Source organism: Blautia luti, assembly GCF_033096465.1.
Classification (GTDB): Bacteria; Bacillota; Clostridia; order Lachnospirales; family Lachnospiraceae; genus Blautia_A; species Blautia_A luti.
The window spans coordinates 2,903,604-3,364,976 of record NZ_AP028156.1; the positions used below are offsets into that span (position 1 = coordinate 2,903,604).

Below are 461,373 nucleotides of genomic sequence, written 5' to 3' on the forward strand. Positions count from 1 at the left end.
TTTTCACCCTGATACCAGATATCACCCTTTGTCACCAGACCTTCCTCTCCCAGAAGTCCCATGACAGCTTTAATGATCGTACTTTTTCCGCTTCCGGATTCTCCCACAATACCGAGAATTTCTCCCTGTTTCAATTCAAAACTGACATCTTGGACTGTCGGCTCTCCATTATAACTGATCGTAACATGATCTACTTTCAGCAAAGAATCTGACATATTCTTCTCTTTTAAAGAATTCATTGTATTCTCCCGATTTTTACTGACACTCTCCATTATAGCAATCCTTTAAAATAAGGATTTTCGTCATAGTATATAACTCTTACTGTACATCCAGATCCGCAGTAATTTCATAATAATCACAAGGATGTGCTGCCATTCCTGTTACATTGGCTTTCGTCACGATTCCCATGTTCAGATGTGAAACAAAGAAATACGCATCATCGTCCAGAATCTTCTGCTGAAGTTCTACAGCCAGTTTTCCTCTCTCATCTGTATCAAAAGTCTGATGAAGCTGCTCTGTCAGTTTCGTTACTTCGTCATTCTGATAATTTCCATAATTCTTAGAACCAGTCACTGTACTGCTGAAAAAATATTCCGGATCACCGGTAGGCGCTGTTGTTAAAGAGCTTACATAAACATCAAACTCTCCGTTTTCTGCATAAGTTCTGTGATCAGAAGTATTATTTACAGACACATCAATTCCAATCTCTTTCAGAGTTGCCTGTGCATATTCCGCAAGCTTCGGCTGCTCCAGACGTGTCGGATAAGTAAGCCAGTTAATAGTCAGCTTCTGTCCGTCTTTATCCACATATCCATCACCGTCTGTATCTGTCCATCCTGACTCCTCCAGAAGTTTCTTCGCTTCTTCCGGGTCATAAGATACTGTTTCTACTGCATCATTTCCATAGGTAAAGCTGCTCGGAAATGCTCCCTTTGCCGGGATTCCTCTTCCTTCCATGATCACAGAGCAAAATCCCTCTTTATCAATTCCCATTTCAATTGCCTTACGCACATTCTGATCCTGAACAATTTCGGAATCCATGTTAAACTGTCCGAAGAAACAGCGGCTTGTAGCGCAGGAATTGATCGTATAATCCGGATTTCCGTCAAACAGAGAATAGTTATCATACTGAAGTCCATAAGTTCCCTGAATATCACCTGTCTGCAAGGCAGCAGTCAATGCACTTCCATCTGCAAAGGATTTGACTGTGATTTTATCTACATTTACCTCACCGCCCCAGTAATCCTCATTTTTTACAAGATCAATCTGAGTAGGTGTAACCTTCTCTGCAATATAAGGACCGGTTCCTGCTACATTGGCAGATCCGCCTTCTCCCTGAATACCATAATCCATATCTATGATCGCACCGTATGGATCTCCCAGATAATTAATGATCGCCGGGCATGGCTCTGTAGTATAAATAGTAAGTGTAAGCCCATCTGCTTCTATATGATCGATTTTCAGGTCATATGGTGCACGGTCATGAACTGTGATCAGATCTTCCAGACATTCCTTTACAGCTTCTGCATCCATAGTTCGTCCACTGGAAAATTTCACTCCGTCACGCAGTGTGATCTTTACCGTAGTATCATCCACAAACTCATAATCTGTTGCAAGCCATGGCTCCACTTCCATATTATCGTTATATTTGAAAAGAGTTTCTCCCACACCATAGCGAAGTGCGCTCCATCCGGAATAGTTATCATGAGGATTCAGTCCTGCATCTCCCATTTCTTCACTGTACCCGGTTGTCCCGTATACAAATGTTTTCTCTCCATCCGCAAACACTGTAGTTGATAAACCTGCAATCAGCATAGTTCCTGTCAGTAAGGCTGCAAAAATTTTTCTTTTCATTTCTTCTTTTCCTCTCTCTTATTCTTTGCTCTTTGTTTTGGATCCATATAGTCTCTCAGTGTATCACCAAGAAGATTAAATATCATAACTGTTATAAAAATTGCCACACCCGGAGCCAGTACCATCCAGGGTGAAATCTGTAGCATACTCCGTCCATCATTGATCATGCTTCCCCATTCTGCTGCCGGAGGCTGTACGCCAAGTCCCAGAAAGGAAAGTCCCGCAAGTTCCATCATCATGGTTCCTATATCCAGGACTGCAGTTACCAGAATCTGACCTGCAATATTGGGCAGAATATGTTTAAAAAGGATCTTCGGTACACTGCTGCCTGACATTTTTACTGCCATCAGATAGGGCGAATCTTTCTGTGCCAGTGTCAGCCCCCTTGCAAGTCTTGCAAATTTCGGCCAGCCGATTACTGCCAGTGCAATGATCGCATTCTGTATTCCGCCGCCAAGAACCCCGGCAACTGCCAGTGCAAAGACAAGGCTTGGAAATGCAAGAAACAGATCTGAGATACGCATCAGTACAGTATCTGCAATCCCACCGCACCATCCGCAGATCAGTCCGATCACAGTTCCTGTAACCGTAACGATCGAAACAAGCAGGAGCGTCGCATAAATACTTGTTGTACTTCCCACCAGAACTCTTGAAAACATATCTCTTCCATAACGGTCTGTTCCCAGAATATGTTCCGGACCCGGCGGTTTCTGTGCCAGAAGAAGATCCTGCGCATAGGGATCATACGGACAGAGCTTTCCGGCAACGGCGGCAACAATAAGTAAGATCAGTGTCAGTATTGTGAAGAAAATCAGTTTTTCCCTGATATGGTTTTTCTTTATTTTCTGTTTACGGACAGTAACTTTTTTTCCGCTCATGCCTGATCACCCCCTAATCTGACGCGGGGATCCAGGTAATGATAAATGATATCAGTAATAAGATTCACAACAACGTAAATAATCGCCATCCATGCGACATATGCCTGAATGATCGGATAATCTCTCATAGTAATAGCATCTACTGCCATCTTCCCCACACCATCCCACATAAAAATGGTTTCTACAATTGTGGTTCCACCCAGAAGACTTCCTATAGAAAGTGCAAGCAGCGTAATGATCGTAAGCATGGAAGATTTCATGACATTTTTCCATATGATCACACTTCCTCTTACTCCTCTTGCCCTTGCACCTTTTACGTAATCTTTATTTAACTCCTCAAGTATCGTAGCACGCACCTGCCTAGTATATTTAGAAGCCATTGAAATTGCCAGGGTTAAAGTTGGAAGCACAAGGCTCAATGCCTTATTATCTGTAGTGATGACCGGAAACCACCCCAGCCGTATTGACAGAAAATACATCAATACCAGTGCTGCAAAGAAGTTCGGCATAGAATTTCCGATAAAGCTGAAAAATCGTATCAGATAATCGATCAGACGGTTATGTTTTACTGCTGAAAGAATCCCCAGTGGAATAGAAATTAGCATTGTCAGTAATACAGAAGAAATCGTCAGAAGAATCGTAGCCGGAAGTTTTTCTATGAATGTATCATAAACATCTCTTTTTGATACATAGCTCATTCCCATATCTCCGGTTGCCATTCCTGTGAACCATTTCGCATACTGGACAAGAAACGGCTGATCCAGCCCATATTCTTTCCTTGTCTCGTCAATTACTTCCTGCGAAACTGCCGCTCCTGCATTTTCATACATATAGGTAACAGCATCCCCTCCTGCCAGACGCATCATGGCAAATGATAAAAAAGTGATTCCGATCAGAACCGGAATCAGCAGAAGAAGTCTTTTTACAATATATTTTATCATAAGTTCTCCTTTTTTCATGTGACACTGTATACTCTTCCTGCAACATCACATCATGCGGATTTTACAGGATTTCATAACGTTTCAGTACTTTCACTATAGCATTACGAAGACTGCTATAAACACGATTCTGCTGAATAATCACAAAATTTCTGTAAATCCACAGATAAGTCTAACAAATGACAAAAAAGCACACAACCCCTCGGGAGGGTTATGTGCCATTCTTAATTTGAATACTTTATCCGCATTTTGGAATAAGTCTTATTTAACTCTTCGGAAGTCTGCCCTTTAAGAACGTCAGAAATTCTTCTACACTGTCATCTGTTTTTTCGCCTTTGTGGAGAATATAACCAAAAATAACTTTATTATCCCCCAGTTCCAGCGGTATTCCCGGCGTAGTTCCTGTTTTGTTTTCTGAAAGATAACTTCCGCTTACATTGGAAACTTTGCTGTTTTTCAGCATCTTTTCCATAATATAATCACTATTGGTCAATACAGAAATATCCAAATCTCTCCACTGAAAAGCATTCTCCTGCACGGAACCAATGTCAAAAAATTCATCCTGATAGTTCTGGATAAACCGACTTCCCTCCAGCTCTTCCAGATGAACTTTTTCTTTTCCTGAATCATAAAATTCCGTCTGCCGGCCCGGATAAAAGATTACCTCTGTCTCATACATCGGTATGAATTCCATCTTATTCTTCGCCAGTTCATGCAGAAAATTCTCCTGCTGCTGACTCAAGATATAGACAAATCCTATGTCATCCATGTAATCTCTCACTCTTTCCATCACGCTTCTGACACCTGCTGTCGTCAGTTGAAAATGGTAATTCTTCTCGAATGTTTCATTGTAAAAATCCACGAACTGATTTGCAAACCAGGAACTTGGATTCATGGAAATTCTGATCCACTTCGTCATTCCTCTCGAAGCCATGTTTTCAAGTACATCTATTTCGTTTGTAATCCTACAGGCATAATGATAAACTTTCTGTCCCTGAACAGTCAGGCGGATTCCCCTCGGAAGTCTCTCAAAAAGCTGCATTCCCAGAGTATCCTCCAGAGATTTTATCACCTTGCTCACACTCGGCTGCGTAGAATACAGAATTTTCGCCGCATCACTGAAAGATCCAGTCTGCGCACATGCCACGAAATACTGCAATTGTTTCAAATCCATAAAATGTCCCTCTTCCATCCGGAAAAGTCGATTTCCGCAATTAGCTTTTCGGATGGTTCTTCTTGTTTTCCTTTTATTATCTCAAAACTCATTTCATATTTTTCGCATAATCCCTGTTCAAAAATATCTTATTTCCGTTCTACAATACGATACATAGAAAGTCCTTTCTATATACCGATTGAATACCCCTTCCTCCTGTGTTTCCGGTTCCTGCCAGATAACAGTTTCTTCACTTCCGTCAGATCATTCTTCTGCCTTAAGGCTGCTGCCACCCCAGGTGACAGTCAGCACAGTTGCCAGCTGTCACTTTCCTCTGTTTCATAAAACTTAAACTCCTTTCTTTTTCCTTCTGCATTTATTATATAAATTTTCCCATATATCCGCAATATCAAGAACTGTTTTCGTACATATTTTCGTACTCATAAACAACTTCCGTATAAAGCATCGTCACCCTCTAATGCTTCGCCATACAACCTGGTACCATCCAGTTCCTTCGGCAGATTTCCCTTTGCTGCGGATATGACACGATCAACAATTCTATATGGAAAGGGGATTACCTTTATGAAAGAATATGAAGTTTTTGTAGAAACCATCAAGCTCTGCTTAAATTCTCCCAGTCAATTCGCTCATTTCTGTAGAAAAATTCTCTGTCATGTTCTCCAATTTCACGTAATACACGGCACGGATTTCCCACTGCGACCACATTCTCCGGGATGTCTTTTACGACTACGCTTCCGGCTCCAATTACGGAATTCTTTCCGATAGTAACACCCTGAACAATCACCGTACCGGTTCCAACCCAGACATTTTCTCCGATATGTACTGATTTATTGTACGGCATGGTATCCTCGCGAAGTGATGGATCTACGGACTACTCGTCTGTAAGTTCAGATACATTTGGATTGTAAATGATTCCCTGTTCCATGCGTTCTTTTTCTGTCAGCACCCAAGCAAATGCTTTCGCAGTTCTTATATCCGGTTCTCTAAAATGATTTCCCTGATTCCACTCCAAAGTACAGTTTATCCCGCATTTCGTGAGCCAATCATATCCCTTTTGGATACAGTTTCCAACCTGCGACATCACAGGATTTCTTATTTTTTCTTCTCTGTCACCAAGACTCAGGTAAACTGTCTCACTGTTTATCTCATGTTCTTTCATATAGGCAATAAATCCCGGAAACCAGACAGATGGCGAAGCCGCGGCAACACCAGAAAATATATCTGTCTGATATGCTGCCCATAATGAAAATAAACCAGCAAGGGAGTATCCTCCAATATAATATGCCTTGCTTTTATCTGTGCATAGTGTCAGAATCTGCTCCAGTGTCCTGGCAGCACCATCACCAAAGTCTTCATTTCCAAACACCGCAGGTGCTTTCCACGGAGACAGCTCATAGTTCCAATCATCAACTTTCGCAGCAATAAATCTGAAGTCTATAGAAGTCCGTTTTCTGATTTCCTCAACCTCATTCTCAAGACCAGATAATTCATGGTCACCAGTCAACTGGATCAGAACATTATCCGCATCCGGGTTTCCATACTCATATATAATCACCATTAATTTCCTCTCCATAGCAATAGTATTCTGTGTCGATAATATCATGTCTAACACTTTTTTCCAGTATTCCGGATGTTCATATACGAATGGCATATAGACAAGCGGCTCTCCTTTCCAGGAAAGAGTCGAAGCATTTGGAACCGGCCATTCTTTACAACCGTCTTTTTTCCCTGTTCAAAACCCTGCCATACAAGAACAAATCAGTTCTCATGTTCTTGTCACTCATTGTTTATTCTTATTTTACCACAGATTTGGCCTAATGAAATGACCATAATCTTAGTTTTTCCAATACTGTCCTGACGTTTTAGTTAGTCTAAGCTAATATATAGTTAAGATTTAAATTTTCTTATGAAGGAGGAATGAAATTATGAGTCTAACTGTTATGAAGCTCATGCTGGTATTGGGGATTATCGGACATGCGTTGAACATGTACTGTGATCGTATTCTGAGTGTTTTTCCGAATGGAACATTGAAATTGGAAGATATTAAGACGTTTGGAAAAAATGACAAAATGACAAGGCTGATGGAAGGAGTCTCTGCTTGGTGTTCTAAATACGCTGTATGGTACAGGCGGAAGTCTTGTCAGTTCCACTTTTGGTGCAAAAGCTTCCGGAAATGCTGCAGATATTTCTCAGATCCTGTCTGCAAACTTTACCCAGGCAGAGGGACTGGCATTTATCTTCACCATCAGCTTTAATATGCCATGCGTCAGCGCATTGGTCGCAACTGCAAGAGAAACCCACTCGGTAAAATGGACAGCAAAAATTAGTGTGTTCTATACTGCTGCCGCACTGATTGTTTCGTGCATTGTGTATCATATCGGACTTCTTGTTTTCTGATATACATAAAAAAACTTCAAATTTCACATTATTTAAGGGTGGAAATGTAACTTTCCACCCTGTCTTATAATTATTTTTATAGAAATTCCTGTCATATTTTTAATTCAGAGAAATCTCATCGATCAGTTTCAGTTCTTCTTCTGTAAACGGTGCGCAGGAAGTTGCTTTTACATTGTCCAGGATCTGCTGTGGCTTGGATGCGCCGATCAGGACACTGGTGACTTCTTTGTGCCAGAGGAGCCAGCCAAGAGCCATATCTGCAAGCTTCTCGCCACGCTGTGCAGCCAGATCATTGAGTTTACGGATCTGATCCAGTCTGTGTTCATCCAAAGTGCTTTCTTTAAGGAATCTTCCGTCTGTACGGATACGACTGTCTTCCGGAATTCCGTGAAGATAGCGGTCTGTCAGCTGTCCTTGTGCAAGTGGACTGAATGTGATCAGACCTTTCTTAAGTTCACCGGTTGTTTCCTTAAGACCATTTTTTTCTACTGTTCGGTCAAAAATTGAATAACAGTTCTGGTTGATCACGAACGGACAATGCAGCTCGTCCAGAATTGCGGATGCTTTCTTTAATGTTTCTCCATCATAGTTGGAAAGTCCGACATAGATTGCCTTACCGCTCTGTACAATGCTTGCCAGTGCTCCCATAGTCTCTTCCAGTGGGGTATTCGGATCCATTCTGTGATGATAGAAAATATCCACATATTCCAGTCCCATGCGTTTCAGACTCTGGTCCAGACTTGCAAGAAGATATTTACGGCTTCCCCAGTTTCCGTAAGGGCCTTCCCACATATCATAACCGGCTTTTGTTGTAATGATCAGCTCATCACGGTACACACCTAAATCTTCTTTCAGAATACGTCCGAAATTTTTCTCTGCACTTCCCGGTTCCGGACCATAATTATTTGCCAGATCAAACTGTGTGATTCCGTTATCAAAAGCTGTAAAACAAAGCTTTCTCATATTTTCGAAATTCGCAGTATCTCCGAAATTATGCCACAGTCCAAGTGACACTTTCGGAAGCATCAGTCCGCTGTTTCCACAGCGATTGTATTCCATAGCTGTATATCTTTCTTTTGATGCAGTGTACATATACAATTCCTCCCAAATACGAATATATTTATTGTTCTTTACAAAGGTTATCACTTCAAGTATACTTGAGGTCAAGAAGATTTCATGAATTTAATAAAATTTAATCTATAATCTTTTACACGATCTATTTCATGATAACATATCACAAAATTTTCAATTTACTTTTTACACAGGAGGTACTCATGAAAACCTACACAATCAGAGAACTGTCTGAAATGTTTCATCTTCCGGCATCTACACTTCGTTATTATGAAAGTGAAGGACTTCTTCCTGAAGTTCCCAAGTCTCCTTCTGGACAGCGTATCTATAATAATGAACATATTGAGCGACTGAAATGTATTAACTGTTTCAAACGTACTGGAATGACCATTTCTCAGCTCCGCAAATTTTTTATATATGAAACAGATGAAGCAGCTCATATTAATGAAATTATCTCTCTTCTAAAAGATCAGGAAAAGATTTTAAAAGAAAAACTGGTTCAGCTTCAAAAAGATTCAGCGCATGTCCATCACAAAGTAGAACACTACTCTGCAATTAAACATGCGCTGGAAAATAATCTTCCTATGCCGACGTGGGTAGATGAAGAATAGTTTTCCAATTTTTTTTATAAATAATTATGTGACATGCTCCCGCCACTTAAATCTTACAGATTTTGAAGTGGGGGCTTCCTGCTCGATTGCCCTTCAGGGCAAAGCTAAAACAGGCTATCCCCGCGTGTCCCGCGGTTCTTTTTTATCCGGTTACGGATCTTTTCTGTGCTATTATGCACATTTTTTATATATTCTTTTTCCTTCTTCCAGAATATTGACCGCCGCATTCACATCCCGGTCCATCCGGTTTCCACATTCGCACAGGTATATCCGTTCTGATAATGCCAGCTCTTTCTTCTTATGTCCGCATACGCTGCATATCTTACTGGATGCAAAATATCTGTCTACTTTTATCAGATATTTTCCGCGTTCTTCCAGCTTATATCCAAGCATGGAAAGGAACTGACCGTATCCGTTATCCTGTATCCCTTTTCCGAAATGCAGGCCTCCGGCTATCCCCTTCAGGTTCAGATCCTCCACACATACCGCGTCATAGTCTTCTGCAAGGCTGTGGCTGAGCTTATGCTGGAAATCCTTCCTCTGGTTCTTTATCTTTTCATGAGATAATGCAACCTTTTTCTTCTGTTTCTGATAGTTACGGCTACCCTTTTCACATCTGGAAAGCTTTCTCTGTTCCCGGGCAAGTTTTTTCTCTGCATTCCGGTAAAACATGGGATATCCGGCTCTTTCACCGGTAGAAAATACACACATACCATGCATGGCAAAATCGATTCCCAGAAACTTTTTCGCCTGTCTTTTCTCCGCTGTTTGGTTTTCACAGTCGAACAGCAGGCTGGCAAAATATTTTCCGGACGGTTCCCTGCTCACAGTCACTGATTTCAGCTTCCATCCCTCCGGGATCATACGGTGGAGTTTTATTTTTACCGGCTGCATCTTTGGCAGTTTCAGGAACCTGTCCTGCAGACAGATATTCCCATTTACCATATTCGTTGTATAGGATTTCCGCGAATGTTTTTTCGATTTATAATGCGGAAATCCCACTCCCGGTTCCCGGAAAAATTTCCGGAAAGCCCCTTCCAGATTTAACTGTACATTTGCCAGCGCAAGAGAATCTACCTCTTTCAGCCATGGATATTCTTTTTTATATCCGGCCGGCGTATTTTTCAGCATCTTTTTTTCTTCCTGATAATAGCGGATCTTATCCGCAAGCATCCTGTTATAGAGGAAACGACTGCAGCCGATTGTCTTCTCTATCTGGGTTATCTGTTCTTTATTTGGATAGATCCTTATTTTTACTGCCCGGTTTATCTTTCTCACCCTGACTCTCTATATACTGATGGATTATTTCAACAGGTGCTATATTTCAAAGATTTCTTTTGCTCTCTCTGACATCTTATCGTCCAGCATCTTTCTGCTATATTTCATAACCAGAATCAAACAAAAACACTGAATGAGAATTATTATCTAAACTCATTATGTACACTCACTTATTACTTATTTCGACCATCCAATTTTCAAGAGCATATTGTTCTTTTCTATTATAATATATTTATTGTATCAGAACAAGCGTTTTTGTGATTTTTTATGAATTTGAGCAGACATGCTCGAATGTGCAATTCATCCCATCACCTATAGAGGTGAGGGAATTCTTGCTACGGTTGTTAAAGAATCTCTCTTTTAGTGCACTTTATTTTTGTGCTTTCTTTGGAGCAAATAAATGGCTCATATCTGTATGCTCCAGCTTCAGTAGAGCAATTTTTTTATCAATACCGCCTGCGTATCCCGTCAGACTGCCATTCGAGCCGACTACACGGTGGCAGGGAATGATAATGGAAATCTCGTTATGTCCCACTGCACCGCCTACTGCCTGTGCGGACATATGAGGAGTATTCTGTATTTCAGACATTTGTCTGGCGATTTCTCCATATGTGATTGTCTGACCATAAGGTATCTGTAATAGAATCTGCCATACTGCCTGTCTGAACGTCGAACCAGTTGGATGAAGTGCAGGTGTAAATTTCGGTTCTACTCCTGAAAAATATACATCCAGCCATTTTTTTGCATCTGTCAAAATTGAAGTTTCCTGTGAAATATGTTCCTCAGGAAGTGTATTTGCAAAATATTTCTGTCCCTCAAACCACAAACCTGTAAGTCCGATTTCATCAGCAGACAGTAAAATACTGCCTAATTTTGATTTGTATATACAAGTATATATCATATTTGTCCCCCGAATTATAAAGAAATTTTCATCCTTGGAAACTTACATCACAAGTGCTGCAATGGCAGAAAAAGCCGGTCTTACAGGGCTGACTATGGAAAAACAGAAAGGATTCCGGGCACATCTTGTTGCACGAAAATGATAGCTAAATCCTCATAAAACCAGACATCATGCATCCGCCTGCTGCGCCTGATTCCATCACTTGCGGCAGGCGTTTCAGGTTAATCCCCCCAATTGCGTACACCGGTACCGGACAGGCTTTGCATATTTCTGCGACAAATCCCAGACCTTTTCCTTTCAGTCCTTTTTTGCATTCCGTTTCAAAAATTGTCCCCAGAATAATCTGTGTAGCTCCACATCTTACAGCAGTGTCCATATCTTCCATACTGTGGCAGGATACACTGATTTCCTGAAAAATTTTTCTCATCTGGCTACGTTCCTCTTCGCTCATAGACATAAGTACCGGAATAGACATATGAATCCGTCTGCATCCTAATCTGTTCGCTACGGAAATTCTGGAATGCAGAAAGCAGCGTACGCCACTTTCTCTGCACATTTCCAGAATTTTTTCTGCCAGTATTTCATACTCTTTATCTGACAGATCTTTCTCTCTTAAGATCACTGCATGTGGATGCAGATGGATTACTTTCTGCATCTGCTCGAGAAAATCTCCCTGTACCAATTTACGATTCGTGATCGCAATGGTATGTTCATATTGTTTACACATAAATATAATCATTCAGAACCGGCTGTAAGCCGCCCTGCTCCATATCATCATACATTTTACTGAAAGAACGGTCATCATTGATCTCAAACTGTTCGTCTCCGACATCCGCATCTTCTTTACCTTCATATTTTTCTTCATGGTCACCAATTCCGGTAGAAACACCTGCGGAAACCTTGGTTGCGCAAATCTTTGTGATTCCATTTCGAAATTCAGCACTCTCACGACTGGACACGGTAATTCCAGCAAATGGCAGGAATATACGGTATGCACATAATACCTGGCAAAGCTCTTTCTCTCCCACATCACGCGGATTGATCTTGTCATTATTCACGATTGGTCGTAAGCGTGGACAACTTAAAGATAATTCTGCATGAGGATATTTACGGTTAATATAATATACATGAAGTGCAGTAGCCAGCGCATCTTTTCGGAAGTCATCAAGTCCCAGAAGTGCCGAGAATCCAGCTCCTCTCATACCTCCCATTAGCGCACGTTCCTGTGAATCAAAACGGTATGGCCAAACACGTTTATGTCCCATAAGATGAAGCGTCTCGTATTTGTCTGTATGATAAGTCTCCTGAAAAACAGTTACATAATCTACACCACATTCATGGAGATATTGGTACTCATCCACATTCACCGGATAAATTTCGATACCGATATTTTTGAAATATTTTTTCGCGATTTTAACAGCTTCCCCGATGTATTTCACATCAGAATAAGCACGGCTCTCGCCAGTCAGTATCAGAATTTCTTCCATTCCTGTTTTTGCAATGACTTGCATTTCATGTTCGATTTCTTCAAATGTCAGCTTCTTCCGACGGATATTATTATAGCAATTAAAACCGCAGTAAATGCAGTAGTTCTGACAATAATTTGCAATATATAACGGTGTAAAAATGTACACGGTATTTCCAAAATGATTTCTGGTAATCTCTTCTGCTTTTCTTGCCATCTGCTCAAGATAGGGTGCAGCAGCCGGGGATAACAGTGCTTTAAAATCCTCGATAGAACATGACTCATGAGACAGTGCCCGTTCCACATCATTCGCTGTATATGTATCATAATCGTACTCCTCCATCGCGCGAAGTACTTTATCTTTTATATCTGATTTAATGACCTGCATTCCCTCCATATACTCCATATGGTTGGTCCGAAAAGACGGATCCTGTTCCAGACGGTGCTTTCTCTCCAGTGCGGCCGGCGGAAGCTTATCACTGTCTACAAAATATACCTGATTTTCCTCATTCATGATCCCAGCTTCCTCCTTAGCGTAAAAATCCAGTCAGTGGGTCGGATGCGCTTCCGCCTCTGGCAAGCACTCTTCCCATTCCGGTAAGATAAGCTTTACGACCTGCTTCAATAGCCAGTTTAAACGCAGCCGCCATCTCCGGTACATCTCCAGCTGTGGCGATTGCTGTATTTGCCATGATTGCTGCTGCTCCCATTTCCATAGCTTCACATGCCTGTGATGGTTTTCCAATTCCTGCATCTACAATGATCGGCAGGTCAATCTCATCGATCAGTACCTGGATCATGGCTTTTGTTGCCAGTCCTTTATTGCTTCCGATCGGTGCAGCTAAAGGCATAACCGCTGCTGCCCCGGCATTCTGAAGATCTCTTGCCACATTCAGATCTGGATTCATATATGGCAGGACAACGAAGCCTTCTTTTGCCAGAATCTCTGTTGCTTTGACTGTCTCATAATTATCAGGGAAAAGATATTTCGCATCACGCATAATTTCTATTTTTACAAAATCTCCACATCCCATAGCTCTGCTCAGTCTTGCGATTCTGACAGCCTCTTCGGCATTTCTCGCACCGGATGTATTTGGAAGCAAAGTCACTCCTTTCGGAATGAAATCCAGGATATTATCTTTCTCCTGAGTATTGGCACGTCGAAGTGCAAGGGTAATAATCTCTGCACCGCCCTGTTCAACTGCTGCCTTGATCAGATTCAGGTTATATTTTCCTGATCCAAGAATAAATCGACTCTTAAATTCTTTTCCGCCTAATACAAATTTATCTTCCATCGTGTTCTCCTCTTTTCTAATCACATTTTTCCTGCATGATCAACTGCAGGACTTTATTGGCCTCATGTGCCGCGCAGGCCGCTACTCTTGGTGCTATCAGACCAATTCCACTTCCAACATCTGTGTTCTGATCCCCACACACATACAATCGTCGCATCATCTGCTGCGTTTTGATTTCATTTATATCTGCGTATCCTGCCATTCCATTTCCTGATATGACAGTTGTCTTCGGACACTGGACCAGAAGTTCCCGTACCAGCATTGCTTTCTGATCCGGACAGTCAAATGCCTCGCATACGATCGGATAATCGTAAAACAGTTCTCTCACATTCTCCGGAGTTACTTTCACACAAACAGATTCATATGCTGCATATGGATTGATCTGATATAACAGTTCCGGCAACGCTTCAGCCTTTGGCTTTCCGAGCTGCGGTATGAAATACATCTGCCGGTTGAGGTTGGTCACATCTACCACATCAAAATCCACCAGCAGAAGTTTCCCGATCCCACTTCTTGCAAGCATGACTGCAATATTGGATCCAAGCCCGCCAAGCCCCGCAACTGCTGCTCTGGCATTTCGTAATTTCTTCTGCATTTCTTTCGGAAATCTTGCAGCAAATGCATGATCCAGGTCCTCTTTTGAGATGAGTTCCTGCATTTTTTTCTGAATTTCTGTCATCTTTTTCAGCCCCCTCCAACAAATCGCAGAACTTCGATCACATCTTCATCCTGGATCGTCACGCTGCCGAATTGTTCTTTTGGGATGATCTCAAAATTGCGTTCTACTACCAGATGTTCTGGATTGAAACCATTTTCTTTCAGATACTCCAGAAGATTTTTCCCGGCAATTTCTTTTTCCTCTCCGTTAATCATTACCATGGATATACTCCTTTCTAACATCATGAAACTTTAAAAATGAATCCTGCTTACAGAATTCTCCACCTTCAGCGAGTCACTTCAGCTACAGAATCTCCCGACTATACAAAAAAAGGCGCCGGACAACATACTATTCCTGTTGTCCGGCGCCTGAAATGCTCTGTGAAAAGTGGTGCCCCCAGTTCACATAAAAAACAGAGAGCCCGATACACAAGTCTATTCATTCACGACATGTATTTCCTATTTCCCTACGTTGGCATTATCCAAATCAGGTTCCAGGTCAAGACTAATCAAGTCTACTCTCAGCCCATCTATTTGAGCTCCTCATTTGTGAGATATTATACAAAATTAAGAAACAATTTTCAAGCTTTTTTTAATATTTCTCCATTTTCTGCTGTTTCAGTAACAAAAAAAGACCCGGCATACGTCTGAAACATACACCAGATCTTTATTAATCGTATTCACAATCATCCTGCCATATGCAATACTTCAAGCAAAAGTACCCAGCTCAGTCCGTAATATGTCACAACTGCCACAAGGTCATTGATAGTAGTGATCAGTGGACCGGAAGCTACTGCAGGGTCAATGTTGATCTTCTTAAAGAACAGCGGGATGCAGGTTCCTACTGCACTGGAGATCAGCATTGCCAGAAGCAGGGACGCACCGATACATCCGGATACTGCATAAGAGAACATCAGTGTTTTTCCCTTAAACAGGAAAATATACAGTCCGATCAGCACAAAAGAGAAGAATCCTAAAATGCTGCCGTTGCACAAACCAATCCGCATTTCTTTCCACACCAGTTCCAGTTTTTGTTTGCCTGTCAGGGACTCGTCCATCAGAACACGTATGGTTACAGCCAGAGACTGTGTACCTACGTTACCTGCCATGTCCAAAATAAGGGACTGGAAACACATAATGATCGGAAGTGAAGTTACTACCTGTTCAAAAAGTCCTACTACAGAAGATACAACCATTCCAAGTCCAAGCAGGATCACAAGCCATGGAAGACGCTTCTTCATGCTCTCTTTCAGAGGCTCTTTTAAATCCTCTTCTGCAGTCAGACCGGCCAGTTTTGCATAATCATCACCCATCTCATCATCCACCAGGTCGATGATATTTGCGGATGTAATTACACCAAGAAGCTGATTGTCATTGTCGAGAACCGGAATGGAATCCTCGGAATAATCCTTCAGGTCTTCGATACAATCATCGATATTCTCCTCTGCATACACATAAGGATAAGATGTCACTACCAGATTCTCAAGGAGATCATCCCTTCTGGCAATGATCAGCTCTTTCAGATCAATGGCTCCGTAAAATTTCTGCTGCTCTGTTACTACGAAGATCGTAGAAATGTTGTCGTTCTTCGCTGCCTGTTCGATCAGACTGCTCATGGCTTGCTTCACTGTCAGCTTATCTGTGATCACAATGAAGTTCGTAGTCATACGGCTTCCAATCTCATCCTCATCGAAAGATGCGATCATCTCTACATCGCGGCGAACTTCGGGTTCTAACAGATCAATCAGTATCTTTTTCTTTGTTTTCTCAAGTTTATTTAATACATCTGCCAGAGCATCTGTTTCCATTCTGGACAAAATAGCTGCTGCTTTTTTTACATCCATTTCATTCAGATACTCTACTGCATTCTCCTCATCTGTGTACTCAAAGATATCGGAAAGCATATCAGTATCCAGAATACGGTACATTTTGTATCGTTCCTGTACAGTCAGTTCCGGCATTACCTCTGCCAGATCATTCTCATGATAATCCTGCAGTCTTGCTGCCATAACAGCCGGAGAGGTGTTGCTGCGGATGATCTTCAGAATCTCTTTGGAATAATCCTGTACTCTTTTCTCCATCTTTTTCTTCCTCCGTTTTTTTACATAAAGATGCAAAAAGCGTTGCCGCAAACTTGCAGTCAGTCGGATAAAAATATCCGTTTCGCTATTTGCACATAACCAGATAACTGTTTCACAATCTGGTCAAAATGCGCACGAAAAGAAAGCAGTCTGTTACACTTGTCACATTTACTGCCACTTTCTCTATGCATTTTCAGCACAACAAATAGTAAGTTACTAAAGACGCCACTTACTGTTCATGTACTGTCCAAATATGTAATTGCATGATTCGGGGAATTTCATAGAAACAGGATAGGAAATAAAAAGATGCGAAATATATGACTACAGCAGAACAGAACGGCTGCTATACTCATATACTCTTTTTAATTCAGATCCTGTGCTACTACTTCGCCCATGAGAATCGCAATTATCCATTCTGTTCCACCTGCCTTTTCTTCTAAATTTATGGTTCAGAATATCAAATTCTGAACAGCAAATTCATTGTAACCGCCCCACAGAGAAAAAGCAACCCTGTTTTCTTATTTTTTACATTAATTTTTGTTAATACTAACGATAAGTTTGATTCTTTCATTTCTAAATGATAGAATACAATAAGATTATTATTAATCACGTAAGACTATATTAATTCACAGGAGAATAATTCTTATGTCATTTATCAGTGCATTTGATGTTATGGGGCCAAACATGATCGGCCCTTCCAGTTCACATACTGCAGGTGCAGCGCGTATTTCCTATCTTGCCCAGAAAATGATCGAAGGTCCATTAAAGCGAGCCGACTTTATCCTGTACGGTTCCTTTGCCAGAACTTACCGTGGTCACGGTACTGACCGTGCCCTGCTGGGCGGTATTATGGGATTTTCTACAGATGATATGCGCATCCGGAATTCTTTTGATATTGCTCAGGAAAAAGGTCTGGAGTTTTCTTTTACTCCAAATGAGCAGGAAACAGATATCCATCCGAACACCGTGGATATCTGCATGGAAAATGAAAAAGGCCAGAAAATGACAGTACGCGGCGAATCCCTGGGAGGCGGTAAGGTCCGTATTGTGGAGATTAATCACGTACAGGTAGACTTTACAGGTGAATACAGTGCAGTGATCGTAATCCATCAGGATACTCCGGGCGTTGTGGCCTATATTACCAAATGCCTGAGTGACCGCAATATCAACATTGCATTTATGCGCCTCTTCCGTGAGGGCAAAGGCGATATCGCTTATACCATCGTAGAATCTGACGGCAAACTTCCTGTAAATATCGTTCCTGCGATCCGTGAGAACCCGAACATTCATGAAGTTATGATCGTACAGATGTAAAGAAAGGAGGATTTTTATCATGGATTTTAAAAATGCAAAGGAACTCCTGACACTCTGTGAAGAAAAAAATCTTCCTATCTCAGAAGTTATGCGTATCCGTGAAATTGAGCTTGGGGAGACAACTGCAGAGATTGTTCATAAAAAAATGACACGGGTACTGGAGATTATGAAAGAGGCTGCTTTTTCCCCGATCAAACAGCCTGTAAAATCTATGGGTGGCCTGATCGGCGGCGAAGCCAGAAAGCTGAGTCTCCATGCCCAGGGAAAAAAAGGGATCTGCGGAGATCTGCTTCAGAAAGCCATCACTTATGCAATGGCTACCCTGGAAACCAATGCCTCCATGGGTCTGATCGTGGCATCTCCGACTGCCGGTTCTGCCGGGATCGTGCCGGGACTGATGCTGGCAATGCAGGAACATTATCAGTTCTCTGATGAAGAGATCATCCAGGCATTATTTAACGCAAGTGCCATCGGTTATCTGGCAATGCGAAATGCAACAGTTGCAGGTGCTGTGGGTGGATGTCAGGCAGAGGTCGGGGTTGCTTCTGCTATGGCGGCTTCTGCTGCTGTGGAACTGATGGGCGGTACACCGAGGAAATGTACTTTCGCAGCATCTACTGTTCTTATGAATATGCTGGGCCTGGTCTGTGATCCGGTAGGCGGCCTGGTAGAATACCCATGCCAGAACAGAAATGCCGCTGGTGTGGCAAATGCCATCATCGCTGCCGAAATGGCTCTCGCCGGAATCCCACAGCTGATCCCACTGGACGAAATGATCCAGACGATGTTTACAGTAGGTAAGAAGCTTCCTGCTGAACTGCGTGAAACTGCCATGGGCGGCTGTGCTACTACGCCATCTGCATGTGAGGCATGCCATATTTACTGATCTGACCTTCAATCTGGATACAAACCTGGGTGATATTAATGTTCCTGATAAACTAAATGGAAAGCTTGTTTCTACAGATGATGAGAGTACGTTTGAAGGAAATGACTCTTCTGCACAGAATTCTTTAACAATCCAGTCAGATGATGGGGATATCACTGTTAATTAATGTTCTTAACGCAGATGCTCATAACGGGACTGTATGGTTTCATACAGTCCTGTTTTTATTTTATCTGAAAAAATCTTACATAAAAAATGGTGAATCTATGGCCTTTTCTGTGAAATTAAAATAATTTTTCATTTATTTTAAATTAATACTAGGAAAATTCTCCTGTTGCGGTTATAATACATATATGTGTCTTGACACATGACAACATTATTGACAATAGGAGAAACATCATGGAAAAGTTTAAAGCATTTCTCAAACGCAAGGACATTGAGATTTCCGTCAGACGATACGGAATCGATGCTCTTGGCGCCATGGCGCAGGGACTTTTTTGTTCCCTGCTCATCGGTACCATTATCAATACCCTGGGTACACAATTCCACATTCCATTTCTTACAATGGCAGTGGCGACCGTTAATGACACCCAGTACACAGTAGGATCTCTGGCATCTGCCATGAGCGGTCCGGCTATGGCAGTAGCTATCGGCTATGCACTTCACTGTCCGCCGCTGGTACTGTTTTCCCTTATCACTGTAGGTTTCGCTTCCAATGCACTGGGCGGTGCAGGCGGTCCTCTGGCAGTTCTGTTCGTAGCTATCTTTGCTTCTGAAATCGGAAAAGCAGTTTCCAAAGAAACAAAGATCGATATTCTGGTCACACCTCTGGTTACTATCGGTGTAGGTGTGGGACTTTCTGCATGGTGGGCTCCGGCTCTGGGAAGTGCTGCTATGAAAGTAGGAAACATTATCATGTGGGCTACCAATCTGCAGCCGTTCCTTATGGGAATCCTGGTATCTGTGTTTGTAGGAATCGCACTGACCCTGCCGATCTCTTCCGCTGCGATCTGTGCTGCCCTGGGACTGACCGGTCTGGCAGGCGGAGCTGCTGTTGCAGGATGTTGTGCACAGATGGTAGGTTTCGCAGTTATGTCCTTCCGTGAGAATAAATGGGGAGGCCTGGTTTCCCAGGGAATAGGAACTTCTATGCTCCAGATGGGAAATATTGTAAAAAATCCCCGCATCTGGATTGCTCCCATCCTGACATCCGCTATCACCGGTCCAATTGCTACCTGTCTGTTTAAACTCCAGATGAACGGTACTCCGGTTTCCTCCGGTATGGGAACCTGTGGATTCGTAGGACAAATCGGTGTGTACACAGGCTGGATGAATGACATTGCAGCCGGAACCAAAGCTGCAGTCACTGGCTGGGACTGGGCAGGACTTCTGCTGATCTCCTTTGTTCTTCCTGCTGTCCTTTGCCCACTGATCAACTCCGTACTTCGTAAAATAGGCTGGGTAAAAGACGGAGATATGACACTGGCATAAATTCGCGTGATATGTCTCGGGATTCTGGCATATATATGCCCAAACACCTCGCAGGATAGTGACGTGTGAATAGTAATGGATTTTTACCGCAAACAGAAAATACCTGATAACGGAAATGAGTGTTTTTCCGAATATCAGGTATTTTTTATGCTTTATTTAATTCTGTGCCGGATTCTTTCTAAGCCCCATGATCAGCCGGATTCCCACTACCATAAAAATTGGGAAGATCAAAGCTGCCAGGATTCCCATTTTCAGGTTGTCATTTAATGCTCCCGAAATCATTCCCACATATGTAGGACCAGAAGAACATCCTACGTCCCCGGCCAGGGCAAGCAGAGCAAATAATGCAGTTCCGCCTCTCTTCACGGATGCTGATGCCATACTGAAGGTTCCCGGCCACATAATACCTACGGATAATCCGCAGACTGCACATCCCAGAATTCCAAGTGCAGGAATCGGGATAAATGCGATCATCAGATAAGAGATCATGCAGAGAACTGCGCTGTACTGCATGAAGCGTTCCAGATTGATCCTGTCACCAAATTTCCCATAAAAAGCTCTGGAACTTCCCATGAGGATGGCAAATGCCATAGGACCGGCCAGATCTCCGATGGTCTTATTGATACCGAAGCTTTTTTCTGCCAGAGTGGATGCCCACTGGCTGACCGCCTGTTCACTTGCTCCTGCGCAGAGCATCATCAGCATCAGAACCCAGAAGATTTTTTTCTTAAAAAGTTCCACCATTGTAAGACCTGTTTCTCCTTCGTCGAGCAATGGAGCAATAGGTACTCTGGTGAAAAGGATTCCATTCAAAATAGGGATCAATGACCATGTCAGTGCCATATATTTCCAGTTTGCAATGCCGAAAATTCTGAAAAACAGCGTGGAAAGAAGTACTACTCCTACATGTCCCCAGCAGTAAAAAGAATGAAGAAGGCTCATGGCTTTCTCTTTATTATCTGTGGGGCAGGCCTCCACAACAGGGCTTACCAGAACTTCCAGAAGTCCTCCGCCGATGGCATAGATCATAACTGCCACAAGGAGTCCCCAGAATGGATCACTGAAAGTTTCCGGCAAAACAGTCAGCAGGATCAGTCCGGCTGCTGCCATACCATGAGCCAGGATCATGGATGCACGGTACCCGATCCTGTCCACAAATCCTATGGAAGCCAGATCCACCAACAACTGAATACCGAAATTAAATGTAACCAGCAGGGTGATCTTCTGCAAAGATATTCCATAACTGCTCTGAAATGTCAGAAACAGTAACGGGACAAAGTTGTTGACGATTGCCTGTACCACATATCCTATGAAACAGGCCTGTACAGTTCTATTATAGTTTGTTTTCATCTGATGTGATTTTCCCTCCCATATATAAGTCCAAATAGAATCATAATGTGCCGATAAATTGATTTCCCTGTCAACTTACCGACACATCCCAGTGTATCATATATTTTTTACTTTTTCTTTCATTATCTTTTGTTTTTTATGGAATTTCTCTACTATTTTGACTTCTTCAGATCCGTACTTCTTCCTCTGTATGAAGCAGCGCACTTTTTGCCAGCTGATCTGCTTCTTCATTGTAGTGATTGCCTGTATGGGCTGCTACTTTACAGAATGAAATATGGAGTTCTTTCCCTGCTGCCTGCATATGAGCCGCGTACTTGCTGGTGAGCGGTGTTTTTGCCCGCCATACACCTGTAACCCATTTTTCTACTCCTTCATAATCATAACGGATTTCCACTGCCGGGTATCCATTTTCCTGTGCCCATTTCACAGCATTCATAGCTCCAAGCATTTCTCCTGCTACATTTCGGATGGCAACACCTGCCGGGTCACTTCCACTGCCCGATCTGCGTATCTCTTCTCCGTCCGGAGTAAGGATCACACATCCGAATGCGTATCTGCCGATACTTTTCTCAAAACTTCCGTCTACATAAGCGATCACCATATTCTCCGGCACTTCTACCACTCCGGCAGCTTCCCTGTCCTTATCTATGGATACAGTCTTCTCAGTTTCCATCTTCAGAAAAGCCAGTGCTTCTTCTCTGTCTGTAAAACCTCGAAATTCTGCACCAGAATATCCGGCCGTTGCTTTCTGACACTCCGCCCAGCTATCAAACAGACCGGTTTTATGCCCTTTTCTTACTGCATAGATTTTCTTTTTTGCCATATATGATTTCCTTTCAAGTTATATTTTTCTATAATGTCTTTCTATAACTATTTCTTCTGTTTTCTTCTCATGATGTTAACATTCTCTTTCTGTAATTTCAAGCCATTCTTTACCCGAATCCCCACTTTCATGAAGCCTGCCGGTATTACTGTTCACACGCCACTATTCCGCGAGGTGTTTTGGCATAAATATGCCAAAATCCCGAGACATACGGCGCGAATTTATGCGATTAGCATAAATTCTGTGCATCGCGCAGCGTGTTACTGTGCACGGAGTGAACAGTAAGCCTGCCGGTAATCCGGTGGGTGTTCTGTTCATACAATACTGGTAATTACTATTTGATCTATGATAAAATAAAAATATAAAAAAATCTGCTCTATTATGAAAAAGATCATATCAACAACAGTACACTTATCGACTTATGGACCTATAACCTGAAAACCAAAAAGAAAACCTGTGTCAAAAAGAATGCCGTTATCCGCAAACAATCCGGAACTACCCTTCTCCTCACTCCCAACACAGGTGCACTAGTCCCCCTCCCCTGCTATGTCTACAATCTGACCACTGGAAAATCCAAACGCATTGATTCAGCCTCCATCAGTACAGACCTGATCAACGGAAAGATCTACTACGCCAAATGCCTTTCCTCCAGATATTCCGGTAAAGGATATAAGCTCAAACTATATAGCTATAATATTAAAAACGGCAAAAAAGCCGCACTTTCCAAAACTTTCTACGCTGATTACTACTATGCCTTTACTTCCAAAACAGTAACCTACCGCAGTTCTGGAAAAACATATAAATACACATACTCCACCGGAAAATCAACCCAAATATCCAAAAACCTGGTTGACAACCGCCATAATTCAACGGTATAATAATTACCAATAAACAACAGCCAAATATCAAATGCAGTGACAGGGAGGAGTATACATCTCCGTGAAATCCAGAGAGAAAGCGGTCGGTGCGAGCTTTCATGAACAAGGTGTAGAAGTAGCCCTCGAGCAGTGGCCCTAACAGCAATCTTTATATGCCCAGTAAGCGTCAACGTCAGTTCCACGTTATAGGAACACAGTATATCAGTACTGACGAAGTGCAGAGCCAGACTCTGAAAACAGGTGGTACCGCGGAAAATATTTTCGCCCTGGGCAAACAGCCCAGGGCGTTTTTTATTATACAACCAGTGCCTGGACTCCGAAACCGCACATGAAAACAAATAAATTTCCGAGCGTCCCCATACAACAAAAGGAGGTCCAACATATGAAACAAATATCCGGCAACAAACTCTTAGTTAAAGCCTTAAAAGAAGAAGGCGTAGAATACCTCTTCGGCTACCCCGGAGCCTGTACCATCGACATCAGTGATGAACTCTACAAACAGGACGATGTCAAAATCATCCTCCCCCGTCACGAACAGGCCCTTGTCCACGAAGCCGACGCCTACGCCAGAACCACCGGCAAAGTCGGCGTATGTCTGGTAACCAGCGGTCCCGGAGCAACCAACCTTGTAACAGGACTTGCAACCGCCAACTATGACAGCGTACCTCTTGTATGCTTCACCGGCCAGGTAGCCCGCCACCTCATCGGCAACGATGCATTTCAGGAAGTAGACATCGTAGGAATCACCAGAAGCATCACCAAATACGGCGTTACTGTCCGCAGACGTGAAGACCTGGGACGTATCATCAAAGAAGCCTTCTACATTGCCCGCACCGGCCGTCCGGGACCTGTCCTTATCGACCTTCCAAAGGACGTAATGGCAGAACTCGGCAGCGCTGAATATCCTAAAAATGTAAACATCCGCGGATACAAACCAAACACAGATGTCCACATCGGCCAGCTCAAACGTGCCATCAAACTTTTAAATAAAGCAAAACGTCCCTTATTCCTGGCAGGCGGCGGTGTAGTAATCTCCCGCGCCCATGAAATTTTCCGGGAAGTAGTGGAAAAGACAAAAGTACCGGTTGTCACAACCGTAATGGGAAAAGGCTCTATCCCCACAGACCATCCGCTCTACATCGGAAACCTTGGTATGCATGGTGCCTATGCAGCAAACATGGCAGTCAGCAACTGTGATCTCCTTTTCTCTATCGGAACCAGATTCAATGACAGAATCACAGGAAAACTTCATGAATTTGCACCTCATGCACAGATTGTACACATCGATATCGACACCGCATCTATCTCCAGAAACATTCAGGTAGATATTCCTATTGTTTCAGATGCAAAAGAAGCTATCACAAAAATGAATGAATACGTTCAGGAATGCTCTACAGGCAAGTGGCTTGGCCAGATCAGCCAATGGAAAGAAGAACATCCGCTGAAAATGCGTCCAAACGATGTTTTAAGTCCAATGGACATCCTGAAAGAGATCAATGAGCAGTTCGATAACAGCATCATCGTCACAGACGTAGGACAGCATCAGATGCTTGTTTCCCAGTACGCAGAAGTGACTGAGGGCAAACAGATGATCATGTCCGGTGGTCTGGGAACTATGGGATACGGACTCCCAGGCGGAATCGGAGCCAAGATCGGAAATCCTGACAGGCCTGTCATCGTTATCTCCGGTGACGGCGGTGTGCAGATGAATATCCAGGAGCTTGCAACAGCAGTTCTGGAGGAACTTCCAGTAATCCTGTGTATCTTTAACAATGAATATCTTGGAATGGTACGCCAGTGGCAGAAACTCTTCTACGGTAAACGCTACGCCATGACCAACCTGCGCGCCGGAGCACTTTCCCGCCGCACAGAAGGCATGGAATATCCACAGTACACACCGGATTTCATCAAACTTGCAGAAAGCTATCGCGCAAAGGGAATCCGCGTTACAAAGAAAGAAGAAATCGCAGCCGCCTTCAAAGAAGCAAAGAAAAATACAAAAGCACCTACAGTAATCGAATTTATCATTGACCCAGAAGAAATGGTCTACCCGATGATCAAACCGGGCGGAACTCTGGAAGATATGATCATGGATTGTTAAGCAGGAGGTTAGATCGTTATGGATAAAGGAATGAAAAAAAGATGGATTTCTCTCTATGTTGAGAACCAGGTAGGTGTTCTATCAAAAATTTCCGGACTCTTTTCCGGAAAAAGCTACAACCTTGACAGTCTCACTGTAGGAACCACAGAAGACCCGACAGTCTCCCGAATGACTATCGCCACAGTCAGCGATGACGAAACATTCGAGCAGATCAAGAAACAGTTAAACCGTATGATCGAAGTCATCAAAGTCATCGACTTTACAGATGTATTTGTCCGTATGAAAGAAATCCTGTATATCAAAGTTTTCAACTGCTCCAAGGAGGACAAGGTAGAACTCTTCCAGATTGCAGAAACTTTCAAAGCGAAAGTCATCGACTATGGTAAAGACAGCTTGCTTCTTGAATTTGTCCAGACTGCAACCAAGAACGATGCAGTTGTGAAACTGATCAAAGAAGAATTCCACAGAATCGAAGTTGTCCGCGGAGGCAGCGTTGGAATTGAATCTATCAGTATGATGGAAAGATAATACAAAAAAACGACGTAAATCGGAATCCCAGTTCCAGATCTACGTCGTTTTTTTGATTTATCCCAGAATTGTTTTCAGGTCTTCCTCCGGTGTAGCTACAGGAGCGATATTGTAGTTCTCAGCCAGGTAGTTCAGGACATTCGGGGAGATGAATGCCGGGAGTGTCGGGCCTAAGCGGATGTCTTTGATCCCCAGGTGGAGTAGCGTAAGGAGGATGCAGACTGCTTTCTGCTCGTACCAGGAAAGGATCATGCTTAATGGCAGTTCGTTTACGCTGCAGTTAAATGCTTCTGCCAGGGCTACAGCTACTTTGATGGCACTGTAGGCGTCGTTACACTGGCCCATGTCCATAATCCTCGGGAGACCACCGATGGTTCCCAGGTCAAGGTCATTGAAGCGGTATTTTCCACAGGCAAGAGTGAGGATGATGGTGTCATCCGGGGTCTGTTTTACGAAGTCCGTGTAGTAGTTTCTGCCTTTGCGTACACCATCGCATCCGCCTACCAGGAAGAAGTGACGGATGTCACCGGATTTAACTGCTTCGATCACTTTGTCTGCTACACCAAGTACAGTTCCGTGTGCAAAGCCTGTCATCACTTCGGTTCCGCCGTTGATTCCTGTGAACTGAGTGTCTTCCGGGTAACCGCCGAGTTCCAGGGATTTCTCGATCACCGGAGTGAAATCTTTCTCATCGTCAATGTGGATGACTTCCGGGAAGGATACCATTTCTGTGGTAAATACACGGTCTTTATAGCTTGCTTTCGGCGGCATGAGGCAGTTGGTCGTGTAGAGGATCGGGGCAGGAATGTTGTCAAATTCTTTCTGCTGGTTCTGCCATGCAGTGCCGAAGTTTCCTTTAAGATGCAGGTATTTCTTCAATTCCGGGTATGCGTGTGCAGGGAGCATTTCGCCGTGTGTGTAAATGTTGATTCCTTTACCTTCTGTCTGCTGAAGGAGAAGCTTCAGGTCATAGAGGTCATGTCCTGTTACTACGATAAATGGGCCTTTTTCTACTTTGAGAGGTACCGTTACCGGTGTCGGGTTGCCGAATGTTTCGGTGTTCGCTTTATCAAGAAGTGCCATGCAGCTTAAGTTTACTTTTCCAACCTCCATGACTACAGGGAGAAGTTCTTCCATTCCCCAGTCTTCTGCCAGGACAAATAAAGCTTTATAGAAGAAATCATTTACTTCCTGATCTTTGTAACCGAGAACCATTGCATGGTATGCATAGGCTGCCATTCCCCTGATGCCGAAAAGGATCAGGGATTTCAGGGATCGGATATCTTCATTGGCATTCCACATACGGTTCATGTCATAGTTGTCTGTGTTTCCGCATCTGGAAGCGCAGACTGCACAGTCAGGGACAATCTTATTTTTCTCTGCGTTTACTTTACTGATCATTTCCCGGATGGAATCGTCGTCAAAAGCTACATTAGTGACTGTGGTAAAGAGTCCTTCTATCACGACACGGTCTGTGGTTTCTTTTCTTTCGTTGTTTGCGCAGGCACGGGCCAGGCCGATGAGGGCTCCTGTCAGTTCATCCTGGAGTGCTGCTGTATCTGCTGTTTTTCCGCATACTCCGGCTTTTCCTGTACATCCGCTGCATCCTGCTGTCTGTTCACACTGAAAACAAAACATCTGTTTATCCATTCTTTTTTCTCCTTTATATTGTCTGTACTTTTATTAGTTTCTGTTGATTTTTTACATGTTATCCACAATGTGGCCATCTGTGGAGATGATTTTTACCTGCCATGGAATGAATTTTCCACTGTTTTTCAGAGCTGTTTCTGCTGCTCTGGCAAGGCCGCCGCAGCATGGAACTTCCATTCGTACGATAGTCACGCTCTTGATATCGTTCTGGTGGATGATCTCGGTCAGTTTCTCGCTGTAGTCGCCTTCATCCAGTTTCGGGCATCCGATCAGGGTGATGCGGTTGCGGATAAATTCCTGATGGAAGTTTGCGTAGGCGTATGCGGTGCAGTCTGCTGCAATCAGAAGATGAGCTCCATCGAAATATGGCGCGTTGACTGGTACTAATTTGATCTGTACCGGCCACTGCCTCAGTTCTGATTCTGCATTTGCTTTCATATTTGCTTCTACTGCTGCCTCATCAAAAGCTGCTGCTTCTCTCTGTATAAATGAGATTGCATTTGTGGGGCATACCGGAAGACAGTTTCCTAACCCGTCACAGTAGTCATCCCGCAGCAGCTTTGCTTTTCCATCTACTATACCAATGGCTCCCTCCTGACAGGCGCCGGCACATAAACCGCATCCGTTGCACCGTTCTTCATCGATGTGTATGATCTGTCTTATCATGATCTTTTCTCCTTTAAATGACTTGTTTCTATGATGAATGTCTGTGTTCTCTTGATTAAATGGCAAAGTATATCGGATATTTGTTCCTGTGTATGTTGTAAAAACAACATTTCTGCTTTTTTTGAAATTATTTTGCAATAAAAAATCTCAAAACCTTTCTCTTCCCCGGAGGTCTGCTTCCTGGTATTGAAAAGTTCTGAGATTTTTTTCATGGCGAACTGTACCAGTCCGATATCTGTATTCTTATCAGACGCGAAAGAAACAGGGATCCTGACCTACCTGCAGGAATATTTCTGAGAAAAAGCAAACACCGATTACAGACGTACCTGCGTCCTCTGTTTGTTTTTCTCTCTGAATACCCGCGGAGTCATATGATACCTTTCTTTGAATACCCTGTGAAAATAACTGTTATTCTCGTATCCGACTGCTGCAATAATGTCACTGATGGGAAGATCTGTATCGCACATTAATTCCACAGACTTATTCAGGCGCTTCCTCTGAAGCAGTTCTTTGAAATTAAATCCTGTGCTCTTCTTGATCATTTTGCTTAATACATGCATGGACAAATGAAGCTTCTCACACAGCTCTGTCAGGGTGGCTGTCCTGTATTTCTGTTCAATATAATCCAGGGTTGTCATGGAGATCATGTTTTCGTACTGATTGGGGACGCACATCTCCACATACTGTACGGAATCTGTGATCATTATATCGAAAATTTGTTCTCCTTGCAACCTAAAACAACAGAGGGCGGATAAGCTTACGCCTTTCCGCCCTCTGTCTTTACTTAAAGGAATTCATCATAATAATTAGATCACATTGAATAATTAGTACAGTTTAGCCATTTCTTTTGTGTTTACTAACATAGTCTAAAACCTCCCAGTTAATGTTTATTGCTGTTTATTACTTATGAAACTTTATTATTTGTAAATCTTAATTCCAAAGGACTCGTGGATGGTTGTACGGGCCTCTTCGATGGTCTTAAATTCTTCTGCTTTCAGCATTTGTGCGGTAATGTTACCGATCGCAGTTGCTTCGCCAGGACCTGCATGGATTTCTTTCTTGGTTGCCTTTGCAGTCAGCTCATTGAGGTATCCTGCATTGGAACCTCCACCTACGATGTGGATACGGCTGTAAGTTCTGCCTGTCATCTCTTCCAGTTCTTTCGCAGTCTTTGCATAGCATTCTGCAAGGCTGGTATAGATCACTGTTGCGATCTCTCCCAGTGTTTCCGGAACCTGCTGTCCTGTTCTGCGGCAGTAATCTTTTACTTCCTCTGTCATATTGTCAGGGGAAAGGAAACATTCATCATTGGCATCTACTCTTGACGGGAAATCCTTCGCTTCCTCTGCCATCTCGCAGATCTGTGCGAAACTGTACGCGTCATTGAATTCATGACGTACAGACTGGATCATCCACAATCCCATGATGTTCTTCAGATAGCGAAAACGTCCTGCATAACCGCCTTCATTTGTGAAGTTCATCTCACAGCTCTTCTCAGAGCAGTCTGCTTCTTTTCTCTCAATTCCCATCAGTGACCATGTACCGGAACTGATATAGATAAAATCGTCGTCATTTGCAGGAACTGCCAGTACAGCAGAGCCTGTATCATGTGTAGCAGGTGCTACCACTTCCAGATCAAAGCCTACTTCCGCTTTAATCTCTTCTGTCAGATGTCCGATGCTTGTACCAGGCATGATCAGTTTCTGGAATATCTTCTTCGGATATCCAAGCATATCAATCAGTTCATAATCCCAGTCCTTAGTAGTCGGGCATACAAGCTGTCCTGTAGTTGCTTCCGTATATTCACAGGTTTTTTCCCCTGTAAGCAGGAAATGGAAGTAATCCGGTACATGGAGAAGTGTTTCTGCCTGTTCCAGATATTCCGGATGTTTCTTCTTCACTGCCATCAGCTGATAAACGGTGTTAAAAATTGCTTTCTGGATACCGGTTCTCGCATAGAGATCTTTCAGAGAAATAATCTTATAAACTTCTTCATCCATGCCATCTGTACGATGATCACGATATCCAACTGTATTTCCAAGAACCTGATCATTCTTATCCAGAAGTACGAAGTCTACGCCCCAGGTATCTACGCCCATGCTTACCGGGATCTTACCGATCTCTTTGCATTTCTTCAGACCGTTTACAACCTCTTTGAAAAGGCGGTCAAATTCCCAGCAAAGCTCTCCGTCCTTCTTTACCATTCCGTTTTCGAAACGGTAAATCTCTTCCAGAACCATTTTTCCGTTTTCCATATGTCCAAGAATGTGGCGTCCGCTGGATGCTCCGATATCTACTGCCAAATAATATGCTGCCATTGTAAATCCTCCTCAATATATGAATTTTAATTACGCTCTTCATATCTGATGCCTTTATTTTACCCCACAGAGTTCTTTCGGGTAAGAACCTTGTTTGTCCAAAAAAGGTCCTTATTTGCAAAATCTGGTGGTCATCATGATTTCTGAGCCTGCTCTTTTTCTTCTCGTTCTTTTTTTACTTTCTCTCTCTGTTTCGTAAGATCATAGTAATCATCTGTTAGAAAACCGTGTCTGCGCATGGCATCAAATACCTGTTTCTGGGCAGGCGTCATTTTCATTCCAATAGAATTATTATAATCAGTCAGGACACAGCCGGTCTTCTCGATCAGCCAGAACAGAGGGGAATCATCCTCCGGGATCATTTTCCAGATCTCATCTTCTGTCTCAGGAAACAGTGCCATAAGACCATGAAGGTGTCCTTTGGTGATTCTGTGATAATCCCCGTCCGGAAGGATCAGTCCGTCAGAGAAATTCTCATCCTTATATTTCATTTCTTCCAGTAATTCTTCTGTCACTTTCATTGTCTATCTCTCCCATATTGTCTTTTTTATTACTCCTAATTATACGTATCTGACAGGCACTGTGCAAGTTCAGTAATTACTTTGTGAAAAATTAACGCCGCACCACCCATATGGCAGTGCGGCGTCTTTTTAATTAGTACTCAATTATGAATTTCCGTATGGATTAGTCATAAAGGTTCGGAGCGATCTCTTCGTCGTCCATGTTTGTAGAATCATACCAGTAACCATCTGTAGGAACATCTTCAAGTTCCTGTCCGTTAGCTGCTGCTGTCAGAGCGTAGATTGCATAGTAGCCCATCATCAGAGGAGACTGTGTAACAGCACCTAAGAATGTTCCGTCCTGAACTGCTGCTTTGATGATAGAACCAGCATCAAAACCAACACCAACAACATCACCGTTAGCCGGGTCAGATCCAAGAACATTCAGGTTAGCGTTAGCTGCAAGAACACCTTCTGCTGCTGTCTGGTTGGAACCAAAGATAGCGATGCAGTTTTCCTGAGAAAGGATTGCCTGAGCCTCTGTTGAGCAAAGCTCTACAGTTGTCTGTGCCGGAACAGCTACCTGGATAACAACGTCTGCGTCTGCTTCTTCTGCATCTGCACCTTTAGCTGCGTTTACATAGAACTCATTACCTTTAACTGCAACTGTTTTTCCGTCAGCCTGAAGCAGTTCGATCATTTTGTCAATAAATCCGCCGCCACGCTGCTGGATATTCTGAGCTGTAGCATCCTGGTTAACTTCACCGATGATAACCTGTCCTTCTGCATTAGCTACAACATCTTTAATCGCATTGTACATGTTTTCAGCAGCTACAGAACCAGCCTGTGTGTTATCTGTACAAACTTCACAAACTACAGATCCTTCCGGAGCATCAGCAACACCTGTATCGAATGTTACTACCGGGATTCCTTTGTCTGCGCACTCCTGAAGTGCATCGAGAACAGAAGATGTATCGCATGCAGCAAGTCCTAAACCAGCCGGATTAGAAGCGATTGCTGTGTTGATCATATTAACCTGGTCAGCGATATCAGATTCACTGTTTGGTCCCTGTGCTTTATAAGTAACACCAAGTTCATCAGCAGCTTTCTTCATACCTTCCTGAGCTGCATCCCAGTATGTAGACTGGAAAGATTTAACCATCATCGGGAAATCATAAGCTTCATTAGCTTTCAGATCTTTGAACTGTTCCGGCATATCAGCTGCCATAACGCTTGATGCGGACATTCCTGCTACCATTGCTGCACACATAACTAATGCGATCACTTTTTTTGCTTTCATTTAAAACTTCCTCCTTTTAAATATACATTAATATAGTTTTTTTTTATAATGATACCCCGGAAGCTTCCTCTTTTTTCGTTCCTGGCCTTCCCCAAAATTGCCTTTGACAATACTGTCACTGAACATCCCTGGAAGCCTTCCGTTGTTTCATATCCATAAGAATTTTTTAATATAAATACTGTATTATTTTGTTGCTGCTTTCTTTTCTTTCATGATATCGATCAGGACTGCGACGATCAGAACCACACCTGTGATGATCTGCTGCCAGTTTGCCTGAAGTCCTACATATGGAAGACCTGTCTTCAAAAGCATGATAACGAAAATACCTGCTAATGTACCAACTACTGATCCATAACCGCCGGTCGCTGCCACACCACCTACGAATACACCGCCGATGGCATCCATCTCAAGACCTGCGCCTGTACCAGGCTGTACAGTTGGTGTAACTGCTGCATATGCAATAGCTGCAAGACCTGTGAACAGTCCGCACACTACATATACCATAACATGATAGAATTTAACATTGATTCCGGAAAGAGCTGCTGCTTCTTTATTGGAACCGATCGCGATGGTGTAACGTCCGAATTTCGTATGGTTCAGTACATATTCCATCACGAGAACCAGAATGATCATCCACAGGAAACCGATTGGATAACGGGAAGCACTTCTTCCTGTTCCGATCGTCAGTTTGAAAATTGAATGAAACCATCCACCATCCTGTGTAAGTCCCGGCCAAGGTGTGGCACTGCACAGGGAACCTGCGCCTCGGGTGATCATACAGGTACAAAGGGTTGCTAAGAACGGTGGCAGATTCATGATACCGATCAGTACACCGTTCGCTGCGCCTACAACTACTCCAAGTACAATACAGATCAGCATTGCAAGTGCAACCGGGAGGTTATTATTTCTTACCAGAGATCCTGCGATCAGTGCGTAACATACCATACCAGTTCCGATTGACAGGTCTACACCGCCTGTGATAAGCGGGAATGTAACACCGATTGCCATCAGGAGATCATAATATGAGAAATCCAACATACTCAGGATTGTGGTATACTGTCTGAACTCTTTACTCTTAAAGGAGAAGATTGCAAACAGTACAATAATAACCAGTAATACAATAAATCTCTGATCACTTAAAATACTTTTTTTCTTCTTAGTCATGACTTTCCTCCTTAATCGATATTCCGCGTAGCCTTATTCATGATGTGTTCCTGAGTAGCCTCTGAAATATCAATATCTCCTGTTACTCTTCCTTCACACATTACGATAATACGGTCACTCATTCGGAGAACTTCTGTCATTTCAGAAGAGATCATGATAATAGATTTACCTTCTGCAGCCAGTCTGTTCATTAACTTGTAAATTTCATTCTTGGCACCAACGTCGATACCTCTGGTCGGCTCATCGAAAATAAGGATTTCACTGTCTCGTGTCAGCCATTTTGCGATAACGACCTTCTGCTGGTTACCACCGGAAAGATTGACTACCAACTGTTCGCAGCTTGGAGTCTTGGTTGCCAGTTCCCTGACATATTTCTCTGAAACTTCTTTTTCTTTTGACTTATTAATAAAGATACCTCTGGTAAATTCTTCCATGGTTGCCAGCGTAGTATTCTCTGTTACAGATTTCTGTACAACACAACCATATCTTCTTCTGTCTTCTGACAGATAACCAATACCATATTTAACCGCATCCTGAGGGCTGTTGATAGTTACCTCGCGAAGCTGTCCGTCTTTTCCCCTTATGGATATCTTTCCGCTCTGTTTCGGGTCAGCACCAAACAGTGCTCTTGCTGTCTCAGTACGTCCGGCTCCCATCAGTCCTGAGAAACCAAGGATCTCGCCTTTACGAAGTTCAAAGCTTACATCCTGAACCATTTTTCCTGCGTTCAGATGTTCAACTTTAAGAACAACCGGTGCATCCGGTGCAACCATGCTGTGTTCCTTCGGATCTTCATAAATAACACGTCCAACCATCATGTTGATGATATCTTCTTTTGAACTTTCTGCTGTGATCAGTGTTCCTACATAACCACCGTCTCGCATGACGGTTACTCTGTCAGTGATCACCTTAATCTCATCCATACGGTGAGAAATATAAACGATTCCAAGACCTTTCTTACGGAGATCACGGATGATCTCGAATAAATCTGCTATTTCTTTCTCAGTCAGGGCTGCGGAAGGTTCATCGAAGATGATAACTTCTGCCTTATGGGAAATTGCTTTCGCGATCTCACACATCTGCTGTTTTCCGACTGTAAGATTGTTCATCTTTTCTCTTGGATCAATTTCAATGTTCAAATCCTGGAAAAGCTTTTTAGAATCTTCGATCATTTTCTTATCATCGATGCGGAAACCTTTCTTTGGTTCACGTCCGATGAAAATATTCTGAGCTACGGTAAGATCACCTACCATGTTCAGCTCCTGATGCACGATTACAACACCTGCATCCTGTGCTTCTTTTGTGTTATGAAATTCAGTTTCCTGTCCTTTATAGGTAATGGAACCTGAATCTTTCTGATAAATACCGGTAAGAACCTTCATCAATGTAGACTTTCCGGCACCGTTTTCTCCCATAAGAGCATGTACTTCGCCGCGTTTTACTTCGAAATTAACGTGATCCAGAGCATGAACTCCAGGAAAGGACTTATCAATGTCCTTCATAGTTAAAATAACTTCACCCATTGTTACATCCTCCCTTCCGATCAGTTCTTTCTACGTCTTGCTGAAACATCGACATAAACTGCTACGATTACAATGAGTCCTGTGATGATCATCTGCTGTCCTTTGCCAAGGCCGAATGCCATGATACCCTGCTGAAGAAGAGAAATGATAAACACACCGATCACTGTACCACCGATGGAAGCAAGTCCGCCAACCATGGAAGTACCACCCATTACACAACCTGCAATTGCTTCATTGTTATACTGATCGCCGTATCCAGGCTGAACCGTTGTATAAGCACCTACGAAGAACAGTGCTCCGATTCCAACTAAGACACCGCAGATCACATATGCAAGCATCTGCCATTTTCTTGTATTAACACCGCTGAGTCTTACTGCTTCGCTGTTAGAACCAAGGCAAAGGATATAACGTCCCGGTTTGGTGTTATAAAGAATGATTCCGCAGATCACTGCAGCAATGAGGAAGATCACAAGTCCTACCGGGAATCCATTGTAGGAAATGATATTTCTGAACCAGCCGTTTACAGGATCACTGCTCTGCGGCCAGCTTACTGACTGAGTTTTGGTAAATACGGATGCAATACCTTTGGCAATGTTCATGGATGCCATGGAAATGATAAATGCCGGTACTGACATATATGACACCATAAATCCGTTAAAGATACCAAATGCAAGTCCGATCAGTACACAGATCACCATGGCAGCCACACATGGTACATGATAAGAATTCATGCAGTAACCTGAGATCAGTGCACAACAGAACATTACAGGTCCGATGGAGAAATCGATTCCTCCAGTGGCAATTACAAATGTTACTCCAAGTGACAGAAAGCCCAAGAAATATACATAGTTCAAAGTAGATTTAATACTGTCGCTCACCGGGAACTTGCTTCCCAGAACTACTTTAAAAACCACGAACATCAGAATCAGAATACAGACAAGCAGGATTCTGTTCAGGCCGAGCTTTTTCACGATTGGATTTTGTTTCAACTTTTCCAAGTTTTTCACCCTCCTTACGTTTTTTCGTATTTCTCTTTGTTTTCTATATCTTACCTTACCTGCCGGATAATTGTAATGAAATATCTTCCAAAAAAAGGTTAAATATTTCCGGTCTTTCCTTCGGAAATATTTAACCTTTTTCATAATTTCAGTACTGTATTGTGTTGTTGGTTCAACGCTTCAGTCAGTTAAACGGAAAGATCAGCCGTTCAATATCGCTGTCGTACATGTTCTCCGGAGTGACCAGCTCACAGCCGGAATCTATATTTTTCTCCACTGCATCCCCATTGTACATATGAATGGTTTCTTCTACTGCCATATAGCCCATACGAAAAGCCTTCTGAACGATGATCCCTTTGTAGACTCCCATTTCCATCAGGTTAATCGCCTCCTGGGAACAGTCAACGCCTACCACTGCAATCTGATCTTTGGCCTGTGCATCACAGACTGCCCGGCCTACGCCAACTGCGGAATACTCGTTCATTCCTGCGATCAGCTCCAGATCCGGATATTTTTCCATCAGCTCATTGGTCAGCTCATAGGATTTCTCATAGAGAGAATTACAGTAAACCACATCCACGATATTATCTGCATAATCTCCCAGCCCTTCGCGAAATCCCTGTTCACGTTCCACTGCAGTGGAAACGCCCTTTACATGGCTGACAATGGCGATTTTTGAGTCCTTATTTAACAGTGTTCTGGCATATTTCCCCAGCATCCTGCCTGCTTCCACATTATCTGTAGCAACTGTCAGATCCTGAATTTCTTCTTCTGTATAGGAATCAATATATGTAATACGGATTCCCTGATCCTTCGCTTCTTTTAACAGCTCATCCGATGCGCTCATACTGGAAGGTGAAAACAGAATGGCATCCGGTTTCTTCTCAATGGCTTCCCTGAGAAGCTGATTCTGTTCTTCTATATCCTCTTCTTTAGCCGGTGCCATGATCTCAAGTTCAGAATTATATTCTTCTGCTGCCATCTGACATCCCGATATCAGTTCTGTCCAGAAATCATTGGCATCATCTTTGATCTTCGGAATATATATCATGGAACATTCCTGTGTCTGGGTAGCTTCCGGCGTCAGCAGACCGGTAAATATCACCAGCAGGGCAGCCATAAGAACAGCAATGATGATAATTTCTTTTTTATGACTTTTCATGGAATTCCTCCTGCTTTCCTGGAATTACAACAGACGCTGTGGTTCCCTTTCCTTTTTCGCTGTGATAAATGATACCGTAATCCTTTCCATAATATAAAACCAGACGCTGCTGTACATTATAAACCCCTACTCCATTGGAATGATAATTTACTTTATGTTTATCATAAATATGTTTCAGCGTTTCTTCATCCATTCCCACGCCATCGTCTATGATATCGATCACTACATTCTCATCTTTCCTGTATCCATGTACTGTCAGAAGTCCTCTGCTGTCCTTGTATTTCAGGCCATGATAAATTGCATTCTCCACGATCGGCTGCAGTACAAGGCGGATGATTGGAACATGGGTGATATACGGATCCACATCAATTTTAAATTCCAGTTTGTCTTTATAACGCATCTTCTGGATGGTAAGATAACTTCTGACATATTCCACCTCCTGGCCGATGGTCACAAGCTCTTCTTCATTACTGATGCTCTGCCTGAGAAGCCTTGCAAGAGAAGCTGTCATTATAACTACTTCTTCGTTTTTCTTTCCCTCTGCCATCCAGATAATAGAGTCTAGGGTATTGTACAGGAAGTGGGGATTGATCTGGGACTGAAGCGCTTTCAGTTCTATCTTTCTCTTCTGCTCCTGTTCCTTCACATTCTGTTCCATCAGATCCTGTATCCTGTGCGTCATTACATTAAAGGAACGTGTAAGGCTTCCGATCTCATTATCTGAGATCACTTCAATATCTTCTATATGGAAGTTTCCTTTCTGAACACTCTTCATGGAATCACGGAGTTTCTGGATAGGCAACGTGATATTTTTCGCAATAATGCTGGAGATCAGAAGTGCCACAATGATCAGTCCCATAGCCACCAGCACATAAATGCTTCTTGTCTGTCTGCTGTTTCGCAGAAGTTCCGACATGTTCATACATCCCACAATGGTCCATCCCGTAGTTTTCGACCTGGAAAGTGCGTAGATCTTCTCATCATCTCCGCTCTCTGCAGTGACAATATCAGACTCTGCATTCATTACAAGTGAAATGTTCTCTGTCTGCAGTTCATTGTAGAGCTGCTGCTGCTGAGGATGATAAACAATATTTCCATCCTGGTCCAGAATAAAAACATATCCTTTATCTCCCATGCTGCTCTGGGCACACAGCTCACTGATGGCACTGTAATTCAAGTCAATAAATACAACACCGTCATCTGCGCCCTGCCCTGTGTAATTATGGATTCCTCTGCTGAGTGTGATAACCCACGGACGTTCTCCCTTGATCACATGCTGTACATGGGAAGATGTCAGATTATATTCGTCAAATTTCCCCACTGCATCCCGATACCATGGCTGAGTCGCCAGATCCAGATAGGGATTGCGGACTGATAATCCATTATCAAACAGCAGCGGACTGTTCTTATCTTCTCTGACGATCCCGATATTCCTGATATCCGGTCTTCCTTTGAGGATGGTCTTAAACTGCTCAACCAGACGGTGTCTGTATTCACTGTAATTCTCATTCTCTATGGCGCCGCGTCCATTGCTGCTGTAAAGATATTTGTAAGCATCTCCACTCCCTGCAATTAGCGACGCAATATTATCCATATAACTGATATAGGAATCAATATTCTGGTTCAGCTGTTTGATGATGGTCTGGGTATACATGACTGAGTTCTCATAAATGGAGGAATTGGTATACCGCAGAGACACCAGAGTTACCACCAGCACCGCACTCAGGACCAGAACAGAAACCGCGCAGAAAATAGAACTCTGGATACTTTTAAATTTCGAAGGAATCCTTCCGGTTATTCCTTTCAGCTTCATCGGCGTTTCTCCCTTGCATATTCTGTAGTTGTTTTTCCAGTTATTTTCTTAAATGCAATTCCGAAATAATGAGGATCTGAAAAACCTACTTTCTCAGCGATCTCATAGTTCTTCATGGTTGTATTCTCCAACAGTTCCTTCGCCTTCTCCATCCTGGTCCTGGTAAGCACTTCGATAAATGTCTCCCCTGTCATTTCCTTAAAGATCGTGCTGAAATAACTGGTACTGATGTTCAGATAAGAACAGATACTGTTCAGGTTCAGATCCGGATCCATATAATTGTTCTGTATGTAATCCAATGCAAGCATTCCCTGTTTCTGTCCGCTTGAACTGTTCAGATTCTGAAGAGACTCAAATACATCCTTCGCATACTCTTTCACCAGTGCAGCTGCCCTGTCAAAGGTTTTCTCCTGTGTAACCGCTTTCAGGAGCTTCTCTCTCTGCACGATGATCTTCTCCGGGTCATCGCTGAGGGACTGACAGGTATTTCCAATGGCACGGATCACCTGCTGAAGGTAAATGCAGGCATAACTTTTCTCTACCATTGCACCTTTGATCTCTTCCTCGATCTGATCCATGGTCTCAACGACTTTCTGCCTGTTTCCCGCCTTTATTTCATCTGTCAGCACTTCCAGTATCCGGATAAGATTAATACTGTTGTCTGTCTTCTTCTCTTCCATGTCAAACAGCAGGTTTCCCCCCAGCAGATATCTGTAGCTGATGGCCTTATCTGCATCTTTATAGGAATAGATCAGTTCCTGGGGGGATCTTACCCATTTACCGATTCCAATAGAAGTCTCAATTCCGATCACTTCTTTTACCTTCTGCCGGATCTCCCTGCAGATACGGTGGATCTGTTCTGAGAACTCTCTGGACCTGTTTCCTGCAAATATGATACAGACCCGGTTGCTTCCCTCCTGATAGGAAACCCCTGCGTTCTCCCTAGTAACAATCTCATTGCTTACATTAAAAAGGACAAAGGACATCAGGGCACTTTCCTGCTGTTTATGCATATCCACCTGATACAGTTCCGAATACGTATCCATGTCAAAAACAGCTACCCTATAACTGGGACAGTCAAAACAGATCCCCAGCTTCTTCAGTTCCGTAAGGCTTACCTGCACATCCCGGGTACAGTTTACCAGTGTTTCCAGTGCCTTTGACCGGATCACATCTGCATTTTTGTGATAATCCTGAGAGGTCTGGGCAAGGGATTCCATTTTCTGCTGTTCCTTTTTCCTTGCATCTACCTTCTCTTTCATGCTTTCTATGACTCTCGCCAGTTCCATGGCAGTAACCGGCTTCAGCATATACTCACTGACATTGTACCGGATCGCCTTCTTCGCATATTCAAATTCCCCAAATCCACTGAATATGACGATCAGAATATCCGGATAATTATCATGAAGAAATTCGCTGAGTTCCATGCCGTCCATATAAGGCATACAGATATCTGTCAAAACGATATCCACTACATGGTTCTGTACAAACTCCACAGCCTGCCTGCCATTCTCGCAATCCCCCACAAGTTCACAGTCCAGACCTTTCCAGTCAATATTTTCACGAATCGCATCCCTGACCAGAATCTCGTCGTCTACCAATAATATTTTATACATATTAAGTTTTATCCCCCATAAGATCAGGCAGATTGTCCAGGTGCTGCTATTGCCCCAATTTCCGGCAGCCACTGTTTTTCTGTCTGTAAAAAAATCATCGGATATCTCCTGTCCGATTGGTCATCTGATTTTTATTATCATATCATATTTATACTAATTTTTCAATTTTTATCTTTTATTTTTGTATAGTTCATACAAAATAAGGGTACGTTTATGCCGCACCCTCATCTTGTCCTATGTAGTTATATTTCAGGATTTTCCTTTTTATTTCACGATCACGCCATCTTCATCCCAGAGATCATGCCAGTCCTTTGCACCTTTCCAGAGAAATACATGGCCTTTGATCAGACGGTTGTTTTTGTCCAGGGAACGAATGGTTTCCATCTCCTCTTCTGTCAGCGGATCCTCTATGACACATTTCAGGTTCATGGTATAGTTTTTCTCTTTTAATGAGAACGGAATCGGGGAAGCCCCTCTCTGTACTGCCCATTTAATACAGATCACTGCAGGATGTACTCCGTGTGCCTCTGCGATTTTCTTCATTTCCGGAAGTTCAATGTCCGCAATGTCTTCCGGCATCTTGTCTCTCTCCGGACGCTGCGGGGAACCGATGGGGCAGAAACCTACTACTTCAATGCCATGTTCTCTGCAGTAGTCAAAGAGTTCCGGCTGCTGGAAGCATGGATGAAGTTCCATCTCGATAGCCGCAGGTTTGATCCTGCAAAGCGGTAATACTGCTTCCAGTTTCGGGATCGTCATATTGGACATACCGATATGTTTCGTCAGTCCCATATCTACCAGACGTTCCATCTGTCTCCAGGTTGCCATGAAACGGTCCACTGAGAATGGTTTGGAGTCAGGATTACGGGAATCTACATCACAGTGTGGGGCATGATAGTTGGGGAATGGCCAGTGTACATAGTACATGTCCAGATAGTCCAGTCCCAGGTCTCTTAAGGATTTCGCACATGCAAGGAGAACATCTCCTTTTCCATGCATATCATTCCATACCTTGGATGCAATAAAGAGTTCTTCTCTCTTTACCACCCCTTCTTCAAATGCCTGTGCGAAAACCTTTCCGATCTGGTCTTCGTTGCCATAACATGCTGCACAGTCAAAAGAACGATAACCTACGCGGATCGCACCTGCTACAGATGCGGATACTTCTTCCGGATCTGCATGGTCACTTCCGAAAGTTCCCATTCCCACTGCCGGCATCCTGGCTCCTGTGTAAAGTGTTCTCTGCGGAACAGTAGCTGGATCAATAAATGTCATTTGATTTACCTCCTCTGATCTTGCTGACAGATTTTTGCATACATCAGCTTTTTTATTTTCCCTGTATAGTTTTTACTGCTTTCTTAACTTTCTTAAATTCTCAGTCTTCATTTACCAGAAGGATCTTTCCTTTTACCAGACCTGGTGTCTTGTAAAGCTGGAATGCTTCCTGTGCCTGGCTCATCGGAATCTTTTTATAAATAAGTGCCTGGTCAAATTTCAGTTGGCCTGTTGCGAAATAATGTGCAGTCAGATTCCATTCTTTTCCCGGGAATGGAGAACTGTAGGACATCCAGGATCCTGTCAGTTTAAATTCCTTACGGTTCATTTTTTCCCACTGATTCTGTGTAAAGCTCAGTTCTTCATGAGGAGTTCCGATGAAGCAGACATGTGCTTTGTTTGCAGCCAGTTCAAATGCCATATGCATAGTTGGAACCTGTCCTGCTGTCTCGTATACATAACCGTATCCTTTTCCGTCCGTGAGGGCCATTGCTTTCTCCATAAATCCCTCTTCTTTTGTATTGATCACATAATCTGCGCCGAGACGTTTCGCCAGATCCAGACGTTCTTCACTGATATCGAACACTACCACTTTCTTAGAACCAAAGATCTTTGCCCACTGCATGGTGAACATACCGATGGTTCCGCCTCCAAGGATCGCTACACACTGGCCGCCCTGATAATCGTTCTGGAGCAGACCATGAATGGCAACTGTGGATGGCTCGAACATGGCACCCTGTTCATAGGAAATGGATGGATCAAATGGTACTGCGTTCTGCTCCGGGATCACTACATAATCTGCGTTACTTCCGTTCTCTCTGGAACCGATGAAGCTGTAATGTTTGCAGAGAGAGAAGTTGCCATTCTGACAGTCATCACATTTCATACATGGGATCAGCGGTGCACCGGATACGCGGTCCCCCACTTTTACCTTCGTAACACCTTCGCCCACTTCTACTACATCTCCGGAGAATTCATGTCCCAGTACGATGGGATAAAAATGCACCCCATTATGCAGTACACGTGGAACATCTGATCCGCAGATACCGGAACATTTTACTTTTACTTTTACCCAGCCCGGTTTTACCTGAGGTTCTTCTACTTCCTGATAACGTACATCTTCATTTGCTACTACAACTGCTGCTTTCATTGCTCTGTGCCTCCATTTCAGCGGATAGTTCTGATCCGCTTTCTTATATTGCTGCTTATAACAGATTCTTTATTTATTGCAACTTTTTATTCTTATTTCATCATATGTTCCAGTGATCTGTACAGCTCCAGATAATTGGCATATGCTCTGTCATATACTGCCTTCTTATCCGGATCCGGCATGTGCTTTCTTGTCTCTTTCACTGTCAGCGCCACTGCTTCTTCATAATCCTTATAAAAACCAACCCCAACTCCTGCCAGGATTGCGGCACCCAAGGTTGTGGCTGTATCTGAAGCAGGCACTTCCACCGGCTTTCCGGTTACATCAGATTTGATCTGTGTCCAGAGAAGGGAATTCGCGGAACCACCCATTGCCCGGAGCACTTCTGCATGAGCACCTGCTTCCTCTGCAATTTCCAGATTATGGCGCAGGGAAAAAGCTACTCCCTCCATGCAGGCTCTCAGCATATGCCCCTTTGTCTTCGAAAAGTCCAGACCGTAGAATACACCTTTGGCATGAGGATTCCAAATTGGGGAACGCTCTCCTGCCATATACGGAAGAAAAATTACACCGTCACAGCCCGGAGCGATTTTTTCCCCGATCTCATTCAGCTGATCCAGGGAAGATTTGCCGGTTTCTTCTTTCATCATTCTCTCGTAATCTGCAAATTCCCGTTCAAACCAGCGCATCACTCCACCGCCGCCGGTCGTTCCGCCCTGCAGAAGCCACTGTCCGGGTACTACATGAAAGCCCAGGATCAGTCTGGGATCTGCCTGATAGCTGTCTGTGCAGATGCTCATTCCGCCGGCCTGTCCACCCTGCTCCTGTGTTTCTCCCGGATGGATCACTCCGGCCCCAAGCGTACCGCAGGCTGCATCCAGTCCTCCTGCTGCGACGGGAATCCCTGCTGTTAATCCACACTGCTGTGCCGCTTTTTCTGTCACTGTCCCCACGATGGTATCGCAGGAGCAGATTTCGGGCAAAAACTCTGCCGGAATTTCCAGCTTCTCACACATCTGCAGATCCCATGTTCCGGTGTGCATATCGAAACAGTGAAGTCCATATCCCTGTGAAACATCCTGCGTAATGGCGCCTGTCAGTTTATAGACAATATAGCTGTTTGACTGCAGGATCTTATAGATTTTTTTATAAATTTCGGGAAGATTCTCTTTATACCAGAGAATTTTCGTAGTGGTATAAGATGGCTGCAGGGAATTTCCTGCTACTGCAAAAATTTCGTTCTCCCCCATTTCTCTGTTCAAACGGTCACAGATTTCCTGTGCTCTGGTGTCCATCCATATGGGTGTATTGGTTAATACCTTTCCCTCTTTATCAATGGCAATGGCAGACCAGCTCTGACCGTCGATCCCGATCCCTGCAATCTCTTCCGGCGCGATCTGGCCTTTCTCAAGAACTTCCCGGATGGCCTGACATACAGCCTCCCACCATTCCTCCGGATTCTGTTCCACCCAGCCTTCTCTGGGATAATACACCGGATAGTCACCTGTTGCCGCTGCCTTTACCTGTCCTTCCCGGTCAAAAACTGCTACCTTACAGGCACTTGTTCCTATATCAATTCCAAGTAAATAGATCCCTTTCATGATTCCCCCAATTCCTTATCCGTTTCTTATATTTCACGGATATCCCTGACAGATTTCCCCAATTCGATCTCTGTCTGCAATTTCTCCGTTATATAGTTTCTTTCTTCAACCCCGTTTCCTGCGTCCAGACGTTCCAGCATGATCTCTGCCGCTCTCCGGGCGATTTGCTGGGTAGGCTGGGTTACAATGGTAAGTCTGGGGCTGCATGCCCTGGCAAACTCCCTGTTGTCAAATCCCACCAGGGACAGTTCCCTGGGAATCTTTATCCCCAGTTCATTCACACCGATCACAGCACCCATCGTCATTTCATAATTCACCACAAATACTGCTGTCATATGGGGATTTCTTTTCACCAGATCCTCCAGTGCACGGACACCCCCCTGCATGGTATAGTCTCCGTGGTACACCAGTGACTCCTGAACCGGAATGGATCTTTTTTTATGGGCATTACAGTATCCCCGCAGACGTTCCTGGGCTGTGTAGATCTCACGGGGACCGCCGATCAGTCCGATGTTTCTGTGTCCTTTTTCAAATAAAAGATCCACTGCCCTTTCTGCTGCTTTCTCATTGTCTACCAGAACACAGTCACTGGAGATTCCCGGGATCTTACGGTCTATAAGCACAACAGGTTTCCCTGTTTTATAGAAGGATTTCAGATGCGATCCTGTCTCATCTACAGGCATGCTGATGATCCCGTCCACCCTTTTGCGCATAAGGAAATCCACTGCGTCTTTTTCCCTCTTTTTGTCTGTACGGCAGTCACATACAATGGTGGCATATCCATGGCTGCGCAAAATATCCTCGATCCCGATAATGATCTGTGTACAGAAGATCTGATCCAGCTCCGGGATCACCACACCGATGGTCCTGGTAGCATTGGTCTTTAATCCCCTTGCCACTTCATTGACTTCATAGTGAAGTTCTTCGATTGCTTCTTCGATCTTGATCCTGTTTTTTTCCCTCACATTTCCTCCGTTAAAATAAGAGGAAATGGTGGCAAGCCCCAGTCCTGTACGTCTGGCAATGTCTTTCATGGTTGCTGCCATAAAATTTACTCAGCCTTTCCGTCGCAACCGCAGACTTTCATACGTCCTTTGACAAGTTCTTTCACTGCTTCGATTCCTGCCTTGCCATATACTTTCGGGTCAAATACATCCGGGTTTTCTGCGAAGGTTTCTTTTACAGCTTTGGAATAGGCGGCACGTAATTCTGTGGCAAAGTTTACTTTACAGATACCGCGTTTCACACAGTCACTTACATCTTCATCTGTAAGTCCGGATGCGCCATGAAGAACCAGCGGGATATCTACTACTTTACGGATCTCGCTTAAGCGCTCTTTGTCAAGGACTGGAGTTCCTACATAGAAGCCGTGTGCTGTTCCGATGGCTACTGCCAGAGAAGTAACACCTGTGCGCTCTGCGAATTCTTTTGCCTGTGCTGGGTCTGTGTTGGTATCTGCTTCTGCTTCCAGATCGTCTTCCTTGCCGCCTACCTTGCCAAGTTCTGCTTCACATGGAACACCGATGGCTGCTGCCACATCAGCGACCTTTTTGCTCACTGCAATGTTTTCTTCAAAGTCCAGTTTCGAACCGTCGATCATAACAGAGGTATATCCTGCATTCAGAGCCTGCATTGCCAGTTCGAAGCTACTGCCATGATCCAGATGAAGGCATACAGGTACAGATGCTTTCGCTGCTTCTGCTGCTACGATAGCCTGATAAGTTTCCAGTGTTCCGTATTTCACAGTAGACGGTGTGGTCTGGATCATGACAGGTGCTTTTAATTCCTCTGCTGCCTGAATGATCGCCTTGACCATTTCCATGTTCTCTGCATTAAATGCACCTACTGCATAGCCGCCTTTCTGCGCTTTTAATAACATTTCCTCAGATGTAACCAATGGCATTTTTTTATCCTCCTGTTTTCGAAATATGGTGATTTATGTCTTTTCGTTCCAAAACCGAAACGTTTCTGTTTTAGATTATCATACAGCCCATGCTCTCTACTGTCAACTATAAAAATTTTATCTTTTTCTGGAAAATTTTACCTTGATTAATGGTGCTGATGATTGTAAACTGTTAGTTATAAGTGAGTGTACAAATACTACTGTTCATTCCGTACACAGTGACGTATGGACAGTAACTGCTCTGTTACAGTGTTCATTTTCAGGGATAGTGAGTGAGCCGTAACTGCAGATTCTATTTTGAAAGGGGTAATTACTTATGTTAATGGGAATTCCTGAAATTTTATCACCGGAATTATTAAAGGTTTTATGTGAAATGGGACACAGTGACCGTCTTGTGATCGCAGATGGCAACTTCCCGGTTGAATCCATGGGAAAGAATGCCATCACCATCCGCTGTGACGGACATGGCGTACCGGAGATCCTTGATGCGATCCTTCAGCTGTTTCCTCTGGATACTTATGTAGAGCATCCTGTCAATCTCATGGAAGTTATGCCTGGAGATGATGTGGAAACTCCAATCTGGGATACCTATAAAGAAATCGTAACCAAACATGACCAGCGTGGTGAGAAAGCCATCGGCAATATCGAGCGTTTCGCTTTCTATGAAGAAGCAAAGAAAGCATACTGCATTATCTCCACCAGTGAGAAAGCACTGTATGCCAATGTAATGCTTCAGAAGGGTGTTGTAGTTAACAAATAACCACAGGTCTGCCTTTCATTTATTACTTCGATAATTAGGACAATTCGAAGTTTCCTTTGAACTGTCTCAATTATACACACATTTTCCAAAAAAGAACAGCTGCACCATTTTGGTGCAGCTGTTCTTTTTTATTCTATTTACTGTTCAATAGGAATCATCCATCCTTATTTTTTCTTTTTAAGAAAATAGATCATCAGGATAACGATCACAATGATCCCGATAATACTGATCCAGGTCACCGGACTATGGAACCCGCCGACTGCTTTTACATTCTCACCAGACGCTTTCTTTGTATCATCCTGGCTGTCTTTTGTGCTTTCTTTTGTTGGTGTGGCTTCCTTTGTGGGAGTGATCTTCTCTGTAGGAGTTACTTCCTGGGTTGGCGTCGCTTCCGGAGTCGGTGTAGCTTCCTCTGTAGGAGTAGCCTCCGGGGTTGGTGTTACTTCCTCTGTAGGAGTGGCTTCCGGAGTTGGTGTCACTTCTTCTGTAGGAGTGGCCTCCGGAGTTGGTGTTGTTTCTTCCGTAGAGGTAGCTTTCGGAGTTGGTGTTGTTTCTTTCTCAGCTGCTGTCTGAGCGCTGTCACCCTGCATGTCAACTACCTCGGACTGATAATCTGTATCACGGTCCAGACTCAGCCAGCCTTCTGGATCTGTATCTGCTTTTCCCCAGTTCACACCGTCTTCACCGTGGATCTGCTGTGAGATATGTACGACCGTTCCATCTGCAATTCCATCAGAACCTGCGACTTCTCCGTATTTCTCACCTGGTCCGTTATAAAGATCTGCGTTTCCGTCTTCTGTCTGTACCTTTACCTGGAGGTCTACGTCCTCGCCGCCAAAGGTCTTAAATTCTGACTCGATGGCTTTCGCTCTGTCTACAGGATCCAGATTATCCATAGGCACATATCCATTCATTCCATGGTACTGTGTATATCCCCATTTCTTATTGTCAGTACCGGTCTTCTCTCCCTGAATATGAATGGCAGTTCCGTTTACGATCTGTTTCTCATTCAGCCTGCTGCTCTGTGGATCTGCTTCTGAATAAATATACACTCCTCCATCCGGACTCTGCACGATCATATAATAATCCGTTACATACTCCGGATCCTGGCTGACACCATCATCAGCCCAGACGTTCACTGCCAGCAGCAGGCTGCACAGCAACGCCACAATGATTCCCCATTTTTTCTTCATACTTTCTGTCCTTCACTTTTTCATTTTCAACGTTTCACAGCAGATGAGCTTTTATATCCGCTGTAGGATCTTCCGTAAGGTTCTTTCACATACGCCCTTACCGCATAATAGTATGATACACCTTTCTTAGCGGTTTTGTCCAGATATGTTGCTGCAGTTCCTTGGGAAATTACTTTAATTGATTGATAAGTTCCGCCTTTTATCTTCCTGTATATGCGATAACCGTCACAATTCTTCTGCGCTTTCCAGCGGATACGGATTCCTTTGCTCTCTTTTTTCACAGAAGTGATGGTCTGCTTCGCAGGAACTGCCTTGATCACTTCCCCGGTTGTATAGCTGCTTAAATAAGTTTTCCCTCCTGCCTTATACCAGGCACGGACTGTGTATCGGTAAGACTGGGCTGGGGTTATCTTCATATCTTTATATTTCAGGACAGAACCGCTGACAGAAGCAATCTTGCTCCATTTGCCCCCTTTTCCTGGTCTTCGGTATATATTATAGCCTGCAGCGTGGGATACTTTTTTCCAGGATACGGTATTGGAATCCTGTTCTGCTTTTACCTGGAAACTGGGTTGTTTTATGGTTCCATACGTATCCAGGGTTCTGGTATGTGCTTTGATCCTTGCACTCCAGTTCTCTTCTTTCGTATCGTGCCATGCGCCCTGGTCCCCAGCTTCTTTATAAAAGGTCTGGCCTTCCTGAATATCTGCCTGTGATTCAAACCAGGTGCTTCCGTCTGCATTGTTGTACTGCGCAGACGCTTCTACACCGAATTTTATGGTTTTGCTGCCATTGTTGCGGATCACTATCGCATATTTTTCACCTGGAAACAGTGTCACTTCCGGGATCTCTATGGTCTGTACCCCTGCTATGGACTGGGTGAATTCATAAGGCTGGGCGTAGGCTGCTTTTCCGCTCTCCGGATTCTGGCTGTCTGTTACACCGGTGTATATCTGTATGGCATAAGAAGAATTGTCCGTAAATGAAGTAACATTGATCTCTCCCAGAGACTCCTGTTTCCCTTTTCCTGCCTCTGCGATATAAATCGCTGCCACAGACTCTCCCGTTGTTATCTGCACTGTAGTAACTGCGGAGGATCCATCATAAAAATAATTGTTTTTGTACTGCTGATCTTCCACGGCAGAGGCTTCTGCTGCCACCAGATTGCTGATATTGGGATCCTGATAGGAAAGATAAAAATAGCCCTCATCTCCCCAGTCACTGCCCCAGCTGTTTTTGGCGATCCATGCTCCGTCTGCAGTGACCTTGGACTTCGAAAGGAAATTATCTTTCGAATAATTGTCATCCCATCCCACGATCGTCACGATATGGTTAATACGTTTGCCAGATCGGGTTGTCAGATCACTGTAGCCGCCTGTATCTGCATTGTAATAAGAAGTTCCCATATAAAACATCACTGATACAGACTGATTCTGGGTGATCATCCGCTTCATTCTGTTTACGGAATATCCTGAGAAATAAGCATTCTTCAGGTATGCAGCTGCATGATATGCCTTATCACTTCCAACAGGCTGTGTTAGATCTTTGGTATGGGTCTCATCTGTAGGGAACGGCACATCGTCCTCTGTAGTCATTCCTGACCATCCTGAGAGGAAAATGGATGCCAGATAATCGTTGCCACCGATTTCATGATAATCGCCGTTTACAATATTCTGGTCTCCCGTCGTATTTCCCAGAGGATCATTCTCCCTGTGAGAAAAGAAATAAGACAGATGTTCTTCTGACAGGTCGTATTCCCCTTTTCCCTGAGAAAGAAGGGAGGTCTCCAGCAGGGACGCCTGGCCAAATGCCCAGCAGGTACCGAAAGGATGCTGGTTTTTCGCTGCAGTGACTACCCCCAGTTGTCTGGCATCATAGGTTTCCGGGTAAGATGCCGCTCTCTCTCCGTATGCAGAATAGACAGATTCCAGATCACTGTCTACCTGAATTCCCGGATCCAAAGGTGTCAGTTCTTTGATCGGAGCAAGCTGCTCTTCTTTTTCCTCTTCTGTCAGAGGACGTCCTTTGATATAGCGGATTCCTTCGGATATACTTTCTTCTCCGTTCTGGAAATCCTCATGATCCTGAAATTCCTCTCCAGACTGAAAGCTTTCTGTCTCATCTTCTGCAGTAAATTCTGAATCTTCCATGCTGAAATCTGCCAGAAATTCTTCAGCCCCGTTAGTGTTATCCTGCTGTATTTCTTCCACGCCGGATCCGAATTCTTCCTGTGCCATCACAGGTGTTCCGGACAGAACCATGGAACATGCGAGAAATATGGGAAATATCCTCATTCCTTTATTTCCTCCAATCATTAAAATAGACCCGGAACTTCCGCAGTCCCGGCATCATAAGATAATGCCATTATATCTGTTCTGGCAGTAAAATTCAAGCAGTAACTCTGTTCCTGAAAATACCCGCCTCTGTATCAAAGAGACGGGTATTTTCAGGAATTTTATTTATCTGTTGTTATTATTTGTAAAGAGGTCCATAGTTCTTACAAGCTCTGAAATCTGCACCTTCTTTATCCATTCCAAATGCATTCCATGCTGCCGGACGGAAGATATCTTTCTCAGGTACATTGTGCATGCAAACCGGGATTCTCAGCATAGAGCACATTGTGATCAGATCTGCACCGATGTGTCCGTAGGAGATTGCACCGTGGTTAGCACCCCAGTTGTTCATAACATCGTATGCACTCTTGAATGCACCGTCTTTGCCATCGCATCTCGGAACGAACCATGTGCATGGCCATGTGTAGTCTGTACGTTTCCAAAGTGTATCAGATATATCTTCCGGAAGTTCTACTGTCCATCCTTCTGCGATCTGAAGAACCGGTCCAAGTCCTTTTACAAGGTTCAGACGGATCATTGTAGCAGGCATGGTAGCTCTTGTCTCAAATCTGGATGAGAATCCGCCTCCACGGAAGTATCCGTTATCAGCTGCATTCCATGTAGTAGCTTTCATGATGGCTTTCTGATCTTCTTCTGTTACATTCCACCATTCTTTCATGATGCCTTCGCCGTTTTCATCTTTCACAACACCGGAAGCGTCAAGGCAGCATGCACCGGAGTTGATCAGATGGATGATACCATCGTTCTCTTTTGCAACGCCTTCCAGGTCATATCCTGTAACACGTTTCACAGCATTTGCACTCCAGTATGTACGAACATCTGCGAACATCTGAGCACGTCCTGTAAGGAGTTTCATGAACAGCATTCCAAGGCCGTTGAGTACGTCGTTCTCTGTAGCCAGGATGTATGGCTCTCTTGCTCCGTTCCAGTCAAAGGAAGTATTCAGCATAGCTTCTGCGAAGTCACCGTTCGGATAGAAGTCTGTCCACTGTCTCTGTCCCTGGAAACCAGCTGCCAGAGCGTTATGTCCGATTGCTTCTTCGGAGAATTTAGGATCAAGCTTGTCGCATCCATTCATAAGTTCCTGGATGATAACAGCCATCTTAACTACGAATTCAAACTGCTCTTCTTTCTGCTCTTCTGTCATCTGCAGTTCAGGTGGGTTCTTGTCGAAACCGATGGTGCAGTTCTCTTTTGCCCATTTCATAGCTTTATCGAATTCTTCATGATCATAGATGCCTTCTGTCATACGACGGATGATCTCAACCTCGTCAACAGATTCTACACGCATTCCCAGATAGGATTCGATGAAATCAGGATCAATGATAGATCCACCAATACCCATAGTAACGGAACCGATCTGCAGCCAGGATTTGTTTCTCATGGTAGCTACTGCTACTGCTGCACGTCCGAATCTTAACATTTTCTCTTTTACATCTTCCGGCATCTCTGTGTCGTCAGCATCCAGAACTTCGTGTCCGTAGATACCGAATGCAGGCAGACCTTTCTGTGCATGTGTTGCCAGAACAGATGCAAGGTAAACAGCACCAGGTCTCTCTGTAGCATTGAAGCCCCATACAGCCTTGATCGTCTGAGGATCCATATCCATTGTCTCAGCACCATAGCACCAGCAAGGTGTAACTGTTACTGTGATATCAACGCCTTCATGTCTGAACTTGTCAGCACATGCAGCTGCTTCACCAACACGTCCGATGGTTGTGTCAGCGATGACAACTTTCACTGGTTCGCCGTTAGAATATCTTAAGTTTGCTTCATATAATTCCTTAACGGATTTCGCCATGTTCATGGTCTGCTCTTCCAGAGATCCACGAACATCTAATGCTCCTCTACGACCATCGATAGTAGGTCTGATTCCAATTACCGGATAGCTGCCGATTAATCTGCTCTTTGCCATAATAAAATACCTCCTGATAATATAATCTCCATGCAGGATTTCTCCTGCTATTCCCCAATAGCTTGTTACTGATATCTATTATATAATTGCATTTCTGAAATTACTTGTGTTATAATAGCAAAAAACAGTACAATATTCACTTTTTCTGTTTTAATCATAAAATTTCTGTAAATTTTTCAAAGGAGGATATTTTTTTGCATGATATAGACCGCAACGAAGACCGTCCAAGAGGCACTTATGAGTTTCCTTTTGAGTTTCACCATATTGGTCAGAACCATCCCAGATATGTCATGTCTTACCACTGGCATGTGGAATATGAGATCATTCGTATTCTGAAAGGTTCTCTTACCGTCACTTTAGACGAAAAAAGTTTTACTGCCAATGAGAATGATGTTATTTTTGTACATAGTGGAATCCTTCATTCCGGAATTCCTGAGGATTGTGTTTATCAATGTATTGTTTTTGATATCAATACTTTTCTGAAAAACAATCCGGTCTGCGGGGAATATATTCAGAAGATCCTTCACCAGGAAATGATGCTTTTTTCTCATTTTACAGCAGAACAGCCGGAAATCTTAAGCTGTGTTTCTTCTTTATTTCAGGCGATGTACAGCAAAAATCCAGGATATGAGCTGATTGTATTTGGACAATTTTACCACTTTTTCGGTCTGGTTTTTAGTAATCATTACTTTGTGGAAAATCCTACCAGGGCCCGTCGGGATTACAAGCGCATTCTGCAGTTGAAACAGGTTCTGGAATTCATCGAGAAGAATTATGCCAGCCCTCTCACCCTGCAGCAGCTGTCTGCCTCCGTTTCCATGTCCCCCAAATATTTCTGCAGATTTTTCTCAGAAATGACCCATCAAACTCCTATGGATTATCTAAACCGACAGCGTATTGAAGAAGCCTGTTACCAGCTTGCAGCTACAGACGACTCTATTACAGAGATTGCTTACCGCAATGGCTTTAATGATCTGAGCTACTTTATCCGGACTTTCCGAAAATACAAGGGGATCACCCCTGGGAAATATAAGCGAAGATAAAACGAAAACCGGAGCAGTCTCCTGCTTCAGGAGTGCCCCGGTTTTATGTAGCCGTTCTTCTGACTGTGTCCGTTTCAGAAGCTATGAGAAATACCTGAACGGTATTTTCTTTTGTAAAAGACCTGGTTCAAAAAAAGTTTTAGATATGATTTACAGATGATGTCTTTTGTTGTTCTCTGCTTTTCACAGCAACTGTATTTATTCTAACAGACCTGAATGCAGATTACAATGAAAATCGTTCCCGTTTATCCGGGGAATGTGGACAGCAGGCGACAGTATTTCACTGTGTATTGTTTATCTTCCTGAGAAATTTCTCCCCATATTTCGTATATTTATGTTCTCCTACACCGGATACTGTCAGCATTTCTTCTTTATCATGAGGTTTGATGATACACATATGTACCAGGGTTTTATCAGAAAATACAATATACGGCGGCACCTTCTCTTCTCTGGCAATTTCCATACGCAGCTGACGCAGCCTCTGAAACAGCGGTTCGTCCTCCTGGGAAAGTACACCGGAAGTTTTTGTCTTTGTTTTCTTTGATTCTTTCTCTGTTTTGGGTTTCTTTTTCTCTTCCCGTGCCATTTTCATGATCAGCACAGCATCCGGCTGCAACAATATTTCTGACTGGCCGGTCAGTTTCACCAATGTATATGCATCGTTGGAAAGGGACAGGTATCCTTTTTCCAGAAGATAATGAAAGATCTGGCGAAGACGGTAAATGGGGATTTCTCTGCAGCTTCCATAGCAGGGATTCTCCTCCATCTGGTACTGTCGTATCTTCGCAGTGCTGGCTCCCCGAAGAGTATCCAGGATCACCGTTACCCCATAGCGCTGATGGCAGGCTTTTACACACTGGATGATCTCCCCTGCTTCTTTTGACACATCTGTTTCCACAAACTCTGTCAGGCAGTTGCTGCAGTTTTCACAATAATTGGATCCATATTCTCCAAAATACCGCAGAATATAGTCTCTGAGACACTCATGGGTGAAACAGTAAAACGTCATCTTGCGCAGACGTTCTTCATCCCGCTCCTGAACCAGCGCACGGGTCACAGGATCCAGTTCCTGATTCTCCTGGTTATTCTCAATGAAGAACCGGTTGGTGATCACATCCTGACCACTGTACAGCAGAATACATCTGGATGGCTCCCCGTCACGTCCTGCACGCCCTGCTTCCTGATAATAGCTCTCCATATTCTTCGGCATATTATAGTGGATCACATACCGCACATCCGATTTATCAATTCCCATTCCAAATGCATTGGTAGCTACCATGATCCGGCATCTGTCATAAATGAAGTCGTCCTGATTGTTCCGGCGCTCTTCGTCTGATAACCCGGCATGGTATCTGGTGACAGAGAATCCCTCTTTTATCAGCTTTCCGCATACTTCTTCCACCAGCTTTCGGCTGATACAGTAGATGATCCCGCTTTCTTCTCTGTGCTCTGTCACATATTCACAAACATAACCGTATTTGTCTTTCGGCGTCTGCACTGAGAAAAACAGATTCTCCCTGTCGAATCCGGTTGTTGTCACAAAGGGATCCTGAAGTTTGAGAATATCTATGATATCATCTCTTACTTCTCTGGTAGCTGTAGCTGTAAATGCACTGACTACCGGGCGCCGTGGAAGTTTATCTATAAACTCCATGATCTTCAGATAGCTTGGACGGAAATCCTGTCCCCATTGAGATACACAATGTGCCTCATCTACAGCAACCATGGAAATGTCCACATGAAGGGCGAAATCCAGAAACTCTTCATTTAACAGGCGCTCCGGTGCTACATAGATGATCGGATAGCGCCCTGTTTTCGCCAGGTTCAGTACTTTATAATACTGGTTCACAGTCAGGGAACTGTTCAGATAAGCAGCCAGGATTCCTGCCTGGTTCAATGCACTTACCTGATCTTTCATAAGCGAAATTAAGGGAGAAATCACCAGTGTAATTCCTCCCATCATCAGTGCCGGAATCTGATAACATAAAGATTTGCCGGCTCCTGTGGGCATGATTCCCAGTACGTCTCTGCCTGAAAGAATCCCATCGATCACTTCTTCCTGGCCTTCTCTGAATGTATCGTATCCAAAATATTTTTTCAGTATTTGATTTTTCGTCAATTTTTCGGATGATCCTCTCTCTTTATTTCTGTCTCTACGCAGCTGCTGTGTAATTTAGCTGCTGTGTAATTTAGCTGCTGTGTAATTTAACAGTTGCGTCTCTTATAGTACCTCATTTAAAATAGATTGTCCATACTCTGCCAGACTGTGGTCCTCTTCACCGGTGCCGCCGCTGACTCCCAGACCTCCGACCACGGTATCTCCTATTTTCAGCGGAACACCGCCGCCGAAAATTACGATCTTTCCATCATCAAGTTTATCTGCACCGAAAAAGGTTCCTCCAGGCTGAGCCATTTTCCCAAATTCCATGGTAGACATTCTTACTGCTGCAGCTGTGTATGCTTTCTTCATAGCAGCATCAAAACTTACCAGAAATGCTCCATCCATTACATGAACTGCCACCGGATTTCCTTCTGCATTACATATAGAAATTACCGCGCGTTCTCCCCTGCGCAAAGCTTCCTGCTCGATTCTGTCAATGAGCTTTTTCGCAGTTTCCAATGTAATTCTGGTCTGCACTCCCATACGTCTTAAAACCTCCTGAATCACTGCTTCGTTCACGGCATTCAGCCCGATTCCGGCTGGTGCTGCTGGTGCTGCTGTTTCTGACTGTACCGGCGCTGTTGCCATTTCCGGCACTTTCCCGGAATTTCCACCTGCTGCAGGCTTCTGTGTATCTGTATGCAGTTCTTCTTTTTCTTCTGTGTATCTTGCCAGAAGGTACAGATAATCTGACAGACGGTTCAGATACTTCTTACTCTCTGTGTCTGCTCCGAATTTCACACTTACCTGTGCCAGGCACCGTTCCGCTCTTCTGGCAACTGCCCTTGTAATATCAATTTCTGCTGCCAGACTGCTTCTTCCTGTAAGTTTATGGGAAACAGGCTGCTTACAAAGTTCTTCCAGATGATCTGTCTCTGTTTCCAGAGCTGTCACCTGTTCTTCGCTTATCCTGCATTCCCGGTTATAAGGGTCCTCTACTCCCGCTGTGATCAGATCCAGATTCTTCTGTATTGTTTCCAGAAACTGAACCGTTTCCTGAGGATCATAAGAATTTACGAACCCAAACATACTGAGCATCAGACCAATGTGGCTGCTTAGTTCATCTACAGCACCGCCAAGCTGGATGCGGTCATCCGACTTGGAAATATTTCTGGTACGTGCCATGTCTGTAATTCCCTTGTCTCCTCTTTTTGTATAAATACTCATCTGCGGTTCATCTCCTGTTATCTGGTTTCAGCGGCAGTACAGCACTACCTGCATTTACTACGTTTCATCCTGCTCAGATATAAAAGGTCCGGCTGTTTCCGGCCAGACCTTTCTGTTTTAGAATGACCATAATTTCTTATAGATCTTCACAATATCTTCTTTGGTAGGAACTCTCGGGTTCGCTGCTGTGCATGCATCTGCCAGAGCTGCATCTGCCATCTTGTCAATAGCTCCGAAATATGCATCTGGTGTAACTGTACCAAGTTCCTCGATGGTCAGCGGAATGTTCATTTCCTTCTGCATAAACTGAATCCAGTTTACCAGGGAGCGCACTGTCATGACCTTATTATAATTATTCAATCCAAGGATATGTGCAATGCTGGCATATCTGTCTACAGCCGGAAGATAGGTTTCCTGGCTCTTACTGTGTTTGTTGATATCTGAATTGAATTCTACAATATGCGGAAGAAGCATGGCATTGGCTCTTCCATGAGGAATATGGAACATTGCGCCAAGCTGATGCGCCATACTGTGTGTGATTCCCAGTCCTGCTGTATTAAAGGAAAGTCCTGCCAGACAGGAGGCTACATGCATCTTCTGACGTGCATGCATATCACTTCCATCCAGATATGCTCTCAACAGAAATTCGCCGCAGATCTCTACCGCTTTCTCCGCAAGTGCTGCTGAAAATTCATTGTGGTTTATGCTCACATAAGATTCCAGTGCATGTGTAAAAACATCCATTCCTGTATCTGCTGTGATCGCAGGTGGAACACTTTTTACAAGTTCTGCATCCAGGATCGCTTCATCTGCAGTCAGGCTGTCAGAAATCAGCGGATATTTTATATGCGCATTGGTATCATTTACAACCGCAAAGGAAGTAACCTCTGATCCTGTTCCGCTGGTAGTAGGAATCGCGATCAGGCCTACCTTGCCGTAATTATTGATCTTCAAGGCAAACTCACGGATTGCTTTGGAAGAGTCAATGGCTGAACCGCCGCCTACTGCAATAACTGCCTCCGGCTGATACTGCAGGAATTTTTTTACACCTTCTGCAATCTTATCTATGGGAGCATCCGGAACTACATCATGGAAAATATCATACTCGATCCCTCCACTGCTTAAAGGCTTTGTGATTAGATCGATCATACTGCTCTGCACCACAAACGGATCGGTGATGACAAGTACCCTTTTATATGGTATTTCTTTCAGTCTGTCCAGGGCATTACTGCCGAAATGGATTGCTGTTTTCATTTCAAAAGTCTTCATATTACAATACCCCTTTTCTCCGGTATCAGACAGGATATCTGCACTCTACACCTAATTTTTCAAAGTATATCCTCCACCTGTCCGCAGGCTTTGTATCTGTTACAACTATATCTACATCCTTCAGGCTACCTGCAACAGAAAACGCAGTCTGGTCAAATTTTGAACTGTCCACAACCAGGATCTTCTCATGACCGGAACTCATCATGGCTCTTTTCGTGGAACCGAAAGATTCCTGTGATTCCATAATCCCCCACTCACGATCCAGCGCCTTGCAGGAAAAGATCACTTTATCTACATAGTAGGAGCGGATGGATTCGTCTGTCTTGGATCCAAGGAAAGCCAGATAGCCTTCTTTCATCACTCCTCCTGTGGAAATAATATTCCAGCCGGACACATCTGAAAGTTCCAGCAGGATCTCCATGGAATTCGTGATCACTGTCAGACGTTCTTTCTCTTTCAGTGCCTTCGCCACAAATACTGCTGTTGTGCTGGCATCCAGGAAAATATGATCCCCATCATTTACAAGAGAAGCAGCAATTTCCGCCATTCTCTGCTTTCCTGAAACGTTCTGGTTCTTGCGGACATTAAAAGGTAAATCAATGCTTATATCCTCATTAATCACAGCACCGCCATAGCTCTTTATCGCAAGTCCTTCCTTTTCAAGTTTGTCCAGATCGCGGCGTATGGTCTCTTCAGAGACATTATAAAGCTGGCTCAGTTCGCTGACTACCACCCGCTTATCTGCCTGTAATTTTTCGAGAATCAGATTTCTTCTCTCCAGTGCAAGCATTGTTTCTGCCTCCTTTTCTGAGGAAATATTTTTATGGAATGTCAGGGTCAAAAAATTTTCGACCCTGGATATTACAGAATACTGTCGATCATTCTTCTGTCAGGATGTGCGATAACGGAAGAATCCAGATACATACCTTTGGCAGATACCAGTTCTTTCGCTCTCTCAATAGAAGCTTCTACTGCGGAAACCTCTCCTGTTATCATCATATAGGATTTTCCGCACATACCTTTGGCAATACGAAGTTCGATCAGGTCAACAATAGCAGTCTTGGCTGCCTGGTCTGCTGCCTCAATGATTGAAGCTGCATCATAAGTTTCCAGAATTCCCAGTGCACTGACATCTTCCACCTGTGTGGTTCCGTAGATAGCCGGGAAAATAGATTCATGAGGATTGCCCAGCACAAAGCTGTCGATGCATTTCTCCTCATATGTAGTTACAGCAGCATCAACAGCTGCTTTCACCGCACTTAAGTCACCGGTAATAATTGCAATATATTTACCAGGACATACGGTCTGTGCCTCGACGATCTCTACCTCAGATGTTTTTACCATAGCATCTGCTGCAGTAACGCCTGTAGCTGTGGTCTTAAATTCAATCATTCCGATTGCTTTACTCATTTTGTGCACGTCCTTTCTACTTTACTGCAATAATGATGTAACGGTCAGTTATTTCAGTGACTTTACCGCTGACAGAGGCGTGGATTCCCACACTTAAGCCCTGTGCAGGCTGTGCGATCATCTGTCCTCTTGTTACCTGATCACCAGCTTTGACAACTGCCTGGGCAGGTGCACCAATATGCTGGCTCAGTAATATTTTTACTTTCTTAACCTGTACAAGTTCCTCATTCAGTGGAGCATCTTTGTCATACTTTGTAAGTCCGAGACGTGCCATCAGACGCTCTTCAGGAACTTTACGGTATTCTCTGGATTCCTGTACCGGTTTCGGCTGTACGCCCTGTGGAGGACGGATGCCAGCCTTTCTCAGGCCGCCTTTCATATCTGCCAGAAGGCTTCTCGGAGCCAGACTCTGCGGACATGAATACATTTCGCACACACCGCAGGAGCTGCAGAATGAGGCATCCAGATATGGATTCAGGTCTCTGAAATCATGATTGGAAGCGGCTCTCATAAACTTCGCTGGATCAATCGGATGTCCCAGATTATGACGTGGGCATAAATCTGTACAGGTATTGCACTGACAGCAGATAGATGCTGCACGTTTCAGATCTATAGAAGAAGTCCGCTGCTTCTTCGCTACAATAAGATGGTCTTTTGGTAAAACCAAAATCGCATTTGTTGTCTTTGTTACAGGATCAGATCCATTTCCAATGCGTCCCATCATCGGTCCGCCAACGAAATAAACAGGATCCTTCACTGTTACAGTACCTGCCTGTGCCACAACTTCCTCCAGTGTACATCCAAGAGGAACTTTCACTGTTACAGGGTCACTGACTTCTGCAACAACAGATACATATTTGTCTGTAACCGGCTGTTTCTCTTCTACAGCACGATATACATTATAAACAGTTTCAACATTGAATACGGCTACTCCCTGCTCAATAGGCAGTCCTCCCGGCCGTACTACACGTCCGGTTGCCTCATAAATGAGTACAACCTCATCTCCCATAGGATATACTTCATCCAGAAGATGGAGTCTCATTCCCGGGAATTCTTCGATGTGCTGATTTAACGCACGAATTGTCTGTACATAAGATTTCTTGATTCCAATGATAGCTTCAGAAGCACCTACCGTCTCCTGGATCATATGGAATGTTTTCATAATTTCGTATGCGTGTTTCTCCAATAACTGTCTGTGTAATTTCAGTAATGGTTCACACTCCGCACAGTTCATAAGAATGGTATTGGCCTTGTCTGTGAGCTTCATATAAGTAGGAAATCCCGCTCCACCGGCACCAACTACACCATTCTGCTGTATAATATCTTGTAATTCTTTGATTTCCATGGCGTTACTCCAATCCTGCACCGTCATCAATGATACCAACGATCGCCGCATCCACCGGTGCTGTTTCTACGCCGCAGCCAATTCTCGCTGCGCTTCCCTGTGCCACCAATACATATTCGCCGATTCCCGCACCGATCATATCGATCGCCACGATCTGGCTGAGGTCACCTTTCATATGATGCACCGGCTCGATAATCATAAACTTGCTTCCTATCAGTTTTTCACATTTCCGTGTGGAAACCACACTTCCTACTACTTTGCCTACAATCATATGAGCCTCCGGTATTTTTATACTTCCATTGCCGGCGGGATTTCCCGCCGGCAAACAGAAAATATAATTATTTAATTATTGTAACAGTATTGCCTGTGGCAATTCTCGCTGCATTTGCTTCGTCTGTATCAATGTGCATTTCCAGTGTGAAACTGTCATCCACACGGATCTTGACCTGATTGAAGATCGTTCCTCTCTCATTGTCAGCCTTCACTGATACGATATCGCCGTCTTTCACACCAGCAGCCTGTGCATCTTTCGGGGACATATGAATATGGCGCATTGCCACGATACATCCTTCTTTCAGATATACGGCACCTTTCGGACCTACGATCGCGATAGGGGCACTTCCGGCAATATCTCCGGACTCCCTCACCGGAACATTCATTCCAAGCTTGATGGCATCTGTCGCAGATACCTCTACCTGTGAAGCTTTACGCACAGGTCCGAGAATTCTTACATTCTCGATGGCACGAAGCTTCAGGCCTACAATAGTCACAGTTTCGTTGGAAGCGAACTGACCGCCCATCAGTGTTTTTTTCTTTGTAAGCTGATAGCCTGGTCCGAACAATGCTTCCACATGTTCCTGTGTCAGATGGATGTGTCTTGCAGAAACTCCAATGGGAACTACGAATCCATTGGTCCTTTTATCATTCTCGTTGATTGCCTGGATCACCATTCTGGTGATCAGTTCAATATTATTGGTTTCCAAGAATACACCTGCTTTCTGTCAGAAATCGCGGATCTGTTATTTTAATACAGGCAGGATTTTCTCTACATCTGTGTGTGGTCTCGGGATTACATGTGTAGCTACTAATTCGCCAAGTCTGGATGCTGCTGCACTTCCACTTTCTACTGCAGATTTAACAGCTCCTACGTCTCCACGAACCATAACTGTTACAAGTCCGGATCCGATCTTCTCTGTTCCTACTAATGATACGTTTGCAGCTTTGCACATCTGGTCTGCTGCTTCGATTGCTGCTGTAAGTCCTCTGGTTTCAACCATTCCTAATGCTTCCTGTGTCATAATTTTTTCCTCCTTATGAGATACTGTTTTCGTTATCTTTTCCTTTTTAGGCTCTGTTTCTTTTACTGTTTCAGCCGCCGTATCTGCTGGTTTCTCAGCAGCTTTGGCTCTGCTGCGTGTACCCCTGCGGGTCTTTCCTGTGGCAGTTGCCTTTTCGGGGGCTGTATTGTCTGCTTCCGGTTTCTTTGGTTCAGCCATTATTCATCCCCCTGTTTCTCTTTATTCTTCCAGCGGCTTGCACTTAATTCCACCATTCTGACTGTTTCTTCATGGGGACGGGCAATTACTGCATAACTTGCAGGTTTCTTGATGGCACCTGCCACAGCTGCATTCACAGCTTCTGTAACGGCAGATACATCACCTTCGACTATAATAGTAACCAGTCGTCCGCCCAGCTTACGTTCCCATGACGCCAGCTCAACGTCTGCTGTTTTGCACATGATGTCCAGTGCATCGATTGCTGCAACGACACCTGTGATCTCTATAAATCCGTATGATTTACTCATGAGCGAACTCCTTTAAATACTTTTGTTCCGTGACTGGTCAGATGCTTGGAAGAATTTTTTCTACATCTGTATGAGGTCTCGGGATTACATGTGTAGCTACTAATTCGCCAAGTCTGGATGCTGCTGCACTTCCGCTTTCTACTGCAGCCTTAACAGCTCCTACATCTCCGCGAACCATAACTGTTACAAGTCCGGATCCGATCTTCTCTGTTCCTACCAGTGATACTTCAGCTGCCTTTGTCATTGCATCGGCTGCTTCGATCGCTGCTGTAAGTCCTCTGGTCTCAACCATTCCTAATGCTTCCTGTGCCATTTTTATTTCCTCCTGAATCTACATGAAATTATCTGATTTATATCTTAACTGATACCTGAAGGATATGCAACTGCTATTCCTTATCCAGGGCGCTGATCTTCAGCATTTTCTCCGTTCCTTCCTCAGGATTGGGGATTACATGATGCTGTACCACACCAGTCATTCTGTTTGCAACTTCCATGCCTGCCTCCACAGCTGCGGTAACATCAGTTACACTTCCTCTGAATTTAACACAGACAAGGAGTGGCACCGGCAGGCTGTCAGCATTGGCCGGTTTATTCTTATCGAATACTTCCAGGCGGACATTGGCTGCCTTGCATCCGGCATCGCCTGCTACAAAGGCTGTTGTCAGCCCGAATACCTCTAAAATTCCTACAGCTTCTGCCATTTCGTTTCTCCTTTATTGTCAGGCTTCGTAATTTACTGCCAGATTAATTATTTGTTTACAACCGCGATCTTAAGGCCTGTCATTGCCAGATTGGTCTGAAGAGCTTCATTGATCTGCTCTAACGGGAATTTGTCAGTGATCAGTTCTGACATCGGAAGTCCGATCGCTTTCGCTCTCTTAAGGAAATCAAAGGTTGTTACATAGTCTCTCAGAGTATAAACCCATGATCCAACCAGGTTGATTTCTTTAGAGCAGAGGTCAAAGTGCGGGTTAATGGTAGCATCTCCACCATTGATGAAGAATCCAAGCTCGCAGAGACCGCCGCCGTTGCGGATGAATTTATAAATATTTGCATGTGCTTTCGGGTTTCCTGTGCACTGGAATGCAAAATCTGCAAGGTGTCCGCCCTGAGCTTCTTTAACAGCTTCTGTCAGTGCTTCGATTCCTTTATAATTCATGAAGTTTACGCTTGTGTCTGCACCCATTTTCTTCGCAAACTCAAGACGTTTCTCATTGCCGTCTACTGCGCAGATATGTTCTACACCCATAGTACGGAGTACTGCGATACAGATCAGTCCGATCGGTCCGCATCCCTGTACTACTACTCTGCTGTTGAAACGAAGGATTCCTGTTGTTTTTGCTCTTTCTACTGCATGTACAAGTACTGCACACGGCTCGATAAGGATTCGGGAATCCAGATCCAGATCACTTACATTGAAGAATGTAGTTCCGAAGTTTCCGCCTCTGAGGAAGATATAGTCGGAGAACCATCCGTTGAGATGTACATCATCGTCCGGAAGAAGTCCGTATACATCAGCTCCGCCTACGTTCTTTTTGTTCAAGTCAAACATTGTGATCTCAGGATCATCTTTGAAGATCATACAGGTAACGACTTTATCGCCAATCTTTACAGGTTTTCCTGCTGTATCTACTTTAACATTCTTCCCCATTGCCACGATCTCACCGGTTCCTTCATGTCCAAGGGCTACCGGGATCAGGTTAAATGGATCTCTCTTAAATTCATGTGCATCTGTACCGCACACACCGCATCCTTCAACTTTAACAAGGATATCATCATCCCCGATCGGAGGAATTGGATATTCTTTGATGTCAAAATGCTCTTTCTCTGTTAATACAGCTACTCTGGCTGTCTTCGGGATTCCAGTTGATGCTGCCGGTGCTGCTGTCTGCGCCGGTGCGTTTCCTGTCATGCCGGAGAGAACCTGTTTCACGATCTCTTCAATATTTACATTATTCATGTCCATGTTCTTTCTCTCCTTAAATCAAATTGTCTATCGAATGCAGAGACTGTCTTCCATGATGCAGCGTCTTCTCTTGGTGAATGTGCTTGCGCAGGTAAGACCCTCGCCTGTACGGCTTGCAATTGTAAATGTGGCATATCCTTCTGATCCGAATCCAAGGGATGCATAGGACGGGCCGTTCTTTACTACGATGGCTGTATCAATTGCTTTCGCATAAGTCGTGATACGGTCTACATTCTTGGAATGGATATGTGCTGAATGACGGTTGCCATGTTCCAGCCATACAGCCTGCTCTACCGCATCGTCGAAATCTCTTGCTCTTACGATACCCAGGATCGGCATCATAAGTTCTGTTGTGATCAGAGGATGTTCCTTTGGTCCCTCGAAAATGATGCAGCGGATATTTGTCGGTGCATCTACACCGATCATGGAGAGAAGTGTTCTTGCATCACGGCCTACACATTTACGGTTCAGCTTGCCGCCTGCCAGAACTGTCTCTACCAGTTTATCCTGTTCTTCTTTGGAAGCAAGATAGCAGTCATTCTCTGTTAACATATAATGCATCAGTTCATCCATAATGGAAGAAACTGCAACGACTTCTTTCTCAGCAACACAAGGAAGGTTATTATCAAATGTACATCCGTTTACAATATCTCTTGCTGCTTTACGGATATCAGCTGTTTCATCAACCAGTGCCGGCGGGTTACCAGCTCCTGCACCGATTCCTCTCTTTCCTGAGGAAAGAACCGCTGTTACTACTCCAGGTCCGCCTGTTGCAACCAAAAGATGAATATCTTTATGTTTCATCATAATAGCGCTTGTATCCAGTGTAGGGTTCTCTACGCTGACAGCGATATTATCCGGGCCGCCCTGTTCCAGTGAAGCTTCATTTACAAGATTCACTGCAAAAAGGGATGTCTTAACTGCTGCCGGATGTGGATTGAATACAACTGTATTTCCGCCAGCCAGCATACCCATTGTATTACATAAGACTGTTTCACTTGGGTTTGTACAAGGTGTAATCGCACCGATTACACCGAAAGGTCCCATTTCAACAAGTGTAAGACCTCTGTCTCCTGACCATGCTGTTGTAGTGATTGCTTCTGTTCCAGGTGTTTTATCTGCAACAAGGTGATGTTTGAGGATCTTATCTCCTACATTACCCATCTTGGTTTCTTCTACACCCATACGGGCCATGATTTCTGCATTTTCTTTAATTTTCTTACGGATACAGGTAATAATTTTTTCTCTCTGGTCCATGGACATTTTATGTACAATCTCCTGAGACTTCTTCGCAGCCTCAATGGCATCGTTCATATCTTTAAATACGCCATGCTGTTTTCCTGCCGGAGTGTCTGCTATCTGCATTTTTGCCATAACCTGCTGTACAATTTCCTGTACCATATTCTCACTGATTGGCATGAGACTGTCCCCCTTTTAGATTATTTCAGTCCTAACTGAGCCATTACTTTCTTTGTGATCTCAGCTACAAGCTCTGCATCTGTCTGTGCTGCCGGAGCTGCTTCTTCCGGTTTGGAATCACCGCCTACGAAATCATACTGATATCCAGGGAATTTCTTGAATTCACCATCATGGCATGCACCGCCACAGTTATGGCAGTTATGACCATCTTTATTCAGGCAGAGATTTGCAGGATGTTTACCTGCCATACCGAATTTACGACGGATTTCATACAGTTTCTTGATGTTCTTCTCATCAAATTCCTTAGGTCCACCAAGAAGTTTGGTCTGATACAGAAGCTGTGCGTAGAATTCTACGGATTCCATCTTCATATAAGCTGCATTTAAGTCTGTGCTCCATGTAAGTGCTCCGTGGTTCTCAAGAAGAACTGCATCGAAGTATGGAAGATATTTCTCAAGGTTATCCGGAATTTCCATTGTGGAAGGTGTACCGTACTCAGCGATCGGAACACATCCAAGAGAAATAACTGCTTCCGGCATGATTGGCTGTGTAAGCGGAATGCCTGCGATTGCAAAAGATGTAGCATAGATTGGATGAGCATGTACAACAGAACCTACGTCCGGTCTCTTCTCATAAACTCTCATATGCATTTTGATCTCAGAAGATGGTTTGAATCCCGGGTTTGCCTGGATTACATTTCCTTCTCTGTCTACTTTACAGATAAACTCCGGTGTCATGAATCCTTTAGATACACCTGTAGGTGTGCAAAGGAACTCATTATCATTGAGTTTCACGGAAATATTTCCGTCGTTTGCTGCAACCATGTTACGGTTGTAGATTCGTTTTCCGATGTCGCAGATCTGTTTTTTGATTTCAAATTCGTTTACCATGCTCATTTTCCTCCTTAAGGCATTGGATTCGTTGACGTTTATGTTGTGATTGTATAATATTTTGTGCAAAAAGTCAATAGAATCCCGTTGTTTTATGTTGTATTTGTTGTGTTTTTTATGTTGTTTTTATTTGTTTTATTTTTGTTTATGATTTTTGACGTCCTGCTGATCCTGACAGGGAAATTCTCTGTCAGCCACCGATCTGACAATCCAGACCACTTACTGCGTGAACTGCTTTTTTCAGTGTTTCCATCTGTTCTTTCGAAGGGGGTTCCATATCTCCCATCAGATACGGTCTGCCCAGTCCTTCATACTTATCCTGTCCCAGTCTGTGATATGGCAGAAGATGGATCTTATCTACTCCCGGAAGTGTATCTGCGAATCTGGCAATTCCCTGGATCTCCTCCACAGTATCATTAAATGTGGGGATCACCGGAACCCTGATCACCAGCCGGGTCTGTCCTGACAGTGCCACCTTTCTGGCATTTTCCAGCATCAGCTCATTGGACCGTCCTGTAAACTCTTTATGTTTCTCTGTATTCGTATGTTTGATATCCATCAGATACGTATCAAGATAAGGAAGGATACTCTCAATCGTCTCCCATTTCACACATGCCATGCTCTCGATGGCTGTGGAAATCCCTCGCTCTTTCGCAGCCCGCAGAAGGGCTCCTGCAAATTCCGGCTGGCAGAGACATTCTCCTCCGGAAAGAGTCATTCCTCCTCCGGAGCGGTAATAATACGGTCTGTCTTTCTCCACTTCCTCGATCATCTCTCTGACTGTCACATCCCGTCCGATGATCTTATCCTCTCCAAGAACCTTCATGGTCTGGATCTGATATTCCTGAGATTCCGGATTACAGCACCATCTGCACCGCAGAACACATCCTTTCAGAAACACGATGGTACGTATTCCCGGACCGTCATGGATAGAATATTTCTGGACATCAAACACCCTGCCCTTTATATCCAAATAGTCCATGCGCTCACCTTTTCGCTTTCTGCTTCCTGTATCAGAAGCCCTGTTCTGTACGTCGGATGATATCATCCTGAAGGGAACGGGAAAGTGTAGTGAACAGTGCGCTGTATCCAGCAACACGGACTACCAGGTGTTTATATTTCTCCGGATGTTCCTGTGCATCCAGAAGTGTAGCACGATCCACTACATTAAACTGCATATGCATACCCTTCTGATCAAAATAGGAACGGATCAGAGCTACAAATTTCTCCAGTCCTTCTCTTCCGGATAATGCTGACGGATGGAACTTCTGGTTAAACAGGGTTCCATTGGATACGATAAAGTGATCCAGTCTGGATACGGAAGTAGCCGCTGCTGTAGGTCCCTTCACATCCTTGCCTGCTGACGGGGAAACACCGTCTGCCACAGGTGTATGTGCATATCTGCCGTCCGGTGTGGCGCCGGTCTGTCCGCCTAACGGTACATTGGCAGATACCGGATACAGGCCTGCCTGGAACTGTCCACCTCTTGGATTGTGGTAATTCTGAAGAGGTTTCGAATAGGTATACGCAACTTCCCTTGCGAAATAATCAACTTCCGGAATATCATTACCATATTTCGGAACTTCATCGATCATATCATGGATTTCTTTAAATCTCTGTGTCTTCTGCTCACCCGGTTTCATGCCGATAAATGTCTTCAAAAGGCCTTCCGCAGTAGAAGCATCCACTTCTCTGCCTGCTTTCTGCATGGCTTTCATGATCATTTCCGTCATGTCACTGGCAGACTGTACATCCAGCCCCTTATCATAATTCCATGCAAGAGCTTCCTTAAGTTCCTCCATGGAAACTTTCTTCTCCTCATAGACAAGCTTACGTATTGCGAAAAGTCCGTCTGCCATATTGGCGATTCCGAATCCCTGAGGACCGGTGAAATTGTAAACAGCTCCACCTTCCTGAACAGATTTTCCCTCTTTGAGGCAGTCATCTATCATACAGGAAAGGAATGGAAGCGGGCATCTCTCTGCATGAGCCACATCAATGGCATTGTCCGCATTGACAAGCAGGGAAATACAGTATTCCATCTGCTTCTTATAAGCATCAAAGAACTCATCAAAAGTCTTCATCTGAGCGACATCACCGGTAGGGATTCCAACCATCTCACCCTTATCCATACCATTGGAGAAAACAAGTTCCAGCGGTCTGCACATATTGAAAAATGCAGCATCATGCCATCCTTCTGTTTTACCTGCTTTCTGCGGTTCTACACAGCCAATGATATTGTAGTCCCTGGCATCTTCCAGAGATAAACCTCTGTTCTGTAATGCCGGAATGATCACCTCATCATTGTAGTATGCCGGAAGTCCGATTCCTGTTCTGGTAAGCTCTGCTGCCTTGATCAGGAATTCATGAGGCGAACCGTTCCATACTCTCACAGAAAGGGATGGTGCCGGAAGATGTACATGCATAGATGCCTGAATACACATAATAGAAAGATCGTTGGTCACATCTTCGCCTTCTTTATTCTGACCTCCTGCGATCAGGTTCTGGAAAAGGCTGTATCCTGCAAATCCCTCTGCTGATGCGGCATCGCGGCACTTATTCAGGTCATTGAATTTCACCCAGATGCAGTCCATCAGTTCCTGCGCAAACTCACGGGTAATGATTCCCTGTTCCATATCCTTCTTATAATAAGGATACATATACTGGTCAAAACGTCCCGGTGAAATAGAATGTCCGCTGGATTCCATCTGAATCAGCTGCTGCACGAACCAGAATGACTGACAGGCTTCATAAAAGCTCTGTGCACCTTTCGCCGGTACTCTGCTGCAGTTCGCAGATATAATAAGAAGTTCCTGTTTTCTCACCGGATCACTGGTCTGGTCTGCCATCTTCTGCGCAAGCTTCGCGTAACGGGCAGCATAATCCATAACAGCCTGACAGCTTAAGATCACCGCTTCCAGGAAATGGGATTTTCTTGCATAATCTCCATCCCCTACATTGCAGTGATCCAGTTCTGCCTGTGCCTTCCCCATAATTCCCTCGAATCCGATCTCCAGCACTTCCCAGTATTTTACAGTTACATGGCCTACGCCATTATAAAAGTAATTTCCCGGAGTAAAAATATTATGCTCAATAGCCCGGATCGCTTCCGGTGCCATATAAGAAGTGGCAAGTTCACTGGTGGTTTTGCCTTTCCAGTATTTATCTGCCTCTTTCAGTTCTGCCTTCGTTTTCTCTGCAATATCAAATGGGTCTGCTGTCCTGGTGGCTACTGTATCAAGTTCAGCTTCCAGCCATTCATAGGAAAACTCCGGAAATGTCTGACATCCCCTGGGTGCAATGGTACTGCTTCCCACGATCAGCTCATCATCACGGATAATGATGGGAATATTACGAAGAATATGTGCGAATGCCTTCGCCCTGCGGGTGATAATGGGCTCCCCTTCGGTTTCCTTATAAGATTCCGTAACCAGTCTGGCCCTGGCAGATTCGATCACAGGCATATGTGCATATAATGCGTCTACCAGTTTCTGGATCCTGGGAGATTTGGGAATATCTGATGTTTGAAATTTTTCCATGTTGCTCCTTTCTCATGGATCTGAACCCTCTTTTCAGGAGTTCTCCACCTGCTGCATACTGCTTCGGCGGCATAATTCCAATGCTGTAAAAATGCAATTATATTCCATGTTTTCATATGCTCTCATTATACTCCACCCAACTCTCAAGGTCAACAAGAAACAACATATTTCATCTGGTTTTAGTGTTGTTTTTTGTTTGGATTCTATTTTATAATTTGTTGTTTTTATTTTGAATTTTGATTGACATTCACTTTTTCATCTGCCATACTGTATTCAGAACCAAAAGAATTTTTATTACAATCAGGAGGCATTTTTATGTATCTTTCTGATATACACACCCACTCCATTGCCAGCGGCCACGGTACCAGCTGTACCATCTCCGATATGGCAAAGGAAGCCAGCAGAAAAGGGCTTAAACTTCTGGGCATTTCCGATCACGGTCCCGGAACCCTCGCTTCAGGAACTTCTTCCTATTTTAGGAGTCTCCCTTTCTGCCCCAGGAAGCGATTCGGGATTGAACTCTTTTACGGAGTAGAATTAAACATTCTTGATACAGAGGGACATATTGATCTTTCAGATGAACTGCTGAATAATCTGGATTACGCCATCATCAGCATGCACCGACAGAATTACAGATCCGGTTCTGTTTCGGAGAACACCCAGGCATATATTAATGCCATGAAACATCCGGCAGTCAAAGTTCTGGGGCATTGCGATGATTCCCATTTCCCGGTGGATTACGATGCTCTCGCCAGAGCAGCCCAGAATGAACACGTGATCTTTGAGATCAACGAAGCATCTCTGACCCCCGGCAGCTACAGAGGAGACACCCGGGCGAATGCCGCACAGATCCTGCACTGCGCTCTCCGCTATAAACTTCCTGTCATTCTTTCCAGTGACAGCCACGGCACCGGACATATCGGAGATTTCACAAACGCAGCAGAATTTGTCCACCAGTTTATGTTTCCCGAATCTCTCATTCTTAACAATCAGATCCCCAGGTTAAAAGTTTTTCTTCAGACACGCTGAGACAGGAGGCCTTACGGCAGCCTGCCTTTTTCTGTGCTGTTTTTCGCCCTTCCGGAAGCATTCTTTCCTGTTATGTTGTTTTTTTGGTTATTTTGGATAATTTTATTCCAAAAAAAGCCACATTTCAGTACATTTTAATTGACAAACCATGGCAAAGGACTTAAAATTATAGTTACAAAAAACAAGGTTTTTCTATTATCTAACCTTTTAATTATTCAATTTTATTACATTCTAACAGCAAGGAGGCATCTTATGAAGAAAATTATCAATGCACCGGAAAATTATGTAAATGATATGCTCAAAGGTATCTACGCAGCTCATTCAGATCAGGTTAAATATGCAGCTGACGATCTCCGCTGCTACTGCAGAGCAGAAAAGAAACCAGGTAAAGTAGCGATCATCACAGGCGGCGGTTCCGGGCATCTTCCACTGTTTCTGGGTTATGTAGGAGATGGAATGATCGATGGCTGCGGAGTAGGCGGTGTTTTCCAGTCTCCATCCCCTGAGCAGATCTATAATATTACGAAGGAAGTAGAAGCAGGTGCCGGTGTTTTATACCTGTACGGAAATTATACGGGAGATATCATGACCTTCGATATGGCTACTGACCTCTGCGATATGGATGACATTGAGTGCAAGAGCATTGTAGGTGCAGATGACGTTAACTCTCACAAAGATCCGGCTACACGCCGTGGAGTAGCAGGAATCTACTTTATGTTCAAGGCTGCCGGTGCCAGAGCTGACGAAGGCGGTACACTGGACGAAGTCCTTGCAGCAGCACAGCTTGCCAAAGATAACACACGTACTGTAGGTTTCGCTTTAACCCCTTGCATCATCCCTGAAGTAGGACATGCCAACTTCGAACTGAAAGAAAATGAAATGGCTATGGGTATGGGAATCCACGGGGAGCCAGGTGTATGGAACGGCCCTCTGAAAACATCCCATGAAATTGCAGAAGAATCCCTCAATACACTTCTGGGTGACATGCCGGTAGCTGAAGGCGAAGAAGTTTCCATCCTGATCAATGGTCTTGGTGCTACTTCTATAGAGGAATTGTACATCTTATTCAATGATGTTACACAGATCCTGAATTCCAAAGGAATCAAGATTTATAAGGCCATCGTAGGTGAATACGCAACATCCATGGAAATGGCCGGTGCTTCCATTTCTATCTGCAAAATGAACGATGAAATGAAGAAATATATGGACCATCCTGTAAATACTCCATTCATCTGCCAGAAATAAAAGCCTGAGGAGGAATAAAAATGGACAAAATCCTTTTCGAACAGATTCCTGATTTATTCGCAAGTGTAGGCGATCTGTTCATAGAAAAAAAAGAAGAATTATGTGAAATGGACGCCCGCCTGGGAGATGGGGATCTCGGCCTTACCATGAGTAAAGGCTACGGTTCTCTTCCCGATATTATGCGCCAGGAAGCAGACGGTGCTGCCGGAGATGTAGGGAAACTCCTTATGAAATCCGGCATGAAAATGTCCTCCCTGGTTCCGTCCACAATGGGATTTCTTATGTCAACCGGTATTATGGAAGGCGGAAAAGCCCTGAAAGGAAAAACCGAGATAGACGCTGCCGGGCTGGCCGCTTATCTCACAGGTTTCGCTGCCGGCGTTCAGAAACGAGGCAAATGTGAACCAGGTCAGCGCACGATCTATGATTCTATTCTACCAGCCGCACAGGCAGCTGATAAAGCAGCCAAAGAAGGAGCTTCTCTCCAGGAAGTTATTACCAGAGCACTGGAAGCAGCCAAAGCCGGAGTGGAAGCAACGAAAGATATGGTTCCTGTTTTCGGAAAAGCCGCTGTACATGCTGCACAATGCGTAGGAGTCGAAGATCAGGGAGCTGTGGCCGGTTATTACAAAATTCTGGGATTAAATAATTATATTTGTAAATAATTCAGCTTTTCAAAACAGCCGCAGTCCATTAAAATAAGGACTGCGGCTGTTTGTATTTTATAAGGCATGAAAGGAGGCACTTTATTTGCTTGCAATTTCACGTCAAAATCTCATAAAAGAACTTTTGCAGGAAAACAAAAGCGTTACTATTGCAGACCTTGCAGTCCGCATGAACGTAACCCGTGAAACCATCCGCCGTGACCTGCGCGCCATGGAACAGGAACATGAGCTGATCCGTACCCACGGCGGTGCGTACATCCTGGATGGTGTCCAGAATGACCTTGATATTTCCACCAGACAGGTTCTGAAAACAGAGGAAAAAAAGGCCATCGCACTGAAATGTGATGCCCTGATCCAGACCGGAGAGATCATCTATCTGGACAATTCTACTACAGCATGGTTTATTGCCAACAAGATCGCCAGCAGGAAACTGACAGTTGTCACGAACTCCCTGGAGATTGCCAATATTCTGTCCTCCTCGCAGACTATTCATCTGTTCCTTATCGGAGGAGAATATTCCCACAGGACCAAAAGTTTCGAAGGAAGCAGTACACACCGCAGCCTGAAACAATATTTCTTCGATAAGGCATTTATCTCCTGCAGAAGTGTCGATATCGAATTCGGCATCACGGACACCAGTGATACTTCCGCAGTGATCCATCATCTGGCACTCTCCCATGCCAAACAGAAATATCTTGTAGTAGACCACTCCAAACTGGATAAGGTTTCTTTTACCAGCGTGGCACCTCTGCCAGAGCTGGATGGTATTGTCATGGATACGGAATTTTCCCCTGAATGGAAGGATTTCCTGGACAGAAACAATATCAGATATTACTGATATCAGGCATTTCAGATCAGAACAAATGCAGTCATAATTTGCAACGCCTTGAATGGCAGGTTCTCCGGAACCTGCTTTTTCTATAAGAAATTATTATTCTATAGGAATCTACTATAGAAATTTACTCCATTCAGCGCCAAAAAGAAGCCGCTGCTTCATAGATTTTCATCTGTTTCGCAGCGGCTCTGTTCATAGGGTTCCTGTTTTATTTTTTATCTACGTATTTCTCTACAGGTTTGATTCCCATCTTCTCGAAGGATTCTTTGAACGGCTCATAAGCAATACCCTTTTCTGTGATAATACCTGTAACCAGACTGTGATCTGTTACATCGAAGGATGGGTTTACAACGCCAACTCCTTCCGGAGCCATACGTTTCTCATACCACATTTCTGTAACTTCTTCGCTTTTTCTCTGCTCAATGTGAATTTCATCACCTGATTCCAGAGTCATATCAATAGTAGATGACGGTGCGCATACATAGAACGGAACTCCGTAATGTTTCGCAATAATGGCAACTCCGCTTGTACCGATCTTGTTAGCGAAATCTCCATTGGCAGCTACACGGTCACATCCTACGAAGATGATTCCGATCTTGCCGCTCTTCATGGTATAGGATGCCATGTTATCGCACTGTACATAAGTATCAATGCCTGCAGCCTGCATTTCATAAGCACTTAATCTTGCGCCCTGCAGAAGTGGACGGGTCTCATCACAGTAAACATGAAGATCTTTTTTCGGATCCCAGCCATGTTCCAGAGCAATGTACATTGGAGCTAATGCAGTTCCATATTTGGCAGTTGCCAGTGTTCCTGCATTACAGTGCGTCATGATTCCCACACCTTTTCCGAGTTTCTCCAGAAGTTCAAATCCGTAGGTACCGATATTTCGGCTGATCTGAATATCCTCTTCTCTGATATTGTCTGCTTCTTTCATCAAACGGACTTTCAGTTCCGGAATATTCATATGATCTTTCTCTGTAAGCATTACATTGTGCATACGGTTCAGAGCCCAGGAAAGGTTAACTGCTGTAGGTCTGGAGGAGTTGATGTACTCCATCATCTTTGTGCATTCTTTTACGAATTCATCTTTATCTTCTGTTTCGATCTGATTTGCAAGTACATAGTAGGCATATGCGCCTGTAACGCCAATCGCCGGTGCTCCTCTTACTCTCAGTGAATAGATTGCTTCCCAGATGTCTCCTGCTGTGGAAATGTTAAGATATTTACACTGGTTCGGCAGAAGTGTCTGATCCAGGATCACGATCTCTTTTTTATTTTCCGCAAGTTTTACGGTATCCAGATTAAGTGCATTTTCCATAATATCCATCTCCTTTTATCAGTTATGTTCTTTATGCATCTACTTCAGCAATTGCATCTGTCAGAGTCTTCAGGAAACACTTGCCGCATTTCTTATCATTTCTGTTCTTGATGAAATCAATGGCAGCTGTGATACAGATCTTCTCTGCACGTGCACGTTTCGCTTCATCTGCAATCGTTGTGATATCTTTTACATTTGCCATACCAACAATACGGCGAATCATTTCCAGACCAGTTACTGCTGAAGTATCTTCAATGATGGTATCCATATAGTATTTCTTGTACAGCTCATTCTTGCACATTGTATCTGTTACATGTTCATCATAGTATTTTTCCATTTTCTCTCTTGTCATGTTGATGACATCTACCAGAACATCTTCTACCCATTTACAGAAGTCTGCTGCGCCTGCTGCATCACCGTTTGCCCATGCAAAGATCATATTTGCGATCACATTACCAATATCATATCCCATCGGCCCATAGAAGCAGAACTCAGGGTCAAATACCTTTGTACTTTCATCATTAATGAAGATAGAACCTGTATGTAAATCACCGTGGATCAGGGACTGTGCTCTTGTCATGAAGTCCATTTTTAATTTGGCAACTTCACAGTGAAGTTCCTGGTCATCATAAAGTTTTTCTTTTACGAAATCTGCGATCGGAGGGAATACATGGTTGCGTCCTCTCTCGTCGTTATATGGTTCTGTGTATACCAGAGCTTCTGTGATATCACATAATTCCGGATTGATAAATTTACGCTGAAGTTCTTTTTTCTCCTGATGATCCATTACCACATCTGTGGTTCCCATAAGAACCTGTGCCATGAATGTGGAAATCTGATCTGCGAATTTCGGGAAAATTTTATGTTCCAGCATTGCTGTACGCATGATCTCATGATCACTTAAATCTTCCATGCCGCATGCGCTCATTACTGTATCATAGAAATAAATCTCCGGTACATATCCAGGTGCAAGTTTGCCTTCCAGAACAAGAATCTCAGATTCGATCCTGTTTCTGTCTGTATCCAGTTTCATATCAGCAGAAATACGTGTCTCCACACCAGCCTGTTTGATAATTACGCTATGGCCCTTTGCGTCAGTTACTTTAAATACGTAATTAAGGTTTCCATCTCCGATTTCCTTTGCAGTCATGCTTTCTGCATCCCACTCGATCTGCGGAACTTTTTCCTTTGCATATTCAACTGCATCATCAGCTTTCATAAGAAAATAAGAATCATAGTTTGACATATTTTTTTCCTCCATATTCTGTCTGTCGTTTTATCTGTCTATCCGTTATGATATCTGTCATAAACTGTTCTTTATTAATCTTCTTTTACAGTGATATACGCTGCAACCAGTGCAAGGCAAAGAACCGCACCTTTAACTGCAGGAAGTACATAGTAAACAACACCGCACATTGTCAGACCATTTTCCAGTGTGGAAATAAGAAGAGCACCTACAACTGTTCCAAGTGCGTTTGGTCTCTCAGCTCCACCTACAGAACGTCCGATAAATACTGCTGCCAGGGAGCTCATCAGATAACTGTCACAGCTGTTGATCTGTGCTGCGGAGTTACGGGAACATACAACGATACCTGCAACTGCGATAAATACAGCTGCGAACATACCTGCCATAAATCTGTATTTCTTAACATTGATACCGGAAAGTTTTGCTGCGGTTTTGTTTCCGCCCATTGCATATAAGTAACGACCATGTTTGGTTCTTTCCAGAAGTACCCAGCATACTACTACGCAGAGAAGCATGATGATAATGATATACGGGGATTTACCGATGTTCATAGAACCGTTTGTCCATCCTTTACGGATAGGTGTGATATCTCCTCCGTGGAATGCACCGAACCATTTCGGAGCACTCAGACCAGCTGATACAGCACTACCACCTGTAAAAGCAAGGCCAAGACCTGCATGTACGAACTGCAACGCACAGGTTGCCAGCATATCCGGAATCTTGCATACAAGAATCAGGAACATTGTCAGCAGATACATTACCATTGTAAACGCAATTGTAAGAACAATTGCCAGCCACAGCGGAGCTCCGAACCACAGGAACAGTGCTGCGAAAACATAGGCACTGAATGTACCCAGCGTTCCGGCTGACATATCGAATCCATCCGGTGCCATAGATACTGTTGCTGCAAGAGCAAAAATCGTAACTACAGACATGGATCGAAGAATATTCATCAGGTTGTTAACTGAAAAAAATGCTGTACCTCTGATAGTGGTAAAGATGATAACTGAAACTGCCAGAACGATCACAGCAGCCCAGCTCAGCAATCCTTTCCCAATCGTTTTCATCTTTGAATTCTGAACCATATTATTTTCCTCCCAATACATTGATGCCTGATATCTTTACAGATATCAGCCTGCATATTTCTCCTCCGAACCTGTAGCATAATGCATGATCTCATCTTCGGTGGTTTTTGCAGTTTCAAGTTCTGCCATGATCCTGCCGTCAAACATGACATACATACGGTCTGTTATGGATAACAGCTCCGAGTTCTCGCAGGTAGCATAGATGACACAGTTTCCGTCTTTCGCGATCTGATTGATCAGATGGAAGATCTCCTGCTTCGCACCAACGTCTACACCTTTTGTAGGTTCATCAAAAATATATACATCACAGTCTGCTGCCAGCCATTTGGCAACAGCAACTTTCTGCTGGTTTCCTCCTGAAAGGTATGCAACCTTCTGTTTTACTGAAGGGGTCTTAATACTAAGACTCTCTACATATTCTTTTGCTTTCTGTGCTGTCTCGCGGTCATTTACGAAAGACATGGTACAGAAATCCCCAAGGCATGCGGCAGATACATTAAAGGTTACTGTCTCTGCAACAAGTACGCCCTCTTTACGTCGTTCCTCAGGTACCAGCGCAATTCTGTTCTTTACGGCATCGGACGGATTCTTGATCTTAAGCTCCTTGCCATTTAATGTAAGCGTACCTCCCGATTTATGGTATGCACCGAAAATAGTTTTACAAAGTTCTGTTTTCCCTGCACCTACCAGACCGGCAAGTCCGACGATTTCTCCTTTTCTAACATACATAGACACATCTTTTACACGATTTTCCCGTTCAGACAGATGTTCTATGACAAATGATTTCTCTCCAATCTCACATGTTTCTTTCGGGAAATTCTCTTCGAAAGAACGTCCAAGCATTTTATCAACGATCTCTTTCGAAGTTGTCTGTGGTGTGATCGGAGTGGTATCCACAACTTGTCCGTTTCTCATAACTGTGTAAGAATCACAGATTCGAAGGACCTCCTGGATACGATGTGTAATAAAGATAATAGCAATATTTTCTGTTTCTCTTAAATGTTTTACAACACGGAACAGTTCCTCTGTTTCCGTATCTGATAATGGTGCTGTCGGCTCATCCAGTATCAGGAAATTACATGAATTCTGAACCGCACGTGCTATCAGGACCATCTGTTTCTGCGCCAGTGTCAGTGTACCACACCATCTCTTTACATCAATATTAATATTCAGGCGGGCCAGAGCTTCTTTTGCATCTTTTCTAATTTTTCCATAATTGATAAACTGTTTATGCCCCATGTTCATGACCATATCATTAAACATTACATTCTCAGCTACTGAAAGTGTTGGGATCAACGCCATATCAACTTCCTGATATACAATCTGGATGCCTAGTTTCTTTGCGGCAGCCGGATTTCTCAATTCCACGACGTTTCCGTTATATAAAACCTCTCCTGTGTAATCCGGATTAGAACCCGCCAGAACTTTCATCAATGTGGATTTACCTGCTCCATTGGCGCCCATAACTGCATGGATCGTACCGGTTGAAATCTCGAAATCTACATCTGAAAGAGCTTTTACACCAGGAAATTCTATGGAAACTTTTCGTGTTCCAAGTGTGATTTTATCCATATATTCCCTCTTTTCCGTAATTCTTTTCCGCCACAGATAATCCAGTACGGAAAAAGCGGCGTCGGAGCCTCAACCCCGACGCCTCACTTTACTTAGATATTTTCAGTATTAAATACTGTTCTCCCTAAAGGCTTAGTGTCCAAGTGTTGCTTCCATCCAGTCACATGTAGGCATCCAGGAAGTATCGGAGTAATCTTCTCCAGCAACTTCTGCCAGGTTTTCAATATTTATGCCGTCCTTAGAAGTAACCATTTCCTGGGTAACGATAACTGAAGGAATTTCCATCCATGCACCCGGATCTTCATAGTAGCAGGAAGCTGCTGCAATGTCATCATACTGATCTGCCATCTCAAGTGCTAATACACGGCATGCAAATTCTCCGTTAGATGTCCAGTTTGTAGTAGCGCAGGCTTTCCAGTTCTTTCCTTCCTGCATGAACTGAATATCTTCATTACAGATATCTACAGATACCATTGGGATATCGGAGTTTGCTTCACGCAATGCCTGATATACACCCTGTGCATATGCATCGTAGCAGCACCAGATACCATCGATCTCGTCTGCACTGTATTTCTGTAATGTAGCTGCTGTAACGTCACGCATGGATGATGTAGCATTCTGATCATCGATCGGTGCGATTCTTTCAACAGTCTTAATCTTTCCATCTGTTTCAAATGGTTCATAACCTGTCTGACGACGGTCAAACGGGCTGTTATATCCAGCACCCTGCTGAACCTGAAGAATGTTTACAGGCTCGCCGGCTTCTGTTTTCTCCGGATACATATCGAGAATAGTCTGAACCAGAGATTCTGCAAATCCTGCATCCTGCTGGAAGAACTGTGTAACACCATCGATCTTAGCAGTTTCACCGTTTGCATCTTTAAACGGGGTATCAAATGTAACAATCTTTAAATCCGGATACTGTTCCAGAATTCCTGACAGGAAATCATAAGCATATTCCTGACCGCCATGAGAAACCATTAATCCATCATATCCGCCCTGTGCGCACTGCTCAATGGTGCTCTTCCATGTATCTGCATTATCGTTGCAGAAGAATGTGCTTGCTTCCATACCAAGTTTCTCTGCTGTTGCGGTAAATGAATCCGACCACATCTGGAAGATAGTTGCTGATGACATGTACATGATATATGCTATCTTCTTGCCCGCTACCGGAGATTCGGTACTGCTCTCTGTTGTTTCCTCGTCTGCTGCCGCATCACTTGCGAATACAGGTACTGCTGAAACCACCATAGCTGCTGAGAGTAACGCTGCGATTAATTTTTTCTTCATGATATTCCTCCTTTTTAGGTATTTTGCCGAAGCTTTTTTGTTTTTGTGAGTTTATATTAACACATATTACCAATTTTGTAAACATACTAATGTGTCATTTTGTTCGTTTTTTTGCTTTTTAGTACTTTTATCCAATTATCGTCTTTATGTTTTGAACAAAAATTCCAATTTTTATCTGTATTTCTAAGTCAAAATCACCGAACAAGGCGCTATCCTTGTGCATATGTGCTAATTTTCGCTTTGTTTTTTTCGCACAAATTCTATATTGTTAATTAATTTTCAATCTTTTTATAATTAAAAATAGCAGTTATCTGTACAGATATCTGCTATTTTGGATGATATGTTGTTTTTTTTCCGTTTTTGTTGTATTTTATCAAAGGCAGCCTTTTTGCAATATTGTACATGCATAAAATGCAGTTTCCGTAGTGGCGATCACTGCATAGGCTTCTTTCGCTTCTTTATAGAAATCCTTTCTGGAGATCATTCCGCAGGCATCTGCACCTCTGGGATCATATTTGGCAACGATCTGTTTAAATTCGTCCCATACAGGGCATTCCAGGTCAGCATGACGCGGCTCTTTGTCCATGATCATTACAGGCTTGTCTACAAAATCATCCAGCGGCATCAGTGTCAGGATGGCATCCATAAGTTCTGTTGCCTTTAATCCATCACAGCGGATGAGGATACTGTTTTTCGCCATTGATGCAGCTGCAAAATTGGCATCTCCGATCACCAGTCTGTCTCCATGGCCCATTTCTGCCAGAACCTTCAGGAGCTCAGGTGAGAGGATTGGCGGTATGTTTCTTAACATATATTCACGACCTTTCTTTATTCTTCTGTTACCATTGTACGTCCGTCTGTTATTTTCAGTCAATTGACATGTTTTACCAATTTTTTCTCTTTATATTTGTTGCTTTTTTACTACTTTTGTTTCTTTTTTTATTAAAAGTCCACTTTTTTCACAAAAAAAGAACCTCACCGGAAAATCCGTCGGTTCTTTTATCTTTCTCATATATTTCAATGTAATTTATTTCTCTGTCTGATTATTCTTTACAGCTTTCATCATTTCTGCAAGTTCCTGATATTTACCTGTTACATAGCCGTAATTCCTGCGTTTATGAGGAAGCTGGCAGTTCGTACAGTCCTTCAGTCCTGTATCTGTATACCGGAAATTTCCACCGCATTTATCTCCAAGTGCATATAATGGACAATAGCAGAACAGACAATTAAAATCTTCCGGATCCGCACCTTTATGACATGGAAAAAATTCACACTTCTTATGGCTGAAATAAGAATACTCCTTACCTTCCCAATACGGTTTATCCATCTTCGTCTCCTTCTTCTGTAGCCGCGCTTTTTATTTTCTCCTAAAAAAAGAGGGAGCGATGCTACTCCGGGGTAGAATAAAAATCCGTTCATGAGTGCGCGGAGGGAACGAATAAATCCGAAGTAGTATCGCCTGCCATTTAATCATGTATAATTCATAAAGAACAGGCGCATTCCATAAAAAATGTCTGCCTTCATCGAAAAGCAGACAACACTCCGAAGCTGCGGATTCAACGGAGTTGGTTGTTACACTTTACACGGAAGTTTAACCTCGCCATACCAAGCAGGTTTCCTGGCTCCAGGCTCATCGCTCCTCTCTCCTTCTCATGCTATGGCACAATGGATTCTCGAGATTCGCTCCTCTGTTACAGTGACCGGATCGCTCAGGTTTCTCACCTGATTCCCTCTCTCTGTACCGTTTCTTTTACGGTATCAGCACTTAATATGTTCTGTATGGAATTATACTGACGTTATAGTAACACTAACTCTGCGGAATGTCAACTATTTATCAATGTTTTATACGATTTTCCTATATGATTTTTCAGAATACAAAAAGGATCCTGTCGGAGAGATTCTTATGTCACAGAAACATTATGAAGTAATTTCTTATGACATAAAAAGGCCACGGAGAATATGTGATCTCCATGGCCCTGTATGTGTTTGTTTTTATACCAGTCTTCTTACAGATACAATTGTTCTGTATGCTGCATTATCACTGATCTTGATACCGTCTACGGAGTTAGACGCATGTACGATCTGTCCGTTGCCCATATAAATGGCTACATGACCGCCGTAGCAGATCAGATCTCCTGGCTGTGCATCTGCGTAGGATACTTCTGTACCTGCATTCTGCTGTTCATAAGATGTTCTCGGAAGGCTTACACCGAAGTTGGCATATACACTCTGTACGAAACCCGAGCAGTCAGCACCGTTTGTAAGGCTTGTTCCACCCCATACATACGGATTTCCTACGAACTGCGTAGCGTAATCCACTACAGCAGATCCTGATCCTGAAGAGGAAGAGCTTTCTGAGCTGGAAGCGGACTGCTGGCTTTCATATTCCTCCTGGGATACTGTGTTATCGGAATCGATCACGTTTCCGTACTCGTCATATTCCACATCGTCAGAAGTTTCTTCTGTATCATCTTCAGAGGAATCTGTGTTATCGATCACATTGCCGTCTTCGTCATATTCCACATCATCTGAAGTATCTTCTGTATCTTCGATCACATTTCCATCTTCATCATATTCTACATCATCTGAAGTTTCTTCGTCTGCTTCCTCAGCTTCTGCTTCTTCTTCAGCTGCTTCTGCAGCTGCTGCCTCAGCCGCCTGCCTTGCTGCTTCTTCTTCAGCCTGGCGTCTTGCCTCTTCCTCTGCTGCAATTCTCTCAGCTTCCAGTCTCTCGATCTCTGCTGTCTGTTCTGCAAGAAGGTTGGCATATTCTGTAGCCTGCTGCTGTGCATATGCGATCTCGTTCTCATAGTCTGCGGATGCAGATTTTTTCTCGTCGATCTGACACTGCAGTACATAGGACTGTTCTTCATAAGAAGATTTCATTTCTTCCAGTTCTGCTTTATCTGATTCATACTGAGCTTTCAGATTCTTTACTTCTTCAATAGTATTTACATATTTATCCAGGTTCTTTCTGTCCTGCTCATACATCTGCTGTGTATTCTCAGCTCTTGTGAGCAGATCACTGAGATCCTCTGAATTCAACATCATCTGGAACCATGCAGTGTCTCCGCCCTGTTCATACAGACACTGGATACGTTTCTTCATGTTCTCATACTGTGTATCACGGGCTTTCTGTGCTTTCGCCAGATCCTGCTTGGTTTTAATAATGTCTACTTCTTTATTATCAATATCGTTCTTAAGAGTGTCAATGGAAACCATTACGCTCACAAGGCTGGAATCCAGTTCAGAGATTTCACTCTCAAGCTGTGCTTTCGCATTTGCCAGCTCATCCATACGGGAATAGGTAGCATCAAGCTGCTGGCTTGTGATCGCCTGCTCTTCTCTTAATTCATCTTCTCTGGATGCGCTTACACTGACAACCTGCATTGTGCTCATCATAAGCGCCAATGTCAGACATACAATTCTTTTCTTCATGACCTCTCACCTTTTCATATTTCTTGTTACTGTTCACTCCATGCCCGACAAGACATTTCTCTCGGTATGCTACGGATTTCGGCGTATAAGCAGTAACCATCTCTTTTCTATCATGTAATATTTTTGCAATATCTAATTCAATTCCCGTATATATTAACATATAATTACGCTAAACGCAAGGTTTATCCAGGAAAAAGTTTAAATTTCTGTAACATTTAGTAACCTTTTTGAAATCAATCAGGAATTTTACACAAGAAAACGGCTTCCCATGGGAAACCGTTTTCTTAATTATCTTATTTCTGTTACATTTTCTTAAATCAGTCAGATGTTTCCGGCTGAAGCAGGAGATTTACCTGATTCAGTTAAAAAGATCTGCAAGAATCTGATCTGCTGTCATGTTCAGGTATCCATCCGGATCAGAAAGAGTGCTTCTGTTCCATCTGAAATAATTACCTCTTCGGATATAGTTACCACTGGAAGTATGGTAATCATATTTGGTATATCCGGCATATCTGGACATATATTTCTGAGCCAGTGTGATCGCCTGGCTGGAATAGCTTCCACTTGGTGTCGGGGTACCTGAAATCTGTACACCTGCATTCGGTGTAGAGTGAACGATCACTGCACTCTTATCTTTGCACTGTCCCAGAATGATCCATGTATGACCGCTGTCATATCCAACATCACCTGGATATACTTTCCAGTTGCTGCTTGCCAGGTTCGCCTGTGTGCGAATACTTCCCCATCCATTGGACTTATACAGGCTTCCGATTTCTCCTGATACTACTGTATAACCGCTTCCGATACCGGACTTGGACTGCATGATCTGATATGCTGCCCATCCCACGAAACCGGAACAGTCAAATCCTTTCGCTCTGTTTGCTGTACTTAAATCTCTGTAATTATTATAGTCATAACTGCTGCTCTGGCTGTTATAGAAATTCGTCATCGTGGAACTGATGCCTTTTCTGGTGGAGTCATTCCATCCGCCGCCCCATACATACAGAGCCTTTCCTACTGGCTGCAGTGCACCTGCCAGATAGTTCTTAATGGTCTTTGTGCCCGTAGGACTGGTCGTATCAATCATAACACCATTTGAATTAAACTTATACTTTTTGCCGTTAATAGTCACCTCTCCGGTAGCCATCACACCAGTAGATTTATCAAAATAGTATTTATTATAATTAATCGTCTTCCAGCCTGTGACCATCTTACCGCTGCGGGTATTGAAATAGTAGGTCTTTCCACTGAGGGTTGTAAAACCTTTGGCCATAATACCATCGGATGATTCGAAGTATCTGGATTCATTCTTGGAATTCTTCGCCCATCCTGTGAGCATATAGCAGGCACTTGTAAAATATCTTGTATTTTTCTTACTGTCTGTCAGGAATGTCTTACATGCAGCTACGCCGCTCTGGCTGTAGAAATAATATTTCCTGCCTTTCAATGTGAGCCATCTTGTCTGCATGTAACCGGTTCTGGTATTGAAATATCTCTTCTGGCCCTTGGAATCCGTTACCCATCCGGTAAGCATCACGCCTGCGCCCTTGCTGAAATAACGTTTCTGGCCTTTGGAGTTCTTGACCCATCCTTTTACCTGTACGCCCGTACTCTTATTGAAATAGTATTTCTTTCCGTTCAGCTCCAGCCATCCTTTCAGCTTGGAACCGTCTTCTTTTATGTAATATGACTTGCCATTAATGGTTACAAAGCCGGTCTTCGTCTTCGCCTGCACATCTGAAGCATTAAAAAGTACAGATACCCCTACAGCAAAAAACAACAGGAGCAGAAGTATCCCCCAGCTTCTAAACTTCTTGTTAACGTTTTGCATATATACCTTCCTTTTCTTTCATTTTTATTATCTGATAAGATAATATTTTTTTACAATGTTGTTACGTTTCTATGACCCTATTATATTACATCTTGAATAGTCCGTCAACATACAAGTAAAATTATGTTAAATATTCACTAAATAATCACAATTTTTTTCTATAAAAAAGAGACAAAGCTCACAAAAAGCCCTGCCTCTTTTCATACTTTTTACATACTTTCCGAAATCTGTTTTCGTGATTACAGGAGATGTTTTCTCAGTTCTGCTCCGTCTGCGGCACTTAAATATGCAGGTGCTACATCAAATACGGTCTTGGCACCTGTCTGTCCTTCTTTGCTCATGCGGTATGCAGCTCTTGCATAGGCAGCGAGTACAGAAGACGTGAATTCCGGGTTGGAATCTAGTTTCAGGCTGTATTCGATCACATGACTGTTCTCATCATTCCATCCTGTTTTACCGCTTCTGATCACGAATCCGCCGTGTGGGATTCCGCTGTGGTCACGTTTCAGTTCCTCCTCTGTAATGAAGTGTACAGTTGTATCATATTCGTCGAAATAGTTCGGCATTGTCTTGATCTCATTCTCGATCTGAGCCAGATCCGCGCCTTCTTCAGCTACTACGAAGCACTCTCTGGTATGTTTCTGTCTGGTTGTAAGTTCCGGATTCTCTCCGTTACGTACAGCTTCCAGAGCTGCTTCTACAGGGATTGTATATTGTTTTCCGTCTTTTACGCCTTTGATACGGCGGATAGCATCAGAATGTCCCTGGCTGACACCTTTGCCCCAGAATGTATAATCTTTTCCGTTTGTCAGGATCGCATTTGCATAAAGACGGTTCAGGGAGAACATTCCCGGATCCCAGCCAACAGAGATGATTCCTACATGTCCGCTCTCTTTGGCAGCTTTATCTACTGCTTCGAAATGCTGCGGGATCTTTGCATGAGTGTCAAAACTGTCAATAACATTGAAATATTTTACATATTCAGGGGTCTGTTTCGGAAGATCTGTAGCACTTCCTCCGCAGATGATCAGAACATCGATCTTGTCTTTCATTTTCTCCGCGTCATTTACAGAATATACAGAAGCTGTTTCTGTAAGGACCTTTACTGTCTGAGGATCACGGCGTGTGAACACTGCCACAAGCTCCAGATCCGGATTATGTTTGATGGCACACTCTACACCACGGCCAAGGTTGCCATAGCCTAAAATACCAATACGAATACTCATTATATTTTCCTCCTCTGGTCTTTATTCAATCACCACTTTAATATAGTAGTCTTTCAAAAGAGAGTTGTCAATTACAAACTTATATTTTCCTTCAAAATCCTGTCAACAGCAGAACACGCCACCTCCCGGGCAGCACAGACTGCAGGCAAGGTTCGCCAGACAGAGTTTCATACAGTAATCATCCCCTCCAGTGGGCATGCCGCCAAAAGGATTCTGCATTTCCTGATACCAGGTTCCTCCGCCCTCCATCTGCTGAAGAAGCATCCGGTACTGTGCATTATCCGGTTCCTGGCGCACGGCTTCCCGGATATCGTTCAAGGCATTTACATTGTTTCCCAGGCCCATATTCGCCATGGAGGACAGATAATACCATTGTCCATTACGCTGTTCCAGAGACTGCAGTACATTCATAGCTTCCCTGTAATGACCGCTCTGGATATAATTGGCTGCTGCCTGTCTGCGTATGGCTTCTTCATCCTGATAGCTGTTTTCTGTCTGTCCGGAAAAACCACTGAATCCACCAAATCCGCCGCCATAGCTGCCATATCCGCTGCCCTGCTCTTTTTCACGCATGATCTGCTCATATGCTTGCTGTACCTGTTTAAATTTTTCTTCTGCCTGCTCTTTATTCGGATTATTGATATTGGCATCCGGATGATACTTACGGCTTAACTTACGGTAGGCCTTTTTTATCTCATCATCTGATGCATTTCTGTCCACTCCCAGTATACTGTACGGATCAATCATGTTCTCTCTCCCCTGCTTCCTTCCGCTGTTTCCGGATGGCTTCAAAACGGCACCACACACCGGAGTAAAGAATATTTCTCAGAATATCCGTATATTGTATAATAGGAAGCTTCTCAAATTCTCTGCAGGTCTGTGCCATCATCATGATCAGAAGCTGCTGTACCTGCCCGTCAAACCCTTTCATTTTATATTTCTCTGAAAAGGGATTGTAATTTCCACTTTTCACATCTTTTTCCACATCATCATAGGCATCCAGAAGATAGATAAATTTTCCCAGATAAAATCCCATCCGTCTCAGGGTATTCTCCCAGACATCCGGTTTCCATGCCAGGATTTCTTCCATGATCCTGCCAAAGCAGCCGGACATCCTGTCTATATCCTTTTCCCCTGCCTGCTCCATTGCCGACAGTTCATGAAGAAGCTGCCGGATCTTCGCTGCCTTTTCCGGATAATGCCGGCTCAGTTTTTTATTTTTGCCCTGAAGGATCTTCGCATATCCCAGTGCTGCAGCCTTTTTCTCATCTTCCCAGTCGTCTCTGCATTTATAATAAGTAAGAAGGATGTTCATATCAGCGCCGTATTCTGTAGCGGCATTCTTTCTTACCTGCTGTTTCTGTACCGGGTGGATCACGCAGCGGGTAGTTCCCTTCAGCGTAGGCAGCTCATAAAGGGCACTGAGCAGAATAACTACAAATGTCATGTCATAGGTCAGGGATATCTGACCGGATATTCCGTATTTCTCTCTCAGTTCTCTGCACAATCCGCAGTAAAAGGATCTGTACAGGTCAAAATCCTTAAAACGGATCTCCGGTTTGTTCATCACCACATAACCAAACATTTTATCTCCTCTTTATGAATTTCTCATGACACTTGGGACATTCGATCTCTACTTTCTGACCTTTTCCCCTGGGAATACGGATCTTCTGTCCGCAGCCCGGGCAGGTATAGATATGATGTGTTTTTCTCTGCTCCATCATACTCTTTTCCCTGTTAAATCTGCTGCGCAGTTTCTGTGTCTGTGCCAGGTATTTCTGATTTTCACTGTAACGTGCAGAAACATTTCTGGAAAGGATACGGTAGTATGTGTAAATGATCAGTATAAATCCCAGCATGTCCAGAATTCCACCGACAGCACTTCGTCTCATAAAAGATCCTATTACTACCAGAAAAAGCGCAACACCCAGTGTGAACCTTGCAAACTGGTCCACACCGTAACGTCCCTGCATAAATTTGTTTATTTTATCTCTCATTATTTCCTCTTTTCTGACCTTTCCTGTCTTACTCTCTTACAAGAACTTTCAGAACTTCTGCAATATACATGGTATGATAATCTTTCTCAGGATACCATTTTCCGTCGTTTTCCGGTGCGTCAAAACACTCCGGTTTGATCTCGTCATGATACATTTTTCTGCATACCATGATCATATCTGCTTCTTCGATCCCTGCTGTTCCGTCTGTATAATACGGAGTCAGCCCTGCATCTTTGATCTTATCTGATCCTTTTCCTGATACAGTTCCGCAGTAATTCAGTGCTTTTCTGTACTCCTTACCAAGAACAGAGATTGTAAATGTATCCTCTCTGTCTACAAATTCCTTGGTATATCTCTGTGGACGAATGTATACAGTTACTGCATTTTTTCCCCACATTACACCCATGGCTCCCCAGCTTGCTGTCATGGTATTGCATTTTTCTTCATTACCTGCTGTGATTAGCAGCCAGTCCTTTCCGATAGTTGTAAACGGATTCATATTCAGTTCTGATGGATTCACTTCTTTAAAACTCATTTTTATTCCTCACTTTCCTATTTATCATTACATACCTGGAAAATATAGAATTTCAGATAGTAAGATTCATCTGCTGCCCACAGGATCGGATGATCCGGTGCCTGGGTTCTGTATTCCACCTGACGAAGGCGTTTGTGTACATTCTTCGCAGCCTGTCCGATGGTTCTGGTAAAAAGTTCATAATCCATGAAATGAGAGCAGGAACAGGTTGCCAGATAACCGCCGTCCTTCACAAGTTTCATGGCACGGAGATTAATCTCACGGTAACCCTTTACTGCATTTTTTATGGAATTTCTGGACTTGGTAAATGCAGGGGGATCCAGGATGACCACATCGAATTTCTCTCCCTTTTCTTCCAGTTCAGGGAGAAGTTCAAATACATCCTCACAGATAAATTTCACAGTGTCGGATAAGCCATTCAGTGCAGCATTGTCTGTGGCCTGATCCACTGCAAGCTGGGAAGCATCCACACCTGTAACACTTGCAGCACCTGCAATCCCTGCATTCAGTGCGAAAGATCCGGTATGGGTAAAGCAATCCAGCACTCTGGCTCCCTTACATAATTTCTGGATCGCCAGTCTGTTATATTTCTGATCCAGGAAAAATCCTGTTTTCTGTCCGTCTTTTACATCTACTTCATATTTGACGCCGTTCTCTTCGATCTGTACCAGTGTAGGGAACTCCGGTCCGATGAAGCCCTTCACCAGCTCCATGCCTTCCTGCTTTCTGACTTTCACATCGCTTCTCTCATAAACACCACGGATCTGGATGCCGTCCTCAGCCAGAACTTTCTTCAGAAGTTCTATAATTGTTTCTTTAAAACGATCGATTCCCAGAGCCAGTGACTGTACAACCAGCACATCAGAGAACTTATCCACCACGATCCCGGGAAGGAAATCTGCCTCTGCGAAAATCAGTCTGCAGCTTCCTGTATCTACAACTTTCTTACGGTATTCCCATGCATCCCGCACTCTCTTCTCCAGAAATGCTTCATCAATCTCCACATGTTCATCTCTTGTGAGAAGACGTACTGTAATTTTGGAATTGGTATTTATAAATCCCTTTCCCAGCGGATATCCATCGAAGTCATGTATCAGAACCAGATCTCCGTTGCTAAAGCTTCCCATGATCGTATCTATCTCATTATCAAAAATCCACATTCCGCCGGATTTCAGAAGTCTTCCTTCTCCTTTTTTCAGCGTTACCACTGCCATTCCCATATTTATCCTTATTCCTCCCTGTTACGATTTACATCTCTTGTTTCTTTTTTATCAGAAATAATTTACGATACATTTTAACACATCTGTTTTTATTTTTCTACCGGTTACGCAAAGCAGCCTGTGAAATCACGGAAATTTCACAGGCTGTTTCTGATTTCTTTATTCTTTTTTCAGCATCTGTTTAGATAAACCGCACCTGGCTGTCTGAAGCAGGGAACTTACTTGATTTGAGTCAAGCGGATATTCGCAATCCGCTTCGCTACTTGCTCATAACCAAATAACTGCTCCGCAGTTTATCAGAAGGAGCTTCACTCCTCCTGATACAAGCAAGTCCCCACCCACTGCTTATTGCTTTTCACAATTGAAGCAGGGGACTTACTTGATTTGGTTAAATGCATTTTACAAGAATGCATCTGTCCAGACCGCCATAACATTTGGTAATCTTTTTCACTTCGTAGCCCTGGCTCTCCATATTCTGTCTGCTGAACTGATTATCCGGATGGATGGTGCACATGAGATAATGAAATTTTTCTTTATCTATCCGTGCTTCTGCTGCTTGCAGCATCCTTCCCTGCAGTCCTGCCCCACGATAATCACTGCATACTACAGTTGAATCCATCACAACCACCTGACCAAGTGCTTCTTCTTCCATATCCAGATAATGTCCCAAATTGTCTTCTCCCTCAGGATATTTCACGATAAAAAATCCTGCAGTCTGTCCATCAACAGTCCGAGCTACGATCGTATATCCGTGTTCTGAAATATGTTCCCTTACATAAGCTTCATCATCAGAAACGAACCAGTCCGGATGTTCCTGGTCTGCTGCCGCTTCTGCCATAATATCCATGATCCCAGGAACATCCTCCTGCGTGGCCTGCCTGATCAGGAAAATATCCCGCGCATTTCCTACTTTACTCTTCACCTGATGCATCTTCTGTGTCATAAGTCTCTGTGCTCTCATTGTAGAGTTTCTCGAAGAACTTCATGGTATCTTTATACAGGCTCTGTCTCTCATCATCTGTCAGTTCGGACAGTTCCGGTCCTGCCTGGGATCCTTCCGAGATTCCGAAGATCTCTTTCATGGATCTGTCAAGCATGTTCAGCTCTGTGGTCATATACATTTCTGTTCCGTCTGCTTCATAGGAATCTGTGCCGTCAGTGAGGATCTTCAGATATGCTTTCTCCACTTCCTTCGTAAGGGCTGCACCGTTCTCTGCATCAAGAACTACGGAATTCTCTGCTGTATCATCTCCCATTGCAGTATGAAGAGAATCCACATCACCTTCATATTCACCCTTGCAGAATGTCTCTGCCTGATTGAACAGCAGCATCTGATCGTCTGTCAGGGAAGCAGTATCCAGTTCCTCTGAAGATGAGGAGTCAGCATCCTGTGTATCATCAGATCCATCTTCTGTATTCTCATCCAGGCTGGCATCTGAGCTGTCTTCTGTATCTCCGTCAGTACTGTCATCTGTATTCTCATCGTAGATCACTTCATCTTCATCCGTATTGTCAAAAGTACCGTCGTCTGTTGTTTCGCTGTCAGCGTCTGAAGTGTCTGTGTCCATTCCTGTATCCTGTTCCAGAGACGGATTCTCTGTAGAACTCTCCACTACATCTCCGCCCAGTGCACTGTTATCCACACTGTTTAAAATGTCATCTGCAGAATCTCCTGCATTCACAGTATCGTCTTCCTCGTCTGCCACATCTCCAATGTCATCACTGCTTTCTGATGTATTCTGGTCTACCTGCTCCAGAGTCGCCTTTACATCATCATAATTGTAATCCTGCTGTGCGATCTGCTGAAGAAGTGACACGATCTTATCAATCTGGTCAGAATCCAGGTTTACATTGTTCTGCTGTGCCACATTTACTACAATATTATAGATGTCATCTGCATTCTGGACATTATCCCTGATCACCTGCATCTTGGAATTGTTCATAACTGTGGTGGCATCATTCTTACCCACCTCATCAGCCAGATTTCCGGTTACTACCATTTCCTCTGTGGCCAGTTCCTTCTTCGCGCTGTCAAGTTCTTCCCCTGTAGCTGTCTCATATGCCATCTGGATACCGGTCAGGGCTCCTGTACCGGAAACTTCGAACGGGCAGGCAGCTACTACTTCACAGTTCTTAACACCTGAGGTGGAAAGTGAAGTGGCAATCATATTGCAGGTTACCCAGTTCAGGTTGGCAGTACGTACCTTAATGCCGCCGGACTGTGTTGGCTTTACGTAAGCACAGCTTACAGTTCTGGTTCCGATCTGTTCAATAGGAACATAGGCACTTAAATGATCTCTCTCATCCTGATTGGTGATGGTCAGGATCTGTACCTGGCTGCTGTCTACGTTAAAATATTTCATCATTGTATTCTTCTGTGCATCTGTCAGATCCGCCCCCAGTGTAACAACCTTCATGGAATCTGCCATCGCCGGCAGTGAAGTTCCGGCAACTGCCAGACATGCGCTGCAGAGTAATGCACCCAGTGCTTTCGCTTTTTTCATAATATAACCTCCCTGTATATGTTGAAAATTTTTTCCCTTTTCCCGTTTGGTGAATCTATTATAGCATACTCTAAAGATATTTTGTAACCCTGATTGTTCAAGCAGATAATCAATAATGGATGTGGAGACTTCCCAAAGATATCGGATACAACAGAATCTAATGCAACATTACAAACAGTAAGAGCATTCTGGTATCTATTCTTTTCACTTGAACGGCAAGAAACAAGCTTGCAACGATATCTAGTGTATTCTCTGAGAATACGGATTGACTTGCCGGGAATGTAACTGCCTTTCACAAGTCCAAGACGGAACAAATCTCCAATCCATTTAGAATTCTTGGTATCATCTTTGTTCCCTTTAACAGCTTTTACCCATTTGGGATTGGCAATGGTGACATTGATATCATCTTCAAGAAAATTAAAAACAGGAACCCAGTATTTACCGGTGGATTCCATACAGACATCATGACAGTCATTTTTTAGAAGCCATGTTTTGAATTCTAAAATAGAATTGTTAAATGTAGAAAAACGCCTCTTTTGATAGGAAGGTTCAAAACCACTAGTAGTTTTAATGATTGTGGCAACGAGAAAAGATTTGTGAACATCGACACCACAGCAGGTTGGATAAGTAACTTGCATAGCGTAGCTCCTTTCGTAAAAGATAAGAAGCCATTGACTGAACTGCCACACAATAAAACAAAGTTTGTCGGTTTTGGAAAGTTGCAATTTTTTCATTTCTGGTTGCAACCTGACGACATTCGATTGTTTTGTAAAGTGCTCCCATAATAGGATAGCGATACTTAAATAGCCCTCTCTTAGAGGAAATTTAAAAGTTGCCGTCTGTGTCTAGTTATTTAACAGGAAGAGGAAGAATATATTTTCTCGCCCCTCCCATTGAACTGTGCGTACGGGTCTCTTATACAGATCTACAGCTTATATTCCAACTTTAACTATGGTGTTGCGAAGTTCAATCAACTTTCAGCATCCGATACCCCACGCCAATGTGTGTTTGGATATATTGTGGAGAGTTCGGTTCTTTCTCGATTTTTTTACGAAGTGTTGCCATAAACACACGAAGGGAAGCAATATCATTATCCCAACTACTTCCCCAAATGCTTTGCGTAAGGAAAGTATGGGTCAGAACTTTTCCTATATTTCTTGTCAACAGGCAAAGCAACTTATATTCAATAGGTGTTAAATGCAACTCTTCTTCATTCAAATAAGCACAACCTGCAGCATAATCTACACGAAGTTTTCCGTTTACAAAAACAACCGCTTCGGCAGGGGATACTTTTTGCATCATCGATAACCTTCTTTGCGTGACTCGTAGTCTGGCAAGCAGTTCCTCAACAGAAAATGGCTTTGTTAAATAATCATCTGCGCCAGCATCCAACGCATCAATTTTATCGGTATCTTCACTGCGAGCACTGATTACGATAATTGGCATGTTTGACCAAGTACGGATTTTTTTTATAATCTCAACACCATCTATATCAGGAAGTCCTAAATCAAGTAAAACAATGTCAGGATTGTGTGAAGATGTTTCTAAAATTGCCGATTGACCATCGGGTGCCGTCAGATATCGGTATTCGTGCGCTTTTAAGGTTGTTGTAATTAAATTTCTGACAGATGTGTCATCTTCTACAACTAATATTAGTGATTTATTCATATACTTTGACCTCCCCTGCCGGTAATGTAAATGTAAATACTGTTCCGTGCGGCAGATTATCTGAAACAGTAAGTTCTCCGCCGTGGGCGTTAATAATGGACTTGCACAAAGATAATCCGAGTCCTAAACTTCGGCGGCTGTCTGCAATTTGATTTGCACCGCTATAGAACATGTCGAATATCCGTGGCTTTATTTCGTCAGCAATTCCGTTTCCGTCATCCGATATAGATACGATTGCTTGTTTTCCCCGCTTTTCTGTCCGAATAACAATATGAGAGTTTTTAGGTGTATATTTGATAGCATTATCAACAATATTGATGATTACCTGAACAATAAGCTTTGCATCCATTTTTGCAAGAAGAAATTCTTCTTTGCTTTCAACGGAAATATGATGTTCTTCACTCTTTCGGTTAATATGATGTAACGCTTCTGTGATCACGTCATCCATCAAATCTTCCGTTATACGGAGATTCAACCGTCCTTCTTCAATCCGGGTTACAGCCAGCAAGTTTTCTACAAGGTTAATCAGCCACATGGAATCATCATAAATATCCATGTACAGCTGCTTTTTTGTATCATTATCAAAGGAATCGCCGTTGGACAAAAGATTGCTGGCATTACCAGAAATGGATGTCAGCGGTGTCCTCAAATCATGTGAAATAGCACGCAGCAGGTTCGCTCGCAACTGTTCATTTTTTGCAAGAATGGCCGCCTCCTGTTTCTCACGGGCATTTTTCTCATTTTCCAAAGCCAGGGCACATTCTCCGAGAATGGATAGTAGAATACTATTTTCAAATGGATCAAGAGGTATTTCCCCCATCACGATTCCAATAACTCCATATACCATACTGCTACTGCGAACAGCAAGGTACAGGCATTTTGCATTGGAAAGCGTTCCTGTTGTAGCTCCGGCACGTTTATTGTTTTTCAATACCCAGCCGGCAACGGCCTTTTCATTTTCGGAAATACACGATTCCAAATTTCCTTCAGTTACAGAAAAAATATGCGGCGTATCCAACACTTCTCCATCAGCTAAATAAAAAACGATATCTTTTCCCAAGAGTTTAATGAGCTGATTTGAAGTTGCAGATACAATTTCATTTTTATCTTTTGCCTGTTGCAATAGCTGGTTTGTATCAAATAACACTTTGGTACGGTAAGCAGATTGTGCCGCCTGTTTTGCTTGGTTTTTAATCCGTATAGCAAGAGAACCGGTTAAAAATGCCGCCAAAAACATGATAATAAAGGTAACAGGATAACCCTGATCATACGCCTGCAAGGTAAATTGAGGTTCCGTAAACAGGAAACTAAAGACCAAAACACTTACAATCGAGGAAATTAGGCTGTATATCTGATGTTTCGTGATGACAGCGGTGACAAGAACACCTAAAACAAAAACAGTAATGATATTTGCTTCGTCAAATCCAAATTTCTGGAAAATCATTCCGACTAAACTGGATAAAATCAGAATCGCAGTAGATTTTAATGTATCAGTGACAGAGAATACGATATGATTCTTTTTCCTGCCCCCTCTTAACTGATACACTGCCGCATTAGAAACCGTATCCGGAATAATATGCACATCCAGGTTAGGGGCATAATCAATCAATTTTTCTGTCAGGGTCGGTTTGCTGAGCAAATGCCGTTTTGTAGCAGAACTACGTCCGATCACAATCTTTGACACACCGGACAAACGAGTAAATTCCGCAATCTGAAACGGAACATCTTCTCCGTAAACTGTTTCTATTTTTGCCCCAAGCTGCTCAGCAAGACAAATATTTGAACGCAGGCGTTTTACATTTTCCTCGCTCATCACCGAAAAATCTGGGGTTTCTACAAACAGAGCCGTAAACTCCCCTTTAAAAGCAGAAGCCATTTTTGCGGCGGTACGGATAATTTTCGCATTGGATGGAGAAGAAGATAGACATACAAGAATATGTTCGCCTGTGTGATAATCTCCATGATTTTTTATGCGGGTATTTTCTGTGAGGATATTCACCCGGTCTGCACATCGCCGCAGTGAAATCTCCCGGAGAGCTGTCAAATTTTCTATTGTAAAAAAATTTTCTACTGCCTGTTTTGCCTGTGTCTGTCTGTATACATTTCCTGTATTCAAACGGTTGATCAAATCCTGTGGTTCAATATCTATTAATTCAACCTGATCTGCATTATCAAAAATAGAATCCGGGATGCGTTCCCGTACAACAATTTCCGTAATGGATGCAACTGTATCACAAAGGCTTTCAATATGCTGAACATTGACAGTCGTATAGACATCAATCCCTGCATTCAAAAGTTCCTTAATGTCCTGATACCGTTTTGCATGACGGCATCCTTCGGCATTCGTATGCGCAAGTTCATCTACAAGGATAAGCTGTGGTTTTCTTTTCAACGCCATGCCAATGTCGAATTCGTTCAGTATCATACCATTATAAAAAACTTCTCTTGTAGGAAGAACTTCTAAGCCATTCAAAAGAGCTGCTGTTTTTGGACATGCGTGGGGTTCTACATAACCGGCTACCACGTCAATTCCCTGCTGTTTTTCCATATGAGCTGCTTCTAACATTGCGTAGGTTTTACCCACACCAGCTGCATATCCGAAAAAGATTTTCAAATGTCCTTTATTACGGTTTTCTTCATCAGCTTGGATTTCCTTTAATAACTGATCCGGATTGTGTCTGCTTTCACTCATACGGTCATCTCCTTGTACAAAAACATTATAAGAATAATACGTAAATTTCAGAAAAGCATTTTAGCACTGACATTAAAATCGCATAAAGATTATAACACCTTTTCTTCTTTTTTTCCATTCGGGCGTGTAGCCGAAAGCAGAAAACGCTCCGAAAAATCACGCAATTTTTCGACAAATAGGCCCTTCATACAATTAATGTCATTTTGCCATATCACTCTCGCTGGTTTCTCAATCGTGTTGATGGGATGTACCGCAATGTCTATAGAGCCTGGAGTAATAACACTTTGCTTTATTTGAAGGGATAAGGAACAATACTCATCTTTCAAAATATCGTTGGAATTTTCTATGATAAAGCCAAAATCAAGTTTATTATTTCCCAGCCCATTTATTATTTCACTTACAGAACCGTAGAACAGGTTCAGCTCATAGTTTGGGTATTCGCTTGAAAATTGTTCTAATAGATCTGCAATAGAATCTATGATTGCAGGTGTTTCAAATCCAATCCTGAGCTTAGAATCCGAAATAAGTTTTTGGGATTGATTTTCCTTGAGAAATTTATCCAGCTTTTCCATAAGAAAATAAACATAAATAAATGCTGCCAATACCACTATAAGTAAAACAAAGTCTTTCATATCACCAACTTCTTTCAAAAATTAAATATGAAAACATTTTTGAATATTTTTCGTCTCCCCAAGAACAAGCATGGTACTGCCCTTTAACAACTGCGTATCGGAACTTATTTTCAAATTCATAATATCATTTGTTTTCAGCGCCATAATATTGATGTTATATTTTTTTCGTATATCCAACTGACCGATTGTTTTTCCTATCCATTCTCCCGGTATAGATATTTCAAAGATTGCATGTTCTTCATCTAGTTCTATGTAATCGAAAATATGATCAGCACTATAACGGATCGCAACCCAATCGGCAAGCTGCCTTTCGGGATAAACAATTTCATCTGCGCCGTTTCGTAAAAGAAATTTTGCATGAACATCACGAGCGGCACGAGACACCACCATTTTTGCACCGAGTTCCTTCAAAAGGGACGTTACTTCCAATGAATTCTGAAAGTTATCTCCGATAGCCACAATACAAACATCAAAATTTCCAACACCAAGCGAACTTAAAAAAGCCTCATTAGTCGCATCCCCAATCTGAGCGTTAGTTACAAAGGGAAGTACAGCATCAACTCGAGTATCTTCTTTATCTACCGCCATCACCTGATGATGCAATTCATCTAATTTTATAGCAATGTGCCGTCCGAATCTTCCCAGACCGATAAGTAATATTGATTTCATTTTTTTATTCTCCTTAACCTACTGTAATTTTTTCCTGAGGATATTTTGAAACGTTAAGCTTTTTTTCAGAAATGGTAGCAAAAATCAAGGTCAATCCTCCCACTCTGCCAAAAAACATCAGGCAAATCAAGATTATATGGGAAACAAGCCCCAGGTCAGGAGTTATTCCCAACGATAACCCTACCGTCCCGATTGCCGACGCCGTCTCAAACAAAGCGGTCATAAGTGGAATATCTTCTGTTCTGCTAATTACCATTCCTCCGACAAGGAATAAAACGATATACATCAAAAAAATCGTAGCTGCATTTCTGATCGTGTCATCCGGAATTTGTCTGCCGAAAAAATGGGTGTGTTCCTTTTTTCTAAATACAGATAATGCCGATGAAACGAGAACTGCAAGAGTTGTCGTTTTCATTCCACCTGCAGTGGAACCGGGCGAGCCACCGATGAGCATCAGCATAATGATAAGCATTTGCCCAACTTCACTGAGTAAAGTCAAATCTGCCGTATTGAATCCTGCTGTTCTCGGCGTAACGGATTGAAACAAAGAAACCCATACTCTTTCTGTAAGAGGCACATTTGAAAACTCAAAATAAAAAAAGTAAAGAGCCGGTAAGAATATCAATATTCCTGTTACCATAAAAATCACCTTGCTTTGCATCCGGTATTTTTTTAAATGCCATTTATGATTCTTTATATCCTCCCAGGTAAGGAATCCAATACCTCCTGCAATAATCAGCATCATAATTACAAGATTTACAATCGGCTGTACAGAATAAGAGGTCAACGAGGAAAAAGGAGTTCTTATACCGATTAGATCAAATCCTGCATTGCAAAAAGCAGAAATAGAATGGAACAGTGAATACCATATTCCTTTCCAAAACCCAAAGTCCCTGCAAAAAACAGGGGCTAAAAGAACCGCACCAATGATTTCGATAAGAATAGTAGTCCGAATAATAAATTGCGTTCTCCGCACAATACCACCCACCGTTGGAGCCGAAATTGCCTCTTGCATGGTACTTCGCTGCATCAACCCGATTTTGCGTCCGGAAACAACAGCAATCGCAATAGCAATCGTAATAATTCCCATACCTCCGATTTGAATCAGCAGTAAAATAACTCCTTGGCCAAATAAAGACCAGTAGGTTGCCGTATCCTTAATAACCAGTCCCGTCACACAAACCGCAGAAGTTGCGGTAAACAAAGCATCCAAAAAGGAGGTACACTGACCGCTTTTTGTAGCAATCGGCAGCATCAAAAGCAGACTGCCTAAGAGAATCACGGATAAAAACCCTAAACTAATCACTTGAAATGATGTTATATGTCGATGTCTTGATCTGTTTGTCTGTTGCATAACTATATCCCCATAATCTTAATTTCTTTTTTATATTGCCTTTATTCTATCTTTATTTGTATTAAATGGGCGTAAGTAAGTTTGTTTTGAAATTAAGATTGTATAAAGATGAGCAGAAGTCTGAAATCTTTTGAGAGCACTCGTTACAGGATACAGTCCAACATCAAATTGACTTTCAGAACATTTACTGCTTCCGTTGGCTTTGTCAGGAAAAATAAGCTGTGCAATTCCCGTCACAATGCCCGTATAAACTACGCCACAAACACAGTAAAAATCAAAAAGATAATTGCTGACTTCGGCAATACATTTTTTAATATTTTCATCATAGAGCCTCCTTATGCCAACCCAAACAATACTATCTCCACTGCTGACCGGATCGCAAGTATTTCTTTATCAACCATATCCCGTATCTTCGGAATCAGATGGGTTAACCGGATATATCGCTTGATCTGTGTCACACTTTCGCCAACCATACTGGCGAGCTGTTCATTGCTTCGCTTGCCTCCTGCTCCGCCTTTTTTCTGGATTTTTACTTTTCCAAATTCCTGTAATTCTGCTTCCAGTTCTGATACATTCACCAGTTCTGTCTTACACTTCGGTTCCAGTGGGTCCGAAGTATCTGCTTCTGCTCTTCCCTGGTGCTTCATTGCTTCCAGACGCATTTTATAGGCAAACGCTTTTTCGCTTGGCAGTATCTTCTCTCTTTGAAGATTACTGTCCACCATCGCTATAACCGACTGATCATCATCCAGTTCCCGGATAATGACCGGCACTTCCATAAATCCTGCCCATAGCGCTGCTTCTTTTCGTCTGTGTCCGGCTATAATTTCATATCCATCACCATGTGGATTTTTTCTCACCAGAAGCGGAACTAATACTCCTTCCTTCTCAATACTACATCGCAGTTCAAACAGTTCCTGATTTTTCTCTACCTTAAACGGGTGTCCTTCAAAGCTATGCAGCTCATCCAGTTTCATCAGTACAATACCTGCACCCGGCTCGTGATTCTCTGGTGAATACATTTCTTTCTTCCTTGCCATTTTTTATCTTCTCCTTTGCCTTGGGATAAAAGAAAAGGACACTCATCTTGCAGAAGTTCTGAAAACAAGCGTCCTTTTGGCTTTTCTCTATGCTATTAAATAAAAAATGTTAATTCTGTCCGAATGTATTTCCTCATACCAGATGCAATACTACTGACACTTCGATTCCATTCATAATCTGCTTTTTCTTGCCCTGTTTGCCTGTTGGTGTGAAACTCATATACCTCGCAAAGTGCCTAAAATTAAGGACTTCTACGAATTCACCCGATGTAGACAACACACGACTTCCACATGCACAGTTTCGCAGAACTGGTCTACGCTGCATGCCTTTTCCAGTTCGTAGCCTGCAGCGAGGAATGCCGGGAGATCCCGGGCGAGGCTGGTGGCTTTGCAGGAGATGTAGACGATGTGGTCTACGCCGTAGGAGAGAATCTTCGGCAGGGCCTTTGGGTGAATACCGTCTCTTGGTGGGTCGAGAATGATCACGTCTGGTTTCTCAGTGAGGTCATCAAGGACTTTTAGAACATCTCCGGCTATAAATTTACAGTTACTTAAATTGTTCAGCGCTGCATTCTGTTTAGCGGCTTCTACTGCTTCCTCTACAATCTCTACTCCGATCACTTCATCTGCTACGGATGCTACGAGCTGAGCGATGGTTCCTGTTCCGCTGTAAAGATCAAAGACTACTTTATCTTTGGTATCTCCGATGTACTGGCGGACTACAGAATAGAGCACTTCTGCAGCCAGTGAGTTGGGCTGGAAGAATGAGAAGGTGCTGATCTTGAATCGCAGTCCCAGGAGGGTTTCGTAGAAGAAATCCTGTCCGTAAAGGATGCGGGTTTCATCACTCTGCACCACATCGGAAAGAGAGTCGTTAATGATGTGCATGATTCCGACGATTTTTCCTTCCAGCGGAAGTGCAAGGAGTTCTTCTTTCAGTGGCTGCAGGTCATGTTCTTCCTGACTGGTGGTGATCACGTGTACCAGGATTTCTCCGGTGGTTACGCCGCGGCGGAGAAGCAGGTGGCGCAGATAGCCTGTGTGCTGCATCTTTCTATAATAGGAAACATTTCGTTTCAGGAAAAATTCATGGACGCAGGTCAGGATTTTGGTCATGTCTTCGTGGACAAGTTTGCAGTCGTTTGCGGTAAGTACGTCATAGGTGCTGCCCTTCTTGTGCAGGCCAAGTGTGAGCGGACCATCTTTGTATGCGTCGCCAAAAGAGAATTCCATTTTATTGCGGTATCTGAATTCGATAGGGCTTCCGTGGATTCCTTCCCACTGGTAGTCAGCACCGTTTAATGCTCCCTCAAGCAGATCACGAACCTGGCGTTCTTTCATTACAAGCTGGTTCTCATAGGACATGGTCTGATACATGCATCCACCGCATTCCGGGAAAATGCTACAGACCGGGTCTCTTGTTTCAAGCGGGGATTTCTCCAGAACTTCCAGAAGTCGTCCTTCTACACGGCCGGAGCGTTTCTTGTTGATCATGAAACGGACTTTCTGGCCTGGCATGCCGTTCTTTACTGTGACTTTCTGGTCGCCTGTCATTACAATTCCTTTATTTGGAAAATCTACTTTTTCAATTACTCCCTCGTAAATTTCGCCTTTCTTCATATAACCTCCTGTATCGCTTTCGCAAAAATAGCCCCGGTATAAGCCGGAGCTATTCGTTCGTTTTCATAATTGCTCATTTTCTGCGGATATTCCGCTGTCTGTTTATGACAGAACCGGTAATTACTCTTCTTCGTCTTCGAAATAGTCGTCGAAGTCGTCGTCAAAATCCTCTTCGAAATCTTCCAGATAATCTGGCTTAAAGAAATGATATACAGCAAATGCGATACCTGCTACTGCTGCAACTGCGCCAATGATTGCCAGTACCCAGAGGACTGTATTTTTTTCTTTCTCTTCTTCTTTTTTGTTTAATGCTGCTAATAATTCTTCAATTTTAATGTTCATAGTCGCACCATCCTCTCAATAGTCTGCCAGCTGACGCTACCGTTATAGATAGAATAGCTGTTAACACTTTTGCCGTCTGCTGTTTAATGCAATTATTATACCACCTTCTCTGTGATTTTACCATAAATATATGAATTAATTTTCTTTTCTGAATTGCTTCTATACTTTTTTATAAAAGAAGAGCCATACCAGAAGTTATCATTACTTCCTTGCATGGCTCTTCAAATGGCAGTATATTTTTGATGTTATACTTTTTTGCTTAATAGTTCCTATATAATGGTCAGTCTTTTGTGATTGCTCCGATCACGAAATAGCAGATGACTGCTACAACCATGGCATTGATAGAAGCGATTCCTCCAGGGATCAGGTTTCCTGCCAGTGCGCCGCAGATAACACCGACGACGGAGCCCCATTTTACTTCTTTCTTTGCTTCTGCTCCTGACTCATAGTCGGATCTGTGGAGGAAGAAATCCAGGGAGATCAGTGCACCTACCGGCGGGAGGGCTGCGTTCAGGAAGTTAAGCCATCCTACGAAGTTATTGTAAAGCCAGATAGAAAGCACGGTTCCAATCACACCTGCGATGACTACCATTGGTTTCTTGCGGACTTTTGTGATATTGGAAAGTCCAAGTCCGGATGTGTAAAGTGCGTTGTCGTTGGTTGTCCAGATGTTTGCTCCCAGTGCGATCAGTGCAGGAACTGTCAGTCCCTGTGCGATCATAACGTAGAAGATATCATCCTTTCCTGTGAAAGCTCCACCTGTTGCACCAAATGCGAACATCAGGGCATTTCCAAGGAAGAATGCGATTACGGTTGTAACAATTGCAATCTTATTTGTTTTTGCATAACGGGTAAAGTTTGGTGTTGCTGTTCCGCCGCTGACAAAGGAACCAATTACCAGTCCTGCTCCGCCTGCGATGGTCAGTGTTCCCTGACTCTTTGCAAATACTGCCTCCAGACCGCCGCCCTGTCCGATTGCAAGATTCATGGAATAGATGCCAAGGATTGCAATCAACGGTACGGAAATATAGCTGACGATCTCAAGTCCTTCGATTCCGCGGTATGCGGAAAGTGTCATACACACACCAGCGATCACTACCAGAACTACCGGTGATACATGGAGCACTTCTGCTGCCGGAATAGCGAACATGGCTGCACCTACACCGAACCATCCAATCTGTGTGAAACTGATCAGTGCAGATGGCAGGTAAGAACCTTTTTTACCGAAAGAATGCTGTGCAAGCAGATCCAGTGACATACCAGTGTGGCTTCCGATGTAACCCAGCACACCTGTGTAAGCACCCAGCACGATGCTTCCGATCAGAACTGCCCAGATAAATCCCTGCAGGTTCAGTCCGATTCCCAGCTTCGCACCCACACTCATGCTAGCTGAAAAGAATGTGAAACCAAGCATGATAAAGAACATTGGCCAGAAGCCTTTTCTGGCTGTGGCTGGTACGCGCTCAAGGGAATAGTCCTTGTCTTCTACTACGTCTTTTGTGTTTTTACTCATAATTTTTTCCTCTCCCCCGGAATCCGTTTAGATTTTCTTCAGCTTTGCAAAGCCTGCGAACATCTTCTTGACTCCCACTTTGTCAAAATCAACAGTAACTTCATAATCTCTTCCACCGTCTACAATGTCTTTGACGATTCCCACGCCAAATTTAATGTGACGTACGGTATCACCTACTTCATAATCTAAGGACGCTGCCTTGGTGACTTTGAATTCTCTTGGCTTGAATGGCTTTGATGCCAATGCCATTTTCATCTTGGCAAGGCTACGGTCTGCCTGGATCATGTCTGCAATCTGTTTCTTCTTTTCCGGTGTTGCTGTCTGTCCCATATCTACAAGTTCACGCGGGATTTCGCGGACAAATCTGGAAACTTTGTTGTACTGCACATCCCCACGGATCATTCGCTGTCTGGCACTTGTCAGTGTCAGGTCTTCCATGGCTCTTGTGATTCCCACATAACAGAGACGGCGTTCTTCTTCCAGATCGGATTTATCGTCTGATACAATGGACATATAGGACGGGAAAATTCCGTCTTCCATTCCAACCAGGAACACTCTCGGGAATTCCAAACCTTTGGCACTATGTAAGGTCATAAGAAGCACATAATCCTGATCCGGGTCAACGCTGTCGATGTCTGCGATCAGTGCGATCTCTTCCAGGAATCCGGAAAGTGTGGCAGGCTGTCCCTGTTCTTCCATGGCTTCCTGATAGGACTCGGTCTTGGAAATAAGTTCGTCAATATTCTCAATCCGTGCCTGGGATTCTTCGGTATCTTCCGCTTTCAGCTCTGCTACGTATCCGGTAAGTTCAATTACTTCTTCCAGAAGTTCACGGACTGTGTAGGATTCCGCTTTGCTCTTGAAACTCTGGATAAAGGTTACAAAACCGTCAATCTTGGAAAGGCTTCTTCCAATAGAAGGAACTTCCTCTGCCACACGCAGGGCGTCGTAGAAGCTGACGCTCATCTTGTCTGCATAATCCTGAATCCTGCCAAGTGTTGTGGCACCAATTCCACGTTTCGGCACATTGATGATACGGCGGACTGCCAGGTCATCTCTGGAGTTATCAATGGTCTTCAGATAACATAACAAGTCTTTGATCTCTTTACGTGCATAGAAGTTTACGCCGCCTACGATCTTATAAGGAATATTCGCAAGTAGGCACTTCTCTTCAAAGAGTCGGGACTGGGCATTGGTTCTGTACAGGACTGCGCAGTCTTTGTACTTCGCACCGTTCTCCCTGTGTGCCCTGGAAATCTCGCCTACTACATACTCTGCTTCTTCGTATCCGTTCATAAACTGGCGGAAATGGATCAGCTCACCTTCCGGGTTCTCCGTCCAGAGTGTCTTGGATTTACGGGAGGCATTGTTGGCAATCACTTCATTGGCTGCACTCAGGATGTTCTTGGTGGAACGGTAATTTTGTTCCAGACGGATGACCTTTGCATCCGGGAAAACATGCTCGAATCCGAGGATGTTTCCGATGTTTGCACCACGGAATTTGTAGATAGACTGGTCATCATCACCCACAACACAGAGATTTTCATACTTGGAAGCCAGCAGGCTTACAAATTTGAACTGTGCTGTGTTGGTGTCCTGATACTCGTCTACCATGATATATTTGAAACGTTCCTGATAGTTCTCAAGAACATCTCCGCAGTTCTGGAACAGTTCTACTGTCTTTACGATCAGATCGTCGAAATCCAGCGCGTTATTCTTTCGCAGGGATGCCTGATATTCACGGTATACTGCTGCGACTTTCTTCTTATTAAAATCACCGCCTGCATTCAGTTCCATTTCATCTGGTGTGATCAGCTCGTCTTTTGCATGGGAAATCTGTGCAAGCAGGGAGCGTTCCTTGTAGATCTTGGTATCGATATTCAGCTTTCTGCAGATTTCCTTCATCAAAGTTTTCTGGTCTTCTGTATCGTAGATGGCAAATCTGGTATCGAATCCCAGACGGTCAATATGTCTGCGCAGGATCCGCACGCAGGTAGAGTGGAAGGTGGATACCCAGATGCTCTCTGAGCCGAAACCTACGATCTTATCTACTCGTTCTCTCATTTCACTGGCTGCTTTATTTGTGAAAGTGATAGCCAGGATATTCCAGGGATTTACGCCCTTTTCATCTATCAGGTAAGCAATACGGTGGGTCAGCACTCGCGTCTTTCCCGAACCCGCTCCCGCCAGGATCAGCAGTGGGCCTTCTGTGTGATAGACAGCTTCCTGCTGTGGGGGATTTAATGTACTGTAAATGTTGTTCATTTTCTCTCCTATCTCTTGTCGAGTTACAGTTTGCATTGTTTGAAATATCTGTATCCGTTATTAGTCCGGAATAAAACTTTCCACATAACAGACCCATATCTTCACAATTATACACAAAAACCTGTTCGCCTACAACAGGTTACTTTTAGAAATTCGAAGTTTATCAGACTCTTCTCCAACTTACCAAGAAATTTGGTTACTGTTCACTCCGCAACGAAATTTGTCTATTCAGTAAAAAAAGCATTTACAAGTAGTATTTAAAACTATATAATAGGGAACAGAGGTGATGAAAGATGACTATTGATGAAAAAGATATGATAAACAGTATTCTGGCAAGTGTGTCCAGGATTGATTATATTAAACCGGATGATATCCCCAATATTGAATTATACATGGATCAGGTAACAACCTTTATGGAGGAGCAGCTTGCTTCCACCAAGCGTTATGACGAGGACAAGATCCTCACCAAGACCATGATCAATAACTATGCCAAGAATAAACTCCTTCCTCCGCCGGAGAAGAAGCGTTATTCCAGAGAGCATATCCTGATGCTGATCTTTATTTATTATTTCAAGAACATTCTGTCCATCAGTGATATTCAGACCCTGCTCACACCCATCGCGCAGAAATATTTCAAGTCCATGACTGAGAAGGACATGACCTATATTTATAATGAAGTTTTCAGCATGGAAAAAGAACAGATCGAATCTCTCAAGAAAGACCTGCTCCGCAAATATAAAACAGCCCAGGATACTTTCTCAGATGCAGATGAAGAAGATCAGGAGAATTTGAAACGCTTCTCTTTTATCTGCCTGTTAAGTTTTGATGTTTATGTAAAGAAAATGATGATCGAACATCTGATCGACGAAATGAATCTGTCCTCAAACGAAGAGAAAAAGAAAAAATAACATATCCATTCTCTTAAAAAAGGATCCGCTCTGCAATATTTCCAGACCGGATCCCTTTTTCTTTTTCCTGATTCTGCTGATCTTACAGCAGAACAGTCAGTTATTTCTCCACAGCCTTAAATGTGAATTTCACAGGCTGGTAATCTCCCATCGTCAGCGGCAGCGGCAGTCCTGCTTTCATCAGAGCCGCACCTGTATAAACTTTTCCTGTAGCTGTGTCTTCATAATGCATTTCTGCATCCAGCCCCTGAGGATAGCACAGATAGATCCGTGGGTTGGCTTCACTGTGCAGTCTGACACCGCATACCACAGCCTCTTTTTTATCCTTGGATACAAACTGCCATAATACATATTTCTGGTTTTCATAAGGATTTTCCAGGCGGTAATAATCCCCTGTCTGTACCAAATGTTCCATCTCTTTATAGATAAGGATCTGTTCTCTGGCTGTCTTCTTCTCTTCTTCGGACATTTTCATCAGGTCAAGTTCATAACCGAAGGTTCCGGAAGATGCCACGATTCCTCTTGTCTCGAAAGGTGTGATCCTTCCTGACTGATGGTTGGGGCATACGCTCACATGCGCTCCCATAGCACTTACTGGATAACCGAAAGAAGTACCATACTGGATCTTCAGTCTGTCAATGGCATCGGTATTATCACTGCACCAGATCTGCGGGGAATAGTAAAGCATTCCTGCCTCAAATCTTCCACCGCCGCCGGAACAGGATTCGAAAAGAAGATCCGGATATCTCTGCACCAGGCTCTCCATCATCTCATAGACAGCCAGAACATATCTGTGATAAACCTCTCCCTGACGTTCTCCTGGAAGTGCTGCACAGAACACGTTATCCACACTGCGGTTCATATCCCACTTCACATAATCCACTTTGCAGGCATCCAGCACTGTGAATATCTGGTTCATAATGTGTTCCCGGACTTCCTTTCTGGTAATATCCAGATTCAGCTGATACCTGCTTCTGTTCGCTGCACGTCCCGGGATCTTAAATGCCCAGTCCGGATGCTCCCTGTACAGATCACTGTCCTCGGAAACCATCTCAGGTTCTACCCACAGACCGAATTTCAGTCCCAGACCATGGATCTTCTCTGCCAGTGCAGGAAGACCGCCTTTGATCTTCTCCTCATATACCTTCCAGTCTCCAAGCGCACACCAGTCATTGTCTCTCTTTCCAAACCAGCCGTCATCCAGCACAAACATATCCAGTCCGATATTCTTCGCTTCTTCTGCAATGTGATAGAGCTTGTCTGCATCGAAATCGAAATACGTAGCTTCCCAGTTGTTGACCAGGATCGGGCGGGGCTGATCTACATATTTACTGCGGATCAGATTCTGTCTGTATGCATCATGATAATTACGGGAAAGCTTCCCTAAACCTTCCTCCGAATAAGTCATAATGACCTCCGGTGTCTCAAAAGTATCCCCCTGTTTCAGTGTCCACTGGAAATGATATGGATGGATTCCCATCATCACACGGGTTTGTCCGATCTGATCCACTTCTGTCTCAAATACAAAGTTTCCACTGTATGCCAGCGCATAGCCGTAGCAGTTTCCATGTGTCTCTTCCGTATCGCGGTCGCAGAGGATGACAAATGGATTATGGTGGTGGCTGGAAGTTCCCCGGATACTTCCCACCGACCAGTTTCCGTGACCCAGATGGTTTCTTTCCATCTCACGCTCCATGGCATGTCTGCCGTAAAAATGAACTGCATCCAGTTCCCTGTATTCAAAGTCCATTTCCATGGACACTGCTTTCTTTATGGTAACAGCTTCTGTGCCTGTATTTTCCAGGCGTACTGCCCTGGTGATCACATCGAATTTCGGAAATACTCCATAAAGAAGGTGCACCTTCAGCCCGCTGGCATGATCTGCCAGAACGATCTCCAGAGTCTGTGCTTCCTCTTCTCCTCCGAACATGGCCGGAAGTCCCCTGAGGCTGTATTTGCCCGGTCTGATCTCATAAGATTCGAATTTCAGATTCGCAGTATCACTTCCATCTGCCTGAACAGCCTCCAGGCCATTGATCCTGTAATCCCCGTTTCCGTAGGCTGTGTATTCCTGTGGCAGTGTATCCAGGGAAAATGTCCTGTCCCTTCCCGCTTCATAAGGATTCCCGGAAAAACCTCTGTCTGCACACACGATCCTGTCTGTGATCAGTGTATCTCCCACCGGACTTCCATAATAAAGATGAACCAGGGTATCATACTCCCTGACCTGCATCTGATACGTGCTGTTTTCTGTTCTCAGTTCAAATACTTTCTCTTTTTCGTGATATCTGATCCATTCCATCTGCTGTACCTCTCCTGTTATTTTTTACTGAATCAGGCAGGTTTCTGACTGGCCTGTCTGTTTTTCTCTTGTTTATGCTCCTATTATACAGATCCTCCATGATCTTTTAAATAGATTTATGGCAGGAACATATGTCATAATCGTTATGGCAAAACAGCTGAATATATGGTAAAATGTCAACAAAACGAAACCCTGTTCCGGTTAATTTAAAAGAAATGAGGACTGTACCAATGTCCAATGTAAAATACACAGACGGCGCCACCTTCCGCTGTCTCGAAAATCTCAAAGAAGCCTCTCTTGATATCAGTCTGATCCACACAGGCAGGGAATATTGTCTGCCCGGTCATATCTGTTCCAGATCCAGAGAAGAATTTATCATTCATTTCGTATTGAAGGGCACCGGATTCTATTCTGCTGACGGACAGACCTGGTCCCTGTCTCCGGGACAGATGTTCCTCATTTATCCAGATGAACCGGTTACCTACGGTGCGGATGAAACAGATCCCTGGACTTACGCCTGGATCGGTTTTAAGGGGATCCGCGCCGGTTCCCTGGCAGCCCAGTGCGGTTTTTCCCGTAAGAACCGGGTGCTTCCTGCTCCCTCTTCTGAACTGATCACAGAATACATTGATCATCTCCTGGAACACAGACAGCTGTCCCAGGCCAATGACCTCCGGCGCCAGGCATACCTGCTCCTGTTTTTCGCAGAACTGACAGATTTCCACGAGAAGCAGTCGGGCCAGAATAAAAAGTCACATGAATACAGTACCAGTGTTTATGTAGAACTTGCCATCGAGTACATCACCAGTATGTATCAGAATGGGATCGGCATTTCGGACATTGCATCCAATATCGGCATCAGCCGTGCTTATCTAAACAGTGCCTTTCAGAAAGAACTGAATATGTCCGCCCAGAGTTTTCTCATTGATTACAGAATGCACAAAGCAGCCAGCCTGCTTCTGGGTACAGACATGTCCGTAAAGGAAATTGCCCGCTGTATTGGATACACTGACCAGCTGGTATTCTCCAAAGCTTTCAAAAAGAAATTCGGGGTAAGCCCGAAAAATTATAAAACCCATCAGGAAATGCTGGAACATTTCCACGAAAAACAACCATAACAAGGAGGATCCAAACATGAAGAAAAAAATTGCAGCGTTACTTTTATGTGCCGTATTATCCGCCACATCCTTTCCTGTCACAGGCATGGCAGGAGAATTCAGTGCAACTTCCGAGGATGTTTCCCAGGAAACGCCTGACCCGGAAATTACTCCTACTGTCAAACCTGCCCGTACCCCGAAAGTTACAGCGAGTGTTGTAAAAGGACTGGAGAAACCTCTGAAATTTTATCCTGGACAATTTTATGAATTTAAAGTGATCGGCGCAGGAACTGATAATAAATCTCCGGTGAAAGGTGCTGTCCGCTGGATTCCCCTCTACTGGAGTATGTCCTCTGTCGGTGATCGTTACAACTCTGTCTGGAAAATTGGTTCACCTGTGGGAATATCAACTGGTGCCTCTTATACTATGTACATTTTCTTCAAACAGCAGGTGTACAACGGAAAGTTATGGATTGATACAGAAACTGTAAAATCCATGCGCACCACCTTCAAGTCTGCTGATTTATCTTCCAGCAAACTGCCCATTCCGTCCCTGACATCAGTTTCCAATAAATCAAAGGGTATTGTTTTCAAATGGAATAAAGTCACCGGATGTTCCGGCTACATGATATACCGGAAAACAGGAAGTGGCAAATGGACCAAGCTCGCCACAGTAAAGGGCAGCAGCACCCTTTCCTATACAGACCGTACAGCGAAAAGTGGAAACACTTACACTTATACAGTAAAGGCATACAAAGATTCCCAGCAGGGTTCCTACAACACCATCGGATTGAAGATCACCCGCCTGACAGCTCCAACCCTTTCTTCCCTGACCAACACCAAATCAGGCAGAACCAATGTAAAGTGGAAAAAAGTTACCGCTGCATCCGGATATCAGGTTGAATACTCTACCTCCAAAAATTTCACTAATTCCAAAAGGATATCCACCGGTAACAGTTCTTCCACCGCTCTTTCCGGTCTGAAAAAAGGAAAAACTTATTATATCCGCGTACGCGCCTGCAAAAAATCCAATGGAATAACCAGTTACAGTCCATGGAGCAATACAATGAGCATCAAGATCAAAAAATAACCCGGCAAAACTTTATTTCATATAAAACAGGAGGGACATATGACATGTCCCTCCTGTTTTATACTTTTCTATTCTGTTATTTACTGTCCAAGTTCGTTCTGGAGATCTGACTGTGCCTGATCAAGTGCATCTGCCACATCTACGCCGTTCTCGAAGATATCATTCAGAGTAACAGTTGTGAACTCTGTATTGATGGACGGATAGGAAGAAGAAGAATGAGATTCAAGACCTGCGCTTCCATCTTCGAGCTCTTTCATTGTTGTTATTCCTAAAAATATATTCTGTTTATTGTGTGTTTTTCACAATATTATACGTTTTACCTCGCATTACTTAATTTTTCCAAGTCTGATCACATTCCAGGTTGCTTTTTTCAGCATTGTCTGCAATTCTCCTGCTTCTACTTTGCCTGCTGCCACCTGCTTCGGCATAACCTTCTCTCCATCCGGGCCGTTTTCTGCCTTAAGATCATCGTTTTCCAATACAATGTGCTCTTTTACCTGGTATCCCTGGAAGCATCTCACATCTGCAGTGAGCAGAATATCCTCTTCAAGGTTACGGTTTACCGCAAAGATAGTCACTTCCTCTGCTTCTTCATTGTAGACTGCCACACTGACAATGTCAGAAATCTCTCCGTGCTCCAAAGTCGGATGAGACGGGCCATCTACCAATGGCTGCAGGACTGTACCGCGGCCATATCTGGATGCATGGAGAAATGGATAATAAATGGTCTGTCTCCATGCTGTCCCGTCCTTCTCCGTCATAACAGGCGCAATAACATTTACCAGCTGAGCCAGGCAGGCAATTTTTACTCTGTCTGCATGTTTCAAAAGTGTAATCAGCATCAGGCCTACCAGAAGAGCATCTTCGAAATTATAATGATCCTCCAAAAGCGGCGGTGCAATCTGCCACGGATGGTTGGTGGTAATATCTTCCTCTTCGCTCTTGGAATGGAACCATACATTCCACTCATCAAAGCTTAAATTAATAGTCTTCTTGCTGCGTTTCTTCGCTTTTACGAAATCGCAGGTTGAAATCACAGTGCGGATAAATGCGTCCATTTCATCACATTTCGCCAGATAATCTGTGCTGTCATTATTCAGATTGCCATAATACTGATGGAGGGATACATAATCCACATAATCATAGTCATATTCCAGAGTAGTTGCTTCCCACTGCGGGAATGTGGGCATGTCCATAAAAGAGCTTCCGCAGGAAACCAGTTCGATAGACGGATCAATAAGCTTCATGGCTTTGGCAGTTTCCTGTGCCACACGGCCATACTCATGCATCGTTTTCTTTCCCAGCTGCCACTCTCCGTCCATTTCATTTCCCAGACACCAGAGTTTGATGTTATATGGATCTTTTATTCCATGTTTGATACGCAGATCGCTGTATTTTGTTCCTGAGGGATGATTGCAGTATTCCAGAAGATTACAGGCATCTGCCGTTCCTCTTGTTCCCAGGTTCACAGCCATCATTATGTCTGCCCCTGCTTTCTCTGTCCATCTGGCAAATTCTCCCAGACCGAATGTATTGGGTTCCAGGCTTCTCCATGCCAGATCCAGTCTGGGTTTTCGTTCAGACAGCGGTCCTACACTGTCTTCCCAGAAAAAGTTGGATACAAAGTTTCCGCCGGGATAACGAATTACAGGTACATTAAGATCCTTTACCAGCTCCAGTACATCCTTACGGAATCCGTTTTCGTCTGCAGTTGCATGATCCGGCTGATAAATGCCGCCATATACTGCTCTTCCCAGATGTTCGATAAAAGAACCGTAGATTCTTTTATCTACTTCGGAGATGCGAAAAGCCTTATCAACAATCATTTTTGCATTTTTCATAGTCAGTCCTCCTGTTTGTCTGTTAATCATTATATTTCTGTCTGTTTTATTGCCACTATTATTTAACCTTTTACTGCACCGGCAGTCATACCTTCGATAAAGTGCTTCTGGAAGCACAGGAACAGATAGGCAACTCTGGCTCCAGAATGCTTCTTTCCAAAGTTTTTCTCGGATTTCCGGATACTCTTTTTTCAGCAGCCTGCTGCTGGCACTTTTATATGCATTGATAAATTTACTGAGTTCCGTTTTCGGCTGTGCACGAAACATTACATGCACATGGTCAATATCATGATTCCATTCCTCCAAAACAATTCCATATCGGGGGCAATATATTCCCATATTTCTTTTGCTCTTTCTGAAATTGGGTCATTGATAACTTTTCTTCGATATTTCACCACCATGATCAAATGATAATACATCAAATATACTGAATGTGCATTATGATCCATATTTTCCATAAAACCAGTCCTTTTTTGATCTTTTATCTTGTCGACTGATTCTATTATACCATGAATCTCATCGCAGAATAAATGTTCTTTTCTGTTTTTTGGCAATCCATCTCCCACCTGTAGAGGAAGAAGGAATGATCATACAACGCTTTCTGATATCCCAGCAGACGGTCATGAGTGTGAATGCTTCGCTCTTTTCCTGTGATCACACCTATATTTTTATGTCCCATGGAAATCACATAGTTCACGATTTCATAGGCACCTTTCTTATCATCTACTACAACCGACGGGTAATGCTCAGATTTCGTATATCCATAGGCCATGCTTGCCGGAACGGTCAGATTCTCCGGCAGACATTTCAGTGCTCTTTCATGAGCTGTCACGTACACGATCCCGTCCACCTGCTTGGCGATCAGTTCCTTCACTTCCCGACGTACCATCTGGAAGAACTTCTCGTTGTCATAATAGCTGTCGCCAAACTTCTTATATAATCTCAGATTGATCAGAAGAATGTGATATCCCTTCTCCTCACAACATTTCGTAATTCCGTCAATGATCTCCGGTGCACAGAATACCGTAATATCCTCCACAACAACACCTATGGTCCGGGTTCTTCTGGTCTTTAAATTCTTGGCAATGTAATTTGGAGTATAATTTAATTCTTCAATAGCCTGAAGCACACGCTCTTTTGTTTCCTTGCTGGCATTGGGTTTCCCGTTGATGATATTGGAAACTGTGGCAATAGAAACATCACAGTGTTTCGCTATTTCTTTAATTGTAACCATAGTCCGTCTCTTTTCCTGAACGTTCGTACATATTATCTATGTTTTATTATACGTTATACAAAGAGGGCAGGCAAGGAAATAATCGCAAAAAATGGACTGCCTGTATAACTGCTTTATCAGATTCCCTTAAAACTAATGAAAATTCCATCTTTCTATCTGCATTTAACAAATATTCCGGATGAGTGTATGCGCCCCAGCTGTCGTCGCCGCCGATTCCCATCTGGGCTTTTGCGACACGGACGACAGTGTAGTGGATCTGTGGGAGTTCGTATGGGTGCATGGCATTTTCTATTTCGTGTGGAGTGTATGGAAGGGCGGAGAACATCATTGGTTCTTTGTCCATCTCGAAGCGGATTCCTCTGCCTTTGCGGTCTGCATAGGTTTCGGTTTCGCCAAGACCATACCACTGCACATTGTCGTAATCTGCATTGAACTTGAAGATCATACCGAATTCCGGCATATCGCCCAGTTCTTTTACAGGGTCGTAGGATAAGGTTGTTTTTACTTTTCCATCGCCGAATACTTCGTAGGTAAGCTGACATTCACTGGCCGGTGTGGTGGGCATCAGATATGTGAAGGTTACTTTTACGGAAATGTCAGTTTCCTCTGTCTGTGGTAAATTGGCCGAGCCATATGCACCTTTTTTTGTTTTATAATTCTCCTGCCATCTTTTATTTGTCACATATTGAAGTAATAACAGCATTTCTCCGGCCGCATTTGCTTTTGCAGCCGTTATACACGGTGCCTGTGTCGGCTCTACAAAGAAGCAGTGTACATTGTCACCAAATACCAGTTTTAATCCGAAGCAGACTCCCGTTATATTTTCTATTCCAGATTTTGACATTATATTTACAGATTTTGATTATCCTCATTTTTCGTCAATCATTTATCTGCATTTTTTCTATAAAACAAAGGCCAAAGAAACATAACACAAAAGGCAGGTAAAAAATCACCTGCCCCATTTCAAGCCACCTGGCTCTTTATCCTTTTGTTTCTTATCCTTTTATTCCCCTTTGGCTTCCTTCTCTGCCATTCTGGAGAATACCATTTCATAGCCATCATTTCCATAATTTAATGAACGATTCACACGACTGATCGTTGCAGTGGAAGCTCCGGTCTTCTCGGAAATGTCAAGGTATGTTCTCTTGTCCATCAGCATCTTGGCAACTTCGAAACGCTGTGATAAGGAAAGAAGTTCGTTGATCGTGCATACATCCTCAAAGAAAGTATAACACTCTTCTTTATCCTTCAGGCAAAGGATCGCTTCAAAAAGCTGATCCACAGCCTCTGTTCTGATCTTTTTACTCATTTTCCTGCTCCTTTAGAACTCTGTTCTTCAATTCTTCACTTGACGGACATTTGTCTTTATTATGTCCGTATCATATTTCTAACAGTGATATTTTACCACGTTAAAACATAAGAAGCAAGCGTTTGAGCTGAAAGAACTCAGGATTTTTATAATTTGCGGTTTACATACTTTTTCACTGCATCCACGGAGCGGTTCAGCACCAGTTCTTCCGGGAAATCCAGCTTTGTGAGCAGATCTCTGGCCAGATCAAACTCTCCGATGAGCAGGTCAAAATGCGCATCACTATCCATCACAACCGGAACCTGATACTTCTTACACAGATTCAGCATCACCGTATCATTCTCCACTGCATTCTCTCTGGTACAGCCTGGCTCCATGGAATGATTGTTCAGCTCCAGAACCTTCCCATATTCCTTCGCACCCTGCACCAGCGCCTCATAATTGATCTCATATCTTCCATCATCCGGATGTCCGATGATATTAATATACGGATTCTTCATTGCATTCAGATAACTCTCCGTATTCTCAAGCTTAGATGCAGGCTTCATACACGGAGTATGCAGACTGGCGATCACCACATCCATATTCGCCAGCGTCTTCTGCCCCAGATCCACAGTCCCCTTTGCATCCAGAATATTCACCTCAGACCCCAGAAGCAGCTGAATCCCATACAACTCCCTGGGAACCACCTTCAGATTATTAAAATAAAACTCATGACAGGTTCCCGGCATCATCGGCGCATGCTCCGTAATCCCCAAAAGCTCCAGTCCCTTATCCGAAGCCGCCCTCACCATCTCCCTCAAAGAACAATATGCATGACCGCTGGCCACTGTATGTGTATGCAGATCCAACACTGACTTATATTTCATGATCAACCCCTCCTCATTTCGTAAAAATGTTTTTTTCACATTATACTCCCACCCTGCAACACCCCGCAAGAATTTTGCATAAAATGCAAAATTCTAAGACACACCTCCCCAGCCAGTAACCAGCACAGAAAAAAACAGAGCCTGCATCCCTGCAAGCCCTGCAAACATTTCAAATATTATTTTACAATAAAGGATTTTCTCTTACTTACAACATCAAAGATAACCGCTGCCAGAAGAACAAGTCCCTTAACAACCTTCTGAATATTCTGGTCAATACCCATGATACTCATACCTAAGTTCAGGACACCCATTAAAAGAGCACCAATAATAACTCCCGGAACAGTACCAGTTCCACCATAAGCAGAAGCACCACCAATGAAACAGGAACCAATGGCATCCATCTCGAAGTTCGTACCAGCCTGCGGGTTAGCAGAATTCAGACGGGCCATAGTAACCATACCAGCAATAGCAGCCAGAAGACCCATATTTAAATAAGCCAGGAAATAAACTCTGTTCGTATTAATACCGGAAAGCTTCGTAGCCTTCTCATTACCACCAACTGCATAGAAATAACGACCTGTAGTTGTCTTAGAAGCAATGTATGTATAGATTGCAATAATAACCGCTACCCAAACCAGAGAGTTCGGAATACCTTTATACTGCGCCAGACGGAACATAAATGCAAGAACAACTGCACAGATCAGAACCATCTTGATCGCTGCGCCGCCGAAAGCTTCTACACTGTAGCCTTTTTTCGCACGGTCTGCACGGTTTTTCAGTACCATTAACACATAAACAATACAAACGATAATACCAACTACGAAACATGTAACATTAAATCCTTCTTTTCCAAATGGATCAGGAATATAATTGTTAAACAGTGCCAGATAAGAATCAGGCATTGGAGCCAGTGTCTGTCCCTGAAGAACTACGTTTGATAAACCACGGAATGCAAGCATACCTGCCAGAGTTACGATAAACGGTGGGATTCGTACATAAGCAATCCAGAATCCCTGCCATGCACCGATGGCAATACCTGTGATCAGCATAACAAGCATTGTAAGATATGGATTCATGTTATTGAGAACCATCATCTTACCGCCGACTGCTGCAACGAAACATACAACAGAACCAACAGAAAGGTCGATGTTACCACCGGTTAAGATACAGAACAACATACCTGTTGCAAGGATAAATACATATGCGTTCTGAGCTACAAGGTTATTTACGTTCTGCGGCAGAAGCATAACACCTTTGGTGTTTGCTGTAAACATGATGACTACCAGAACCAGAACGATCACCATGGTATATTTCTTTAATACTTCTGAAAAACTAAGCTTTTTCTCCATCTTCTTTACGCTCCTTTTCCTGATTTTACGATCTTTGACATGATCAGTTCGGAGGTTGCCTCTTCTTTGCTGACTTCTCCTACGAACTTGCCTTCATTCATGATATAGATCCTGTCTGACATTCCCAGTACTTCCGGAAGTTCAGAAGAGATCATGATAACAGATTTGCCTGCTGCAACCAGATCGTTGATAATACAGTAAATTTCGTACTTCGCACCTACGTCGATACCACGGGTAGGCTCATCCAGGATCAGAATATCCGGTTCTGCGAACATCCATTTCGCAAGAAGGACTTTCTGCTGGTTACCACCACTTAAGTTACCTACATTCTGCTCAACAGATGGACATTTTGTTTTCAGCTTTTTCCTGTATTCTTCGGCTACTGCATACTCTTTATCTGCATCGATCACCTGTCCATTGCTGATGCCTTTCATATTTGCAAGTGATGTGTTCATTTTGATGGATTTGGAAAGGATCAGTCCGTTTCCTTTTCTGTCCTCTGTAACATAAGCAAGTTTATTATCGATTGCTTCCTGTACAGTGTTCAGTTTCACTTCTTTTCCGTTCATAAATATCTGACCAGAAATCTTGGTTCCATAGCTCTTTCCGAAGATACTCATGGCAAGCTCTGTACGTCCTGCACCCATCAGTCCGGAAATACCCACTACTTCCCCTTTATGGATCTTAAATGATACATTATCTACTACTTTACGCTCTGAGTACAACGGATGATAAACAGTCCAGTTCTTCACTTCCATGGAAACAGCTCCGACTTTTACATCCGGGCGTTTCGGGAAACGGTCTGTCATCTCACGACCAACCATGCCCTGAATGATACGCTGTTCTGAGAAATCATCTACTTTCTTATCCAGAGTCTCAATGGTAGAGCCGTCACGGATAACCGTAATCTTATCCGCTACATAAGAGATTTCATTTAATTTATGGGAAATGATAATAGATGTCATACCCTGTTCTTTAAATTTCAACAGCAGATCCAGCAGTGCCTGAGAGTCATCTTCATTCAAAGATGCGGTCGGCTCATCCAGGATCAGGAGTTTCGCATGTTTCGCCAATGCTTTCGCGATTTCTACCAGCTGCTGTTTACCTACACCAATATCCTTGATCAAAGTTCTGGAGGATTCCTCCAGTCCTACTATTTTCAAATATTTGTCTGCTTCTCCATAAGTTTCATTCCAGTTGATGGAGAAGGATTTACCTCTTTCATTACCCAGGTACATGTTCTCGCCGATAGTCATATAGGGAATCAGCGCAAGTTCCTGGTGAATGATTACAATTCCTTTTTCTTCACTGTCTTTGATTGTATTGAATTTACAGATTTCTCCGTTATAAATAATGTTGCCTTCATAGGTTCCATACGGATAAATACCACTTAATACATTCATCAGGGTAGATTTTCCGGCACCGTTCTCACCTACCAGTGCGTGGATCTCGCCTTCTTCTACCTGAAGATTTACGTTATCCAGTGCCTTTACACCCGGGAAAGTTTTGGTGATATTCTTCATTTCCAAAAGTATCTTAGCCAATTTCTATTTCCCTCCCTTTCCATAACAAAGCATTTAAGTACGTCTTGGAAAGAAACGGAAATTTCTTCCAAGATAGATTTCTCTAAGATAGTTCTTCTTGTAAGATAAATACTTATTACTGATTAATACAGGCGGGAACTGCGCCCGCCTGTACAGTTTGTTAATTCTTATTATTTAATCTGATCCTCTGTATAATATCCGGAATCAATCAGCATTTCTTTGTAATTGTCAACAGTTACAACAACCGGATCGCAAAGGTATGTCGGGATAACGCCTGTGCCGTTGTCATAGGATTCTGTATCGTTAACTTCCGGTTCTTCACCTTTCATGATGGAGTCAACCATTTTAACAACTGCAGATGCAAGAGCACGTGTATCTTTGAATACGGACATAGCCTGTTTTCCTGCTACAAGGTTCTTAACGTTTGGTGTATCACAGTCCTGACCGGTAATGATCGGATACTCTCCTGTGTAAGAAGCTGCAAGTGCGTTTTCTACACCAAGTGCTGTGGAGTCGTTGGAGCAGAGAACTGCGTCAAGGTTTGTTCCGTCAGAATAGTTACCAGCGATGATTGTATCCATTCTGTCCTGAGCTTTTGCACTGTCCCAGTTAGCAGTTGCAACCTGCTCGAACTCTGTCTGTCCGGATTTAACTACCAGTTTGCCTTCGTCGATGTATTTCTGAAGGACATCCATTGCTCCGCCGAAGAAGAAGTTACAGTTGTTGTCACCAGGATCACCTGTGAACAGCTCGATGTTGAACGGTCCGTCCTGATTGTCAAGATCAAGTGCATCTACTAAGTATTCGCCCTGTTTCTGGCCTACTTTGTAGTTATCAAATGTTGCATAGTATGTAACTGCATCAGAGTTCATAAGCAGACGGTCATAGGAGATAACCGGGATTCCTGCTTCTTTTGCCTGTTTCAGAGGCTCTCCAAGGCTGCTTCCGTCGATAGATGCTACAACCAGAAGATCACATCCGTTGGCTACCTGGTTCTCAAGCTGTGAAACCTGTGTGTTTACGTCGTTAGATGCATACTGAAGGTCTACTTCGTAGCCTGCTGCTTCCAGCTCTTTCTTCATGTTCTCGCCATCCTGATTCCATCTCTGAAGGTCTTTGGTAGGCATTGTAACACCGATCAGTTTCTTATCATCCGCTTTAACAGCTACACCCGGGATGACTACCATACCAGCTACCATTGATGCACAAAGAATTGCAGATACGACTTTCTTTTTCATTGTAAAAATCCTCCGTTTCTTTATTTACGTTGTTCACGTTTTTTTGATGATGTTACTATAGCACAGGGCTATCTGGACATGGTTGGCAAGAAACAAGACATTTCGGGCAAAATAAAAAATGTCCTGTATGCAACAGGACATTTTTGTTACAATTTTGTGCTAGTTCATCCGTCTTAAAAATGCTATACATACTTACAGCACAAATTTGTCTCTACCATATTTAATTATATTCCGCATTCAGATACACTTCATCCCTGCGGTGGAATCCTCCGTCTATGATCACCTCATCAATATTCTCTCTTGTTACGGCCGTAGGTTCCAGCACTCTGGCCGGGATATCGTAGGTTCCGTCATTGACTTTCTCGGTAACTCCTTCCAGCTCAGAAGCTTCTTTCCCGCTTCCGATCTCCACAACATACTTCGCAGCTTCCTTTGCCAGATCTTCGATGGATTTAAAAGCAGTCATATACTGGGTTCCCTCCACGATCCTCTGACAGGCTGCCAGGTCACCATCCTGACCTACTACCATCACATTTCCCGCCAGCTGATTTTCCGCAAGAACCTGCACCACCTGACTGGCAATGTCATCATTTCCGCACATGATTCCTTTCACATGAGGATATTTCTCCAGTGCTTCTTCCATATATCCCACTGCAAGCTCTGCAGTCCATCCGTCACAATTCGCCTCATAAACCACATTCAGATTGGTATCCTCAAGGGTATCGTCAAATCCCTCCTTCAGCATATGGACATTATTGTCCGATAAAGGACCCTGGATCATAAAAATATCCCCGCCCTGTGGAAGTGCATCTACCAGTGCCTGAGCCATGATCTCTCCAACTTTCCTGTTATCAAAAGAAATATAGAAATCTGTATCTGCATTATTGATCATTCTGTCATAGGAGATTACCGGAATTCCCGCATTGTGCGCCTTCTGGATCACATCAGAAAGTACTCCGCAGTCTCTGGCGATCACCACGATCACGTCCATCTGTTTACTGATAAAGTATTCGATCTGGCTGATCTGCTCCTGGACATCTGCCCCTGCATCCTGAACATTCACCTCTGCCCCCAGCTCTCTGGCAGTTGCTACAAATACATCTCTGTCCCTGATCCATCTCTCAATGACAAAAGAATCTACAGTAAGCCCGATCTGGATCTTATCCTCTTCTTTGCCGGAGGAAGCGGTTTCTTCCTGACTGGTCTGCTTTTCTTCACTCTGTGAGCCGCAGCCTGCCCAAAGCACCATTCCCATACAAAGCACCAGTGTTCCTGCCAGCAGTTTTTTTATTCTGCTGTTCTTCCCTCTTTTATATTTCCTCATCAGCCTAACCTCTCTCTGAATTCACTTGGTGTAACCCCTTCATATTTCTTAAAAATCCTGCTGAAATAGTTGGGATCACTATATCCGGATTCTGCGCATATCTCTTTAATAGAAAGCTGAGAATTCTGCAAAAGTTCTCTGGCATTCTTCAGACGGATTTCTGTAAGATGCTCAATAAAATTCTTGCCGGTCTCCTGCTTAAACAGTTTACTGAAATAATAGGGACTGATATCTACTTCTCTGGAAACATCATCCAGTGAAATATCCTTACGGAAATTTTCTTCTATATATTCTTTCGCCCTGTCGATCACACTGACAGCTTCCTTTTCCTTGGAATTCTCCATCTTTGTACAGATTTCTCTTGTTTTATCCAAAAACCATTCACGCAGGCTTTCCATATTGGAACATGCCTGAAGTTCCCTGATATATCCCCGTCTGTCGCTGATATTATACCGCATTGTTCCTGCAAAGAACGCCCTTCGTTCTGCATCCATTACCAGTTCCAGGATCTTAATCTCCATATCCTCTCTGGAAACTACAGTCTGTCCTTTCATCCATTCAAAAAAACCATCTGCACAGTTGAGTGCTCCCGCTACATCTTTCTCCAGAATACGCTTCTGATATCTGCTCTCAAGATCTCTTGGGTATTCGCCTTTATACTTCTGCGCCACAGGTACGTCCTCAATATGTACCACATGACTGGTGCTCTCTTTAAGTGCTACAACAGCCTCCTGAAAAGACCCCTTCACACTGCCCAGTTCCTTGACTCTTCCGATTCCGCAGCGGAACATGCTGTCAATCCGGTTCTCAAACTTATGTACCATATTTCTGGCTCTTGTGACGATTGCAACACGTTCCTCGTAATCCTCTGTGGCATTTTCATAAGGAACCAGCAGCACGATCCTGTTTCCCATGATGGGACCCACCAGACATTCAAAGAAATCCTGCGCGATCTCACGGAAAGTGGAATAGAATTTATTTGCCCTCACACTTGCACCTACAGCATTGCTCAGCACACCATTTTCCAGGGAATCCCCAAACTCCATTACGATCATATATCCGTATTTCTCATGGATATCCAGAAGCTCTGTATAATTATCCTGATAAGTGACAAAATCATCCTGAAGAAGAATATTATTGATATATCCGCTCTCGATCATCGGCACTACTGTTTCCAGTTTCTCCCTGATACGGAGATCATCGCTTCTCTTCTGACGGGTCAGATCTACCTTTGCCATCATTCTGGCACAGGTTTCCAGGATCACTTTCTTATTTACAGGCTTGGTGAGAAATTCCTCAACTCCTAAACTTACCGCTTCTTTTGCATAGTTAAATTTGTCATAGGCAGTAATGATGACAAAGACTGCCGAACTGTTAAACTTCTTTATCTCTCTGATTGCCTGGATTCCGCTGATCCCCGGCATCTGGATATCCATGAAACAGATATCCGGCGGATATGCCTGTGCCATCTCCACCACTACCCTGCCTGATTTCGCACAGTGGATCTCGCATTCATTTCCATATTCTGATTCAATGATCTTTTTCAGTGATTCCAGCATGATACCTTCATCATCTGCCAGCAAAATTCTGTACATTTTCCTCTCTCCCCAACAAAAAATTCTCATATAAGTCCAAAGCAGCACTCTCTGCTCTCATCCTCCCGGTATCATACCGGTATATAGACGATCACTTCTGTTCCTTTATCCAGGCCATCACTCCTGATCTCCACAAGTCCTTTTTCTTCATAGTACAGTTCCAGACGGCTGATCACATTATTCATACCAATTCCTGTAGAGTCACCTTCTTCTTTCCTATATTCTTTATTTCCTGACAAAACACCCTCTATCTGCTCCGGCGTCATTCCTTTTCCGTTGTCCTTCACACTGATACGAATGTAGTCTGCATCTCCGGTAACTGTAAGATGGATCTTTCCTTCCCATTCAATGTCACGGATTCCGTGATTTACTGCATTCTCTACAATTGGCTGCAGGATCATACTTGGGACACGGACATTCTCAAGTGATTCATCCACATCTTTGCTGAAATGAATGTCACCTGCAAAACGAACATTCAGAATATAAATATAATTGTCAACTGCCTCCAGTTCTTCTCCCAGAGTGGCATCTTCCTGTCCTTTCTTAACATTATACCGGAAAAAGTCTGCCATCTTTTCCACAAAGATCCCTGTCTGCTCTGCATCTTCCATCATGGCAAGCTGGGCCCCTGCATTCAGGGAATTAAACAGAAAGTGGGGATTGATCTGAGACTGGAGGTATTTCAGCTGAGCTTCTTTCAGATGGTTCTCCATAAGCAGTTCCCGCTCCATCATCTGCTGCTCTTTTTCCATACTTGCTTTCGTCCTGGCCATATACAGATCCAGGTTCTCCACCATTGTGTTAAACGCTCTGGTTACTGCTCCCAGTTCATCCTGTGCATCTGTATCGTGCATTTTCACCCAGAAATTTCCCTGACCTACCAGCTGAGCCGTTTCTGCCATATTGGAAAGGGGAATGAACATTTTTCTGATTGCCATGATGAGGAGGAGCATTCCCCCTGTCACGATCCCGATCATAATGATGGTATTACTGATCTCCAGATAACGCATCACTGCGCGGAGGATGGAGTAGGTACTGGAATTCTCCTGAAACATCAGATTATTCAGCTCATCAATAGAAGACTGGATATATCCGTACAGTTTGGTGGCATCGTCATATTTACGTTTGTATTTCTCCACATTCCTGCCTCGTTTGGCTGCAACGGTCTCTGCCGTATAGTTCAGATAAGTTTCAGACATTCTGCGGATATTGCGCTCCAGAAGCTTCACAGGATCATTAATGTTCTCTTCATTAAGTTTCTCAAGCTGGCTTCTGTATTTGGATTCATTCTGATAATAATCCAGCAATACCTGGGAACTCTTTACCTTCAGATAATCATACATGTTATCCTGCACCTTCTCGAATACCTGGGAAAGCTCAGTTAATTCCGCATTGCTGGCATATACATTATCCATCTTCTGCATGGAATTATTGATCCGCACATAGAAGATCATATTCATAGCAAATAAAAGAACCGCGATCATTCCCACTTCTATAACTATCTTACTGACCAGAGAAAGGTCTCTCCAGCGTATCTGTTTCATTTCGCCTGTGCCTCCTTTCTCATTTCACGGGCAGCGTCCTTATCCAGGAAATTGATATCTACATTATAGTAAGAATTTGTTCTTCCATCTTTCTGGTATTCTGTCAGTGCCTCGATACTGTATCTGCCCAGCTGGTCTGTATCCACATCGCAGGTAACAGAGATCACCCCTTTTTCCACCGCTGTGAGGATATCATCAGAACTGTAGTATCCGATGATTTTAACCTTTCCGGCCAGGTTAAAATCCAGTACTGCCTGGCGGGCACACTCTGTGGTTTCTTCGTCCATGCACACCAGAATATCCGGCACTTTATCTTTCTGCTGGAAAATATCCGTAACTGCTTCCTCTGTCTCGAAGGTTCCGGTAGAAAGAAGATTTCTGCCTGTAATTTTTATATCGTCTGCTGATCCGGCTTTCGCCTGGGCTGCATTGCTGATCTGCGTATAGATCTGGCTCTGATTCATATCATCAATATTTTTCTTCAACAGGATCAGAATGCTTTTGGTATCTTGTGTCACATATTCTGCCACTTTTTCCCCGTAGGCACTTCCAAGCTGGTAATCACTGACTCCCACGAAACTCTGGCGTTTGCTGTGAACTGCATCCCCCATCACTGTGACAACCGGAATTCCTTTCTGAACTGCTTCGTCGATCTTGGACTCCAGTCCCTGTTCTCCGCTGTACTGCAGAATGATCCCATCTGCATTGGATGCAATGCTCATATTCATATAATCCAGCTTGTCATAGTCACTCTCTTTGCCGTTGCCTTTCAGTTCCAGGATTGCATCATTCTTCTGCGCCCATTCCTGTGTACAATTGTATGCTACCTGCCAGAAAGACGATTCCGGATTGTCTACGATCATATCATATTTATACTGATAGGTCTGCGTTTCTTTCTGCACCTGGCTGCCTCCACCTGTCAGGCCGCTGTAATAGGATTCCCCTGTCATATACAGAACTGTCAGAATTCCCACAGTTCCCAGTACACCGCAGATCTTTGCTGCTCTTCCACTCATTGTCTTCTCCATTTTCTCTCTGTAATCAGGACAGACACCCTCTGTCCATAAACAATAAGTTATTATACAATAAATTCGCATGATTTGCTTTCTTTTTTTCATATAATTGGATAACAGCCCAGTATTGACGTCCCCAAGGAGGCATTATATGAAACACATCAAACCGGCAGTACTGCCATTTTTCCTGCTTCTCGCAGGACTTATACTGACTGAACTTTTAATTATGAACCGTGACCTGCGAACCCGGACAGCCTGCGCAGTGGCAGGCCGTGGAATGCTTTCCCTGGTACAGCAGACCATGGAAGAACCTCCCCGGGTAGCCCTTACCTTTGATGATGGACCTAACTCCAAGTATACTCCTATGCTGCTGGAAGGACTGCGAAAGAGAAACATCCTTGCTACCTTCTTTCTGGTAGGGGAAAACATCGAAGGAAACGAAGAGATCCTTCTGGAAATGCAAAAAGACGGACATCTGATTGGAAACCATACCTGGGATCACGTGCAGCTGGATAAGATTTCCCGGGAAAAAGCCCTCCAGGAAATCCAAAAAACCAACAACCGCATCTACGAAGTCACTGGCGTTTATCCATCCTATATCCGCCCTCCCTTCGGTGCCTGGCAGAAAGATATGGAACTGCCCTTCACCATGCTGCCTGTATTCTGGGATATCGATACCCTGGACTGGAAAAGCCGCAGCACAGACAGCATCCTGTCCATTGTCCGTTCCCAGGTTCATGACGGTTCCATCCTCCTGATGCATGACAGTTACCAGAGTTCTGTGGATGCTGCCCTGATGATCGCAGACCTGCTTACAGAACAGGGATATGATTTCGTTACTGCCGACCAGCTTCTCACTCTGTAAAAACATTTGCTTTTTATTCCCTGATTCGTTATACTTAAGGGTAAACTGAATATGGAAATACATCAATGTAAAAAAGGAGTTTAAGGAATGGACAAATTGTTTAACATGGACAACAAATTCTTCAGTATGATGGGTAGGGCTGCAGACCTTATGATCCTCAATATTGTTTTTATCATTTGCTGTCTTCCAATCGTAACCATCGGTGCTTCTCTTACAGCACTTCACTATGTAACTCTGAAAATGGTCAGAAATGAAGAATCTTATATTGTAAAGAGCTTTTTTAAATCCTTCAAACAGAACTTCAAACAGGCAACTATCATTAACCTGATCATGCTCCTGTTTGGCGGGCTCCTGTATCTTGACCTGAATATTATAAATAACATGAGCGGCAGCATGGCCTCTGTACTGCATGTATTGTTTATCGCATTTGGCATTGTATACTTCGTGATATTCCTGTATCTCTACCCTGTACTTGCCAAATTTTACAATACCATCAAGCACACATTCCGGAATGCATTTCTGATGTCGATCCGTCATCTTCCTTATACTGTATTGATGGCACTGATCACTGCTGCACCTGTTGCGATCTTTTTTATCCCTACAGCCCAGGTACAGTCTATCGTGCTTCTTCTGTTCATTCTGATGGGATTTTCTCTGGAAGCATTTATCAATGGTCATTTTTTGGTGAAGATCTTCGATAACTATATCATTGAGACACCATCGAAGACTTCTGACACAGAAGAATCCTCAGAACAGACACCTGCAGTATGAGAAAATGGGGGGAAAAGCCTTATCATTCCCTGGATCATATGCTCAGGGAACGATTTGGGGAGAAAGTTTATAAGGTCACATTAAATGGCGGTATGTCCTGTCCCAACCGGGACGGTAACCTTGGCACACGGGGCTGTATTTTCTGCAGTGCAGGGGGCAGCGGTGACTTCGCTGCTGATGCATGTCTCTCTGTTACAGAACAGATTGACAGCCAGATCGCCATTCTTTCACAGAAGCGGCCCATCCGGAAATACATTGCCTATTTTCAGGCATACACCAACACCTACGCACCTGTAGATTATCTGGAGAAAATTTTTACAGAAGCCATCTCCCATCCATCTGTTGTGGCACTTTCCATCGGAACCAGACCGGACTGCCTGGAACCGGAGAAGCTGGAACTTCTTTCCAGGCTGAATAAGAGAAAACCTGTATGGATAGAGCTTGGGCTTCAGACCATTCACGAATCCACAGCCGCCTACATCCGCAGGGGCTATCCTCTTTCCTGTTTCGAAGATGCAGTGAGACGGCTCCGTCAGGAAAATATAGAAGTGATCGTCCATACCATCCTGGGACTTCCGGGAGAGGACAGGCAGGCGATCCTGGAAACAATGAATTATCTGAACCATATGGACATTCAGGGAATCAAGCTGCAGCTTCTCCACGTACTCCGTGGAACAGATCTGGCAGCTGATTACGAAAAGGGACTTTTTAAAACTTATGAAAGAGAGGAGTATCTTGCCTTGCTCATAGACTGTCTGGAGCATCTGGATCCGGATATTGTCATCCACCGTATCACAGGGGACGGACCGAGGGATCTTCTTATCGCACCTTTATGGGCTTCCCGCAAGCGCGAGGTTCTGAATCTCCTGCACCACCGCATGAAAGAAGAACAGAGCTTTCAGGGCAAAGCTCTCATGTGTGAGTAACCTGTTGTTTAAGAAACACTCTCTGCTGTACCCGAAGGAGGGATCTACATTGTCAACACCATTTACTATCTATAAATTAATCGTGTTATATATGCTTCAGAATACAGAGGATACACTGACCAATTCACAGATCTCGGAATTTATCCTGGATCGGGAATATACCAATTATTTCCACCTCCAACAGGCAATCTCCGAGCTTGTGGAAGCCGATCTGGTCACTATGGACACCCGCTCCAATACCTCTCATTACCGAATCACAGAAGATGGCAAAAAAACCCTCTCCTTTTTCCAGAAAGATATTTCCCCTGAGATCAAACAGGAAGTCCGGGAATACCTGAAATCCACCGGTTTCAAGGCCCAGGATCGGATCGTCACTCCGGCAGATTATTATATCACCAAGCAGGGAACCTACTCTGTACGATGCCAGCTCATCGAAAAGGGAAACTCCCTCATCGACCTGAATATCGCAGCTCCCAATCTGGAAGCTGCACAGTCCATCTGTAAAAAATGGTCCACACATTACCAGGAAATATACGGAAAAATTATGGAAGAGCTCTTATAGTGCTCTTCCTTTTTATTTTCCCAATCTTTACAAAAAAACAGGGATACGTTATACTGAAACAAATATATGTTCTGATCTATCAGAAGTACTTTATCATCATATTCTATGGAGAAAATTATGGATTTATTTGAATACGCCAAATCAAAAACATTGGATCAGGAGTCCCCTCTTGCATCCAGACTGCGCCCCACTACCCTGGATGAAGTGGTGGGCCAACAGCACATCATCGGAAAAGATACTTTATTATACAGAGCCATCAAGGCAGATAAACTGACCTCTGTCATCTTCTACGGCCCTCCGGGAACAGGCAAGACCACTCTGGCCAAAGTCATCGCCAACACTACCAGTGCCGAATTCACCCAGATCAACGCTACCGTGGCAGGCAAAAAGGACATGGAAGCCGTTGTCAAAGAAGCCCAGCAGAACCTGGGCATGTATGGGAAAAAGACTATCCTCTTCATCGACGAGATCCACCGCTTTAACAAAGGCCAGCAGGACTATCTTCTGCCATTCGTAGAAGACGGAACCATCATCCTCATTGGTGCGACCACAGAGAACCCATATTTCGAAGTCAACGCCGCGCTGATCTCCCGTTCCATCATCTTCGAGCTGAAATCCCTGGAGATTTCTGAAGTCAAGGAACTCCTCCTCCGTGCAGTCAACGATAAGACGAAAGGAATGGGAAACTACAAAGCCCGGATAGACGAAGACGCCCTGGACTTCCTGGCAGACATGGCAGGCGGTGACGCCAGAAACGCCCTCAATGCCATTGAACTGGGCATCCTCACCACCCCAAGAAGCGAAGACGGACTTATCCATATCACACTGGACGTAGCTTCTCAGTGCATCCAGAAACGAGTAGTCCGCTATGATAAAAACGGAGACAACCATTACGACATCATCTCCGCCTTCATCAAGAGCATGCGAGGCTCTGACCCAGATGCAGCTGTCTACTACCTGGCAAAAATGCTCTACGCCGGAGAAGATGTCAAATTCATCGCCCGCCGCATCATGATCCTGGCATCCGAAGACATCGGAAACGCCGATCCACAGGCCCTCTGCGTAGCAGTAGCAGCAGCTCAGGCAGTGGAACGCGTGGGTATGCCTGAAGCCCAGATCATCCTCTCCCAGGCAGTCACCTACATGGCCTGCGCCCCCAAAAGCAACTCCGCAGTCAACGCCATCTTCGCTGCCATGGACTCCGTCAAACGCACAAAAACTACAGTCCCGCCACACCTCCAGGACGCCCACTACGGCGGCCACGAAAAACTGGGCCACGGCATCGGCTACAAATACGCCCACGACTACCCAAACCACTACGTACACCAACAATACCTCCCCACCGAAATCCAGGGAGAACACTTCTACGAACTCTCAGAAATGGGCTACGAAAAAGCCCTAAAAGAATACCAGAACAAAATCAAATCCCAGTCTTAATCCAAAAAAGGCAGCCTCCAAAGAGAGACTGCCCTTTTCATCATTTAATTCCCATAACGTTCATCTGCGCCAGAATCGCATCCACACATTTCTCAAATCCAAGCTTTCCTGCATTCAGACACAGATCATAATTCGTCGCATCACTCCAGTCCCCACCGGCAAATTTACGATAATAATCCTGCTTTCTCTTATCATCTTTGCGAAGAAACTTCTCAATCTCCTCATCACTGCCGCTGATCTTCTCTCTGGACTTCTCCACACGAAACTCCCATGGTGCATGAACAAACACCCGCAAAGTATTCGGTCTGTCCTTGAACACATAATTCACACAACGCCCAACGATCACACAGGATTCCTTCTTTGCCAGATCCGTTGCAATCTTCGCCTGATAATTAAAAATATTCTCATCAGAAACGAATCCCTTCTGATCCGGTGCGATCAGATCTCCTTTATATAACCCTGTCTTATTAAACAGAGATGCCTTCACACTGGAACCTTCCTCCACCTGTCCAAAAAGCTTCACATCAATCCCGCTCTCATCAGAGGCCATCTGAATGATCTGCTTGTCATAGAAGGAAACTCCCAGTTTCTCTGCCAGCATCTTACCGACGGTACGTCCGCCACTTCCATACTGTCTCGCAATGGTAATTACAAAATTCTCCATAAAATCCCTCCTGTTTACTCTCCAAGATAAGCTTTCTGAACAGATTCATCATGAAGAAGATCACTTGCCTTGCCTTCCAGTGTAATCCTTCCGGTCTCAAGGACATAAGCTCTGTCAGCGATAGAAAGAGCCTTCTTCGCATTCTGCTCAACCAGAAGAACCGTTGTGCCACTCTCACTTACCTCTTTAATGATATCAAAGATCTCATTTACAAAGATCGGTGAAAGGCCCATGGACGGCTCGTCCATCAGAATAATCTTCGGCTGGCTCATCAGCGCACGTCCCATGGCGAGCATCTGCTGCTCACCACCACTCAAGGTACCTGCAGTCTGATTCTGACGTTCCTTCAGACGCGGAAAACGTTTATATACTTTCTCAATGGTCGCATCAATCTCATTTTTATCAGATCTTGTAAAAGCACCCATCTTCAGATTCTGAAGAACCGTCATATTTGCAAACACACGTCTTCCTTCCGGAACATGTGCCATACCCATTGTTACGATCTTGTGAGGCGGAACCTTTGTGATGTCCTGTCCGTCATAAATAATATGTCCTGATTTTGCCCGGAGAAGCCCTGTCACTGTATGCAGGGTAGTTGTTTTACCTGCACCGTTTGCACCGATCAGAGCAATAACTTCACCTTCATTTACAGAGAAAGAAACACCCTTCAATGCCTGAATCATTCCATAATAAACCTGTATGTCCTGTACTTCCAGTAATGCCATCTGTCTCTCCTCCTATTCTCCAAGATATGCCTTGATAACTTCCGGATCATGGAGCACATCTGAAGTCTTGCCCTGTCTCAGAACATGACCGAAGTTCAGTACAGTCAGCTCCTCACAGATACCTGAAACCAGCTTCATATCATGCTCGATCAGAAGAATGGTCATATCAAAGTTATCACGAACAAAACGGATGGTGTCCATCAGTTCCTCAGTTTCATTGGGGTTCATACCTGCAGCCGGCTCATCCAGAAGAAGAAGCTTCGGCTTTGTTGCCAGTGCCCTGGCAATCTCCAGCTTTCTCTGTTTACCATACGGAAGGTTGGATGCAAGGATATCTGCCTCCTTATCCAGATCAAACACTTTAAGAAGCTTCATGGCTTCCTCATTCATGGTTTTCTCAACCTTAAAGTATTTCGGAGTATGTACAATACTTGTAAAAAGGCTGTATTTATCATGATTGTGAAGTCCTGCCTTTACATTGTCCAGCACACTCATCTGATGGAACAGACGAATATTCTGGAATGTTCTGGCGATTCCCGCCTTGTTGATATCAATGGTACTCTTTCCGGTGATATCCTGTCCGTCCAGATTGATGATTCCCTCGTCCGGCTTATACACACCTGTAAGAAGGTTAAAGATTGTAGTCTTACCGGCACCATTCGGACCGATCAGACCATAAAGCTGTCCTTTCTCGATGGAGACATGGAAATCATCCACTGCATGAAGACCGCCGAATGAAATATTTAAATGATTTACTTCCAGCAATGCCATAGCTTATGCCTCCTTTTTCTTAAATTTACTGAAAAGACGCTCTCTCATCTCGATTGCCTTAGGTGCCCAGTTGATCAGCATCATTACGATCAGCACGATTGCATAGAACAGCATACGGTAATCACTGAGTCCACGCAGAAGCTCCGGAAGAAGGTTCAGGATCACTGCTGCAATAATAGAACCACGCATATTTCCAATTCCACCGAGAACTACGAATACCAGGAACATGATGGACATGTTATAACCGAAGTTCTTCGGAAGTGCTGTTAAAGTTGCAAGATTATGAGCATAAAGCACACCGCCGATACCGGCTAATGCTGCTGAGATTGCAAATGCTTTCAGTTTATATTTTGTGATATCAATACCAATAGATTCCGCTGCAATACGGTTATCACGGATTGCCATGATCGCACGTCCGTCTCTGGAATTAATCAGATTCAGAACTACGAATAAAGTAACCAGGATCAGAACCACACCTATGGTGAAAGTTGACTGTCTCGGTGTACCTGTGATACCCATGGCACCACTGATGATCATTTTTCCACCAGGCTCCATTCCAAGAGACATCTGGTCTTTCATGGAAAAATGGATTCCGTTGCTGTCAATTCCTACATAAAGCACATTGATGATATTCTTAATGATCTCACCAAATGCCAGTGTTACGATAGCAAGGTAATCACCTTTCAGACGAAGTACAGGAATACCGATCAGGAATCCAAAGATACCTGCACATACAGCTCCGATGATCAGAGCAACGAAGAAACGAAGTCCTGCATTTGTAAATGTATCCATAGTTGCCTTTGTAAATGCTGCACTGGTGAATGCACCGATACACATAAATCCGGCATGGCCAAGGCTTAACTCACCCAGGATACCAACCGTCAGGTTCAGAGAAAGTGCCAGGATAATATATACACAAAGAGGCACCAACAGACCCTGCATCAGGTTGGAAAGCAGATTCCCTGCAATCAGTCCCTGTACGATCAGATATGCTGCAAGAACCATTCCGTATGTAATGAGATTGCTTTTTGTTGTTTTGTTTAATTTCTTCTTTTCCATGTCTGCCACCTCACACTTTCTCCTGAATGTTCTTACCAAGAATACCGGTAGGTTTCACAACCAGAACCACGATCAGAACACCGAATACAATGGCATCTGCCATCTGTGAAGAGATATATGCCTTACCAAAAATCTCCAGGATACCCAGAACAATACCACCGATAAACGCACCGGGGATAGATCCGATACCGCCGAATACTGCCGCAACGAATGCCTTGATACCAGGCATGGCACCTGTATATGGTGTCAGAGACGGATATGCGGAACAGAGAAGCACACCCGCGATCGCTGCAAGTCCGGAACCGATTGCAAAAGTAATGGAGATTGTTTTATTTACGTTAATACCCATTAACTGGGCAGCGCCTTTATCCTCAGATACGGCAAGCATTGCCTGTCCTGTTTTTGTCTTGCTGATAAAGAGCATCAGACCTGCCATGATCAGGATACCACCGATAATAGTTATGATGGTTACACCTGTGATCACGATAGAACCACCTGCAAGTTTCAGGGATGGAAGACTGATCACGTTACTGAATGATTTGGTATCTGCTCCCCAGATCAGAAGGGCCACGTTCTGAAGCAGGTAGCTGACACCGATTGCTGTGATCAGAACAGCCAGAGGTGAAGCTGCATTACGCAGTGGTCGATACGCAACGCCTTCGATCACAACGCCCATGAGTGTACAGATGATAATGGACAGCAGTATAGCTAAAATCGGATTTAATCCCATGCCGCTGACTGCGACATAAACTACATAAGAGCCGACCATGATAACATCTCCATGAGCGAAGTTCAGCATTTTAGCGATTCCATATACCATGGTATAACCAAGGGCGATGATCGCATATACACTTCCGAGGCTGATACCACTGATAAGATATGATATAAAACTACTCATAGAAGTCTTTCCTTTCTTATATTTAAATAATTTTATTGTGTGTAAAACTGGCAGATTTGCCTTTAGCGAAATCTGTCTTGTTTATTTTGCCAAAAGTAAATCTGTCATTAACGCATTAATGTAATAACGTATTAGGCAACAGGGCTGCCTGCATAATTCAGACAGCCCCGTTGGCATACAACCATTGTCCACTCCAGAAACAATCGCATTTTATTTCATTATTCCATTGCTGTGTAAGCACCATCTTTGATCTCTACAGCTTTCGGAGCTTTGTTCGGCTCACCGTCTTCTGTCCATGTGATCTCGTCACCTGTAACACCTTCAAGTGTGATCTCGGTCATGCCTTTTTCAAGTGCTGCACAGATATCTGCAACATCCATGTCTGCTTTTACATCTTCTTTTTCTGCTGCTGCTTTGACTGCGTATACTGCATCATAAGCATCTGCTGCGAACTGGTTTGGTGTGTCTTTGTAAGCATCTTTGTATGCTTTTACAAAGTTCTGGGTTTTCTCATCTGTAGAATCTGCTGCAAATGGTGTAAGAAGCATCAGCCCCTCTGCAAGAGATGTATCAAAGTTTTCTACACCAAGGATACCGTCCATACCGTCGCATCCGAAGAATTTAGTTTCAAATCCCATGCTGTCTGCCTGTGCAAGGATCAGGGAAGCTTCTGTATAATAAATCGGAAGGAATACTAATTCAGCACCACCGTCTTTTGCTTTCTGAAGCTGTACGGAGAAGTCTTTATTGTTATCAGCAGTGAATGCTTCGGAAGATACGATCTCAATACCCTGATTAGCTGCTTCTGCTGTGAAGTTCTGTGTGATACCTGATGAATATACATCAGAGCTATCGTAGATAATAGCTACTTTTGTAGCAAGTTTATGCTCTCCAATGTACTGAGCTGCTGCAGTACCCTGGTTCGGGTCAGAGAAACATACACGGAATACGTTCGGATTAGCAACACACTCTGTTGCAGATCCGGATGGAGTAAGCTGGAACATATTGTCTGCTGCTGTTTCATTTGCTACAGCTACACAAGGTGTGGAAGTAACTGTACCAACCAGGATGTTCATTCCCCAGTCTTTTAATGCGTTGTAAGCGTTCAGGGTTTTCTCAGCATCGTTTTCATCATCTTCAAATTTGAACTCTACCTGATATCCGTTGATTCCGCCGTCTTCGTTTACTTCATTGATTGCAAGCTCTGTTGCATTCTTTACAGCCTGTCCGTAGATTGCTGCTGCTCCGGTTACAGGTCCGATTCCACCGATCTTAAATGTAGCATCGTCTGCAAATACAGATACAGGTGCAACTGTTGTCATTACCATTGCTGCTGCCGCAGTAACACTGATGATTTTTTTCAGGTTTTTCATAATAAAATCCTCCTTATTATTGGTCAGCTCCTTCGTCCCTCTTATGGCACACAAGACAAGCTTCTGTTACCATTCATCCCGCTTAAGTTCCGCAAGATCTTTATGTAAAGGAACTGAAAAGTAACAAAAAGCCAACTGGGTTCCCAGCCGGCTTTGGCTTCCACTGACACTTTAATATATTGATGTTTCAAATTATAGCACCATATATTTGACCATGCAAGGGAAATTTTATGGAAATTTAAGATTTTTCCGTCTTATAACGACACTTGACCGTGAATCGCACTCAAATTTGATTGTAATTTTGTATACTATATAAACAATAATTATAATTTCTTATACAATAGTTGCTTCAGTCAACGGGATTCTCCACCTGTGGCAGATTGCTTCAGCGACGTATAAAATAAAAAACACACAGAAAAGAAGCAGTTTTACTTCTCTCCTGTGTGTCGTAATCTTGGCTAAATTCTCAGGAAATACTACTGATTAAGCAAATGCTTTTTTAGCGATCTCAGCAAGTGCTGCAAATCCTTCTGCATCGTTTACTGCAAGTTCAGCAAGCATCTTTCTGTTGATGTCGATGTTTGCAACTTTCAGTCCGTGCATCATTTTGCTGTAGGATAATCCGTTCATTCTTGCTGCTGCATTGATACGTGCGATCCAGAGCTGTCTGAACTGACGTTTTTTCTGCTTTCTTCCTGCGTAAGAGCTAGCAAGTGCTCTCATTACAGACTGTTTAGCAACTCTATACTGTTTGGAGCGGGCTCCTCTGTAACCTTTTGCCAGTTTTAATGTACGATTATGTTTCTTCTTTGCGTTTAATCCGCCTTTAATTCTTGCCATTTCTTAATTTTCCTCCTGTTCGTCTATCTTCTTCGCAAATGCTTCTTATAAATATGGTAATGCTTTCTTCATGCTCTTAACGTTAGTAGCATCAACAACAGTAGATTTTCTCAGATTTCTTTTTCTCTTCTGAGATTTCTTTGTTAAGATATGGCTCTTATAAGCTTTATTTCTTACTAATTTTCCTGTACCTGTTTTTTTGAAACGCTTTGCTGCTGCTCTACAAGTTTTAATTTTTGGCATTGTAATTTCCTCCTTAAACTGTATCTCTATTATATTTAACGTTTTTCCGTTAAAAACATGGTCATGCTTCTGCCTTCAACCTTCGGTGCCTTCTCCACTGTTGCCACATCTGCAAGCTGTTCTGCAAAATCATCCAGCACGTGTCTGCTGCTTGCCATATGCGCCATTTCTCTTCCACGGAAACGTAAGGTTACTTTTACTCTGTCACCTTTGGAAAGGAATTTTCTGGCGGCGTTGACTTTCGTATTAAGGTCATTGGTATCAATGTTTGGAGAAAGTCGCACTTCTTTGACATCGATGGTCTTCTGCTTCTTCTTGGCTTCTTTTTCTTTTCTTGCAAGTTCGTAGCGATATTTACCGTAATCAATGATCTTGCATACCGGCGGTTTCGCCTGCGGGGCAATCTTTACCAGGTCAAGCCCTGCCTCCTGAGCTTTGAACATTGCTTCCTTCGCGGACATGATTCCAAGCTGTTCTCCGTCCGAACCGATTAAGCGTACCTCTTTGTCTCTGATCTGTTCGTTAATCATTAAATTGCTAATTGTAGTGCACCTCCATACCTGAATAGACTTAATAACTTCTCATCGCCCTCATATCTTTTACAAAAGAAAAAAGCGTGGACGAAATCCACACTCTGATATCACACCCACTGATCTCTGAGACCGGCAGTTACTGTGCAATATAAACCTGAGCCGCTTCAATCATATGCGCTGAGGTGAGAGTGGAACTCTGCTTTGTTTTCTTACGTACTTGTATAAGATACCATGCTTTTCTATTTAAGTCAAGTATCTTTTTATTTTTTCTTAATATATTTTTCTGTTTTCATTTTATACATATTTTTCGCATTTCCGGGCACTCTATCTTTATGACCGCATCTGTCACTTTTGATCACTGCGGTCGAATCAATACAGATCAAGGAGGAAAAATCATGACAACTCTGAAATGTTCAGCAACTACCTGTATGTACAATAAGGAACAGCTCTGTTCCAAAGGTGACATCGACGTTACCGGAGAAAATGCTACCACTGCAAATGAAACAAGCTGCGGCAGTTTCCGTGAGCGCAGCGGAAATTCTGTGACAAACAGCTGTGCCAGCGGCTGTGGATGTGAAAAGATCCAGATCGACTGTAAAGCACACAACTGTACCTATAATTCAGACTGCAAATGTACAGCTTCTTCCATTCATGTGGACGGCTCCAGCGCACACGATGCCTCTGATACCAAATGCAATACTTTTCAGTGCAACTGTGGTGTCTGAATTTATCCAGTCTGCATGAGACCTGTCAGATTTTCTGATCGTCTCACAAAAAGAGACATACCGGATGTATCGGTATGTCTCTTTGATCTGTTCTATTATTTATCTGTTTCTTAAGAAATCCGGGATCTGAATGTCTTTCTTCTGAACAGTGCTGGACGGAGTCTTAGTTGTTCCGAATGGTGTTGCATTCATAGTAGGAAGGCTGAAGCTTGGCATATTCATACCTGCTGTAGCTGTTCCTGCTGCCGGCGCTGCCTGAGAAGAAGGTCTTCTGGAGCCAAAGGAAGAAGCTGTGCTTCTTTTTCCGAAAGGGCTTGCCTGAAGGTTCTCATCATTTAAACCTGTTGCGATAACTGTAATTCTGCAGTAGTCAGCAACTGTATCATCATACATCGCACCGAAGATGATGTTGGCATCCTCTCCTGTAAGCTCCTGTACATAGCTTGCTGCGTCGTTTGCATCCATAAGTGAGATATCACCGGAAATGTTGATGATGACATGAGTTGCACCCTTGATGGTTGTCTCAAGAAGTGGAGAAGAAACGGCCTGCTGAACAGCTTCCATAGCCTTATCATCGCCTCTTGCCTCACCGATACCGATATGTGCGATTCCCTTATCTGTCATGACTGTCTGAACGTCTGCGAAGTCAAGGTTGATCAGTGCCGGCAGATTGATCAGGTCTGTGATGCCCTGTACTGCCTGCTGCAGAACCTCATCCGCTTTTCTTAATGCCTCCGGCATAGTAGTGCGACGGTCAACTACTTCAAGTAATTTATCGTTCGGGATAACGATCAGTGTATCCACTGCTTTCTTCAGATTCTCAATACCTGCAAGTGCATTGTTCATACGTGTCTTCGCTTCAAAACGGAAAGGCTTGGTTACAACTCCTACTGTCAGGATACCCATTTCCTTCGCTGCTGCAGCGATGACCGGTGCAGCACCTGTTCCGGTTCCGCCGCCCATACCACAGGTAACGAATACCATGTCTGCGCCTTCCATTAACTGTTTCACTTCTTCAATGCTTTCTTCTGCTGCTTTCTGTCCAACCTCAGGCTGCGCTCCTGCGCCAAGACCCTTGGTTATCTTCTCGCCAATCTGAAGTACAGTTGGAGCTTTGCAAAGAGTTAAAGCCTGTTTATCGGTATTTACACCTACAAACTCAACTCCTCCGATGGATTCCTCCACCATTCTGTTTACTGCATTATTTCCGGCTCCACCCACGCCAATTACGATAATCTTTGCAGATGATTCAGCCTCATTTGACATGATCTCTAACAATGTACTTCCTCCTTTATTTCTATCTGATATCAATTTCAGTAATTTATGTCATAGCTACATATAGATATATCATATATTTTTTTTCGGAATTAATCAACCATTAATTTCGTTTTTTTCTACTTTTTTTCATGGTTATTCCTGTTTTCCTGCCTGTATCAGCAGTTTCTATACAAACAGGAACCTTTAATATCCGTAATCTTCGCTGTAATAGTCTCCATTATAACCATCACTGTAGCTGTCACTGTAATCTTCATTATAACTGTCACTGTAGCCATCCGAATAGTCCGAATAATCTCCGCTGTAACTGCTGTCATATTCCTGGCTGTTATCCTCAGAATATCCATCGGAATAATCTCCTGACTGAGTGTCACTGCCGGTATCTTCAGTGTCTGTGGTGTCTGTATTTTCTGATTCGGCATCTAGCGATTCCTGTGTCGGCTTCGGACCTACATAATTGCCATTAGCATCATACTCTCCTGCGCCTGTATAATCTCCTTCCCCGTCATAACCGCCGGTCCAGTTCGCAATGGCTTCTTCCAGGGCAGTCATAGGTTTCGCGCCTACATAGTTGCCGTTTTCATCATAGCCGCCGGTCCAGTTCTCTGATGTAGATGTGGTATCCGTTTTTTCTTTCTCTTCCTCGAAAGTATTCGTGTCTGTAGAAACGCTCTCCATATGAAGGATTCCCTTCTTCCCTGTGATCTTCGGAAGAATGGCTGCCACACGGTTCATTTTCTCCTCCAGATTCTCGTCCTTTCCAAGCTGTACCGTGATATCCCCGTAGATCAGACTGATGGAATAACTGTTGTCAAACTGAATATGGTCAGGGACCAAGTCATTTTTCTGGAAGATCGTAGAAAGCGCCACAGCAGTATTCAGCACAGTATCTCCCTTAATATCCAGTTTCTCATCCATCACCACTTTACTCACTTCGATGCCGTCGAAATAAGGCACTGTCTTATCCAGAGTCTGTGATCCCTCCACGAAGGTGCCTGTCCTGTCAAAATAAATATAGCTGTCCAGATAATGGATACAACCGATGGGCTTTTTCTCCTTTACGCTGATGCAGATGGTATTTCTGTTCAGCTGAGTGATCTTGAAAGCATCCACAAAAGCCACATCCGAAGTATCTACATTACCGCAGAACAGCGGTGCCAGGACCGAATTGGACGCAAACGATCCCTTAAGCACCATTTTCTTTATCTCATCCTCTGTATAATGAGTGGTTCCGCGCACTTCCACAGAATCTACTTTATAATAGGAAAAAAAGCCGATTGCAGCACCGAGGAGTACGATCCCTATCACACCTGCCACTGTTACTTTCGCTTTTTTGGTCAATTTTTTTAACGGATTTTTCTTTCCGAAATTGGATTTTCTCATATACGTTCATTTCCTTTGCCAGATGACTGCCAGATCCGGCAGCCCAGAGCTTCTAAATCTTCACAGATGTGCTCATATCCTCTGCTGATAAACTCAGTTCCCCGGATACAGGTTTCTCCTTTTGCACCAAGCGCTGCAATGATCAGCGCTGCACCGCCCCGGAGATCTCCAGCTTCTGTGGTACAGCCTTTCAGAGTATCTGTTCCACAGATCACTGCTGTATTTCCGGTTATCTCAATATGCGCACCCATCTTTCTCATCTGAAGGGCACTGCCAAACCTGTCATCAAAAATCTTCTCCCTGATCCTGCTCACACCCTGTATCCCGGCCAGCACAGCCATAAGAGGAGCCTGCAGATCTGTAGGAAATCCCGGATAGATTCCGGTTTCCACAAGGGGCACAGGACTGCATACCCTTTCTCCATTGATCCTTAGTGTACCACTTTTCCCTTCATATTGTCCACCCATTTTCCGATATACTTCCAGGAAGCTCTCCAGTTCCCCCACCGGTACATTCTCAAGTGTGATCCTGCTTCTGGCCGCTGCTGCTGCGCACAGATAGGTTCCGGCCACGATCCTGTCCGGGGGAATCTGAAATTTCCCGGGGCCCAGTTCCCCCACCCCCTGGATATAAAGATGCTCTGTTCCCACACCCTGGATCTTCGCTCCCATTGTCTCCAGATATCTGCACAACCATACAACCTCCGGTTCCCTGGCACAGCCGTAAACATGGGTTTCCCCGCAGGCACACACTGCTGCCAGTACTGCCTGCTGTGTGGCTCCTACACTGGAATGTGGAAAAACGATTTCTTTTCCCATAAATTTCCCACAGTATGCAGACAGATATGCCTCCTGCTCCTCAATCTCAGCACCCAGATGCCTCAATGCCATCAGATGAAGATCTATTGGCCTTTTTCCGATCACACAGCCTCCCGGATAACCGATCCGACAACTGTGGTTCCTGCTCAGCACAGGTGCCAGCAGAATCACAGAAGAGCGCATTCTTCCTGTATATGCAGCCGGGATCTGTATTCCGTCTGCCTCTGTGCAGTCCAGATACAGGTCATGTCCCTCCCACCAGGTAACAGCTCCCAGATCTTTCAGGATCTCTTCCATGCAGAATACATCCGAAATCCGCGGACATCCCCGCAGAACACTCAGCCCTTTGTGCATCAGCGATGCTGCCATCATGGGAAGCGCCGCATTTTTTGATCCCTGTATGGAAACGCTCCCGTTAAGGGAACTCCTGCCCATTACGTGAATTTCATCCAAAATTTTCACTCCTAAAGGGCCTCTTACCTTCTATTATATGCATAAATGCCCTTCCTGTGACTGCTCACCCCCAGTGCCAGCCCCATCTCCCCCAGCAGAAATACTACGGAAGTTCCGCCATAACTGATAAAGGGCAACGTGATCCCTGTATTGGGAATGGTATTGGTGACTACTGCAATGTTCAGGATCACCTGAATTGCCAGATGTCCCATGATCCCACCGCATATCAGCATTCCCGCCAGATCTGCTCCATGCATGGCATTTACACACAATCTCCACAAAAGCAGCCCGAACACCAGCATCAGCAGAACCGCTCCTCCAAGCCCCAGTTCCTCACAGATCACCGAAAAGATCATATCATTCTGTGCTTCCGGAACAAATCCCAGCTTCTGCAGGCTGCTTCCCAGTCCTCTTCCGAAGATCCCGCCGCTTCCTATGGCATACAGTCCCTGGATGGTCTGAAACCCTTTTTCATATTTCTCCGGGTTTCTCCAGATAGCCAGACGTTCCAGGCGGTAGCTCTCAGCAGCCAGAAACACAGCGATAAAACTCACACCTGCCGCCGCCAGTCCTATAAACTGCATATATCTGGGGTTGGAAACGAAGATCAGGATCACACCGATCCCCAGAATGATGATGGCTGTACTCAGATTATTGGAGCCTACCAGCCCCACAATGGGAAGCAAAGTGAACATGATCCTGCACATAAACCAGAACCCTTCTGTATTGTCTGCTCTTTCGATCTGCCAGGTGAGAAACAAAATAACTGCCACCTTGGCGAATTCCGACGGCTGAAAGGATAAAGGCCCCAGGTTCAGCCACCGTTTCGATCCGTTGATCTCCTGGCCGAACAGCAGCACAGCTGTGGAGAGAGCCATGGAAAGAAGATACAGCGCCGGAGCCAGCCGGACAAAAAAGTGGTAGTCCATAATAGAAACCACATACATTGCCCCCAGTCCCAGTGCTGTCGCAAATAACTGTTTCTTAAAATAATAGGCAGAGTCGCCGAAACGTACTCTGCCATTATATTCACTGGCACTGCCAAGTACAGTCAGCCCAAACACGGCCAAAAGTACTACAAGCACCAGCATCGTCATATCTGTTTTGGAAAATCCCGCCTGTTTTCTCTGACTCATCTGCGTCTCCGGAATCATGCCTTATCTATAGATATTCTACAGATTTCTTACATATTCCTTAAACATATCTCCACGCTGTTCATAGTTGTCAAACTGTCCCCAGCTTGCGCAGGCAGGTGAAAGAAGAACTGCATCTCCCTCCTGTGCTTTCTCTGCACATACCTTTACCGCTTCTTCCAGGTTCTCACAGAGAATGATCTCATGGAATCCATGTTTCTCTGCCGTCTCTTTGATCTTTTCCTTTGTCTGTCCGATCAGTACCAGATAACGTACCTTTCCTGCAAAGGATTCGATCCATTCATCATAGCTGGACTGTTTATCATAACCGCCGCCGATAAGAAGTGTAGGGCGGTTCATCGCCTGAATGCCCTTTATGGCAGCATCCGGGTTGGTTCCCTTGGAATCATTGTAATATTTGACTCCATTCTTCTCTGTTACATATTCGATCCTGTGGGCAACTGCTGTAAACTCACAGATACTCTTGCGGATGCTGTCCATGGCAACTCCGTCATAATAGGCCATGGCAACTGCAGCCATCACATTCTCGAAATTATGTTTGCCAAGAAGTTTGAGATCATCTGTGTTTACTACTTCGATCTCTTTCTCTCCGTCTTTCAGGATGATCTTCTTTCCATCCAGATAAATGCCCTGATCCAGCTTTCTTTCACTGGAGAAATATACGACTCTCGGAACAATGTCTTCTCCGAACTTGCGAAGCACCTCATCTTCATAGTTCAGCACGCAAACATCTTCTGTTCCCTGATTCTTCGTGATCAACTCTTTGACACGAATATATTCTTCCATGGTATGATGGCGGTTTAAATGATCCTCTGTAATATTCAGGATTGCAGAAACCTTCGGTGCGAATTCATCGATGGTCTCTAACTGGAAGCTGCTGATCTCTGCAACTGTTACAGAGTTCGGTTTCATTTCCAGAGCCTTGGATGTATACGGTGTTCCGATATTTCCCACTACGAATACAGACTCTCTGGCATCCTGCATGATCTTACCCAGAAGAGCTGTTGTGGTTGTTTTTCCATTGGTTCCTGTGATGGCAAGTACTTCTCCGTCGCCTACTCTGTATGCCAGTTCTACCTCTCCCCATACAGGAATCCCCTGCTCACAGAAACTCTTTACAACAGGAAGATCTGTAGGTACGCCAGGGCTTAAAACAACCAGATCAAGGCTGTCGGCTACTTCCTTCGGAAGTTCTCCGGCATACACTTCTACCTGATAAGTACCGTCTGTTTTATGTACCACTGCCTCTTTATCAATCTCTGCATTTCCGTCAAAAATAACCGGAACTGCGCCTACCTTCGCCAGAAGGTCTGACGCACCGATCCCGCTTTTGCCGGAACCAAATACCAGAACTCTTTTACCCTGTAATTCCATAATAATATTCCTCCTTAAATCCCGCTCTTTATAATGCCAGCAGTGCGATCATGCACATAACAGCAGTAATTACGGAAAATACGGCAACTACTCTTGTCTCAGACCAGCCGCACAGTTCAAAATGATGATGGATCGGAGCCATCTTAAAGATACGTTTGCCATGGGTTGCTTTGAAATAAGTTACCTGGATCATGACGGAAAGTACCTCGATCAGGTAGATCAGACCTACCAGCAGGATAAATAACGGCATCTGCATTACATAAGCAGTACCTGCTACAAATCCGCCCAGTGCCAGTGATCCGGTATCTCCCATAAAAACTTTCGCCGGATATACATTAAACAACAGAAATCCCATAAGACTTCCCACAACTGCACAGGTGATCGGTTCGATGCCTGATTTCATTCCGATGGAAACTACTGAGAAGAAAACAGCTACGATCAGAGTTACGCTGGAAGCCAGACCATCCAGACCGTCTGTAAAGTTTACACCGTTTACAGTACCGATCACTGCGAAAAACAGTACCGGATAAGCCAGCCATCCCAGATTCAGGAAATGTCCGCTCCAGAACGGAATACGCATGGTCAGGGAAATATCTGTATAATTCACAATATAGAACACGAAGATTCCCGTCAGGATCACCTGCAGCAGAAATTTCTGCCATGGAAGCAGTCCGTCAGAACGTTTCAGGACAACTTTCAGATAGTCATCCAGAAATCCGATGATACCGAATCCAAGTGTGAGAAACAGTACCGGAATGATCTTCGGATAATCTCCTACATAAAACAGCGCAGTTACAGCAGTAGCGATAAGAAAGATCACACCGCCCATGGTAGGGGTTCCCGCTTTCTTCAGGTGGGACTGCACACCTTCTGTTCTTTCTGTCTGGCCCATCTTCAGTTTCCTGAGGAAAGGAATGATGATCGGTCCTAATACAACACTGATGGCAAATGCGATCAGCACAGGGATTACAACTTGAAATTCCATTTTACACCTCGTTCATTCTTTCGTTTTTATTAAATTTTTTCTTGATCATTTCCTAGTATAAGGCTTTTTTTTTCATTAATCAACCCTCTGAGGTCTTTTCCGGGGTGATTTCTGCGGTCTTTGCAATTCCCAGATAAGGCAGGATATTTTCGAAGATACTGCGGATCACAGGTGCTGCAATGGTTCCGCCATAATAAATCCCCTGTGGGTCGTGAATGATGCACAGCCCCAGGATCTGAGGATCTTCGGCAGGAGCGAATCCCAGAAATGAGGAAATATAACGATTGGCACTTCTGGGCAGTGTCTGTGAAGTAGCTGTTTTTCCACCTATGGAGTAACCCTCGATCTTTGCATTTTTGCCGGATCCCTGGGATACCACAGTTTCCAGTATTTCCCTGACCTGCTTTGAAGTATTTACCGAAACAACTCCCTCTTTCACAGGATAGGTCAGTTTTTCCCCTTCTGTTCCATCCGGGTTCAGCACGGACACTCCGAAATGGGGCGTGATCCTTTTTCCTCCGTTGATCAGGGAACTTACTGTTGTGGCAAGCTGGATGGGAGTGATCTGGAAGGATTGCCCGAAAGATACAGTGGCCAGTTCCACTTCTCCCATATTTTTCATGGCATGCATGATAGTCCCTGCTTCTCCCGGCAGATCCACACCTGTTTTGTCAAAAAGCCCAAACTGGCGGAAGTATTTATAATACCGTTCCACTCCCAGTCTGAGTCCCACCTCTATGAAGACAGGGTTGCAGGAATTCTGGGCTCCTTCCACGAAATTCTGGGCTCCGTGGCCTGTTCTTTTCGCACAGTGGATCCTTCTGTCTTCCACCACTTTATATCCCGGACAGTAGAACCTGTCATCTTTCGACACCACACCGGCTTCCAGACCTGCAGACATGGTAATGATCTTAAAGGTGGATCCCGGCTCATAAGTATCGTTCAGGCAGGGATTTCTCCACATCTGGTTCAGTAAATCCTGTTTTTTTTCCCCGGTGACTTCTCCACTTTCCGTCTGTGTGTTCAGGGTAAAGGGATCATTCAGATCGAATTCCGGTACATTGACACAGGCGTAGATCTCTCCGTTTTGCGGATTCATCAAAAGAATCGAAACTCTTTCTGCCTGTTTTTCTTCCATTACTTTCAATGCTGCCTGCTGGGCATATTCCTGGATATTTACATCCAGGCTCAGAACCAGGCTGCTGCCCTCTACAGGGTCTTCTCTGGTTTCTCCCAGAGCATCCAGTTCCACGCCTCTGGCATCTGCGGTAGTGAGGATCTTTCCCTGCTTGCCTTTTAATATTTCTTCATATTTTACTTCCAGACCGATGATCCCCTGATTGTCACCTCCTGTGAAACCCAGCACTTTGGAGGCAAGGCTGCCGTAGGGATAATATCTTTTATAATCTTCATCCACTTTCACACCGGAAAGTCCTTCTTCACGAATGGCATCCCCCACTTCTTTCTCCACATTGGTTCTAATCCTTTCTATAGATGAGACTTTTTCTACCCTTTTACGGATCTGGTCTTTTGGCATTTCCAGTTTCTGTGCCAGAAGGGAAATGACTTTCTCCGGCTCTTTGATCTGACTGTGGATCACAGAGATGGTACATACAGTTCTGTTGGAAGCCAGGACTTTTCCTCTGGCATCCAGGATCTTTCCCCTGGCAGCTTTGATATCTCTTTCCCTTTCATGAAGATCCTTCGCCTTTTCATAATAATAATCTGACCGGAAGCACATCAGATAAAACAGCCTGCCTGCAAGCCCAGTGATCATCAGTACACAGCACAGAAATACTACCCAGATCTTTTTCTTATGAAAAGTCATATTCTTTTTCATAAAACAAAAACTCCGCAGAAATCGTCATATTAATATATGAAGATTCTCTGCGGAGATATTCCCTCTGTCTGCCTGTACGGTATTTTCTGTTATTCCAGACCGGCTTCCTCATTGGTAATGCCGTCTGTTTCTGCATTATTATCCTGTGTGGTATCTTCCTCATCATCCTCTGGAGGTGCAGGTGCATCCGGATTGGACACTCCATCCTCCGAAGAATCTGCTGTAGTACTTCCGGAACCTATTGTCAGGTTCGTGGACATTTTATAATTTCCTTCTTCATCCAGAATGTGGTCTCCGTTGGAATCCAGAAGATATCCGTTCTGGTCAATACGGTTGCCGTCCCAGTCGATCAGATTGCCCTCTGCATCCACCAGATTACCGTCACTGTCCAGATCTGTGCCTGTAGCACTTTTCAGATGGCCTTTAAAGCCTTCCCATAATTCCGTCTCCGGTACTGTGCCGTCCTCTGATTCATCCGGTTTCACATTCAGATACGGAAGAAGCTCAGAAAGAATCCCCTGTGCAATGTACTGAGGATAGGTACTGTTTGCCTGGTCGTCTACATTCGGCTCATCTACAACTACATAGATCACTACAGCCGGATCATCCACCGGTGCAAATCCGATAAAGGATACCAGATATTTCATATTTCCACGTGGGTATTTCTCAGCAGTACCTGTTTTACCGCCTGAGCTGTAACCCTGAACCTTGGAATGGCGGCTGGTACCCTGCTGTACACTCAGTTCCATGTAACTTCTGATATCAGCGGAGATCTGTGAGGAAATGGTCTGCTTCAACAGTGTAGGAGAAATCGTTTTCACCGTACTTCCGCTGCTGTCTAATATCTTCGTTACCAGATGCGGCTGATAGTAATAGCCTCCATTGATAACGGAACACATGGCATTGATCTCCTGGATCATGGTACAGGTAAATCCCTGTCCGAAGGCAGAACATGCAAGTTCTGTCTCTCCCATGGAATCTTCTGTATGGATAATACCAGCTCCCTCATTTGGAAGGTCAATACCTGTTCTGGTACCGAAGTTAAACAGACTCTGCGCTTTTACAAACTGTCTGGATCCAAGTCTGGCACCGATCTGCATCATGGCATCATTACAGGAATTGGCGATCACCTCTCCCAGTGTTTCTGTTCCGTGGGCATCCGGCCATACCGCACATTTGATCAGGGTATCGCCGAAAGTCTGTGAACCATCGCACACGAAAGTATCAGATTCCTGGATCGCACCCTTTTCCAGTGCTGCTGCCATGACGATAGGTTTTACTACTGATCCGGGTTCATAGGCATCTGTTACACTGAAATTGCTCCACATACCGTTCAGTGCCTCTACTGTCTCCTCATCGTTCATGGCCTTGATCTCTTCCTTGGAATATACATTGGAAAGATCTCTTGGATTGTTCAGGTCATAACGGTCGCCACCATCCATGGCAATGATCTCTCCTGTGGAAGGATCCTCCACGATCACACCGATATTCTTGGCTCCCATGGCTTCTTTGAAACCGTTTACATATTTCTCTACGATCTGCTGCGCACCGATATCAATGCTTGTCTGGATGCTCTTGCCGTTGTTTGCAGGAATGATGGTCTGTTCCACATCGGAATCATTATTGATATATCCATACTGTCGGCCATCCACGCCAGTCAGTGTGCTGTTGTAATAACCTTCCAGTCCTACATCTGCCACATCCCTGTCAAGAGTGAACCCGATGGTGTCACAGGCTGCATCGTTAAACGGATAGGATCTGAGATAATCTTCCTCAAACCACACGCCTTTGATATTGGCACGTTGTTCTGCCTGTGCAGTCGTCAGTCCGGAATCCACATCTGCCGATTCGTATTCCTCGAACTCTTTCTTCTTATCCATGGACAGCTGTTTCGTCAGGATCTGATACTGGCTTTCCTTTGTTTTATCATCGGAAAGCAGACTGCGGATCTTATTTTCATCAAGTCCCAGCACCTCTGTCAGTGCATTGATGGTAGGTTCTACATAATCCTCCTCCGAGTTAACTGTTTTACAGTCCAGAATCACATTATAAACCTTGTTGCTGGTTGCCAGGATATTTCCATTCCGGTCATATATGTCCCCACGCTTGGCAGGAAGGGTCTGGCTCTGATATTTCTGCTGTGCCTGGCTTAGTACCTGTTTTTTGTATTTGCTGCCGCTGGTGGCATTAATATAGGTAATTCTTGCCGTTAATGCGACTAAAGCCAGTAACACTGCCGAAAACAGCATTACCAGCTTTCTCTTCATATTATAATTTATTTTTCTCTGTGGTTTTTTTCTTGGTCTTCGTTTATTTCCTGTATTACTCAATTACTCACCTACTTCGAATCTGGTACATCCTGATACTGTCTCACATAACTGTTGCCTGAGGTGGAATAAGATACTGTCTGATCATCTGACGGATATTTCATTCCCAGACTTCCCAGTGCAGTCTTTTTGATCTTATTGAGATCTACATTGGAGGTCACCTGACTGTAATATGCGTCATTATCCTCTTTCAACTGTGCAAGTTCCTCCTCAAGGGATGCCACTGTGCTCATCTTGGCTGTAATTTCTGATTTATACCTGAGATATTTCACAGAACAGAAAAGTATGGCAATACACACAACTGACAAAAACACAACGAAACCGACGCCCATTCCAAGGGCTCTCTGTCTGTTCTGCTGTGCCTGTATGCTTAGCTGATGTGGTTGCCTGGCCGTCTGCGTGTGTTGCTGTGTCTGACGGTTTCGACTGGTCTGCGGTCTTTGCTGTGGCCTCTGTGATCTTCCCGGCTGCTGTGGTCTACCTGGCTGTCTTCTCTCCGGAACTTCTGCGAGACGTCTGACCGTATTCCCCTCTACATACATTCCTCTGTTTACTCTGGCGTGATTTGTGTTTCGTCTGGCTGTTTCAGCCCTGGTTGTCTTCGCCATTTCATGCCTCTCTCAATTACAATACTCTCTCAAAAATTCTGAGTTTCGCGCTCTTGGAACGCGGATTTTCTTCCATTTCATCCTCCCCTGGAAGAATCGGTTTTCTTGTGATCACTTTTCCCTTGGATTTCTTTCCGCATACACATACCGGAAAGTCCGGCGGACAGGTACATGGATTCTCGTTTTTACGGAAAATCGTTTTTACGATCCTGTCTTCCAGAGAATGGAAAGTGATGATACAAAGCCTGCCTCCATCGTCCAGCAGATCGATCATTCCGTCCAGGGAATCTCTGAGTACATCCAGTTCCCTGTTCAGTTCAATACGGATCGCCTGGAAGGTTCTCTTCGCAGGGTGTCCCGATTTCACCTGCATCTTCATGGGAATGGATTCCCTGATGATCTCAGTCAGCTCACCTGTGGTAGTGATAGGTCTGATCTGTCTGGCTGCTACAATGTGTTTGGCTATATTTTTCGCAAATTTATCTTCACCGTAATCACGGATGATACGATAGAGTTCTTTTTCTTCATACTGATTAACAATGTCACTGGCTGTCAGTGTCTGGCGCTGATCCATACGCATGTCAAGAGGTGCATCTGCACGATAGGTAAAACCTCTCTCTTCATTATCCAGTTGATAGGAGGATACTCCCAGGTCAAGGACGATCCCATCCACCTTATGGATGTCTCTGGCTGCCAGTTCCTGTACCATGTAACAATAATTGCTGCGAATGATCGTTGCCTGTTTATAGGCGGCTAACCTCTCACTCGCAGCAATTATCGCATCCTGGTCTTGATCTATGCCAATAAATCTCCCCTTGGCAGAAAGTTTTTTACATACCTCACGGGCATGACCCGCGCCTCCTAAAGTGCCGTCCACGTAGATTCCGTCCGGTCTGATGTTCAGGCCCTGGATGGTTTCTTCCAGTAATACAGATTTGTGTTTAAATTCCATATCCGTCTCCTGTCTGGATTCCCTTCACGAACTTTCTTTACACCGTGGTCTGATCCCTCAGATCACAATGCCCATATCCTGCATACTCTCCGCAATGCTGTCCATGTCATCATAATTGCAGTTCTCGCTCCACTTTTCCTTGCTCCATATTTCAATCCTGTTCAGATTACCTGTAAGAACCACATCCTTCTCCAGTCCTGCGAATTCACGCAGTGTCTGAGGTACAAGGATACGTCCCTGCCTGTCCAGCTCACATGTGGTGGCTCCAGCAACAAAGAATCGTGAGAAAGTTCTGGCGTTTTTGTTTGTAAGTGGTAAAGCTCTGAGTTTCAGTTCAAAGGATTCCCATTCGTCCATCGGATAAATGGATAAGCAACCATCAAGTCCCTTAGTCAGTACGAACTCTTCCCCTAAGAGTTCTCTGAATTTCGAAGGAATGATCAGACGCCCCTTCGCGTCGATTGTATGGTTGTACTCACCCATGAACATATTATACTCACCTACTCTCGGGAAATCTGATTCTCCCCCTCAGATTTCCATGGTGGAAAATGAGCTTCTCTGCCACTGCATCCCCATTCTCCACCACTATTCACCACTTTCTACCACTTATGTTCCCATTCTAAACTATTTAAGCCGAAAAAACAAGTGCCAAACCAAGATTTTTAAAATTTAGAAATATATTAACATTTTCGAAATATCCTTTATTTTCGGGTTTTTTTCCAGTTATTTCCATTAAAAAATGGGCTGAAAAACCACTTCAGCCCATACTTAACACCGGAATTTATTAATTTCTATTTAAGGATTCTTTATTTTTGGGATTTCACACCACTTTGAAATTTTTACTCATTTTTTCAAATAAAATCGTTAAAATGCGCAAAACCTGTTCTTTATTTTTGTTAAGAATATACATACCTTCTCACGGTACATTATGAATCCTCTTTCTCTTTTTTCTTCTTTCTCTCCGCCTCTTCCTGCTCCTGCCAGATCCGTTCCCTGCGCTGTCTGCGCATGGTGTCTCTCTTCTTGACCATCACTCTCTGCACAATAGCTGACGGCACAAAGATGACAAACAATACTGCGGAGATCACCAGAGAAACGCCGATCCGTGTTCCGGGAATGCAGAGTTTATCAGTTCTCAGCCATTCAAAAAAGAAACGTCCTGCGCCATAGGCTCCCAGGTACCACATGAACAGTTCGCCCTGAAATTTCTTTCTTCTGCGCAGAGCCAGAAGTACCAGAAGTATCACCAGACACCACAGGCTTTCATAAAGAAATACAGGCTGTACCTGAATATAGGATATTCCGTCTATTGTCAGGAGATTATCCCTCATTGTCCCGGAAACTTCCCCGGAACGTACTGCTGAAAGGGGAAGCTGTATTGCCTGGATCCCACTGGTGTATTCTCCGAAAGATTCTCTGTTAAAAAAGTTTCCCCAGCGTCCGATCACCTGTCCCAGAAGTACTCCCAGACACAGGTTATCTGCCATTTCCCAGAAAGGAGCTTTCACAACCTTGCAGAAGATCACTGCTGCAAGGATCCCGAACAGCAGACCGCCGTAGAAAACATAGCCGCCGTTTCTCAGATCAAAGATCCCCATAGGATTACCCTGATACAGTCCCCAGGAAAAGATCACATAAAACAGCCTGGAGCCAATAACTGAAGCTGCCAGTGAAATGATCGACAGATCCAAATACTTATTGGTATCCTGATGGTTCCTTCCTGCCTCCAGCACCACAAGTCCCATTCCCAGAAGGGCACCTATGGCGATGAGCACTCCGTAAATTGTAAATTCCATTCCGAAGATCGTAAATGATGCAGGCACATATTCCAGCACCAGATTCAGCCCCGGAAAACGTATCGACATTTCCATAATTCACCTTTTATTATACGTTGAAACGGAATAAGATCACATCGCCGTCCTGTACCACGTATTCCTTGCCTTCCATTCTTACAAGACCTTTCTCTCTGGCACCAGCATAGGAACCGCAGTCCAGAAGATCCTTATAATTTACAACTTCAGCTTTGATAAATCCACGCTCGAAATCTGTATGGATCTTTCCTGCTGCCTGTGGAGCTTTGGTACCGATCTTGATGGTCCATGCTCTTGTTTCATCTTCACCGGATGTGAGGAAGCTCATCAGGCCAAGGAGGTGGTAGCTTGCTTTCACCAGTTTCTCAAGTCCGGATTCTGTCAGTCCCAGATCTTCCAGGAACATCTTCTTTTCATCGTCATCCAGCTCGGAAATCTCTTCTTCGATCTCAGCACAGATTACGAAGATCTCACTGTTCTGCTCTGCAGCATATTTGCGCACTGCCTGCACATGCTCATTGCTGGCACCGTCATCTGCCAGGTCATCCTCTGCAACATTGGCTGCATAGATCACCGGTTTCCAGGTAAGAAGATTATAAGTAGTCATCCATCCTTCTTCGTCCTCATTCTCAAGTTCCATTGTGATGGCCATCTTGCCATCTTCCAGATGAGCTTTTACTTTCTGGAGGAAATCAAGTTCCTTGGCAGCTTCTTTATCCATACGTGCTGTCTTGGTCACTTTGGCAATTCTTCTCTCCAGGATCTCCAGGTCAGAGAAGATCAGCTCCAGGTTAATGGTCTCAATATCACGGAGAGGATCAATGCTTCCATCTACATGGATCACATTGGAATCCTCGAAGCAGCGTACTACATGAACAATCGCATCTACTTCACGAATATTTGCCAGGAACTGGTTTCCAAGACCTTCACCCTTGGAAGCACCCTTTACAAGTCCTGCGATATCTACGAATTCAATAACAGCAGGTGTTACTTTCTTGGAATGATAGAAATCTCCCAGAAGTTTCAGTCTCTCATCCGGTACTGTAACTACGCCCACATTCGGGTCGATGGTACAGAACGGATAGTTCGCAGATTCTGCGCCGGCCTTGGTCAGTGAGTTAAATAATGTACTTTTTCCAACGTTTGGTAATCCAACTATTCCCAGTTTCATCTTTCTTCTATATCTCCTTTAAATGTATTGATCTACAATATTTCCAGACACTTTTATTATTTTATCATAACCCCTTATGATGTGCAAGCACCGGGACTTTCAGTCTCTGGACATGATCATCATAAGCTGGCCTGATGTATAAGTTACTCTCGCCTGTTTTTCCCTGATCTCATTGCTGACAGTCAGGCCGCTGTCCGCTGCTGTCAGATGATAACCCCGGAGAGGGTATTTAAAACCTTCCAGCGTCAGGCCATCCACATCACCGCCAATGGAAAAAAACGAAACATACCTGCCGAACTGTTCCTCCCGTTTCAGTACCGTTCCATCCGGGATCAGGGTCACATAATTATACTGATCGATCAGTGATATTTTCGCCCCTTCATTCTGCCCCAGGATCAACAGTCCGAAATTCGCTATCAGGTGATCCACCCTGCGTCCGGTTACGCCCAGAATGGCAATGTCCTTCGCCCCTCTGCCAATAGCCAGGTTCATGGCTGACTGTGTATCTGAATCGTCTTTTTCCGGTTTCAGACGGACGATTTCCATCTCATTTTTTTTACTTTCCAGGAAATCTTTTCCCTCCTGGGAAAGGCTGTCAAAATCTCCCACTGCTGTATCCGGAAGGATTCCCGCTTTTATAAAAAATTCCAGACCTCTGTCTGCTGCGATCAGTTTTATATTTTTTCTTCCTGCCTGATCTATATTTTTTTTCAAAAAATCGAGGGCAAAATCACTGTGGATGTCGCCCCCGCTTACTATTATCGTATCTGTCATGCTGTTCCTCAATCAATTTCTCTGATAATGTCATTCATCCGCTCTTTTGCATGTCTGACACTGGAAGCCAGATCTCCCTTAAATACATAAGAACCTGCCACAAGGAGGTTGGCACCTGCCTTCATTACAGTTTCCATGGTTTCATCATTAATACCGCCGTCTACCTGAATATCTACATTCAGATCCTCAGCATCGATAAGCTCTCTCACTTCACGGATCTTCTCTGTACATTCATCCATGTATTTCTGACCGCCGAATCCCGGCTGTACAGTCATGATCAGAACCATGTCCACATCTTCCAGCATATGGCTGATATCATTTACCGGTGTGGCCGGTTTGATGGATACTCCCGCCTTCACTCCTGCTTCACGAATCTGTTCGATGGTTCTTTCCAGATCTTCGCAGGCTTCTGCATGAACGGTAATGGAATCCGCTCCGCATTCCACGAAATCTCTGATGTATCTTTCCGGCTCTGATACCATCAGATGTACATCAAAAAACAGTTTTGATTCTTTTCTGATAGACTTGATCACCGGCATACCGAAGGAAATGCTTGGTACGAAATCTCCATCCATCACGTCAATGTGGAGCCACTCGATCCCTTCGTTTTCCAAAATTTTGATCTGTTCGCCCAAACGGTTAAAATCTGCCGATAAAATGGAAGGGCACAACTGATACATAGTTAGAATCTCCTTTTCTCTTTTAATTCTTCATACAGCCCAAGATAATCCTCGTATCTGAGACTGCTGATTTTATGGTTTTCCAAAGCTTCTTTTACTGCGCACCCAGGTTCATGGATATGCCTGCATCCCTGGAATCTGCACTGTCCCTCATATTTACGGAATTCCGGGAAATAATCTTTTAATTCCTGTTCTTCCATATCTGTCAGATACAGAGATGAAAATCCGGGAGTATCCATAAGATACGTATCTTCGCCTACAGGGATCACCTGGGAATGTCTGGTGGTATGTTTTCCCCTTTTCAGCTTCTTGCTGATCTCACCGGTTTCCATTTTTACATTCTCCTGGAGTGCATTTGTAATGGAAGATTTTCCCACACCTGACGGTCCTGCCACCACTGTGGTCTTCCCTTTCAGAACCTGCCGGATCTCATCCAGCCCGTCACCCTGAAAAGTACTTGACAGGATCACCTGATATCCGCAGCCTGTATAGGTTTCATACAGAAATTCCAGTTCACTGCTGTCTGCCAGGTCCTTTTTGTTAAAGCAGACCACTGCCGGAATATCCTGTTTCTCCATCATGATCAGGAAACGGTCCAGAAGCATGAAATTCGGTTTGGGATTCTCCATTGCAAAGATCACAAATGCCTGATCTACATTGGCAACTGCCGGACGGATCAGGGAATTTCTACGGGGAAGGATGGCAGTCACACTGCCTTCCTTCTCCTGTATATCCAGAACTTCTATTTCTACATTATCACCTACAAGAGGTTTCTGGTTATCTTTCCTGAAAATGCCTTTCGCCTTACATTCATATATCTCATGGTCTTCTGCATAGATGTAATAAAATCCTGCAATACCTTTGATGATCTTTCCCTGCATGGTCTACTCTGCCTTTTCAAATGTTACAGAATAATCTCCCAGTTTCTGATAAACTCCATTGATCTCTTCATAAAGACAAATGGTTCCCTCGCTGACACCAGGTGCTCCTGTTACATCCAGGGAATACGGGAATTCCACTGTCTGTCCATCCAGGATCGTCGATGCAGTAGGAGTACCGTTTACTGTCTGGATCAGTTCCAGACGGATCGAGCCTCCGGAATATCCTTCCGGTGTATTCAGCGCCTGTGTACATTTCCATACTTCTCCGTTGGCAGCCGCTGTACTCTGCTGTGCGGTGTCTGCTACTGTATCTGTACTGCTGTCTGTATTCTGCTGTGAGGTGGTATCCTGGGATGTATCCTGTGTTCCTGTGCTGACAGTGATCACTACATTGGCTGTATCCGGGTCTTCCCAGCTGTCTGCTTCCGGTTCCTGGCTGATAACCTCGCCGGCTGCCACATCTGTGCTCTGTTCTTCCTTGACTTCTACATTCAGGAATTTGCTGAATTTGGTAACAGCATCGTTCTTTGTCAGTCCTACTACATTCGGAACCTGAACGCTTTCACCGTAATCGATTCCACGGCTTACTGTCAGGGTTACTGTGTCTCCTGATGATACAGATGTACCTGCTTCAGGGCTGATGGAATCTACATATCCCAATTCAACCATTGCATTACCGTCATCATCCACTTCAGAATACTCTTTCTGTACCGTAACATTCAGTCCCATATCTTCCAGTGTCTGCTGTGCATCAACGCCAGTCCGTCCATCCATATCCGGAATGGTTACCTGCTGAGCGCCTTTGCTGATATAATACTTGATGGTTGTGTATGGTTCCACCTTGCTTCCCTCTGGAATATCCTGGGAAGAAATGGTTCCTTTTGCCTGGTCAGAAGCTTCCTCACCCATTGGCTGGATGCCAAGCTTCATGTCGTTAGTGATTGTTTTTGCTTCTTCTTCTGTTTTTCCTCTCAGATCAGGAACAGTTACCATTCCGTCATCTGAATCAGACTGGGCTGTCTCTGTCTGTTCTGTCTTCGTGTTCTGTGTCTGTCCGCCGATGAGTCCGGATGCCTTTCCGATCACCAGGATAAGAGCGATCAGGATCACAACTCCCAGGATCAGCACCGCAATAGTCAGGCCATGTCCTCCGCCTGATCTGCGCTTCTTCTCTGAACGGCTATTTTTCCTGTGACGGCCTTCTTCCGGCTCATCGTCATAATCTGTCTCATTAAACTCCTCTTCCAGTGCCTCAGGTTCCGGTTTGGAGACCTGCTTCGGCATATGCTTGATCTCTCCAAGCTCTTTATCTGAAATAACTACTGTTTTCGCATCTGTATCCACAGAAGTCAGGGTAACGAAATCTCCCTGAGGATCAATGAGGGAATGCTTCAGATCTGCGATCACATCCTCCATGTTCTGATATCTGCGGTCTACACTCTTCTGTGTACATTTCAGTATGATCTGCTCCAGGCTGTGAGGCAGCTCCGGTGTGTAAACACTTGGCGGAACCATCTCTTCCTGAAGATGTTTGATCGCAATGGCTACTGTAGTGTCACCGTCAAAAGGTACTTTTCCGGTTACCATCTCATAAAGGGTGATACCCAGTGAATAGATGTCACTCTTCTCATCGCTGTAACCGCCCCTTACCTGTTCCGGTGAGCTGTAATGGACGGATCCCATTACATTGGAACTGATGGTATTGGAAGACGCAGCACGGGCAATACCGAAGTCTGTCACCTTTACTTTACCGTCCATGGAAATAATAATATTCTGGGGTTTCACATCACGATGTACGATTCCGTGGCTATGAGCAGCTTCCAGTCCCATGGAAACCTGGATTGCAATACTGGTAGCCTCTTTTACAGAGAGCTTTCCTTTCTTGGAGATGTATTCTTTAAGAGTGATCCCTTCGATCAATTCCATTACAATGTAATAGACGCCGTTGTCATCTCCTACATCAAATACATTTACAATATTGGGGTGTGTCAGAACTGCTGCAGCCTGTGCCTCACTTCTGAACTTGCGGATAAATGTTGTATCCTCCCGAAATTCCGGCTTAAGCACTTTCACTGCAACAAAACGGTTCAGTTTATGATCCTTCGCCTTGTATACATCTGCCATTCCGCCGGTTCCTATTTTGCCTAATATTTCATAGCGTTCTGCTATGATCATTCCTGTCTTTAACATTTTTTCACCTCATTTGCGAATGGTTCTATCAATACAATTGCAATATTGTCCTTGCCGCCGTTGCGGTTTGCTTCACTGATCAGAGCCTGTCCTCTTTCCTGCAGATCTCTGTCTGTATCGGAAATGATCTCTCCGATCCTATCATCTTCAACCATATTGCTCAGTCCATCCGAGCACATCAGAACCACATTTCCCGGTTCCAGCTTCAGATCAAAGAAATCCACATCTACAGTTCTTTCCGCCCCAAGCGCTCTTGTGATGATATTTTTATCCGGATGGTTCCTTGCCTCCTCGGCATTAAGCTCTCCCATCCTTACCATCTCCTGCACCAATGAGTGATCTTTCGTTATCTGCTGAATCTGTTCTCCTGCCACGTAGAGCCGGCTGTCGCCCACATTCGCCACATAGGCATAATGCCCCACTATCGTAGCAGCCACCATGGTGGTACCCATTCCTCTCAGCTTTTCGTCCTTCTGTGCCTGAGTAATAATTTCAGTATTTGCACTTTCGATCGCATGCCGGATTACTTTCACAGGGTTGAAATCCGCATCCTCACGAATCTCTTCCACCACAATACCAACAGCATGGGAAGACGCATAATCCCCGGCATTATGTCCCCCCATGCCGTCAGCAACTACAAACAGATTCGGAAGATTTCCAACCGGGTCAGCAGAGGCGAACACATAATCCTGGTTCATCTTCCGCTTCTGCCCGACGTCAGTAGCTGAATATATCCTCATGTCACTTCTCGCTTTCTGTTTTTTCCATATAGCTTTTTCTTAACTGTCCACAGGCACCGTCAATATCGCTGCCCATTTCCCTTCTAATAGTAACATTTATTCCACATTTTTCAAGTTTTATTTTAAAATTCTCCACAGCCTGCCGTGTAGAACGCACATAGGAACGCTCCTTGATAGGATTGACCGGGATCAGGTTTACATGGCAGTTAATATCACGGATCCTGCCGGAAAGTTCCCGGGCATCTTCGTCACTGTCATTTACCCCTGCCACCAGGCTGTACTCAAAGGTGATCCTTCTTCCGGTCACCTGGAAATAATGCCTGCATGCTTCCAGCACTTCATCCATAGTATATTTATTGGCAATGGGCATCAGTTCCTTTCTCTTCTCATCATTCGGTGCATGAAGGGAAAGAGCCAGCGTCATCTGAAGCTTCTCTTCTGCCAGCTCATAGATCTTCGGAACCAGTCCGCAGGTAGAAACTGTAAGATTTCTCTGGCTGATATGAAGTCCTCCGTCTTCTGTAAGAATATGTATGAAACGGAGAAGATTTTCATAATTGTCCAGCGGTTCCCCTGTGCCCATCACTACTACGTTGGATACCCTTTCCCCTGTCAGGGACTGAATCCTGTAGATCTGATCCAGCATTTCGGACGGTTGCAGGCATCTGGTCAGCCCGCCGATGGTAGAAGCACAGAATCTGCATCCCATCCTGCATCCTACCTGTGAAGAGATACAGACGGAATTTCCGTGCTTATATCTCATAAGAACGCTCTCGATCACATTGCCGTCTGTCAGGCGGAACAGATATTTCTGGGTTCCATCCAGCCTGGAAGTCTGGACATCCACCACTTCCAGTGCTGTAATGGGATATTCTTTCAGTTTTTCTCGCAGACCTTTGGAAAGATTGGTCATCTCATCGTAAGAGGTCACCAGATGTTCATGAAGCCAGCTGTAGATCTGCTTTGCCCGAAATGGCTTATCTCCCAGAACTGTCATCAGTTCTTTCAGTTCATCGATAGTCATTGACTTGATATCTGTCATATTTTATTTTCTCCTGAATTTTGCAATAAAGAAACCGTCTGTCTTATGAACACCAGGAAGAAGCTGCAGATATCCCAGAGCTGTGGTCTCTGAATGAAGTTCTTCCGGAAGATAAGGATCCAGACTCTCCAGCTTAAACGGATAATTGTTCATAAACCACATCATATTCTCTTCGTTTTCTTCTCTGGCGATGGTACAGGTACTGAATACCAGCACTCCGCCCGGCTTCACATATTCTGCCGCACGGTCCAGGATCGTTCTCTGAAGGATCACGATTTCTTCCTGTTTCTGCGGCGTAACCCTGTACTTGATCTCCGGTTTCTTGCCAATCACTCCGTAACCGGAGCATGGCACATCTGCCAGAACAATGTCTGCCTTCAGTTCAGAATCCACATCAAAGACTGTGGCATCCATCACCCTTGCCTGTATATTAATGGAATCTGTACGACTGATATTTTCTTCGATCAGATCCACCTTGTACTGGCTCACATCTCTGGCATCCACAGTTCCGTAATCACCCATCTTATCCGCTGCATGAAGGCTTTTACCTCCCGGAGCAGCACACATATCAATGATGTAATCTCCCTTTTTCGGATCAGCCACTTCCGCTACCAGCATGGAACTAACATCCTGTACCTGGATCTTTCCCTGGATAAAAGCGTCCAGTGCCAGAATATGATTATAATTGGAAATTTCATAAGCATATGGAAGATACGGGGCAGGCTTTACCTCCACTCCCTGATTCACAAGACTCTGATAAATCTCTTCCTGGGGATACTTATGGACACGGCATCTTACAGTAACCGATTTCTCTGTAAGGAAATCTGCCAGGATTTTCTCTGTTTTCTCTTCCCCGTAATCCTTAAGCCAGCGTTCCACCAGATTCTCTGGCATGGAATATCTGACTGACAGATACCTGACTAGATTCTCTTCTCTGGATGGATATCTGAGATTTTTCTGTTCCCGGGCAATGGTACGCAGTACCCCGTTCACAAAAGGTTTCAGATTATAGAAGCCCTTTCGCTGTGCCAGTTTCACTGCTTCATTGCATACCGCACTGTCCGGAACACTGTCCATAAATTTAATCTGATATACAGCACTGCGCAGGATTTCCCTGATAGCAGGCTTCATTTTATCTACTGTGATCTTTGAATAAGAATCAATAATATAATCGATCAGAATACGATATTCCAGAGTTCCCTCGCAGACTCTGGTGATAAAAGCTCTTTCCTGTCTGGGAAGGAACTGGTACTTGGAAAGCGCATTGCGGATGGCAATATGACTGTGCTTTCCCTCTTCTTCTATTTCAAGCAGTATTTCCAGGATCAGTTCCCTGGTATTTATTCCATTAATCACGGTCTCGTCCTCCGGCCAGTATGATCAGTCTTAAAAGCTGCAGGATAGATGATGCCAGAGCTGCCACATAAGTAAGGGCTGCTGCTGTAAGGACTTTCTTCGCGCCTTTCACCTCATCCGGTCCCAGCATTCCTGAACTGCCAATCATTTTCAGTGCTCTGGAAGAAGCATTGAACTCTACAGGCAGTGTCACCAACTGAAAAAGTACAGCCAGTGAAAACAGCAGGATTCCCAGTGTCAGCAGCGGACGGAGTGAAAAGATCAGTCCGGCCAGAAATAAGGGCCATGATAACATAGACCCGATATTCGCCACAGGAACAATGGCTGTCCTGAAGTTCAGCGGTACATAATTTACAGAATCCTGAATGGCATGTCCGCACTCATGTGCTGCCACGCCTATGGCAGCTACGGAAGTTTTGTCATAGACATCCTGGGACAATGCGATCTGTCTGCTTCTTGGATCATAGTGATCTGTCAGACTGCCCGCAATGGGAACTACCGACACATCTGTGATTCCTGCCATATGCAGGATCCTGGAAGCGGCTTCCGCTCCTGTCAGTCCCGATGCGCTGCGCACTCTGTTATAAATGGCAAATGTACTCTTTACTCTGGCAGATGCAGCCAGAGATAATACCATACCAATCACCAGTAATATATAAGTAGGGTCAAAATAGTATCCGTACATTCAATCACTCCTTATGATCTGTAAAACGTGTTCCTGCTTCCATATGATATCCCCGCAGGAAAACCTCTGCTTCCATTCGTTTCTTTCCTTCCAGCTGCACTTCTGTAAGAATAAGCACTCCGTCTTTACATGCAACATGGATTCCCTGTGCATCTGTGCCCATCACAGTTCCCGGTTCTGCATCTGAAGTTTCCTGGCCAAGTACGCTCTTCCATACCTTCAGTGTCTTTCCATTTACAAAAGTGTATGCGCTTGGCCACGGATTCAAACCTCTGACCAGACGTTCCAGTTCAGCTGCCGGTTTCGAGAAATCCATCAATCCCATCTGTTTGGTGATCATGGCTGCATAAGGTGTAGGACTCTCTTGGGGCTGTTTCTCAGGTGTCACAGTTCCCTGTTCAATAGATGGAAGAGTTTTGATCAGAAGTTCCGCTCCTGCCTGTGCCAGCTTGCCGAAAAGGCTTCCTCCTGTTTCCTCTTTATCCAGAGGGATCACGATCTTCGAAAGCATATCTCCGGTATCCAGTCCTTCTCCCATCTGCATGATGGTAACACCTGATTCCTTCTCCCCGTCGATCACAGCCTGCTGGATGGGTGCAGCTCCTCTGTACTTCGGCAGAAGTGATGCATGAATATTGATGCATCCGTATTTCGGAAGTTCCAGAACCTCTTTCGGAATGATCTGTCCGAAAGCTGCTACGATAATGATATCCGGCTGGATTTCCTTAAGTGTATCCAGAAATTCCTGATTATTTCTGATTTTCTGAGGCTGATAAACCGGGATCTCATGCATCAGTGCTTCTTCTTTCACCGGTGTCGGCATCAGAGTCTTTCCTCTTCCCTTAGGTTTGTCCGGCTGAGTCACTACTGCTGCAACCTCATATCCGGCTTCCACCAGAGCTTTCAGCGGCGGTACTGCGAAATCCGGAGTTCCCATATAAACTGTCTTCATATACTATTTCACCAATTCCTCTCGCTTATTCTTCATCTTCATCATAAGTTACATGGTGAAGTTCTCCCTCCACCAGCTCTGTATACATATGTCCGTCAAGATGATCGATCTCATGACAGAAAGCACGTGCCAGAAGGCCTTCTCCTTCATATTCCACTTCATTCATATCTATATCCAGAGCTTTTACTTTCACATAGTTGGGACGTGTAACCTGTCCTGCCATTCCCGGTACGCTTAAGCATCCCTCATCTCCTGTCTGCTCTCCGGATGTCTCAAGGATCTCAGGATTGATCAGTACGATAGGGCCTTCTCCTACATCGATCACTACGATTCTTTTGAGGATTCCAACCTGCGGTGCAGCAAGTCCTACGCCCATCGCATCATACATGGTATCCAGCATATCCATGATCAGTTCATGGTTCCTTGGTGTCATCTTGTCTACCGGTCTGCTTACCTTCGTAAGTACCGGATCACCTTCTACTCTGATTGTTCTAAGTGCCATTTTCTCTTCTCCTTTTCTTATCTTAATGATCGCAGAGGCAAAAATATCTGCTTTTTAACTGAAATCAAATTGTATGTATATCTTCCGGAAACCGGAATTTATCTCTATATATTTCTCCATCTGATCCCTGATCCGGACCAGGGTTCCGTAATCTTCATGTTTCAGATAGATCACCTGTCTATAAATGTCCTTTACTTTACCCACCGATGCATAGGCAGGCCCTATAACATGGAGATCTTTTTTCTTATAGATCCTGTTTATATAGAGCTGCAGATAGTGCATGGCCTGTATCAGAAGTTCTTCTTCCGGGCAGGATCCCAGGACAGCCATCATATGTGCTGCCGGCGGATAATCCATCAGTTCCCTGTAGCTCATCTCTTCCTCATAGAAAGCTTCATAGTCCTGTACAGCCGCTGCCTGGATACTGTAATGATCCGGATGATAGGTCTGGATCACAGCCTCCCCCGGCTTTTTTCCTCTTCCGCATCGTCCCACTGCCTGGCACAGAAGTTGAAAAGTCCGTTCCCCGCATCGGTAATCATCCGCATTCAGGGAAAGATCTGCAGCGATCACTCCCACCAGGGTCACATCAGGGAAATCATGTCCTTTTACGATCATCTGGGTTCCGATCAGAACATCTGCTTCATGAGCGGCAAAAGACGCCAGGATCTTCTCATAACTTCCCTTGTTTCTGGTAGTGTCAAAATCCATTCTCAGGGTTCTCACTCCTGGAAATGTGTCCTGCACTACTTTCTCAATCTGCTGGGTGCCGGCTTTAAATCCGCCGATATACGGTGAACCGCACTCCGGACACACCTGTGGTTTCTTTGTTTCATATCCGCAGTAATGGCAGATCAGTCTTCCGTTATTGTGCTCGGACAGAGATACATCACAGTGGGGACATTTCATCACATGGCCGCAGGATCTGCAGGACACAAAACCTGCATAACCTCTTCTGTTCAGAAAGAGCATGATCTGTTCCCGGCTTTCCAGCCTTCTTTCTATCCCTTCCCACAGTTCTCTGCTCAGAATGGAACGATTTCCGGCCTTCAATTCCTCTCGCAAATCTACAATGGAAACCTTCGGCATGGGACGCTCCCCGTATCTGGCCTTCAGTTTCACCAGAACATATTCATCACTCACAGCTCTGCTGTAAGCCTCCAGGGACGGAGTAGCTGATCCCAGCACCACCCTGGCGTGCTCCAGTTCTGCTCTTTTTACTGCGGTTTCCCTGGCATGATACCTAGGGCTGTTCTCGCTTTTATAACTGGGTTCATGTTCTTCGTCGATCACAATAAGCCCCAGTCTGGAAAAAGGTGTAAACAATGCTGATCTGGGACCTACCATTACCTGCACTTCTCCCTTTCTGGCACGCTTGAACTGGTCATACCGTTCCCCCTGGGACTGTCTGGAATTGATCACGGAAACTTTTTCTCCGAATCTGGCATAGAAACGCCGTACAGTCTGATAGGTCAGGGCAATCTCCGGGATCAGCACAATTGCCTGCTCTCCTCTGTTCAGTGTTTCTTCAATGAGTTTCATATATACCTGTGTTTTGCCGCTTCCTGTAACTCCCTCCAGAAGCACGGGACGGGGCTGGGCACTCTTCCATTCCTCCAGAATACATTGGACTGCGCTCTCCTGCTCCGTGGTAAGAGGCAGTGGTTCTTCTTTCTGAATATCCCCGGTGTTCAGTGAATTCCTCTGAACTTCATCATATTCTATATGAAGGATTCCCTGCTCTTCCAGTTTCTTTACCACAGAAGCAGCGACCCCAAGCTCTCTGGATGCCGTGGTATAGTCCAGCCGTTTCTCCTGCAGTAGTTCACGCAGAAGCCGGGTTCTGGCTTTAAACCGGGTCTTTTCCAGCTGTGCCAGGATCTCTGCAGCCTTTTCTTCTGAAATACTCAGACTGAGATAACGTTTTTCCTTTGCCCTGATCTTCTCTTTGATCGGAAGGACTGTCTTTAAAGCCTGGATCATGGTGGATCCATAATTTTCCTTCATCCAGGCTGCAAGAGCGATCAGTCTGGACTCTGTAGTCTCCTCTGCACTGCAGCATCCTGCGATCTCTTTTAATATGGAGGGATCTACCTTCGCTTCCTGGGAAAGACCGGTCACATACCCTTTTCTGAGCTGATTACTGTTTCCAAAGGGGATGGATACTACCATCCCCAGTTTTATTTCCTGTTCCAGATGTGCCGGGACACAGTACTGAAAGCTCCGATCCAGCTTGTCACTGGAAATATCTATTATTATATCAGCATAAATCATAAATCTGTTTATTTTTCAGCCAGGATATCAGCGATCAGGACTCTCTCATCCATAGGATATTTCTTACCTTTGATCTCCTGATAATCCTCATGGCCTTTTCCGGCAAGTACGATAATGTCTCCCGGTTCTCCATGATGGATCGCATAGGCAATGGCTTCCTTACGGTCAATGATCTCTACATATTTCCCGCTGGTCTTCGCCATTCCCACCTTGATATCATCAATGATCGCCTGTGGTTCTTCATCACGTGGGTTGTCGGAAGTGATAATAGTAAGATCTGCCAGCTTTCCGGAAACCTCTCCCATCTCATAGCGGCGCAGCTTAGAACGGTTGCCACCACATCCGAACAGGCATACCAGTCTGTGAGGGTTGTATTCTCTCAATGTTGTGAGCAGACTCTCCAGCGCCATGGCATTATGTGCATAATCGATCATCAGTGTAAATTCATCTGAAACTTTCACCATCTCGATACGTCCTTTGACTTTCGCTACTTTCAGGGCCTTTAGGATATTCTCCTCTGAAACCTTGAAATGGCGGCAGATTGCAATGGCAGTAAGAGAATTATAAATGCTGAATTTACCAGGAATGTCAATTTCCACATGGAAATCCAGCAGTCCCTTCAGATGATAGGAAATTCCCAGATATCCTTTGCCACCTACCAGTTTCGCATCTTCTGCACGCAGATCTGCCTCCGGTGAGAATCCATATGTCTCCAGCTGACAGGTGTGGCCTTCTATGATCTTGTCGAAATGTTCATCGTCTCTGTTTACGATTCCCACTTTACACTGTTTCAGAAGAAGCGATTTGCATCTGAGATAATCATCGAAGTCCTTATGTTCATTCGGTCCGATATGGTCCGGTTCAATATTGGTGAAAATACCAAAATCAAAAATAAATCCCTGGGTTCTGTGAAGCATCAGTCCCTGAGAAGAGACTTCCATTACCACACAGTCACAGCCTGCTTCCACCATTTCATGGAAATATTCCTGTACCATGTAGGATTCCGGCGTTGTGTTTTTGGCAGGTATTTTTCTGTCACCGATGATCGCTTCGATGGTGCCAATCAGGCCTACTTTATAGCCAGCATTTTCCAGAATGGATTTAACCATATAGGTGGTGGTGGTTTTTCCCTTGGTTCCTGTAATTCCGATTGTTTTCAGCTTTTCTGCCGGATAGCCGAAATATGCTGCTGAAATAAAGGCCATAGCATAGCGGGTATCTTTTACAAGGATCATTGTCACATCTTCCGGAGCTTCTACAGCTTCTTCCACTACCAGGACTTTCGCTCCTTTCGCCACCACATCCGGCACGAATTTATGTCCGTCCACTACAGCTCCGCGGATACAGATAAAAAGAGAGCCTTCTTCCACTTTCCTGGAATCATAAATAACATTCTTAACTTCCTGGTCTGTAGTTCCCTGAAGGCAGGTATATTCCAGACGTTCTAATAAGGATACTAATTTCATTTAGATTTATTTCCTCCGTTATATTTACACATTATATATAAGAATATCACACCTCCCCTATGGTTTCAACGTTCATTTTTGCCTTTCAGACGGGCAAAAGCGCCGATTCCCGACATTGCAGCAAAGAGCAGAAGCACTATAGACAATCCTGTTTCCGTCTGGTCTCCTGTGGCAGGCTTGCTGGCTGTTTTATAAGAAATTCCAGTCTGGCTGCCGTAACTGCTGCTCTGATAAGAAACCGGATCTGATGCAGGGGTAGGCGTCACACCGAAATTAGTCCCGAATCCATTTACCCCTGCCTGGCTTACCGTCGGTGACGGAACAGGTGTGGAGGATGGCATTGGGGTGAGTGTGGCTTTCGGTGTCTCTGTTGGAACGGCGGTTGGTTTTTTCGTAGGGTTTGGTGCCGGACTTTCTGTGGAGTCCGGACTCTGTGAAGGATCCGGTTCCGGGACTTTTGTAGGTTCCAGCACCTCTGTTGGTTCTGGTTCTTCAGGAGTCTGCTGCACGGCTCTTACATGAAGAACCGGTGATTCTCCCTCTGCCAGGATCTGTGCCTCCTCCCCTGATCCCATCTGGAGATAGCTGGCAGCTCCCGGCCGGTCTTTCTGCAGCGGTTCTTCCTGGATGACAGAATACATCATATCCTCCTGTGGAGTACGGTATTCTTCTCTTAATAAAACCGGAAAACTGAGAGCGGTTTCTCCCTCTTCCATTTTCTCTGTATCAATGATACTGGTCAGTCTGATAATTTCTGTACTTTCTCCTTTCTGATTGATAACCGCCACCGGCTCTGCCTGGGTCTGCTCAGAAAGTGTATCGATATCCGGCTGAAAATATTCAGAAATATAAGTGATCATAAAATATTCCGTCTTCTGATCTGCCTGTTCCGGCTCCTCTTCCGAAAGTTCGGACTGCATCTGGATTTCATCCTCATCTGCATCCTGACTGTTTTCCTGTTCCACAATCTCTTCATTCTGTACATCATTTCCGGGATCCTGATCTGGTTCTGCTGTTTCCTGTGCACTGTCTGTATGCACTTCGTCCAGGCCTCTGATCTTCACTGTGAGTTCTGCCCTGAAATTTTCTTCATCTGTCCATACGGCATTTTCTTCCAGACCGACAGAAGGATTCTCCTGTTGCGCGCCTCTGGTATTTCTCATTGTCATGGCAGGTGCCATAACTGCTGCTGTCAAAGCAATTGCTGTTATCGCAGCTGTTTTTGTATGATTCCCTGTTCTTTTTTTCATAGTTCCTGTCTCCTTATGAACATATGGATCATAGCTCTGATCCGTTTACAATCTGTCAACTTTTCCACTTTCGCGGCTTTCTCTTATGGTAAACGGATATCTACACAGACATAGGCATCTCTCCTCTCTACTATAAAGCAGATATAAAAACATAAAAAGAGAAATCTGCACCGACCTGGTGCGTGAAATTTTTCATTTCTGCAGAATACAGAAATGGAACATTCTCACTCTAACACGTCCTTACACAGAAAGCAAGAGGTGCCGGGAATTATATATTTATTTTAAGGTTTGTTTATAAATTTTCCGTTTCTTTTAGAAATATGACATACTTTGAACATATTTTACCGATATAATAAGTCTTGGATAGATGAAAAACCACTCTCTATCTCCCCCCTCAAAAAACAACAGCCTCCGCAGAAATGCGGGGGCTGTTTGCGTTACTGTTAAGTTTCTATTGAATTTTTTCTGTCAGTCTTTTATAATGTAAACTATCATTATGATAAGTCATTTGTATGTTTTCAATAAAGAAATATAACAGTTCAGCATTTTCATACAGTGGTATCTGCTGAATGGTTATCAAACACAAATAATAAAGAAATGAGGTAATTCCCATGAGCGAAAAAATTACAGTAGTTGCACTGGGTCACAGAGCACTTGGCACCACTTTACCTGAACAGAAAATCGCTACCAAGAAGGCAGCCAAAGCCATCGCCGATCTTGTAGAAGCAGGAAACCGTGTAGTAGTTTCCCACAGTAACGGCCCACAGGTCGGAATGATCCATACAGCCATGAACGAATTCGGAAAAGCACATCCGGATTATACTTTCGCACCTATGTCTGTATGTTCTGCCATGAGCCAGGGATATATCGGATATGACCTTCAGACTGCTATCCGTGCAGAACTGATCTCCCGTGGTATTTATAAACCGGTTGCCACTGTTCTTACACAGGTGGTTATTGATCCATATGACGATGCTTTCGCTGAACCGGAGAAGATCATCGGACGTATTCTCACAGAAGAAGAAGCTGCTGCTGAAGAGAATAAAGGAAACTTTGTTACCAGACTGGAAGACGGCACTTATAAGAGAATCGTAGCTGCACCGAAACCACAGAAGATCGTGGAACTGGAAACAATCCGTACTCTGGTTGACGCAGGACAGGTTGTGATCGCTGCAGGGGGCGGCGGAATTCCGGTTATGGAACAGGGAATCGATCTCCACGGTGCAAGTGCCATTATCGAGAAGGATCTTACCTGCGGACTTCTGGCAGAAGAACTGAACGCAGATACTTTACTGATCCTCACAAGTGTAGAAAAAGTAAGTCTGAACCTTGATAAAGCCGACGAGGAATTCCTGGGCGGAATCTCTGTAGAAGAAGCTAAGAAATACATGGCAGAAAATCAGTTTGCACCAGGATCCATGCTTCCGAAATTCGAAGCAGGCATCTCTTTTGTTGAAAAAGGAGAAGGACGCAGAACTGTGATCACAGATATTGCTCATGCGAAAGATGGCTATTTCGAAAAAACAGGAACTATTATTCATTAATTGAAATTTATGGCTGCCAGAGGACAGCTGAATATTTCAAAGATATACGAAAAGGGACGCCGTAGCGTCCCCTTTTTATTTACATTGATTTTCGTTCAGCTATTTCAGCCATCTTAGCTTCGTTAAGACGGGTGTCACCATGAACACGGCTGTAGGATAAGTAACCGTTCATGCGGTCGATCTTGGTAAGATTCTTGGAACCGCAGACAGGGCAGACATCCATTTCCAGTTCTTCGTGACCACAGTCATCGCAGTAAGCCAGGGAAAGATTTACTCCCTCATAGTAGCCCAGAGCCATGGCACGTCTGATCAGGGTACGGATAGCTTCCCGGTTATAGTCGATAGGATAACGGACATACTGAATCTTGCCTCCATTGCACAGTTCCCAGAAACGACCTTCCAGATCCTGTTTCTCGATGGGCGTCACGTCCTCAGTTACGTGGCAGTGGAAGCTGTTGCTTACATACGGACGATCCGATACACCTTCGATGATCCCGTACATCTTACGGAACTGTTCTACCTGAAGACCGCAGAGACTCTCTGCCGGTGTTCCGTAGATTGCATAAAGATAACCGTCCTCTTCCTTGAACTGGTTTACTTTTTCATTAATATATTTGAGAACTTCCAGGGCAAACTGGCCATCTTCTGCAATGGATTTGCCATTATAAAGTTCCTGGAGTTCATTTAACGCTGTGATTCCGAAAGAAGCGGTCATTGGTTTTAACAGCTTGCCGATCTTTTCGTTTGGCTTAAGATGACCACCATAGAAACCACCCTCACAGTAAGCAAGAGGATTGGTGGATGCACGCATCTGGCCCAGATAATCATAAGTACGGATATGAAGATTTCGGATCATTTCCAGATAGAAATCAAGGACCTCATAGAAATCTCTGCTCTCCGCTCTGGCTTTCGCCAGGATCATAGGAAGGTGAAGACTGACAGCACCGATATTAAATCTTCCTACAAATATCGGCACATCCTTATCATCTGCAGGATGCATGCCGCCTCTTTCGTACCATGGGCTTAAGAAAGCTCTGCAGCCCATAGGACTGATAACCTTCCCATACTGCTTGTACATGCTGGCAATATAACCCTTACCTGACATGGAAAGCCAGTCCGGATACATGGTCTTCGCGGAACAGTCAACTCCAGCCTCGAACACATCCTCACTGATCTTTCCCTTTCCATGAATATTCTCATCATAGAGGAACACAATCTTCGGGAAAAGTACCGGTTTCTTATGTCCGGCTTTACCCTGACCGCCTTTATGGACTGCCAGAAGTGACATACTGCACATTTTCTCGAACTGACCGGTTCCAAGTCCAAGGGTAACTGTTACGAAAGGATAATCTCCTCTGGAGGAACCAACTGTGTTCAGCTTGTACTCGATTCCCTGCCATCCCTGGTCATACTCTCTTCTGACTTTATCAAGAGCTCTTTCGATGGCTTTCTCTTCTCTTCCCACCCAGCTTGGATCGGAATATTTCATAAATTCTTCTACATATCTGTCATAGCTCTTCTTCGCATAGGGAGCCAGGATCTTATCTACCTCAGGTACGGTAAATCCACCGTACTGCTGGGCTGCTGTGCTCAGGATGATATCTCCCATAACATCAAAAGCAGTATCCAGTGTCTTCGGCTCATTGTACCAGACATTTCCCATCTCAAAACCACCGCTGAGTACAGCTGCCACATCAAACAGACAGCAGTTCATGGTATCCAGCCTTGCAGACTGATCATGAATGTAAATATATCCATCCTTGCATGCCTGCAGCTCATTACGGTTCATGAAGAATTTCCGGTAAAGTTCTTTATTCAGTTCATTGAAGATCAGACTTCGCTTGGTGGCAACCAATGCACTGTCCGTATTGGCATTACTCTTATCACCGATGTAACGGATCGCCTGACTCTTCGTATACACATCATCCATCATGTGAATGAAATCCAGCTTATAATTTCTGTAGTCGCGATAGCTCTTGGCAACTGCAGGATTCACACGTTCCAGGGCGCCTTCCACAATATTATGCATCTCCTGGATCTGGATCTCATTCTTCCCGAGAGAAGCTGCATGTTCCTCTGCGAAACGGCAAATAAAATCCTGCTCCTCCTCTGAGAATGTATATAAAATTCTGGCTGCTGATTTATTGACAGCAGCGACGATCTTCCTGGAATTAAACAGTTCTTTCGTTCCGTCTTTCTTTATCACATAAATCATACTATTTTACTCCCATATACAACATATAGTATTCGTACACCACATAAGGTGCTATTCTTCCTATATGTGGTGTGCTTATCAAGTATAGCACATACTCTGTAAAAAAGAAAGGGGTAAATAATTATTCGTCATATTGCTGAATCTGATACATGGCAAAGTAATTATATTGGTCATCCAGTGAAATAACTTTCAGTTCGTCTCCTGTATGTAATTCCAGGTCCACCTGCTGTTTCGCCTTGTCAAACGTCAGAGTCTTTTCCTTCCCTGTATCAGCTTCTGTGATCTCCAGGGCAACCGCCTCCCAGCCTGCTTCTGCAATATATTCTCCAGGCATAAGGATCTCATCATCTTCTGTACCGGTTTCTCCCACTACATAAGTACCGATATCCGTATCTATCAAAGTACATTCATATTCATCCAGTTCATCCTGCCCTGTAAGCTCCTGGCTTTCCTCTTCTGTCACAGATTCACTGTCCGCATCTGTCAGCCCCAGATGATCTGCCACCTTTTCAATCACACTGTCCACATCCAGGGAATCCGGTACAAAGGAATATAAAGCAACTGCGCCTGCAAATACCACCCAGAAGATCGTGGATATTCTGCTCTTTTTCGCAGGCTTCGAAGATTTCTGCGCTGAAGTCTGTGTTTTTCCTGTATAGGTACGTACGGTCTGTGTCCCTGCAACTGCCCGGGACTGTCCTGCAGATGAAACTGACTTCTTTGCTGTATTTGGCACCATGCTTCTGGAAGTATTTTTCCCTTTTGCAGTACTTTTCGCTGTTCTGTCAGGCAGTGGAATTTCATTTTCCTTCATTGCCTTACGCACCTTCTCAGAAGCATGTCTGTAATGCTCTGACCGGTCCTCATTCAGATGATACATGACCGCATCATTTCGATATGGCATTCCGCAGTATTTACACCGTCCGTTTACCACTGGCCCATCGCAGACCTGGCATCTTTTTCCCATCTCTCATCCCCCTCTTTGTCAAACGGATATCCGTCATCCGCCTGGTTGCCGGCCCATAACCCTCTGGCAGTTTATGGTTATATTCCGTTTTCGTTCTCATTTTATTGTAACATTTTATGCCAATCTTGCAAGGTGCAAATTGCCAAGAACACTTTTTCCTGCTATAATAGCGAGGTGTGAGATTAATGGATATTCGCGTAGAATATACAAATATGAAAAATAGGAGGATTCCAACAATGGAACAGATTAAAATTCCTGATGGATATCATTCAGCTTTAAACCTCCATGATACCCAGATTGCCATTAAGACCGTGAAGGATTTCTTCCAGCAGACTCTGTCACAGAAACTGAATCTGCTGCGTGTTTCCGCTCCTGTATTCGTCAACCCGTCATCCGGTCTGAACGATAACCTTAACGGCGTAGAACGCCCTGTAAGCTTCGACATCAAGGGACAGGATGAAACAGCAGAGATCGTTCATTCCCTTGCGAAATGGAAAAGATATGCACTGAAGAAATACGGCTTCGCTCACGGCGAGGGCCTGTATACAGATATGATTGCCATCCGCCGCGATGAAGACCTGGACAACATCCATTCTGTATATGTAGACCAATGGGACTGGGAAAAGATCATCAGCAAAGAAGAACGCAACATGGATACTCTGGTTTCCACAGTACGCGCCATCTACAGCGTGCTGCGCAAAACTGAGAAGTACATGGCTGTACAGTATGACTATATCGAAGAAATCCTTCCAAGAGAGATCGCATTTGTCAGCACTCAGGAGCTGGTAGACATGTATCCTGACCTTACTCCGAAGGAACGTGAATACAAGATCGTTAAAGAAAAAGGTGCTGTATTCCTTATGCAGGTTGGTAAAACTTTAACCAACGGAGAACGCCATGACGGACGTGCACCGGACTATGATGACTGGGAATTAAACGGTGATATCCTGGTATATTATCCGGTTCTGGACATCGCTCTGGAGCTTTCTTCCATGGGTATCCGTGTAGACGAAGACGCTCTGGATAAACAGCTGACTATCGCAGACTGCGATGACAGACGTGAACTTCCTTTCCAGAAAGCTATCCTGAATAAAGAGCTTCCATATACCATCGGCGGCGGCATCGGTCAGTCCCGAATCTGTATGTTCTTCTTACGCAAAGCTCATATCGGTGAAGTACATGCTTCCCTGTGGCCGGAAGAGGTTATGGCAGAAGCTGAGGCTAAGGGTGTTCAGCTTTTATAATAAAATTTCGAAAAATTTTATATTTCGTTATATTGACATCATACGCCCCGCAGACTATCATAACCACAGAAGCATCTTCCATATGCTTCCACCATATGATGCCAGGATAAAGATCTCCGGATCCTAACCTGATATCTGCAATTGCCAAATTAAAATTAACGGGGTATTTACAAAAGTGAACATTTTATTCTTTTTAACACCAAAAAGTGAAGTAGCGTACATCTTTGAAAATGAAACCTTACGCCAGACACTGGAGAAGATGGAACACAGGAAATTTTCCTGCATCCCCCTTCTCAGCCTGGACGGCAAATATACCGGAACCATTTCCGAGGGCGACCTTCTCTGGGGTATGAAAACCTTAAACGTACCGGATCTGAAGACATCTGAAGGAATTTCCATCATGGCGGTTCCCCGCCGTGCAACCTATAAGGCCGTTCACGCAAACTCCAATATGGAAGACCTCCTGGATAAAGCCATCAACCAGAATTACGTTCCGGTGGTGGATGACCAGGGATATTTCATTGGGATCATCACACGTAAGGAAATCATCAAATACTGCTACAAAGAACTGAAAAAATATGCAGAAGCTTCCGAAACATCAGAAACCTCTGCATCAAAGTAGAGTCACATAATCCTGAGACTGCCGGGTTCCATCACAGGGAACCCGGCAGTCTCATTTTTTATCTGTCTTTTTATTCTTCTTTCTTCTGTGCTAGCAGTTTCCCGAACAATGCAGCCAGAACCTGCTGAAAAAGTGTTCCGATCATAACCGGAAACATCACTTCTCCCGGAAAATATGCAGCTGCGATCACCGCTCCCGCACTGATATTCCTCATTCCGGTTCCATACATCATGGAAACCGCCGTGGTGCGGTCCCGCCTGAAAATATGAGCCACCAGCCATCCCAGTGCATATCCGGAAGCAGCCAGAACCAGAATTGCCAGTGCAACCTTTACCCTCTGCATATTCATATCGCGGATATAAGGAGCCACCTTAGAAGAATTGGATGTTACTACAAACATCAGCGCCAGTTTGGAAAAAGGCGCCAGTTTCCCCGGCCATGTCTTCATCACTTTTCCATCTGTAACCTGATTCAGTGCCATTGCCGCAACTGCAGGCAGAGCCACCATAAATACCAGTTCTCTCATCATCTTCGTGGAATCCATAGTTACCGCAGAACCCAGCAGGATCTGCAGCGTTGCCGGGATCAGAAACGGCGCAAGCACAGTATCAAGTACCACCAGCGATAAAGACAGGGGACTGTTGCCCTCATAGATGGTCACCCACATCAGGCTTACCACTGCCGTCGGAACTGCAAATTCCAGCACCATTCCCGTGATCAGATCCATATTATCGCCGAAGAACAGATGACCAGCTCCACAGGCTGCTGCCGGGATCACCACATGAAGCAGAAGCAGGATCAGGATCAGCGGTCCAGGATGACGAAATACATTGGCCACATCCTTAAATCTGGACTTCAGTGCCCCGGAAAATGTTATAAATGCAAACACGGCCGGCACATAAGGCAGACCGTGTTTGGCAATATCAGGAAAGCATACACCCAGTAACAGACAGGTCGGTGTTACCAGTGCCATCCACTTTTCTATAAAACTGTTAAATCTTTTCAGCATCTTATAAAACCTTTGAAAGAAAATCTCTCAGTCTCTGGTTCTTCGGGTTGGCGAAGAACTCTTTCGGAGTATTCTCCTCCTGGATCTTACCATCATCAATGAAAAGGACTCTGGTTGCCACTTCTCTGGCAAATCCCATCTCATGGGTAACTACAGCCATAGTCATACCGGACTGTGCCAGCTCTTTCATCAGCTCCAGAACCTCTCCGACCATCTCAGGGTCAAGTGCGGAAGTCGGCTCATCGAAAAGCATTACATCCGGATTCATAGCCAGGGAACGCGCAATGGCAATACGCTGTTTCTGTCCGCCGGAAAGCATATTCGGATATGCATTGGCTTTATCCGGAAGTCCCACACGTGCCAGAAGCTCGTCTGCTTTCTTCGATGCTTCGTCCTTTGTCATCAGCTTCAGTTCTACAGGAGCCAGCATAATGTTCTCTTTTACTGTCTTATGTGGAAAAAGATTAAACTGCTGGAATACCATTCCGATTTTCTGACGGTGTCTGTTAATGTCAACTTTCGGGTCTGTAATATCCGTTCCTTCGAAAAGGATCTGTCCCCCTGTTGGAACCTCCAGAAGATTTAAGGATCTCAGGAAAGTAGATTTACCGGAACCGGACGGACCGATGATGGCTACCACTTCTCCCTGACAGATATCCGTTGTAATTCCGTCAAGAACCTGATTGGTGCCAAAGGCTTTCTTCAGATCTTTGACCTGGATCAGTACATTCTTATCGCTCACTGGTTCTTAATCTCCTTTCCAGTTTATTCATACCCCATGTAAGGATTCCGACGATCACAAGATAGATTGCAGCAGCTGCCATCAGAGGCCAGAACGCATTATATGTACGGCTCTGGATCAGCATTGCGCCCTTTGTCAGATCCATCATACCGATGTAACCGATGATGGATGTTTCTTTGATCAGCACGATAAATTCATTTACTAGTGCAGGAAGTACGTTCTTAAACGCCTGTGGGATAATGATCAGGCGCATGGTCTGGCTGAAGTTCAGTCCCAGGCTTCGTCCTGCTTCTGTCTGTCCCTGGTCAATAGACATAATACCGGAACGGACGATCTCAGCCACATAAGCACCGGAGTTGATACCGAAGGCAAGACCACCTACGATGATCTTGTTAACGCTTACAGAACCAAAGATTACAAAGTTCATGATCAACAGCTGGATCATGGTTGGTGTTCCACGGATCACGGTCAGGTAAACTCTGCAGATCGCATTGAGAATCTTAAATGAACCTGACTTATCATGAGCAGAACGGATGATCGCTACAAGGAAACCGATGATCAGACCTACGATTACCGCAAATACAGTGATAATGAGGGTTGTTTTCAGACCATCCAGAAGCCAGAGATAGCGGTCATCTTTAATAAAGTTCAGATAAAAATCTTCTTTTACACTCGCTAATATCATAGGATTATTCATAAAAACCTCTGTCTCGTAAAGAGAGCTGTTGGCAGATCGTCAACAGCTCTGTTGTATTGTTCTTTTTATTTGAGATACCACGGATTGCTCCGCTGTGCTCCCAGATTATTTTTTGACAATGATAACCTGGCTTGCATCTGCATAAGTATCTGTAAAGTCAACGCTTGATTTACGGTCTTCTGTTACAGTCATACCTGCTGCGCCGAAATCTGCTTTACCGGACTGTACTGCCGGAAGGATGGAGTCGAACTCCATATCTTCGATCTTCAATTCATATCCAAGTTTGTCACAGATCGCCTGGGCGATATCTGCGTCGATACCTACGATATCATCACCTTCATGATATTCGTATGGCTCGAATTCAGCGTTAGTAGCCATTACCAGTGTTCCGTTAGAACGGTCAACATCTTTCGGAGACTCATATGGAGTCTTGCCTGCATCTTCACCAATATAGTTGCTCATGATGCTGTCAACGGTTCCGTCATCTTTCAGTTCTTTCAGAGCTCCGTTGATCTTATCAAGAAGTTCGTCATTGCCTTTCTTTAAGCAGATTGCGTATTCTTCCTGCTCGAATGGCTCATCCAGGATCTTAAGGTCATCGTTGTTCTCAACGAATTTCTGCGCCGGCTGTGAATCGATGATCACGCAGTCGATCTGGCCTGCTTTTAATGCCTGAACAGCTTCGCTTCCTTTATTATAACGTTCTACTGTAGAGCCATCTTTCTCATAATCAGATGCATCAAGGTCACCTGTTGTACCAAGCTGAACACCGATCGTTGCTCCAGCAAGGTCATCTTTAGATTCAACTTTCTGAGCTGCGGATACGCTTCCTGCCATGGAAACTACCATAACTGCACTGATTGCAAGGGCTGCAAATCTTTTCTGATCTTTCATCTTTCTTCCTCCTCGCATCCGAAAGTATAGATACCGCTGCCATCTTTCCCTCTTGCAGGGACCGCAGCGTATAATTATGCGTTTCGGCTGTATATTTTTTGTTTTTAATTTTAACATACTTTCTATAAAATGCAAGGTAAAACTTGAATGACAGAAGTATTTTCCATATAATGTATAATATGATTTCGTTAAAAACACTAAGTTTTTCACTTTTTCATAACATTTTTCCTTTATAGTAACAGATATTGGAAAACTAAGAGGCGTATAAATATAATAACCAATAAGGAGGATTTGCTGATGAAATTCACGAAAATGCATGGTATCGGAAACGATTATGTATATGTAAACTGTTTTAAGGAGACTGTAGAGAACCCCTCTGCTGTGGCCAGATATGTCAGTGACCGTCACTTCGGGATCGGTTCTGATGGTCTGATTCTGATCAAGCCGTCTGATGTGGCAGACTGCGAGATGGATATGTACAATCTGGACGGTTCCCAGGGTGCCATGTGCGGAAACGGGATCCGCTGTGTTGCCAAATATGCCTATGACTACGGCATCGTAAATAAGAAACATATCTCCGTGGCAACCAGAAGCGGGATCAAATATCTCGATCTCACTGTAAAGGACGGCAAAGTTTCCCTGGTGAAAGTAAACATGGGTTCCCCGATCCTCACTGCCAGACAGATCCCTGTAGTCTCTGAGAAAGAACAGGTGATCAATGAGCCTCTTTCCGTAAACGGAGAGACCTATTATATCACTGCTGTTTCCATGGGAAATCCTCACGCCATCGTTTACATGGCAGACGTGGATCATCTGGATATCGAGAAGATCGGACCTTCTTTCGAAAACCATGTGGCATTTCCTGACCGTGTAAATACAGAATTTGTTCAGGTGATCGATGATCATACCCTGAAGATGCGTGTGTGGGAAAGAGGTTCCGGCGAGACACTTGCCTGCGGTACCGGTGCCTGTGCAGTAGCTGTTGCTTCTATTTTAAATGGTCACGTGGACGACAGCCAGCCGGTAACTGTGAAGCTTCTCGGCGGAGATCTGGAGATTTTCTGGGATCGCCAGGAGAATCTCGTCTACATGACAGGCCCGGCCACTACAGTCTTCGACGGAGAGATCGACGTCAGCTTCCTGAAATAAAAACTCTTTACATATCAAAAACAAAAGGGATATCTGCCATCCTCTCATGACACATATCCCTTTTTCTATTCTGACTCTCTCGGAATTTCTCTGATTATCCACATCTACATGGCAAATTCCAGTATTCTTTCCACAATAAATACCGCAGCACATGCGAATAACGCAACAGTGAGAAGGCTCTTCTCCTTATACGCAGCGATCAGTGCCACAATAAATCCAACAGCCGCCGAAATCACACTGTCTGTAGCAAAAAGGATTGCCGGGAATGTCATGGCTGCCAGGCACGCATACGGCACATAATACAGAAATGATTTGATAAACGGGCTGGTGATCTCTTTTCTGGATAGTGCCAGAGGAAGCATACGGATCAGATAAGTCACTCCCGCCATTACCAGAATATAGATATAAATATTATGACTCATGAACATTCTCCTCCTCTTTCTCTTCTATCGGGCAGAAATAGGCTGCTGCTCCTGCTACGATCAATGTTGTGATAATGATCACGAAACCTGAGGAAACTTTTGACAGCAAAGGAACCACTTTAAACAGGGTACTGATTGCCATCGCAGCCACAACCACTGCCAGCACTGCCTTATTCTGCTTCGCAGGTGGAATAATGATGGCCAGAAACATTCCATAAATCGCCACACTCAACGCGCTCATCATGAAATCCGGAAGCAGATTTCCGGAGATTGCTCCTGCCAGGGTTCCAAGTACCCATCCCGGGATGGCCACACACATGGCTCCATAGTTATAAAATGCACTCACCTTGCCCGGCTGGCTGGCACTGATTCCGAAGATCTCATCTGTCACGCCAAATGCTGCAATATAACGGTGCACCAGTGATTCGTCCCGCCTGAATTTCTGCGCCAGGGAAAATGACATCAGACAGTAGCGAAGATTGATGATCAGCTGGGTCAGCGCCATTTCCCAGTATGAACCGCTCATCACCATGATCTCAAGACCTGCAAACTGTCCCGCTGATGTTACATTGGTCAGTGAGATCAGAACTGCCTGCCAGATACTTAATCCGTCTGCCACCGCCATCATACCAAATGTAAACGATACGGCGAAATACCCCAGTCCAATAGGTACGCCGTCTCTTAAACCTTTCCTGAAGCTCTCTCTTTTCATAAAGCTTCTCCTCCTGTTGTGCTTTATATATAAGATCTACACAGATAACCCGGAGGACACTTCTTCGGCCTCCGGGCTGCATATACTTATGATTTTTTCAGATTTTTCATTACCAGGGAATAGATCCTTTTATAGGTTTTCATTGAATAATGAAGTCCGTCATCCAGTCCTCCCCTGAATTCATTATGGGTGGTATAGCCGAATTTCATCAGATACGAATAGGTATCGATCCACGTGTACCTGTCTCCCAGGCCTTTTTGCAGGGCTTCATTGAATCCCCTGACTTCAGATTCTTTCCGGGTGTGCTTCATGGCTGTATTAACCGGATTTACTGACATATAAAACAGTTTACAGTTAAAACCGGACAACTGCTTCGCCAGATTCTTCATGTATGTAATATATTCGGATGCTTTTTTCTGATAATCAAACTCCGTGCCTCTTCTGTGAATAAGATCATTTACTCCCAGGTTGAAGACAACTGCTGTCGCTCCTTCTTCTGCTTCTGCCGCTTTCAGCGCCTTCGTCAGAGATTCTTCCGCAGTCTCTTTCATCCATGCCAGTCCCTGTCTACCTTTACAGATAAAGCTGACTTTATCACTGACACTGTTCTGGTACTGACCGATCAGAGTCTGTCCCATCATTACTGTACGTGAATCCCCTACGAAAATAATTCTGGAATATTGATCCAGATTCGCCGCCAGATTCTTCACATTGATATCCGGTTCCTGACTCCAACGGTATCTTACCGGATACAGATGCATATTTCTGGTAACCTTGATGGTCTCATATGCCTGATACTGTGGGTTTCTGGTCTGTCCCCTCTTCGTGGACCAGCCCAGGAATGTGTAATCAGAACCATTTCTGTCCGATGGAAGAGTGACAGTTCCTGCTACAGATGCCTTCTTTACCATCCTTCCCCCGGAAGCTTCCAGAGTTACTGTCATTGTTTTACTTCTTACGACCTGAAGCTGCGCCTGTACTTTTCCCTGGGATATCACCGGATTCCCTGTACATATCAGAACTCCTGCCAGAATACCACATAATATTTTCCTGATCTTCATTTTTTCTCCTGTTATCATTACTGTTCTCAGTAAACAAAATATGCTGCAAAATTCATTCTTACAATTTTACAGCATATCTGTATTTCCGTCAAGAGAAGCCTGTTTTCCCATGCCACCGTCACTTCTCTTCCAGGCGGTTTTTACACTCTTTGCACACTCCATACAGAATAGAATTCTTACACTGCAAGGTAAATCCATGACTCTCTTCAATATGATGTGAAATCTCTTCCATGAAATGACACTCCAGATGAATGATCTTGCCGCATTTCACACATTTCAGATGCAGATGCTGCTCACAGCCCCGTCCAGGCTCTACATACTGGTAAGCCGCCTGGCATCCCTTTTCTGCTACATATTTGATCACAGTGCCTTCCTTCGCCAGCTTATCCAGATAGCGGTAAATGGTTGTAATATTTACTTCACTGTCGTGTTCTTTTAAGTATTCGTCCACATCTGCGGCTGTTACCGTGTGGTCGTTGCTGTTCTTCAGATATTCAAGTATTTTCCTGCGGCTTGCTGTCGCATAACTGCTTCCCGCCATAATTCCTCCTAAAATACGATTCCAGATAATTCAATCACGATCCCCCAGAATACCCCAAGTCCATACAGAGTCCCGATAATCTTCAGATTCTGTGCCCTGTCATGGTTCAGACGGAACAGGATCAGAAGTCCTACTCCCGCATTTACCAGAAGTCCTGCCATCATGGCACCTGCTCCGATAATGTGATCCAGGTATAGCTGAGTGATCACTACAGAAGAAGCACAGTTGGGGATCAGTCCTACAAGGGCTGCGATCAGTTCACCTACTACCGGTGCCCCTGTGAAAAGTCCTGCCAATGTCTCTTCTCCCACTAATCCAATGATAATATTTAAAGCCAGAGAAATCAAGAAAATATATACAAAAACATGCAAAGTATGAGACAGTGCCGAGGAAATCAGTCCATGTTCACAGTTACAGCGTTCCTCCTCGCAGATCTCATGGATGTCCATGTCTTTCTCCTGCTTCTTCAAAATATGCGTATACACATACTCCACAATAAGTCCTGATAATATTCCGATGGCAGCTTTACATGCCAGAATCTTGATGATCGTAGCTGCAGGAACCGCATTGGAGATCATGATCGGGAACATCTCATCCGAAGTAGAAAGATAAACCGCGATCAGTGTTCCCACTGTAATCACTCTCCCTGTGAAAAGGCTCGAAGCTGCAGCCGAGAAACCACACTGTGGGATCATCCCCAGAAGTCCGCCCCAGACAGGTCCCAGTTTTCCTGCTGTACGGATCCTGTTTCGGGCAGCAGAACCGGTCTTGTGTTCCAGCCACTCCATAAATAAATACGTAAGAAAAAGAAACGGCAGCAGCTTCACACTGTCAATTACTGAATCCAAAATAATATCTGTCATATGACCCTCCCTGTATTTCCAGACAATCTGCATATTTGCAACCTGTTCGTATTTGCAATTCATTTGTATTTGCAACTTATTTGCATTTTTGTATTATATCTCATTTTTCCGATTTGTCAAGGTGTATGAAATAGAAAAAAGACCCTTATCCGAATATGGGGGAAATCCTGATAAAGGTCTTCTTATTCACGTTCTGTTGTTCATGCAATAATAAAGGAGGTATATACTATGAATTAATTATTTATTCAGCTACTGCCTTGAATGCTTCGTCAAGGTCCTGAATGATGTCGTCGATGTTCTCAGTACCGATAGAAAGACGGATTGTGTTTGGTTTGATACCCTGGTCAAGAAGTTCTTCTTCTGTACACTGACTGTGTGTTGTTGTAGCTGGATGGATAACAAGAGATTTAACATCAGCTACGTTAGCAAGCAGTGAGAACAGTTCCAGGTTGTCGATGAAGTCTTTTGCTTTCTGAGCGTCACCCTTGATCTCGAATGTAAAGATAGAACCGCCGCCGTTCGGGAAATATTTCTTGTAAAGTTCCTGCTGGCTTGGATCTGTGGATACAGACGGATGATGAACTTTCTCTACCTGTGGGTGATTATTTAAGTACTGAACTACTTTCAGTGCGTTCTCTACATGACGCTCTACACGAAGAGACAGTGTCTCAAGTCCCTGAAGGAAGATGAAGGAGCTTACAGGAGAGATTGTTGCACCTGTGTCACGAAGAAGGATCGCACGGATCTTTGTAACAAATGCAGCTGGTCCGCAGGCTTTTGTGAAGCTTACTCCGTGGTAGCTTGGGTTTGGCTCTGTCAGGGATGCAAATTTACCTGATGCTTCCCAGTCGAATTTACCGCTTTCAACGATCACACCACCGATTGTTGTTCCGTGTCCACCGATGAACTTGGTTGCTGAATGTACAACGATGTCTGCGCCGTATTCGATCGGTCTTACAAGGTAAGGTGTAGCAAATGTGTTATCTACAACAAGCGGGATCTTATGTGCGTGAGCGATCTTTGCGACAGCTTCAATATCAACTACATCAGAGTTCGGGTTTCCAAGTGTTTCAATGTAAACAGCTTTTGTGTTGTCCTGGATTGCGTTCTCTATTTCTTCAAGGTTGAATACATCAACGAATGTTGTTGTGATTCCGTAAGCCGGAAGTGTATGCTCAAGAAGGTTTGTTGTTCCACCGTAGATGTTCTTAGCTGCTACGATGTGGTCACCCTGCTGCGCAAGATTCTCGATTGTGTATGTGATCGCTGCAGCACCGGATGCTACTGCAAGTGCTGCGGAACCACCTTCAAGTGCTGCGATTCTCTTCTCGAATACATCTTCTGTCGGGTTTGTAAGACGTCCGTAAATGTTACCTGCATCTTCAAGTCCGAAACGAGCTGCTGCGTGATCGCAGTTTCTGAATACGTAAGAAGATGTCTGGTAGATCGGTACTGCTCTTGCATCTGTAACCGGATCCGGGCTTTCCTGTCCTACGTGAAGCTGTAATGTTTCAAATTTAAATTTTCTGTCTTTTCTTTCGATTTTTTTGCTCATGTTTTTCCCTCATCTTTCTTCTGATATATGATAATTGGTCTTGCTTTCTATGTTTTATGTTCAGTTTATCAACATCGACACATTCGTTTTTCTTCTATACAAATTCGATTCTGGCTCTTTAATACTCTCATCTCTAAGCCTCTTCTCTTTCTACGTATTTCATATCTGTTTGATATGATTTAGCATAGTTGTATATTATCACCGTATTCCTAGTATGTCAATATGAAAAAGGAAGTTTTTAACAAATAATCGTTTCTTAAATTCTATAGTCTCTTATAGTTTCAAACTATATGTTTAAAAGTACGGATGACACATCACATATTCTGCACCCATCGCAGCAATTATTTAATGCAGCTCTCGATCACGCCTCCGCCTACAACGATATCTCCGTCGTACAGAACAACCGCCTGTCCTCTTGTGATGGCTCTCTGCGGTTTGTCAAAGCGTACATGAAGAACTCCGTCCTCTGTCTGCCATGCCACAGCATCCTGCTCCGGATGACGGTAACGAATCTTGGCCTTCAGTCTCATCGGTTCTTTCAGTGATTCGCAGGAGATCAGATTCACTTTCTCTGCTGTCAGTTCTGTATGGAAAAGATCCTCATTGCTGCCTAATACAACCTGATTAGTTTTCGGAGAAATATCACAGACATACAGTCTGGCTGCTGCCGGGATTCCCAGGCCGCGTCTCTGGCCAAGTGTATAGTGAATGATTCCCTTATGTCTGCCAAGAACATTTCCATTCATGTCTACGAAATCTCCAGGTTTGGATTTACGTCCTGTGTACTGCTCGATAAACTTGGCATAATCTCCGTCCGGTACGAAACAGATATCCTGGCTGTCATGTTTTCTGGCATTGACGAATCCATTCTCCTCTGCTATCTCACGAACTTCTGTCTTGCGCAGTCCTCCAAGGGGCAGGGAAATATGCGCAAGCTGTTCCTGTGTGAGCATATAGAGCACATAACTCTGATCCTTGGTGTCATCTACTGCTTTCTTTAATAAATAGCGGCTTTTTTCCTCATCATATTCCACCCGGGCATAGTGACCGGTTACAATATAATCGTATTCCAGCTCGCGCATTCTCTGGAACATCTTGTCGAATTTCAGATAACGGTTGCAGTCAATACAGGGGTTGGGAGTGCAGCCATGCTCATAGGCATCCACGAAGCGGTCCATAACATCTTCTTTGAATCTCTCAGAGAAATTGAAGACATAATATTTGATCCCCATTCTGTAGCACACGCTTCTGGCATCCTCTACATCGTCCAGGGAGCAGCAGGTTTTCTCTCTTTTAATCCCTACATCCTCATTATGAAACAGTTTCATGGTAGCACCAATGCACTGATCACCAGATTCTTTTGTAAGTAGAGCTGCCACAGAGCTGTCTACTCCGCCGCTCATTGCGATAATAGCTTTTTTCATTTTTTATTCCATCCTGTCTTAAAGGTGATTGTTCTTAAATTCCCATAGCTATTCTATCACACCTAGTCAATATAAAAAAAGCCCCTTTCAGGGCTTTTTTATATTTCAACCGATTACACTGGTAATCTGTTTTATACAAATAATGGTGTAGAATAGTAACGGTCTCCTGAATCCGGGAGAAGTGCTACGATAGTCTTTCCTTTGTTTTCCGGTCTCTTTGCAAGCCGGATCGCTGCGTGGAGAGCCGCACCGGAGGAAATACCTACCAGGATACCTTCATGTTTTGCAATAAATTTACCTGCTGTAAATGCATCCTCGTTCTGTACAGGGATGATCTCGTCATATACGCTGGTGTTCAGTGCCTTCGGCACGAATCCTGCACCGATTCCCTGAATCTTATGCGGGCCGCTTTTTCCTTCGGAAAGTACCGGTGATGTGGCTGGTTCTACTGCTACTACTTTCACATCCGGATTCTGGGATTTCAGATATTCACCAACACCTGTGATTGTTCCGCCTGTACCAACACCGGCTACAAAGATATCTACCTGTCCGTCTGTATCTTTCCAGATTTCCGGTCCTGTTGTTTTTCTGTGGATCGCCGGGTTCGCCGGGTTTTCAAACTGTCCCGGGATAAAGCTGTTTTCATATTCTTCTGCCAGTTCGTTAGCCTTGGCAATCGCTCCGTTCATACCTTTGGTTCCATCTGTAAGTACGATCTCTGCGCCGTATGCTTTCAGGATGTTTCTTCTCTCAACACTCATTGTTTCAGGCATGGTGAGGATTACTCTGTATCCTTTGATCGTTGCCAGAGATGCAAGACCGATTCCTGTGTTTCCGGATGTAGGCTCAATGATCACTGCGCCTGGTTTCAATACGCCTCTCTCCTCAGCATCCTCGATCATGCTCAGTGCGATACGATCCTTCGCACTTCCTGCCGGGTTAAAGTACTCAAGCTTTACCAGTACCTTAGCTTCCAGTCCAAGTTCTTTCTCAATATTTCCAACCTCAAGAAGAGGAGTATTTCCAACAAGTTCTGCTGCATTCTTATAAATTTTTCCCATGAGTTCGACCTCCTATTTCATACTATATATATATGAATTATATGTTATATACATAATATGCTAAAACACACCTCTTGTCAAGAGAAAAAAATAAAAAAGAAGCATATCACTTTCGCGATATGCCTCCCTCTTCCACGATTGATCATTGCCTCTTTGCCACATTGATCAGATCACATAATCATTTCCCATCTGCTCATACCAGTCTTTCAGATCCTGGAGTGTCACTTTATCCAGCACTCCTTCAATGGCTTCATCCAGCATCTTCCACAGACGGAGGGTTACGCACTCTCCGGCTCTGCTACACTGATTGGGGTCGTCCTCCAGACAGGCCACAGGTTTCATACTGCCTTCTGTCAGGCGCAGGATCGTGCCCACAGTATAAGTCTTCGGCTCTCTGGCCAGCATATATCCACCCTGGGCTCCCCGTAAGCTCTTTACATATCCTGCTTTCTTTAATGATGAAATGATCTGCTCCAGATATTTCTCTGAAATATCTTCCCTGGCTGCAATATCTTTGATCTTGACTAACTCACCTGTGTTATGCACAGCCAGATCCAGCATCAGTCTTAATGCATATCTTCCCTTGGTTGAAATCTGCATGTGTTCAAAACCTCCTGTTTCTCAGTTTCTTTGTATGCTGCAGTCTCTCTTTCATGTATCTGCAATGGCCCCGCCCGCCTTCTCATGACAGAAGAAACTTAGATTTTTAATATTTTATTTTATTATATAGTATTCCTAGTTGTTTAGTCAAGATGTTTTTCATATTCCCATGGGAATGCAAGGAAATAGTAGTTTCTTATATTCGTATGTGCAAAAAAGAACCCTGCATACAGGATCCTTTTTTACTGTTTATTTTTCCAGTTCTTCTGTTGTAGTAAATACATTAAAACCGTTATTTTTAAGAACACTTTCGGTCACTGTGATATCCTCGGAATGCAGGATTACAACAGGAATGAGGTCTTTTCTGTGGAAAGATGTGTAGATGTAGTCCAGACTTACATTGCTGTCAGCCAGAACTTTCAGAAGTTCATCCAGTCCGCCTACCTGGTCTTTCATATCTACTACGATGGCCTGTGTGATACGGTTCATATATCCACTCTTGTTCAAAATGAGCTCTGCTTTATCTGGATCATTGCAGATCATACGGAAAATTGCGAATTCCGGTGCATCGAAGCATGCGAAACCATAGATGTTAATATCATTATCTGTCAGCATGCCTGTCACTCTTTTCAGACTTCCCGCTTTGTTTTCTACGAATACAATGTTCTGTTTTATCATCTTTTTTCCTCCAGGTATTGCTTAAATTAATTTTCTTTCTATATTATAACATCTTCTCCCGCAAATTTAAATCCCTGCCCACAAACAGTTACTGTTCACTCCGTGCACAGTAACTAACCCAATTCTCATCCACTGTAAAACGCCGGGAATACTCCCGGCGCTTTCGTTATATTATACACTTATGATCCTGTATTTACATTTCTTCATCCACATATTTCTGAATATTGGACGCATTCACATATTTGGTAATATGTTCTCCCTCTGCGATGACCAGAGTAGGTGCCTGCATGATCCCGAACTGTTTCGCAAGTTCCGGATTCTTCTCTGCATCCACGATTTCCAGTTCCTCGCCCTCAAGCATCTTCTTCGCCATTCTGCAGTTCGGGCAGGTGCTTGTGGTGAACAGATATTTATGCGCAGCTACCGGCTCGATCTTTACATCATCCTCAGTCATAGTCACCATACTTGTATGCACAGGACGGATCTTTTTCACATCTGAGTGCATCACATCATACAGAGTACGGTTCTTATATTCCTGTGCCTTGCCATCGTTCCAGTTCTGTACAGGACGGTAATATCCGGTAATACGACTGTAGACCTCTGCCTTCTTTCCACATTTCGGACAGGTAAAATGTTCTCCGCTGATATAGCCATGTTCCCTGCATACGGAATAAGTAGGAGAAATGGTATAATACGGCAGCTTGTAATTCTCTGCGATCTTACGTACCAGTGCTGCAGCAGCCTTCCAATCCGGAAGCTTTTCGCCGATAAATGCATGGAATACCGTACCTGAAGTATAAAGAGTCTGCAGCTCATCCTGGATATCCAGGGCATCGAAAATATCTGTGGTATATTCTACCGGCAGGTGGGAGCTGTTTGTATAATACGGAGTATCTCCCTCTTTTCCTGCTGTACGGATATCCGGCCAGCGCTTCCTGTCATGTTTGGCCAGACGGTAAGCTGTAGATTCCGCAGGAGTTGCCTCCAGATTAAACAACTCACCCTCATATTCTTCCTGATAGTCAGACAGGCGCTCTCTCATATGCAGAAGAACCTCTTTGGTAAATTTCTGTGTTGCCTCATCAGACATATCTTTACCAAGCCAGCATGCATTCAGGCCCACTTCATTCATACCGACCAGACCGATGGTTGAGAAATGGTTGGAAAAGCTTCCCAGATATCTCTTGGTATACGGATACAGTCCCTCGTCCAGAAGCTTACCGATGACCTCTCTCTTAATATGAAGAGAACGTGCGGAAATATCCATCATGTGATCCAGACGTCTGTAGAATTCCTCCGGTGTTCTGGACAGATATGCGATCCTCGGCATATTGATGGTCACAACTCCTACAGATCCGGTGCTCTCACCTGAACCGAAGAATCCGCCGCTCTTCTTACGGAGTTCACGAAGATCCAGACGCAAACGGCAGCACATGCTTCGGATATCACTTGGTTTCATATCGCTGTTAATATAATTGGAGAAATATGGCGTTCCGTATTTCGATGTCATTTCGAAGAGAAGACGGTTGTTCTCTGTATCAGACCAGTCGAACTCTTTCGTAATGGAATAAGTCGGGATCGGATACTGGAATCCTCTTCCGTTGGCATCTCCCTCGATCATGGTCTCGATGAATGCCTTGTTGATCATATCCATCTCTTTCTTGCAGTCTTTGTACTTGAAGTCCATATTCTTACCGCCAACGATAGCCGGCAGCTCTGCAAGGTCATCCGGAACAGTCCAGTCCAGGGTGATGTTGGAGAATGGTGCCTGTGTTCCCCATCTGCTCGGTGTATTTACACCGTAGATAAAGGATTCAATACACTTCTTCACTTCCGGATAAGTCAGGCTATCTGCCTTTACAAAAGGCGCCAGATATGTGTCAAAGGAGGAAAAAGCCTGTGCGCCTGCCCATTCATTCTGCATGATCCCCAGGAAATTTACCATCTGATTGCACAGAACGCTCAGATGTTTCGCAGGAGAAGAAGTGATCTTTCCCTCAATGCCTCCAAGACCTTCCTGGATTAGCTGTTTCAGGGACCACCCTGCACAGTATCCTGTAAGCATGGACAGATCATGGATGTGGATATCTGCATTTCTGTGTGCTTCTGCGATCTCATTATCATAGATCTCAGATAGCCAGTAGTTGGCTGTTACTGCACCTGAATTACTCAGGATCAGGCCGCCTACGGAATAGGTTACTGTAGAGTTCTCCTTTACACGCCAGTCTTCTACTTTAACATAGCTGTTTACGATTTCTTTATAATCAAGAATGGTAGATTTCATGTTGCGGACTTTCTCTCTCTGCTTGCGGTAAAGAATATAAGCCTTCGCCACGTCAGCGTATCCTGCCTGGATCAGTACGTTCTCCACACTGTCCTGGATTTCTTCAACAGTAATCTTATTCTCTTTGATCTTATTCTGAAAATCTGATGTTACACGAAGTCCAAGAAGATCGATCATATCATTGCTGTAATTTTTATCCTTCGCATCAAATGCTTTATGAATGGCTGACGTGATCTTACTTAGTTTAAACTCGTCCAGTTCGCCATCTCTTTTTACTACCTGAAACATAATTAATGCCCCCATCTTCTCTTGTTTGCAGCGGCTTTTGTTCCCGCTGTTTTCTTCTCGTCTTTTCAAACGCTGTAGGTCTATTGTATCAGAGTCTCTCTCTTCCGTCAACAGCAAAAACACCATATATTGTATCCTTATTTGCATGTAAGAACACTATATGGTGTTTATCATTTATTTTTCTCTATACAACTTTCCCGTAGATCTCCCGTGGAACCCTTGCTTTTACAAGGATTCCGGTCTCTGTATATTCTTCTGAGAGCAACTGTCCGTATTCGCGGATCAGCTGAATTTTGCCCGCTTCCTGATAGGGAAAAATCCGTTCCATATAAATCTGATCCTCTGCCAGAAGTCTCGCCAGAAGTTCTCCCAGTTCCTCCAGCCCCTGTCCTGTTCTGGCTGAGATCTTCAGGGAATAATCCGACTTGAAATCACGGAGCACGCAGGCTCCCGGTACATCCTGTTTATTAAACAGTGTAATGATCTTCTTTCCCATTACCCCCAGTTCACGAAGGGTCTCGTATACCACATGCATCTGCATTTCGGCCTGGGGATTGGATGAATCTACCACATGGATAATGTAATCTGCATATTTCGCCTCTTCCAGGGTACTTTTGAACGCCTCAATAAGATGATGGGGCAGCTTATGGATGAAACCTACTGTGTCTGTAAGCAGGATCTGCTGTCCATCCTGAAGGTTCAGAAGCCTTGTAGTAGGATCCAGCGTTGCAAACAGCTTGTCCTCAGAAAGCACTTCCGACCCTGTAAGCTTATTCAGCAGCGTGGATTTCCCTGCATTGGTATAGCCTACGATAGCTACAGTTTTCATATTCCCTCTGGCGCGGCCTGAACGGATCAGTTCCCTGTGTTTCTCTACCTGGACAAGTTCCTGCTTCAGTGCGGAAATCCTGGTACGGATCAGCCTTCGGTCAGTCTCCAGTTTCTTCTCTCCGGGGCCTCTGGTTCCGATACCGCCGCCCAGACGGGACAAAGATTCCCTCAGACCAACCAGACGCGCTGCCCGATAACGCAACTGAGCCAGTTCTACCTGAATCTTGCCTTCACTGGTCACAGCTCTTGCGGCAAAAATATCCAGGATCAGAAGAGTTCTGTCCATTACCTTACAGTCCAGCTCCCGTTCCAGATTATTCAGCTGTGCAGGCGAAAGCTCATCGTCACAGATCACGCCTGTGGCATTCAGGGCATATACCAGGGCCCGTACTTCTTCGATCTTCCCTTTTCCAATATAGGTTCCCGGATGCACGGCCTCCCGGTTCTGGATCACCTTGCCCACCGTGACAGCCCCTGCTGTAGATGCAAGTTCCTCCAGTTCATCCAGGGAAACTTCCACATTCTCATCTGCTGCAGTCTGTACACCGATCAGGATCACCCGCTCCTCTAATCTGCCAAATTCTTCCATAGATACTCCTTATCCTACACGTGATCGTAAAAATGCCCGTTCTTTTTTGGCAGTCTTATCGTCCGGATACATTTCCAGATATTCTTCTGCTTTCTGCAATGCAGTAGTAAAGTCAAGCTTTTTCTCATAAACTACCATTTCATTGAACAGCAGACTCTGCAGTGTTTCATCATCTGCTGAAGAAAGACCTGTCGTTATATTGGCAAGTGCACTGTCGTAATCACCGTCTTCTATGTCACACAATGCCAGACCGTTATATCCTTTGGCACCTTTTTCTTCTTTAAAGACATACGCCTGGAACTGCTGTCTGGCACTGGTTGTATCTTTCTGTGCCATATACACCATTCCCTGAAGCAGAAGCGCTTCCGTATTTCCTCCATCAGCAGCCTGTGTCAGTTCAGACAAGGCATTCTCATAATCGTCCATATAATAATAGACCCTGCCTCTGTCGCAATGATCCTGGGCATTCTTTGCCTCAGATGCCAGGGCTGCCTCCAGATATCTGGTTCCGTCTGCTTCCATATCTTTGTCCAGATAAACACCGTAAATCCGAAGTGCCATATCATAGGTTGCATCTTCTCCGTATGCCTGCTCGAAATCCGCAGATGCCTCCTCATAGGAATCCATGGCAAGAGCCACCTTACCTGTGAGGAAATACAGATCTGCATCCATATCATAGGATTCTGCTATGCTCTGACAGTCTGCCATAGCTTCATCGTAAGCTTTCGTCTTCAGATAAGCTGCCGCACGGTATGACAGGATATCTTTCTTCAGTGCCTTGCCCACTTTATCACTGTTCAGCGCATGATTAAAATCCTCAATAGCCTGCTCATAATTTCCCAGGCGCAGATTGGCTACCCCGGCCCCCCTGTAGGACTGGGCCAGTTTTACCCCTGCTGAAATAGCTGCCTCATATTCCTGCAGTGCAGCATCGAAATTCTCTGCTTCCAGATCCTGGGCTGCCTGTTCATAGTTTTTCATTTCTTCTGATCCACAGCCTGCGAATGCTGTCATTCCCAGACCTACTGCCAGAATCCATGCTGTCTTTCTGTTTCTCATAAAATTCCCTTACCAGTTTTATTCAACGATCAGACCTTCCGCTTCCATTACGCGGACTACCTGTTCTACGTTCTCACGGCAGATCTCATCTGTTCCGGCTTCTACCATTACACGGATGAGCGGTTCTGTTCCGCTTTCACGGACAAGAATACGTCCATCCTCTCCCAGTGCCTTCGCAACTGCTTCTACTGCTTCCACTACCTTCGGATTCTCTCTGGCAGTTTTTTTGTCAGCTACACGGACATTTCTGAGGAGCTGTGGATATACTTTCATTTCTTTTGCCAGATCACAGAGAGTTGCCTTTTTCTCCACACATGCTTCCATTACCATAAGAGAAGTAAGAATTCCGTCTCCTGTAGCAGCATAACGGCTGAAAATGATATGTCCGGACTGCTCTCCGCCCAGGCTGTAACCATTCTCCATCATGTTCTCTGCCACATATTTGTCCCCTACTGCTGTCTGCTCATAATTCATATTCTCTCTTTCCAGGGATTTATACAGACCCAGGTTGGACATTACAGTAGTTACTACTGTATTTCCGTTTAATCTTCCCTGTTCCTTCAGGTATTTGCCGCAGACGTACATGATCTTGTCACCGTCGATCATATTTCCCTTATGGTCTACAGCAATACAGCGGTCTGCATCGCCGTCATAGGCAAAACCGATATCCAGCCCGTTTTCAACTACATATTTCTGCAGAACTTCAATGTGTGTAGATCCGCAGTTTGTATTGATATTGGTGCCGTCCGGCTGGTTGTTGATCACATAGGTCTTCGCCTGAAGTGCATCGAATACACTCTTGGCAATCGCTGAAGAACTTCCGTTGGCACAGTCAAGTCCCACCTTAATTCCCTTGAAATCCCGGCTGGGAATGGAGATCAGATGTCCGATATAACGGTTTCTGCCTGATGCAAAATCAATGGTACGTCCCACATCTTCTCTGGTAGCCAGAGGCAGCTCTTCCAGCTCTCCGTCCAGATATGCTTCGATCCTTGCCTCTACTTCCGCTTCGATCTTCTGTCCGTTTCCGTTCAGAAGCTTGATCCCATTGTCATAAAACGGATTGTGGCTTGCGGAGATCATGATACCACAGTCAAAATCCTCTGTTCGTACTGCATAGGAAACACTTGGTGTTGTAGTTACATGAAGAAGATATGCGTCTGCTCCTGATGCAGTCAGTCCTGCTACCAGCGCATATTCAAACATATAGCTGCTTCTGCGGGTATCTTTTCCAATGACGATCTTCGCCTTATGGTCTCTTCCATAATACCATCCTACATAACGTCCCACTTTAAATGCATGATTTACTGTAAGCTTTACATTGGCTTCTCCACGGAAACCGTCTGTTCCGAAATATTTTCCCATAGCGATTCTCCTTTTATGCTTTACTCAACATCCTGTTTCTGTCCGGATATCTGCTGACTGCTTCCGGACGGTTTTCACACTTTCTGCAGACATCAGCATAACATATTCTATGCTTCATCCTGTAAATTGCTTAATTTCGCTGCCTGGTCTGCTGCAATCAGGCTGTCGATGATCTCATCCAGGTCACCGTTGAGGATATTCTCCAGACGGTGAAGGGTAAGTTTGATCCTGTGGTCAGTGACACGTCCCTGAGGGAAGTTGTAGGTTCTGATCTTCTCAGAGCGGTCTCCTGTTCCGATCTGGCTTCTTCTGGCTTCTGCCTCCGCATCATGCTGTTTGGCAAGTTCCATCTCATACAGACGGGAACGAAGCACTTTCAAAGCTTTATCCTTATTCTTCAGCTGGGATTTCTCATCTTGGCAGGAAATTACGATTCCTGTAGGGATATGGGTCAGACGTACTGCGGAGTCTGTAGTATTGACACACTGTCCACCATTTCCGGATGCACGGAATACATCGAATTTACAGTCATTCATGTCCAGATGGAAGTCAATTTCCTCCGCTTCCGGCATAATGGCTACTGTACAGGTAGAGGTATGGATCCTTCCGCCTGATTCTGTCTCAGGCACACGCTGTACACGGTGTACACCGCTTTCATATTTCAGTCTGGAATAAGCACCTGCGCCTGTGATCATAAAGGTGACTTCCTTAAATCCGCCGATCCCGTTCTCATTCAGACTCATCATCTCTGTTTTCCAGCGGCGGGACTCTGCATATTTCACATACATACGGTAGATCTCTGCTGCAAAAAGGGCAGCCTCATCTCCGCCTGCACCTGCACGGATCTCCACAATAACGTTCTTGCTGTCATTAGGATCCTTCGGAAGAAGAAGGATCTTTAACTCATGTTCCAGTTCTTCTACATTCTTCTTCGCTTCGGAAAGCTCCTCTTTGAGCATTTCACGCATTTCTTCGTCTTTTTCTTCCTCCAGCATCATAAGACTGTCCTGGATGGTTTCTTTGTTCTTTTTATATTCACGATAGGTATCTACGATAGGCTGCAGATCGCTCTGCTCCTTCATCAGCTTCTGAAAATGTTCCTGATTATCTGTAACGCCAGGTTCTCCCAGCTCATTGAGCACTTCTTCGAAACGAATGAGCAGATCATCTAATTTATCAAACATATTTTTCCTCCTGTAGTAGTGGTCGTTGTCCCAGGACTACACGGTCAAGGCCGCACAGATCCTGTCTGATCTCCGTCTTTATAAAGCCCTCTTTCTCAAGAAGCTCCTTCACATCCTTTCCCTGTTCACAGCCGATCTCGTACAAAAGCCAGCCGCCGGGGCGGATATGATCCATTGCCTGCCGGGTGATCTCACGGTAAAAATAAAGGCCATCCTCCATCCCGTCCAGTGCCATGCGGGGATCATGAAGCCGGACTTCCTCCATTAATCCCTCAATCTCTCCGCTTGGAATATACGGAGGATTCGAAATAAGCATATCATATCCTGTTACTTTTTCTGCATTGTCTTTTTTACTGAAATATTCTGCAGAAAACAGGTCACTTTTAACAAATTTTGTTCTGTCTGCAGTCCCAAGCTCCCTGGCATTTCGTATTGCCACTTCCAGAGCTTTCTCCGACAGATCCACTCCGATACCGGAAGCTTCCGGTACCTCAAGCATCAGACTTGTGATAATACATCCGGAACCTGTACACATATCCAGGATACGTGGGGCCTTGTTTCCCTTCAGAAGCTCCAGTGCAGCTTCCATCAGTGTCTCTGTATCCTGTCTGGGAACCAGTACATCCTCATTTACATAAAATTCATATCCCATAAAAAAAGCCTGATGCGTCAGATGCTGCAGCGGAATGTGTTCGGCCCGTTTCCGGATCAGCTCCTGATACCGGCAGGCGGTTTCCTCAGTAACACCCTCGTCCCCATGTGCAAAATAATACGCCCGGCTTTTTCCAGTGATATATTCCAGAAGGAGCCAGGCATCAAGCCCGGCTTCCCTAATCCCGGACTGTTCCAGGATCTTCTGTCCATTTTTCAATAATCCATTCAGAGTCTCTCCGCTCATGGATTTACCTCTTCTGTATCCTCATAAGGGATGTCTTTCCCGAATTCTTCTTTCAGGTATGCTCTCCAGTCAAATACGGCTTCTACTGCTTTTATGGCAACCACTGCCATATCCTCTGTAGGTTCCTTCGTAGTCAGCAGCTGCATTGCCAGACCCGGCTTGCTGAAAAAGTTTGCCAGTTTGCTGTCTGATCTGCCTGCCCACTGAATGATCTCGAAAGAAATGCCGGCTACTACAGGTACCATAAGAAGTCGTCCGAAGAGCCTTACCCAGTATACAGGTACCAGTACGAAGATAAAATGCAGGAAAATGCTCACCAGCATGACCAGAAACAGAAAGCTTGTTCCGCATCTCTTATGCTGTCTGGAACTTGCCATCACATTCTCTACTGTAAGAGGCAGTCCGTGTTCCACACAGTTGATGCATTTATGTTCTGCACCGTGGTACATGAATGTACGCTGGATATCCTTCATCCTGGAGATCAGCAGCATATATCCCATAAACAATGCCAGCTTCACAAATGCTTCCACGATCGTTACCACAAACTCGGAAGCTCCTACTTTCCTGCACAGGCTGGCAAGCGCATAGGGAAGAAGCATAAACGCTGCAATAGACACAATAATGGAAATTGCTACTGTTACATATAAGAGCCATTTGAATTGTTTGTCCTCTTTGGCTTTCTTTGCAGCACGCTCTTCCTCTGAAAGAGCTGCATTCTTCTGTGCGTCCTCTTCATCCTCTTCGTCTCCTGCGATCTCTGCAGAATACATCAGGCATTTGGTTCCCACTACCAGGGAATCCACGAAGCTGACTACGCCACGGATCAGAGGATATCTCAGAAATTTCGCATTTCCGAACACACACTTATAATCTTCGACTTTTAATTCGATCTCTTTATCCGGTCTGCGCACTGCAATGGAATATTTGTCCTTATGGCGCATCATGATTCCTTCCATTACAGCCTGACCGCCGATATTTGATGACTTCATCCTTTTCTCCCAAAGAACAGGAAAGGTTGAGATTTCCCAACCTCAACCTTCTCAATTCATACTATATTCTGATTATTTCAGGCCGTATTTCTTGTTGAACTTATCAATACGTCCACGAGCCTGAGCAGCTTTCTGCTGACCTGTGTAGAATGGATGACATTTGGAGCAGATTTCTACGTGGATGTCCTGTTTAGTAGAACCTGTTACGAATGTGTTACCACAGTTGCAGGTTACAGTTGCCTGATAATAATTCGGATGGATTCCTTCTCTCATGATTTTCACCTCTCTATAAGATTCTATTTTCTATTCGTATTCATTTGACGAATTTACTATTAAACAGCTTTATGATTATAACATAGCCCCCAGGGGAATGCAAGATATTTTAGTTTTTTTTTAAATAAATTTCTGTTTCTTCGCCATCTGGACAAATTCCGCATTATTACGGGTTCTGGCAAACATATTCAGGATCTGTTCCACCGCTTCATCAGGCTTCATTCCATTCAATGCCTTGCGCATATTGTATACAGCTTCCTGTTCTTCCTGATCCAGGAGAAGGTCTTCTCTTCGTGTTCCGGATTTCTGGATATCAATGGCAGGGAATACCCTCTTCTCCTGCAGCTTTCTGTCAAGGACAAGCTCCATATTTCCGGTTCCCTTAAATTCTTCGTAGATCACGTCATCCATCTTGCTGCCTGTATCTACCAGTGCTGTAGCCAGGATGGTAAGGCTTCCGCCTTCGCGCATGTTTCTGGCTGCACCGAAGAATCTCTTCGGCATATGAAGAGCTGCAGGGTCCAGACCACCGGAAAGAGTTCTTCCGCTTGGAGGAATGATCAGGTTGTAGGCCCTGGCAAGTCTGGTGATGGAATCCAGAAGGATGGTTACGTCTTTTTTATGTTCTACCAGACGGCGTGCACGCTCCACTACCATCTCAGATACACGTTTATGGTGCTCCGGAAGCTCATCGAAGGTAGAGTAAATAACCTCTACGTTATTTCCCCTGATAGCTTCTTTTATGTCTGTAACCTCCTCCGGGCGCTCATCGATCAGAAGGATGATCAGATGCATATCCGGATTGTTCCTCTGGATAGATTTGGCCACATCTTTCAGAAGTGTGGTCTTGCCGGCTTTCGGGGGAGATACGATCATGCCTCGCTGGCCTTTTCCGATGGGGCTGATCAGGTCTACGATCCTCATGGCTACTGTTCCGCCAGGGCGTTCCATTACCAGACGCTCATTGGGAAAGATCGGTGTCATATCCTCGAAATTATATCTTTTCTGCCCTTCACTTGGGTGAAATCCATTGATGGATGTCACATATAACAGGGCGCTGAATTTCTCTCCCTGTGTCTTGATCCTGATGTTTCCACGGATGATATCACCGGTTTTCAGATTAAATCTGCGGATTTGGGAGGGAGATACGTAAATATCATTTTCTCCCGGAAGATAATTCTCGCAGCGGATAAATCCATATCCATCCGGAAGCACCTCCAGAATACCATCCGCCTTTTCTCCGCTGTCAAGCTGAACAGCTTCTGCCGGAACATGGTACTGGTTTCCTGCACCCTGCTGTGCATGGGCCGGTTCCTGCACTCTGTCCGGATGTCTTTCCGGAAAACGGGTTTCCTGTCTTGTTTCCTGTTTTCCTTCCATTCTGGACTCCTGTTTCTCTTCTTTTTCTCTCTGCTGCTCATCTTCTTCAAGCATACGCTCAATGAGTTCCGGTTTTCTTAATGCAGAAATCCCTTTCAGTCCTCTGGCCTTGGCTAATTCTTTTAATGTTGCCAGAGACAATGATTCATACTTTTCTCTCATAAAATACCTCTCTGCCTTTTCGTACTCTTATTTGGGGGTGATAACTTTATTTACTTATCGTCTGTATTTCTTTGATCTTATGGAATAAATCGTCTGAAACGACGTGGATATCAGATTTTGGCTTTATCTTATCACATTTTATTTTCGCTGTCTACTGTCATATATCCGTAAATTGAAAGACCGGAAGCCCTGCTGGCTTCCGGTCCGCTATGTACGATTTCTTTTTTATGTTTTAATTTCTATTTCCAGATGATGCTGTACATTTTCTTTACAGTTGCAACACGGGCATCTGTGATGCTGTCGTATGCTGCTTTTATAGCTTCATAAGTCTTCGGTCTCTGTGCTTTTAATGTTGAAGGGCTTAAGATGTATTCTTTCGCAGATTCAGCGAAATATTCTGCACTGTTCTGAGTTACATAAGCCTTATTATAAGCTGTGTACAGGTTCTTTTCCTGATTGTATACTGCCTGGAATGCAGCTTTCGTATCTACATTTCCTGCTACGAATGCTACAAAATGACCTAACTCATGATAAATGGCCGGATCATTGTCTCTCATAATGATCTTCTGGTTACGTGCATTGAAATAACCTGTGTAGTTAACAGAAGGATCGATCTCAACTGTAAATCCAAGGGTTCTGAATGCTGACAGTACATTGGCTGCTTCCTTCGGAGCGATCTGACCTACCTCAACAGGTCCCTTCTGGGCTGTATTCTGTTTTTCAGTTACTGCCGCTGTATTTCCGCTGGTGTTTGTAGTTCCTGCGGTATTGGCAGTGGATGACGCGGAGTTCTTTGCTGTAGTAGTTGTGACAACTGTTGTTGTAGTGGTTGTTGTAACTTTTTTAACTTTGGACTTCTTGGTATATTTCTCCTTTACTGCTGTTACAACTGTTTTTTTGGTTGTCACTGTTGCAGCTGTTGTTTCGCTGTTTTTCTGGCTTCTTTTCGTTTTTTTCGGCAGCGTCTTTGTATAGGATTTCTTGGCTGCTGATTTTAGTTTCACGTTCTTGGTTGATGTTTTCTTGCTTGTCTTGGTCGTTGTCTTCGGTGCTGATGCAAGAGGTGTTTCATCTTCTTCGATATTTGTTTCCAGGATCGGATCCGTATAGGATGGAAGTTCCGGTACCTGATTCTGCTGTACAACTGCGGTTCCTCCTACTGCTACTGCAAGTAAAACCGCGGTCAGTCCAGCGGCTGCTTTTCTGTTCTTAAATAATGCTGCGAGTTTCTTTCTCATAGACCTTACACATCCTTTCTTACTGTGAACCTATATATGTGCCGGGAAATAGTACGTTTTATAGCAATAAAAAAACCGTTCATCCATGATAAACGGCTACCACAAAAACAAGCTGACACCTGTCAACTTTCCCTATCATCACATCACATAATAGAAATTTAATGCGGCAACCGGCTGTCATAGTCTCTGCGACCTTAGACCCTTGGCTTTGCGTCCCTGCTTTTCAACAGGTTTGCCTTTGTGTATAAGTATATCTCCCCGGATAGCATTTTGTCAATAGCCTTCCGGCATTATTCTATATTTTTTCTTATTATTTCGTCCCATATTGTCAGCATTTTTTTCCAATTTCTTCCTGATTGGGATTTTCTTTTCCCGGGAATCTGCTATACTGTTAATAAGAACGTTTTTTATCATATTACAAGGAGCGAACAAATGCCAAATTTCCATTCTGCCCGCCCCCTTATCCTGCTGATCCTCATTCCTGTCCTTCTGTTTACAGGATGCGGCTCCTCCGGCAGCGATCCGGATGAACCGCCGGTCTATTCCCCCCTTCAGGTTCTGGTACCTGAAGCACCGGGCAAAAAAACTCTGGGAACTTCCCCACTGGTCCTGGATATCTCTGATACAGATCAGGGCTATCTCACTGCTGTCTCAGATTCCACAGATCAGATGATGAACGTTCAGCTTACCGCTGAAGACGGGGTTGTCTATTCCTATTTTATCAGTCCCGGGGAAAGCGCTGTTATTCCTTTTTCCAGTGGAAGCAGCACTTACCAGGTCAGCTGCTACCAGCAGATCAGCGATTCCCAGTATGCAGCACTTTATGCTGATACCCTGGAAATAAAACTTGCCAATGAATTTCTGCCATTTCTCTATCCGAACCAGTACGTAAACTTTACTCCGGATTCAGAAGCCAGTAAGCTGGCCCTTTCCATGGTATCTGAAGATACCTCAGATATTGATGCCCTTCAGACCATTTATAATTATGTAGTTTCTCATGTAACCTACGATTATGATCTGGCAGATACTGTAGCTTCCGGATACCTTCCTGATGTAGATGAGACCCTGCAGACAGGCAAAGGGATCTGCTTCGATTACGCAGCCCTTACTACAGCCATGCTCAGAAGCTGCGACATTCCCTGCAAGCTTCAGATAGGATATGCCGGGGATATCAAACATGCATGGATCAATGTCTATATCCGTTCCAGAGGCTGGGTTGACAAGGCTGTAGAATTCAGCGGTGACTCCTGGTCACGTATGGACCCTACCTTCGACTCCAACAGCGAAGACAAGGATACTATCCAGGAATACATAGGGGACAATAACAATTACACCGTACAGTTTACAAGATAGCATCTATGAATTAAAGAAAGGAACCTGAAATTTATGAAAAACAAATTCACTGATCAGGAACTTTTTCATTTCTGTGAACAGTTTTCCATTCTTCTTCACTCCGGCATCTCCTGCGCAGAGGGACTTTCCCTTATGCAGGAAGACAGCCGCACCCAGCAGGGGAAGGATTTCTTCCAGTCCCTTCTGAATGATTTCGAAGAGAATGGCTCTTTTGCCACAGCGCTGGAACATTCCGGAAAGTTTCCCTCTTCCATGATCTCCTATGTGAAAATAGGCGAAGAAACCGGCTGTCTGGACGAAGTATTAAAAAGCCTTTCCCGCCACTATGAACAGGAACTGGAAATTTCCGAAACGATCCGCAGTGCAGTCACCTATCCGTTGCTGATGCTGGTGATGATGGCCGCCGTGATCGTGATCCTGCTTGTCAAAGTCCTGCCTGTATTCCAGCAGGTTTTCCGGCAGATGGGACTTGAAATGAATAATTTTTCCAACGGACTTTTAAATGCAGGAAATCTGATCTCCCGCTACTCTGCCGCAGCCCTGATCCTTGTTCTTGTGCTGATGGCAGGCTTCGCCGTATTATTTTTCACCGACAGGGGACGGACATTTCTGAGCAGACTTTCCGGCAGGCTCCCCTTTATCAGGGAAATCGCCGTTTCCACAGATTATGCCAGACTGACACAGGCCATCGCCATGGGACTTCACAGCGGAATGGATCATATGATCACCCTGGAAATGGCCCAGGAACTGATCTCTCAGGAATCTGTCAAGGAGAAAATCCCAAAAGCGATCCACCTTTTGGAAGAAGGAGCACTTCTGGAGGACGCACTGTCGGAAGCCGGACTCTTCGAGGGAATGGACGCCAGACTGATCACAGTCGGACTTCGCGCCGGTGCTGCAGATGAGGTTATGACCAGCCTTGCAGACCGCTACAGAGATTCTTCCCTGAATGTCACAGGTAATATCATTTCCATAGTAGAACCTACTATTGTAATCATCTTCTCTCTTCTGGTAGGTCTGGTACTTCTGTCAGTAATGATGCCGCTGCTTGGCATTCTTTCTAAAATTGTTGTCTGAGGAGGCTGCCATGGATTTATTTGAACCAACCGGCAGACGGGTCCGGCGGCAGATCCGACACTTTCTGCCTGTATTTGTCCTTGCCGTGCTGTTCCTGGTCTTTTATCTGGGGATTTCCGTTGCAGGAACAGAAGCTGTTAATAAAGAACAGACCACTTTGAAGCAGGCCTTAGAGCAGGGTGCTATCCGTACCTATGCCATGACCGGGCAGTATCCCCAGAGCCTGGATGAGCTTCTGAATGATTACCATATTACCTATGACTCTGACAAATTTGTAGTGGAGTATGTTCCAAACAGTTCCAATCTGCTCCCCTCCATCAGTGTTCTGATACTTTCTTCTCAGAAGGGAGGTCCGTCATGAACCGTAATTCCAGACGCAGTCATTCCATTGATACGCTTTTTGTCATCACCCTTCTGGGACTGTTCCTGATCTTTCTGCTGATGATGCTGCTTTTTTCCACCCAGGCATACCGGACAGCTGTAGAAGGAAATCAGGAGAATAACAATCTTTATACAGCCTCTGCCTATATTACAGAGAAATTCCGGCAGCATGACAGCAGTCAGTCAGTGTCTCTGGATACCCTGGACAATCTTCCTGCATTCTGCATGACAGATACCATAGACGGAACTTCTTATGTTACCTACATTTATCTGCTGGATCACCAGCTGAAAGAACTTTTTACTGCAAAAGGCAACGTCCCTTCTCCAGAAATGGGAACGTCCATCGCCAGTCTGGAAACCTTTCAGGCAGAGGAAACATCAGAGGGTTTTTACCGGATCTCCATGGAAGACCTGCAGGGACATACCACAAGCCTGCTGCTTCATCCCGGCCCGCCTGTAACTTCAGAATGACATGAAAGGGAGGAACTTATGCGTAAATTGTACAACCACTCAAAATCCACCTTGTTCCTGATGGAAATGATCCTGTCTATTCTGATCCTTTCTCTAACCTGCACTGCCTGTGTACAGATCTTCGCAGCTGCCAGAAATAACCGTGAGAAAGCACGACAGTACAACCACATCCAGGAACTGACTGTCTGTGCAGAAGAGGTTCTGGAAGGATGGGACGGCCGGAATGAAACTTTCACAGACCTTCTGCCCTGCAGTACCCAGACAGAAGATACCCTCCAGTACTTCTATGATTGGAACTGGGAACTGTGCGAAAAAGCAGATGTCTGCTATACCATGACTATCCGGCTGAAAACTTCCAACCTGGAAAAAAGTGCTGATCTGGCCTTCACAGATCAGAAAGGTAACAGTCTGTATCAGACTTCCATTGCCTTTCCTTTTCAATCAGAAAATATGTCCTCATCCAACTCCGTTTCAGAAAGGAACACCTCAGAATGAATAAACGAAGAACACAATTTCTTTCCATGGGAATTCCATCTATGTTCGTTATTTTCTCAGTTCTGTGTCTGGTGATCCTGGCGCTTCTCACCCTGGGAACTTCCAGGCAGGATCTGCAGGCTGCACAGGTTTCCCTGAAGCAGACCACCGACTACTGCAATGCCTGTACACAGGCCAGTGCACAGTATCAGAATATTGTTGCTGCAGCCAGGGACGCAGCTTGCGCTTCCTCTGACAAATCAGATTATCTTTCCCGTATGAAAAATCTCGTAAAAGATTTTTCTGATATTTCCCTGACATGGGACAGCACAAACCAGACCGCTTCTTTTGTCTTAGACTACTCAGACAGCCAGGGACTGTATGTGGAATTTCAGCTTTCCTGGCCTGCTCAGGATTCCTCTTTCTCGCCGCAGCTTCTCACCTGGAAGACTGTCACCACCGGAACCTGGAATCCCAATAACAGACAGCCCGTATATAAAGGAGAACAATCATGACCGAACAGATCATACCTGATTATTTATCTTATGCTACCGAAAACCATGCATCCGATATCTTTATCATTGCAGGACGTCCCCTTTCTGTAAAGATCGACGGTAAAATGTCCATCTTCGGAGAACGTCTTATGCCGGACGATACAGACCGTCTAATCCACCAGATCTATTCTATGGCAGGAAACCGAAATATTGACCCTTTCCTTCAGACAGGAGACGATGATTTCTCCTTCTCTATCCCCGGTCTCTCCAGATTCCGTGTCAATGCCTATCGTCAGAGAGGTTCCCTGGCTGCTGTGATCCGTGTGATCGCTTTCGATCTTCCGAATCCGGATATTCTCCATATCCCGGAAGAAGTAATGTCCGCAGCTGATTTCACCAAAGGCATGGTTCTGGTCACAGGCCCTGCTGGAAGCGGTAAATCCACCACCATGGCATGTATCGTAGACAGGATCAACCACTCCAGGGAAGGACATATCATCACTCTGGAAGATCCTCTGGAATACCTGCACCGCCATGATAAATGTATTGTCAGCCAGCGTGAGATCTGCACAGATACAGAAAGCTATCTGGTATCCCTGCGCGCCACACTGCGCCAGAGCCCGGATGTGATCCTTCTTGGCGAAATGCGTGATTACGAAACCATCCAGACTGCCATGACAGCTGCCGAAACCGGTCATCTGGTTCTCTCAAGCCTGCATACTACAGGCGCAGCCAACACCATCGGCAGGATCGTAGATGTTTTTGAACCCAGCCAGCAGCGACAGGTTTCTATCCAGCTGTCCATGGTACTTCAGGCAGTCATCTCCCAGCAGCTGGTACCGGATATCAACGGACATAACATCCCTGTCTTCGAAGTCATGCGCTTGAACCCGGCCATCCGCAATATGATCCGCGATAATAAAGTCCACCAGATCGACGGTGTGATCTCTTCTTCTGCCCACGAAGGCATGCGCGCCATGGATCAGAGCCTTCTGGAACTTTATAAACAGGGACGCATTACCAGAGAAACCGCATTGAAATACGCTTCCAACGGAGATATGCTGAAGCGGAAACTGTAAAAAATTTCTTATTATATAAAAAGAGCTGTTTTACATCTGCTGTCATTTTTCTCATGACAACAATGTAAAACAGCTCTTTTCGTCTGACATATAAACTCATTCAATTTTTCAATTCAGGCAAATATCCCCTGTCCGATCAATGAACCAGGTTTCCTACTACTCCATAGGATACGATATACATAATGATCGTTGCCAGGACAATACCCGACAGAATTGCCAGAGATGATTTCTTGATATCAACTTCCAGCAGAGATGCAACCAGTGCTCCTGTCCATGCTCCTGTTCCCGGAAGAGGAATTCCTACGAAGAGCATCAGACCCCAGAATTCATATTTCTTTACCTGATCGCTTTTTCTCATTGCCCTGTTCTCCAGACGGACAATCAGTCCATGGAACAGTTTCGTTTTCTTCATCACCTTAAAGATCTTCCGGATAAAAAGCAGAATAAACGGAATCGGGATAATATTTCCGATCACACACAGCGGAATGGCCTTTGCCGCTGAAATCTTCAGCAGGGACGCTGCCAGAAGCCCGCCTCTTAACTCCAGGATCGGAATCATGGAGATGATAAACACCGCACCCTCCGGTGAAATAAACTGTGACAGATTATTGGAAAACCAATGTACCAGTACTTCCATAGAACCTCCTATTTCAGATAATCTTTCAAAACATTAATAAATGTCTGCATCTCTTCCTGTGTCCCGATGGTAATACGAAGGAAATTGTTTGTTCTTCCCTTCGGGAAATATCTTACGTAAATATGCTTTTCCCGCAATGCTTCGAAGATTTTCTCGGCCGGGCATGTCTCATGAGCAGCGAAGATAAAGTTAGACATGGAATCCTGGAAAGAAAATCCCAGGGCTTTCAGTTCCTTCTTAGTCCATTCTCTGGTCTCTATGATCTTATTGCATGTCTCCTGGAAATATGCCTGATCCTTCACTGCTGCCACACCTGCTGCCAGGGCAGTGCGGTCCATGGTATAGGAATTGAAAGAATATTTCACATCATTCAGATATTTGATCAGTTTCTCATTTCCGCAGGCAAAACCGATACGCATTCCTGCCAGGGAACGGGACTTGGAAAAAGTCTGCACAACCAGAAGATTATCATATTTTTCGATCAGTGGCAATGCCGATTTTCCACCGAAGTCCACATAGGCTTCATCCACGATCACGATCACATCCTGATTATGTCTGATAATCTCCTCCACATCTTCCAGCTGCATCTCCACACCTGTAGGTGCATTCGGGTTGGGGAAAATCACTCCGCCGTTTTCCCTGAAATAATCTTCTTTCTTTATATGAAAGTTCTCATCCAGAGCAGGTCTTTCATATGGGATCTTAAACAGATCTGCCCATACATCATAGAAAGAATAGGTAATATCCGGAAACAGCACCGGCTTTTCTGAATTAAAAAAGGTCAGAAAGCTCATGGCCAGCACATCGTCTGAACCAACTCCTACGAATACCTGTTCATCTTTCAGACTGTACATCTGCGCAATAGCATGAACCAGATCATAAGCTGCAGGGTCCGGATAAAGACGCATGGCATCCATATCCATCTCCTTCAGTGCTTTCTCTACTCCCGGTGCCGGAGGATACGGATTCTCATTGGTATTCAATTTAATCATATCCGGCTGGTTTGGCTGCTCGCCAGGTGTATATGGAATTACTTTACGTACATTTTCTTCCCAGGTACTCATTTTTTCTTTCCTCTCTTAGCTGTATTTTCATCCCGTGCACTTTAACACGGTAACGTGTTCTCACATATCTGCTATTGTAATCATATGAAGAGAATTTGTCAATTTCTATCTTTTTTATTTTTCTTTTCCGCCTCATATTCCTTCAATTCGTTCAATGCCTGTCCGGACAAAGGATACAGAAAAATAATATTAAAGATCGTCATCAGCCCAATTCCCACATCTCCCAGATCCCACACAAAAGTATATGCAGCGATCCCGCCGCTAAACAGCATGATCAGTGCCAGGATCTTATAAGCAGTCTGCCAGCACCATTTATCTCCGAACAGATACGCCACGTTACTTCTGGCATAAAACAGAATCCCCAGACCGCTGCCTCCCGGCAGAGGAATACGGATCATATCTCCCCATAAAAAAGAATAGACTTTCTCAATTATTGTCACAATCATTATAAAAATTATCCTCGTCTTTCTCCAACTGTACACTTTTTATCCTGATCAGAAAGCTGCTCCAAAAGCTGCCTGATCTTCGACACAAACAGATCAAAGGCTACATTATTCTTACCACTGTTGATCACGATATCCGCTTTCGCCCTCGTAGGTTCCACATACAGATAGTGCATCGGTTTTACAGTGGTCAGATACTGTTCGATGATCCCGTTAAGATCTCTGCCGCGTTCCTCCACATCTCTGGAAATACGGCGCAGAATCCTCTCGTCTGCGTCTGCCTCCACATAAACCTTGATATCCAGAAGATCACGGATCCTTTCATCTGCCAGAAGCAGGATTCCTTCCACCAGGATCACCGGCCTTGGTTCGATCTTAATTACTTTATCGGAACGATTATGCTGACTGTAATCATAGACCGGGCATTCGATGCTCTTTCCTGCTTTCAACTGTTTTAAGTGCTCTACCAGAAGATCTGTCTCCAGGGAATCCGGATGATCGTAGTTTACCTTCACACGTTTCTCAAAGAGGATTCCGTCCTGTCTGCGATAGTAATTATCGTGATAGATCACCACCACATCATCCCCGAAATGTTTCTTTATTCTGTTCGTAAATGTGGATTTACCGGAACCAGACCCCCCGGCAATCCCGATAATAATACTTTCCATCCTTCCTATCTCTTTTCTTATCTCTACAGTAAATTTCATAATTAACCCAGTGTGAAAATCATAGCATAATTTCGTACTTTTTTATAGAAGTTTTTTGCTTAATTTCGACAGAAAAAATTTCTGCCACCAAATACAGCTCCGTCTCCGCCGCAGTGCGATCCTGCCCGGAGGGCTTTTTATTTCATAAGAACATTACGGAGTAATTTCCCAGTGAAATAAAAAATACCCGCCATGGAGATGTTTCAATATCACCAGAGCAGGTATTTATTTTATTCTCAGTTCATGTTACGCATACTTAGATTTCGCTGATCAGTTTCTCATTCACATACTCGAATCCCAGGCGGTTTACAGTATCCGCGAAACGTTCGCCTGCTATTCCCTCATCTCTGAAAAGGAGGATTGCTCTTTCTACTACTTTCATCACCTGTTCCTCATCTGTAAAGATTCTGGTAAGTGTACGTCCGTGGGCGACTCTCTTACCCCAGCGGCCGCCTATGTAGATCTTGTATCCATCCTGATATTCTGTAACTGCACCGAATGGACATCTGCCTTTACAGCGGCCACAGTGGTTGCATTCTTCCGGATTGATATAAATCTTGCCGTCTATTACTTCCGGGACTTTCACCGGGCAGTTTTTGGCGATCTGACAGACTTTGCAACCACGGCATTTCTCTGTATCCGGTTTCGGGATTCGCTGACCGATGATTCCCAGGTCATTCAAGTTTGGTTTTACACAGTTGTTGGGACATCCACCTACTGCTATTTTGAATTTATGTGGCAGTGTTACGTTGTGATATCCTAAATAAAAACGTTCATGGATTTTTTCGCTGAGTGAAAATGTATCGATGAGACCATACTGACAGGTGGTTCCTTTGCAGGATACAACAGGTCTCACCAGACTTCCGGTTCCGCCGGTTGTCAGACCATGTTCTGCCAGAAGTGCGATAGCGCCCTCGAGGTTCCCATAGGGTACACCCTGGATTTCCATGCTCAGACGGGTGGTCATTGTGATCTCTCCGTTTCCGAACTTCTCAGCTGCGTCGGCGATGGCACGGTGTTCCTCTGTGGTGATGCGGCCATTTCTTGTGATCACCCGTATGTTGAAGATGTCATCATAACGTTTATCTTTTAAACATCCAAGACCTTTTACACGCTTGATTTCTTCCGGGCTTATCTTCGTACCGGTAGTTGCTTCTTTCTCCTGTTTCATTTGAATTCTCCTTTTTCTTGCACTTTTGTATTGCTCATTCCAGTAACTTATACTGTAAAAAATCTTATCGTTTAGATAAGTTCCCCTATTTTTTACAGTATTATTGTTTGTTAAGCGGATATTCTTAATCCGCTTCGCTACGTGGCTCTACACCAAATAATCTGCTCCGCAGTTTATCAGGAGAAACTTGCACTCCTCCTGATATAAGCAAGTCCCCACCCACTGCTTATTGCTTTTCACAATTGCAGCAGAGGACTTACTTGATTTGATTAAACTGGAATCTCGTTTCTTATTGATTATAGAACCTATAAATGATAAAATCAATTTATTAGATTTTATGAAATAATAAGTTAAATTTATCAGTTACTGTTCACAGGCCAATGGTAACATTTATCGTATATTAATAACTAAACATTAAAGATCACTCATACTCCGGGAGGAAATTCTTATGCTGGATCACAGAACTGAAACTTTTATGACCGTGTGCAATGTTATGAACTATCGCGAGGCTGCTGAACTGCTGCACATTACACAGCCGGCAGTTACGCAGCACATACAGTTTCTGGAAAAGGAATACGGCTGCCGTCTTTTTCTCTACGAAAATCGCAAACTTATCAAAACACCTGCTGCCCGGATGCTGGAGGATTATTTATGTTCTGCAAAACAACGTGAGGATTTTCTCCGGGAAAAGCTCAAAAATAATGGCCTTCGTGAACTGCGCATCGGCGCCACGAAGACCATTGGAGATTATGTAATTACTGACCAGATTCATAAATTCCTGGACCAATCTGATACGTCCCTGACATTGATCGTCGATAATACGAAGCATCTTCTTCAACTGCTTGAGCAGAATGCACTGGACTATGCCATTATCGAGGGATATTTTGACAAAAACAGATTCGGAAGCCAACTGTACCGCAGAGAGTCATTCGTAGGAATCTGCCCGAAAGACCACCCCTTTGCCGGAAAAGAAGTCTCCGTAGAAGACCTTCTGTCCGAAACCCTCATCCACCGCGAAAAAGGCTCCGGAACTCTGGCGATCCTGGAAGACAAACTCCTGGAACACAACGAATCCCTGGAACGCTTCCACCGCCACATCTGCATCTCCAGCTTCAAAATGATCATCGATCTGATCAAATCCGGGTATGGGATCTCTTTCGTCTACGAAGTCCTCGCCAAAAGCGACCCAGAACTTGGGATTTTCACCCTTAAGGGGGAACCACTGATCAGGGAGTTTAATATTATTTATCTGAAGTATGCGGAGGTTGGAGAGAAGATTGGGTGGTTTTTGGATTAGTGAAATAGACAGCCCCCCTTTGTCTATCTCGCACTGCTTTCGTACTTTTTCCTCAGCATTTATTTTATTTACAGTCCGGCAGGATTCCAGGAATCATTATCCAGTTTATTCAGCATCTCCTTCAGATCAACAGTATATGCAACCTTTACATCACTGTCTTTTTTGATGATAAATTCAGAGAGCCCATATTCTGAACCGTTGTCTGCCCAGTCATATGTATATCCCAGTCTCGTCCATGGATATTTCCCGTCAAAATAACTGGAGATAATATTTGAATCAAACCATTCTTTATAGTCCTCATCAACTTCATCTGAAAATGCATCTGTCATTTCTATTGTTCCGATATCTGAGACATATGCCGGACGGAAAACGTCTTCCGGTTTTGCCCACATAGCCGTAAAATAATCAGATTCATTATCCGGGCGCAGACCAAGGAGTTCTTTTATTCTTGTCTGCCAGTCTGTCACATTCTCTTTATTTTTCTGATACCATTCTTCCAGTTCGCCGCCTGTAAACGTCCACACATTTCCCCATTCCAGTTTTACATCTGCGCCATCCGGATAACTGTCCGGATATTTATGGAATGTATAAAGAAGGATTCTGCCATCCTGATCGTAAACGGCATATGGCTGTCCCTCCTCCAGACTTACTACGGGAAGGATTTCATCCTTGTCAATGATCAGTGCATCTTCAACCGCATCATCGCAGAGGATCTGCTGATCCGTTTCACTTTCTGCTGAAAGCTCTGTTTCTTCTGCCTGAACGCTTACCGTTGTTTTGCCTGACAATGTAATTGCAGAAATCAGGATACTGTTCACGATCATGATTTTCCATAATTTATTTTTCATATATTATTTTTCCTTTCTGTATAAATGTGAAAATATTTAGTTCACATTTGATGGATAAATCTCTGTAATGGTCGGTGCCATCCACGTCTAAGTGTAGGAGAAATATAACTTGTTCTACCCTTGGACTGTCCCATACCAATACCAATGGCAAGGGATCCTGTTTCACCACCATCAAGCATTGTTCCATACTGATAACTTGCTCTTCGTCCCATAGCAGTACCTGCATAAATATTCTCGCTGACAGCATGCTTCTCAAAGCCTTCCGGTGCAATTACCTGCACATTGCCGGCTTGTACCTCTTCTTCCGAAACAATTCCCTTGACTCCACCGAAATGATCAACATGAGAATGGCTGTAGATCACTGCCTTTACAGGAAAAGCGCCCAGATTCTCTTCCACCAGGGCAAGAGCCGCTTGTGCACACTCTACACTCATCAATGGATCTACTACAATCCATCCTGTATCGCCTTTTATGAATGTGACATTTGACATATCATAGCCACGCACCTGATAAATTCCATCCGTTACTTCAAAAAGACCATAAATATGATTCAGCTGTGTATCTCTCCAAAGACTGGGATTCGCTGTATCCGGAGCATCCTGATCCAGAAAAGCATATGCCGTCTGACTCCATACAACCTTCCCGTTTTCATCACAAATATCCAGAGTATCCGGAGAAGCAAGCAGACCTTTGGTCGCATTCTCAAACTCCGTAGTATCTTCAAAATCCAGCAATGCATAAACTTCCTGATTTGCATCAATCGTATACTGGGTAGCCGGTTTGCTTTCCGCTGTTAATTCTGATGCTGCAATTGCGGTTGAACTGCCACAGACAGTCATGGTAAATGCCAATGCAGTGGCAATCATAGTAATTACTTTTTTTCTTTTCATGATATTTTCCCCCTTTGTTCCATTTTCATAATACTGCTTTCTGAGCCTGTTAAACAGCAGAGCTTAACTGCTCTGGTTTTAGTGTGGTGAGTTAGTTTTCGGTCTTTCCGAAATTGATTCCAAGTACGATCATATTGATCCCCTGCATCAAAACAGAAAAAGCGATCATATATCCTGCAGAGATCATGGTAAGTACAGGATGAGTAAATGAAATGATGCTGACAATTACGGATAAAACACCGCACACAATGCTCAGGATACCTTTTCCTTTAGATGTTTTATATACCTTTGCGCCGCCGGCAATCTGGAAAATACCATAAATCAGAATGATTGCACCAACCAGATAAGCAGCCATTACGTCTGTGATGAACCGCCGAATGCCGCTGAATAATAAGATAATACCTGCAAGTCCTTCCAGAACACCGAGAATACATGCTCCGATTTCTTTCTTTTCTTTGGATAAAGAAAGGATTACAAGCTCAATACCATTTACAAACAGAAGGATTCCCAGGATCCATCCGATGGCAAGAAAAAGCTACAAAATATGGTGACATTTTAATGGAAAACCTGTCACTGCGGTTAAAAAGATCGATCAGTGCAAATCCGATGGCAGCCATCAGAAAACCGTTAGTAGTATGTAAAATGGTATCCCAGATAGGGATTTTTACATAAAAGGCATTGATCTCGCCAAGAATTTCTGCGGAAAAGATAAAGATCAGAATGACTGTCTCCAGTCCCGGTGGTATTGTGACGCTCAGTTTCCTGTCCAGAAACTGTGGAACCATAAAAAGGATCAATGTTAAGATTCCCAGAAACATATTGTGGTAATTTCCCAGAAAAAACTGACGTACAACGGATAAGATTACCAGGGCGGTAAGCACCATCTGGATCTTTGTTCTGTTCTTTTTCAAACCTGAATTAGCTTTCGTTTTTCTTTTCCTCCTTCCTTATTTTATATCCTCATCCTCGCTGTTTTTATTTTAACATAAATACACTTAAACAACAATATCTCTATGAATTTAAAATGAATAAATACATGAAAATTTTAGATATTTTTCAATATATCAATTTAAGTCCAAAAGAATCATTCATTATCAATGAACTTAAAATGAAATTATAAAAAGTTCTATTGTATTTTGACGAAATTTATAGTAACATTAAAATCAGAAAATTATTAACGAACAGAAAGCAGGTATTTTTACATGAGATATAATGTACTTCATTTTTTTGAACGTAAAAATATTGATATATCTAATATTCTTTATCTTACACGTCAAAATCCACTTACAAAAATTACATTTTTTGATGGTAAAGAGATCCTAACTGCAATTCCGGTGAAAGAGATTGCAATTTATCTTCCGGATGAAGAATTTGTGAATATTACAAAAGGTGTTCTTCTTCGAAAATCACAGATTGTAAATATTTCAGATGACGGATTATATACCATGACAGATGGAAGTGTATTTCAGGGACGAAAAAGGAATATCAGTCAACATAAACAGCTTAGACAGGCGTTAGGATTGTCCAAAGAACAGGATGAAAAAGCAGAGAAGATGATACCCCTTGAATTGTTGGAAAAATGTAGTATTCTCAATGACATGCCGCTTGCTTTTTGTGTTATTGAACTTGTATTTGATGTGAACGGCAGCGGAGTAGATTTTGTATTTCGTTATTGTAATGAAGAAATGGCTGTTGTAGAGGGAATTCCGGTTTCAGAAATGCTGAATAATTCGTTTTATAAGGTGTTTGAAAATGGAGATAAAAAATGGCTGGTTACTTATGCCGACGTAGCTTTAAACGGTACAAAGGTCATTTTACATGATTACAGTCCGGAAATCGGGAAAGATCTGACTATTTATTGCTTTCAGCCACATCCGGGGTATTGTGCATGTATATTGATTCCGGAATGAATACATTTAGCTTTCACATATGAGGGAGACTTTGGGCTGTACATAAAGCGCCCCACCCCACTTCCTCATTTGGATACACCTCGTACCCCTGCAGTGGCTGCGCCCCTCTTCTGAGATATGCTTTTACTTTTTCCCCATAGAGATAGGGATCGTTTCCATTTACAATCCCCCATTGCATTAACAATGCTGCAGATCCGCTGACAAAGGGTGCTGCAAAAGAAGTCCCTGTTACTGTTCTGTAACCGCCGCCGGGTACGGGAGCAACTATGTTTACTCCCGGTGCCACCAGATCCGGTTTCCGGTAAGGCAGTCTCCTGCTGCCCCTTCCGGAAAAGTCCGCATAGGCGTCAACCAGCGAATCATATGCTCCAACTGCAATAATCCGCCGGGCGGTAGCAGGTATGGTCAATGTCCCATATGCCCTTGGTTCATAAAACCCAGTTCCTCTGTTCAGGGTATTTCCACCTGGCAGCCACAGGTAATATTCCCCTCCTTTGACCTTTTTTCCACTTAAGATGATTTTCCAGTCTCCACTGTCCACATAAGTTTCCCCAGGAAGGAAATCTATGTAGATTTCCTGTGTCAGATGATAGGGTCCAGGTTTGCCATAATAGATTAAAAGATCTGTATTTCCCAGTCTGTACCTCTGAGGACCAAGCTTTTCATCTAAGGGACCGATCCGGTTTCCGGATGGATTTTCAATATAAATACTCATCTCATCCTCATAGGATTTCCAGAGCTGCACATTTAATGTTGGTTCCCTGCTGCTCACAGACAATTCTATTTGTCTGGTCTGTCCCTGTTTCAGGGTCCCTCCCTCATGCAGAGGCTGATTGCCATTGTTTCCTGTACCTGTACAGATGACCAGACGTCCCGTAGAAGAAACCATATCTATATATGTTTCAAGAAGGGAATCTCCTTTGTGGGATCCATAATTATTTCCAAAACTGAGATTAATTGCCATTGGCCTTCCCATAGCCAATGCCTGCCTCACCAGATAATCAATCCCCTGTATCAGTTCCGTAGTTCTGGGAAAGGAGTTTTCTCTGGGGATTCCCATTTTCACAACCAGCAGGTCGCTTTCATAAGCCACTCCCTGATTCACCCCATCTGATGCCCTCCCATTTCCTGCTGCAATCCCCAGCACGGAAGTTCCATGTCCACTGTAATCTGAAGATGGAACAAGACGCCTGCCCTGGTTTTCTCCAAGTGCAAGCGCTTCATCGATCTGCTCTTTCGTATATTCAGTTCCTGTCACATATCCCTGAGGTGGATTTCCCTGTATGCTCTGATCCCATAAACGTAAAATTCTGCTGCTCCCATCTGCATTTCGGAAATCAGGGTGAAAATAATCCACTCCTGAATCCACAACTCCTGTCAGGATTCCTTTTCCCGTCAGTCCATTCCTGCCGGTCTGCACTGTGCGGATGCAGCTCGCCCCCTTCGCCTGAAACAATTCAAAATACAAGCGTTTGGGTTTCTCCATAAATTCCACCTGCACTCTGTGGGAATACTCATCAATCTCACTTTCCGGCAAAGTTACCACTGCATAGCCGCCTAACAATGGCACTACCTGAATTCCATTTCCAGCCAGACCACTTTCCGGTCCGCTGTACTTTATGATCACATCCCATAGCCTGGTTGCAGGATCATATCCTACACTAAGATTTCCTGACTTTCTACGCTCCTGTGGGGTTGCATCCATTGCAAGATTTAAAAGGTTATCTATTTTCTGATCTGGCATTTTAATCTCATTTCCAGATATTCACTTAGTCTATTATATACAAAAGTTCTGCATACGGACTCTTATTATAACAATTTTAGGAACTGATAATTCATTTCATGCTTTTCAAGCCAAAGCCACTTTCAAACTGCTTTTAAGAAACAATTTTGAATGACTCCCAACGAGTACAGACGCAAGCGGTCATAAAAACCATTCCATCTTCTCCCTCACATCCGCATGCTTCAAATAAATAACATTAAATTCTCTGACTATGGGCTCACCCTTCAATGTAAAAATCCCAAGCTCCGGGTCGCTTTTGGCAAGTACTTCATATACAAATGAAATTCCATACCCGGACTTGATCAGGTCGATGATCATCTTAAAGCTGGAAATACATATATGTCGGTGAAAACGCTCCAGGATGAGAAATTGATTGGCTGACTATCGACAGGTGATTGAAAATCCTACTAACTACGGTAACTTAATTTGAACAAAATATACCGCAAAGTCAAACGGATAAAATCATCCTCTCCGCTACTTGCTTGATTCGATTGAATAATCCCCCTATTAAAAAAGACACTTCGGAAAACTTTCCCAAAGTGTCTTTTTTCAGGTTTTTATTTTTATGTAAAAATATGAACCGCTTTATTTCATAAATTATGCAGTCTGTTTTTCATCATTTTTTTCAAAAAGCTTCTTCACTCCCTGGATTGCTACCAGCACACCAAGGATCAGCAGTAACACTGCGAAGATAAGCTGTAAGGTATTTCCAAGGTCCAGGCCTGTGGTAAATAATGCTTTTGTAAGCTTGCTGATGGTCATACCCAGTGCAGTAAAGGTAACTGCCATCATAAATACCATAGGAATCCAGAGCATGCAGCCCTGGCGTTTTGTTTTCTTAAGAAATACTGCGCAGGCTACAAGGGCAAGTACAGATAACAGCTGATTGGCAGAACCAAACAGTGGCCAGATTTCTGCATATCCTACCTTTGTAAGCAGATAGGCAAGTACCAGTGTAATGATCGTCGCAAAATATTTATTGGTTACTACTTTTAAGAACGGGCTCATATTTTCCTCGTCTGTATCAGAATCAAGGAAAAATTCCTGGAATGACAGACGTCCTACTCTGGCTACTGAGTCAAGAGATGTCAGCGCAAAAGCTGATACAGCCAGATTGATCAGTGTAAATACCAGGGAATGTGGTAAACCAATTACAGAAAGGAAGTTTGCAATAGCACCTGCAAATATCTGTGGCTGAGTGGTAAGCCCCTGTGCTGCTGCCTCACCATCTGCAAAGGATGCAACAGCGATCAGTGCAATAATTGCCAGCATACTTTCCATAAGCATTGCACCAAAGGAAACCGGAAGCATGTTCTTTTCATTTTTGATCTGTTTTGATGCAGTACCGGAGGATACCAGTGAATGGAAGCCTGAAACTGCACCGCAGGCAATTGTCACGAAAAGAATAGGGAACATATACTGTCCGTCCACATTAAAGCTTGTAAATGCCTTAAGATTACAGGATGGGTTGGCTGCAAATACACCGATAACCGCACCAACGATCATAAAGATCAGCAGATAACTGTTCAGATAATCACGGGGCTGGAGCAATGCCCATACAGGGGCAACACTGGCTACCAGAATATATGCAAAGATAATAATATGCCAGGTTCCAAGACTTACATATACCGGGAATTTAAGTCCCAGCGCAATTGCGAGCACTAATAATAAAATAGCCACTGCAGTATTGATCCATTTATTAAACTTGGAATATTTAAGGAAAAATCCCAGTCCCACTGCCTCAATAATAAATAACATAGAAGTTGTTGCAACTGCTCCGTTTGCTGCTACCTTGGTAACTGTTCCTGCATTATCTGTCACAAATCCGTTAAAGGTTCCTGCCACAACATCTGCAAATGCTGCAACAACCAGAATACAGAACAGCCAGCAGAATAAAAGGAATAATTTCTTTCCCAGTTTTCCGATATAAGCTTCAATGATATATCCGATTGTACGGCCTTTGTTCTTTACAGAGGCATACATGGATGCAAAATCCTGAACTGCTCCGAAAAATACACCGCCGATCAGGATCCAGAGCATAACCGGAAGCCAGCCGAAAATTGCTGCCTGGATCGGTCCGTTGATAGGACCTGCACCTGCTATGGATGCAAACTGATGACCAAATACCACATTGGTATCAGCCGGTACATAATCCACTCCATCCTCCATCTCATATGCCGGTGTTTTTGCTTTTGGGTCAATGCCCCATTTGTTCTGAAGATAACGGCCATACAGAAGATATGCTCCACCAAGCACTACGATAGCTATTATCATCATTACTATTCCACTCATAATGTCTTCCCTCTTCTTTCTTTTATATTTATATATAAAAAAACGCCCCTGCTATCCAATTTCCGATTGGATAACAAAGGCGGAATATTCCGTGGTACCACTTTGTATTATTATACCTGTCACCAGATACAATCTCTTAACACTGTCTAAGCCAAACAGCTTCTCCTGTAACGTGAAGACCACGTCCCGGCTTACTATAGATTTCAGCGGGATGCTCCCGGGTGATATCACAAAATACCATCTGCCGCATCTCACCTGCTTGCGACTCTCTGTAATCCGGTTTCTTCTGTGACCTGTCCTGTTCTATGCATTTCTCTTTTTTATTTATCTAAAGTTTTACTCTTTTTTTTATAAAATATCAAGAGATAATTTATATATATTTTACAATTATAGATATATATTTTTATACAATATATATAACTGTAAAAGCAGACAGTGCTTTGCACGCACAGTCTCACCTAACCTTTCCCGAACTATAGCAATCCTCGTAAATAATGCATTTAAGACAGTTCAGCAGAGTGCGAAAGATATCTGACGCAGGATTTCACACTCTGATGGGCTGGATTAAGATGCATTATTTTAGAGGATTGCTATAAAACCATTTTCAAATGCATTCATTTGTATAATATACGTAATTGTTTTTCTGTCTTGTACTTTCTCCGTCCTCTGCATATAACAGAGAAAGAAAATTTTACAGAGATTTTTCATTAGCGAGCATGTGTATTTTACAAACTGTTTCTATAATAGTAATCAAAGAATTGAAAGAGAAAAGAGGAATCATTATGTATCAGACATTATGGAATTCTATTAATAAACAGGTAAAAGACTCACATGCTTCCGCAGCTTTTCTGGCTGTTTCACTTATGGGCTGGACAACGATCGGTCTTCTGGCAGGATTTTTGATCTGCATGATCGGCGGTATGTCCTTCGTTACAAAGATAACCGTTGTCCTTTGCAGTGGCGGATATACAGGACTGATTCTTGGTTTCTTTGGCGGTATTTTATATCTGTACAGCTCAGAACCCCGTCATTTGGCTGACGCCACCCCTTCACAGGTATTTCCACAACAGTTACAAAAAGATGGTGAACCGGACTGAATTCACCATCTTTTTTCTTTATCTTCTGTTATTAATAACCTCTCTCGCCATATCTGCAAGTTCACCGGCAGATAATTTTCCATCTATTTGCAGCAAATCATACTGGATGCCATCTTTATTCCAGTTAACGCTTTGAACCTGACTGACTTCAATCTGAGAAGCGCTGTCATCGTAACTGAATACAACTTTTCCACTGGCCTGGTCTTTTTTATCCTGTTCTGTCAATTCGTAATCATCCGATACTACTTTATTTATATAATGTACATAATACAGATTTGTTCCATTTATAGTGGCAATAATATCACCTGCCGGTGTAAGCTTTGAATTGAACTTCTGCTGTTCAAACGATACAACATCTCCATTCTTCTGATAATCAAAGGACACAGATTTAAACTTCTCAATTACATTTGCATTGTCGTCCTTAAAACTGTTTTTTACAATATTGCCATCCTTGAAGCAGTACCCGTTCTCAAAGGTATCAATCAATACCGGTCTATACCCAATATCCTTTGTAACCTGTTCTGCCGTTGGAAGAGATGTATAATCAGCACGTGATGCAGATGAACCTGTCCACATTGAAATCTTTCCTGTTGCCGCCACAGCAGTAGCTCCAATTGTAAGTGTTGCAGCTATCAACAAAGGTAATATTTTCTTTTTTGATCTCATAGTCGTTTGCTTCCTTTCTGTATCTGCGAAGTCAAGTTTTGCATAAACTCTCTGTCTGACATTCTTTGTGTCAATATCAAGAGCATTGCAGGAAGTATCTGCCTGTTTTTGTATTCCCAATTCTTTAAGCAAATTTTTTCTTCTCATAATCTTTCCTCCGCATTCGATAACATTTTTCTGAGTTTTCTTTTTCCTCTTGAAAGTCTGGTCTTAACTGTAGAAATATTAAGTCCCATTGCTTTTGAAATGTCCTTGATTTTTTCATCAAATTTATACCGCCTTACAAAAATCTCGCTGTCAGGTTCGCCAAGACTCATAACTGTTTCCCATACATAATTATTGTGAAAATTCTCTTCAATGAAATCTTTGCCATCTGACAGTTCAATATCTTCAAGAAATGTATGATCCGTTTTTCTGTTTATCCGTTTCAGAACAAAATTCCGGGCAACAGTAGCAAGATATGACCGTAATGTACCTTTCTGCAAATCTATCCTTTCGGCATTCTTCCAGAGTACAACAAACACGTCTGCCACAATTTCTTCAATATCCTCTTTCGGCAGTGAATTGCCGGCCATATGATACAAAACAGTACTCAAATACGGCGTATAAATTCGGATTGCTTCATCTATTGAATTTTTTTCTCTGTTCCTGAGACGTTGCAAAAGCTCTGCTTCATCTGTCATATCAACCCTACTTTCTTTTTAATACTTTCAAAAATTAAAAGCTTTTAACCTTTACATTCTTATATATCCTGTTAAAGAGCAAAAAGTTTCATTTTTAGCAAAAAAAAGTATACAGAACTTGTGTTGAATTCTGTACACTCTCAATGAACTGTTCCTTTTGCATTTTATCTTCTACCCATCCATTTACCTGTGATACCTGATAAAAATAAAACCTCCAAACTGAGTAATCTTATCTTACATCAGTTTGAAGGTTTGCACAAGAATTCCTTGCTCAATCAAAACAAATCGTTTTCTAAAGTCTAGTTAAAATCCCAGAATCCAGTCCCTGTTTCAGGATCATATTTGCGGCGGATAGTTCCACCTGTTACCGGGCGAAGTTCGATTTCTGCAGTATACAGTACAGTAATTGATTTCATATGACCTGCTGCCATGCAATGTCGTTCACCATCTTTATAAGAAAATACTGCATGGGTATGATGGTAACAGGTATTATTTTCACCTGTGACCACGTTTCCGTTTAAAGATACCAACTCAAGCATTCCGGAAATGCGCTGTTCTTCGAAGCTGCCTGTCTCCGGGATAAAGGTCTGGATTTCTGCATCCTTGCATCCTCCGATTCCGGAAAAAGTGGCTGATCTGATATTTTCTTTTTTACATATTTCGAGGATTGTACTGATAATCTCGTCATCACGATCCATTCTTATGTAATAGCATTCGCCGAATTTTCTGTAGTCCATTTTTTACCTCCATTCTGTTACAGCAATTTCTCTCCACAGGCAGAATCAATAAGCAGCGTATTAATAAAACCGCCTCGCAAAGCGCCAGCAACAGCAGCTGCTTTTGCTTCTCCATGCAAATGGATCAATTACAAACGGAACATTTCTCAGGTTTGGCTGCATGGCTCTTGCGCCACACATATTTGCCATCTGATGTCCTACTTTCATCTTTCCATCACCGTGTGTACGCTTTCCGTTTCCACACCAGAGATCGATGGTGCTGTTTGTGTCTGCCGTTGTCTTGAACCATACGCCTGTACATCCTAACTACCACATTGCTACATTTCCCGGTGCTACTACTTCGTTCTCAATGTCTTCTACTAACCATGTACCCCATTCCGGGATCTTCGTTCGGATCACCCAGTGCATATTTGGTTAAAGCACTTACGCTCATGGAACCAATTGGAAGTCCTGCCTGAAATACGGCTTCCATGATTTCTTTTTTTCTGCTGTATTCATGAAGATGCGGTTGATTTTCTCATCTGTGGCATTTATGCACATTTCCATATAATCATAGCCGCATTCTTTCGCGCATCCTAATTTCTCGCTCCATGATAATGTATTTCTCATGGCTTTCTCATATAATCCAATCTCATACTTTTTCATCATGCAATCTCCCTTTTGTTACCCCAATACTTGTTTACTTTTGATTTCGATTGCATGATAGCATTTCAGATTTTGGTTTTCAACGTATTTTCAGTTAATGCACATATGTGCAATTTTAACATCTTCCACAATTTCTGCAAGGAAAGCATCCTGCTTTTTTTATATGTGGATACCACTCATGAATCTCTGGCAGTGGTTCGCCTTTTTTCCATTCTTTTACACCATAATGGTCTTTAAAAAGCACTTTTTCCCCAATACATTCTATTTCCAGTGGATGGATTGTGATTTTTTCAGGATTCATACAGCTTTGATGGATTCTTGGAGAAAGTATCTGATTTTCGAATGATACTTCCTGATCCATAGTGACGATCCGTATATGGTTTTCGCTTATATGTTCTATTTTCTGTTCTGCTACACATGTGTAGTTTGCAGGGATTTCTGATTTGTTGATCGTAAATGTCCCTGCGGGAGTTTCTGCTGTTTTCATTTGTCTGCCACCTTATTTTTTATTTACAGCGAGCTTCGGAAATAATACATTTGAAACAATTCGGCTGGATTTCACTTTCTGATAGACTGGAAATCGGATAAAATCATACCTTTCATTACTTGCTTGATTTAGTTAAAATGTATTATTTCTGAAGATTGCTACAATCTTATTAAGTACAATGCCTACTATATTACACTGTATAGATTCTGTCCATAGTGTGTTATTATCAATAATGAAGATGATTTCAATTCGGGAGATTTTATTGTGATTTTCAAGGCCCAAAAATATATCAAAAGAACTACATTTTGTTCTGAATTGCGATGGGTATTTTTAATATACAGTAAATAAGCTTTGTGTTATTATGATAACACCAGTTTACAACTTTATAAATGATAGATTTGTTGATGAATCAGCTGTTTTAAGGCCTTTGTCATGGCATTTGATTTTATATGTGTTTCGATATTTTTCACGAAAGTGGCAAAAAATATCTGACTGCGAATGCCCTGACTTAATTCAAAACGAAACTCCTGTACGCTTTTTGTACGGTACTCAGAAAAATGTTCGTTCTGATAGGGCAGAATCTTCATGGCACAGTAACTGATGTTAATCAGATTGACCAGCATTTCAATCCCTTTGCAGCTTCGCACCATATAGTTACAAAAAGACCAGAACGTTTTCTGTTCATAGTAGCTTGTTTCAATATTCCAGCGTAACGAATATAGCAACAGTGGAATGTATTTCATACAGTCACTTCCGGTCTGGTTCAATGGTGCTTTTTCCTGCCATGCACAGAAAATCTGCAGATCTTCCGGGAACATGGTACTGAAAAACAGTCGTTTTGTACCATGTTCTTTTCTGTGACAGTGACATAGGCAAGGACTTCCCTAATACATCAGAAAGTCCTGTACGATATTTTTTTATGAAAAAGTTGTAAAGTGGTGTTATTATATTTATTGTAGGGATTGTATTGAAGAGAAAGAAGAATTAGTTAATCGGAGATTCGGTCAAATTTTCAGGTGGATACATCAGTCATATATTGAGCTGGTGTCTCCACCTGTTTTTTATCCCAGTGCTACATCCAGGATCATCATCAGTGAGAATCCTACTGCGAAGAAAACAGTTCCGATATTGGAGTATTCTCCGGCAGACATTTCGGGGATGAGTTCTTCTACTACTACGTGGAGCATGGCTCCGGCGGCGAAGCTTAGAAGATAGGGAAGTGCCGGGACGATGAGTCCGGCGGCAAGGATTGTCAGGACTGCACCGATGGGTTCTACGATCCCGGACAGGACTCCGCCGACAAAGGCTTTGGTTTTTCCCATTCCTTCGGAACGCAGGGGCATGGAAATAATGGCTCCCTCCGGGAAGTTCTGGATGGCGATTCCAATGGATAGAGCCATGGCTCCCATCATGGTGATCTGAGTATGTCCGGTTAAGTAGCCGGCATATACAACACCTACTGCCATTCCCTCTGGAATATTATGCAAAGTTACTGCAAGAACCAGCATGGTAGTTCGCTGGAATTTGCTTTTTGGGCCCTCGGCTTTGTCACTGTGTTGATGAAGATGTGGAATAATGTGATCCAGTAAAAGCAGGAAAAATACGCCGATCCAGAAGCCGACTGCTGCGGGAATAAATGAAAGTTTTCCCATTGCAGATGACTGTTCGATCGCAGGGATCAGCAGACTCCATATGGATGCAGCTACCATGACTCCAGCAGCAAATCCGGTCAAAGAGCGCTGGATCTGTTCATTCAGGTCTTTTTTCATGAAAAATACGCAGGCTGCGCCGGCAGATGTACCGATAAATGGAATTAATATTCCATAAAATACATTTATATTCATCTACCTCCTTAAATAATACATGCAAAATATGAATGGTTTATAGCACTCCCGTAAAATAATATATTGGTTGAGAATCTTTTCATTTCCAATTATTTCAGCTTATGCCATAGACTCATATTTATGAAAAGATTTAGTTAGTTCTATCTAACTTTATTTAGTATAACAGATTTCTTCACAAATAAAAAGAGCATACAGAACTTTTTATCAAATTCTGTATGCTCTTCTTTATTATTTACAGGTATTGACTTTTTATCTGTTCATCATTCTGCGGAAGAAATCGCATTCATCATCATTGCACTTCTGTCCCTGTGGTTTCTGGATGGTTACATGGAATACATGATACAGAGGTTCTTCTTCGCTTCCATAAGTTACGAATTCATAATATACCCCATTTTCTTTCAACGCTTTTTCCAGCAGCGGAGCCTGCGGACGGCAGTAATCTCCTACACAGGTCATCAAATATACCGGCGGGAAAGCAGGTGTTACGTGATCCGGTACATTGATCAGTTTCCGTTCTTTTTCAGAGCCTTTTTCCGGGAGAAAATCACTCATCAGTTCATTGTCCTGTTCGCTTCCCAGTACTTCTGTAGTTCCAAGAGGTGCATAAACTCCACAGTTAAGTGCTACTGCTTCCGGTACAAATCCATCCGGTACTTCGAAATCATAATTGGCAGCATATGCCGGATTGGTGCAGATTGCACTGTAAAGTCCGCACAGATGACCACCTGCAGAATCTCCCGCCATGAATACATGATCCATATCCAGTCCATACTCATCCTGATGTTCATACATCCAGCAGATTACATTATTGGTATCTTCCAGAGGTGCCGGGAATTTCACTTCAGGTGCCAGACGATAGGTGAAATTTACCACTGCAAATTTTCTCTGTGCCAGTGTCATTCCATAAAACTGGTACAGTTCTTTATCGCCGTAAATCCAGCCGCCGCCATGAACATTTACGATTACCGGAAGTTTCCCTTCCAGATTCTTCGGTCTGTAAACATCCAGTTTGTTCCACACAGGATCCGGTCCATATACCAGATCATCATAACGGCAGATATCCTCCGGTGTTGTCAGTCCTGCATCTCTCTTCGCGTCATTGATCTTCCACTCTCTTCTCATTGTGTCGCTTGCCTGTGACATAATCTTTTGTCCTCCTTTATATATCAACTGTTTTATTTACCCTTTTTTCTGGATTCACTGATAGTCATACCTGTCATTTTCCTGTTTTTTCCTTCTCCACTGTCCTGCACAGGCGGCGATCACCTCCAGCTTTTCTTTGGGAATCCATTCCAGTTTACCCTCATCGCATTCTTTCTGCATGCCTGTGAATTCATCGGAAGTGTACAGGCACATGTATTCCGTTCCGTATCCATCCTGTGTGAATGTGACAATTCCTCTGAATTTCCAGGAGAGAAGCTAGTATCCGGTTTCTTCACAAACTTCTCTGCAGAGGCATTCTTCCGGACTTTCGCCCTCTTCGAAGTGGCCACCCACGCCGATCCATTTATCTTTATTGATGTCATTTTTCTTTGTTATTCTGTGAAGCATAAGATAGCTGCCGTCTTTTTCCAGATAGCAGTGGGTGGTTAATACACTTTTCGTTTTGTCTTGCATAGATTACCTCGTTTTTTGCTGTCAGTCTTCTGTGTAAAAGCATTTGATTTTACCTGCGCCCCAGTTCCCAGAATGCTACTGCACTTGCAGCTGCTACGTTCAGTGAGTCTACTCCGTGGGCCATGGGTATTTTTACTGTATAATCGCAGTCTGCGATGGTCTGTGATGCCAGTCCGTCTCCCTCGGTTCCGAGAATGACTGCCAGTTTTTCTTCTGACTGGAGTGCCTGGTCATCGATTCCTACGGAGTCATCACGCAGGGCCATTGCGGCTGTTTTGAATCCGAGCTTTCTCAAAGTCTGCATTCCATCCTGCGGCCAGGCAGATTTTTTGTCAAAGTATGTCCAGGGAATCTGGAATACTGTTCCCATGCTGACTCTGGCTGCGCGGCGGTAGAGTGGGTCGCTGCATCCGCTGGTTAAGAGCACTGCATCCATATGGAGTGCTGCCGCTGAGCGGAAAATAGCTCCGATATTTGTAGGATTTACCACATTCTCAAGCACTGCTATGCGGCTGGCATTTTGGCAGATTTCTTCTACAGATGGCAACGGATTTCTGCGCATTGCGCAGAGCATTCCGCGCGTAAGGGCAAATCCGGTAAGCTTGACCAGAAGTTCGTATTCTGCAGTGTAGACCGGAACTTCTGGAAAACGCGCTAACAGTGCTTTTGCTTCCCTCTCCAGATCTTTGTATTCTACCAGAAAAGAAATTGGCTGATATCCGGCGTTCAAGGCTCGTTCAATTACTTTTGGGCTCTCCGCAATGAAAATTCCCGGTTTCGGTTCATAGTATCTTAAAAGCTGCACCTCGGATGTTCTGGCATATACATCCAGTTCCGGCGCAACGAAATCTTTTATTTCGTTAAACATAAAAATAAACCTCCAAACTGAGTAATCTTATCTTACATCAGTTTGGAGATTTGTACAAGAATTTAAATTCCTACCTACTGCTTATTGCTTTTCCCAATTGAAGCAGGGGACTTACTTGATTTGGTTAAAACAGTCAGAGATTTCCGTTTCAAATAAATTGCAAAATCCAGTATACCAACGGAAGTGTCACAATGGAGCAGACTGTCGTCACCAGGATTCCGCCCATGGCGTAATCGCCGTCTGTGCCGTATGCGTTTGCCATCATAACCACGGATGACATAACAGGCATTGCAGATGTGAGGGTCATGGTCATGCGGATCTCTGCAGAAATCGGAAGCAGACCCAGGAGCAGATAAAAGAGCACCGGGAAAATCAGCATTTTTATTGCTACGATTCCATAATAGTCCAGCTTGCAGATATACTTTCTCACATCCATGCAGGCAAATACTCCGCCAAGATAGATCATAGCCAGAGGAGTGGCTGTTGCTCCGATCTTCGAGAATGCAGTGTTCAGAATTTCCGGCAAACTGATTCCCGTCAGGATAAAAATTAGTGCTAATACAATGGCAACTGTGACAGGATTGATCAGTTTTTTGAAGTCAAAACTGCTATGTTCTGCTTTTGAAGTAAGTCTTACCCCAACAGTCCACAACATCAGCTGATCGATCATAGTAAATACAGAAATATAAAGCATTCCTCTTTCCGGGAAGATACTGGTTACAATAGGAATCCCCATAAATCCGATATTTCCAAATGCGCTCATGGCAGAATACAGCTGCTGATGGTCTCCCTGCAGATGAAACAGTTTCCCCGACAGGAAGCTTAATCCAAACAGACAGAGGTACATAAAGAACGCAATCCCAAGAATGGATAAGGAGTGGAAAAGCATCTCCTTATCTACTCCATTCACCGTGTTTGTAAAGATCATAACCGGCAATGCCAGCTTGATCACCAGTCTGGAAACGACTTCCATATTCTCTCTGTTCAGCACCTTTGTGCGAATCAGAAGAATGCCTGCAAGAATATAGATCACAAACATTCCCAGCTGAGTGATCAGAATATTCAACGTATCCATCAGTCAATCTTCAGAATCACATTCAGGATCCTTCTTGCGCTGAGACGGATCTCCTCTTCTGTGATAAAGCCTTTCTCATATGCTTCTTTCACACGCTCCGGAAAACCTGCTGCCATTTTGATGTCATTTCCTGCTTTTGTCTCACGGTAATGTTCTCCGAATGTCCACCAGTCTGTGGTAACCAGTCCATCAAATCCCCATTCATCCCGGAGAATACCTGTCAGGAGATCCTTATGCTCAGAAGTATGAACACCATTCAGCAGATTATAAGAAGACATGATGGTATATGGATGAGCCTCTTTTACGATGATCTCAAACTGTTTCAGATAGATCTCTCGGAGTGCTCTCTCGGATACTCTGGAGTCGGAATCCTTACGGTTTGTTTCTTTATTATTGGCTGCAAAATGCTTCACACTTGCTCCGATGTGCTGAGACTGGATGCCTCGTACCATAGCAGCTCCGGTCTTTCCTGCGAGATACGGATCTTCGGAATAGTACTCGAAGTTACGTCCGCAGAGCGGGCTTCTGTGGATGTTGCAGGCCGGTGTGAGCCAGATGCTGATGTTGTTTTCTTTTACTTCTTCTGCACCGGCTTTGCCCACTTTCTCTACCAGTTCTTCATCCCAGGTGCTGGCAAGAAGTGTAGCGCATGGCCATGCAGTTGTCTTTACTCCGCACCATGGACGGATACGAAGGCCTGCAGGTCCGTCGGCTGTCATAATATTCGGAACACCGTATTCCGGGATATTTCCCATGCCAAAGGTGTCTGCACATCCTGTGTTCGGCTGACCTCCCAGGAGATTGATACAGGCATCCAGACTCAGAAGATCCATGAACTCATCCAGAGTCATTTTTCCCTCTGCTACATCCTCGAAACGAACTCCTTTCGGATCAATAAAATCAAGGAAGTCAATTCCCTTATGCATTCTTGTGTCAGGACACGGCAGACCGGACGCATATTTGTCCTGTCTGGGCAGTCCCTCTTCTTCTACATATTCACGCTGTGGAAGTTCCTCATAGGAACCATCTGCAAGCATACGTTTCGGCAGATGATATGGTGCTGCTTTCTGACTTAACTGCTGGGTAACTGTGTCTTCTTTTACTTCATATGTAAAGTCAATCTTCGCTGCGTCTCTTACGTTTATACCGACGTAAATTACATATTCTCCTGCTTCCAGAACATAGGCAGATTTGCATACTTTGCCCAGGTCATCGTAGGATGCCATCTGGTTTACCGGAAGTTTCAGGGTAAGGATCTGGCGTTCACCTGGCTGGAGAAGGCTTGTCTTTTTGAATGCTCCCAGTACTTTGGCTGGCTTGCCAAGTTTGCCTTGGGGTGCTCCGTAATAGAGCTGGATCACTTCTTTTCCGGCTGTTTTTCCGATGTTGGTTACTTCTGCCAGAACTGTGATCACACCGTTTTCTTCGGAAGCACCTGTTACTTTCCAATCAAAATCTGTGTAGGAAAGACCGTAACCGAAAGGATAATTTACCTTCTCTGCTGCTCCCGGAATCGTTTCGAAATAGCGGTATCCTACATAAATATCTTCTGTGTAATCTACATAAAATGCAGATTCATGGAAGTTCGCTGAGGACGGATAATCTTCCAGATTTTTGGCATAAGTATCAGACAGTTTTCCAGATGGATTCACATCACCACACAGCACATCTGCTGTTGCAAGTCCGCCTTCCATACCACCCTGCCATGCCATCAGGACTGACTGGATCTCGTCACAGTCTTTAAACCACTTGGTGTCTACGATACCGCCCACATTCATCACTACGATCACATGTGGGAATGCTTTTTTTACGTTCTCCACCATGGCATTCTCTGCGTTTGTAAGGCAGAAATCGCCATCCTCGAAGATCTTCGCAGATAAGTCTGCCTGTTTCTTCTCATCTCCATCCATGACATATCCATCCTGTGCAGCTTCACATTTTCGATCCCAGCCTTCCCCTGAGAAACGGCAGATCGTAATGACCGCAGTATCTGTGTATGCTCTTGCTTCCTGCAGAAGGTCTTCCGGAATCTCCGGTTCCACAGTCATGCCAGGTACTGCGCCTTCTGCGTACTGTTTCCGGATGTTTTCCTCATAATATTTCGCAAGTTTATCGAAGACTTCTACTTTTCCCTCGTCCTCTTTGATCTTCATTCCTTCGTAAAGGTTACGGATATATTCCACAGTTACGTCACCGCTTCCGCCGCCACCTTTTACGTAATCTACTGTGCCCTTGCCAAAGAGTGCCACTTTCGTTCCTTTCCGGATCGGAAGCGTGTTTTTCTCGTTTTTCAGAAGGACCATTCCTTCTCCTGCTGCCATTCTGGAAAGTGCAATGTGTTCTTTACTTCCTGTTACCTTTCTTCCATCTTCTCCCAGCGGAAGTACCGGTTGGTAAAAGCTTCTCTGCCATTTTCCCATTCTATTAATCCTCCCTTATCAAAGTTCTTTCTTTAAAAACGCAAATGGTTCGTCATCCTGAAGAAAATGCATCAGCTGATAGGCACACATGATCGCAACATTTTCTTCTTTCAGGATCCTTTTTACTTCTTCTCTGTCTGCAAGCACAACCTCGATTTCCTCGGAATCTTCCTGGGCATCTTTGCTGATCTCGCCTTCTGCATAACCGTAAACAGTGGCACAGGATTCGTCGGTCATTCCGATTGTTGTGAAATATGGTTTCTCGAATGCAGGGTTCACCTTCAGAGGTGTGAACTTCAGCCCGGTTTCTTCGTGCATTTCCCTTACTGCGCCTTCGTGGAATTCTTCATCCGGTTCTACCAGACCAGCCGGAAATTCATAGATATAATCCCCGATGGTATATCTGTACTGACGCACCAGTACAACCTTATCCCGTTTCTCTCCGTAGAGACTGTAAATGATCACACCGTCCGGTGTATTTTCCCTGGTTTTAATTTTCATCTGCTCAATGCTTTTCGCACGGGATGCCACGAAATATGATACCGGAGTGTTGTGAACACTGGTGGCATTTATGTGGTATAAATTCACGAATTTACTGTCTGTCAGTTTCTCAATGTCATGTATCTGTCCCATTGTTTTTGTTTCCTTTCCCTGTTTCTATTTATCACATGCTAACGTCTGTCTCATCTGTTTTATCTTATCACACTCTCATAGTTTTTTTAAGCCTGTGAGCATAAAAAACGGCCGTAGATTTTAATTCTACGGCCATTTCTCTAATTTCATTTTATGATCCATCAGTCCCCTTTAAGAACTACACGGATTCTCTTATAAATAAGGAATACGATCAGGGATGTCAGTGCATATTTAAAAATATTGAATGGGAAAATGATGATCGCTGCAAATGTCAGCAGATTATTTACAGAACTGTGTACTGCGCTTCCCATTTCAATGAATGCTTCGATTGGCATTCCAAAAGCTTTTCCGTAAGCCGGAAGTAAAATGAATGCATTGATAAAACATGCAACTACTGCTGTCAGAACAGTTCCTACTGCCATTCCCACTACTGCGTGCTTTCTGCTCTTAACAGATTTATAGCGGTAGATCAGTCCTGCCGGTACTGCGAATGTACATCCGAAAATGAAGTTCGCCAGGTCTCCTACACCTGCTGTCATAGTTCCCTTAGATACCAGATGCACCAGGATCTTTACCAGTTCGATCAGTACTCCGGCGATAGGTCCCATTGCGAAAGAACCGATCAGTACAGGAATTTCAGAGAAATCCAACTGATAAAAGGATGGTGCCAGGAAAGGAATAGGAAACTCCAGATTCATCAGGATTCCGGCAATGGCGCCAAGCATGGCCACCTGCGTGATCGTCCTTGTCTTACTTCTCGCTACTACATTTCCACTTCTTAATACCTGTTCACTCATACTGTTTCTCTCCTTTGAAATTTTTCTTTATGGATCTGCTTTCTGCACATCCTGTTTAAAAGAAAATTCCACAAGCTTCTTATATAATGAAGCTATTTTATTTCGAAAGTAATCTCCATCATATAAAAAACCCCGGATCACTGATCCGGGGTACTGAGCACGTATGGTAAATATCTCGTGTTCTTCTCTCATCCAGACTATACTGTCGGTTTTGGAATTTCACCAAATCAGCCGCCGAAGCGGGTCGCGGACTATAACCGCCGGTAGGGAATCTCAGCTATGCTGATCACCACAACCCCGAAGAATTTTCTTTTAACTGAAACCGATTATACTATATACGCATACTCATTTCAAGAGATTTTATTGATTTTTCAGTCTTTTTTATAAAGCACAAATGCTTCATATGGATTCAGGACAATTTTCCTGTCAAACGCTGTTCTGCCCATATTTGTGATCAGGCACTGAGTTCCCTCTGCGAATGTTTCCGGAAGTTCCATTTCCGCTTCCTGTGCACTGAAATTGCATACTGTAAGCAGCTTCTCTGATCCAAGCTTCCTTATGTAAGCAAAGATCTGGTCATGGTCACGGTACAGAGCCTCAAATTCTCCGTATACGATGATATCCATTTCCTTACGCAGGCGGATCAGCTTCTGATAATAATGGAAAACAGAGTCTGGATCTTTTAACTGGTCTGCTGCATTGATCTGCTGGTAGTTTGGATTCACTTTGATCCATGGTTCCCCTGTAGTGAAACCTGCACTTGCGGAAGTATCCCACTGCATTGGTGTTCTGGCATTATCACGGCTTCTGAGCATCAGACATTTCATCATATACTCCGGTGTCAGTCTGCCTGTTTCTGTCAGCTCAGTGAAATAATGAAGGCTTTCGATATCCCTGTAGTCCTCCAGCTTGTCGAAATAGACGTTAGTCATTCCAAGCTCTTCGCCCTGATATACATACGGGGTTCCCTGCATCATATGAAGACAGGTTGCCAGCATCTTGGCTGAAATGTCGCGGTAAGCAGGATTATCATTTCCGAATCTGGATACACTTCTTGGCTGGTCATGGTTGCCAAGGAAAAGGCTGTTCCATGCTTTTCCTGCCAGTTCTTCCTGCCATTTGATCATGATCTTCTTGAACTCTTTGAAATCATACCGTTCTGTCGTCCATTTGCCATTATCGCCATCATTTTCCACATGCTCGAACTGGAATACCATATTCAGCTCTTCTCGATCATCACCTGCATATTTCTGTGCTTCCTCAATAGTAACTCCTGAAGTCTCTCCCACAGTCATTACATCATATTTGGAAAGCACCTCCCGGTTCATTTCCTGAAGATATTCATGTACTCTTGGTCCATGGACACTGTATGGTCCAAAATCTCCATAAAGTCCTCCGTGAGTCTCTCCGTCCGGAAATGTCTGATCCTTGGAGATCATACTGATCACGTCCATACGGAAACCATCGATTCCTTTTTCACACCAGAAGTTCATCATATCATAAACTTCCCGGCGAACCTTGTCGTTCTCCCAGTTCAGATCCGGCTGCTTCTTGGAAAACAGGTGAAGATAGTACATATCTGTCTGTGCATCATATTCCCAGGCTGAACCGCCGAATACTCCGCCCCAGTTATTTGGTTCCTTCCCATTCACCGGATTTCTCCAGATATAATAGTCACGGTACGGGTTATCTTTAGATTTACGGCTTTCGATGAACCAGGAATGCTCATCAGAAGTATGGTTTACAACCAGATCCATAAGGATCTTAATTCCTCTTTTATGCGCCTCTGCAAGGAGAGTTTCATAATCTTCCATGGTTCCGTAATCTTTATAGATCTTTCTGTAATCAGAAATATCATAGCCGTTATCATCCTGAGGAGACTCAAGCATAGGTGAGATCCAAAGTACATTTACACCCAGCTCCTTCAGATAATCAAGCTTTTCTATAATTCCTCTGATATCCCCGACTCCGTCTCCGTTACTGTCCTTGAAACTTTTGGGATAAATCTGATATACAATACTTTCTTTCCACCAGGTTTTTTTCATAACTTAAGCCTCCTGTTTTCATTTCTCAATCTTACTGTTGTGTTATTATATACCACGGAACAGTATGAAATCAATAGGTTTCTCGTGAAACTTAAAATATCTCTAAACTTTCCATTTATATTTTGTGCAAAACCTCCAATAATAAACCATAAAAAAGAGACCCTGCTACTCTTTCACAGAATCTCTCTTGATCAGCCGCACAGGGCTTTTGATATTCAGTTCTTTCATAGATTCCCCGGCAATCATTTTTATCAGACGCCGGTATGCCAGAACCCCCTTCTGATGTATATCCTGATGTACAGTGGTAAGCCTGGGCCTGACAAACTCTGCATAAATACTGTCATCATAGCCTACTATCGATATCTGATCAGGAATCCGGATTCCCTGGTCAAAGAAATAGTTCATAGCTTCAATCGCATCATAATCAGAGGAAAAGGCCAGTGCCCTTACTCTCAGGAACTGAGGCAGAAGCTCATCATATTTTTTCAGACGTCCTGTTTTCTCACCAGGCACAATAATCAGGCGGGAACGACTGCAGAACTCACCATTTTTCTCCATAGCCTGCTTAAATCCCATCCACCGTCTGGCATCACTGTCTCTGTCTGTCTCTGCAACAAATAAAGCCTTGCGATAACCGCAGGAATACAGATATTCTCCAACCTGATAACCACCGGAATAATCATCTACTCCCACATTCTGAAAAGTGTACTCTCCTTCCGGATAAGCATCTATCAACACCATTTTTTTGTTCAGCTTCCGTGACAATTGATAGTATCTTTTCTCATCATATCCCAGAATGATCAGTCCCTCCACATTCCATCTGGATGCCATATCTACTACATTATCAATCTTCTCACCACCAATAAGCATGACAAAATAGCCGTTTCTTTCCGCCTCTGTCTGTATAGTGCCCACAAGCTCCCCCACAAAGGAGTCCTGCAGAGCCTGCATACCATGAGTCACAGCAAATCCCAATACTACGCCGATGATCCTCGAACCATGGCCCGACAGCATTACGGAACCCATATGTGGAACATAATTCTGTTCTTTCAGGATGCGGGTGATCTTATCTATTGTTTCCTGGGAAACCCTTTTGGTATTCCCGTTTATCACATTGGAAACCGTAGTCCGGCTCACACCCGCCATATCTGCAATGTCCTGAAGCCGGATCATTTTAACCGCCTCCTGTTTTATAATATTTTATAAATTCTTTTTCTTATAAATAAACCATGATGCAGCCACGGTAAATGCCAGCAGATAAATCAGAAGGATCACGATCCCTCTATAATTAACCGCTTCTCCGGCTGAAATGCTACGGATCAGATGGCTGGTCTGGGACAGCGGAAGTGCTGCCACAAATTTGCCTACAGCTCCCGGCAGTTTCTCAGTGGAGAAAAATGTGTTGCACAGATATGCCATAGGCATAATGATGTAATTGGAAAATCTGGGCACATCTGCGTGATTTTTTGCCAGAAAAGACACCACCACACCGATGGCCGAAAATACCGCACCGTTTAAGAACATTACCAGAAAGGACCATCCGTTAAAGATCAGTCCTGTCTCGATAGGTGCTGTAAGAAGCAGGATGATCCCCCCTGCATACAGACCGCGGAGACTTCCTCCTATGATCTGTCCTGCAATGAACTGCCACAGTGGAGTAGGTGAAATCATTACCTGGTCAAAAGCCTTCTCATACAGCCTCTGGACATTCAGATTCTGCGCAATGGCATTAAAGCTTCCATTCATGGTTGTCAGTGAAACCACACCCGGGATCAGGAAATTCAGGTATGGCTGTCCGTGGGAAGTGGTCTGGATCCCCATTCCGAATACGATGAGGTACATTAACGGCGCGATCATGGCCGCCAGGGTGATCTTATAGAAATCACGTCTGAATTCCACCCATTTCTCCCATAATATTGTGATAATTCCCATACTTTTTTCTCTCCAGATTACTTTATTTCTACTTGGAAGTCAGGTTCCGTCCTGCTCTTTCCACGAAAACATCTTCCAGCGTTGTCTCACGCAGAGAAGCCTGTCCGGTAAGCCCTTCCAGATACCGTATCGCATCCTGACGGGTATGGAAATAGTAGTTCTTTGTTCCCTCTTCAGTCATTTCATCTATGGTATAAGCCCCAAGACTCTCGATCATAGCTGCCGGAGTGCTGACTTCTTCCAGTTTCCCGTGATCCATCAATGCCACACGGTTGCAGAGGCTCTGGGCTTCTTCCATATAATGAGTGGTCAGAAGAATGGTCAGATTTTTCTCATTCAGTTTACGCAGAAGATTCCACATCTGTCTTCTGGACAGGGCATCCATTCCTGCTGTGGGTTCATCCAGAAGCAGGATCTCCGGATCTGTCAGAAGTGCCCGACAAACCATCAGTTTTCGTTTCATTCCTCCGGACAGCTTACGGACTGTACGTTTGCGGAATTTCAGCAGATCGCAGAATTCCAGAAGTTCTTCTGTTCTGGCCTTGATCTCTTTTCGCGGCATGAAATAAAGACGTCCCTGATATTCCATGATCTCATCCATATTCATATCCTGACGCATGGAATATTCCTGGGTGATCACGCTGATCTTCCGTTTCAGATCCGGGCGCTTTCTGGTCAGCTGCTGTCCGTCTATGATGATTTCTCCTTTCGTAGGCAGCAGCAACGTTGACAGAAGACTGATTGTCGTGGTTTTCCCTGCTCCGTTTGGGCCGAGTAATCCGAAGAATTCTCCTTTTTCAATTTTCAGGTTCAGGGAATCCACTGCTGTAAAATTGTCAAAAGTTTTCGTCAGATCTCTGGTTTCTATCATTTCTTTTCAGCCTTCTCCTTGGCAATGATCAGAGAATAATAACCTGCATCATCCGGGATTTCTTCTACACTGTTGTAAATATGCTCATCCGGCATTCCACAGTTCTCCACCATACGGATATTGCGTCCGCTTTTTGCCAGAATTTCCTTTACCTGATTCATCTTTTTGCCGGATTTCATCAGCACATAGGTACCCGGCTGATCCAGTTCACTGTCAAGGCGGTGAACTGCAGGCTGTACATGAAGAGGCTGGTTCCACTCTGTAAGCGGAATATTCAGGCGTGCTGCTGTTGCACAGAAGGAAGTGATACCGCTTACCAGTCTTGTCTCATATCCATCCTCTTCTACTCTCTTCTGCACATATGAAAATGTTGAATAGATAGTCGGATCTCCAAGTGTCAGAAATACTACATTCTTACCTGTATCAAGTGCTGCTTCCAGCGCCTTGGCTCCTTTTTCATGGTTCAGTTCCAGTTCTGCCTTATCGTGTGTCATTGGCATATAGATTGGCAGGAGTTCTTTGTCTGCAAGCTCAGGTACTGCCTGTACTGCGATCTTATATGCAACTGTTTCACGCACCTCTGCGCCCGGTACTGCAATAATATCATTCTCTTTGATCAGGCGCACTGCCTTTAATGTCATAAGTTCCGGATCTCCGGGGCCAACTCCTACTCCGTATAAAATTCCTCTCATTACCATATCCTCCTGTGATTTGCATATACATTTTTATGATATCAGAATTGCAGGAGCTGCTTCGCAGCAAAGCAATTCACAGATATTCATTTATTGTACTCACTGTTCACTACGTTCTCAATGATGTTGCGTGCGGACAGTATCTTTCATTATACTAAAACAGGATAACTTTTTCAACGAAGTATTGACAATTAATTTCAATTGTGGGATGATGAAAATTATCGAATTTAAGTGAGGAAAGAAATATGAGAAAGATTTTTGCAGTTCTGGCAGCTTTGATCTGCTGTCTGTCAGTATGGACTTCTGTTCCTGCTGCACAGGCTTTCACTCTTGATAAAGAAGATGGGGAGTATTCCATCCAGGTAGAGCTGGAAGGCGGAAGCGGCAAAGCCAGTGTCACTTCACCGACTTTGATCACTGCGAAAAACGGCGAAGTAACTGCCGATATCCAGTGGAGCAGTTCTAATTATGACTACATGATCGTTGACGGTAAAAAATATCTCCCTGTCAATGAGGAAGGAACGAATTCTGAATTCCAGATCCCGGTTACCATTATGGATGAGAGCATGCCGGTAATCGCAGACACTACCGCCATGGGTACCCCTCATGAGATCAATTATACCCTGACTTTCTATTCCGATTCCATCGGTTCCAAAAGCCAGATGCCGCAGGAAGCAGCGAAACGTGTTGTTGCTGTTGCACTTGTTATTATCGTAGGCGGTGGGATTCTGAATTATTTCGTAAACAAGAGAAACCGATGCTGAACCAGGCAGACACCTGCATCTCAGTTCGGTTAAGAAATACAAAAAAGCTGCCATACGGCAGCTTTTTTTGTATTCTATATCTTTATTCAGCCATCTCCACTTCCAGCACATAGTCTACAGGATCCGGCAGTACAGGATCCGGACCAAGGTCAACAAATGCGATATCCGGATAATCGCTGTGTACCCATAAAGTAGAAATTGGCACTTCATGTCCGTCATCCAGGGCACGTACTTTCACAATCTTATTCTTGTCAAATCCGATCAGCGGCAGTGGTCCTAATGTATTCTCATAAATATGGACATAATACTTGTTTCCATTTCTGGTGATACGTCCGTAATCCGGTTTCGGGATATCTGCTGCCGGAGCGCATCCATAGATACTGTCATGGTTCTTATCCATCCAGCGTCCGATTTCCGCCAGGATCGCGGAGGATTCTTTCGGGAATTTGCCCTTTGCATCCGGACCTACGTTCAGGATCATGTTTCCGCCCTTGGAGACACATTCTACCAGCTTCTTGATCAGCATGGAAGCCGGTTTGTAGTAGTGGTCATTTGCACAGTATCCCCAGTTGTTGTTCATGGTGAAGCATGCTTCCCATACCATCGGATTCCCTTCTTTGTCACAGATTCCTTCCGGCGGGATAATCTGTTCCGGGCTTATAAAATCGCCATGATACGGTGTCGGATCGCATTCATACAGAGATCCTCTTCCCTCACCACTGACTTCCAGACGGTTATCAATGATGATTCCCGGCTGTAATCTGCGGACCATATCTATCAGTCTGGTTGCTCCCCATTTCTCGCCTCGCATATCGTCATAGGAAAAGTCAAACCACATAATATCGATTTTTCCATAATTTGTGCAGACCTCTTCCACCTGATTGTACATATACTCTATATAACGAGAAAAATCTCTGTTTTCATTACTGCATTCCGGATGGTTTCTCATAGGATGGATGCGGTCTCCGTAATGAGGATAGTCCGGATGATGCCAGTCAAGTAAGGTGAAATACAGACCGACTTTCAGACCTTCTTCGCGAAGAGCTTCCACATATTCTTTGATTAGATCTCTTCCTGCAGGTGTATTGGTAACTTTATAATCTGTGTATTTACTGTCAAATAAGCAGAAACCATCATGGTGTTTCGCAGTCAGCACCACGTATTTCATACCTGCTGCCTTCGCCTCTTTTGCCCACTGTTTCGGGTCATAGTCTCTGGCATCAAACTCTTTCATAAACGGAAGATATTCTTCTTCCGGCATCTCTTCTGTACTGCGCACCCATTCTCCTCTTGCAGGTATGGAATATAATCCCCAATGGATAAACATTCCGAAACGGGCATCCTGATACCATTTCATACGCTCTTCGTATTCTTTTCTGTTAAACTGATACATAGTCTCTATCTCCTGTATTTACATCAATCTCAGCAGCATATCTCCGGTTCCTACATTATAACCGCTTGTTGCATAAATTCCATTCAGGCTACCGCTTGTCACAATGATCAGCGGAAGTTTGTCCGGGTCTACATACATACGTCTTCCCAGAGTATTGGTAATCTCTGAGAAATCATCATAATAAATCTGTACATTTTTCATCTTTGCAAGGGTCTTCGCAAGAGTAGGTGTACCCAGTGCCTCCCTGCTTCTCACTACAAAGATGATTCTGTCTGCATATCCTGCGAAAGCTTCTTCCTGCTCCATCATCTCGTTTAAGATGTGCTCTGTCGGCTCTTCCTCTTCTTCCAGGAACATAAGAATATGTTTGCCATCTGCCGTTATTTCAGAAGCGTTGATTTCACTTCCATCCTCTTTTTTCAGAGAAAATTCCGGCATGGATATATTTTCCAGCATATCTTCCAGCTTCGCTTCTCTCAACTTCATTTCAACATCTTTCATCTCTCCGGCAGCGATTTCCATATGATACTCATACGCAAAAATATTTCCGTTTGGAAGTCTGTTGGATGTAATGATCCTGTATTCTCCCGATATCAACTGCAGTTTTAATAAACCATCCTCAAACAGCATATCACCCAGCTTCAATGATACATATCTTCCATTTTCCAGTCTGGCAATACTCCAGTTCTGGAAATATTTCCAGACTGTATCATCTTCTGCGTGCAGAACCAGAGAACAATTCTTCTCTGTCTTTGCAAGAACAGATACAAACTTTCCATTGTCCATATATTCCATGGAACGGTCATTCGGATTTAAACGTGCCGGTATTCCCAGGGTTCTGGCAATTGCCACAAATAAGATCTTCTTTGACAGGAAACTGCCGGTTTCTGTTTTCAGACATCCGGCCGGAGTAGTAATTACACTTGCACGCTCCTTATCCGGTACAGACATAATGCCTGCATTGATCAACTCCCATATTTTCACCGGATTTTCTCTTAATTCTTTTTTCTCTTCTTTGGAGAAACGTTCTTTTATTTCTTTTCTGTATTTCTGCAGCACCTCATCATCCACTCTGGGATTCAGCACATAGGAAACAAATGTATCTTCTTTCATCATTCCATGATATGGAACTGCATATTCCAGATGTTCTTCCAGCACTTCTGCAGTACAGTCTATTCTGTCCTTTTCAGACAGAACATTCAGCAATTTTTCGCGGAAAGAAAATGCAGCAGCTTCTTCAATCCCCTGCACTTTCTTATTCAGAAATGCAGCACATTCCGGATTTGACCAGTTCTGAAGTTTTCTCTCTCTGTAGGCATTCGCCTCTGCCAGACGTTTATTTCCTATCTTTTTCTGTTCTGCTGTGGGCATATCTGTATTAACAGGAGCATCATGAGGTGCGATCATATCTACCGCATTCCAGGTTTCCTTTACAGTTTCGCCCTGATCCTGTGTTTTCAGGCAGATTTCACACACATCTTCGCCGGATGTATCCATTAATCTGTCAGCACTAAGCCACTGGCCGTCTCGACAGATACTTACAGAAATATGAAGACTGCCCAGACCCGTTGTCAGAACCGCCATTCCATTTTCATCGGTTTTCATTTCCGCTACAGGCGCATATTCTGAATAATTCATCACCTCAAAAGAAACGGCTGCTCCGCTGACTGCTTTTCCCTCTTCATCTTTAACCTGAACTGAAATTTGTTTTGTAATGGCATATCTTTTCAGTTCATTCATCATGGTTACCATACCATCTTTTCCAATGATCTCTCCATCCGGTACCTTCGTATCAAATACCCTCGAGTGAACCATCATGGCCCTTGAAGAAGCATTGGTAAACCATCCCTTATTCAAAATCTGTTCCGGTTCCCCTCCGCCGATAAAATACCACTGGCCGTCACTCCAGATTTCCACCCATGCATGATTATCATCACAATGAGACCATTTCGGCGCATATACCTGGCGTGAAGGTACTCCTGCACTTCTCAGCGCATTTACAGTAAGCACTGACTTCTCACCGCATCTCCCAATTCCTCTTCTGTACACAGAAATTGCTGATAAAGTACGGTCATCTGTACAGTGATAAGCAGACTCCTGTGCACACCAGTAGTTTATCTCCAGTGCTGCAGCCTTAATGTCCATCCCCCTGGTTCTCTCTGCAAGTTCACTGTAAAAGAATGTTCTGCAAGGTGCTATTTCCTCTTCATTAACTCTGTGAAACAGCACATAGTTCAAAAAAATATCCTCCGGCATATTCGCGATCCTTGGATTTTCTTTCCACAGATTCACTCCATTCACCGCATAATCCAGAAACACTTCAAATGGATAATTTCCGATATCACTGTATGGCATAAATGCATAAAGATATTTGCATGCCAAAGCCACTTCCTCATTGCACTCTGCCAGTTTCCGGTCTATGGCTTCAAAAACCCGGGGCAGGGATTTCGCCTGCTCCAGGTAACTTCTCTCAATTCGCTGTTTGTTTTCCTGTAAGAAAATTTTCGACTCTGCCATTATAATTCCTCCAGAACTTTCTTCGCAGCACGGATATTCTCTTCATCCGTTCTCCACACTTCATATTCGCTCAGTAACGGAAGGCCCATATTTACGCCTTCTTTTCTGTATTTCATCTCACTGTCAATGGTTCTTTTGCCTGACATATGATAGGCTTTGACTCCTGTCATCGGATATAACTGGCGGATCACTTCCGCATTGACACCGCTTCCTGCCTGAATAGTAACACGTCCCCGGCTTCTTTCCTGAAGCTCTTTCAGAAGTTCTGCGCCCTGCAGACATACATTTCTCTGGCCTGAAGTAAGAATCGTATTGATTCCCAGCGAAATGGCCTGTTCCATTGTTTCTATCGGATCCACACAGACATCGAAAGCTCTGTGAAGGGTTACGGACATATCCCCAGCTGCCTCCATCAGTTCTTTCATCTGTTCCATATGTAAGGTGCCGTCCGGTTTCAGGATTCCGATCACAACTCCTTCTGCTCCCATTTTCCTGAAATCCTGCACTGCACTTTTTATCATGGCAAATTCTGCATCTGTATAGCAGAAATCCCCGAACCTGGGACGTATCAGTGCATGGATACGGATATCTGATCTTTTTCGTATTTCATCAAAAAGCCACGGTCCCGGAGTAGTACCGCCGATGATCAGATTGCTGCAAAGTTCCAGCCGGCTCGCACCTCCCTGAACTGCTGCCATTGCAGATTCCACAGAATCCACACAAGTCTCCAATATGTACTCTTTCACGTACTTTCCTCCATCTTTCGTCTGCTGCCATGCAGCTTTATTTCCAGCGGATATTCACAGTCCGCTTTTTATTTATATCAGTCTTACCCCTGCGATCTCCAGTGCATGGACGATCGTTTCATCAGGGAACTCATCTGTCACGATTCCACTGATATCATCAAAATGTGCAAACTTATAAGAATCGTTAAAATAAAATTTATCCCTCTCCATCACAACATATTTATGTCTGCTGCTCTGCAGGACAGACTTCTTCGTCAGTCCATCCTCTACCCCCAGAGTCGTCACTGTACAGTCTGTCATATCCACACCGCAGCTTCCCATAAACGCCCGGTCAAAACTGTACTGCTTGATCACATCAATGGCAGCTACCCCCATAAATCCGTTAACTGTCCGATACATGGTACCCCCCGTACCAATAGCTGTGATCGCAGTGTTGGTTGCCAGGATCTGCAGGATATCGATCATGTTGCTCACTACCACCACGCGCATATCAGATGCCGCAAGCAGTTTCGCAAGTTCAATATTGGTCGTGGAAATATCCAGAAAGATCGTTTCATTGTTCTTTATCAATTTGAAGGCTTTGGCGGCAATGGTCTTCTTTTTGTCCAGATGGTAATTTCTTCTGTCCACCACATCTCTTTCCAGGGGATAATCCTGAGAAAGGATGGCTCCACCGTAGGTTCGCTTCAGTTTCCCTGCATTTTCAAGAGTTTTCAGATCCTTGCGGATACAGTCCTCAGTAACCTGGAACTTCTCGCTCAGTTCCTTTACGCGGACTTTTCCCTTTTCCCGCAGGCATTTCTCGATTGCTCCTTGTCTCTCTTCTGTAAACATGGAACCCCCTCTTTCCTCATCCTTTGGTAAAAATTTTCTGTACTATGTCTTATTCCGTAAATTCCGGATAATGACATTTTACAACATGACCCGATGCGATTTCAACAGGTGTCGGCACCTGTGTCTTACATTTCTCTGTGCAGTGTGGGCAGCGTGTATGGAACAGACAGCCGCTTGGCGGATTACTCGGGCTCGGAAGATCACCTTTCAGAGTGATACGCTCTTTCTTCACATCCGGATCCGGGATCGGAACTGCGGAGAGAAGTGCTCTTGTATATGGATGTCTCGGGTTTGCATACAGTTCTTTCTTCGGAGCTGTCTCCACGATCGTACCGAGATACATAACACCAATCCTGTCAGAAATCATCTCAACGACACTCAGGTCATGAGAAATGAACAGATAAGTAAGATTGAAATCTTTCTGTAACTGCTGCAGAAGATTTAATACCTGCGCCTGAATGGAAACATCAAGAGCGGATACCGGCTCATCTGCGATGATCAGCTTCGGCTGTACAGTCAGTGCTCTGGCGATTCCGATACGCTGACGCTGGCCGCCGGAGAATTCATGGGGATAACGTTCTCCGTGAGACGGGCTTAAACCTACGGTACCAAGAAGTTCATGTACTTTCTTAAGGCGCTCTCCTGCGCTCATATTTGTATGGATCAGAAGGGGCTCACCGATCAGATCCTGGACTTTCATTCTCGGGTTCAGGGAACCGTACGGATCCTGGAAAACCATCTGAATGTCAGAACGCAACGGACGCATTTCTTTCTCGGAAAGTTTGGAGATCTCTTTTCCCTCAAACCAGATCTCGCCGGAATCCGGTGTGATCAGATGATCAATCAGTTTACCTGTGGTGGATTTACCACATCCGGATTCTCCTACTAGAGAGAAAGTCTCGCCTGGATAGATGTCAAATGATACATCATTTACCGCATGGACAAATTTCTTCTTGCTGAACATTCCTCCGTTTGCCTGGAATGTTTTCTTCATATTCTTTACTGATAATAACGGCTCGCTCACAGGTTACGCCTCCTTTCCGGTTTTGTGCAGCAGATGACATCTGCATTTTCTGGTGCCTGCTTCGTTGATGTTCTCAAGCTCCGGCTCCTGCTGGTGGCAGATGTCCATCGCATATTTACATCTCGGTGCGAATTTACATCCTTTTGGCATTACGGACAGATCCGGTACGCTTCCAGGAATGGATGGCAGGGATTCTACGCCGCTTCCAAGCTTCGGTACAGAACCTATCAGACCCTGGGTATATGGATGCTTCGGGTCTGCGAACAGCTCATGTACAGGTGCTTCTTCTACGATTCGGCCTGCATACATAACAACGACTCTGGAACACATTTCCGCAACAACACCAAGGTCATGTGTGATCATCAGAATACCTGTGTTTTTCTTAGCTCTGATGTCCTCCATCAATTCCAGGATCTGTGCCTGAATAGTAACGTCAAGGGCTGTAGTCGGCTCATCTGCGATGAGAAGTTCCGGCTCGCAGGACATTGCCATCGCGATCATAACACGCTGGCACATACCGCCGGAGAGCTGATGGGGATAGCTCTTTAATGTCATATCCGGTTCAGGAATACCTACGGATTTCAGAACTTCAAATGCTCTGTTGTGTGCTTCTTCTTTTGAGAAATTATTGTGAAGCAGGATTGCTTCTGTCAGCTGTTTCTCAATTCTCATACATGGATTCAGAGAGTTCATAGGCTCCTGGAAGATCATGGCAACCTCACGGCCTCTGATCTTTCTCATGCCTTTCTTGTCCTCTTTCAGGAGGTCCTTGCCGTTAAGCAGGATCTCACCGTTGGAAATCTTACTGTTACGTGCCAGAAGTTTCATAATGGAAAGGGATGTTACTGATTTACCACATCCGGACTCTCCTACCAGACCAAGGATCTCACCCGGCTTAATTGAGAAGCTTACATTATTGACTGCTGTCACCCATGTTTTATCTCTTTTAAACTCCGTGCGGAGGTTCTTTACTTCTAATAATTTTTCTGCCATGGTTTCTTCCTCCTAGTTCATCTTTGGATCCAGGGTATCTCTGAGACCATCGCCCAGCAAGTTGAATGCCAGAACTGTAAGGAAGATCAGAATACCAGGGAACAGTACCATGTGAGGAGCTGTGTTCAGATAGTTACGTCCTGTGGAAAGCATGGCACCCCAGTCAGGCTCTGTAACATTTGCACCAAATCCCAGGAAACTTAAGGATGATGCTGCAAGGATCGCAGTACCTACACGCATGGTAAAGTTAACGATCATAGACTGAATGGTACCAGGGAAAATGTGTACAAACAGGATTCGCATATTGGAACATCCCAGGGAGCGGGCAACCTCTACATAAGGAGCCTGTTTTACGGAAATGGTCGCGCTTCGTATGATTCGTGCGAAAGACGGCACAGTAAATACCGCAACCGCGATCATAACGTTTACCATACCCTGTCCGATGATGGCAACGACTGCGATAGCCAGCAGGATATCAGGGAAAGCGAAAAGTACGTCACAGCATCTCATGATCAGGGAATCAATAATTCCGCCGTAGAAACCTGCGATCAGTCCAAGTACAACACCGATGGCTGTACCAATGATAGTAGCTGTCAGCGCACATGTCAGGGAAAGTCTGGTACCAACCATCAGACGGGAGAAAACGTCCTGTCCGTATTCATTGGTTCCCCAGATGTGGGCTGCGCTTGGTCCCTGCATCATAGCTGTGTAATCCGGTGCCTGTGGATCATACGGGACTACATACGGTCCGATGATCGCCATCAGGATAATAAAAAGTATAAAGATCAGAGAAACCACTGCTGTTTTTCTCTTCATGAATTTCTTGACAAATTCTTTGAACTTGCTCTGTGCCTTAGGGAGTTCTTCGGCAGCAGCAAGGTTGATGTTTGATGTTGTGTTCTTATCTGCCATCTTCTCTCCTCCTTTACTCATAACGTACACGTGGGTTAATTACACCATAAAGAATATCTACGATCAGGTTGATCAGGATGTACTCTGTAGCAAAGAATAGAAGCAGTGCCTGTACAACCTTGTAATCTCTGAACTGAATGGAATCTACCAGAAGACGTCCAAGTCCAGGAATAGAGAATACGGTCTCTGCCATAACTGATCCGGAAAGAAGACCACCGATCTGAAGTCCGGCTACTGTTACGATCTCGATCAGAGAATTCTTGAATGCATGGCGCATAACTACCAGTGATTCAGAGAGACCTTTGGCACGTGCTGTACGCACATAGTCCTCACGCATGGTCTCAAGCATGGAAGATCTGGAGAATCGGGCAAGGATCGCCATGATTCCGGCTCCCATTGTAAGTGATGGAAGAATATAGCTCTTCCAGGTCTCCAGACCACTGGTCGGAAGCCATCCCAGGCTTACTGAAAAAAGCTGGATCAATTCCAGACCTAACCAGAAACTTGGAACAGATATACCTGCAATTGCTATGAGCATGCCTACATAGTCAAGAATCCTGCCATGGAATACGGCTGCAATGATACCGATGGCGATACCGATGATCGCTGCCCAGATCATAGATGAAAATGTCAGCATAATCGTTGGTTTCAGTCTTGGTGCGATTGTTTCTACTACTGTTTTACCGTTTTTGATTGAGTCTCCCAGATCTCCTGTGAAAAGACCTTTCATGTATTTACCATACTGCACCAGTAATGGTTCATCCAGTCCCAGCTGTTCACGTACAACTGCTACATCTTCCTTTGTTGCATCCTGACCGGCAATCATTCGTGCCGGATCACCAGGAATCATATGGATAAACATAAATACTACGAATGAGATAACCAGAAGCAGCGGAATTGTGCTTACTAAACGTTTACCTAAATAACGTCCCATATTTTTCCTCCTTAATTAATGATTCGTAACTGTTCCGTCCCTTCACAGTGGAATCCTGGACTGCTGAATAGTTACTGTTTTCTAAAAATTCAATTGATTTTGCTTTATATTCAGAGAACTGCCATAATAATGCTTATGGCAGTTCTCCGTTTTGAACATCATTGTTATTATTGCTCTATATTATAAATATACACTTGACTTCAGACTTACTGTGCTAAAGTTGCATTTTCGAAGTTGAATGCTCCGTCCGGAGATACATATACGCCAGACAGATAAGATTTTGTAGAGTAGATGATCTGGTCATTGCCAAGGAACAGCCATGGGCAAGCTTCCCATGCGATCTTCTGAGCATCGCCATAGTATTTAGCCTGTTCTTCTTCGTTAGCTGTTGCAAGACCTTCATCCATATCTTTATCAAAGTCAGCATCGTTGAAGTATGCTGTGTTTGCACTTGTTGGAGGGCACATTGTGCTGTAAAGCAGGGAACGTAAAGAACCATCCATTGTAAAGTCAGATGCAGACCAGTTTACATACCACATGTTGATCTCAGCTTCTTCTTTGTCAACATAAATCTTATCGCTTACAGTTGCAGGCTCCATCGGCTGAACGTCAACTTCGATACCAATCTGAGCAAGCTGCTGCTGGATAAATGTCATACCTTTGATTTCCTGTGTTGTGTTATCGCCCCACAGAGTAAGTTTGAATCCGTCTTCATATCCGGCTTCTTTCATAAGTTCTTTTGCTTTATCTACATCATAGGTATAAGCTTCCTGCTCTTCGTATCCGCCGATGATAGATGGAACTACAGATGTAGCAGGTTTTCCGTATCCGGAATACATTAACTGGATGTATGCATCTTTATCGATCGCATAGTTCATAGCCTGACGTACTTTTACGTCAGAAAGCTGCTCCAGATCCATGTTCAGAGTTACATATCTCATGATGTTGGAATCTGTTGTAAGGATATTTACATCGTCAGTTCCTTTGATCGCTTCGATCTGGTCAGATGGTGTAGGATAGATGAAATCAGCCTCACCTGTCTGAAGCATAGCTGTACGTGCACCTGCTTCCGGAACTTCTTTGATCGTTACAGTGTCAACGCCCGGTTTCTCTCCCCAGTAATCTTCGTTGCGTTCGAAGCTTGTATGGTCGCCTTCTTCCCATTCTGTACATACATATGGGCCAGTTCCGCATGGATGGTTCATGATGTCATTGCCATACTCTTCAAGAGCTGCAGGGCTGATGATACAGAACTGTGTCAGACGGTTGATAAATGGTGCCCATGCCTGTGTCAGTTTGATCACCAGTGTGTAATCATCAGGAGTCTCAATGCTGTCTACACGAGGAGTTTCAGATCCATCTGCATTGGATACAATAAATGTTCTTCTCTGACGAAGGTTATTGTCTTTGTCAACTACACGATCGTAGTTTGCTTTAACTGCTGCTGCATTGAAGTCTGTTCCGTCCTGGAACTTAACACCCTGACGAAGTTTGAAAGTGTATGTAAGGGAGTCATCAGAAACTTCCCATGATTCAGCAAGTTTGCCAACCAGTGTCTGGTTCTCATCAAAAGAAACCAGTGTCTCATATACACCACGTGTAGCAGAGATAGCACTTGTATCCGGAATGTTTGCCGGGTCCATGGAGCTTACGCTTCCTTCGATGGCGATTACCAGATCATTGTCGGATGATTTGGCATCTTCATTTGTGGCTTTGAGGATGTAGCCGTCATCATCTGCTGCAAATGCTGTAGCTGACATGGAAACTGTCATTGCGCCAGCAAGTACTGCTGCCAGAACTTTTTTGTACATTTTCATAGTTTTCTCTCCTTTTCTTTTTGTACGTTGTTGATTAGTTACAATATTGCAGTTAATTTTGGGTACAAAAAAAGCGTTTTTATTTTTTGCTCCTTTGCAATGTGTTCGATCGGATGTTATGATCCGTTCAGAGTTACGTTTACTTACATGCCCCTTTGCATATTCATAAAAACACTTCGTCTTAACTTGACTTCAGTATAGCAGTATGCTGTCCTGTTGTCAATTGTTTTATCGTATTTTGTCTTATTTTGTAGGTAATTGACCAAAATTCCCCACGAAAATTAGTATTAATCACTAATTTCTGTGGGGAATCCAGGAAAATTTAAGATAATTTGGTATTGTTTTGTATTGTTTCTTACTTTACAGCATGTTTCTTGACATGAATCTGAAGCTGATTATATGGAATTTCGATTCCATTCGCATCGAAAGCTTCTTTGATCAGTTCATTCAACCTCCATTTCGCAGCCCAGTATTTCTCAGTTGCCACCCATACACGCAGTCCCATGACCACTGAGCTCTCGCCAAGCTCATCCACGAAGACCACCATTCCCTGATCATCCTTGGTATCCTCATCATTATGGAGGATTTCCTCCAGAACTGCCTTGGCTTTCTGAATATCTGAGTCATAGGAGATGCCAACTTTGATCTCCAGCTTCCGCAGATCTCTGGCAGTAACATTCGTGATAATACTGTTTGACAGTGTACCGTTGGGTATCACGATATGCTTATTATCAATAGAAATCAATGTAGTATAACAGATCTCAATTTTATATACCGTTCCCTCACACTCATTCTGCTGGGCTATGATCACATAATCGCCTACCTGAAATGGCTTAAATGTCAGCAGCATGATCCCGCCGGCGATATTCGCCAGACCGCCCTGCAACGCCAGACCTACCGTTACACCGGCAGTTCCAAGTAAAGCTGCCACTGAAGACTCTTTCACCCCGAAATGAGTGGCAATGGTAAATACCAGCAATACATAAAGCCCAACTCTGAGAAGAGACCCTACGAACTGTATAACACCTTTATCTATAGAAGTCTTCTGCATGGACGTCTTGATCAGATAGACGATCCACTGGATCACTTTTCTTCCACCTACGAAGACCAGAAGAGCGATCACCACTTTTATACCGAATCCTGCCAAACCCGGCAGAAAATTCTCAAAATACTGCTGGTAAGTATCCACCATACTCTCCAGCGTATTTCCCACATTCTGTATTTCCTGTTCCAAATATCTGTGCTCCTTTTCCAAGATTCAGACAGACTGCAGCCTCGCAGTCTCTGTCCGTAAAAGTCTTTCGACCTGAATATTCCTTATATAAAGTAACACAATCTCCGTCACAGGCTGTAACACGGATTTTCGCAATCCGCTTCACTGCCTGATCCGGTCAGATAAAAATATTGGTTTGTAAAAAATATAGCAGCATTAACTGTGCTGCCAGAATGGCAGGACATCCAATACAGAATTTCAGCTTTCGGGTCTTATGATGAAAAGTATACATCCCAAGCAGTGCTCCCACTGAGCCCCCTGCTGCTGCCAGAAGGAGCAGGCGCGCCTCCGGAATCCGCCACATACGACGTTTCGCCCTTCGTTTATCTTCCCCGAATGCACAGAATGTGATGATATTGATAATAAGTAGATACAGATAACTATACTGATTTCCCATCAGCTTAACATACTGGAAACAATGGATTCGAAGTTCTCATCGTAGCCTTCGTATTTGAGCTCCAGGGGCTCTTCGATGCCCAGACTTAATACTCCAAGAATGGATTTGGCATCAATAAAAATTTTTCCTTTGGATACGATATCGATATCAAAGGGGCATCTGACTGCTGCACTGACCAATTTCTTGGCTGCCTCTATATCATTGATCTTAATTGTCTTATTTGCTGTTGTCATATTCGGTAATCTCCCTTCCTTTTAGTCTCCACAAATACTGTCTGCTGCATGATTGCAGCCAAGCAGGTAAAATACCCCAGCGTCCCATTGTCAGGACTTTAGAGTGTGTTTGAAAAATCATTCCCACAAATTTTGACGCACATCTTGCAGAAATCCTTTTTCAAACACGCTCTAGTGTTGATTTTTTGACCAAGAGGTATTATACTTGTTCACACATTGATATACAAACGTATATTTTCTATATCTGATATCACATTTTTATATACTACAAGGAGCCGACTGATTTATGATTCTGGATTATTATCGTATTTTTTATTATGTAGCTCAGTATAAGAGCTTTTCCAAAGCAGCCGACGTTATGGGGAATAACCAGCCAAATATTACGCGCTGTATGAATATCCTGGAGAACGACTTAGGCTGTAAGCTTTTTATCCGTTCTAACCGTGGTGTCCAGCTGACCCTGGAAGGTGAGAAACTTTTTGAACATGTTTCTATTGCAATCGAACAGCTTGTGTCCGGCGAAAATGAACTTCTCAAGGATAAAGGTCTGGAGAGCGGACTGATCAATATCGGAGCCAGTGAGACCGCGCTGCGTCTCTTCTTATTAAATGAGCTGGAGGTATTCCATCATCATTATCCACATGTGAAGCTGAGAATCTCCAATCATTCCACACCACAGGCAGTTCAGGCACTGGAAAACGGCCTGGTAGACTTCGCAGTAGTCACCACTCCCGTTGCATTGAAGAAACCTCTTCAGAGAATTCCCCTGTATTCCTTCCGCGAGATTCTCATCGGCGGTCCGGAATATGCGGATATTGCATCTGAAACACATAGCCTGCAGGATCTGCAGGATCTTCCACTGATCGGCATTGCACCAGGGAGCAGTACACGGGAATTGTATACTCAGTATTATATGAGACATAATCTTCCTTTTTCACCAGATATGGAAGTTGCCACCACAGACCAGATCTTCCCTATGGTAGAACATAATCTGGGAATTAGTTTCTTCCCTGAAGACCTTACCAAAGAACATCTGGCATCTGGAAAGATCATTCAGATTCCTATTAAAGAGGCGCTCCCTGAGCGAAAGATCTGTCTGATCCGCAATGTAAAAAGACCCCAGAGTATCGCTGCACGCAGTCTTGAAGAACATCTTACTTCACATCGTGAAACAGAATGATCGGTCTTTATAAACCAACAGGGATTACACCAGCAGATCCTCTGATATCTGCCAAGAGTAATCCCTGTTTTATTATTTTCTGTTATTTATTCAGACCTTTCATAGATAAGCTGATACGTTTCTTCTTCATATCAACTCCGATCACGCGTACATCTACGATATCCCCTACACTTACTGCTTCCAGAGGATGTTTGATAAATCTCTCTGTCATCTCGGAAATGTGTACCAGACCATCCTGGTGTACTCCGATATCTACGAATGCACCGAAGTCAATGACATTACGGACAGTTCCTTTCAGAACCATTCCTTCTTTTAAGTCTTTCATCTCCAGAACATCAGAGCGAAGGATCGGTTTCGGCATGTCATCACGCGGATCACGGGCCGGTTTCTCCAGTTCTTTCACGATATCGCGAAGTGTGATCTCACCGATTCCCAGTTCTGCTGCCATCTTTTTGTAGTCTTTTACCTGCAGGGAAAGTCCCAGAAGATTTCCTGCTATCACATCTTTTGGTTTATATCCAAGTTTGGCAAGAAGAGCAGATGCTGCTTCGTAGCTCTCAGGATGTACACTTGTTGCATCCAGAGGATTCTTTCCACCGGAGATACGCATGAAACCTGCGCACTGCTCGAATGCTTTCGGGCCTAATTTCGCTACTTTGAGAAGTTCTTTTCTGTCAGTGAACTGACCGTTCTCTTCTCTGTAAGCTACGATATTCTTGGCGATCACTTTGCTGATACCGGAAATATACTCTAACAGAGATGCAGATGCTGTATTTAAGTCTACGCCGACTTTATTTACACTGTCTTCTACAACGCCGCTTAACGCTTCATCCAGTTTCTTCTGGTTCATATCATGCTGATACTGGCCTACACCGATGGACTTCGGATCGATCTTAACCAGTTCTGCAAGGGGATCCTGTACACGTCTTGCGATAGAAGCCGCACTTCTCTGTCCTACATCAAAATTAGGAAATTCTTCTGTAGCCAGCTTACTTGCAGAATAAACAGATGCTCCGGCCTCATTTGTGATCAGATACTGTACTTTCTTCTCCGGGATCTCTTTGAGCATATCTACGATGACCTGCTCTGATTCACGACATGCAGTACCGTTTCCTACAGAGATCAAGGATACGCCGTATTTCTCGATCATTGCTTCTACTGTATCTTTGGCAGCACGGATCTTCTTTTCTGTAGTCGGTGCTGTCGGGTAAACAACTGTAGTATCCAGTACTTTACCTGTAGCATCTACAACTGCAAGCTTACATCCTGTACGGAACGCAGGATCCCATCCAAGTACCACTTTGCCTGCGATTGGAGGCTGCATCAGAAGCTGCTCCAGGTTCTTGCCGAACACACGGATCGCGCCGTCTTCTGCCTTGTCTGTAAGGTCGCTGCGAATCTCACGCTCGATAGCCGGTCCGATGAGACGTTTGTAGCTGTCTTCTACAACTGCTTTCAGGATTGGAGTTGTGTTCGGGTTATCTTTCTTGATGACTCTCTTATTTAAATAACGAAGAATATCTTCTTCCGGTGCATTTACCTTTACAGTGATAAATTTCTCTTTCTCACCACGGTTTAATGCAAGAACACGGTGTCCTGCCAGTTTCTTGATCGGCTCTTCGAATTCATAATACATCTCGTATACAGACTGTGTCTCTGCATTCTTTGCAGCAGAAGAAATACTTCCGTTCTTTGTGGTCAGGTTACGAATATAGATACGATAGTCTGCTTCATCGGAAATACGCTCTGCGATAATGTCTTTGGCGCCGTTTAATGCCTCTGTGACATTCTTAACGCCTTTTTCTTCAGAAACGTATGCTTTGGCTTCCTCTTCTACCGGCTTGTCTGTCATCTGCAGAAGAATGATATCTGCCAGCGGCTCCAGACCTTTTTCCTTGGCGATGGTCGCACGGGTGCGGCGCTTCGGGCGATATGGTCTGTATAAGTCCTCTACCACTACCAAAGTCTGGGCATCCAGGATCTGTTTCTTCAGTTCCTCTGTCAGTTTGCCCTGGTCCTCAATGCTCTTTAATACCTGGTTCTTCTTATCTTCCAGATTTCTTAAATAAGTCAGTCTCTCAAAGAGTGCACGGAGCTGCTCATCATTGAGGGAACCGGTTGCTTCTTTTCTGTATCGGGAAATGAATGGGATGGTGTTACCTTCGTCAATTAATTTGACTGCAGCTTCTACCTGCCATTTTTCCACCTTTAATTCCTGTGTGATTACCTGAATAATATCCATTATTTCTTTATCTCCTCTTGTTGCTTATCAGAATCGTTGTACCGGTTCTGCAAAAAACGCTCTTGTGATAGGTTATCAATCCGGCGTTCATTTGTCAAGTACCGGATTTTCCCGTCGGGAATCAGCCGAAATATTCATCCAGCTGAGTAATAAATTCTTCCGGTACTTTCCGTTCAAATGGAAAACTGTCGATATTTCCCAGTCTGTCTGCAATGTATCCAAGCAGGATGGCACTTCTCTCCAGTGACCAGTCTGACAGCAGTGCAATGGTATCGTGGCGGGTGTGCATGCCGAAACCATCTCTGTTCAGAGTCATTGCAGGAATTCCTTTCCATGCGAAAGTATTGGAATCGCTTCCCCAGATCTGATTCTTGGTTGACATTCCGATTCCGATCTCATGAGCCATATAAGTGATCATATTACAAACAGAAGCATCTCCTGTAACACCAACTACCGTTCCGCCCACAAGCTGTCCTGCAAGGTCTACATTCATATTGAAACGGTGTGCAGGAAGCTCTGTTTCATGGACTTTGATATAACTCTGGCTTCCCAGCAGACCCTTTTCCTCTGCACCAAACCATACGAATTCCATTGTTCTACGTGGTCTGTGCACCTGGAAATATCTGCACAGTTCCATAATGATGGCACCGCCGGACATGTTATCATATGCCCCAGGTCCTTCAGGAACAGAATCATAATGTGCAGTCAGAGTCAGGATTTCTTCTGCTCGATCGGTTCCTTCGATCCGTGCCACTACATTGCGTGATGTACGTGTTACAGTCTTCTGTTCTACAGACAAACATGCCTGAGATGCTCCGTTGGTCACCAGTTCGATGGCATCTTTATAATGAATGCTTACGCCAGGAATTCTGTTATGATAATTCTGTGCTTCTTTTCCTGCCTCTTTTTTCTCTTCTCCCGGCAGATTTTTCGGCAGACCATATGCGCGCGGAACCAGATCCTCTCCCTCATCTAACGGAGAACCTGCAATACTGATAAAGCCAACAGCACCTGCCTTCACCAGCTTCTGGTACATGTCTTTTCTAATCGGATCATTTACCATAACGATCTTTCCGCTGACATGTGCAAGGCTGATCTCATCACCATTCTCTGCATAGACAAACGGCGCCTGCAGTCCATCCTCTGCCGTGTTGCCGCATCTGCCGTATCCAGTCACTGTGTATTCCTTTTTGTACGGTTTTGTAATTGTCAGCTTTGCCTTCTTTATCTGGAAAGTATCGAAACCGAACTCTTCCAGACGGCTTTCCACACCTAAGCTGCTCAATGTTTCCAGAAGCAGTGCTGCCGCTTTTTCCTCGCCTGCAGTACCTGCCTCTCTGATATAGTCAAATCCTGCCAGAAATTCCATCTGGCGCTTTCCGCTGATCTCGTTTGTATTCATAGTCATTAAAAACCTTCCCATACTGTTTTTTCATATTAACAACAATTGTTTCTATTATAGCATTCATGCACCGGTTTTTTCCACAATTTTCTTTCAGATCATTTTTCCTTATCCGGAGCCAAAAAAGAAAGCCCTTTTCTGCCGATTATCTTTATCACATCAAAAAAGGACTTTTTCTATATTCTTTATTTCAGACTGTTGAAATACTCATCCCATGGTTTCGGTTCGTTGTCTTCTTCCTCTTCCTGGGCTGGCGGGGTTCTCTGTTCTTTTGGGCTTGCAGTATCTTCCTGATCATTCCGTTTTTCTGTACTGTTTGTGCTCTGCACATTACTCTGCATTTCTTCGTTATCTGCGGTATTTTGTTCTTCCCTGTTGTCATAAGAATCTGCTGCCGGTTCTTCCGGTGCACGCCAGAACTGCTGCGGATGCGGCTGTTCTTCCTGGATCCGTCCACCGAATATCGGGTTCACATAATCCTGTGCCGCACGTTCTTCTTCCTCTTTCTCTGCAGTAAGTTCTCCCATCAGATCACGATAGAACATCGCTTCTGTCATAACCATATACGGAAGGATCCATAAAAGTGCAATATAGAAGGTAAACACAGACAAAAACATCAACGGAATAAAGCTTGCCTTCAGCATCAGGTATCTGCCACAGCTTCCTCTCATAAGATTGATGCTCTCTTTCAACGCATCTCTTCCTTTCATCTCCGGATGGTCAGAAAGGATAAAATACGCCATCTCCATAGGGATCACCAACACCTCATAAACCAGAAGCCCGATGATCAGCATAGAAGCACTTATCACCACAGAATCTGCCAGAGCATTAATATCATTTACATCCACCTGTGCTGTATAACTGTAGATCGTGGACGGAAGCATAGTCAGCAGATTGATCACTGCAAACACGAAGGAAGCCGTGATCACGCGATCCGGATGATTTCTGTAAAAATACAGCAGATCATTCAGTGAATATTGTTTCCCTCTGGCAATATTCAGATACATATAGATCATTCCCGCTGACATCACATTCACGATCAGTGACAGGATAAAAGAAAAAACATTTGCCAGCACAATATCCAGAACGGAGTCTCCCGGAAACAGTTCTCCGGATACCAGGCTGCTGACTAACAGCAGTCCCTGGACGATCACAAATGCCAGGATCAGTGTTCCGTACTTTCCAGACATCCGCTCTCTCGCCCGGGCTTTTAATTCACTTCTCTGTGTCATAAATTCACCTGTCAGTCTGCCAGATTGAATGCATCATGTACTGCATTCATGGCACGTACTCCGTCTTTCTCGTTGATCAGTACAGTCACACGGATCTCAGATGTGGAGATCATGTTGATATTTACGCCCTCATTATAAAGGCTCTCGAACATCTTCGCTGCTACTCCAGGGTTGCTCATCATTCCTGCACCTACGATAGAAAGCTTCGCAATGTTTCTCTCAGAATGAAGTTCTGCATATCCAAGTCTTGCCTGGTTTGCTTCCAGAGCTGCCACTGCGTCATCCAGATCATTACCGTCTACTGTAAAGGAAATATCCTTCTTTCCGGCACGTCCGATAGACTGCAGGATCACATCTACATTAATATTCTTCTTTGCAAGTGTATCAAATACTTTAAAAGCCACACCCGGCTCATCTTTTAATCCGATTATCGCGATCCTTACTGCATCTGTATCCAGAGCAACACCGCTGATCAACATTCTCTCCACTGTTACTTCCTCCTTTACCACAGTTCCTTCGCTGTTGTTTAAACTTGAACGTACCACAAGAGGCACGCCATATTTCTTCGCCATCTCTACAGAACGGTTGTGAAGTACGCCAGCTCCCAGAGTTGCCAGATCCAACATCTCATCGTAGGTGATCTCTTTCAGTTTTCTTGCATTCGGAACCTTACGCGGATCTGCTGTGTAAACGCCGTCTACGTCTGTATAGATCTCGCAGGCATCTGCATGAAGCGCTGCTGCCAGAGCTACTGCTGTTGTATCAGAACCGCCTCGTCCCAGAGTTGTATAATCATCATATTTGTCAACTCCCTGGAATCCGGTAACAACTACGATCTTCTTGTTCTCCAGTTCTCTCTTGATACGCTCTGTGTCAATTCTCTTTAATCGTGCATTTCCATGGCTGCTTGTGGTATGCATGGAAACCTGAAAAGCATTCAGGGATACTGCAGGCACGCCCATTTCATCCATTGCCATCGCCATCAGTGCAACAGACATCTGTTCCCCGATGGTAAAGAGCATATCCATCTCTCTTTTCGGAGGTTTCTCGTTGATATCCTTTGCCATGGTGATCAGTTCGTCTGTATATTTGCCCATCGCAGACAGAACCACAACCACGTCATTTCCCTTCCGGTATTCCTCGATACAGCGTTTCGCAACATTAAAGATACGCTCTTTATTTGCAACTGATGTACCGCCAAATTTCTTAACAATTAACATTGTTTTTTGCTTCCTCCATAATAAGTTTACAGGAAAGAAAAGACTTAATGCCTTCCCTTTCCTGTTGTTCAGTAACCTATATCATACACGAAATCCGTCAATTTATCAATCTTTTACGCGGATTTTTGCAAGTACCTGGCTCTCGATCTTTGTCAGTTTCTCTTTGAACTCACCCTGTGTCATTTCAGCAGTAATAAATGCACATTCTTCCGGAAGCTGTTTCAGGCAGATCACTTCGATCTCACCGAATACCTTCTTCGCTTCCTTTGCTGCATCTTTCTTAATTCTTACGAAAAATCTTCCTGTCACATCATCCAGTGGTTTCAGGACTGCAGGAGTGCCGTTCCAGTTTGTTGAAATATTTGTGTGAAGGTGTTTGGCAGCATCTACGATATCACCAACTACAGCACTTGCAGTAGGAAGTTTACCTGCGCCGCTTCCATAGAACATAGCATCTCCAAGCATGTTTCCATGTACAAAAACTGCGTTAAACACATCATTGACATTATAAAGAGGGCTGTCCTTGCCAAGCAGGAACGGTGCAACCAGTGCATAGCAGGTTCCATCTGCTTCTCTGCGGCTTGTTCCCAGAAGTTTGATGGTTCTGCCAAGCTTCGCAGCATATTCCATGTCTTCCGGTGTGATCTTTGTGATTCCCTCTGTGTAAATATCTTCAAAGTCAAAATATCTCTCATAGGCAAGAGAGGAAAGAATTGCGATCTTACGGCATGCATCGTAGCCTTCTACGTCTGCAGTCGGATCTGCTTCTGCATATCCTTTCTGCTGAGCCTCTTTTAACACGGTGTCGAACTCGCATCCTTCTGTGCTCATCTTATACAGCATGTAGTTGGTTGTTCCGTTGAGGATACCTGTCACTTCATCGATCTCATCTCCTGTAAGGGAAGAGTTGATCACACGGATGATCGGGATTCCGCCGCCACAGCTTGCTTCAAATAAGAAGTTAATGCTCTTTTCCTTTGCAATATCCATGAGCTCACGGCCATGTTTGGCAACCAGTGCCTTGTTGGATGTACATACATTCTTTCCTGCAAGAAGTGCTTTCTTTACAAAAGTATACGCCGGTTCTACACCGCCCATTACTTCTACTACGATATCTACTTCCGGATCATTGACGATCTGCTCATAATCATGAACCAGAACTTTCTCTACAGGCTGTCCCGGAAAATCACGAAGATCCAGAACATATTTTACATTGAGTTCCTGTCTGGCACGTCTTGCAATACTCTCTTTGTTTGTGTTTAATACTTCAAATACACCGCTTCCTACTGTGCCATATCCCAAAATTGCTACATTGATCATTTTTCTTTTACTCCCTGCCTAAAATTTTCAGATAGTGAATTCCTTCACTCTGTTCAATCATCTCTACCATTGCTTCTGCATCTCCCTCACCCGGAAGAATATCTACACTCAAAGTGAGTGTGGCAACTCCATTGATGGGAATACTCTGGTGAATGGTAAGTATGTTTCCGTGAAACCGTGCGATCGTCTGCAGGACAACCGACAAAAGCCCCGGTTCGTCATCCATCTGAATGATAAAAGTGATGGTTTTTCCCCTAGTTTCTTCATGAAATGGGAAAATATCATCTTTATATTTGTAGAAAGAACTCCTGCTGATCCCTGTCCGCTCTGCCGCATCCTGTACAGTGTCTACCTTGCCGGAATCCAGAAGTTTCTTGGCTTCTACGACTTTCAACAGGACTACCGGAACTGCACGTTCTCTCACTACAAAATATTTCTTTTTTTCTGATATTGGTTTCTGCATCTCTATTTACCTGTCCGTTTCTTAAAGACATTTGTATTTATACAATGGATATATTAACACAACAGATAGAAATACGCAAGAATTAAGTTATTACATACAACACAAAAAGACTGCCATATTTCAGACAGCCTTTTCTATTCATTATTTCTTCAATGCGATCCATTTCAAATATGCGTTGATAAAGATATCAATTCCACCGTCTAATACTGCATCCACGTTTCCGGTCTCTTCGTTTGTACGATGATCCTTGACCATGGTATATGGCTGCATTACATAGGAACGGATCTGATTTCCCCATCCGATATCAGTTACTTCACCACGGATACCGGAAAGTTTTGCCTCTGCTTCCTGCTGTTTGAGAAGATACAGCTTTGCTTTCAGCATCTGCATAGCCTTGTCTTTATTCATATGCTGAGAACGTTCATTCTGACACTGTACCACGATTCCTGTCGGGAAATGTGTGATACGGATGGCAGATGATGTCTTGTTGATATGCTGACCGCCGGCACCACTGCTTCGGTAAGTATCGATACGGATATCGTCATCATTGATCTCCACATCCAGATCCTTCTTGATATCCGGCATGACATCGCAGGATACGAAAGAAGTCTGACGTTTACCTGCTGCATTAAAAGGAGAAATACGCACCAGACGGTGAACTCCTTTCTCCGATTTCAGATATCCATATGCATTGGTTCCGTTTACCTGGAATGTAACAGACTTAATACCTGCTTCATCACCATCCAGATAATCCAGCACTTCAAGGCTGAATCCCTTCTTATCTGCCCAGCGGCTGTACATACGGTAAAGCATACCGCACCAGTCACAGGCCTCTGTTCCGCCTGCACCTGCATTCAGTTTGATAATGGCATTCTCACTGTCATACTCACCTGAAAGCAGTGTCTTGATACGGATATTGTCAAAGTCCTTCTGGAATTCATCCAGCATCTCCTGGATTTCAGGGATCAGTGCCGGATCATTCTCCTCATAACCCATCTCGATCATGGTTTCCATATCTTCCATCTGGGTCACCAGATTCTGATACGTCTCCATGTCATCTTTCATATCTTTTAATTCTTTCATTTTCTTCTGGGAAACTTCTGCATCATCCCAGAAATCAGGCGCTTCCATTTCGCGCTCTAATTCTTCGACCTTCTGCTCTTTGTTAGCGAGGTCAAAGTGAATCCCTCACTTCCACTAATGGTTCTGTGTAAGTTGCAAGAATACTCTTGAACTGATCTAATTCAACCACAGCTTCACCCACTTTCTTATTTTAATTACTTTCACTTTCAGACCACGCCCGCACTGCGGCGGGGTAACTCTTTCAAGATAATAGCATATCCCACAGAAAAATACAAATAAAAGATTCCCGGAAACATTTTCAGCTCCCGGGAATTGTTAGGCGGATAAGATCATCCACTCTATTTATTTTATGAGAAAAAGCTCTCTGCTATACTCATATCCGCAATGTATCCTACTGTTCCTGTCATATAAATCGTTCCGTCTTCCTCAATATCGATCTGGATCATTCCTCCAGGCTGATTCACATTAATGCGTGATTCCACCAGTCCCAGCTTATATGCTGCTGCCGCTGCCGCACAGCTTCCGGTTCCTGATGCCTTGGTATATCCGGAGCCCCGCTCCCAGATTTCAATATCCAGATTTCCTTTGTCAATCTGGCGGCAGATCTGCAGGTTCATTCTCTCCGGAAATTCGTCTGCGTTTTCCACATAAGGTCCCAGATTTTTCACTGCTTCTGCACTTACATTGTCAGTAAAAATAATACAGTGTGGATTTCCCACTGTCAGACAGGTAGCTTTGTATTCTTTTCCATGGAATACGAAGCTTTCACGGATTACTTCACGCACTTCACCGGAAACAGGAATATCGCTGGAAATAAAGGATGGTTTTCCCATATTTACCTTAAACTCCGTAGCCCGGCTGTTCAGGCACTCTACGTGAATGGTGCCCGCCATGGTTTCGATGTCAAATTTTTTCTCAGTAATATATCCCTGATCCATGAGATACTTGGCAAAAATACGCACACCATTTCCACTGATAGCAGATTCGCTTCCGTCTGCATTAAAAATACGCACACCCAGCTTGCCTTCAATCTCTACCGGCCCGTATAAAACTCCGTCTGCACCCAGTCCAAATCCTCTCTGGCAAAGCAGTGCCACTTTTTTCCCCTGAAGCTGCACTTCATTCTTCTTCGGATCCAGAATAAGATAATCATTTCCAAGTCCCTGATATTTACTCATAATAATTGTCTGATTCATAGCCATACCCTCTCTTTATACCCCAATCTATTGACTGTTTACAGCGCTTCCCAGCAATCTGCAATTGTTTTTGCTCTCTTATATTCCTCATTATATATTGATATTTTTACCATGTATATAGATTAAAATGCGGATTATATTGCAAAAAATGCTCTGCAAATTTATAATAATATCAGCTTACATCTGCAGACCACTTCGCGCGAAACCACTTATATCATTCTTATGATCCGATGATCAGGGAGGTTTTATGATTTTCTCAGAACAGTTCTACCAGAGTGAAAAAAAAGGATATTTAAATGAAGAATTCCGTCTTTTCCACATTAAGGATCAGACCGGGCAGGAGTTTTCATATCATTATCATGATTTCCACAAAGTAGTGATCTTTCTTTCCGGAAAAGTCACCTACCATATTGAAGGAAAAGCTTACCACCTGAAGCCCTGGGATATTCTTCTGGTAAGCAGGCACGCCATTCACAAATCCGAGATTGATGCATCCGTGCCCTATGAGCGCTTTATCCTCTGGATCAAAAACGATATTCCCAATAAGCAGCTTCTGCAATGTTTCCAGAAAGCCAGTGACAGAAGTTATAATCTGGTGCGTCTGAATTCCAGCCTTCAGGAGAAATTAAAGGATGTTCTCTTCGAGCTGGAAGCCTCTGCCAGATCAGAAGCTTTCGGCAAAGACATTCTGACTCAGGCTCTGTTTCAGGAATTTATGGTCTACTTAAACCGCATCTTCCTGGAGAAGCAGTACATCTTCGATAAAAAATCCTACAGCTATGATTCACAGATCGCCAATATCCTTAAATACATCAATCACCACCTGGGTGAAGATCTGTCCGTAGACGCCCTGGCCTCCAGGCATTACATCAGCAAATACCACCTGATGCGTAAATTCAAAGAAGAAACCGGCTATACCCTGCATAATTACGTCATAAACAAAAGGCTCCTTCAGGCCAGAACTCTGATCTCTGAAGGAACCCCCATACTAAAAGCCGCCCATGAGAGCGGCTTTGCAGAATACAGCACTTTCTCCAGAGCTTACCGCAAACAATTCGGCAAAGCCCCCAGCGAAGAGCAGTAGTTTTATTTATTTTTCTTTTTCGCCATTGCACAGTAGAATACAAATCCCAGAAGCAGGAATGCTACGATCATCCAGCCGATTAGTGTTCCTGTTCCCAGACCTGCGAATTTATCATAGTATCCTTTCAGATAGATGATGATAATAATAGCAGGAATTCCATAGGAAACATATCCTTTCAGGGATTTCGGGAATTTCATTCCTGTACCGGCATTTGTTTCTGCAATGAAGTTATCCCAGCCCCATCCATTCTTTCTGGTACAGAACAGAAGGTAACCCAGGCTTCCCAGAGGCAGAAGGTTATTGGAAACAATAAAGTCTTCCAGATCCATGATACTACTTCCATCTCCAAATGGCTGGAAGCCGGAAAGGACATTAAAGCCCAGTACACATGGAATGCTTAAGATCACTACCAGAACCGCGCACACGATCACACTCTTCTTACGATCCCAGTGAAACAGTTCCATATTAAATACGATCAGGTTCTCAAATACAGCAATGATCGTAGAGATTGCTGCGAAAGTCAGAAACAGGAAGAACAGGCTTCCCCATAATGCGCCGCCGCTCATCTTGGCAAAAATATTAGGCAGTGTAATAAAGATCAGGCTCGGACCTGCATCCGGCTGGATTCCATAGGAAAAACATGCAGGGATAATGATAAATCCAGCTGTCAGTGCTACGAAAGTGTCCAGTACAGTAATGCTTACCGCTTCACCTGTCAGGCTTCTGGACTTGTCCAGATAGCTTCCGAAGATCAGCATGGCACCAATACCGATAGACAATGTAAAGAAGGACTGGCTTAATGCCGCAAATACTACATTGCCCAGACCTGCGTCTTTGATCTTCTGGAAATCAGGAACCAGATAAAAACGGATTCCTTCTCCGGCTCCCTCCATCATAACAGAATGTACAGCCAGAATTACCATAATGATCAGCAGAGCACTCATCATTACTTTGGAAATCTTTTCGATTCCATTCTGCAGACCCATGAAACAGACTGCAAATCCGATGATACAGATGATCACCATCCATAACATCATAACAGGTGCATTTCCAAGCATATCAGAGAATGCCTGTGTTACTGCTTCCGGAGTTGCCCCCACGAAATCTCCCCGCAGACTCTTTACACAGTAATAAAGCATCCATCCGCCTACTGTTGTGTAAAACATCATTAACATGTAACATCCAATGATACCAATAGATTTCAGTGGCTTCCAGCAGGTTCCTGCAGGTGCCAGCTTGTCGAAGCATTTCGCAACGCTTGTGTGGCTTCCACGTCCTACTGCAAACTCAGATACCAGAACCGGAATACCCAGGATTACGAGGAAACATAAGTAGATCAAAATGAAAGCTGCGCCTCCATATGCCCCGCAGATATACGGGAACTTCCATACATTTCCAATACCGATGGCACATCCTGCTGATACCAGGATAAAACCAAGCCGTGAGCCAAACGACTCTCTCTTCATACTGTTTTCCCCCTTTTAGGTTTCTATCATGAGCTAAACTAATGCATTAACACTTTGCTAGAAGAGTATGCCTGTACATCATTTTCGAAACGATGCACCAGTTCAACGCATTAACGTATTAACGTGCACGATAAAAGGGCCTCTTGAATTCAGCCCTTTTATCCTTGTCATTTATTTAATTATCTACCTGGCTTTTCGCCAGATATCATCATGCTTTGTTCTTACGTCCGCAGCACTGTTTGTATTTTTTACCGCTTCCGCAAGGACACGGATCATTCGGATATACCTTGATCTCTTTTCTCTGAACAGGTTTCTTCGGACCTGCACTGTCGTCCTTATTGGTTCCTGTCACCTTCGCTACCTGCTCACGCTCGATCTTCTGCTCTACATGAACATGGTACAGCATACGAAGTGTATCCTCCTGAATAGAAGTGATCATGCTGTTAAACATCTCAAATGCGTTCATCTTATATTCAACAACCGGATCACGCTGGCCATATGCTGCCAGACCGATACCCTGACGAAGGATCTCCATATCATCAATGTGATCCATCCACTTGCTGTCGATACATTTCAGAAGAACCACTCGCTCCAGTTCACGAAGCTGTTCCGGTTCCGGGAACTCGGATTCTTTTGCTTCATAAAGCTTCACAGCTTCTTCTTTCAGCTCATGCCTGATCTCATCTCTCTTCTTGCCTTTCACAGTTTCTACTGTAAGCGGCTGCAGCGGGATGATCGAAAGAAGTACTCCGTTGAATTCATTCAGATCCCATTCTTCGGAACCTACATCATCAGAGAAGCACATATCCACATAGCTGTCCACTGTATCCTGGATCATGTTATAGATCGCATCGCGCATGTTCTCACCGTCCAGAACCTGACGACGTTCTTTGTAGATGATCTCACGCTGTTCATTGTTAACCTGGTCATAATCGAGAAGATTTTTACGGATACCGAAGTTATTGAACTCAATCTTCTCCTGTGCCTTCTCAATGGCATTGGAAAGCATCTTATGTTCGATCTGCTCATTCTCTGCAACACCCAGGGAAGTAAAGATCTTCATCAGTCTTTCGGAACCGAACAGACGCATCAGGTCATCTTCCAGGGAAATGTAGAAACGGGATTCACCCGGATCACCCTGACGTCCGGAACGTCCACGGAGCTGATTATCAATACGTCTGGATTCATGACGCTCTGTACCGATGATAAACAGACCGCCTGCCTCTCTGGCTATCTCATCAAGTTTGATATCCGTACCACGGCCGGCCATGTTGGTGGCGATGGTAACTGCACCTGCCTGTCCTGCCTGTGCTACGATCTCAGCCTCAAGTTCATGGAACTTGGCATTCAGCACGTTATGCTTGATGCCCTGTCTCTTCAGCATACGGCTGATCAGTTCAGATGTTTCGATAGTAATGGTACCAACCAGTACTGGCTGCTGTTTCGCATGTGCCTCCATAACTGCGTTGACTACCGCATTGAATTTCTCTTTCTTGGTCATATAAACCGCATCTTCATGATCCACACGGATTACCGGTTTATTGGTCGGAATCTCTACAACGTCCATGGCATAGATATCACGGAACTCTTTCTCCTCTGTGATAGCTGTACCGGTCATACCGCCCTTCTTATCATATTTGTTAAAGAAGTTCTGGAATGTAATGGTTGCCAGAGTCTTGCTCTCACGTTTGATCTTAACATGCTCTTTCGCTTCAATGGCCTGATGCAGACCGTCGGAATAACGACGTCCCGGCATGATACGTCCGGTAAACTCATCAACGATCAGGATCTCATCATCCTTTACAACATAATCCTGATCCTTATGCATCAAGTTATGTGCACGAAGTGCAAGAATAATGTTATGCTGGATCTCCAGATTCTCCGGATCAGCCAGGTTCTCAATATGGAAGAAGTTCTCTACCTTATGAACACCTTGCTCAGTAAGGTTTACGATCTTATCTTTCTCATTTACAACGAAGTCACCTGTCTCAATAACTTCCTCGCCCATGATAGCTGCCATCTTGGTCATCTCATGGCTGGCTTCACCACGCTCTAACTGCTGAGCCAGGATATCGCAGGCTTCATACAGTTTCGTGGATTTGCCGCTCTGACCGGAAATGATCAGCGGGGTACGGGCCTCATCGATCAGGATGGAGTCAACCTCATCTATGATACAGTAGTGCAGATCTCTCTGTACCAGCTGTTCTTTATAAATAACCATGTTGTCACGCAGATAATCGAAACCAAGTTCGTTATTGGTAACATAAGTAATATCACAGTTGTATGCAGCACGACGTTCATCCTGCTTCATATCATTTAAAACAACACCGACTGTCAGCCCCAGGAAACGATGGATCTGTCCCATCTCATCTGCATCTCGTTTCGCCAGATAATCGTTGACTGTTACGATATGCACGCCCTTGCCTTCCAGTGCGTTTAAGTATGCCGGAAGTGTGGCAACAAGTGTTTTACCTTCACCTGTTCTCATCTCTGCGATACGTCCCTGGTGGAGAATGATACCACCGATGAGCTGTACCTGGAAATGTTCCATTCCCAGTACACGTTTACCTGCCTCACGTACAACAGCAAATGCCTCAGGAAGCAGGTCATCCAGTGTTTCTCCCTCTTCCAGACGTTTCTTGAATTCTCTTGTCTTGTTTTTCAGTTCTTCGTCACTTAATTTCTGCATCTCCGGGCGCAGACTCTCAATCTTCTCAACCAGAGGCATGATACGCCTAACCTCTCGCTGGCTGCGGGTCCCGAATACTTTCGCAAACATATTCATAGGTTTAACTCCTGTTTATCTCTCATTTTACATAAAGCAAAAAACTATTATATTTAATACATCATGTTTAACTATTTTATCACTTTCCAGTACGGAAAACAATAAATATTTCATGAACAAACCAATAACTAAATGTGATTATTGGTTATTTTGTTCAAAACCTGTGGGTTTTGCAAATCAGATTTCCAAATTTCCACAGTTCTTTCTCTGCCTGTGCGAAATCCGGCAGATGCCATTCCCAGTTAGGGGAACCGATGGTTCCAGGAGTGTTCATGTGGCCTTCTCCTCCAAGTCCCAGAATATCAGCCATAGGAATAATGGCATATTCCGCCTGGTTGCTTAACGTATATTCCAGAAATCTGTCTTTCACAGATCCCTGTTTCACCCCGTGTGATTTCAGCAGATGACGAAGTTTTCTTCGGGATGCACAGGTCATTTTCCCATACCATTCCATCACTGTGTCATTATCATGGGTTCCTGTGTAAAAAATCATATTTTCCACATCATGGAAGGTATCTCTGGCATATTTTCCACCTGTTTCTATGGAAAATACCAGGATCTTCATTCCTTTCAGATGATAATGGTCTTTCAGCACCAGCACTTCCGGACGAAGCTCACCCAGATCCTCTGCTACCAGGTTCAATCCCGGAAGTTTCTCCTGCAGCGTGTCGATCACCTCATAACCAGGGGCCTCGATCCATTCTCCATCAATAGCTGTAGGGCATGTGGACGGGATCTTCCAGTAAGTATCAAAGGCACGGAAATGGTCGATCCTGATAATATCAAAGAGCTTATTGCTGTATCCGATCCTGTCTACCCAGAACTGATAATTCTTTTCTTTCATGTGATCCCAGTCATAGATAGGATTTCCCCATCTCTGTCCTGTGGCACTGAAATAATCCGGCGGAACTCCTGCAATAAAGATCGGTCTTCCGTCTGTATCCAGAAGGAAATTATCCTTGCCTCCCCAGACATCCACAGAATCCTGTCCTACATAGAAAGGAACATCTCCCATGATCTCAATGCCGGCCTCATTTGCAGCTGTTTTTACAGCCATCCACTGTGTATAAAAGAGATACTGCAGGAACATCTGATACTGCGCTTCTGCTTCCACTTCTGCGGATAATGCATGTCTGTTCTCAGGCCAGGTTCTGTCTTCTTCCGGCCAGTCATTCCAGCAGTTCCCATTATTTGCCATCTTTAATGCTCGGAATACTCCATATTCATAAACCCAGGACTGTTCTGCGAATTCCTTATAGGCAGCTTCCTCCTGTCCTTTTTTCCTAGAAAACTCTGCAAATGCTTCTCTCAGATATGGTTCCCTGAATCTGCGTACTGCATCATAATCTACTTTCTTTACATCAGGCTGAAACTCTTCCGGCTTTTCCTTAAGAAGTCCCTCTTCAGCCAGCAGCTCCAGACTGATATACAGTTCATCTCCTGCGCAGGATGAATAGGGCTGATACGGGGAATTTCCGTATCCTACAGGGTTTAACGGCAGGATCTGCCAGATCTTTACGTGGTTTTTCTTTAACAGATTTATAAAGTGAAATGCTACTTTTCCAAGCTCCCCGGCTCCTGTACGGGAAGGCAGTGCGGAAACAGGCATCAGTACTCCGGCTTTTCTCATAGCAATATACTCCTTTTTTCGTGATTTGTTGTTTATTTTAACATACTTCTCCTTTAACGTCAAAAAAGGTTACTGTTCCTTCCGTGCACAGTAACACGCAAAAGCCCCTGTACAGAAAATCCTGCACAGGGGCTTCATGATTATTCAATTTAGAATTCAGGCTCGATCAGGCCGTATGTGTTTCCTTTACGTTTGTACACTACATTTACCTGCTCGGTTTCTGCATTATAGAATACGAAGAAATTATGTCCCAGAAGTTCCATCTGTACACATGCATCTTCCGGATACATTGGTTTGATACCGAATTTCTTGGTACGGATGATCTTAACTTCTTCATCCTCTTCGTAGTCCTTATCCAGATATGCTTTCTGGAAGCTGGCTGCTGCCTGCTGTTTGTCTACGATTTTGTTTTTGTATTTGCGAAGCTGACGTTCGATTACCTCTTCAACCAGGTCGATTGATACATACATATCATTGCTTACCTGCTCGGAACGGATGATGTTACCTTTTACAGGAATTGTCACTTCAATTTTCTGTCTTTCTTTTTCCACACTTAAAGTTACTACAACTTCGGTGTCAGGAGTGAAATACCTTTCCAGTTTGCCGAGCTTGTCTTCGACTGCTGTTTTAAGCCCTTCTGTAACTGCTATATTTTTTCCGCTGATGATAAATTTCATTCTTCCATCCCCTTTGCTGTTTGATGAACCTATTATAACACACCTTTTTGAATTTTAACACTATTTTATTAAAATTTCACATTTTTTCTGTTTTCTTTAAAAGTATAGTGTAAGTTCCTGCAAAATCACTTTAATCTGACAAGTTCTGTAAAGGGAATACTTCCGCCAAAGAGATCCAAAGCGCTTCCTACCGTTACATCCAGGCGGTTTCCGCCATAGGTTCTGAGATCTTCGATATCTTTCATGGAACCTACCCCTCCTGCGTAAGTAACCGGACGTCCGGTATAGCCACTGAGAAGTTCTGCCAGTTCTGTTTCTACGCCGTGCGCTTTCCCTTCTACATCTACAGCATGAACCAGAAATTCATCGCAGTACTCCCCAAGTTTCTCCATGATCTCCAGTGTCACTGGAACATCCGTGAATTTCTGCCATCTGTCTGTGACAATGAAATACTGGTCATCCTTTTTTCTGCAGCTGAGATCCAGCACCAGATGCTCTTTTCCAGCTGCCTGTTCCATCTCTTCCAGCTTCTCCCAGGAAATTTTTCCATCTTTAAATACATAGGATGTAACGATCACATGGCTCGCCCCTGCTTCCAGATATTCCTGGGCATTCCCGGGATTCACACCTCCACCGATCTGCAGTCCTCCCGGATAGGTGCGAAGCGCCAGCAGTGCCTGCTGCTTCGTTGCCTCATAATTAGGAGAATCCTGACTGTTCAGCAAGATTACATGACCGCCAACAATCCCGGCCTTTTTATACAGTTCTGCATAAAAGGCAGCATCCTGCTCAGACACGAAGTTCTCCTTCGCCTGATCCTGTACATCTGTCAGGCTGCCGCCGACGATCTGTTTTACTTTTCCATTATGTATATCAATGCATGGGCGAAATCTCATATGTTTAAACCTCCGTATTCTGTCTTCTATTTCGTCACTTTGATTTTACTTCCTGCTCCTCTGGATATCAATAATTTCTGATATGTTTTCACTTTTGATGCCGGAACTTTGAATTTACATGTGCTCTTTATATTTTTGAACGCATCACTTCCTGTTTTTGAACTGGTAAGCTTAGTTGTTTTTAAAGTTACAGAAGATAATTTCTTATCCCCGTAGAACGCCTTCTTTCCGATGTAATTCAATGAAGTACAGCTGCAACTCACTGTGGTCAGTGCTGTATTTCCGGAAAATGCTTCCTGACCAATGTAGGTAACATATTTTCCGATTACCACCTTTTTCAGTTTCTTTGCTCCGCTGAATGCTTTCTTTCCAATGGCTGTTACTTTAAATGATTTTCCACCGATCTTTACTGTAGATGGTACGGTAAGGCTTGTGACTGTTGTTTTGTTTGTTGCTGCTGTAAGTGTTACAGTGCCTTTTCCTGTTGTATCTGCATTAGTGATGGTGTATTTCAGTTTTCCTGCTGTATAAGTGCTGTTATTTTTTATCCGTATTGTGAAATTTCTGGAAATACTTCCTGTGTATTTTCCTATTCCGGTAATGGTAACTATTGCCTGGCCTATATTGGTATTATTTTTGTAAGTTACTTTATAGTCTTTGTTAAGAACCAGTTTCTTTCGCTTCAGAGTTACTGTTACTGACGGTTTCAGACTCTTTCCTGTATAATATTTCGCAGACAGTCCGGACACAGTTGCTGTTTTCAGAGATTTTTTGCTGTTTCCATCCAGATCTACAAATGTAATTCCAGGAGTATCTTCTGCATAACGCTCTGCCTCCGTACCACCGTAGCCGATGATGGTGAAGCCTTCCTCATATGGTTCGTATGCAGTGTAAGGTTTTTCGTTTCCCACCTGCGCAGTATATGCTCTGATTCCAAACGCATAGTCCCCGATACTTTCTACACTTTTCGGGATACTTGCTTCCCTTAGATACGGACAGGTAGCAAATGCAGCCTTTCCAATTCTTTTTAAGCCTTCTTTAAAGGAAACACTCTTTATTCCTGTATCAGAGAAAGCCATTTCACCGATTTCTTTTACGCATGCGGGAATATCCACTTTTGTCAAAGATGTGCAATGCACAAATGCGCCGTCACCAATTGTTTCAAGTTTTCCTTCTTCGAATTCTACAGATACCAGTTGTTTGCATTCAAAAAATGCTCTTCTTCCGATTGAGGTTACATTGGGTCCTATTTTTAATTTCAGATCTTTCTCAAATCTTTCACATTCAAACAGACTTTCTGAAATTTCCCCTGAAAGAATCTGAAGTTCCTGCAGATCTGTAAAATCGACTCCATTAAATGTCATGGAATCATATGTAACATCTGCCCCCAGCACAAGTTTCTCAGGTTTCGTTTCGAAAATAAACGAGTCTCCCAGTTCTGTTACACTCTCCGGAATCTCCAGTTCCGTTAAACCAGTGCCTGCAAATGCCCATGCACCAATCCTAGACACTTCTCCAGTTATGGTTACAGAAGTAAGGTTCTCGCAGTTTTCAAACATCGCCTCCGTAATCTCTACAGATCCTGAAATAACAACCTTTTCCAGAGATTTTATATCACTGAAACCTGCCCATTCCATATTTGTATCTTTATTTCCACCAAGTTGCAGACTTTTCAGATTTTCAGCCTCAATCCTTCCAATAACACTGACCTTCTCACCGATCACCAGTGTTTCCAAATTGGGAAATGATCCTTCCACAACTCCGGCCTCCGCCACGATTTCTTTTAATTTTACTTCCCCATCGAAGCATTCTGTACTCATCAGTTCATTTTTTATAACAACTCTCTCAGCACCGCAGTTTTCGAAAGGACTGTCCTCATATTCATACTGAATCTCTTCAACGGTTTCCGGAATGATCACCTCTTTCAGGTTTTCGCAGTCTCTGAAACTTCCTCTGCCGATTGATTTTATGTTATCAAAAGAAAATGACGTTAAATTTTTACATCCTGCAAATGCTGCACTCGGAATCTCTGTAACTCCTTCCATCGTAACTTTAGCTATACCTGAATCAGCGAAGATTCCTCCACCAATAGAAGTAATTTTCGCCGGAAGCACTATTTCTTTTAAGGATTTACATCCTCTGAAGGCAGCCTCTCCAATACGTTCCACCTTTCCCTCTTCTATATTCACCTCAGAAAGATTTTCACAGCCATCAAAAACTTCCTGTCCGATCAGTGTTACCTCTGAACCAATTGTAACTTTTTCCAGCTCTTTCATTTCCACGAAATCACTTCCGATCATAGAATATCCTTCTTTGATCTCACCAAAATCACCTTTGGTCACAATAAGTTCCTTCGTAGTTCCTCCTTCAAACATTCCTTTCTTATATTCACAGAGAAAAGTCAGTTTCTGAACTGCCGCATCTTCAAATACAACAGTTCCAATTTCCTGAAGTGATTCGGGAAATACAATATTTTCAAGACTCTTACAACCAGCAAATGCGTCATCCCTTAAAGTCAGAAGATTCTCTGTAAAAACAAACCCTTTAAAAGCAGTACATCCAGAAAAAGCAGCATACCCTATGTACCTGATCGTTTCTGTTCCTTCTATACTTTCCAATGCACTGCAGCCTTCAAATGCCTGACTTTCAATGCTTGTAATATTTCCTGTTCCTTCTATTGTTTTCAGTCCGGAGCAATCTCGAAAGGCTTCACTTTCAATTTCCACTGTACATCCATTCAGGACTACTTTTTGTAATTCTGTATGATTTTTAAACACATCATAATTTATCTTCGTAACATTCTGTGGAATTGTAACCTCTGATGCTGTTCCATTATATTCCACCAGAACTCCATTGTTTATAACAAAATCTTCCAGATTCGTAGCACCGACAGCTTCTTCTCCATTTTCATCCTGAACATCCGGTACATTCTCATTGTCGGAAATTATTTCCTTCTCTTCATCCACATTCCCCTGTATTGCATCCGTAAATTTCTCTCCAGCTGCAAATTCATTACCGTCTGAGAATTCTCCTGCATGTGCAGGGACTGTGGCGATTACTGCGGCCATTACCAAGCCGGCCATTAATCCTGGTATTTTCAAATTCTTTTTCATGCCGTTTCCTCCTGAATATGTATATTTTTGTAACTATTCAGCATTCTGCTATCCTGAAACATACAGGTCAGCTTCCACAACTAACAGTTACTATTGATTTTATTTTATCATAGGATATCTTCTGCTGTCATTAGCATTTTCCTGCAAAAACAGGCCAAAAACAGGTGCGAAAGCCACAGCTGTCCGCACCTGTTTTCCTATCTTCCTTCTGCTGCATTCCCCACAGCATCGCCCACATCTTCTACTGCATTGCCGACTCCGTCACCCAGATCCCGAACGCTGTTTCCCAGTTCTCCGGATACCGTGCCGTCGCCGTTGTTGTTTTCGTCGATTCCTGTGTCGTCCACAGCATTGTTGTCAGCAGCATTATCGTCTACAACTTCATCATCAGTCATAGTTCCGTCGTCTGTTACCGCTTCATTGTTTGTGGCGTTATTATTTGTGCTGTCTGTCTTTTTATCTTTGGTCGTCTGATCCTCTGTTGTATCGTTGTCTGGTTCATTTTCGTCCGTCATAGTATTATCTTCTGTTTCCACTTCGTCTGCTGCGTTATTGTTATTATTTCCACAGGCAGTGAACATGCATAATGTAACAACCAGGGCAGCACTCATGAAAAATCTTTTTGCATTTTTTCTCATATTTGTCTCCTTTTCTCCGGATCTGCTTCAGATATTCAGCTCATCTGTTTCTCCGGGATTTATATTGTATTATTAATATGTGCATAAAAAATAATACTATTCTGGAAAAAAGTGTAAAAAAAGAATCCTGCCATTTTCAGACAGAATTCTTTTTATATTAATTTTATATTCTTTTATTTCGATGTTCTATTTCGCACTGATCACGTCACTCATATCGTAACGTCCTGCCGGTTTACCTGCCAGGAATTTCGCTGCTTCTACTGCGCCCTTGCCGAATACTGCCTTGGAATACGCAGTATGTTTGAACTCGATCACTTCATCCGGGCCTGCGAAGATCACTTCATGTTCTCCCACGATGGTGCCGCCGCGTACAGCAGAAATACCAATTTCCTTATCATCACGCATCTGGCGTCTCTGGCTGCGGTCATAAGTATAATGATACTGGTTATCCATAGCCTCATTCAAGCTGTCTGCCAGTGCCAGAGCTGTTCCGCTTGGTGCATCCAGTTTCAGACGATGATGTTTCTCTACGATCTCCATATCGAAACCTGCTGTCGCCAGAACCTTCGCTGCGTCCTGGATCAGTTTCAGGAGAGTATTGATACCCAGGGACATATTGGCTGATTTCAGAACAGCTACTTTCTTCGCTGTCTCTTCAACCTTCGCAAGCTGCTCCTCGCTTAATCCGGTAGTACATAAAACTACAGGAAGCTTACGTTCTGCACAGTAATCCAGAAGTGCATCTGTCGCTTTCGCAGAAGAGAAATCAATCAGAGCATCTGCTTCTACCTGACATTCCTTCATATCTGTGTAAACCGGATAGCTGTTTTTACCCTGGTCTGCTACGTCAATGCCAGCTACGATCTCTGCATCCGGATCCTGAGCTACAAGTCCGGAGATCACCTGACCCATATGGCCATTACAGCCATGCATAATAATCTTTACCATTTGTAATTTCCTCTCGAATTCCGTTATCCTGTTCCTTATGCCAGTTTAATGCCGAAGTCTTTCATGGCCTGTGCCAGAACTGCTTTATTTGCATCATCCATCTCTGTCAGAGGCATACGAAGCGGTCCTACTTCCTTACCCATCAGGTTCAGGGCTGCTTTTACAGGGATCGGGTTTACTTCGCTGAATAATGCATGGATCAGCGGAATTGCTTTTAACTGGATCTCAGCTGCGCCCCTGGTATCTCCCTCCAGGAACTTCATAACCATATCATGAGTCTCCTTCGGAGCTACGTTGGAAAGTACGGAAATTACTCCAAGTCCGCCAAGTGAAAGGATTGGCAATACCTGGTCATCGTTTCCGGAATACAGCTCAATGCATCCGTCAGCCATGGACATCATGGTTGCGATCTGAGACAGGTCACCGCTTGCAGCTTTGATACCTACGATATTCTTTACATTCTTTGCAAGTGCTACTGCAGTTGCAGGCTGGATATTACATCCCGTACGGCTTGGTACATTGTACATGATGATCGGAGTTTCCGGAACTGCCTCTGCGATAGCTGTATAATGAGCGATCAGGCCTTTCTGTGTTGCCTTATTATAGTAAGGAGTAACGATCAGAAGGGCATCTGCACCATAGGAAGCTGCCTCCTTTGACATCATGATCGCAGTTTCTGTACAATTGGAACCTGTACCTGCGATAACCGGGACACGTTTGTTTACCTTATCAATGGCGAATTTGATCGTCTTAAGGTGTTCTCCGTGTGTCATTGTAGATGATTCTCCTGTTGTTCCGCAAATGATGATCGCATCTGTACTGTTTGCGATCTGATACTCCAAAAGCTCTTCGAGCTTATCATAGTTTACCTTTCCATCCTCATACATAGGGGTTACGATCGCAACGCCCGCACCTTTAAAAATTGCCATTTGCTCTCCTCCTTTATTCTTCTGTAACTTTCTGATCAGCAATTAATTCTGTCGTCAGTGTGGTAATACTGTCTGCATATTTACGCAGACTGTCAGGCAGAGTCCTTCCTGTGAGCAGAATGTGCATACTCTCATCCTTCATCTTCAGGATCTCACCGATAGCCTCTTCCGTAGTAATTCCATAATCCAGAAGCCCGAGGATCTCATCCAGCAGCAGGAAGTCACATTCCTGTGTAGCGATCACTTTACGCGCGAAATTCAGCGCATTCAAAATATTCGTCTTCTCCTCAGCCTTCTCCTGGTCATTGAGCTCTTCATAGCATTGTTCCATTTTCTCGAAACGGAAGATCTTAATGTCCAGATTGTCCAATTCCTCCAGAAAATCCAGCTCTCTGCGCTCTTTTCCTTTCAGAAACTGAATGATGATAACGCTTTTACCCTTTGCCGAAGCTTTCAGGCACTGACCGATGGCCAGAGTAGTTTTACCCTTTCCACTTCCACAGTAAACCTCTGTAAATTCTTTTTCCATAACAAACAATTCCTCTGAAATTGTACCTTCTTTTTTCTTTTCGAATATGCTTATATTACCTCAGTTTCAAAAGAAATGCAAGCAATTCTGTTTTACACTATTCCATATACTCCAGCTTGCTTACAGAAACCTCATAAGCGACCCTTTTCTCTGTTTCATTTTCCCCGGTTCTTTTTATATATTCCCTGCTCTGAATCCTGCCCCAGATCAAAACATGCCCGCCCACTTCGAAAGCGGAAGCATAGCGTGCATTTCTTCCCCAGCAGATGCAGGGTATGTAGTCCGATTTTCCATAAGGTCTGTTTACTGCCAGAAGCAGATCTGCGATTTCCCTTCCAAGAGGTGTCTTACGATATACCGGCGGTTTGCAGATAAATCCGTCCAGAAATATCTGGTTCACCGGAATGGTTTCATCCTCTTCCTCAACGAATTTCAGTTCCCTGGTAAATACAGAAAGCACCAGGCGGTTATGCTTTTCCTCATGTCTGTTATAGGAACGGAACTGTCCGTGGATCTCCACGTATTCCCCTATGTAATCCTGTGTCACATCCACCAGACGTTCCGATACCATCACTGGTATTCTGTCTTCTGACTCACTGAGCCGCTTTACCAGAAGCTCTGTCATGTAAAATCCTTCGCCGAATACCTGGTGGCTGAATGTGAATCCAGCTGCAATTTTTCCCATCATAGATACCTGATTGTTTTCAATAATTTTATCTGCCATAATGTGGTTCTCCTTCCTCGCAGGACAGATATCCGTCAGTTTTCTCTGCACGGTCATGCCCTGGTGTACCTTGTCTTGTTCTATAAAAGATATGTACAGACACTCCTGTTTAGAACCAAAATTTAAAAAAATTATTTTAATACCTTGTAATCTGCTGAAAATGTGGTAAACTTGAACTTCGGATAACTGTAAATGAGAAAACACATTAATATAGAAGAATTGCAGATGCCTTCCGGCAACGGTGCAATTCACAGATATCATTGTATAGAACTAAGGAAAGGAACTTATTTTATGAGAACAAAACGCGAAGACGTACGTAACGTAGCCATTATCGCACACGTTGACCATGGCAAAACAACTCTGGTTGACCAGCTTCTGAAACAGAGTGGTGTATTCCGTGAGAACCAGGAGGTTCAGGAACGTGTCATGGACTCCAATGACATCGAACGTGAACGTGGTATCACTATTTTATCCAAGAACACAGCCATTCATTACAAAGATACAAAGATCAACATCATCGACACACCAGGACATGCTGATTTCGGCGGCGAAGTAGAACGTGTACTTAAGATGGTAGACGGTGTTATTCTTCTCGTTGATGCTTTCGAAGGTGCTATGCCTCAGACTAAATTCGTTCTTAAGAAAGCCCTTGAACTTGATCTCCATGTAATCGTATGTATCAACAAGATCGACCGTCCGGAGGCTCGTCCTGACGAGGTTGTAGATGAAGTTCTGGAACTTCTTATGGACCTTGGTGCTTCTGATGAGCAGCTTGACTGTCCGTTCCTGTATGCTTCTGCCAAAGCAGGACATGCTGTGATCGACTTAAATGATACTCCTAAGGATATGGCTCCGCTGTTTGACGCTATCCTGAAATATATCCCGGCTCCGGAGGGAGATCCTGATGCAGATACTCAGGTTCTGATCAGTACCATTGACTACAACGAATATGTTGGACGTATCGGTGTAGGTAAAGTTGAGAATGGTAAAATTGCAGTGAATCAGGAACTGACTCTGTTAAACCATCATGATCTGGACAAACGTAAGAAAGTTAAGATCAGCAAGCTCTATGAGTTTGACGGTCTGAACAAAGTTGAAGTGAAAGAAGCTACTATTGGTTCTATCGTTGCTATTTCCGGTATCGCAGATATCCACATCGGTGATACCCTCTGCGGTGGAGAGAACCCGGAGGCTATTCCTTTCCAGAAGATTTCCGAGCCTACCATTGCCATGAACTTCATTGTAAATGACAGTCCGCTGGCTGGTCAGGAAGGTAAATACATCACATCCCGTCATCTTCGTGACCGTCTCTACCGTGAGCTGAATACAGACGTCAGCCTTCGTGTAGAAGATACTGAGACAACAGAAGCATTTAAAGTTTCCGGACGTGGAGAACTTCATCTGTCTGTCCTGATCGAGAACATGAGACGTGAAGGTTATGAATTCGCAGTAAGTAAACCAGAAGTTCTGTATAAGACAGACGAACGTGGCAAGAAGCTTGAACCTATGGAAATCGCTTATGTAGATGTTCCGGAGGAATTCTCCGGTACTGTGATCCAGAAGCTCAGCGAACGTAAAGGTGAGCTGCAGGGTATGAGCACTGCCAGCGATGGCACTGTACGTCTGGAGTTCCACATTCCTTCCCGTGGACTGATCGGATTCCGTGGTGAATTCCTTACATCCACAAAAGGTACCGGTATCATCAATACTATGTTTGACGGCTATGCACCTTATAAGGGAGATTTCCAGTACAGAAAACAGGGATCTCTCATCGCATTTGAAGCTGGTGAAGCTGTTACTTATGGTCTGTTCGCAGCTCAGGAGCGTGGTACTCTGTTTATCGGACCTGGCGCTAAAGTTTACAGCGGTATGGTTATCGGTCAGAATGGTAAAGCTGAAGATATCGAACTGAATGTATGCAAGACCAAACATCTGACCAACACACGTTCTTCTTCCGCTGATGATGCACTGAAACTGACACCGCCAAGAATCCTCAGTCTGGAGCAGGCAATCGACTTCATCGACCAGGATGAACTTCTGGAGGTTACACCGGAGTCTCTCCGTATCCGTAAGAGACTGCTGGATTCCAGAGAACGTAAGAGAGCAGCTTTCAGAAAAGCCTGAAAATAAAATAATATCCGTAACTGTTCCGTGTTGCACAGCATGCCGGACAGTTACCTGAACTTAAAGGGAGTGTGAAAAAACTTATGTTTTTTCACACTCCCTTAGTCAATTGGATAAAATCATCCGCTTTGCTGCTTGCCTGGTTTGAGGCAAGCGGATATTTTATTATATCACTTCTTACTGCGGTATGCTTCTGCTTCCCAATGTGTGATAAAGTATGTAATATCATCTGTCATGTGAAGCGGTCCGCCAAAGCTTTCTGCATATACTGCAAGCTTGATGGCATCTTTTACAAGAAGCTGTGCTTTTGCAGCTTTTCCCTTATCATCTTCCATAATAAAGGCGCCAACTCCCTGTACCAGGATCAGTCTTGGCTCTTTGTCATTCTCTGCCATAAATTCATCCAGTGCTGCTTTTGCCTGATCAATATCCTCTACAAATAACGGATATGGTCCACAGTATACAATGTGATCCGGTGTAAATGGTTTCAGAAGCGGTGCAGCCGCTGCCTTATCTTTTACGAAGTTATCAGCTTCTGCTGCAGGTACAACTTCTACCGCATGTCCCAGTAACCGGGAAAGCTTCTCTGCTGCCTGCTCTTTTTCAGGTGTAACCGCATCACTGACATCAGCAGTTCTCTTTACCTGTTTCTCTAATTTACTGATCACTCCGTCAAATAATACTCCAATTTCCTCTACAGTATTTGCTGCAACGAAAATTCCGTGATTCTGGAGCAAAAGAACCTGAACATCTTTTCCGGATTCTTCTTTATAAGCATTCATTTTCTCATAACAGATACGTGCAAGTGTATAGCCGGGTTTGCAGATATCAATCCAGAGTACATCTTTTCCAAGAAGCTGTTCACTGAGTTCCTTTGCCCCTTTTCCGCAGGTCAGTCCGTTGACAAGTGTAGGATGAACATGCAGTACATATGTGTAGGCAAATAAGTTATGGAGCAATGCTTCCACACTTGGACGTTTTGTTTTGTCAGCATCTGTTACTGCAGCCATAACATCTGCAAGATACAGTGATTCACGTTTGACATCATCTTCAGGATAATCTGTTTTCATGATCTCATTCAAGCGTGCTCTGCTCATTTCCACAAATTCCTCTGCCTTGATTGTGGCAAGCTGTGTACCGGAGCCTTTTACATACAATGTGGTGTCGTCTTTTACTGAAGTATTACCACCGCCTGCAAGAACATAAGCAGGGTTACTTCCATAAGTATTTGACATCTTTACTAGGGTTGAAAGATCCATAGTTAAAATTCCTCCCGTATTTATAATAGTTTTGCTGTTCCCCATTCCATTGTACACGATATCCTGCTTTTTTCCAAGTGTTATGGAGTAAACAGTAACGTTATAATAATCCCGCAAATAATCTCATAAACAGCTGTCCCAATCGCAGATATGCGCTGCGTCCGGTACTGTACTGTTCTGTGACTTCACGGCATTCATCCATTGTTGCTGCAAGATCATTTCGGATATCCAGAACTGCCTGGCAGTCTGCCATAAAGCAGCCGTTTTCAAAATGATGATACAGACTTCTGTAATCCAGATTTATGGTTCCGCAGGTTGCCATACAATCATCTGCCACACTCATCTTTGCATGACAGAAACCAGGTGTCCATTCGTAGATACGCACTCCATGTTTTACCAGTCCATGGTAAAAGGAGCGTGTGATATTGTAGATCATCTTTTTATCCGGAATACCAGGTGTAATGATCCTTACATCTACCCCTCGCTTGGCTGCAAGACACAGAGCATGGGTCATTTCATCTGTGATGATCAGGTACGGAGTCATAAACCAGCAATATTTTTCCGCTTTATTCACCATACTGATATACACTTCTTCACCTACCTGTTCATGATCCATAGGACTGTCCGCATAGGGTTGGATAAATCCTGTCTGCTTTGCCTGATAATCTGTCTGAACCAGAAATTCGGTAAAATCACTGTCATTTTTATCCTTATCACTGACAGCATTCCACATCTCCAGGAATGTTACTGTCAGGGAACGTACAGCCTCCCCCTCCAGACGGATACCTGTGTCCTTCCACTGTCCATAAGGATGTGTGAAATTAAAATATTCGTTGGCAAGGTTGTAACCGCCGGTAAATCCCACTTTTCCATCGATCACTGTGATCTTGCGGTGATCCCGGTTATTCAGGAACACATTCAGACCCGGAGTAAAAGGGTTGAACACTCTGCAATGGATTCCCACATTTTCCATTTTCTTAATGAAGTCTGTATTGATAAACCCAATGGAACCCATGTCGTCATAAAATACTCTGACTTCTACGCCTGCCTTTACGCGGTCCTCCAGAACTCTCTGGATTTTATGCCAGGCCTGTGCATCCTCAATGGCATGATATTCCATAAAAATGAATTTCTCTGCCTTTGCCAGATCTGCCAGCTGAGCCTCCAGCCCTTTGACTGCCTCATCATAATAAATAACATCTGTATTCTGATAGACCGGATAGGAAGCATTTTTCTGTATATAATCAGAAATATTGCCTGCCTTCGGGATTTTCCTGCCAAGCGTTTCCCTGCACTCACTGTCATTGGGAAGCAACGGCAGAAGTTCCCTGTCGATCTGGTCATAACGCTCCCGCATTTTACGGGTACCGCCATTGAGACCAATCAGTAAGTACAATCCCACTCCCAAGATAGGGAATACAAGAATCAAAATAACCCAGGGCATTTTCATAGATGAAGTCTGGTCTGACGCATACAGCTTAAGAACCAGTACACCTGCAAGAAGCCTTGTCATCAGATTGATAATCTCCGCATATTGATTCAGCTTTGTGATCATAGCAATGATAAAAGCTGCTTCCAGTAAAATACATACTGCGGAAAAGCATAATCGTTTTACACCATTTTTCGTTTTCGCCCTGCCTTCCAGGGTATCCTGTTTCATATTCTTTCTCTCTCCCTCTGTCATTGTACGTTAATATTCACTCTATTCCCAGAACACATATCAGACGGATAAAATCATCCGCTTTTTTACTTGCTTATAACCGCTCCGCAGTTTCAGTCAGGAAAGATTTTCTGCACATTTATTTGTGCCTATATACTCTGCTACTTTATCTGTTACTTTATTGCAGATTACCGTATAAGCTGCTCCCAGAACATTGGCACCTATACGAAGTGCTATTGCTGCCGGCATTCCGAAGATCCCTGCTGCAATAGACAACGCTCCAAATGTATTAAATGCAGTCTGCCACGGATATCCTGCTGAATATCCAACTCCGATTCCTCCGATCATTCCAATGTACGGATACATGGATTTAGGAAGTACCAGATACAGCACAATAAACAGCAGACAGCCCACAACATTAAACATTCCTCTGCTCACAGACCTTGGGATACAGTCCTCTGTAAAAGGCAGACATACGGACATACAGGCGATTCCTGCCCACATTGCTCTGGGAAGTCCCAGAAGATTCATAACCAGCATTGCGCTGGATACAATCAGTGTCAGTTTCACATACCATCTGCTTCTTGCTGACTTAAGATCAAATTCCCGGAACAAATCCAGGAAGGTTCTTCGATAGGCTCTGTTTCTCTGGTTCTTATAGAAGACGATCATACAGATCACCATTCCCACCAACAAGCCGATCACACGGAAGGTGTATTCCTTTCCTGTCACATCATATCCCAGAAGCAGCAAATATCCCAGAACAAAGGTGGAATGATTGTACATGATCACATTGTGACAGCCCAGTATCATCAGCAGTAAAATACACACCGCATTCACTGCAAACGCAGCTAACGGAGGCACCATATTTGCCAGACGGGGTCCTGCCATAAGAATACCGAAGATCCCTGCAATGGAAAGCAGTCCATGTGTTGTCCTGATTCCGAAATCTGCCTGCCGCAGCACAAGCACTGCCAGTAGAACAGTAACACCAACTACGCTGTTGCTGCTTCCTGTAAGCTTGCTATACATGCTCACCACTGCTACGCAAAAAGCCATAACCAAATACACTTTAAAATTATAGATTAAAATGTGCCGTCTTTTCTCTTTTGGGTCTGTGGTGCTTCTGATCAGCTGTTTGGAGCCGGTCGAACTCAATTGTAATTCCTGATAAAATGTCATATCTCGTTACCTCTCTTTCGCGAAAATCTATAAAAATTTATGAATTACCTTTTTTAGTAACGAGCACTATACCGCAGTTCCCTCTGTTAGTCAAGACTTAATTATTTTTTCAGGTCTCTTCTGATTATTTCTTCCAGTCTGTCCAGATCCTCATTGTCAGGGTGAGATAACGCCCTGTCAAAATTCTGGATCAGTTCATCCAGGTTCGGCGCATGATTCGACTTCTCTTTCATCTTTACGTATCTGTCCCTGACTGACTGGGGCATTTTCCCCTGACACATAAATTCTCCCATCACTGTATTACTCTCATCCACAGATTCTTTAACTTTCCCGAGAACCTGCTGGAAATAGGCTTCACTGCCTCCGAAACCTGCTGTTCCAAACAGAAAGATTTTTTTATTTCTCAGGCTCTTTAACAGTTCAAGTGTTGCAGAATCTGCATTCCCTATATCTGTCCAGAATCCAATGTATAATGTGTCGGAAGAAAAAGCCTTCGCTCCTTCTGTTCCAAAATAGTCACAGTTTTCCTCAGGCAGTATCTCCCTGATCTTCTCCGCAAGCTTCTTTGTGTTCCCTGTTTTACTGCTGTATATAATCGAGTATCTTTGTATTCCCATGCTGTCTCTTGCTCCTTTTTTGTTTTATGCACTCTCGGAGTCTTCCTTGTATTTGCTTTTGTAAGAAGATTCCGAAAGTACATTTTTATCTGCATTATTTATATCAGTTATAAATCCTCGTCCGACACTCCATCCCGGAACATTTTCAACAACTCTTCCAGACTTTCTCTCAGCTTTTCATTCTTATTATACTGAACCAGCACCACTGTAACAATGGCAGACAGAATTATGCATCTGCGGATCAGCTTTCGGATGCGGATACATCTCTTTACATCTTTTCTTCCCTTTTCATAAAGTTTCTCTGCCATCCTGTCAGCTCTGGCATCTTTGCAGGCAATATAATCATCAATCACCTGCTTATCCTCCTCACAGATATCCAGATTCTCATACTGATTCCTCAGCTCCTCAAGTTCTGCATTATTCTGTCTAATCACTGTATCTTTGCGGTTAATTCTCTCAGCTGCACCCCGGCTCATTCTCTCTGTTCGTTTACTCATGATAAAAACCCCTTTCGTTTATTTTTTATTATTTCCTATTTTAAACTTTTCTCAGGCTTTTCTCAATAAAATATTGAAAACAAAAAGCACCTGCTTTAACAGATGCTTTTTCTCGCTGAATTTAACCGCCTGACTTTATAAATACTGGCTGAACTCAACCTTCTCTTTATTCGGTCCCTCAATTGTAAAGAACTTTACCCCGTTTTCCCAGAAGGGAAGAAAATGAACGGTATCGTTGGTTGTATTTAATCCTGCCTGATTGATCATTTCATATACTTTTTCAATATCTTTTACATCAATCGCCATATGATCGATGGCACCGGCTTCCATCTTAGCTGCTTTATTCTCATATGTCTCAACAACAAGTGTATTTAATTTCAGAAAAGCAACCTTTTCATCTACTTCCTCATTTACTGTACGAAAAGCAATTTCGAATCCCAGAGTCTGATAAAAATCAATGGTCTTTTCAATATCATTGGTCGGAATTCCAATATGCTGAATTCCATTCAGCTGTTCTTTTAAATCCATTTCTTATCCTCCTTACGCAAAACAGGCTGACCACAATTGCACAGATGCATCTACAGATGCACGTATCAATACTATGATCAGAAAGACTACTCGCACCAGAAGAACGCTCTTCTCAAGTGTCGGTCCGATTATATCACCCATACCGTAGTCCTGCAATACCCAACAGATAATTCTTCCACCTGTAATAACAAGCAGAATCTGTCATTTTCCTCCTGATAGTCCGTTATAATATCCATCTGATGAAAATCATCCAACATATTTATGTATTGTTGCTCTTACAGCTCCAGGTCCTGCAATCATCTCACGGAACATATCCTCAACCTTCTCTCCCACACCATCTTTGTAAAGGTCAGTGAAGAACAGACGCTCATTGGAAAGAATTGGTTTTAACTGATCTTTGAATGTTTCAGGTTTGCCTACAACAATATCTTTAAACTGTTCCTGCAGTTCCTCATTCATTGGGTCCGGTGCAAGTTCAAATTTGTTTCCTTCATCATCTACACCAAGCATATATCTGAGCCATCCTGCAATTCCCAGCGGAATGGCTGTCAGTCTGGAAGCATCTCCGAATTTCTGTACATATGCTTTGATTGTTTCGCCGAAACGGATGCCAACCATCTGAGATACATCTACTGCCAGACGAAGGTTGGTGTCTCCCAGATATTCATTTGGAAAACGATCGTTAAAAAGCTCATCCACAAATGCCTGAGGAGAAAGGATTCCAGGGTCAGCAACTACCGGAAGACCTTCATCATAAGCAATCATACGTGCCATTTTCATCATATCTTCATTTGTATTAAGCATATGCGCAAACAGATCATATCCAAGAACTACTCCCAGCGGACCTGTAGCAGAATGAACCGGATTCAGACATACTGTTACTTTCATACGTTCAGAAAGGTTAACTGTATTTCTGTCTGCCATATATACGCCGAAACCTTTTTCCAGAGCCGGACGTCCGTTAGGGAAGCTGTCCTCTATTACCAGATACTGTGGTTTCTCAGCATTGACAAATGGTGCAATGTATGTCTTCTTACCTGTGATCACTGGCTGCATGTTCTCAACACCCAGCTTCTCAAGGTCTGCTGCAATCTGCTCGCTTGGACGAGGTGTGATCTTATCGATCATTGTCCATGGAAAAGCAACTACTTTTTCATCGCTTACATAGTTCACAAATCCCTCATCAACAAATCCTGCTTTCTTCCACTCTTCTGTCATTGTCAGTACTGACTCACGAAGCTTTGCACCGTTCTGTGAGCAGTTATCCATGGAAACCAGTGCGATGGGATATTCGCCGGCTTTATATCTTTCATAAAGCATTGCAACCAGAACTGCCATGGCACCAACTGCTTTATCCGGACCATTCTTGATATCTGCCTCTACAAACGGGAACCATGTTCCGTCAGCTTTCTGTAATGCATAGCCTTTCTCTGTGATCGTAAAGGAAACCATCTGCAGGGATTTGCTTGTGAATATTTCTTTCAGGCGTTTCCACTGTGCTGCATTAGAAGACTGTGCCTTCACTGCTTCTGCAAAAGCTCCGACTACTTTATACTCACGGGTTCCATCCCCATGCAGGATCACGCTTAATCCCAGATTGTCATATGGATCATAAATCTTGTCTGCTACATCATAATCAAAGGTTTCCACACAGGTAATCCCACGATCCAGAACTCCCTCTTCCAGAAGACCATCTGCAATTCCACCGATAAACACACGGAAAATATTTCCGATACCAAAGTGAACCCATACCGGATTCTCCTTTGCTTTCTCAGAGGCAGCCTCTACATCATAACCCGGAAGAGCAATTCCTGCCTGTTTCCATGCTTCCTGTTCCTTGATTCCATTGATTGATAATTTCATATTATATCCTCCTTGTTTGTCTTATTCGATACTTATTGTTTGTTGTTATGTTTTTTACTTACGTTTATATCTTAACCGTAAGTTGAGTATATATCTTTTTGTTTTAAAAATCCATTGACAGAAATTCTAATTTTCAAATAACTTTTTTGTTTATTTTTACTATGGGTATTGACAAGTTCATTCTTCCAACAATCGCACTGGATGTTTTTATTGTTTTTTTTTCGTTGTATGCTACAATAAATCTGAAGCTTAACATTATCTTATAACATAATCAGGAGAACATTATGAGTGAAAAGGGATTGACCAACATTAGTCTCAAGAAAATAAATAAATCAAAGGTTTACCAGTACATTTACAGAAAAAAAACGATCTCCAAGCTGCAGATCGTTCAGGAACTGCAGATGGGTTTATCCACTGTCAGCCAGAATCTGAATCTTCTGGAGCAGGAAGGTCTTATTGAAAAAAATGGTTTCTTTGAATCCACCGGTGGAAGAAAGGCAAACGCCCTTCAGATTGTATCAGATTTTAAAATTTCCATTGGTATCGGTATTTTAAAAGGGATGTTTCATATTACTGCTGTAGATTTATATGGAAATGCTTTCTATACAGATACCATTCCGCTTCCATATTCCAACACACCGGATTACTATAAACAGGTTACTGACGCAGTAAAAGAATTCATCTCATCGCGCCAGTATGACAATGACAAAGTTCTTGGCATCTCCATTGCCACACAGGGTATCACATCCCCGGATCATACCACTGTACTATATGGAGATATCATGAATAACGCAGGCATGAAACTGGATGATTTTTCCAGATATCTTCCTTATCCCTGTTATCTGGAACATGATTCGAAATCAGCTGCGTTCCTTGAATTATGGAATCATCCGGAGCTTGACAGTGCTGTTATCATCCTGCTGAACCGAAATCTGGGCGGCGGCATCATTACCAATCATCAGATTCATCAGGGGATCTCCATGCACAGCGGAACTCTTGAACATATATGTATTAATCCCGACGGCCCACTTTGCTACTGCGGCAGCCGCGGCTGCCTGGAAACCTACTGCTCTGCCAATGCACTGGAACAGGCTGCAGGCATGCCTGCCAAAGAATTTTTCCCTCTTCTGCGCGAAAAAAAATCTCCCCAGATCATACAGATCTGGAAAGATTATTTAAACCATCTGGCATTTGCCATGAAAAATCTTAACCTTGTTATTGATGCACCGATTATCCTCAGCGGATATCTGGCACCTTATTTTACAGAAGAAGATATTGAATATCTGACAGAGCATCTTCATACTGCTGCACCATTTATACTTGATAAAGCCCAGGTACTGGTCGGTACCAATGGACAATACACACCGGCGATTGGAGCGGCTCTGCATTATGTAGAGAAATTTATTCAATCCGTTTAACTATAGCAATCCTTATAAATAATGCAATCAAGACAGTTCAGCAGAGTGCGAAAGACAAGAAAGATATCTGACGCAGGACTTCACACTATGATGGGCTGGATTGCTTGCATTATTTTATGGAATTGCTATAGATTGCTATAAATCAGATAAGCTTCCTGCTCTTTATATTTTTATATATCTCTGGTTTCTGCTATTCGGTTTATCTGGTAATGTCATTTGGATCAAATTCATCTCAAGTGCGGGTTGCAAATAATTTCTGCGGAATCCATCTCTGGACTTTAACCCCAGTTTTTCCATAAGTGTTTTTCTTGTATAAGGCGTATCATACTCCATGATTTCAAGTATTTTCCTGACAGTTTCTGAAAACTGTTCATTTTCTTCATTCATCTGAAGCGAAATATCTTCCAGAATCCTGTCTATCTGTGACAACATAAACTCTATAAAAATGGTAGATTCTCCTGAAACATGACATCTGGCAATCGCATCATAATATTCATCCTGAAATTTTTCAATCCGACTTTCGATTGGAATAAACTCAAATACAGGTTTCCATTTAGCTAAAATCGCAGTGTGCCATAATCTTGCCATTCTTCCATTACCATCAGCAAATGGATGAATAAAGACAAACTCATAATGAAATACACTGCTCATAATCAATGGATGAACACTATTCCTTGATTTCTTCATCCATTCAAACAGTTCATCCATAAGCTGCGGTACAAATTGCGCCGGAGGTGCCATAAAAATACATTCATCTCCATTAAAGACTCCCTCTTCTCCATGGCGAAACTCCCCACATTCTTCCACAAGATATTTTGTCATAATCCCATGAAATTTCTTTAAATCTTTTATACTATAGGGATTAATTTCCGAAAGGCTTTCATACGCCGCATATGCATTTTTAACTTCCTGTATTTCTTTCTGTTCCCCCAGTACAAGCCTGCCATTAATTACATCCCTAACCTGCCCCAGAGAAAGAGAATTCGCTTCTATTTTTAAAGATGAATGAATAGATTTAATTCGGTTATTCTTTCTCAGGTGCGGTTTTGTTTCTAGACTGCTGATTGCTGTGATTCGCCCTATTTTTTCAGAAATTGAAGACACATATGATAATATCTCATTTGTTATTGTAAATGGCGGTTTATATTCTCCCACAAAACACCTCCAAAATTTCCGTTATCTTGCACACTATCTTGCACACTTTTTTGCATACTTTCTTCTTCAGGATAGATTCCGTCTACTTCAATGCTGTCAGAATCCCCATTGCATTGTCGTAATCTTTCTCTCCGACCATGATTTCATACAATGTTTTATCTGTTCCAAAGTTCCCACCCATGCTGCGGACGGTTCCCCTGCCCGGGGCTGTCATTTTTTCTTCGTGGTTGACTCTCTTTGTTTTGTATTTGATTTTCTCTGAATCTAAGGCTTTACAATACTGCTCATATTTATCCCTGGACGCACCAAGATAGACTGTTCTGCTGTCGAATAACATAATTAATTTCTCCTTTGGGGGTTATGTTTACAGAGTGTTGTGTTTGCACAATTTCCGACCTGCTATAACTGATCCAGTCTACAGGAAGAATCTCTGCCTGAATAAATATATTTGATTTACAAAAATGATCCTGCCTGCTGGCTCCTCAGTCTGCACACTCCGGAACGTATTCAAAAAATCATTCCTACAATCTTGCATGCCCAGTAACTATAATAGAAAACAGCAGACATCCGTTTCCAGATCATCTGCTGTCATTATATCATATATATTTATTGCTTTGTAGTATAAAAGTATTATTCTACCTCTTCCGGTTCCATGCTTCGCATGTGTTCCTCGTTCTTTACGATTTCATACTTCTGGCGATATTCCTTGAAGTATGTATAATATTCCACGCTGTCAGATGGGTAAATCTTGGAATCATGGATATGCATATCCGGATTCTCGTCTCCACTCTTGAGAAGGGCTACCATTGCACTTGCACAATGTGCTGCAATACGGTTGAAGCTGTTAAGAATGTCTGTATATACAGTTCCCTCTTCCAGTCCGCAGTTGCCATTACTCAGACGCTCTACATGATGCATCTTCAGCTCATTGCATAAGGATGTGATAATCATTCCAAGAGGTGCAACTCTCTGTGCCATCTCTTTGTCATCATTGAGGAACGCACGACAGGTAAGGTTAATCTCCTCACGAACTGCTTCCATTACTACATTCAGCTCATCCCAGGCTTCCTGCGAGAAGTTAGTGTGATTATCATGCATTTCACTGGACATATAGGCAATGTAGGATGCATGGTCACCGATTCTCTCGAAATCGTTAATGGTATGAAGATAAAGGGAAGCCTGCTTTGTCTGGGCACTGTTCATCTCATGCTTTGTCAGCTTCATCAGATAGTCACCAAGACGGCTCTCATATTTATCAATCAGGTTCTCTTTTCTCTGTACCTTGTCAAATTTATCCTGCTGATATTCGTTCAGAAGGTTCATTGCACGGTTAACATTCTTACGAAGCTTCTTTGCCATACCGCTCATGGCACGGTGACACTGTCCGATTGCAAGTGCAGGATAGTTCAGAAGACGTTCTTCCAGAAGATCAAAGTCTGCTTCATCTTCCAGTTCCTCTGCACTGTCTTTTACAAGCCAACATACCAGCTGTTCAATCTTCGGTATGAACGGGAAAAGAACACATACTGTTGCTACACGGAATACTGTATTCAGTAAAGCAATTGCAATCGGTGACATGATCATATCCATAAATCCAAAATGTACGACAGCATTTACAGTATAGAAGATCACAGACCAGAGGATCAGACCAAACAGGTCATTGATCAGATAAACAAGTGCTGTACGTTTACCATTCTTATTCGCACCGATTGCTGAGATCAGAACCGGACATGCAGCACCTACACCGATACCAAGAACGATCGGGAATGCACTGGAGAATGTCAGGATACCTGTTACAGATAACGCCTGCAACACACCGACTGTTGCAGATGCACTCTGAAGCACTGCTGTAAATGCGATACCTACCAGAATACCGATCAGCGGATTGGAAAACATGGTCAGCATGTTTGTAAAGGTAGGGCTGTCTTTCAGCGGTGAAACAGCGCCACTCATTGTCTGCATACCTGTCATCAGGATTGCAAAACCAAGCATAATATTACCGATGTTTTTATGCACGGAACGCTTACATGCCATACGAAGGATAATACCAATAATCGCTACTACTGCTGAAATTGTTGCAGTGGATAAAATCTTAGCAATTCCATTCTTTCCATCAATATAAGAAAGACAGAGAATCCACCCGGTAATACTGGTTCCAATGTTAGCTCCCATGATAATACCGATGGCCTGTTTCAGCTTCATCATACCTGAGTTAACGAAACCAATGACCATAACAGTTGTGGCAGAAGAAGACTGGATCACGCTGGTAACACCAGTACCCAGAGCAACTCCCTTCAGTGGTGTGTTTGTCATTCGATACAGGAAAGCTTCCAGCTTATTTCCGGCAACCATTTTCAGACCATCGCCCATCAATGACATACCAAACAGGAATAACGCTACTCCGCTCAGTAATGACAATATCATTGAAAAAATTTCCATCATTTTCTCCTTTGTCGTCTGCCTGATTTTCCACCTCATCTCAGAAAATCGGCGCATAATGTAAGCAGGTTATTTTACCTGTCTCTAATCAGAATTTAACCTGCTTTTTACTTTTCCATTCTTATTATGTCACGTCCGGGAGATTATTACAATAATTGTTTTTTCAAAAATTACATTTTTTCTATAGCGTTTAAAATGCTGTCTTTTTTTTCCTGAATTTTTTTGCAGTTTTCATAAAATTTTCCGGCATGCTCCAAAACCTATCGGAGCATGCTGGAAAATAACATACAATAAATCGGACAATAAAAGAATATGCCCTCATTCAATCAATCATTGAGTTTACCTGTTCAGCACCGGAGAAATTACCGGTTTTCCTATTCCCTCAATCAGACCGTCACGCTCAATAGACTTTATCAATTCATGTTCCTGGCCTTTACCATCTTTTAGCTATGCAATTCCTCTGCCTATCATGGCAAGATACTCTGTATTCCGGAGTTTCTGAACAGTTACATCTTTTTTACTGTTTTAACATGCTTTTTTCTTCTTTTTCTCTATACATCCGTTTATCTGCAATGTAAATTGCATTTTCTATATCTGTTATCATGTCTTTCATGGTACAGACTCCAAAAGAAATGCTAAGCGGAATTCCTTTTACGTAGGTCTGCTTCATTTTTTCTCTTAATCTGTCTACTATATTCTGTACCTGTATTTCATCTGTATTTGTCAATATCATCAGAAACTCATCTCCTCCCATGCGGAACATTACTGCCTGATCTGCCAGCACATCTTTTAACAGCTGCGCTGCAGACCTGATCATTTCATCGCCAACATGGTGTCCGTACGTATCATTGGTATGCTTTAATCTATCGCAGTCGGCTGCTATGATACTGATTGGAAAATACTGTGGCTTTATTTCATTTTCTTCCCAATACTCCAGATAACGTCTGTTAAAAAGCCCTGTCATGATATCCGTCTGTGCATATGCTTCCAGTTGCTTCTGAAGCTTTATCCTGTCAGTAACAATATTTATCAGTCCAACAATGCCAATGATTCTGCCGTCTTTATTTTTTACCGGGTTTTTGATAATTTCAAGGAACTCTGTCACACCATCTATACAGGTTTCTATAACATATTTACATCCTATTCCGGTTTTGAGAAGTTTTTTATCCTCTTCATATGCCTTTCGCGCATTTTCTTTGTCCTTTCGAATCTCCATATCCGTTTTTCCGCGAATACTCCATGCTTCTGTATCATCGTGAACAATATGATTCCAATAATGAGTACAAAACAGATATCTGCACTGAGTATCTTTGAAATAAATATTGGAAGGAAGTTCTTTTAAAATCGTCTCAATAAATTCCCAGTCAATATTCGCATTGTCAAAATCCATTTCTTCTAACAAACCAACATCCATGGTTTTATCTCCCCCAAAATTTGTCATTATCTTAACTCTATTTTCATGCAAATTCAAATATCAGTCATTCAAGCAGCATAGTTTCTTTTTCACTGCATCCTGCAATACCTTGGAGAAATTAATTCCCTTCTCTATAGCCGTAGCATTAATCCATGTAGTATTATCAATGTTTTTTTCACAACCTTATCAAAATACTTTTTGGCATATTCTTCCGGAATTTTTTTGCATTTTTCATAAGAACATGACCCTCATTCGATTAATCATTAAGCCGGCTTTGGCAGACTGCTCATTGCTGCTCCGAGGAAGAATCTTTGTCTGTCCGTTTTCTCCTTTTTTCCAGAACAACACCACTTATCGTTGTTGTCCCAATGTCAATCCCCGCCGTTTTCACAGCCCAAACTCCTCTGCCAGTTTCTTAAACTCCGGCAGGGAATTGATGATTGTATCATAAGATACACAGTAAGCCAGTCTCACATAACCCGGGCAGGCAAAAGAACTTCCCGGAACCATGAGAATATTATACTTCTTTCCAGCTTCGCAGAACGCCTTTTCATCTGCTACCGGTGATTTCACAAAGAGGTAGAATGCACCCTGCGGTTTGATGCACTCGAATCCGCATTCCTTCAGTCCATTGTATAATGCCAGACGGTTCTTATCATATGCAGCTACATCCACTTCTGCATCTACACATTTGGCAATCACTTTCTGCATCAGGGATGGGGCATTGACACATCCGATGGTACGGTTGGCAATAGCCGCTGCAGTAATAAGTTCCTCACTGCCATCTGCTTCATCCGGAATTACCAGATAACCAATACGCTCTCCCGGAAGAGACAAAGATTTACTGTAAGAATAACCAACAATCGTGTTGTCGTAATATTTTGTCAGATACGGAACCTCTACACCATCATAAGCCAACTCTCTGTATGGCTCATCAGAGATCAGATAAATCACACTTCCAAATTCCTGCTGCTTTTTCTCAAGAATTGCTGCCAGTTTCTTAATGGTTTCTTCAGAATATACAACACCAGTGGGGTTATGAGGTGTATTTACGATCACTGCCCTTGTCTTTGCCGTAATCTTCTGCTCAAACTCCTCAAGATTCGGCTGGAATGTGGTAGTATCCGGAGAGATTTCCACAAGCTTGCCATCAAAATTACGCACATATGCACCATATTCCAAAAAGTATGGTGCAAAAACAATCACTTCTTCCTCAGGATTCAGAATCGTCTTGAAAATCACATTCAGACCGCTGGCTGCTCCAACTGTCATAATCAGATTCTTTGCCGCAAATTTAGTTCCAAAACGGCGGTTCAAAGATTCTGCTATCGTCTGGCGCACATCCTCAAATCCCGCATTACTCATATAACCATGAAGCACTGTCGGCTCCACTTCTTTCACCAGATCAATAATAGCCTCCTTCACACACTCCGGCGCCGGAACACTGGGATTCCCAAGACTGAAATCATAAACTTTGTCTGCCCCATAGATGGCTCTGAGACGGTTTCCCTCCTCAAACATCATACGAATGGCTGAATTATTTTTTACATAAGGTTTCATTTTTTCTGCTATCATAACATCTTCGCTCCTGTCCAAATAATCCCGGCAAACCACCGAAATTCAAAATAATGTCGCAACTGTCCACTTTCTCTTACAGTCGCATAATCTATCTCCATTTTAACCTTATCATGGTAAAGTGTCAATGTATGAAACAATATACTTGAAAGAGCCAACTACCAGCATAGAAAAAGACCGACAGTCTCCCCTCCCGGATTTCCTGTCAGTCTTTTAATAACTCTTATTTTCTCAGCTCTTCACACTCAAACGCACCAACGCCCTCTGCAGCTTAGCCTCCACAATCTTATAATCATGATCACTCAAACCACCTTTGGCAATCATCTCCTCAGCTCTTTTCTTAGCTTCCTGTGCACGCTGCTCATCAATATCCTCTTTCCACTCCCAGGTAGTTGCAAGGACACGGCACTTTCCGTTCATAACAGAAAGCATTCCACCAATGCAGGCTGCGGTTCGTCTGCTGCCGTCTTCCATTACCACACTGGCTTCGCCCATTCCCAGGGCAGTACAGTAATTACAGTGTCTGGCAAGAATGGCCAGATCACCGCTGACAGTTCTGCAGATCACACGCTCCACATTGCCTTCAAAGAGTAATCCGTCCGGTGTTCCGATTCTCAACGGGAAAGTACTCATAGGACATTTCCCCCTTTACTGATTCTTGGCTTTTTCAAACACTTCATCGATGGTTCCCACAAACAGGAAATAACTCTCAGGAATGTCATCACACTCACCGTTAAGGATCATTCTGAATCCTCTCAGCGTCTCCTTCAGCGGAACATATTTACCAGGCATACCTGTGAACTGTTCTGCTACGGAGAAGCTCTGTGACAGGAATCTCTGAACCTTACGTGCACGGCTTACAGTACGTTTGTCTTCCTCTGACAACTCATCCATACCCATGATGGCAATAATGTCCTGAAGTTCTTTGTAACGCTGAAGAACCCTCTGTACTGATCTGGCAATCTCATAATGCTCTGTTCCTACGATCTCAGGTGAAAGGATACGGCTTGTGGAATCCAACGGATCAACAGCCGGATAAATACCCTGGCTGGAAATCTCACGGGAAAGTACAGTTGTTGCATCCAGATGTGAGAATGTAGTTGCAGGAGCCGGGTCAGTCAGGTCATCGGCAGGCACATATACCGCCTGTACAGATGTGATGGAACCCTTTCTTGTAGAAGTAATTCGTTCCTGCAGGTTACCCATTTCAGTTGCCAGTGTGGGCTGATAACCTACGGCTGAAGGCATACGTCCCAGAAGAGCAGACACCTCGGAACCTGCCTGTGTAAAACGGAAAATATTGTCAATAAAGAGGAGCACATCCTGGTTCTTCTCATCACGAAAGTATTCCGCCATGGTAAGTCCGGAAAGTCCAACTCTCATACGTGCTCCGGGCGGCTCGTTCATCTGACCGTAAACCAGAGCAGTCTTGTCGATAACTCCACTTTCTTTCATTTCATTGTAAAGATCATTTCCCTCACGTGTACGCTCTCCTACACCTGTAAATACGGAAAGTCCGCCGTGTGCAGTTGCTACATTGTGGATCAGCTCCATGATAAGAACTGTTTTTCCTACACCTGCACCACCGAAAAGACCGATCTTACCACCCTTTGCATAAGGGCAGATCAGGTCAACGACCTTGATTCCTGTCTCCAGGATTTCTGTTGCAGGCATCTGTTCTTCATAAGAAGGAGCCTGACGATGGATAGACCAGCGTTCCTTTGCCTCCGGTGCCGGAAGATTATCTACCGGATCACCCAGAAGGTTAAATACTCGTCCCAGGCATTCCTCACCTACAGGAACGGAAATTGGACCACCTGTATCCAGAGCTTTGGCACCGCGCACCAGACCGTCAGTAGAATTCATGGCAATACATCTTACCACATCATCACCAACCTGCTGTGCAACCTCGGCAACCAGCTTTGCGCCATCATTATCAATCTCTATGGCATTGAGAAGAGGCGGCAGTTCATCGTGCGCAAAGCGGATATCCAGTACCGGACCGATAACCTGCACTACCTCGCCAATGTGTTTTTCACTCATGTTAGTAATCTCCTATCTGTTGGAAATTATATTAAAGACCTTCTGCACCTGCAACAATCTCCGTGATCTCCTGCGTGATGCTTGCCTGACGCGCTCTGTTGTAATAAAGGTTGAGCTGATCAATCATCTCTTCCGCATTACTTGTGGCAGCGTCCATAGCCATACGTCTGGCTGCCAGTTCACTTGCGGTACTTTCGCAGATACCACCATAAACCAGTCCTGCCAGATATTCCGGAACAATGGCATCAAATACTGTCTCTCCGTCCGGTTCATAGAGGATCAGATTCTTCGTCTCTATCTTACCGCCGCTTTCCTCTCTGATATCAGTCATAGGAAGCATGGAAAATACCTCCGGCTGCTGAGAAAGCATGGAATTAAAGACAGTATAGCATAATTCAATATGACCAAAGGTTCCTTTTCGAAATTCCGTGCAGAGCATATTTGCCATCTCAAAACAGTCCGCCACAGAAATACTTCCCACTTCTGCAAACTGTTCTGTCAGAGCTTCAATCTCTCTCTGGCAGAAATATTCTACTGCTTTCTTTCCAACCGGCAGAACCATGTAGTCCTTACCTTCAGCAGAAGCCTCCAGACATTTGAAAAGGTTTGCATTATATCCGCCTGCCAGTCCTCTGTCACCTGCGATCACTACATAGCAGGTTTTATTGTTGGAAGACTCTTTCGCATAAACGGATGAGAAATCTGTATTCTCCCTTGCAATCTCTTTCAATGTCTCATGAAGTTCTGTAAAGTACGGACGGCATACCTCTGCACGTTCCTTTGCCTTACGCAGTTTGGAGGATGCTACAAGCTCCATGGCCTTGGTAATCTGCATAGTACTCTGTACACTCTTGATACGCAGCTTTACCGCTTTCATATTCGAAGCCATACGATACCCTCCTAATCACTTTATTTCTCAGGTCTTGTATTCAGGAAGTTCTCTGTATACGCATCCAGTACGCTGCGAAGCTTCTGCTCTGTTTCCTGCTCCAGCTTACCTGTTGAGCGGATCTCCTGCATAACCTCTACGCCTGCTGCATCTGTATCCAGATAGGTATATAATCCTGATTCATATACATTTACATCTTCAACTTTTACTGATTCCAGAACACCCTTTGTAACCGCATAAAGGATTGCAACCTGCTTCTCTACAGGAACCGGTGCATTCTGGTTCTGTTTCAGAACTTCCACAATACGTGCACCCTGTTCCAGACGTGCCTTTGTATCAGCATCCAGATCAGAGCCAAACTGTGCGAAGCTCTGCAGCTCACGGTACTGGGAATAGATCAGTTTCAGTGTTCCTGCTACCTTCTTCATTGCCTTGATCTGCGCATCACCACCAACTCGTGATACGGAGATACCCGGGTTTACAGCAGGCATGATTCCTGAATGGAATAACTCTGTCTCCAGGAATATCTGTCCGTCTGTAATAGAAATAACGTTAGTAGGAATATAGGCAGATACGTCACCAGCCTGTGTTTCAATGATCGGCAGTGCTGTCATGGAACCGCCGCCATGTTCATCATCCAGCTTTGCTGCACGTTCCAGAAGTCTGGAATGCAGATAGAAAACATCACCCGGATATGCCTCACGTCCAGGCGGACGACGAATCAGCAGGGAAAGTGCACGGTATGCAACTGCATGCTTACTTAAATCATCATAAATGATCAGCACATCTTTTCCCTTATTCATAAAGTACTCGCCCATTGCACATCCTGAATAGGGTGCGATATACTGCAGTGGACTTGACTCAGATGCTGTAGCTGCCACAACAATAGTATAATCCATTGCGCCGTTTCTGGTCAGGTTCTCTACTAATGTAGCTACTGTGGAACGTTTCTGCCCGATGGCTACATAAATACAGATCACATCTTTTCCCTTCTGGTTAATAATGGTATCTGTGGCAATGGTAGTTTTACCGGTCTGACGGTCACCGATGATCAATTCTCGCTGTCCACGTCCGATGGGGATCATGGAGTCGATGGCTTTGATACCGGTCTGGAGAGGCTGATATACAGATCTTCTCTCACAGATTCCAGGTGCCTTGCTCTCGATTGGCCGGAATTCTTTTGTATCAATCGGGCCTGCTCCGTCAATTGGCTGTCCCAGTGCATTTACAACACGTCCAACCATAGCGTCGCCTACAGGTACAGACACCACCTTGCCTGTACGCTTTACGGTCTGACCCTCACCAATATTCTCATCTGAACCAAAGATTACGATAGAGACACTGTTCTCCTCCAGGTTCTGTGCCATACCAAAGCTTCCGTCCTCAAATTCCAGAAGCTCTCCTGACATACAGTTTACCAGTCCACTGGCTCTGGCGATACCGTCACCAACCATAAGGATCGTACCTGTCTCATTCTGTTGAATGGCATTTTCGTAATATTTTATCTGGCTTCGGATGACCTTGGATATTTCCTCAGGTTTTAATTGCATGTTTCCATTCCATCCTTTTATATTCTATTATTTTGCGCTGTCTGAATTAAAAAATTCAAAAATCTTTCATATCCATATGTCAAATACCCATACAATACGATTCTCAAATCTGGAATCCAGTTCCTTATACTACCATTTCATTCAGTTTCTTGGAAATACCGGAAATACGGCTCTGTACAGTACCGTCGAGCTGCACGCCCTCCAGTTCCACGCGAAGTCCGCCAAGGACGGATGCATCGGTCTTCTGGACCAGATACACTTTCTTTTCGCTTATCTTCTCAAGCTTCGCTTTCAGAGCTTCCATCTGAGTTTCACTGAGCTTCACTGCACTTGTCACTACTGCTTCTGCAATTCCATGTGCACTGTTATAGCGTCGGATAAACTCTTCGCAGCATCCGGCAAATTCTCTCAGAATCTTGCGCTCACACAATAATTTCATGAAATTCACCAGATATCTCTCTGCTTGCGCTCCGAAAGCCTCTTCGATCATCTTGAGTCTCTCTTCTTCAGGAATTGCCGGTTCTCCCAGCAATTTCAGATATCCCGGATTTTCCCTGAAAATCTGTCTGATCGCGATCATCTGCTCCATGATCTGTCCATCGAGCTTTTCTTCAGCGGCAAGGTCATACAGACTTCCGCCGTAAACTCTGGCAGTTTTTGTCATGATGCCTCACCCACATTCTCAATAAACTCGTCAATCAGTTTTGCATGATCTTCTTCATTAATTTCGCGCTCGATCACTTTTCCGGCAATCTCAACAGCCATACCGCCGATTTCTCCCTTGATCTCGTTGACTGCCTTACGTTTCTCCTGAGCAATGTCTTTCTCTGCCTTCTCTTTCATGGCAGTTACCTGACTGGAAGCCTCCTTAAGCATCTCTTCACTCTGGATAGCGGCTGTTTTCTGAGCTGTCATCACAATGTCGTTTGCTTTATTCTTGGCTTCCTGCATATTCTTTTCATATTCTGCTTTCATTGCCTGGGCTTCTTCCTTTGCCTTCACTGCATCCTGAATCTCTGCGTCTGCTTTCGCTTTACGCTTGTCCAGCATCTCATTGATCGGCTTGAAGAGGAAACGTTTGATCAGATATACCTGAATAAAAAGGTTGCAAATCGTCGCTATAAAATTCCACGGCACAATTCCAACTAATTCCTGTACCTGCATGTTTGTAACCTCCTGTCTATACTTATGCGGACCATCTTACGGCTGCTGCCGGGATCATCCACAAGTTCCATATTGATGCCACTTAATCTGTTATATCCGGCATCTTGGCTGTTTTTTATCAGCTCAGGAAGTTCATGAACATACCAGGTGCAACAAAGATAAGTAACAGACCGGTAACGAAACCGTAGATACCGGTTGTCTCTGCAATCGCACATCCAAGAAGCATGGTAGAAGTTACGTCGCCTTTGCACTCAGGCTGACGTCCGATTGCTTCCAGTGCTTTCGCTACTGCGTTACCTTCACCAATACCAGGGCCGATACCTGCGATAAGTGAACATCCTGCTCCAATTGCACAACCTGCTAATGCGATACCTTTTGCCAGTAACTGAAAATCCATAGTAAAACCCTCCTGTTAAATAATAATCTGCAGCTTTTTCCCCTTTGCTGCGGTATTTTATTTCTTCTGCTGTACTTTTTCAGCAGTCTTTTGGTTACCACCGCTGCCATTTCGCTCCTGCAGTGATACGGCCATAACCACGATCAACGGAAATCCCCTTTGTATCTTCCGCTAAAGTTTCTGCTACTCTTCTGCTGCGTTTGCAATATACATTACAGTCAGCATACAGAAAATGAACGCCTGCATGATTCCTGAAAACCAGTCAAAGTAGACGGACAGGATTGCAGGTACACCGACATCAAGAATCGGTATCTGTGACAGTACATCTCCCACTAAGCCAGGGATCAGTCCCAGAAGTGCGGAACTTGCAACTGCCAGTGCTCCATAAATAAGACCATTGATTACTACACCGGAAAGGATATTTCCAAAGTGACGACACGCCATACTGACGGGTGTTGCCAGTTCAGAAAGAATATTAAACGGTGTCATAACCGGGATCGGGGTTGTAAATCCTTTGAGATAGCCGCCAAATCCGCTGGTCTTGATCTTCTGTGCTGTGATCATGATGAAGACCACAACTGCCCATGCTGCCTCAGTTGAGAGGTCTGCTGTAGGGCTTCGAAGTCCCACAAGACTGATCAGGTTGGAAACAACACTTGTTGCAAAAAGTGCTGCAACAAATGGTATCAGGTATCTGAATTTCTCACCCATATTTCCGATTACAAAGCTGTTGGCTTTCTCCACAATGAGCTCAGCCACTGCCTGGCGCTTGGAAATATTCTCTTCTTTCAGATCGTGGGTGAGCCAGATACATAATCCTGTGATCAGAATCATAACCAGCCAGCTTATCACCATAGTTTCACTGATTCTTAATGGTCCAAGAAAAGGCACATCGATCGGCAACGTAAAGAATATCCTTGCCCCGGTAATATCCAACTCCATACTCTTTATTCACCTCCTGTCTTTACCGGTACTGTTTTCCGGTTTGATGAAACAGATATTTGTAATCTGCTGTTACTTCTTAGTATGAAAAATCCCTGCAATTTTAATTCCTGTTCCAGGAAATAAAAGAGGAACAATTCCAGCTACGAAATGAAAGCACGGAGCAACGATCGCGATGATCACCCAGAGCATCTGCAGTAAGGTTCTCTGGGAATAACTTGCCTTGATCCTCATTCTTGCAGTATCCTCATCAACTGCTGACGCTGCCTTCTGCACTGCAAGCCCCATAAAAAAGAAATTCAGGACCGCAACTGCTCCACCTGCAATCCCTCCCAGAAATATCGTATAGTCAAACGGTACCTTGCCTGGCATAAAAAGATGAAGTATTCCAAATACGACCCACATCAGTATGACCCCAATTCCTGTCATCATCATTACTCTTCCGGTCTCTTTCTTTACTGCCGGCTGCACATGATTCAATATACGCTCCATATAACTTTCTTTCTGCCTCCTGTGATGTTTTATAAATGTCTGTTAAAAGATATTTTATTTTTTTTCTTCTTATTCTCTTTCATCTGCTGTTTATTTATGGAAAGATAAAACTTATACGCCACTGTCACAGAGCCGCCCATTCCAAAGAAAAAACCGGGGATGAAAATCCAGCTCCCGACTCCTGTTTTCGAAACGATCAGCCAGCAGACCGCCAGACACAGCAGAAGCGGTGTGATAAGAGACAGTCCAAGCTGCGACAACATGGTGACATTTCTAAGGATCTCTGACCATTGTTTCATTCTTATCTCCTTTTTGCTTAATTTTTGCATATATTTTTTAGAATTTATAGTCAAATTTTACCATATATTCTTTAAAATTACAATCTCACCAGGCAATTTCATCAATTTTTTTGTCAATCCAATATTTTTTTGTTATTTTTGTGTCGTGTATGTGATTATATCATCAATATATATTTTTTTATATAGCCAAAATCTCCTGTCTGTCTATATTTAATCATATAAATCATTACTGTTTACATATTAAAAGCCTGTCCGAAAAACTTTGTTATATCACAGGAATATTACGGAATCTTTTTGCGAGTACAAAAAAAGCACGAAAACAATTCCTCACTGTTTTCATGCTTTCTCTTTCGTATATAAGTCTTATTCTACGTGTAATTCTATTCTGTATACAAATATGAACCGTACTCCGGATCATCCAGGCTGTCTGCGTCAATCCATGCAGGACTGCTCAGTACATTTTTCTCGATCACAACAGATTTCTTCGGCGCTGTTGTTTCAGCAGCTGCCCAGATTGTCTGATATCCCATGGCATATGGCTGCTGGGAAACAGTTCCCAGTTCCTCTCCGTTGCGGATCGCTTCCTGCTGTTTAGTAGTTGCATCAACACCTACCAGAGCCGGCGCATCATATTCGTCACTCTTCTCCAGGTCCAGATACATCTCTGTAATATCCGCATTGGTACAGAATACTCCATCCAGTTCCGGATATTTATCCAGAGTTTCCTGCATGGCAGTCTTCATATCGTCTACCTGGTCGGAATAGATGATTTCTACCACTTCAATATCTCCATAATTTCCGATATTATTTAAAAATCCCGAAACTCTGTCCTGTACACTCTTCGTCTTCTCCTGCGCGGAAAAAACTGCAACCCTGCCCACTTTACCGATACTTCTTCCCAGTTCATAGGCTGCCATTTTTCCAACCTGGAAATTATCGGTTCCACGGTATGCTTTTATCAGTTTCTTCTCCGATACATTGGAATCAAAAGCAACTACCGGAATTCCATTTTCCTTCGCATTCTCAAGCTGCGCCTGACAGGAATCCATATCCCCGGCTGAGATACACAGCACATCCGGGTTCTCTGCAAGTACCGCATCTATAGTATTGATCTGGCTTTCTACGTCCTCTTCATTATCAGGTCCCTCGAAGGTCATGGTGATCTGGTCATCTTTCTTGAAACTGTAAGCATCATTGATCGCTTTTACAGCATCTTCCATCCCCTTCTTCACCTGTTTCCAGTATTCGCCCTTCGTGGACTTACTTACCACTGCAATTCTGGCTCCGGACTGAATCTCTACGTCTGTATCAATTTCAGGAATTAACGGACTATTATCCTCATCCTCTACAGCCTCTGCTTCTGAATCAGCTTCCTCGATGGCATCTGCCACCAGGGGCTGGATCGTTTCCTCTACTTCCGCCTTACTACATCCGGCAAACATAGCTGCTGCCGCAAAACACATTACTGCTGCCGCCAATTTTCTCATTTTTCAATCTCCTCTTCCTGAAAATGCGAGTGTCTTTTTACTCCGAACAGCATTTGTTACTCTACAACTTCCTTTCTACATTATACACATTTTACAGGTTTCGTCCAGAGATTTTACACTTTTTTCACTTTTTATCCACATATCCTTCCATGTCAAAAGCCTTAAAACCTTCTCCCGCCGGTCTTACCCGAAACTGCATCTTCTTGCCAGTCAGCGGATGTCTGATCTCCAGCGCTGCGGAACACAGGCATAAAGGTTCCTGTCCTGTTTTCTCAGGATTATATTTGCGGTCTCCCACCAAAGGCATTCCGGCATTTGCCATCTGCACACGGATCTGATGGTGACGCCCTGTCTCCAGTCTGATTTCCAGAAGATTCCTCATCTCATCGACAGTTTCCTTAGTCTCCAGAAGTTTCCAGTAAAGCATAGCCTTTTTCGCACCGTCTGTTCCTTCCTTTACTGCCCGGGAGGTATTCGTCCTGCCGTCTTTCTTCAGCCAGTCCTCCAGTTCCCCCTCTTTTCCCGGCAGGTCGCCTGCAGTCACCGCCAGATAAGTCTTACGGATCTGTCCTGAAGTCATCTGCCTGTTCAATGCAGCCGCAGCTTTCGGATTCAAGGCAAAAACAACCACTCCTTCCACCGGCTGATCCAGTCGATGGATCACACCCAGATAGGGCATTTTCCCCGGCTGTTTCCGGGCAATATAATTCTTCAGCAGGCTCTCCAGATCCATATTTCCCACACCTGCACTCTGCACAGCGATCCCCGCCGGTTTATGGCAGACCAGTATCTCCTTATCTTCATAAATAATATAATCTCTCACATCTTTGATCCACATAAAAAAACTCTCCTTTTATGGAGAGTATAACGTAATCTCAAACTTCCTGCAACGAAAGTTTTCCAGATTATGAGGACGTCAAAGACGGTCATCACTTTTTACTTTTCCAGATTTCAAAAATGATGACCGTCTCAATGTTCTTCGTTATTCAATTTATTTTCCTCTTAGTATTCTTTCTATCTTATTATAGATTACTTTATAGAGTTCTGTATTCAATTTTTAATATAAAGATAAATTTTATGATTCTCTGATTCCCTGCTCATAATCCATATGATAATACTATCACTGGTTTTACTTAGAAAGTTTTATAGATTTAAATTATAATTTCACGGATTATAATTTAGATTTTATTTCGAAATATCGGATACACTTTTTCTCTCTATTCGTGATAAGCAATCATAAACCTAACTTCTTAGATTCCCAACTGTTTATTTATCCATTGTACTTTAACAGTTTCCAGAACACAAATGGCAGATGTTCCAATCCTCTTTGTAAAGTATCATTTGAAAAAGTACCTTAATATTTCTTATGTAATATCCCCGTACCTTTATGTACTCTCGATATTCTTCCGGTGCAAAGTTTCGATCTATATCCTCACTAATCTGATATACATCTCAGGATATCGTTCTCACCAACAATTTCTATGTTCCCCGAATCTCATCTTCCGGGCCAACTATTGAGCTGAGGGTTATACCCTTCAGAAAAATATTTCTTTACATATTCACTGAAATCTCTGTACCAGGTCCATGACGGTTGTTCAATATAAGATATCGCTTCTATAATCACCTAGGATACAATTTACTTTCCAAATCTGTGCGTATAATTCAATGGAAAATAATATTTCTTCACTTCAGAATGTATCCGGTCTTTCTCGCAGGAAACGCGACACCCATCATTCTTATATTGAGAATATTCACTAACTACTGTCCCAACGGAATCACCCAGCTCCTTTCTCACCTTTCATCCTTATTCATTGTAACTTATATAAATTATATATACTATGAATTGAATGAATTTCTTATTTAATTTCTCTGTTCCTTTGATGTACTTATCATACCACCCTCCCTCAAATTTGTCAATACATTTATTCGTATTTTTAATTATTTTTTATTATATTTTCTATTATTTCTGTATTAATTTCATAATATTTTCATATATTTCATATTTTTCAGACTTTTCATTCTATTGCCTTACACGTGGCGTCCCATAGGAACACGTCCCTATTGGTTCATTGGCGCCAAAAGCGCGGTCACCCCAAAGGCAACCGCGCTTCAACAAACACCCTATTTCCTATTATAATTAATCAAACATCCTTTAAGAATAATCTCCCTCTCATCATCCGTAAGCTCCCCAAGAGCCACCTCAAACTCCTTAAGACCATTCTCTCCAACAACAAACCCTCTGATCACATCATCCTTTTCTTCAACCGCCTTCCGGATCTCCGGGAAGAACAGATAATCTCCATTATTAAACGGCAATTCCCCTTCCTTGATCAGGAACGGAAGCATACCCCAGTTGATCAGATTGGAACGATATCTCTTCGTCGCATACTCATTGGCAATATTTGCCCAGCCGCCAAGCACCTTCTGGCAGGAAGCAGCCTGCTCACGTGCAGAACCATCTCCTGGTTTCACCGCAAAGATCGTACTTCCAACTCCCAGATTCTCCTTATTCACATCTGGATAATCCTTCTTGATCACATCCATCACAGGTTTCAGTTCCGGAAGAGCCTCTGCCGGACATTTTCCATCCTGGATCGCTTTCTGTGCCTTCTGAACCTCTTTCGCACGACCCACATAAGCAGGATCCTTTCTGGACAAAGTAAACTCAGCCAGTCCCAGCGGATTGGAACGATAAGAAGAAGTTTCACCGGACGGGATCAATTCATCTGTAGTAGTAACCGGATCATGGATTTCAGATACTACTTTCACGATCAAGTTCTCAGGTAAAGCTGCCATCTCCGGCCAGTCCTTGATATTCGGACCAAACTGGATCTCTACGCTTGGATCAGCCACACCTTTGCTGTCAAATACACGCTTCTCATAGATTGTCTTATCAAAGAAATATTTCTGACCTGTATAACCACCTGTATATTCCTCCGCAGAAGTCAGGAATCCTTTATTCGCTGCAGTAGCAGCAATAGAACGGGCATCCATCAGAGCTACAGAAGAAATCTGGCCATTCTGGATCTTGGAACCTTCACGGTTCGGGAAGTTTCTGGTTGTATGACGAATACTCAAAGCATTATTGGCCGGAGTATCACCTGCGCCGAAGCACGGACCGCAGAATGCCGTTTTCACAACTGCTCCTGTAGCCAACAAATCAGCCAGAACACCATTTTTCGCAAGTTCCATATAGATCGGTGTACTTGCCGGATATACACTTAAAGTAAACGCATCTGCACCAATGCTGCTTCCTCTCAGGATATCCGCAGCAGCACAGATATTCTCGAATCCACCACCTGCACAGCCTGCGATGATTCCCTGCTCTACATATAATTTACCGTCAATTACCTTGTCTCTTAATGTGTACGGGATTTTTCCATCCAGACTTACCTGCGCCTTTTTCTCTACATCAGCAAGAATATCATCCAGGTTGGCTTTCAGCTCATCAATGGTATATGTATTGCTTGGATGGAACGGCATAGCGATCATTGGTTTGATCTCACTCAGATCGATTTCCACACATCCATCGTAATAAGCTACATCACCCGGTTTCAGTTCTTTATAATCTTCACTTCTTCCGTGGATCTCATAGAACTCCCGAATCTTCTCATCTGTCTGCCAGATAGAAGACAGACAGGTTGTCTCAGTAGTCATAACATCCACACCGATACGGAAGTCTGCACTTAAATTAGCAACACCAGGTCCCACAAATTCCATTACTTTATTCTTCACATAACCGTTGGCAAAAACTTTTCCGATAATGGCAAGGGCTACGTCCTGCGGTCCTACGCCCGGACGAGGAGATCCTGTCAGATAAATGGCAACTACACCCGGCATATTGATATCATATGTCTGTGAAAGAAGCTGTTTAACCAGCTCAGGGCCGCCCTCTCCCATAGCCATGGTTCCCAGCGCACCATATCTGGTATGGCTGTCTGATCCCAGGATCATTTTGCCCCCTGCGGCAAGCATCTCTCTGGCGAACTGGTGAATTACTGCCTGATGAGGCGGAACATATACGCCGCCGTATTTCTTCGCACAGGTAAGTCCAAACATATGATCATCTTCATTGATGGTTCCGCCAACTGCGCAAAGGGAATTATGACAGTTGGTCAGTACATAAGGAACCGGGAATTTCTCAAGTCCTGAAGCACGTGCTGTCTGAATAATACCTACAAATGTAATATCATGAGAAGTCAGTTTATCAAATTTGATCTGGAGCTTTTCCATATTTCCGGAAGTATTATGAGATTCCAGGATAGAATAGGCGATGGTATTTTTCGCAGCTTCTTCTCTGGAAACCAGGATATCTGCCTGAGCCTCCGGTACGATTTTCTGGCCATTCATCAAATAGACACCGGTATCGTATAATTTCATTGTGTATCCTCCATTGTCGTTTTTTTGCATAGCCAATAAATACTTTGGCACGCTAATTTGCAGAAATATAAATTTATTATAGAGTATTTAAGAAGAATAATCAAGTACCATGTACCCTCGCCAGACATGAAAAGGGTAAAAAAAACCCTGGAAAGTAAGGAGTTCCACACTTTCCAGGGGATTGATAAATATCAGCCTTTAACAGCTCCTGATACCATACCTTTGATGATCTCTTTACTGAATGCAAAGTAAAGAACAACTACAGGCGCCATAGTGATCAGCATGGCTGCCATCTGTTTCGGATAGTCAGAAGCGAACTGTCCTTTGAACTGTGTCAGTGCCAGTGGTACTGTCTGCAGTCCTACGTCTTTCAGAAGAACCAGGGCGAATGAGAATTCATTCCAGCAACTGAATACCTGAATGATCGCGATAGTTGTAAGAATCGGGCGGCAGATTGGAAGAATAATAGTCCATAAAGTATGGGTAAAGTTACTTCCGTCAATCGCTGCAGCCTCTTCCAGTGAAACCGGAATTGTTTTTACATAACCTTCTACCAGGAAAATACCGATCGGAAGACCGAAAGATACGTATGGAAGAAGAAGTGTAAACCATCTGTTGTTGATTCCACATCTCTGGAATACTACATAAATAGGAACCAGAAGGGAATGAATCGGGATCAGCATACCCATCAGGAACATTACATACAGGATACGGTTCAGTTTGAAATGTACACGTGCCAGAATGTAACCTACAATGAAGCTGAATATAATGATAAGAACAATGGAAATCACAGTTGTTCTTACACTGTTCATCATAGACTGACCCAGATGATAATCTTTATTGCTGAGGATCTTTATGTAGTTGATCAGTGTAGGATTCTTTGGCAGACCCATGATGTCTGCATTAAATACACGTTTCTCTTTCAGAGAAGAATATGCCATCCACACGATCGGGAAAATACAGGAAAGGGAGAAGATGATCAGGATTACATTCATGATCACTGACGCGATCCCTTTTCTCACTTTATGAGTTTTAGGTACTGCGTTTGTATTCATAATCTTATGCCTCCTTTTCCCTGGTCAGATACTTAATGATGCCCTGTGATCCACCGATAACGATCAGTGACAATACGAAGATTGCTACGGAAATACAGCTACCATAACCCATGTTACTCTGGCTGAATGAAATCTGATATCCATACATCGCCATAACCATGGAAGCTGTACCTGGACCACCTTTTGTCATAACATAAATATTATCGAAAGCTTTCATATTACCTGCTACGCAAAGGGTAATACAAACAAGCATTGTGTTCTTAATCAACGGCAGAGTAATGTACCATGCTGTCTGGATACCATTAGCTCCGTCAATCTGTGCACTTTCAAAAATTTCTGTATCAATAGAAGAAATAGCAGAAAGAATAATTACCATATAATAACCAATGAACTGCCAGATCAGAGGAATCGTTACGCAAAGCATAACAATGTCTGAATTATTCAGCCAAACCTGACAGAGATCCGGTCTGCCGATAGCTTTCAGAAACCAGTTGATCAGACCATATTTGTTATGATAGATCATGTTCCAGATCAAACCAATACATACAGCTGCGATCGTACTTGGGAAGAAACCGAATGTACGATGCATTCCTTTCAGTTTCGTGGATTTCGCATTTACCATAAGTACCAGGATAAACGCAATACCAACCTGTCCGATGATACAAGCGATTACCAGATAAATATTATGTCCAAATGACTGCCAGAATGTGGAATCATGAATCAGCTGAACATAGTTTGTCAATCCGTTAAATGTCTTCTGCGGGCCGCCTTTCCATTCGAAAAAGCTGTATACAAGTGCTGTTACCAATGGAACAAATACTGTGAAAACAAACATGGCAACAGGCAGACACAAATATAAGAAAAGCGTCTTCTTTTTAGGTTTAATTGTAGTCAACATACGCTGTACCTCTCTTTCATAACCACACAAAACCGTTCCGCCCACCACTGTGGGCAGAACGGTCAGTGTTTATAGATTTATATTTCTTTCAAATCTATTAATAGTTCTCTTCGTATGCTTTCTGAGCATCTGCTGCTACATCTTCCGGAGACATTTCACCATTCATCATAGTCTGGAGGTCTGTGTTAAGAACATCCCATACAGCGCTGTTGATGTAGGAATCATAGATTTCACATTTTGTTGTGTCAACATAAGAATAGTTGTAGAAATCCTGTGTTATCTGGTCAAATTTGCTCAGGTCAACATCGTCTGTCTTTGTTAATCCACTCAGTGCATAGTTCTCTGCTACATATGTAGAGAATGCAGGTCCTGTAACTTCCTGTGCAAGATCGATAGCTGCTGCTAATTTATCAGGATCATCAGCAACCTTAGGATTGATTGCTACTGCATATCCAAGACCAATGTTCTGAGAATCAGGATCTTCTGTTGCATCTGCAGGCTGTGGAAGAACTGCAAATCCGATGTTATTGAATTTCTCTTCGTCACTGTCTTTCAGAGTTGCTGCGATGTAAGATTCATCCCAGTTACCGCCGATGAATGCTGCTGCATCACCAGAGATGTAGTATTCACGAGCGTCTTCGTTTGTTACAGAGTTATAATCTTCATTAAAGATATCTGTTTCTGTGAACAGATGCTGTGTTTCTGTAAGAGCCTTTACAAATGCTTCATCTGTAAATGCGGCACCGCTCTTGTCAATTAAGCTCTGGAACCAATCTTTACCGGTGTATCTGTCACCTAATGTTGATAACCAGTCACTGTTTGCCTGCCATTTACCGCCGTTACCAAATGCGATTGTATCAATGCCCTGATCTTTGAAATATTCGGATGCTTTTTCAACATCTTCCCATGTTGATGGGAATTCATCGTATCCGGCTTCTTTCCACATTGCTTTATCATAGATAACTACTGTACAGGTACCACCTGTCAGTACAGGATATCCATAAAGTTTGTCGCCATCTTTAAATGGTGTAAAGTAATCCTGATCATACTGATCATAGTACGGAGAAGCTTTAATGGTATCTGTCAGATCCATGATCAGTCCCTGCTCAGCCCATGCTTTTGTGTTCATACCCTGAAGTAAGAATACGTCCGGAAGGTTATCTGCTGCTGCAAGAGTAGCGATCTGAGTCTTGTACTCAGCGTTTGCAAGTACGTTCTCGTTCAGTGTGATATCCGGATGAGCTTCCTGCCATGCAGCTAATACTGTACGGAATCCATCAGAACCGCCATTTCCTTCTGATTCCTCAGATGTGGAATAATGCATGATCTCCAGCTCGCCCTTGTAAGCCAGATCGCTCTTAGCAACATCTGTTGCTGCGCTAACGCCTACAGCACCTACCATTGATGTAACTGTTGCTGTTGCCAGGGCAACTGCCATAATCTTTTTTTTCATTGTGTGTCCTCCTTTTAAATTAAAAATAATTTCGTTCGTGTGGAGATGTCTCTCAATTTACTTTCGAAACACTCTTTTCGATTAAGCTTTTTTTGAATTGAATTTACTTAATCGTTTTCTTTCCTTTATTAAACAGCAGTTTACCCAATTTGTCAATGGGTTTTTTGCTTAAATTATGCGGTTTGTATAATCTGCTACATATTTAGTCTATGTTTTTGGTTATTTATTCTTAACAGATTTTCGTATTCTTTTGTTTGTTTTTTATTTTTTTCGACATTTTGCGTATTTTTACTCTGTTTTGCAAACTTTAACGTAATCGTTTTCGTTAATAATTTAGCGCATTTTCTCCATAATTCCTACTGCTGCACCCAGATTTCCTCCATTTGCCAGAAGTTCCCTGACTTTTCTCTGAAGTGAAGTATTTTCGGGCAATTCCTGTACCGGAGTATCCGCTTTCGCACCAAAGAGCCATTCCATGTATTCTTTGTCATCCGGAAGATCCTCTAAGATGCGAAAACGTTTTTGAAATTTCGCGATATTTGATGTCTCTTTTACAATCTCGCCCAGCCTCGGGGAAAGAAGCCAGGATTCGCAGAAATATTCCACATCTTTATAATCAGGATAAAACTCTGCCATAAATTCTTCTGCCTGCTTCAGGGATTCATCCACTTTCTCCGGCGTAAATTCCGCATCCGATGGAATATGAACACTCACTGCATTTCTGCCCTGGGACTGTGTCAGCTCATACTCCAGCTCCCCGATCCTGAAAAGCACCATATTAATCTGACGGTGAGTCCACCAGCCGCGATCGAATTCCGCCTTACCGGTTCTATCCTTGCATTCCTTAATGAAACGGGTGAAACACTTCATGGTGTCTGTGAAGATTTTCTCGTCTATTCCCTTGTTCAGGTATTTTGTGTGAGTTTCGCAGACACGTAGGAGTTGGGAGGTGAGGTCAGCGGGGACGGTGTTTTTGTTTTGGGCTTTCATTTGTTTTTCTTCATCCAATACTCTTTCGGTGACATCCTGTGGAAGATTGATTTCTTTGCATAATTCTGATAATTTCATGAAATGAGCTCCTTTTCTGTAAATGCTTGATTTTTTCTATATTCTATTGTGAGGTGTGGGCAACTGGTATATCAGGGTAGAAATCCTGTATAATTTCTGTAGTCCACCGAGGCTGGAAAATCTGTCTCATAAAATAAAAATCCTACCCTGCAGAGGAATCATTGGTATTAACGCAAGACTCTCTGTCGGATAGAATTTGTTTATTTATTATGTGGGACAGTGAAAAGGCCAGAAAACTCCGTCCCTATTAATCTAATTTAATCAGAAAATTGTATGGAATCCCCTGATGAAGGTTAAGAATATCTTCTGTGCAAACAATCTCACCATCATCCGGAGCATAATAAATACTTTTCACCATTTTACTACTGTTCAACGCATAACGGCCGGTAATACCCGGAGTAGACCGAACCATAATCCATTTCTTTTTTCCACTCACCCTTAAAGTTGTCATTTCTTCAGTCTTTATCTCTGCCGGATCTTTACTTCCCAAAACGACACTCTTAGTATCTTCAAATATTTTTCCGGTTGCAGGTTCATTTAGCGTAGCATGATAGATTCTCCGAACAGTTTTTTCTGACTCTTTTTCATCCTCATACTTCACATCCAGATCATATTGCCCATTCGATTTATCCAATATTTTTTCTGATCCATCTGAATATATAAGCGTCACTGAATAAACCTTAAGAGTATTTAAGTATTTCGCAAACCTAGCTGGAACAGTTTCCAGATCCTGATCCAGTTCCAGTTTTACAGAAGTGAGTATTACTTCTTCCGATTCGCTCTGATCCTGTGAATCTGTCGAATATCCACTGTCTGAATCTCCTGTCTCTTCTTCTGCAGGTGTTTCATTCTTTTGATTCTGCCCGGTTACTATCCTCGATGTATACCCAAGTTTTTCATAGTTCTCTGCATTGAAAATTGTAAGAACATAATCTGAAGAAGGCTTCAAATTTAAACAAAGCTCTGTGTCATTTTCATTAAAATCCATTATATCCTGCACAGGTTCCTGATCCACTACGCTGTTCTTCTCCGAATCAAAGAGGTACAAAACCACATCTGATTCTCTCAATACCTGATTAAAAGAAATTGTATACGTCACTTCTGAATCGTTTTTGATATGAAGAAGATAAAGATCACTGTAAGAATTCAATAAGAAAATATTCTCCTGTTCCTGAACGGGTAAAAAATCTGAAAATGGCATAACTACACTTTTTTGCGGAAGTACAATCTCTGTCTGTTCCTCTATGGTGTTCTCCGTATTTCCTTCAGCATCTATAATATCCTGAAAATCCTGTGTTTCTTCAACATTCTGATTTTCTGCATTTCCGTATGCTGTATCTTCTGTATTTTCCTCTCCATCCGGCAGTCCGGCAATATCCTGATCTGTTGTATCTTCCGGTTCTGTGTCTTCATCTGCCGAAAATTCCTCAGCCATTACAACCATCCCTGTATTTACATTCATTGCATTTATCATAAATCCGTAAGATAACAAAACTGCCCCCATACGAAGAAGCGACTTTTTCTTCACCCTTGATCATCTCCTAAATCATTCATCATATTAATAGGATAATAACATTTTTTCTTTCATTTTACAAGAATGCTGATTTCATTATCCTACCACGAAATGAACAAAGCCCCTCCATTTGCGTCTGGATAAGTTCTTCCCGACAGCCAATAAAAATTATGAGGACAGGGGCAGCACTGCCGCTATTTTTGTTTGAACACATCTGATAAATCTACTGTTCTTTTTCCATCTTTGGACTTGCCGAAAAACAGTCATCCGGTATTTTCGTCAGACTTTCCGGCATATCTACCTGCTCCAGATTATCACAGAAGGAAGCAAATGCTGACGGTAATTCCGTTATCCCTTCACCCAATGTGATCTTTTTGATTTTTGATCCGGAAAAGGTTCCGAATCCTTCGAAAATACATTCCTTTCCAAAGACAGCTTCCTCAAATCCAGTGTCCATGAAGCAACAGCCTTTTACTGTTGAACCATCTCCTATATGTATGTATCCCCCGGCTCCTGCCCCACTGAAAGCGGAATCCCAAAGATAATTTTCACTGGCAGGCAGTTCCACGTCTCTCAAGGCTACACAATCTCTGAATGCAGATCCGTCAATTTCTACTGCCTGATTACCAAAAACCACAGTTTCCAGACTGGTACAGCCTGAAAAAGCATAGCCTCCAATCCAGGTCAGAGAATCCGGAAGTGTTATTTTTTTCAGACCGGTGCAGCCCTCAAATGCTGAAACATCAATATAGCGCATTCCCTCCGGAACTTCAACAGAAGTAATCTTTGTATTATCCTTAAATGCCAGTCTAGCAACACCATTCATTACCGTGTCTTCAATGCTGGAAGGCAGAACAAGCTCCGTTCCTTCTCCTGTATAACCACTCAGCTCCTCATAGCCATTTTTCTCATAGCCGCCATTATCCTGCTGTTCCTCCTCAAGCTGTTCCAGGTCAATCTCCAGACTTTCCAGCAATGTTTTCATCTCTTCCCTGTCCAGGAATTTCCAGAGTTCTTCTTCCAGACAATCAGGAATGCTCACCAGTATGCTTAAAATATACTGATCTGTCAGATCTCTGTAAAGAGTAATGTCTCCTTCCTCCCTGCGGCATGCCACATAGTAATGGCTTTCTCCCACATCTGTTTCTTTTATTTCTCCGTCTGCCTTTCTTTCTGCATTTTTCTTTGCATCCGGGAAGTGGACGATCTGAATATTCAGGTTACCCTCATAAGCACAATGAATCTTTCCATTCACAAAGAACTCTGCATATTCTCTGCCCTGCCACCGGGTTGGCAGTTTCACGGAAATTCCTTTGGCAGTCACCTCTTCATACTCAATTCCTTCCTGGAATTTTATTCCCTTCATCACAGTCTGTATCAGCTTATCTTCCATCACAGTATAGATATCATCAAAACGCTCTGTTGTTTTTACTTCAATCTTCAGACCATCCCAGTTTCCTACATAATGATCCTCATATTTCAGAATTGCAGCATATTCTCCGCTTCCCAGATATACTGCAGTCTGATCCGGTCCGTTTTTAGCTTCATCCAGATTAGAGCTGAATACAATTGCATTCATACCGCTGATGGTGGTTTCTTCTGTTTTTACCTGCTTTGCGCCTCCTTCACGGGCATTCTGTGCATATTCAAGCTCCGTAATGCGATTAGAAAGCTGTCCCGCTGTTATGGGAGCAAGTGTCATTGTCCATTTCCCATCTGGATCTGTAAATTCCAGATAGCTCTCTTTTTCTGTCGGTTCTTCTGCTTCATAGGGAAGAGTAACCGTAAATTTCCCCTCCACATAATCATATTCTTTATACTCCGGCAGCGGTGTGGGTGTTGCCGTAGGTGCAGGAGTTGCTGTGGGCGCTGCTTCTTCAGGCTTTTTCTCACCACATGCACACAAAAGACAAACACACAAAAATACAATCGGAAGCATCACTCTTTTTAAACTTTTCATAGCTTTCTCCTTTCTGAATCCTTCCTTTAGTTACATAACCATTTTCCTCCTCTCACTCATAGAGCTTTTATCATGAGTTAAGGCGCTGTCCGCAATATTCACAATTGCTCAGACGTCCTTTTATTACCTGATTTTTTGCACCGCAGCTGGCACAGGTAACTGTAATATAAATCTTTTCATTTACACGTCTGTTTGGTGCAGTAATCATAATATAATTTCCTTCTCTGTCTATCTGGATATTCCGGATATATCCCCTGGCAATAAATTTTTCCAGATTTTTTACTGCACCTTTTCCCAGCTCCTGTTCAAGTTTTTCAAATGAGACCGTATTCTGGGCATAAGATTCAAACCAGCAGGCAATTTCCCTGGCTTTTTTCTTCCGTAATGCTTTCTGAACTTCCCTGAAAGTCGGATATAAAAATAACAGACAGAGCAGAATCTCTGTTGCTGCCATTCCCCAGCGTCCTTCACCAATATACTTCTCCGATGCACCAATGGCTCCCAGGGAGAAAAGTATGCAGAAGCCACAAAGAACCCACTTCAGTTTCCCCAACACCCCTGCTTTTTTATTTTTTTCTGTCAAAAAATCATTCATGTCTGTTTCCTCTTTCTCTGATTAATCAAAATTCTATAATATGTTGGTGAAGCTTCTGTCAGCCTGCCCCCAGCAGAATCCATGCATCACCTGACGGATCATAATAATAAACCACATTGTCTCCTACTGCATAATAATGTTCTTTTGTAAAATGATCCTCGTGATCCGTTCCCAGAACAAATACCGGACAATTTCTTCCTTCAATGTACTCCTCAGTACCTGTATACCACAAAGACATCCCAAGACCAAGGTAATAGCTGACTTCATCTGTTTCTGAAAGCTGTTCTCTGGCAATCCTGATATCCAGTTCCGAATCATACCCGGGATCACACTCATCCCAATTATAATATATGGAGAAATCATAGCAGTGAGTTTCTGCTGCAAGATGACCATCCTTTAACGACACCATCGGATGGTATTGCACACTCATATTCTGCTTCTGTACAGAAACCATCACATTGGAATGAATCTCACTCACATTGCAGCGCAGGATAATGATTTCATTCTCCTGCCCCGTATAATATGGGGCATTCAGATCATCCAGATATTCCCCTTCTTCCGTAGGCTGAGCCGGATAAACGCTGACCCTGCAGTCATCCCCCGGGACAATGGCATAAATTTCATATCCCCCTGCATCAACCACTGTTCCATCCTGTAAAAAAGGATACGCAGCTGCCACTTCTCCCTGTCTGGTATATTCAAGTATCTCTGCTGCCTCTGCACCTTCATAGGTATATCCCAGAAATGCCATTCCGGCCTGACATTCATTTTCCCTGATAATGTCCTGCAGAATTGCCAGATTCTCATCTGCCCCAGGTGCTCTGGCAAATACTTCTCTCATACCTCCGCCATGGATACCAACAGAAAACAGTACCGCACAAATACATACAACAACCGAATATTTTTTCATACTCTCATCTCCCTTCTTGTCAAACAGACATTTGCACTCCGCTTCGCTTTCTGCTCATAACAGAATAACTTCGCAGTTTATCAGATTTCTATTTTAATGTAGTTACGATCAGTTTACTTTCCAATGCTGCCGCTATCAGGTCTTCTTTACAGCTGTATCCTGCCCTGGTGATCATTTCCTGAAAATTCCATCTCACCCCGGAGGTAGAGCATTTCATTTCCCTGGCAATCTCTGAATATGACATTCCACGGATATACAGGCGGAGCATCTCAATCTGCCTGGGACTGATATCGCCGCTTGTGATCCAGTTAAGCTCCACCTTCGGTGTCACATCCGGAAATACATGCTCACCATTTAAAGTTCTGTGGATCACACTCCGTATTTCCTCTTCCCCGTGATCCTTATACCAGAGACTGTCTGCGCATCCACTTTTTGCTCTCTCCAGCACCTTGGGATCAATCAGGGAAGTAACGATCAATACCTTTGTATAGGGATGCTTCTCCCTGATCTCTTTTCCGGCACTGAGCCCATCATGATTATGAAACGTCTGCACATCCATGATCACAAGATCAATTGCCGAATAACCACAGATTTTTACAGCTTCACGTGCATCTGACACTGTCTGGACATGTCGGAATTCCGGCTCCTGCATAATAATATATTCAAAATACTTCTGCATGATCTTTTGATCTTCTACTATCAATATCCGTACCATCGAATCCCATCCTTTCTGCCAGAGGCATTTTCAATATCAGACAAAACTCAGGGGAAAAAGAAACCTGCATCCTGCATTTTCCTGATTCAGCGGCCTTTCTCAGCGCAGATAAACCACCGCCCTCTTCCGCATTTCTGTCAGGTGCCTCTCCATCATTGGTGATCCGGATGCTGTATTCATCTGCACCTTTGTCTATCTTCACCCAAACAGTACTGCCATGGGCATGTCTGGCACAGTTTGTCACACATTCACGGATTGCTCTGTCTGTCAGTAACCTGTAAGATGTATGCAGCGGAAAGTTCCCACTGATCTGAACTGAAATTCCAAGCTCTTCTGCATGTCTGATCGTATCCTTATATACTTCTTCCATACTCTCAACAGCAGAACCGGTAAGAATATAAACCAGATGTTTCAATACAGACAACTGTTTATCCATTTTATCCGGATCTTCTTTTCTTTCCAGTATTCTGCGTATTGACAGAAGGCTTCGTCCAAAATTGTCATGAACCTGCATTTTCATGACAAGCGTCTCCTGCTCTCTGATTTTATCTCCGATTTTTTCGTACATTTCCTCCAGCTTATGATTCAGGATTTCCAGCTTTTCATTGTTTACCCTGATCTTTTCACCATTGTAATAAATTTCTGATACATTAACTGCCACTGTCTGCAGATATCCTGCACAATCCGGCTCCTGCAGACCATATTCCTGAAACATCCAGACAGAACCATCAGGAAAATAAAACACATTGCTGTCTTTGCTCAATCTGCAAAGACCTCCCGATTCAGGTTCCCCACTCATTGCTTTCCTTAATGCTTCATAATCCTGCAGATAAGAACCTGTCATGATTCTGCTCAGTTCCTGCATCTTGGTATTACACAAAACAATCCTTCCAAGAGGATCCGAAAAACAGACTCCACAGGGAACGTCATTCACAGCCTCATTCACAGACCAGTAAGACAGAGAATGATGATATCTGCGTCTCTCGCTCCGGATTGCCCAGCAAAGATAAAGCAATAATCCTATAACCACCGTCATTAAAACGCTGAACGGATACCCCTGAAGCATTGGCTGATAGAAACTTTCTCCCAGACAATATCTGTGATCATTCATCAGAACGCCCATAAACATAAAAGAAACAGCAAAGACAGCCACTGCCGTTACGATTTTCTTTTTTCCGGAAAAACAGGTGATTCTTACCAACAGGAGAATTAGTTCCAAAACCAGGCAGATTTCAAAAAGAATCATCAGAAAATCCTGCATTGCCATACCGCATTCCACAAAATCGATCATCTTCCGCCTCTCTTTCTGAAGACGATACAACTGATAAACCATTCGTTTTCATCTTCCTGCTGCACTTTTAATTCCGGTCTTTCTGACATGACTCCACGCAGATCCACCTCTGATACAATATGAACAGAGATCCGCAGAGCATCATCCATCTGTGATACACGGTAAAAAACAGATTGCATGATATCAACCAATCGTTCCACAAGCCATTCAAAGGTGTCATAGCATTTTAGTATATCATCTGCATTCAGCTGCACATCCACATTTTCCACGTAGTAAGCAGCCCGGATCCTGCATAATTTTAAGCTGTCACAGGATTCTGCCAGACTTTGTCTGAGATCTTCCATTGTAAGCAGATTTCCATCTGATGCATATTGTGTCAGTACCAGATTCTTTCTCCGCTTCAAATATGTGCCAACAACTACAATTTTACCGAGAATCCGATCATATTGTTCCCTTGATTCTGTCCGTTCCAGCTCATCCATAAACTGTGACAGCAATTCCAGCTGACCGGCGGTCTGATTCTGTATCATATTTAACAGACGGTTCTGTTCTTCTGTCTTTCTCCGCTCAGCCTCTTTCTGATAAGCTTTCTGTAACAGACGGTTTCTGGCAGTCAGTTCCTCCTGCTGTTCCCGAATATCCTGATACTGATCCAGCAGTACCGAAATATCCTCTGACCAAAACAAATGTCCTCCCCTTATAGGAATATGGTTGATCCGGATTCCCTGTTCCTGTACTGATGATCTGTCTATTATGATTTTACGCAGTTCAGACGACAGCTCCGGGAAATCGCCGGAATGATAATAGCGCTGAAAAGAATGATCCGTAATCTCTGCATCCAGTCCTCCGGAAGTCTGGAATAATTCAAAATATCGATTATTGGTCTGTATCAATCCACATAATATACATCCCTGAAAAATTGCTGCCATTAAAAGGCAGCACACTGCCGTCATATCCCCTGCAATAATTTTGATGAAAGGCAGGCGGAGTATATTTCCGATATTCCATCCCAGAAGCAATATTCCCGGAATCACCGGCAGCCAGAACTGTTTCTTTCCCGGAATTCTGCTTTTTCTGATCAGAATAATTTCCATCCCTGTCAGACAGATCAAGATCCATCCCTGAATCACCATAAAAACAATGCCATAGCTGTAATCTTCATCCGAAAATGGGGGCTGTTTGAAAAAACGAAATACCAGCTGATGCAAATCATTTGTAAAAACACTTACGATCAATATCGCTGCCACAGTCAACAGAATTATAACCTTTCTGACCGTTTTCTCTTCCTCCTTTTCGCCCAAAAACATTGCTGCTGCCAAACCCAGAACCGGAATCAGAATCATTGGAATATAATATAGATACCAGCAGATATGTTCTCCAAGAGGATCATGAAGAATATGAAATTTCACTGTCCGCACAAAGAACCAGAATACCATCAGACAGCCAATTGCAGTCAGGCATCTGCGCGTTTTTCTATGTACTACATGCTTTTCCAGATAAATCACCCAGGCACAGTACATTCCCAGATAAATACAGTTACGGCACTGATCTGCCAGATTTCTCATAAAAACATTTTCCGGTCTCGCCTGCCTGCAGAAATAAGCCAGCAACACACTTATCAAAATCACTCCATATGACAGAGCCCTCTTTTTACTGTATGTCATGAAAATTCCTCTTTCATCGGAGCGGGTTTGAAAAATGCTTTACGCAAGATGTGCGTCACAATTTGCGGGAATGATTTTTCAAACACACCCAACCTATTTTTGTAATAATTATACTATAAAGCACTATTTTATCATATAGTTTTCAGAAGAATCATCTATTTTCAGAGTTTTTATCACAAACAGAGTGAACAATCCTGTCCACTCTGTTTCCCATTGCTTAAAATGGTCTTGGCTGACCACAGTATTCACAAAACTTTCCGGTATTCTCTGCACCGCACTGGCATTTCCACGAACTGTTATTCTGTTGCATTCCTCCGGTCATGTTCGTTTCTGACATTCCCGTCTGCTGCATTCCTCCGTTCATGTTCATTCCGGACATTCCGGGCTGCATTCCTCCGTTCATGTTCATTCCCGGCATTCCAGACTGCATCCCTCCGTTCATATTCATTCCGGGCATCCCGGGCTGCATTCCCACATTCATGTTCATCCCGGGCATCCCAGACTGCATCCCTCCGTTCATGTTCATCCCGGTCATTCCAGGCTGCATTCCCGCATTCATGTTCATTCCTGACATCCCGGGCTGCATTCCCGCATTCATATTCATCCCGGGCATCCCAGACTGCATCCCTCCGTTCATGTTCATTCCCGGCATCCCAGGCTGCATTCCTCCGTTCATGTTCATTCCCGGCATTCCGGGCTGCATCCCTCCATTCATGTTCATTCCTGGCATTCCGGGCTGCATTCCCGCTGCATTTGGTGTCAGTGCCGCAATAATCTGATAAGCGGTCTGCTCCACTTCCATCAGTTCTCTTCTTTTGTCACTGCTTATGGAGAAAGTATTCAGGCGAAAATCCATATCATCAAACCACTGAGTTCTCACTTTAATACGCATGGTATAATCAAATTCATATTTATATACCGGAGGCTGATAACTTACAGTTTCTCCATCCTTTGTATATGTTTCCTCATGCTGCTGTTGATCTACATCAACTCTGCACTGTACAATGGCTGATAAAGGAACTATGTCCGGGTTTTCATTGACATCCAGTTTCCGTGCAACAGTAAAATTCCCCTTATTATCATCAATAAAAACATTGTAATTTCTGGTATTGATCTGACGGGTTATACAAAAGTCCATTACCGCTTTTTTGTTTTTTTCACGATATTCCAGCTGACGTTTGATATCCTCTACTGTACTGTGCCGCCGCTCCTCAAACCATGGTGATAATTTTTTCGCACAATCCTTACACAGATTTCCGTCATCCAGTTTTCGATTTCCCAATAACCCAATTTTCTCTCCGCAGATGTCACAGATTTTCTTATCAAATAATCCCATACCCTATCCTCCTTTTTTATCTGAAAACCCATACTGCCGCCCCGGAATGGTGCGGCAGTATTTTACCTTATTCTGTAACAACTATTTTTTCAAAATATGTCTTTACGGAAAAATCATCTTCACCGGTTTCAGCATCGTCTGCTTCTTCGCCGTCATCAGATTCCTCTGCATCGTCTTCTGCTATCAAACACAGTTTTCCATCATCCAGTAAATTGAACTTCATATTATCAAGACTGAAAAACATAGTTCCTGCCTCATCCTCTGTTACAGCCTTTAATACCAGTGCGTTTCCTTCCACGTCGCCCTGAAGTTCTACTTTTGTCTCTTCTCCGCTCTCTATTAAGATAATTTCAGCCTTTCCGTCTTCCACAGACATACTCATTTCAAATCCTGTAAAGTCAGCATTAACCGGCATCTGCATTCCAAATGCTTCCATCAGAGTACAGCTCCATTCTCCTTCAAAATCCTTCATAGTTGGATTTTCTACCGGTTTGCCCGGTACATAAGGCTCATACTCTTCCTTTTCCTGACTCAGGATCATTGTCGTTCCATCTGCTGTTAAGGTTATCTTACCGTCCTTGTACTCACATTCTTCTGTCTGATCATTATGAGTCATCAGAATTTTATCATTTTCTATTTTCCACTCTGATTCATCTACTTCAGGCTCTTCCCCATAAACAGAACTTGTTGTTTCCATTTTACCGTCTTCTTTAATGTCCACGGTCACTTCCATTCCCATTGCCCCCGGATGAAAGGATGCACCTTCGCCCATAGAAAGCTCATTTACATACCAGGTTCCAATAACATCCTTTTCTTCAAGGGCATAAACACTTACGCTCATAAAGCCTGCCATTAAGACTCCTACTGTTCCTGCCATCCACAACCTCATTTTTTTACTCATACAAACATCTCCTTTCTTTTTTAATGTACTCCTCGGACTCTTTTTTACTTAATTTTGTGAGAAGATTTTTTGTTTATCTACATTATACGTGAACGCTCAGATATTTACACTAGCACTTCTGACAGTATGCATGTAATTTTTTGGATAAATTAAAACCTGCTGAAAAGTTTTTAACTTTTCTCAGCAGGTTCATTAAAATACTTTCTGTTTTGGCGCATTCTCTCCAGATTTTCCAGAATTATATCTGCGCTGATTGGTTTGGCAATATGAGCGTTCATACCCGCCTTGATTGCCTTTTTACGGTCTTCTTCAAAAGCATTGGCAGTCATCGCAATGATTGGTATATTTGCGCATTTCGGATCATTCAATGTACGGATTTCCCGGGTTGCGGTGTATCCATCCATCTTCGGCATCTGAATATCCATGAAGATCAGATCATATTTTCTGCCTTCTACAGATGACATGATATTCACAGCATCTGTACCATCCTCAACGCAATCCACATCCAGACCAATTTCCTCCATGATCGCTGTTGCGATCTCCCGGTTCAGCTCATTATCCTCTACAAGAAGAACTTTCTTCCCTTCATAACGCCTCTGGATTTCTGCCCGGATTTTCTGCTTCTCATTCTTAAGGGGCTCTCTTTGCTCCGGATCAGGTTCCTCCTTCACAGTCGTCCCTGATATTTCACATTCAAGCATAACCGTAAACTCCGTTCCCCTTCCAACTTCGCTTTCAACCTGAATCGTACCGCCCAGCATATCCACAATGTTTTTGGTAATTGCCATTCCGAGACCGGTTCCTCCTATTCCATTCTCCGTAACGGTATGTTCTCTTGTAAATGAGTCAAACACCTGCTCCCTGAACTCCGGCGACATCCCGATTCCATTATCCTTCACACTGAATACCACTGTTGTACATCCGTCTCTTCTGCATGGTTTCTCAGAAACACGAATGTTAACCGTACCCCCAACCGGTGTAAATTTCACAGCATTACTGCTGATATTCAAAAGCACCTGCGTCAGGCGCAACTTGTCGGTAATAATATCTTCATGGAGTACATCCTGTGTATCAATATACAGCTCCTGCTGTTTAGAATGTACAGATTCCTGTATAATTGTTTTTAAGTCATGCAGGATATCCGGCAGGTGTACAACTGTATATTCAATCCGTACGGAACCGTTCTCGATTCTGCTCATATCCAGCACATCATTGATCAGGCTGAGCAGATGCTGACCGGATATATGGATCTTTTTCAGATAATCCAGAACAAGCTCCTTATTGTCGATATGTGCTGTCGCAAGCGCAGTAAATCCAATGACCGCATTCATCGGCGTGCGGATATCATGAGACATATTATTCAGAAACACAGTTTTCGCCCTGTTCGCATGTTCTGCAGCCGCAAGTGCATTTCTCAGATTCCTATCTTGCGCAATCTCACGTTCTTTTTCTTCTGTCACATCACGATTCGCAACCAGAACTGTACACAGTTTCCCATCTTTATCATATCCCTGTGGCACAATGATCATTGTCATCCATCTTTCATCCACTGTCCGGGCTGTAAAACTCAGCGTTTCACGTTCTTCCAGACGCTTTGCCACCGTACTTATATCGACAAATTTCCAATATGCCTCCTGAAATGGCTCTGCAATCACCTGCCTTATAAGTTCTTCCTGATGCGCTTTGGAAAGCACATCCCCTTTCTGATCCGGCTTCACATTCTCTGAAGATTTCAGGATTTCGATTTCCTCTGTTTTTAGATTCACAAGAGAGATAGAGGAATATGCATGCCCCAGTGCATTAATCACCCGAAGTCTTTTCTGGTCCTGAAGGATACTTCTCTTTTCTGTTCTGCTCCTGCTCACTCGGTAAAGTAAGAAAAGAAGCAGCGCAAGCAGCACATAAATCACACATATAATATTTCGTGTGATGTACACCTGACTTTCCGGGAAAAAGATATATGCATCGTAGTCTTTGATCTTCTCCCGACGTCCGAACCAGTTTCCTGTCTCTGAACGAAGATGGACAATTCCATTCTCATCTGCCTCAAATTTATTTTTATACTGGCTTTTTGCTTCTTCTATAGAGCGGGCAGTCAGCTCCTGTCTGTTTGTACTGACAACCTTATCATCATCACAGATCACAACACTTCCATTCATCTCAAAAGGAAAGTCAGGAAATAACGATGCCATCGTCAGATCTCCGTTAAGCTCATTTACTTCCTCCTTCTGCGCATATGTGATCAGGATACCTGCTGCATCCTGTCTTGCCACTGCCGCAAAATCATAGATCTTCCCTTTATTTCTCAGACGAGTGGTATAAGTCTTTTCCGGATGCTCTGCAATATCACGTACATAATCACTTTTGATCAGCTTCTGCCACAGCGACATAGTATCTCCATCTTTTGCACTCTGTTCTGTCACCTTCAGATTCTGATCCAGTACAAGGATTCCTGTCAGGCGCTGTTCCCCGGCATATTCGTCCAGCATTTCTGTACTGAGATTTCCTTCCTGTTCTATGACTCTGCTTAATTCTGTTGTTTTGTCCAAAAGACGTACCAGGCTTTTCACCTGATCATTGGTGTTATAAATCTCATAACTTTCAATTCGGTTTTTTACAAAATCAAAGGTCTCATCCAGAGTACTGTTCAGCTTGCTATTATCTCTCGCTGTCAGCAGAAGAAAAGTCAGTATTCCGGAAAAAATCAGAATAAACACAAGCAAACACACATTTCTGTCGACCCTCTTTTTCTTCTGTTTCTGCGGTATCTGCCCTCTTATCTGTCTACTCATTTACTTTCTCCTCCCGGCAGAGTTTCGTACGCATCCAATCCGTATTTTGTAACTATTTTTTCTGTAATCCCTTCACTTTGCATCTCTGTAAGCGTTTCTGTAAGCTCTTCTGCCAATTCTTCGTGAGTTCCTTTTTTGAAAGCAATTCCAAGTTCTGATTTATAAGGACTTTCCTCCAGCATACGGTAAGCGCCCTTGCCATCCTGTATCAGACTGCCAAGCATTGCCTCATGTCCCGCAATCGCATCTGCATAATTTTTTCTAAGTGCAGCATAAAGCTCATTCGGCGAAGAAAAACAGTTCACCTGTTCTGCCTGCGGAAGATCTGATTCTATATTATGAAGAAAGAGATCTTCTGCTTTTGTGGTCGCCTGAACTGCAATCCTCTTCCCTTTCAGATCCTGAAGTGTCCGGATTTCACTCTCGGCTCTTACAACCACCATCTGACGACTGTACATATACGGTCCTGCCCACTGATATTTGTTTTCTCTTTCATTCCTGGAATAGCAGCTCCACAGACAGTCTATTGTTCCATCTGACAAAAGTTTCTCTTTATCTTCCCAGACAACCTTCTCAAATTCAGGCTGATAACCCAGCCTCTGAAAGGCTTCCTCTGCAAGTTCCACATCAATGCCTTTATACTCGCCATCACTCGTCTGATAGCTGTAAGGTTCAAAATAATCTATTCCGATAACAATCTCCGGCAGTTCACTGTCCGATGTTTTCTCTTTCTTTATTCCACATCCTCCCGGTATAAGGCTGCCTGCCAGAAGAAGTGCTGCAATACAAATTCTTTTTCTGCGGGTATGGGAGTCATTCTTTCGATTTTTTCTCATATCCAGTTCCTTTCCATTTATTACTGTTTCATAACCTGCGTGTCAGTGACCTTGCTTTCCCAATTAAAACAGAGGGCTTATCCAATTCGGGTAAACATCAAAACGGTGCAAAAAAAGTTCCACGTAAAAAACTTTTACAGGAACTTTTTTCATAAACATCTCAGGTTTTTGGCTGATCTGCCTATAAATCTGCCAACAAAACTTCTGATACATATTATACATTTCATATACTTTCATGTCTACAATTATTTACTGCTATGAAGTATAAAGTACACCTCGTATTACTGTTCACTCCGTTCTCAGTAACAAATAAGTTACAGCCAGCTCTCCAGAACATCATTCAGCTTATTCATATCCAGCGGTTTCGCAATATGTCCATTCATGCCTGTATTTTTTGCCAGCTGTACATCTTCTGCAAAAGCATTTGCAGTCATGGCAACAATCGGAAGTCTTCCCTGTTCGCCCGGAAGGCTCCTGATTGCTGCGGTTGCCTCATAACCATTCATGACAGGCATTTGAATATCCATAAAAATAAGATCATACAAACCTTTCGGAGAAGCTTCCACTTTTTCAACTGCAATTTTTCCATTTTCCGCTGTTTCCACTTCTGCCCCTGTCATCTGCAGAATTTCAACAGCAATTTCTCTGTTCAGCTCATTATCCTCAACCAGCAGAATCCTTTTTCCTGTATAATCTGCTTCTGACAGATCATCCAGATAATTTCTTGCTGTTTTTTCTTTTCTGCCTGAAGTAAACTGCCGCAGTGTTGCCGTCAGCCGGGAACGGAACAGCGGTTTTGCAATAAAAGCATCTACGCCTGCAGCCTTTGCTTCTTCTTCGATCTCGCTGAATTCATAAGATGTCAGTACAATAATGGTAATCTCTTTCCCTATCCGTTCCCGGATCTGTCTGGCTGTTTCAATTCCGTCCATATCCGGCATTTTCCAGTCTAAAATAACAGCAAAGTAATCATTTTTTAGCTCATGACGTGCATAACAGCGCTCAACGGCTTCTCTGCCGGAAAGGACCCATTCGCCTGTAATACCGACTTCTTTCAGCGTGGCAACTGCACTTTCACAGCATGTCCTATCATCATCCACAACCAGAACCGGCAGATTCATCAAATCTCTGTCCTGTTCTTTTTCTTTTTCCTGAAGCTCCAGATAAATTGTTACTGTAATTTTAGTTCCCTTGTGTAAGGTGCTGTCCACTTTAATATTGCCATTCATCAGGTTCACAATATTTCTGCTGATCGCCATTCCCAGACCGGTTCCCTGAACCTTGGTTGTCCGGTGGTCATCTGCGCGGCTGAAAGGATCAAACATGATTTTCTGGAATTCCGGCGTCATACCGATTCCATTATCTTCAATCGTAAATTCATAGCATCCAAGTTCTGAAAATCCATTTGGCTTTTCCTCTATGGAAAAAATAATATTCCCACCATCTGGCGTATACTTGATTGCATTGCTCATCAAATTCACAAATACCTGCTGGATTCTCAGGCTGTCACCACAGACAGCCTCATGTTCAATATGATTGATGTGTATATCAAAATTATGTTTATGTTCATCAAGCACCGGTTTCGTAAGTGTAATAAGATTATCTACCAGCTCTGACAGATTGAAATCTTCCTGTGCCAGTGTCATTTTTCCACTTTCAATACGTGCCATATCCAATACTTCATTGATCAGCCCCAGCAGATGGCGGCTTGATTCTGTGATCTTACTGAGACATTCAATAACTCTATCCTGGCTCTCAATATTTGCTCCTGCGATTGCCGTCAGACCCACAATCGCATTCATTGGTGTCCGGATATCATGTGACATATTGGAAAGGAATTCTGTCTTCGCTCGATTTGCATTTTCTGCGGACCGGTAAGCCTCTTTCAGTGCCTGACGGGATTCAATCTCTGCTTTCTTCTCCTGTGTCACATCCATGGATGCCAGCAATACCTTTTCCAGCTTTCCGTTCTTCCATTCCAAGGGAATATAAGAAGCGATTTTATAAGTCTTTTCATCCAGGCTGCAATACTCAAACTTATAAATATCATTTTCACTTTTCAGTTTTTTCCGAATATTATCCGGGGCTATCAGGATATCTATAGCTTCCAATGGTTCCAGTGTCTTATATTTTTCAAGAACCTGCATCTGAAAATCATGATAAAATCCCAGAGGTTTATATATCATCTGTCCATTCAGATTGTAGAATTCATATCTGTCATTTTCCAGATCACAGACAACAAAACGGTCAACCAGACGCACAATACTCTGAATCAGCTGCCCCATGGAAGCATTATCCGCTGCCATCTGCAGATGCCGTGCGCTCTCTACCTTTGCCTCTGTGATATCACGCAGAAAGATCATGGCATATTCTGAATCCTCTATCTCGCCACGTATAATCACATTGCGGACCCATCGTTCTTCTCCATCCAGAGTGATTCGGCACTCTAAAGATAATTCTGTTTCCAGACCTTTCAGTTTTTCTGCAATATAACCACGGTCATAAAAAGCAGCTACCGCTTTCTTATCTGTTTCCACAACATAGGAATCCACCAAATGCCGGATCAGTTCATCCCATGTACGACTCTGTTCAAAAACTGTCATCAGGGACGGTTCAACCTTAAAGGTATCAAATGTGTTTGCTTCCAGGTTTACATAATATTCGCACAGATCTGTTTTCGTAAAGGCACGGTGGAAAGCAGCTGACTTTTGTGCCTGCATAGACTCTTTTTTTTCTGCATCAATATTGATAAATATGCCGGCAATCCTGCTGGCAGAACCATCCAAACGGCGTATTACTTCTGCCGATGCCCGAAACCACTGGTATTGATTATCCTTCATTCTCATACGATACTCTACCTGGTATTTTATCTGGTTCGTCTTATCCTTAATTGCCGCCTGAAGCTGCACCATTACTCTTTCTTTATCCTGTGGATGCAGAAGATCTGACCAGGATTCCAGTTTATTCGGAAAATCCAGAGTGTCATGATAGCCAAGCATTTTTCGGAATTCATGACTCCAGTTTGCATTCACAATCTCACTGTTTTCGTCACAGTCAAAATACCAGAAGCCGGAATAGATAGCCTCATTGAGCAGTGTCAAATTTACATGATCCCAGTTGACCTGTACGGACATAACCCAGATCTGTCTGCCCGCCTCATCTGTCGCATCCTCTTTACAAAGCCGTACATTTTTCACTGTACCGTCTGCTGCAAGGATCTGTGCTTCCCCTGTTCCGTGAAGCTGCAAAAAACGGTCTCGCTCCAGTATATCTTCCTCGTCATAAAAGAAGTTTCTCAATGAGCCTTTTGTCTGTTCCATGAAAGTATCGAATGTATATCCTGTACTATGCAACAGCAGATTATTCACAGACAAAATAGACAGGTTTTGGTCATAAGATCCTGTCATTATACCTACCCCGCCATTATTTTCCAGTGTTTTCTGTACGGCCTGTGACATGGCCTGTGTCTGTCCCGTTACAGTCTCACCTAAAGAATATATTTTGTCTTCATAATTTCCCATTTTATAAAAATCCTCTCTTCATCCTGCCTTTATCTGTATACAGAGAACCTGTACCTGTCAGTTTTCGTACCCTTTTAGGCATATAAAAAGGACACCTGCCAAAATATGCCAGTGTCCCTACTATATTTCTTTAAAATCACACATCTATATAGTATAAAAGTTATCAAAATCTCTTCCGTTTTCACATCTTTTCCATATATAATATGGAAGCAGTTGCAACCGGCTGACCTGGTCAAACTTGCTGACTTTAGCCCCTTCTGGCTTTGCGTCCCTGCCTTTCAACAGGTTTGCCTTTAAATAATTTCCATTTTTATCAAAAATACCACGAATGTTTTTACACGTCAATAATAAATTCCATTGCCGCAGGCAATCTGGAATGAATTTCGGCTACGTTACTGAAAACATAATGAACAATAACGTTGTAAAGAGCATGCTGATTGTGGGAATACTTTTTTATTTCCGGTCAAAAGCAAGGCATACAGGTACCGGATCCTGAATTTCCATTCTGTCAGGTTCTACCATGCAGTCATAGGCCAGAATATGTACACCTGCCCATTGATCTCCACATGTGCAATAAAACGATTGGGGCGATCTATGAAACGACCCTCTGTGATATGTTCGTACTTCGTTTTTTCTGCTCCTCTTTACGCATTGTATACATACCATAGCATGTTTTCCCCATACCTACAACATTTTCACCTTAGGAAACTTTTATATCTGTCTGATTTTACCTATGTTTTAAAAAAAATTCATTCCGTTTTTTCATTTCTGTGCTATAATGTTCCATCATAAAAATATCCGATATATAAATTGAGGTAAAACAGGTGAAGAAAAAAAATCTTGTGCCTCTTATGGTTTTTTTACTGGGCATGTGCCTTGTTGGTTTCATCGTATACAAAACAGACACTCACGAAAAATGGCAGAGACGCACAACCGCACAATTAAATGTATCAACCTACGGTGAACGTATTAAAAATGAAATTACAAATGGAATTGCGATCACAGATACTCTGAAACAGGTTCTGATCAGTGAAAATGGAGATATCAAGCAATTTGATACGATTGCAGAAAATCTTATATCTGATTCTATTGAAAGTGTACAGCTTGCTCCGGATGGTGTTGTAACAGATATTTATCCTGCTGAGAGAAACGAGGCAGGTAAAATTGATCTGCTCCATGATAAAGACCGTGGCAGAATTTCCTGTTATGCAAGAGACAACCATACAATCATTACACAGGGACCCTTTAAATTGACACAGGGCGGCTATGGAATTGCAGTCCGCAATCCGGTCTACCTGAATGATGAGCACGGACAGGCGTATTTCTGGGGATTTACCATTGTTATCCTGCGTGTTCCTGATATTTTTTCCGACTCGATCCATGCACTTTCAGGTTTTGGATATGAGTACAGACTTTCCAAAACAGAAACTCCCTGGAGTGACACTTATAAACCCGTTTACCAGTCAGATGGTCAGATAACGCAGCCGGTTTCTTATGATTTTACCATAGGGAAAGAAAGCTGGAAGTTCGAAGTAACTCCTGAAAGCGGGTGGAGAAACAATCTATTGATCGTAACAGTCAGCACGATTTTTACCGCTATCACCTTACTTCTGTCAGGGCTTACCAGGGTATGTCTGGTATCAAAAGAAAACAAAAATAAATTTCAGATACTGGCACGCACGGATTCTCTTACAGGTATTTACAACCGCTATGGATTTGACGAATCAGCAGAAAAGATGATGGATAAAAATCCGAAAGGACATTTTGTGGCCGCACTCCTTGATCTCGATGATTTTAAGTTTATTAATGATATTTATGGCCACGCCTATGGAGACAAAGCATTAAAGAGTCTGGCAGACAGCATGAAAACATTTTTCCCATCTGATGCATTACTGGGAAGAAACGGTGGGGATGAGTTCTGTATTCTTTTACAAAATTATACCTGCGAAGATGCAAAAGAACTGCTGCAGCAATTTACCGGACTTCCAAAGACATTCTCATACAAGGGAAAAGAACAGTCATTTAACATTTCTCTGGGATATGCGGAATATCCCACATTTGCAGCCAGCCGTTCACAGCTCATGCGCTGTGCTGATGCAGCCCTCTATGCAATAAAACTTCATGGAAAAAACGGATGTATGGCTTACAGGGAAGGTCTTCAGTCAGGAATCCGTAAACAACTGGGATTCGCATTTAAAGATGTCTCTGAACACCTTCCGGGTGCATTTATCATATACAGAGCGGACAAAGACGATGACGAACTCTTTTATGCAAACCATGAGTTCCTTCATATGACCGGATATAAAGATATGGACGAACTGTTCAGACTCACCAATAAGCGCTTCCGCAGCCTGATCCGAGAAGATGAACAGAAACAGATCGAATCCAGTATCTGGGAACAGATTGATAGTGGTAATAAAAATGACTATATTCACTTTCACCTTCGAAAGGCTGACGGATCCTATCTTTCTGTCCTCGATCACGGAAGAATCGTAGAAAGCCAGCAATACGGAAGAGTATTCTATGTATTGTTCATGGACTGGGAGGCTATGCATATTCATTACAGCGATAAATTTTCCGGATAATAACAGACATACGACTGTTTTTCACGAAACCATAGTTCAGACAACTGCCATGCTTTTTCTTCTGTCTTTATATGCCAGAAACAGAATTGTCAGAAACGTAACTGTCTCCGCTGCAAGAAGAGAGATCCAGATTCCATTTAATCCAAATAATTTCGCAAGTATAACTGCGCAGATAACAATAGCAATAATTCCTCTCAGTAATGATCCGACAATCGCAATTTTCGGTTCATCTACTGCTGAGAAATATGCCACCAGTACAATATTGATTCCTGCCACTATAAATCCAAGGAAATACAGACGCAGTCCTGTATGTGCATAATTCAATAACTGAACATTGTTTTCACTGTTGAAAATGCTGATCAGCGTGTCGGTTGAAGTCCAGATGATCAATTGGATCAGTGCTTCTACAGCAAGACATACGAGCAGGCTCCATTTCAGAAGTTTTCTTACCTGAGTGGGCTGACCTTTTCCGTAGCTTTCACTGATCAGGGGCTGTGCTCCCTGGGCCAGACCGTTGAAAATTGCAAATGCCACGATAGAAAGGTTTGCCACAACTCCATAGGCTGCTACACCCATATTTCCCGCGATTCCCAAGATCAGGAAGTTAAATACAATGGCGATCACACCGGAAGACAATTCCCCGACAAATGCGGAAACTCCCAGCTGACAGCAGGAAATCAGGTGTCTGAATGACGGTTTTTTCCAATGGAATCCTACATGGTTTCTGCTGCTCCTGTAGTGTGTGGCACAGACGCTCATTGTTACGATCGGACAGATTGCAGTAGCAAGTCCTGCTCCGGAAAATCCCAGACCGACAGGAAACATGAATATATAATCAAATATAATGTTAAAGATACTTCCACTGATGGAACCGATCATTGCAATAGAAGGCGCTCCATCGTTTCTGGCAAATGCAGTAAATGTATAATTTGACATGAAGAATGGTGTTGCGATCAGAATAATTCTCACATAGTTTCGTCCAAGTCCGATCAGTCCGGCATCTGCACCCAACAAAGCCAATGCTTTGTCCGGAATAAAGATTCCGATCAGCATAAATGGAACTGCAGCCAGTATACTCCAGGTTACTGACTGTACGAAATAATGTTCTGTATTTTCTCCTTTTGCCCTGCTTATGGCATACCTGGTAGCGGAACCAATCCCGATCATAGCCCCAATCGCATAGATCAGTCCATAAACCGGCAGGATCAAATTGAGAACTGCCAGTCCGTCAGCACCGGAATATACAGATATAAAGAAAGTATCTGCCAGAACATAAACGGAAATCCCGATCATTCCGGCAACACTCTGGGTTACATATCTGGTGAATCTTTTCAGCATAATACTCCGCTCCTTCGTTATATTGTCAGCATTGTCTTCCTTTCATCTGCAGACTTATCTCACCATTATACCCATATAAAACAAAAATGCAACCACAAAAACTCCAGACATAAAAATCTCCTTAAGCAGATTTTTTAATGCTGCTCAAGGAGACTCTGTTGATATTCGCAATTCACTTCACGACACTCTTTATTTTACCCGGTTTTTTTTCAGGTCTTCTACAATTTCATTGTAACGTTTTTTATTCAGGCGATAGAAAAACAGTACAATTGCTGTCACTATCCATAAAACTCCCGGAATTGTAGTAAAGGAATGTCTCATAATACTGAGAACAGCCGGATTCTGTACATGATTTGCCACATATCCATATTTTCCAAGAAGTGCTGCAAGTAGAGCAGTTCCTATTGCCATGCCAATTTTATTTCCCAGTGACACAAATGCATATTGAAAACCATCATTCCTTAAGCCCGTTTTCCACTCTCCGTATTCTACGCAGTCGGGAATGATCGCATAGATTGCAGTGTTAAATCCAGAAAAAAAGAATTGTGTAATTCCTGCAAGTGTATAGAACGCTGCCGGTGTTTCTTTTACATTGAAGAAGAACATACAGAGCATGGAAATTCCGGTAAAAAGGGCAAAAATAGATGCAGTTCTTCCTTTATTATTCAATTTTCGGAATACAGGCTGGAAACATGCAGCACCGATAATGGATGGAATGATAATGCACATGGAATATGTAGTATAGTAGGATGCATTTCCCTCTACATAAGTGAAATAGTATAAAACATCTGCATTTCTTCCATAAAGTGTAAATCCGAATAACACCTGTCCGATTAATGCCAGAATATATGGGCGGTTCTGTATCACTGCTCTTAACTGCACTTTTATGGATATTTTGTCTTTTTCCGGCATAATCACCTGCTCTTTTGTTTTTGCGAAACAGAAGAAATGACAGGCTGCAAAAATACATCCGTATATGATTGCTACCAGTAGGTATCCGGTTTTAGCACTTTGACTGCCAAGTTTTCCAATCAGTGGAACTGTAATGATATTGATAATTCCAATTGCAACCATTGCAGATACTGAACGTGATGTATTAATCTTTGCACGTTCATCGATATCCTGTGTCATTGCTCCACAAAGGGTGCCATACGGGATATTTACACAGGTATATCCAAGTACCAGCAGACAGTATGTAATTACCATATAGATAACCTTTGATCTGTCCGACCAGTCCGGATGTGCCCAGAATGTCATAATCAGAAGCACGGCCGTGATCGGAGCTGCAATGAGAAGCCATGGACGATAACGTCCCCATTTTGTTTTGGTTTTATCTGTCAGTCCACCCACGATCGGATCATTGATCGCATCCCAAAATCTCGAAAACAGCATCAGGGCAGAGACTGCTGCCATACTGATTCCGAATACGTCTGTGTAAAAAATCATGAGAAAATTACTGACGAACATCCAGCTGAAATTACATCCTACATCGCCAAATCCATATGCGATTTTACTGATCAACGGAACTTTTACATTTTCGTTTTTACTCTCCATAATTCCTCCTGCCTGCTGCCATCCTCCGTCTTTCCGTTTACTCATGTGTTCTTTACAGCAGTCTTTTTTATTATATCTTTGTCTTACATAATGCTTATGATCAGCAGGGTATTTTATTTTTCCTGCACATTGATAATCACTTTCATTGTAGTCTCACGGTTATCGTCAATGTACTGGTATGCTTTCAGATAATCTTTAAATGCAAATGTCTTAGAGATCAGCGGTCTTAAATGCACTTTTCCTTCATTCACCAGTCTGATTCCGTCTACATAATCATCATGTCTGTACATCATTGTGCTCTTGATATCAAGCTCATGATCATTTGCAACTGCCAGATCGATCTCAGCCATTCCTGCAAAAACTGCAACCAGCACAATCACGCTTCCTTTTCTTGCATATTTGATCGCCTGTCCCATTGTAATGTTATTTCCTGCACAGTCATAGATAACATCTGCCTTATCCGGTCCAAAGGCTTCTACCATTGCTTCCCCGAAATTTTTATTCCTTGTGTTGACACATACGTCAATTCCACACTCTTTTGCTTTTTCCAGACGAAGATCACTGACATCTGTGATCATAACTTTAGCTGCTCCCATCCCTTTTGCAGACTGCGCTACCAGATTTCCGATCGGACCGGCACCTATCACCACAATATTCATTCCAGTTACATCGCCCATCTGTTTAACACCATGAACAGCTACTGCCAGAGGCTCGATCATTGCGCCCTCTTCATAAGACATATCTTCTGGTATCGGTGTTACTTTTGATGCATCAACTGCAAAATACTCGGATGCAGTTCCTGTTGTCTGGAATCCCATTACTTTCAGCTCTTCGCAGAGATTGTATTTTCCGTGACGGCATGGATAACAATGTCCACAATATACCTGTGGCTCAATTGTTACTTTCTGTCCCACATGAAATTCTGTTACTGCATCACCTGTTTTTACCACTTCTCCTGATACTTCATGTCCCTGGGTTACCGGATATTTTGTAAAAGGATGTTTTCCGTGATATACATGGATATCAGAACCACATATACCAATATTCATAATCTTAACCAAAACCTGATTGTCTTTAATCTCTGGTACGGGAACCTCTCTGAAAATAATTTCTCCTGGATTTGTCATAACCTGCTGTAACATAATATTTTCCTCCTTATTTGTTGAATGTACTTTGAACCTCTAGTTGTTTATTATCTTTTATTAAATGTTTTATTAAAGTAATTACATTATTATTCAAATATATAACTTTGTCAATAAATATTTAAGAATATTTCTCATTTCTACCAGTTGCACAAAGTATAGATTTTATTTTTATGCAGATGTTACTATAACACTCCTCATAATTATCTGCTGAATTCCCGCACAATAACAAAATACCCTGATTACAACCTTTCTTTGTTGTAATCAGGGTATTTTTTATATTCAGATATTTGTTTAATATGGTATATCAGCAGATCATCAGTGATTCAAGAATGCCATCGGCTATATCTTTCCGATAAAATCCTGCAGGAAATGCTTTGCTGCACCTACAGCTGAGGCTTCTTTCTTATAAGAACAGTTTTTCAGATATCTCAGATCATGATCAAATCCATTATACTTCATTACTTTTTCCCCAAGAGGTATCATATAATCTGAGAGATATCCACCCATTTCACCTCCAAGAATGATATCCATATCATATGCCATGCGCAGATTTGAAATCAGAATTGCAAGATAATCAAGATACTCTTCCCATTTTTTCTCTGCCTTTTCATCATTGTTTTGAAGCAGCTGCATAAACTGTTCCACAGAATCCTTTGACTCACCAACAAGTGCTCCTGCAGCGCAATAAGCATCTGCACAACCTGATTTTCCACAATAACACTTGCGGCCCTGAGGTACAAGTATCATATGTCCAAATTCTCCGGCCTTCTGATTTTCTCCGGAAAACAATTTTCCCCCTATGCAAAATGCACCGCCAAGAGTCTGATTCAACGAAAGGTAAATTGCATTCTGATAGATGTTCATATCTTCTGCCATCATTGCCGCATTGGCATCATTTGAAAAATAAACCGGGACAGAAAATGCCTGTTCCAGGAAACTGAGACTATAGTTTTCAAGTTTCAGTGCGTGGGATTTTATCACCAGTTTCTGCTCCTGATTAATGATTCCCGGAATAGAGATTCCAACACCCAGAAGCTTTTCTTTCTGTTCTGCATCATTCATATGATCCAGAAATTTCGCCGCAAAATCTGCCACCTGACTGCAGTATGACATATCAGATACAAATTTCAGACGGATCCGCTCTGATTTCACAATCTCATACTTCAGATTTACCAGCACCATTCCCAGATGATTTGCAGTGATCACAATTCCCATTGCATAACGATAGGATGGATTGATTCCAATACTTTTAGCCTTTCTTCCTCCTGTGGATTCATATTCTCCAATTTCTATTATGATACCTTTTTCCAATAAATCTTTTACATTAGACAGAACTGTTGGCATACTCAGATTCAGTTCTTTGGATATTTCCACTTTTGATGTGGATTCTCTATTTATAATATAATTTACGATTTTTGATTTCGTAGCAAATTTCTTTTCCAGTCCGCTCATTCTGTTTCTACCTTCTTTTATTAATGTATTTATAAAAGAATGATACCTGTTATTGTCATATTTGTAAATAGCCATTGTCTCTCAAGAGTGTGTTGCAACAGATAAATTTATATCATCCTGATGAAATATTATATTTCATTTTTCACGTTAATGATGTAAAATTATCAATGTAAATATCAGAGCATATTCGAAAAATCATTTCTAAACTTTTTCAAATATGCTCCGGAAAGGAACTTTTATACTAATGAAAACCAAGATTCAGGATATGACCTCCGGTTCACCGGGACGGTTGATCATTCTTTTTGCAATTCCCCTGATGCTGGGAAATATCTGTCAGCAGCTTTATACAATGGTGGATACCATGGTTGTTGGCCAGGTTGCAGGTGTGGAGGCTCTTGCCGCACTGGGTGCTGTTGACTTTCTGATGTGGGTTGTCACAGGAATATCCACAGGACTCACTCAGGGATTTTCTATTCAACTCTCCCAATATTATGGGGCAAAGGATTTCGAAAATCTGCGTAAATCTCTGGCTCACAGTTACCGACTGACCGCATTCATCGCAGCCGGAGTATTGATTCTCAGCCAGTCATTTGCCTCGCTGGTATTAACAGGGCTGCATACACCTTCCAATATTATCGGAATGTCTCTGTTATATCTGCGCATCATTTTCTGTGGAATCCCCGCTACAGCAGCCTATAATATGTTTGCCTCTGCCCTAAGGGCTATGGGAAACAGTAAAACACCGCTGACCGCAATGATCATCGCATCTGTGCTGAATGTCTCACTGGACATCCTTTTTGTGGCAGGCTTCGGATGGGGTGTGGCAGGAGCAGCAATCGCAACTGTGATCGCACAGAGCTTCTCCGCTGTTTACTGTTTCCTGATTTTACGCAGAATTGATATCGTTCATCTGACCAGAGCAGATTTTATGCCTGCCTCCGGCATGAATGCCCGCCTGATGAAGCTTGGTATTCCTGTTGTATTTCAGAATATCATCATCGGTGTGGGTGGTCTGGTAGTCCAGTATGTGATCAATGGCTACGGTTTCCTTTTTGTGGCAGGATTTACAGCTACAAATAAGCTTTATGGTCTGCTGGAAATGGCGGCTATTTCCTATGGATATGCCATCGTTACTTATGTAGGTCAGAATCTGGGGGCCGGAAAGATTGACAGGATCAGGAAAGGTGTCCGCAGCAGTATGCTGCTTTCCCTGCTTACCTCAATGATCATTTCTGCTGCCATGTTTTTATTTGGAAAAAATATTCTCTCACTTTTCATTTCAGGTGAACCACAGCAGACACAGGAGGTACTGGCAATTGCTTTCAAATACCTCTCTATTATGGCTGCCATGCTCTGGGTTTTGTACTTCCTGTACGTGTACAGATCTGCACTTCAGGGGCTGGGAGATACCTTAATGCCTATGGTAAGTGGTATGGCTGAATTTGTCATGCGTATCAGTGCTGCACTGATCCTTCCCCATTTCATCGGACAGGACGGTATTTTCTTTGCAGAGATCGCAGCATGGAGCGGAGCCACTGTGATCTTATGCATCAGCTATTATGCGCGGATGCATAAATATCATTAAGACAAAACAGGCACATAGTCCCGGATATCCGGTATATGTGCCTGTTGGAGCGTGTAAAATTATGTAAGATTCTTAATCCATTTATATTTCTTATAATGTTTATAGACCACCGGCAGTTTAATGATCTCGTCCAGATTAAGCACGAAATAGACAACCATAACCGGCAGTTTCAGGATAAATGCGCAGATACATCCTAGAGGAACGGTGATACACCACAACGTTACGGAATCACACAGCATTCCAAATTTGGAGTCTCCGCCTGCCTCTTTTGCTTCCTGCAGGCGGTCTGCACCAAGACGGTTTCCCACTATAATACTGCCTGCATTTCCAAGTCCGAGGCAGAAGCATACAACAAGATTTTTGGAAATATTCGCTATTCCATTGGCGGCAACGGCCAAATAACTTTTTCTCACAGCTTCTGAGACTGAATTTCACAGCTCTGATCCTGCACAATACATAGCCAACACTCCACAGGAACTGCACAACTGTTGCAAGTACGGTTGCCAGTGCAGCACCTTTAATCCCCATCTCGGGAATTCGTAGATATATCCACCGATTGTGTATCTGTCCCATAATGGATACTTCCTTTCGCTTTCTATACCTTCGCTGATTATTACAGCCAATTTTCTTCTATCTCTGTTTTTAATTCGCAAAGCATCTGATAAAACACTTCTTTTGCATCAGCTATAATTCCTAACGCAATTTTCTGATTGTAAGAATGTGTAACATTATTTCCTGCCTGCAATGCACGAAGCCACTGCTCCTCATCTCTTATCATTCCGGCTTTATAGGCAGTCTTCAGAATGATTTTCGGTGAACCTGTTGCTCCCTCTGCATATCCATGAATCTCCAGTATTTCTTTCATCATTTTCCATGACTGCTCAAAACAAATTTCATACAATCCTACGAGTCCGGTAATCACTACATTATCATATGGTTCTTCATAATTATAAATATCTTTCATGTTAGACAGTGAATTGCAGAAATTCTCATATTTTCTCATACAAAATCCTCCCTTCCTTCTCTATAGATTCTCTTAATTCATCCTGCATGTCACGATCAAGATTTACAATATCATACTCCAGAAGAGTACTTGTCTCTTCATCCACATCTAACGCAAACCTTGCAAAATCTCCTCCTGTGACTGCAATATCTATATCACTTGTTCTTCTGAAATCCCCTCTTGCTCTCGAACCAAAAAGAATTACTTTTTCAATATCATATTTTTGCGCAAGGTTTCGGATTTCTTCTATAACTTCCGGTCTGATTCCTGTATCATTCATTTTATAAACCTCACATTCCGATGTTTATATCGTCTGTTTTATCTTATCATATTATCGTATCTTTTTTAAGTCTGTCTGAAAATTTCCGTAATTATTTTTTACCCGTCAAAAAGAAGAACAACCGCAGATTTTTCATCATACGACTGTTCTTCTTTTTTATTTATTGAAAATATTAGTTTCCTCTTTATCTATCAAATGTAAGATCAGTCTCCCTTGAGAACTACACGGATTCTCTTATAGATCAGGAATACGATCAGGGATGTCAGAGCATATTTGAATATGTTGAATGGAAAAATGATCATTGCTGCAAATGTAAGAAGATTATTTACAGAACTGTGTACTGCACTTCCCATTTCGATAAATGCTTCTACCGGCATTTCAAAAGCCTTTCCGTATACCGGAAGTAACACGAATGCATTGATAAAGCATGTAACTACTGCTGTCATAGATCCCTTTGTTACCAGATGCACAAGAATCTTCACCAGCTCGATCAGTACACCTGCGATCGGTCCCATTGCAAATGAACCAACCAGTACCGGGATTTCTGAAAAGTCCAACTGATAAAAACTCGGTGCCAGGAAAGGAAGCGGAAACTCCAGATTCAGTGACATGCTCCCGCCACTTAAATCTTACAGATTTTGAAGTGGGGGCTTCCTGCTCGATTGCCCTTCAGGGCAAAGCTAAAACAGGCTATCCCCGCGTGTCCCTCGGTTCTTTTTTATCCGGTTACGGATCTTTTCTGTGCTATTATGCACATTTTTTATATATTCTTTTTCCTTCTTCCAGAATATTGACCGCCGCATTCACATCCCGGTCCATCCGGTTTCCACATTCGCATAGGTATGTCCGTTCTGATAATGCCAGTTCTTTCTTTTTATGCCCGCATACACTGCATATCTTGCTGGATGCAAAATATCTGTCTACTTTTATCAGATATTTTCCGCATTTATAGTGGTTCAGTTGTCAAGACAAAAATCTAAGCTTTTTATAATGAACTGATATATGTAACTGGGTAGGGGGAGAAAATCCCCCTTAGGCTGCATGATCATCCAGTAACAGGATCGGATAATAGCAGGATGCCGGTGTCTGATTATTGAGTGCAGAATGACAACGTTCAAAGTTGTAAGTGTGCACATATTTACCGATTGCCTTCCGTGCTTCTCTGATATTGTTATATTGGGTCAGATATGCTTCCTCGTACTTGAAGCTCCGGAACCATCGTTCAATCATGATATTGTCAGCCCAGCGGCTTTTACCATCCATGCTTTGACAGATCTGGTTCTCTTTGAGAAAATTCATATACTCATTGCTTGTAAACTGACAGCCCTGATCCGAATTCAGGATAACAGGTTTTGCTACCATAAACGCCTTCTTTAGCGCAGTTATGACCATTCTGGTATCCAGAGTATCATCGACTTCCCATTCAACGATACAGCGGCTGTACCAGTCAATCACAGCTGTTAAATATAAAAATCCATGTTTAATGGCGATATATGTGATGTCGATTGACCATGCCTGATTAGGACGGTCGATAACGGCGTTACGCAGCAGATACGGGCAGACTTTAGCCTGTTGCATACGTTTAGAAAGGTTCATTTTTGGATAGATTGGATCAATCTCCATTTCATTCATATAACGGCGCGTTTTCCGGCGGCCAACCTGATGCCCTCGTTTCTTCAGTTGAGCAGACAGTTGTCGTGCTCCCCAGGCCGGGTTATCTGTATCAATGTATCAATTTTGACACATTTATACAATATAATATCATATTTCAGGGGCTTCATCAATTGAACATTGGTACTATTTGTCAACTTTATTTTGTTATTATTTACACTTTTTCAACAACAAACTTTGCGATACAGGAAACAGGAATTTCCTTATGCAAAACCATGCGCCAAACTTTACTTTCATCCTGAAATCCGCTATACTGTAAACCAACTTCTGCTTATAACATTATGCAAAAGCAGTCCCAGTACATCGTTTTCGATGTACCAGTTTGAATATGGAGGTCAGACAGAATGTTTCGTTTATGGGGAAAAATATGGAAAGATAATCATCTGTTAAAAGATACCGTGATCTGTGATGATTCAGAAGATACAAGAACACATAAGATTTTTCATGGACTGGAGTCCATCTGTTATGAAATGGATCTGGGAAATCCCATCTGGCTGGATTCTACAGTGAAGCATTTCAAAAAACACGGGAAAGCCAGATTTTACCAGGATAATTTTATTGAACAGATTGATTTCGATTATCTGGAACTTGAAGTGATCGAAGAAGATGGTGAATATTGATAAAAGACCATTTATAGGATATTTCCCGGCATGTCCGGTCGGATTGTCCTCTAAATGGTCTTTTTTACGAAACGATGTACTGCCTGACTATAATTCTCAGTTCATAAATTCCCGGATGATCTCCCGCATGATCTCCTGCTCTTCGGGAGTAAGCATCCTGCTGAAATGGCTTCCTGCTGCCGCTGTCTGACGGATACTCTCTGCGATATGTTCCACGATTTCTTCTTTCTCTGCTTCATCTACTTTCGCAGGTGCCGGGATTTCTTCCACCCAGGTACGCACCTGTTCCACATAATCTGCCAGGGTATTCATCAGCAGTTCCTCTTTGTACGTGAAATCCAGGGCCTGGCGAAGCAGTAATAATGCAGCAGGGATAATCGCCCCTACATACAGATACCCTAAAGACAGCCCCTCCTGGTTTCTGTTAAAAAACCAGAAAGCTGCACCCAGAAGAGCGGTAGATAGAAGGGATGGGTACCATACCATCCTGTTCATTCTGTTTAACAGCCTGTCCCTGGTCTTCCAGAGGTTCAGCCACTTTTCTTTGAGATTTGTTTTTATCCCTGTATTTTTTCTGATCAGTCTTCGGTAAGTAAGATGTGTCGCCAGCATTCCCACTGCTCCAAGGCCGCCCAGGGCTGCCATGGCGTAAAGCAGGATATGCAGATCCATGATTTTCTCCAGCATAACATCCTCCTTCAGATTCTGAACTGAGTTTATTATACCCCCGCTGAACTTCCAGTGAAACAAAAATCGTTCATCAAATTCCTGCAAAAAAATACAGGATGATGCTCTCTGCGGCATCATCCTGTATCAAATGTCATATCTTACCCATTTCAGGCAGCTTACATGTTCTGCAGCTTCTCCACTGCCTCTTCGAATTTCATAAAGTGGGACGCTTTTATCAGAATGGTATCGCCCGGCTGCACATAATCCTGCAGATGCTCCATGAGGCTGTCTCTGTCCTGTTCATAGATCACCTTCAGAGATGGATTTACGCTGGCAGCTTTTTCTGCCATGTGCCTGCACAGAGGTCCGGCACAGATCAGTACATCGATGCCGCATTTTCCGGCATGTTCTCCAACTTCTTCATGAAGCTGTACTTCATTGGTTCCCAGTTCTCCCATATCTCCCAACACAGCGACTCTTCGTCCTGCACCGTCTTTCAGTACATCCAGAGATGCTTTCATGGACATAGGATTGGCATTATAGCAGTCATCTACGATCAGAAACTTCTCTGTCTCGATCATGCGGAAACGGCCGCTGATAGGCTCCAGGCTTTCGATGCCTGCCTTGATCTGCTCTGTGGTCAGTCCGTAGATATTTCCGATAGCTGCTGCAGCCAGCGCATTGTAGACCATATGGCGGCCCGGCATGGGGATATCTACAGAGAATGCAGTTTCTCCCAGATGGATGGTGCAGGTCATTCCTTTTAATCCTCTGCTGACGATCTCATCTCCGTAAACCTGACAATTCCCCCTCATGCCAAAGAATACAGAACGGATGCCTTCATATTCTGTGACAGTGGAAAGCTTGTCATCATCACCGTTCAATACAATGTGTCCTTCCGGCTTCAGATATTTGAAAATTTCGGTCTTCGCTTTCAGTACACCGTCTCTGTCTCCCAGATTCTCCAGATGACAGGTTCCGATATTCGTGATCACGCAGGTATCCGGTCTGGCAATCTTTGCCAATCTTGTCATTTCTCCGAAATCACTGATTCCCATCTCCAGAACTGCGATCTCATCCTCGTCTCTCAGTCTGAATACAGTCAGAGGCAGACCCAGCTCATTGTTAAAGTTTCCCTGTGTTTTCAGAGTGCGGTATTTCTGGCTGAGCACGGAAGCGATCACTTCCTTGGTACTGGTCTTTCCCACACTTCCGGTGATTCCCACTACCGGAATGTTAAGCTGTTTCAGATAAAATTCTGCAATATTCTTCACAGCCTGGAGGGAGGACTCTACCAGAATATATGGAAAGTCTGCATTCTCCAGCAGTCTTTCAGAAAGGGTGGCAAGTGCTCCTGCTTCCATCACCTGGGGGATAAATTTATGTGCATCCACACGCTCTCCCACGATAGGTACAAAAAGGCATCCGCTTTCTGCCTTTCTGCTGTCTGTGATAATGGACTGTACTTCTTCCTGTTTCTTCCCTTCCGGTCCGTAATAGGTTCCATTGCAGACCTGGGCAATATGTTCCAAAGTTAAATTTTTCATAATATCTTCTTTATATCTTCTTTCTCTCAAAATAACACAGCATCCATTTCCTGCCAGAAACTTCTACTGATATTTCTTCATGGACACTTCGATCAGTTTCTCGCACAGAGTTGGATAATCAATTCCCAGAACTTTCGCTTCCTGTGGGATCAGGCTGGTAGGTGTCATGCCCGGAAGAGTATTTGCCTCTAGACAGTACATATCTCCGTTCTCTTTCATCATAAAGTCAAGACGGCAGTAGCCTTCCATAAATAAAGCTTTCGCACCGGCTTCTGCATAGTGCTGCATTTTCGCAGTAAGTTCAGGGGAAAGTTCTGCCGGACAGGTCTCAACTGTAGAACCTGCCTGATACTTGTTCTTATAGTCATAGAATCCCTGAAGAGGCGCGATCTCAATAATCGGATAGGCCTTTCCGTCAACAACGGCTACTGAGAACTCACGGCCTTTGATATATTCCTCAATGACAACCTCGTTCTCATAGGAATATGCATCTTTCAGGGCCTGCTCATATTCAGCCTGGTCATTGGCAATGTAAACACCTACGCTGGATCCACCGCAGCAGGTTTTTACTACTACAGGGAAATCCATTCCCAATGCTTTAATGTCTGTAGTCATCTCAGATTTCAGCATGGAAGTTCCACGTGGAGTCGGCACATTGTTCATCAGGAACATCTGCTTGGTGATTCCCTTGTCCATAGCCATGGCACTGCTTAAGTATCCTGTTCCTGTATAGCGGATTCCCATCAGGTCAAATGCTGCCTGAACCTTACCGTCTTCTCCGTTGGCTCCGTGAAGTCCAAGGAATACCACGTCTGCCTGCTCACATAACTGCAGGATATTCGGTCCGAAGAAACTTCTTCTTTCTTTCTTCATCTCTTCGATCTTATCATTAAATCCAGACATATATGCAGAAGCTGCATCTACATCATATTCCTGTGGGAAAGGATCCTCCCAGTCTACATTCTCCACTCCGCAGAAAATATCTGCCAGAACTGCCTGATGTCCTTTCTGGCGCAAAGCCTTGCAGATTCCTGTACCTGATACGATAGAGATCGTACGCTCTGTACTTGTTCCGCCTGCCAATACCACTATCTTCATTTCAATCCTCCTTAAACTCTATCCATACAGCTGTCCTTTTATCTAATACATCATTTAGTAAATGACAACCGGTGTATTCTCTTCTACACTGTTGTAAATGATCTGTACCTGGTCTGCCGGTGCACAGATACTGCCGTTGGTTCCCTCGAACTCATAAAGCTGTTCTCCGAAACTTCCTCTCCATGTTGCATCGTTGATCCCCAGATTTCCATAAAACTGGATCCAGTAGTTCACACCGGAAGGGTAATCTTCGCCGGTCACCATATATCCCGACTTTTTCTCTCCTACTGTATAACATCCTGTAGGAGTAGCACAGTTGGGCACATAAGGATTGCCGGAAACAATGGGGGCATCTGCAGCAGGTACTCCATTGTTATAGAATACCATCCTCTGCCCTGTCAGGTCAATCTCTATATACGTATATCCGATATCATTTATCTTTCTGCAGAGACCTTCCTGGGAATAAACCGGTTCCCTGACCAGAGTTTTCCCCTTTTTGATCAGGCTGATCAATTCTTTTACTTCTGCTTCCTGATTGATCTCCCAGCCATAGGTTCCTTCGTTCAGAGTGATCTCTCTGCCGTCATAAGTATGAAAGGTTCTTTCCTGTCCTACTGTATCATATTTCTCTGCCAGTTCGCTGACATAGGCAGATACCTGCTTTTTGTCCAGTGTGTAGTCGCCTTTTTTATTCTTTTTCAGCCAGTCCCGGATCACTTCTTTGTCCACAGTTTCCGTTCTGTCATCGAAATCATAGGTGATCACCACATCTGTCAGCTTGTTGATCTGCTCACAGTTGCGGATCAGCATTTCGTCATCCTGGCGTACTGCCGGTTCTTTATAGCAGCCTTCTGCTTCCAGATCCAGGGAGGTCTGCCCTGTAACAAATGCCTGAATGACAGCCTGGGAAGTTTTTTCCGGGTCCAGTGCATTGCCTTCTTCTTCCGGTATGATGACAAATTTATCATTCTGCTCATCAATATGTGCATCCACCGGATCCTGGCCTGTCTGCATACATTTCAGGCCACTGATAGCTGCCTGCATTTCCTGTTCATCATACTGGATCGCAGAAGATACGGTATAGATCTGTTCCTGATTAAATGCCAGGAACCAGATAAAACGATCCTGGTCTCTCATAAGCTTCTTAATACTGCCGTCAGAAGCATAGCTTAACTCCACCTGCTGTGCGGTAATGCTCTCCTGTCCATTATTACGGGTTTCTATGGCCAGCACACCGGCTCCTGCCTTTTTTGAAAGAAGTGCCTCCGATTCATCCACTGTCATATAAGAACAGTTAAAACCATTTACCATAGATCCCGGCAGGAAATGACCGGTGAAATACCAGACGCCATATCCGTAGGCTCCCCCTGTCAGTACCAGCAGGAGCACGATCAGGCTGATCATAATCTTTTTTCGGGTACTCATATCGCCCTCTTTTCTGAACTCTCTGTTAATTGTTTCATAACGATAACCGCCCGACAAATAATATGCCGGGCAGTAGTTGTAGAATACATTATTTATCTTTCGCTTTTGTAATTTCCGTTTCCGGACCGTGTCATCTGCTTATCAGCAGGTGATCACGCGTTTTCCAGAAGTTTCTCCACACTTGTAAGTTTTACGCAGAGTACAAATACTTCTGCTGCTTTTCCAAGGTCTTCCAGAGTCGGGAAGCTTGGTGCAATACGGATGTTGGAGTCTTTCGGGTCTTTTCCATATGGATAAGTTGCGCCTGCTCCTGTAAGAACAACACCTGCTTCTTTTGCTTTGGCTACGATCGCTTTCGCACATCCTTCCATAGAATCGAAGGAGATGAAATATCCGCCGTGCGGTTTGGTCCACTCACCGATTCCCAGGCCGCCCAGTTCTTTTTCAAGTGTATCCAGTACCAGTTCGAATTTCGGGCGGATGATGTTTGCGTGTTTTCTCATGTGTTCATGCAGTCCGTTGAGGTCTTTGAAAAATCTTACGTGACGTAACTGATTTAATTTGTCATGTCCGATGGTCTGGATCTGCATGTAGCTGCGGAAATCTTCCAGGTTTGCTTTGGATGCTGCAACTGCTGCGATACCAGATCCCGGGAAGCTTACTTTGGATGTTGATGTGAATTTATATACGATATCAGGGTTGCCTGCTTTCTCGCATTCTTCGAGGATTTCTACAAGGAAGTCCTGGTTGTCATCATAGAGATGATGGATGCTGTATGCGTTGTCCCAGTAGATACGGAAATCAGGTGCTGCAGGTTTCAGTCTTGCGAAACGTTCTACTGTTTCTCTGGAATATGTGTAGCCCTGTGGGTTGGAGTATTTCGGTACGCACCAGATTCCTTTGATAGCTGCGTCTTCGCTGACAAGTTTCTCTACCATATCCATGTCTGGTCCCTGTGGTGTCATTGGGACATTGATCATCTCGATTCCGAAGAATTCTGTGATCTTGAAATGACGGTCATATCCTGGTACAGGACAGAGGAATTTTACTTTATCAAGTTTACACCATGGAGTGTTTCCCATTACGCCGTGAGTCATGGAACGTGCGATGCTGTCGAACATGACATTCAGGCTGGAGTTTCCGTAGATGATGATGTGGTCAGGATCTACTTCAGACATTTCGCCGAGAAGACGTTTGGCTTCCGGGATTCCGTCGATGACACCGTAGTTACGGCAGTCTACGCCTGTTTCGCATTTCAGGTCTGAGTCGCTGTTTAATACGTCCATCAGGTTCATGGAAAGGTCGAGCTGGTCTGCGGCTGGTTTTCCACGTGACATGTCCAGAGCTAATCCCTGTGCTTTGATATCTGCATATTCTTTATCCAGCTGTGCTTTCAGTGCAAGCAGTTCTTCTTTGCTCATGTCGCTGTATTTTTTCATAATATTCCTCCTTGTTCTGCCATGGATGGAACTTGGTGATTCCGTATTGGACAATCATTTGTTTTTCCTGTGGCAACAATTTTTATGCTTTTTACATTTTAGTATGGTAAAACGGGGGTTGTCAAGTATTTTTATGGAATTGTTAAGGATTGTTAAAATTTTACCATTGCCCTCTATTGCATTTCAAATATTATTATAATATAATTATGATGTGTTTTTAATGTCTTATCAATATCTGTTACATCATACTGAATCGTATTTGTAGCTAAATAAATGACATCATTATCCGAAACCGATGTACAGATACAATAAGAATTACTTTTTCACAAAGAGGAAAAATCATGATGAAAAGACAGGATTGACTGAATACATTTCTTTAGTACTTAAATAATTTTTAAGGCAGGTCGAAATTCATCGAGAATTTCGGCTTGCCTTTTTTCATGTAACAGCGTATATTGAAATCAGTTAACAGATCTTTTAACTATCTGAATTGTTCTTATCAGGCTGACCTGATATCTTTTTTATTTCAAATATCCTAAAGAGCATCTCATATCCCAAATAACACCTCTTGTCTGCTATGCAATATCTCTTTGCAATATCTTTTGATATCAAATATCCACGAAAGGAGGATAACCATGTCTGTTTTTATCTACGCTATTGTCCTGATCCTGTTTGCATTACTGGCTGTGGGTATCGGTCTGCTGGTGCTTGTGTGCTGGGCTCTTGCCACGGCAGCTGGCAGATATGACTGCTACCTGGAAAAGCACAGCAACAAAAGCTGACTTATCCCCCATCAACGAGTGAAATACAGGAAATCCGCACAGGGTCTTTCCACATCATCGATCAGCTTGTTCATGACTTTACCGTTAAAATATAAAGTGGCAGATCCGCCTCCGTCCAGATTATAGGCATATTTGCAGTTATAGGACTGGAAGATATTTACCATATCCCAGTGGTTCAGCCCGTTATAACTTCCGGTATTGGTGACCAGAAGTACATAATCATTTGGCTTCACCATCCCTACGGCAGTCCGCGGATAATATTTCTCCGTTTCTGCCCAGGGCAGCTGTGCTTCCCCTTTCTGGATCAGTACAGGACCGAAATTGTAAGTGTCCTTTACTCCGGCCTTCAGGAGTTTCTTTCCGGAGAGCCCCTGTTTCGGTGTGTAGATAGTTCCGTTTTTCTTCACTGCCATTACGGAATAGCTGGTGGTGTAATCTCCGTAAAGCTTGCCATTCTTAATACACATTCCAAGAGGTGACGGCTGGCCTGTGGAATAATCGAAGGCACTGCCGTTTACCCCGATCACCCCTCCATTGGAAGAAACGGCAGAGGAAGTGGTCTGCCTGTCACCACCGTAAGTGCCGTAAGATAAGGCTGATTTCAGCTGTCCCGGGCCTGAAGTTTTTATATGTGCCACCCAATAGGAAATGCCGTGGGTACTCTTTTTCTTTAATGTGATGTCCAGAGTACTGCTTTTATACGTGTAGGTATTTCCTTTGTGGGTTACCTTTGGTTTGCCGCCGGATGAAGATTTTTTATAGCGCTGGCCCTTGCTGTTTACATAATATTTTCCCACCTTGGAGCTGGTGACAAGAGCACCCTTGGGGGCTTTGAAGTAATAGTAATGGCCTTTTATCTTATGCCAGCCTGTTGCCATAGTGGAATTCTTAAGAAAATAGTATTTTTTTCCTTTATATTTCAGCCACCTGCCAGCGATGGCTACACCGGATTTGTTAAAATAGTACCGGTATTTCGTGCCGATAGACCAGCGGTTCCGGTACATGGCTCCGTTTTTACGGCTGTAGTAGTATTTTTTGCCGGAACGCTTCAGCCATCCGGTGAAACGTTTACCATTGGCAGTGCAGTAATAATAGTGTCCTTTGTATTTAAAAGAACCGCAGATCATCCGCCCCTTGGAATTGTAGAAATAATAGGCTCCATGGATCTTGCGCCATCCTGTTTTCTTCGATGTGATGCTGACAGAAGTGGCTTCCTGCCTGACATAGGCGGCAGCCTGTACGGAAACTGTATGAACTGTGCTTCCCGCTGTACAAAATAAGAACAGGATAAGCAGCAGCAACCATTTCCGGGAAATCCGCGTTTTTTTCATGTATATCGCCTCCAGTAAAATATCACGTCGTATTCATCAAGCATTATACCAGAAACAACCGTTCTGTCTGTAATATAAAAGAGAGCTGCCCAAATACGGCAGCTCTGTGGAACAGTATTGAGGTTAATAGTTATATGCTCCTTCATAGGCATTGCACCTGTCCAGTTTACGAGACAGATTCCGGCAGGTACTGCATCGATCACAGAAACCCTGTCCATAGCAGGTGGAACAGGCGCAGGTCTTACAGGCTTTACGGTCATAGCCTGAAGTGCTGAGAGGAAGTTTGTTTTCCGTTGCGTTACTCATAAATATCGCCCTCCTTATACGTTACCTTGTACTTTGTATTATACGCTGACAAGGCTGGAATACAAGAGGTTAATAATCGGTTTTCTGGTAGAATCTTCCGTTTATGTAGTCTGTCTTGATGATATTTACGAATGCTTTCGGGTCGATCTCATGAACCTTCTTTACCAGATATTTCGCTTCTTCTGTGGAAACTACTGAATAAATCATGCTGGTCTTTTCATCGGTGTAACAGCCGGTTCCCTCGAATCTGGTAGCTGTGTGGTTAGTCAGTTTAAAAATTTCTTCATAAATCTGGTAAGGTTCCTTCGTAATAATAAACAATGTATGTTTCTTATATCTCTGGTTCAGCATCTGGATCACCTGGGTAGAGGTGAACTGGAAAATAATGGAGTACAGTGCTCTGTCCCATCCGAAGAGCAGACCTGCCACTGTCAGAATCACTGCGTTTCCACACAGAATATAATTCCAGATATCCCTGCCGCTCTTCTCTGAAAAGTAAATGGCGATAAAGTCCGTTCCCCCGGTACTTGTATTACCGATCAGGCAGAGACTGATACATAAACCATTGATCAGACCTCCGAAGATACTGATCAGCAGCGTATCGTAGGTGATGGGCTGACTTGGGATAATATCTGTAAGCAGACCGGAAAGTACAATGACACAGACAGAACTGATGGTAAATTTCTTTCCGATAAATTTCAGGCCGATAAATACAGGAATGGAGTTCAGTGTTACATTGATCAGCGTATAAGGAACGGCAATTCCTGCAAAAGTCTGAAAGATACTCTGGAGCAACAGTGTCAGTCCCGTAAAGCCGCCGGGAAAAAGTCCACCTGCACGTACAAAAGTTTTAATATTCAACGCCATGATCGTTGCAGCCAGAATTGCACAGCCGTAACGTTTGGCTTCATGTTTTAAATTAAGTTCTTTCATCTTTTATTTCACACCGCTTTTCTTCTATTTTGCTTCCCATCTTCCGGATGCACCACATGGCAGAACCAGTCCGTTGGAACTTACCGGAAGCCCGATCTCCTGAGAATCCACATGGCCGTCAAATTTCTTCAGCTCTGTGGAAAGCATATAAGTCAGCACTGCCGGTGCCAGACCGGTTGTATAAGAATTGATCAGGAAAAATAACGGATCATCGCTGAGGAGCTTTGTACACAGCTTGATCAGATCATGGATACAATCCTCAATCTTCCAGATCTCGCCTTTCGGTCCACGACCATAGGAAGGTGGGTCCATAATGATCGCATCGTAATGATTTCCTCTGCGGATCTCACGCTCCACAAACTTCACACAATCATCCACCAGCCAGCGGATGGGCGCATCTCCCAGTCCGGAAGCAACTGCGTTTTCCTTCGCCCAGGTAACCATACCCTTGGACGCATCTACATGAGTAACAGAAGCCCCTGCTGCAGCTGCTGCCAGGGTAGCACCGCCTGTATAGGCAAAAAGGTTCAGGACTTTTACCGGACGTCCTGCATTACGGATCTTATTACCAAACCAGTCCCAGTTGGTCGCCTGCTCCGGAAACAGGCCTGTGTGCTTAAAGCTAAACGGTTTCAGATGGAAAGTCAGATCCTTATAATGAATATCCCACTGCTCCGGCAGATCAAAGAACTCCCATTCTCCGCCGCCTTTCTTACTTCTGTGGTAATGACCATTCATATGTTTCCAGCCTTTATTCGTCTTCGGTGTATCCCAGATCACCTGCGGGTCCGGACGCACCAGAAGGTAATCACCCCAGCGTTCCAGCTTCTCCCCACAGGAAGTATCGATCACTTCATATTCTTTCCATCCGTCTGCAATCCACATCTTCTATCTAATCCTCCTAAATAAATGCATAATGAGTTATAATTGTACTACAGAATAAACCATTAGTAAATCAAAAATCACCTGATTTCTACTTTTTAAAGTATAGAGTAAAACTCCCCCAATATCAAGCAAACCATCATAATTCGCAGTTGTAACAGAATAAAGTGATATACATATGAAACAAAAAAAACAAGCCAAAACTCTTTCGAGCCTCAGCTTGTTTTACATCATCACTTATTTATTTTTCTTCTTCATAGAAGCGATCACAGACTGAATAACAATGAAGAAGCAGAGCAGTGCGGAAAGAATAATTCTTACCCACCAGCTTGATAAAGTACCCTGAGTAGTGATCAAACTGGAAATTGTACCTTTGATCAGAACACCAAACAATGTACCGATCGGAGTACCAACACCACCGGAAAGAAGTGTACCACCGATAACTGCTGATGAAATCGCATCCATCTCAAGACCTTTCGCCTGTTCAACGAAACCTGCGCAGCTGTTTAAGCAGAACAGGAAACCGCCGAGACCTGCAAGGAAACCATCCAGAACATAAGCCTGGAACATTGTCTTCTTAACATTCAGACCCATCATCAATGCACTCTGACGGTTACCGCCGATGGCATAAAGCTTACGTCCGAATTTACGATATTTCAGAAGAACTGCAATAATAACTACAATGATCAGTGCGATCACAACTGTCGGCGGAATATACGCCGGAATAAATTTACCTTTCTTATTGGTAGAACCAAAAGGCATATAAAAACGGTAGTTCGCCCATTTCAGGAATAATTCATTCTTAATGGAAATCATATCAGTACTGATGATAGCTGTCATACCACGTCCAAAGAACATACCAGCCAGAGTAACGATGAATGGCTGAATGTCAAGGTAAGCTACCAGGAAGCCCTGAACAATACCGAATGCAACACCAATGAGCAATGCAACTAAAACTGCCACATATGTATTTACACCTTTGTTCTCCATCAGATCTGCAAGAACCATACAAACAAGAGCTGTTACAGAACCAACGGAAATATCAATACCACCGGTGATCATAACGATAGTAAGACCACACGCAATAACCAGAAGACCTGCATTAGATACGAACAGGTTCAGAAACATCTGCGGTTTCGCGAAACCTTTGTCAGCGAAGATGATCATACCAGCAATATACATTACTACAAATAAAGCGATTGTTATCAGAAGCAGGAAGCCGTTTCCTGTCATTTTCTTTTTCTGCATTCCATTTGCTTTCATTACTTCTGACCTCCTTCTACTGCCACACTCTTTTTAGCTTTTAAGCCGGCAATATATTTTTTAAATACATCACTCTGCAGAGTAACGATGATGACTACCACGATTGCCTTATAAACAGGAAGCTGGTCAGCTTTTACGTTCATTGCATAGAGTGTTGTGGTCAGAGCCTGAATGGTATAAGCACCAATTACGGAACCGATCAGACTGAATTTACCACCGCCAAGGAAGTTTCCGCCAAGTGCTACTGCAAGGATAGCATCCATTTCCAGGTTAAGACCGATGTTGTTTGCATCTGCGGAGTAGATACGGCTGGATGCCACGATTCCGGCGATACCAGCCAGAACACCACAAATAACATAAGTAAGGAATTTGATCATTGTGGAATTTAATCCAACAAGGCGGGCTGCCTTTCCATTAATACCAACACTTTCAATGTAAAGACCAAGTGCTGTTTTCTTCAGGATCAGGTAAACAATTAAAACTGTAATGATCGCAAAGAAAATAGGAGTTGGAATCGGACACTTTCCAATGTAACCACCTGCCATCTTGAAAGAATCCACACGGATATAAGTAATCTGTCCGTTTGTTACAAGCTGTGCAATACCACGTCCGGCTGTATAAAGGATCAAAGTTGCAACCATCGGCTGAATATTCAGCCTGGCAACCAGAAATCCATTGAACGCACCACATAATGCAGATGCAAGAAGCGCTGCAATCACTGCAATGATAATCGAGTTCTGATACTCATTTACAGAAACCTGTCCACCGGAAAGAATCTGACAGCAAACTGCAGCTGCTACAGCCATGATCGCACCAACACTGATATCCTGTCCACCGGATGCCGCTGTTACCAGTGTCATACCGATTGCAAGGATAACCAGCTCTGAAGCACGATTGATAACATCAATGATATAACCGTAAAGTACACCGTTTCGAATCGATACATTAAAGAAGTCCGGTGTCTTGATCACATTGAGCAAAAGTACGGCGATGAGACACACGATAGGAAGAAACAGACGCGCACTTGTTATTTTCTTTAATTTACTCTTATTCATTATTTATCGTCACCTCCGGCAATAGCTTTCATAACTCCGCTCTGGGAAAGTTCATTCTCTTCCAGCTCGCCTACCTTCTGACCGTCACGAAGGACTGCCATACGGGAACAGGTACGGAGCATTTCCTCAACCTCTGAGGAGATAAATGTAACTGCCATTCCCTGATCTGCAAGATCAAGAACCAGTTTCTGAATCTCAGTTTTCGTACCGATATCAATACCTCGGGTCGGCTCATCCAGGATCAGGTAATCCGGATTTGTCAGAAGCCATCTTCCAAGGATAACCTTCTGCTGGTTACCACCGGACAGGCTCTTGATCGGGGTTTCACGGCTTGCTGTCTTGATCTGCAGCAGTTTAATATACTTATCGGCTGCTTCTTCCATTTCTTTCTTGCTTAATGGATGGAACATACCACGTTTAGCCTGGAGCGCTATAATAATATTTTCTCTTACAGAAAGATCAGCAATGATACCTTCTGCTTTTCTGTCTTCCGGAAGATACGCCATACCAAGCTTCATAGCATCCAGAGGACTGTTGATCTTTGCTTCTTTACCTTTAACCTTAAGGGTTCCAGTCTCTGCTTTGTCTGCACCATAGATGGTACGTACAAGTTCGGAACGTCCGGAACCAAGAAGTCCGGTAAGACCAATAACCTCTCCTTTGTTAATGGTAAGGTCAAATGGTTTAATGGTTCCTTTATGAGAAAGCCCTTTGGCTTCGATAACAGGTTCAGGTTTTCCCTGTTTCTTATCTTTGTGCTCGCCTTTGATATCGGCAAGGTCATCAAAGTCTTTACCCATCATCTTGGCAACCAGCATAACTCGTGGAAGATCTTTTGTCTCATACTCTCCTACCAGTTCGCCGTTACGAAGAACTGTAATTCTGTCGCAGACTGCATATACCTGTTCAAGGAAGTGGGTAACGAAGATAATACCTACACCTTCATCACGAAGTCTTCTCATAAGTACGAACAATTTTTCAACTTCATCATCATCCAGTGAGGAAGTCGGCTCATCCAGGATCAGTACACGACATTTCATATCAACCGCACGTGCAATTGCGATCATCTGCTGGATCGCGATGGAACACTCTTCCAGCTGCTGTGTTGGCGGCACATGAATGTCCAGGCTCTCAAGAAGTTTTCCTGAGCGCTCATTCATCTGCTTCCAATCGATCATTCCCATCTTTCTCGGCTCTCTGCCGATAAATAAGTTTTCGGCTACAGTCAGGTTCGGGCAAAGGTTTACTTCCTGGTATACTGTACTGATACCGTTTGCCTGTGCCTCCTGCGGAGAATGATTTACAATTGCATTGCTGTTTCCGGCCATATGAATAGAACCGCTTTCAAATTCATGAACACCGGTCAGAACCTTGATCAGTGTTGATTTACCTGCACCGTTCTCACCCATCAGTGCGTGGATCTCACCTCTACGAAGGGTAAAGTCCACATGGGAAAGGGCACGAACGCCAGTGAAATTTTTGGAAATATCACGCATCTCCAATACTACATTTTGTTCCATAATCTTTCCACCTGCTTTCTATACTGGTTTTTACCCCTCATCGCTGAATTTTTTTCAGCAAAGCGGGTTAATTCATGGCATAAAGGTAGCGTGGTCCGCAACCCGGGTTTCTCCGAATTATGAACCACGCTCCGGATTTACACTAATAATTAGTATGCACGTCCATCAATGATGTCCTGTGTAATAGTTGTTACTTCATAGTCAGCGTCGTCAACTTTGATAGATGTAACTGTATCATCAGCTGCAAACATTTCTTCATCTACATAAGCCTGTTTGTCAACCTCTTCGCCAGCTTCAAGTTTCTCGATGATTTCCTGTACACGTGGTCCGTGTAATGGGTTACACTCTGTATCCAGTGTGATCTTTCCGCTTAATGTATCTGTAAGACCAGCATTTGTTGTATCGAAGGACATTACAAGGATCTGGCCTTCTTCTCCACCAACTTCGTAGCCTGCTGCTTCGATGGCATCAATTGCACCAAATGCCTCGTTATCATTCTCACAGTAAACAACATCAATGTCATCACCGCTCTGTTTCAGGATAGATTCCATAACTTCCTGACCTTTGGCCTGTGTAAATTCACCTGACTGCTGTGCAAGTGTTGTCCAGTTGTCATGAGCCTCTACTGCATCATCAAATCCCTGTGTACGTCCGATCTGAGCAGATGCACCGATAGTTCCCTGGATGTCAACAAGATTGATTTCTTCATCTCCACGTCCCTTTGCTTCCAGATATGCATCCAACCATGCCATAGCTTTCTGACCTTCAAGTTTGAAGTTTGATCCAACCCATGCTGTGTAAAGGCTGTCATCAGATACATCAACCATACGGTCTACGATAATTACAGGGATTCCTGCGTCTTTTGCTTCCTGGAGAACTGTATCCCAACCTGTCTCTGTTACAGGAGCAAGTACGATGTAATCAACTTCCTGCTGGATGAAGTTACGGATTGCTGTTAACTGGTTTTCCTGTTTCTGCTGTGCATCGTCGAAGATTAATTCATATCCGTTCTCTTCGCTGAATGTGGATTTCATGGATTCTGTATTAGCTGTACGCCAGTCAGATTCAGCACCTACCTGTGAAAAACCAACTGTGATTGTGTCATCCGCTGCTGCTACACCCACTGCCGGAACAACGCTCATACCGCATACCATTGTTGCTGTTAATAAAGCTGACACGATTTTTTTCTTCATTTTGTAAATCCTCCCGATTCATTTAAGATGTCTTTATTATAGTAAAAATCCAGAAAAATTCCATAGAATATTTTCCGCAAAAAGTTTATTCTTCTATCATATTTTGTTCATAATTTATACAAAGTTTGTTTTTTTATTTCAGAAGTTGGATTTTTTATTGTGCATTATAAACATAGAAATAAATTATCACCTTATTTTTATATTCATATCGCACAATTCATCATTGGTCGACATAATCTTCTTCGCCATATACACCTCCATCACAGTTCCTTCTCCCTCTGTGGAAGAAATCTTCAGTCCATATCCCGGTCCGTAATAAAGTGCGATCCTCTCTGATACCGCCGCAAGTCCGAATCCGGCTCTCTCCCCGGTACGGATTGCTTCCTGTACCTCATGAAGACGTTCCGGCGTCATCCCCTGTCCATTGTCTGTGACTCTCAGCATCATATCCTCTCCCAGGTCAAATCCTTCTATAAGGATCTTGCCTTTTCCCCGCTTATTCTTGATTCCGTGATAAAGCGCATTCTCAGCAAGGGGCTGCAGGGTAAGCTTGGGAACCATGATATTGTCCAATTCTGCCGGAATATTGATCTCGAATTCCAGAATATCCCTGTATCTGGACTGCTGGATCTCCAGATAACTCAGGGTATGGCGTTCCTCTTCTGACAGAGGAATAATATCTTTTCCTTTGGAAAGGGATGTCCGGAAAAAAACAGACAGGCTTGTGATCATATCCACCGCATCCTGGTCCATTCCCCCCTCAACCAGCCATACGATGGTATCCAGTGTATTATAGAGAAAATGAGGATTTACCTGTGCCTGGATCAGCTGCAGTTCTGTAAGATGCTGGGCTTCCTGCTCCTTCCGGACATTTTCCAGAAGTCCTTTGATCCGGCCTGCCATCTTTCTAGTTCCTGCATCCAGCTCCTGGATCTCCACACAGTCAGCAGGCACAGCGGAAATATTTTTATACTCCCCTTTTCCTACCTTCTTAATATTCTGAAGAATCTCAGAAACCGGTTTGGTAATGCTGTAGGTCAGCCGGAAAGAACGGCGCAGCAATATGATCACTGACAAAAGAATAACGGCACACATGGTCAGAAGGGTAAGCCGTACATTTCCTGCAAGCTGGGATTCCAGCTGTACCAGCTGGGTCGCCTCCTGGTAAATATAATTCTGCATTTCCTTTTCAAACAATGTAGTCAGGATCTCTGTATTATTTGCCACGAATTCCTGGCGTTCTTCATAATCTTTGATCTCAAGAAGCTGGTTCATCCTTTTTTTTAGGTTGGTAAGATAATTCGTCATATATTTTAAAGAACGCAGACTTTCTTTCTTCGTAGAGGTATTTTTCAGTTTCTCTACTGTGTCAATGGCTTTATCCACCTGCTCTATGGGAAGGCCATCCCTGCCCTTCCTGCCGATGGTGACATAATAAATATCCATATCCACTTCATCTTTGAAACTCATGTCATTGTTGGAATTTCTGTAGTTGGCATTATATTCGGAACTGACTGCCAGATTGTTGGATAACTGATTGTATTTGTTGGTATAGTGCCAGAAAAAAACAAGAAGCACTATGATCAGAACAGCCATAGGAATCATAGTGCTCAGAAGCATCCACTTCATCTTATTTTCCAGTTTCTCCTGTTTCTCCTTCATGGATCAGGCTTCTCCTCTCGTTTTACGATATTCGCTGGGTGTCATGCCCTGGGCCTTTTTGAAAAGGTAGCTGAAGTAGTGGGCATCTTTATATCCTACTTCTCCTGCGATCTCGCTGGAACGCTTGGAAGTGCAACGTAGAAGTTCCTTGGCCTTGTTCATCCTCAGCTCTGTAAGATATTCAATAAAGGTCTGCCCCATATTCTGGCTAAAGATCGCACTGAAATGATTGGCGCTGACATTGGCCACATGTGCAGCTTTATTCAGGGAAAGATCTTCATCCATGTAATTCTCATCAATAAATTCTACGGCCTTTTTCAGAACACTGCGGTTCTGATTTCCTGCATTCTCATCACGGATGGCAATGGCTTTTTTCAGCAGTTTATCGCAATAGCTTACTGCCGCTTCCATGGATCTGCCTGTCTGCTCTACGATATCGTCTGTCTCCTCTTCTTCAATTCCTGAAACATCGCATCCCAGTTTTTTCAGGAAAGAAAGCACCGAAAATCGCACATTCAGCACTACATAGTTCCGGAATACCAGAGATCCCATAGGCTCCTGACCGATGGCGTGGAAATAATCCTGTACAAATCCATCCACTTCCTCAGCAAGTCCGCTGCTTAGAAATTTCTGCAGGATTGCCGGATTCAGGGCATTGACATTGACATTTTTCAGCTGGACATTCTCTTCTTTATATGTACTACAGGAATTTTCATTTTCCTCTTCCAGCGTATCATATGCCAGAATATGTCCATCATAAAGATATCGGAAAGAATAGGCTCTCATGGCTGTACGGTAGCTGTGCCGGATCTGGCTCAGTCTGTCTGCATCCTCTCCCACAGCGATAAACCAGTCTGCATTCTGGCTTGTTTCTTCCATAATATTCCGGACAGCCTCCACGCAGTCCCGGGTATTTCTGCTGATGGTATCATGCTGTCCCTTTACCAGAATGGCATAACTGAACACCTGATGGCGGAAAAGGATTGCAACCGGATGGCTGAGGAAATAATTCTCAATCTTCTTATGTACTTCTGCTTCCCAGTCAGAATCTCCTTCCACAGAACTGTAACTGCTGTCTGAGGTATCCGGTGTGAAAATAAGGATATTATATGCTTCTGCCACAATATCAAGATTCAGCTTGTCTGCTCTTTTATAAACTTCCTCCAGGTCTGAATCCGCTCTTACCAGGGATTCAAAGAAATCCCTGCTTGCATTCCGTTCATATTCCTGCATTTCCAGACGGAACTTCTCATAATATTCCTTCTGTGTCTTCTCATGCTCATAACGGTTATGGATCTCTACCAGTCTCTCGATAAAGGCATTCTTCGTGATGGGTTTCAGCAGATAGTCTTCCACTCCGATGCTGATGGCCTGTTTAGCATAATTAAAATCATCATATCCACTGAGGATCACGATCTTGATATCCGGAAGTTCTTTTTTTACAAGTTTACATAAAGTTAATCCATCCATAAATGGCATTTTTATATCTGTGATCAGAAGATCCGGTCTGAATTTCAGGATCAGGGGCAATGCCATCTCTCCGTCAGCAGCCTCTCCTGCCAGTTCAAATCCATACTGTTCCCACGGGATCATACGCTTGATCGTTTCCCTCACTATAACTTCATCTTCTACCAAAAAGGTTTTCAGCATGTCTCTACTCTCCCTTCCCGTATTCTTTTTATAACTTTAATACAGATTGAATTATCAGGCAAGTTGTTTTTTTCGACAAAAAGGCCCCATCCGGACAGGGAAGCCGGGCAGGGCCTGATCTACAGGTTGAATGATTTATTAGTTTATTTTTTCTGGAAAAGTTCCTCTGCCTTTGGTGTCCAGCGTTCTGCATAGGCATCACATTTCGCACAGAGATGCTCTACTGTTTCCGGAGACTGAAGGTCTGTGGACTTGGCTCCTGTTTTCTCTACCATCTGGCGGAGAAGTTTCGGATTCTCAAGCATCGGGCACGGACGAAGCATGTTTTCATTAAATGGCTGTCCGTCATGATATGCCATGAAGATCGGGCTCTTCAGTGCTTCAAGCAGAGTGTTCTTATAAATATTGGCATTTGAATAATGGATAAATACACATGGATCAACATCGCCGTTTGCATTGATATGCAGGTAACGTCTTCCACCTGCAATACATCCGCCTACATATTCTGCATCGTTCTGGAAATCCATGCTGAAGATGGACTTGGTCTGACGGAATTTTCTGATCTGGTGGTACATTTTTTCACGCTGCTGCGGGTTCGGCATTAATTCTACTACTGCTTCGTTACCTGTCGGCATGTAATGGAAGAACCATACGAACAGTGCGCCACAGTCGATAATGTGATCGAAGTATTCTTCGCTGCTGACACTGTCTACGTTTGCAGAAGTATAGCAGGTGGAAACACCGAATGGAAGTTTGTGAGATTTCAGAAGTTCCATTGCATGCATAACTTTGTCATAAACACCGTCCCCACGGCGTCCGTCGTTTGCTTCTTCAGAACCTTCCAGGCTGATGGCAGGTACGAAGTTCTTTACACGGAGCATTTCCTGGCAGAACTCTTCATCGATCAGAGTACCATTGGTAAAGGAAAGGAATTCGCAGTCCGGATATTTCTCACAGATACGGATCAGGTCTTTTTTACGTACCAGAGGTTCACCGCCTGTGTAGATGTACATGTATGTTCCAAGTTTTCTTCCCTGTTCTACGATAGAGCAGATGGTGTCGAAATCGAGGTTCAGTTTGTGACCGTATTCAGCTGCCCAGCATCCTGTGCAGTGCAGATTACAGGCACTTGTAGGATCCAGAAGGATCGCCCACGGTACGTTGCAGTTGTTCTTCTCAGATACTTCCTGCTGAATAGCGCTTCCCTTTAAGCTGGCGTTTGTGATGAAGTTTGTAAAGAATGCTTCACGTACACCCGGATCCAGATCGTAGATTCTCAGGATCAGTTTGTACCAGTTGCTGTTTTTATCCTGAATGGCATTTCTGATGGCATTTCTCTGACCTTCATACCAGCCGTCCGGAACAACTTTATCGATCAGTTCCATTAATTTCGGTATATTTACTTCAGGATCTTTTTCCAGATAATTTAATCCTGTCTTAACAGCTGCGATCAGTGCAGCCTGTTTTGCTTTGTCCATGATATTCATAATCTTTCTCCTCCTTGTTGTACTGTACAAAACCTTGTACTATATGAAACGGTTTATTCTTAAATATGCCCGTCCCTTTCTAAATATCATCTGTTTTTTATCATGAATGATCTGCTGCTGTCAGCGCTTTTCGAAATCATCCATATCTATAATATCCGGTCTGCGGTTCTCCAGGATCTTGATCGTATAGATCGCCACACACAGATTCAGGATTCCTTCAAATAAGAACGAAACTCCTACCAGGATCATCATGATCTCCGCAGCATCAAATGGCCTGATCAGAAGCAGGACTCCCAGAATTCCTGTCAGAACAGCCACCACCAGAATCCTCCACCAGAGGCTCAGCCCGAATCTTTTCGCATCCATAGACATCTGAATCTTAAACAATGCATCCGCAAGTGTCAGAATCCCAAAGATTGCAAAGATCAGATTCACCACCTGCTCCCTGCGTGCAATAATGATCGCGCCCACTGCGATCAGCAGAATTCCGAACGCCAGATCAAACTGGAATGCCAGGCAGTAATAATCTTTGGAAAAATAACCTACGATCTTGATACATCCGTATGCAATGAGCATGATCCCGATCAGCGTGCAGAACAGCTTTAAAGAACAATCTGGCCAGATGATCAGACATATTCCCAGGATGACAAATAAAAGCGACATGATGATATATCCGTTTTTCGCTATTTTTAACTGTCTTATTGCTTCCATACGTACCCTCCTCTCATGTCTGCATTATAGATGTTAAAGCTTTAACAATAAATAGACAAAAACAGGCTGGTGTCCAAATTTCAGACACCAGCCGTAATATTGTTTAAATCCTGCGTATTTTGTATTCTGTTTGATCTTTCTGTTAATTATTGAGATTATGTAAGAGATCTTTACGCTTTTCCATCAGCTCTGCCATGTCCTGGATCTGCTCGGACAGGTCTTCTTTCATGCCCTGATCCAGCCAGTCCATCAGAAGACCGATATACAGACATTTATAATATTTGATCAGAAGCATCCTCTCATGATCATCAATCTCCAGACGTTCTGTATTCTTCTCGAAATACCGGGTAAATACATAACCGGATACTTCATTCATATAATACAGAAATGCATCTCTCTTTACTGAACGGTAAACATTCAGCATCATCCTTCTGTTTGCCTTTACAATATCCGCCATCTCTTCCATACATTCCAGAATGGAGTTACTCTCTCTGGGCGAATTCAGGATTTCATCCCATTTTCTTTTCAGGACATATTCCACAACTTCCGGAATATCATGAAAATGATAATAAAACGTGTTCCTGTTGACACCGCATCTCTCTACGATATCTTTTACCGTAACCTTGGACATGGGCTTCTCATCCAGAAGCTCGATCAGAGTCCTTGCAATTATATCCTTCGTAAAACCAGACATTTCTCTTCCCTCAATCACTGCATTTACATATTATGTCATTCATTATCAGGTTCCTTTGATTTTATGTATTATGCCATAAAGAGGATTTTTTTGCAAGATATGGATTCCACAATTATCTCAGTAACTTTATTTTACAGTTACCCTGCATCTGACTTTTACATCTCCTGATTTTACAGTTATAGTTACTGTACCTTTTTTCTTCGCCTTGATCACACCTTTGGTACTGACTGTGGCGATTTTGGTATTGCTGGATTTATAGGTTATTTTCTCTGTACTGTTTGCAGGCACACGCTGCGGTTTCAGAGTGAAAGATTTTCCTGCCTTAAGTGTCTTATTCGCCGGAACATTCCGTATCTGCCGTGTTATTCTGGCAATTGTAAATTTCACATAATTTCTGATCCCGGCCTTTGTAGTGTAATAAATCTTTACATTTCCCGGCTTTGATCCTGCTGTTACTTTACAGGAGCCGTCTGAGTTCTTATGCACCTTGGCAATGGAAGTGTTACTGCTGGACCAGCTTTTGACAGAATCTGGTCCGGTTATTTCCAAACTGATGTCAAAATCCATTCCCAGCTGCATCCATACACTCTCGAAAGAAGGCTGAACTGTAATATACTTCTTGATCTTCTTCTCTCCGCAGCGTGTACATTCTTTATACTGATATGCTGCAGTAGAAGTTACCTTGTATTTTTTCCACTTTGCATTCTTGTCATATTTGTGGTTTAAAGCCCAGATTATCTCACTGTCCTGCAGGGACGCCCCACATACTCCGCAGACGATCTCATCTGTATATCCATTTTCCATACAAGTGGCTTTCCTGCCTTTTTTGGTGATCTTTTTAGTATGTGGTAACTTCGGGATTTTTTTCGGTTCTTTGATCGTTTTCCCACAAGTCAGACACTCCAGACCTTCTGTCCATCCTGTAGAATAACAGGTGGGTTCTATAGCATTAATCACATAAGGATAATCATGGGTAGTATGAGCAGGTTCGATTTCTCCTTTTTCCATAAGAGTCTGGCATTTGCTGCAATACACGTCGCCTGTATAACCTTCGTGTGCACAGGTGGCCTTTACCACATTTCTTATTTCCTCTGTGTTATGTCCCAGAGGCGGGATGGTTTCTGTATGTGAAATACCACACAGAACACAGGTAAGCTTTTTCGTCCCCCCGTTCAGGCAGTCAGCAGGTACAACGATCTCTTCCGCATATACATGCTCATGATTACTAACATAATTATCGTAATATTGTTCAGCATCATTAACATCATTTGTAAATTCAGTGGTTTCAGAATTCTGCTCTGTGTCTGATGTAACTGTTTCCTCTGCAGTAAACAGTTCTGTCGGTTGTGCAGCCAGTATTCCTGTCGGACTCATAAGCAGGCAGCATGCAGATGCCAGTAATGCCAGTCCCCATTTCTTTTTCATATAATACCCCCTTTGTTTATTCCGTTACCGGAACCAGTCGTATCTCTTTGATCTGAAGATTATCAGCTCCGTAATACAGCTTGATATAATGATTGTTTCCAAATCCCATATTCAGGATCCTTGTCTCCTGGATCCATTTGCCCTGGGTTCCCTGGATGGATACTGTCATCTTATGGATATTATCCAGGAATACAGATACCGGAAGCTGCGCCAGAGGATCCAGGTCTGATTTCATGGTAAAGATCACGTTGAAATCTCCCAAGAAATCATTGGTTACAGCCAGAACATCTGCGTTTCCTCTTGCCGGATGCAGCAGAGAACCATCAATAACGATCTCCTGTGTTTCAGGATCACTGGTCAGTTTCACCAGATTATTGGCATCTACGTCGTCTTCTTCTCTGGCGTTCATGGCCTCCAGTTCTTCCTCACTGATACGTCCGGCCATATGAAGGATTGCAGGACTCTTTAATAAGAATCCCAGGATATTCCTGGCATTTCGCTGAAGTTCACCTATCGTGATCACTCCTGCATTCAGCTGTGCTTCCACATCATCCTGCTCCGGATTGGATCTGGCATCTGTTACTACCATATAAATATCGTTCTGGGCCGCAACCATCGGCGCTTTTACAGGTACTTCTGCCTGGTGTCCCTCATAGTTGGACTTCGCCCACCAGTCAGTCATTACAATACCGTCAAATCCCCATTCTTTGCGGAGAATAGTGGTGCACAGATCATAGCTTCCAGCTGTCCACAGACCGTTTACGCTTCCATAAGTAGTCATTACAGAACGAGCCCCGCCCTCTTTCACTGCGATTTCAAAGCCTTTCAGATAAATCTCACGTAGACATCTCTCAGACATTACAGAATCAGAAGTGCTTCTGCCAACCTCCTGGTTATTGCCACAGAAATGCTTGATAGTGCTTCCGATCCCTGATCTTCTCATTCCTTTTACCTGTGCCGCACAGATCCTTCCTGTGAGAAGAGGATCTTCTGAAATGTATTCGAAATTACGTCCGTTCAGCGGATTTCTGTGAATGTTCATGCCTGGTCCAAGAAGAGAATCAATCTTGTTGAGACGAAGCTCTTTCCCTGTCATTTCATATAAAGCACCTACAAGTTCTGTATTAAATGTACATCCAAGCAACGTTCCATTAGGCAGGGAGAATGCCTTGGTTCCACAGTCCATTCGAATACCGGAAGGTCCGTCTGCACAGCAGCCTGCCGGAATTCCCAGTGCCTGCAGGGTATCTGTGATACCGCCAAATGCAGCCGCTGTTCCTGCTGTGACCTTCGGGCTGCACATACCTTCCCCACGGAACATGGCGATCAGGTCTTCTCTGCTGATCTGAGCAGTGAACTCATCCAGAGATACTTTGCCATCCAGTACGTCCACCAGCTTATAACCTTTGTCTCCTGTGATTTCCAGCTCTGCAGGCAGATTCTCTTTTCTGCGTACCTGAGGATCCACAGTCCGCAGCGGAACCTCCTCTTCTGTCGCTGTGTAAGTGCCGTCCGGCTGCTGAACTGCTTTCATTCTGCGGAATGCTTCCACAGGCGCATACGCCTCCTGAAGTTCTTCCAGTACACGGAATTTCTCTTCATAACTTCCGGCTGGCTGCACACTTCTTACATCACTGCCCACAAAGATCTCATAGGTTCCCGCTTCCAGCACATAGCAGGATTTATGACCTGTCACGCCGCTGTCATCATAGGAAGCCATATCATATTTCGGGATAATGATACATAATTCCTCTGTCTCTCCAGATGCCAGTTCTGCTGTCTTGGCAAATGCGATAAGTTTTCGTGCAGGATTTCCCAGTTTTCCCTGAGGTACTTTTGCATAAACCTGTACTACTTCTTTTCCCTTCACACTACCTGTATTGGTAACTGTGGCAGATACGGTCAGCTCATCCTCTGTATTCCCGGAAATCTCGGCTTTCGTCTCAAATGTTGTATAGGATAATCCATATCCAAAGGGATAAAGCACTTTATCCTTCGCAAAAGTTTCGAAATACCGGTAGCCCACATAAATATCTTCTTTATAAAAATTCTTATACGGATCTCCGAAATCTGCCGTTGACGGATAATCATGAATATCTGCTGCAATGGTATCTGTCAGCTTTCCACAGGCACATACCTTACCTGTAAGCACATCTACTGCACCGTTTCCGCCTTCCTGACCTCCCTGCCATACATAGATGACAGCCTGTGGCTGATACTTCGCCACCCAGCTCATATCAATGATATTACCCACATTGAGGACAACGACAGTTCTTCTGCTGGCAGCGCATACTTTCGCGATCAGCTCTTCTTCCGTCTCAGTCAGGCAGTAGCTTCCTGCACCTGCATTGTTATCCTGATCCTCTCCTGCAGTTCTTCCGATCACTACCAGAGAGACATCATTCTTTCCAGCACATTCCAGCATTTCCTCAGTTACAGGCATTTCTTTCTGACACCACGGAACCTTACCCCAGCCTTCTCCTTCATCGAAAGGATTTTCCTCGATCCATCTGCTGTAGATCTCCAGAAGCTTCTCGTCCAAATGAAGTTCCTTATTCCCTTTCAGTGCATCCAGAATCCCTACGGTATATCTGGTATTTACCAGTCCCCCGGAACCCAGTCCGCTTTTATAATAATGAAATGCCATACGGCCAAAAACGGCTACTTTTTCCCCTGCTTTCAGCGGCAGTGCCTGATCTCGGTTCTCCAACAGTACACAGCCTTCTGCAGCTGCCTGTCTGGCAAGAGCCGCATATTTTTCCAGATTCAGTTTATAATTATTCATGTGGTCTTTTCTCCTTCTTTTGTTCGCATCATAAACGAATTCTCCTTTCATCTTAGCAGAAAAAATATCTTCTGAAAACCCTAAATATTTCCTGTCAGCCAACATGAATTTGTAAAAAAGCCCACCTTCTTGTCTCTGCTGTGTTTCTATTGCTCCTTATGTGTTTTCAAAAATCTCATAATGATCTCTGTGCCGCTTCCTTCCTCGCTTCGAAGGATGATCTTGCCCTGAAGAGTGCTGACTGCATGTTTTACAATAGAAAGTCCCAGACCGGTTCCTCCGATCTCTTTGGAATGACTCTTATCTACCCTGTAGAAACGTTCAAACACTCTGTCCTGATCTTCTGCCGGGATTCCGATTCCCGTATCCTTAACCACGATCTGCGCTTCCTGGGCAGTCTGTGTCAGAAATATACTTACATTTCCATCATTTCTGTTGTATTTGATCGCATTGTCACAAATGTTATAAACCGCTTCTTCCAGAAGTGTCCGAACCGCCTCAATTTTCATGGATTCTCCACAGATATAAAGATGAACATTCATCTGCTGTGCTTTCTCTTTCAGACTGTCAAAAGCATTCTTGCAGACCTGATAAATATCCACAGGTTCCCAGATATATGGTGTTTTTTCCTCATCCAGCTGAGAAATCTGGATCACATCTTCCACCAGCTGAAGAAGTCTCTGCGCTTCTTTATAAATACGTCCTGCAAACTTCGGAATATCCTGTTCCTGCACAAAGCCATTCTGAATGATCTCCGCAAATCCGGAAATGGAAGTCAGCGGCGTTTTCAGTTCATGGGAGACATTTGCGGAAAATTCCCTTCGCAGATTCTCTCGTTCTAATTTTTCAGTTACATCCACCAGGAGGATCACTGCACCTTCTGTCTTCTCTCCACGCACTACAGGATTGGCGATGAGCTGAATATCATTTCCATTTAATTTCAGAACAAGTTCTGCATGCTCCCCACCCAGGACATGCTCTATTGCATGGCGAAAATCCTCTGCACGATCCAGACAGTAAACACTCTCTCCCTGACACGCCTTATCTACATGGAACAGATTCCATGCACTGGAATTGGCAGACAGGATCATGGTATATTTATCAATTACGATCAGGCCTTCCTGCATATTTTCTGTAATCAGGGAAAACTCTTCCTGCTGCTGTTTCGCCAGATCCAGCTGCTTCTGGATCTCTCTGTTCTGTCTGTGGATCTTACTTAAAAGAGGAGAAAGTTCCTCATAGATTTGGTTCTCTTCCGGGTGTTCCAGATCCAGTTCATTGACAGGTTTTACGATTCTTTTGGATATTACAGATGCCATGATGCCGGAGAGAGCCAGCATCAGAAACAGGATCCAGCATAAAGGAAGTACGAGATTTTTTACCAGCACTATTACTGTTTCCTGGGTTCCCGAAACACGCAGGACATTTCCATTTTTCAGACGTAATGCATAATACATTGTCTTCTCAGAAAGAGTGTTGGAATATCTGGAGGATTCCCCTGCTCCATATTTCTCTGCTTTCTGAAACTCCTCCCTGTCTTTATGATTCTCCATTTCATAAGCATCTGCTTCATTATCAAAAAGTACCGTTCCATCCTGCGCAATATAGGTAATACGTGAATTTTTATCAGAAACATTCTGCAGATATTCCACTCCCTGCTGCTCTACCCCATACTCCAGATACGCAGCTTCTTTCGTCAGTTCCCTCTGCAGCTGGCCACCGAAATTCCCATAAAGAATTCCCATTACAAAAAGCAATCCTGTGACCAGAACCACAAAGCAGACCAGCATCGTTGATTTAAAAATCTTTTTTGTCACTTCTCTTCCCTTTCCCTTCTCTTGTTACCTTTATTTTATACTCAAATATCCGCAAACGGTTCCCGCCTGCGGATACAAAAAGCCTGTAAATAAACAAAGACTTTCTTATTTAATTATTGTTATAATCCTGATGTTCATTATTTCTGTGCTGTCCTGTGATGGAATATTCCACCCATTCCGCAATATTTACCGCATGATCTCCTATACGCTCGAAATATTTGGCAGTCATAAGAAGATCCAGACCTGTCTTGGCATCCAGTTTTCCTCCGTAGATCATATCTGCAAGTTTTTCTTTGATCTCATTGAAAGCATGATCCACTACATCATCTCTGTCAATAACATTTCTGCACAGCTCCAGATCATTTTTTACAAAAGCATCTACACTCTCTGTTACCATGCGCACAGTATCTTCTGCCATCTGTGTGATCGTATCCGGTATGGCGCTGGTGTTTTTGGCAATATATAGTGACAGATCTGCAATATCTGCCGCCTGGTCACCGATACGTTCCATATCAGAAACCATTTTAAGCGCAGAAGAAATTTCTCTCAGATCTCTTGCTACAGGATGCTGATGAAGTAAAAGACTCAGGCACAGATTCTCAATTTCTCTTTCTTTCGCATCAATATCTCTGTCCGTCTCAAAAACCTGGCGGGCGATTTCCTCATTCTGTACATTCTGGATCGCTTTTGCTGAAAACGAAATTGCTTTCTCACAGTAGCTTCCAAGTGTAATAAGCTGGACATGCAGTTCTTCCAGCTGTCTCTCGAAATACTTTGCCATAATCAACCAAACCTTCCTGTAATATAATCCTCAGTACGCTTATCTGCAGGCATGGAAAACAGCTTATCTGTATCTGCAAATTCAATAACTTCTCCCAATAAGAAGAAGGCTGTTTTATCAGAAATTCGGGTCGCCTGCTGCATATTATGAGTTACCATTACAATGGTATAATCCTTCTTTAACTCCATCGTCAGCTCCTCAATCTTGGAAGTTGAGATAGGATCAAGTGCAGATGTCGGTTCATCCATCAGAAGCACTTCCGGCTGAACTGCCAGAGCTCTGGCAATGCAGAGTCTCTGCTGCTGACCACCCGACATTCCCAACGCACTCTTCTTTAAACGGTCTTTTACTTCGTCCCAGATTGCGGCATCACGAAGAGATTTCTCTACAATATCATCCAGTTTCGCTTTGGATCGGATACCGTGAGTTCTTGGCCCATATGCGATATTATCGTAGATACTCATTGGAAATGGATTTGGTTTCTGGAACACCATTCCCACTCTTTTTCGAAGCAGATTCACATCCATATCACCGTAAATATCTTCACCGTCAAGTTCTACTTTACCGGTGATCACACATCCTTCTACCAGGTCATTCATACGGTTTAAAGACTTCAGCAGAGTGGATTTACCACATCCACTTGGTCCGATAAAAGCTGTGATTTCTTTCTCTGGAATCTCCATGTTTATATTCTTTAAAGCATGGAATTTCCCGTAATATAAATTCATATTTTCAACTGTTATTTTTGCGTTATTACTCATGTTTCTTATCCTTTCGCAATTCGTTTGGCAACCGCTCCGGACAGGAAATTGATCACAAGAACAAATGCCAGAATAACAACTGCTGTCGCAGATGCCTGATTCATATGAAGACCTTCACCGGACAGCACATACATGTGAAGTGCCAGTGTACGTCCGGAGCCCATCAGGTTCTTCGGTACCTCTGCAACTGTACCTGCTGTATAGATCAGGGCTGCTGTCTCACCGATCACACGTCCGATAGCCAGGATCACACCTGCCAGAATACCAGGTACTGCTGACGGCAGAACAATGGTAAAGATGGTACGAAGTTTCCCTGCTCCCAGTCCGAAACTTGCTTCACGGTAAGAATCCGGAACAGATTTCAGTGCTTCTTCTGCTGTACGCATGATCAACGGCAGAATCATAATCACCAGTGTAAACGCACCGGATAAAAGTGACAGACCCCAATGCAGTGCTGTTACGAAAAACAGCATACCGAAAAGACCATATACAATAGAAGGAATTCCTGAAAGTGTTTCTGCTGTAATACGGATCACATTTACAAGCTTACTTCCTTTTTTCGCATATTCTACCAGATAGATCGCTGCAAAAATTCCCAGAGGTGCTGCGATCACAAGAGATACTACTGTCAGGATAAAGGTATTGATCAGTGATGGAAGCAGTGAAAGGTTATCTGAATTATACGTTAAACTGAACAAGTCAGTGGACAGATACGGCACACCTTTGACCAGAATATATCCAATCAAAAAGAACAGCAATGCGAATGTCAGGACTGCCCCCAGCAGGGTAAGCAGTGCAAGGATTCCTGATCCCGGATGCTTCATGTATGCCTTCATCTGGTCTGAAAAAGAAGACTCATTCTGCTTTTTTTCTTTTGACAAATCAATTGCCGCTGCTGTCTCAATTTGCATGTTCTGCCCTCCTGTTCAGTAAAGAAAGACTCAGGTTAATGATAAGGATAAAGATAAATAACACCACTGCTGTTGCGATCAGGGCTTCTCTGTGAAGACCTGTTGCATATCCCATCTCAGTAACAATGTTTGCAGTCATGGTACGGACACCTTTCAGGATTCCCTGAGGCATTCTCGGCTGGTTTCCTGCTACCATAACAACCGCCATTGTTTCTCCGATGGCACGTCCGATTCCAAGAACAACTGCTGCCAGAATACCGGATTTTGCTGCCGGAAGCATAACACAGAAAATGCTTCTCTCTTTGGTTGCTCCCAGTGCAAGAGAACCTTCATAATAGCTCTCCGGTACGCTGCGGATGGCAGATTCTGTAACTCCGATGATGGTCGGAAGGATCATCATTCCAAGTAAAACACAGGCTGCCAGCATACTTGTCCCGGTTCCTCCAAAGGTTTGTCTGATCAGCGGAACGATAAGAACCAGTCCAAAGAAACCATATACAATAGACGGTACGCCTGCCATCAGTTCAATTCCTGATTTCAATGGTCTGTAAATTTTTTTCGGGCAGTAGCGCGCCATAAAAATGGAAGTAAATAACGCGATGGGCACACCCAAAAGAATGGCACCTGCAGTTACGTAAATACTTGCTACGATCATTGGAAGGATTCCAAAAATATCGTTTGACGGCTTCCACTTTGTTCCCAGCAGGAACTTCAGCGGACCGATTTTCCCGATAGCCGGGATTCCATTAGCAAACAGAAATGCACAGATCAGAAATACTGCCAGCACTGAAGTACAGGCTGCGATCAGAAATACACATTTCATGGCTTTTTCTTTAAAGTGGTTCATTCATTACACCTTTCTTTCCTTGTATCAAAAATCATAATCTGTCACTTTTACAGTGATTCTGAAAATATGATTTTCAACATGCAAACAGCCCGCCTGCTGTACTATTTCATTCACAGGCGAACTGCTCTGAAACTCAATCTGTTGCATTATTTAGCAAGGTCTTCCCATGTAGTAGTCTCGCCTGTGTATACAGCTTTTACCTGATCGCTTGTAAGTTCATCAACATCATTGTCTTTGTTTACGATAACTGCGATACCATCTCTTGCGATAACTGTAGCTGTAAGACCAAGGTCTTTCTCTTCATCCTTCAGGTCACGGGATGCCATACCGATATCTGCTGTTCCTTCTGCTGCCATGTTTACACCTGTTGTGGAATCACTCTGCTGAACTTCTACAGTTACGTCTTTGTTTACTGCTTCATAGCCTTCTGCAAGTTTCTCCATAACCGGTGTTACTGAAGAAGAACCTGCAACTACTACTTTACCGGAAACTCCGTCTGCTGCTTCATAAGCCTTAGCATCTGCTGCTTCTTTGATATAACCGTTGTCCTCTACGATCTTCTGTCCGTCAGAGCTCATAATGTAGTTTACGAAATCCTTTGCTGCATCGCTTTCTTTATCAGATGTAAGGATGTTGAATGGACGTGCGATCTTGTAAGAATCATTGGAAACATTATCTACAGTAGCTTCTACGCCATCAATCTTAACTGCCTTTACTGTATCATCCAGAGAACCAAGTGAGATATAACCGATTGCATTTTCATCACCTGCAACAGTTGTCATCATAACAGATGTGCTGTTTGTTACACTTGCTTCATCTGTAGTCATATCTACTTTCTCACCGTCTTTTTCTTCTTCGATTCCAAACAGTTCTACGAATGCTCCACGTGTACCGGAACCATCCTCACGGGATACAACTGTGATGTCTCCGCTTGCTGCACTTACGATTGTTGTGAAAGCTGTTGCTCCGATAACTGCTGCTGTAAGGATTGTTGCGATTTTTTTCTTCATGATAATTTTCTCCTCTTCCCATGAGCCATGTTTTTAATATAAAGTGAAAGGCTCATTTCCTTTTTAATACTTTTATGTTTTATAACTTGTTACCTCATTTACAAGTGCTATTATAGAAATCCAAAGTTAAATGTAAAACCACGCTAAAGTAAAATCTTTGTAAATTGAAAATTTTTGTGAAGGTTGTAAAAACAGGCGTCAGGTGCTATCATAAACTATATCTTCAAGTCCCCACCCACTGCTTATTGCTCTTCGCAAGTCAAGCAGGGGACTTACTTGATTCGGTTAAAATTTATACACAGGAGGATTTTATATATGGAAAACTTAAGATGTGAAAAAGCAGTAGAAAAGAAACATAACGGCTATAACTGTGCACAGGCTGTGGCCTGTTCTTTCTGTAAAGAGGCATCTATGGATGAGGATACACTCAAAAAGATCACACAGGGATTCGGTGCAGGTCTTGGCACTATGGCCGGTACATGCGGAGCAATCTCCGGTGCTGCAGTTGTAGCAGGACTTATTAACCAGGACAAAGCAGGAACCTCTCAGACTGTCCGCTCTGTCATGAATCAGTTTAAACAGCAGAACGGAACTGTAATATGTAAAGACTTAAAGGGCGTGGAGACCGGAAAGGTAATCCGCTCCTGTGATGACTGTGTCAGAGATGCGGTGAAATTCCTGGAAGACGCATTAAAATCAGAAAATTGATTTCAGGCAGATATTTACAATACATAAATCCCAACGCAAAAGAGGCTATATACCCATAACGTGCATAGCCTCTCTCAATTTTAAATTTCCCAGTTCCCTATTAACTTTATATCAGTAATTTTCTTTTACTACCTGTTCACAGTCATCTGCTGGGACTGTTTTTTCTTTTGTATATGGATATATTAACATGAAAATCTAGGCCTTACAATTCTTCCATAACATTCTCTTGCAAAATCGCCCTTTCCAATTTATGATATATCTATCTGGAACGATAATGGAAGTAATTACCTGTAAATAGTTACGATAAATCTATACGAGGAGAATGTCTATGAAAGTTTTAGTTTACCGCAAATGCAGTACCTGCATGAAAGCTCTGAAATGGCTGGATGAACACAATATCAGTTATGAAGAACGGGCTATTAAAGAAGAAAATCCTACCTATGAAGAATTAAAAGAATGGTACACCAAAAGTGGTCTTCCACTGAAGAAATTCTTTAATACAAGTGGGATGCTCTATAAGGAAATGGGATTGAAAGATAAGTTAAAAGATATGTCTGAAGATGAACAGCTGAAGCTTCTTGCCACAGACGGAATGCTGGTGAAACGACCGCTGGTGATCGGGGATGACTTTGTACTTACCGGATTTAAAGAAAAAGAATGGATTGAGGCTATGCACGTATAATGTGTATAGCCCAACACCAAGTTTATCTACAATCTGATGGCGGGAAATCCCGCCATTTTTTATCTCTGTTCTGTTTCGTATAACTTTTTGATTTTTTCCGCTACCTGCTGCAGTTTCTGAGCACGATGACCGAAGATTCTCAATGCCAGATCTCCGGTTGTGAGACGGGTAACTCCGCCATCTATTTCTGAATCTTCGTCAAGAATCTGCCAGATTTTTTCCTGAAGTTCCAGATTGATTGTTGAATCTGCCGTTTTAACAGTTCCGGATTCCTGACTGCAGTTTTCACCATCTCTGCTGCAGATTTTAGAGAGAAACAGGTTTGCCATATGTGTGTAGCCCTCGTACATTCCGATTCCTTCCATGGGCATTTTGTCCGGTTCGTAGCGGGTGTTGTCGCGATAGATGAGTTTGTCCCCTCTGTACAGCAGGACTTTTGAGGAGAATCTGCGGTACTGAAAGCGTTCATCGTGTGCATTTCGGCCGCAGGAGATAATCTCCAGCAGGAATAAACGAGAGGTTTCGTCTTCCAGATGGATAGTCATCTTGCTGTCAAAGGCTGACTGTGCAAAAGGAATAACCGGCTGGGGATAGTAGTATAATGTAGCGTTTTGGTCTACCTGTACTTCAATAGTTCGGGCGGCTGAGCCTTCGTCCATTTTGTGGATTTTCTCAAAGGACTGGGACAGGACTTCCAGATCTGCACCTTCCTTTACATGGTAGGAAAATTCCTGGGAATCACCTGCCATAATTCCGGCGGAAGCACAGAGAGGCATTATCTGGATCCCACCGTTTTCTTTTTCGAAGGGCATCATAATCTTGTATGGTGCTGTGAAAGACAGATCTTCGAGAATGGTCTTGCCGTCTTTTAAGGCTGCGCAGGCGCTGATACGGGATATCTTTCCGAATTTGTTATCCATAGGCATTTTCCTTTACATTCCTTCTAGGAGTACGTTTTTCTTGATCCACTCTACCACTTTATCTACATTCTCATCTCCGCGGATATTTGTAAACTGGAATGGTCTGTCACCACGCATTTTTCTGGAGTCTCTTTCCATTACTTCCAGACTTGCACCTACATATGGAGCCAGGTCTATCTTATTAATTACAAGAAGATCAGAACGTGTGATTCCAGGACCGCCTTTACGCGGAATCTTATCTCCTTCTGCTACATCAATGACGAAGATAGTTGCATCTACCAGCTCCGGACTGAATGTTGCAGACAGGTTATCTCCGCCGCTTTCGATGAAAAGAAGTTCAATATCAGGGAAGCGTTCCATCATCTCATCTACTGCTTCCAGATTCATGGAAGCATCTTCACGGATGGCTGTGTGAGGGCATCCGCCTGTCTCTACACCAATAATTCTTTCTACAGGAAGAACGCTGTTCTTTGCAAGGAACTGGGCATCTTCTTTTGTGTAGATATCATTTGTGATGACACCAATACTGTAATCCTTTGCCATCTTTCTTGACAGTGCTTCAATAAGTGCTGTTTTTCCGGAACCTACCGGTCCGGCAACTCCGATTTTTACGTATGACATACCGATTTCCTCTTTTCTTTCTTACGACATATATAATCTGGAATACAGCTTCTCGTGCTGGATTCCTCTGATATCAAATCCAGGTGCAGAGAGACATAAGTCCTCCTCGCTTCTGTTCATGATATCCTTTAATATCTCATCAAACTCACCATAACATCCGCTCAGAAGCTGCTGCCCGGATGTCTGGCTGAGTGGAATTGTTTTTACGCAGTTGGTGACGATTGCAGATGTCTGTGCGTATAGATAATGCGTCAGCGCTTCTTCCAGAGAAATCTGCATTTCCGCACAAAAAACTCCGTAAATACAGCAATGATTTACTGCTTTTCCCTTTCTCGCATCCAGATATTCTCTGAAAATCCCTGTTTCACTGATGGAAAGCCCTAGCTTTTCAATGGTTTTTGCGAAACGGGAACCCATTTTTCTGGCGGCTTCTCTCTGTTCCATAGGAATTCTGGATGCTTCCAGAAGTTCTTCCAGGTACAGAAGTTCCTGCAGGTCTTTTTTCTCTGCGGCTTCGTATGCAAGTCTGGCTGCCAGAAGTTCTGTATATGCAAGGTTCCATTTGATTTTGTGAGTAATATACTCTCTGGCTGTGTCTGCATCGTGGACAATTCCACGCTGAATATAAGTTTCAAGTCCCTGGGAATGGGAATATCCTCCGATGGGAAACAGCGCATCATTTACCTGTAAAAGATAGAACTGTTTTTCTGACATGAAGAACCTCCATAATTAACATTGATTGTCTTAAATATTCAAATTTCAGTAAATACATTATCTGCCTTACAGTTTACTCATAACATTCCTTATAGTCATATTTAATGATGATGATTATGAATACTTGCAGAAATTCTCTTGTCAAAGTCCAGCTTCAGCACTTCTTTCTCCGCCTGAACTCCATGGATTTTCTGAAGCATGACAAGCATGGGCTCGTTATAGATCGTGATAAACGAATCATTCTCTCCCCAGAAAAGCGGTGCGTGTCTGTTGCCGATTTCGTAGCAGACCTTTGCAGACATTTTCTCATGTCCGGGAGTCAGAGAAACACGGATAACTTCGCATGGCGGTGTATTTACCACTACAAGCTTCTCATTATCTGCGTAGATCACATCATCCTGATACAGACCTCTGGCGAGAATGGAATCGTCCATGCGGATTCCCACTTCTGTTCCTTTGTCTGTTGTTTTTTTATGTATTTTCTTGAATGCTTCGTGCCATTCAATATCTACATATTCTATTGTTTTTCCTGTAGTATCAAAGTCATGAAGCTTTCCTAAAACCTGTTCACACAGCATTATTTTTGACCTCCTGAATCCGATAAAAATTTCTTATCAGATTTATTTCTTACCAAATCTGAAGTAACATCATAACTCCAGGAACCCATGCAGTTACGATTCCTTCAAATACCTGAAGATATGGAACGAATTTTCCCAGTTTCTTTCCGCAGATGTCTTCTACAAAAGCAGTTCCCCAGAGAATTGCCCACAGATACCAGATTGCTGCCCAACGCAGATCCGGTGTGATTCCCAGTGCAGTGCTTCCTGTAAATCCCTCGATTGTACCGAAAATCACTGCATTGATGGCTACAAAAGTAGAAAACCATGCAAATGGAATCGGGCTTGCTTTCAGGAATTTACTCAGAGCTACGAAAAGATAGGTAAAGCAGAACAGTAATCCTGTTCCTGCTGCATAATAATTGCCCTGCACCAGATTGACAAAGTTAATAAATAAAGAAAGACCACCTGTAAAGATGTTCATAATGGCGGTTGATTTTCCGTCTACATTGTATAAAGAACACATACCGTTGTTGATCAGTACGATTCCTACGAATAAAAGACAAACTCCTAACATAATATTCTCTCCTGCTTTTTCAGTATATTTTTCTGTTAAATCTGACAGGACTGTCATTATATTGTTTGGTAAGTTCTTATAAAAGTTCTCACAAAACTCCATAAATAACAGTCCTGCGAATATCATTTTTATGATCAGATAACCAGAATGTAATGGTTTAAAGTTGTTTAGAACAGACTGTAAAGCTGTGTCAGTGGAAGCTTCTCTGCCGGTTTGGAAGTGATCTCTTCGCCGTCAACAGTAACCTTATATGTCTCCGGATCTACTGTCAGTTCCGGTGTTCTGTCGTTAAATACCATATCTTTTTTGCTGATATTTCTGCATCCCTTTACAGGTACTACAGTTTTCTCAAGACCGTATTTCTCTTTTACATTCTCATCCATGGCAGCCTGGGATACAAAGGTCAGGCAGGCTTCGTTCTTAGCTTTTCCATGAGCTGCAAACATTGGCTGATAGAGAACCGGCTGTGTAGTCGGAATGGATGCATTTGCATCGCCCATCTTAGATGCAATGATCATACCGCCTTTGATGATAATATCCGGTTTTGCACCAAAGAATACAGGATTCCAGAGAACGAGGTCTGCGAATTTACCTTCTTCCACAGAGCCCACATACTGGGAAATACCGTGTGTGATTGCCGGGTTGATGGTATATTTGGAGATATAACGTTTTACACGGAAGTTGTCATTGTCATGTTCTGCATCTTCCGGAAGTGCACCTCTCTCATCTTTCATCTTACTTGCTGTCTGCCAGGTACGTGTAATAACCTCACCTACACGTCCCATAGCCTGAGAGTCAGAGCTCATCATACTGAAGATACCCATATCATGAAGAACATCCTCTGCTGCGATTGTCTCAGGACGGATTCGGGAATCTGCAAATGCAACATCTTCCGGGATTCTCTTGTCAAGATGATGGCAGACCATAAGCATATCCAGATGCTCATCCAAAGTGTTTACTGTATATGGCATTGTTGGGTTTGTGGAGGATGGCAGTACGTTCGGAGCTGCTGCTGCGCGGATGATATCTGGTGCATGTCCACCGCCTGCACCCTCTGTATGATAAGTGTGGATGGTTCTGCCGCCGATGGCTGCAAGTGTATCTTCCACACATCCACCTTCATTTAATGTGTCTGTATGGATGGCAACCTGTACATCATATTCATCTGCCACATTCAGACAGTGATTGATAACTGCAGGTGTTGCACCCCAGTCCTCATGAATCTTCAGTCCCATAGCTCCGGCCTTGACCTGCTCAATGAGAGGAGCTTCGTCTGAGCAGTTACCTTTTCCAAGGAAACCTAAGTTCATCGGGTATTCCTCGGCTGCCTTTAACATCATTTTTAAGTTCCATGGTCCAGGTGTACAGGTAGTCGCATTTGTACCGTCTGCAGGGCCTGTACCACCACCGATCATAGTAGTTACACCGCTGTATAATGCACAGTCGATCTGCTGCGGACTGATGAAATGGATATGGGTATCAATTCCACCTGCAGTTACGATCATTCCCTCTCCTGCAAGTGCTTCTGTAGATGCGCCCACTGTCATTCCAGGTGTGACGCCATCCATGATGTCCGGGTTTCCGGCTTTACCGATTCCTGCGATCTTGCCGTCTTTGATACCAATATCTGCCTTTACGATTCCTGTGGAGTCTACGATCAATGCATTAGTAATTACCAGATCCAGATCTCCGTCTTTACTGCAGGTTTTTACAGACTGTCCCATACCGTCGCGAATTGTCTTGCCGCCGCCGAACTTTACTTCGTCTCCATAGGTTGTATAATCTTTTTCTACCTCGATCACAAGGCTTGTATCTGCCAGACGTACCTTATCTCCTGTAGTCGGGCCATACATTGCCGCATATTTGCTTCCGGAAATTTTTGTACTCATTGTTGTCCCTCCTTACAGAAATCCTTTTAATTTCGCAGTTTCCATGGATGCTGCTTTTGTATCATCAGTTGCCTGGGCGCGGGTAAGGTCATTCAGTCCGAATACTCTCTGTCTGCCGCCCATTTCTGTAAGCTGAACCTCTTTTTCTTCACCCGGCTCAAATCTTACAGATGTTCCTGAAGGAATGTCCAGATGATATCCATAGGCTTTTTCCCTGTCAAAAGAAAGGCATTTATTTACTTCAAAGAAATGAAAATGAGAACCGACCTGAACCGGTCTGTCGCCTTTGTTTGCCACTGTTACTGTCACTGTTTTCTTGCCTTCATTAAGTGTGATCTCACGATCTGCGGCCATAATTTCACCGATCTTCATGCTCATTCTCCTCCTTACTGAATTGGATTATGTACTGTCACAAGCTTGGTTCCATCCGGAAATGTTGCCTCTACCTGAACTTCACCGATCATATCAGCAACACCGTCCATTACGTCATCCTTTGTAAGGATCTTGGTTCCAAGCTGCATCAGCTCTACTACTGTTTTACCATCTCTTGCAAGCTCCAGGAGTTCAGAACTGATATACGCAAGTGCCTCCACGTAATTCAGTTTCAGACCTCTTTCCTTTCTCTCTTTTGCAAGATTTCCTGCCATATGAAGCATTAATTTTTCCTGTTCTTTGGGATTCAGCCTCATGATATTCCTCCTCTCGAATTGTGCGGATTATAATATGTAAAAATCCTCGCAGTACACAAAAAAGAGCAGACAATGGGATTCTTTCTCAGACCCCATTGTCTGCTCTTTGTACGAAAATTTTTATATAGGGGATTATAACTTGTGTTTCTTTAATGGTCAAGATGTTTTTTGCGAATTTTTATTTCCAACATTCTGGCAGACTTTCGGATGCACCACAGGCATGTCGGAAAAATATAGCAGGTTGCTGTGATCCAGGCAGTCTGGTCTGCGAAGCAGATGGCTGTAAAGCCAAAAGTTCCTACAAATCCAAGACAGACAACTGTTCTGGCGATCATTTCTGTTACGCCGGAGAAAACGGCTCTACCAGAATATCCAAGTCCCTGAGTTACCATACGGGCGACATTGAGAATACCAAGACTCCAGTAGAAAAATCCCATACATCTGAGGTATTTGGCAGAGGCATCCAAAACTGCCACCGCACTCTTTCCAACAAACAGCATAGAAAGTGTACGCCCTGCAAAAATCAGTAAAATTCCCGCCGCAATACCATATCCTACTCCCACTGTAATACCACACCGCAATCCTTTCTTAATCCTGTCAGACTGTCCTGCTCCCAGATTTTGGCTGCAGAATACAGATGCAGATGTTGCGATAGCATCAAATGGACACATGGTAAACTGCTTAATCTTCATTGCTGCAGTAAAGGCTGATACATATGTACTTCCAAGCCCGTTATTGGCAGACTGCATAACCATACTTCCGATAGCTGTGATGGAGAACTGAAGTCCCGTAGGCATTCCCATTGCCAGAAGTTCCTTTACTGCATCCCTCTTTATTACCCTGTTTTCTTTCTTGAGCCACAGAAGTTTCATCTTGCGGATGATAAAAATAAGGCACAAGATTCCACTGATCGCCTGTGCGGAAATGGTTGCAATGGCAGCTCCGGCACATCCAAGTTTCAGCACTACGATACAGAATAAATCCAGAAAAATGTTCAGAACAGCAGATAACGCCAGAAATATAAACGGTGTCCTGCTGTCTCCCACTGACCGCAAAATACTGGACAGGTAGTTATATAAAATCGTAAAGGGAATCCCCAGGAAAATGATTAGCAGATAACTATATGCATTGTCATAAATGTCCTCTGGTACAGATAAAATATGCAGAATCTGAGGACATAAAACACTGCATAATGCTGTCAGGATCACTGCGATTCCTGCACATAATACAGCTCCATTAAAGATATAATCCCGCATTTTTTCTATTTTCTCTGCACCGAAATATTTAGCTACAGGAACACCAAAGCCTGTACAGCTTCCCATGCAGAATCCCAGTACCAGAAACTGAATACTGCTGCTGGCTCCTACACTTGCCAGTGCTTTTGCGCCAAGAATCTGGCCTACGATCGCAGCATCAATAATATTATAGGTCTGTTGCAGCAAATTTCCTAACAGTAAAGGAAACGCGAACTGTAACATCAGTTTCAGCGGATTGCCTTTTATCATAGATGTTGTCATTTCTATTTACCCCGTTTTCTATACTGTACGAAGCAGAAAAATTCTTAGCCTCTACTGTCTAATATGGTCAACAGCAAACAGAGACTTTTTCAGCACAGTCTTACTATATCATAGCAAAATCGTGATGAGTTTCAATAAAATATTTTGACATTTTTTTATACTATTTTATCTTTTATAATCGCAAACAGCCAAAAGGCAGATGAGATTATAGGAGGTCTCCACGTATTGCTGTTCTTCCATCTGGATGTCTGTCAGGAGTTTATGTATAAGAGTTCTAAATATGCTTTTTGCAAGATGTGCGTCACAATTTATGGGAAATTTTGTTCGAATAAGGGCGTCGTAGCGGGTTACGGAAACCAAATTCGGGCAAAATATATCGCAAAGTGGGGCGTGCAGATTATGGGAATGATTTTTCAAACACGCTCTAGCAATTATCTTATGGCTTCTATCATGACAAATTTTACAAAATTTTTCATAAAATATCCCAACATTTATACCATCATATTTTTTGTAAAATAAGATGTACCTGGCAAGAGACAGTCAAAACCAATTGTCTCTTGTCAGGTAATTATAGCAGTCCTGGTATAGAATTTTCCCAATATGCTACTCTGCTCAATGCCTTAAGACTTCTTATGCCATTCCATTCACTGTTTTATACTTATACAGCATCTCCGCATGATTCTGCTCCTCAATCTGGATATCTGCCAGCAGCTTGCGTACACCACTATCGCCAAAGGCAAATACATCATCATTGTATGTTCCTGACACTAGCTTCTCTGTACCAATACAGTCTGTTGCAAGAAACGCATCGTGTTGTTTATCTTCCGGTGAACTCATGGCTGTATAGACTGCTTTTGGCTGATAGTCTCTGCCTGATCTGTCATTACAGTTACATTCAGGCACACTTCCGGAAAGAATCATTGACAAAGACTCATAATGCTTCTGTTCTTCCTGCTGGATATTCCGGAAAAGATTTTTAAGCTCCGGGTCTCTGGCCTGTTCTGCGTATTTTCCATACTTTTCCACACAGCTTTTCTCTTGTGTCTGAAGATCTTCGATTACTGAACGTTCCTTTTCTTTTAAAATCATAGTCTGTTGTCTCCTTTTTTAAGAAATACTGTATTTTGTTACATGAAAATAGTATGGATAAAAAATGCTTTTTTATTCTCTGTATCATGACTTATGACAATTTCAGAGAATATTTTGTGTTACTGTTCACATGCCACTGTCCCGCGAGGTGTTTTGGCATGAATATGCCAAAATCCCGAGACATACAAGCCAAAATTCCATTGCCGCAGGCAATCTGGAATGAATTTTGGCTACGTTACTGTGAACGGAGTGAACAGTAACTATTTTGTTCCAACACCACTGTATCAGAGTGAATTTCTGTTTACTTTATGATATACTTATATGCACGATAAAACTTTTAAACTTAGGAAGATTTATAATGAAACGAATTGATTTTGAAAACGGAACTGTGACCAACAATATATTAAGCGCTGCGCTTCCCATGCTGGTAGCGCAGATATTGAATCTTTTATACAACATTGTGGACCGTATCTATATCGCCAGGATCCATGATATAGGAACAACTGCACTTGGCGCTGTGGGCTTATGCTTTCCGATCATCATGATCATTACTGCTTTCAGTAATCTCTTTGGTTCCGGAGGTGCACCAATTTTCTCTATCAACCGCGGAAAAGGAGATTCCAGGACTGCTGACATGATCATGAATACTGCTTTCACCATGTTATGTGGAAGTGCTGCTGTGCTGATGCTGATCGGATTTCTTTTTGCCCGCCCCTTACTGACTCTGTTTGGTGCTTCAGATGATGCTCTGGTTTATGCGTATCCCTATCTGATGATCTACCTTCTGGGTACTCTCCCTTCCATGATAGCAACAGGAATGAATCCTTTTATCAATGCACAGGGATATGCCATTATCGGTATGCTGTCAGTAACAGTCGGTGCAGTGGCAAATATTATTCTTGATCCGATTTTTATTTTTGTTCTGGATATGGGGATTAAGGGTGCAGCGATTGCTACTGTCATCTCTCAGATTCTCTCTGCCTTACTTGTATTTTATTTTCTTCATGGAAAATCAGAATTGAAGGTAAGATGGATTCATATAAATGAGATTTCTGAGTGCACCAGACATGCCAGGGATATCATCAGTCTGGGGTCTGCTGGATTTATCATGCAGCTGACTAACAGCCTGGTAAGTATCTGCTGCAATAATGTTCTTTCCGTGACAGGCGGTGATATTTATATCTCTGTCATGACTATTATATCCAGTGTTCGCCAGATGGTGGAGACGCCTATCCATGCGATCAATGAGGGAACCTCTCCTGTTCTCAGCTACAATTACGGAGCCAGACGTCCTGACAGGGTAAAGAAAGCAGGGGTTGTTCTGATCATTATGGTTCTGATCTATACAGGTATCATGTGGAGCGTCATTCTCATTGCCCCTGAATTTCTGATCGGGATCTTCAGTTCAGACAAACTGCTATTAAAGGATGCAGTTCCTGCACTGAAACTTTACTTTGCAGCCTTTATTTTTATGGATCTGCAGTATATTGGTCAGACAGTGTTTAAATCATTAAATAAAAAAAAGCAGGCGATTTTTTTCTCCCTGCTTCGTAAAGTATTTATCGTGGTTCCGCTGACTTATTTCCTGCCCTATGGGTTACACATGGGTACAGATGGCGTGTTTATGGCTGAACCGGTGTCTAATGTGATCGGTGGCTCTCTGTGCTTTATTACCATGTTGATTACCATATTGCCTGAATTAAACAAAATGGGAACTACATATTTCCCAGAATAATATTAATCAGGTTCTTATCCAACATGATCGTGCGATTCCATGGGTTAAGAATGATTCCCTCAATCTCATTTACCTGTAATGCTGAATTGAAAAGCTGATCTATGTCTGTCAGAAAAGTGGACTGAACGCTTCCGCCGTCTTTCAATTCTTCCTCAAAGCCGGTAAATGCCGCCCACCAGACTTTTCCATCTCCGGTTTTCACTGTGCCGATCCGGAGCTGGTTGTCTCCTGTGGGCAGTTCTACTGAAAGGATAAACTGGCCGTTTTCTCTCATTCGTCTACGGATTACAGTCAGTGTATGTGCCAGCATTTCCTGAGTGGCTTCCTGCTGCAGAGCAGCGATCGCCTGCTCTATTTTTTCATTTCCCTGAAGACCTTTATCCTGATTTACATTCTTATTATCGCTCATATTAATATCTCTTTTATGCCTTTCATCGTTTTATTTCCAGTGTATTTTCTAAATTTTTCAGCTTTTTGATGGCTTTCTCAGGATCTCATGCGGTGCTTCTATCTCATTTGCCAGCGTATGTTCTGTCAGCTCTGATAACAGTTTCAACTTCTTATTGAGCAGAGGCCGCATACAGTTCGGAACATGTTCCTGGTGTGCTCTGTGGATTGCCACACATTCCTTGCAGTTTCCGTGATAACGACAGGCTTTCTGGCAGGAACAGTGATCCTTCTCCTTGTATTCTTCACGAAATTCTGCCGCGAATTCCTCCTGCAGACGCAGACCCTCTGCACGGTTTCCTTTATGAAACTCAGCCATTGCGTCTAATTCCTTCTGATTTCCTTCAATCTTCATATGTTGAATTTCCTTTCCCAGCCTTCATTACGGATTTTCTGCTTTACTTAAGATCTCTTTTTGCGTTCTCTGCTCTTATTCTTAATTTTTAATCCTGTTTATATTTCACAGCAGTTCCATATGCAATCACTTCTGCTGCCCCTGACATTACCTGGGAGGAGCCATATTTCACACCGATCACAGCATCCGCATTCATCTCTTTGGCTTCATCCACCATACGCTTGGTGGCAATCTGTCTTGCCTCATTGAGCATTTCCGTATAGCCAGTGATTTCTCCGCCTACCAGAGTCTTCATCCCTGCCATGAAATCTTTTCCTACATTTTTTGTCTGTACAACTGTTCCCTTTACAATTCCCAGTGCCTCAAACTCTACACCCGGAATGTATTCAATACTTAGAAGCTTCATCCTCTTCTCCTCCTTCAATCTCTTTCATGCGTCCTGCAAGTGCTGCCAGAATTCCTCCGATAATCACAACCGGTATGGCGATCAGAAATATCAGCAGTCCGGTCGGTATGGGATCTTGTGTATTTGCCCACAGCATAAGCCCTATGGTAAATCCCATAAGCAAAATCATAACTACTGCTCCAATGATCGCTCCTGTCCTTCTTTTCTTACGGATATCTGTTTTCTTTATATCCATAAACCTTGCACCCTCTTTCTCCATCTGCTCGATTTCTTCCAGACAGTTCTCGGCATTCAAGGTATCCAGAGACTGATGTTCTGCAATCAGGCGCTCACACATTTCCTGCATTTTCACAAGACCCTCCCTGCGGCGTTCCAGTTCTCCCAGGTGCTGTTCCAGACAGACCTGCAGGCTTTTCCTCTTTTCAAAAAGAGCTCTCATCTCTTCTATGGAAATATCCATCTTCCGGAATAATTTGATTTCCTGAAGTCTGGCAATATCTGCCGTATGATATTCCCGGTATCCGTTCTCTGCACGCTCCACATTCAGGAGACCCTGTTCTTCATAAAAACGGATATTCTTTCTGGTGATGCCTACCAGCTCTTCCACCTGTTTGATCTTCATACTGCTACCTCTTGCTTTCCTGACAGCAGATATAGCTGATCCGCTGCTCTACTGCCCTGTCTGTGCTTCCTTTATACTGCTTCCACAAGGAGGAAGGTCAAGTATTTTTTGAAAAAAATCGAAAAAAAGTATAGCTTCCGGCAGGGGGAATCTTCTGTTTTACACATGATATTATGATATTGGAGATAATTGATTCTTATTTACTCTTTGAAGCTCCTGTACGGTCTGAACCTCTCATAATTGTGATCAGAGAGCTGAGCAGCAATAACATGGGATAAAACAATTTCGGCATGATCTGAAATGCAGAAATCTCACCACCCAGCTCGTTCACTGCTGAGATCGCAACCAGCATCTGTGCACCATATGGAATCACTCCCTGGAAAACACAGGAAAAAGTATCCAGTATGGAAGCTGTCTTTCTCGGTGTAATTCCATACTCCTCTGCCATTTCCTTTGCGATAGGGTTTGCCATTACGATCGCCACTGTATTATTGGCAGTGGCAATATCCATAGTTCCTACCAGAAGTCCCATTCCAAGCTGTCCGCCCTTTTTTCCGCGGAAAATTTTATGGATCCAGCCAAGAAGTGCATCGAATCCACCATACTCACGTATCAGCGCACACATGGCAGCTACCAGAATCGCCACCATACAGGTCTCAAACATTCCGGATACACCGGATCCCATATTTTTCAGGATCTCTACAGGTGTGGTATGTCCTCCGATCAGCATAATAAATGCTCCGGATACGATTCCTGTCAGCAATACCACAAACACATTGATCCCAACAATTCCTCCGATCAATACCAGCACATACGGTATTACCTGTGTCAGATGATAGGGCTGGATCACACGGCCCTGGATTTCTGTCTGAAATGACAAAATCAGAATTAAAATCAGTGTAGCAACGGCTGCCGGAAGAGCGATCCAGAAGTTTTCCCTGAATTTGTCTTTCATCTCACATCCCTGACCATTACATGCGGCAATCGTCGTATCTGAAATAAAAGAAAGATTGTCCCCAAACATGGCTCCTCCCATAACAGAAGCCACACAAAATGCCAGATCAAATCCTGATGCTGTGGAAACTGCTGCTGCGATGGGTGTCAGAAGGGTAATGGTTCCCACAGAGGTTCCCATAGCCACAGACACAAAACAGGCAACTATAAACAGCACCGATACTGAAAATCTGGCAGGTATCAGACTCAGCATACAATATGCAACACTCTCAGCACTGCTTCTTCCCACAACCCCAACAAAGGAACCTGCTGCAAGGAAGATTAAAAGCATAGTGATGATATTTTTGTCCCCAACTCCCTGTGCCATGATCTCCAGTTTCTTATCAAAATCCAGCGATCTGTTCTGCAGACAGGCAACCAGGATTGCAACAAGAAATGCTACTACAATAGGCACATTATAAAATCCCATGGGGATTTCCATCACATACTCAAACAAAATGCCCAGTCCAAGGTATAATACAAGAAATACACCAATGGGAAGCAGGGCAATTCCTTTTCCTTTTTTCATCTTTCATCCTCTTTCTACCATAATCTCTTTATGGTTATATAATCACCCTGCTATTTTAGCATACCCACAGCTTTCCTGCCATAATATTTCTCACAGCTTTGGCTGATAGCGCATATCCGATACATTGTAAACCGTCACAAAGGCCTTTGGATCTTCATGATTGATGTAAGCCATCAGCTTCTGATATTCTGTTTTGTCTACGATCGTGATGATCTCATTGCGTTTCTTCATATTATAGGCACCTGTCGCTTCATAGATCGTCGCTCCGCTGTGCAGATCTTCAATAATGAATTTACGCAGCTCTTCCTCTTTCTGAGTGATGACACAGACACGCCTCTTAATATTATGGTCAAAGATAAAGTGATCCAGAACCATTCCATTAAAGTATGTTCCCAGAATACTCAGCACCACTGTCTTCTTATCATATACCATCGCTGCGGAAAGAGCCACACACATACCGGAAAGAGACATTGCTTTTCCCAGTTCCATGTGAAGATATTTGTTCATAATCTTTGCCACAATATCCAGACCACCGGAGGATGCATTTCTGTTAAAAAGAATGCTCAGTCCTACGCTGACTACCAGAATATAGCACAGCACATCCAGCTCCTGACTGTTGGTCATGGAGCCAAAATCCGGAAATACTTTCTCAAATAATCCGAGAAATAAAGGCAAAACAATGCTGGTGTAAACCGTTTTTACGCCAAACTCGCGTCCGCAGGTGATAAAGCCAATGATCAGAAGTACCACATTCAAAATCATGGTAATTGCAGACAACGGCAATGGTACAAAGTTTGATAACACGATACCAAGACCGGAGATACTGCTTACAGAGGTATGGCTCGGCACCAGAAAGAAATAAACTGCTGCCGCAATGATCGCTACCGCACCTGTCAGAATCAGCACTTCCTTTATGATATCTGCATAATTTAGTTGTTTTTTCATAGTTAAGTTTCCTGTCTTTCTTTCCATATTCTTGTTCTATTGTAACATATGGGAAGAGAATGTCCATCAGCAATTACAAAAAGAGGCTGCCTTCCATGACAACCCCTTTGTAAATCCTTATAACCTATAGGACTGCTATAAAATTCGCTTTCATATTTTAGATCGTGTTTGAAAAACACTCTAAGATTTTATCCTAACGGCTCTGTATGTTCTTCAGATAAATAAGCTTTCTGTTCTTCCTCCGAAGCTTCCCAGATTGTGGTTGTAGTTCCATCTTTATCTACATACATTTCCTTTATCTCATCTTTCTTCAGACTGCTGTGAATATGATCAAATGGATAAAAAATACTATCTACATATTTCTCCCATAAACTCTGTTCAAAATGGATAGTTCCTACGCCTGTTTCTGTGTCTAAAGATGTATTCCAGTGGTAATTTCCTCTTATATTCGTTTTATATGTTACTTCATCTTCATTATCCTCAACAATAGTGATTCCGGCATCTTTGTAGTTGATATATGTAATATGTTTGTTCATAAAAGTGAATACTGCCACAAAGCAAATTACGGTTGCTGCAATTGAAACCAGAATTGTTTTTATCTTTCTTTTCTTTAAAAATTTGCTGAAATTCTTCAGATCATTTGCTCCATTTCTGCTTTCTTTTGTCTGTGCAGAGAGCTTCATGTCATTTTCAAGATCTGCCTTTGTCTCATGATATACTCGTTGGCAGATTTCGCAGTTTTGCAGATGTTCTTCTACCAGTTCTTTTGTGTCATCGCTCACTGTATCATCAATATACAATGGGAGAATATCCTGGATCACATTACAATTTATTTTTCCCATATCATTTTTCCTCCTGACTTATCTGTGCTCTTATCATCTGTCGCGCACGGTGGTAAGTTACCCTCGCCCATCCGGCACTTTTCTGATAGCATTTTCCGATCTGCTCAAAGGAGAGCTCACCGTATATCCGCAGATGAAATACTTCCCTGTAGGGTTCCGGTATCAGTTCTGCATAGCGTTTGAGATTCCGAACAGTCTCATCCTGCACGATCTGATCCAGTACGGCCGGCGATGTATCCTGCATGGAATCCTGCATTATTTCTGAAAATTCTTCGCCCACATAGATTTTATTTCGTCTGCAATAGCGGAAATATGTATTCTTGGCAATTACAAATAGCCATGCGCGGATATCCTTCCGGCCGTCAAATTTCTCAATATTATTCATTGCCTTCAGGAATGTTTCCTGGGTGATTTCCTCTGCCAGACTTTCATTTTCGGAAAGTGCCCGGATATAGAGAAAGACATCATGGAAATACTTCCGGTAAATTGTTTCGATTTCTGATTTCTCCATTCCTGCTCCTTGTGTTTTTTATTATCCAACTGCATCTTTCGGGATTTTTAATGGCCCGGTCTGGCCGATCGTGGTGCCATCCTTATCCAGAATATAACCATCTTTATCCTGATATGACCCTGCCGGCGGTGTCCACATAGATCCATCTGACGACCTGATCTGTCTTCTTCCATTGAATGTCTGAACACGGTTCTGATTTTGTTGCATCTGCATTGAATATGCACGGCTGCTCACCTGAGTATCACTGTCTGTATCAGATGCACAACCTGATAAACCAACCATAACTGTCAGAATGAATATTCCAAAATATCGTTTCATGATGATCCTCCTGTCTGCTGTATCATTATTTTATCTGATGTCTTTCTATATAATTAAGTCACAGACAGAAGAAACGTTACAGGAAAATTTATATTTTGATATTTTAACCGAAGCAAGTAAGTTTCTTTTTACACTACCTATTTGACTTTATAATGCAATATTCCTTTGGTCAGAGACACTGCCAACACACCCACAGCTATTACAGCTACAACGTACCAGATACTGTATATATCATTCAGATTCACCTGCATAATGAGAAACATCGGCATCGAGTCCACCAAAATCCATACAAATCCACCAAAAAAAATCCGTACAAGCAATGGAATTGCCCAACATATTGCAGTTGCAACTACAGCTCCAAACATACTGTCCTGATATGCTGAAGTGCACAATGTAATGGCATTTAATGATAAAAATGCCAACATCCCCAATATCAAAAGCACTGACAAATAACTGAAAAATGGAACTTTATCCACTGTCTTCCACATACTTCCCGAAATGACTACTCCTGTCAGATTGTATCCCCCCTTTAAGTCATACACGATTTTGCATAATCCCCATGCACTTCCTGTAATTCCTGCATATAACAGAACTGTTATCGTAAAAGAAGCCAGAACTTTGGCTGAAGTATCCTTCCTTTTCCCCTCCACTGTTGTAAAGATTAATGGTAGCATCTTTGTCTGACTTTCCTCTGCAAAAATACCTGAAATCACACAGATGATCATAATACTTCCCAGAATCAGTCCAAACTGTAGCAGTTCTCCGAAAACTTTCCAGCCTGTGGTATATTCCAGTGTTGGTTTGAGCTTCCACATTGACAATATCTCATTTTTCATCTGTTTCTTATCGTTTTTTTCTGATTTGCTGTCTATATTTTCATTGTATTCTTTATAGGCTTTCCATAAATCAGTGTCCTTAAGCCTATATCGCTCTGTAGGTTTTACTCCATTCTCCCAACTTCCATTTGTAAAAAATCTTGTTACAAAATCATTCAGATAATTACCGTTCTTCCAGCCAGGCATATTTTCATTTAATTCCGAAGGAAGTCCATATTTATCTACAATCTGATTGATTTTTTCATCTGTGACAGTACCCGCATACTCTTCTGTAATTTTTTTATTCATCTGTACTGCTTCATATCCTGAATAGCTCCGACCATCTATTACACATCTCTCATCTCCCACTTCCGCAAACCAGAAATACACAAACATCAATCCCAAGATTGCTAATATTCCTATCCAGAAAATCTTCCTGTGAAAAATTTTATAAAGTTCCATCTTATACAACTGCATTCTCATCTCTTCTGCTCCTTATTCTGTTAATATCCTGTGTTTGATAAAGATATGCATCCTCCAGTGTTTCCTCTGCAAGTTCAGCAGCGGGAAATGGGCATTTTTCTGAAATAATCCTCAGTTCTGCCTGGTTTTCCTCACTGCCGTTTCTCAGGTTACTTACTATATACTGGTTACAAAGTTTTTGTGCCACATCAGTCGAAACATTACATTTCCAGACATATCCCTTTACACTTGCAGTAATCCCCTGTTCTGTTCCACTACAGATCAGTTCGCCATCCTTCATAATTAAAATCTGATCAGCGATGTATTCAATATCGGATACAATATGTGTCGAAAGTAATACTGTTTTTTCTTTTCCCAATGAACTGATAATATTTCTAAATTTTACCCTTTCTTTCGGATCCAATCCTGCAGTCGGTTCATCCAGAACCAGAATTTCCGGATTATTGAGTAATGCCTGGGCTATTCCTACTCTCCGAAGCATTCCCCCTGAAAAAGTTCTAAGCTTTTTCTTTTTATCTTTCTGAAGTTCTACCAGTTCCAGCAGTTCCTGAATCTTCTGCTCGGAACACTCCGCTGACATAGCTTTCAATGCAGCTATGTATCTCAGGAATCTTTCTGCTGTAAAATTGTCATAATATCCCAGTTCCTGTGGCAGATATCCCAGAAGTCTGCGATATTCTGCTCCCATCTGAGCAATTTCCATTCCATCATAATAAATATTTCCTGTGGTTGGCTGCAAAACTCCACAGATCAGACGCATCAGAGTTGTTTTTCCCGCCCCGTTTTCTCCGAGCAGACCATAAACTCCATGTTTAAATGTATAACTTACCTGTTTCACCGCTGTTTTGTCTTTATATTTTTTCTGAACCTCGTATAACTTTAATTCATGCATATTATGCCTCCTCAAACACCATTTCTCCTGCCGAGAACAATCTTTTTACCTGCACAAATGTTAATCCTCCTGCCACTGCACACACACCTGCCCATATACTGATTGAAGCAGAAAATAATGCGCCGGAAATGTTTGATACCACTATATAGACACCTGAACAGATAAGAATTCCTGCTGCCATTGCCACTGATGCTTTTTCTCCTGTCTTAAAAAGTAAAATCCCGAAATCTAATGAACCTGATACGAGATATGCTGTCAAAATATATATCACTGTCTGCAAATTTGATACTTCCCATGTATTTCCTGAATATAATGCCAATAACATAATAACTGTAAAATTAACGCTTCCGATAACCATCAGCCCTGCTGCCGCACACATTCTGGTATCAAAATAACAGGTTGCTCCCAACTCTGCCATTTTTCCAAAATATAACTTGTTAATCCCCCAGACAGAAAGCGTGCTCAAACAACCAGAAATTATCATACTTACCATTATCGCATCATTTTTCCCTGTTCCTGCATACTGCAAAAATACCATCAGCGCAAAACCTGCAAAAACTGCCATAATATACACAATTACATATGTTTTATCTATAAGTCTGAATTGCTGCCACAAAATATCCCTCAATGAAATCTCTGTTCTTTTTCTCTGCTTTTTATTTTCATTTTTGTCGATCTCATTTTGAAGATATTCATACATTTTTAATATCCGCTTCTGTTCCGGACAAACCTGTATTTCCGCTTTTTGAAAAAGCCGTCTGATATCTTTATCCTGCATTCTCATTGATCTCCTTCCTTTATCATATTTTTCATCTGCTGAATTCCAATACGATATCTCGACTTTGCAGTAGAGAGACTACAATTCATCATCTTTGCAATATCTTTAAATTTCAATTCCTCATATGCACGCAAAATGATTACCTCCCTTACCTCCTGGGAAAGTCTGTTCAGTAGTCCTTTCAGATAAAGATAATCTTCCATTTCTTTCATTTTATCTGTTCCGCAAATATCCGGATATTGCTGAATATTTTTCGTGTTTTCACTTATTTTAAGGATTCCGTTTTCATTCTCAGCTTCATAACTGCGGAGATTTTTTCCTGTCTCTTTTTTTCTCTGCTGATAATCAAAGCAGAGGTTTCTGGCAATGGTAAGAAGATATCCTTTCAGATTGTTTCTTTGATAAGATGTCCCATATTTCATAAACTTCAGGAAAGTTTCCTGCGTAATATCATAGGAATCTTCTTCGTTCTGTATCATGTAAAGACAGAAACGGAAAATGTCCGCATAATATTGTTTTATAATGTCAGATAATGCCTCTTTATCTCCGTCCCGTACTTTCTTCAGCAGCTTTCTGTCACTCATTATATATTCTCCTGTTGTAAAACGTCTTACATATTATATAACCATAAATGATGTAAAAAAGTTCACAAAACTTATTACGTTTATAAAATTTCTCATGGAAAAACTGCATTGAAAGAGTTCTTCTGCTTTATATTGCATAATTACATGTTTCTGATAAATTACCCGATATGGGTATAGAAGTTATAGATGTGTACAAATTTGCGGTAAAGAAAACCGCTTTTTGAAAAAAATATTGAAGTTTTACATGTTTCTTTCAAATTCTTCAAGAGAAGATACTTTCAGTGAGAGCAGGAACCATGACTGCAATTTGGAAATATCCATCTCTGACATAATTTTTTTAGTCAGACTATCCGGAACAGAAAATTTCGATTCTAAAGAATCTATAAGAAATTGAACTGCCATTTCCTGGCGTCCCTCTTGCTTCTCTTTACGCATCATTTCCTCTAACAGCATATATCTTTCCTCCATGCTACGATCCTGCTTAATTGTATCAATCGTATTCTGTAAATGTCTGACAAATGGATCCACAGTTGAAATTGTTTCTTTACGCCCAGTGTTTTTTACATAATCCAGAAACTGCATTAATTCCTCTGGAATACCATCCCTGTTTTTCCCATGTGCGTTAAGATAAACAGTTTTCACGCCATCACCGATGGATTTTCCGGTTTCTTCACAGACTGTGCCTGTTGAATAGCGATACAATCCCTCTCCAAAAGGATCGAAATCACAGATAAAAATCACATACGTATCTGGCAGACTCTCATATGAATCTCCTGTCAGTAATGCATCCATATCTATCTGATCATGGTAATAACGACTTCTTTTGGGAAGGAATTTCTGCAGTGTTACCTGCATTTCCACATTGAAACGTGTTCTGTCTGCATCTGCTGCGTAAACATCCAGACGAACACCATGGTATTCTGAGTGATATGCCATAGTCTTCTCCGTCTGGATATGTACTTCTGAAATAGGAATCCCCAGTGCCAGTTCCAGCACTCTGCGACAAATTTCCGGATCAGACATCACTGCTGCAAACATAAACGCATCCCGTATTGTCAGCTCTTTAAATTTTCTGGTTATCATCCCTCTGTCCTTTCTGAGCAGAAGAACTCTTTGGACTTAGTATAGCGCAAAAAAATAGATTCGGCAAGGAAAAGCTTTCGACAACAGGAAGGTTCTTAAATGCATTATTTACGAGGATTGCTATAGATTGATTATTCCATATTCTTAAAACAACAGCTCCATCTGATCCCCCACTTCAATTCTCGCAGTGACAAGTTCATCCGGTTCTTTCCCTCTTTTGTGTTCGGCTTTCAGGTACTGGGTACCGCCTCTCAGACTTGCAGCGATCAGATTCAGCACATATATATTGTCAAAACGATTATAGATGGACTCTCCGCCCAGACCGGTAAGGCAGATAAGCTGTGTGTTGCTCTTTTTTGCCATATCCATCAACGGGGTCAGCAGATGGGAGGCATTGGTCTGTACGAACAGGTTGTCCATGATCAGAACCTTTCCCTCATTTTTATCTGCAAAAATGTCCGTATCATCCCGTCTCATATAATACATCGGTACGTTTTAAATATACACGGAACCATTTCCAGTCATGCCCGTCGTACAGTTTCAGATATGCTTCATCTTTTCCTTCTGCTCCTTCGCGGTACATCACATCCCGGTAAAAGACCGGCATGGCATGGTTCCTGCAGGTAAGTTTCGGCCTTCCGGACAGCACTCCGGTCTCTTTCCACTTCCCCAGCCGGGTCTCATACGAAGATACACTTCCAAGCGCATGCTGGATCGCGGACCTGCGGAGGTAAGACGGCATCTTCCTCAATTCTTCCCAGACCTGTGCGTAGATCTCTGTCAGGTAACCGACTGCCTGACGATAGATCTCCATTGTCTGACGGATCGGGATATTCTGTTTTCGTATCTCCACACCATAGCTGGATACTGTCCGCATCTTCTTCCACCTTTCCCGCAAAAACAAACGTTTCTGGAATGATTCCTGTACTCAGGGCTTTCTCTTTTCTTTTTCCTTCTGGCCTTCGATATAGGCAGATACCTGCTCACGGCTCCGGTCACTGACTGTAACGGCACAATAAGACGGGTTCCACAAATGTCCTCCCCACAGTTCTTTTTTCAGCTCCGGATGTAAAAGGAACATCTGACGTGCAAGATTCCCTTTCATGATCTTGATCATATCTGAAATATAAAACTGCGGCCGACAACCCACAAGCATGTGGATATGATCCGGCATGACTTCCATTGCCAGGATCTGAAACCGATACTCTTCTGCCAGATCCTGCAACATCTTTTTGCATTCCAGGTCGATCCCGTCTTTTAATACTTTCTTCCTGTATTTCGTACACCAGACCAGATGATACTGCAGAGAATATACATATCCTCTACCATATGAAAGCTGATTTTTATTTATATTAAATATATCTTTTTCCATGTCTATATTATACCATATGCATTTCTTTAAGCAAACATTTGTTCTGGATATTTTTTATAAAAATTGTGCGTCTAACTCATCACTGAAGTAACGAGAATGCGACGCGCAGATATTCAAGAAATCACTCTCAAATTTTCCATATATTATTTTATTTCTCTCCATTTCAAATATATCAAAATGACTATATACTTATTTTACTCGATAATCACTTTTAATAAAAAGGAGGACAAAAAGTATGACAACAAAAACAAAAAAACTGGCAGCATTACTCATGAGCGGAATCATGACACTTTCCATTGCCCCAGTTGTACATGCCGACGATAAGGTAGAGCTTACCGGTATGGTACAGCAATCCAGGTGGTACTCAGGATTACAGAGCATGGTTGAGAAACTGGAGAAAGAGGAAAATATTTCTATCGAATTTGAAGTTGTTCCAGATGACCAGTATGATAACCTGATGAAAATGAGATTAAATTCTCATGAAGCTCCAGACCTGATTGCTTATCAGTTTGCAGATTTATTTGCCGCTGTAGATCCTGAAGAATTTTTTGTTCCATTAGATGATGAAAGCTGGGCTTCCAAAGTAAAAGCTCCCGAACTGACAGAATATAATGGAAAACATTACGGTTATTGTTTCGAAGCATCCAACGGTTTTCAGGGACTTATTTACAACAAAGATGTTTTTGAAGCAAATGGAATAACAGAACTTCCAAAAACCTTAGATGAATTTTATGCTGTCTGCGACAAATTAAAAGAAGCAGGAATTGTTCCTATTGCGATGCCATCAGATACCTGGGTTCCACAGATTTGGATGACCTCTGGTATGTCACGAGCACTTGGAAGTAAAGATGCTTGTGAAGATTTTGCAAATAAAATTTTAACAAATCAGGCAAAATTTAATGATTATCCAGAAATGGCTTCTGTAATTGACGAATACTTAGAATTGTTTAAAAGAGGATACGTGAATGATGATTATATGACAGTAAGCTATGATGAAATTCTGGGACGTCTGGCAAGCGGAGAAACTGCAATGATCTATGGTGCGACAGAAATTTTAACTTCCATTGAAGAATCTTACCCTGATGCCAATCTGACTATTTTTAATCCTCCAGTAGGCTATGATGATAAAGATGTCCTGGCATATCTTCCTACAGCAATGGGACTTGCTGTAAATAAAGATACTGAAAACCTTGATACTATTAAAAAAGTATTTGATCTGTGGAGTACTCCGGAATATGGAGATTTATATTTCCAGTCTCGTCCAGGCTTCCCAAATATTGAAGGAATTGACGGAAACGAAGGTGCAATGAATCCAGATATCCCTAAAATCTACAACGAATATATGGACGAAGGAAGAGTAGTCGCACAGATGAATCAGTACCTTGACACTCTCCAGCCACTGTTTGGAAATACAATTTGGGTTTACTATCTGGAAGCTCCATCTAAAGGAAATATGGATGGAAAAGCTGTTCTGGACCGTTTCCAGGAAGATGTAGATAAATTTATGACCGAAAAAGGAGCAGAAGGTTGGAAATAACACAATCTCTGAAGTCTGATTAACAATATTTATTCAAAAGAAAGGGACTGAGGCAGAGAGCTTTAGTTCCTTTCTGTTAAGGAGATCTAATATGCCCAAAAAAAAGAAATCAATTTATCCTTTATGGGTGCTTATTCCAGCGCTTTTGATATACACTGTTTTTTCCGTTGTTCCCATTGTGATCAGCTTGGTATGTTCTTTTACAGACTGGAATATGGGCCGATTATATACACCCGCATTTAATGGAGTTGCCAATTACATCGAACTTTTAAAAGATCCTGTTTTTTTGCGTTCTATTGGCAATACCTTTTTGTTTGCATTGGCAACTACCATCTTAAAAACAGTAGTCGGCTTTCTTCTTGCGCTTGTTATGGTAAAAAAAATACCCGGAAGAGGAATTATGCGAACCATCTATTATGCTCCCTGTGTAATTAGTATCACGGTTGTCGGAGTGTTATTTAAATCTATTTTAGCAAATAAAGGATTACTCAATAATATCCTTCAAATGATAGGATTAAGCAACTTAACTCATGATTGGCTTGGAAGTTATGGCACTGCTATTGGAAGTGTAATTTTGGTAGAGACATGGATGTGGGCAGGATTCAATATGTTCATTTTCATTTCCGGTCTGCAGGCAATTCCTGAGGATTACTATGAAAGTGCTACCTTAGATGGTGCCTCTGCTTTTGCAAAGCTAAAAAACATCACGCTTCCTTTAATTGTTCCGTCAATGACCGTTGTTGTGACACTAAGTATTGCTGGTGGTTTAAAAGTATTTGATATTATTTATGTACTCACAAATGGAGGTCCAGGTTTTGACACACAGGTTCTGGCAACTTATACCTATCAATCCTTCAGTCTCGGATTTCTTGGGGAATCATCAGCCGGAAGTGTCATTCTGGCAGTTATTGTAGTAATCATATCGTTTACTATGAATCGTTATTTTACGAAACGAGAGGTAGAAATGTGAAGAAAAAACGCGCAGGAAAATGTATTCTTTTTTTATTCATGGTTGCTTTGGCATTGTTATACGTAATACCATTTTTTATGATGGGATTGGGTTCTTTCAAAACCCAGGCAGAAGCAGCAAGATTTGACCTTGCCTTGCCATCAAAATGGCTTTTCTCCAACTATACTCATGTATTGGAATCTGGAAAAATATGGCTGGGATATCTTAACAGTATTATTATTACTATTCCCGTAACGGTGATTTCCGTTTTTTTGGGAGCAATAGCCGGCATTGTCATTTCCAGACGAAATGACAAATTATCGCAGGGAATTTATTATTATTTTATCTTTGGTCTTACATTGACCTTACAGATTGCATCTATTTTCTTTTTGTTGCAATATTTACATATATATGGTACTTTTTTCTCTGTAATCTGTATCTTTATTTCATTACGGATTCCTTTTACTGTTATGACATTCTGTAGCTTTGTAAAGGGAGTACCACGAGAGATTGATGAAGCATCCATAATGGACGGTTGTAATTTTTGGCAAATGACTATTAAGATATTATTTCCAATTTTAAAGCCAATCATGGTAACTAACGTTGTAATTACCGCTATTGATGTATGGAACAATTTTATGATTCCGTTATTCTATTTGGGATCTGCAAAAAAATCAACTATCTCCATGGTAATTTACAGCTTTTTTGGACGCTACAACAGAGACTGGCAATATGTGTTTGCTGCATTGATGCTGGTCGTATTGCCAATGTTAATCTTTTTTATAATTCTTCAAAAACATATTATTGCCGGTATGACAGCCGGTGCTGTGAAAGGATAAGGTGAAAACAGATGAAAGCAAATTATATGGTTATTGGATATGGTTGGAGAGCTGATTTTTATTACCGGATTGCAAAACTTTTACCAGAACAGTTTTCAATATGTGCCGGTGTATTACGTACAGAGGCTCGTGCAAAAGAAGTTGCATCAAAGGAACATATTTTTACTACCGTTGATTTAGACGAAGCACTTTCTCAAAAGCCAGATTTTGCAGTCCTCTGCGTTCCACGGGAAATTGCAAAGGATTATCTCGTACAATTAATGGAAAAAGGAATTCCTGTACTCTGCGAAACACCTCCTGGAAAAAATGTCGCAGAATTAAATGAATTATGGACATTGTCCCAAAAATATAATGGTCGTGTACAAATCGTAGAACAATATTTCCTCCAGCCTTATTACGCAAGTATATTAGATATTATCAAGCAGGGTTATTTAGGCACAACCTCCAGCGTTATGTTATCTGCACTTCACGGATATCATGCAGTTAGCATATTCCGAAAATTTCTCGGTATTAAATACGAAAATTGTATCATTCAGGGAAAAAAATTCTGGTCAGAAGTAACTGCTACCAATGGTCGAAATGGTTTTGATGAAAGTGGAACCATTATTCAGGAAGACAGAGACTGGGCTTTTATGCAATTTGAAAATGGAAAAAACGCCTTTTTAGATTTTGAAGGTGAACAGTATTTTTCACAAATTCGTACACGACGTTGGAATGTTCGTGGTGTTCGAGGTGAAATTAATGACAATACTGTAAGATTTCTAAATGCCTCCAATCAACCAATAGAACAATCTCTCCAAAGAGTAGACGTAGGCATAAATAATAATAGCGAATGGGCACACAAGGGAATTCTATTTTTAGATAAACAAGTTTATCAAAATCCTTTTTATCCCGCAAGAATGAACGATGATGAAATTGCCGTAGCGTCTTGCCTTGCATGTATGAAAAACTTCACAGAAAACGGAACAGAATTTTATTCATTACGCGAAGCACTTCAGGATACTTATTTATCTTTTATGCTTGAGCAGGCAATTGAAAGCGAAAAAACAGTAAAAACAGAAACACAGCCCTGGGGCTTTTAAGAATCACGAGGGGTGAGGACTTGAAGAAATATCAATTTCAAAAGAGAATTTTATTGCGCAGCATTTTCATTATGCTAATACTATTTATCATACTAACTATGGTATTTTCCAGTTATGTCATCAAAACCAGCACAGCAGAATTCGAAGAACAAATTGATGTTCAACTTCGAGGAATCACCACTCAAATTGATAATACACTTCGGCTTGCCGATGATATTGCTCTGCAAATTGCTGCAAATTATCAAATTATTGATGCATTCAGCGGACTTCAGGAATATCACGATGAAAAAAACTATTTTGTTGAAAATACAGATGTTGATTATACTATAAAACAACATCTGGTTTCTTATATGCTAAAGCAAAATATTCTAAAACGTATCAGTTTATTTAATTCCAATCAGGATATCACTTATGTAGGAAAAGCTGTGGATTTTGGATATTTGAAAAAAGATTGTCCGAACCCTGATATTTTTACAGATACACAATCTTATTTCGTAGATCAAAAAGGAAAAGGCAGTTTATTCCGAGTCGATTCTTCTGATCCTTACATGCGAGAAATATCACCAACAATTTCCGTACTGCGTGAAATTAAAAACTATCAGTTAATACCTTCCGAATGTCTTGGATATGCACAGGTTCAAATTCAGATTGATAGTTTCGCACGTCTTGGAAAACTCCTTGGAAAAGAAACGGAATGTTTTGTTTTAGATCAGAAAAATGACCATGTGCTATATTCCTTTCAAAGTAATCGCAAAGAATCAGAAATAAAAACACTTCTGAGACAAACTAACAATTTGCAAGGAGGATTGTACTGTAAACTCTGGGACTCTGAAAAATATGGAATAAAAGTTCTGATTGTATCAAAAAACACAGGCCTGATTCATAGTCTTATGTCTACTTTTACCTGGGGAATCTTTCTACTTTTTTCTTTAATTACTATCATGATTTTAGCACAAAAAATTATTATCCAGAGGACAACTGAGCCCATTGTTCAGATGTGTGAAATGTTAACCGGATTACAGGTTGATAAGAATTTACAGGAAATACCTCTTGTGATCTGTGATGAAACAGATGAATTAAGGCAGTTAAATAATGCATTTAACGAATTGATAAAAAATTTAAAACTGTCCATGGAAAAAGAAATGGCCAGCAAAGTAAACGAAATACAGTGCCAGATGTATGCATTACAAACGCAGATGAACCCTCACTTTATTCATAACATCCTGACAATTATTTCAGCAATGTCCAGTACTTCCGAGTGTGAAAAGATACCGGAAATCTGCGATAAACTTTCAAGTATGATCAGATATAATATCAGTTCTTCCGAAGATTTTGGAAATTTAGATGGTGAGATTTTACATGCTGAAAACTATCTTGAACTAATGAAAATACGATACGAAGATAAATTTCAATATTCAATGTCCTATGTAGGTGAAATTCAAAATTGTCATTTACCCAAATTTATCATTCAACCGCTTCTTGAAAATTGTTTTGCACATGGCTTTCGAAATAAAGAATTTCCCTGGCAAATTAATATTCAAATCTATTGCACCGAAGAATGTTGGGAAGTACAGATTCAGGATAATGGATGTGGAATCTCTCCGCAAGAACTGGAAAATTTAAAGTTAGAATTATTTAAGATGCGTAGTCGCGATGTAAGAATGCTTATGAAAGAGATGAAAATCGGCGGTTTGTCTATAAAAAATGTTTATATAAGATTGTATCTTACCTATGGAAATCATATGCTTTTTGATATACAAAGCAATCCTAACGGAACTTGCATTACAGTTGGAGGGAACTATGAAAATACGTGTAATGGTTGTGGAAGATGAGCCTCCAATTCAGAGGAGTATCTGTCAAAAGATAGAAGAAACCAATAAAAACTTTACTGTAGTAGCCGCCATCGACAATGGGAAAGATGCACTACAATATCTGAAAGAACATCCTGTTGATGTCATGTTTGTAGATATGAATCTTCCCATTGTAAGCGGTAAAGAATTACTGGACTTTTGTTCTAATGAAAAGCTATCGGTATTGCCTGTAGTTTTAAGTGGATATACAGATTTTGAATATGTAAAATGCGCAATAACTAACCATGCTATTGATTATTTATTAAAGCCCTTAAAGGTCCAGGAATTAAAACTGGTATTAGAAAAAATAGAAGAAAAAATCCAAAAACAGTACCTTAAAGAAAAGGTTCAAAATCTGACAGATGCGGTAAGAGGACTTGAAATGTTTCCAACAAAGGAAATACCTTCAGAAGTGAATTCCTCATACAGTATTTTACTGGTCTCTCTTGGCATGTGTCTCTATGAAAATGAAAGAAATTATCAGGAAATCTTTAAAAACATGGATCTGGAAAAAGCATTTTCACTTATTGTTCCTCCTGAAAACTTCTGGCTTGTAGATGGAAAAAACATTAATGAAAAATTAATCTTTATTCGCAAAGACAGTATTCCCGATATTAATCATTTGAATCAATTTTTTAGAAAAGTAAAATGTTCTGATATTATTGTTACGGTTGTATATTATAAAGAAACCGTAGAGCTTCCTGATATTTTTTCAACATATCATTTGTTACAAAAATACACCCGTGAACATATGATTTTTTTAAAAAATTCTGTTTTAATTTACAGTTCTGAAGAATTCAGACAAGATTTTTCTGATCTCAGAAATAAAATCGACTATCTGATACTTCAGTGTAAAAATACAAATATTGATAACATAATCGAATCTTTTGCTCAATTGCTTCACTTACTTACTATGCGTCCAATCATCCAAAAAGAAGCCTTGCGCAACATCAAATACTTTGTATCTGAAATATATAAATTATATCCTGGAAACAGAGAATTTTTTGAAGTTGAAGAAGATATCCAGTTTATTCTGGAGAATTATTATAGTGAAAAAGAACTACTTAAGGAGTTCAATTTCTTGTTAAAAGATATTTTTGGAATCGCAATGTATGACTCCGGAGACAAGAAAATAATTGCTTTAAAAATAAAAAACTACTTGGACGAAATGTTTCGGACTAATATTACCAACCAATTACTGGCAGCTCGTTTCGGATTTGTCCCATCGTACATAGTTAGTATTTTTAAGACCTATTATGGTTTAACCCCAATGGATTATCTGGTAAAAACAAGAATTGATGAGTCCAAGTTCCTTCTGACAAATAGTTCGTTAAAAATTAAAGAGGTTGCCAATGAAGTGGGATACGAAGATTCTCTCTACTTTTCAAAGGTTTTCAAAAAAATCACAGGTGTAAGTCCTAAAGAATATATCCGTTCAGAAAAAATTAATTCATAAAAATATTTTTTTAATTCAAATAAAAAATCGCAGAACAATATTTTCAAGTCCTGCGATTTTTTATATATTTGAATTTTGGGATTCAAGGGTGGAAAGTATCAGATTGTATCCGTCATCTGTAAGATAATAAGAGGTTCTGCGAACCTCCTGATCCAGATACACGATCCGGTTCGCCACATAGCTGATATGCATAATATGATAATCGTTCTCTTCAAAATCATAGCCGTCAAAATACATAGCGCGGCCTTCATTTGATAAGATCACATTGACAACAAAATCTCCTAATTTTCTGCAGTCATCATAGGAAATTTCTTTACCCAGATACCTGGTATTGACAGTATCAATATAGGCGCCTATATCATCCATAGTACAGTTCTCTTCCCGGAGAGACTGCTCCATAATATAAAGCATTACTGCAAAAATAAGATTCATCTGTTCATCAAATTTCAGAAAGCCAAACTGTTTCCAAGATGTCTTCTGAATACTGTTTTGGATAAGGACACCGTACAAACCTACATTTTTCATTCGTTTTGGAAAGTTTTTCAGAAATTCGTATTGCAAAGCTGCCTCCTTATTACACTGCTTCTTATAATTTTACATCTCAGAAATCCGTAGTATTTAAAATGTCCTGAGGGACATATTTATCCGATTCCATATATCCCCTCCGAGGGATCGGCTGCAGTGTATTCAGCCGATTGTCTGCAGTATAGCCTTCAGAAGATCCCCCTGAAGATAATAGGTCGTCTCAAAATGAAGGTATGATAACGATACTTTATCCCACAACAATAAGATCTTTGGCGGGAATTCTTCATCCCCATCCCAGAACTGAAGCAACACAGAGAAATCCGGAAGAACAGGCATTTCAAATGTCAGATCTGCCCCTGCCAGACGCTCCCTCTGCTTTCCGCACAGACAGATACAGGCCTGCTTTACCTCTTCCACTTTGCCGGAAAATGCTCTTACATACTTTTCCACAAAGGGATCTGTTGACGGACTGCTCCCGGCAGTTACAAACCTGCCCACAGGCTGCCACTGCCCGGTAAGAGGAGGCAGTATCTCCTGCCCGGAACAGCAGAGAAAATCATAGATTGTCATAACAACTGTATATTCTCTGCAGTCCGTCCATTCTTCGCCTGTGGCATATTCAATAGCACCGTTTCTGCGATTGATCCGATATTCTGTTCCAATATATTTCAAATACAGATATTCTTCATCGTGTTTCAAACCATATTTCTTTATCAGCTTATCCTGATCATATTTTAAAAACAACTCTCTTCCTATATATACCTGTTTTTCATAATTATCCATAATATACTTTATTCCATTTCTTATTTTAATCGAATCAAGTAAGTCCCCTGCGGAGGTTGCGAAAAGCAATTATTCGTTATACCAGACATAAATACAGGAAATATGCGGCATAACACAACAGCATAACCACACCACAGGGTTTTCTTAATTCTTTATGTCTGAATGTACCAATCCAGAGTATTGCTCCACACAGAACTGCAATTACAGTATCAATAATAAATTTGCTCTCAAACGGCACAGTACAGATGAGTGCTGTTGTACCAATAACAAACAAAATATTAAAAATATTGCTTCCGACTATATTTCCAATGGCGATTCCTGCATTTCCTCTTCTGGCTGCTGTTACTGATGTGACAAGTTCCGGAAGAGATGTTCCCAGTGCAACAATTGTCAGCCCGATAAATCTCTCACTCATGCCAAAATAACGGGCAATTTCCGTTGCTCCGCTGACTGCAAAATCACTGCCCTTTACAACCAGAATTCCACCGATCACCATCAGGAGCATACATTTCCATACCGGATTGTCCTTTGCTTCTGCTTCTTCCTGATCGTTCCCTTTCTTTGCCATCACAAACAGATATCCCAAATATATCAGAAACAGTATCCAGAAAATCACACCTTCAATAAAAGTCACCTCTGAACCTGTGATACCAAAGATCAGCAAAACAATTGTTATCACTATCATGAACGGAATTTCGTAAAGAAGCGTGGATCTTTGAATCACTACATTCGTAATTACTGCTGTGATTCCCAGGATGATCAGAATATTCAGGATATTACTTCCGACTACATTTCCAATGGTAATACCTGCATTCTTATTTATTGCAGCAGTAATACTGACTGCTGCCTCCGGCATGCTGGTTCCCATTGCTACGATAGTTAATCCAATGATCAACTGTGGAATTCCCAGCTTTTTCGCAATACTGGCTGCACCCTCCACAAACCAGTCTGCACCTTTCACCAGAAACAAAAAACCTGCCAGCAAAATAATAACCTGTAAAAACATCATCTCTACCTCTCTTTCTTTTATTACGTACTCACAAAATCCAATATAAAAAGATTCCGGGAATACATTTATTTTGCAGTAGGTATAAAAAAAGAGACTCCTACTGCATTCACAGTAAAAGTCTCGCAATTTCATCACTTTCCGAGTTATATGTTTCAATAACTGTCCTGACGAAGAAGTGAACCGAATCCACTCGGTAAGCTACTCCCTTTTCACAGGTATATTCTAACAGACTGGCTCTTAAAAATCAATTATTTTTTATCATAAGATTCTCCATAATATAAAGAAGCCAGTTACTGTTCACTCCGTTCTCAGCAACAAAGAAGCCACCTCCCTGTGTCAGAATCTGCATCAGAAATCTGCAGTATTTAAAATTTCCTGAGGGATATATCTGTCCTTATCCAGAACAGCTTCCATTTTTTTGACCATTATTTCATCAAAACAGGAGAAAAATTGTGTACTGATATTTCTGTTCTGATGCTCCTTTGTCTCCGGAAGTTCAGTTATCTGTTCTGCTTTTCCAAGCATAGCCTGATATGCCGGCACAAAAGGAAGGATTTTCCATCTGCTGCGAAATTTTTCTGCCAGATTTTCGTATATACCGATACCCTCATAATCCAAATCCCCGAAATAATAAATTGTATTCTTCGGATGTTTCATATAGGGTTCCGCACACAGATCAAAATCCTGAAAAGAACGGATAATGCCCTTTCCTGCACCATAAATCAGAGTTCCGATTTCTGCACCAAAAATTTCCGTATATCCATTCAGCAGGTAATTGCGCATACTGAAAAAAGGGTCTTTATTTTCCAGAATCAGGAAGCAGCTTATCTTACAGTAAGATATTCCACTGCAAAAATCGCCAGCACGCCTACCAACACGCTAAGTAATACATAACACAGAGCTATTCCCATATGTCCATCCCGGATCAGCTCCGACGATTCCAGTGCAAAGGTTGAGAATGTGGTAAATCCACCGCAGACTCCCACCTTCAGAAACAAAATCATCCTTGGCGGAACAGACAATTTCGCCGCCAGTACTGTGATTGCTCCGATCACAATACATCCAATCACATTGATACAAAAGGTTTTTACCGGAAAAATCATGGTTTCTCCTGTGGGAATCAGCCCGATCAGATACCGCAATACTGCTCCTGCAAAACCACCCAGCCCTACTGCCAAACAATTCATCATTTTATCTCTCCAAAATCATCCGCTTCGCTACGCGGCTCTATACCAAATAACTGCTTCGCAGTTTATTCGGTTAATATAAATTTACTTGCTTATCTACGAGTTTTTCCCCTTCATACTGCAATTTTAAAGAAAAAAATCGCTCATCTCCTGAAAGAAGCAAATCCAGAAAAACTCTGTCACCTTCCCATGTGGGAAGTGTCGGCACAACAGCTTTATCTATCCAGTAAAGTTCTCCTTCATTGCATTCTGTTAATTCACCGATATATTCGTTGGCCGTAAACACACACATAAGCTCCGGTTCACATTTATCACTTATAAATGTAACCAGACCTCGAAGTTTATATGATGTCAGTGTTAATCCTGTTTCTTCTTTCACTTCACGCAAAAGACATTCCTCCGGGGATTCCTGGCCCTCTGCATGTCCGCCAACTCCAATCCACTTTCCCTCATTTATATCATTATGCTTTTTTACCCTGTGAAGCATCAGATATTTGCCATTATTTTCTATATAGCATAAAGTCGTTATTGTCATTCTTACACTTCCCTAAACAAAATTACCATACCAAATGTTCTGAGTACCGGGCAACGACACATCCCTGTTGCCAGACAAAACAAACTACTGCAGTGCGGCACGCTTTACCTGGGTCAGTGCCTTCGACACCGCAGGTACTGAAATGATGATTACCGTGATAATGCCCTCTGCCAGCAGATAGCTGTAATTGTATAAGATCGGATATACGGCTGTCAGAGATTTCGGGAAATTGTCCGGCATATAGCTCATCCAATAAAGATAACCGCCCAGAGAATGAAAAGCTCCTCTGGCAATTACAGCTATTATGTATCCTTTCAGAAGTCCATGACTCTGTTTTGCAAATAATCCTGCCAGGCCAAGTGCAGCAAATGCAAGTATGTAATCACAGCATACCTGAAAAAATGAAAGTATATAAGGCTCCTGGATAAACTGCAGGATTCCGTAAGCAAACCCAGCCATAATACCTGTTCCAACTCCATACCAGTTTGCGATCAGAACAATAAAAAGCATACTGCAAAGAGTGACGCTTCCTCCCCACGGCAGTTTAAAGATTTTCAGATAAGACGTAATAAAAGCAAGTGCAATAGCTACGGCACAGAATACCAGTTGTCTTGTGGTAAGCTTTTTCTTGTCTGAATTCTTCCCTGCAAAATAAATCGCCAGGAAAAACAAAATGATTCCGGCAATAACTGTAATCACATATCCGGCAGTTGTAAGTCCGCCATCAGTAGTTACCATAAAACCAAACATAAAATGACCTCCCTCTTGTTATTGATTTTTGTGTAATTGATTTTATCTGTTGTTCAGATACTAATTTATTATAAGGATTTTATCATTCTTCGTCAATTGTTCCTGCTTTCTTATTGAAAATCCACAAATAATTACTCTCTCAGCTCAACAGAAAAACCCCGGAAACCTTACGGTTCCGGGGTATCTTACGTTTGGACACATGTACCTTGCGGTACTCAATATATTTTATATAGACCACAGTGTATCCTCGATTTCGCTTCGCTCCATCTCGGTCGGGCATTCGCCCTATAAATTCTCCGACTAATGTCTTTGTGTGAGCAAGCTTCCACCGGACATTACTCTACGAATTTGCACAGCTCATTACTTGTCGGACATTATTCGATAACTGTAGCAACACGTCCTGATCCTACAGTACGTCCACCTTCACGATACTTTAATCCCGTTTTACCTCATATTTTTTATGGTTTTCTCTCCAAAATACAGTGAAAAACGGCTGAATTGCACCATTTATTTTTATTCGCCTGATTTCTTGGCACCGTTTTGGCACCAGAAGCCCTGGTCAAAAAGATTCTCTTCCACGGCTAACAGATGCTACTCTACCAACTTTATATTGCACCGGTAATTTTTAACTGTTATAATCGAAAAATGGGTGCTACCATAACGGTAGGCGGTTAGTCCTTCAACAGAGGGTTGCAGAGTGCCAGTGGCACTCGTTTTGCAACGACCGAAGTGAAACGGAGACCTGTGACCCTCTGATTACATAGAAACCTGTAAAGGAATCCAGTGGAAAGGAGGGCTAAGCCAATGAGTATTATTGACTTCATAGCAGTAGTGAGCTTCGACTTAACCTGCTTTAGTATCGGATATACATTAGGCAAAGATAATCATAAACCACAAAAATAACCGCCCTGGTCTGGTAAACTAAGCGGTTATCTTTGATAGATATTCTAAATAGTAAAACGGACTAACCGTCTATCGGTAGCACTCTTTTTCTATAATCATATTAGCACGCATCTGTGGAAATGTCAAAAAGTTCTTTTTCCATAGTATGTAATACGAATTTGAAAATACTTATAAGCCGAAAAAATACACCAGTACCAGCTTGATCACAGCAGCTCCACCAAAAGCAACAACTGCAGTTACAACTAATTGCATAGGTTTTGGGAAATTTTCGAACACAAAAACTTTCCTACTCTTGCTCCGCACCTTGCTTAAAGATCCTGTCGTAAATGCTGCCATCATTATGACTGACACAGATACCAAGGTCTCACAATAGCCGGCAAGCTTTCCTAACACATCATTATACATATATGCACCTGTTTCATGCAGAATCCAGTATAGAACCAATGCACAAACTCCCATGACACTTTGGAGCTTCATTTCCTTAAAAATCTTCTCTTTCTCTGTAGTTGCATAATCTGACATTGTTTTAGCAATTTTTCTTTCTTCTTCATTCATCATCTCGCTTTTCCTTTCTCCACTGATAATCTCAGGAATGCTGATATCATAATAATCTGCAATATCCACAAGAATACTGATATCCGGCATATTGTTTCCGGTTTCCCATCTGGATACGGTCCTTCCAGAGACATTTAATATTTCTGCCAACTGCTCCTGTGTAATGCCTTTTTCTTTGCGAAGTTTTTTTTAAAAATTCCCGATTTTTACTTGGTCCACCTCAACTCCTCCTTTCATCATCAAATATAGAATCTGTTATCTGCAAATAACACGACACAAAGCGAGAAATGTCGTATTTTCACTAATAGACACAGTTGTCTATGCGTTTTTCATTTTTTCAATTATACAAACTGAAAGTTGTTGGGTTCTTTACATAGATTAAATATCAATTTATAAATCAAACTCGTCTTCTATCTTTTCCTGTTCGTCTATAATATTCATCCTTATCTGCATACATCAACTTATCAGCCATTGCCTTAATTTCTTCAAAATTAAGTTCTATATGTTCTGAACAAACAACTACTCCCTTAGACACACTAAGTTCAGAAATAAGATTTCCCTGGAAGTTTTCAGTTAAATAATCAAATGTCTTAACTGCATCCTGTGCTTCTTCTCTCGTTCCTCTCAGTAATGCAGCAAACTCATCGCCACCTACACGATACGTCCTTCCAAGACCTGAGAATGCATTATCCATACACTTCGAAGCGCCAATAATTAACTCATCCCCTGCTTCATGACCAATATTATCATTAGCTGCTTTTAAACCGTTCAAATCCATCATAATAAGAACGTATTCTATTAAGTTATTATTTTTCTTGATTATTTCACAGTCAACTTCAAACCCTCGTCTATTATATAAGCCTGTAAGCTCGTCCTTTATAGATGCTTCATATCTTCTGTTGTATGCATCCTTTGCCTTCTTCTCTCTCATACTAATAATAACAAATGAAGTTGCCATTATTAATACGCCTGCAATAAAGATTAAAACAATTGGAAGTATAATTTTATTTTCATCCAATTTAACAGGATTATTATCTCTTATTACTATATACCAATCAAATCCTTCGAAATACTTGGTCATATAACAGCCATTCTCCGATAACTGATAATAAAAATCATCATCTGATATATTGCCAAAATATGAATTATCCAAGTAGCCTGTTTCTATAGAACTTACATCCGTATCAACCTGTATAAGTCCATCATGATTAACTAAATATACTTTGATATTGTATTCTTCCTCGAACCTGGCAAGTATGTCTACAAGGTCATTCATATCAACTCCGACACCACATGCTCCCAAAATGTCTCCATTCGTGTCAATAATACCGTAATTAATAAACACCGAAAGACTCCCGTTATTATCTTCATCAGTATCAACATTAACTGTATATCTTTTCCCTGAATCCAAGTAATCCTTATACCATATATCATGGCTGTCATTTTCAACATCAAGATACCTACTTATTCCATTATATGTATAATATGCTCTTGTTTTATCCGAAACAACAAATACCATTTTATAATCAAATTCATTACCAATGGATACCAGACGATTAGTTATATCGTCTTTGACACTCTCCGCCTCTTCTCTGGTTTTCCCCTCTATGTAGGTTCTTATATCAATATCACTGCTAATCGTCTGAGAAACAGTAATTGGATTAATAAGTTCATTCTCAATCTTTGCTGAAACCATCTGCGCAATTGTTCTGCTCTGTATTTCAGAGTTTTCCTTAGTTACCTGCTGAATCACATTCACACATGCTATGATGGAAACACTCATGCTAAGTAGCATTATGATAAACATAATAACAGCATCAAATCTGCTGTCATTAATCATATTCGTATGTTCATCCCCATTATGAGACCAATCATACATATATGCAGCAAACATTACGACTGAACCTATTCCCAGTCCTAAATTGGTTATAGCAAATCCATAAATAAAGGACTGTACAACTGTTGCAATTATTGGAATAAACTTGTTCAGGATATTTTTATTTTGATAAATACTTTCTGTTTTTGGCCGTAAAAAATCCTTGTTTGGATTTTTTCAGCCGCATTTTTTCTAGGCAGTTTTTCCTTCAAATTTTCTCAGTTTTTCGTATAAAAAACGATGATATTTATTTATATTTCTTCCAATAGCATACAGCATGAATTCTTTATATACCTTATCTGCTGAACGGTAATTAAAACGCCGGAAGTTCTCATTTTCCTTGATATCTCCAAAATGTCCTTCCGTCTGAATGGAACGTGTCTGGCGTTTCAGGATCCCGCGTTCACTCTGGATATTGGCATGCGATCTTTCTTTCAGTTCCTCCCATTGTTCATTGATCTTCATGACTTTGTTCTTTTCGGCATCTTTTTCCGCATCATACTTATACAAACAGTGCGCTTTATGTTCACATCCACTGCAGTCTGCACAACCATATACCTCAAAGGTCTGTGTATATCCATCCTGCTCTTTGCTCTCTGTCCTGAGATGCCACAGTTCACGTCCGTCATGGCAGATATAGAACTGTTCATCTTCAAAGATCCCTGTCCTCATGTTGTAATATTTACTGATATCTTCTGAATAAGCGCGTGTTTTTCGCTTTTCATGATCCTGCAGTTTTATATAACTGGATATTTCATTCCGTTTTAAATAAAGCAGATTTTTTTCACTACAGTACCCGCTGTCCGCAGTTACTTCTTCCAGAATACTCCCGAAAGCATTCTTATGTTTTTCAAGGACCGGGATCAGGGTATTATAATCGGTGCGGTCGCTGCTTACATATCCATGTACGATAAAATAATTCTCTACCGCAATCTGAACATTATATGCTGGCTTTAACTGTCCGTTCAGCATGTGATCTTCTTTCATACGCATAAAAGTCGCTTCCAGATCTGTTTTGGAATAACTGTTTCTGTCTTTTCCCATGATCTCAAAGCATTCTTTATATTCCATCAGTCGTTTTCCGCATTGTTCCAGTTCCTCATGCAGCTGTTGAAGTGCAGGTTTTCTTTTTCCTTTTCCGTAAACGAATTCGATTCCCTCGTTGTCTGCGATCATCGTGAGATTGTTCTGGAGTTTCCGTATTTCAAGCGGTGAACAGTTATCGATCTCTATAATACGGTTATTTGAAAGCTTTTTATGTTTTACAAGCTTTCGTTTTCTGTTCTTTTCGATCACTTCCCGGACTTTATCCATCCCTTCGATCACAAACATCTGTGCATTTCCCAGCCCGTACTTTGTTCCATAATCATTCTCCTGCAAAAAAGAATTATATTTTTCAAAAAGCTGATCGATAGAGTCCAGAAGTCCTGCCAGATGGTAATTGATGCTTCCGCGCCATACAAAAGTATAACGGTTTGCATTTGCCTCTATCTTTATACCGTCAATAAAAAGTTCTTTTAATGTGACCAGCCCTTCTTTCTGCAGCCGCCGCATAAACTGGTAATTCAGGTCATCCAGGACATCAGATGTCAGCTTCCTGTTTTTAAAGTCATAAAAAGCATCACGTTTCGGTTTTTGTCCGCGCGTCAGCCAGATAAAAGCAAGGTCTCTTTCACACAGATCAACAATACGGTCAACAGAACGTATTCCACGCATATTTGCATAGATAACTACAGCATACATCATAATTGGGTTGTACCCGGTTCTTCCCTTATCTGAACAATTGGCTAACAAGCCAGAAAAATCTAATTCCTCCATCACTTTTTTCAGGGTATAGACTGGATCGTCGTCAGGTAAACTCAATTCGAAGAAACTAAAGTTAATTTTCTGTTGCCCAAACTCAAAAAAATCGTTATAATAATTAGTTGTTAGCATAGTTATATTATAACATGTAACGGAGAGAAAGATGGTTGTCGTTAGCCATCTTTTTTTCGCACTTTACACTTCATTTATATTTGTATCATATCATTATTTTTCATTCGGCACAATAAAGGATGACGCAATTTCCTCCTCCGCATACTCTTCCACATCCGTTCTCGTTACTCGTTTTATATGTTGTTTTTTTAGGCGCAGATATACGAACTCCCTGAATATAGTATAAAATACCGATACAAGTGGAATGAAAATCAGCATACCTATAATTCCCATAAGATTTCCGCCGATTGTAACTGCCGCCAGCACCCAAATTGATGGAAGTCCTACTGATCCGCCAACCACATGAGGATAGATCAGATTACCTTCTATCTGCTGCAAAAGCAGAAAAACTATAATAAATAAAACTGCCTGTTTTGGATTTACCATAAAGATCAGAAAACTTCCCACGGCACAGCCAATAAAGGCTCCAAAGATAGGAACCAATGCGGTAAACGCAATCAAAATTCCAATCAAAAGTGCATATGGCATTTTTAAAATACTTAGCGTGATAACAAACATCATTCCGAGAATTACTGCTTCCAGACACTGTCCTGCAAGAAAATTTGCAAATGTCCGATATGTCAGCGAACATATGTTAAGAATTGCATCTGCTTTTTGTTTTGGAATAAAAGCGAAAATCACTTTTCTTACCTGTAAATGTAATTTTTCCTTCTGAAAAAGAATATAGCATGCAAAGGAAAACGAAATAAAAAAGGTCGCTAATCCACTGGCAATGGAACCTACTGCTGACATCGTCGTATTCATCATATTTCCGGCTCCGTTTCCAAGAAGACTTATTCCCCATTTAATTGCCTGATCAGGCTGAAACTGCAGCTGATCTACCAATTTCATAATATCCTGATTATCATGTGAAAATTCTCGAATCCAGTTTTGCATCTGTGGAATAAAATCTGAAATACTCGTCATCAGATTTCCCATAGTCTGCGTAAGCTGTGGAATCACACCAAACATTACCAATACCATTACACCTACTGCCAATATAATTGTAAGAAGCAGGCTTATCGGTCTCGCAGCTTTTTTTCCTATTTTATTGTTTTCTTTTATCTTTCCGAGCATTTTCTTTTCCAGGAAACTCATTGGTACATTAATCACAAAGGCAATTGCACCACCAAGCGCAAAAGGAAACACAATTTTCCATATTGACTTCAGCACTTCAATCACCACATCGAATTTCCACAAAGCAACTACAAGAAATGCCGTAAACACAATCAGTTCTCGAATTTTTTTCATAGAACATCTACTTAAATCCACTATCTTTCCCCTCTTTTTCTTAGTTTCATACGTATACACTTAAGTAATTGAATAATCAGAAGGCTTGCAAAAGCATATAAATATACACATCCAAGCTGCATCAGATTCAAAGTTTCCACTTTAAATAAGTTATGGAAACCATATAGTAGCACTTTTTGGCAAACATTTATCCCATATTCCATTGTACACCATAATAGAGGCGTACAGGATTCCTCCTACCAAAGCAGTTGCTGTCTCTCCTAAAACCAAGCGAATATCCACAGTTAATAACATCTGAATAATAATCGCTAACACGCTAATCACAAACATTGATGCAAATGCAAGATTTCCAGCCTTTAATGCTTTTTGTTTCACCCATCCTTCATACACCACAACTTTGTCCAGTGTTTCTTTCATCTCTTTATTCATAGTCTGGCTCCTTTCTCCATCCAGGAGCTCTCTCATCTCAACATCGTAATATTCAGCAAGTTGAACAAGTATACTGAGATCTGGCATATTTATTCCTGTTTCCCATCTGGAAACTGTTCTTGCAGATACCTCAAACTTCTCGGCAAGCTGCTCTTGCGTAAGATTCTTTTCTTTACGACATTGCTTTAAAAAAGCTCCAATCTTTTTTGTGTCCATGTCTCTACCTCTCTTCCACTTACAGCTTACCAATATGTATCAAAATTACCACGACATAAAACGAGAATCCGCTAATTTTCAACCGGACATCGTATGTCTAAAACAAATAAACGGTATTTTCACCCCAAAAGCATTCTATTCCTCTATAAATTAACCTTCTCTTTTATGTCTATCCATAAGTAGCAGAATAAACATAACAAACCATATCACCCATGCAATTAAACAACCGATTCCTATATGCCAAATATCTATAATCATTCCAGCAATAAAAGGAATTGACATAAACATCATTCTCTTCCCATATGCCTTACACATAGCATTTTCATCATATTTTTTTCGTTCTTCTGCTGATTTCATATTATAACCAGACAAGAATTTGGATGCTTGTCCTTTTGACCTATAAAACCATATTCCAAATAAAAGCATAATCACTGCCATTGCAAAGTCAAAAATAATATAAATATAGAACATATAATGCCTTCCTTTCAGTCAATTCCTCAAACCAGAAGTTATTACTTTTTGCATAGTGTGTTTTCTAAAATGATAATAACCACGACATCAACTACAATGATTCCCAATGCAATATATACAAAAAATGCAGGCAAAATATTTTCAAGCAAGCCCATAATTAATGCAAGAATTGCTATAATAGACATTCCAACTCCCATTGTCCTGCATAACTTCTTTTCATCATATTTTTTCTTTTCTTCTTTTGAAGCTGTATTATATCCAGAAATAAACCAGCTTCCGTGTCCAGAAAGTAAAACTATAGAAAGTACAGCAAATATTACAAAGACAATCCACACTATCCAATCAGAACCTGTTGCTAAATCTGCTAATTTCAATTATAGACCCCTCCCTAAATTCCGTTTTTCTTAATTCTAAAAATTTGAAAGTTGTCTTTTAAGATTTCAATTTCGTTAAATCCTCTAAATACATTTCTGTATAACCACATTCTGGGCAGACTGCAACTCTAACATCATCTATAGTTGTCGCCTTTTGTTTTTCATCTACACGAACAACCATCCCATAGCCACCGCCATTAACTTTAAGTCTTAAATCTAATTTCATACTTGCTCCACACTTTTCACATTTCCTCATTGTTTATACCTCCAAATCCCGAATTTGAGAAAAAGCTCAAAGGACTTTTAATGTCCCTTATGCTTTTCTCTTTTCTTTCGCTGTTTTAGTTCAAACATTCGCTGTTCTTCCGCCTCTTTTTTCTTTCGTTTTTTTTCTTTACGCTCCTGTTTGTTCTGTTCCTGTTGTAATTTCAACGCCTGTTGCGATTTTGTGCCAATGCCAGTTTCCAGCATCTGCTTTTTTGCTGAACGCTGCATCCGTTTCGGATTTCTTTTTATATCCTTTACAATAGCTTCAACAGCCGGACTGAATTTCAAACCGAAATAGTATTTTTGAATATATTCCTGCACTTCATAATCTTTTGGTTCTACGCCAAATGTTACCTTTGCCACAGATAATTTACCATCTTCAATATGCTCAAATATGCCTACCCAAAATGGTTCTTCAAAATATACCGTCAATCTTCCATTTACTTTGTCCATAAAAATCCCTCCTAAAATTTATTGAACAAAGAATGGACAACCCGGAGGGGCAGGTTACTTACCCTATTTATATAGGACGGCCGGGCTACCTACCGGCTCTGGCACATCAAAGATGCACGTTGCGTTTTTATCTTTGTTTTGATAACTTTCAATTTACCTTCACTTTATTTTACCATAGTGCTTTCTAAAGTTCTATTCTAATATACAAAAATGTAAAAAAGCGGTCTTATCCCCCTCGCAATCACACATATATCATGTTTTTCAATACAATTTCTTCTGCACTAGCTTTTATATTATTCATCAGCCTGACCCACTCCATCTGATCCTGTGCCTTTAATTCTTCAGTTACACCCTGTTTTTCTGTCATCTGTTCCATAAGCGTTTCCACCTGTTCTCTGACTTCCTGATCGATCTGATTCAGATGTTCATTCAATTTTCCGGTCAATAACATGTATTGATATCTTGCTGATCTGTGTTCTTTTAAGAACTGCTTTCGTAACATTCCATATTTTCCATATGTCGGTTCTTCTTCTCTTAAAACCAGATCCGGCAAATAGTAATCTCCATGCAACGTATAGCTCATTCCATTTTTCTCATCATAAATCTGTTTTTTCATAGTCTAAATCTCCAATCCTTTGTATTTTGTTTTATTTTTCTTACGTTGTTGGTTTTCAATCTGGCTCTTTTGAGTTGCCCATTCCAACTGTTTCAGAACGCTTCCCTTTGGCATTTGCTCCATTCGCCGTTTTTCTTCCAGTGCCCTTTGTTCTTTAATGTCCTGCTGCACCACATCCTCTACAGTTTCCATTCCCAGAATACGCACCACTCTGTCATATCTGTCCGAAATCTCTTGTAAACGTTGATTATCATTTGATAATTTTCCATTTTCTTTACGCACATCATCTAACTGCGTTTGGATATCATCACATTTCTCCGTAGATTTTTGATATTTGTTTTTCCAGCTTTCTATCGTTTTGTTAAGTTCTACAACCTTTCCAGCTAATGCAGCAATCTGATTCTTCATCTTGATAAACAATGGCTTGATTTTATTTTCTCTGTAAGGTACTGCACGTTCAAATGTTCCTGCCTCCGGTAAAAACGTCTTAATCATTCCATATTCTTTTATTTCTTTACTGGCATTATCCATAATCGGCTGCAGCACATCTCGACGCTCTTCCAGACTTTTTACTTCTTTTTCTGCGTCCTCTGCCCTTTGTTCTGCTTCTTGTTTCTCCCTGCTTGCCTGTTCCTTATCGTCTTTTAAAATCTGGATATCTGCTCTGAATTCCGCAATTTGTGCTGTCAGTTCTTCGTTTTCTGCAGTTAGATACTCTTTCTCCTGCTCCAGCTCCTGTACTTCCTTTTTTCGCTCTTTCTTCTTGAAGTTATAAACATCCAAATGTTCCTCATGAGTACCTTTCTGTTCCCATTCAATGCCATGCTGTTTTGCAATCTCTGCCAGGACCTTTTTTTCATGGTTCATCCACTGGTTCAACTCTGTATCATGCTTATTTCCACCTTGAAATCCAAGACTTTTTAATGCCTGTTTCAACGAAACTCTGGTGTCCATTCCTTTTCCTTTCCAATCAGTCACATAAGGAATAAAATCAATATGTAAATGTGGAGTAGACTCATCCTGATGTAGATAACACCCAAATACCCGTAGCGTTGGATTCCGTTTCTGGAAGTCCTTTACATATTCATCCAGCACTTTTACAGCCAGATCTCCTTCTACTGTTCCGACAGCCATATCTTCTCGATTTCCAATTTGAAAAATCACTTCGTGGAACAACTTCTCTTGTTTTCCCTGCCGAATTTTTTCATAGTAATTTGTAATCTGCCGATCTTTTCTTTTTCCGATGTTGTATCTCCCCACAGCATCATCAAATAACTCTTTATAGACTTCCTTCAGATTTTCATTCTGGTAACAAATATTTAATTGTACTCTGTCCGGTTCTACATTCTCTGCGAAAAACTCTCTCCTGTTATGGGCCAAAGAACCTTTCCCTATCATACCGCTAATTGTTCGTTTTATCATAATGTTTCTCACCTCTTTTCTGAGCAAGTGCCAGATAGCACATAATTTTTATTTACGCCAGTCATGGCGATATTAAAAAATTTTCGCCGGATACGGCGGTTTTGTTACTTTTGTCAAAAGTAACGCAAAAGCACTTTCGACAGCCGTACCGTCCATCAAAAGTACCCTTGCGCCCTGCCGGGGGCTATCCAATCAAATTATTCCGGTATTCTTACCTGTACATATTCCAGATCTCCGCAATATGGTGTTCCCACCAGATACCATTCTCTTGCCGGATTCATCTCCATTCTTGTCCGTACCCACTTATCATCAACCAGCACCTCAAGACCTTCTCCACAGTGAAATCCCGTATCAATCCATAAGTCCGACGCTAATAACCCATATCTGTCATTGCTACTGTTATATCCTAATCTTCCCTGCTTCATCGAATCGTTCTCCCTTCTTCACAACTATCAAATTTACAGCAACCTCACCGTCCAGCCTCAGCTTTCCGTATGCGCCTTACCACTTTCTTCTTGTTTACTTCTCACAGGGGCGTGACACGCTCCTGTAAAAATGTAGTCAACAAGAACTGTTACCATCGAAAGCTCTCTTGCATTCCTTTTCTATCCAGATACTCCTGCCGGAACTTTTCCCGTTCTTCTTCTGTTGGTGCAGTTTTGGATTTACTGTATACCTCACGATTTACCATTGCATCCAGCTTTTTCTCCAAACCTTTTCTTATATCATCTGCTTCCTGTTCCTGATCCAGTAAATGATATTTTATAATCTTTCCAAATAACTCCTCTGGAATCATAACGTTTTTCAAGTTCTCACCTTCTTACAATTTATGTAAGGACGCAACACTGCAATGTCTTTACAGATTGCAACCTTGCATTTTAATTCCGCATTTTCTATATACTCTGCAATGTTGCACCCTTAATTTATTCCGGCTTAACTTTATTTAAATCCCAATACCATGAATTACCGATTCGTCTTGCCTTAATTCCAAGTTCCTTTTTTGCATTTTCCAGTGTTCTTTTAGAAATATTCAAATCTTCTGCCATATCAAAGATTTCACTGCTTTGCACAGAAGTTGATGTTTCTGCCAGTTCCCTCAGCATCTTTTTTGCCTGTTCCAGTTTATTTACCTTTGGAGCAATTCCACCAAGCACCTCATCTGCTGTGATTTCATAGTCACCTATCCACTCAAATCCGGTTTCTGTCAGGCGAAATGCTTTGGAATGTCCAAATGCAGCCAGATTATTTTTAATCTGAACCACTGCTCTTAAGTCCGGTTCTCCCTCTATTCTTCCTACCAGTAATACGCTTCTGGCTACTGCAAAAAAGTCAATCGAACCCCTTCCTCTATATACAGCTTTATTTCCACCAGCTTTATTCATATGTCCGATTAATAAAATTGCACATTTATACTTTTCTGCCAGCAAGCTCAATCTTTTTGTCATATCCCTTGCTTCATTTGCCCGGTTCATATCCATTGTTCCTCCAAGGTATGCCTGAATCGGATCTAAAATAAGCACTCTCGCACCAGTCTGTTTGATAGCAGATTCCATTCTCTCATCAATCATGAATCCAATGAACTCTGGTATGAACTGGATATAAATAATAAATTTCCCGGTGATATAGAAACAAAAACACAGAAATGGTATGCCGGACTTCGCTTTTATGGAAATGATCCGGAACATTCTTTAAACGCAGATATGTGTAATTTTCTTGCTGATCTGCAGGAGAACAGAGAAAGCCTGGAATCTTATTTCACAGGCAAAGATATGTTTGATATGTGGAAAAAGCAGACGTTGGCATACTACACTTCCAAACCTGTCACCCATAAAGAAATTGAAGAACTGGATTTTGAGACACGAATCCGTAAACGAGATGAACTTTTAGCACAAAAATTTTCCAATAACGAACAGAAATAGTATCACAGGCAGATATGCGAAGATTTTCATTTTCTTCCCATACCTGCCTGTTTTTAATTTATTCGCTATTCTTTACAGCCTTATTTTAAACTTTTTACCCAACAGAAAAACCCCGGAAACCTTGCGGTTCCGGGGTATCTTACGTTTGGACACATGTACCTTGCGGTACTCAATATATATAATTTAAGATGTTATGCTAAAATTATTCGATGATTGTAGCAACACGTCCTGATCCAACAGTACGTCCACCTTCACGGATAGCGAAAGTAAGACCCTGGCTCATAGCGATTGGGTGGATCAGTTCGATTGTCATTTCGATGTTATCTCCAGGCATACACATTTCTGTTCCTTCTGGAAGGTTGCAAACACCTGTTACGTCTGTTGTTCTGAAGTAGAACTGTGGACGATAGTTGTTGAAGAATGGAGTATGACGTCCACCTTCATCTTTTGTCAGAACGTAAACCTGAGCTGTGAATTTTGTATGGCATGTAAGTGTTCCTGGTTTAGCAAGAACCTGTCCACGCTCGATTTCGTTTCTCTGAACACCACGAAGAAGTGCACCGATGTTATCACCAGCCTGAGCTTCATCAAGGAGTTTACGGAACATCTCGATACCAGTTACAACTACTTTACGAGTTTCTTCTTTGATACCAACGATTTCAACTTCATCAGATACATGAAGAACACCAGCTTCTACTCTACCAGTAGCAACTGTACCACGACCTGTGATAGAGAATACGTCCTCTACAGGCATTACGAATGGTTTGTCTGTATCACGCTGTGGATCTGGGATATAGCTGTCAACAGCATCCATAAGATCCATGATTCTGTCGCCCCACTCACCGTTCGGGTCTTCAAGAGCTTTAAGAGCAGAACCTTTGATTACCGGGATATCATCTCCTGGGAAATCATACTCGGAAAGAAGTTCACGAATCTCCATCTCAACCAGTTCAAGAAGTTCTTCGTCATCAACCATATCACATTTGTTCATGAATACAACGATGTAAGGAACACCTACCTGACGAGCAAGAAGAACGTGCTCTTTTGTCTGAGCCATAACACCATCTGTAGCTGCTACAACAAGGATAGCACCATCCATCTGAGCTGCACCTGTGATCATGTTCTTAACGTAGTCAGCATGTCCTGGGCAGTCAACATGTGCATAATGTCTCTTCTCTGTCTGATACTCAACGTGAGCTGTAGAAATTGTGATACCACGCTCTCTTTCTTCTGGAGCTTTATCGATATCTTCAAAGTTTTCTACTACGTTTCCAGCAACTCTCTCAGCCAGAACTTTTGTGATTGCAGCTGTTAAAGTTGTTTTACCATGGTCAACGTGTCCAATGGTACCAATGTTACAATGCGGTTTTGTTCTCTCAAACTTAGCTTTTGCCATTTTAAAACGTCCTCCTTAAAACAATTGGCTCTTATATTATTATAGAGCATCTTTTCGGTTTTAAACTTGCTATCCTTGATTATATTGCATAATCAGAATATTTGCAAGCATTTTATACAATTTGATAAGTTTCACACTATAAACAGTGTATCATTATCAATTGTTGTATCATTACAGTCCACACATTACTGAGAACATAGTGAACAGTAACTTTATATCTCCTACACCCTGCCGGCTTTAAACACCGGCAGACTGCAGATGATCAATAATTATCAGTCTTTCTTAGAAAGGATCTTTTCCTGTACAGACTTCGGAACCTGCTCATATTTCTCAAAGAACATAGAGTAGTTACCACGTCCCTGTGTTCTGGAACGAAGGTCTGTAGCATATCCGAACATTTCGGAAAGCGGTACATATCCGCGGATCATCTTACCACCGCCGATATCTTCCATACCCTCGATACGTCCACGACGGGAGTTGATATCACCAATAACGTCACCCATGTAATCTTCTGGTGTAGTAACTTCGACCTTCATGATTGGCTCAAGAAGAACCGGAGCTGCTTTCTGCATAGCATCCTTGAATGCAAGAGAACCTGCAATGTGGAATGCCATTTCAGAAGAGTCGACTTCATGGTAAGAACCATCGTATACATTAGCATATACACCAACTACCGGGAATCCACCAAGGATACCAGCTTTCATAGCCTCTTCGATACCTTCGCCAACTGCAGGGATGTATTCCTTCGGAATAGCACCACCAACAACTGTGGATTCGAACTTGTACAGTTCTTCTCCGTTGGCATCCATAGGCTCGAATTTAACTTTACAGTGACCATACTGTCCACGACCACCAGACTGTTTCGCATATTTGCTGTCGATATCAACAGATTTGGTGATTGTTTCTTTGTAAGCAACCTGAGGAGCACCTACGTTAGCCTCTACCTTGAATTCACGAAGGAGACGGTCAACGATGATATCCAGATGAAGCTCACCCATACCAGCGATAATGGTCTGTCCTGTTTCCTGATCTGTATGTGCACGGAATGTCGGGTCTTCTTCTGCAAGTTTTGCAAGAGCTTCACCAAGTTTACCCTGTCCAGCTTTAGTCTTAGGCTCGATAGCCAGCTCGATAACTGGTTCTGGGAATTCCATGGACTCCAGGATTACCGGATGCTGCTCGTCACAGATTGTATCACCAGTTGTTGTGAATTTGAATCCGATAGCTGCAGCGATATCACCGGAATATACTTTATCAAGTTCCATACGTTTGTTAGCATGCATCTGAAGAATACGTCCAACACGTTCTTTCTTGTCCTTAGTAGCGTTAAGTACATAAGAACCGGAATTCATTGTACCGGAGTATACACGGAAATATGCAAGTTTACCAACGAATGGGTCTGTCATAATCTTAAATGCCAGAGCTGAGAATGGTTCTTCATCAGAAGAATGTCTCACTACTTCGTTACCGTCCAGATCAGTTCCCTGAATTGGAGGAATATCTGTAGGAGCCGGCATATACTCAAGGATAGCATCAAGAAGTTTCTGAACACCTTTGTTTCTGTAAGCAGAACCACAGCAAACCGGAACAGCAGTACACTCGCATGTAGCTTTTCTTAATGTTGCTTTCAGTTTCTCAACAGTTGGTTCTTCACCTTCAAGATATTCCATCATTAAGTCGTCATCAAGCTCACAGATTTTCTCAATGAGCTCTGTATGATAAAGCTCAGCATCTTCCTTCATGTCTTCAGGAATGTCAACGATGGAGATGTCATCACCTTTTTCATCGTTGTAGATGTAAGCTTTCATTTCGAATAAGTCAATGATTCCTTTGAAATCATCTTCTTTTCCGATTGGCAGCTGTAAGCAGATTGCGTTTTTACCAAGACGAGTCTTGATCTGCTCTACTGCACCGTAGAAGTTTGCACCAAGGATATCCATCTTGTTGATGAATGCCATACGTGGTACATTGTAAGTGTCGGCCTGACGCCATACGTTTTCAGACTGCGGTTCAACACCACCCTTAGCACAGAAAACGCCGACAGCACCGTCAAGTACACGAAGAGAACGTTCAACTTCTACTGTGAAGTCAACGTGACCTGGGGTATCAATGATGTTGATACGATGTTCCAGAGCACCTGGCTTCGGTTTGCAGTTCTCTTCCAGAGTCCAGTGACATGTTGTAGCCGCTGAAGTGATTGTGATACCTCTCTCCTGCTCCTGTTCCATCCAGTCCATGGTAGCAGTACCTTCATGAGTATCACCAATCTTATAGTTGACACCTGTGTAATACAGGATACGTTCTGTAAGAGTTGTTTTACCCGCATCGATATGAGCCATAATACCAATATTTCTGGTACGCTCTAATGGATATTCTCTTCCCTCTTTAGCCAATGGATTTTCCTCCTATATTAGAAGCGATAGTGAGCAAATGCTTTATTTGCCTCAGCCATCTTGTGCATGTCTTCTTTTCTCTTAACGGATGCACCTGTGTTGTTCATTGCATCTAAAAGCTCATTTGCAAGTCTTTCTTCCATTGTTTTCTCGCCTCTTTTACGAGAGAACATTGTTAACCAGCGAAGAGCCAGTGCCTGACGTCTGTCTGCTCTTACCTCGATCGGAACCTGATAAGTAGCACCACCGATACGTCTAGCTTTTACTTCGAGAAGTGGCATGATGTTGTTCATAGCCTCTTCGAAAACTTCAAGTGCTGGTTTACCAGCTTTTTCTTCGATTCTGGCGAATGCACCGTAAACAATTTTCTGTGCTACACCTTTCTTACCGTCTAACATGATGTTATTGATAAGTTTGGTAACCACTTTATTGTTGTACATTGGATCTGCCAGAACGTCTCTTTTCTGAGTATGTCCTTTACGTGGCACGTTACTTCCCTCCTTAATCATTGTGATTAAATCATCGGTACTCACGCAGATAACTATTGCATGTTCGCACTGGTAAGGTCCTATATTTAACCCGCAACCGGCAGGGTATATGGAATACCGTACAAATTCATAGTTCTAGTCTTCCGTGAATTTTCGATTGATTAATTCCTGCTGTCCTAAACAATAGGATCAGCTCTTAAAATTCTTATGAAACCTTTTTAGAATTATTTCTTTTTCGGTCTCTTAGCGCCGTATTTAGAACGGGCCTGTTTTCTGTTAGCAACACCTGCAGTATCAAGAGTACCTCTGATGATGTGGTATCTTGTACCAGGTAAGTCCTTAACCCTTCCACCACGGATAAGAACAACGCTATGCTCCTGAAGGTTGTGACCTTCTCCTGGGATGTAGCTTGTTACTTCGATTCCGTTGGAAAGACGAACTCTGGCGATTTTTCTAAGAGCTGAGTTAGGCTTCTTAGGAGTTGCAGTCTTAACTGCTGTACAAACGCCACGTTTCTGTGGTGCAGACTGTTCAACTGCTTTCTTTCTTAAAGAGTTGAATGTTTTCTGGAGAGCCGGAGCTGTAGATTTCTTTACAGATGTCTGGCGTCCTTTTCTTACTAACTGGTTGAATGTTGGCATTCCATTTCACCTCCCGATTTATTTCTCCATAGATTTTTCTATGGGGCCTTGCGGTTGCTATTCGTGTAATTACGCGCAAAAAAATTAAACGTTCCTTTTGCACGCTTGCTTATTATATCCTGCAAATCTCCTGCTGTCAAGGGATTTTACAGGAAATTTGCCTTAATTTTTCAACGTTTTTATTTATTGGATATTTTGGTCAGGATACGTAATTGCATTTTCCGGATCACTTCATTATAATAACATTCAAAGATAAATACCAACACTATCATATGCAGAAAGGATCATCTATGAAGAAACCGAACATAATGACAGTTCTTGTGTTTCTGACAGGGCTTCTGTGCATTGTCTCCCTCTTTTTCTTTTCCTGGAGTACATACAGGCAGATCATTTCCACAGAAAAAGATGTAGACGCTGTATCAGAGCAGATTACTGCCAAACAGTCTGAAATACACGAAGCACAGGAAAAATATACCAGCGCTGTGGATCAGGCACAGTCCAATATTGACCGCCTGAAACAGAAAGAGAAAAATCTTTCTCAGAAAGATACCAAGGAGAAAGCAGAAGTCTCTGCCGAAAGTTCTTCCAAACCATCCGTGTTCAACGAAGAAAATACTTCTGTATTCAGTGATTCCAGTGCCACTTCATCCGGTCTGGGCCACATCGTGGGAATCGATCCGGGGCATCAGAGTGAGAATGTAGATATGAGTGCTCTGGAACCTAATGGCCCCGGTTCCTCTGAAATGAAGGCCAAATGCTCCACCGGCACCCAGGGATCTTACACAGGAGTTCCTGAATATGAACTGAATCTGGAAATTTCCCTTCTATTAAAAGATGCACTGGAAGCGAAAGGTTATCAGGTGGTTATGACAAGAACAGACAATGACACAGCCATCAGCAATATGGAACGTGCACAGTATATAGCCGCCCAGGGAGCCGAAATCTATGTCCGCATTCATGCAAATGGTGATGATTCCCACACCACATCCGGTGCCCTGACTATGTGTCCATCTCCCAGTAATCCTTATGTTGCCCAGCTTTCCGAACCCTCTGCCAAATTATCCCAGGATATCCTGGATTCCTATTGCGCAGCTACAGGATTTCAGAATCTTGGCGTCCAGTATTACGACAATATGACCGGGATCAACTGGAGTACAGTTCCCGTCACCATTCTGGAAATGGGATTTATGACCAATGAAAACGATGATACCAAGATGAACAACCCGGAATTCCAACAGACAATGGTAACAGGAATTGTCAATGGCATTGACACTTATTTTGCAGCCAGTTAATTCAGCTCAATCCAGACGGATACCAGCCGTTTAATTATATTATCCGTTTAATCGTCTAATTATGAAAGGAAAATTTTAATGTCCGAAAATAACCAGTCCAAAAAACCTGTCTTTTTATATGTTGTGATCGCAGTATTGACGATCGCAGTTATCGGCCTGGGAGCTCTTTCATTCCTGTCTCTCAGCCATCTTGTTTCCTTACAGCAGAAAGTACAGACTCTCTCAGATACAGTGGAAGACATTTCCACTACTTCCAACACTCTGATCAGTCAGGCTGATCAGCTGAATCAGCTGAAGGAACAGGAAGCCGCACAGCAGGCATCTGCTGCTCAGAATTCTGCTGACGAATCAGAAAGCTCCGGTACTTCTCAGGAAGAAGGTACTCTTTCTCCTTCCAGCAATACAACCTTTACAGATAACACAGACTCCAGTATGGACGCCCTCCTGAACCAGGTGCAGACTCTTCTTCCTCAGGATAACGGTACCTGGTCTGTATATGTGTGCAATCTGTTGAAAGACTCCGACGGAACTGTCAACGATACCCCGATGCAGGCAGCCAGCCTGATCAAGCTGTATATCATGGGAGCTGTATATGAAAATTATGACTCTCTTGCCCAGTCCCACAGTGCCGATACCCTGGACAGCAATATTTCTGCCATGATCACAGTAAGTGATAACGATGCAGCCAATACTCTGGTGAACTGGCTGGGTAATGGAGATGATGCCGCAGGTATGTCCGTTGTCAACCAGTTCTGCCAGGCACATGGTTTCACCAGCACACAGATGAACCGTCTGCTGCTCGCCAGCAGTGAAAACGGCGATAACTATACTTCTGCCAAAGACTGTGGTACATTTTTAAAAGAAATTTATCAGATCGTTAATGGCACTATTTCTGATTCCACGCTTCCGAATGCGGAAGCCATGTATTATCAGTTAAAAATGCAGCAGCGCAAAAACAAGATTCCTGCCCAGATGCCGGATGGCGTACACACAGCCAATAAAACCGGTGAACTGGACACTGTAGAAAACGATGCAGCCATTATCTTCGATACAGCCAAGGGTATTGATCTGGTCATCTGCTTCATGTCTCAGGATCTGAACGACACCGCCACAGCCCAGAATACTATCGCAACAGATGCCCGTGCGATCTACGGTTACTACAATGAATAGGATACGGCAGAAATTTTTCTGAGAGATTCCGGTCAAAAGAAAGCCAGTCTGTAGTTATTTTTTCCACAGACTGGCTTTTTTATTCTCTTTATCAGACGTAGATTCATAATTTACTCAATATTTATTCGGTTTCTTCTGTTTCTTCATAGGATTTTTCCCATATTTCCGAAAAAACTGCCAGCGGACAGTCTGTCAGCAGGCACATGAGCAGAAAGCACTCATAGGGATTTACAATATAGATTTCTCCCATGCCGCACTTCAGCAGGATCTCCTGTATTTCAGTCAGGAAATGTTTATACCTGTTAAATGGATCATCATCTTCCATCTCCTGGGATACAATAAAAAATTCCAGTGTGATCAGGTCAAAACGTTCCACAGGAAGCTTGTGACTGAGAATATTGGTAATCCTCTGTCTGCTGAAACGCTTCTGGCTGAAATGTTTCGCAAGGATAGACGCTGACATCTTTTTCAGATTTCCCATCTTGTTGATAGGAATTCCGCTGCAGATCACTTTTTCCACATCAGAGGGTGTGATCTTCTCTGCTGTCCACACTTTATCCCCGCCTTTTTCCTCTTCATCATGCTGATATAAGCCGGCAATGATCTGTTTCGCATGGTACAGCAGCCTGTCAAATTCCCGAAATGCCTGGCTTCGCTCTGACATGGGATCATCCCTTTTCGCCTTTAATCTGGCCAGAAATTTCAGCAGCTTCTCTTCTGTATCCAGGCAGAGATCATTGCTGCACAGTACCTGGGAACTGTCCATCTGTACAGGTTCCAGCTTCTCATATTTCTTCTTCAGTTCCTCTGCTTTATAGTATCCAAACTGATTACTGTAACAGTACCAGTAAATTACTTCTGCCGGATTATGGAAATCGAAATCCTGCTCTTTCAGGACTCTGGTAAGGAAATCTGAAACATCTTCTGCAGTCATCTTCAGTCCGAAACCCAGCAGAAAGACTGTCTCTCTTTTTACAGATGCCTGGTTCAGCCAGTTATTTACAAGAGCCGACAGCTTCGTAGATGTAGGATTCATGGACTTCGGCGTATAGGTTTCTTTGAAAGAATCCAGAATGATATCTTTATATACTTCCTGTGGAACCTCAGAGAAAGGTTCCTCCAGTTCCGCTCTTTCGTATATGTAACGTTTCAGATGATCACCAAAAGAAACCAGCGTCATTTCTTTATACAGATAGTGAAAGATCACGTCAGCATCTTCATCCTCGAAGCTGTCCAAACTTACTACCTGCCGGAATCTCTGTGCCGCCTTTCTGGTAAATTCATAGTCCTGTACCTTATCAAATGCCACTGTCTGTTCAAAATCCAGATCCTGCATACGATTTTTCATGCTGCATCACCTCTCATTTTTGTCCTTAAGTCCTTTCAGCCAGGTTTTCAGTCTTCTTCCTGAATCCTGTTTCTGCACTTCACACAGGACGATTGTTACATTATCCCGTCCGCCTTTCTGCAATGCACGTTCCAGAAGAAGTTCCACAATATCTGCCAGTGGAATTTCCCTGGCAAGTATATCTGCGATCTCACCGTCCGAGAGCATATCTGTCACTCCATCTGAACACATAAGATATCGATATCCCTCTTTATGTTCAATTTCCTGGATGGATGGTTCCAGAATCTGCTGTTCTTCCGGCACTCCCAGATACTGTGTCAGCGGAGCTTTTCCCAGAAGATTTCTTCCCAGGACATGATCCGTAGATACCTGTCTGAAATGCTCCCCGTCAGAAAAATAGATCCGGCTGTCTCCCAGATTGCATACAAACATGGATTCCGGGGTAAACAGCGTCATCGCCAGAGTTGTCCCCATACTCTGGATATGATTCTCCTCACTGTAACCACACACTGCCTTGTTCATGCTTTTACACACACCCTGGATAAAATCTTCCGGTACATCTCTCAGTGTGCGTTTATTGGCACTGTAGTATTTCCCAAATTCCCGGGAAGCCACGAATGCTGCCATTTCTCCGCAGCTCTCTCCGCCCATACCGTCAAATACTGCCAGCGCAGGTGTTCTGTTTCCGGAAATGGTTTCCGACCGGATTCCCTGGGTTCCATGATTTTCTGCAGGAAGAAGCTCACCGCAGCACCAGAAATTATCCTCATTGTTTGCCCGTACCCTGCCCATATGGCAGGTATAGGCATACTCAATCTGATATGCCATCTTCTGTTTTCGTTCCCTCTCCCTTCAATGCTTTCAGTGAATTATTCCAGTATTTCTCACCGCGCTTTACATATTCGTCATTATCAGTTTCATTATCGTGACATGTTCCATTGGCATCGATCCAGCGGATCAGCTCACCGTCATCATAATAATAATACTCTGCTGTTTCGTCATACCAAATATATGCGAAAAACAGCTTCTCATCCCAGTAGAAATACTCTTCATACTTCTTCTCACCGGACTCTGCCGGATAGATCAGCGCTTTCATACACTGACTCTCTATATCCAGATTTCCATCTGCATTCTCAACTGTCTTTACACGTTTCAGGTATCTGAGCACTGTGCCTTCTGACCCTACCCAGTCATAACTGTCCAGATCATCCGTGATAGTTGTGGCTCGGTCTTTAATGTTCTCGATCGCTGTTGTGAAATCCTTGGAATCTCCTTTGTCAATGCCATATTTGTCATTGTCCAGAATATCTACCAGACTGTTTCCCGGAGCATCGGAAGAATTATGCATGCTGATTCTGATATAAAGTCCTCCTGCTATCAGAACTGCAAGTCCCACCACTGCCGCAACCAGGGCTCTTCTCAACATCTTCTCTTTCTTTCTGCGGCGTCTTCTGGCTGCCATGATTCTGGCAGACTGTGCAATATTCTGTTCTCTGTCCTTCTGTGAAACCGACTGCTGAACTGGCTGTGAAACTTTAACCGTTTCTGCCGGATGTACCTGTTTCGGCTGTACTGTAGCCGTCTTATATGCCTGACTCCTGGATTTCGGCTCCGTCTCTCCTGAAGATGTCGGAGCTGGACGATCTTTCTGTTTAATTTCTGAAGTCTTCTGAGCCCTTCCGGTCATTCTGCCGTGTTTCAGATCATCCAGATCCCTGTAAAATTCCTCAGGAGTCTGGTATCGTTTGGCCGGATCAAAGGCGCACGCCTTCAGGATGATCTGTGCAAACAGTCTGCCTGCCTCTGCCGGAGGTTCCATCTGTTCCCCGGACATTCGTCTGGTCAGCGCATTCTCTTTATCCCTGTAAGTGATAAACTGTTTCTCCAGATTCATAAAAGGTAGTCTGTTATGGTTCATAAGCTTATATAGTACAATACCCAGTGAATAAATATCCACTCCGCTGTCATATTTCTCACCTTTATACATCTCAGGTGCCATATAAGAATAAGTACCCTTTTTCGAAAAACCACTCATAGTGCGTTCCAGTTCCCGGGCAATGTCGAAGTCTCCCAGCTTGAAATCTCCGAATCTGGACACAAAAATATTCTCCGGTTTAATATCCCGGTGAATAATATTCAGCTTCCTGCAGTATTCCAGAGCCTTACTTAAGTCCAGGCCAAGCTGTATCACTTCATTCTCAGTGAGCTGTTTCTCCGCGCAGCAGTCCATAAAACTAGTAAGATATTCCATACGTATGGAAATTTCCCATCCGATGGCATCCAGATATTCCATTACCTTGAAGTCCTCTACGGATACAATGTAGGAATTTCCGCGGAAATACTCCATGGTGCTGATTTCCTGGATACATTCTTCTACCAGATTCTGGAAATACTGTCTGGCTGCCTGGTCATCTCCGGTTTCAGACCGTACACTGTTCAGTTCGCTCTGGCTTCCGGGAATATTGATGATCTTAATTGCTGAATAGAAAGATTTTCCCCGTTCTGTGCGCTGCGCTTTATAAACCTTGCCGAAAGAGCCTTCGCCGATCTTCTCAATAATCTTCCACTCCGGCCATGCGGAAACCGGCAGTTCCTTGTCCATGCTGCACCTCCTTTTTTGTTTCTTTATATTTTTCTTATTATACTGAAATTATAACAGAAAAGATAGGTTTCTTTGTATTTTTCTTTTTTACATTTTCTTCCATATATCATACTTTCCTGCAGGATCTGATGTTAGTTTCCTGTCGATATATTTTGACAAAAAAAGATGCAGACTTCCTGAGAAATCTGCATCTTCATATAATTATTCGTTATCTTCGGACTCTTCCTGTTCTGTTTCAGCAGAATCTTCCTCAACGTCAGATTCCTCAACATCGAATTCCTCATCTTCCGGAAGTTCTTCTTCCATTGTGATAAGTTCTTCATCCTTCAGTTCTTCGTCCTGAAGCTCTTCTGCTTCCTCTAACTCATGATGTGGTTCAGGCATTGTAGTATCCAGTCTTACTTCGCTGTAGCGTTTCATACCAGTACCAGCCGGAATCAGTTTACCGATGATTACGTTCTCTTTCAGACCGATCAGCGGATCGACTTTACCCTTGATAGCAGCTTCTGTCAGAACCTTGGTTGTTTCCTGGAAGGAAGCGGCTGACAGGAAGGAGTTGGTAGCAAGGGATGCCTTGGTGATACCAAGCATAACCTGTTTTCCTTCTGCAGGCTGTTTGCCTTCTTTTTCCATCTGCTCGTTAACATCCTCATATTCAAGGAAATCAACCAATGTTCCCGGAAGGAATTCTGTATCTCCGTTATCTTCGATACGGATCTTCTTCAGCATCTGGCGAACGATAACTTCGATATGCTTATCACTGATCTCAACACCCTGGAGACGGTATACACGCTGTACTTCACGGATCATGTAATCCTGAACTGCACGTACACCCTTGATTCTCAGGATATCGTGCGGATTTACGCTACCTTCTGTAAGCTCATCACCGGCTTCAAGAACCTGTCCGTCAGTGATCTTGATACGGGAACCGTATGGGATAAGATAAGTCTTGGACTCACCTGTCTCCTGATCTGTAACGATAACTTCACGTTTCTTCTTAGTGTCATTGATAACAGCAACACCAGGGATTTCTGTGATGATGGCAAGACCTTTCGGCTTTCTTGCCTCGAAAAGCTCCTCGACACGAGGAAGACCCTGTGTGATATCTCCACCGGCAACACCACCACTATGGAAGGTACGCATGGTAAGCTGTGTACCTGGCTCACCGATAGACTGAGCAGCGATGATACCGACAGACTCACCAACCTGAACTGCTTCACCAGTTGCAAGGTTCGCACCGTAACATTTCGCACAGATACCAACTTTACACTTACATGTAAGGATTGTACGGATCTTAACTCTCTCGATGGATCCACCTGTTACGTTGTCAACGCCCTCTTTCATAATGCGGGCTGCACGCTTCGGTGTGATCATATGGTTAGCTTTTACTATAACTTCGCCATCTTTATTCTTAATTGTCTCGCAGGCGAAACGGCCTGTGATACGTTCCTGAAGTCCTTCGATCTCTTCTTTACCGTCTACGAAGCCTTCTACATACATACCTGAGATTTCATCTCTGTTCTCACAGCAATCTGTCTCACGTACGATCAGATCCTGGGAAACGTCAACCATACGTCTTGTCAGGTAACCTGAATCGGCTGTACGAAGAGCGGTATCGGACATACCTTTTCGAGCTCCATGGGCAGACATGAAGTATTCCAGTACATCAAGACCTTCACGGAAGTTTGACTTGATAGGCAGCTCGATGGTGTGACCGGTTGTATCGGCCATCAGTCCTCGCATACCTGCAAGCTGTTTGATCTGTTTATCGGAACCACGGGCACCGGAGTCAGCCATCATGAAGATGTTGTTGTATTTATCAAGTCCGGACAGAAGAGCATGTGTCAGCTCATCGTCAGTCTTCTTCCATGTATCAACAACTTCTTTGTAACGCTCTTCTTCAGTGATAAGACCACGTTTGTAGTTCTTTGTAATAAGGTCTACTGTATCCTGAGCCTGTTTGATCATTTCCGGTTTCTGCGGCGGAACGGTCATATCGGCAATGGCAACAGTCATGGCAGCACGTGTGGAATACTTGTAACCTGTAGCCTTGATAGAGTCAAGAACCTCAGCAGTCTTTGTAGCACCGTGAGTATTGATAACTTTTTCAAGAATCTGTTTCAGCTGTTTCTTAGCTACCAGGAAGTCAACTTCAAGGAGAAGTTCATTTCCAGGAATGCTTCTGTCTACGAAACCAAGATCCTGAGGAAGGATTTCGTTGAACAGGAAACGTCCAAGTGTAGATTCTACGTTACCGGTCAGAACGGAGCCGTCCGGCATTGTCTTGCTGCAGCGAACTTTGATCTTGGACTGCAGTGTGATTACTTTATTTTCATAAGCAAGGATTGCTTCGTTTACGCTCTTGAAGAACTTGCCTTCACCCTTGTTTCCAGGTCTCTCCTGAGTCAGATAGTAGATACCAAGTACCATATCCTGTGAAGGAACAGCTACAGGTCCACCATCAGAAGGTTTCAGCAGGTTGTTCGGTGATAACAGAAGGAAACGGCACTCTGCCTGAGCTTCCTGTGAAAGCGGAAGATGTACGGCCATCTGATCACCATCAAAGTCGGCGTTGAACGCGGTACAAACAAGCGGATGCAGTTTGATCGCTTTACCTTCTACAAGAATCGGTTCGAATGCCTGGATACCAAGACGGTGCAGTGTAGGTGCACGGTTCAGCATAACCGGATGTTCTTTGATAACATCTTCGAGAACATCCCATACAGCCGGCTCCAGTTTCTCTACCATTTTCTTAGCGTTCTTAATGTTGTGTGAAGTTCCGTTGGCAACAAGTTCTTTCATAACGAAAGGTTTGAACAGCTCGATCGCCATCTCTTTCGGAAGACCACACTGGTAAATCTTAAGTTCCGGTCCTACGACGATAACGGAACGTCCGGAATAGTCAACTCGTTTACCAAGAAGGTTCTGACGGAAACGTCCGGATTTACCTTTCAGCATATCGGAAAGGGATTTCAGGGCTCTGTTTCCAGGACCTGTTACAGGACGTCCACGACGACCGTTGTCGATCAGGGCATCAACTGCTTCCTGAAGCATACGTTTCTCGTTACGAACGATGATATCCGGTGCACCTAATTCCAGAAGTCTCTTCAGACGGTTGTTACGGTTGATGATTCTTCTGTAAAGATCATTTAAGTCAGATGTTGCGAAACGTCCACCATCCAGCTGAACCATAGGACGCAGATCCGGCGGAATGACAGGGATAACTGTCATGATCATCCACTCAGGACGGTTTCCTGACTCACGGAAAGATTCTACAACTTCCAGACGTTTGATGATTCTTGCACGTTTCTGACCTGTAGCATCTTTTAATTCTTTCTTCAGTTCTGCAGAATCTTTCTCAAGATCAATTGCCTCAAGAAGTTCCTTGATGGATTCTGCACCCATACCTACACGGAAATCATATCCATAAGCCTCACGGGCATCCTGATATTCTCTCTCTGTAAGTACCTGTTTGTACTGGAGTCCGGAATTAGCCGGATCCAGTACAATATAGTTTGCAAAGTAAAGGACTTTCTCCAGAGTTCTCGGAGAAATGTCAAGGATCAGACCCATACGGGACGGAATTCCTTTGAAATACCAGATGTGGGATACCGGAGCAGCCAGCTCGATATGTCCCATACGCTCTCTACGTACAGAGGATTTGGTAACTTCTACACCACATCTGTCGCAGACAACGCCTTTATAGCGAATCTTTTTGTACTTTCCACAGTGGCACTCCCAGTCCTTACTCGGTCCAAAGATCTTTTCACAGAAAAGTCCGTCTTTCTCCGGTTTCAAGGTACGGTAGTTGATGGTCTCAGGTTTTAAAACCTCGCCTCTTGACCACTCTCTGATTTTCTCAGGGGACGCCAGTCCGATTTTGATGGCATCGAAAGTCATTGGCTGATATGTTTCATTGGCGTTAGTTGTTTCTGCCATGTATTCTTTCCCCTTTCTTACTCTTCGTCATCGTCTTCAAGAGCTTCATCCAGCTCAATGAAGTCGTCATCCTCATCTTCGTCCTCGTCAATATCAACGAGTTCTTCTCCGTCAAACTCCTGCTTTGTATAGCCGTGTTTGCCGTAGTCTTCTTCTCTGTCGTGATGTCTTCTGGAATCTCCTTCGATAACAGAACGAAGATCTGTATCGCCGTAATCTACAGATTCAAGAAGATGTACTTCTGTATTGTCATCCTTGAGTACCTTCACATCCAGACCAAGAGACTGAAGCTCTTTTAAGAGAACCTTGAAGGATTCCGGAATACCCGGCTCAGGAATATTGTCACCCTTGATGATCGCTTCGTATGTCTTCACACGACCAACAACATCATCGGATTTCACTGTCAGGATTTCCTGCAGTGTGTAGGATGCGCCGTATGCTTCCAGTGCCCAAACCTCCATCTCACCAAAACGCTGTCCACCGAACTGAGCTTTACCACCCAGAGGCTGCTGTGTTACCAGAGAGTAAGGACCTGTAGAACGTGCATGGATCTTATCATCAACCAGATGATGCAGTTTCAGATAGTGCATGTGACCGATTGTTACAGGGCTGTCGAAGTATTCACCTGTACGTCCGTCACGAAGGCGTACTTTACCATCTCTGGAGATCGGAACGCCTTTCCACAATGCTCTGTGAGCTTTATTCTCATCCAGATACTGCATTACATCAGGTGCTAAAATGTCTTTGTATTTCTCACGGAACTCTTCAAAGTCTTCTGTGTTTACATAGTCGTTTGCAAGTTCCAGTGTATCCTGGATATCATGCTCGTTGGCGCCCTGGAAAATAGGAGTTGCAACGTTGAATCCAAGTGCTTTCGCTGCAAGGCTTAAGTGAATCTCCAGAACCTGTCCGATATTCATTCGGGAAGGCACACCCAGAGGGTTCAGCACGATATCAAGCGGACGTCCGTTCGGAAGGAATGGCATATCTTCAACAGGAAGTACACGGGAAACAACACCTTTGTTACCGTGACGTCCGGCCATCTTATCACCAACGGAAATCTTTCTCTTCTGTGCGATGTAGATACGTACGGACTGGTTTACACCAGGGGACATCTCATCGCCATTCTCTCTTGTAAATACCTTGGCATCTACGACAATACCGTATTCACCGTGTGGTACTTTCAGAGAAGTATCACGAACTTCACGTGCTTTCTCACCGAAGATTGCACGAAGAAGTCTCTCTTCTGCAGTAAGCTCTGTCTCTCCCTTAGGAGTAACTTTACCAACAAGGATATCACCGGCACGTACTTCTGCACCGATACGGATGATACCACGCTCATCCAGATCCTTCAGTGCGTCGTCGCCGACACCAGGAACGTCACGTGTAATCTCTTCCGGTCCAAGTTTGGTATCACGGGCTTCTGCCTCATATTCTTCAATATGAACAGATGTATAAACATCGTCCATAACAAGTCTCTCACTAAGAAGTACAGCATCCTCGTAGTTGTAACCTTCCCAGGTCATGAATCCGATCAGTGGGTTCTTACCAAGGGCAAGTTCTCCGTTTGCTGTAGAAGGACCATCTGCGATAACCTGTCCTGCCTCTACGTGCTCACCCTGGAATACGATTGGCTTCTGATTGTAGCAGTTGCTCTGGTTACTTCTTAAATATTTGGTCAGATGGTAATCATCTTTTGTTCCATCGTCGTTCTTGATGCTGATGTCTGTAGATGTGGAACGAAGTACAGTACCGGCTTTCTTTGCAACTACGCAGACACCGGAGTCGACTGCTGTCTTAACTTCCATACCTGTACCAACTACAGGAGCTTCTGTTGTAAGAAGCGGTACGGCCTGACGCTGCATGTTAGATCCCATCAGCGCACGGTTAGCATCGTCGTTCTGAAGGAACGGAATCAGTGCTGTAGCAACAGAGAATACCATACGAGGAGATACGTCCATGTAATCAAACATATGACGCTCATACTCCTGAGTCTCTTCACGGAAACGACCGGATACATTCTTATGAATGAAGTGTCCTTCTTCGTCCAGAGGCTCGTTGGCCTGTGCTACATGGTAATTATCCTCTTCATCTGCGGTCATATATACAACTTCATCTGTTACACGAGGATTCTTAGGATCTGTTTTATCGATCTTACGGTATGGTGCCTCGATAAATCCGTACTGATTGATTCTCGCATAGGATGCAAGAGAGTTGATCAGACCGATGTTAGGACCTTCAGGGGTCTCAACAGGGCACATTCTTCCGTAATGTGAATAGTGGACATCTCGAACCTCGAATCCGGCTCTGTCTCGTGACAGACCACCAGGTCCCAGGGCGGAAAGACGTCTCTTGTGGGTCAGCTCACCAAGAGGGTTGTTCTGATCCATGAACTGTGACAGCTGGGAAGAACCGAAGAACTCTTTCACTGCTGCAGTTACAGGTTTGATATTGATCAGGGACTGCGGAGAAATGTTCTCTGTGTCCTGAGTTGTCATTCTTTCACGAACCACACGCTCCAGTCTGGAAAGACCGATTCTGTACTGGTTCTGAAGCAGCTCGCCTACCGCACGGATACGACGGTTGCCCAGGTGGTCGATATCATCGGCATTACCAAGGCCATATTCCAGATGCATATTGTAGTTGATAGAAGCAAAGATGTCTTCTTTTGTAATATGCTTCGGAATCAGATCGTGGATATCTCTGTGGATTGCTGCGATTCTGTCTTCTAATGTGTCATTTTCTTCCAGAATGTTTTCGAGAACAGGGTAGTATACTAATTCTGTAACACCGATGCTCTTCGGATCTTCGATCTCTGGGAGATAGTGGCGGATGTCAACCATTAAGTTGGAAAGAACCTTGATTCTGCGGTCTTCCTCGCCGAGGATCCATACATATGGAACGGCGCTGTTCTGGATGGTATTTGCCATTTCTTTGGTTACAACAGTTCCCTCTTCTGCCAGGATCTCGCCTGTAGAAGCATCAACAACATCCTCAGCCAGTTTATGGCCAACGATTCTTCTGTTGAGGTGGAGTTTCTTGTTGAATTTATAACGTCCAACTTTCGCAAGGTCATATCTTCTCGGGTCAAAGAACATTGCGTTGATCAGGCTCTCCGCACTCTCAACTGCAAGTGGCTCACCCGGACGGATTTTCTTGTATAATTCAAGAAGACCTTCCTGATAGTTAGTGGATGTATCCTTTGTAAAACTTGCAAGGATCTTTGGCTCTTCGCCGAAGAGATCAATGATCTCAGCATTGCTTCCTACACCAAGTGCACGGATCAGAACAGTGATCGGAACCTTTCTTGTTCTGTCCACACGTACATAGAAAACATCATTGGAGTCTGTCTCATATTCCAGCCATGCACCTCTGTTCGGGATAACAGTACTGGAGAACAGTCTCTTACCAAGTTTATCATGCGCAATCGCGTAATAGATTCCAGGGGAACGTACTAACTGGCTGACAATTACACGCTCAGCACCATTGATGACAAAGGTACCGGTAACTGTCATAATAGGTAAATCTCCCATGAAAATCTCGTGTTCGTTGATTTCCTCTGTTTCTTTATTAATCAGTCTCACTCGAACCTTCAAAGGTGCGGCGTAAGTTGCGTCACGTTCTTTACACTGTTCGATATTGTATTTCGCATCTTTCTCGTCAAATGTAAAGTCGATGAATTCCAGACTGAGCTTTCCGCCGTAATCTGCGATCGGAGAAATGTCATCAAAGACTTCCCTCAGTCCTTCATCAAGAAACCATTTGTAAGAATCTCTCTGGACTTCGATCAGGTTCGGCATTTCCAGGACTTCTTCTTGTCTCTGGTAGCTCATACGCATGCTTTTTCCAGTTTTTACAGAACGAATTCTGTTTTTTTCCATTGACGTTTCACCCCTGTTTTTTCTTTAAATTTATTATAACTTGACCCTTTTTGTCAAAGACATAAAGGCACATCTTGCCATAATATAGCATTCTTCACTATAGCACAGCAAATTGTACCTGTCAATCACTTTTTTGATATTTTTTAAATTATTTTTATTGTTTCTTATGCAAAATATTCTGTCTGTACCGGCATGGTAAATACGTATTGATCCAATACCTATTTACCATGCCGGTATCTCTGATTGTCTCAAAAAAAGCAGGAACGCCAATGACATTCCTGCTCGCAATTTTTCTATATATAATAGAAAGATAATTATTTAAGGTTAACCTTAGCGCCTTCAGCTTCAAGTTTTGTCTTGATGTCTTCAGCTTCTGCTTTGGATGCGCCTTCTTTAACAACCTTAGGAGCTCCGTCAACCATTTCTTTAGCTTCTTTAAGACCTAAGCCAGTTACTTCACGAACAACTTTGATAACTTTAACTTTGTTTGGTCCAACTTCTGCAAGTTCTACGTCGAACTCATCTTTTTCTTCAGCTGCTTCTCCAGCTGCTCCAGCTGCTGCTACTACAACACCTGCTGCTGCGGATACACCAAATTCTTCTTCACAAGCTTTTACTAAGTCGTTTAATTCTAATACAGATAATTCTTTGATTGCTGCAATAAATTCTTCTGTTGTTAATTTTGCCATTTTAATTTCCCTCCATATAATATATTTTAGATTCGTTCTTTTTGCGCCCTGAGGCGTTAATAATAATTATTCAGCTGCTGCTTCAGAGCCGTTTTTCTCAGCGATCTGATTAAGCACACGAGCGAAGTTTGTAATCGGAGACTGGATGCTTCCAAGCAGTTTGCCAAGAAGTTCTTCTCTGGACGGGATTCCAGCCAGTGCCTGAATACCTGCCTGATCGTTGTAGTTTCCTTCAACGACACCTGCGATCAACTCTAAAGCCGGGTTCTTCTTTGCGAATTTATCAAGGATTCTTGCAGGAGCAGTTGCGTCTGTAGCAGAAATTGCCAGAGCGTTTGTTCCATGTAAGTGCTGGATAAGTTCTTCGCACTGAGTACCTTCGAATGCACGATGCATCATTGTGTTCTTGTATACTTTATACTGAACACCAGCTTCTCTTAATTCCTTACGTAAAGCAGTATCCTGTTCAACTGTAAGACCGCTGTAGTTAACAAGTACTACAGATTCTGCATCTTTCACGTTGTTGATGATTTCTTCTACGATCGGTTGTTTAAGTTCTACTTTTGCCATGAAATGGTACACCTCCTTATAGATTTTGTATACCGCTGCAAATGAGTAAAGAAAAAGCCTTACTGCATGACAGTAAGGCTTGCGTAATCTTCCATAAAGAATACTTAGTCCTCGGTAGGCGTTTGCAACTTATGCCTTACGGCACCTACTGTCTTCGGCAGCGTTCTGATATAGAATAGCACACAAAGATATGCTTGTCAAGTATTTTTTACTTTTTATTCAAAAGGATATTCGCAATCCGCTTCGCTGCCTGCTTCTGCCACTTTTTCAGATGTCATATTCCTGTATATTTTCAAAGTTTCCAAATTACTTTGTACCGAAAATTCTGTCTCCTGCATCCCCAAGTCCCGGGCAGATGTAGGCGTGGTCGTTTAATTCACGGTCAAGGTGACCGCAGTAAATCTGTACATCCGGGTGTGCTTCGTGGAGACGTTTAAGTCCTTCAGGAGCTGCAATAATACACATAAATTTGATGTTCTTGCCGCCCTGTTTTTTGACGAAGTCAATAGCTGCTTCTGCGGAACCGCCGGTTGCAAGCATCGGGTCTACGATGACTGCAATACGTTCATCAATGGATTCCGGAAGTTTGCAGTAGTATTCGTGCGGTTCATGTGTTACAGGATCACGATAGAGTCCTACATGACCTACTTTTGCTGACGGTACAAGTGTAAGGATGCTGTTTACCATTCCAAGACCTGCACGGAGAACCGGAACAACTGCCAGTTTCTTTCCTGAGATCATCGGAGTCATACAGGTTTCGATCGGAGTTTCTACTTCTACATCTTCTACAGGAAGATCTCTCAGGGCTTCGTATCCCATAAGAATTCCGATCTCTTCTACCAGTTTACGGAATTCATTTGTTCCTGTATTCTTGTTTCTCAGCATAGAAATCTTGTGCTGGATCAGCGGGTGATCCATGATATAAACGTTTTCCATTGTTTCGTTTCCTCTCTCAGTTGAATATTTGTCACGCTCTCCGGCACACCTGATAGTTGTACCGATTGCACTGTTATCCTATTATAATGCATAACCGCATTTTACAAAAGGGAAAATTTTTATAATTTTTACATCTGTTTACGCACGATACGATATTCGTCGCCCATTTTAAAATATGGGCACTGGTGGAAATTTCCGGTGATAAATTTCACCATCTCGTCCTCATCGAGATTCACCTCGCAGGTATAGCATTCGTAATCGTCATCGTAGCTGTAGTTTACACAATATTCGCAGTTTACTGCATCGGACATCGTCTGGGTTCCTCCTGTTCAAGTTCTATCTTTTCTGATATACTATATTTTATTCTTATAGTGATAAATCATTTTCATTTAGAGACCTGGCACTCTAGTTTTATAAAACGAGGTTACATTTATGACATTATATCATATATCTATAAAAAAAATAATAAAACGCTGTACTTTTTCCATATTTGCCGCATCTCTGCTGCTATCTTCGGCTGCTTTTTCCGGATGTTCTCTGAAAGCAAATACTGCTGAAAATTCTGATGCAGGATCACAGGAACCTGTTTCTGCTACTGCGATCAAATTGAATACCGCCGTTACTGTTACCATCTATGATTCCCAGGACCGGGAGCTGCTGACGGAATGTATGAACCTGTGCGATAAGTATGAAAAAATTTTCAGCCGTACTGCAAGTGACAGTGAACTGTATCAGTTAAATCACAGGGAACTTACACCTGTAGCTGGAACTGAGGACACTTTTCAGATATCGGATCCTCTGGCGGAATTGATCAGGAAGGGACTTTATTATTCAGAATTGTCGGAGGGGGCTTTTGACATTGCCATCGAACCGCTGACTTCTCTGTGGGATTTCACTGCCGAAGATCCGCAGGTGCCGGAGGATAGGTTGATCCAGAAGGCGTTGACGAAATGTGATTATCATAATGTTTCTGTCAGTGATAATAACGAAGTTATATTAAAAACGGAAGATACTGCCATTGAGCTTGGCGCGATCGCAAAAGGGTATATTGCAGACCGCCTGAAAGACTATCTGATCTCCCAGGGTGTAAAGAGTGCCATCATTAATCTTGGCGGAAATGTCCTCTGTATTGGTGGGAAACCGGATGATTCTTCTTTTAAGATCGGGATTCAAAAACCTTTTGCGGATCGAAGTGAGACGATCGCAGTTATGGATATTAAAGATAAGTCCGTGGTTTCTTCGGGAGTTTATGAGAGGTGCTTTGAGCAGGATGGAACTTTGTATCACCATCTGCTGAACCCCAGAACGGGATATCCTTATGATAATGGATTGATCGCAGTTACGATCATTTCTGATGAGTCCGTAGATGGAGACGCATTAAGTACTACCTGCTTTGCACTTGGGCTTGAAGATGGAATGAAATTGGCAGAATCTCTGGATAATGTTCAGGCGTTTTTTGTAACTTCTGATTATGAGATTCATTATACGAAAGATTTCCAGAAGAAAATTACGGTTACGGAAACTGATTGATCTCATCCCCAGATTCCGCTTCTCTGTTCTTCCAGGTGATCCAGAATATAATTATAAATATCCACAGATACACTGTCCGGATAGTGTGTTCCATCCAGGGTTGAAAATCCCTCTGTTACCAGATGGGAATAGATATCTATATAAGTAACACCGCTTAAATTCGCCTGCATGGACGCATTGAAGCTCTCAATTTCCGCGTTGCTGGCATAGGGGTCGTTCTGTACCGGACCTACAGATACAAAATAGGTCTGGGCTCCTTTGGCAGACCATTCTGCAGCCTTGGCATTGATATAGCTGATGTAGGAATTTACATGATACAGGTCATTTACGCCCATCAGGATGATCACTGCAGTGTTATCTCCGATCTCGTCCTCTACCTGGGGAACACCTGTAGAAACCATCCAGTCATATCCCATAGAAGAAAGGCAGGACCAGATACTGTCATCCTGCACTGCATCGCGAAGGCCTTCTGTTCTGGAATCACCGATGAAAATCCGTTTATCTGCTTCAACAGTGTCGGGATGATCCGGCTTGGTCAGCGTTCCCTGTGATGCCGGATCCGAAGTGTCTGCCGCAGGTGTCACCGTTGGTTCCGGGGTTGGAGTCGATGTCGGCGTTACTGTCAGCCCAGGCGTGGGAGACGGCGTCACGGTTAATGCAGCCGGTCTGGGTGGTCCCGCTGTTTCTGCACCACAGACATTCGAGAACATACAGATCACGGCAAGACCTGCTGCCAAAACTGTTTTTCTGATTTTATATCTTCCCATATTGCCTTCTCCCTTCCTGTTGTACTTGTTTGTTCATTCTCTGGCTCCGGCGAAACACCCATCCTGAATATTTACTGCATTCCCGGCATCATATCCGGCCATGAGAGGATTTCACGGGAAATGATTTCTTCGTAATCTCCCTCGATATCCTGACTTCTGCCAGCTTCAAATACATTCGTCTCGGCGCCCCAGACGCGGTCTTCATATTCCCATACATGAAATCTCAGACCCCGGAACATGAAATCCAGACTTCCGCATCCGTTCTCTTCTGTATATTCATATTTTATGTTCTTTGTGTTTAACGCTTCCTGCACTTTTTCTAACCGCATTAGAAATACCTCCTGTTTATCTGCGCAGTTTCTGTTTTTATACCGGCAGTTATTTATTGTAAAATATATCCCTGTGTATACCCCATTACATTAAATTTATTATAACATACTTTGCATAATGCTGTGTAATTGTAAAACACCTTTTATTATCATCTGGCATTCAGCCATGTTCATCTTTTCTCCTGCTGTTTCTCCATATTCGCCACTTACATGTAACCGAATATCAGCTTCGTTGAGTATAAGCCCCCGATCATCTATTGTCAAGAAATGCACAAAATACCGCCTGCAGAGGTTTTTCTCTGAAGCGGTATTTCGTTTTGTCATATGCAGTTATATAACCGGCAAAACTCTTCTGGTCTGCTACTATTTCGTCATCCCTTAGATGTAATTTCCATCCTCTACATTCTGTATGGTAAACGCAGATTTCTTCTTCACGAAATCAACTGCATCTTTTACAGTAATTCCGTCCGGCTGCCAGTTTGCATAGAAGTTATCCAGTCCTTTCAGCGTCTCGTCTTTCGCTGTATTTTCATCAAGAACAAGAAGTACGATCAGGCCGGCTGCTTTCAGATGGCGGACAGTCTCTGCGTAATTTTCGCTTGCTGCAGGATGGTAGAGGTAAGTGTGTCTTCCAAGTACAGTCAGTCCTTTTTCTACCTGTTCTGCGAAATCAAGAGTGATTCCTTCTTTGCCGATCGGGAATTCTACCACTACCGGGGTCTGGCCTTTCAGACCTGCGCGAACCTGTTCGTCTACTTTACCGATCTGGGATTTATCCTGGGAAACCAATGTTTTTCTTACAACACCGCAGGCAGATGTCATATTTGTAACACGGTCGATGAGGATGAGTTCACCCAGAGTTCTGTGTTTGTCGAATTCGTCTACTACGATCTTCTCAGAGAATTCCAGAGTGCAGGATGCGATTTCGTTTTTCTTTAAAGTATAGGCGTTTTTCTTTTCGCCTGTATTTACGTCTACGGAATAATTAATTTTTGTAACAAGCCCCGGGATCATCTTTGTGCCAATCTTTACAAAGAAGTTCTTTCCGTCTGTGAGAGCGTTATCGTCCATCCAGAGGATGTCTGCTTCTACGGAATCTGTGAGGACTGCACCGGAATCAATCGTAAGCACGCATCCACGGGAAACGTCTACTTCTCTGTCAAGCTGGATGGTTACAGGCTGTCCCTGTACTGCTTCTTCTGCTTCTTTGTCACCGACAAGGATACTCTTTACATGCGCTTCTTCTTTGCTTGGAAGAGTTGTCACAAGGTCACCGACTTTAATGGTTCCATTCTCGATCTGGCCCTGAAACCCACGGAACTCATGGTTCGGTCTGCAGACTCTCTGTACCGGCATGCAGAAACCTTTTTCTGTGTCTTCTTTGATGTCTACGGTTTCCAGATATGTCAGAAGTGCTTCGCCTGTGTACCATAGCATATTGTCCGATTTAGTTGTAACGTTGTCACCTTCTGTAGCAGATACCGGAATGATAGTTACATTTTCCAGTTTCAGTTCATCGATCAGACCTGCGATCTGGTTCTCGATCTCGCGGAAACGTTTCTCATCGTAACCAATCAGATCCATTTTATTTACTGCAAATACGAAGTAGCGGATTCCCATCAGTGCACAGATTCTTGCATGACGTCTTGTCTGCACCAGTACGCCCTGAGAAGCATCTACCAGAATAACTGCCAGGTCTGCAAAAGATGCGCCCACTGCCATGTTTCTGGTATATTCTTCATGGCCTGGTGTATCAGCTACGATAAAACTGCGGTTGTCTGTTGTAAAATAGCGGTATGCAACGTCAATAGTGATACCCTGCTCACGTTCTGCCATCAGACCATCCAGAAGAAGGGAATAGTCAATGGCGCCGCCTCTGCTTCCTACCTTGGAATCCAGCTCCAGAGCTTTTTCCTGGTCTGCATAGAGAAGCTTTGCATCATAAAGAATATGTCCGATCAGAGTGGATTTTCCATCGTCCACACTTCCGCATGTAATAAATTTCAATAATCCTTTCATCCTAGAAATACCCCTCTCTCTTTCTTCTCTCCATGCTGCCTGCTGCCTCGTGGTCGATCACACGGCTGGTACGTTCGGAGGAAACAGCACTTAATGTCTCATCAATGATTTCGTCCAGTGTATCTGCATCAGATTCGATGCCGCCTGTAAGCGGATAGCATCCAAGAGTACGGAATCTGACTTTTTTGTACTCGATTTTTTCATCTGGACGGAGTTTTAATCTATCGTCGTCTACCATAATAATATTACCGTCTCTGTAGATAACCGGTCTTTCTTTTGCAAAATATAATGGCACGATTTCGATGTTTTCACGCTGAATGTACTGCCAGATGTCTTTCTCTGTCCAGTTGGAGATTGGGAAAACTCGCATGCTTTCACCTTTCTGGATCTTGGTGTTGTAGAGTTTCCACATTTCCGGGCGCTGGTTCTTCGGGTCCCATGCCTGAGCTGCGTTACGGAAAGAGAAGATTCTTTCTTTTGCTCTGGATTTCTCCTCATCACGACGGCCGCCGCCGAATGCTGCAGTGAATCCGTATTTGGTAAGGGCCTGTTTTAATGCCTGGGTTTTCATGATGTCGGTGTATGCGGAACCGTTGTCAAATGGGTTGATCCCTGCTTTTACACCTTCTTTGTTGGTGTAGACTAGCATGTCGATGCCGTTTTCTTTGGCGATCCTGTCACGGAATTCGATCATTTCGTGGAATTTCCAGGTGGTGTCGATATGCAGGAACGGGAACGGCGGCTTCTCCGGATAGAATGCTTTCAGCGCCAGATGGAGCATAACGGAGCTGTCCTTTCCTATAGAATAGAGCATAACCGGCTTTTCACACTCGGCTGCTACTTCTCGCATAATATAAATTGCTTCTGCTTCAAGCTCATCAAGATGAGATAAGTTACTCATTGCATTATCCTCCTCTGTTTGTTGATTTATCGTAAAGTCCGGCAGTCTGTTCTGCTATCTGACTGATAAACTGCCAGAACATTTCATGCCATTCTCATCGAAAACTTTTTTATAACGTTAATATTTGTTTGCATCCTTCTTATTGACCTGAATGGTAATCTTCGTGCCGTCTGGCTTCTCTACTGTCCAGGTGGAAATATCAGGTTTCTCTGACACGATCATGCTTGCGCCTCTGCCTCCCACATCGGCTCCAAGAAAGAAGCGGATGGCGTCGCGGCTGCATTCTTTGATACAGGATGTGCATCCCCAGCAGTCTCTGACCTGGCGGATAAAGGCTTTACCGTCTTTGTCCTTTTTGATCAGGTTTCCGGGACAGGCTTCGATACATCTGCCGCATCCTACACATTTACTTTTCTGAATCCGAATGCTCATCTTTCACCTGCTCCTTTCGCTGCTGTATTTTGTGATATTTTTGAATCTGCTGTCTGTAAATCTGTTGTATCTTTGTGCTGTATTCCGAACGCTGCTGTCTGACTATCAGCGGTTTCTTTTGTAATTAAATCACGATACAGGATTTTTATCTCGCCGTTTTCCATGCGGGAGTTTACATATTTCATCCAGTCTTCACTCTGTTCCGGGTAATCTGTGTTCTCTCCGAAGCTGTGCCATCTGGTCTCTTTTCTGGCTGCCAGATGTGCGATAACTGCACGGCATACGATCAGTCGTTCGCGAAGTTCGTAGATCTGCATCAGTTCATAGGTATCGGCTGCTGCCAGAGTATCTACCACCGGGAGAAGTGCGGCGATCTTTTCCTCTGCTTTTGCAAGGCTTGTCTCGCTGTATCTGTAGTCTGTGCCGATTCCGCCGGCGTACTGATCCATGATCTTCTGCATGGCCTCTTCCAGCTGTTCTGCATTCATCAGGGAACGAACGGCACTTAAGTGAGCTTCGTATTCTGCTTTCTTGGCTGCTGCAGTGCCGGATAATTCCTGATCTTTTACTTCTCCTGAAGTTTCTGTATTTCCAGAAGTTTTTGCACCACTCAGATATTCCAGAATCGCCTCTGCCGCGATCTCACCTTCTGCCAGTGCACCGGTTACATATTTCTGCGGGCAGCCACCTGCTACGTCCCCAGCGGCATATAAGCCCTCGATGGTTGTAGCTCTGTTATTATCTATCCAGTAACCGCTGGCTGTATGACCGCCTACAATATACGGCTCCGTACCCTCGATCTCTATGTTTTCTTCAGATGGACCTTTTCCTGCTTCCATCCATTTCAGTGTCTGGGACGGTGCCATGTTCAGGTAAGCTTTATAAAGATCCTGCTCCTGTTCTTTGGAAATGCCTTCTGTTTTGAGGTAGCACGGACCGTTTCCTTTTCTGTTCTCCATGACTGTACCGTAAACTCGCTGGGAAGTTGTCAGTCCATATTTCGTCTCGTAAATATCTCCATGTGCATTGACCTGTCTGGCTCCTACGCCCTGGGCGATCGTTCCTGTGGGAGCAATAGTGTCCTTACATCTCAATGCGATGAAACGCATCTCAAAAGTCGTCATCTCTGCACCGGAAAGAAGTCCCATCGCGTATCCTGCGCCTGTGTTAAATGGTGGATACCACATTTTATGTCTGGAGAATCCCGGGTTGTTTGGTCTGTAAAGTCCGGCCGCACCACCTGTTGCACAAAGGACTGCTTCTGCGTCGATATCATAGAAGATTTCTTCGTTTACGCTAAATCCTACAGCTCCGGTGATCTTTCCGTTTTCTGTTTTATAATCTGTAATGTTTACATGATTGAGAACTGTAACATTCTCCTGCTCAGCTGCTGCTTTTGCAAGGATTGGTTTCATGTTCTCGCCGTTGATCTTGATGTTTCGGTTTCCTCTGGCAACGTATTTACCATTCTCATCTTTCAGAATGACCAGACCCAGATCTTCCATTACCTTTGTCACATGATTTAATCGCTCTGACATGGTGAGAAGAAGATCTTCTCTTACGATTCCGTGGGCATCCTTTTTGGCATAGTCTACATAATCCTGTGGTACTCTGCCCTCTGTGATATATGCATTTAATGCGTTGACACCTGCTGCCAGGCATCCGCTTCGCTTAATGTTTGCTTTCTCTGCGATCAGCACTTTTTTATCGCTTTTCTGTCCAATCACGTAAGCTGCGAAACATCCTGCCGTACCGCCACCGATAATCAACACATCTGTTTTGATTCTCTCTGTTCTCATACTCTTTCCTCCGGAAGTATGTATCCTGTTTATTTTCGATTTTATCATCAATCCGATTCCGTTGGATTAATGCCAGGTAAAATTCAGGTAAAATATGGTTTAGATAATTACGAAGTCATCTCTTACAGCTTCATTCTCAATCAACTGTACCGTATCGCCACGCAATGCAAAAATCCTGTACAGGAACACATTGACCGTTTCCCCTTCGTGGATATCTGCTTTCTCAAGGCTTCTTCTGGCGGTTACTATGGAATCATTGACTCTTACCTGAAGTTCCAGGTTATCTCCTCTGAAGGAAACCCGTTCAACAACTCCCTGCGATACGGATGTTCTGAACTTCTCTACCTCATCCAGTTTGGAAACTTTTACGAATTCCGGGCGGACAATGATCTTGTCTGCGCTTTCTGCCTGAGTGAAAGTGTGGAAATCATCTGCATTCTTTAATACAGACGGCTGTCCGAAGAAAGATGCGGTAAAAGCTGTCTCCGGATTTCTGTAAACTTCTACAGGTGTTCCCTTCTGTTCAATCCGCCCTGCATTTGTGATGATGATCTCATCTGCCACTTCAATGGCTTCATCCTGATCGTGAGTAACAAAGATACTGGTGATTCCCAGTTTCTCAATCATCTCTTTTAACCAGCTTCGCAGCTCCTGGCGGATTTTTGCATCAATGGCTGCGAATGGTTCATCCAGAAGCAGTACCTGTGGATTCGGAGCAAGAGCTCTGGCGAAAGCCACTCTCTGTCTCTGTCCACCGGACAACTGACTGGGATATCTTTTCTCCAGTCCTTCCAGTCCTACCAGCTTTACCAGTTCTCTGACTCTGGCATCGATCGTCTTTTTATCTACTTTCTGAACTTTCAGACCGAATGCCACGTTGTCGTAGACGGTCATGTAACGAAACAGTGCATAATTCTGAAATACAAATCCAATCCCGCGTTCACTTGCAGGAACATCGTTGACTACTTTTCCATTAATAATGATCTCGCCGCTGTCCGGAGTTTCCAGACCTGCAATCATTCGAAGAATGGTTGTTTTTCCGCTTCCACTTGGTCCCAGCAGGCCGATCAGCTTGCCTTTTTCGATACCGAAATTCACATTCTTTGATGCCTGGTAGGAACCATAGGTCTTGTTTATATTTTTTAACTCTACATACATATCAGGCTTCCTTCTTTCCTTTGTATTCGATCACGCTTCGGACCACCAGGATAATTACTGCCATGATCACCAGCAGTGAAGATACGGCAAATGCCGGAACATACTGAAACTCATTAAATAAAATCTCTACATGAAGAGGAAGTGTATTGGTCTTTCCTCTCAAATGTCCGGAAAGGACGGACACTGCGCCAAACTCTCCCATCGCTCTCGCTGTACAGAGTACGATGCCGTAAAGCAATGCCCATTTAATATGAGGAAATGTAATCTTCCAGAAGATGGTCCATCCGCCGGCTCCCATGAGAGCTGCAGCTTCTTCCTCATCCGTTCCTTCTGCTTCCAGAACCGGAATCAGTTCTCTGGAAATAAAAGGAAATGTTACAAATACAGTTGCAATGATGATTCCCGGTACAGAGAATACAACTTTAATTCCAAATTTCAAAAGAAAAAAGTAGACGGGACTCTGTCGTCCGAAAATCAGGAGAAAGATCAGACCTGCAATGACCGGCGAGATTGTAACCGGAAGATCGATCAGTGTGGTCAGCAGTTTTTTGCCCTTAAACTGAAACTTGGTCAGCGCCCAGGCTGCGAAGATACCGAAGATGGTATTGAAGATAACTGCGAAAAGTGTTGCTTTCACAGTGAGGAGAAGTGCTTTGATGGTGTACTCGTCTGTCACCGCAGCCACGTATACTTTCCATCCGCTTCGAAGCGCTTCTGTAATTACTGTGATCAGCGGGAGGAGGAGCATTACTGCCAGAAATATTACGCTGATCCCGATCAGTAGCCATTTTGTGATTTTCTCTGAAGTCTTTCCATTGTTGTCCATCAGGCATTTCCTCCTCTTAAGATTCTTGCGTTTCTCTGCTGGATCATACTGTTGAGGAACAGTATGAAAAATGAAACCGCCAGCATTACCAGCGCGATGGCTGTTGCACTGGAATAATCAAATTCCTGAAGTTCTGACATAATGATCAGCGGTGTGATCTCTGTGTAATACGGTTTATTTCCTGCGATAAATACGATGCTTCCGTATTCACCGAGACATCTGCCAAAAGCAAGTCCGGTTCCTGCAAAAATCGCAGGTTTCAGTTCCGGGAAAATAACTTTCCAGAAGATTGTGGATTTCTTTGCTCCCAGTACTCCGGCTGCTTCGCTACAGGAGTTGTCCATTTTCTCCAGAACCGGCTGTACGCTTCTTACAACAAACGGGA

General features: G+C 43.1%; 421 protein-coding genes, 12 pseudogenes, 5 riboswitches and 3 other annotated features (2 of these 441 running past the window's edge). Of the genes and pseudogenes, 58 read left to right on the forward strand and 375 right to left on the reverse strand.

From position 1 onward, the window contains the following. The 8 genes and pseudogenes from R8695_RS13430 to R8695_RS13465 all read right to left on the reverse strand — a co-directional run. A protein-coding gene (locus tag R8695_RS13430; protein WP_243139607.1) for an ABC transporter ATP-binding protein crosses the window boundary here: on the reverse strand, positions 1-239 show its beginning. It extends 577 nt beyond the left edge of the window; 239 of the gene's 816 nt are visible here — the first part of the coding sequence; it begins with the start codon at positions 237-239; its stop codon lies off the left edge, out of view. Between the two features lie 79 nt (positions 240-318). Next, positions 319-1,854 (reverse strand): ABC transporter substrate-binding protein, encoded by a 1,536-nt coding sequence (locus R8695_RS13435; RefSeq protein ID WP_154781057.1) that lies wholly within the window; start codon positions 1,852-1,854, stop codon positions 319-321. Next, complete coding sequence (nikC, locus tag R8695_RS13440; protein WP_154781056.1) at positions 1,851-2,732, reverse strand: nickel transporter permease; 882 nt, start codon at positions 2,730-2,732, stop codon at positions 1,851-1,853. Before nikC ends, R8695_RS13435 begins: the two co-directional genes overlap by 4 nt. Beyond that, on the reverse strand, positions 2,729-3,673 hold the full coding sequence (gene nikB, locus R8695_RS13445) for a nickel ABC transporter permease (RefSeq protein WP_118569882.1): 945 nt from the start codon (positions 3,671-3,673) through the stop codon (positions 2,729-2,731). The genes nikC and nikB overlap by 4 nt, the downstream gene beginning before the upstream one ends. Before the next feature lie 262 nt (positions 3,674-3,935). Continuing rightward, a complete protein-coding gene (locus R8695_RS13450; protein WP_118509226.1) occupies positions 3,936-4,844 on the reverse strand; it encodes a LysR family transcriptional regulator in 909 nt (302 codons plus the stop codon). A gap of 592 nt (positions 4,845-5,436) precedes the next feature. Next, positions 5,437-5,712: pseudogene (locus R8695_RS13455) on the reverse strand (DapH/DapD/GlmU-related protein); the annotation flags it as partial. Positions 5,713-5,715: 3 nt separating this feature from the next. Further along, positions 5,716-6,495, reverse strand: coding sequence for an alpha/beta hydrolase (locus tag R8695_RS13460; protein WP_330585339.1), 780 nt, complete (start codon positions 6,493-6,495; stop codon positions 5,716-5,718). Between the two features lie 845 nt (positions 6,496-7,340). Next, positions 7,341-8,333: an aldo/keto reductase gene (locus R8695_RS13465; protein ID WP_118509223.1), complete on the reverse strand. Its 993-nt coding sequence runs from the start codon at positions 8,331-8,333 to the stop codon at positions 7,341-7,343. A gap of 182 nt (positions 8,334-8,515) precedes the next feature. On the opposite strand from R8695_RS13465, the gene R8695_RS13470 reads away from it, so the two are divergent. Continuing rightward, positions 8,516-8,923 (forward strand): MerR family transcriptional regulator, encoded by a 408-nt coding sequence (locus R8695_RS13470; protein ID WP_154781055.1) that lies wholly within the window; start codon positions 8,516-8,518, stop codon positions 8,921-8,923. A 171-nt stretch (positions 8,924-9,094) separates the two neighbouring features. On the opposite strand, the gene R8695_RS13475 is transcribed toward R8695_RS13470, so the two are convergent. The 8 genes from R8695_RS13475 to mgtE all read right to left on the reverse strand — a co-directional run bounded on the left by R8695_RS13475 (position 9,095) and on the right by mgtE (position 16,600). Next, positions 9,095-10,201: an RNA-guided endonuclease TnpB family protein gene (locus R8695_RS13475; RefSeq protein ID WP_331669637.1), complete on the reverse strand. Its 1,107-nt coding sequence runs from the start codon at positions 10,199-10,201 to the stop codon at positions 9,095-9,097. A gap of 370 nt (positions 10,202-10,571) precedes the next feature. Further along, the gene (locus tag R8695_RS13480; protein ID WP_118510990.1) at positions 10,572-11,102 is read right to left on the reverse strand and encodes a methylated-DNA--[protein]-cysteine S-methyltransferase; all 531 of its coding nucleotides are present in this window, start codon (positions 11,100-11,102) and stop codon (positions 10,572-10,574) included. 145 nt (positions 11,103-11,247) lie between these two features. After that, positions 11,248-11,829: a thiamine phosphate synthase gene (locus tag R8695_RS13485; RefSeq protein WP_243139447.1), complete on the reverse strand. Its 582-nt coding sequence runs from the start codon at positions 11,827-11,829 to the stop codon at positions 11,248-11,250. Then, positions 11,822-13,081: a 2-iminoacetate synthase ThiH gene (gene thiH, locus R8695_RS13490; RefSeq protein ID WP_118510994.1), complete on the reverse strand. Its 1,260-nt coding sequence runs from the start codon at positions 13,079-13,081 to the stop codon at positions 11,822-11,824. The genes R8695_RS13485 and thiH overlap by 8 nt, the downstream gene beginning before the upstream one ends. Positions 13,082-13,097: 16 nt before the next feature. Next, positions 13,098-13,862: a thiazole synthase gene (locus R8695_RS13495; protein ID WP_118510996.1), complete on the reverse strand. Its 765-nt coding sequence runs from the start codon at positions 13,860-13,862 to the stop codon at positions 13,098-13,100. 16 nt (positions 13,863-13,878) lie between these two features. Beyond that, entirely contained in the window at positions 13,879-14,541 is a 663-nt protein-coding gene (gene thiF / locus R8695_RS13500) for a sulfur carrier protein ThiS adenylyltransferase ThiF (RefSeq protein WP_182437431.1), read from the reverse strand. 5 nt (positions 14,542-14,546) lie between these two features. Beyond that, a complete protein-coding gene (gene thiS / locus R8695_RS13505) occupies positions 14,547-14,741 on the reverse strand; it encodes a sulfur carrier protein ThiS (protein WP_118510998.1) in 195 nt (64 codons plus the stop codon). Positions 14,742-14,966: 225 nt separating this feature from the next. Next, a riboswitch (TPP riboswitch) is annotated at positions 14,967-15,074 on the reverse strand. 131 nt (positions 15,075-15,205) lie between these two features. Then, positions 15,206-16,600 (reverse strand): magnesium transporter, encoded by a 1,395-nt coding sequence (gene mgtE / locus R8695_RS13510; RefSeq protein ID WP_118511000.1) that lies wholly within the window; start codon positions 16,598-16,600, stop codon positions 15,206-15,208. Positions 16,601-17,245: 645 nt separating this feature from the next. Between mgtE and sdaAB the strand changes: the two genes are divergently transcribed. The 3 genes from sdaAB (at position 17,246) to R8695_RS13525 (ending at position 20,288) form a co-directional block, all read left to right on the forward strand. Next, entirely contained in the window at positions 17,246-17,914 is a 669-nt protein-coding gene (gene sdaAB / locus R8695_RS13515) for an L-serine ammonia-lyase, iron-sulfur-dependent subunit beta (protein ID WP_118511002.1), read from the forward strand. Between the two features lie 19 nt (positions 17,915-17,933). Next, a complete protein-coding gene (gene sdaAA / locus R8695_RS13520; RefSeq protein ID WP_118511004.1) occupies positions 17,934-18,800 on the forward strand; it encodes an L-serine ammonia-lyase, iron-sulfur-dependent, subunit alpha in 867 nt (288 codons plus the stop codon). A 396-nt stretch (positions 18,801-19,196) separates the two neighbouring features. Then, positions 19,197-20,288 carry a PTS sugar transporter subunit IIC gene (locus R8695_RS13525; RefSeq protein ID WP_118511008.1) on the forward strand — a complete coding sequence of 364 codons (1,092 nt, stop codon included), beginning with the start codon at positions 19,197-19,199 and terminating at the stop codon, positions 20,286-20,288. 156 nt (positions 20,289-20,444) lie between these two features. Here R8695_RS13525 and R8695_RS13530 read toward each other — a convergent pair whose 3' ends face one another. Next, positions 20,445-21,638 (reverse strand): MFS transporter, encoded by a 1,194-nt coding sequence (locus R8695_RS13530; RefSeq protein ID WP_118511010.1) that lies wholly within the window; start codon positions 21,636-21,638, stop codon positions 20,445-20,447. Between the two features lie 166 nt (positions 21,639-21,804). Continuing rightward, positions 21,805-22,461 carry a ribonuclease H1 domain-containing protein gene (locus R8695_RS13535; protein WP_118511012.1) on the reverse strand — a complete coding sequence of 219 codons (657 nt, stop codon included), beginning with the start codon at positions 22,459-22,461 and terminating at the stop codon, positions 21,805-21,807. A gap of 905 nt (positions 22,462-23,366) precedes the next feature. Next, positions 23,367-23,611 (forward strand) — a binding site (T-box leader). Positions 23,612-23,721: 110 nt separating this feature from the next. On the opposite strand from R8695_RS13535, the gene ilvB reads away from it, so the two are divergent. Beyond that, positions 23,722-25,440, forward strand: coding sequence for a biosynthetic-type acetolactate synthase large subunit (gene ilvB / locus R8695_RS13540; RefSeq protein ID WP_118511014.1), 1,719 nt, complete (start codon positions 23,722-23,724; stop codon positions 25,438-25,440). 18 nt (positions 25,441-25,458) lie between these two features. Next, positions 25,459-25,968, forward strand: coding sequence for an acetolactate synthase small subunit (ilvN, locus tag R8695_RS13545; RefSeq protein ID WP_022381366.1), 510 nt, complete (start codon positions 25,459-25,461; stop codon positions 25,966-25,968). Between the two features lie 57 nt (positions 25,969-26,025). On the opposite strand, the gene hcp is transcribed toward ilvN, so the two are convergent. The 17 genes from hcp to R8695_RS13630 all read right to left on the reverse strand — a co-directional run bounded on the left by hcp (position 26,026) and on the right by R8695_RS13630 (position 46,607). Continuing rightward, positions 26,026-27,618 carry a hydroxylamine reductase gene (gene hcp, locus R8695_RS13550; RefSeq protein WP_205730790.1) on the reverse strand — a complete coding sequence of 531 codons (1,593 nt, stop codon included), beginning with the start codon at positions 27,616-27,618 and terminating at the stop codon, positions 26,026-26,028. Positions 27,619-27,669: 51 nt separating this feature from the next. Next, complete coding sequence (locus R8695_RS13555; RefSeq protein WP_118511016.1) at positions 27,670-28,284, reverse strand: ATP-binding protein; 615 nt, start codon at positions 28,282-28,284, stop codon at positions 27,670-27,672. Between the two features lie 314 nt (positions 28,285-28,598). After that, complete coding sequence (locus R8695_RS13560; RefSeq protein WP_243139446.1) at positions 28,599-28,988, reverse strand: helix-turn-helix domain-containing protein; 390 nt, start codon at positions 28,986-28,988, stop codon at positions 28,599-28,601. 213 nt (positions 28,989-29,201) lie between these two features. After that, positions 29,202-30,602, reverse strand: coding sequence for a rhamnulokinase (gene rhaB / locus R8695_RS13565; protein WP_118511020.1), 1,401 nt, complete (start codon positions 30,600-30,602; stop codon positions 29,202-29,204). A gap of 134 nt (positions 30,603-30,736) precedes the next feature. Further along, on the reverse strand, positions 30,737-31,123 hold the full coding sequence (locus R8695_RS13570; protein ID WP_154779647.1) for a hypothetical protein: 387 nt from the start codon (positions 31,121-31,123) through the stop codon (positions 30,737-30,739). Positions 31,124-31,286: 163 nt separating this feature from the next. Then, a complete protein-coding gene (locus R8695_RS13575) occupies positions 31,287-32,402 on the reverse strand; it encodes a substrate-binding domain-containing protein (RefSeq protein WP_118511024.1) in 1,116 nt (371 codons plus the stop codon). A 183-nt stretch (positions 32,403-32,585) separates the two neighbouring features. After that, complete coding sequence (locus tag R8695_RS13580) at positions 32,586-33,566, reverse strand: ABC transporter permease (protein WP_118511026.1); 981 nt, start codon at positions 33,564-33,566, stop codon at positions 32,586-32,588. Positions 33,567-33,577: 11 nt separating this feature from the next. Continuing rightward, the gene (locus R8695_RS13585; protein ID WP_154779646.1) at positions 33,578-35,089 is read right to left on the reverse strand and encodes a sugar ABC transporter ATP-binding protein; all 1,512 of its coding nucleotides are present in this window, start codon (positions 35,087-35,089) and stop codon (positions 33,578-33,580) included. Between the two features lie 20 nt (positions 35,090-35,109). Further along, positions 35,110-36,087 (reverse strand): ABC transporter permease, encoded by a 978-nt coding sequence (locus R8695_RS13590; protein WP_118511030.1) that lies wholly within the window; start codon positions 36,085-36,087, stop codon positions 35,110-35,112. Between the two features lie 184 nt (positions 36,088-36,271). After that, positions 36,272-37,249, reverse strand: a complete 978-nt coding sequence (locus R8695_RS13595) for a substrate-binding domain-containing protein (protein ID WP_154779645.1) — start codon at positions 37,247-37,249, stop codon at positions 36,272-36,274. Further along, positions 37,236-39,062, reverse strand: a complete 1,827-nt coding sequence (locus R8695_RS13600) for a cache domain-containing sensor histidine kinase (RefSeq protein WP_154779644.1) — start codon at positions 39,060-39,062, stop codon at positions 37,236-37,238. Before R8695_RS13600 ends, R8695_RS13595 begins: the two co-directional genes overlap by 14 nt. Then, positions 39,059-40,678 (reverse strand): response regulator, encoded by a 1,620-nt coding sequence (locus R8695_RS13605; protein ID WP_154779643.1) that lies wholly within the window; start codon positions 40,676-40,678, stop codon positions 39,059-39,061. The genes R8695_RS13600 and R8695_RS13605 overlap by 4 nt, the downstream gene beginning before the upstream one ends. A 264-nt stretch (positions 40,679-40,942) precedes the next feature. Next, entirely contained in the window at positions 40,943-41,953 is a 1,011-nt protein-coding gene (locus R8695_RS13610) for an aldo/keto reductase (protein WP_154779642.1), read from the reverse strand. 100 nt (positions 41,954-42,053) lie between these two features. Continuing rightward, a complete protein-coding gene (locus R8695_RS13615) occupies positions 42,054-43,103 on the reverse strand; it encodes a galactitol-1-phosphate 5-dehydrogenase (protein WP_118511040.1) in 1,050 nt (349 codons plus the stop codon). Positions 43,104-43,195: 92 nt separating this feature from the next. After that, the gene (gene xylB, locus R8695_RS13620) at positions 43,196-44,704 is read right to left on the reverse strand and encodes a xylulokinase (RefSeq protein WP_118511042.1); all 1,509 of its coding nucleotides are present in this window, start codon (positions 44,702-44,704) and stop codon (positions 43,196-43,198) included. 26 nt (positions 44,705-44,730) lie between these two features. Next, positions 44,731-45,750 (reverse strand): LacI family DNA-binding transcriptional regulator, encoded by a 1,020-nt coding sequence (locus R8695_RS13625; protein WP_154779641.1) that lies wholly within the window; start codon positions 45,748-45,750, stop codon positions 44,731-44,733. 5 nt (positions 45,751-45,755) lie between these two features. Next, the gene (locus R8695_RS13630; protein WP_154779640.1) at positions 45,756-46,607 is read right to left on the reverse strand and encodes a class II fructose-bisphosphate aldolase; all 852 of its coding nucleotides are present in this window, start codon (positions 46,605-46,607) and stop codon (positions 45,756-45,758) included. A gap of 316 nt (positions 46,608-46,923) precedes the next feature. Between R8695_RS13630 and R8695_RS13635 the strand changes: the two genes are divergently transcribed. Beyond that, a complete protein-coding gene (locus R8695_RS13635) occupies positions 46,924-47,367 on the forward strand; it encodes an RbsD/FucU family protein (RefSeq protein WP_118511048.1) in 444 nt (147 codons plus the stop codon). Between the two features lie 164 nt (positions 47,368-47,531). Here R8695_RS13635 and R8695_RS13640 read toward each other — a convergent pair whose 3' ends face one another. The 3 genes from R8695_RS13640 to R8695_RS13650 form a co-directional block, all read right to left on the reverse strand. Next, a complete protein-coding gene (locus R8695_RS13640; protein WP_154779639.1) occupies positions 47,532-48,560 on the reverse strand; it encodes a hypothetical protein in 1,029 nt (342 codons plus the stop codon). A gap of 26 nt (positions 48,561-48,586) precedes the next feature. Beyond that, complete coding sequence (locus R8695_RS13645; protein ID WP_243139445.1) at positions 48,587-50,854, reverse strand: C1 family peptidase; 2,268 nt, start codon at positions 50,852-50,854, stop codon at positions 48,587-48,589. A 178-nt stretch (positions 50,855-51,032) separates the two neighbouring features. Then, positions 51,033-52,829, reverse strand: coding sequence for an L-fucose isomerase (locus R8695_RS13650; protein ID WP_118511052.1), 1,797 nt, complete (start codon positions 52,827-52,829; stop codon positions 51,033-51,035). A gap of 194 nt (positions 52,830-53,023) precedes the next feature. On the opposite strand from R8695_RS13650, the gene R8695_RS13655 reads away from it, so the two are divergent. Continuing rightward, positions 53,024-53,872, forward strand: a complete 849-nt coding sequence (locus tag R8695_RS13655) for an AraC family transcriptional regulator (protein ID WP_118511054.1) — start codon at positions 53,024-53,026, stop codon at positions 53,870-53,872. Positions 53,873-54,152: 280 nt separating this feature from the next. Here R8695_RS13655 and recQ read toward each other — a convergent pair whose 3' ends face one another. The 17 genes from recQ to R8695_RS13740 all read right to left on the reverse strand — a co-directional run bounded on the left by recQ (position 54,153) and on the right by R8695_RS13740 (position 70,842). Next, entirely contained in the window at positions 54,153-55,991 is a 1,839-nt protein-coding gene (gene recQ / locus R8695_RS13660) for a DNA helicase RecQ (protein WP_118511056.1), read from the reverse strand. Positions 55,992-56,093: 102 nt separating this feature from the next. After that, entirely contained in the window at positions 56,094-57,200 is a 1,107-nt protein-coding gene (locus tag R8695_RS13665) for a cob(I)yrinic acid a,c-diamide adenosyltransferase (protein WP_154779638.1), read from the reverse strand. 117 nt (positions 57,201-57,317) lie between these two features. Then, the gene (locus R8695_RS13670; RefSeq protein WP_154779637.1) at positions 57,318-58,469 is read right to left on the reverse strand and encodes a 1-propanol dehydrogenase PduQ; all 1,152 of its coding nucleotides are present in this window, start codon (positions 58,467-58,469) and stop codon (positions 57,318-57,320) included. A gap of 25 nt (positions 58,470-58,494) precedes the next feature. Beyond that, complete coding sequence (locus tag R8695_RS13675; protein WP_118511062.1) at positions 58,495-59,259, reverse strand: DeoR/GlpR family DNA-binding transcription regulator; 765 nt, start codon at positions 59,257-59,259, stop codon at positions 58,495-58,497. Between the two features lie 71 nt (positions 59,260-59,330). Then, entirely contained in the window at positions 59,331-59,879 is a 549-nt protein-coding gene (locus tag R8695_RS13680) for a BMC domain-containing protein (protein ID WP_118511064.1), read from the reverse strand. Between the two features lie 16 nt (positions 59,880-59,895). Continuing rightward, complete coding sequence (locus R8695_RS13685) at positions 59,896-61,224, reverse strand: 4Fe-4S dicluster domain-containing protein (RefSeq protein ID WP_118511066.1); 1,329 nt, start codon at positions 61,222-61,224, stop codon at positions 59,896-59,898. A 4-nt stretch (positions 61,225-61,228) separates the two neighbouring features. After that, positions 61,229-61,495: a EutN/CcmL family microcompartment protein gene (locus tag R8695_RS13690; RefSeq protein WP_118511068.1), complete on the reverse strand. Its 267-nt coding sequence runs from the start codon at positions 61,493-61,495 to the stop codon at positions 61,229-61,231. Between the two features lie 67 nt (positions 61,496-61,562). After that, positions 61,563-62,174, reverse strand: coding sequence for a phosphate propanoyltransferase (pduL, locus tag R8695_RS13695; RefSeq protein WP_416385734.1), 612 nt, complete (start codon positions 62,172-62,174; stop codon positions 61,563-61,565). 69 nt (positions 62,175-62,243) lie between these two features. Then, a complete protein-coding gene (locus R8695_RS13700; RefSeq protein WP_118511141.1) occupies positions 62,244-62,522 on the reverse strand; it encodes a BMC domain-containing protein in 279 nt (92 codons plus the stop codon). Between the two features lie 197 nt (positions 62,523-62,719). Next, complete coding sequence (locus R8695_RS13705; RefSeq protein ID WP_118511072.1) at positions 62,720-63,028, reverse strand: BMC domain-containing protein; 309 nt, start codon at positions 63,026-63,028, stop codon at positions 62,720-62,722. A 37-nt stretch (positions 63,029-63,065) separates the two neighbouring features. Next, entirely contained in the window at positions 63,066-63,341 is a 276-nt protein-coding gene (locus tag R8695_RS13710; RefSeq protein ID WP_117850752.1) for a BMC domain-containing protein, read from the reverse strand. 73 nt (positions 63,342-63,414) lie between these two features. Beyond that, positions 63,415-63,729, reverse strand: coding sequence for a BMC domain-containing protein (locus R8695_RS13715; RefSeq protein ID WP_118511076.1), 315 nt, complete (start codon positions 63,727-63,729; stop codon positions 63,415-63,417). 47 nt (positions 63,730-63,776) lie between these two features. Continuing rightward, a complete protein-coding gene (locus tag R8695_RS13720; protein ID WP_118511078.1) occupies positions 63,777-64,994 on the reverse strand; it encodes a zinc-binding dehydrogenase in 1,218 nt (405 codons plus the stop codon). 27 nt (positions 64,995-65,021) lie between these two features. Next, a complete protein-coding gene (locus R8695_RS13725; protein WP_118511080.1) occupies positions 65,022-66,413 on the reverse strand; it encodes an aldehyde dehydrogenase family protein in 1,392 nt (463 codons plus the stop codon). 20 nt (positions 66,414-66,433) lie between these two features. Continuing rightward, a complete protein-coding gene (locus R8695_RS13730; RefSeq protein ID WP_118511082.1) occupies positions 66,434-67,303 on the reverse strand; it encodes a class II aldolase/adducin family protein in 870 nt (289 codons plus the stop codon). A gap of 190 nt (positions 67,304-67,493) precedes the next feature. Continuing rightward, positions 67,494-68,285 (reverse strand): glycyl-radical enzyme activating protein, encoded by a 792-nt coding sequence (locus R8695_RS13735; RefSeq protein WP_118511084.1) that lies wholly within the window; start codon positions 68,283-68,285, stop codon positions 67,494-67,496. A 31-nt stretch (positions 68,286-68,316) separates the two neighbouring features. Beyond that, on the reverse strand, positions 68,317-70,842 hold the full coding sequence (locus R8695_RS13740; RefSeq protein ID WP_154779636.1) for a glycyl radical protein: 2,526 nt from the start codon (positions 70,840-70,842) through the stop codon (positions 68,317-68,319). Between the two features lie 315 nt (positions 70,843-71,157). Between R8695_RS13740 and R8695_RS13745 the strand changes: the two genes are divergently transcribed. The 4 genes from R8695_RS13745 to R8695_RS13760 all read left to right on the forward strand — a co-directional run bounded on the left by R8695_RS13745 (position 71,158) and on the right by R8695_RS13760 (position 74,619). Beyond that, positions 71,158-71,871 (forward strand): phosphatase, encoded by a 714-nt coding sequence (locus R8695_RS13745; RefSeq protein ID WP_154779635.1) that lies wholly within the window; start codon positions 71,158-71,160, stop codon positions 71,869-71,871. Between the two features lie 252 nt (positions 71,872-72,123). Next, positions 72,124-73,116, forward strand: coding sequence for a dihydroxyacetone kinase subunit DhaK (locus tag R8695_RS13750; RefSeq protein WP_154779634.1), 993 nt, complete (start codon positions 72,124-72,126; stop codon positions 73,114-73,116). A gap of 20 nt (positions 73,117-73,136) precedes the next feature. Continuing rightward, a complete protein-coding gene (locus R8695_RS13755) occupies positions 73,137-73,781 on the forward strand; it encodes a dihydroxyacetone kinase family protein (protein WP_154779633.1) in 645 nt (214 codons plus the stop codon). Positions 73,782-73,866: 85 nt separating this feature from the next. After that, complete coding sequence (locus R8695_RS13760; RefSeq protein WP_118511094.1) at positions 73,867-74,619, forward strand: DeoR/GlpR family DNA-binding transcription regulator; 753 nt, start codon at positions 73,867-73,869, stop codon at positions 74,617-74,619. 205 nt (positions 74,620-74,824) lie between these two features. Here R8695_RS13760 and mtnA read toward each other — a convergent pair whose 3' ends face one another. From mtnA to pcrA, 29 genes and pseudogenes are all read right to left on the reverse strand, one after another. Next, on the reverse strand, positions 74,825-75,946 hold the full coding sequence (gene mtnA, locus R8695_RS13765; protein ID WP_154779632.1) for an S-methyl-5-thioribose-1-phosphate isomerase: 1,122 nt from the start codon (positions 75,944-75,946) through the stop codon (positions 74,825-74,827). 22 nt (positions 75,947-75,968) lie between these two features. Beyond that, positions 75,969-77,183, reverse strand: coding sequence for an S-methyl-5-thioribose kinase (mtnK, locus tag R8695_RS13770; protein ID WP_154779631.1), 1,215 nt, complete (start codon positions 77,181-77,183; stop codon positions 75,969-75,971). A gap of 74 nt (positions 77,184-77,257) precedes the next feature. Then, positions 77,258-78,268, reverse strand: coding sequence for an ABC transporter permease (locus R8695_RS13775; RefSeq protein ID WP_118511100.1), 1,011 nt, complete (start codon positions 78,266-78,268; stop codon positions 77,258-77,260). Positions 78,269-78,313: 45 nt separating this feature from the next. Then, complete coding sequence (locus R8695_RS13780) at positions 78,314-79,840, reverse strand: sugar ABC transporter ATP-binding protein (RefSeq protein WP_118511102.1); 1,527 nt, start codon at positions 79,838-79,840, stop codon at positions 78,314-78,316. Between the two features lie 132 nt (positions 79,841-79,972). After that, positions 79,973-81,130, reverse strand: a complete 1,158-nt coding sequence (locus tag R8695_RS13785; protein ID WP_118511104.1) for a substrate-binding domain-containing protein — start codon at positions 81,128-81,130, stop codon at positions 79,973-79,975. Positions 81,131-81,503: 373 nt separating this feature from the next. Beyond that, positions 81,504-81,941, reverse strand: coding sequence for an RbsD/FucU family protein (locus R8695_RS13790; RefSeq protein WP_118511106.1), 438 nt, complete (start codon positions 81,939-81,941; stop codon positions 81,504-81,506). A gap of 216 nt (positions 81,942-82,157) precedes the next feature. Beyond that, positions 82,158-82,457: a cysteine-rich small domain-containing protein gene (locus R8695_RS13795; RefSeq protein WP_118511108.1), complete on the reverse strand. Its 300-nt coding sequence runs from the start codon at positions 82,455-82,457 to the stop codon at positions 82,158-82,160. A 264-nt stretch (positions 82,458-82,721) separates the two neighbouring features. After that, a riboswitch (cobalamin riboswitch) is annotated at positions 82,722-82,914 on the reverse strand. A 208-nt stretch (positions 82,915-83,122) separates the two neighbouring features. Continuing rightward, entirely contained in the window at positions 83,123-84,568 is a 1,446-nt protein-coding gene (locus R8695_RS13800) for a C40 family peptidase (protein ID WP_118511109.1), read from the reverse strand. A 358-nt stretch (positions 84,569-84,926) separates the two neighbouring features. Next, positions 84,927-86,399 (reverse strand): N-acetylmuramoyl-L-alanine amidase family protein, encoded by a 1,473-nt coding sequence (locus tag R8695_RS13805; RefSeq protein ID WP_118511111.1) that lies wholly within the window; start codon positions 86,397-86,399, stop codon positions 84,927-84,929. A 239-nt stretch (positions 86,400-86,638) separates the two neighbouring features. Continuing rightward, a complete protein-coding gene (locus tag R8695_RS13810; RefSeq protein ID WP_118511113.1) occupies positions 86,639-87,625 on the reverse strand; it encodes a diaminopimelate dehydrogenase in 987 nt (328 codons plus the stop codon). A 102-nt stretch (positions 87,626-87,727) separates the two neighbouring features. Further along, the gene (locus tag R8695_RS13815) at positions 87,728-88,372 is read right to left on the reverse strand and encodes a J domain-containing protein (RefSeq protein WP_118511115.1); all 645 of its coding nucleotides are present in this window, start codon (positions 88,370-88,372) and stop codon (positions 87,728-87,730) included. Next, positions 88,365-89,210: a DUF5685 family protein gene (locus tag R8695_RS13820; protein ID WP_118511117.1), complete on the reverse strand. Its 846-nt coding sequence runs from the start codon at positions 89,208-89,210 to the stop codon at positions 88,365-88,367. Before R8695_RS13820 ends, R8695_RS13815 begins: the two co-directional genes overlap by 8 nt. Position 89,211: 1 nt before the next feature. Next, entirely contained in the window at positions 89,212-89,622 is a 411-nt protein-coding gene (locus tag R8695_RS13825; protein ID WP_118511119.1) for a hypothetical protein, read from the reverse strand. Between the two features lie 28 nt (positions 89,623-89,650). Beyond that, the gene (locus tag R8695_RS13830; protein WP_154779630.1) at positions 89,651-90,157 is read right to left on the reverse strand and encodes a flavin reductase family protein; all 507 of its coding nucleotides are present in this window, start codon (positions 90,155-90,157) and stop codon (positions 89,651-89,653) included. Positions 90,158-90,174: 17 nt separating this feature from the next. Then, positions 90,175-91,377 (reverse strand): class I SAM-dependent rRNA methyltransferase, encoded by a 1,203-nt coding sequence (locus R8695_RS13835; RefSeq protein WP_154779629.1) that lies wholly within the window; start codon positions 91,375-91,377, stop codon positions 90,175-90,177. A gap of 388 nt (positions 91,378-91,765) precedes the next feature. Beyond that, positions 91,766-92,320: a GNAT family N-acetyltransferase gene (locus tag R8695_RS13840; protein WP_243139443.1), complete on the reverse strand. Its 555-nt coding sequence runs from the start codon at positions 92,318-92,320 to the stop codon at positions 91,766-91,768. Beyond that, positions 92,289-93,881, reverse strand: a complete 1,593-nt coding sequence (locus tag R8695_RS13845) for a DUF1002 domain-containing protein (RefSeq protein WP_154779669.1) — start codon at positions 93,879-93,881, stop codon at positions 92,289-92,291. Before R8695_RS13845 ends, R8695_RS13840 begins: the two co-directional genes overlap by 32 nt. Positions 93,882-93,968: 87 nt before the next feature. After that, positions 93,969-94,519: pseudogene (locus R8695_RS13850) on the reverse strand (IS110 family transposase); the annotation flags it as partial. 328 nt (positions 94,520-94,847) lie between these two features. Continuing rightward, on the reverse strand, positions 94,848-95,549 hold the full coding sequence (locus R8695_RS13855) for a response regulator (protein WP_006427007.1): 702 nt from the start codon (positions 95,547-95,549) through the stop codon (positions 94,848-94,850). Next, entirely contained in the window at positions 95,542-98,241 is a 2,700-nt protein-coding gene (locus R8695_RS13860) for a sensor histidine kinase (RefSeq protein ID WP_154779628.1), read from the reverse strand. Before R8695_RS13860 ends, R8695_RS13855 begins: the two co-directional genes overlap by 8 nt. A gap of 89 nt (positions 98,242-98,330) precedes the next feature. After that, positions 98,331-98,873 carry a LysR substrate-binding domain-containing protein gene (locus tag R8695_RS13865; RefSeq protein WP_118511129.1) on the reverse strand — a complete coding sequence of 181 codons (543 nt, stop codon included), beginning with the start codon at positions 98,871-98,873 and terminating at the stop codon, positions 98,331-98,333. Between the two features lie 21 nt (positions 98,874-98,894). Next, positions 98,895-99,542, reverse strand: coding sequence for a potassium channel family protein (locus R8695_RS13870; protein WP_118511131.1), 648 nt, complete (start codon positions 99,540-99,542; stop codon positions 98,895-98,897). Between the two features lie 13 nt (positions 99,543-99,555). Beyond that, complete coding sequence (locus tag R8695_RS13875; RefSeq protein WP_118511133.1) at positions 99,556-100,896, reverse strand: TrkH family potassium uptake protein; 1,341 nt, start codon at positions 100,894-100,896, stop codon at positions 99,556-99,558. A 30-nt stretch (positions 100,897-100,926) separates the two neighbouring features. Further along, the gene (locus R8695_RS17750) at positions 100,927-101,133 is read right to left on the reverse strand and encodes a hypothetical protein (RefSeq protein WP_308418797.1); all 207 of its coding nucleotides are present in this window, start codon (positions 101,131-101,133) and stop codon (positions 100,927-100,929) included. Between the two features lie 98 nt (positions 101,134-101,231). Next, the gene (locus tag R8695_RS13880) at positions 101,232-101,936 is read right to left on the reverse strand and encodes a ParB/RepB/Spo0J family partition protein (RefSeq protein WP_243139442.1); all 705 of its coding nucleotides are present in this window, start codon (positions 101,934-101,936) and stop codon (positions 101,232-101,234) included. 252 nt (positions 101,937-102,188) lie between these two features. Then, positions 102,189-103,556, reverse strand: coding sequence for a 23S rRNA (uracil(1939)-C(5))-methyltransferase RlmD (gene rlmD / locus R8695_RS13885; RefSeq protein ID WP_154779626.1), 1,368 nt, complete (start codon positions 103,554-103,556; stop codon positions 102,189-102,191). A gap of 120 nt (positions 103,557-103,676) precedes the next feature. Beyond that, the gene (locus tag R8695_RS13890) at positions 103,677-103,898 is read right to left on the reverse strand and encodes a hypothetical protein (RefSeq protein ID WP_118509497.1); all 222 of its coding nucleotides are present in this window, start codon (positions 103,896-103,898) and stop codon (positions 103,677-103,679) included. A gap of 280 nt (positions 103,899-104,178) precedes the next feature. Beyond that, positions 104,179-105,411 (reverse strand): cytosine permease, encoded by a 1,233-nt coding sequence (gene codB, locus R8695_RS13895; RefSeq protein ID WP_118509496.1) that lies wholly within the window; start codon positions 105,409-105,411, stop codon positions 104,179-104,181. 27 nt (positions 105,412-105,438) lie between these two features. After that, positions 105,439-107,676: a DNA helicase PcrA gene (pcrA, locus tag R8695_RS13900; RefSeq protein ID WP_118509495.1), complete on the reverse strand. Its 2,238-nt coding sequence runs from the start codon at positions 107,674-107,676 to the stop codon at positions 105,439-105,441. Positions 107,677-107,969: 293 nt separating this feature from the next. On the opposite strand from pcrA, the gene R8695_RS13905 reads away from it, so the two are divergent. Continuing rightward, positions 107,970-108,584 (forward strand): DUF1836 domain-containing protein, encoded by a 615-nt coding sequence (locus R8695_RS13905; RefSeq protein WP_118509494.1) that lies wholly within the window; start codon positions 107,970-107,972, stop codon positions 108,582-108,584. Positions 108,585-108,684: 100 nt separating this feature from the next. Here the strand turns inward: R8695_RS13905 and R8695_RS13910 are convergent, their stop codons facing one another. Then, positions 108,685-110,886: an alpha-galactosidase gene (locus tag R8695_RS13910; protein ID WP_154779625.1), complete on the reverse strand. Its 2,202-nt coding sequence runs from the start codon at positions 110,884-110,886 to the stop codon at positions 108,685-108,687. Positions 110,887-111,116: 230 nt separating this feature from the next. Between R8695_RS13910 and R8695_RS13915 the strand changes: the two genes are divergently transcribed. Together R8695_RS13915 and R8695_RS13920 are read left to right on the forward strand one after the other, a co-directional pair. Next, entirely contained in the window at positions 111,117-112,004 is an 888-nt protein-coding gene (locus R8695_RS13915; RefSeq protein WP_118509492.1) for an AraC family transcriptional regulator, read from the forward strand. Positions 112,005-112,020: 16 nt separating this feature from the next. Beyond that, positions 112,021-113,073, forward strand: a complete 1,053-nt coding sequence (locus tag R8695_RS13920) for a fibronectin type III domain-containing protein (RefSeq protein ID WP_154779624.1) — start codon at positions 112,021-112,023, stop codon at positions 113,071-113,073. A gap of 80 nt (positions 113,074-113,153) precedes the next feature. Here R8695_RS13920 and R8695_RS13925 read toward each other — a convergent pair whose 3' ends face one another. From R8695_RS13925 to R8695_RS13990, 14 genes and pseudogenes are all read right to left on the reverse strand, one after another. Continuing rightward, entirely contained in the window at positions 113,154-113,330 is a 177-nt protein-coding gene (locus R8695_RS13925) for a hypothetical protein (protein WP_154779623.1), read from the reverse strand. A 69-nt stretch (positions 113,331-113,399) separates the two neighbouring features. Next, positions 113,400-114,914 carry an arabinosylfuranosidase ArfA gene (arfA, locus tag R8695_RS13930; protein ID WP_154779668.1) on the reverse strand — a complete coding sequence of 505 codons (1,515 nt, stop codon included), beginning with the start codon at positions 114,912-114,914 and terminating at the stop codon, positions 113,400-113,402. A gap of 126 nt (positions 114,915-115,040) precedes the next feature. Then, positions 115,041-115,372 (reverse strand): annotated as a pseudogene (tnpA, locus tag R8695_RS13935) (IS200/IS605 family transposase); the annotation flags it as partial. Between the two features lie 44 nt (positions 115,373-115,416). Beyond that, positions 115,417-116,148, reverse strand: coding sequence for a LacI family DNA-binding transcriptional regulator (locus tag R8695_RS13940; RefSeq protein ID WP_154779622.1), 732 nt, complete (start codon positions 116,146-116,148; stop codon positions 115,417-115,419). A 124-nt stretch (positions 116,149-116,272) separates the two neighbouring features. Beyond that, positions 116,273-116,764 (reverse strand): annotated as a pseudogene (locus R8695_RS13945) (beta-galactosidase small subunit-related protein); the annotation flags it as partial. A 387-nt stretch (positions 116,765-117,151) separates the two neighbouring features. Then, positions 117,152-117,457 (reverse strand): YerC/YecD family TrpR-related protein, encoded by a 306-nt coding sequence (locus R8695_RS13950; protein ID WP_118509489.1) that lies wholly within the window; start codon positions 117,455-117,457, stop codon positions 117,152-117,154. A gap of 146 nt (positions 117,458-117,603) precedes the next feature. Continuing rightward, positions 117,604-118,326: a phosphatase gene (locus tag R8695_RS13955; RefSeq protein WP_154779621.1), complete on the reverse strand. Its 723-nt coding sequence runs from the start codon at positions 118,324-118,326 to the stop codon at positions 117,604-117,606. Between the two features lie 176 nt (positions 118,327-118,502). Next, complete coding sequence (gene mmsB, locus R8695_RS13960; RefSeq protein ID WP_154779620.1) at positions 118,503-119,675, reverse strand: multiple monosaccharide ABC transporter permease; 1,173 nt, start codon at positions 119,673-119,675, stop codon at positions 118,503-118,505. A 5-nt stretch (positions 119,676-119,680) separates the two neighbouring features. Then, complete coding sequence (gene mmsA, locus R8695_RS13965; RefSeq protein ID WP_118509486.1) at positions 119,681-121,219, reverse strand: multiple monosaccharide ABC transporter ATP-binding protein; 1,539 nt, start codon at positions 121,217-121,219, stop codon at positions 119,681-119,683. A 170-nt stretch (positions 121,220-121,389) separates the two neighbouring features. Continuing rightward, positions 121,390-122,406: a multiple monosaccharide ABC transporter substrate-binding protein gene (gene chvE, locus R8695_RS13970; RefSeq protein ID WP_416385733.1), complete on the reverse strand. Its 1,017-nt coding sequence runs from the start codon at positions 122,404-122,406 to the stop codon at positions 121,390-121,392. Positions 122,407-122,677: 271 nt separating this feature from the next. After that, positions 122,678-123,781, reverse strand: a complete 1,104-nt coding sequence (locus R8695_RS13975; protein ID WP_118509484.1) for a sugar ABC transporter substrate-binding protein — start codon at positions 123,779-123,781, stop codon at positions 122,678-122,680. Continuing rightward, positions 123,781-125,376, reverse strand: a complete 1,596-nt coding sequence (locus tag R8695_RS13980; RefSeq protein WP_118509483.1) for a helix-turn-helix domain-containing protein — start codon at positions 125,374-125,376, stop codon at positions 123,781-123,783. The genes R8695_RS13975 and R8695_RS13980 overlap by 1 nt, the downstream gene beginning before the upstream one ends. A 71-nt stretch (positions 125,377-125,447) precedes the next feature. After that, positions 125,448-126,920, reverse strand: coding sequence for a sensor histidine kinase (locus R8695_RS13985; protein ID WP_118509482.1), 1,473 nt, complete (start codon positions 126,918-126,920; stop codon positions 125,448-125,450). Continuing rightward, the gene (locus R8695_RS13990; RefSeq protein WP_118509481.1) at positions 126,917-127,936 is read right to left on the reverse strand and encodes a substrate-binding domain-containing protein; all 1,020 of its coding nucleotides are present in this window, start codon (positions 127,934-127,936) and stop codon (positions 126,917-126,919) included. The genes R8695_RS13985 and R8695_RS13990 overlap by 4 nt, the downstream gene beginning before the upstream one ends. A gap of 148 nt (positions 127,937-128,084) precedes the next feature. On the opposite strand from R8695_RS13990, the gene R8695_RS13995 reads away from it, so the two are divergent. From R8695_RS13995 to R8695_RS14015, 5 genes are all read left to right on the forward strand, one after another. Next, positions 128,085-128,798: a polysaccharide deacetylase family protein gene (locus R8695_RS13995; protein WP_243139441.1), complete on the forward strand. Its 714-nt coding sequence runs from the start codon at positions 128,085-128,087 to the stop codon at positions 128,796-128,798. A gap of 87 nt (positions 128,799-128,885) precedes the next feature. Then, the gene (locus R8695_RS14000) at positions 128,886-129,569 is read left to right on the forward strand and encodes a YesL family protein (RefSeq protein WP_118509480.1); all 684 of its coding nucleotides are present in this window, start codon (positions 128,886-128,888) and stop codon (positions 129,567-129,569) included. Beyond that, positions 129,566-130,495: a tRNA modification radical SAM protein MnmL/YtqA gene (gene mnmL, locus R8695_RS14005; RefSeq protein WP_118509479.1), complete on the forward strand. Its 930-nt coding sequence runs from the start codon at positions 129,566-129,568 to the stop codon at positions 130,493-130,495. Before R8695_RS14000 ends, mnmL begins: the two co-directional genes overlap by 4 nt. 49 nt (positions 130,496-130,544) lie before the next feature. After that, entirely contained in the window at positions 130,545-131,057 is a 513-nt protein-coding gene (locus R8695_RS14010; RefSeq protein WP_118509478.1) for a DUF4364 family protein, read from the forward strand. A 117-nt stretch (positions 131,058-131,174) separates the two neighbouring features. Then, positions 131,175-132,494 carry a replication-associated recombination protein A gene (locus tag R8695_RS14015; RefSeq protein ID WP_118509477.1) on the forward strand — a complete coding sequence of 440 codons (1,320 nt, stop codon included), beginning with the start codon at positions 131,175-131,177 and terminating at the stop codon, positions 132,492-132,494. 40 nt (positions 132,495-132,534) lie between these two features. Here R8695_RS14015 and R8695_RS14020 read toward each other — a convergent pair whose 3' ends face one another. The 9 genes from R8695_RS14020 to infC all read right to left on the reverse strand — a co-directional run bounded on the left by R8695_RS14020 (position 132,535) and on the right by infC (position 139,597). Continuing rightward, positions 132,535-133,158, reverse strand: a complete 624-nt coding sequence (locus R8695_RS14020; RefSeq protein ID WP_118509476.1) for a cytidylate kinase-like family protein — start codon at positions 133,156-133,158, stop codon at positions 132,535-132,537. Between the two features lie 14 nt (positions 133,159-133,172). Beyond that, a complete protein-coding gene (locus R8695_RS14025) occupies positions 133,173-133,883 on the reverse strand; it encodes an ABC transporter ATP-binding protein (RefSeq protein ID WP_020993607.1) in 711 nt (236 codons plus the stop codon). A gap of 12 nt (positions 133,884-133,895) precedes the next feature. Beyond that, positions 133,896-134,654: an ABC transporter ATP-binding protein gene (locus tag R8695_RS14030; protein ID WP_025578122.1), complete on the reverse strand. Its 759-nt coding sequence runs from the start codon at positions 134,652-134,654 to the stop codon at positions 133,896-133,898. A gap of 3 nt (positions 134,655-134,657) precedes the next feature. Beyond that, a complete protein-coding gene (locus R8695_RS14035; protein WP_118509510.1) occupies positions 134,658-135,713 on the reverse strand; it encodes a branched-chain amino acid ABC transporter permease in 1,056 nt (351 codons plus the stop codon). Positions 135,714-135,723: 10 nt separating this feature from the next. Next, entirely contained in the window at positions 135,724-136,611 is an 888-nt protein-coding gene (locus tag R8695_RS14040; RefSeq protein WP_118509474.1) for a branched-chain amino acid ABC transporter permease, read from the reverse strand. 218 nt (positions 136,612-136,829) lie between these two features. After that, positions 136,830-137,984 carry an ABC transporter substrate-binding protein gene (locus R8695_RS14045; RefSeq protein WP_154779619.1) on the reverse strand — a complete coding sequence of 385 codons (1,155 nt, stop codon included), beginning with the start codon at positions 137,982-137,984 and terminating at the stop codon, positions 136,830-136,832. A gap of 483 nt (positions 137,985-138,467) precedes the next feature. Further along, the gene (gene rplT / locus R8695_RS14050; RefSeq protein ID WP_118410668.1) at positions 138,468-138,824 is read right to left on the reverse strand and encodes a 50S ribosomal protein L20; all 357 of its coding nucleotides are present in this window, start codon (positions 138,822-138,824) and stop codon (positions 138,468-138,470) included. A gap of 45 nt (positions 138,825-138,869) precedes the next feature. Further along, complete coding sequence (rpmI, locus tag R8695_RS14055; RefSeq protein ID WP_008706525.1) at positions 138,870-139,067, reverse strand: 50S ribosomal protein L35; 198 nt, start codon at positions 139,065-139,067, stop codon at positions 138,870-138,872. 35 nt (positions 139,068-139,102) lie between these two features. Further along, complete coding sequence (gene infC, locus R8695_RS14060; protein ID WP_118509472.1) at positions 139,103-139,597, reverse strand: translation initiation factor IF-3; 495 nt, start codon at positions 139,595-139,597, stop codon at positions 139,103-139,105. 398 nt (positions 139,598-139,995) lie between these two features. Between infC and R8695_RS14065 the strand changes: the two genes are divergently transcribed. Further along, the gene (locus R8695_RS14065) at positions 139,996-140,325 is read left to right on the forward strand and encodes a DUF1540 domain-containing protein (protein WP_154779618.1); all 330 of its coding nucleotides are present in this window, start codon (positions 139,996-139,998) and stop codon (positions 140,323-140,325) included. 99 nt (positions 140,326-140,424) lie between these two features. Here the strand turns inward: R8695_RS14065 and ftsZ are convergent, their stop codons facing one another. From ftsZ to R8695_RS14195, 26 genes are all read right to left on the reverse strand, one after another. Next, positions 140,425-141,591, reverse strand: coding sequence for a cell division protein FtsZ (gene ftsZ, locus R8695_RS14070; protein WP_118509509.1), 1,167 nt, complete (start codon positions 141,589-141,591; stop codon positions 140,425-140,427). A gap of 195 nt (positions 141,592-141,786) precedes the next feature. Beyond that, complete coding sequence (locus R8695_RS14075) at positions 141,787-142,983, reverse strand: cell division protein FtsQ/DivIB (protein ID WP_154779617.1); 1,197 nt, start codon at positions 142,981-142,983, stop codon at positions 141,787-141,789. Then, the gene (gene murA, locus R8695_RS14080) at positions 142,980-144,263 is read right to left on the reverse strand and encodes a UDP-N-acetylglucosamine 1-carboxyvinyltransferase (protein ID WP_308418796.1); all 1,284 of its coding nucleotides are present in this window, start codon (positions 144,261-144,263) and stop codon (positions 142,980-142,982) included. Before murA ends, R8695_RS14075 begins: the two co-directional genes overlap by 4 nt. Positions 144,264-144,277: 14 nt before the next feature. Beyond that, positions 144,278-145,390 (reverse strand): FtsW/RodA/SpoVE family cell cycle protein, encoded by a 1,113-nt coding sequence (locus tag R8695_RS14085; RefSeq protein ID WP_154779616.1) that lies wholly within the window; start codon positions 145,388-145,390, stop codon positions 144,278-144,280. A gap of 36 nt (positions 145,391-145,426) precedes the next feature. Next, positions 145,427-146,782, reverse strand: a complete 1,356-nt coding sequence (gene murD / locus R8695_RS14090; protein WP_118509468.1) for a UDP-N-acetylmuramoyl-L-alanine--D-glutamate ligase — start codon at positions 146,780-146,782, stop codon at positions 145,427-145,429. A gap of 28 nt (positions 146,783-146,810) precedes the next feature. Further along, complete coding sequence (gene mraY, locus R8695_RS14095) at positions 146,811-147,767, reverse strand: phospho-N-acetylmuramoyl-pentapeptide-transferase (protein ID WP_118509467.1); 957 nt, start codon at positions 147,765-147,767, stop codon at positions 146,811-146,813. Between the two features lie 79 nt (positions 147,768-147,846). Further along, a complete protein-coding gene (locus R8695_RS14100) occupies positions 147,847-149,607 on the reverse strand; it encodes a peptidoglycan D,D-transpeptidase FtsI family protein (protein ID WP_154779615.1) in 1,761 nt (586 codons plus the stop codon). A gap of 89 nt (positions 149,608-149,696) precedes the next feature. Beyond that, positions 149,697-151,937, reverse strand: a complete 2,241-nt coding sequence (locus tag R8695_RS14105) for a peptidoglycan D,D-transpeptidase FtsI family protein (RefSeq protein ID WP_330584966.1) — start codon at positions 151,935-151,937, stop codon at positions 149,697-149,699. Between the two features lie 8 nt (positions 151,938-151,945). Beyond that, positions 151,946-152,542 carry an FtsB/FtsL family cell division protein gene (locus R8695_RS14110; protein WP_167515438.1) on the reverse strand — a complete coding sequence of 199 codons (597 nt, stop codon included), beginning with the start codon at positions 152,540-152,542 and terminating at the stop codon, positions 151,946-151,948. Positions 152,543-152,558: 16 nt separating this feature from the next. After that, positions 152,559-153,494: a 16S rRNA (cytosine(1402)-N(4))-methyltransferase RsmH gene (gene rsmH, locus R8695_RS14115; protein ID WP_118509465.1), complete on the reverse strand. Its 936-nt coding sequence runs from the start codon at positions 153,492-153,494 to the stop codon at positions 152,559-152,561. A 57-nt stretch (positions 153,495-153,551) separates the two neighbouring features. Then, the gene (mraZ, locus tag R8695_RS14120; protein WP_118509464.1) at positions 153,552-153,983 is read right to left on the reverse strand and encodes a division/cell wall cluster transcriptional repressor MraZ; all 432 of its coding nucleotides are present in this window, start codon (positions 153,981-153,983) and stop codon (positions 153,552-153,554) included. Between the two features lie 437 nt (positions 153,984-154,420). After that, positions 154,421-155,359 carry a prolipoprotein diacylglyceryl transferase gene (gene lgt / locus R8695_RS14125; RefSeq protein ID WP_118509505.1) on the reverse strand — a complete coding sequence of 313 codons (939 nt, stop codon included), beginning with the start codon at positions 155,357-155,359 and terminating at the stop codon, positions 154,421-154,423. Positions 155,360-155,378: 19 nt separating this feature from the next. Continuing rightward, positions 155,379-156,476: a redox-regulated ATPase YchF gene (gene ychF / locus R8695_RS14130; RefSeq protein ID WP_118509463.1), complete on the reverse strand. Its 1,098-nt coding sequence runs from the start codon at positions 156,474-156,476 to the stop codon at positions 155,379-155,381. Positions 156,477-156,575: 99 nt separating this feature from the next. Then, positions 156,576-157,250: a thiamine diphosphokinase gene (locus R8695_RS14135; RefSeq protein ID WP_118509462.1), complete on the reverse strand. Its 675-nt coding sequence runs from the start codon at positions 157,248-157,250 to the stop codon at positions 156,576-156,578. An 8-nt stretch (positions 157,251-157,258) separates the two neighbouring features. Then, entirely contained in the window at positions 157,259-157,930 is a 672-nt protein-coding gene (gene rpe, locus R8695_RS14140) for a ribulose-phosphate 3-epimerase (protein WP_118509461.1), read from the reverse strand. Positions 157,931-157,932: 2 nt separating this feature from the next. Beyond that, entirely contained in the window at positions 157,933-158,811 is an 879-nt protein-coding gene (gene rsgA / locus R8695_RS14145) for a ribosome small subunit-dependent GTPase A (protein WP_118509460.1), read from the reverse strand. Between the two features lie 3 nt (positions 158,812-158,814). Continuing rightward, positions 158,815-161,001, reverse strand: coding sequence for a Stk1 family PASTA domain-containing Ser/Thr kinase (gene pknB, locus R8695_RS14150; RefSeq protein WP_118509459.1), 2,187 nt, complete (start codon positions 160,999-161,001; stop codon positions 158,815-158,817). After that, a complete protein-coding gene (locus tag R8695_RS14155) occupies positions 160,995-161,741 on the reverse strand; it encodes a Stp1/IreP family PP2C-type Ser/Thr phosphatase (RefSeq protein ID WP_118509458.1) in 747 nt (248 codons plus the stop codon). Before R8695_RS14155 ends, pknB begins: the two co-directional genes overlap by 7 nt. Before the next feature lies 1 nt (position 161,742). Next, entirely contained in the window at positions 161,743-162,783 is a 1,041-nt protein-coding gene (gene rlmN, locus R8695_RS14160) for a dual-specificity RNA methyltransferase RlmN (RefSeq protein WP_118509457.1), read from the reverse strand. Positions 162,784-162,786: 3 nt separating this feature from the next. Continuing rightward, positions 162,787-164,139 (reverse strand): 16S rRNA (cytosine(967)-C(5))-methyltransferase RsmB, encoded by a 1,353-nt coding sequence (gene rsmB / locus R8695_RS14165; protein WP_118509456.1) that lies wholly within the window; start codon positions 164,137-164,139, stop codon positions 162,787-162,789. Continuing rightward, positions 164,132-164,824: a zinc metallopeptidase gene (locus R8695_RS14170; RefSeq protein WP_118509455.1), complete on the reverse strand. Its 693-nt coding sequence runs from the start codon at positions 164,822-164,824 to the stop codon at positions 164,132-164,134. Before R8695_RS14170 ends, rsmB begins: the two co-directional genes overlap by 8 nt. Before the next feature lie 4 nt (positions 164,825-164,828). Further along, entirely contained in the window at positions 164,829-165,776 is a 948-nt protein-coding gene (gene fmt / locus R8695_RS14175) for a methionyl-tRNA formyltransferase (protein WP_154779614.1), read from the reverse strand. A 25-nt stretch (positions 165,777-165,801) separates the two neighbouring features. After that, complete coding sequence (gene def / locus R8695_RS14180; protein ID WP_154779613.1) at positions 165,802-166,278, reverse strand: peptide deformylase; 477 nt, start codon at positions 166,276-166,278, stop codon at positions 165,802-165,804. A 54-nt stretch (positions 166,279-166,332) separates the two neighbouring features. Then, entirely contained in the window at positions 166,333-168,552 is a 2,220-nt protein-coding gene (gene priA / locus R8695_RS14185; protein ID WP_154779612.1) for a replication restart helicase PriA, read from the reverse strand. A gap of 8 nt (positions 168,553-168,560) precedes the next feature. After that, positions 168,561-170,018 (reverse strand): UDP-N-acetylmuramoyl-L-alanyl-D-glutamate--2,6-diaminopimelate ligase, encoded by a 1,458-nt coding sequence (locus R8695_RS14190; RefSeq protein ID WP_154779611.1) that lies wholly within the window; start codon positions 170,016-170,018, stop codon positions 168,561-168,563. Positions 170,019-170,083: 65 nt separating this feature from the next. Then, the gene (locus tag R8695_RS14195; protein WP_154779610.1) at positions 170,084-171,268 is read right to left on the reverse strand and encodes a hypothetical protein; all 1,185 of its coding nucleotides are present in this window, start codon (positions 171,266-171,268) and stop codon (positions 170,084-170,086) included. Between the two features lie 611 nt (positions 171,269-171,879). Between R8695_RS14195 and arcC the strand changes: the two genes are divergently transcribed. Then, complete coding sequence (arcC, locus tag R8695_RS14200) at positions 171,880-172,812, forward strand: carbamate kinase (RefSeq protein ID WP_118509449.1); 933 nt, start codon at positions 171,880-171,882, stop codon at positions 172,810-172,812. 79 nt (positions 172,813-172,891) lie between these two features. Here arcC and nrdD read toward each other — a convergent pair whose 3' ends face one another. Beyond that, entirely contained in the window at positions 172,892-175,027 is a 2,136-nt protein-coding gene (gene nrdD, locus R8695_RS14205) for an anaerobic ribonucleoside-triphosphate reductase (protein WP_118509448.1), read from the reverse strand. 121 nt (positions 175,028-175,148) lie between these two features. Next, on the reverse strand, positions 175,149-175,994 hold the full coding sequence (locus tag R8695_RS14210) for a hypothetical protein (protein ID WP_154779609.1): 846 nt from the start codon (positions 175,992-175,994) through the stop codon (positions 175,149-175,151). 236 nt (positions 175,995-176,230) lie between these two features. Here R8695_RS14210 and asnA point away from each other — a divergent pair, with 236 nt between their 5' ends. After that, positions 176,231-177,238, forward strand: a complete 1,008-nt coding sequence (gene asnA / locus R8695_RS14215; RefSeq protein WP_118509446.1) for an aspartate--ammonia ligase — start codon at positions 176,231-176,233, stop codon at positions 177,236-177,238. A 175-nt stretch (positions 177,239-177,413) separates the two neighbouring features. After that, a complete protein-coding gene (locus R8695_RS14220) occupies positions 177,414-177,860 on the forward strand; it encodes a CBS domain-containing protein (RefSeq protein ID WP_118509445.1) in 447 nt (148 codons plus the stop codon). 70 nt (positions 177,861-177,930) lie between these two features. On the opposite strand, the gene R8695_RS14225 is transcribed toward R8695_RS14220, so the two are convergent. From R8695_RS14225 to R8695_RS14240, 4 genes are all read right to left on the reverse strand, one after another. After that, positions 177,931-178,869, reverse strand: coding sequence for a bile acid:sodium symporter family protein (locus R8695_RS14225; protein WP_118509444.1), 939 nt, complete (start codon positions 178,867-178,869; stop codon positions 177,931-177,933). 1 nt (position 178,870) lies between these two features. Further along, a complete protein-coding gene (locus tag R8695_RS14230) occupies positions 178,871-179,611 on the reverse strand; it encodes an amino acid ABC transporter ATP-binding protein (RefSeq protein WP_167829734.1) in 741 nt (246 codons plus the stop codon). Further along, the gene (locus tag R8695_RS14235) at positions 179,601-180,308 is read right to left on the reverse strand and encodes an amino acid ABC transporter permease (RefSeq protein WP_118509442.1); all 708 of its coding nucleotides are present in this window, start codon (positions 180,306-180,308) and stop codon (positions 179,601-179,603) included. The genes R8695_RS14230 and R8695_RS14235 overlap by 11 nt, the downstream gene beginning before the upstream one ends. A gap of 105 nt (positions 180,309-180,413) precedes the next feature. Continuing rightward, entirely contained in the window at positions 180,414-181,202 is a 789-nt protein-coding gene (locus R8695_RS14240; RefSeq protein WP_118509441.1) for a transporter substrate-binding domain-containing protein, read from the reverse strand. A 297-nt stretch (positions 181,203-181,499) separates the two neighbouring features. Between R8695_RS14240 and dapF (R8695_RS14245) the strand changes: the two genes are divergently transcribed. Further along, positions 181,500-182,351, forward strand: a complete 852-nt coding sequence (gene dapF, locus R8695_RS14245; protein ID WP_154779608.1) for a diaminopimelate epimerase — start codon at positions 181,500-181,502, stop codon at positions 182,349-182,351. Between the two features lie 104 nt (positions 182,352-182,455). Here the strand turns inward: dapF (R8695_RS14245) and R8695_RS14250 are convergent, their stop codons facing one another. The 21 genes from R8695_RS14250 to R8695_RS14350 all read right to left on the reverse strand — a co-directional run bounded on the left by R8695_RS14250 (position 182,456) and on the right by R8695_RS14350 (position 204,255). After that, positions 182,456-182,773: an AzlD domain-containing protein gene (locus tag R8695_RS14250; RefSeq protein ID WP_118509439.1), complete on the reverse strand. Its 318-nt coding sequence runs from the start codon at positions 182,771-182,773 to the stop codon at positions 182,456-182,458. Beyond that, the gene (locus R8695_RS14255) at positions 182,763-183,485 is read right to left on the reverse strand and encodes an AzlC family ABC transporter permease (RefSeq protein ID WP_154779607.1); all 723 of its coding nucleotides are present in this window, start codon (positions 183,483-183,485) and stop codon (positions 182,763-182,765) included. The genes R8695_RS14250 and R8695_RS14255 overlap by 11 nt, the downstream gene beginning before the upstream one ends. Before the next feature lie 86 nt (positions 183,486-183,571). After that, a complete protein-coding gene (locus R8695_RS14260) occupies positions 183,572-184,546 on the reverse strand; it encodes an SGNH/GDSL hydrolase family protein (RefSeq protein WP_167515437.1) in 975 nt (324 codons plus the stop codon). Between the two features lie 118 nt (positions 184,547-184,664). Further along, a complete protein-coding gene (locus R8695_RS14265; RefSeq protein ID WP_154779606.1) occupies positions 184,665-185,087 on the reverse strand; it encodes a Fur family transcriptional regulator in 423 nt (140 codons plus the stop codon). Positions 185,088-185,095: 8 nt separating this feature from the next. Beyond that, the gene (locus R8695_RS14270) at positions 185,096-185,950 is read right to left on the reverse strand and encodes a putative manganese transporter (RefSeq protein WP_154779605.1); all 855 of its coding nucleotides are present in this window, start codon (positions 185,948-185,950) and stop codon (positions 185,096-185,098) included. A gap of 241 nt (positions 185,951-186,191) precedes the next feature. Further along, positions 186,192-187,505: an O-acetylhomoserine aminocarboxypropyltransferase/cysteine synthase family protein gene (locus R8695_RS14275; RefSeq protein WP_118509434.1), complete on the reverse strand. Its 1,314-nt coding sequence runs from the start codon at positions 187,503-187,505 to the stop codon at positions 186,192-186,194. A 341-nt stretch (positions 187,506-187,846) separates the two neighbouring features. Next, complete coding sequence (gene mnmA, locus R8695_RS14280) at positions 187,847-188,929, reverse strand: tRNA 2-thiouridine(34) synthase MnmA (RefSeq protein WP_154779604.1); 1,083 nt, start codon at positions 188,927-188,929, stop codon at positions 187,847-187,849. Between the two features lie 131 nt (positions 188,930-189,060). Then, on the reverse strand, positions 189,061-189,990 hold the full coding sequence (cysK, locus tag R8695_RS14285) for a cysteine synthase A (RefSeq protein WP_118509432.1): 930 nt from the start codon (positions 189,988-189,990) through the stop codon (positions 189,061-189,063). Between the two features lie 165 nt (positions 189,991-190,155). Beyond that, entirely contained in the window at positions 190,156-190,590 is a 435-nt protein-coding gene (locus tag R8695_RS14290; RefSeq protein WP_118509431.1) for an RrF2 family transcriptional regulator, read from the reverse strand. A gap of 249 nt (positions 190,591-190,839) precedes the next feature. Beyond that, positions 190,840-191,268 (reverse strand): amino acid-binding protein, encoded by a 429-nt coding sequence (locus tag R8695_RS14295; RefSeq protein WP_118509430.1) that lies wholly within the window; start codon positions 191,266-191,268, stop codon positions 190,840-190,842. A gap of 193 nt (positions 191,269-191,461) precedes the next feature. Next, positions 191,462-193,840: a ribonucleoside triphosphate reductase gene (locus tag R8695_RS14300; RefSeq protein ID WP_154779603.1), complete on the reverse strand. Its 2,379-nt coding sequence runs from the start codon at positions 193,838-193,840 to the stop codon at positions 191,462-191,464. Between the two features lie 184 nt (positions 193,841-194,024). After that, complete coding sequence (hflX, locus tag R8695_RS14305; protein WP_118509428.1) at positions 194,025-195,260, reverse strand: GTPase HflX; 1,236 nt, start codon at positions 195,258-195,260, stop codon at positions 194,025-194,027. Between the two features lie 9 nt (positions 195,261-195,269). After that, a complete protein-coding gene (locus R8695_RS14310; protein WP_154779602.1) occupies positions 195,270-196,319 on the reverse strand; it encodes a tetratricopeptide repeat protein in 1,050 nt (349 codons plus the stop codon). 18 nt (positions 196,320-196,337) lie between these two features. Next, positions 196,338-197,684 (reverse strand): phosphoglucosamine mutase, encoded by a 1,347-nt coding sequence (gene glmM, locus R8695_RS14315; RefSeq protein WP_118509426.1) that lies wholly within the window; start codon positions 197,682-197,684, stop codon positions 196,338-196,340. A 107-nt stretch (positions 197,685-197,791) separates the two neighbouring features. Beyond that, positions 197,792-198,868 (reverse strand): peptide chain release factor 1, encoded by a 1,077-nt coding sequence (gene prfA, locus R8695_RS14320; protein ID WP_118509425.1) that lies wholly within the window; start codon positions 198,866-198,868, stop codon positions 197,792-197,794. After that, positions 198,861-199,766 (reverse strand): peptide chain release factor N(5)-glutamine methyltransferase, encoded by a 906-nt coding sequence (gene prmC, locus R8695_RS14325; protein WP_118509424.1) that lies wholly within the window; start codon positions 199,764-199,766, stop codon positions 198,861-198,863. The genes prfA and prmC overlap by 8 nt, the downstream gene beginning before the upstream one ends. Then, positions 199,763-200,755, reverse strand: coding sequence for a DUF1385 domain-containing protein (locus R8695_RS14330; protein WP_154779601.1), 993 nt, complete (start codon positions 200,753-200,755; stop codon positions 199,763-199,765). Before R8695_RS14330 ends, prmC begins: the two co-directional genes overlap by 4 nt. A gap of 72 nt (positions 200,756-200,827) precedes the next feature. Then, positions 200,828-201,028, reverse strand: coding sequence for a 50S ribosomal protein L31 (gene rpmE, locus R8695_RS14335; RefSeq protein WP_118509422.1), 201 nt, complete (start codon positions 201,026-201,028; stop codon positions 200,828-200,830). 120 nt (positions 201,029-201,148) lie between these two features. Further along, positions 201,149-202,570, reverse strand: coding sequence for a transcription termination factor Rho (rho, locus tag R8695_RS14340; protein WP_154779600.1), 1,422 nt, complete (start codon positions 202,568-202,570; stop codon positions 201,149-201,151). A gap of 239 nt (positions 202,571-202,809) precedes the next feature. Next, positions 202,810-203,808, reverse strand: a complete 999-nt coding sequence (locus tag R8695_RS14345) for an anthrax toxin lethal factor-related metalloendopeptidase (RefSeq protein ID WP_243139439.1) — start codon at positions 203,806-203,808, stop codon at positions 202,810-202,812. 162 nt (positions 203,809-203,970) lie between these two features. Continuing rightward, positions 203,971-204,055: riboswitch (cyclic di-GMP riboswitch) on the reverse strand. 26 nt (positions 204,056-204,081) lie between these two features. Then, positions 204,082-204,255, reverse strand: a complete 174-nt coding sequence (locus R8695_RS14350) for a hypothetical protein (RefSeq protein WP_154779599.1) — start codon at positions 204,253-204,255, stop codon at positions 204,082-204,084. On the opposite strand from R8695_RS14350, the gene R8695_RS14355 reads away from it, so the two are divergent. From R8695_RS14355 to R8695_RS14385, 7 genes are read left to right on the forward strand one after another with little or no spacing between them, the layout of a single operon-like run. After that, positions 204,241-205,161, forward strand: coding sequence for a transglutaminase-like domain-containing protein (locus R8695_RS14355; protein WP_154779598.1), 921 nt, complete (start codon positions 204,241-204,243; stop codon positions 205,159-205,161). The two genes, R8695_RS14350 and R8695_RS14355, sit on opposite strands and share 15 nt — an antisense overlap. A 33-nt stretch (positions 205,162-205,194) precedes the next feature. Further along, entirely contained in the window at positions 205,195-206,238 is a 1,044-nt protein-coding gene (locus tag R8695_RS14360; protein WP_154779597.1) for a type II secretion system F family protein, read from the forward strand. Between the two features lie 10 nt (positions 206,239-206,248). Then, complete coding sequence (locus R8695_RS14365; protein WP_118509418.1) at positions 206,249-206,599, forward strand: hypothetical protein; 351 nt, start codon at positions 206,249-206,251, stop codon at positions 206,597-206,599. Further along, a complete protein-coding gene (locus R8695_RS14370; protein WP_154779596.1) occupies positions 206,596-207,090 on the forward strand; it encodes a DUF4860 domain-containing protein in 495 nt (164 codons plus the stop codon). The genes R8695_RS14365 and R8695_RS14370 overlap by 4 nt, the downstream gene beginning before the upstream one ends. Before the next feature lie 18 nt (positions 207,091-207,108). Beyond that, a complete protein-coding gene (locus R8695_RS14375; protein ID WP_154779595.1) occupies positions 207,109-207,585 on the forward strand; it encodes a hypothetical protein in 477 nt (158 codons plus the stop codon). Continuing rightward, complete coding sequence (locus tag R8695_RS14380; protein WP_118509415.1) at positions 207,582-208,079, forward strand: hypothetical protein; 498 nt, start codon at positions 207,582-207,584, stop codon at positions 208,077-208,079. Before R8695_RS14375 ends, R8695_RS14380 begins: the two co-directional genes overlap by 4 nt. Further along, positions 208,076-209,137, forward strand: a complete 1,062-nt coding sequence (locus R8695_RS14385) for a type IV pilus twitching motility protein PilT (protein ID WP_118509414.1) — start codon at positions 208,076-208,078, stop codon at positions 209,135-209,137. Before R8695_RS14380 ends, R8695_RS14385 begins: the two co-directional genes overlap by 4 nt. A 136-nt stretch (positions 209,138-209,273) precedes the next feature. On the opposite strand, the gene R8695_RS14390 is transcribed toward R8695_RS14385, so the two are convergent. The 5 genes and pseudogenes from R8695_RS14390 to R8695_RS14410 form a co-directional block, all read right to left on the reverse strand. Next, positions 209,274-209,774: a COG2426 family protein gene (locus R8695_RS14390; RefSeq protein ID WP_154779594.1), complete on the reverse strand. Its 501-nt coding sequence runs from the start codon at positions 209,772-209,774 to the stop codon at positions 209,274-209,276. Positions 209,775-209,782: 8 nt separating this feature from the next. Then, positions 209,783-210,838, reverse strand: a complete 1,056-nt coding sequence (gene hisC / locus R8695_RS14395; RefSeq protein ID WP_118509412.1) for a histidinol-phosphate transaminase — start codon at positions 210,836-210,838, stop codon at positions 209,783-209,785. Positions 210,839-210,936: 98 nt separating this feature from the next. Beyond that, positions 210,937-211,203: pseudogene (locus R8695_RS14400) on the reverse strand (alanine:cation symporter family protein); the annotation flags it as partial. 89 nt (positions 211,204-211,292) lie between these two features. Continuing rightward, positions 211,293-211,949, reverse strand: a complete 657-nt coding sequence (gene udk, locus R8695_RS14405; RefSeq protein WP_154779593.1) for a uridine kinase — start codon at positions 211,947-211,949, stop codon at positions 211,293-211,295. A 295-nt stretch (positions 211,950-212,244) separates the two neighbouring features. Next, complete coding sequence (locus R8695_RS14410; RefSeq protein WP_154779592.1) at positions 212,245-213,159, reverse strand: 4Fe-4S binding protein; 915 nt, start codon at positions 213,157-213,159, stop codon at positions 212,245-212,247. A gap of 448 nt (positions 213,160-213,607) precedes the next feature. Between R8695_RS14410 and R8695_RS14415 the strand changes: the two genes are divergently transcribed. Continuing rightward, positions 213,608-214,456, forward strand: coding sequence for a LysR family transcriptional regulator (locus tag R8695_RS14415; protein ID WP_118509409.1), 849 nt, complete (start codon positions 213,608-213,610; stop codon positions 214,454-214,456). Positions 214,457-214,524: 68 nt separating this feature from the next. On the opposite strand, the gene R8695_RS14420 is transcribed toward R8695_RS14415, so the two are convergent. The 5 genes and pseudogenes from R8695_RS14420 to R8695_RS14440 all read right to left on the reverse strand — a co-directional run bounded on the left by R8695_RS14420 (position 214,525) and on the right by R8695_RS14440 (position 217,105). Then, positions 214,525-215,304 (reverse strand): hypothetical protein, encoded by a 780-nt coding sequence (locus tag R8695_RS14420; RefSeq protein ID WP_154779591.1) that lies wholly within the window; start codon positions 215,302-215,304, stop codon positions 214,525-214,527. A 41-nt stretch (positions 215,305-215,345) separates the two neighbouring features. Further along, positions 215,346-216,194, reverse strand: coding sequence for an MBL fold metallo-hydrolase (locus R8695_RS14425; RefSeq protein WP_154779590.1), 849 nt, complete (start codon positions 216,192-216,194; stop codon positions 215,346-215,348). 91 nt (positions 216,195-216,285) lie between these two features. Then, positions 216,286-216,549 carry a DUF308 domain-containing protein gene (locus tag R8695_RS14430; protein ID WP_243139438.1) on the reverse strand — a complete coding sequence of 88 codons (264 nt, stop codon included), beginning with the start codon at positions 216,547-216,549 and terminating at the stop codon, positions 216,286-216,288. A gap of 90 nt (positions 216,550-216,639) precedes the next feature. Then, a pseudogene (locus R8695_RS17755) lies at positions 216,640-216,705 on the reverse strand (hypothetical protein); the annotation flags it as partial. Continuing rightward, positions 216,674-217,105, reverse strand: coding sequence for a DUF2238 domain-containing protein (locus tag R8695_RS14440; RefSeq protein WP_243139437.1), 432 nt, complete (start codon positions 217,103-217,105; stop codon positions 216,674-216,676). The gene R8695_RS14440 and the pseudogene R8695_RS17755, both read right to left, overlap by 32 nt. A gap of 291 nt (positions 217,106-217,396) precedes the next feature. On the opposite strand from R8695_RS14440, the gene R8695_RS14445 reads away from it, so the two are divergent. Then, the gene (locus tag R8695_RS14445; protein WP_154779588.1) at positions 217,397-218,104 is read left to right on the forward strand and encodes a hypothetical protein; all 708 of its coding nucleotides are present in this window, start codon (positions 217,397-217,399) and stop codon (positions 218,102-218,104) included. A gap of 13 nt (positions 218,105-218,117) precedes the next feature. Here R8695_RS14445 and R8695_RS14450 read toward each other — a convergent pair whose 3' ends face one another. The 3 genes from R8695_RS14450 to R8695_RS14460 all read right to left on the reverse strand — a co-directional run bounded on the left by R8695_RS14450 (position 218,118) and on the right by R8695_RS14460 (position 222,179). Then, positions 218,118-219,848 carry a S8 family peptidase gene (locus tag R8695_RS14450; RefSeq protein WP_154779587.1) on the reverse strand — a complete coding sequence of 577 codons (1,731 nt, stop codon included), beginning with the start codon at positions 219,846-219,848 and terminating at the stop codon, positions 218,118-218,120. Between the two features lie 180 nt (positions 219,849-220,028). Continuing rightward, positions 220,029-220,250, reverse strand: coding sequence for a LysR substrate-binding domain-containing protein (locus R8695_RS17900; RefSeq protein WP_317676279.1), 222 nt, complete (start codon positions 220,248-220,250; stop codon positions 220,029-220,031). A 234-nt stretch (positions 220,251-220,484) separates the two neighbouring features. Next, complete coding sequence (locus R8695_RS14460; RefSeq protein WP_055052711.1) at positions 220,485-222,179, reverse strand: carbon starvation CstA family protein; 1,695 nt, start codon at positions 222,177-222,179, stop codon at positions 220,485-220,487. Between the two features lie 72 nt (positions 222,180-222,251). Continuing rightward, positions 222,252-222,494: a binding site (T-box leader), on the reverse strand. Positions 222,495-222,961: 467 nt separating this feature from the next. Between R8695_RS14460 and R8695_RS14465 the strand changes: the two genes are divergently transcribed. Further along, positions 222,962-223,276: a hypothetical protein gene (locus R8695_RS14465; protein WP_243139435.1), complete on the forward strand. Its 315-nt coding sequence runs from the start codon at positions 222,962-222,964 to the stop codon at positions 223,274-223,276. A gap of 18 nt (positions 223,277-223,294) precedes the next feature. Here the strand turns inward: R8695_RS14465 and R8695_RS14470 are convergent, their stop codons facing one another. The 20 genes and pseudogenes from R8695_RS14470 to cobI form a co-directional block, all read right to left on the reverse strand. Further along, complete coding sequence (locus R8695_RS14470; protein ID WP_154779585.1) at positions 223,295-224,089, reverse strand: hypothetical protein; 795 nt, start codon at positions 224,087-224,089, stop codon at positions 223,295-223,297. Next, complete coding sequence (locus R8695_RS14475; protein ID WP_154779584.1) at positions 224,086-224,625, reverse strand: RNA polymerase sigma factor; 540 nt, start codon at positions 224,623-224,625, stop codon at positions 224,086-224,088. Before R8695_RS14475 ends, R8695_RS14470 begins: the two co-directional genes overlap by 4 nt. A gap of 299 nt (positions 224,626-224,924) precedes the next feature. Next, on the reverse strand, positions 224,925-225,362 hold the full coding sequence (locus R8695_RS14480; protein WP_118509398.1) for a PPC domain-containing DNA-binding protein: 438 nt from the start codon (positions 225,360-225,362) through the stop codon (positions 224,925-224,927). A gap of 108 nt (positions 225,363-225,470) precedes the next feature. Beyond that, positions 225,471-225,770: pseudogene (locus R8695_RS17760) on the reverse strand (L-ascorbate 6-phosphate lactonase); the annotation flags it as partial. Positions 225,771-225,791: 21 nt separating this feature from the next. Next, a complete protein-coding gene (locus R8695_RS14490) occupies positions 225,792-226,010 on the reverse strand; it encodes a hypothetical protein (protein WP_154779582.1) in 219 nt (72 codons plus the stop codon). Between the two features lie 112 nt (positions 226,011-226,122). Next, positions 226,123-226,494, reverse strand: coding sequence for a hypothetical protein (locus R8695_RS14495; protein WP_118509395.1), 372 nt, complete (start codon positions 226,492-226,494; stop codon positions 226,123-226,125). A 383-nt stretch (positions 226,495-226,877) separates the two neighbouring features. Next, positions 226,878-227,237 (reverse strand): hypothetical protein, encoded by a 360-nt coding sequence (locus tag R8695_RS14500; RefSeq protein WP_330584955.1) that lies wholly within the window; start codon positions 227,235-227,237, stop codon positions 226,878-226,880. A 318-nt stretch (positions 227,238-227,555) separates the two neighbouring features. Further along, on the reverse strand, positions 227,556-228,338 hold the full coding sequence (locus R8695_RS14505) for a ZIP family metal transporter (protein WP_154779581.1): 783 nt from the start codon (positions 228,336-228,338) through the stop codon (positions 227,556-227,558). 249 nt (positions 228,339-228,587) lie between these two features. Continuing rightward, positions 228,588-229,481, reverse strand: a complete 894-nt coding sequence (locus tag R8695_RS14510) for an alpha/beta hydrolase (protein WP_243139434.1) — start codon at positions 229,479-229,481, stop codon at positions 228,588-228,590. A gap of 126 nt (positions 229,482-229,607) precedes the next feature. Further along, positions 229,608-229,955: pseudogene (locus tag R8695_RS17765) on the reverse strand (NUDIX hydrolase); the annotation flags it as partial. Between the two features lie 49 nt (positions 229,956-230,004). Further along, the gene (locus tag R8695_RS14520) at positions 230,005-230,823 is read right to left on the reverse strand and encodes a TrmH family RNA methyltransferase (protein WP_118509392.1); all 819 of its coding nucleotides are present in this window, start codon (positions 230,821-230,823) and stop codon (positions 230,005-230,007) included. Positions 230,824-230,971: 148 nt separating this feature from the next. Further along, entirely contained in the window at positions 230,972-231,898 is a 927-nt protein-coding gene (locus R8695_RS14525; protein ID WP_118509391.1) for an AEC family transporter, read from the reverse strand. Further along, a complete protein-coding gene (locus R8695_RS14530; RefSeq protein ID WP_154779580.1) occupies positions 231,898-234,318 on the reverse strand; it encodes a glycoside hydrolase family 3 protein in 2,421 nt (806 codons plus the stop codon). Before R8695_RS14530 ends, R8695_RS14525 begins: the two co-directional genes overlap by 1 nt. Positions 234,319-234,336: 18 nt before the next feature. Next, the gene (locus tag R8695_RS14535) at positions 234,337-234,951 is read right to left on the reverse strand and encodes an NUDIX hydrolase (RefSeq protein ID WP_118509389.1); all 615 of its coding nucleotides are present in this window, start codon (positions 234,949-234,951) and stop codon (positions 234,337-234,339) included. A gap of 161 nt (positions 234,952-235,112) precedes the next feature. Beyond that, entirely contained in the window at positions 235,113-235,748 is a 636-nt protein-coding gene (locus R8695_RS14540; RefSeq protein ID WP_118509388.1) for an ECF transporter S component, read from the reverse strand. Positions 235,749-235,924: 176 nt separating this feature from the next. After that, positions 235,925-236,057: riboswitch (FMN riboswitch) on the reverse strand. A gap of 62 nt (positions 236,058-236,119) precedes the next feature. Further along, positions 236,120-237,793, reverse strand: coding sequence for a glycoside hydrolase family 13 protein (locus R8695_RS14545; RefSeq protein WP_154779579.1), 1,674 nt, complete (start codon positions 237,791-237,793; stop codon positions 236,120-236,122). 165 nt (positions 237,794-237,958) lie between these two features. Beyond that, on the reverse strand, positions 237,959-238,966 hold the full coding sequence (locus R8695_RS14550; protein WP_118509386.1) for a LacI family DNA-binding transcriptional regulator: 1,008 nt from the start codon (positions 238,964-238,966) through the stop codon (positions 237,959-237,961). Positions 238,967-238,993: 27 nt separating this feature from the next. Then, positions 238,994-239,725, reverse strand: a complete 732-nt coding sequence (locus R8695_RS14555) for an ABC transporter permease (protein ID WP_118509385.1) — start codon at positions 239,723-239,725, stop codon at positions 238,994-238,996. A 28-nt stretch (positions 239,726-239,753) separates the two neighbouring features. Then, on the reverse strand, positions 239,754-240,596 hold the full coding sequence (locus tag R8695_RS14560; protein WP_118509384.1) for an ABC transporter ATP-binding protein: 843 nt from the start codon (positions 240,594-240,596) through the stop codon (positions 239,754-239,756). Then, positions 240,593-241,288: a precorrin-2 C(20)-methyltransferase gene (gene cobI, locus R8695_RS14565; protein WP_118509383.1), complete on the reverse strand. Its 696-nt coding sequence runs from the start codon at positions 241,286-241,288 to the stop codon at positions 240,593-240,595. The genes R8695_RS14560 and cobI overlap by 4 nt, the downstream gene beginning before the upstream one ends. A gap of 245 nt (positions 241,289-241,533) precedes the next feature. Between cobI and R8695_RS14570 the strand changes: the two genes are divergently transcribed. After that, entirely contained in the window at positions 241,534-242,052 is a 519-nt protein-coding gene (locus R8695_RS14570) for a hypothetical protein (RefSeq protein ID WP_118509382.1), read from the forward strand. A gap of 82 nt (positions 242,053-242,134) precedes the next feature. Here the strand turns inward: R8695_RS14570 and R8695_RS14575 are convergent, their stop codons facing one another. The 12 genes from R8695_RS14575 to R8695_RS14630 form a co-directional block, all read right to left on the reverse strand. Beyond that, on the reverse strand, positions 242,135-243,445 hold the full coding sequence (locus tag R8695_RS14575; protein WP_154779578.1) for an alpha-L-fucosidase: 1,311 nt from the start codon (positions 243,443-243,445) through the stop codon (positions 242,135-242,137). An 18-nt stretch (positions 243,446-243,463) separates the two neighbouring features. Beyond that, positions 243,464-245,962 carry a transglutaminase-like domain-containing protein gene (locus R8695_RS14580; protein ID WP_154779577.1) on the reverse strand — a complete coding sequence of 833 codons (2,499 nt, stop codon included), beginning with the start codon at positions 245,960-245,962 and terminating at the stop codon, positions 243,464-243,466. After that, positions 245,962-246,708, reverse strand: a complete 747-nt coding sequence (locus R8695_RS14585) for a copper homeostasis protein CutC (RefSeq protein WP_118509379.1) — start codon at positions 246,706-246,708, stop codon at positions 245,962-245,964. Before R8695_RS14585 ends, R8695_RS14580 begins: the two co-directional genes overlap by 1 nt. Before the next feature lie 72 nt (positions 246,709-246,780). After that, positions 246,781-247,542, reverse strand: coding sequence for a DeoR/GlpR family DNA-binding transcription regulator (locus tag R8695_RS14590; protein WP_118509378.1), 762 nt, complete (start codon positions 247,540-247,542; stop codon positions 246,781-246,783). A gap of 49 nt (positions 247,543-247,591) precedes the next feature. Beyond that, positions 247,592-248,566 (reverse strand): ABC transporter ATP-binding protein, encoded by a 975-nt coding sequence (locus R8695_RS14595; RefSeq protein ID WP_118509377.1) that lies wholly within the window; start codon positions 248,564-248,566, stop codon positions 247,592-247,594. Between the two features lie 3 nt (positions 248,567-248,569). After that, positions 248,570-249,559: an ABC transporter ATP-binding protein gene (locus R8695_RS14600; RefSeq protein ID WP_154779576.1), complete on the reverse strand. Its 990-nt coding sequence runs from the start codon at positions 249,557-249,559 to the stop codon at positions 248,570-248,572. 12 nt (positions 249,560-249,571) lie between these two features. Beyond that, positions 249,572-250,471, reverse strand: coding sequence for an ABC transporter permease (locus tag R8695_RS14605; protein ID WP_118509375.1), 900 nt, complete (start codon positions 250,469-250,471; stop codon positions 249,572-249,574). 13 nt (positions 250,472-250,484) lie between these two features. Then, positions 250,485-251,405: an ABC transporter permease gene (locus tag R8695_RS14610; RefSeq protein WP_118509374.1), complete on the reverse strand. Its 921-nt coding sequence runs from the start codon at positions 251,403-251,405 to the stop codon at positions 250,485-250,487. Between the two features lie 206 nt (positions 251,406-251,611). Next, positions 251,612-253,222 carry a glutathione ABC transporter substrate-binding protein gene (locus R8695_RS14615; RefSeq protein ID WP_182437363.1) on the reverse strand — a complete coding sequence of 537 codons (1,611 nt, stop codon included), beginning with the start codon at positions 253,220-253,222 and terminating at the stop codon, positions 251,612-251,614. A 355-nt stretch (positions 253,223-253,577) separates the two neighbouring features. Further along, positions 253,578-254,456, reverse strand: a complete 879-nt coding sequence (locus R8695_RS14620; RefSeq protein ID WP_118509373.1) for a mechanosensitive ion channel family protein — start codon at positions 254,454-254,456, stop codon at positions 253,578-253,580. A gap of 157 nt (positions 254,457-254,613) precedes the next feature. After that, complete coding sequence (locus R8695_RS14625) at positions 254,614-254,892, reverse strand: DUF1294 domain-containing protein (protein ID WP_118509372.1); 279 nt, start codon at positions 254,890-254,892, stop codon at positions 254,614-254,616. Beyond that, the gene (locus tag R8695_RS14630) at positions 254,892-255,125 is read right to left on the reverse strand and encodes an HPr family phosphocarrier protein (protein ID WP_118509371.1); all 234 of its coding nucleotides are present in this window, start codon (positions 255,123-255,125) and stop codon (positions 254,892-254,894) included. The genes R8695_RS14625 and R8695_RS14630 overlap by 1 nt, the downstream gene beginning before the upstream one ends. Positions 255,126-255,411: 286 nt before the next feature. Here R8695_RS14630 and R8695_RS14635 point away from each other — a divergent pair, with 286 nt between their 5' ends. Beyond that, a complete protein-coding gene (locus tag R8695_RS14635) occupies positions 255,412-256,305 on the forward strand; it encodes a LysR family transcriptional regulator (RefSeq protein ID WP_154779575.1) in 894 nt (297 codons plus the stop codon). 82 nt (positions 256,306-256,387) lie between these two features. Here R8695_RS14635 and R8695_RS14640 read toward each other — a convergent pair whose 3' ends face one another. The 8 genes from R8695_RS14640 to dapF (R8695_RS14675) form a co-directional block, all read right to left on the reverse strand. Next, positions 256,388-258,547, reverse strand: coding sequence for a Tex family protein (locus tag R8695_RS14640; RefSeq protein WP_118509369.1), 2,160 nt, complete (start codon positions 258,545-258,547; stop codon positions 256,388-256,390). A gap of 121 nt (positions 258,548-258,668) precedes the next feature. Then, positions 258,669-259,955, reverse strand: a complete 1,287-nt coding sequence (locus tag R8695_RS14645; RefSeq protein WP_243139433.1) for a M28 family metallopeptidase — start codon at positions 259,953-259,955, stop codon at positions 258,669-258,671. Between the two features lie 179 nt (positions 259,956-260,134). Further along, positions 260,135-261,181 (reverse strand): DUF975 family protein, encoded by a 1,047-nt coding sequence (locus R8695_RS14650; RefSeq protein WP_118509368.1) that lies wholly within the window; start codon positions 261,179-261,181, stop codon positions 260,135-260,137. 11 nt (positions 261,182-261,192) lie between these two features. After that, positions 261,193-262,401: an aspartate kinase gene (locus R8695_RS14655; protein WP_118509367.1), complete on the reverse strand. Its 1,209-nt coding sequence runs from the start codon at positions 262,399-262,401 to the stop codon at positions 261,193-261,195. Between the two features lie 105 nt (positions 262,402-262,506). Beyond that, the gene (locus R8695_RS14660; RefSeq protein ID WP_154779574.1) at positions 262,507-263,721 is read right to left on the reverse strand and encodes a homoserine dehydrogenase; all 1,215 of its coding nucleotides are present in this window, start codon (positions 263,719-263,721) and stop codon (positions 262,507-262,509) included. A 7-nt stretch (positions 263,722-263,728) separates the two neighbouring features. Further along, the gene (locus R8695_RS14665) at positions 263,729-264,184 is read right to left on the reverse strand and encodes an ACT domain-containing protein (RefSeq protein ID WP_154779573.1); all 456 of its coding nucleotides are present in this window, start codon (positions 264,182-264,184) and stop codon (positions 263,729-263,731) included. A 141-nt stretch (positions 264,185-264,325) separates the two neighbouring features. Further along, a protein-coding gene (gene prfB, locus R8695_RS14670; protein WP_118509364.1) for a peptide chain release factor 2 occupies positions 264,326-265,436 on the reverse strand; the annotation gives its coding sequence in 2 pieces (ribosomal slippage) (positions 264,326-265,360 and positions 265,362-265,436; 1,110 coding nt in all). 178 nt (positions 265,437-265,614) lie between these two features. After that, positions 265,615-266,463 (reverse strand): diaminopimelate epimerase, encoded by an 849-nt coding sequence (gene dapF, locus R8695_RS14675; RefSeq protein ID WP_330584947.1) that lies wholly within the window; start codon positions 266,461-266,463, stop codon positions 265,615-265,617. A gap of 247 nt (positions 266,464-266,710) precedes the next feature. On the opposite strand from dapF (R8695_RS14675), the gene R8695_RS14680 reads away from it, so the two are divergent. Beyond that, a complete protein-coding gene (locus tag R8695_RS14680) occupies positions 266,711-267,547 on the forward strand; it encodes a helix-turn-helix domain-containing protein (RefSeq protein ID WP_154779572.1) in 837 nt (278 codons plus the stop codon). Between the two features lie 2 nt (positions 267,548-267,549). Here the strand turns inward: R8695_RS14680 and R8695_RS14685 are convergent, their stop codons facing one another. The 11 genes from R8695_RS14685 to R8695_RS14735 all read right to left on the reverse strand — a co-directional run bounded on the left by R8695_RS14685 (position 267,550) and on the right by R8695_RS14735 (position 281,882). Beyond that, positions 267,550-269,013: a sodium-dependent transporter gene (locus R8695_RS14685; RefSeq protein WP_118509361.1), complete on the reverse strand. Its 1,464-nt coding sequence runs from the start codon at positions 269,011-269,013 to the stop codon at positions 267,550-267,552. A 208-nt stretch (positions 269,014-269,221) separates the two neighbouring features. Further along, a complete protein-coding gene (gene secA, locus R8695_RS14690) occupies positions 269,222-271,798 on the reverse strand; it encodes a preprotein translocase subunit SecA (RefSeq protein ID WP_154779571.1) in 2,577 nt (858 codons plus the stop codon). A 154-nt stretch (positions 271,799-271,952) separates the two neighbouring features. After that, positions 271,953-273,434 (reverse strand): 4-alpha-glucanotransferase, encoded by a 1,482-nt coding sequence (gene malQ / locus R8695_RS14695; RefSeq protein WP_308418801.1) that lies wholly within the window; start codon positions 273,432-273,434, stop codon positions 271,953-271,955. 143 nt (positions 273,435-273,577) lie between these two features. Then, entirely contained in the window at positions 273,578-274,105 is a 528-nt protein-coding gene (gene hpf / locus R8695_RS14700; RefSeq protein ID WP_118509358.1) for a ribosome hibernation-promoting factor, HPF/YfiA family, read from the reverse strand. Between the two features lie 125 nt (positions 274,106-274,230). After that, the gene (gene hisA, locus R8695_RS14705) at positions 274,231-275,001 is read right to left on the reverse strand and encodes a phosphoribosylformimino-5-aminoimidazole carboxamide ribotide isomerase (RefSeq protein ID WP_118509357.1); all 771 of its coding nucleotides are present in this window, start codon (positions 274,999-275,001) and stop codon (positions 274,231-274,233) included. 26 nt (positions 275,002-275,027) lie between these two features. Further along, positions 275,028-278,114: a leucine-rich repeat domain-containing protein gene (locus R8695_RS14710; RefSeq protein WP_154779569.1), complete on the reverse strand. Its 3,087-nt coding sequence runs from the start codon at positions 278,112-278,114 to the stop codon at positions 275,028-275,030. 197 nt (positions 278,115-278,311) lie between these two features. After that, positions 278,312-278,752 carry a hypothetical protein gene (locus R8695_RS14715; RefSeq protein WP_154779568.1) on the reverse strand — a complete coding sequence of 147 codons (441 nt, stop codon included), beginning with the start codon at positions 278,750-278,752 and terminating at the stop codon, positions 278,312-278,314. 186 nt (positions 278,753-278,938) lie between these two features. Next, the gene (gene dapB / locus R8695_RS14720; protein ID WP_118511640.1) at positions 278,939-279,700 is read right to left on the reverse strand and encodes a 4-hydroxy-tetrahydrodipicolinate reductase; all 762 of its coding nucleotides are present in this window, start codon (positions 279,698-279,700) and stop codon (positions 278,939-278,941) included. A gap of 35 nt (positions 279,701-279,735) precedes the next feature. Next, positions 279,736-280,629 (reverse strand): 4-hydroxy-tetrahydrodipicolinate synthase, encoded by an 894-nt coding sequence (gene dapA / locus R8695_RS14725; RefSeq protein WP_118511638.1) that lies wholly within the window; start codon positions 280,627-280,629, stop codon positions 279,736-279,738. A 13-nt stretch (positions 280,630-280,642) separates the two neighbouring features. After that, positions 280,643-281,158, reverse strand: coding sequence for a cob(I)yrinic acid a,c-diamide adenosyltransferase (locus tag R8695_RS14730; RefSeq protein ID WP_118511636.1), 516 nt, complete (start codon positions 281,156-281,158; stop codon positions 280,643-280,645). 97 nt (positions 281,159-281,255) lie between these two features. Next, on the reverse strand, positions 281,256-281,882 hold the full coding sequence (locus R8695_RS14735; RefSeq protein WP_118511634.1) for a single-stranded DNA-binding protein: 627 nt from the start codon (positions 281,880-281,882) through the stop codon (positions 281,256-281,258). 291 nt (positions 281,883-282,173) lie between these two features. Here R8695_RS14735 and typA point away from each other — a divergent pair, with 291 nt between their 5' ends. After that, positions 282,174-284,006, forward strand: coding sequence for a translational GTPase TypA (gene typA, locus R8695_RS14740; protein WP_118511648.1), 1,833 nt, complete (start codon positions 282,174-282,176; stop codon positions 284,004-284,006). Positions 284,007-284,176: 170 nt separating this feature from the next. On the opposite strand, the gene R8695_RS14745 is transcribed toward typA, so the two are convergent. From R8695_RS14745 to R8695_RS14780, 8 genes are all read right to left on the reverse strand, one after another. Continuing rightward, a complete protein-coding gene (locus tag R8695_RS14745) occupies positions 284,177-285,265 on the reverse strand; it encodes a class II aldolase/adducin family protein (RefSeq protein ID WP_118511632.1) in 1,089 nt (362 codons plus the stop codon). Between the two features lie 100 nt (positions 285,266-285,365). Next, the gene (gene cls, locus R8695_RS14750) at positions 285,366-286,925 is read right to left on the reverse strand and encodes a cardiolipin synthase (protein ID WP_008706252.1); all 1,560 of its coding nucleotides are present in this window, start codon (positions 286,923-286,925) and stop codon (positions 285,366-285,368) included. 117 nt (positions 286,926-287,042) lie between these two features. After that, positions 287,043-288,107, reverse strand: coding sequence for an FUSC family protein (locus tag R8695_RS14755; RefSeq protein WP_154779567.1), 1,065 nt, complete (start codon positions 288,105-288,107; stop codon positions 287,043-287,045). Positions 288,108-288,208: 101 nt separating this feature from the next. Next, the gene (bilS, locus tag R8695_RS14760) at positions 288,209-288,724 is read right to left on the reverse strand and encodes a flavodoxin family protein BilS (RefSeq protein ID WP_154779566.1); all 516 of its coding nucleotides are present in this window, start codon (positions 288,722-288,724) and stop codon (positions 288,209-288,211) included. Between the two features lie 107 nt (positions 288,725-288,831). After that, the gene (locus R8695_RS14765; RefSeq protein WP_118511626.1) at positions 288,832-289,221 is read right to left on the reverse strand and encodes a hypothetical protein; all 390 of its coding nucleotides are present in this window, start codon (positions 289,219-289,221) and stop codon (positions 288,832-288,834) included. A gap of 135 nt (positions 289,222-289,356) precedes the next feature. Next, positions 289,357-289,749 (reverse strand): VOC family protein, encoded by a 393-nt coding sequence (locus R8695_RS14770; RefSeq protein WP_154779565.1) that lies wholly within the window; start codon positions 289,747-289,749, stop codon positions 289,357-289,359. Between the two features lie 12 nt (positions 289,750-289,761). Continuing rightward, complete coding sequence (locus R8695_RS14775) at positions 289,762-289,890, reverse strand: hypothetical protein (protein ID WP_276571691.1); 129 nt, start codon at positions 289,888-289,890, stop codon at positions 289,762-289,764. Positions 289,891-289,995: 105 nt separating this feature from the next. Continuing rightward, the gene (locus R8695_RS14780; protein ID WP_154779564.1) at positions 289,996-291,612 is read right to left on the reverse strand and encodes a mannitol dehydrogenase family protein; all 1,617 of its coding nucleotides are present in this window, start codon (positions 291,610-291,612) and stop codon (positions 289,996-289,998) included. 284 nt (positions 291,613-291,896) lie between these two features. Between R8695_RS14780 and R8695_RS14785 the strand changes: the two genes are divergently transcribed. Next, a complete protein-coding gene (locus R8695_RS14785; RefSeq protein WP_154779563.1) occupies positions 291,897-293,030 on the forward strand; it encodes an ROK family transcriptional regulator in 1,134 nt (377 codons plus the stop codon). Between the two features lie 162 nt (positions 293,031-293,192). Here the strand turns inward: R8695_RS14785 and R8695_RS14790 are convergent, their stop codons facing one another. From R8695_RS14790 to R8695_RS14955, 34 genes are all read right to left on the reverse strand, one after another. Then, the gene (locus R8695_RS14790; RefSeq protein ID WP_167829733.1) at positions 293,193-294,185 is read right to left on the reverse strand and encodes a Fic family protein; all 993 of its coding nucleotides are present in this window, start codon (positions 294,183-294,185) and stop codon (positions 293,193-293,195) included. Positions 294,186-294,267: 82 nt separating this feature from the next. Then, complete coding sequence (locus R8695_RS14795) at positions 294,268-294,522, reverse strand: hypothetical protein (protein WP_026649178.1); 255 nt, start codon at positions 294,520-294,522, stop codon at positions 294,268-294,270. Between the two features lie 293 nt (positions 294,523-294,815). Continuing rightward, a complete protein-coding gene (locus R8695_RS14800) occupies positions 294,816-296,624 on the reverse strand; it encodes a Na/Pi cotransporter family protein (RefSeq protein WP_118511614.1) in 1,809 nt (602 codons plus the stop codon). A gap of 517 nt (positions 296,625-297,141) precedes the next feature. Further along, complete coding sequence (locus tag R8695_RS14805) at positions 297,142-298,065, reverse strand: sensor domain-containing diguanylate cyclase (protein ID WP_154779562.1); 924 nt, start codon at positions 298,063-298,065, stop codon at positions 297,142-297,144. Between the two features lie 360 nt (positions 298,066-298,425). Then, entirely contained in the window at positions 298,426-299,613 is a 1,188-nt protein-coding gene (locus R8695_RS14810) for a pyridoxal phosphate-dependent aminotransferase (RefSeq protein ID WP_154779561.1), read from the reverse strand. Positions 299,614-299,844: 231 nt separating this feature from the next. Beyond that, positions 299,845-300,246, reverse strand: a complete 402-nt coding sequence (gene atpC, locus R8695_RS14815; RefSeq protein ID WP_008704958.1) for an ATP synthase F1 subunit epsilon — start codon at positions 300,244-300,246, stop codon at positions 299,845-299,847. Positions 300,247-300,261: 15 nt separating this feature from the next. Further along, positions 300,262-301,656: a F0F1 ATP synthase subunit beta gene (atpD, locus tag R8695_RS14820; protein WP_008704959.1), complete on the reverse strand. Its 1,395-nt coding sequence runs from the start codon at positions 301,654-301,656 to the stop codon at positions 300,262-300,264. Between the two features lie 31 nt (positions 301,657-301,687). Beyond that, on the reverse strand, positions 301,688-302,545 hold the full coding sequence (gene atpG / locus R8695_RS14825; protein ID WP_154779560.1) for an ATP synthase F1 subunit gamma: 858 nt from the start codon (positions 302,543-302,545) through the stop codon (positions 301,688-301,690). A 20-nt stretch (positions 302,546-302,565) separates the two neighbouring features. After that, entirely contained in the window at positions 302,566-304,095 is a 1,530-nt protein-coding gene (gene atpA / locus R8695_RS14830) for a F0F1 ATP synthase subunit alpha (protein ID WP_008704965.1), read from the reverse strand. A gap of 124 nt (positions 304,096-304,219) precedes the next feature. Next, the gene (gene atpH, locus R8695_RS14835) at positions 304,220-304,759 is read right to left on the reverse strand and encodes an ATP synthase F1 subunit delta (RefSeq protein WP_118511608.1); all 540 of its coding nucleotides are present in this window, start codon (positions 304,757-304,759) and stop codon (positions 304,220-304,222) included. Beyond that, complete coding sequence (gene atpF / locus R8695_RS14840; RefSeq protein ID WP_118511606.1) at positions 304,756-305,259, reverse strand: F0F1 ATP synthase subunit B; 504 nt, start codon at positions 305,257-305,259, stop codon at positions 304,756-304,758. The genes atpH and atpF overlap by 4 nt, the downstream gene beginning before the upstream one ends. A 118-nt stretch (positions 305,260-305,377) precedes the next feature. Next, positions 305,378-305,656, reverse strand: a complete 279-nt coding sequence (atpE, locus tag R8695_RS14845) for an ATP synthase F0 subunit C (RefSeq protein WP_117674865.1) — start codon at positions 305,654-305,656, stop codon at positions 305,378-305,380. A 183-nt stretch (positions 305,657-305,839) separates the two neighbouring features. After that, the gene (locus R8695_RS14850) at positions 305,840-306,598 is read right to left on the reverse strand and encodes a F0F1 ATP synthase subunit A (RefSeq protein ID WP_118511604.1); all 759 of its coding nucleotides are present in this window, start codon (positions 306,596-306,598) and stop codon (positions 305,840-305,842) included. Between the two features lie 72 nt (positions 306,599-306,670). Continuing rightward, on the reverse strand, positions 306,671-307,090 hold the full coding sequence (locus R8695_RS14855; protein WP_154779559.1) for a hypothetical protein: 420 nt from the start codon (positions 307,088-307,090) through the stop codon (positions 306,671-306,673). Between the two features lie 29 nt (positions 307,091-307,119). Then, positions 307,120-307,389: an AtpZ/AtpI family protein gene (locus tag R8695_RS14860; RefSeq protein ID WP_118511600.1), complete on the reverse strand. Its 270-nt coding sequence runs from the start codon at positions 307,387-307,389 to the stop codon at positions 307,120-307,122. A gap of 380 nt (positions 307,390-307,769) precedes the next feature. Next, on the reverse strand, positions 307,770-308,876 hold the full coding sequence (locus R8695_RS14865) for a substrate-binding domain-containing protein (RefSeq protein ID WP_154779558.1): 1,107 nt from the start codon (positions 308,874-308,876) through the stop codon (positions 307,770-307,772). Between the two features lie 124 nt (positions 308,877-309,000). Next, positions 309,001-309,714: an RluA family pseudouridine synthase gene (locus R8695_RS14870; protein WP_154779557.1), complete on the reverse strand. Its 714-nt coding sequence runs from the start codon at positions 309,712-309,714 to the stop codon at positions 309,001-309,003. Between the two features lie 1,283 nt (positions 309,715-310,997). After that, positions 310,998-313,256, reverse strand: a complete 2,259-nt coding sequence (locus R8695_RS14875; protein WP_118511594.1) for a hydratase — start codon at positions 313,254-313,256, stop codon at positions 310,998-311,000. A 191-nt stretch (positions 313,257-313,447) separates the two neighbouring features. Further along, a complete protein-coding gene (locus tag R8695_RS14880; protein ID WP_118511592.1) occupies positions 313,448-314,311 on the reverse strand; it encodes a carbohydrate ABC transporter permease in 864 nt (287 codons plus the stop codon). 4 nt (positions 314,312-314,315) lie between these two features. Next, a complete protein-coding gene (locus R8695_RS14885) occupies positions 314,316-315,209 on the reverse strand; it encodes a carbohydrate ABC transporter permease (protein WP_154779556.1) in 894 nt (297 codons plus the stop codon). A gap of 97 nt (positions 315,210-315,306) precedes the next feature. After that, on the reverse strand, positions 315,307-316,662 hold the full coding sequence (locus tag R8695_RS14890) for an ABC transporter substrate-binding protein (RefSeq protein WP_154779555.1): 1,356 nt from the start codon (positions 316,660-316,662) through the stop codon (positions 315,307-315,309). A gap of 333 nt (positions 316,663-316,995) precedes the next feature. Further along, the gene (locus R8695_RS14895; protein ID WP_154779554.1) at positions 316,996-317,730 is read right to left on the reverse strand and encodes an acyltransferase domain-containing protein; all 735 of its coding nucleotides are present in this window, start codon (positions 317,728-317,730) and stop codon (positions 316,996-316,998) included. A 247-nt stretch (positions 317,731-317,977) separates the two neighbouring features. Continuing rightward, complete coding sequence (locus tag R8695_RS14900; RefSeq protein WP_154779553.1) at positions 317,978-319,258, reverse strand: hypothetical protein; 1,281 nt, start codon at positions 319,256-319,258, stop codon at positions 317,978-317,980. Between the two features lie 208 nt (positions 319,259-319,466). Further along, positions 319,467-321,203 carry a leucine-rich repeat domain-containing protein gene (locus R8695_RS14905; protein ID WP_154779552.1) on the reverse strand — a complete coding sequence of 579 codons (1,737 nt, stop codon included), beginning with the start codon at positions 321,201-321,203 and terminating at the stop codon, positions 319,467-319,469. 70 nt (positions 321,204-321,273) lie between these two features. Further along, on the reverse strand, positions 321,274-321,798 hold the full coding sequence (locus R8695_RS14910; RefSeq protein WP_154779551.1) for a hypothetical protein: 525 nt from the start codon (positions 321,796-321,798) through the stop codon (positions 321,274-321,276). Positions 321,799-321,856: 58 nt separating this feature from the next. Next, positions 321,857-322,708, reverse strand: coding sequence for a hypothetical protein (locus R8695_RS14915; protein WP_154779550.1), 852 nt, complete (start codon positions 322,706-322,708; stop codon positions 321,857-321,859). An 88-nt stretch (positions 322,709-322,796) separates the two neighbouring features. After that, positions 322,797-323,387, reverse strand: coding sequence for a DNA-binding response regulator (locus tag R8695_RS14920; RefSeq protein ID WP_243139432.1), 591 nt, complete (start codon positions 323,385-323,387; stop codon positions 322,797-322,799). After that, complete coding sequence (locus R8695_RS14925) at positions 323,371-324,756, reverse strand: sensor histidine kinase (RefSeq protein ID WP_154779548.1); 1,386 nt, start codon at positions 324,754-324,756, stop codon at positions 323,371-323,373. Before R8695_RS14925 ends, R8695_RS14920 begins: the two co-directional genes overlap by 17 nt. Continuing rightward, a complete protein-coding gene (locus R8695_RS14930) occupies positions 324,711-326,378 on the reverse strand; it encodes a histidine kinase N-terminal 7TM domain-containing protein (RefSeq protein WP_154779547.1) in 1,668 nt (555 codons plus the stop codon). The genes R8695_RS14925 and R8695_RS14930 overlap by 46 nt, the downstream gene beginning before the upstream one ends. Before the next feature lie 217 nt (positions 326,379-326,595). After that, positions 326,596-327,714, reverse strand: coding sequence for a DUF4428 domain-containing protein (locus R8695_RS14935; RefSeq protein ID WP_154779546.1), 1,119 nt, complete (start codon positions 327,712-327,714; stop codon positions 326,596-326,598). 67 nt (positions 327,715-327,781) lie between these two features. After that, the gene (locus tag R8695_RS14940) at positions 327,782-328,615 is read right to left on the reverse strand and encodes a hypothetical protein (RefSeq protein ID WP_154779545.1); all 834 of its coding nucleotides are present in this window, start codon (positions 328,613-328,615) and stop codon (positions 327,782-327,784) included. A gap of 170 nt (positions 328,616-328,785) precedes the next feature. Then, positions 328,786-331,407, reverse strand: coding sequence for a hybrid sensor histidine kinase/response regulator (locus tag R8695_RS14945; RefSeq protein WP_154779544.1), 2,622 nt, complete (start codon positions 331,405-331,407; stop codon positions 328,786-328,788). Beyond that, positions 331,404-332,243 carry a substrate-binding periplasmic protein gene (locus tag R8695_RS14950; RefSeq protein WP_154779543.1) on the reverse strand — a complete coding sequence of 280 codons (840 nt, stop codon included), beginning with the start codon at positions 332,241-332,243 and terminating at the stop codon, positions 331,404-331,406. Before R8695_RS14950 ends, R8695_RS14945 begins: the two co-directional genes overlap by 4 nt. Positions 332,244-332,557: 314 nt before the next feature. Beyond that, positions 332,558-335,764 (reverse strand): hybrid sensor histidine kinase/response regulator, encoded by a 3,207-nt coding sequence (locus tag R8695_RS14955; RefSeq protein WP_154779542.1) that lies wholly within the window; start codon positions 335,762-335,764, stop codon positions 332,558-332,560. 211 nt (positions 335,765-335,975) lie between these two features. Next, positions 335,976-336,066, reverse strand: a riboswitch (cyclic di-GMP riboswitch). 522 nt (positions 336,067-336,588) lie between these two features. Here R8695_RS14955 and R8695_RS14960 point away from each other — a divergent pair. Further along, positions 336,589-338,349: a diguanylate cyclase domain-containing protein gene (locus tag R8695_RS14960; RefSeq protein ID WP_167829732.1), complete on the forward strand. Its 1,761-nt coding sequence runs from the start codon at positions 336,589-336,591 to the stop codon at positions 338,347-338,349. Between the two features lie 36 nt (positions 338,350-338,385). Here R8695_RS14960 and R8695_RS14965 read toward each other — a convergent pair whose 3' ends face one another. The 4 genes from R8695_RS14965 to R8695_RS14980 all read right to left on the reverse strand — a co-directional run bounded on the left by R8695_RS14965 (position 338,386) and on the right by R8695_RS14980 (position 343,838). Beyond that, positions 338,386-339,687, reverse strand: a complete 1,302-nt coding sequence (locus R8695_RS14965) for an MATE family efflux transporter (RefSeq protein WP_154779541.1) — start codon at positions 339,685-339,687, stop codon at positions 338,386-338,388. 189 nt (positions 339,688-339,876) lie between these two features. Beyond that, positions 339,877-341,241, reverse strand: coding sequence for an MFS transporter (locus tag R8695_RS14970; protein WP_154779540.1), 1,365 nt, complete (start codon positions 341,239-341,241; stop codon positions 339,877-339,879). 113 nt (positions 341,242-341,354) lie between these two features. Beyond that, positions 341,355-342,383 (reverse strand): zinc-dependent alcohol dehydrogenase, encoded by a 1,029-nt coding sequence (locus R8695_RS14975; RefSeq protein ID WP_008706353.1) that lies wholly within the window; start codon positions 342,381-342,383, stop codon positions 341,355-341,357. Positions 342,384-342,725: 342 nt separating this feature from the next. Beyond that, a complete protein-coding gene (locus tag R8695_RS14980; RefSeq protein WP_118511556.1) occupies positions 342,726-343,838 on the reverse strand; it encodes an ROK family transcriptional regulator in 1,113 nt (370 codons plus the stop codon). A gap of 244 nt (positions 343,839-344,082) precedes the next feature. On the opposite strand from R8695_RS14980, the gene R8695_RS14985 reads away from it, so the two are divergent. After that, on the forward strand, positions 344,083-345,423 hold the full coding sequence (locus R8695_RS14985; RefSeq protein ID WP_154779539.1) for an MATE family efflux transporter: 1,341 nt from the start codon (positions 344,083-344,085) through the stop codon (positions 345,421-345,423). A 59-nt stretch (positions 345,424-345,482) separates the two neighbouring features. Here the strand turns inward: R8695_RS14985 and R8695_RS14990 are convergent, their stop codons facing one another. The 6 genes from R8695_RS14990 to R8695_RS15015 form a co-directional block, all read right to left on the reverse strand. Continuing rightward, positions 345,483-345,836, reverse strand: coding sequence for an MATE family efflux transporter (locus R8695_RS14990; RefSeq protein WP_118511552.1), 354 nt, complete (start codon positions 345,834-345,836; stop codon positions 345,483-345,485). 200 nt (positions 345,837-346,036) lie between these two features. Further along, complete coding sequence (locus tag R8695_RS14995; RefSeq protein WP_154779538.1) at positions 346,037-346,426, reverse strand: HI0074 family nucleotidyltransferase substrate-binding subunit; 390 nt, start codon at positions 346,424-346,426, stop codon at positions 346,037-346,039. Continuing rightward, positions 346,413-346,706 (reverse strand): nucleotidyltransferase family protein, encoded by a 294-nt coding sequence (locus tag R8695_RS15000; RefSeq protein WP_008706339.1) that lies wholly within the window; start codon positions 346,704-346,706, stop codon positions 346,413-346,415. Before R8695_RS15000 ends, R8695_RS14995 begins: the two co-directional genes overlap by 14 nt. 203 nt (positions 346,707-346,909) lie before the next feature. Then, the gene (locus tag R8695_RS15005; RefSeq protein WP_243139431.1) at positions 346,910-347,317 is read right to left on the reverse strand and encodes an ECF transporter S component; all 408 of its coding nucleotides are present in this window, start codon (positions 347,315-347,317) and stop codon (positions 346,910-346,912) included. 136 nt (positions 347,318-347,453) lie between these two features. After that, positions 347,454-347,666 (reverse strand): zinc ribbon domain-containing protein, encoded by a 213-nt coding sequence (locus R8695_RS17770; RefSeq protein ID WP_317676280.1) that lies wholly within the window; start codon positions 347,664-347,666, stop codon positions 347,454-347,456. A 72-nt stretch (positions 347,667-347,738) separates the two neighbouring features. After that, positions 347,739-348,434 carry an IS3 family transposase gene (locus tag R8695_RS15015; protein ID WP_308418800.1) on the reverse strand — a complete coding sequence of 232 codons (696 nt, stop codon included), beginning with the start codon at positions 348,432-348,434 and terminating at the stop codon, positions 347,739-347,741. 287 nt (positions 348,435-348,721) lie between these two features. On the opposite strand from R8695_RS15015, the gene R8695_RS15020 reads away from it, so the two are divergent. After that, the gene (locus tag R8695_RS15020) at positions 348,722-348,997 is read left to right on the forward strand and encodes a hypothetical protein (RefSeq protein WP_118509207.1); all 276 of its coding nucleotides are present in this window, start codon (positions 348,722-348,724) and stop codon (positions 348,995-348,997) included. A gap of 96 nt (positions 348,998-349,093) precedes the next feature. Here the strand turns inward: R8695_RS15020 and R8695_RS15025 are convergent, their stop codons facing one another. From R8695_RS15025 to R8695_RS15045, 5 genes are all read right to left on the reverse strand, one after another. Further along, the gene (locus tag R8695_RS15025) at positions 349,094-349,684 is read right to left on the reverse strand and encodes a hypothetical protein (RefSeq protein WP_154779537.1); all 591 of its coding nucleotides are present in this window, start codon (positions 349,682-349,684) and stop codon (positions 349,094-349,096) included. Between the two features lie 158 nt (positions 349,685-349,842). Further along, positions 349,843-351,213: a UDP-N-acetylmuramoyl-tripeptide--D-alanyl-D-alanine ligase gene (locus tag R8695_RS15030; RefSeq protein ID WP_154779536.1), complete on the reverse strand. Its 1,371-nt coding sequence runs from the start codon at positions 351,211-351,213 to the stop codon at positions 349,843-349,845. 63 nt (positions 351,214-351,276) lie between these two features. Next, positions 351,277-352,311, reverse strand: a complete 1,035-nt coding sequence (locus tag R8695_RS15035; RefSeq protein WP_118509206.1) for a D-alanine--D-alanine ligase family protein — start codon at positions 352,309-352,311, stop codon at positions 351,277-351,279. 54 nt (positions 352,312-352,365) lie between these two features. After that, a complete protein-coding gene (locus R8695_RS15040) occupies positions 352,366-353,736 on the reverse strand; it encodes a L,D-transpeptidase family protein (protein WP_118509205.1) in 1,371 nt (456 codons plus the stop codon). 152 nt (positions 353,737-353,888) lie between these two features. Beyond that, positions 353,889-355,175: an aspartate aminotransferase type Ic gene (locus tag R8695_RS15045; protein ID WP_118509204.1), complete on the reverse strand. Its 1,287-nt coding sequence runs from the start codon at positions 355,173-355,175 to the stop codon at positions 353,889-353,891. A gap of 635 nt (positions 355,176-355,810) precedes the next feature. On the opposite strand from R8695_RS15045, the gene R8695_RS15050 reads away from it, so the two are divergent. Further along, entirely contained in the window at positions 355,811-355,957 is a 147-nt protein-coding gene (locus R8695_RS15050; protein WP_154779535.1) for a hypothetical protein, read from the forward strand. Between the two features lie 11 nt (positions 355,958-355,968). Here R8695_RS15050 and R8695_RS15055 read toward each other — a convergent pair whose 3' ends face one another. From R8695_RS15055 to R8695_RS15155, 21 genes are all read right to left on the reverse strand, one after another. Beyond that, entirely contained in the window at positions 355,969-357,288 is a 1,320-nt protein-coding gene (locus R8695_RS15055; protein WP_154779534.1) for a phosphodiester glycosidase family protein, read from the reverse strand. 123 nt (positions 357,289-357,411) lie between these two features. Then, positions 357,412-357,594 (reverse strand): hypothetical protein, encoded by a 183-nt coding sequence (locus R8695_RS15060; protein ID WP_118509202.1) that lies wholly within the window; start codon positions 357,592-357,594, stop codon positions 357,412-357,414. Positions 357,595-357,663: 69 nt separating this feature from the next. Beyond that, positions 357,664-358,527 carry a YitT family protein gene (locus R8695_RS15065; protein WP_154779533.1) on the reverse strand — a complete coding sequence of 288 codons (864 nt, stop codon included), beginning with the start codon at positions 358,525-358,527 and terminating at the stop codon, positions 357,664-357,666. A gap of 24 nt (positions 358,528-358,551) precedes the next feature. Continuing rightward, positions 358,552-359,412, reverse strand: coding sequence for a class I SAM-dependent methyltransferase (locus tag R8695_RS15070; RefSeq protein WP_118509200.1), 861 nt, complete (start codon positions 359,410-359,412; stop codon positions 358,552-358,554). 234 nt (positions 359,413-359,646) lie between these two features. Beyond that, complete coding sequence (locus R8695_RS15075; protein ID WP_118509199.1) at positions 359,647-360,672, reverse strand: ABC transporter permease subunit; 1,026 nt, start codon at positions 360,670-360,672, stop codon at positions 359,647-359,649. Then, the gene (locus tag R8695_RS15080) at positions 360,672-361,727 is read right to left on the reverse strand and encodes an ABC transporter permease (RefSeq protein WP_118331574.1); all 1,056 of its coding nucleotides are present in this window, start codon (positions 361,725-361,727) and stop codon (positions 360,672-360,674) included. The genes R8695_RS15075 and R8695_RS15080 overlap by 1 nt, the downstream gene beginning before the upstream one ends. Beyond that, entirely contained in the window at positions 361,727-363,247 is a 1,521-nt protein-coding gene (locus R8695_RS15085) for a sugar ABC transporter ATP-binding protein (protein ID WP_154779532.1), read from the reverse strand. The genes R8695_RS15080 and R8695_RS15085 overlap by 1 nt, the downstream gene beginning before the upstream one ends. Positions 363,248-363,396: 149 nt before the next feature. Further along, complete coding sequence (locus tag R8695_RS15090; RefSeq protein WP_118331572.1) at positions 363,397-364,440, reverse strand: ABC transporter substrate-binding protein; 1,044 nt, start codon at positions 364,438-364,440, stop codon at positions 363,397-363,399. 186 nt (positions 364,441-364,626) lie between these two features. After that, positions 364,627-366,102, reverse strand: a complete 1,476-nt coding sequence (locus R8695_RS15095) for a sensor histidine kinase (protein WP_118509197.1) — start codon at positions 366,100-366,102, stop codon at positions 364,627-364,629. A gap of 3 nt (positions 366,103-366,105) precedes the next feature. Continuing rightward, positions 366,106-367,752, reverse strand: coding sequence for a response regulator (locus R8695_RS15100; RefSeq protein ID WP_118509196.1), 1,647 nt, complete (start codon positions 367,750-367,752; stop codon positions 366,106-366,108). A gap of 143 nt (positions 367,753-367,895) precedes the next feature. Beyond that, positions 367,896-369,239, reverse strand: a complete 1,344-nt coding sequence (locus tag R8695_RS15105) for a radical SAM/SPASM domain-containing protein (RefSeq protein ID WP_118509195.1) — start codon at positions 369,237-369,239, stop codon at positions 367,896-367,898. A 120-nt stretch (positions 369,240-369,359) separates the two neighbouring features. Further along, positions 369,360-369,950 (reverse strand): HdeD family acid-resistance protein, encoded by a 591-nt coding sequence (locus tag R8695_RS15110; protein ID WP_118509194.1) that lies wholly within the window; start codon positions 369,948-369,950, stop codon positions 369,360-369,362. A 142-nt stretch (positions 369,951-370,092) separates the two neighbouring features. Beyond that, positions 370,093-370,644 (reverse strand): TetR/AcrR family transcriptional regulator, encoded by a 552-nt coding sequence (locus R8695_RS15115; protein ID WP_118509193.1) that lies wholly within the window; start codon positions 370,642-370,644, stop codon positions 370,093-370,095. Positions 370,645-370,770: 126 nt separating this feature from the next. Further along, on the reverse strand, positions 370,771-372,069 hold the full coding sequence (locus R8695_RS15120; protein WP_154779531.1) for an Ig-like domain-containing protein: 1,299 nt from the start codon (positions 372,067-372,069) through the stop codon (positions 370,771-370,773). Between the two features lie 16 nt (positions 372,070-372,085). Continuing rightward, positions 372,086-374,854: a glycoside hydrolase family 3 protein gene (locus R8695_RS15125; protein ID WP_154779530.1), complete on the reverse strand. Its 2,769-nt coding sequence runs from the start codon at positions 374,852-374,854 to the stop codon at positions 372,086-372,088. A 146-nt stretch (positions 374,855-375,000) separates the two neighbouring features. After that, positions 375,001-376,671, reverse strand: a complete 1,671-nt coding sequence (locus R8695_RS15130) for a sensor histidine kinase (RefSeq protein ID WP_308418795.1) — start codon at positions 376,669-376,671, stop codon at positions 375,001-375,003. 109 nt (positions 376,672-376,780) lie between these two features. Beyond that, positions 376,781-377,452 carry a phosphate signaling complex protein PhoU gene (phoU, locus tag R8695_RS15135; protein WP_118509190.1) on the reverse strand — a complete coding sequence of 224 codons (672 nt, stop codon included), beginning with the start codon at positions 377,450-377,452 and terminating at the stop codon, positions 376,781-376,783. Between the two features lie 2 nt (positions 377,453-377,454). Next, a complete protein-coding gene (gene pstB / locus R8695_RS15140; RefSeq protein ID WP_118509189.1) occupies positions 377,455-378,213 on the reverse strand; it encodes a phosphate ABC transporter ATP-binding protein PstB in 759 nt (252 codons plus the stop codon). 5 nt (positions 378,214-378,218) lie between these two features. Next, complete coding sequence (pstA, locus tag R8695_RS15145; protein ID WP_118509188.1) at positions 378,219-379,124, reverse strand: phosphate ABC transporter permease PstA; 906 nt, start codon at positions 379,122-379,124, stop codon at positions 378,219-378,221. Further along, complete coding sequence (gene pstC / locus R8695_RS15150; RefSeq protein WP_118509187.1) at positions 379,114-379,971, reverse strand: phosphate ABC transporter permease subunit PstC; 858 nt, start codon at positions 379,969-379,971, stop codon at positions 379,114-379,116. Before pstC ends, pstA begins: the two co-directional genes overlap by 11 nt. A 146-nt stretch (positions 379,972-380,117) precedes the next feature. Next, positions 380,118-380,981 carry a substrate-binding domain-containing protein gene (locus tag R8695_RS15155; protein ID WP_008705068.1) on the reverse strand — a complete coding sequence of 288 codons (864 nt, stop codon included), beginning with the start codon at positions 380,979-380,981 and terminating at the stop codon, positions 380,118-380,120. Between the two features lie 315 nt (positions 380,982-381,296). Here R8695_RS15155 and R8695_RS15160 point away from each other — a divergent pair, with 315 nt between their 5' ends. Together R8695_RS15160 and R8695_RS15165 are read left to right on the forward strand one after the other, a co-directional pair. Further along, positions 381,297-381,689: a C-GCAxxG-C-C family protein gene (locus tag R8695_RS15160; protein ID WP_055058579.1), complete on the forward strand. Its 393-nt coding sequence runs from the start codon at positions 381,297-381,299 to the stop codon at positions 381,687-381,689. Positions 381,690-382,011: 322 nt separating this feature from the next. After that, on the forward strand, positions 382,012-382,371 hold the full coding sequence (locus R8695_RS15165; RefSeq protein WP_195565305.1) for an arsenate reductase family protein: 360 nt from the start codon (positions 382,012-382,014) through the stop codon (positions 382,369-382,371). 59 nt (positions 382,372-382,430) lie between these two features. Here R8695_RS15165 and R8695_RS15170 read toward each other — a convergent pair whose 3' ends face one another. From R8695_RS15170 to R8695_RS17775, 10 genes are all read right to left on the reverse strand, one after another. After that, a complete protein-coding gene (locus tag R8695_RS15170; protein WP_243139430.1) occupies positions 382,431-383,291 on the reverse strand; it encodes an urease accessory protein UreD in 861 nt (286 codons plus the stop codon). 12 nt (positions 383,292-383,303) lie between these two features. Next, positions 383,304-383,912, reverse strand: coding sequence for an urease accessory protein UreG (ureG, locus tag R8695_RS15175; RefSeq protein ID WP_021925795.1), 609 nt, complete (start codon positions 383,910-383,912; stop codon positions 383,304-383,306). 21 nt (positions 383,913-383,933) lie between these two features. Continuing rightward, positions 383,934-384,626 (reverse strand): urease accessory protein UreF, encoded by a 693-nt coding sequence (locus R8695_RS15180; protein ID WP_055153858.1) that lies wholly within the window; start codon positions 384,624-384,626, stop codon positions 383,934-383,936. A 101-nt stretch (positions 384,627-384,727) separates the two neighbouring features. Then, a complete protein-coding gene (locus R8695_RS15185) occupies positions 384,728-385,204 on the reverse strand; it encodes an urease accessory protein UreE (RefSeq protein ID WP_154779527.1) in 477 nt (158 codons plus the stop codon). Between the two features lie 49 nt (positions 385,205-385,253). After that, entirely contained in the window at positions 385,254-385,760 is a 507-nt protein-coding gene (locus R8695_RS15190) for an AmiS/UreI family transporter (RefSeq protein WP_008705095.1), read from the reverse strand. 167 nt (positions 385,761-385,927) lie between these two features. Further along, on the reverse strand, positions 385,928-387,649 hold the full coding sequence (gene ureB, locus R8695_RS15195; protein WP_154779526.1) for an urease subunit beta: 1,722 nt from the start codon (positions 387,647-387,649) through the stop codon (positions 385,928-385,930). Positions 387,650-387,661: 12 nt separating this feature from the next. Continuing rightward, complete coding sequence (gene ureB / locus R8695_RS15200; protein ID WP_019163039.1) at positions 387,662-388,021, reverse strand: urease subunit beta; 360 nt, start codon at positions 388,019-388,021, stop codon at positions 387,662-387,664. A 14-nt stretch (positions 388,022-388,035) separates the two neighbouring features. Next, complete coding sequence (ureA, locus tag R8695_RS15205; RefSeq protein WP_008705098.1) at positions 388,036-388,338, reverse strand: urease subunit gamma; 303 nt, start codon at positions 388,336-388,338, stop codon at positions 388,036-388,038. Positions 388,339-388,487: 149 nt separating this feature from the next. Then, on the reverse strand, positions 388,488-389,855 hold the full coding sequence (locus R8695_RS15210) for an MATE family efflux transporter (RefSeq protein WP_167515435.1): 1,368 nt from the start codon (positions 389,853-389,855) through the stop codon (positions 388,488-388,490). Positions 389,856-390,020: 165 nt separating this feature from the next. Beyond that, on the reverse strand, positions 390,021-390,215 hold the full coding sequence (locus tag R8695_RS17775) for a DUF6783 domain-containing protein (protein WP_308418794.1): 195 nt from the start codon (positions 390,213-390,215) through the stop codon (positions 390,021-390,023). On the opposite strand from R8695_RS17775, the gene R8695_RS17780 reads away from it, so the two are divergent. Further along, positions 390,150-390,374 carry a DUF6783 domain-containing protein gene (locus R8695_RS17780; RefSeq protein WP_308418793.1) on the forward strand — a complete coding sequence of 75 codons (225 nt, stop codon included), beginning with the start codon at positions 390,150-390,152 and terminating at the stop codon, positions 390,372-390,374. The two genes, R8695_RS17775 and R8695_RS17780, sit on opposite strands and share 66 nt — an antisense overlap. A 111-nt stretch (positions 390,375-390,485) precedes the next feature. On the opposite strand, the gene R8695_RS15225 is transcribed toward R8695_RS17780, so the two are convergent. Continuing rightward, complete coding sequence (locus R8695_RS15225) at positions 390,486-390,944, reverse strand: ferritin-like domain-containing protein (RefSeq protein WP_026649487.1); 459 nt, start codon at positions 390,942-390,944, stop codon at positions 390,486-390,488. A gap of 358 nt (positions 390,945-391,302) precedes the next feature. On the opposite strand from R8695_RS15225, the gene R8695_RS15230 reads away from it, so the two are divergent. Continuing rightward, positions 391,303-392,679: an MATE family efflux transporter gene (locus tag R8695_RS15230; protein ID WP_154779525.1), complete on the forward strand. Its 1,377-nt coding sequence runs from the start codon at positions 391,303-391,305 to the stop codon at positions 392,677-392,679. Here the strand turns inward: R8695_RS15230 and R8695_RS15235 are convergent. The 17 genes from R8695_RS15235 to tnpA (R8695_RS15315) form a co-directional block, all read right to left on the reverse strand. Beyond that, positions 392,660-393,088 carry an SseB family protein gene (locus R8695_RS15235; RefSeq protein WP_154779524.1) on the reverse strand — a complete coding sequence of 143 codons (429 nt, stop codon included), beginning with the start codon at positions 393,086-393,088 and terminating at the stop codon, positions 392,660-392,662. The genes R8695_RS15230 and R8695_RS15235 overlap by 20 nt on opposite strands. 57 nt (positions 393,089-393,145) lie before the next feature. After that, the gene (locus R8695_RS15240; RefSeq protein ID WP_019163047.1) at positions 393,146-393,481 is read right to left on the reverse strand and encodes a hypothetical protein; all 336 of its coding nucleotides are present in this window, start codon (positions 393,479-393,481) and stop codon (positions 393,146-393,148) included. An 88-nt stretch (positions 393,482-393,569) separates the two neighbouring features. Beyond that, positions 393,570-393,887, reverse strand: coding sequence for a YbjQ family protein (locus tag R8695_RS15245; RefSeq protein ID WP_019163048.1), 318 nt, complete (start codon positions 393,885-393,887; stop codon positions 393,570-393,572). Next, positions 393,868-394,509, reverse strand: a complete 642-nt coding sequence (locus R8695_RS15250; RefSeq protein ID WP_022381002.1) for a MerR family transcriptional regulator — start codon at positions 394,507-394,509, stop codon at positions 393,868-393,870. The genes R8695_RS15245 and R8695_RS15250 overlap by 20 nt, the downstream gene beginning before the upstream one ends. Before the next feature lie 196 nt (positions 394,510-394,705). Continuing rightward, positions 394,706-396,031, reverse strand: a complete 1,326-nt coding sequence (locus R8695_RS15255) for a Na+/H+ antiporter NhaC family protein (protein ID WP_154779523.1) — start codon at positions 396,029-396,031, stop codon at positions 394,706-394,708. A 90-nt stretch (positions 396,032-396,121) separates the two neighbouring features. Next, positions 396,122-396,976: a YitT family protein gene (locus tag R8695_RS15260; protein ID WP_154779522.1), complete on the reverse strand. Its 855-nt coding sequence runs from the start codon at positions 396,974-396,976 to the stop codon at positions 396,122-396,124. A 188-nt stretch (positions 396,977-397,164) separates the two neighbouring features. Continuing rightward, complete coding sequence (locus R8695_RS15265; RefSeq protein ID WP_154779521.1) at positions 397,165-397,818, reverse strand: zf-HC2 domain-containing protein; 654 nt, start codon at positions 397,816-397,818, stop codon at positions 397,165-397,167. A 1-nt stretch (position 397,819) separates the two neighbouring features. Then, positions 397,820-398,329, reverse strand: coding sequence for an RNA polymerase sigma factor (locus R8695_RS15270; RefSeq protein ID WP_117674928.1), 510 nt, complete (start codon positions 398,327-398,329; stop codon positions 397,820-397,822). Positions 398,330-398,350: 21 nt separating this feature from the next. After that, positions 398,351-398,647, reverse strand: coding sequence for a hypothetical protein (locus R8695_RS15275; RefSeq protein WP_154779520.1), 297 nt, complete (start codon positions 398,645-398,647; stop codon positions 398,351-398,353). Positions 398,648-398,784: 137 nt separating this feature from the next. Then, positions 398,785-399,945 (reverse strand): ABC transporter permease, encoded by a 1,161-nt coding sequence (locus R8695_RS15280; protein ID WP_154779519.1) that lies wholly within the window; start codon positions 399,943-399,945, stop codon positions 398,785-398,787. Continuing rightward, positions 399,926-400,837: an ABC transporter ATP-binding protein gene (locus R8695_RS15285; RefSeq protein WP_154779518.1), complete on the reverse strand. Its 912-nt coding sequence runs from the start codon at positions 400,835-400,837 to the stop codon at positions 399,926-399,928. The genes R8695_RS15280 and R8695_RS15285 overlap by 20 nt, the downstream gene beginning before the upstream one ends. A gap of 1 nt (position 400,838) precedes the next feature. Then, positions 400,839-401,366, reverse strand: a complete 528-nt coding sequence (locus R8695_RS15290) for a hypothetical protein (protein WP_317676167.1) — start codon at positions 401,364-401,366, stop codon at positions 400,839-400,841. Positions 401,367-401,617: 251 nt separating this feature from the next. Continuing rightward, positions 401,618-402,199 carry an RNA polymerase sigma factor gene (locus R8695_RS15295; RefSeq protein ID WP_118509171.1) on the reverse strand — a complete coding sequence of 194 codons (582 nt, stop codon included), beginning with the start codon at positions 402,197-402,199 and terminating at the stop codon, positions 401,618-401,620. Between the two features lie 240 nt (positions 402,200-402,439). Continuing rightward, positions 402,440-403,282, reverse strand: a complete 843-nt coding sequence (locus R8695_RS15300; RefSeq protein ID WP_118509170.1) for an Rpn family recombination-promoting nuclease/putative transposase — start codon at positions 403,280-403,282, stop codon at positions 402,440-402,442. 144 nt (positions 403,283-403,426) lie between these two features. Continuing rightward, positions 403,427-403,759 (reverse strand): hypothetical protein, encoded by a 333-nt coding sequence (locus R8695_RS15305; RefSeq protein WP_330584933.1) that lies wholly within the window; start codon positions 403,757-403,759, stop codon positions 403,427-403,429. After that, on the reverse strand, positions 403,746-404,159 hold the full coding sequence (locus R8695_RS15310) for a hypothetical protein (protein ID WP_243139429.1): 414 nt from the start codon (positions 404,157-404,159) through the stop codon (positions 403,746-403,748). Before R8695_RS15310 ends, R8695_RS15305 begins: the two co-directional genes overlap by 14 nt. A gap of 51 nt (positions 404,160-404,210) precedes the next feature. Further along, positions 404,211-404,654, reverse strand: coding sequence for an IS200/IS605 family transposase (tnpA, locus tag R8695_RS15315; RefSeq protein ID WP_154779516.1), 444 nt, complete (start codon positions 404,652-404,654; stop codon positions 404,211-404,213). 235 nt (positions 404,655-404,889) lie between these two features. On the opposite strand from tnpA (R8695_RS15315), the gene R8695_RS15320 reads away from it, so the two are divergent. The 6 genes from R8695_RS15320 to R8695_RS15345 all read left to right on the forward strand — a co-directional run bounded on the left by R8695_RS15320 (position 404,890) and on the right by R8695_RS15345 (position 412,367). Further along, positions 404,890-406,191, forward strand: a complete 1,302-nt coding sequence (locus R8695_RS15320) for an ABC transporter substrate-binding protein (RefSeq protein ID WP_154779515.1) — start codon at positions 404,890-404,892, stop codon at positions 406,189-406,191. 91 nt (positions 406,192-406,282) lie between these two features. Further along, complete coding sequence (locus tag R8695_RS15325; RefSeq protein ID WP_025580160.1) at positions 406,283-407,161, forward strand: carbohydrate ABC transporter permease; 879 nt, start codon at positions 406,283-406,285, stop codon at positions 407,159-407,161. Further along, entirely contained in the window at positions 407,158-407,979 is an 822-nt protein-coding gene (locus R8695_RS15330; protein WP_167829731.1) for a carbohydrate ABC transporter permease, read from the forward strand. Before R8695_RS15325 ends, R8695_RS15330 begins: the two co-directional genes overlap by 4 nt. 11 nt (positions 407,980-407,990) lie before the next feature. Further along, a complete protein-coding gene (locus R8695_RS15335; protein WP_118509167.1) occupies positions 407,991-409,061 on the forward strand; it encodes a Gfo/Idh/MocA family protein in 1,071 nt (356 codons plus the stop codon). 20 nt (positions 409,062-409,081) lie between these two features. Continuing rightward, positions 409,082-410,893: a sensor histidine kinase gene (locus tag R8695_RS15340; protein WP_154779514.1), complete on the forward strand. Its 1,812-nt coding sequence runs from the start codon at positions 409,082-409,084 to the stop codon at positions 410,891-410,893. Further along, on the forward strand, positions 410,862-412,367 hold the full coding sequence (locus R8695_RS15345; RefSeq protein ID WP_167515434.1) for a response regulator transcription factor: 1,506 nt from the start codon (positions 410,862-410,864) through the stop codon (positions 412,365-412,367). The genes R8695_RS15340 and R8695_RS15345 overlap by 32 nt, the downstream gene beginning before the upstream one ends. Positions 412,368-412,436: 69 nt before the next feature. Here R8695_RS15345 and R8695_RS15350 read toward each other — a convergent pair. The 22 genes and pseudogenes from R8695_RS15350 to R8695_RS15450 form a co-directional block, all read right to left on the reverse strand. After that, positions 412,437-412,928, reverse strand: a pseudogene (locus tag R8695_RS15350) (hypothetical protein); the annotation flags it as partial. Between the two features lie 126 nt (positions 412,929-413,054). Next, on the reverse strand, positions 413,055-413,675 hold the full coding sequence (locus R8695_RS15355) for a DUF3786 domain-containing protein (protein ID WP_154779512.1): 621 nt from the start codon (positions 413,673-413,675) through the stop codon (positions 413,055-413,057). 76 nt (positions 413,676-413,751) lie between these two features. Beyond that, positions 413,752-414,684 (reverse strand): calcium/sodium antiporter, encoded by a 933-nt coding sequence (locus tag R8695_RS15360; protein WP_154779511.1) that lies wholly within the window; start codon positions 414,682-414,684, stop codon positions 413,752-413,754. Positions 414,685-415,032: 348 nt separating this feature from the next. Beyond that, positions 415,033-415,467 (reverse strand): hypothetical protein, encoded by a 435-nt coding sequence (locus R8695_RS15365; RefSeq protein WP_205730789.1) that lies wholly within the window; start codon positions 415,465-415,467, stop codon positions 415,033-415,035. Between the two features lie 41 nt (positions 415,468-415,508). Next, positions 415,509-415,874 carry a fluoride efflux transporter CrcB gene (crcB, locus tag R8695_RS15370; protein ID WP_154779510.1) on the reverse strand — a complete coding sequence of 122 codons (366 nt, stop codon included), beginning with the start codon at positions 415,872-415,874 and terminating at the stop codon, positions 415,509-415,511. Between the two features lie 70 nt (positions 415,875-415,944). Beyond that, on the reverse strand, positions 415,945-416,406 hold the full coding sequence (locus R8695_RS15375) for an NUDIX hydrolase (protein WP_025580147.1): 462 nt from the start codon (positions 416,404-416,406) through the stop codon (positions 415,945-415,947). An 84-nt stretch (positions 416,407-416,490) separates the two neighbouring features. After that, complete coding sequence (locus tag R8695_RS15380) at positions 416,491-417,156, reverse strand: energy-coupled thiamine transporter ThiT (protein WP_118509161.1); 666 nt, start codon at positions 417,154-417,156, stop codon at positions 416,491-416,493. A gap of 1,071 nt (positions 417,157-418,227) precedes the next feature. Beyond that, positions 418,228-418,683, reverse strand: coding sequence for an XRE family transcriptional regulator (locus R8695_RS15385; protein ID WP_187002652.1), 456 nt, complete (start codon positions 418,681-418,683; stop codon positions 418,228-418,230). Positions 418,684-418,689: 6 nt separating this feature from the next. After that, positions 418,690-418,764: pseudogene (locus R8695_RS17910) on the reverse strand (helix-turn-helix domain-containing protein); the annotation flags it as partial. Positions 418,765-419,011: 247 nt separating this feature from the next. After that, positions 419,012-420,454: a sensor domain-containing diguanylate cyclase gene (locus tag R8695_RS15390; RefSeq protein WP_167515433.1), complete on the reverse strand. Its 1,443-nt coding sequence runs from the start codon at positions 420,452-420,454 to the stop codon at positions 419,012-419,014. A gap of 228 nt (positions 420,455-420,682) precedes the next feature. Further along, the gene (locus R8695_RS15395; protein WP_154779508.1) at positions 420,683-422,425 is read right to left on the reverse strand and encodes an IS1182 family transposase; all 1,743 of its coding nucleotides are present in this window, start codon (positions 422,423-422,425) and stop codon (positions 420,683-420,685) included. A gap of 93 nt (positions 422,426-422,518) precedes the next feature. Continuing rightward, positions 422,519-423,736 (reverse strand): AI-2E family transporter, encoded by a 1,218-nt coding sequence (locus R8695_RS15400; protein ID WP_308418792.1) that lies wholly within the window; start codon positions 423,734-423,736, stop codon positions 422,519-422,521. A gap of 138 nt (positions 423,737-423,874) precedes the next feature. Further along, a pseudogene (locus tag R8695_RS15405) lies at positions 423,875-424,360 on the reverse strand (helix-turn-helix domain-containing protein); the annotation flags it as partial. A 150-nt stretch (positions 424,361-424,510) separates the two neighbouring features. Continuing rightward, positions 424,511-424,831, reverse strand: coding sequence for a DUF3784 domain-containing protein (locus tag R8695_RS15410; protein WP_008373564.1), 321 nt, complete (start codon positions 424,829-424,831; stop codon positions 424,511-424,513). A 41-nt stretch (positions 424,832-424,872) separates the two neighbouring features. After that, positions 424,873-425,205 (reverse strand): DUF3784 domain-containing protein, encoded by a 333-nt coding sequence (locus R8695_RS15415; protein ID WP_008373562.1) that lies wholly within the window; start codon positions 425,203-425,205, stop codon positions 424,873-424,875. Positions 425,206-425,263: 58 nt separating this feature from the next. Next, positions 425,264-425,461: a zinc ribbon domain-containing protein gene (locus R8695_RS15420; RefSeq protein ID WP_008373560.1), complete on the reverse strand. Its 198-nt coding sequence runs from the start codon at positions 425,459-425,461 to the stop codon at positions 425,264-425,266. A gap of 47 nt (positions 425,462-425,508) precedes the next feature. Next, entirely contained in the window at positions 425,509-425,925 is a 417-nt protein-coding gene (locus R8695_RS15425) for a YjdF family protein (RefSeq protein ID WP_117674939.1), read from the reverse strand. A gap of 241 nt (positions 425,926-426,166) precedes the next feature. Further along, complete coding sequence (locus R8695_RS15430; RefSeq protein ID WP_154779506.1) at positions 426,167-426,541, reverse strand: TnpV protein; 375 nt, start codon at positions 426,539-426,541, stop codon at positions 426,167-426,169. 3 nt (positions 426,542-426,544) lie between these two features. Further along, positions 426,545-427,963, reverse strand: a complete 1,419-nt coding sequence (locus tag R8695_RS15435; protein ID WP_154779505.1) for a plasmid recombination protein — start codon at positions 427,961-427,963, stop codon at positions 426,545-426,547. A 197-nt stretch (positions 427,964-428,160) separates the two neighbouring features. After that, a complete protein-coding gene (locus R8695_RS15440) occupies positions 428,161-428,388 on the reverse strand; it encodes a DUF5348 domain-containing protein (protein ID WP_118411115.1) in 228 nt (75 codons plus the stop codon). Between the two features lie 149 nt (positions 428,389-428,537). Beyond that, positions 428,538-428,771 (reverse strand): complexin-2, encoded by a 234-nt coding sequence (locus tag R8695_RS15445; RefSeq protein ID WP_330412578.1) that lies wholly within the window; start codon positions 428,769-428,771, stop codon positions 428,538-428,540. A 115-nt stretch (positions 428,772-428,886) separates the two neighbouring features. Continuing rightward, positions 428,887-429,531: pseudogene (locus R8695_RS15450) on the reverse strand (AAA family ATPase); the annotation flags it as partial. Positions 429,532-429,663: 132 nt separating this feature from the next. On the opposite strand from R8695_RS15450, the gene R8695_RS15455 reads away from it, so the two are divergent. Continuing rightward, on the forward strand, positions 429,664-429,882 hold the full coding sequence (locus R8695_RS15455; protein WP_205730788.1) for a hypothetical protein: 219 nt from the start codon (positions 429,664-429,666) through the stop codon (positions 429,880-429,882). A gap of 202 nt (positions 429,883-430,084) precedes the next feature. Here R8695_RS15455 and tuf read toward each other — a convergent pair whose 3' ends face one another. From tuf to rpsL, 4 genes are all read right to left on the reverse strand, one after another. Next, positions 430,085-431,278, reverse strand: a complete 1,194-nt coding sequence (gene tuf / locus R8695_RS15460; RefSeq protein WP_118509158.1) for an elongation factor Tu — start codon at positions 431,276-431,278, stop codon at positions 430,085-430,087. 272 nt (positions 431,279-431,550) lie between these two features. Next, complete coding sequence (fusA, locus tag R8695_RS15465) at positions 431,551-433,671, reverse strand: elongation factor G (protein WP_154779504.1); 2,121 nt, start codon at positions 433,669-433,671, stop codon at positions 431,551-431,553. A gap of 17 nt (positions 433,672-433,688) precedes the next feature. After that, on the reverse strand, positions 433,689-434,159 hold the full coding sequence (gene rpsG / locus R8695_RS15470) for a 30S ribosomal protein S7 (protein WP_020993199.1): 471 nt from the start codon (positions 434,157-434,159) through the stop codon (positions 433,689-433,691). A gap of 224 nt (positions 434,160-434,383) precedes the next feature. Continuing rightward, positions 434,384-434,800, reverse strand: coding sequence for a 30S ribosomal protein S12 (rpsL, locus tag R8695_RS15475; RefSeq protein ID WP_008705161.1), 417 nt, complete (start codon positions 434,798-434,800; stop codon positions 434,384-434,386). A gap of 290 nt (positions 434,801-435,090) precedes the next feature. Between rpsL and R8695_RS15480 the strand changes: the two genes are divergently transcribed. Then, a complete protein-coding gene (locus R8695_RS15480) occupies positions 435,091-436,092 on the forward strand; it encodes an N-acetylmuramoyl-L-alanine amidase (RefSeq protein ID WP_154779503.1) in 1,002 nt (333 codons plus the stop codon). Positions 436,093-436,170: 78 nt separating this feature from the next. Continuing rightward, on the forward strand, positions 436,171-437,262 hold the full coding sequence (locus tag R8695_RS15485; RefSeq protein WP_118509155.1) for a serine hydrolase: 1,092 nt from the start codon (positions 436,171-436,173) through the stop codon (positions 437,260-437,262). A gap of 121 nt (positions 437,263-437,383) precedes the next feature. On the opposite strand, the gene R8695_RS15490 is transcribed toward R8695_RS15485, so the two are convergent. From R8695_RS15490 to R8695_RS15530, 9 genes are all read right to left on the reverse strand, one after another. Then, entirely contained in the window at positions 437,384-438,610 is a 1,227-nt protein-coding gene (locus R8695_RS15490; RefSeq protein WP_118509154.1) for a hypothetical protein, read from the reverse strand. Positions 438,611-438,616: 6 nt separating this feature from the next. Continuing rightward, on the reverse strand, positions 438,617-439,438 hold the full coding sequence (locus R8695_RS15495; RefSeq protein ID WP_118509153.1) for a PP2C family protein-serine/threonine phosphatase: 822 nt from the start codon (positions 439,436-439,438) through the stop codon (positions 438,617-438,619). Then, positions 439,422-441,212, reverse strand: coding sequence for a serine/threonine-protein kinase (locus tag R8695_RS15500; RefSeq protein ID WP_317676173.1), 1,791 nt, complete (start codon positions 441,210-441,212; stop codon positions 439,422-439,424). Before R8695_RS15500 ends, R8695_RS15495 begins: the two co-directional genes overlap by 17 nt. Before the next feature lie 201 nt (positions 441,213-441,413). Continuing rightward, entirely contained in the window at positions 441,414-445,151 is a 3,738-nt protein-coding gene (gene rpoC, locus R8695_RS15505; RefSeq protein WP_154779501.1) for a DNA-directed RNA polymerase subunit beta', read from the reverse strand. A gap of 17 nt (positions 445,152-445,168) precedes the next feature. Then, positions 445,169-449,032 (reverse strand): DNA-directed RNA polymerase subunit beta, encoded by a 3,864-nt coding sequence (gene rpoB / locus R8695_RS15510; protein WP_154779500.1) that lies wholly within the window; start codon positions 449,030-449,032, stop codon positions 445,169-445,171. A 314-nt stretch (positions 449,033-449,346) separates the two neighbouring features. After that, positions 449,347-449,721, reverse strand: coding sequence for a 50S ribosomal protein L7/L12 (gene rplL, locus R8695_RS15515; protein ID WP_019163102.1), 375 nt, complete (start codon positions 449,719-449,721; stop codon positions 449,347-449,349). A gap of 66 nt (positions 449,722-449,787) precedes the next feature. Continuing rightward, complete coding sequence (rplJ, locus tag R8695_RS15520; RefSeq protein WP_118509149.1) at positions 449,788-450,291, reverse strand: 50S ribosomal protein L10; 504 nt, start codon at positions 450,289-450,291, stop codon at positions 449,788-449,790. A gap of 41 nt (positions 450,292-450,332) precedes the next feature. Then, positions 450,333-450,467: a sequence feature (ribosomal protein L10 leader region), on the reverse strand. Positions 450,468-450,597: 130 nt separating this feature from the next. After that, positions 450,598-451,227, reverse strand: coding sequence for a uracil phosphoribosyltransferase (upp, locus tag R8695_RS15525; protein WP_118509148.1), 630 nt, complete (start codon positions 451,225-451,227; stop codon positions 450,598-450,600). 128 nt (positions 451,228-451,355) lie between these two features. After that, positions 451,356-451,538 (reverse strand): DUF6472 family protein, encoded by a 183-nt coding sequence (locus tag R8695_RS15530; RefSeq protein ID WP_117674964.1) that lies wholly within the window; start codon positions 451,536-451,538, stop codon positions 451,356-451,358. Between the two features lie 121 nt (positions 451,539-451,659). On the opposite strand from R8695_RS15530, the gene R8695_RS15535 reads away from it, so the two are divergent. Beyond that, on the forward strand, positions 451,660-452,757 hold the full coding sequence (locus R8695_RS15535) for an FAD:protein FMN transferase (RefSeq protein WP_154779499.1): 1,098 nt from the start codon (positions 451,660-451,662) through the stop codon (positions 452,755-452,757). A gap of 2 nt (positions 452,758-452,759) precedes the next feature. Here the strand turns inward: R8695_RS15535 and R8695_RS15540 are convergent, their stop codons facing one another. The 9 genes from R8695_RS15540 to cysT form a co-directional block, all read right to left on the reverse strand. Then, positions 452,760-453,524, reverse strand: a complete 765-nt coding sequence (locus R8695_RS15540; protein ID WP_243139426.1) for an SGNH/GDSL hydrolase family protein — start codon at positions 453,522-453,524, stop codon at positions 452,760-452,762. 71 nt (positions 453,525-453,595) lie between these two features. Further along, complete coding sequence (locus tag R8695_RS15545) at positions 453,596-453,853, reverse strand: kinase (RefSeq protein WP_118509146.1); 258 nt, start codon at positions 453,851-453,853, stop codon at positions 453,596-453,598. Positions 453,854-454,231: 378 nt separating this feature from the next. Beyond that, positions 454,232-455,872, reverse strand: coding sequence for a sulfate adenylyltransferase subunit 1 (locus R8695_RS15550; RefSeq protein ID WP_154779498.1), 1,641 nt, complete (start codon positions 455,870-455,872; stop codon positions 454,232-454,234). 1 nt (position 455,873) lies between these two features. Then, a complete protein-coding gene (cysD, locus tag R8695_RS15555) occupies positions 455,874-456,773 on the reverse strand; it encodes a sulfate adenylyltransferase subunit CysD (RefSeq protein ID WP_154779497.1) in 900 nt (299 codons plus the stop codon). Between the two features lie 117 nt (positions 456,774-456,890). Continuing rightward, positions 456,891-457,205 carry a 4Fe-4S dicluster domain-containing protein gene (locus R8695_RS15560; RefSeq protein ID WP_118509142.1) on the reverse strand — a complete coding sequence of 105 codons (315 nt, stop codon included), beginning with the start codon at positions 457,203-457,205 and terminating at the stop codon, positions 456,891-456,893. After that, entirely contained in the window at positions 457,202-459,004 is a 1,803-nt protein-coding gene (locus tag R8695_RS15565; protein WP_243139425.1) for an adenylyl-sulfate reductase subunit alpha, read from the reverse strand. The genes R8695_RS15560 and R8695_RS15565 overlap by 4 nt, the downstream gene beginning before the upstream one ends. Positions 459,005-459,103: 99 nt before the next feature. Beyond that, positions 459,104-460,162 (reverse strand): sulfate/molybdate ABC transporter ATP-binding protein, encoded by a 1,059-nt coding sequence (locus tag R8695_RS15570; protein WP_118509141.1) that lies wholly within the window; start codon positions 460,160-460,162, stop codon positions 459,104-459,106. A 1-nt stretch (position 460,163) separates the two neighbouring features. Continuing rightward, positions 460,164-460,988, reverse strand: coding sequence for a sulfate ABC transporter permease subunit CysW (gene cysW, locus R8695_RS15575; protein ID WP_118509140.1), 825 nt, complete (start codon positions 460,986-460,988; stop codon positions 460,164-460,166). Continuing rightward, a protein-coding gene (gene cysT / locus R8695_RS15580) for a sulfate ABC transporter permease subunit CysT (RefSeq protein ID WP_154779496.1) crosses the window boundary here: on the reverse strand, positions 460,988-461,373 show its end. The gene runs 451 nt beyond the window's last position; only the last 386 of its 837 coding nucleotides appear in the window; its start codon lies off the right edge, out of view — the gene reads right to left on this strand; its stop codon occupies positions 460,988-460,990. The genes cysW and cysT overlap by 1 nt, the downstream gene beginning before the upstream one ends.

What these genes read in the sequence shown, in the direction of transcription:
- nrdD (WP_118509448.1), bottom strand. Translation starts at nt 175,027, where the DNA reads ATGATTTATGTGATAAAGAAAGACGGAACGAAAGAACTGTTTAATTCC.
- R8695_RS14535 (WP_118509389.1), bottom strand. Translation starts at nt 234,951, where the DNA reads ATGGGACAGATACATGACATTGAGAAACTGACAGACAGTAAATTCGTG.
- R8695_RS14890 (WP_154779555.1), bottom strand. Translation starts at nt 316,662, where the DNA reads ATGAAAAAAAAGATTATGGCAGTTGCCCTGGCAACAGCAACAGTTACA.
- mnmA (WP_154779604.1), bottom strand. Translation starts at nt 188,929, where the DNA reads ATGAAAAAAGCTATTATCGCAATGAGCGGCGGAGTAGACAGCTCTGTG.
- R8695_RS15035 (WP_118509206.1), bottom strand. Translation starts at nt 352,311, where the DNA reads ATGAAGATAGTGGTATTGGCAGGCGGAACAAGTACAGAGCGTACGATC.
- R8695_RS13705 (WP_118511072.1), bottom strand. Translation starts at nt 63,028, where the DNA reads ATGAGTAAATCATACGGATTTATAGAGATCACAGGTGTCGTTGCAGCA.
- R8695_RS14645 (WP_243139433.1), bottom strand. Translation starts at nt 259,955, where the DNA reads ATGACTATGAATACAAACGAGATCAGCGGAAAGCGCCAGATGGAATTT.
- R8695_RS14915 (WP_154779550.1), bottom strand. Translation starts at nt 322,708, where the DNA reads ATGAAAAAATATTCGGTTGTTGTATGTATTTGTGCGGTACTGTTTTCT.
- R8695_RS14075 (WP_154779617.1), bottom strand. Translation starts at nt 142,983, where the DNA reads ATGAGAAAATCCAATTTCGGAAAGAAAAATCCGTTAAAAAAATTGACC.
- R8695_RS13715 (WP_118511076.1), bottom strand. Translation starts at nt 63,729, where the DNA reads ATGGCAGAAGCTGTAGGAATTTTAGAGGTATTCGGGCTGACAACAGCC.
- R8695_RS14290 (WP_118509431.1), bottom strand. Translation starts at nt 190,590, where the DNA reads ATGCAGATTTCAACCAAGGGAAGATATGCATTAAGACTGATGCTGGAT.
- R8695_RS14685 (WP_118509361.1), bottom strand. Translation starts at nt 269,013, where the DNA reads ATGAAGAGAGAGTCGTTTGGCTCACGGCTTGGTTTTATCCTGGTATCA.
- R8695_RS13570 (WP_154779647.1), bottom strand. Translation starts at nt 31,123, where the DNA reads ATGAAAGTGACAGAAGAATTACTGGAAGAAATGAAATATAAGGATGAG.
- def (WP_154779613.1), bottom strand. Translation starts at nt 166,278, where the DNA reads ATGGCACTTAGAACAATCAGAGTAGAAGGTGATCCGGTACTTACGAAG.
- R8695_RS14650 (WP_118509368.1), bottom strand. Translation starts at nt 261,181, where the DNA reads ATGACACAGAGAAGTGAATTAAAAGCCCGGGCGAGAGAGCGGATGTCT.
- R8695_RS15080 (WP_118331574.1), bottom strand. Translation starts at nt 361,727, where the DNA reads ATGAATAAGAGTAAATTAAAGAAAATAACAAGTGCGCGTCTGTTTCTT.
- arcC (WP_118509449.1), top strand. Translation starts at nt 171,880, where the DNA reads ATGAGCGAAAAAATTACAGTAGTTGCACTGGGTCACAGAGCACTTGGC.
- R8695_RS15225 (WP_026649487.1), bottom strand. Translation starts at nt 390,944, where the DNA reads ATGATTTTAAAAGAAAAGGAACGTTCAGTAATCGAAGATCTTCAGACA.
- R8695_RS15455 (WP_205730788.1), top strand. Translation starts at nt 429,664, where the DNA reads ATGTGTAATTTTCTTGCTGATCTGCAGGAGAACAGAGAAAGCCTGGAA.
- R8695_RS13925 (WP_154779623.1), bottom strand. Translation starts at nt 113,330, where the DNA reads ATGAAAGAGCTCGAAGATGGAAGCGCAGGTCTTGAATCTCATTCTTCT.
- asnA (WP_118509446.1), top strand. Translation starts at nt 176,231, where the DNA reads ATGGAACAGATTAAAATTCCTGATGGATATCATTCAGCTTTAAACCTC.
- R8695_RS15025 (WP_154779537.1), bottom strand. Translation starts at nt 349,684, where the DNA reads ATGCTGGAGAAAATCATGGATCTGCATATCCTGCTTTACGCCATGGCA.
- lgt (WP_118509505.1), bottom strand. Translation starts at nt 155,359, where the DNA reads ATGTCGATACGTTTTCCGGGGCTGAATCTGGTGCTGGAATATGTGCCT.
- R8695_RS13995 (WP_243139441.1), top strand. Translation starts at nt 128,085, where the DNA reads ATGAAACACATCAAACCGGCAGTACTGCCATTTTTCCTGCTTCTCGCA.
- R8695_RS14710 (WP_154779569.1), bottom strand. Translation starts at nt 278,114, where the DNA reads ATGAAAAAGAATTTGAAAATACCAGGATTAATGGCCGGCTTGGTAATG.
- R8695_RS14110 (WP_167515438.1), bottom strand. Translation starts at nt 152,542, where the DNA reads ATGGCGAAGACAACCAGGGCTGAAACAGCCAGACGAAACACAAATCAC.
- hflX (WP_118509428.1), bottom strand. Translation starts at nt 195,260, where the DNA reads ATGGAAGAATTTGGCAGATTAGAGGAGCGGGTGATCCTGATCGGTGTA.
- R8695_RS13940 (WP_154779622.1), bottom strand. Translation starts at nt 116,148, where the DNA reads ATGGTTACAATTAAAGAAATAGCGAAACACTGTGATGTTTCTATTGCC.
- R8695_RS14945 (WP_154779544.1), bottom strand. Translation starts at nt 331,407, where the DNA reads ATGAGTAGACAGATAAGAGGGCAGATACCGCAGAAACAGAAGAAAAAG.
- rpmE (WP_118509422.1), bottom strand. Translation starts at nt 201,028, where the DNA reads ATGAGAGAAGGAATCCATCCGAATTATTATCAGGCAACTGTAACCTGC.
- atpD (WP_008704959.1), bottom strand. Translation starts at nt 301,656, where the DNA reads ATGAGTGAAAAACACATTGGCGAGGTAGTGCAGGTTATCGGTCCGGTA.
- nikB (WP_118569882.1), bottom strand. Translation starts at nt 3,673, where the DNA reads ATGATAAAATATATTGTAAAAAGACTTCTTCTGCTGATTCCGGTTCTG.
- R8695_RS13750 (WP_154779634.1), top strand. Translation starts at nt 72,124, where the DNA reads ATGAAGAAAATTATCAATGCACCGGAAAATTATGTAAATGATATGCTC.
- R8695_RS15240 (WP_019163047.1), bottom strand. Translation starts at nt 393,481, where the DNA reads ATGAAGATTGAAGGAAATCAGAAGGAATTAGACGCAATGGCTGAGTTT.
- atpG (WP_154779560.1), bottom strand. Translation starts at nt 302,545, where the DNA reads ATGGCTTCGAATATGAAAGCGGTAAAGCTGCGTATCAAGAGTGTACAG.
- R8695_RS15120 (WP_154779531.1), bottom strand. Translation starts at nt 372,069, where the DNA reads ATGAAAAAGAAATGGGGACTGGCATTACTGGCATCTGCATGCTGCCTG.
- R8695_RS15425 (WP_117674939.1), bottom strand. Translation starts at nt 425,925, where the DNA reads ATGGACAAAGTAAATGGAAGATTGACGGTATATTTTGAAGAACCATTT.
- R8695_RS15410 (WP_008373564.1), bottom strand. Translation starts at nt 424,831, where the DNA reads ATGTTCTATATTTATATTATTTTTGACTTTGCAATGGCAGTGATTATG.
- R8695_RS14805 (WP_154779562.1), bottom strand. Translation starts at nt 298,065, where the DNA reads ATGACAAATTTTGGGGGAGATAAAACCATGGATGTTGGTTTGTTAGAA.
- R8695_RS14355 (WP_154779598.1), top strand. Translation starts at nt 204,241, where the DNA reads ATGCCAAATTTCCATTCTGCCCGCCCCCTTATCCTGCTGATCCTCATT.
- R8695_RS14630 (WP_118509371.1), bottom strand. Translation starts at nt 255,125, where the DNA reads ATGACAACAGCAAATAAGACAATTAAGATCAATGATATAGAGGCAGCC.
- R8695_RS14615 (WP_182437363.1), bottom strand. Translation starts at nt 253,222, where the DNA reads ATGAAAATGTACAAAAAAGTTCTGGCAGCAGTACTTGCTGGCGCAATG.
- R8695_RS15185 (WP_154779527.1), bottom strand. Translation starts at nt 385,204, where the DNA reads ATGCTGTGTGAACAGGTTTTAGGAAAGCTTCATGACTTTGATACTACA.
- R8695_RS14970 (WP_154779540.1), bottom strand. Translation starts at nt 341,241, where the DNA reads ATGGAGAGTAAAAACGAAAATGTAAAAGTTCCGTTGATCAGTAAAATC.
- R8695_RS14905 (WP_154779552.1), bottom strand. Translation starts at nt 321,203, where the DNA reads ATGAAAAGTTTAAAAAGAGTGATGCTTCCGATTGTATTTTTGTGTGTT.
- R8695_RS14295 (WP_118509430.1), bottom strand. Translation starts at nt 191,268, where the DNA reads ATGATAAAACAGAACATTGTATTCGTAGAAAACAAAGCGGGAAGTCTG.
- R8695_RS15375 (WP_025580147.1), bottom strand. Translation starts at nt 416,406, where the DNA reads ATGACAATAACGACTTTATGCTATATAGAAAATAATGGCAAATATCTG.
- R8695_RS14610 (WP_118509374.1), bottom strand. Translation starts at nt 251,405, where the DNA reads ATGGGACGTTATTTAGGTAAACGTTTAGTAAGCACAATTCCGCTGCTT.
- R8695_RS14360 (WP_154779597.1), top strand. Translation starts at nt 205,195, where the DNA reads ATGAAAAACAAATTCACTGATCAGGAACTTTTTCATTTCTGTGAACAG.
- R8695_RS14020 (WP_118509476.1), bottom strand. Translation starts at nt 133,158, where the DNA reads ATGGAGAATTTTGTAATTACCATTGCGAGACAGTATGGAAGTGGCGGA.
- rlmD (WP_154779626.1), bottom strand. Translation starts at nt 103,556, where the DNA reads ATGAAGAAAGGCGAAATTTACGAGGGAGTAATTGAAAAAGTAGATTTT.
- R8695_RS15300 (WP_118509170.1), bottom strand. Translation starts at nt 403,282, where the DNA reads ATGATAACCAGAAAATTTAAAGAGCTGACAATACGGGATGCGTTTATG.
- R8695_RS15280 (WP_154779519.1), bottom strand. Translation starts at nt 399,945, where the DNA reads ATGAGAATGCAGTTGTATAAGATGGAACTTTATAAAATTTTTCACAGG.
- R8695_RS14525 (WP_118509391.1), bottom strand. Translation starts at nt 231,898, where the DNA reads ATGGATACGTTGAATATTCTGATCACTCAGCTGGGAATGTTTGTGATC.
- R8695_RS14495 (WP_118509395.1), bottom strand. Translation starts at nt 226,494, where the DNA reads ATGAAAACAGCAGAAACTCCCGCAGGGACATTTACGATCAACAAATCA.
- ilvN (WP_022381366.1), top strand. Translation starts at nt 25,459, where the DNA reads ATGGATAAAGGAATGAAAAAAAGATGGATTTCTCTCTATGTTGAGAAC.
- rpoB (WP_154779500.1), bottom strand. Translation starts at nt 449,032, where the DNA reads ATGGAAAAAAACAGAATTCGTTCTGTAAAAACTGGAAAAAGCATGCGT.
- pstA (WP_118509188.1), bottom strand. Translation starts at nt 379,124, where the DNA reads ATGCAAATTGAGACAGCAGCGGCAATTGATTTGTCAAAAGAAAAAAAG.
- dapB (WP_118511640.1), bottom strand. Translation starts at nt 279,700, where the DNA reads ATGGTAAAGATTATTATGCATGGCTGTAATGGCCATATGGGTCAGGTG.
- R8695_RS13835 (WP_154779629.1), bottom strand. Translation starts at nt 91,377, where the DNA reads ATGGGAATGGCAGTGGTAACGCTGAAAAAAGGAGAAGGAAGACTTCTG.
- R8695_RS13535 (WP_118511012.1), bottom strand. Translation starts at nt 22,461, where the DNA reads ATGGCAAAAAAGAAAATCTATGCAGTAAGAAAAGGGCATAAAACCGGT.
- mraZ (WP_118509464.1), bottom strand. Translation starts at nt 153,983, where the DNA reads ATGTTCATGGGTGAGTACAACCATACAATCGACGCGAAGGGGCGTCTG.
- typA (WP_118511648.1), top strand. Translation starts at nt 282,174, where the DNA reads ATGAGAACAAAACGCGAAGACGTACGTAACGTAGCCATTATCGCACAC.
- R8695_RS14730 (WP_118511636.1), bottom strand. Translation starts at nt 281,158, where the DNA reads ATGGAAAAAGAATTTACAGAGGTTTACTGTGGAAGTGGAAAGGGTAAA.
- atpE (WP_117674865.1), bottom strand. Translation starts at nt 305,656, where the DNA reads ATGGATTTTCAGTTACTGGCAAAAGGTATCGCATTAGCAGGTTGTGCA.
- R8695_RS13825 (WP_118511119.1), bottom strand. Translation starts at nt 89,622, where the DNA reads ATGAGAGATAAAATAAACAAATTTATGCAGGGACGTTACGGTGTGGAC.
- R8695_RS14100 (WP_154779615.1), bottom strand. Translation starts at nt 149,607, where the DNA reads ATGAAAAAGAATATGACTTTTCATAAGAAAAAGATCTGGGTAGTATTT.
- R8695_RS14045 (WP_154779619.1), bottom strand. Translation starts at nt 137,984, where the DNA reads ATGAAAAACCTGAAAAAAATCATCAGTGTTACTGCGGCAGCAGCAATG.
- mnmL (WP_118509479.1), top strand. Translation starts at nt 129,566, where the DNA reads ATGAGAAAATGGGGGGAAAAGCCTTATCATTCCCTGGATCATATGCTC.
- R8695_RS17780 (WP_308418793.1), top strand. Translation starts at nt 390,150, where the DNA reads ATGTGCGTCACAATTTATGGGAAATTTTGTTCGAATAAGGGCGTCGTA.
- R8695_RS15095 (WP_118509197.1), bottom strand. Translation starts at nt 366,102, where the DNA reads ATGAAGGAGAAACAGGAGAAACTGGAAAATAAGATGAAGTGGATGCTT.
- R8695_RS14265 (WP_154779606.1), bottom strand. Translation starts at nt 185,087, where the DNA reads ATGGCGGGAAGCAGTTATGCGACAGCAAGCCGCAGGAAAATACTTGAA.
- R8695_RS14390 (WP_154779594.1), bottom strand. Translation starts at nt 209,774, where the DNA reads ATGGAAGTACTGGTACATTGGTTTTCCAATAATCTGTCACAGTTTATT.
- R8695_RS13820 (WP_118511117.1), bottom strand. Translation starts at nt 89,210, where the DNA reads ATGTTTGGTTATGTGGTGATGAACAAACCGGAGATCCGTTTTAAGGAT.
- nikC (WP_154781056.1), bottom strand. Translation starts at nt 2,732, where the DNA reads ATGAGCGGAAAAAAAGTTACTGTCCGTAAACAGAAAATAAAGAAAAAC.
- R8695_RS15560 (WP_118509142.1), bottom strand. Translation starts at nt 457,205, where the DNA reads ATGAGCATTCGGATTCAGAAAAGTAAATGTGTAGGATGCGGCAGATGT.
- R8695_RS14925 (WP_154779548.1), bottom strand. Translation starts at nt 324,756, where the DNA reads ATGGTTTATCAGTTGTATCGTCTTCAGAAAGAGAGGCGGAAGATGATC.
- R8695_RS13595 (WP_154779645.1), bottom strand. Translation starts at nt 37,249, where the DNA reads ATGAAAAGTCATAAAAAAGAAATTATCATCATTGCTGTTCTTATGGCT.
- R8695_RS14975 (WP_008706353.1), bottom strand. Translation starts at nt 342,383, where the DNA reads ATGTTACAGCAGGTTATGACAAATCCAGGAGAAATTATTTTCAGAGAG.
- R8695_RS15070 (WP_118509200.1), bottom strand. Translation starts at nt 359,412, where the DNA reads ATGTGGATTGCAGACGGATGGAAAGAATATGAAGTGATCGATACTTCC.
- atpC (WP_008704958.1), bottom strand. Translation starts at nt 300,246, where the DNA reads ATGAGTACTTTCCCGTTGAGAATCGGAACACCGGACGGATTACTCTTT.
- atpH (WP_118511608.1), bottom strand. Translation starts at nt 304,759, where the DNA reads ATGACAAAAACTGCCAGAGTTTACGGCGGAAGTCTGTATGACCTTGCC.
- R8695_RS15030 (WP_154779536.1), bottom strand. Translation starts at nt 351,213, where the DNA reads ATGAAAAATTTAACTTTGGAACATATTGCCCAGGTCTGCAATGGAACC.
- R8695_RS15500 (WP_317676173.1), bottom strand. Translation starts at nt 441,212, where the DNA reads ATGGACAAGGAACTGCCGGTTTCCGCATGGCCGGAGTGGAAGATTATT.
- R8695_RS13710 (WP_117850752.1), bottom strand. Translation starts at nt 63,341, where the DNA reads ATGGCACAGGAAGCATTAGGAATGGTTGAGACCAGAGGACTTACAGCA.
- R8695_RS15365 (WP_205730789.1), bottom strand. Translation starts at nt 415,467, where the DNA reads ATGCGCAATTACCTGCTGAATGGATATACGGAAATTTTTGGTGCAGAA.
- R8695_RS14930 (WP_154779547.1), bottom strand. Translation starts at nt 326,378, where the DNA reads ATGACATACAGTAAAAAGAGGGCTCTGTCATATGGAGTGATTTTGATA.
- R8695_RS15335 (WP_118509167.1), top strand. Translation starts at nt 407,991, where the DNA reads ATGAAAGCAAATTATATGGTTATTGGATATGGTTGGAGAGCTGATTTT.
- R8695_RS14570 (WP_118509382.1), top strand. Translation starts at nt 241,534, where the DNA reads ATGAGAAAGATTTTTGCAGTTCTGGCAGCTTTGATCTGCTGTCTGTCA.
- R8695_RS14895 (WP_154779554.1), bottom strand. Translation starts at nt 317,730, where the DNA reads ATGAAATTATCAGAATTATGCAAAGAAATCAATCTTCCACAGGATGTC.
- R8695_RS14880 (WP_118511592.1), bottom strand. Translation starts at nt 314,311, where the DNA reads ATGAATACAAACGCAGTACCTAAAACTCATAAAGTGAGAAAAGGGATC.
- R8695_RS13575 (WP_118511024.1), bottom strand. Translation starts at nt 32,402, where the DNA reads ATGAAAGCAAAAAAAGTGATCGCATTAGTTATGTGTGCAGCAATGGTA.
- dapA (WP_118511638.1), bottom strand. Translation starts at nt 280,629, where the DNA reads ATGGCAATTTTTAAAGGTGCGGGCGTTGCGATCGTAACCCCTATGTAT.
- R8695_RS15260 (WP_154779522.1), bottom strand. Translation starts at nt 396,976, where the DNA reads ATGAAAAAACAACTAAATTATGCAGATATCATAAAGGAAGTGCTGATT.
- R8695_RS14475 (WP_154779584.1), bottom strand. Translation starts at nt 224,625, where the DNA reads ATGACAGATGAAGCAGAGCTTTTGCAACGTCTCAGGAACAGAGAAAAA.
- R8695_RS13600 (WP_154779644.1), bottom strand. Translation starts at nt 39,062, where the DNA reads ATGAAGCTGAAAGGAATAACCGGAAGGATTCCTTCGAAATTTAAAAGT.
- R8695_RS15235 (WP_154779524.1), bottom strand. Translation starts at nt 393,088, where the DNA reads ATGAGCGATAATAAGAATGTAAATCAGGATAAAGGTCTTCAGGGAAAT.
- R8695_RS13675 (WP_118511062.1), bottom strand. Translation starts at nt 59,259, where the DNA reads ATGCTTGCACTGGAGAGAAGAAATCTGATTCTCGAAAAATTACAGGCA.
- R8695_RS15275 (WP_154779520.1), bottom strand. Translation starts at nt 398,647, where the DNA reads ATGAAACGATATTTTGGAATATTCATTCTGACAGTTATGGTTGGTTTA.
- mtnK (WP_154779631.1), bottom strand. Translation starts at nt 77,183, where the DNA reads ATGTCAAACTATGATTCTTATTTTCTTATGAAAGCTGATGATGCAGTT.
- R8695_RS13905 (WP_118509494.1), top strand. Translation starts at nt 107,970, where the DNA reads ATGACTATTGATGAAAAAGATATGATAAACAGTATTCTGGCAAGTGTG.
- R8695_RS13775 (WP_118511100.1), bottom strand. Translation starts at nt 78,268, where the DNA reads ATGGTTCAGAATTCAAAGATGAAAACGATTGGGAAAGGATTGCTGAGC.
- thiS (WP_118510998.1), bottom strand. Translation starts at nt 14,741, where the DNA reads ATGGTAATGATTAACGGAGAGGAAAAAGAAATTGCCGGGAAAAATCTT.
- R8695_RS14310 (WP_154779602.1), bottom strand. Translation starts at nt 196,319, where the DNA reads ATGAGAAACAGAAAGACAGCATGGATTCTGGCAGTAGGTCTGGGAATG.
- R8695_RS14425 (WP_154779590.1), bottom strand. Translation starts at nt 216,194, where the DNA reads ATGAAAAGAAAAAAAGTAATTACTATGATTGCCACTGCATTGGCATTT.
- secA (WP_154779571.1), bottom strand. Translation starts at nt 271,798, where the DNA reads ATGAATATGTTTGCGAAAGTATTCGGGACCCGCAGCCAGCGAGAGGTT.
- rplJ (WP_118509149.1), bottom strand. Translation starts at nt 450,291, where the DNA reads ATGGCAAAAGTAGAACTTAAACAACCGATCGTAGAAGAAATCATCAAC.
- R8695_RS13720 (WP_118511078.1), bottom strand. Translation starts at nt 64,994, where the DNA reads ATGGACATGAATAATGTAAATATTGAAGAGATCGTGAAACAGGTTCTC.
- R8695_RS14640 (WP_118509369.1), bottom strand. Translation starts at nt 258,547, where the DNA reads ATGGATATTATTCAGGTAATCACACAGGAATTAAAGGTGGAAAAATGG.
- R8695_RS15485 (WP_118509155.1), top strand. Translation starts at nt 436,171, where the DNA reads ATGTCCGAAAATAACCAGTCCAAAAAACCTGTCTTTTTATATGTTGTG.
- R8695_RS14000 (WP_118509480.1), top strand. Translation starts at nt 128,886, where the DNA reads ATGGACAAATTGTTTAACATGGACAACAAATTCTTCAGTATGATGGGT.
- R8695_RS15255 (WP_154779523.1), bottom strand. Translation starts at nt 396,031, where the DNA reads ATGAAAAAAGGAAAAGGAATTGCCCTGCTTCCCATTGGTGTATTTCTT.
- R8695_RS14550 (WP_118509386.1), bottom strand. Translation starts at nt 238,966, where the DNA reads ATGATCCGGCTTCAGGACATTGCAGATATGGCGGGTGTGAGCCGGACT.
- R8695_RS14560 (WP_118509384.1), bottom strand. Translation starts at nt 240,596, where the DNA reads ATGATAGAAACCAGAGATCTGACGAAAACTTTTGACAATTTTACAGCA.
- infC (WP_118509472.1), bottom strand. Translation starts at nt 139,597, where the DNA reads ATGATTAACGAACAGATCAGAGACAAAGAGGTACGCTTAATCGGTTCG.
- R8695_RS14350 (WP_154779599.1), bottom strand. Translation starts at nt 204,255, where the DNA reads ATGGAAATTTGGCATTTGTTCGCTCCTTGTAATATGATAAAAAACGTT.
- rhaB (WP_118511020.1), bottom strand. Translation starts at nt 30,602, where the DNA reads ATGGCAGCATATTATTTGGCAGTAGATATCGGAGCATCCAGCGGACGC.
- R8695_RS14575 (WP_154779578.1), bottom strand. Translation starts at nt 243,445, where the DNA reads ATGTATCAGTTTAACAGAAAAGAATACGAAGAGCGTATGAAATGGTAT.
- R8695_RS14345 (WP_243139439.1), bottom strand. Translation starts at nt 203,808, where the DNA reads ATGAGAAAGAAACTCGCAGCATTATTTAAGAACAGAAAAGCAGCCGCT.
- R8695_RS14950 (WP_154779543.1), bottom strand. Translation starts at nt 332,243, where the DNA reads ATGAGAAAAAATCGAAAGAATGACTCCCATACCCGCAGAAAAAGAATT.
- R8695_RS15345 (WP_167515434.1), top strand. Translation starts at nt 410,862, where the DNA reads ATGAAAATACGTGTAATGGTTGTGGAAGATGAGCCTCCAATTCAGAGG.
- R8695_RS14885 (WP_154779556.1), bottom strand. Translation starts at nt 315,209, where the DNA reads ATGTTGACTACAATTAAACCTAAAAAGAAGACGCTTTTCTTATATTTG.
- R8695_RS13795 (WP_118511108.1), bottom strand. Translation starts at nt 82,457, where the DNA reads ATGGATAAACCGTATTGGGAAGGTAAGGAGTATTCTTATTTCAGCCAT.
- R8695_RS13480 (WP_118510990.1), bottom strand. Translation starts at nt 11,102, where the DNA reads ATGATATATACTTGTATATACAAATCAAAATTAGGCAGTATTTTACTG.
- R8695_RS13470 (WP_154781055.1), top strand. Translation starts at nt 8,516, where the DNA reads ATGAAAACCTACACAATCAGAGAACTGTCTGAAATGTTTCATCTTCCG.
- R8695_RS14660 (WP_154779574.1), bottom strand. Translation starts at nt 263,721, where the DNA reads ATGATCAATGTAGCAATTTTGGGATATGGCACAGTAGGAAGCGGTGTA.
- R8695_RS14870 (WP_154779557.1), bottom strand. Translation starts at nt 309,714, where the DNA reads ATGTGGATCAAAGATGTGAGAGATTATATTATTTATGAAGATAAGGAG.
- thiF (WP_182437431.1), bottom strand. Translation starts at nt 14,541, where the DNA reads ATGACAGAAATTCAGAAAAAAATGCAGGAACTCATCTCAAAAGAGGAC.
- R8695_RS15435 (WP_154779505.1), bottom strand. Translation starts at nt 427,963, where the DNA reads ATGATAAAACGAACAATTAGCGGTATGATAGGGAAAGGTTCTTTGGCC.
- R8695_RS13685 (WP_118511066.1), bottom strand. Translation starts at nt 61,224, where the DNA reads ATGGAAATCAAAGAATTACAAGATATTATACAGCAGAATGGTGTAGTT.
- R8695_RS14480 (WP_118509398.1), bottom strand. Translation starts at nt 225,362, where the DNA reads ATGGACTACAGAAAATTCGGCGAATGCTATTACATAAGAATGGATCGT.
- R8695_RS15115 (WP_118509193.1), bottom strand. Translation starts at nt 370,644, where the DNA reads ATGTCTGGTTTTACGAAGGATATAATTGCAAGGACTCTGATCGAGCTT.
- R8695_RS14520 (WP_118509392.1), bottom strand. Translation starts at nt 230,823, where the DNA reads ATGTTTAACGAAATAAAAGATTTCGTTGCGCCGGAACTGGATGTATAT.
- cls (WP_008706252.1), bottom strand. Translation starts at nt 286,925, where the DNA reads ATGAAACAGGATACCCTGGAAGGCAGGGCGAAAACGAAAAATGGTGTA.
- R8695_RS14225 (WP_118509444.1), bottom strand. Translation starts at nt 178,869, where the DNA reads ATGCTGAAAAGATTTAACAGTTTTATAGAAAAGTGGATGGCACTGGTA.
- R8695_RS13865 (WP_118511129.1), bottom strand. Translation starts at nt 98,873, where the DNA reads ATGAAAGACTTTGTTTTACTTATAGTGGTATTGGCAGCATTTATTTAT.
- R8695_RS13530 (WP_118511010.1), bottom strand. Translation starts at nt 21,638, where the DNA reads ATGAAAACAAACTATAATAGAACTGTACAGGCCTGTTTCATAGGATAT.
- R8695_RS15495 (WP_118509153.1), bottom strand. Translation starts at nt 439,438, where the DNA reads ATGGCATATCAGATTGAGTATGCCTATACCTGCCATATGGGCAGGGTA.
- R8695_RS14255 (WP_154779607.1), bottom strand. Translation starts at nt 183,485, where the DNA reads ATGAAAAGAGAGAGCTTCAGGAAAGGTTTAAGAGACGGCGTACCTATT.
- tuf (WP_118509158.1), bottom strand. Translation starts at nt 431,278, where the DNA reads ATGGCAAAAGCTAAGTTTGAGAGAACAAAACCGCATTGTAACATTGGT.
- ftsZ (WP_118509509.1), bottom strand. Translation starts at nt 141,591, where the DNA reads ATGTCAAATGAGGCTGAATCATCTGCAAAGATTATCGTAATTGGCGTG.
- R8695_RS14980 (WP_118511556.1), bottom strand. Translation starts at nt 343,838, where the DNA reads ATGAGCGGACTGGAAAAGAAATTTGCTACGAAATCAAAAATCGTAAAT.
- R8695_RS13845 (WP_154779669.1), bottom strand. Translation starts at nt 93,881, where the DNA reads ATGAAAAAAGCGAAAGCACTGGGTGCATTACTCTGCAGCGCATGTCTG.
- R8695_RS14365 (WP_118509418.1), top strand. Translation starts at nt 206,249, where the DNA reads ATGGATTTATTTGAACCAACCGGCAGACGGGTCCGGCGGCAGATCCGA.
- glmM (WP_118509426.1), bottom strand. Translation starts at nt 197,684, where the DNA reads ATGGGAAAATATTTCGGAACAGACGGTTTCCGTGGAGAAGCCAATGTA.
- R8695_RS14605 (WP_118509375.1), bottom strand. Translation starts at nt 250,471, where the DNA reads ATGGCAGATAAGAACACAACATCAAACATCAACCTTGCTGCTGCCGAA.
- cysD (WP_154779497.1), bottom strand. Translation starts at nt 456,773, where the DNA reads ATGAGTAACTTATCTCATCTTGATGAGCTTGAAGCAGAAGCAATTTAT.
- R8695_RS15380 (WP_118509161.1), bottom strand. Translation starts at nt 417,156, where the DNA reads ATGTTTGGTTTTATGGTAACTACTGATGGCGGACTTACAACTGCCGGA.
- R8695_RS13435 (WP_154781057.1), bottom strand. Translation starts at nt 1,854, where the DNA reads ATGAAAAGAAAAATTTTTGCAGCCTTACTGACAGGAACTATGCTGATT.
- R8695_RS13870 (WP_118511131.1), bottom strand. Translation starts at nt 99,542, where the DNA reads ATGAAATCAATATTACTTATCGGTCTGGGAAGATTCGGACGGCACATT.
- R8695_RS14210 (WP_154779609.1), bottom strand. Translation starts at nt 175,994, where the DNA reads ATGGGAAAAAGATGCCAGGTCTGCGATGGGCCAGTGGTAAACGGACGG.
- R8695_RS14545 (WP_154779579.1), bottom strand. Translation starts at nt 237,793, where the DNA reads ATGAAAAAAACCTGGTGGAAAGAAAGTATTGTATATCAGATTTATCCC.
- R8695_RS14275 (WP_118509434.1), bottom strand. Translation starts at nt 187,505, where the DNA reads ATGAGCAAAAAAATCGAAAGAAAAGACAGAAAATTTAAATTTGAAACA.
- hpf (WP_118509358.1), bottom strand. Translation starts at nt 274,105, where the DNA reads ATGAAATTTATCATCAGCGGAAAAAATATAGCAGTTACAGAAGGGCTT.
- R8695_RS13525 (WP_118511008.1), top strand. Translation starts at nt 19,197, where the DNA reads ATGGAAAAGTTTAAAGCATTTCTCAAACGCAAGGACATTGAGATTTCC.
- R8695_RS13855 (WP_006427007.1), bottom strand. Translation starts at nt 95,549, where the DNA reads ATGAATAAATCACTAATATTAGTTGTAGAAGATGACACATCTGTCAGA.
- rpmI (WP_008706525.1), bottom strand. Translation starts at nt 139,067, where the DNA reads ATGCCAAAAATTAAAACTTGTAGAGCAGCAGCAAAGCGTTTCAAAAAA.
- R8695_RS14965 (WP_154779541.1), bottom strand. Translation starts at nt 339,687, where the DNA reads ATGCTGAAAAGATTCACCAGATATGTAACCCAGAGTGTTGCCGGAATG.
- codB (WP_118509496.1), bottom strand. Translation starts at nt 105,411, where the DNA reads ATGAGTAAAAACACAAAAGACGTAGTAGAAGACAAGGACTATTCCCTT.
- R8695_RS14795 (WP_026649178.1), bottom strand. Translation starts at nt 294,522, where the DNA reads ATGTTATTCGACAGCAGAACAGTCTATCTTGGTGCGTCCAGGGATAAA.
- R8695_RS14470 (WP_154779585.1), bottom strand. Translation starts at nt 224,089, where the DNA reads ATGAGAAGAAAAAATTTGCTTAAAGAATTGGGAATACAAAAACAGGCA.
- arfA (WP_154779668.1), bottom strand. Translation starts at nt 114,914, where the DNA reads ATGAAAAATGCAAAAATGATTGTTGATAAGGCTTTTCGCATCTCCGAA.
- fmt (WP_154779614.1), bottom strand. Translation starts at nt 165,776, where the DNA reads ATGAAGACAGTTTATATGGGAACTCCGGATTTCGCAGTACCGCCGCTG.
- mraY (WP_118509467.1), bottom strand. Translation starts at nt 147,767, where the DNA reads ATGGAATTTCAAGTTGTAATCCCTGTGCTGATCGCATTTGCCATCAGT.
- R8695_RS15045 (WP_118509204.1), bottom strand. Translation starts at nt 355,175, where the DNA reads ATGAAAAAATACAGCGACATGAGCAAAGAAGAACTGCTTGCACTGAAA.
- R8695_RS13755 (WP_154779633.1), top strand. Translation starts at nt 73,137, where the DNA reads ATGGACAAAATCCTTTTCGAACAGATTCCTGATTTATTCGCAAGTGTA.
- R8695_RS14665 (WP_154779573.1), bottom strand. Translation starts at nt 264,184, where the DNA reads ATGCAGAAACCAATATCAGAAAAAAAGAAATATTTTGTAGTGAGAGAA.
- R8695_RS14765 (WP_118511626.1), bottom strand. Translation starts at nt 289,221, where the DNA reads ATGAGTAAACGAACAGAGAGAATGAGCCGGGGTGCAGCTGAGAGAATT.
- dapF (WP_154779608.1), top strand. Translation starts at nt 181,500, where the DNA reads ATGAAATTCACGAAAATGCATGGTATCGGAAACGATTATGTATATGTA.
- cysW (WP_118509140.1), bottom strand. Translation starts at nt 460,988, where the DNA reads ATGGACAACAATGGAAAGACTTCAGAGAAAATCACAAAATGGCTACTG.
- R8695_RS14955 (WP_154779542.1), bottom strand. Translation starts at nt 335,764, where the DNA reads ATGGGAAATTATGAAGACAAAATATATTCTTTAGGTGAGACTGTAACG.
- R8695_RS15165 (WP_195565305.1), top strand. Translation starts at nt 382,012, where the DNA reads ATGTCTATGAAAGTTTTAGTTTACCGCAAATGCAGTACCTGCATGAAA.
- R8695_RS13890 (WP_118509497.1), bottom strand. Translation starts at nt 103,898, where the DNA reads ATGAACATTAAAATTGAAGAATTATTAGCAGCATTAAACAAAAAAGAA.
- pcrA (WP_118509495.1), bottom strand. Translation starts at nt 107,676, where the DNA reads ATGAACAACATTTACAGTACATTAAATCCCCCACAGCAGGAAGCTGTC.
- R8695_RS15000 (WP_008706339.1), bottom strand. Translation starts at nt 346,706, where the DNA reads ATGAATGATACAGGAATCAGACCGGAAGTTATAGAAGAAATCCGAAAC.
- R8695_RS14530 (WP_154779580.1), bottom strand. Translation starts at nt 234,318, where the DNA reads ATGGGAAAATGGCAGAGAAGCTTTTACCAACCGGTACTTCCGCTGGGA.
- R8695_RS14745 (WP_118511632.1), bottom strand. Translation starts at nt 285,265, where the DNA reads ATGGATCTTTCAACCCTAGTAAAGATGTCAAATACTTATGGAAGTAAC.
- R8695_RS14580 (WP_154779577.1), bottom strand. Translation starts at nt 245,962, where the DNA reads ATGGCAGAGTCGAAAATTTTCTTACAGGAAAACAAACAGCGAATTGAG.
- R8695_RS14810 (WP_154779561.1), bottom strand. Translation starts at nt 299,613, where the DNA reads ATGATAGCAGAAAAAATGAAACCTTATGTAAAAAATAATTCAGCCATT.
- cobI (WP_118509383.1), bottom strand. Translation starts at nt 241,288, where the DNA reads ATGAGAGGAATTTTATACGGAGTAGGAGTTGGCCCCGGAGATCCGGAA.
- R8695_RS15005 (WP_243139431.1), bottom strand. Translation starts at nt 347,317, where the DNA reads ATGTCACTGAATCTGGAGTTTCCGCTTCCTTTCCTGGCACCGAGTTTT.
- R8695_RS14510 (WP_243139434.1), bottom strand. Translation starts at nt 229,481, where the DNA reads ATGTCACAGGCAAGCGACACAATGAGAAGAGAGTGGAAGATCAATGAC.
- chvE (WP_416385733.1), bottom strand. Translation starts at nt 122,406, where the DNA reads ATGGTAGTCATCCCGGGTGTAGCTGTTAAAGCGGATGATAAGAAACTG.
- bilS (WP_154779566.1), bottom strand. Translation starts at nt 288,724, where the DNA reads ATGGGAATACAAAGATACTCGATTATATACAGCAGTAAAACAGGGAAC.
- R8695_RS14505 (WP_154779581.1), bottom strand. Translation starts at nt 228,338, where the DNA reads ATGAATATAAATGTATTTTATGGAATATTAATTCCATTTATCGGTACA.
- R8695_RS14250 (WP_118509439.1), bottom strand. Translation starts at nt 182,773, where the DNA reads ATGAGTCATAATATTTATATCTATATTCTGGTAATGGCGGGAGTGACT.
- R8695_RS14035 (WP_118509510.1), bottom strand. Translation starts at nt 135,713, where the DNA reads ATGGAAAAGAAGAAATTAAACAAAACAACAAAAAGCAATCTCATTACA.
- R8695_RS15105 (WP_118509195.1), bottom strand. Translation starts at nt 369,239, where the DNA reads ATGAATATCATGGACAAAGCAAAACAGGCTGCACTGATCGCAGCTGTT.
- upp (WP_118509148.1), bottom strand. Translation starts at nt 451,227, where the DNA reads ATGGAAAACGTTTATATCATGGATCACCCGCTGATCCAGCACAAGATT.
- prmC (WP_118509424.1), bottom strand. Translation starts at nt 199,766, where the DNA reads ATGAGCGGAGAGACTCTGAATGGATTATTGAAAAATGGACAGAAGATC.
- pstC (WP_118509187.1), bottom strand. Translation starts at nt 379,971, where the DNA reads ATGAACCACTTTAAAGAAAAAGCCATGAAATGTGTATTTCTGATCGCA.
- R8695_RS14600 (WP_154779576.1), bottom strand. Translation starts at nt 249,559, where the DNA reads ATGGCAGAAAAATTATTAGAAGTAAAGAACCTCCGCACGGAGTTTAAA.
- R8695_RS15480 (WP_154779503.1), top strand. Translation starts at nt 435,091, where the DNA reads ATGAAGAAACCGAACATAATGACAGTTCTTGTGTTTCTGACAGGGCTT.
- R8695_RS15055 (WP_154779534.1), bottom strand. Translation starts at nt 357,288, where the DNA reads ATGAAAAAAACGCGGATTTCCCGGAAATGGTTGCTGCTGCTTATCCTG.
- R8695_RS14330 (WP_154779601.1), bottom strand. Translation starts at nt 200,755, where the DNA reads ATGAAGTCATCAAATATCGGCGGTCAGGCTGTAATGGAAGGAATCATG.
- crcB (WP_154779510.1), bottom strand. Translation starts at nt 415,874, where the DNA reads ATGATGAATTGTTTGGCAGTAGGGCTGGGTGGTTTTGCAGGAGCAGTA.
- rpoC (WP_154779501.1), bottom strand. Translation starts at nt 445,151, where the DNA reads ATGGCAGAAACAACTAACGCCAATGAAACATATCAGCCAATGACTTTC.
- R8695_RS13645 (WP_243139445.1), bottom strand. Translation starts at nt 50,854, where the DNA reads ATGAGGATATTTCCCATATTTCTCGCATGTTCCATGGTTCTGTCCGGA.
- rho (WP_154779600.1), bottom strand. Translation starts at nt 202,570, where the DNA reads ATGAGAGAAAAGTATGAATCATTGTCTCTGGCAACATTAAAAGAATTA.
- R8695_RS14375 (WP_154779595.1), top strand. Translation starts at nt 207,109, where the DNA reads ATGCGTAAATTGTACAACCACTCAAAATCCACCTTGTTCCTGATGGAA.
- R8695_RS14860 (WP_118511600.1), bottom strand. Translation starts at nt 307,389, where the DNA reads ATGAAACAATGGTCAGAGATCCTTAGAAATGTCACCATGTTGTCGCAG.
- R8695_RS15040 (WP_118509205.1), bottom strand. Translation starts at nt 353,736, where the DNA reads ATGAGTACCCGAAAAAAGATTATGATCAGCCTGATCGTGCTCCTGCTG.
- R8695_RS14420 (WP_154779591.1), bottom strand. Translation starts at nt 215,304, where the DNA reads ATGAAAAATAAATTATGGAAAATCATGATCGTGAACAGTATCCTGATT.
- R8695_RS14995 (WP_154779538.1), bottom strand. Translation starts at nt 346,426, where the DNA reads ATGAGAAAATATGAGAATTTCTGCAATTCACTGTCTAACATGAAAGAT.
- R8695_RS15085 (WP_154779532.1), bottom strand. Translation starts at nt 363,247, where the DNA reads ATGGAACAAAATGTAGTATTGGAGATGCGTGATATTTCCAAAAATTTC.
- R8695_RS14770 (WP_154779565.1), bottom strand. Translation starts at nt 289,749, where the DNA reads ATGGATTTAAAAGAACAGCTGAATGGAATTCAGCATATTGGAATTCCG.
- R8695_RS13625 (WP_154779641.1), bottom strand. Translation starts at nt 45,750, where the DNA reads ATGGCAGCAACCATGAAAGACATTGCCAGACGTACAGGACTGGGGCTT.
- tnpA (WP_154779516.1), bottom strand. Translation starts at nt 404,654, where the DNA reads ATGGAAAAAGATATATTTAATATAAATAAAAATCAGCTTTCATATGGT.
- R8695_RS13585 (WP_154779646.1), bottom strand. Translation starts at nt 35,089, where the DNA reads ATGGGTGAAGTTATTTTAACTATGAAGGACATTGATAAGTCCTTTCCT.
- mgtE (WP_118511000.1), bottom strand. Translation starts at nt 16,600, where the DNA reads ATGGAGAAAAGAGTACAGGATTATTCCAAAGAGATTCTGAAGATCATC.
- R8695_RS14445 (WP_154779588.1), top strand. Translation starts at nt 217,397, where the DNA reads ATGAGATATAATGTACTTCATTTTTTTGAACGTAAAAATATTGATATA.
- R8695_RS13990 (WP_118509481.1), bottom strand. Translation starts at nt 127,936, where the DNA reads ATGAGTGGAAGAGCAGCAAAGATCTGCGGTGTACTGGGAACTGTGGGA.
- R8695_RS15250 (WP_022381002.1), bottom strand. Translation starts at nt 394,509, where the DNA reads ATGAAGATCAAACAGGTGGAAGAGCTGGTAGGCATCACCAGAAAGAAT.
- R8695_RS13950 (WP_118509489.1), bottom strand. Translation starts at nt 117,457, where the DNA reads ATGAGTAAAAAGATCAGAACAGAGGCTGTGGATCAGCTTTTTGAAGCG.
- R8695_RS14195 (WP_154779610.1), bottom strand. Translation starts at nt 171,268, where the DNA reads ATGAAAAAAAGAACAGGGAATCATACAAAAACAGCTGCGATAACAGCA.
- sdaAB (WP_118511002.1), top strand. Translation starts at nt 17,246, where the DNA reads ATGTCATTTATCAGTGCATTTGATGTTATGGGGCCAAACATGATCGGC.
- R8695_RS13615 (WP_118511040.1), bottom strand. Translation starts at nt 43,103, where the DNA reads ATGAAAGCAGCAGTTGTAGTAGCAAATGAAGATGTACGTTATCAGGAA.
- rsgA (WP_118509460.1), bottom strand. Translation starts at nt 158,811, where the DNA reads ATGCAGGGAAAGATCATCAAAGGTATTGCAGGATTTTATTACATCTAT.
- R8695_RS13610 (WP_154779642.1), bottom strand. Translation starts at nt 41,953, where the DNA reads ATGACATTTATTGATCCAGCTACTGTTCCGCAGAGAACACTTTACACA.
- R8695_RS14190 (WP_154779611.1), bottom strand. Translation starts at nt 170,018, where the DNA reads ATGAAATTAGTATCCTTATTAGAACGTCTGGAATATACCTGCCTTCAG.
- R8695_RS14240 (WP_118509441.1), bottom strand. Translation starts at nt 181,202, where the DNA reads ATGAAAGATCAGAAAAGATTTGCAGCCCTTGCAATCAGTGCAGTTATG.
- R8695_RS13815 (WP_118511115.1), bottom strand. Translation starts at nt 88,372, where the DNA reads ATGATTGATCCGTACAGTATACTGGGAGTGGACAGAAATGCATCAGAT.
- R8695_RS15190 (WP_008705095.1), bottom strand. Translation starts at nt 385,760, where the DNA reads ATGTTAGGAGTTTGTCTTTTATTCGTAGGAATCGTACTGATCAACAAC.
- R8695_RS15065 (WP_154779533.1), bottom strand. Translation starts at nt 358,527, where the DNA reads ATGAAAGAACTTAATTTAAAACATGAAGCCAAACGTTACGGCTGTGCA.
- R8695_RS15440 (WP_118411115.1), bottom strand. Translation starts at nt 428,388, where the DNA reads ATGAAGCAGGGAAGATTAGGATATAACAGTAGCAATGACAGATATGGG.
- prfA (WP_118509425.1), bottom strand. Translation starts at nt 198,868, where the DNA reads ATGTTTGATAAATTAGATGATCTGCTCATTCGTTTCGAAGAAGTGCTC.
- R8695_RS13725 (WP_118511080.1), bottom strand. Translation starts at nt 66,413, where the DNA reads ATGCCAATCAGTGAGAATATGGTACAGGAAATTGTACAGCAGGTTATG.
- R8695_RS13485 (WP_243139447.1), bottom strand. Translation starts at nt 11,829, where the DNA reads ATGTGTAAACAATATGAACATACCATTGCGATCACGAATCGTAAATTG.
- R8695_RS14985 (WP_154779539.1), top strand. Translation starts at nt 344,083, where the DNA reads ATGAAAACCAAGATTCAGGATATGACCTCCGGTTCACCGGGACGGTTG.
- R8695_RS14460 (WP_055052711.1), bottom strand. Translation starts at nt 222,179, where the DNA reads ATGAGTGGAATAGTAATGATGATAATAGCTATCGTAGTGCTTGGTGGA.
- mmsB (WP_154779620.1), bottom strand. Translation starts at nt 119,675, where the DNA reads ATGGAGAAAAAGCTTAGTTTTTCAGAAGTATTAAAGAAATATACCATG.
- R8695_RS15305 (WP_330584933.1), bottom strand. Translation starts at nt 403,759, where the DNA reads ATGAGACGGGATGATACGGACATTTTTGCAGATAAAAATGAGGGAAAG.
- R8695_RS13830 (WP_154779630.1), bottom strand. Translation starts at nt 90,157, where the DNA reads ATGAGTTTTAAAGAAGTGAATCCATCAGAACTGAATATGAATCCGTTT.
- R8695_RS13700 (WP_118511141.1), bottom strand. Translation starts at nt 62,522, where the DNA reads ATGACACAGGAAGCATTAGGAATGGTTGAAACCAGAGGACTTACAGCA.
- R8695_RS14300 (WP_154779603.1), bottom strand. Translation starts at nt 193,840, where the DNA reads ATGTTTCAGGTAGTAAAAAGAGATGGCGAACTGGACGAGTTTAAACTA.
- R8695_RS14780 (WP_154779564.1), bottom strand. Translation starts at nt 291,612, where the DNA reads ATGAAATTATCAATCAATGGAATCAAGGAACAGGAAGCATGGAAACAG.
- R8695_RS15170 (WP_243139430.1), bottom strand. Translation starts at nt 383,291, where the DNA reads ATGGATAACAAATTCGGAAAGATATCCCGTATCAGCGCCTGCGCAGCC.
- R8695_RS15245 (WP_019163048.1), bottom strand. Translation starts at nt 393,887, where the DNA reads ATGAAGCTTCTAAGTATTGAATACATTCCGGGTGTAGAGTTTGAGGCA.
- R8695_RS14590 (WP_118509378.1), bottom strand. Translation starts at nt 247,542, where the DNA reads ATGTTTACAGAAGAGAGACAAGGAGCAATCGAGAAATGCCTGCGGGAA.
- R8695_RS14235 (WP_118509442.1), bottom strand. Translation starts at nt 180,308, where the DNA reads ATGAATAATCCTATGATATTAGCGAGTGTAAAAGAAGATTTTTATCTG.
- R8695_RS14920 (WP_243139432.1), bottom strand. Translation starts at nt 323,387, where the DNA reads ATGCAGAAGTATTTTGAATATATTATTATGCAGGAGCCGGAATTCCGA.
- R8695_RS13465 (WP_118509223.1), bottom strand. Translation starts at nt 8,333, where the DNA reads ATGTACACTGCATCAAAAGAAAGATATACAGCTATGGAATACAATCGC.
- R8695_RS14385 (WP_118509414.1), top strand. Translation starts at nt 208,076, where the DNA reads ATGACCGAACAGATCATACCTGATTATTTATCTTATGCTACCGAAAAC.
- R8695_RS13735 (WP_118511084.1), bottom strand. Translation starts at nt 68,285, where the DNA reads ATGGACTATTTGGATATAAAGGGCAGGGTGTTTGATGTCCAGAAATAT.
- R8695_RS14855 (WP_154779559.1), bottom strand. Translation starts at nt 307,090, where the DNA reads ATGGAGCGTATATTGAATCATGTGCAGCCGGCAGTAAAGAAAGAGACC.
- R8695_RS15270 (WP_117674928.1), bottom strand. Translation starts at nt 398,329, where the DNA reads ATGGAGAAATCAGAAATCGAAACAATTTACCGGAAGTATTTCCATGAT.
- R8695_RS15565 (WP_243139425.1), bottom strand. Translation starts at nt 459,004, where the DNA reads ATGAGAACAGAGAGAATCAAAACAGATGTGTTGATTATCGGTGGCGGT.
- phoU (WP_118509190.1), bottom strand. Translation starts at nt 377,452, where the DNA reads ATGGCAAAGTATTTCGAGAGACAGCTGGAAGAACTGCATGTCCAGCTT.
- rpsL (WP_008705161.1), bottom strand. Translation starts at nt 434,800, where the DNA reads ATGCCAACATTCAACCAGTTAGTAAGAAAAGGACGCCAGACATCTGTA.
- R8695_RS14865 (WP_154779558.1), bottom strand. Translation starts at nt 308,876, where the DNA reads ATGAGAAAATTGGCGGCAGCAGTAATGTGTTTTGCGGCAGCAGCTATG.
- R8695_RS13495 (WP_118510996.1), bottom strand. Translation starts at nt 13,862, where the DNA reads ATGGAAGATAAATTTGTATTAGGCGGAAAAGAATTTAAGAGTCGATTT.
- R8695_RS13800 (WP_118511109.1), bottom strand. Translation starts at nt 84,568, where the DNA reads ATGAAGAAAAGAATTGTATGTCTGACATTGGCGCTTATGATGAGCACA.
- murD (WP_118509468.1), bottom strand. Translation starts at nt 146,782, where the DNA reads ATGGAATTACAGGGTAAAAGAGTTCTGGTATTTGGTTCCGGCAAAAGC.
- R8695_RS13650 (WP_118511052.1), bottom strand. Translation starts at nt 52,829, where the DNA reads ATGGCAAAGAGCAGATTAATCGGCAGCTATCCGGTAATTGGAATCAGA.
- hisC (WP_118509412.1), bottom strand. Translation starts at nt 210,838, where the DNA reads ATGAGTACCTGGGAAGAAAATGTACGTAAAGTAATTCCATATACACCT.
- R8695_RS13730 (WP_118511082.1), bottom strand. Translation starts at nt 67,303, where the DNA reads ATGGTAAACGAATTTGAAATCAAAAAACAGATCTGCGACATCGGAAAA.
- R8695_RS13880 (WP_243139442.1), bottom strand. Translation starts at nt 101,936, where the DNA reads ATGGCAAGGAAGAAAGAAATGTATTCACCAGAGAATCACGAGCCGGGT.
- cysK (WP_118509432.1), bottom strand. Translation starts at nt 189,990, where the DNA reads ATGGGAAAAATTTATAAGAATGCAGCAGAACTTGTTGGAAATACTCCT.
- R8695_RS15295 (WP_118509171.1), bottom strand. Translation starts at nt 402,199, where the DNA reads ATGAGTGACAGAAAGCTGCTGAAGAAAGTACGGGACGGAGATAAAGAG.
- R8695_RS15060 (WP_118509202.1), bottom strand. Translation starts at nt 357,594, where the DNA reads ATGAGTAACGCAACGGAAAACAAACTTCCTCTCAGCACTTCAGGCTAT.
- hcp (WP_205730790.1), bottom strand. Translation starts at nt 27,618, where the DNA reads ATGGATAAACAGATGTTTTGTTTTCAGTGTGAACAGACAGCAGGATGC.
- ychF (WP_118509463.1), bottom strand. Translation starts at nt 156,476, where the DNA reads ATGAAACTGGGAATAGTTGGATTACCAAACGTTGGAAAAAGTACATTA.
- R8695_RS13790 (WP_118511106.1), bottom strand. Translation starts at nt 81,941, where the DNA reads ATGTTAAGAAACATACCGCCAATCCTCTCACCTGAGCTCCTGAAGGTT.
- R8695_RS13810 (WP_118511113.1), bottom strand. Translation starts at nt 87,625, where the DNA reads ATGAGTATTCGTATTGGTATTTTAGGCTATGGCAACCTTGGCCGTGGT.
- R8695_RS15230 (WP_154779525.1), top strand. Translation starts at nt 391,303, where the DNA reads ATGAAACGAATTGATTTTGAAAACGGAACTGTGACCAACAATATATTA.
- ureB (WP_154779526.1), bottom strand. Translation starts at nt 387,649, where the DNA reads ATGAGTACAAAAATTTCCGGAAGCAAATATGCGGCAATGTATGGCCCG.
- R8695_RS14555 (WP_118509385.1), bottom strand. Translation starts at nt 239,725, where the DNA reads ATGGGAATTATCACAATATTATGGGAGAAATGGGTGGAATTCAGACGT.
- R8695_RS14370 (WP_154779596.1), top strand. Translation starts at nt 206,596, where the DNA reads ATGAACCGTAATTCCAGACGCAGTCATTCCATTGATACGCTTTTTGTC.
- R8695_RS13640 (WP_154779639.1), bottom strand. Translation starts at nt 48,560, where the DNA reads ATGAAGAAAAAATGGGGAATCATTGTGGCGTTGCTGTGCAGCCTGCTG.
- R8695_RS15265 (WP_154779521.1), bottom strand. Translation starts at nt 397,818, where the DNA reads ATGGGAAAAATAAATTGTAATGTGATCCAGGATATTCTCCCATTGTAT.
- R8695_RS14715 (WP_154779568.1), bottom strand. Translation starts at nt 278,752, where the DNA reads ATGAGAAAAAATGCAAAAAGATTTTTCATGAGTGCTGCCCTGGTTGTT.
- R8695_RS14025 (WP_020993607.1), bottom strand. Translation starts at nt 133,883, where the DNA reads ATGGCATTACTGGAAGTACAGGACATACAGGTTTATTATGGAATGATT.
- hisA (WP_118509357.1), bottom strand. Translation starts at nt 275,001, where the DNA reads ATGAGATTTCGCCCATGCATTGATATACATAATGGAAAAGTAAAACAG.
- dapF (WP_330584947.1), bottom strand. Translation starts at nt 266,463, where the DNA reads ATGAATCAGACAATTATTATGAGTAAATATCAGGGACTTGGAAATGAT.
- R8695_RS14850 (WP_118511604.1), bottom strand. Translation starts at nt 306,598, where the DNA reads ATGGAGTTGGATATTACCGGGGCAAGGATATTCTTTACGTTGCCGATC.
- R8695_RS14040 (WP_118509474.1), bottom strand. Translation starts at nt 136,611, where the DNA reads ATGAGTAGTTTTATATCATATCTTATCAGTGGTATCAGCCTCGGAAGT.
- R8695_RS15360 (WP_154779511.1), bottom strand. Translation starts at nt 414,684, where the DNA reads ATGATGTTTTTACAGGTTATTATTTTGCTGGCAGGTTTTTTGTTTCTG.
- R8695_RS15180 (WP_055153858.1), bottom strand. Translation starts at nt 384,626, where the DNA reads ATGTCAGAAAAACAGTTCTATCTTTTACAGGTAAATGATGCGCTGTTT.
- R8695_RS13460 (WP_330585339.1), bottom strand. Translation starts at nt 6,495, where the DNA reads ATGCCATTCGTATATGAACATCCGGAATACTGGAAAAAAGTGTTAGAC.
- R8695_RS14755 (WP_154779567.1), bottom strand. Translation starts at nt 288,107, where the DNA reads ATGACATTTTATCAGGAATTACAATTGAGTTCGACCGGCTCCAAACAG.
- R8695_RS14135 (WP_118509462.1), bottom strand. Translation starts at nt 157,250, where the DNA reads ATGACAGATACGATAATAGTAAGCGGGGGCGACATCCACAGTGATTTT.
- R8695_RS15155 (WP_008705068.1), bottom strand. Translation starts at nt 380,981, where the DNA reads ATGAAGAAAAAAATCGCAACAATCCTTACAGCAGCAGTTATCGGAGCA.
- pstB (WP_118509189.1), bottom strand. Translation starts at nt 378,213, where the DNA reads ATGAGTAATAACGCAAAAATAACAGTTGAAAATATGAATTTATATTAC.
- R8695_RS14680 (WP_154779572.1), top strand. Translation starts at nt 266,711, where the DNA reads ATGATTTTCTCAGAACAGTTCTACCAGAGTGAAAAAAAAGGATATTTA.
- R8695_RS14875 (WP_118511594.1), bottom strand. Translation starts at nt 313,256, where the DNA reads ATGAAATTATACGATACCGGTGTCTATTTGATGAATGGCCAGAAAATC.
- R8695_RS15310 (WP_243139429.1), bottom strand. Translation starts at nt 404,159, where the DNA reads ATGCGGACAGTATCCAGCTATGGTGTGGAGATACGAAAACAGAATATC.
- R8695_RS13875 (WP_118511133.1), bottom strand. Translation starts at nt 100,896, where the DNA reads ATGCAACAGACAAACAGATCAAGACATCGACATATAACATCATTTCAA.
- ureA (WP_008705098.1), bottom strand. Translation starts at nt 388,338, where the DNA reads ATGAGGCTGAATCCCAAAGAACAGGAAAAATTAATGCTTCATATGGCA.
- R8695_RS14260 (WP_167515437.1), bottom strand. Translation starts at nt 184,546, where the DNA reads ATGAAGATCAGGAAAATATTATGTGGTATTCTGGCAGGAGTTCTGATA.
- R8695_RS14935 (WP_154779546.1), bottom strand. Translation starts at nt 327,714, where the DNA reads ATGGGATTATTTGATAAGAAAATCTGTGACATCTGCGGAGAGAAAATT.
- R8695_RS14785 (WP_154779563.1), top strand. Translation starts at nt 291,897, where the DNA reads ATGAGTGAAAAGGGATTGACCAACATTAGTCTCAAGAAAATAAATAAA.
- R8695_RS14410 (WP_154779592.1), bottom strand. Translation starts at nt 213,159, where the DNA reads ATGAAACAGGAGAAAGAAGCAACTACCGGTACGAAGATAAGCCCGGAA.
- rplL (WP_019163102.1), bottom strand. Translation starts at nt 449,721, where the DNA reads ATGGCAAAATTAACAACAGAAGAATTTATTGCAGCAATCAAAGAATTA.
- R8695_RS14540 (WP_118509388.1), bottom strand. Translation starts at nt 235,748, where the DNA reads ATGAGTGAACAGGTATTAAGAAGTGGAAATGTAGTAGCGAGAAGTAAG.
- R8695_RS14655 (WP_118509367.1), bottom strand. Translation starts at nt 262,401, where the DNA reads ATGTTAATTGTTAAGAAATTTGGCGGTACATCAGTTGCAAATAAAGAG.
- R8695_RS15110 (WP_118509194.1), bottom strand. Translation starts at nt 369,950, where the DNA reads ATGGAAGCAATAAGACAGTTAAAAATAGCGAAAAACGGATATATCATC.
- R8695_RS13630 (WP_154779640.1), bottom strand. Translation starts at nt 46,607, where the DNA reads ATGCCATTGGTTACATCTGAGGAAATGTTATTAAAAGCGCAGAAAGGC.
- R8695_RS14415 (WP_118509409.1), top strand. Translation starts at nt 213,608, where the DNA reads ATGCTGGATCACAGAACTGAAACTTTTATGACCGTGTGCAATGTTATG.
- R8695_RS14015 (WP_118509477.1), top strand. Translation starts at nt 131,175, where the DNA reads ATGGATTTATTTGAATACGCCAAATCAAAAACATTGGATCAGGAGTCC.
- R8695_RS13955 (WP_154779621.1), bottom strand. Translation starts at nt 118,326, where the DNA reads ATGAAATATAAGTCAGTGTTGGATCTGCATACACATACAGTGGCCAGC.
- R8695_RS15210 (WP_167515435.1), bottom strand. Translation starts at nt 389,855, where the DNA reads ATGACAACATCTATGATAAAAGGCAATCCGCTGAAACTGATGTTACAG.
- rlmN (WP_118509457.1), bottom strand. Translation starts at nt 162,783, where the DNA reads ATGACAGATATCAAGTCAATGACTATCGATGAACTGAAAGAACTGATG.
- pduL (WP_416385734.1), bottom strand. Translation starts at nt 62,174, where the DNA reads ATGGTGATCCAGGCAATCAACGAGAATGATAAAAGGACCAATGGATTC.
- R8695_RS15550 (WP_154779498.1), bottom strand. Translation starts at nt 455,872, where the DNA reads ATGAAAGGATTATTGAAATTTATTACATGCGGAAGTGTGGACGATGGA.
- R8695_RS14500 (WP_330584955.1), bottom strand. Translation starts at nt 227,237, where the DNA reads ATGAAATACATTCCACTGTTGCTATATTCGTTACGCTGGAATATTGAA.
- R8695_RS15075 (WP_118509199.1), bottom strand. Translation starts at nt 360,672, where the DNA reads ATGAAAGCAAATGGAATGCAGAAAAAGAAAATGACAGGAAACGGCTTC.
- R8695_RS14490 (WP_154779582.1), bottom strand. Translation starts at nt 226,010, where the DNA reads ATGATGAAAAAGTATGAGATTGGATTATATGAGAAAGCCATGAGAAAT.
- R8695_RS14085 (WP_154779616.1), bottom strand. Translation starts at nt 145,390, where the DNA reads ATGAGTCAGAGAAAACAGGCGGGATTTTCCAAAACAGATATGACGATG.
- atpA (WP_008704965.1), bottom strand. Translation starts at nt 304,095, where the DNA reads ATGCAATTAAAACCTGAGGAAATATCCAAGGTCATCCGAAGCCAGATA.
- R8695_RS14635 (WP_154779575.1), top strand. Translation starts at nt 255,412, where the DNA reads ATGATTCTGGATTATTATCGTATTTTTTATTATGTAGCTCAGTATAAG.
- R8695_RS13805 (WP_118511111.1), bottom strand. Translation starts at nt 86,399, where the DNA reads ATGCAAAACGTTAACAAGAAGTTTAGAAGCTGGGGGATACTTCTGCTC.
- R8695_RS14775 (WP_276571691.1), bottom strand. Translation starts at nt 289,890, where the DNA reads ATGGGTGATATAATCGGACCGACACTTGAGAAGAGCGTTCTTCTGGTG.
- rpe (WP_118509461.1), bottom strand. Translation starts at nt 157,930, where the DNA reads ATGTATCAGTTGTGCCCTTCCATTTTATCGGCAGATTTTAACCGTTTG.
- R8695_RS15545 (WP_118509146.1), bottom strand. Translation starts at nt 453,853, where the DNA reads ATGCGGTTAGAAAAAGTGCAGGAAGCGTTAAACACAAAGAACATAAAA.
- R8695_RS15570 (WP_118509141.1), bottom strand. Translation starts at nt 460,162, where the DNA reads ATGTATGTAGAGTTAAAAAATATAAACAAGACCTATGGTTCCTACCAG.
- R8695_RS15020 (WP_118509207.1), top strand. Translation starts at nt 348,722, where the DNA reads ATGTTTCGTTTATGGGGAAAAATATGGAAAGATAATCATCTGTTAAAA.
- R8695_RS15535 (WP_154779499.1), top strand. Translation starts at nt 451,660, where the DNA reads ATGACATTATATCATATATCTATAAAAAAAATAATAAAACGCTGTACT.
- R8695_RS13785 (WP_118511104.1), bottom strand. Translation starts at nt 81,130, where the DNA reads ATGAAGAAAAAATTAATCGCAGCGTTACTCTCAGCAGCTATGGTGGTT.
- R8695_RS14625 (WP_118509372.1), bottom strand. Translation starts at nt 254,892, where the DNA reads ATGGGAAATCAGTATAGTTATCTGTATCTACTTATTATCAATATCATC.
- pknB (WP_118509459.1), bottom strand. Translation starts at nt 161,001, where the DNA reads ATGTTAAAGACAGGAATGATCATAGCAGAACGCTATGAAATATTAGGC.
- R8695_RS15530 (WP_117674964.1), bottom strand. Translation starts at nt 451,538, where the DNA reads ATGTCCGATGCAGTAAACTGCGAATATTGTGTAAACTACAGCTACGAT.
- ureG (WP_021925795.1), bottom strand. Translation starts at nt 383,912, where the DNA reads ATGTCATACGTAAAAATCGGAGTTGCCGGACCGGTAGGTTCCGGAAAA.
- R8695_RS14380 (WP_118509415.1), top strand. Translation starts at nt 207,582, where the DNA reads ATGAATAAACGAAGAACACAATTTCTTTCCATGGGAATTCCATCTATG.
- R8695_RS14155 (WP_118509458.1), bottom strand. Translation starts at nt 161,741, where the DNA reads ATGAGGATATATTCAGCTACTGACGTCGGGCAGAAGCGGAAGATGAAC.
- R8695_RS13840 (WP_243139443.1), bottom strand. Translation starts at nt 92,320, where the DNA reads ATGACACAGAAGATGCATCAGGTGAAGAGTAAAGTAGGAAATGCGCGG.
- R8695_RS14065 (WP_154779618.1), top strand. Translation starts at nt 139,996, where the DNA reads ATGACAACTCTGAAATGTTCAGCAACTACCTGTATGTACAATAAGGAA.
- R8695_RS15160 (WP_055058579.1), top strand. Translation starts at nt 381,297, where the DNA reads ATGGAAAACTTAAGATGTGAAAAAGCAGTAGAAAAGAAACATAACGGC.
- rsmH (WP_118509465.1), bottom strand. Translation starts at nt 153,494, where the DNA reads ATGGAATTTAAACACAAATCTGTATTACTGGAAGAAACCATCCAGGGC.
- priA (WP_154779612.1), bottom strand. Translation starts at nt 168,552, where the DNA reads ATGATTTATGCTGATATAATAATAGATATTTCCAGTGACAAGCTGGAT.
- R8695_RS14940 (WP_154779545.1), bottom strand. Translation starts at nt 328,615, where the DNA reads ATGAGTAAAAAAATGAGGTTGTGGATGGCAGGAACAGTAGGAGTCTTA.
- R8695_RS13980 (WP_118509483.1), bottom strand. Translation starts at nt 125,376, where the DNA reads ATGTACAGAATTTTGCTGGCAGATGATGAAGGTATCATGCTGGAATCA.
- R8695_RS13635 (WP_118511048.1), top strand. Translation starts at nt 46,924, where the DNA reads ATGTTAATGGGAATTCCTGAAATTTTATCACCGGAATTATTAAAGGTT.
- R8695_RS13580 (WP_118511026.1), bottom strand. Translation starts at nt 33,566, where the DNA reads ATGACTAAGAAGAAAAAAAGTATTTTAAGTGATCAGAGATTTATTGTA.
- R8695_RS14030 (WP_025578122.1), bottom strand. Translation starts at nt 134,654, where the DNA reads ATGGCATTGCTGGAAGTAAATCATTTAAATATTTCATTCGGCGGTCTT.
- R8695_RS13860 (WP_154779628.1), bottom strand. Translation starts at nt 98,241, where the DNA reads ATGAGTGAAAGCAGACACAATCCGGATCAGTTATTAAAGGAAATCCAA.
- R8695_RS15490 (WP_118509154.1), bottom strand. Translation starts at nt 438,610, where the DNA reads ATGAAAAATCGTATGCAGGATCTGGATTTTGAACAGACAGTGGCATTT.
- R8695_RS14170 (WP_118509455.1), bottom strand. Translation starts at nt 164,824, where the DNA reads ATGTACGGATACTATTTTGACCCTACTTATATATTACTGGTGATTGGT.
- R8695_RS15050 (WP_154779535.1), top strand. Translation starts at nt 355,811, where the DNA reads ATGTCTGTTTTTATCTACGCTATTGTCCTGATCCTGTTTGCATTACTG.
- R8695_RS13740 (WP_154779636.1), bottom strand. Translation starts at nt 70,842, where the DNA reads ATGGAAAAATTTCAAACATCAGATATTCCCAAATCTCCCAGGATCCAG.
- R8695_RS15540 (WP_243139426.1), bottom strand. Translation starts at nt 453,524, where the DNA reads ATGGGAAGATATAAAATCAGAAAAACAGTTTTGGCAGCAGGTCTTGCC.
- R8695_RS13915 (WP_118509492.1), top strand. Translation starts at nt 111,117, where the DNA reads ATGTCCAATGTAAAATACACAGACGGCGCCACCTTCCGCTGTCTCGAA.
- R8695_RS15285 (WP_154779518.1), bottom strand. Translation starts at nt 400,837, where the DNA reads ATGCATGAATTAAAGTTATACGAGGTTCAGAAAAAATATAAAGACAAA.
- R8695_RS15420 (WP_008373560.1), bottom strand. Translation starts at nt 425,461, where the DNA reads ATGAGGAAATGTGAAAAGTGTGGAGCAAGTATGAAATTAGATTTAAGA.
- R8695_RS13555 (WP_118511016.1), bottom strand. Translation starts at nt 28,284, where the DNA reads ATGATAAGACAGATCATACACATCGATGAAGAACGGTGCAACGGATGC.
- xylB (WP_118511042.1), bottom strand. Translation starts at nt 44,704, where the DNA reads ATGAAAGGGATCTATTTACTTGGAATTGATATAGGAACAAGTGCCTGT.
- R8695_RS13780 (WP_118511102.1), bottom strand. Translation starts at nt 79,840, where the DNA reads ATGGATAAAATCACACTTGGAACACGAAAAGTTTCCATAGAATTTCCT.
- R8695_RS15325 (WP_025580160.1), top strand. Translation starts at nt 406,283, where the DNA reads ATGCCCAAAAAAAAGAAATCAATTTATCCTTTATGGGTGCTTATTCCA.
- R8695_RS13665 (WP_154779638.1), bottom strand. Translation starts at nt 57,200, where the DNA reads ATGAGTATTTATACAAAAAGAGGAGACAAGGGAATTACAGACATGGCA.
- ureB (WP_019163039.1), bottom strand. Translation starts at nt 388,021, where the DNA reads ATGAAGATCGGTGAAATTATGGCCGCAGATCGTGAGATCACACTTAAT.
- R8695_RS14270 (WP_154779605.1), bottom strand. Translation starts at nt 185,950, where the DNA reads ATGACAGATATTATTTTGGATTCAGTAATTGACAGTGTGAAGCTGCTG.
- R8695_RS14800 (WP_118511614.1), bottom strand. Translation starts at nt 296,624, where the DNA reads ATGGAAATTTTTTCAATGATATTGTCATTACTGAGCGGAGTAGCGTTA.
- R8695_RS15390 (WP_167515433.1), bottom strand. Translation starts at nt 420,454, where the DNA reads ATGATTAATGACAGCAGATTTGATGCTGTTATTATGTTTATCATAATG.
- R8695_RS15355 (WP_154779512.1), bottom strand. Translation starts at nt 413,675, where the DNA reads ATGGATAATTATGAAAAACAGGTATATATAGGAAGAGAGTTGTTTTTA.
- R8695_RS14910 (WP_154779551.1), bottom strand. Translation starts at nt 321,798, where the DNA reads ATGAATGATTTTTTGACAGAAAAAAATAAAAAAGCAGGGGTGTTGGGG.
- R8695_RS13450 (WP_118509226.1), bottom strand. Translation starts at nt 4,844, where the DNA reads ATGGATTTGAAACAATTGCAGTATTTCGTGGCATGTGCGCAGACTGGA.
- R8695_RS15100 (WP_118509196.1), bottom strand. Translation starts at nt 367,752, where the DNA reads ATGCTGAAAACCTTTTTGGTAGAAGATGAAGTTATAGTGAGGGAAACG.
- R8695_RS15395 (WP_154779508.1), bottom strand. Translation starts at nt 422,425, where the DNA reads ATGCTAACAACTAATTATTATAACGATTTTTTTGAGTTTGGGCAACAG.
- R8695_RS15125 (WP_154779530.1), bottom strand. Translation starts at nt 374,854, where the DNA reads ATGAATAATTATAAACTGAATCTGGAAAAATATGCGGCTCTTGCCAGA.
- R8695_RS14430 (WP_243139438.1), bottom strand. Translation starts at nt 216,549, where the DNA reads ATGGCTGCTTATCTGGTTGGTGCAATCATTCTGATTTATGGTATTTTC.
- R8695_RS15090 (WP_118331572.1), bottom strand. Translation starts at nt 364,440, where the DNA reads ATGAAGAAAAAAATCGTGTCAGCTTTATTAACAGCAACAATGGTATGC.
- R8695_RS14735 (WP_118511634.1), bottom strand. Translation starts at nt 281,882, where the DNA reads ATGGCAGATAAAATTATTGAAAACAATCAGGTATCTATGATGGGAAAA.
- rplT (WP_118410668.1), bottom strand. Translation starts at nt 138,824, where the DNA reads ATGGCAAGAATTAAAGGCGGATTAAACGCAAAGAAGAAACATAATCGT.
- thiH (WP_118510994.1), bottom strand. Translation starts at nt 13,081, where the DNA reads ATGAATGAGGAAAATCAGGTATATTTTGTAGACAGTGATAAGCTTCCG.
- R8695_RS13920 (WP_154779624.1), top strand. Translation starts at nt 112,021, where the DNA reads ATGAAGAAAAAAATTGCAGCGTTACTTTTATGTGCCGTATTATCCGCC.
- R8695_RS13670 (WP_154779637.1), bottom strand. Translation starts at nt 58,469, where the DNA reads ATGAAGACTTTTGAAATGAAAACAGCAATCCATTTCGGCAGTAATGCC.
- R8695_RS13680 (WP_118511064.1), bottom strand. Translation starts at nt 59,879, where the DNA reads ATGAGTAAAGCAATCGGAATGATTGAATTTAAGACCACAGCTACAGGC.
- R8695_RS15430 (WP_154779506.1), bottom strand. Translation starts at nt 426,541, where the DNA reads ATGAAAAAACAGATTTATGATGAGAAAAATGGAATGAGCTATACGTTG.
- ilvB (WP_118511014.1), top strand. Translation starts at nt 23,722, where the DNA reads ATGAAACAAATATCCGGCAACAAACTCTTAGTTAAAGCCTTAAAAGAA.
- sdaAA (WP_118511004.1), top strand. Translation starts at nt 17,934, where the DNA reads ATGGATTTTAAAAATGCAAAGGAACTCCTGACACTCTGTGAAGAAAAA.
- atpF (WP_118511606.1), bottom strand. Translation starts at nt 305,259, where the DNA reads ATGCAGGTACAGGAATTAGTTGGAATTGTGCCGTGGAATTTTATAGCG.
- R8695_RS13975 (WP_118509484.1), bottom strand. Translation starts at nt 123,781, where the DNA reads ATGAGGAAATATAAAAGAGGGAAGAACAGCAGAATAAAAAAACTGCTG.
- R8695_RS13745 (WP_154779635.1), top strand. Translation starts at nt 71,158, where the DNA reads ATGTATCTTTCTGATATACACACCCACTCCATTGCCAGCGGCCACGGT.
- mtnA (WP_154779632.1), bottom strand. Translation starts at nt 75,946, where the DNA reads ATGGATATTATGGAAAATGCACTTAATCTGGATACCGTAAAACTTGCG.
- R8695_RS14450 (WP_154779587.1), bottom strand. Translation starts at nt 219,848, where the DNA reads ATGCCAGATCAGAAAATAGATAACCTTTTAAATCTTGCAATGGATGCA.
- udk (WP_154779593.1), bottom strand. Translation starts at nt 211,949, where the DNA reads ATGGAAAGTATTATTATCGGGATTGCCGGGGGGTCTGGTTCCGGTAAA.
- R8695_RS14465 (WP_243139435.1), top strand. Translation starts at nt 222,962, where the DNA reads ATGTATCAGACATTATGGAATTCTATTAATAAACAGGTAAAAGACTCA.
- R8695_RS15320 (WP_154779515.1), top strand. Translation starts at nt 404,890, where the DNA reads ATGACAACAAAAACAAAAAAACTGGCAGCATTACTCATGAGCGGAATC.
- R8695_RS13985 (WP_118509482.1), bottom strand. Translation starts at nt 126,920, where the DNA reads ATGAAACAGATACGCTGGAGAGACCTTTCTCTGGTCAGTAAGATAGTT.
- R8695_RS13690 (WP_118511068.1), bottom strand. Translation starts at nt 61,495, where the DNA reads ATGATTGTAGGCAAAGTAGTAGGAAGTGTGGTTTCCACACGGAAATGT.
- R8695_RS13560 (WP_243139446.1), bottom strand. Translation starts at nt 28,988, where the DNA reads ATGATCACAGATTCCGTACAGTATGTGGAGATGTGCGTCCCCAATCAG.
- R8695_RS13605 (WP_154779643.1), bottom strand. Translation starts at nt 40,678, where the DNA reads ATGTATAAAATATTATTGGTAGACGACGAGATTCTGGTCAGGGATGCG.
- R8695_RS13910 (WP_154779625.1), bottom strand. Translation starts at nt 110,886, where the DNA reads ATGGAATGGATCAGATATCACGAAAAAGAGAAAGTATTTGAACTGAGA.